Below are 450,264 nucleotides of genomic sequence, written 5' to 3'. Positions count from 1 at the left end.
CCCGACGGAGGTCAGACTGGCGCAGCCGGGCTGGCCGAGCCCTGCGAGTGCAGGACTGCACTCGCATGGCATGAGCAAGGCTTCGTTTTTTTGCAAGCACGGCATCAGAGCCAAGGCGCCGTGCCTTATGTCCAGCAAGGGCTCCTGCCCTTGCTGGACTCGCCTGATCCGGGCCAAGCCCGGATCAGGCTCCGCCGAATCAGGCGCTTTGCGCCTGATTCGCGGGCGGGCCATCCATGGCCCGCTGTCCCGCTCCGCTTGTTGATTCCCGGAATCGTGTCATGACCCTCCATCCCGTCCTCGCCGAAGTCACCGCCCGCATCGTCGAACGCAGCCGCAGCTCGCGCAGCGCCTATCTCGCGCGCATCGACGCCGCGCGCGGCGATGGCGCGCACCGTCGCCAGCTGTCCTGCGGCAACCTCGCGCACGGCTTCGCCGCCTGCGGCGCGGACGACAAGGCCGCGCTGCGCGCGGGCGCCGCGCCCAACCTCGGCATCGTCACCGCGTACAACGACATGCTCTCGGCGCACCAGCCCTACGAGCACTATCCCGAGCTGATCCGCCGCGTGGCGCGCGAGGCCGGCATCACCGCGCAGGTGGCCGGCGGCGTGCCGGCGATGTGCGACGGCATCACGCAGGGCCGTGCCGGCATGGAGCTCTCGCTGTTCTCGCGCGAGGTGATCGCGATGGCGACCGCGGTGTCGCTGTCGCACGACATGTTCGACGCCGCGCTGTTCCTCGGCATCTGCGACAAGATCGTGCCGGGCCTGATGATCGGCGCGTTGAGCTTCGGCCACCTGCCCGCGGTGTTCGTGCCGGCCGGCCCGATGCCCAGCGGCATTTCCAACGACGCGAAGACCGCGGTGCGCCAGCGCCACGCCGAGGGCAAGGCCACGCGCGAGGAGCTGCTGGAAGCCGAGGCCGCCTCCTACCACGCGCCCGGCACCTGCACGTTCTACGGCACCGCGAACTCCAACCAGATGCTGATGGAGATCATGGGCCTGCACCTGCCGGGCGCCAGCTTCGTCAACCCGAACACGCCGCTGCGCGAGGCGCTCACCGAGGCCGCGGTGCGTCGCGCCGCCGCGCTCACCGCGCTGGGCGGCGACTACACGCCGCTGGGCCGCATGTTCGACGAGCGCAGCGTGGTCAACGGCGTGGTCGGCCTGCACGCCACCGGCGGCTCCACCAACCACCTGCTGCACCTGGTGGCGATGGCGCATGCGGCCGGCATCGTGCTGACGCTGGAGGATTTCGACGCCCTGTCCGGCGTGGTGCCGCTGATGGCGCGCGTGTATCCGAACGGATCGGCCGACGTGAACCACTTCCACCAGGCCGGCGGCATGCCGTTCCTGATCGGCTCGCTGATCGACGCCGGCCTGCTGCACGGCGACGCGCACACGGTGTGGGGCAAGGGCCTGGACGCCTACCGCGCGATGCCCGCGCTGGACGACGGCGGCCGGCTGGCGTGGCACGAGGTGACGACCAGCGGCAACCTCGACGTGCTGCGCCCGGCCGACGCGCCGTTCCGCGCCGACGGCGGCCTGCGCGTGCTCGAGGGCAACCTCGGCCGCGCGGTGATCAAGGTGTCCTCCGTGCCCGGCGACCGGCTGGTGATCGAGGCGCCCGCGGTGATCTTCCACGACCAGGACGATGTCAAGCAGGCCTTCGACCGCGGCGAGCTGAATCGCGATTTCGTGGCCGTGGTGCGCTTCCAGGGCCCGAAGGCGATCGGCATGCCCGAGCTGCACAAGCTCACCCCCACGCTGGGCGTGCTGCAGGCGCGCGGGCACCGCGTGGCGCTGGTCACCGACGGGCGCATGTCCGGCGCCTCCGGCAAGATCCCGGCGGCGATCCACGTCACCCCCGAGGCGATCGACGCCGGTCCGCTGGGCAAGCTGCGCGACGGCGACCTGGTCCGCCTCGACGTCATCGCCGGCACGCTGGAAGCGAAAGTGGAGGCCGCCGAATGGGCCGCGCGCGAGCAGGTGCACGCCGACCTTTCCGCGCACCACGTCGGCATGGGCCGCGAGCTGTTCGCCAGCCTGCGCAACGCGGTGGGCTCGGCCGACGCCGGCGCCACCATATTCGCCAAGCGCGACCGCCACCACGCCGCCGACGCCTGACCCATCCCGCAGGAGCGGCTTCAGCCGCGACCGGTCACGCAATCGCGGCCGAAGCCGCTCCTACGAAGACGCCAACCCTCTCCCGCGAGCCCACCCATGAACAGCAACGACCACAAGCAGACCGTCCTCGCCGAGATCCTCGCCCTCGCCCCGGTGGTGCCGGTGGTGATCATCGACGACGTGGCCCATGCCGTGCCGATGGCGCGCGCCCTGGTCGCCGGCGGCATCCGCAGCATCGAGGTGACGCTGCGCACGCCGGTCGCGCTGGAGGCGATCCGCGCCATCGCCGCCGAGGTGGAAGGCGCCGTGGTGGGCGTGGGCACCGTGCTCGACGGCACCCAGCTGGAAGCGGCCCGCCAGGCTGGCGCGCGCTTCGCGGTGTCGCCCGGCGTCTCGCCGAAGCTGCTCGACGCCGCCGACGCCAGCGCGCTGCCGCTGCTGCCCGGCGTGGCCACCGCAGGCGAGGCGATGACGCTGCTCGAACGCGGCTACAGGCACCTGAAGCTGTTCCCGGCGGTGCCCGTGGGCGGCGCGAAATTGCTGGCCGCCTGGGCCAGCCCGCTGCCGCAGATCCGCTTCTGCCCCACCGGCGGCATCAGCCTCGCCAGCGCGCCGGACTTCCTCGCCCTGCCCAACGTGGCCTGCGTGGGCGGCTCCTGGCTCACGCCGAAGGACAGGCTGCAGGCCGGCGACTGGGCCGGCATCGAACAGCTGGCGCGCGAGGCGGCGGCGCTGCGCTGAGCGCCGCCCGTCGCGATCAGGAACAGCGGAAGCGGCCCTCGATCACGGTGACGCAATCGCCGCCGATCCAGATGCGGCCGTCCTCGTCGTGGTCGATCGCCACGCGCCCGTCGCGCTCCAGCACCGTGCCCTGGCGCACCGTGTAACTCGTTGCGGGACGCTTGCCCTGCGCCTCCAGCAGGCAGGCCAGCGCGGCGTTGGCGCTGCCGGTGACGGGATCTTCGCCGAAGCCGAAGTCGCCGCCGGTCATCAGGCAGCGCATCTCGAAGTCGGCCGGGCCATCGGCGGCATGCGGCCCGTAGATCGCCACGCCGCTGGTTCCCGCCGCCCGGGTCACCGCGGCGAGCGCGGAATCGTCCGGCCGCAGCCCGAGGCAGTCGGCGGCCGTGCGCATGCGCACGAGCAGCCACGGCGCGCCGTTGTCGACCGTGCACGGAGCGGCGCCCGCATCGATCGCATCGCTGCCCAGCGCGCGGGCCAGCATGCCCCGGTGGTCCGCCGGCAACGGCGCGATGCGCGCCGGCGGCGCCGCGAAGGCCCAGCGTCCATGCGCCCGTTCGGCCAGCTCCACCAGCCCCACGCCGCATTGCTGCACCAGCCGCCCCGGCCGGCGCGGCCGGTAGCCGCTTTCGCGCAGGGCGTACGCGGTGCCCAGGGTGGGGTGGCCGGCGAACGGCAGCTCGCCGGCGGTGGTGAAGATGCGCACGCGGTAGTCCGCTTCCGGATCATCGGGCGCCAGCAGGAAGGTGGTTTCCGACAGGTTGGTCCAGCGCGCGATGGCCTGCATCTGCGCGGTGTCGAGGCCGTCGGCGTCGAACACCACCGCCAGCGGGTTGCCCTTGAACGGCACGGCGCTGAACACGTCGACCTGGCTGAAACGCACGGTGTGCATCGCGTTCATCGGGAAGCGGATCTCCTGGAGCGGGCGCCTGCGGCAGGCCGTGCGTGCATGCTCGCACGGATCGGGGCAGCCCGGCCGCGACGCCGGCGGTCAGCCGGCCGCCGCCGGCGCTCGCGACGACATGCCGATGCTGCGCAGCGCCGGGCTGGCCATGCAGGTCAGCGCGATGGCCGTCAGCATGAGACCCGCGCCCGCGAACAGCGCGGGCAGCGACACCACCTTCAGCAAACTGCCGGCGATCGCCGCGGACAGCGGCCCCAGGCCCATGAAGGTGAACATCAGCAGGCTCATCGTGCGGCCCATCATTTCCAGCGCCACGCGGTGCTGGATCCAGCTGACGATGGTGACCTGCACGATGCCGCCCAGCACGCCGGTGGTGGCCAGCAGGGCGGCGCCGGCCAGCGTGGAATGGTCGAAGGCCAGCGCGGCCAGCGCCAGGCCGGCAAGGCTGTCGATGCCCAGCACCATCAGGCCCAGCCGGTTGCGCACCAGCTTCGCGGCGAGGCCGGACAGCATGCTGCCCACCAGCATGCCGCCGCCGTTCGCGGTCATCAGGATGCCCAGCGAGGCGGCGCCGAGATCCAGCCGCGTGTCGGCCAGCATCGGCAGGCCGACCTGGATCGGGCCACCCACGAACACCGACACCACCGCCGCGTAAAGCACGAACGCCCGCAGCGGCAGGTCGGCCCATGCCGCGCGGATGCCCGCGACGACGTTGGCCAGCACGCCGCCCTCGGGTGTGCGCGGATGGTGGTCGCCATGGATGCGGATCAACACCAGCGAAACCAGCGAACACACGAAACTCAGCGCATCGACGGCGAAGGCGAGGCCGAGGCCGGTGGCGTCCGCGACGTTGCCGTGCCTGCCATGCGCACCCACGCTGATCAGCAGGCCGGCCAGCGCCGGGCCCACCAGCATGCTCAGCTGGCGCATCGCCATGAACAGCGCGTTGGCCGCGCGCAACTGCGCCGGCGCCACCAGCTGCGGCAGCATCGCCGAACCGGCCGGGTAGGCGAACGCGGTGGCGAGGCCGATGCCCAGCGCCAGCGCATACACCAGCCCCATGTGGATGGCGCCGCCCAGCACCAGCGCCGCCAGCAGGCTCACCAGCAAGGCGTTCACCGCGCGCGCCGCCAGCAGCACGCGGCGCGGCGACAGGCGATCCACCACCGCGCCGCCGATCAGCATGAAGGCGGCGCGTGGCAGCGCCATCGTCGCCAGCACCAGGCCCAAGGCGGCCGGACTGCCGGTGAGCTTGAGCACCAGCCACGGCAGCGCCACCAGGGTGAACTGGTCGCCGATCGCGGAAATGCCGCTGCCACCGAACAGCAGGCGGAAGTCGCGTTGGGCAAGCGGCGAGGCGCCGGGAGAGGAGGGCATGGAAAGTTCCGGTTGAATGGGGTGTTCGTTGCGCACGCACGTGACGATTCAGCCGGCCTCGGCCTGGGCATCGCGGGCGGTCGCGGCGAGCCGGCGCGCATGCTCGCGCACGTCCTTCGGCCAGCCGCGGGTGTGGCGGTTGAAGGCGTCGCGGTCGCCGCGCCACAGCGCGCGCGAGGCCTCCTCGTAGCCGGCGAGGTCGCCGGCCACCACGCGCATGAAGCGATCGGCGGCTTCGCCCGCAAGGCGCGCGCGATCCTTCGCGCTGCCGTGGCGCCGCGCTTCTTCCACCAGCTTGCGCAAGGTGACCGAGGCGCCGCCGGGCTGGCTGTTGAGCCAGTACCAGTGGCGCGGCAGCAGGGTCACCTCGCGCGCCACCACGCCGAGCCGGGGACGCCCCGCGCCACGCGGCGCATCGCCGCCGGCGGCGGGCTGCAGGCGGGCCAGCATCTCGTCGGCGCTGCCGCGGAAATCGATCTCCACCGGCTGGCCGGTGGCGTCGTCGAGGATCACCGGCGTGCGCGCCGGATGCTTGTCGAGCAGGCGCTTCACCGCCAGCGCCACCTCGGCGAGCGCGCCGGAGGCGATCAGCGCATGGCCGTCGAAGGCGGTGCAGGTGGGGTTGTCGTGCGGGGACATGCTTTGACCCGGGTGAAATCAGGCGCCATTTTGCCCGGATCAAAAGCGTTGTCAATAACACCCGGGCAAAATAAATGCGCGCAGGCCGGCAGCAGTTCAGCGGGGGACGTCGAGACGCAGCAACTGGTATTCCTCGTCGTGGAACACGCCGTCGATCTGCAATGCCCGCGGCTGCACGCCCCAGCTCATGAAGCCCGCCGAGCGGTACAGGGCCTTCGCCGCCTCATTCGTCGCGTTGACGCTGAGCCCGAGCTGGCGCACGCCGTCGATGGAACGCGCATGCGCGATCACCGCCTGCAGCAACGCGGCGCCCAGCCCGCGCCGACGCGACGAAGGCGTCACGTACATGCCCGCCAGCTCGGCGCCGTGGCACAGCTTCTTCCTTTGCGGGTGGATCAGAGCCACGAAGCCGGCCAGTTCGCCGCTCTCGAAGACCCCGAACATGCGCACCGAACCGTCCGCGGCCGGCACGATGCGTGCGGCCACCTCGTCGAGGCTGCGGGCCGCCTCCTCGTCGTGGCTGGCGCTGAACGCGTGCGGGCTGTCGCGCAGTGCCTGCAGCCGCAACGCCTGGTAGGCGGCAGCGTCATGGCGGTCGAGCAACCGGATCTCCATGGAAGTCGCCTGCCGTCGCATGGGAAAGTGCGGGGCAGCCATCGTTCCACGACAAGGATGCCTGCGGCAATCCGCGCCACACACGTTAAGCTCGCCGTCCTTGCGCAACGGGAACCGTTCGATGATCTACGTGCTGGCGAGCGCGATCTGCAGCGTGCTGGTGTCGGTGCTGCTGAAGCTGGCGCGGCGCTTCGGGCTGGACATCGGCCAGATGGTGGCGTGGAACTACGCCGCGGCGGTGGCGCTGACCGCGCTGCTGCTGCAACCCTCGCCGGCGCCGCTGCGGCAGGCGGGCGGGCCCTGGTTCCCGCTGTTCGGGTTGGGCGTGCTGCTGCCCACGATCTTCCTCGCGCTGGGCGCCTCGGTGCGGCATGCGGGCATCGTGCGCTCGGACGCGGCGCAGCGGCTTTCGCTGCTGCTCTCGCTGCTGGCGGCGTTCCTGCTGTTCGGCGAAAAGCTCGACGCCACCAAGGCGCTGGGCTGCGCGCTGGGCCTGCTCGCGCTGCTGGGCATGGTATGGCGGAGCGGGCAACGGCGCGACGAAGGCGGCGCCGCGTCATGGCTGTGGCCGCTGCTGGTGTTCGTCGGCTTCGGCATGATCGACGTGCTGTTCAAGCGCGTGGCGGCCGCCGGCGTGCCGCTGGGCACCTCGCTCGTGGCGATGTTCGCGCTGGCATTGCCGGTGGCGTTCGCGCTGGCGGCGTGGCGCGCGGCGCGCGGCGGCGCGCGCTTCAGCCCGCGCAACGCGCTGGGCGGCCTGCTGCTGGGCCTGTGCAACTTCGGCAACATCCTGTTCTACCTGCGCGCGCACCGCGCCCTGCCACAACACCCGGCGCTGGTGTTCGCCAGCATGAACCTGGGTGTGGTGGTGCTGGGCGCGCTGGCCGGCGTGCTGCTGTTCCGCGAACGCCTGAGCCGCACGAACCTCGCCGGCCTGCTGCTGGCGTTGCTGGCGATCGCATTGCTGGCCTGGGCCTGAGTCGAAGGCAGGGCAGCGCGGGAAGGCAGTGACTTCCGGGGCATGCGGGGAGGCGGAGGCGGTTCCTATGCTGGCCGTTCGCTCTCCGAGGCGCTGCACGCCTCCGCCATTCCGAGGATATCGCCCATGCGCAAGCTTCCCCTCGCCGCGGCCGTGGCCGCCCTGCTGCTCAGCACCGCCGTCGCCGCCGACACCGGCAAGAAGCACGACAAGGAGCAGCCGGCGGATGCGGCCGACGCGGCCCTGGTCAAGCCACAGTCGTCGACCAGTGAGGGCTCGGTGTCGGTGGAAGGCAAACGCATCGGCTACCAGGCGGTGGCCGGCACCCTGGTGCTGCACGGCTCGGGTGACAAGGAGCACGTGCCCACGGTGAGCATGTTCTACGTCGCCTACCTCAGGAAGGGCGCGAAGGCGGGCGAGCGGCCGGTCACCTTCATCTACAACGGCGGCCCCGGCTCGGCCACGGTGTGGCTACACATGGGCGCATTCGGGCCGAAGCGCGTGGTGACCGCCGACGACACGCACACGCCGGCCGCGCCGTACCAGCTGGTGAACAACGACTACAGCCTGCTCGACGCCTCCGACCTGGTGTTCATCGACGCGCCCGGCGCGGGCTTCAGCCGGCTGATCGCCGACGACAAGGATCCGGCCAAGCGCGCCGAACAGATGAAGGACCGCGAGAAGGCGATCTACGGCGTGGACGGCGACGGCCATGCGTTCGCCCAGTTCATCACCGAGTTCCTGTCAAAGTACGGCCGCTGGAACTCGCCGAAATACCTGTTCGGCGAGAGCTACGGCACCACCCGTTCCGCGGTGGTGTCGAACATCCTCACCAACGAGGACAGCGTGGACCTCAATGGCGTGATCCTGCTGTCGCAGATCCTCAGCTTCGACAACAGCATCGACGGCCCGGAAACCAACCCCGGCGTGGACCAGCCCTACGAGCTGGCGCTGCCCACCTACGCCGCCACCGCGTACTACCACCACAAGCTGCCGTCGCCGCCGGCCGACCTCGACACCCTGCTCGGCGAGGTGGAGTCGTTCGCCACCGGCGAATACGCGCAGGCGCTGATGGCCGGCTCGCAGCTCGACGCCGCGCGCAAGCAGGCCGTGGCCCAGAAGCTGTACCAGTACACCGGCCTGCCGGCGGCCTACTGGATGAAGGCCGACCTGCGCGTCTCGGGCGGCATGTTCGAGCACGAACTGCAGGCGAACGATGACACCACCACCGGCCGCCTCGACACCCGCTTCTCCGGCCCCGCGCTGGATCCGCTGAGCAAGGAGTCCGAGTACGACCCGCAGTCCTCGGCGATCAGCTCGGCCTACATCGCCGCGTTCAACGACTACGTGGGCAAGGACCTGAAGTTCGGCGACGGCCAGCGCTACCGCGAATACGCCGACATCCGCCACTGGGACATGTCGCACAAGGCGCCGGGCAGTCACGAGGCGCTGCAGCAGTCCACCAACGTGATGCCGGACCTGGCGATGGCGATGAAGACCGACCCCAACCTCAAGGTGATGCTCAACGGCGGCTACTACGACCTCGCCACGCCGTTCTACGCCGCCGAGTACGAGATGCACCACCTGCCGATTCCCGATTCGCTGCAGCAGAACATCTCCTACCACTGGTACCCGTCCGGCCACATGGTCTACGCGCACGAGCCCTCGCTGAAGCAGCTGCACGACAACGTGGCGCGCTTCATCGAGAGCACGGACAACGTGAAGCACTGACTGGCAGCCATGGTGGGCGCGTGCTGAAATGCACGCCCCGCCGAACCGGATTCACCCCATGCGCGCCCTGGTCGACCGCTACCTCGATGCCTACAACCGCATGGACGTGGCCGCCATGCTGGCGACGATGCAGGACGAGGTGGTGTTCGAGAACTACACCGCCGGCGTGCTCAGCCTGCGCACGCTCGGCATCGCCGAGCTGCGCCACCTCGCCGAGGGCTCGCGCCACCTGTTCTCGATGCGCCGGCAGACCATTACCGCGTGGCGCGAGGACGGCGACAGCGCCCACGCCGGCATCCACTTCGTGGGCACCTTCGCGGTCGACCTGCCGAACGGGGTGCGCGCGGGGCAGTCGATCGCGCTGGAAGGGCGCAGCGAGTTTCGCCAGCACGACGGCAGACTGATCTATATCGCTGACTACAGCGAGTGAGGGTGGGCGCGGAGCGCCGCACTTTCTCCCTCTCCCCTGTGGGGAGAGGGTTGGAGTGAGGGGCGGGTGCTCGCGATGAACTCTCTTGAATTCGGCCTTTCTCGCTCTTCCCGCTTTGAAACTCGCAAGAGCTAGAGCAAGAGCCCCTCTCCCCATCCCCTCTCCCGCAAGCGGGAGAGGGGATAGGCAGGTTATCGCAAGCGCCTGCCCCTCACCCCCACCCTCTCCCCGAAGGGGAGAGGGTGAAGGGCGCGTGCGTCAGCGCTTGGTCGGCGTGCTGCGCAGCGGTGCGGTGGAACCGCGCACCACCAGTTCCGGGCTGAAGCCTTCGTTGTCTTCCTCCAGCGGCTCGCCGTTCGCCGCGCGCTGCAGGTTGCCGATCAGCCGCTGGGCGGCGTGGTGGGCGATCTCCTCGGTGGCCTGCCGCGCGGTGGTCAGCGCGGGCCAGGACTGCTTGGAGAACGGGCTGTCCTCGAAACCGGCGATCGACAGCTCCCACGGCACGCTGATGCCGCTGGAATGCGCGGCGGCCAGCACGCCGGCGGCGATCTCGTCGTTGGAGCCGAAGATCGCGGTGGGCCGGTCCTTCAGCGCCAGCAGCTTGCGTGCGCCGCGGAAGCCGTCGTCGAAGGAGTAGTCGCCGGGCAGGATCAGCTTGCGGTCCAGCGCGATGCCGTAGTCCTTCAACGCGTCCTCGTAGCCCTGGTAGCGCTCGGGACTGGAGCGGTGGTCGCGGCCGCCCCACAGGAAGCCGATGCGCGTGTGGCCGAGCTGGATCAGGTGCTCGGTGATCGCGTAGGCGGCGTCGCGGTCGTCCACGTAGACGCAGGGGTAGCCGTCCTGCGGGTCCTGCCGCGCGGAGATCACCCGCATGAACGGGATCTTCGCCGCCGCCAGCGTGCGGATCAGCTCCGGCTGCTCGGACATCGGCGGCGCCAGCACCAGGCCGGCCAGCCGCGCGTGCGCGGCCAGCGCGACCAGCTCGTCGGCCAGCCGCGGCGAGGTGGAGTCGCAGGGATGGATCTGCAGGCCGTAGCCGTTGGCACGGCAGGCCGCCAGCACGCCGCTCTGCATGCTGATGATGTAGTGCGCGTTGGGGTTGTCGTAGACCAGTCCCACCGCGTAGGCGCGCGTGCTGCGCAGGCTGCGCGCGGAGGGATCGGGCCGGTAGCCCAGCGCGTCGATCGCCCGCTGCACCTTCTCGCGGGTGCGCACGTGCACCGAGGGTTCGTTGTTGATGACGCGCGAAACCGTCTTCAGCGAGACGCCCGCCTGCTCGGCTACATCCTTGATGGTGGCGCTGCGCAACCGCGGGACCTCAGAAGTCGTGGTGGAATGGAACGACGCGGGGCACGGCCGGACGATCGCGCAGCCGCGCGGCACAGTCTAGCGGACGGGTGCGCGGACGCGGCACGCCGTTCAGCCCGCCGCGCGCTGGCCTGCGCGATGACCGCGCAGGCCGTAGTAGAGGATGTACAGGTAGCACGGCACGATCACCAGCAGGAACGCGAGCTGGAAATTGATCACTTCCTTCAGGTGCACGAACACCTGCGGGACCAGCGCACCGCCGACGATGCCCATGATGAGGAAGGCCGAGCCCACCTCGGTATGGCTGCCCAGCCCCTTGATCGCCAGCGGAAAGATCGCCGGCCACATCATCGCGTTGGCGAAGCCCAGCGCGGCGACGAAGGTCACCGACGCATAGCCCGTCGTCAGGTAGGTGCCCAGCGTGAGCAGCACGCCGAGCACCGCCGACACCGCCAGGTAACGCTGCTGCGAGACGAAGCGCGGGATCAGCGCCAGGCCGACGATGTAGCCCAGCAGCATGCCGAACATGGTGTAGGCGGTGAAATGCTTGGTCGCGTCCAGCGGCAGGCCCAGATTCTGGCCATAGATGCCGATGGCGTCGCCCGCCATCACTTCCACGCCCACGTACACGAACAGGCACAGCACGCCCAGCCACAAATGCGGGAAGCTGAAGATGCTGCGGCCGGTGTGGCCGATCGCGTGCTCGTCGTTCGCGCCGGCCGGCTTGATCTCCGGCAACGCGGAGCGGACCACCCAGATCGCCAGCACCACCAGCACCGCGGCCATCGCCATGTAGGGTGCATACACGCGCGCGGCAAAACCATTGAGGAGCACGTCGCGCGCCGCGGCCGTCGGCGCAGCCTTCACCTGCTGGTCGAGCGTATCGATGCCGCTGAGCACCAGCGCGCCGAACACCAGCGGCGCGAGGAAGCCGGCAAACTTGTTGCAGATGCCCATGAAGGCAATGCGCTGCGCCGCGCTGTCGATCGGCCCCAGGATGCTGATGTAGGGATTGGACGAGGTCTGCAGCAGGGACAGGCCTGCGCCGATCACGAACAGGCCCACCAGTGCGCCATGGTAATTGCGCAGGTTGATGAACTCGCCGAACATCACCGCGCCGATCGCCATCACGAACAGGCCCAGGGCCATGCCGCGCTTCATGCCGGTGCGCTTTAGGATCGCCGCCGACGGCAGCGCCAGCACGAAATACGACAGGTAGAACGCCACCGGGATCAGGAAGGCGCTGACGTCGTCCAGGCTGAAGGCGAGCTTCACGAAGATCGTCAGCGGTCCGTTGAGCCAGGTGAAGAACCCCATGATGAAGAACAGCACGCCGATCATCATCATCGGCCCGATGTAGGAACGTTCGGACGGCGCGGCCGCCTGCGTGCTTGCCATGAAGTCTCTCCCCGAGGAACGGCGTGGGCGGCCGTGAGCATACGGCACGAGCGGCTGCCGGAACCTCTTTATTGGCTGCAAAGTACAACGTTGTCAACCGGCAGTCGCCGACCCGCCAACGGACCGTCGCAGGAACGCGCCCCGTACGCGGATGCCTTGCACCCGTGGCCGCAGCCGGAAACCATCGCGCACGAAGCCGCTCCCGCAGCGGCTTTTCTGCCGCTTCATCGCGCGCGACGAGGCCAAACGCACCGAACCCGGCGCGCCCGCAAAATTTAAATCGATCCAGTGCCGCAACCCCTGCCAACGGTCATGTTGCACGGCTTCGCGCCCCCTGGTGAAAATTCCGGGACAGTCACTTGACAACGTTGTCATGACGATTCCAGACTCCGCCCATATCGTCTGCCGCCGCGTCCGCGCGAACCATGCGCCGCAGCGGCCGACCGCAGCGGACAAAGGGGAAATCCACGTGGGAGAGTTCGCCAGCCAACGTCATGCCGCCCAGCCGTCGCCGCAACCATCGGCGTCGAACGGCGTGCTGGGCCAGGGCGAGCCGTTCCTCGCCGCCGATGTCGGCGGCACCCATGCGCGCATCGGCCTGGTACTTGGCACGCCCGACGGCCGGCATCCGGTCAGCGTGCTGCACTACCACCGTTATGCCTGCGCGGACTGGTCCGACCTCGGCACCCTGCTGCGCGATTTCGTGGCGCAGCTGGCACCGGCCGGCCACGCCGCGCTGCAGGGGCGCATCCGCCGCTGCGTGGTGGCCAGCGCCGGCGTGGTGCTGGACGACACCATCGTCAACGAGAACCTGCCCTGGCCGGTGTCGATCGGCGCGCTGCGCGATCAACTCGGCCTGACCCAGCTGGAAGTCATCAACGACTTCGAGGCGGTGGCCTGGGCCACCCAGTTCCTCGACGCCGACGAGACGCTGCCGGTGATCGAGACCGCGCAACCCGCGGTGCGCGGTCCGGTGCTGGTGATGGGCCCCGGCACCGGACTGGGCTCGGCGGTGCTGCTGCCGCGTGCCCGCCATGCCCAGGTGCTGCCCACCGAGGCCGGCCAGATCTCGCTGGCGCCCGGCAACGAACGCGAGATCGAGGTCCTGCGCGTGCTGGCGCGCGGCCGCAGCCACGTCTCCTACGAGGAGGCGCTGTCCGGCCCCGGCCTGCTCAACCTCTATCACGCCTTGTGCGAGCTGCGCGGCTGCGCGGTGGCGCTGATGACGCCGGCGGAAATCACCGGGGCCGCGCTGGCCGGCCACGACGCCACGGCGCTGGAAGCACTGCAGATGTTCTGCGGCCTGCTCGGCAGCTTCACCGGCGACCTGGCGATGCTGTACGGCGCCAGCGGCGGCGTGTTCCTCGCCGGCGGCATCCTGCCGCAGATCCACGGCTTCCTGCGCGCCAGCAGCTTCGCCGCGCGCTTCCTCGACAAGGGCGTGATGCGCGCCTTCCTGCAAAAGGTTCCCGTACGACTGATCGAGCACGGCCAGCTAGGTGTCATCGGCGCCGCCGGCTGGTTTCTGGACGAGCGGCAGGGAGATCCAGCCATGCCACCGCTCTAGCGACACGGCGCCGAACGCCGTCAACCAAGCAAGCCACCACCACGACCACCCGGTCCCGAACTGATCCAGCCTCTGAGGGGAGGACATCATGAACCATCGCAAGACACTGCTTGCCGCGAGCATCGTCGCCGGCCTGTGCCTGTCCGTCGGCGCGTATGCGCAGGACAACGGCCAGAACACCAGCAACCCCACCACGTCCGATGCCGGCAAGCCCGACAAGACCAAGGCGAAGCAGCTCTCCACCATCACCGTCACCGGCATCCGCAACAGCGAAGCGCTGTCGATCGACACCAAGCGCGATGCCGACTCGCACGTCGAAGTGGTGTCCGCCACCGACATCGGCAAGCTGCCGGCCAAGAACGTGGCTGACACCATCGCCCAGCTGCCGGGCGTGAACATCTCCGACGCGGCGGGCTCCGAGGGCGGCTTCGACGAAGCCGACCGCGCCAGCCTGCGCGGCAGCGCGCCTTCGCTCACCCTGACCACGGTGGACGGCCACAACATCGCCTCGGGCGACTGGTTCATCACCGGCGGCGGCGGCACCCGCAGCGTCAGCTACGCCATGCTGCCGTCGGAAATCGTCAGCCAGGTGGTGGTGCACAAGACCTCCGAGGCCAGCCTGCTCGAAGGCGGTGCCGCCGGCACCATCGACATCATCACGCGCAAGCCGCTGGAGTTCTCCAAGCCGTTCTCGGCCGAAGCCAGCGTGGGTGGCGTGTATTCCAGCCTGCCCAGCAGCACCAAGCCGCAGTTCAACGGCCTGGTCAACTGGAAGAACGACGACAACAGCTTCGGCGTGCTGGTCCAGGGCTTCTACGAGGAGCGCAGCCTGCAGCGCGACGGCCAGGAAATGCTGGGCTACTCGTACATCCCGACCGGTTCGGCGGCCGCCACGCAGTTGGGCCTGCCCAACAATGCCTCCGGCAGCACGGGCGTGTTCTACCCCAACCTGCCCGGCTCGGTGCTGTTCACCCAGACGCGCAAGCGCAAGGGCGGCTCGATCGACCTCGAATGGAAGCCGCTGGACAACCTGACCTTCAACCTCGATGGCTTCTATTCCCACATGGATGCCACCGACTACAACCGCAACTACATGCTGCGCCTGCGCGACCGCGTGCCCACCAGCACGCTGTCCAATTACGCGATCAACGGCAACATCCTCACCAGCGCCCAGCTGGCGGGCACGTCGGGCGTGTCGCAGGGCATCTACGACATGATCTCGCGTCCGGGCGAAAGCGAATCCAGCCAGTACATCACGCTCGATGCCGCCTGGCAGGCCACGCAGAACCTGAACTTCAAGTTCCAGTTCGGCACCACCAAGGGCACGGGCAACACCCCGATCCAGGACGTGATGGAAATGGACACCGGCTACGGCGAGGGGTCCAGCTATTCGATGAATGGCCTGAACTCGCCGATGGGCGTGTCGCTGGGCGGCAACAACGGCGCCTACAACCCGGCCACCGTGGGTCTGGACTGGATCTTCGGCGACCAGGGCATCCACGTGGTGGACAAGGAGCACTGGTTCACGGCCGACGGCGAATACGACTTCGACGATGCCGGCGCACTGTCCTCGCTGCAGTTCGGCATCCGCGATTCGCGCCACACGCACAACAGCCTGTTCGCAGTCGCCCAAGGCCCCAACTGGGCTTCGGCCATCAACTTCACGCCGAACTCCACCCTGTGGCCGGCCAGCACCCAGAGCTACAGCAACTCCTTGTCCAGCGGCATGGGCAATGTGTGGTACTGGACGCCTGCCCAGCTGTCCCAGTTGAATGCCACCTATGCCACCCGCGCCAGCAGCCCCCTCAGCAGCAACGTCCAGTCCCGCTTCTATCCGAACGACATCTACCAGATGACGGAGACGAACAAGTCGGCCTACCTGCAGGTCAACTTCGCGGGCAGCAACTGGAGCGGCAATGCGGGCGTGCGCCTGGTGGGCACCAATGAGGACATCGGCTACACCGCCGGCTCGGCCCAGCAAACCGACAACACCGGCCCGTACTGCAACTCGGCCTTCTACCCCTGCGGCACCGCCGGCACGGGCGGCTGGTACTGGAACTTCTACAAGGCCCACTACACCAAGGCGCTGCCCAGCTTCAACCTGAAGTACAACCTCAACAGCGACGGCAGCCTGATCGCACGCTTCGCGGCCTCGCAGACGCTGACCCGCCAGGATTACGGCCAGCTGGCTGGCTTCCTGTCGCTGACCGATCCGCATACGGCAGGCGGCATGGGCTCCGGCCTTGGCCCGAACCCGGAGCTGAAGCCGCTGGTGTCCACCAACTTCGACGCCTCGCTGGAGTGGTATTTCGCGCCGCGCGGCCTGTTGTCGGCCAGCGTGTACGAGATGGACCTCAACAACTACTACGACTACGGCACGGTCACCGGCACCTACCTCAACAGCTACCTGACCTTCGACAGGGTGAACAACCCCAGCGGCGCGCCGATCTACAGCCAGTACCTGATCAGCCGGCCGGTGAACGTCAACGGCACCCTGAAGGGCGTGGAACTGAACTGGGTGCAGCCGATCGGCGAGCACTTCGGCACGCAGGTCAGCTATACCTACGCGAACGGTCATTCGTCGGGCGGCACCTACCTGTACAACGCCGATGGCACGCCTGGCAACAACGTGGCCGCCGGCAACCGTCCGCTGTACGGCACTTCGAAGAACACCGCCAACTTCTCGGCGTTCTACGAAGACCAGCACTGGAACGCGCGCATCAACTACACGTACCGCTCCTCGTTCTACGACGGCATGATGCCGGTACAGGCAGGCACGCTCACCAATACCGTGACGGGACAGAGCAACACCATGCCGCTGCTGCCGTACTACCAGGCGGGCACGGGCTACCTGTCGTTCTCGCTGGGCTACACGCTCAACGACCACGTGAGCTTCTCGTTCGACGCGATGAACCTCAACAACCCGAAGCTGCGCTACTACGACGTCGGTTCGCAGGCGGGCCTGGGCTTCGGCAAGGTGCCCGAGGCGTTCTACCAGAACGGCCGCCAGTACTACCTGACGGCGAACTTCAAGTTCTGATCCACCGCTTCACGCGACAACCCGCGGGCCACGGACGGCCCGCACTCTCCCCGAGCGGGCCCGGCTTCACTTTGCGGGCCCGTCTTTTTGCCATCCATGGCAGTCGCCTTTCGGGCCATCGCTGGCACGATGTCAGGTCGCTCCAGCCGGTTTTGTCCGGACCAGCCACGACGATGGCATGCTGGGCCACCCCGCGCAGGAGATGCCGATGCTTCACCGTTCCTTCCTGTCCAGCTGCGCCAGCCTGCTGCTCGCACTCGCCCTGCTGCTGGCGCCCGCCGCACGCGCCGGCGAGGCGGCGACACCCGCCCTGATACCGCTGCCGGCACGGCTCCAGCTGCAGCACGGCAGCTTCACCGTGGACGCAAGTACGCCCGTCGTGCTCGCCGACCACGACGCATCGACGCGGCAGACCGCGGACTACCTGATCGACCTCGTGGCCCGCACGCGCGGGCTGCACCTGCACATCGCCGGCGACGGCCAGGCCGCGCCAGCAATCGTGCTGCAACGCGACCCGCAGGCGCCGGTGGCCCAGGCCGAAGGCTATGCGCTGGACGTCACGCCGCAGGGCATCCGCATCGCGGCGCGCGACGACGCCGGCCTGTTCCATGGCGCGGTCACGCTGTACCAACTGCTGACGCCCGACGCGAAACAGGGCGCGGTGGAGGTGCCCGCGCTGTCCATCCGCGACTGGCCGCGCTTCGCCTGGCGCGGGCTGATGCTGGATTCCGCGCGGCATTTCCAGAGCGTGGCCGAGGTCGAGAAGCTGATCGACCAGATGGCCCAGCTCAAGCTCGACGTGCTGCACTGGCACCTCACCGACGACCAGGGCTGGCGCATCCAGATCAAGCGCTATCCCGAGCTCACGAAGATCGGCGCGTGGCGCACGCCGCCCGGCGCCGGCCATGACGGCGAGCCGCAGCGCTATGGTGGTTTCTATACGCAGGAGCAGATCCGCGCCGTGGTCGCCTACGCCACCGCGCGCCACGTCACCATCGTGCCGGAGCTCGACATGCCGGGCCACGCGCAGGCCGCGGCGGCCTCGTATCCGCAGCTCGGCGTCACCGGCAGGCGGCCGCAGGTGTCCGCCGACTCCGGCGTGAATCCCTGGCTGTACAACGTGGACGACGACACCTTCACCTTCATCGACCACGTGCTCGACGAGGTGATGGCGCTGTTCCCCTCGCAGTACATCCACGTCGGCGGCGACGAGGCGATCAAGGACCAGTGGCAGGCCTCGCCCGCGGTGCAGGCGAAGATGCGCGCGCTGGGCATCAGCAGCGAGGATGCGCTGCAGGGCTGGTTCATCGGCCGCATCGGCCAGTACCTCGAAAAGCACGGCCGCAAGCTGATCGGCTGGGACGAGATCCTCGAAGGCGACAACCTGCCCGCCGACACCACGGTGATGTCGTGGCGCGGCATCGACGGCGCGATCAAGGCCGCGCTGCTCGGCCACGACGTGGTGATGTCGCCCTCGCCGGACCTGTACTTCGACCACGTGCAGGGCGACCTCGCCGACGAATACGCCGGCCGCCTCGGCGTGGAATCGCTGCGGGACGTATACGGCTTCCAGGCCGTGCCCGACGTGCTGAACGCCACGCAGGCCAGGCACGTGCTGGGCGTGCAGGCCAACGTGTGGACCGAGCACCTGCCGACGATGGCGCACGTGGAGCACGCGGTCTTCCCGCGGCTGGACGCGCTCGCCGAAGTGGCCTGGTCGCCGCCCGCCGCGAACGACTGGCACGGCTTCCTCGTCCGCCTGCCGGCGCAACTCGCGCGCTATCGCGCCCAGCACCTCGACTATGCCGACAGCGCCTTCGCGGTGGACATCCGGGTCGACCGCAACGTGGCGCTGGCCACCGGCAAGGCCACGGTGACGCTCTCGGACCAGACCGGCTTCGGCGCCATCCACTACACGCTGGACGGCAGCACGCCCACACCGGCCTCGCCGCGCTACGAGGCACCGTTCAACGTGGGCCTGCCCGCCACCGTGCGCGCCGCCAGCTTCGCCGCCGACGGCAACGCGCTCGCCGCGCCACGCGAACGCGCGCTGGACCGCGCCGCGCTGCTGAGCCTGCCCGGGACGGCGCTGGCGAACTGCCCCGGCAGCGACTTCCGCCTGCGCGTGCAGCCGACGCCGGATGCGACGAGCACCCAGCCGGTGTACGCGGTGAACGTGTTCGACACCTGCCAGCTGTTCCCGCCCACGCTGATGGACGGTGTCGCCGCGATCCATGTCGACGCGGTGCGCCTGCCGCGCAACTTCGCGCTGGCGCACGAGCAGAAGCTGGTGGTCTCCCGCCCGCACAGCACGCCGTTCGGCGAACTGGTGGTGCACGCCGACCGCTGCGACGGCCCGGTGCTCGCCAGCATGCCGCTGCCCGATCCCGCGCACGCCCCGCGCACATTCAAGCTCGACGCGAAGCTGCCCGCGCAAAGCGGCGAGCACGGCCTGTGCCTGGTCTATACGGCGCCCATCGACGGGCCGCTGTACGCGCTGGGGCGGGTGTCGCTGGAAACCGGCCAGCCCTGATGCCGGACCCCTGCCCTTCGGCATACGGAAAGGAGGGCAGGCAACACCCGGGTGCCTGCGGGCCGCTGCCATCCGCGATGCCGGCTGCGTCGCCGCCCGGCAAACGGCCCGGCGACGATCCGGCTCAGGCCCGGCGCCGCGCCATCACCCCCGGCAACAAGGTTTGCCGCGCCGCCTGCGCATCGGCGACGGAAAGCTCCAGCAAGGGCACGAACTTGCCGGCGACCTGCGCTGCCAGCGGCACGCCGTCGCGATAGAGCACCCGCGAGCCGGGCACCGCCGGCACCTTGTCGCCCGCCAGCACGCCGCCCAGCAGGTTCAGCGGATCGCAACCGCCCACCACGACCAGCGCGCCGTCGTCCGCGCGCTGGCGGATCGCGCGCAGCGGCGCGATCGCCTCCGGCAAGGCGAACTGTTCGCCCACCAGGCCCTCCACGAAGCGACCGCCGCGGATCTCGCCGCGCGCCTCCAGCCGGCGATACACGCGCAGCAGTTCGCGCCAGCGCGGCAACCACGGCGCCTCGCGCTCGAGCAGTTGCCAGAACACCACGCCGTAGCGGGCGAGCAGGGTGCGGGCCACGTGTTCCACGGCTTCCGCCTCAATCGAATAAACGTCGCGCGAAGCGCCGCCATCCCCTCCTCTCCCCTGCGGAGGGAGGATTGAGGTGAGGGGCCGATCTTGCGTTGAAGAACGCACCAGCGACCAGCGCCCCGCATCCTCGATGCCGCCGAACACATGCCGGCGCATCCGCCGCTGCCCTGTCGCCTCGCGCTTCGCCGCGGGCAGCAGCAGCGCGCGCAGGCCGGCGAAGCTGTCCGCACTGGCGCGACCGGCGGCGACCAGCTCGCCCAGCGCGTCCTCCAGTTCGGTACGCAACAGGTGGGCGATGTGCTGCAGTTCGTCGAAGAACAGCGCACCGTGCTCGCGCAGCGCGTCGGCCACCGCCTGCGCACGCGAGGACAACAGGCCTTCCTGCGGCGAATCGTCTTGCGCGACGGCCGTCCAGACGGCCATCTTGCGGCGCGGCAGCAACACGATCGGCGTCGCGCGCACCGGGCCGCTGCCGCCGCCCGCGCGCAGCCGGCTCCAGCCGATGCGGCCGGCGCGGCATTGCTCGTCCAGCCAGCTGGCCGAGTAATCCGCGATGCGGGCGGGCAGGATTTCCGCCTCCCACGCGCCTGCTGCCGCTTCGTAGCCCTCCAGCTGCGCCAGCACTGCCGACAATGCATCGGGGCCGCGCAGCTGCGTCGCGGGGCTCGCGTGCTGCCAGTCGAGCAGGAAGCGCACCAGCTCGCGCCGGCTCACCGGCTCGATCTCGCGGCGCAAGCGGCCCAGCGTGTAGCGATGGATGCGCGCGAGCAGATGGCGCTCGCACCACTGCGTTTCGGCAACGTCCGGATCGAATTGACCCTGGATCACGTAGCCCTCGGCCTGCAGGCGCAGCAGCGCGGATTCCACTTCGGCGGGCGCCACGGCCAGCGCCGCGGCCAGCGCGCCCACGGTCACCGGCCCCGAACCCAGCAGGCGGCCGCGCACCAGTTCGCGCAGGGCGTCCTCGCGGGTCCAGGCCTGCATCGCGTAGTCGGCAGGGGCAGCGATGGCGGGGCACGGCGATGCATCGGGGTGCACGGCCTGCCACAGCGGCAGCTTTTCCGCGCAGGCCCACACGTCACCACCACCCTGCAACGACAAGCGCGTGGCGCGCTGGTCGTCCGCCAACGCGCGCAGCTTGTCGTCCCATCCCGGGTTCGCCGCCACTTCGTCCACGACGATGCCGCCCAATGCATCCAGCGCCTCGTGCATCTCGTCCGCGCTGCGCACCTCGGGCCAGGCCTCGGCGCGCACCGCGGCGATCGCGCCGGGATCGAGCCGGCCGAGATCGCCGGCGCTCGCCGGACCGTCCTGGCGCACGGCGCGGGTGCGTCGTTCCTCCAGTGGCGCGTCGTCGAGGAAGGCATAAGGCGCGGCATTGAGCACGGCGCCGGCGAGCGGGCTGGGCGCGGCGAGGTCGCGTGCGACGAGGCGGATCGCGCCACCTTCGAGCTGGCGCAGCAGGCGCAGCAGGCCATCCACGTCCATCGCCTCGCGCAGGCAGTCGTGCAGGGTCTGCGCCACCAGCGGGTGGTCGGGAATCTGCCGCTCGCCGACGATGTTCTCCAGGCAGGCGACCTGGTCGGGAAACACGGCGGCGAGCAGGTCCTCGCTCTTCATGCGCTGCAGCTGCGGCGGGGTCTTCCTGCCGCCGATGAAGCGCGGCAGCGCCAGCGCGGTGACCGCGTTCCAGCGCCAGCGCGCGGGGAACAGCGGCGCGTCGAGCAGGGCCTGCACCAGCACGTGCTCGGCCGTGTTCGAGTGCAGGTAGCGCGCCACTTCCTCCAGCGGAAAGCTGTGGCTGGTGGACAACGACAGCACGATGGCGTCCTCGGTGGCCGCGGCCTGCAGCTCGAAATTGAACTGGCGGCAGAAACGCTTGCGCAGCGCCAGGCCCCAGGCGCGGTTGATGCGGCTGCCGAACGGCGCATGGATCACCAGCTGGGTGCCGCCGGACTCGTCGAAGAAGCGCTCGAACACCAGGGTCGATTGCGTGGGCAGCACGTCCAGCGCGGCCTTGGCGGCGGCGAGGTAATCGACCAGTTGCCGCGCGGCGGCCTCGCCCAGGCCGAGCTCGTCGCGCAGCCACATCAGCGCCTTGCTCCCCTCTCCCCCCGGGAGAGGGGTTGGGGGTGAAGGTTCGGTTGTCGCCGGGCGTTCAGGCACGGCCGCACCGCTGCCCCTCTTCCGAAGGGAAAGGGGTTCAAGCAAGGCATCCATTTCCTCGCGCAGACGCGACACCGCAAACGACAACTCGTCCGTGCGCCCCGGCGCCTCGCCCAGCCAGAACGGGATGCTGGGCGGCACGCCGTGCGCATCCTCCACGCGCAGGCGGTCGCGCTCCACGCGCAGGATGCGGTAGCTGGTGTTGCCGAGCTGGAAGATGTCGCCGGCGAGGCTTTCCACCGCGAAATCCTCGTGCACCGAACCGACCACGGTACCCTGCGGCTCCAGCACCACGAGGTAGTCGGCGGTGTCGGGGATCGCACCGCCGGAGGTGAGCGCGACCAGCCGCGCGCCGCGCCGCGCGCGCACGCGGCGATGCACGGCGTCGCGATGCAGGTAGGCCGCGCGTGCGCCGCGGCGGGTGGTGAAGCCTTCGGCCAGCATGCGCACCACCGCGTCGAAATCCACGCGCGCCAGCGCCCGATAGGGGTACGCCCCGCGCACCAGCGCGTACAGCGCGTCCTCGTCCCATTCGCGGCAGGCCACTTCGGCCACCAGCTGCTGCGCCAGCACGTCCAGCGGCTGCGGGGGTTGCACCAGCGCATCGAGCTCGCCGCGGCGCAGGGCGTCGAGCAGGGCGGCGCATTCCACCAGGTCGTCGCGCGTGCTGGGGAACAGGCGCGCCTTCGGCACGCCGCCGACGTGATGGCCGGAGCGGCCCGCGCGCTGCAGGAAGGCGGCGATGGAACGCGGCGAGCCGAGCTGGCAGACCAGGTCCACGTCGCCGATGTCGATGCCCAGTTCCAGCGAGGCGGTGGCCACCAGCACCGACAGCTCGCCGCGCTTCAGCCGCCGCTCCGCGTCGAGCCGCTGTTCCTTCGCCAGGCTGCCGTGGTGCGCGGCCACGGCTTCCTTGCCCAGCCGCTCGGAGAGATGCCGCGCCGCGCGCTCGGCCAGCCGCCGCGTGTTCACGAATACCAGGGTGGTGCGATGTGCCTGCACCAGTTGCGCGATGCGGTTGTAGACCAGCTCCCAGGCATCGTTCGACATCACCGCTTCCAGCGGCAACGGCGGCAATTCGAGCGCGAGGTCACGCTTGCGCACGTGGCCGGTGTCGATGATGGTGCAGCACGACGCTTCCTTCTCCCCGTCGGGGAGAAGGTGGCCCGAAGGGTCGGATGAGGGGTGGGTGCTCGCGGAGGTGTGGCCAAGAGCGTGCTCTGAGGCGGATTGTCGCAAGGGTGACCCCTCACCCCGACCCTCTCCTCGCTCCTCGGAGCCGACGCCATCCATGGCGTCTCCCCGCGTGCCCCAGAGGGGAGAGGGAGATGTCGCGCCGACCAGGAAGTCGGCGATTTCCTCGATCGGCTTCTGCGTCGCCGACAGGCCGATCCGCTGCAGCCGCCGCTGGCACAACGACTCCAGCCGTTCCAGCGTCAGCGCCAGGTGCGCGCCGCGCTTGCTGCCGGCGACGGCGTGGATCTCGTCCACGATCACGCTGCGCGTGCTGGCGAGCATCTCGCGGCCGGAGGCGGAGCCGAGCAGGATGTACAGCGATTCCGGCGTGGTGACGAGGATGTGCGGCGGCGTCTTGCGCATCCACGCGCGCTCGGCCTGCGGCGTGTCGCCGGTGCGCACGGCGGTGCGGATCGCCACTTCGGGCATGCCGAGCTTTTCCAGCTCGGCGCGGATGCCTGCCAGCGGTTCTTCCAGGTTGACGTGGATGTCGTTGGACAATGCCTTCAGCGGCGACACGTAGACCACCCGCGTCTCGTCCGGAAGCGCGCCGCCGTTCGCCACGCCTTCGCGCACCAGCGCATCGATCGCGGCGAGAAAGGCGGTGAGCGTCTTGCCCGAGCCGGTGGGTGCGGCCACCAGCACGTGGCCGCCTGCGCGGATCGCCGGCCATGCCTGCGCCTGCGCCGCGGTGGGCGTGGCGAAGCGGCCGCCGAACCAGGCGGCGACGGCGGGGTGGAAACCGTTCAGCGGGGAGGCATCCGCTTGCATGCTGGGAGGGGCACAACGTCCATCGGGACTTCGGATTCTACGCGCCTGCCCGTCTGCAAACCGCCACGCGGACGGCTGCATCGTGGCCGCCGCCCGCCATGCAAGCCATGCGTCGCCATGCCAAGATGCGCGCTGGCCGCTGTCCGCGAGGATGCCGAGGGGAGTCCGCGGGCCGCGCCTCCATGCGAAGGAAACGTATGCGTACAGGGTGCGACTGGGCGATCCGCCATTGCGGCCGGATCGGCATGCTGGTGCTGGTGGCGGGTCTGGGCGTATCGACGGTGCAGGCGGCGAGTCTCGATGCCGCGCTGCTGCCCAGGATCCAGGCCGCCACGTTCGAGGTGGTGCAGGCCAAGCCGACCAGCGATCCGCTGAGCTACGAGAAACCGCTGCCGCTGGACCTGCTGCCTTACCAGGAGCGCACCGACAAGTACTACTCCATCGGCACCGCGTTCGCGATCGGCCACAACCGCTACATCACCGCCGGCCACGTGTTGCTGGCCGGCGTGGACAGCCTGTGGGGGCAGCCCGAGCTGCGCGACACCGCCGGCCACGTCTACCCGATCGGCAAGATCGAGAAGTTCGACCTGCGCAAGGATTTCGTGGTGTTCTCGCTGGCCGGCTCGCCCGCTGGCGCCACGCTGGACGTCGACGCCCGGCCGACCTTGAACACGGCGGTCTACGCCGTGGGCAACGCGCTCGGCACCGGCGTGGTGATCCGCGACGGCCTGTACACCTCCGACACGCCCGAGCAGCAGGACGGCGCATGGAAGTGGATGCGCTTCTCCGCCGCCGCCTCGCCCGGCAACAGCGGCGGTCCGCTGCTGGACAAGGACGGCAAGGTGATCGGCGTGGTGCTGATGAAATCGGCCAACGAGAACCTCAACTACGCCTTGCCGATCCACGAGGTGCTGGACGCGCCGGACGGCAAGGCGGTGATGAATACACGCATGGCCTACCAGCTCGATATCTTCGACACGCTGCAGAACGGTACCTTCAAGGACGAATTTGCGCTGCCCGTGGATCTCGCGGATTTCTATCGCAGCTTGCAGGCACGTCTTGCTGCCTTCGGCGAAGGGCAACTGAAAGCCCTGCTTGCGAAGGAGTCGGCCGACCTGTTTCCGAACGGCCGGAATTCGGCAATCCTGCTGTACGAGCAGACCAAGATCGACGGCACGCCCAAGCTGATCGTTCGCGGCAGCGATGGGAAATGGATCCGGACCGGATTCCAGTCGCGGAATTTCGCGCTTGACGACAGTGGCTACGTGGACATTGCCGTGACAGGCCGGAATGCGCTCATCCACATCTCCCGGCCTGACGACATGGATGGAGCCAGGTTCCACGGCGACGCGAAACTGCGGATGGACCTGCTCGCCAAGACCGGCATGTTCCAGCGCACGGTGGCGGGCGAAAAGATCAAGATCACCTCGCTCGGCAAGCCGATGTCCGAGGCGGTGCACGTGGACCGCTGGCAGCGTTCCTGGAAAGTGGGTGTGTGGCCCCTGCCTTACGCGAACGTCGAGGTCGTGGCGTACTCGCTGCCGGTTCCGGACGGCAGCGCGATGCTGCTCCGGATCGTGCCGGCGGCCAACGAGCACGACACGAAGCTCGACCTCGATGCGCTGACCGACTTTGTCAACGTTTCCTATATCGGCAATCTCGCGCAGTGGAAGGAGTTCCTCAGGCAGACCGCGCTGTTGCCACCTGCGTTCCGCAACATCCATATCGACTTCGACTACGGCCACCGCTTCAGTTACGCCTCGCAGCGCATCTCATATTCGCTCACCTCCGACGTGCAGAAGATCACGCCCCGCAGCGAATTGTGGCTGGGTTTCAGGTTCTTCCTGGAAGGTGATCAACCCGTGTGGGACGCGGGGCTCGTGGATCTCTGGGAGGACGAGGGCTCGGACAAGAACAATGTCGATGTCCAGCGTTTCGTCGAGCCACCGTCGGGAGTCGACGAAGACCTGAGCGACAAGTGGCGCAAGTTGGCGTCGCACGGATATCCCTACAACGGTGTGGCGCGCAACGAGGACGGCCTGATGAAGATCGATGCCGTGGCGGCGCAGGCCGGAGCGGCATCGCCCAAGGTGCTGTACACGGCGTTCTACGGCATGGAAGGTGACCAGCCGCAGGCGTTCATGAAGGGAAAGCTCGGCCTGCTGATGAAAAACCTGCAGGTAAGGGAGCATTAAGCGCGATGGCGGGCGCAGCGACATGGCTGGAGATGCCCGACGGCCAGCCGCTGCGCCTGCACGACTGGCCGCTGCCGCAGGCGCGCGGCGGCGTGCTGCTCGTGCACGGGCTGGGCGAGCATGCCGGCCGCTACGCGAACCTCGCGCGCTGGTTCAACGCACATGGCTATGCCGTGCGCGCCTGGGACCAGCGCGGCCATGGCGAGAGCCCCGGGCCGCGCGGCGTGCTCAGCCATGCCGACGACCTGCTGGCGGACCTGTCCGTGGTGCACGCCGACTATGCACGCACGCTGGGCCGCGCGCCGCTGCTGCTCGGCCACAGCATGGGCGGCCTGGTCGCCCTGCGCGCCGTGCTGGACGAACGCGTCACGCCGCAGGCGCTGCTGCTGTCCTCGCCCGCGCTGCGCAGCCACGCATCACCCGGCTTGCGCCGGCTGGCCGCGACGCTGGCGCAACTGTTGCCAAGCCTGCGCCTGCGCAACGGCCTCGACCTGGAACGCCTCAGCCACGACCCGCAGGTGGTGGCCGCGTACCGCGACGATCCGCTGTGCCACGACCGCGTCAGCCCGCGCCTCGCCGACTTCATCTTCCGCGCCGGCGCCACCTGTATCGCCGATGCGAGCCGCCTCGAAGTGCCCACCCTGCTGCTGGTGGCCGGCGACGACGCACTGGTCGACGCCAGCGGCAGCCGCGATTTCTCCGCCGCCGCCGCGCACACGAAGAAGCTCACCACGCGCTACTTCGCGGGCCTGTACCACGAGCTGTTCAACGAGGCCGAGCCCGGCCGCGGCCAGGTGCTGCGGCAGCTGGAGGACTGGCTGGGAAAGATGGTGGGCCCGGAAGGATTCGAACCTTCGACCAAGGGATTATGAGTCCCCTGCACTAACCGCTGTGCTACAGGCCCACGGAGAACGCAAGAACGACCGCCATGCTGCCCGCGAGCGCGTCACGACGGGCTTGGCATGGTAGCGGCATGGAATGTGGGCGTCGAGCCGGCCGGAGCCGTTGACAACATACTGTCAGCAAACCGGCATAGTTTGGTCGCTCCGTCCCAGTGGAGATCTCCACATGAACACCGAAGCTGTGGCGAAGCGACTGGTAGAGCTGTGCCGCAAGGGCGAGTACGAGCGGGCGCAGCGGGAGCTGTACGCGCAGGATGCAGTGAGCATCGAGATGCCGAGCGCGCCGGAGGGCGCACTGGGCGACGCGCAGGGACTGGAAGCGATCTACGAGAAGGGTCGCCACTTCGCCGCGATGGTGGAGACGGTGCACGCGAACAGCGTGAGCGATCCGGTGGTGGCGGGCGACTGGTTCAGCGTGGCGGTGGCGATGGACGTCACCTTCAAGGGACGCGGCCGCCTGCAGATGGAGGAGGTCGGGGTGTATCGCGTGTGCGACGGCAAGGTGGTGGGCGAGCAGTTCTTCTACAACATGGGCTGAGCCGGTCCGGAAACGGCGACGGCCGCTCGCGCGACCGTCGTCCTGCCCCTCTCTCTGTCCCTCATCCTCGCTCTTCGGAGCAGGCGCCACCATGGCCCCACGGTCCGCCAGCGCGAGAAGGCGGAACCGGATCAATCCACGTCGAGGAAGGAGCGCAGCTGCTCGGAACGGCTGGGATGGCGCAGCTTGCGCAGCGCCTTGGCCTCGATCTGGCGGATGCGCTCACGGGTGACGTCGAACTGCTTGCCGACCTCTTCCAGCGTGTGGTCGGTGTTCATGTCGATGCCGAAGCGCATGCGCAGCACCTTGGCCTCGCGCGGGGTGAGGCCAGCAAGCACGTCGCGCACGGTCTCCATCAGGCCGGTCTCGGTGGCCGAGTCGATCGGCGAGGAGGCGTTGCTGTCCTCGATGAAGTCGCCGAGATGGGAATCCTCGTCGTCGCCGATCGGGGTTTCCATCGAGATCGGTTCCTTGGCGATCTTCAGCACCTTGCGGATCTTGTCCTCGGGCATCTCCATTTCCTTGGCCAGCTCCTCCGGCGTGGCCTCGCGGCCATACTGCTGGAGCATCTGGCGGGAAATGCGGTTGAGCTTGTTGATCGTCTCGATCATGTGCACCGGGATGCGGATGGTGCGCGCCTGGTCGGCGATCGAACGGGTGATCGCCTGGCGGATCCACCACGTCGCATAGGTCGAGAACTTGTAGCCGCGGCGGTATTCGAACTTGTCCACCGCCTTCATCAGGCCGATGTTGCCTTCCTGGATCAGGTCGAGGAACTGCAGGCCGCGGTTGGTGTACTTCTTCGCGATGGAGATGACCAGGCGCAGGTTCGCCTCCACCATCTCCTTCTTGGCGCGACGGGCCTTGGCCTCGCCGGAAGCCATGGCGCGGTTGATTTCCTTGATGTCGGTGAGCGGCAGGAACAGCTTCTGCTCGATCGCGGCCAGTTTCTCCTGCTCGGCGTCGATCGCCTCGCGGTGGGTCTTCACGTTGGGCGACCACTTCTGCCGCTTGCGGCCCAGCTCGGCGGCCCACTCGAGGTTGCCCTCGTTGCTGGGGAAGGCCTTCAGGAACTCGGCCTTGGGCATCTTCACCTGCTTGACGAAGATGTCCATCAGCACGCGCTCGTGGTGGCGGATGTCGCCCACCACCTCGCGCAGCTTGCGCACGAAGCCGTCGATCAGCGCGCTGGGCAGCTTGAGCTTGAGGAACTCCTCAGCCATCTGGTCGCGCAGCTTGACGATCTTCTTGTCGGTGATGCTGGTGGCCTTGGGCGCGGCCTTCTGGAACTTGGCGTAGTGGTCGCGCAGCAGCTCCATGCGGCGCTTGACCTCCTCCGGGTCGGGGCCGCTGGCGACGGCCTCCTCGTCATCCGAACTGCTGTCCTCCTCGTCCTCCTCGTCGCCCTCGCCCTCGCCGTCGTCGACGGCATTGGCGGCGGCTTCCTCCGCCTCCAGGCGCGCGGCGTCGGCGGCGGCTTCCAGGTCGAGGAAGCCGGCGAGGATCTCGGACAGGCGGCGCTTGCCGTCCAGGTGCTGGTCGTATTCCTCCAGCAGCAGCTCGATGGTCAGCGGGAAGCTGGCCAGCGCCTGCTGCACCTGGGAGAGGCCTTCCTCGATGCGCTTGGCGATGGCGATCTCGCCCTCGCGGGTGAGCAGCTCGACGGTACCCATCTCGCGCATGTACATGCGCACCGGGTCGGTGGTGCGGCCCACCTCGGCGTCCACGGCGGAGAGTAGGGCGACGGCTTCCTCGGCGGCGGCCTCGTCGTCGCCGGTCGCGCCGGGCGCGTTGTCGGCCAGCGGGTCGGCGTCCGGCGCGGCGTCGTGCACCTCGATGCCGACGCCCTTGAGCACCGCCATGATGTCCTCGATCTGCTCCGCATCGACGATGTCGTCGGGGAGGTGATCGTTGATCTCGGCGTAGGTGAGGTAACCCTGCTCAAGACCCTTCGCGATGAGCGCCTTGATTTCGGACTGTTGCTCGTGGACTTTGTTGTTCATTCACCGACCGCCGCAGGGTTCAAGAACCGGACATTATAGCGATATGCTGCTTTTTTGACCAGTTTTCAAGATGGAAAAGTTCCCCGGCCTGCACGCAAAAATCGCGCCAGATCGCGGGTTTGCGCACCTCCCGCTGCGCCGGACATTCAGCCTGTGTCGAGCCGGAACGTCACTGGCCCGTCGTTGACCAGACTGACCACCATATGGGCGCCGAAACGCCCGGTTTCCACCACCGGGTGCGCGGTGCGTGCCAATTCCAGCAGCCGTTCGAACCAGCGCCGACCTTGTTCTGGCGGGGCCGCGCTGGTGAAGCTGGGCCGCATGCCGGAGCGGGTGTCGGCGGCGAGCGTGAACTGGCTCACCAGCAACAGGCCGCCGCCGGTGTCGGCCAGCGAGCGGTTCATCCTGCCGGCGTCGTCGCCGAACACGCGGTAGCCGAGCAGACGTTCCAGCATGCGCCGTGCCTGCGGCTCGCCATCATGGGGTTCCACCGCCACCAGGGCCAGCAGGCCGGGGCCGATCGCACCTACAGTTTCGCCTTCGACCTCGACACGGGCGGAGAGCACACGCTGGATCAGGGCGATCATGGCGACTCGGCGACAGGCGGAGCGTGCAGCATAAGCGCGCCGCGCGGCCGGTGGAAGCACGGCTATCCCGTACACTGCGCCGATGCGTGCCGACATGTTCCTCGCCTATCTCCTGCTGCGTCTGCTTGCCCTGCTGCCGCTGCGCGGCTTGCAGGCCGCCGGCAAGCTGCTGGGCCGCCTCGCGCTGTGGCGGCGCACCCGCACCGCGCACCACGTGGCGGTGAACCTGGCGATCGCCCGGCCCTGGCTGGACGAGGCCGCGCGCACCGCATTGCTGCGCGAGGCGCTGGCCGAAAGCGGCAAGTCGGCCACCGAGATCATCAAGATCTGGGGCGCGGGCGCCGAACGCGCGCTGCGGCTGGTGCGCGAGGTGCGCGGCGAGGCCCTGTTCGACGCCGCGCTGGCTGCGGGCAAGGGCGTGATCATCGCCGCACCGCACCTGGGCTGCTGGGAACTGCTGAACTACTGGCTGTGCCGCAAGACGCCGATGGCGATCCTGTACCGGCCGCCACGCATCGCCGCGGTGGAGGGCCTGCTGCGCAAGGTGCGCGGTGCGCTGGCACCGGAGCAGGTGCGCGCCGAGGGCGCCGGCGTGCGCACGCTGTACAAGCGGCTCGCCGCGGGCGGCACGGTGGGCATCCTGCCTGACCAGAAGCCGCGCGCCGGCGAGGGCGAGTTCGCACCGTTCTTCGGCCGCGAGGCGCTGACCATGGTGCTGCTGCCGCGGCTCGCCGCGCGCACCGGGGCCACCGTGCTGTACGCGTTCGCGGAACGGCTGCCGCGCGGTGCCGGCTACCGCATCCATTTCCTGCCCGCGCCGGACGGCCTGGCCGATCCCGACCTGGGCACGGCCTGCACGGCGCTCAACCGTGGCGTGGAGGCCTGCGTGGAGCTGGCCTTTCCCCAGTACCAGTGGCAGTACAAGCGCTGGTCGGCCGACGACCGGCCCAGCCCCTACGACACCGGGAACCACCGCTAGGCTCGTGCGCGACGACAAGCGCTGCACGGCGACAGCTATATCGTGAATCGATTGTCCGGCCCGCACCGGGCCGGGCAATCCCGAAACCTTGCGGCGGGCGCGCCACGCGCGCGGCCACCGCGCTTCCACTCTCACCACAAGCGGAGCGACACGATGGAACTGGGCATGGTCGGGCTGGGCAAGATGGGCGCCAACATGGCGGAACGGCTGGTGCAGGGCGGCCACAAGGTCACCGGCTTCGACCCCAGCGCCGACGCGCGAAAGGCGGTGGCGGCCAAGGGCGTGGCCGGCGCCGATTCGCTGGAAGCACTGGTCAGGGCGCTCCCTGCGCCGCGCGTGCTGTGGCTGATGGTGCCTGCAGGCAAGGTCACCGACGACACGGTCAACGCGTTGCTGCCGCTGCTCTCGAAGGGCGATACGGTGATCGACGGCGGCAACTCCAACTACAAGGACACGTTGCGCCGCGCCGCGCTGTACGACGGACACGGCCTGGGCTACGTGGATTCCGGCACCAGCGGCGGCATCTGGGGCCTCAAGGAGGGTTACAGCATGATGGTGGGTGGCGACGCGAAGACCATCGACACGCTCAGGCCCATCTTCGAAACGCTGGCGCCCGCCGCCGACAGGGGCTGGGGTCGCGTCGGCCCGGTGGGCTCCGGCCACTTCACCAAGATGGTCCACAACGGCATCGAATACGGCCTGATGCAGGCCTACGCCGAAGGCTTCTCCATCCTCGCGCACAAAAAGGAATTCGGCCTCGACCTGCACCAGGTCGGCGAGATCTGGCGCTACGGCAGCGTGGTGCGCTCCTGGCTGCTCGACCTCACCACCGACGCGCTGGGCAAGAACCCCACCATGGACGGCATCGCGCCCTACGTGGTCGATTCCGGCGAAGGCCGCTGGACCGTGGACGAGGCGATCGACCTCGACGTGCCCGCACCCATCATCACCGCCTCGCTGATCGAGCGCCTGCGCTCGCGCGACACCGACTCGTTCTCCGACAAGCTGCTCGCGGCGATGCGCAACGAGTTCGGCGGGCACGCGATCAAGAGCGAGGCGAAGTAAGAGCTCGCCCTGGCCGTTCCATCCCGGCCAAAAGCTCAGCCGGGATGGAACGGCCAGAACTTCGGGATCAGCCACATCGACAGCGTGCAGAACAGTGCGATCAGCGGGATGCCCACCTTCATGAAGTCGGTGAAGCGGTAGCCGCCGGCGTAATACACCATGGTGTTGGTGGGATAGCCGACCGGCGTGGCGAACGAGGTGGCGGCGGCGAACGCCACGGCCACCACGAACGGGCGCGGGTCGGCATGCACGGCGTGCGCCACGCTGGCGGCGATGCCCACCATCAGCACCACCGAGGGGTTGTGGCCCATCAGCTCGGTGAGCAGGGCGGTGAGCAGGTAGACCATCAGCAGCGCGGCGAGCGGGCCGTGGTTGCCGACCAGGCCCAGCCCGGCCTGCACCACTTCCTGCGACAGGCCGGTCTTCTCGATCGCGGTGCCCAGCGGCAGGATCGCGCCGAGCAGCACGATGATCTTCCAGTCCATGCCTTCGTAGACGTCCTTGCGGCCGAAGCAGCCGGTGAGCGCCATCGCCGCCGCGCCGCAGATCGCCGCCACCGGGATCGGCAGCCAGCGCATGCCGGAGACCACCACCACGCCGGCCATGATCGCCGCCGCCACGATCGCCTTGCGCGACATGCGCCGCGCGTCGTCGCGCTCGCTGAGCACGATGAAGGCGTCGTCGCCGCGCAGCTGCGGCATGCTGCCCTCGTCCACCAGCACCAGCAGCACGTCGCCCACCGCGAGGCTGACGTCGCTGAGCTTGTCGCGCAGCACCTGGCCGCGGCGGTGGATCGCCAGCACCACCGCGTCGGGGCGGCGGCCGAGATCGGTCTCGGCCAGCCGCCGGCCCTCGGCGAGGCTGGCTGGCGCCACCATGATCTCGGCCAGCACGCGCGGGTGATCGGGGTCGCGCACGTAGCGGCTTTCCGGCACGTTGTGCAGGTGGGCGCGGCGCTGGAAATCCTCGATCTTCTCCCAGTCGCCGCGCACCAGCAGCACGTCGCCGGCCTCCATCTGCTGCGAGCGCGGCGACCACATGCGCCGCTCGCCGCGCAGCAGCTCCAGCGGATACACGCCGTAGCGCTCGCCCAGCTGCGCCTCGCCGATGCTCTTGCCCAGCAACGGCGACTGCGCGGTGAGCGCGAGCTCGGTGACGTACTTGCCGATCTCCACCTCTTCGATCTCGTCGGCGTCGATGTGGCGCGGCAGCAGCCAGCGCCCCACCAGCATCAGGTAGACCATGCCGGCCATCGCCAGCAGCACGCCCATGCCGGTGAACTCGAACACGCCGAACGCAGGCAGGCCATATTTCTGCGCCAGCGAATCGGCGAGCAGGTTGGACGAGGTGCCGATCAGGGTGCACACGCCGCCCATCTGCGCCGCATAGGCCATCGGCATCAGCACGCGCGCCGGCGAGGTGCCGGTGCGCTGGCACACGCGCAGCGCCAGCGGCAGGAAGGTGGCGACCAGGGCGATGTTCTTCACGAACGCACCCAGCGGCGCGATCGCCAGCATCATGGTGAGCGTGAGCAGCCACGGCTTGCGGATGCGCATCAGCAGCCGGCTCAGCGGCTCCAGCACGCCCGAGCGCTCGATGCCTATGCTGAGCGCGAACATCGCCGCCACCGTCACCGTGGCCTCGTTGCTGAAGCCCGACAGCGCCTCGGCGGGGCTGACGATGCCCAGCACCACCAGCGCGGCGAGCACCACCAGCGCCACCAGGTCGATGCGCAGCTTCTCGCTGGCGAACAGCGCCATCGCCACCGCGATCACGGCGACCACGCCCCAGGCCTGCCAGCTCATGCCGCTGCTTCCGCGCAGCGGTGCAGCTGCGGCGTTCGGCGTGAGGTCGACATCGGGATCATCCTGGCGCCTGCAGCGGCGATGCAAACCGCATGCTACGCGACGGCGGTGCGGGTGCAAAACCGCCTACATGCCCCGTTCACCGCGATCCACGGCAGAATGCGCGCATGACCACGCCGCTTTCCAGCGAAACAACCGACACGCGCCGCCGGCCCACCGTGGCACTGGCGCTGGGCGCGGGCGGCGCCAGGGGGCTGGCGCACATCGGCGTGATCGAGGAACTGGAGGCGCAGGGCTACCACATCACCGCGATCGCCGGCAGCTCGATGGGCGCGCTGATCGGCGGCATCCACGCGATGGGCAAGCTGGACGTGTACCGCGACTGGGTCAGTGCGCTGGCCAAGTTCGACGTGCTGCGGCTGGTGGACTGGACCTTCTCCGGCGGCGGCCTGATCAAGGGCGAGAAGATCATCGGCACGCTGCGCGGTCTGATCGGCGACGCGCTGATCGAGGAGTTGCCGCTGGCGTTCACCGCGGTGGCCACCGACATCGACCGCGAACGCGAGGTCTGGCTGTCGCGCGGCCCGCTGTTCGACGCGATCCGCGCCTCGATCGCGATCCCCACCGTGTTCCGCCCGCATCACATCGACGGCCGCCGGCTGGTGGACGGCGGCCTGCTCAACCCGGTGCCGGTGACACCGCTGATCCGCGAGCCGGCGGATTACCTGATCGCGGTGAGCGTGGACGGTGCCGCCACCGAGCCCGCGCCACCGCCGCCCCCCGGCGATGAGGGCGCCGACGCGCCGGGCTATCGCCAGCGCATCGGCGCCTTCATCGGCCGGCTGATGCCGCACGGCGGCAATGGCGACATGCCGCGCGAACCCGGCGCGCTCGAGCTGCTCACCCAGGCGATGGACCTGATGCAGGCGAACCTCTCACGGCTGCGCCTCGCCGCCTACGAGCCGGACCTGCTGATCCAGCTGCCGCGCAACATGGCCAGTCCCTACGAGTTCTACCGTGCCCGCGAGCTGATCGAGCTGGGCCGGCTGCAGGCGCGCGAAGCGCTGGCGCACTGGCCGCGTGGCGCCACACCACTGACGTGACCCGGCGGGGATTGCCCCCGCTCCTGCAACGGCGCGCATGCAGGAGCACCCCGTCGCGCGCAGTGTGCTTCCCCTACCGTGGCCCGTGCGTGCGCAGCCAGTTTTCCAGGTAGGCTTTCATCACCACCGCGTTGTTGTGCTCCTCGTCGCGGGCACCGTAGAGCAGGGTGACCGGATGTTTCGCCGCCCGCTCGGCCAGCGGACGCCAATGCTCGGCCCGCTTGTCCAGCTCGCCCGCGTAGCGCTGGCGGAAGCCTTCCCAATGCGCCGGATCATGGCCGAACCACTGGCGCAGCGCGGTGGACGGCGCCAGCTCCTTGGCCCACAGGTCCAGCGGCACGTCTTCCTTCTTCAGGCCACGCGGCCACAGGCGGTCGATCAGGACGCGGTAGCCGTCGGACTTCGACGGCGGCTCGTAGACGCGTTTCACGGCAATGCTCATGCACGCAACTCCCGCAGGAAATGCGTTCCAGCATACGCCGCCCATGCCATGCGGGCGTGCCGCGGATCAGAGCTCCTCGACCTGGGTCACCTTGCCCCGGCGCATCAGCCAGGCTACGCCGCGCAGGTCGGCCAGGCCCACCCACAGGCGATCCAGCATGCCGTACTTGGACACGCCGGCGGTGCGCGGACGATGCCCCACCGGCACGCTGGTGCTCTGGAAGCCGGCGCGCTTCACCAGCGCGGGCAGGTAGCGGTGCATGTGGTCGAAATATGGCAAGCGCAGGAACACCTCCCGCTCGAACAGCTTCAGCCCGCAGCCGGTGTCGGGAGTGGCGTCCCTGAGCATGCGCGAGCGCACCGCATTGGCGATCTTCGAGGAGATGCGCTTGTTGAAGCTGTCGCGCCGCGTGGTGCGCCAGCCGGCGAACAGCTTCACCTCGGGCGCGGCGACGTCGCGCGCGCCGAGCAGCTTCGGGATGTCGGCAGGATCGTTCTGGCCATCGCCGTCCAGCGTGGCGATCCAGCTGCCGCGCGCCGCGCGCACGCCGTTCCATACCGCCGTGCTCTGGCCGCTGCGGGTGACGTGGTGCAGCACGCGCAATTCGGGATGCAGCGCCTTCTGCGCATCGAGCACGGCGCGGCTGTCGTCGCTGGAGTCGTCGTCGACGTAGACCACCTCGTAATCGACCCGGCCGCGCAACGCGGCGGCGATTTCGGCAAGCAGGGGCGGGATGTTGTCGCGCTCGTTGAACACGGGGACGACGACGGAGAGCTGGGGCATGGGGCCAGTCCGGAAACGATCAGCCGACATTATCGCCGATGCAGGTGACCAACGTAGAGAAGCGTGGCGTCTTCCCGTCCGCCCCGAGCGTAGCGTAGCGCACGCGGGGAGCGGCCATGGATGGCCGCAGTTTTGAGGAGCGAGGAAATCGAAGGGCGACCCTTCGACTCCGGCTCTTCGAGCCTACGCCCAGGGCGAACGGTGCCGGGCGGCGGGTCAGCGCAACTTGCCGAGGATGCCCTCGAGCTCGTCGTTGCTGTGGTAGTGGATCACCAGCTTGCCGCGGCCGCCGCGGGCGGCGGCGAGTTCCACGCGGGTGGCGAAACGCTCGGCCAGCTCGCGTTCCAGCGCGGCGATGTTGGGGTCGCGTGGCAACGCGCTCTTCGCCTTGCCCTTGGGCGCGGCCTGGGCGCGGCGCGCCGCCTCCTCCAGCTCGCGCACCGACCAGCCCAGCGTCGCCGCCTGGCGGGCGAGTTGCACGGCGATGGATTCGTCCAGTGTAAGCAGGCAGCGCGCGTGGCCCATCTCCAGCTTGCTCTCGTCGAGCAGCTTCTTGATCGGCTCGGGCATCTCGGTGAGGCGCAGCATGTTCGACACCGCGGCGCGCGAGCGACCCACCGCGTCGGCGGCCTGCTGGTGGGTGAGCTCGAAGTCCTCGATGAGGCGCTTCAGCGCATCGGCCTCTTCCAGCGGGGTGAGGTCCTGGCGCTGGATGTTCTCGATCAGCGCCATCGCGGGCACCGCGACTTCCGGCACCTCCTTCACCAGCGCGGGGATCTCGGCGAGCTGGGCGCGCTGGGCGGCGCGCCAGCGGCGCTCGCCGGCGATCAGCTCGTACTGGTGCTTGCCGATCGCGCGCACCACCACCGGCTGGATCAGGCCCTGTGCCTTGATCGAGGCGGCCAGCTCGTCCAGCGCCTCGTCGTTCCAGTGGCGGCGCGGCTGGTACTTGCCGGGCTGGATCTGCTGGATCGGCAGCGTGCGCAGCTCGCCTTCCTGTTCCAGCACCGGTGCGGCGGCGCCATCGCCGCCGAGCAGCACGTCCAGTCCGCGACCCAGTCCCCGTTTCTTTGCAGCCATGCTCAATCCTGGTGGTTGGCGGCGGGCGCCTTGAGCACCACGCCATGCACGCCCGGTGCGGACGGTTCGGTGAAGTCGGCCGGGTCGCTCGCTTCGACCGGCGCCGGCGGCAGGCCGCGCTCGCGGCGGATGACCTCGCCGGCCAGGCCGATGTAGGCGATCGCGCCGCGCGAACTGCGGTCGTACAGGTGGATCGGCTGGCCGTGGCTGGGCGCCTCGGCGAGGCGCACGTTGCGCGGGATGATCGAGCGCAGCACCTTGTCGCCGAAATGCGTGGTGAGCTGGGCCGAGACCTCGTTGCCGAGGTTGTTGCGCACGTCGTACATGGTGCGCAACAGGCCTTCGATCTCCAGCTTGGGGTTCAGCCGCTGGCGCACCGCCTTGACCGTCTCCAGCAGGCTGGAGAGACCCTCCAGCGCGAAATACTCGCACTGCACCGGGATCAGCACGCCGTCGGCGGCTGTGAGCGCGTTGAGCGTGAGCAGGTTCAGCGAGGGCGGGCAGTCGACCAGGATGGTGTCGTAGCGGCCGCCCACCGCGGCCAGCTGCTCCTTCAGCCGGTGCTCGCGCGCCAGCGTGTCCATCAGCTTCAGCTCGGCGGCGGTGAGGTCGCCGTTGCCGGGCAGCAGGTCGTAATGGCCGTCGGTGGCGACCACCGCGTCGGCGACCGTGGCCTCCTCCAGCAGCACCGCGCAGCCGTTCGGGCGCGCCGCGTGCTTGTCCACGCCGGAAGCCATGGTGGCGTTGCCCTGCGGGTCCAGGTCGACGAGCAGCACGCGACGCTTCGCCGCCGCCAGCGCCGCCGCGAGGTTCACTGCCGTGGTGGTCTTGCCGACGCCGCCCTTCTGGTTGGCGACAGCGATGATGCGTGCCATGTCGTCGATCGTGTGCGCGAAAGGAAACCTAGATTAGCAGGCCGCGTCGCCCGGGTTCAGTCGGCCGTGCGGCCGAGCACCACCAGGCTGCGCTCGGCCTCCAGCCCCGGCACTGCCAGCGCGTGGATGCCGCGCACCGTGTAGCCGGGCGGTACGCCGGGCAGTTCCTCGTCCGGCGCCTTGCCTTTCATCGCCAGCCAGCTGCCGTCCGGTGCCAGCAGGTGCCCGCCCCAGCCCAGCATGTCGGCAAGGCTGGCGAAGGCGCGCGCGGTGATGCAATCGAAACTGCCCTCGGCGTCCTCCACCCGCGATTGCACGGCGCGCACGCCGTCCAGCTTCAGGGCGCGGATCGCCTCGCGCAGGAAGCGCACCTTCTTGCCGTTGGAGTCCACCAGCAGGATCTGCCGGCCCGGCGCGGCGATCGCCAGCGGGATGCCGGGCAGGCCGGGGCCGGTACCGAGGTCGGCCAGGGTCTCGCCTTGCACGAACGGCAGGATCGCCAGCGAATCGAGCAGGTGACGGGTGACCATCTCGGCCGGGTCGCGGACCGCGGTGAGGTTGTAGGCGGCGTTCCAGCGTTCCAGCAGGGCCTGGTAGTCGAGCAGGCGCTCCACCGCCCCGGCGGGCAGGGCGAGGCCGAGCGCGGCGATGCCCTGTTCCAGGCGGGCTTGCAGGGCGGCGCGGGCGGTCATGCGGAATCCTGTAGGGCGGTAGCCGGGCCGGCCAGTATCCGGCAGAACGTTACTTTGCGGTCATCCATGATCGCGAAGATCAAACGGGCGGCCATCCCTGGCCGCACTTTTCAACAAGGCTTGCGATCATCCATGACTGCCAGGATCAAACGGGCAAAAAGGAAAACCCGCCGGTAGGCGGGTTCAAGGCTTGCTTGCGGCCCCTGTCGCGCGGCGCTCTCGGGCGGCCTGCGTGAAGTGCGCGGTATCTCAGGCGAAGTCCAGCTCGACCCGGGTCACCATCACGCCGCGCGGACGCAGCGTGCCGTTGAGACTCTGCTTGAGCTGCCGGCCCAGCTCGCGGCGGTCGCCCGCAGCCACCTCGGCCTCGCCGTGCAGCGCTTCCAGCGCGCCGCGGCGGATCAGCTGGTCGGCCTGCTCGATCACCGCGTCGGCGCGCTCGGGCTCCAGCACCTGCCAGTACACCGTGCCGCGCACGTCGCGCGCATCGGCCAGCGCTTCCTCGAAACGCAGCACGCGACCGCCGAGATCGATGCGGTGTGCCACCCGGTCCAGCAAGGGCAGCACCACGTGGGTACCCGGCTGCAGCAGGCGCACCGGCTTGCCGTGGCGGTACAAGCTGTAGACCTGCCCGTCCGGCACATGCTTCACCGCCATCGCGGCAAGGGCGAACAGGCTGAGGGCGGCAGTGAAGATCAGGGCGAACATGGCTTGAAAATCAGTGTGTTATCTGTTGATTTCTACGATTTGACTGGAGGTTCAGTATACAGCGGTTTGAACTCTGAAGATTAATTTTTATTTAACGCCGATGCGGTGCGCCTTGCAAGCGCCCGTTTCGACCCTCTGTGTCGGCATCGGCCGACTCGCCTGAAGGGCAAGCATCGGCCGTACCAAGCGGCCAGGATGGGGTCATGCACAGCGGGGCACGGCGCGTATCCGCGTCCGCGGTCACACCGTGCCTGCCGATCCCGTCCGCTTTTGCCGTCCCTGCAACCGGCACCGCGGGTGGCGCGATGCCGGCCGGGCCAGGCTCCGACCGACAATGCCGGGGCAGCTGTGGACGCGGCGCGTCAGAACTTGCCGGCGCGGAAGTCGGCGATCGCCTCGTGGATCTGCTCGGGCGTGTTCATCACGAACGGCCCGTAGCGCGTCACCGCCTCGTTGAGCGGACGGCCCGCGACCAGCAGCACGCGTGCCGGCGCCTCACGGCCGCCGATGCGCACGGTTTCGCCCGGCGACAGCACCGCCAGTTCGCTGCGCGCGAGCGGTTCGCCGGCCACCTGGGCATCCGTGCCATCGAACACGTAGGCGAAGGCGTGATGGCCTTCCGGCAACGGAATCTCCAGCTGCGCGCCCGGCTCGACCGCGATGTCCAGGTACACCGGTGCGGTGACGATACCGGCCACCGGGCCAGCGGCGCCGGCCAGTTCGCCGGCGATCACCTTGACGGTGACGCCATCGGCCGGGTGCACCACGGGGATGCGCCCGGGGCCGATGTCCTGGTAGCGCGGCGCGGTCATCTTGTCGCTGGCGGGCAGGTTCACCCACAGCTGGAAACCCCACATCAGGCCGTTTTCCTGCTGCGGCATCTCCGAATGCAGGATGCCGCGGCCGGCGGTCATCCACTGCACGCTGCCGGGCACGAGGTCGCCGCGGTTGCCGTGGTTGTCGCCGTGCTGCATGTGGCCGGCCAGCATGTAGGTGACCGTCTCGAAGCCGCGGTGCGGATGCTCGGGGAAGCCGGCGATGTAGTCGTCCGCGCTGTCGGAACGGAACTCATCCAGCAGCAGGAAGGGGTCGAGCATGTCCAGGCCGGGCTGGCCGATGATGCGCTTCAGCTTCACGCCCGCGCCGTCGGACGTGTCGGTGCCGCGGATGCGGCGGAGGATGCGGCGTTCGCTCATGGCGGTGCTCCGGTGGATGGAATGCCGCCAAGATGCGCGCGTGCGGCACGCTATCCAAGCACCGTGGCGAGAACGGATTGTTCGCGGAAAACAGTAGTAGCGACCCTGAAATACCCTGCTTGCTTCGCCTCCGGCTACCGGATGGCTCCCGTGGCCACCAATACCTCGTGATATCCCTCGTTCGACATGCCTTGCTTCTGCTCGATCGCAAGCGAGTGGTCACAATCCGAAGAAGCAATCACGGTTGGCCGATTTTGAGCCGTACCGAACTGAACCGATACGGCGAGACCCAGTGAGCGGTCGTGGCACGGGATCTCGTTTGCCAGGACGCCGCCGACGGGTGGCTCTGTACGTGCATCCGCCGAGTACAACTCCACGTAACGGAAAAAATCCCGCTCGGAAACTTCAACCCAGATCCCCCAACCATTGCTGCCAGTGAGCGACCGGAAGGGAATGTGCAAGACGCAGCGGATGAAGAAGCGCTCGCCCAGCTGACAGCAATCCGCATCCCAACGGGCTTGCTTTGCCCGATCCGGTTCGGGAATGGCCCACACCGCATCAGGAAGTTTCCAGGCGAAATCCGTAGGTAACCCCTCGTGGGTTTCGCCGCAGGTTTGACACCGGAAGGAGATTGTCATCGGCGAGCGCTCACTGAGTTCGGATTTCAGTGCACCCAGTGCCCGCTGCGGTGGCGCGGCGGCGCGCTGTCGCCGCTTTCGGGCTCGGTGTGCCGCTGCACCATCGCCTCCAGCTCGGCTTCGCTGACGGGCTTGGCCTGCCAGTACTGGTTCACCGCGTCGAGCACGGCGGGCACCTGCGACAGGCACTCGTCGTATTCCTCGTCGCTGAGCTTCTCGAACTCGGCGTCGGCGCTGAGCACGCCGTCGTCCACCGCCAGCGCCATCACCGGGCCGAGCAGTTCCATCAGCTGCGGGTCGTCGGCCAGCCGGCCTTCCCACAGCGCGGCGCGTAGGTCGATGCCGCGGCTGAAACCCTCGCACCAGCCGGCGGCGGAAAGCTGCGGGCCGGTCTCGGTGTCGATCTCGCCGAGGATCGGCTCGTAGGCCTCCACGTCGAGCTCGGCGCTGATCGAGTCGTTGAGCTGGGCCAGCAGCGCCAGCACGCGGTTGCCCTCGGCCTCGTCGGCGAACGGCTCGTGCAGCACCTCGGGCAACCACTCGTCCGGCAGCACCTCCAGCGGGCCCACCGCCAGCGCGCTGAGCAGGCCATGCACGCCGTCCAGCAACAGGCGGCCATCGCCCTCCCGGGTGTGGGCGCGCAGGTAGCGGTCCAGTTCGTCGAGTTCGTTGTCGGTGAGCGAACTGGGCCAGTCGGTCTTGCTTGTATTCATTGGATGTCCAGTTGCAGCGTCACCGGCGTGTGGTCGGAGGGACGCTCCCAGCGCCGCGGTTCGCGGTCGATCGCCGCGGCGCTGGCCGCGGGTTTCAGCGCCTCGCCGAGCAGGATCAGGTCGATGCGCAGGCCCATGTTGCGACGGAAGGCGCCTTGCCGGTAGTCCCACCAGCTGTAATGGCCGCCCGCGGTTTCGAAGAGCCGGAAACTGTCGTGCAGGCCGAGGTCGGTGATCGCCTTGAGCGCGGCGCGTTCGGATGGCGAGCACAGGATGTCCTCGCCCCAGGCGGCGGGGTCATGCACGTCGCGGTCGTCCGGCGCGATGTTGAAGTCGCCCAGCACCACCAGGTTCGGGTGGCGCTCTATCTCGCGGGCGAGGAATTCGCGCACGCGCTCCAGCCAGTGCAGCTTGTAGGCGTATTTCTCGTCGCCCACCGCCTTGCCGTTGACCACGTAGAGATCGACGATGCGCAGGCCGCCGATGCCGGCGGCGAGGATGCGCCGCTGCGGGTCGTCCAGCCCCGGGATGTCGGTGACCACGCCGGCGAATTCGCCCAGCGCCTCGCGCGCGAGGATCGCCACGCCGTTGTAGGTCTTCTGCCCGGAAAACACCGTGCGATAGCCGGCCGCGGCCAGTTCGGCGACGGGGAACTTCGTGTCTTCCAGCTTGGTTTCCTGCAGGGCCACGACGTCCGGCTGTGCATCCGCCAGCCACTGCGTCAGCTGCGGCAGGCGCACCTTCAGCGAGTTCACGTTCCACGAGGCGATCTTCATGCGGATATTGTACGGGATGCCCGTGAACCGCCCGCGGACGGGCTGCCGCCAGCTGAACCGCCGGCGCCCTCGGCCGGCACCGGGGCGCTTTTCCATGTAAGCTCGCCAAGGCAAGGGCCGGGGAGGATCCGGATTCCCTGCTTCAACTCGCGGTCTGGCGCACCTGCATCCGGCCGCAAACCATTCATGTTTCAAGGGTATGTGTCATGTCGGAACGTCAGAGCGGTACGGTCAAGTGGTTCAACGATGCCAAGGGCTTCGGCTTCATCACGCCGGAAAGCGGTGAAGACCTGTTCGTGCATTTCCGCGCGATCCAGGGCAACGGCTTCAAGTCGCTGCAGGAAGGCGAGCGCGTCACGTTCGTGGTCACCAAGGGCCCGAAGGGCCTGCAGGCCGAGGAAGTGCAGAAGGCCTGAGCCTTCGGCACCTCCGCTGCCTCGAAGAGCCCGCCGCAAGGCGGGCTTTTTCTTTGTTCTTCATCCAAGTCCGGAAAATGCATTCCGGATTTTGAGGAAAAAGTAGGCATCAACGCGGTAGCCATACGCGATGCGCTTGACGATCTTAATCCTGTTGTTGATGCCTTGGAGCCGCCCAGTATGCGTTGGCCAATGCACCCGACTGAGGGTGGCGCACCAGTAAGGTCCAGGCATTGGGCGAAGCGCACCAAGGGCGGGATGGCGCTCTCCCGAGCGTGACGTACCCACTGTGTCCAAGCACAGTGCCACGCCCACGCCATGGGGGCGTTCGTTCCACGGCGCCTTGGGTTGTTTCTTCATCACATAAGCCGTCATCAGCGAGTAAAAAGAGACTTCCTCCCTTACGGTTCCGCGGGCCACAGCTTGTGCAGGCCACGCGCAGGCGCGGCACCCGCAACTCCACCGGACCGCCGAAGTCATATGCAGCCACGCTCGAATGTCGTAGTCGTCCAGCTGGACCATACAATCCATCTCGGCCACAACCGACATAGCTACGGGCATAGGCCCATTCGCGCAACGCCGTCTGGATGAAGCGCCCGGTTTTGCCGTTGGTCTGTGGTGTGTAGGGACGCGTTTGGACATGGCGCAAACCAAGCCGATGCAGGAGGCGACGAAAGCAGCGTGAGCGGTAGCAACTGCCGTTGTCGGTCAGCACGCGAGTGAAGCGGATGCCCAGTTGGCGGTTGTAGCTCGGCGCTTCAACCAGCGCCTGACAGGCGCTGGTGCCCTGCTCGTTGGGCTTGATGCACATAAAGGCCATGTGCGAATGGTCGTCGATGGCGACGTGGACATATTCTCAGCCCATCCATGCGACCTGCCGTGGCCGGGTTCCAAGATCCGATACCCCGGAAGCTTGAAGCAGCCAAGCTTCTTGATATCCAGGTGCAGCAGGTCGCCGGGCCTCTCGTATTCGTGACGACCGGCCGGAGCGGCCGACTCCAGAGGCCAACCTGTTCAATCCACTGCGCTTGAGCAGCCGGCCTACGGTGTTCGCGGCCAGCCCCAGATCTCCGGCAATCTGCCGATAGGTCTGGCGTTGCCGCCGTCGTTCAATCAGCGGCGTGATCACTGACTCGGCGGTCGCCCATGGGGAACGTCGGGGGCGCGAGGAGCGGTCCTGCAAGTCTTGTGGACCCTCGTCACGATAGCGACGCCACCATTTCTAGGCCGTCCGCACGCTCACCCGGCCGCTTGGGCGGCTTCTTCCGGACGCAGGCCACCAAGCATCCGCTCAATCACGGTAGGGCTCGACTGCGAGGCGTAAGACGGGCATGTTTATGCAGGTTCATCCGGGGCTCTTGGAGTGCTTGGTTGGTCGCACTTCCAGCATTCCGGGTCAGCCCCGGATGAACAACCCACTGAGAGATCACACCTGGTCGCCAGATCACTTTCCTGGCCGCCTGGCGTAATTAGATCGGCGGTGTGCAGGCGGAAAGTCCGCAGTACATCCACCACATGCTCGAATGCAACGGGGTTGGTGGCGGCAAAAGCGGTAGCGGCGTTGCGTGTTTCCGCAAACTAGATAACGGGTCAGTACATCCGACGACAAGCAGTGTTCGAAGGATCGAGTGAGATCCATGATTTCTGCGTACCCCTCGGACCTTGCCAAGCTCCGAAGCTAGTAGGCACAGACGGACTCTGTAGCCACCTTTCTGCACCGGTAGCCCGCTTGCGCGGACCGCCGGATCATTTGTGCACTACTCTCCTCGCCGCTTCACGCAGGTGTCGAACAACTCGTCGATGCGCCGGTACTCGTCGTACCAGTCGTCGGCGTGCTTGAAGTCGTGACGCTCCAGCGGGTACAGCGAGATCCAGAAGTTCTGCTTGTGCAGCTCGACGAAGCGCTGGTACAGGCGGATCGAGTCGCTGGCCATCACGTTGTCGTCGATCAGGCCATGCTCGATCAGCAGCGGATCCTGCAGGTTGGCGGCGTATTCGATCGGCGAGCTGGCCTTGTAGGCCTCGGGATCGAGCTGCGGGTCGTTGAGGATGTTCGAGGTGTACTCGTGGTTGTAGGTGGCCCAGTCCGCCGGCGGGCGCAGCGCGGCGCCGGCCGCGAACTGGCCCGGCGCGCGCAGCAGCGCCATCTCGGTCATGAAGCCGCCATAGCTGCCGCCGTAGATGCCCACGCGCTTCGGGTCGACGCCGTGGTGCTTCACCAGCCAGGCCTTGCCGTCGAGCAGGTCCTCCAGCTCGGGGTGGCCCATGTTGCGGTAGATCGCGTCGCGCCAGTCGCGGCCGTAGCCGGCGGAGCCGCGGTAGTCCATGTCCAGCACCACGTAGCCCTGCTGCACCAGCAGGTTGTTGAACAGTTGCTCGTGCACGTAGTAGGTGGCCTGCCTGGACACGTCCTGCAGGTAGCCGGCGCCGTGCACGAAGAGCACCGCGGGGCGCGAGGCGGCTGCATCGGTTTCGCCGGCGGGACCATAGTACTTCGCGTAGACCACGCCGGCGCCGTGCGACGAGGGCACCTCGACGAACCGCGGCTGGATCCAGTGGCGTGCGGTGAACACGCTCTTCATGGTGTCGGTGAGCTCGCGCGGCGCGCCGCCGGCGGCGTCCTGCACGGCAAGCTGGCTCAGCAGGTACGGCGCCGAGTGCAGCACGGCGAGCTGGCTGCCGTCGGGCGACAGCGTGTAGCCGTCCACGCCTTCGTATTGCGTGATGCGAGTCAGCGAACCGCCGCTGGAAGGCACGCGGTACACGTCGTAGCTGTACGGCGCGACCTTGTTCGCCAGCAGGTAGAACCAGTGGCCGTCGGGGCTGAGCGTCGGCTGGCTGACCTCGTACCGCGTGTTGTCGGTGAGCGCCTTCGCCTTGCCGTCCAGCGGCTTGGCGTACAGCCGCGACCAGCCGCTGGCCTCGCTGAGGTACCACAGCGTGCGGCCGTCCTTGAGCCAGCCGAAATCGTTGAAGCTCCAGTTGATCCAGGCGTCGTCGTGCAGACGGTCCTGCGGCACCAGCGCGTGCTTCGCGAAGTCGACGCTGGCGATCCAGCGGTCCTTGTTGTCGATCGCGCGCAGCTGCACGGCGGCCTGGTTGCCGTCGTCGCTCCACGCGATGCCGCCGCCGCTGCCGTCGCCGGCGATGGTGACCGGACGCACGGCTGGCGCCTTCAGCGCCTTGGCCTCATCGTCGTGGCCGGCCTTCTGCAGCGCGGCGACGGTCTGCGCGCGGATCGTCTTGAGCGGGTCGTCCCTGATGCCGGGCAGGTTGTCGGTGGCGAGCGGCCACACCTTGTGCGCGGAAAGATCGAGCAGCAGCAGCGACTGCGGCGCGGGGTCGTTGCGGCCCACGTAGTCGCGCGCCTTCTGCACCTCGGTGTAGCCCGAATCGGTGACGTAGTGGATCACGTCCGGCGCCTTGCCGTCGTCGTGATGGGCGGGTTCGGTGACCACCAGCATCCAGCGACCGTCCGGCGACAGCTCGGTGTCGATGGCCTTGACCTTGTCGCCCAGCCAGAACGGCCGCGGCGCGCGGCTGGCGTCGGCGGCGTCCAGCGCCTGCTGCTGCGCGCGGTGCGCGTCGCGATCGGCCTTGATCTCGCGCAGCGTGCTGAAGGTTTCGAGCTGCTGGCGTTCCAGCGCGTCGGGCCGCTGCGCCTGCGGATCGTCGGCGAACTTCAGGATCGCCGCGGGCGCGGCAACCCCGCTGGCGAGGTCGTAGCCGTACCAGTCGTTGCCGTCGCGGAACTGCAGCGTGCGGCCGTCGGCGGAGAATTGCGGCGAGGACTCCGGCTGCGGCGAACGCGTCACCTGCACGCGGCGGCCGCTGGCGAGGTCGACGAGGAACACGTCGCCGTGCAGGATGAAGGCGGCATGCGCATGCCCGCGGTCGTACACCGCCGGGCCCTCGGCCTGCGCCATCGCGGCCGGGGCCAGCTTCGTCGCCGCGCCGCCCGCCGCGCTCACCCGGTAGAGATCGCGCACGCTGTCGCCGTCGTGCTTCAGCGCGTAGTACAGGCTGCGGCCGTCCACGCTCCAGTACGGCGCCTCCACCGGATGGCCGATCCAGTCGGGGCTGGCCATGATGGTTTCCAGGTCCGGCGGTGCAGCGGCAGAGGCCGGCGCCGCCGTCGCGGCAAAGGCGGCCGCGGGCAGCACGGTGAGGGCCACGAGGCCGGCGAGCAGCAGTCGACGCATGGAAGTTCCCGGCGGGAAAACTTCAGGATACCCGGGCGCCGCGGCCGCGCGACCGTTCCTGTGCCGAAAGTCAGGTGCGCAGGTCCGGAGCCGGGATTACTCTCGGAAGCGGTCCCGCGATCGGAGAATCCGCATGCGTCCCGTACTCGTCCTTTCGCTTGCGCTGCTCGCCGGCACCGTGGCCCGCGGCGCCGTTGCCCAGCAAATGCCCGCGCCCCCGCAACGCGACGTGTCGCTGATCGGCGGCCGCATGCCGGAACCGCCCGCCTCGCCCCGCCACGCCGACGCCAGCGTGCTGCATGGCGTCACCGTGGCGGACCCGTACCGCTGGCTGGAGCATTCCGCCGACCCCGCGGTCACGGCCTGGATCAAGGCGCAGAACGCCTACACCGAGCAGGTGCTGGCGACGATGCCGGACGGCAAGGCGATGAACGCGCGCGTGCAGCAGCTGGCGATCACCTCCACCACGCGTTCCTCGCCGCTGCTCGCGGGCGGCACGCTGTTCTACCTGCAGGAAACGCCGCCACAACCGCAACCGCAGCTGATGGCGCAGGCGTGGCCGGATGGCACGCCGCGCGTGCTGGTGGACCTCGACGCGAACGGCGGCAACACCGCGATCACCGGCTACTGGCCTTCGCCCAGCGGCCGCTACCTCGCCTACGGCACCGCCGAGGGCGGCAGCGAGCTCACCACCCTCCACGTGCTCGATGTGCGCAGCGGCAAGACCCTGTCCGACGCCCTGCCCTGGGCCGGCGGCGGCACCACGCCGCAGGGCCTGGCCTGGGATGCGGATGAAAAGGGCTTCACCTACGTACGCTTTCCGCCGCCGCCCGCGGGGCATGAGGTGGTGCAGTTCCACGCTGTGCTGGTGCATCACGTGCTGGGCGAGCCGGCCATGAAGGACGTCGCGGTGTTCGGCAAGGATTACTCCAAGGTGGCCGAATACCGCCTGCTGAGCTCGCCTGGCGCGAAGCAGCTTGCCGTGCTGGCCAACATGGGCGACGGTGGCCCGGCCGAGGTGTGGCTGCGCGAGGGCGGCACCTGGAAGAAGGCGCTGGGCGATGCCGCCGACGTGCGTTTCGCCGACTGGGTGGGCCAGCGCCTGTACGCGGCCAGCTTCGCCGGCGCGCCACGTGGCAAGCTGCTGGCGCTGGATGCGGGCGGCAAGGTCAGCGAGGCGTTGGACCAGCGCGCAGGCGCGTTGCAGCAGGTGGCACCGATCGCCGACGGCTTTCTCGTGGTGCGCAGCTTGGGACCGGACTGGTGGGTGGAGCAGTACGACCATGCGGCGAAATTCGTGCGCCGCCTGCCGCTGCCGGCGCACGGCATCGGTATAGCCGGCATCGCCGCCGAGCAGGGCCAGGATCACGCGCTGATCGACTACGACGGCTGGACGCTGCCCTCGCGTTGGGCCGAGTACGACGCCGGGGCGGGCACGCTGAAGACCGTGTTCGAGGTGAAGCCCGCCGCCGATTACTCGAAGGTGGAGATGCATCGCATCGATGGCACCTCGAAGGACGGCACCAGGATCCCGGTCACCGTGCTGGCGATGAAGGGCATGACGCCGAACGGTGCGCGGCCCGCCATCCTCTACGGCTACGGCGGCTTCGACATTCCCGTGGCACCGCATTTTGCGGGCGCCGAGCTGGCCTGGCTGGAGCGCGGCGGCGTACTGGCCTTCGCCAACATCCGCGGCGGCAACGAGAACGGCGAGCTGTGGCACGAGCAGGGCCAGCGGTTGCACAAGCAGAACGTGTTCGACGACTTCCACGCCGCCGCGCTGGCGCTCATCGACACGCACTGGACCGACCGCAAACACCTCGGCATCCTCGGCGGCAGCAACGGCGGCCTGCTGATGGGCAGCCAGATCGTGCAGCATCCCGGCGACTACCGCGCCGCGGTGAGCATGGTGGGCATCTACGACGTGATCCGCCACGAGACCGAGTTCGCCAACGGCGCCTACAACGTGCCCGAGTACGGCACGGTGGCCGATCCCGCGCAGTTCAAGGCCACGCTGGCCTACTCGCCGCTGCAGAACGTGCAGCCGCGCACCGCCTACCCCGCCGTGCTGATGACCACCGGCGCGAACGATCCGCGCGTGGCGCCGTGGCAGTCGCGCAAGTTCGCCGCCGCGCTGCAGGACGCCACCACGTCGGGCCGGCCGATCCTGCTGCTCACGCGCATGAACGCCGGCCACGGCATCGGCGCGCCGTTCAGCCAGCGCGTGGGCAACACCGCGCTGATGCTCACGTTCTTCGCACAGGAGCTGGACTTGCCGGCGAAGTGAGCAGGTAAGCTTCGCCGACTTTTCCACAGCATCTCACGCCATGTCCGAACTGCTTTCCGCCGTCGAACACGAAACCGCCGCCAGTCCCCGCTACAGCATCATCTGGCTGCACGGGCTGGGCGCGGACGGCCACGATTTCGCGCCTATCGTGCCGGAGCTGGTGGCGGCGGACTGGCCGGCGCTGCGCTTCGTGTTCCCGCACGCGCCGGTGCGGCCGGTGACGGTCAACGGCGGCATGCCGATGCGCGCGTGGTACGACATTTACGGCTTCGACCTGGTGGCGCGGCAGGACGAGGCGGGGATCCGCGCCTCCATCGCCGCCGCCGAGGCGCTGATCGATCGCGAGCGCGGGCGCGGCGTGCCGGACGGGCGCATCTTCCTCGCCGGTTTCTCGCAGGGCGGCGCGATCGCGCTGGCCGCGGGCCTGCGCCATGCCGGGCGGCTGGGCGGCATCGTGGCGCTGTCCACCTACCTGCCGATCGCCGATACGCTGGGCGCCGAGCGCAGCGCGGCGAACGCGGACGTGCCGATCTTCCAGGCGCATGGCAGCCTCGACCCGGTGGTGATCCCGCCCCGCGGCAGCGACAGCCGCGACCTGCTGCAGCGCCTGGGCTACCGCGTGGACTGGCACAGCTACCCGATGGCACATGCGGTCTGCGCCGAGGAAATCGCCGACCTGCGCACCTGGCTGGGCCAGCGGCTGGCCTGAACCGGCCTGGCGCTGCGGCATACTCTGCGCATGCGCTTCGCCCTCCCCCACCCGCACGACGAGCCGAGCCCGCTGCCGGATTTCTGCAGCCTGCCGGTGCTGTTCACCCTGCTGGTGACCGGCGCGCTGGCTGCCACCGTGGTGTGGCTGGCCGCGGGCGACCACCATGACCTCGCCGGCTACAGCGTGGGCATCCTGTTCGTGACCTGGCTGGCGCTGGTGATCGGCGTGGTGCTGTGCCTGCTGCGCGCGTGGTTGCAGCGGCTGCCCGGGCACCTGCCCTACCTTGCCGCGTGGCTGTTGATGATGCCGATCGTGGGGGCGGCGAGCTGGATGGCGCACGGGCTGGACGAAGCCCTGCGGATGGGGCTGCTGCGCGACGGCGCGGCGGGCTTCGTGCGCGACAACGTGCTGATCGCGGCCCTGCTCGGCGCGGCGATCCTGCGCTACTTCTACGTCGCCGCGCAGTGGCGGCTGCGCCTCGCCGCGGTGACGCGGGCGCAGGTGGAGGCGCTGCAGGCGCGCATCCGCCCGCACTTCCTGTTCAACAGCATGAACACCGTGGCGGCGTTGATCCCGGTCGATCCCGTGGCGGCCGAGCGCACGGTGGAGGATCTGGCCGAACTGTTCCGCGCCGCGCTGGGCCAGTACGAGCAGGGCGACGGCACGCTGGGCGAGGAACTGGCCCTGCTCGACCGCTACCTCGCCATCGAGCAGCTGCGCCTGGGCGAACGCCTGCACGTCGAGCGAGAACTGGACGACCTGCCGCGCGAGTTCCCGCTGCCGCGCCTGCTGCTGCAGCCGCTGCTGGAAAACGCGGTGCGCCACGGCATCCAGCCGCTGCGCGAAGGCGGCGTGGTGACGCTGCGCGGCGCGCGTGAAGGCGGCGCCATCGTGATCGAGATCGCCAACCCGCTGCCGCCTTCGCCCGCGCGTGGCGGCAATGGCCACGGCCTGGACAGCGTGCGCCGGCGCGTGGCGTTCCGTTACGGCCCGCGTGCGACGGTGCAGGCCGGGCCGCAGGACCAGCGTTACGTGGTGAGCCTGCGCCTGCCGCTGGAGAGCGGACCGTTGAAGGCCGGGTCGTTGAAGGCCGGGCCGTTGAAGAGCAGGCCGTTGAAGAGCAGGGGGCCATGACGATGCGTGTGCTGATCGCCGACGACGAGCCGCTGGCGCGCATGCGGCTCGCCACGCTGCTGGGCGAGTGCGAGGGCGCTGAACTGGTGGGCAGCGTGGGCGATGGCGAAGCCGCGCTTGCCGCGCTTGGCGAGCTGCAACCCGACCTGCTGCTGCTCGACATCAACATGCCCGGCCTCGACGGCATGGCGCTGGCCGCGCGGCTGGCCGGCCGCGCGCGGCCGCAGGTGGTGTTCTGCACCGCCTACGAGAACCATGCACTGCACGCCTTCGAGCTGGACGCGGTGGATTACCTGCTGAAGCCGGTGCGGCTGGAGCGTCTGCGCGAAGCGCTGCAGCGCGCGCGCAAGCGGCTGGCGGACGCACCGCGCACCGCCACCGCCTGGCTGCACGCGCGCGTGCGCGACGAGCAGGTGCGCGTGGCGCTGGACGAGGTGATCTGCCTGCTCGCCGAAGAGAAGTACGTGTGCGTGCGGCACGCCGGCGGCGAGCTGCTGATCGACGAATCGCTGCGCCAGCTGGAGGAAGCCTATCCCGAGCAGCTGATCCGCCTGCACCGCAACTGCCTGGTGCCCCCCGCCCGCCTGCTTGGCCTGAAGAGCCTGTCCGACGGCCGCGTGCTGGCCCGCCTCGCCGGCACCGACTTCAGCCCCGAGGTGAGCCGGCGCAACCTGCCGGCGCTGCGCAAGCTGCTGCGGATGGGGTGAAGTCGGTCGTGGAGGGCGTCGGTGCGCCGCCGTCGTCTGCGCAGCGGCCGCGGCTTCGGCGACAATGGTGCGAAGAACGGATCCCGGAGCCCGCATGACCCCGAACACCCTGCGCATCGCCACCCGCAAGAGCGCGCTCGCGCTGTGGCAGGCCGAGCACGTGGCGGCGCTGCTGCGCGCGGCCCATCCGGGACTGGCGGTGGAGCTGGTGCCGCTGTCCACCCGCGGCGACGAGATCCTCGACCAGCCGCTGGCGACGATCGGCGGCAAGGGGCTGTTCCTCAAGGAGCTGGAGGTGGCGATGCTGGAAGGCCGCGCCGACCTCGCCGTGCATTCGCTGAAGGACGTGCCGGCCGAGCTGGAGCCGGGTTTCGCGCTGCCGGCGATCCTGCCGCGTGCGGATGCGGCGGATGCCTTCGTCAGCAACGACCACGCCGATCTCGCTGCCCTGCCGCATGGCGCGAAGGTGGGCACCTCCTCGCTGCGCCGGCAGGCCCAGCTGCGCGCCCTGCGGCCGGACCTGGAGCTGCTGGACCTGCGCGGCAACGTGGGTACGCGGCTGGCGAAGCTGGATGCGGGCCACTACGACGCGATCGTGCTGGCCTGCGCGGGACTGGAGCGGCTGGGCCTGGCCGCGCGCATACGCAGTCGTCTCGCCGCGCCGGACTGGCTGCCGGCGCCGGGTCAGGCGGCGATCGCGATCGAGGCGCGCGCCGACCAGCCGGCCACGCTGACCCTGCTCGCGGTGCTGGACGATGCCGACACGCGGCTGGAAGTGGGCGCCGAGCGCGCGATGAACCAGGCGCTGGGCGGCAGCTGCACGGTGCCGGTGGGCGCGTGGTGCACGCTCACCGAACGCGGCCTGCATCTGCGCGGCCTGGTGGGCGACGCGGCCAGCGGCCGCCTGCTGCACGCGCAGGCGGACGGCGAGGATGCTGCGGCGCTGGGCCGTGCGGTGGCGCAGGCGCTGTTCGCGCAGGGTGCGGCCGAATTCCTCGGAACGGGCTTCCAGGCGTCCGAATAACGTGGTGCAACGAAACGGCCCCGGTGTGAACAGGGGCCGTTCGTGGGTGCCGAGAGTTGAAGAGTGCGGCCATGGATGGCCGCCCGTTTGATCCTCGCGATCAGGGATGATCGCAAAGGTGGGCCCTCAGAAGTTGTAGACCAGGTTGGTGGTGGTCAGCGTGTCGGTCTTCTTGATGCCCGGCAGCACGTCGCTGTTGCGGCGCACCTGGAAGCCCACCTTCAACGCCAGCTTCTTGGTCATGTTGACGGCGAGGCCGGCGTCGTTCTGCAGGTAGGTGTTCTTGGAGCCCGCTTCGGTGAGGAACGTATCCTCGAACGAGGTGTTGTCGGTGAGGCGCAGCTTGTAGTTGACCAGGCCGCGGGCCACTGCTTCGTGCTGCACCGGCTGCACCTGCTGGACGGAGACGCCGTTGACTTCCACGGGAAGCGCCGCCGGACGGTATTCCTTGTAACCGGGGCCGATTTCGAACGACAGCTCGTTGCGGGCATCCTTCAGCGCGATGTAGCCGTAGCCCAGCGAGACCACGCCCTGCCACAGGTTGGCGCCGAACTGGTCGTGGTCGTAGCGGGCCGCGCCCACGATGTAGCTGCGCGGGTCGAGCTTGTAGCCCACCGAGGCGCCGCCGTCGTAGCGGTTGGCGGTGGTGTTGAATTCGTTGACGGTGTTGCCGTTCTGGTCGATCACCTTCTGCTGCACCTTGGTGCGCAGCACGTCGAGGAAGAAGCTGTTCTTCCACTGCTCGTTTTCCTGGTTCAGGCCGAGCTTGGCGTTGACGTTCTGCGAGCGGGTGTTGCCGGTGGCGGAGGCGTAGCCGAATTCGCCCGAACCGCTCCAGCCGCCATTGTTGCCGGCGTTGTTGCCGGCATCTTGCGCCTGCGCGGCGAAGCTGGCGGATGCCGCCAGCAGCAGGGCTGCGATCAGGGTCTTGTTCATCGGTGGGGATCCCGTTTCGTTAAACAATTGTAAGGCGGACACCTTAACGGAACGGTTTGAATTTTCAATGAACGTGGCCCGTTCAGGCCGGTTTCGCGCCCGCGGCATCGGCCAGCGCGGTCTCATACAGGTAGCGCTCCAGCAACTGGCCCAGCACGCAGCCGGGTGCAGCCAGTGCGGCAGCCAGCAGGCTGCCGGCGGTGCCGCCCAGCAGCAACGCCGCGCAGGGCAGCGCATAACTCAGCAGTGCCGCCACGAAACGCAGGGAGAAGCGGTTGCGCTTTCCCGCGACGCCGCCGCCGGTGGGCGTATCGGGTTCGCGCAGGGACTGCCACAGCCCGCTTTCGAGCAGGCCCAGGCCGAGCGCCAGCGTCAGCAACAGCAGGAACCACAGATAGGCGGCGCGGCCGCCGTCGAATCCGCCTTGCGCCAGCACGCTCAGCCACAGCCAGAGACCGCCGGTATAGGCCGCGATGGTGATGCGACAGGCCGGCAGCAGGGCGGTTGCACGCTGCAGCGGGGCCGACAGGCAGGCGCGGTCGTCGTGGGTGGCCAGCAGCGGGCTGACCAGGCTGCACAGCATCAGCAGCGCACCGGCCAGCCGGGTGACCCAGAAGCTGTTGTTGCCGTGCGCCAGCCCCGCCACCGCCAGCACCGGCAACCAGGTGGCCAGCGCCATCAGCGCGGAACGCGTGGGACGGTGGCCCGGGCGCGGCAGCCAGCCGTGCCAGGTCGCGAGTCCCGGTACCCGCAGGCAGGCCAGGACCGGGCCGGCGCCCACCAGCACGGCGCCCAACCCCAGCGGGACCAGGGTGCCGCTGCGGCCCAGCCGGCTCAGCCCCAGCAGCAGGGACAGGCCCAGCCACAGCCATAGGCCGTAGCCGCCGGTTGCCAGCACCTGCAGCAGCGCGGCGGCACGGGTCGGTCGGTCAGTCGGCGTCGCCGTGCCGGCGGCGATCGCACCGGGCCACTCGTGGGTGGACTGCATGGATGGGGTACCGTCCGGGGAAGGCGGGGCCTGCAAGTTTAAGCCAGGTGCTGCATGCGCGGGTTAGGCCGACGTTCGGCAGGCTTGCGGGCGCTCGCGGGCGTACCCATGCTAGAAGCTCACCCTGCCTGCCGCGACCGCCGAGCCCGCCATGGACCGCTACGAACGCATCCTCACCCTGCATCGTCTGCTGAAGTCGGCGCACTACCCGGTGCCGCTGCCGAAGCTGATGGACGAGCTGGAATGCTCGCGCGCCACGCTGTATCGCGACGTGGCCTTCCTGCGCGATGCGCTGGGCGCGCCGATCGAGAGCGCCGGCGGCGAGCATGCCGCGTTCCGCTACGAGCAGGGCGAGGGCGAGCGCTTCGAGTTGCCGGGGCTGTGGCTCACCTCCGACGAACTGGCGGCGCTGCTGGCGCTGAACGAACTGATCGGCCGCAGCGGTCCCGGCGTGCTGGCCGGCGCGCTGGCGCCGTTCAAGTCGCGCATCGAGCACCTGTTGTCCGACCGCGGCAGCGGCAAGGCGCTGCCGGTCGAGCGCATCCGGGTGATCCCGTGGGGCGCGCGCAAGCTCGACCAGCAGGCGTTCCGCATCGTGGCCGGCGCGGTGCTGGAGCGCAAGCAGCTGCGCTTCCGCTACCGCGCGCGCACCACCGGCGCCGACAGCCGCCGCACCGTGTCGCCGCAGCGCCTTACCCATTACCGCGACAACTGGTACCTCGACGTGTGGGACCACGACCGCGAGGCGTTGCGCAGCTTCGCGGTGGACCGCATCGCCGAGGCGCAGGCACTGGACGCGACCGCGCGCGACGTGCCCGAGGTGGAGCTCGACCAGGCGCTGGCCTCCAGCTACGGCATCTTCGCCGGCCAGCCCAAGGCCTGGGCCACGATCCGCTTCTCCTCGCACGCGGCGCGCTGGGTGGCCGACGAGCACTGGCATTCGCAGCAGAAGGGCGAGTGGCTGGCCGACGGCCGCTACGAGCTGCAGCTGCCGTATTCCAACTCGAAGGAACTGCTGATGGACGTGCTCAAGTACGGCCCGGACGCCGAGGTCATCGCACCGCTGTCGCTGCGCGAGGAAATGAAGATCCTGCTGCAGCTGGCGCAGGGCGCGTACCAGAGTCCGCCGCGCTGAGGCGTTACAGCAACGTCGATTGCGGTGCCGCATAGCTCAGCTCGCCGTTCTCGATGTGCGCCGCCGTGGTCCAGGGATGCGCCGCGTCGTGGTGCAGGTCGAGGATGTGGACCACCGCGACGCCGCGCTGCTTCAGCACGTCGGCGATGATGGCGCGGTGGCAGCGCCACCACACCGCTTCGGCGCACATCATCGCGGTGCGCTGGCGTGCCGCAAATGCCAGCAATGCCGCCAGCCCTTCGGCGAATTCCGCGCTGGCGAGGTGGTCGGCGTAGCCGCGGAACGCGGCGTTGCGCCAGGCGGTGTTCGGCGAGTCCGGCTGCACCCGGCGCCGGCCGCCCAGTTGGGGAAACCACTGGTAGCCGATGCCGTGCGCGGGCAGGCTGGCGGCCAGTGCATCGCGCGCGAACTGCGGCCAGCGTCGCGAGCCGGGGAAGCGGCGCACGTCGGCGATCGCCTCGATGCGGTACGCCGCGAGCAGGGCGAGGAACTCCGCCAGCGTGCGGGTGGAGTGGCCGATCGTCCAGACCGTGGCGGGTGCGGCGTTCACGCGATCTTCTGCAGCGCCGCGCCCTTGTGCATGGCGACGTGGTCGGTCCGGTCGCTCTTGATCTCGTACTGCGGATCCTCCGGACTGCAGCGGCGCGGATGTCCCTTGTACAGCGTGTCGCTCGTGTGCACCTTCACGATGCGGCCGCTGACGTGGCCGGCCTCGGAATTCCAGCGCACGTGGTCGCCGACGTGGAACTGCTGGCTCATGGTGGTGGTCCCAGCCTGCTGATGACGCCATCCATGTTCGCACCGGCCGCGTAGAGGCGCAGTCGCCGCCTGCAAGACGGGCAAAGGCGGGCTAGGATGGTCGCAACCTGAAGGAGCACGACATGCAAAGCGGCAACCCTGCACTCAACAAGAACACCTTCCTCGACGCGGCCAGCGGCGCGGTGTTCAGTCGCGACGGCGACGCGATGACCCTGAACGGCACGGTCAACAAGACCGGCCTGCTGCTGGTGCTGGTGGTGATCGGCGCGATGTTCAGCTGGAGCCGCTTCCACGGCGGCGAGAGCCTGCCCGCGCTGGGGCCGCTGGTGCTGGGCGGCGCGCTGGCCGGTTTCGTGCTGGCGATGGTCACCGCATTCAAGAAGACCTGGGCGCCGGTCACCGCGCCGCTGTACGCGCTGGCCGAAGGCGTGTTCGTGGGTGCGCTGTCGGCGATCTTCGAGCTGCGCTACCCCGGCATCGTGATGCAGGCGGTGGCGCTCACCTTCGGCACCATGGCAGCCATGCTGCTGGCTTACCGCAGCGGGCTGATCCGCGCCACCGACAAGTTCAAGCTTGGTGTGGTCGCCGCCACCGGCGGCATCATGCTGGTCTACCTCGCCAGTTTCGTGATGGGCTTCTTCGGCCACTCCTTCGGCTTCATCACCGGCAACAGCACCATCGGCATCCTGTTCAGCCTGGCCGTGGTGGTGATCGCCGCGCTGAACCTGATCCTCGACTTCGACATGATCGAGCAGGGCGTGGGTGCCGGCGCGCCGAAATACATGGAGTGGTACGGCGCGTTCGCGCTGGTGGTCACCCTGGTGTGGCTGTATCTGGAGATGCTGCGCCTGCTGTCGAAGCTGCAGTCACGCAACTGAGCCCGCGGGTTTCCCCTCTCCTGCTGCAGGGGAGGCCGGGGCTGGGCCGGGCGGGTCGCGGCGCGGCATCCGCTAAGCTGGCCGCCGACTCCGCTGCCGTGGATCCGCATGAGCCAGTTCGCCCTGTTCGGCCAGCGCCGCTTCGCGCCGTTCTTCTGGACGCAGGCGCTGGCGGCGTTCAACGACAACGCCTTCCGCAACGCGCTGCTGGTGCTGGTGGCGTTCCAGCTGGGGCTGGATGACCGCGCGGCCTCGATCTACACGAACTTCGCGCCGGCGCTGTTCATCCTGCCGTTCTTCCTGTTCTCGGCCAGCGCGGGGCAGCTGGCGGAGCGGTTCGAGAAGACGCGCATCATCCGTTGGGTAAAACTGTTCGAGATCGCCGCGATGGCGGTCGCGGCGGCGGGTTTCATCACCCACCACGTCACCCTGCTGCTGCTGGTGCTGTTCATGATGGGCCTGCACTCCACCGTGTTCGGGCCGATCAAGTACGCGATCCTGCCGCAGGCGCTGAAGCCCGTCGAGCTGGTGGGTGGCAACGGCCTGGTGGAGATGGGCACGCAGCTGGCGATCCTGCTCGGCATGATCGCAGGCACCACCTCGATGGGCGAGGCAGGGCCGTGGCTGGCGGCGGTCATCACCATAGGCGTGGCGGTGGTCGGCTACCTCGCCTGCCGCGCGATTCCGCCGGCGCCGGCCACCGCGCCGGAACTGAAGATCAACTGGAACCCGTTCGGCGAGACCGCGCGGGTGCTGCGCATCACCCGCGCCGATCGCGCGGTGTGGAACGCGGTGCTGGGCATCTCCTGGTTCTGGTTCTTCGGCACCGTGCTGATCGCGCAGCTGCCGATCTACACGCGCGAGACGCTGGGCGGCGACAACACGGTCTATACCCTGGTGCTCACGCTGTTCTCGATCGGCAGCGGCCTCGGCGCGCTCGCCTGCGAGAAGCTGTCGGGCCGGCGCGTGGAGATCGGCCTGGTGCCGCTGGGCGCGTTCGGACTCACCGTGTTCGGCGTGGATCTGTATTTCGCGCGGCATGGCCTTGCGCCGGTGCGCGGGCTTAACTGGCTGGGCTTCCTGCACGCGCCGGGCAGCTGGCGCGTGGTGCTCGACCTCACCCTGATCGGAGCCTTCGCCGGCCTGTACGTGGTGCCGCTGTTCGCCTTCGTGCAGGCACGTGCGCCGCGCGAGAAGCTGTCGCGCATCATCGCCGGCAACAACATCATGAATGCGGTGCTGATCGTGGCCGCGGCGGGCTTCGGCCTGGGCCTGGGCGCGCTGGGACTGGATGCGGTGCAGATCTTCCTCGCCGCGGCGCTGCTCAACGTGCTGGTGGCGACCTACATCTTCACCCTGGTGCCGGAGTTCATCCTGCGCTTCGTCACCTGGGTGCTGACCAATACCCTGTATCGGGTGCGCGCGGACGGCTTGCAGCATATCCCGGAGGAAGGGCCGGCCCTGCTGGTATGCAACCACGTCAGCTACGTGGATCCGCTGCTGCTGATGGCGAACCTGCGCCGGCCCACGCGCTTCGTGATGTATTACCGGATCTTCAACGTGCCGCTGCTGAGGTTCCTGTTCAGGACCGCCAGGGCCATTCCCATCGCGGGGCAGAAGGAAGATCCGGCCGTGCTGCAGCAGGCCTGGGATGCCATCGATGCCGCACTGGCCGACGGCGAGCTGGTGTGCATCTTCCCCGAGGGTGCGTTGACTCGCGACGGCGTGATCGCGCCGTTCCGCCCCGGCCTGGAGAGAATCCTCGCGCGCCGCCCGGTACCCGTGCTGCCGATGGCGTTGCGCGGGCTGTGGGGCAGCATGTGGAGCCGGCGCGATTCGGCGCTGCATCGCGCGCGCCTGCCGCGGCGTTTCCGCGCGCGGGTGGAACTGGTGGTGGATGCGCCGCTGCCGCCGGCGCGGGTGACTGCCGCATCGCTGGAAGCACGCGTGCGCGAGCTGCGCGGCGAGATGGCGTAGCGCCCGGGTTCCCGCCGTGGGCGGGCTCCTGCGGAAAATTGCAGGCTCAGCGCAGCCAGCCGCCGATCACGATCAAGGCCACCACGCTGAGCCAGGCCAGCAGGGCGCGCAGCAGCGCGCCGCGCAGGCGACGCAGCTCCAGCAGCGGATCGCTGCGCTCTTCGGCGTAGCCTTCGCCACCTTCGATGTCGACCTGGATGTCCGCGCGCGCCGCGGCGCCGAGGAAGCCCGGGCCCTCGTTGAGCCAGCCGTTCGGCAGGGCCTGCTGGTGCCAGCGGCGCCAGGCGCCGATCACCGCGTCCCAGTGGCCGACCAGGGCCAGCGTGAACACCAGCAGCTGGGCGGGAATCCAGTCCAGCGCGTTGGCGAAGCGGCGCGCGGCACCGCTCGCCTCGGCGTCCAGCCGCAGCGTGTCGTCATGGCCCAGCGCGCGCGTCAGCCGGTACAGCAGCGCGCCCAGCGGACCGAGCAGGAAGAACCAGAACAGCACGCCGAAGCGCCGGCGCAGCGCGGCATAGGCGCTCGCCACGCCCAGCTCGGCGGCGCGCCACGGCACGTGTTCGCCATCCTCGCCCAGCGCCTGCGCGGCGGCTTCGCGGCTGGCGCCGTCCGGCGCGGCGAGGATCGCTTCGAGATCCGCCTCGTACGCGTGCGGGCCGAAGCAGAACAGCAGTACCGCCAGCGCGAACAGCAAGTGCAGCAGGTCCGCCAGCGGCGACAGGCGCAGCAGCCAGATCGCCAGCGCGCACAGCACCAGCGGCAGCAGCAGCGCCAGCACCACGCGGCCGGTGCCGCTGGTGTCGCCCAGTTGCGCCACCCAGCGCCGGAAACCGGCGTCGTTGCGCCAGTGCGCGAGGCGCGGCTGCCAGTGCAGCAGGCCGAGGGCGATCAGGGCGGCGAGCAGTCGTATGGCCATGCGCTTCTCCGGGGGACAGCCGCATTGTATGCGAGCCGTCCGGCGGTCACATGACGCGCGTCGCCGCGGCTCAGGCGTGCGCGACGCGTGCCGCGAGCAGCGCGTCGAGTTCCATCCCCGCGCGCTCGCGCAACCAGTGCTGCAGCAGCCGGTAGGATACCGACAGCGGCGTGGGCGGCAGGAAGCTGCCATCGGCGATGCCGTCGGCGATCTGCTGCGGGGTGAACCAGCGGGCGTCTTCCAGTTCGCGGTCGCGCAGGCGGATCGCGGGATTGCGCGCCACCGCGGTGAAACCCACCATCAGCGAGGCCGGCATCGGCCAGGGCTGCGAGGAGTGGTAGTGCACCTCGCCCACCAGCACGCCGGACTCCTCCATCACCTCGCGGCGCACCGCGTCCTCCAGCGCTTCGCCCGGCTCGACGAAGCCGGCCAGGGTGGAGTAGCGCCCTGGCGGCCAGCTGGCCTGACGGCCAAGCAGGCAGGCGCCCTCGTGTTCCACGATCACGATGATCGCGGCATCGGTGCGCGGGAAATGCAGGCGGCCGCAGGCGGTGTTCGTGCAGTGCATGCGGTGGCCGGCGGAGACGATGGCGAGTGGCGCCCCGCAACAGGTGCAATGCCGCGTCTCGCGCTGCCAGTGCGCCAGGCCCTTGGCGTAGGCGAACAGGCCGGCCTCGTCGGCGGCCAGCAGCAGGCCGGCCTCGCGCAGACTGGCACGGCGCGCGGCGAGGCCGGCTTCCAGCGCCCCGGCACGGGCATCGTCCGCCAGCGCCAGCAGGAAATGCGGGCGCCCGTAGACGATCCCGAGCAGCCACGCCGGCATGTCGGCGCACAGCCGCTGGCGTTCGCCGGGATCGAGCCAGCGCAGCGCATCGCGATCGGCATGCAGGCAGGCACGGCCTTCGGCGTCGAGCAGCAGGAAGCGCGCGTCGGACGCACCGGCCTGCGTGGCCAGCCACGCCGCGTCGTCGCGGCGTTCGGCCATGCGGTCGAGGATCAGGCTGAGTCCGGCGAAGGTGTTGCCCTGTGTAGCCGCGCCCATACTCAGGTGGAGAACGAGGAACCGCAGCCGCAGGTGGTCTTCGCGTTCGGATTGCGTATCACGAACTGCGAGCCGCCGAGGTTCTCGCTGTAGTCGATCTCGGCGCCGGTGAGGTATTGCAGCGACAGCGGGTCGCACAGCAGGGTCACGCCCTCGCGCTCCAGCGCGAAGTCGTCCTCGGCCTGGGCCTCGTCGAAGGTGAAGCCGTACTGGAAGCCCGAGCAGCCGCCGCCGGAGATGTACACGCGCAGCTTCAGCGCGGGGTTGCCCTCTTCCGCGATCAGCTCGTGCACCTTGCGCGCGGCGGCCTCGGTGAACAGCAACGGCGCGCCGCTGCTGCGGTAGTCGGGAACGACGGGAAGCGGGACGACGGTATCCATGGCACTCAGATGGGGGCGCGGGCGAATGGCACAAGCATACTTCGCCCGCCTTGCCGTGGCATGACCGCCGTCGCGGTCAGCCCTGCATCTTGCTCTGCAGGTAGCGCTCCGCGCCGATGTCCTTGACCAGGCTCTGCTGGGTCTCCAGCCAGTCGATGTGCTCTTCCTCGTCGTGCAGGATGCCCTTGAACAGGTCGCGGCTGACGTAGTCGGCGATGCCTTCGCTGTGCGCGATCGCGGCACGCAGGTCCTTGGTGGCGGCCAGTTCCAGGTCGAGGTCGCCCTGGATGCACTCCAGCACGTTCTCGCCGATGCGCAGCTTGCCCAGGTGCTGCAGGTTGGGCAGGCCGTCGAGGAACAGGATGCGCTCGATCAGGCGATCGGCATGCTTCATCTCCTCGATCGATTCCTTGTACTCGTGCTCGGCCAGCTCCGCGTAGCCCCAGTCCTTGAACATGCGGTAATGCAGGAAGTACTGGTTGATCGCGGTCAGCTCGTTGTAGAGCACCTTGTTGAGGAATTCGATGACCTTGGCGTCGCCCTTCATGGCCGTCTCCGCGCGCTGGGGATGCGACGACTATACGAAGTCCGCCGTGATGCGAGCGGAACGCGAATGGCAATGGTTTGCGCGCGGGAACGCGCCGGCGGTTCAGGCGGCCGCGACGAAGGCAGGCAGCGCGGTCGTGGCGTCGTGCTGCTCGAGGGCCTGCGCGAGGCAGGCGCGTGCCTCGGGCTCGCAGCAGCCGCAGCAGTCCGAGCAGCCGGTGCGCGCCTGCAGCTGCGCGAACGTGCGCACGCCGTCGGCGACTTCGCGGCGGATGTCGTGGTCGGTGACGGCGTTGCACAGGCAGATGTACATGCCGCGCATCAGAACGCAAATGCGAATGATTGTCAACTATGCGGATGGCGCCGGCGCCGTGCCGTTCAGGCGGCGCGCCAGCCGTGCCGCGGATCGTCCGGCGGAACGTCGCCCGCCTCGCGCGGCGGGGCGCAGCCCAGCTCGATCCGGCACATGCCTTCCACCAGGGGCGCGAAATGGCGCAGGGCGCGCTCGTACACCTGCCGCTTGAAGTTCACCACGTGGGCGGCCGGGTACCAGAAATCCACCCAGCGCCAGATGTCGAACTCGGGCTTGTCGCACGCATCCAGCCGCAGCGAGGCCTCGTCGCTGACCAGCCGGAGCAGGAACCACACCTGCTTCTGGCCGATGCAGGTGGGGTGCTGGTGGTGGCGCACGTAGCGCTGCGGCAGCTTGTAGCGCAGCCAGCCGCGGGTGGAGGCCACCACCTCGACGTGCTCGGGCGCCAGGCCGGTTTCCTCTTCCAGTTCGCGGTACATCGCTTCCAGCGGCGTCTCGTCGCTGCGCATGCCGCCTTGCGGGAACTGCCAGCCGTCGCGGTTGATGCGGCGCGCCCAGAACAGGCGCCCGTCCGCATTCAGCAGCACGATGCCCACATTCGGACGGTAGCCATCGACGTCGATCATCTCGTCATCCTCGGGCCATGCCGCGCGCCGACAGCAGCCGGCACGCGCAAGGCGATGACCCGATTCAACCATGCAGGCCGGGGCGCGGCAAGCCGGAAAACTTGAACCGGAGCGTGCTCGCCATTAAACTGCCGCGCCCCGCCTCCGGGATCCCTGCGATCCGTCGCGGCGGTCTTCCCCATGGCTATGTAGCTCAGCCGGTTAGAGCACAGCACTCATAATGCTGGGGTCGGTGGTTCGAGTCCACCCATAGCCACCATCGAATTACGCAAACAAGCCCATGAACCACATGGGTTTTTTGTTGCCTGCGACGATGCGACCGTACCCTGGGCGAGTGCCTACACGATCGGCACCTGGCTGACGTTGTTCTTCGGATCCATCCAGAACGACTCGTTCATGAAGCGGCCGAAGATCTCGCGCGGCAGGATGGAGGTGCGCTCGATCGGCTCCACCTTCGGGCGCACGGTGTGCAGGCCGGGCATGCCGACGCGGGCGTCGAACTCGTCCGCCTGGTAGGCGATGTGGTCGAAGTCGTGCTCGAACCAGGGTTCGCCGATGAACTGGTAGACCGCGCGCAGGGCCGCCGCCGGATTGCGCACCAGGCTTTCGTAGGTGAGCAGCAGCAGGTGGCCTGGGGCGTACTGGCCGTAGAACGCGTCCTTGGTGGCCTGGAAGGCGAAGCCCACCATGCCGCGCGGGTCGGTCAGCGCCTCGACGCGCGAGTACACCGTGGTGTTGGTGTCGAAGCGGAACACCTTGCTGACGCCGACCGGCTGCCGGCGCACCAGCCGCTCCATGCTGTCCAGCACCCAGGACAGCTGGCGCACGCAGGCGATGACCTTCGCGTCCGGGAACAGCGTGTCGAGCAGCTGCATCCGGCTGCACCACAGCCGGCTGGTGTCGAACACGATGCCGGCATCGCCACCCGGCTGCCCCGCGTAGAAGTTCTCGACCAGGCCGCGCAGCATGGCGACGCGCTGCTCGTCGGAGACGTCGAAGGAAAAATCGTTCTTGCTGCTCGCCTCCGCGATCACCACGCCCATGATGTCGGCCAGCGGGCTGGTCATGCCCGCGTGGAAACGCGGGTTCTGGTTGAGGATGGCGGCCAGCAGCGTGCTGCCCGAGCGTGGCAGACCGGAAATGAAGTGGAACTTCCGGGGCGGCTTCGCGGCAGCGGGCGTGGCGGGCATCTGGGCTCCTCCTCTGGATCGATGGCGTGGACTGCGGAAAGGCGTCCCGGCAGGGTGCCTGGTGGATGGTACGTGGCCCGGACTATGGCAGGGGTGCGGTCGAGGCGCGGATGCGCATTTCGTAGTCGACTTCGACCATCCTGGCGTCCCCCTTGCCCAGCACGCGCAGCAGCAGCTCTTCGGTGGCGCGCCGACCCATCTCGCGCACGGGCTGGTGGATGGTGGTCAGCGGCGGCCACACCTGCGTGGCGATCGTGGTGTCGTCGAATCCGCAGATGGAAACGTCGCCCGGCACCGACACCCCCGCTTCCGCGGCGGCCCAGATCGCGCCGACGGCCATGTCGTCATCGGCGGCGAAGATGGCGGTAGGCCGCCGCGGCAGGGCCAGCAGCTGGCGCATGGCCGCCACGCCCGACTCGAAGGAAAACCGGCCCTGGACCATGTACGCGGGGTCTTCCTTCAGTCCGGCGCGCTGGAGGCCGTCGCGAAAGCCGGCCAGGCGCCAGACGCCGGCGCCGTGCTCGGGGTCGCCGAGGATGTGGGCGATGCGGCGGTGGCCCAGCGCCACCAGGTGGTCCACCATCGCCGCGGCGGCTTCGCGTTCGTGCAGCATCACGCCGATGCAGCCCTTGGGGTGATGCGGCGCGATCGAGGCAAACGGCAGGCCGTGCTTGCGCAGCGCGTCCAGCAGCTGCGGGTGATCGGTGATCGGCGGCGTGAGGATCAGGCCGTCGGGCTGGTGCCGCGACAGGATGTCCTCGACCCGCTCGACGAGATCCGGCGCCGTCGAGACCAGCGGTTGCACCATCATGCTGTAGTGCTGCGCCTGGCACGCCTGCAGCACGCCGGCCTGCACTTCCATGATGTAGCTGGGCGACAGGTTGTCGTACAGCAGGCCGATCATGAAGGAGCGGTTGGTCGCCAGGCTGCGGGCCGAGGTGAGCGGCCGGTAGTTGAGTTCCGCCATCGCGGCCAGCACGCGCTCGCGCACGGTATCCCGCACGTTCGGCTCGTTGTTGAGTACGCGCGACACGGTCTTTTTCGAGGTGCCCGAGGCATGGGCGACGTCGTCGATGGTCACGCGCGTCATGAAAGTCCGGCCGGATTCAAGGGTTCGTTTTCCGCAAAGCGTCTGCCTGGCTTTCGGCGGCAAGCGGGATGCTCCGGGTCGGAACGTTCCAGCCACTCACTTCGACGACCGGCGCCGCCGTCCCCTGCGCGGCGTAATGCGCGGTGAGGGTGAGCGATTCGCCGGGCCACAGCGTGACGTCATTGTCGCTCCACAGGATGGGCAGTGCGAGATCGCCATGCGCGCCACGCCGGATCGACACGTGCTGGAACAGCGCCACGGCCCTGGACGATGCGGGCACCGACAGCGTGACCGTGGCGATGTCCTCGGCTCCCTCGCGCCGCATCGTCGCCCGGACCATGCTGGTCGCGGCCGGCAGCGACTGCAGGGCGGTCAGGTCCGCGTATTGCGTCAGCGGCGTGAGGTACCAGTTCGAATGCACCCAGTCGAGCCGGTCCGGTTGGCTGGAAAGCCAGTAGACGTTGCGGCTGACCGGCTTGCCGGCCATCGATGCGAGGTCGAGCTCGATGAAGTAGGTGCGCGACAGGCCGGGGATGGCCGGCAGCGTCGCCAGCTGCAGCGTGCGGTTCCCCGCGAGGCTTATGCCCTGCAGGCGCTGCTGGTAACGCACGCTGCCGTCGAGATCGCGCACGCGGATGTCCGCCTGCAGGCCGTGTGCGTCATCCAGCGTGTGGTTCACCAGCACGATGCCGTTCGAGTCGTAGGCATACTGGATGTGCAGCGGCTCGTTGGCCTTCTTGGCGCCGAAGTAGGCGCCGGCCGGATTCAGGTAGTAGTCGTACAGGTGCCAGTGCAGGGAAGGCCAGGCATTGTTGAGCATCCAGTAGATCACGCCGGTCGCGGGACTCGCCGCATCCATCCGCGCGTTGAACGCCTCGAACTGCGCGCGCACGTTGTCGTAGTTGTCGAGCTGGGCCTTGGCGACGTAGTCGGCAAGGCTCCGGGGCTCGCCATAACGCCGGGCCAGCGCGGTGTCGAACGGCGTGATGCGCGCGAACGGCGACCAGGCCGCGGAGGCGTGGTACTGCCGCAGCTGCGGGTACTTCCACAGCGCTTCCAGTTCCTGCGGCGAAAGCATGCGCACCAGGTCTTCCAGTCGCGGGATATCGGCGCCCGCGCTGGTTTCGGAGTTGAAGCCGAACGCGCCACCCAGCTTGCCGGCGTACCAGTACGCCGGCGGCACCCATGCGTAGGGCCCGGTCATCTTCATGCCGGACGGCCCGGTCTCCGCCGTGGCCTGGTCCGATGCCGCCGCGACGATCGGCAGCGTCCAGCCTGCGGCATGCAGGGTGTCGACGTACATCTTCGCGATGGCCGGCGGCGGTGCGTTGTCGCTGCCGATCAGGAAGGCGATCACCGACGGGTGGTTGCGCAGCAGGCGCGCCTCGCTGGCCATGGAGTCCTCGGCCACGTTGCCGTCCGCGGCGTCCCACGGCTCGCCGCCGGTCCTGGCGGCCGACTCCCATTTGTCGCAGCACTCCCAGCCGGCGAGGATCAGGATGCCGTCGCGGTCGGCGAGCTCGTAGAAGCGCCGGTCCTCCAGCTTGCCCTCGCTGCGGATGGCGTTGAGCCCGAGGTTGCGGACGTAGCTGAACTCGGCCTCCATGCGCGCGGGGTCGTCGCGCAGGAACATGTCCGGCGCCCAGCCCGCGCCGCGGATCAGCAGCGGCTTGCCGTTGATGAAGAACTGGCGATAGCCCTGCTTCGTGAGGCTGGAACGGACGCTGCGTATGCCGAACGTCGTGCCGGCCCGGCCGGAGATCGCGCCGTCGACGGTGGCCGCCAGCTGCAGGGCGTACAGCGGATGCGCGCCCATGCCGATCGGCCACCACAGCTTCGGATGGTCGAGCGCCAGGCCCGGGTCGGTCTTCGGCGAGAACGACACGGTCTGCGCCTGGCCGGGCGCGAGGCGGATCGTCTGCCGCAGCGGAACGCCGGCCACCACGCCGGTGATCGTCGCCTCGTGCGCCACCGCGTCGAGGTTGCGCGCCTCCACCTGCACGGTCAGCGCGGCGCGCGCGAGATCGGGCAGCGACAGCGTCGGCGTCACCTGCGGGAAGCGCAGTTCGACCGGCCCGGTCTGCACGATGTCCACGCCCCGCCACGGGCCCATGTTGTTGTCCGGCGGCGTCGGGTTCCAGTCGACCCAGCCGATCGACAGGCTCTTCCTCGGGTCGCCCGGATGCACCCGCAACGCGAGGGTGTTGCTGCCCGCGTGCACCCAGCGCGTCACGTCGAACTCGTGCACGGGATAGGCGCCGGCGACGGCCGCATGGTCGGCGACCGGTTGCCCGTTCACCCACACGTCGGCGCTGGCGATCATGCCGTTGGTGCGCAGCAGCGTGCGCCGCCCCGGCGTTGCCTTGGCCAGGGTGAACCCGGCGCGATACCACCAGGGGATCACGAACGGGCTGCCGCTGGCATCGGGCTCCTCAACCGCGCGCAGGTTGTCGCTGTGGAACACGTCCTTGTACACGCCGTTCTCCAGCAGCCCCGCCATCACCGTCGCGCGGCCGCTCACCGGGTACCAGCCGCGGGTGGAAAAGCCGGCGGAAGAGATCTCGGCACCGCCTTGCTGTGCCTTGGCGCTGGACTGGATCTGCCAATGGGCGATGGCGGTGGAGCCGGCATCGCCAGCCACCGGCGTGGGGGCGTAGGCGATTCCGGCGTGCGCTTGCGGCGCGGCCGCCAGCGTCAGCACCAGCATCATCCGGAACACGGGTCGGGCCGGGATACGCATGGCTTCAGTCACTCCCAAGATAGGCTTCGCGGATTTCCACGGGGGCGAACGGCCAGGACCGGTTGATCCTGGCCCAGATCGCGAACACCACCAGGCCGGCGACGATCCACGCGCCGGACAGGATCAGCGACAGCGTGGACGCCGACACGTAGACGTAGATCCAGCCCAGCAGCGCGATCGCGCACGGCACCGGATACAGCCATTGCCGGTACGGCCGCCGGAGCGTCGGCTGGCGCTTGCGCAGCACCACCAGCGCGGCGATCTGCGCGATCGACTGCACGATGATGGTGGCGGCCAGCAGCATGTTGATCACCTCGGTCAGGTCGAAGAACGTGCCGATCGCCGTCACCACGCCCATCGTGAGCAGGGCCACGTGCGGGAAACCGTGCTTCGCGTGCAGCTTGCCGAACACGGACAGGAACACCTTTTCGTGCGCGGCCTGGAACGGCACGCGCGAGCCGCCGAGCAGGCCGGCGAACACCGAGGCGAACGCGGTCACGATGATCAGGATGGTCATGCCCGCGGCGGCCAGGTGTCCCCAGCCGCGCTCCACCACCAGCGAAGCCACGGACCGGGACCGGGCGATCTCCTGCCACGGCGCCACGCCGAGCACGCTGATGTTGAGGATGAGGTAGACGAACATCATCGCGATCACCGAGATGATGATGGAGCCGGGCATCGTGCGGCCCGGGTTGCGCAACTCGTCGCCCATGTAGGCGGTGGTGAAGTAGCCAAGGTAGTCGTAGATGCCGAGGATGAGTCCCGCGCCCAGGCCGACGAAGAAGTGGCCGCCGAACGCACCGGCCGGGTAGCTGAAGGCGTAATCCGCGTGGAAGTCCGAGAAGCCCGCCGCCGACACGCCGATGACGGACACCAGCATGATCACCCACAGCGCGATGGTGATCGCGCGTATCGATTCGATCCGCCGGTACAGCAGCCAGGTGACGAGCCCGGTCGCCGCCAGGCTGACGAGGTGCACCGGCCACCAGCCCAGATCGGGGAAGAAGTACTCCAGATACTCGACCATGCCGATGATGCCGGTCGACATCAGCAGGGGGATCGTCAGCAGCACGGTCCAGATGAACAGGAACGGCATCAGCTTGCCGGTGCGGTACTGGAAGGCTTCGCGCAGGTAGACGTAGCTGCCGCCGGAGCCGGGCATGGCGGCGCCCAGCTCCGCCCAGACCATGCCGTCGGCCACCGCGAGGATCGCGCCGGCGATCCAGCCGACCACCGCCTGCGGCCCGCCCATGGTGGCGACCATGATCGGGATGGTGATGAACGGCCCGATGCCGCACATCTGGGTCATGTTGATCGCCGTTCCCGAGAACAGGCCGATCGAGCGATGGAAGTTGCCGTCGCCGGCAGGCCGGGTGGTGTGGGAGTCCTGCATGTCTACCTTGCCGTTGTCGGGTGCGGGCATGGCGCCGCGGGATGGGGCCTGGGTCCGGGGCACGGCCGGGATGCCGGCTGCGCGCATGGCGCAACCGGTCCGCCGTCTCCGGTCACCACTGTCCGCGTATGCCGACCATGAACATGCGCTCGGAGAAATTCGAGTGCGCGGGCTGGTCGGGCCACACGAGGTAGTACCGCTGGTATTCGTTGGTGAGGTTGGTGCCGTCCACGAACACTTCGGCGTACTTGTTGAGCTTGTACGAGACCGACGCGTCCAGGTACTTCTGCGGCGCCTCGTACATCTCCATGCCCGTGATGCCGCCCACGCTGTCCATCACCGCCCGCCGCGAACGGTAGTTGTACGCGACCCGGGCCTGGAAGTGGTCGTCCTGGTACCACAGGATGAAGTTGCCGGACTTGGTGGAGTTGTCCTGGAACGGGATCTTGGCGCCAGACAAGTCCCGTTCACCCGAGTTGCTGGGCGCGTAGGTGGCGTTCACCTCCATGCCCGTCCTGGACAGGATGCCCGGCAGGAAGGTGAAGCCCTGGCGGTAGTCGAACTCCGCGCCGTGGATGCTGTTGCCGGTGCCCTGCACCGGCTCGTTGATCACGATGCAATGATTGCGTACCACGCCATCCTCGTCCGGCAGGGTGCAGTTGGTCACGCTGCCGTTCTTGATGAAGCTCTGCATGTTGATGCGGAACAGCGCGAGGCTGAGCATGCTGGTGGGGTTGATGTAGTACTCCAGCGATGCGCCATAGTTGGTGGAGCGCCACGGGTTGAGGTCCGGGTTGCCCGATGACTGGCCGTTCGAGACGCGGAAGATCGGGCCTTGCGGCGTCTCCATCAGCGAGTAGTTCAGCTGCAGGCCGCCGCCCCAGGTGCTGAGGTCCAGCGGCATCATGTTCTTGGAGTAGGCCAGGCGGAATTTCAGGCTGTCGGTGATATCCAGCGAGAAGTTGGCCGACGGCAGCACGTCCTGGTAGTTGCGCCTGGTGAGGGAGGTGCCCACGTCGGCGGGTTCGTCGCCGTACGAACCCGGGTCGCCGCTCAGGTGCTGGGTCACGTCCAGGTTGGTGCGGATCACGCGCACGCCGACGTTGCCGCTGTAGGGCATGCCGCCGAACGTGCCGCTGAAGTCGCCCTGCAGGTAGCCGGTCAGCTCCTTCAGCCCCACGCCCCAGGTGGTGCCCGGCTCGCCCGCCTCGATGGTGTCCGGATAGAGCGACTTCCAGTACGCAACGGGATTGATCATGGCGGAGGGATCGACCGCCCAGAAGTTGATGCCCGAGCCGAGCAGGTTGGTGTATGCCTTCCAGTTGCCCGACAGCGGCGCCGGCGTCTTCGGCATGGGCAGCGCGGAAATCGGCCCGGCGCGGTAGGCGCCCTGGTCGTTGCCCGCGGTGCACGAGCCGCTGTCCATCACCACGTCGGCGCCGACGTAGCGCACCAGGCATCCGTTCGGGTCGCTGGCGCCCATGCCGGCGTACACCGGCGTCTCCAGCGTCCAGCCGATGTTGTCGGCATGGCGGATGCTGTTGCGCACGCCGAATTCGAGCTTGAAGCCGTCCTCGAAGTCGTACTTGCCGTCGAAGCGCAGCGCGTTGAGGCTCACCTGGCGGTCGTAGTCGCCGGAGGATTCCAGCGTCTTCATGGTCCAGCCGCTGGGATTGGCAAAGGCGGCGGCCAGCGAGGCGGGCATGCCGATCGTGAGGTAGCGGCCGCCGAAGTTCGCGATGATAGGCATCGTGTTCTGCGGGATGCCGTTGGCATTGAACACGCGGTTGCCGCCGAGCTGCGACGGAAACACCATGGTGCCGGGCGGCACGGCGGAAGCGCTGCCGTCCACCATCGCGTTGGGCCACAGGGCGCCGTCGGAGTCGGAGACGTTGATGTCGGTTTCCACGTTCGACTGGAACGCCGTGTCGTGGACGCCGCGCAGGCTGGCCGTGAACGCGCCGCCGTTGTCGTAGTCCAGCTGCAGGTTGAAGTTCTTCGCGTTGGAGCTCTTCTGCGTGATCTGCGAGAACGACTCCACATCGCCGGGCCACTTCTCGTACACCTGCGTGGTGTAGAACTGCGAACCCTGCCAGCCCGGCTCCGGCGTGCCGTAGGAGCCGAGGGCGGGGCTGCCGGTGTTGCGCGACTGCAACGGCACGTAGGTCGCGCCCTGCCAGTTGGTGGAGTTGAACTGGATGCCGACGTTGCGGTCGTACTCGCGCTGCTGCGAGTAGAAGTAGTCGCTGGTCAGGCTGAAGCCGTTGCCGAGATCCATCTGGAACGAGGCGTTGCCGGACTTGCGCTTGCGCTGGGTGGTGGTGTCGTAAAGGCCGAAGTTCTGGCTGCCCATGAACACGCCGTTGGATTTGCCGTCGCCGTTGACGTCCACGCTGCCGTCGGCGTTCTGCGCGATCTGCGACGGGATCGGCGCGCCGTTCCAGCCGGACAGGAAGCCGTAGTAGCCGCCCGCGCTGGCCGCGTTCTCGCCGTTGAGCACCACGCCGTACTGGTCCAGGCCCTCGGTGGAGTTCATCCGCGTGGTGTTGGAGAAATCGGCGGAGACCAGCAGTCCCCAGTGGCCGTCGTCGTTGAACGAAACGAGGCCGTTGGCCTCGGGTCCCCAGCGGTTGGTGGTGGTGCCGCGCTCGCCGTTGGCGGAGTAGCTGTAGGTGAAGCCGCTGGGCAGGTCCCAGGGGCGGTAGGTATGCAGGTCGATGGCGCCGCTGATGCCGCTGTCGGTCTCGTTGGCGGTGGACGACTTGACCACGTCCACGCCGTGGAACAGCGTGGACGGCAGCATGGTGAAGTCGGGCTGCTGCGAGTCGATCTGGTCCGCGGTGATGAACACTTCGCCGTTCAGCATGGTGCCGACCTGGGGCAGGCCGCGCACGTCCACCGAGGTGCCCACGCCGGCGTCGCGGTTGATCTGCACGCCGGTGACGCGCTGCAGGGAGTCGGTGATGGTCACGTCGGGCAGTGCACCGATGTTTTCCGCCGTGATGCTGTCCTGGATGTTCGGCGCCTCGCGCTTCAGGTCGATCGCGCGCATCTGCGAGGCGCGCACGCCGGAGACGGTGACGGTGGACAAGGTGACTGCCGCTTTTTCCTTCGCGGCGTCGGCGGCCCTGGACTTGGCCTGCGCGGCATCGGTCGACGGCGCTGCCGGCGTGTCTTGCGGCGCGGCGGCCTGCGCTCCCGGACTGTCCGCCTGGGCACCCGGGTGCGGCGATGCCATGGCGGAGGTCGCCACGACGGCGAGCAGCGACATGGATATGGCGAATGACAAGGGGTGCTTGCGATGGTCGGTGGACATGGGCTTTGCCTCTCGGTTGATGTCGGTCGAATGCCAACTGCTCCGCGCTGCTTCAAAACCTGTGTATCCGGATGACGCTTGTTGCATGGCGTGCCATGCCCTTTCTCGATGTGCCGGCCGTGGCGCGGGCGCCATGGCCGTTTCCATGCGGTGCTCCCTGCGGCATGCCTGTTCCAGTCAGTTGCCGCCTTTGGAAAATGCCATTCGCGCCAGCGCCCACTGGCCGTCGCGTGGATCGCCCGTGGCATAGATGCACAGGTCGTGGATGGCGCCGGCCTTCGGCGCCGACATGTCGGCCTGCAGCGTGGTCTGCCCGCCCGTGCGTGCCGCCGCTGCCAGCGGCAGCACGGCAAGCAGCGGCCCCGTGCAGGAATCGGCGTGGATCTCGATCTCGCCGGCGGCGCTCGACTTCCGGCGCACCACGGCATCCTTCGCCTCGTCGCCGAAGCGCCATGCCACGCGGGCCACGGTCACGCTGACGCGCGTGACGCCTGCCAGCGGCGCCTGCGGCCACAGCCAGCACATGTCGCCGACGTCCATCGCGTAGACCGGCCGCGGGCCTTGTGCCGGCCGCTGGCCGCCCAAGCGCATGCCCGGCTGGCGCGAGCACGTGGCGAGCTGGCTGCCGTCGCGGCCGAGCAGGGTGGCGGGACCCAGCAGCTGGGCGCGCGGCATGGCAAGTTCGTAGCCGTCGGACGCGAAGCTCGCCGCGCGCAGCGTCGTGCTGTCGTGCGCGTGGAATGCCAGCGGATGGACGTACGGCGTGGAGGCCGGCGTGGGCGCGGAGCCGTCGATCGTGTAGCGGATCGTGCCGGATTCCGTCTGACTGGACAGCGCGACGCGCAACGTGTCACCGGCGCCTGCCGTCACCTCGAAGGCGGGCGCAAACGCCGTGTCGGCATAGCCGATGCCGAGCGCGCGGTAGCGCGCGAGTTCGGCGGGCAGGCGCTGCAGGAAGCCGTTCCAGTCGTGCGCGGCCGCCGGCGACCAGCCCAGTTCCGCCAGGGCGGCGACGCGCGGGTACAGCGCATGCTGGTCGCGCGCGAAGCCTGGCATCAGCTCGGTCCAGAGCCCGGCCTGCACGCCGATCACGTGGCTGGCTTCGGCCGCGTTCGCGCCAGGCGGGAGCACGGCCGTGTCGTAGGCCTGCCGCAACGTCGCCATCGGCGGTTGCCCCGGCCATTCGTCGGGCAGGGCGGACTGGTAGTGGTCGAAATACAGCGATTCCTGCGGCGTCATCACCACGTCGTGGCCCTGCCGCAGCGCGGTTAGTGCCACGCGTTCGCCGTCGTTGCCGTGCCACGACATCACCACTTCCGAAGCCGGCAGCGGCGCACCGGCGACCAGTTCGTCATCCCAGCCGACCGGCGTGCGCCCATGCGCGACGAGATGCGCGGCGACCCGGCCGGTGAACCAGCCCTGCAACTGGTCCATGTTCGCCAGGCCCAGCCGCTGCATCTGTGCGTGCACGTCGGGCGACGCGCTCCATTGCTGCTTGTCGGCCTCGTCGCCGCCGATCGAGACGTAGCGCGAGGGGAACAGCCGCATCACCTCGTCGAGCACGTCGTCGACGAAGCGCAGCGTCTTCGCGTCGGGTTTCAGCAACCACGGGCTGACGCCCCACTCGGCCCACACGGACGGACGCTGGCCGGTGACGCCCAGCCACGGGTACGCGGCGATGGCCGCCTGCGAGTGTCCGGGCAGGTCGATGCCCGGCACCACGGTGACGTAGCGCGCGGCGGCGTGGCGCACGATCTCGCGTACCTCGGCTTCGGTGTAGTGGCCGCAGTAGGGCTTGCCGGGCGAACCGGTCAACTCGGCGTCGAGGCCCACCGCCTGGCGGCAGGCACCGGTCCGCGTGAGCGCGGGGTACCCGGGGATGTCGAGGCGCCAGCCCTGGTCTTCGGTCAGGTGCCAGAGCAGCACGTTGAGCTTGTCGAGCGACATCCAGTCGATCAGCTGCTCGATCTCGGCCACGCTCTGGAAGTGTCGTCCGGAATCGAGCAGCAGTGCACGCCAGGCGAAACGCGGGTGATCGTCGATCACGCCCGCGGCCACCACGGCTGCGCTGCCGCGGGTCCAGCCGGGCGGCGTCAGCAACTGCCACAGCGTGACACTGCCATAGAACGCGCCGCGCGGCGTGCGCGCGCTGATCCGGATGCGCCGGTCGCCGACCACGATGCGGTAGCCGGCGTCGCCCGTCACGTCCGCGTGCGGGTCCACGTCGAAGATGATGGCGGCGCGCGCATCGGCCGCCGTCGCCGTGTGCAATTGCAGCCCGCGCGTATCGGCCAGCAGGCGTACGAACCGATCCGCGATGGCCTGCAACTGCAGGCGATCCGTGCCGCGTACCGCGATTACGGCGCCATCCGCAAGCTCGACGGCGGGCGATCCGGTCGGGTGCGCCTGGACAGGCTGCGGCAGCAGTGACCAGGCGGGCGCGGCCGGCATCGCCATGGCGACGCCCATGGCCGCCAGCCACGCGATGGCGGACGCGGCGAGATTCTTCCCGGCACGCGTCCCCGCTCCCGGTCGTCGGGACAGGCGTGGCGCCGATGTCGCGATGCGGTTCACGGCGACGGGCCGCCTGCCACGGCGTGGCGCGACGCTGCTGCAACGGTCCCGCCACGCTCGAGATACCAGCGCGCCGCACCGAGCACGCCGTGCTGTCCGTGCTCGGTCACCCACACCGGAACCTGCGACAGGAACGCACGCACGCTGCGCCCGTGCAGGAAGCGTTCCTCGAAGGCGCTGCGTTCGAGCAGGCCGAACATGGAATCCAGGAAGCCGCCGGCCAGGTACACGCCACCGCTGGCCATGAACGTCATGGCCACGCTGCCCACGAAACTTCCCAGCGCCGCGCAGAAGATCTCCACCGCCTCCGCGGCCTGCGCGTCGCTGCAGGCCATGGCCGCCGCGGTGACGGCCTCGGGCGTGGCCAGCCAGGGCGTTTCCCCACGCAGGCTGCACAAGGTCCGGTACAGGGTCAGCAGACCGGGGCCCGACACGATGTGTTCGTACGGCAGGTAACCGCCGTCCGGTGCCAGTTGCGCGAGGATCTCGCGCTCGCGGATCGAATGCGGCGCGAAGTCCATCTGGCCGGCTTCCGTGGTCAGCACGCGGCCGCCGGCGGGACCGGGCAGGCGTACCGCCGCGCCCAGGCCGGTGCCGGGGCCGATCACCAGTGTCGGGCCATCGGTTGGGCGGTCCGGTCCGCACAGCAGGCGGCCGCTGCAGGCCAGGGGGTTGTCGAGCGCGTATCCCAGCGCTTCGAAGTCATTGAGGGCGACGATATCGTCCAGTGCCAGTGCCAGGCGCAGCGACGGCAGGTGGATGGGCCAGGCGGAGTTGTCGTTGAGCACCTCGTCGCCCATCAGCTGGCCCGCGCAGGCCAGCACGCAGTGCCGCACCGGGGCGCGCAGCTCGCTGGCGACGAAGGCCTGCAGCAGTTCCGCCAGCCCGCCGAAGTCCCCGCAGGCGAACTTGCGGTAGGCCAGCACCTCGACCCCGCGCCCCGCATTTTGCGTGGCCTGGATCAGTGCGACGCGTGCGTGCGTGCCGCCGACGTCGGCCGCCAGGAATGGCGCCGCCGGGACACTCGCCGGTTGGTCCGGTTGGTCGATTGCCGCGTTCACCGTGCTCCCCCGCAACGGAACGGGGGCCAGCTTGCGAGCCGTTGACACCGGTGTCAATCCGCGGCGCGGCATGCCCGAAGTCGGCAGGGACGAAGTCGCAATTAGTTGAAAGATATTGATAAAAGTCCATGCCTGACGCGGCGCGGCGCCCGAGGCATGCTGTGTCGCAGCACCCCGTGGGGTGCCGGGGAGCAATCGCGGTGGCGACCAGCACACCAGGGTTGCCGCGGCGGCCGCGCGGTGGCGGCGCGATAGAATGCCGGGATGGATATCTTCAAGACCTTCACCCTCGAGGCGGCGCACCGCCTGCCGAATGTGCCGGCCGGGCACAAATGCGCACGCCTGCATGGGCATTCCTTCCGCGTGGAGATCCACCTGAGCGGCGAGTTGGGTGCGGACAGTGGCTGGGTGATGGACTTCGCCGACGTGAAGGCGGCGTTCCAGCCCTTGTACGACCAGCTCGACCACCACTACCTCAATGAGGTCGAGGGTCTGGAAAACCCGACCAGCGAGCGGCTGGCCATGTGGGTCTGGGAACGCCTCAAGCCGGCGCTGCCGCTGCTGTCCGAGGTCGCCGTGCACGAGACTTGCACGTCGGGCTGCCGCTATCGGGGTTAGGCGGGATCCAGGATGCTGGCGGGAAAGCGCTTTGCCATCGTTCCCCGTGCCCGGACCGGAGCGGTCGCGTGAGCAGGGGGCAGTTGTGGTCGGCAGACTGGCCGTCAGCAGTTGAGGCCTGCCGACATGGATATTGCGGCGTTGCGACAGTCGTGTGATTGATTCAACGGCGTGTATATCCTGAATATTTTCACAGTGGCCTTGCCTGGCTGCGAAAAATATATTGCATTGCACAAAAAAGCTTGCTAGAGTGGCTCCCACTAACCGCATACCCCAGCGAGGGCAAGCTCATGACTCAGCAGTTCAACAACCAGTTTTTCGCCTACACCAAGCAGGTCACCGAGGGCGCGTTCAAGGCGCAGTCGCTGGCCCTGAAGAGCCTGGAGACGGTCGCCGGGCTGCAGCTCAAGGCGCTGGAGCAGCAGACGCGTGATTCGGCCGCGTTCGTGGCCGAGGCGCTGGAGACGCGTGACGCCGATGCCCTGCGCAGCCTGTGGGAAAAGGGCGCCAGCCTGAGCCGCGAGCAGGCCGAGCGTGCGGTGGCGGTTTCGCAGGAAATCATCGCCGTGACGCAGAAGGCTGCGGAGTCGCTGCAGGCGCTGGTGCAGGAGCAGCGTCAGGCCGCCAACGAGGCGGTGGCTGCGCCGGTCGCGAAGAAGGCCGCGAAGTAAGGCCTGCGACACAATCCCTGGTGGCACCCTGCCGGCGGCTCCCCTCCCGCGCGGCAGCATGGGCCGGACTTCCCCAGTCCGGCCCTTTTCTTTGGTGAATCAGGGGGCAACGACGGCGTTGCCGGCGGGTCGCGGGACAAGTTGCCACAGTGTTCGCGGCTTGTCGCTTCGAGCGGGGCACTGATATACTTTTACGGATTGGATCATGGTTCGTGGCTGTATCGGTGCCACTCGGTGGAAACCGATGCGGAGAGGTTGCGTGCTCAACAGTCTCGACGCCGGTCGGCGCCTCGCACTGCGCACGGCGCTGCTGCAGCTCGCGGTGGCGGCGATGATCGGCGTGATGTTCCTGCTGAAGGGACATCGGGAGGCGGTTTCGGCTGCGGCCGGAGGGTTCACGGTGGCGCTGGGTACCGCGCTGATGTCCGTGCAGGCCTTCGGCCGGCTGGTTGGTGGCGCGGCGGCTTTCGCCCGTCTGCTGCTCGGCATGCTGCTGAAATGGGCAGTGGTTGTCGGCGGGCTGGGGTTGATCCTGTTCAAGTACAAGTTGCCGCCGCTGGCCGCCGTGACGGGGCTGGTGGCTGCCTACGCGGTTTATCTGGCGGCATTCAGATTCAAGGGTTGATTCATGGCAAGCGAGCCGGGCGGGCTTACCGAATACATCCAGCACCACCTTACGCATCTCGTTCCGCAGGTGAGCAAGGAAGGTTTCTGGGCAGTGCATCTCGACTCGGTCGCCGTGTCGCTGGTGCTGGGCGTGCTGTTCTGCCTGTGGTTCTGGTCGAAGGCGCGCAAGGCCACCTCGGGCGTGCCGTCCAAGGGGCAGGCTTTCGTCGAGATCATCCTCGAGTTCGTCGATGGCCAGGTCAAGGACGTGTTCCACGGCGACCGCCGCGTGCTGGGCCCGCTGGCGCTGACCGTGTTCGTCTGGGTGTTCCTGATGAACGCGATGGACCTGCTGCCGGTGGATCTGCTGCCCTGGATCACCCAGAAATTCGGCATCGGCCACTTCCGCGCCGTGCCCACGGCCGACATCAACATGACGTTCGCGATGTCGATCACGGTGTTCCTGCTGATCATCGTCTACAGCTTCAAGGCCAAGGGTTTCGGCGGCTACATGCACGAGCTGTTCACCGCGCCGTTCGGCAAGCATCCGGCGCTGTGGATTCCCAATTTCGCGCTGAACCTGGTCGAGCTGCTGTCCAAGCCGGTGAGCCTGGCGATGCGACTGTTCGGCAACATGTACGCGGGCGAGCTGGTGTTCATGCTGATCGCCGGCCTGTTCAGCGCCGGTGCCGGCGTGGCTGGCTGGGCGCTGTATGGCGCCGGCATCATCGGCTACACGGTGTGGGGCATCTTCCACATCCTGATCATCTCGATCCAGGCCTTCATCTTCATGGTGCTGACCATCGTGTACATCTCGATGGCGCACGACCATCACTGATTCCGGTTCCGTTTCAACTTTCAACCCTTCAACGCAAAACCGTTTTTTCGAGGAGACCACCGTGGAACTAGTCGCTCACATTGCTCAAGTCCAAGGCTTCACCGCCATCGCGCTCGGCCTGATCATCGGCCTCGGTGCCCTGGGTGCCTGTATCGGCATCGGCGTGATGGGTTCGAAGTTCCTGGAAGCCGCTGCCCGCCAGCCGGAGCTGGTGCCGCTGCTGCAGGGCCGCATGTTCCTGCTGGCCGGCCTGATCGACGCGGCGTTCCTGATCGGCGTGGCGCTGGCGATGTACTTCGCCGTGGCGAACCCGCTGCTGTCGAAGCTGGCTGCTGGTTGATGTCCTAGGCGGCGCCTGGCGCCGCCGTTCTCTCGGCGCGGATCGTTCGATGTCCGCGCCGGCTCCATTCCGTATTTGCAGGTAAGGCAGCGATGGATTTCAACGCGACCCTGATCGGCGAAATGATTGCTTTCGCCATCCTCATCTGGTTCTGCGTCCAGTTCATCTGGCCGCACCTCAGCAAGGCCATCGAGGAGCGGCAGATCAAGATCGCCGAGGGCCTCAGTGCCGCCGAGCGCGCGCACGCCGAGCTGAAGAGTGCCGACACCAAGGTGGCGGACGAGATCCGCAAGGCGCGCCAGCAGGCGTCCGAGATCATCGACAAGGCGCAGCAGCAGGCCAACGGCATCCTCGACAAGGCCCGCGCCGACGCCATCGTCGAGATCAACCGGCTGAAGGCCGCCGCGCAGGACGATATCGCCGCGATGGCGCAGCAGGCGCGCGAACAGTTGCGCGAGCGCGTCGGTGCGCTGGCCGTGCAGGGCGCCTCGAAGATCGTGCAGCGCGAGGTGGATGCCTCGACGCACAAGGCACTGCTCGACCAGCTCGCCGCCGAGGTCTGAGCCATGGCCCAGGCAATCACCCTCGCCCGTCCCTACGCCCGCGCCGCATTCGAGCTGGCCCACGCCGGCGGTGCGCTGGCGGCATGGTCGCAGGCGCTGGCGTTCGCCGCCCAGGTGGCTGCCGACCCACGCGTGGCGGCGCTCGGCAACGATCCGCGCGTGCTGCCGAAGCAGCTGATGGCGCTGCACCTGCCCGAGGGCATGGCGGCCGATGCGCCGTTCGCGCAATTCCTCGGTGAACTGGCCGAGCACCGCCGCATGGCGCTGCTGCCGGAAGTGGCGGCGCTGTACGAGCAGTACCGGCGCGAGTCCGAGTCGCAGCTGCTGGTCAAGGTGACCAGCGCGATGGCGCTGGACGCGGCGCAGGCCGAGCAACTCAAGGCTTCGCTGAAGCGCCGCTTCAAGCGCGAGATCGAACTGGACGCCCGGGTCGATGCCTCGCTGCTGGCCGGCGTGGTGATCGACACCGGCAGCGAAGTGATCGACGGTTCCGCGCGCGGGCGCCTCGAGCGCCTGGGCAGCGCCCTCGCAAGCTGAGTTTCACGCGAAGCCGTTTCGCGAAGAGCAGGACCGGCCATCCAGGGCCGTACGACAAAGGTTTCATGCGAAGTCCTTTCGCAGAAGAGCAAAAACCGGCCATCCATGGCCGGACAATCAAAAGTTTCACGCGAAGTCCGTTTCGCGAAGAGCAAAAGCCGGCCGTCCATGGCCGGACTCTTAAAAAAGGCTTTCAAATTTCAGGATATCGACATGTCCAGCACCACTCTCAACCCGTCCGAGATCAGCGAACTGATCAAGAGCCGCATCGAGCAGTTCAAGCTCGGCGCGGAAGCCCGCAACGAGGGCACGATCATCAGCGTGTCCGACGGCATCGTGCGCATCCACGGCCTGGCCGACGTGATGCAGGGCGAAATGATCGAGCTGCCGGGCAACGCGTTTGCGCTGGCGCTGAACCTGGAGCGCGACTCGGTCGGCGCGGTGGTGCTGGGCGAATACCAGCACCTGCGCGAGGGCGACGTCGCCAAGACCACCGGCCGCATCCTCGAAGTGCCGGTCGGCCCCGAGCTGCTCGGCCGCGTGGTGGATGCGCTGGGCAACCCGATCGACGGCAAGGGCCCGCTCAACGCCAAGCTCAGCTCGCCGATCGAGAAGGTCGCGCCGGGCGTGATCTGGCGCAAGTCGGTCGACCAGCCGGTGCAGACCGGCTACAAGTCGGTCGACTCGATGATCCCGATCGGTCGCGGCCAGCGCGAGCTGATCATCGGCGACCGCCAGACCGGCAAGACCGCGCTGGCGATCGACGCGATCATCAACCAGAAGAACTCGGGCATCTTCTCGATCTACGTGGCGATCGGCCAGAAGCGCTCCTCCATCGCGAACGTGGTGCGCAAGCTGGAAGAGAATGGCGCGCTGGCCAACACCATCGTGGTGGTCGCCTCCGCCTCCGAGTCGGCCGCGCTGCAGTACATCGCGCCGTACTCCGGTTGCGCCATGGGCGAATACTTCCGCGACCGCGGCCAGGACGCGCTGATCGTCTATGACGACCTGTCCAAGCAGGCCGTGGCCTACCGCCAGATCTCGCTGCTGCTGAAGCGCCCGCCGGGCCGCGAGGCCTATCCGGGCGACGTGTTCTACCTGCACTCGCGCCTGCTCGAGCGCGCCTCGCGCGTCAGCGAGGAATACGTCGAGAAATTCACCCACGGCGAAGTGAAGGGCAAGACCGGCTCGCTCACCGCGCTGCCCGTCATCGAGACCCAGGCCGGCGACGTGTCCGCCTTCGTGCCGACCAACGTGATCTCGATCACCGACGGCCAGATCTTCCTCGAGACCGACCTGTTCAACGCGGGCATCCGCCCGGCCGTGAACGCCGGCATCTCGGTGTCGCGCGTGGGCGGTTCGGCGCAGACCAAGATCGTCAAGAAGCTGTCCGGCGGCGTGAAGCTCGCGCTGGCGCAGTACCGCGAGCTGGCGGCGTTCGCACAGTTCGCCTCCGACCTCGACCCGGCCACCCGCGCCCAGCTGGACCGCGGCCAGCGCGTGACCGAGCTGATGAAGCAGAAGCAGTACGCGCCGCTGTCGATCGCCGAGCTGGCGCTGTCGGTGTACGCCGCGGAGAAGGGCTACCTCGACGACCTGCCGGTCAACAAGGTGCTGGCGTTCGAGAAGGGCATGCACGACTTCTTCCACCAGAACCACGGCGAGCTGATGAAGAAGATCGTCGCCACCGGCGACTGGAACAACGACATCGAGGGGACCTTCAAGTCCGGCCTCGACGAGTTCAAGAAGACCGGCAGCTGGTAATCCCAGGAACGGCGCGCCGGTGCTGAACCGGCACGGCACAGACCCGACAGATTGAGGCATACGTGGCCAGCGGACGCGAAATCAAAACCAAGATCAAGAGCACGCAGAACATGCGCAAGGTGACGCGCGCGCTCGAAATGGTCTCGGCCTCGAAGATCCGCAAGGCGCAGGATCTGATGAAGGCCTCGCGCCCCTATGCGCGTTCCATGCGCAAGGTGATCGCCCACGTGGCGCAGGCCAGCACGGACTTCAAGCATCCGTTCCTGGTCGAGCGCGGAAACGTGGCGCGGGTGGCCTACATCGTGGTGTCCACCGACCGCGGCCTGTGCGGCGGCCTCAACTCCAACCTGTTCCGCCGCCTGCTGCCCGCGATCCGCGAGTGGCAGGACAAGGGCGTGCAGGTGGACGTGGTGGCGATCGGCCAGAAGGCGCAGTCGTTCTTCCGCCGCATCAAGGGCGTGAACCTCACCGGCAGCGCCACCCACCTGGGCGAGCGGCCCAAGTTGGAACAGCTGATCGGCGTGATCAAGGTGGTGCTGGACGCGTACCAGGCGAATGGCCTCGACCGCGTGTTCCTCGCCTACAACGATTTCGTCAACACCATGACGCAGAAGCCCACCATCGACGCGCTGCTGCCGCTGCCGCTGGTGGCCGCGGAGATGGAGGCGCACCAGGCGGCCGGCGAACCGGCGTATGCCGGCATCAAGCTGGAACAGACCCACGACTGGGACTACATCTACGAACCGGATGCGCAGACCGTGCTGGAACACGTGCTGGGCCGCTACATCGAGTCGGTGGTGTACCAGGGCGTGCTGGAGAACCTCGCCAGCGAACACGCCGCGCGCATGGTCGCGATGAAGAGCGCGTCGGACAACGCGAACAAGGTGATCGACACGCTGACCCTGGTCTACAACAAGACCCGCCAGGCGGCGATCACGCAGGAAATCAGCGAGATCGTGGGAGGAGCTGCTGCGGTTTGACCGCAGCAGCTCCCAAAAGAATTTTGGCGACGCGCAGCGGCGCCGCAACAGACACTTAAAGATCCATCCGGAGCACATCCATGAGCCAGGGCAAAGTTGTTCAGATCATCGGCGCGGTCATCGACGTCGAGTTCGCGCGCGATCAGGTGCCGCAGGTGTACGACGCGCTGAAGATCGACGGCACCGAGATCACGCTGGAAGTGCAGCAGGTGCTGGGCGACGGCGTGGTGCGCACCATCGCGCTGGGTTCCACCGACGGCCTGAAGCGCGGCCTGCTCGCCCGCAACACCGGCGAAGGCATCAAGGTGCCGGTGGGCAACGCCACCCTGGGCCGCATCATGGACGTGCTCGGCAACCCGATCGACGAGGTCGGCCCGATCAACGCCGAAGACCGCTGGGTGATCCACCGCGAAGCGCCGTCGTATGCCGACCAGGCGCTGGCCAACGAGCTGCTGGAAACCGGCATCAAGGTGATCGACCTGGTCTGCCCGTTCGCCAAGGGCGGCAAGGTCGGCCTGTTCGGCGGCGCCGGCGTGGGCAAGACGGTGAACATGCTGGAACTCATCAACAACATCGCGACCCAGCACTCGGGCCTGTCGGTGTTCGCCGGCGTGGGCGAGCGCACCCGCGAAGGCAACGACTTCTACCACGAGATGCAGGACGCCGGCGTCGTCAAGCTGGACAACCTGCCGGAGTCGAAGGTGGCGATGGTCTACGGCCAGATGAACGAGCCGCCGGGCAACCGCCTGCGCGTGGCGCTGACCGGCCTGACCATGGCCGAGTACTTCCGCGACCAGAAGGACGCCTCCGGCAAGGGCAAGGACGTGCTGTTCTTCGTGGACAACATCTACCGCTACACGCTGGCCGGCACCGAGGTGTCCGCGCTGCTCGGCCGCATGCCGTCCGCCGTGGGCTACCAGCCGACGCTGGCCGACGAGATGGGCGTGCTGCAGGAGCGCATCACCTCGACCAAGACCGGTTCGATCACCTCGATCCAGGCCGTTTACGTGCCCGCGGACGACCTGACCGACCCGTCGCCGGCCACCACCTTCGCGCATCTGGACTCCACCGTGACGCTGAGCCGCCAGATCGCCTCGCTGGGCATCTACCCGGCGGTGGATCCGCTGGACTCCACCAGCCGCCAGCTCGACCCGCAGGTCGTCGGCCAGGAGCACTACGACGTGGCCCGCCGCGTGCAGGGCATGCTGCAGCGCTACAAGGAGCTGAAGGACATCATCGCCATCCTCGGCATGGACGAACTGTCCGAAGAGGACAAGCAGGTGGTGGCGCGCGCCCGCAAGTGCGAGCGCTTCTTCAGCCAGCCGTTCCACGTGGCCGAAGTGTTCACCGGCGCGCCCGGCAAGTACGTGTCGCTGAAGGAAACCATCCGCGGCTTCAAGATGATCGTGGAAGGCGACGTCGACCACCTGCCGGAGCAGGCGTTCTACATGGTCGGCGGCATCGACGAGGCGATCAAGAAGGGCGAGGAGATGGGGGCCGCCAAGAAAGCCGCGTAAGCGGGTTTCTTGAAATTAGGTAACGGGGCAGGCTTGCTGCGACCCTCCCCGTAGCCGGTGCCTCTTTCCTTGCAAGCACAGCGAGAACCAACCATGACCACCCTCCGAGTCGACATCGTCAGCGCCGAAGCCGAGATCTTCCACGGCGACGCGTCGATGCTGATCGCCACCGGCGAGCTGGGCGAGCTGGGCATCACGCCGCGCCACGCGCCGCTGATCACCCGCCTCAAGCCCGGCCACGTCGAGGTGGTGCTGGCCACGGGCGAGCGCCAGCAGTTCTACGTCTCCGGCGGCATCCTCGAAGTGCAGCCGCAGGTGGTCACCGTGCTGACCGACACCGCGATCCGCGCGGCCGACCTGGACGAGACCGCCGCGCAGCGTGCCAAGAAGGAAGCCGAGGACGCGCTGGCCAACCGCACCGACGCGCTGGAAGTATCCGAGGCGCAGGCCAAGCTGGCCGAGGCGATGGCCCAGCTGCAGGCGCTGGAGCGGCTGCGCAAGAACCTCAGGGTTTGATTGGTGCGCTCGTCCTTGAGCGCGAAGATCGAGCGGGCGGCCAGCCATGGCCGCACTCATGGATGAAGCGGTCGCGTCGATGGACATCGTGGGAAAGGACGCCGGCCTTGCGCCGGCGTTTTTGCGTGCGGGGATTGCCGGTGCGGCCGCGGCGGCTCTTCAAATTACAAATGTAATTTGATAGCGTTGCCGACATTCGCCGGATGGAGAAGGTCGTGATGGCACGCATGAGGCTGGCTCCGGGCTTGCTCGTGCTGGGCGTGGCGGGTTGCGCCAGCGTCGCCGCTCCGCCCGCCAGGGCGCCGAATGAAGGCTCCGCCAGTTACCGGATGCTCGACGACGGCCGGATGGCGCATTACCAGCTGGCCATCGGCGATACCGCCACCGGCGCGACGCCGCTCCGGCGCGTGCAGCCGGTCTATCCGCCAGACCAGCTTGCGGCCTGCCCGCCACTGCAGGAAGTGCAGGTGCAGGTGATCGTGGACGAGGCGGGCAAGGTGGGTGAAGTGCGCGCGATCCCGGCCGACGATGCATCGCACGCGCCGCATTGGGAGCGGTTCTACGCTGCGGTGCGCACGGCGGTGCTGCAATGGCAGTTCAACCCGCTGCGGATCAACCACTGGGCCGCGGACGCCGACGGCAACAGCCACGAGGTGGACAGCACGACCAGGCCGTTCAGCCTGATCTACGCGTTCCGTTTCGAGTGCCGCGCCGGCAAGACGGCCGTGTCATCCGCCTCGGCACCACGCTGAGTCCGCGCCGTCCGGCTGCTGCGCGAAGGCCGCCGCCGGACTGATAGACTTTTCGGACAGCTCCCGTCAAGGCAGTCACGCATGAACCACGCCCCGCTGCATGTCATCGTCCTCGCCGCCGGTGCCGGCACGCGCATGAAATCCGCGCGCCCCAAGGTGCTGATGCCGCTGGCCGGGAGGCCGTTGCTGGCCCATGTGCTGGCCACCGCGCGGGCGCTGCAGCCGGCGGCGATCCACGTGGTGTACGGCCACGGCGGCGACCAGGTGCAGGCCGCGTTCGCGGGCCAGGACGACCTGCATTGGGTGCTGCAGGCCGAGCGCCTCGGCACCGGCCACGCGGTGGAGCAGGCGCTGCCCGACGTGCCCGACGCGGCGCAGGTACTGGTGCTCTACGGCGACGTGCCGCTGCTCCGCGCCGAGACGCTGCGCGAGCTGGCGCAGGTCGATGGCGGCTTCGGCCTGCTGGCGATCCGCGTCGCCGAGCCGCGCGGCTACGGCCGCGTGTTGCGTGACGGCAACGGCCACGTGCGCTGCGTCATCGAGGAGAAGGACGCCACGGACGAGCAGCGCGCCATCGACGTGGTCAACACCGGCATCCTCGTGTCACCGGCTGCCGCGCTGCGCGTGTGGATCGCCGGGCTCGACCGCGACAACGCGCAAGGCGAGTTCTACCTCACCGACATCTTCGCGATGGCCAGTGAGGAAAACCGCCCCGCGCTCAGCGTCGAATGCGCCGATCCGGTCGAGGCTTCCGGCGCCAACGATGCCGTGCAGCTCTCGACCCTCGAAGCCGAATTCCGCCGGCGCGCCACCCGCGCGCTGCAGGTCGCCGGCGTGCGCCTCGCCGATCCCGCGCGCCTCGACGTGCGCGGCGACGTAAGCAGCGGCCGCGACGTGGAGCTCGACATCGACGTGATCCTCGAAGGCGCGGTGAGCCTGGGCGACGATGTGCGCGTGGGGCCGTTCACCCGGCTGAAGGACGTGCGCCTCGCCGCCGGCACCGTGGTGCTGGCGCATTGCGATCTCGACGGCGTGGTCACCCACGGCCCCTGCATGATCGGCCCGTATGCGCGGCTGCGCCCCGGCACCGAACTCGATGCCGGCGTGCACGTGGGCAACTTCGTCGAAACCAAGAAGACCCGCATCGGCGAGAACAGCAAGGCCAACCACCTCAGCTACCTCGGTGACACCGTGATCGGCCGGGGCGTCAACGTCGGCGCCGGCACCATCACCTGCAACTACGACGGCGTGAACAAGTTCGCCACCCGCATCGAGGACGGCGCCTTCATCGGCTCCAACAGCGCGCTGGTGGCGCCGGTGACGATCGGCGCGCAGGCCACCATCGGCGCCGGCTCGGTGGTCACCCGCGATGCACCCGCGGGCGAACTCACCGTGGCGCGCGGGCGGCAGCTCACGCTGGCGGGCTGGAAGCGGCCGGCGAAGTTGCCGAAGTAATCGCGCGGCGGCTCAGGCGTAGCGCCATCCATCCAGTTCCACCAGCAGTTCGCTGCGGCAGACATCGCCTTGCAGCAGCAGCACCGGCACGCCGGGCAGGCGTTGCCTGAGCAGTTCGCGCACGCGTGGCGCGTCGGCGGGGTGGCGCACATAGGCCTTCAGCGGCGCCTGCGTGTCGAAGCCGGCGGGCATGCCGGCGCTGGCCAGCAGCGCTTCCAGGTTGACCAGGATCTCCTCCAGCTGGGCGGCGAGGTCGCCCTCGTGCGCGGAGGCGTGGCCCACCACCGCGGCGGTGCCGGAGATCGCCAGTGCGTCCTGTGCAGGCAGCCGCATCGCGCGGGCGAAGCCTGGCGAGGTGCGGCCGTACTGGCGCGGGTAGCGCCACGCGCTGACCTGGCGCGGGTTCTCCACCGCGGTGCCGGCGTGCGTGCTGGCGAGCAGGTAGACCTGCAGCAAATGCGGTTCGCCGTGGTGGCCGATGGCGGTGGCGGCGGGATAGCCATGGGCGAACCAGTCGCCACAGCCTTCGGCGCGGCCGTCGCAGAACAGCTTGTAGCGCTCGGTGTCGCCGTCGCCCTGGTTGATCGCGCCCTGGTAGTTCCAGATGCGCAATACCTGTTGCTCGTCGCGGCTGCGGATGAAGTCGCGCAACTGCGCGTAGGCGACGCGGGCCGCGCCCGCGGGGCCGCCGTGGTCGCGCTCGTCCAGTTCCAGTGCGGCAAACAGCCAGCCGCCGCCGGCCGACCAGCGCAGCGCCTCGTGGTGGCCGTGCTGCACCGGGCCATCCACCAGCCACAGTTCGCAGGGCGTCGGTGCGTCGAGCGCTTCCAGCGGCACGTGCGACCACCGCGGGTCGTCGATGCCTGCGGCACTTCCGCCGAAGCCGAACACCGCCAGCGCGCCGGGCTCGGTGAGCAGGGTGGCGGCGTCGTTCAAGCGATAGGAAACGCGCGGTGCGCGCACCAGGCCACCCTCGGCCCTCCTGCTTTCACATCCCTCGAGCATATTTGCAACCGGGCAAGACAAGGGCTCCATGTTACACTTTGCCACCGCTTTCCGCGGTTTCGACGACGTTTCCAGAGCTTCCGCGCACATGGCTGAATTGACCGCTGCCCAGCACGAGCTGGCCACCCTGATCGTGGAAAGCCTGAACCTCGAAGCGCTCGACCCCGCGAAGATCGACCCGGACGCGCCGCTGTTCGGCGGCGAACTGGGGCTGGATTCGATCGATGCGCTGGAGATCGCGCTGGCGGTGTCCAAGCGTTACGGTTTCCAGCTGCGTTCGGACCATCCCGACAACCGGCAGATCTTTGCCAGCCTGCGGGGCCTGAGCGCGTTCGTCGAAGCGCACCGCGCGCGCGGCTGAATCGCTCCCGGCATGAGCGAGGCCACGCACTGGCGCCAGCACCGCGAAGGCGGCGGCCGCCTCGCACTGTGGCTGATGCGCACGCTGGCATTGCACGGCGGCCGCCGCTTCGGCCGGCTGCTGCTGTATCCGGTGACGCTGTACTTCTTCCTGCGCCGCGGTGCCGAGCGGCGCGCCTCGCGGCAGTACCTCACGCGTGCGTTCGGGCATGCTCCCGGCGTGTGGCCGATGCTGCGCCAGTTCCACGCCTATGCCGCCACCACGCTGGACCGGATCTTCCTGCTCGCCCATGGCGAGCGCGATTTCCGCATCGAGATCGAGGGACTGGCGGAACTGGAGCGGCGCATCGCCGAAGGCCGCGGCGTGCTGCTGGTCGGTTCGCACCAGGGCAGCTTCGAGGCCTTGCGCGTGCTCGGCGCACGGCGGCCCGAGGTGCCGCTGCGGGTGGTGCTGGACAAGGGCAAGACGCCGGCGATGACCGAGTTGCTGGAGGCGCTGGCGCCCGCGGTGGGTGCGGCGGTGATCGATGCCGCGCAAGGTGGCGCCGGCGTGGTGCTGGCCGCGGCCGAGGCCTGCCGGCAGGGCGCGATGGTGGCGCTTCTGGCCGACCGCGCCGGCGAGCACGAGGCGCAACGCGAAGTGGATTTCCTCGGCGCGCCGGCGCCGTTGCCGGTGGGGCCGTGGCTGCTGGCGAGCGCGCTGCAGGTGCCGGTGCTGCTCTGCTTCGGCCTGTATCTGGGCGGCAACCGCTACCGGCTGGTGTTCGAGCCGTTCGCCGAACGCGTGGCGATTCCGCGCGGGCAGCGCGGCCCGGCGCTGGACGCGCTGCTGACCCGCTACGCGCAGCGGCTGGAGCATTACGTGCGGGTGGCGCCGTACAACTGGTTCAACTTCCACGACTTCTGGGCGCGCCCGGTGGCCGGTTCCATCACGCCGCCGTAGGAGCGGTTCCAGCCGCGATGGCGGTGTTGCAGCATGAAGGAGCATCGCGGCTGACGCCGCTCCTACGCGCGGGCCAGGGGAGCGAGTGCGTCATCGATGACCCGCGGTGCGGTGTGCGAGCGCCGATAGCTGCCCACCACGCGGCCGTAATGCAACACGCGGGTGATCGTGTACGTGGTGATGCGCAGGGTGTCGCGCACCGGCCGCAGGTGACTGGGCCGCGCGCCGGGCGGGTAGCGCGAGGCGATCGGCACCGCGACCACGCCCATGCCCAGCTCGCGCGAGGCCGCGATCAGGATCGCCGCCTCGAACACGAAGTTCTGCGCCGGCAGGTCGACCAGGTCCAGCGCGGCACGCGGGTACCAGCGCTGGCCGCTCTGGGTGTCCGCCACCGGCTGGCCGCAGGCCCAGGAAATGCCCCAGTCGGCGAACGCGTTGGCGCGCCGGCGCGCCTTCGGCTGCTGCACCTTGTCGAGCAGGCGCGCGGCTATCACCAACTGGCCGGGATACGCGGCGGCGGCGGCGACGATGCGCGGGATGTCGGCCGCCAGGTGCTGGCCGTCGCCGTCCATCGTCAGCACCGCCTCGTAGCCCCGGCGCAGCGCCTCGCGGAAGCCGTCGCGCAGGGCCTGGCCCTTGCCGCGGCGTTGCCCATGCCGCAGCAGCGTCACCGGCAGCGTGGCGAGGATCTCCGGCGTGCGGTCGTCGGAGCCGTCGTCGACCACGATCACCGGGGCGCCCAGCGCGAGCACCGATTCGACCACGCCGCGGATCGCCGCCTCCTCGTTGAGGCAGGGGATCAGCACGCACCAGCGGGGCAGGGCGGCGTTCACGCGACGGGCTCCACGTCGATCAGCAGATCCAGTGCGGTGGCGGCCCCGAGTCGGCAACGGCCGGCGTGTCCGGCCAGCGACGCAAGCAGCGCCAGCGCGGCGCCGGCGGGGTTGCCATCCGCTTCGCCGGCCAGCGTAGCGGGCGGCGGCGTGGATGCGGCGTGATCCGCCGATGTTTCCAGCCGCAGCCGCGCCAGTGTGGTTGCACCGGCTGCGGGCGCCAGCAGCAGGGCGCAACCGAAGGCGCGCCCGCAGCCGGTCATCTCCAGCAACGGGCCGCGCCCGGCGATGTCGCTGCACACCAGCAGCACCGGGCGTTGCTCGGCCAGCGCCTGGGTCGCCGCTTCGAGCAGCGCTGCGCCGAAGGTGCGGATGCCGGCGCAGACCGCGCTGGACGGTGCGCGGCAGCCGGTGGCGATGGTCCAGTAGCCGGCCGGCGCGTTGTGCACGGAGTGGTGGAAGCGGGTGGGCGACAGTTCGGCCGGTGCGTGCGCCAGCGTGCTGCAGATCGCGTCGGTGATCGCCTGGTCGCCGTGCGCCGAGGCGAACACGCAGGCCAGCGTGGCCGGATCGCGCCCGCTCATCGCCAGCGCCTGGCCGGCCACTTCCACCGCCAGGCGCACGCTCTCCGGCGCGCGGCGGCGCTCGTTCGCCGGCAGCAGTGCGGCGGCCGGCGCGGCGGGTGCGGCCGCCGCCGCGCCGGCGAGCAGGGCGCGCAGCGCGGCGAAGTCGCCCAGTCGCGGCGACCACAGGCCGATGCCTTCGACGTGCAGCAGCATGGCGGTCATGGTGCGCGTCCGAACACAAGGCAGGCGTTGTTGCCGCCGAAACCGAAGGAATTGCTGAGCGCCACGTCGACGCGCCGCGACTCGTGGCGCCATGCGAACTGCGCGCCGCAGGCGGGGTCGGGCGTGGCGGCGCCGAGGTTGCCAGGCACGAAGCCGTGTTCGATCGCCTGCAGCGCGATCGTGGCCTCGACGATGCCCGCCGCGCCCAGTGTGTGGCCGGTAAAGCCCTTGGTCGAACTCGCGCGCGTGGTGGCGGGGAAACGGCGCGCCAGCAGCGCCATTTCCATCGCGTCGTTCTGCTTGCTCGCGGTGCCGTGCAGGTTCGCGTAGTCGACCCGCGCCGCGTCGAGGCCGGCACGGGCCAGCGCCGCGTCCAGCGCCAGCTCCGCGCCGTGGCCGTCGGGATGCGGCGCGGACATGTGCCAGGCGTCGCTGGCCTCGCCATAGCCGAGCAGGCGCGGCGCCTGCGGCGCGGCCTCCGTGCGTTCCAGCAGCGCGAAGCCGGCGGCTTCGCCGATCGAGATGCCGTCGCGCGCCGCGTCGAACGGGCGGCAGGCGGCAGGCGAGATCAGCTCCAGCGCGTTGAAGCCGAACAGCACGTTGTCGCACAGGCTGTCCACGCCGCCGACCACGGCCGCATCGACCAGATCCAGCGCGAACAGGCGCGCGGCGCTGGCGAATGCCCTGGCGCTGGACGAGCAGGCGGTGGAGATCGTGAGGCAGGGGCCTTCCAGCGCCAGCGCGGCGCTGGCGAACGCGCTCAATGAATCCGGCGCGTGCAGCGCGTGCCGGCGCAGCCCGGCGGGAAAACGACCGTCGGCATCGAGCCGGCGATACGCCTCCTCGGTGGCGCCGATGCTGGCGGTGGAGGTGCCCAGCAGCAGCGCCATGCGGCGCGCGCCGTAGCGCTCGCGTGCGGCATGCACGCGAGCGAGGAAACCGTCCTGCTGCAAACCCAGCCAGGCGAGGCGGTTGTTGCGGCAGTCCCAGCCGGCCAGCGCGGGTGGCAGTGCCGTGTCTTCCACGCCGGCTACGCGGCCGATCCAGCCCAGCCGCGGCGCGCTGCCGAAATCGTCGGGACGCAGGCCGCCGCGGCCGTGCCGCAGCGCGTCGCGCTGCGCCGCCAGTCCGCGACCCAGCGCGGAGGTGACGGTGCAGGCGCTGACCGCGAGCGGGGTCATCGGTGTCGTCATCGCATCAGCCTAGCGAGCGGCTTCCGCGCTGCCTAGCTTGCATGCCGCGGGCGGCGCCTGCACGTTCAGCTGCGGTGCGCTCCTGATCCGGCGCAGGTCCACGCGGCGCCGCGCCACAGCGGCGATGGAAACCGCTCTTGCTAAGCTCGCGACGATGACGATGGAGTGCAACCTGATGAACGAACAAGCCGACCGCGCCGAAACCCTCCTGCGCGAACTGCAGGACCGCATCTGCGCCGAGCTGGAACGGCTGGATGGCTCCGCGTGCTTCGTCGAGGACGCCTGGACGCGGGCGGCGGGCGGCGGCGGACGCACCCGCGTGCTGAAGGATGGCGCGCTGTTCGAGCAGGCCGGCGTGAACTTCTCGCGCGTCTCCGGCCAGCAGTTGCCGCCCAGCGCCACCGCGCATCGCCCCGAGCTGGCCGGCGGCAGCTTTATCGCCACCGGCGTGTCGCTGGTGCTGCACCCGAAGAATCCCTACGTGCCGACCACGCATGCGAACGTGCGCTACTTCGAGGCGAGCAAGGCGGGCGTGGCGCCGGTGTGGTGGTTCGGCGGCGGCTTCGACCTCACGCCGTACTACCCGTTCGACGAGGACGTGGTGCACTGGCACACGGTGGCGCGCGACCTGTGCGCGCCGTTCGGCGCGGACGTCTACCCGCGCTACAAAAAGTGGTGCGACGAGTATTTCCAGCTCAGGCACCGCGGCGAGACGCGTGGCGTGGGCGGGCTGTTCTACGACGACCTCGACGCGGGCGGCTTCGAGCGCTGCCTCGACTTCACGAAGGCCGTGGGCCAGGGTTTCCTCGACGCCTACGCGCCGATCGTGGAGCGCCGCCGCGATACGCCGTACGGCGAGCGCGAGCGCGAGTTCCAGCTGTACCGGCGCGGCCGCTACGTGGAGTTCAACCTGGTCTGCGACCGTGGCACGCTGTTCGGCCTGCAGTCGGGCGGGCGCACCGAGTCCATCCTGATGAGCCTGCCGCCGCGGGTGCGCTTCGAGTATGCCTATGCGCCCGAACCGGGCTCCGCCGAGGCGCGGCTGGCCGACTACCTCAAGCCGCGCGATTGGGTGTGACCGCGCGGCTCGGGAGGGTGCCGGTTACGGCGCGGCGCCGCCGAACTTCTCCGCCGTGGCGCCCTTCACCGGGCCGATCTGCGCGCTGTCGCTGACCTTGAGCACCACCGGCCGACGGAATTCCAGCGTGCCCTGCACCACCGCGTGCGGGCCGATCACGATTACCGGCTTGTGGTCGCTGCCCCAGTGGAACCAGCCGTTGTTCGGCTGGTCGACCAGGATGCCGCCCTCGACGCGCGAGTTCGCGCCCACGGTGATGTCGCCGGCCACGGTCTCGAGGCCGCCGGCGACGTGGGCGGCGTCCAGCCGGATCGCGCCATTGACGTTGGAGAGATGGCCGCCAACCTGGGCGCCCTGCGCCAGGCCGATGTCGCCGTTGACCGCATGGACCTGGCCGTCGACCTTGCCGCCGGTGGCGACCTCGATCGAGCCGTTGACGGTGTGCAGCTCGCCGGCCTCGGCCTGGGTGCCCAGGGACACCGAGCCGTTCACGGTGGTGGCCTGCTGCACCACGGCGTGATCGCCCACGTCGACGTCCCCGTTGACGCTCTTGGCGGTGCCGACGTGCTCGCCGGCCTCGACGCGGACGTCGCCGTTGACCTTGTGGATGTCGTTGTCCGAGGCGGTCGCGGCCAGCGGCAGGAGGAGGGCGAGGGAAAGCAGGATGCGGCGCATGGCTGGGCTCCGTTGCGTGGATGACATGACTGGGATGCGTCGCACGAGCAAAGGGTTGGCGTGACCTTTGGCAGGGGCGGGTTTGCCGCTACCATTCCGGACCTCCCCGCCGAGAAATCCCGCCATGCACAAGCTCGTCCTGATCCGCCACGGCCAGTCGCAATGGAACCTCGACAACCGCTTCAGCGGCTGGGCCGACGTGGACCTCACCCCGCTGGGCGAGCAGGAGGCGCGCGAGGCGGGCGAACTGCTGAAGCGCGAAGGCTACGCGTTCGACGTGGCGCATACCTCGGTGCTCAGGCGCGCGGTGCACACGCTGTGGGGCGTGCTCGACGCGATGGAGATGAGCTGGCTGCCGGTGCACACCGACTGGCGCCTCAACGAGCGCCACTACGGCGCCCTCACCGGCCTCAACAAGGCCGAGACGGCGGCGAAGTACGGCGACGCGCAGGTGAAGGTCTGGCGCCGCAGCTACGACATCCCGCCGCCGCCGCTGGAACGTGCGGCGAACGAGGCGGTGCACGACCCGCGTTATGCCGCGCTGGCGCCCGCGCAGATTCCCGATACCGAATGCCTGAAGGACACCGTGGCCCGCGTGCTGCCGTACTGGCACGAAGTGCTGGCGCCGGCGATCAGGGCCGGCCGGCGCGTCGTGGTCGCCGCCCACGGCAATTCGCTGCGCGCGCTGGTGAAGTACCTGGACGGCATCTCCGACGCCGACATCGTGGAGATGAACATTCCCAACGGCGTGCCGCTGGTGTACGAGTTCGACGAACACCTGAAGCCCCTGCGGCGCTACTACCTGGGCGACGCCGCGGCGATCGAGGCGAAGATGGCCGCGGTGGCGAACCAGGGCAAGGCGAAGTAGCGGGTCGCGTCGCGCATGACAGCCGTCATGCGCGACGGCTACCGGGCGTCCATCGCGCGGCGCCAGCGTCTCGGTTAGGCTGCGCGCATTCTCCCCGCCGGATGCGCAAGCATGTCTCCCCACCTGATGAGCTACGCGATCATCGTGCCGCTGCTGGTGCTGATGGTCTGGCGCCGGATCAGCCGCCAGTTCGGCCGCCAGCCGATCCGGCGCAAGCGGATGATCGCGCGCATCGTGATCTTCGCGGTGATCGGCGGCCTGCTGATGCTGGGCGGCCTGCATGACATCCGCCTGGCCGAGGGTGTGCTGGGCGGCGCGGTGATCGGCGCGGCGCTGGGTTTCGTCGGCCTGCGCCTGACGCGCTTCGAGACCGATCCGGTGAAGGGCGACTGCTACCTGCCGAACCCGTGGATCGGCGCCGTGCTCACCGCGCTGCTGCTGGGCCGGCTGGCGTGGCGCTTCATGGTGCTGGCGCCGCAGATGCAGCATGCCGACGCGCTGGCCGCCGGCGCGCCGCCCGGCACCAGCATGCAGATGGGCTACCAGTCCAGCCCGCTGACCATGCTGGTGATCGGCCTGCTGGTGGGCTACTACATCGTCTATTACGCCGGCCTGCTGGTGCACCACCGGCGCTACCAGCAGTCGCGCGCCGCCGCCGCGTGAGGCGCGTGGCTGGTTGCCGGGAAACAGCCGGGACTCGCTCGACCCTGGTCAGGGCGCGACGCTGAAGTCGATCTCCAGCGGATAGGGCGAAGGCGAAACCGGCGGTGGCGGCAACGTCCAGCCGGCGAACTGCCCGGCCATGCAGGTGGCGACCTTGCTGGCCGGCTGCACCGCGATGTGCTGCGGCTTGCCGTGCGCGTCCACGTCCAGCACCAGGGTGAACGGCGACTTGTCCGCCGGCGCGTTGCTGGCGAGGCAGCCCTTGTAGGCGTCGGTGGTGGGGTTGCCGATCTTGCCCCACAGCGCCTTCTGGTAGGCCGGCCCGGTGGCGGCGGCCTCGGCCATCTTCGCCTGGTGCACGCGGGTTTCGAAATCGATGGCGCCATTCGCCGGCGTGGCGCCCAGCAGCAGGGCGAAGGCGAGGGGGATGGGCATGCTGGGGCTCCGGCGGCGATGCGCTGCCGGAAACCTTAGCAGCTTGCCTCCGCGGGAGTGATGGCGTGCCGGCGCAGCCAGTCGGCCACCTCGATGGCCGGCAGCGGCGGGGTGATGTGGTGGCCCTGCACCTCGTCGCAGCCCATGTCGCGCACCGCGGCAAGCACGCTGGCCGTCTCCACCCCTTCCATCACCACGCGAAAGCCGAGCTCGTGGCCCAGCGCCGCCATCGCGCGCACGATGGCGGCGTCGTGTCGGCGGGTGTCCAGGCTGCGTACCAGCGACTGGTCGATCTTCAGGCTGGAGGCCGGCATCCGGCGCAGCGCGTCGAGGTTGCTGTAGCCGATGCCGAAGTCATCGATGGCGATGCCCACGCCGGCCTCGCGCAGCGCGACCAGCACGTGGCGGGTGAGCTCGTCGTGGTGGATCGCGACGCTCTCGGTGAACTCCAGCTCCAGCCGGGCCAGGGGCACGCCGTGGCGTCGTGCCGCCGCGGCGAGGCGTGTCTCCAGCATGGCGTCCAGGTCGATGCTGGAGACGTTCAGCGACAGCCGCACGTCGAGCCCGTCGCGCAGCCATGCCGCCAGTTGCGCCAGGCCGTGGTCGAACACCCAGTCGGTCAGCGCGCGCATCAGGCCGGCCTGCTCGGCCAGCGGCACGAAGGTGGTGGGCGACACCGCGCCCAGGGTGGGATGGTGCCAGCGCGCAAGCGCCTCCAGCGCCACGCAGCGGCCGCTGGCCAGTTCCACGCGCGGCTGGTAGTGCAGCTCCAGCTCGGCACGCTCGGACAGCGCGGCAGCCAGCTCGGTGACCAGGAAGAATTCCTGCCGCTGGCGCTCGTCCTGGCGGTGGTCATACGCGGTCCAGCCGCGGGCCGTGCCCAGCGCGATCCACGAGGCGTTCATCGCCCGCCGCAGCGGGTCGCCGCCGCGCAGTTCGCCGGCCTCGATCTCGAGCAGGCCCACGCCCGGCTGCAGGGTGAGCGCGATGCCGAGGCAGTCGACCGGGTCGCGCAGCATGGCCACCAGCGCGTCCAGTTGCGCGGGCGTGGGCGCCTCCTGCGACCCCGGGAGCAGCACGGCCAGCCGGGTGGATGCCACCTGGTAGAGCTGCATGCCCGGCGTCATCCAGCCTTGCACCCGTTCGGCCGTCGCGTGCATCAGGGCATCGGCGTAGGCATGGCCCATGGCGCGCATGAAGGCGTTGAAGCGTGCCACCGGCGCGGTCTCGATCGCGACCAGCCAGGCGGTATCGGTTTCCCGTGACAACTGCGCGTGCAGGTCGGCGAAGAACGCATTGCGGTGCGGCAGCCGCGTGGAGGGATCGATGCGGTTGAGGTAGCAGCGCAGCGCCGCCCCGGTGGCGGCCAGCGCCGCCACGTCGCGCAGGGCGGCAAGCTCGCCGGCGCGCAGGGCGAGGCGCGGGCGGCGGTCGACCACGAACAGCGCGCCCAGCCGCTGGCCGTCCAGGCCGAACACCGGCTCGCTGGCGAAGAAGGCGACTTCGGCCTGTGCGGGGTCGATGCCGGCGGGCAGGAAACGGGCATCCTCGCGGGCGTCGGCTACCACCTCGGCGACGCCGTGACGTGCGGCTTCGCGACAGGCGGCCAGCAGCAAACCGTCCATGTGCGGCGCGTCGCCGTATCCGGGCGGGTTGTGCCAGAACGCGCTGCCGTCGCTCAGCAGCAGCGCCACCAGCGGCACGCCCAGCGCATTGGCCGCCAGCCGCGCCACGGCCTCGAAGCCGGGCAGGGCATGCTGCTCGGTCGTTCCCGCGAGCGTCGGTGCATGGTTGGTGTCGGGCCGCCCGTCGGGGAGCGGACCCTGCACGATATCCATCGTCCCCTCCCCCAGCTTGGCCGTGTGCTGCCAGCCGTCGCAGGCTACTGCGGCGGCGATGGGGTGGCAATCGCGGGGCGCGATTCAGTCGCCGCGGTGCGGCAGCGCCAGGTATTCCTCGCTCTGCATCTCGATCAGGCGCGACTCGGTGCGGCCGAATTCGGCGCGCAGGCGTTCGCCGTCGTACAGCTCGGTGATAGGCGCGGCGGCGGAGAGCACCAGCTTCACGTGGCGGTCGTAGAACTCGTCCACCAATTGCACGAAGCGCTTGGCGGCGTCCTCGCTGTAGACGGTGAATTGCGGCACGCCGGAGACGATGATCGCCGGGCCGGCCTTGGCCAGCGCGATGTAGTCGGCCACCGCGCGCGGCCCCTCGCACAGCGCGGCGAAGTCGAACCACAGGATGTTGTCGGCGCGTTTGCGGCAGGGGATCGCGCGGCCGTTGATTTCCAGCGTGCCGCCTTCGACCACTTCGCCGCGGGCGTGGTCGCGGAAGATGCGCTGCAGTGCGCGGTGCGCCTCCGGGCCCGGCGGCGTGTGGTACACCGCGGCCTGCGTCAGCGCGCGCAGGCGCCAGTCGCGCGAGGAGGCCATCTCGACCACGCGGCAGTGCCGCTCCAGCAGCGCGATCGCGGGCAGGAAGCGCGCGCGCTGCAGGCCGTCCCGGTACAGGTTTCCCGGCGCGGTGTTCGAGGTGGTGACCAGCGCCACGCCGCGCGCGGACAGGCACTCCAGCAGGCGGGCGAGGATCATCGCGTCGCCGATGTCGTTGACCAGGAACTCGTCCAGGCACAGCACGCGGCAGCGCGCGGCAAGGCCGGCGGCCACCTCGGCCAGCGGATCCTGCCGCTCGCCCAGTTCGCGCAGGCGCTCGTGCACCTCGCCCATGAAGCGGTGGAAATGCCGTCGCAGCGCCGCGCCGTGCGGCAGGCTGGCCACGAACAGGTCCATCAGGAAGGTCTTGCCGCGGCCCACCGTGCCCCACAGGTACAGGCCTTGCGGTGCCTCGGGCGCCTCGCTGGCAAGCAGCGACTTCAGCCGTCCGAACAGGCTGCCGTTGCCGTTCGCCGTGGCGCACAGCGCGGCGTGCAGGCGGTCGAGCTCGGGCAGCACCGCGAGCTGGGCGGGATCGGATTCCCAGCGGTGCGCGGCCACGCCTTCCTGGTAGCGCACGCCGGGTGCGGGCGAGAGGGTTTCACTCATGGGGGAATCAGGCGCGCGCCGCCGGCAGCCAATCGGCGATCGCGTGCTTCACTGCGCCGCGCAGGTCCATCAGCCGGCGATGGAAGAAGTGGCCGGTCTCGGGCATGCGGATCAGTTCCGGCGGTTGCTCCATGCCATCGATCCAGTCGAATACCGCCTGCGGTTCGACCACCTCGTCGGCCTCGCCCATCACCACCAGCCACGGGCAGGCGGGCAGCACGTCGTCCGCCATCGACCAGCGTCCCACCGGCGGCGCGATGCTGACCAGCGCGTCGGCCCCCAGCCGTACCGCGCTGCGGATCGTCACATAACTGCCGAACGAGAAGCCGGCCAGCCACAGCGCATCGGCGGGGCGCGCCCGGCGCAGCCAGGCCACCACGGCGGCGAGATCCTCGCTTTCGCCGTTGCCGTCGTCGTAGCTTCCCGCCGAGGCGCCGGTGCCGCGGAAGTTGAAGCGCAGCGTGTCCAGCCCCGACTCGCGCAATGCGCGCTCCACCATCGTCACCACCTTGTTGTGCATGGTGCCGCCCTGCACGGGATTGGGGTGGCAGACCACCGCCACGCCCTGGCGCGCCTCGTCGGGCGCGGCCACGTCGCTGATGCATTCCAGTGCGCCGACCGGGCCGGTGAGCGTGAAGGCGGATGCCTCGGCGGGGAAGCTCGCCGGGTCGGGGGGAAGTTCGGGGAGATTCATGCCGGCATTGTAGCGGAGGCGTTCCGCCTGCCTCCCCTCTCCCGTCAACGGGAGAGGGGGCGAACGAAAACGCCGCCCGAGGGCGGCGTTTGCCTTGCCCTGAGTGACGCGGGGCTTACTTGGCCTGGTCGACGATCCAGGTGACCGCCGCCTTCACCTGCGCGTCGGTGAGCGCGGGGTTGCCGCCCTTGGGCGGCATGAAGTTGCCGTCCGGGCCGTGGTAGCCGTCGGTGGCGTGCTTGATCAGGGTGTCCAGGCCCTCGGCGATGCGCGGCGCCCACATGGCCTTGTTGCCCACCTTGGGAGCGCCGGCGACGCCGGCGGTGTGGCAGCTGGTGCACAGGTTGTCGAAGATGGTCTTGCCATCGGTGGTGCCGCCGTAGGCGACCTGCGAGGCGGCGGCCTTCGCCGCGGCATCGGCGGCGGCCTGCATCGCGGCGCGGCCGGTGTTGCCTGCATACACCGCGCCGGCGGGCGCGAGGCGCGCGGCGACCTGTGACTGCACGTTCGGGTCGGTTTCCTTCGGTTCGTGGCCGTAGATCGCCAGGGCAAGCAGGATCAGCACCACGGTCAGCGCCGCCAGCCCGCCGATCAGCTTGGCGAACTGCTGCACGAAAGCCCGGTCGGAATTGTTCATGGAACCGCTCACGTGTGTACTCCAGGTCGGTGGATCGTCCGCAAGGCCCCTGCGGCACCCGGCGGGTGCCCGCACCTGCCGTGGCCGCGTAGCGATGCGGTGAAGTCCGGCTAGCGCAAGGCCCGGAGTATAGACGAAGCCGCCGGCAAGTTATCAGCCGGCGGCAGCGGCGATCTGTCGCGCCGTGGAACCACGGCGACTGCCGTTTGTCCAAGCGCGGCGGTGCGGCGGGAGCGCATCCCTGCCATCGGTCATGCTTCCCCCCTGTCGACTGGCATTGTTCCTTTTTCTTGCACTGCACCTATGCTTGGCACCAGTCAGCCGACCGCGAGCGCGTCGGCACGGGTTCCAACGGTGGCACGGATTTCATATCGGGAGTTTTCTGCATGTCGCGTTTTTGGAAGATCGTGCTGATCGTCGTCGCGGTGGTCGTGCTGGCCATCGTCGCCGTGCGCCTGCTGCACAAGCCCGGTGGTGCGGGACGGGGGCAGCCCGGTGGCATGGGCGGCAAGGACAATCCCCCGGTGCCTGTCACCGTGGTGCCGGTGGTGAAGCAGAACGTGCCGGTCTACCTCACCGCGCTGGGCACGGTGCAGGCACTCAACACCATCACGGTGAATCCGCAGGTGGGCGGCCAGCTGATCAACCTCGCCTTCACCGAGGGCCAGCCGGTGAAGAAGGGCCAGGTGCTGGCGCAGATCGATCCGCGCACCTTCCAGGCGAGCTACGACCAGGCGCTGGCCAAGCAGAAGCAGGACACCGCTTCGCTGGCCACCGCGCAGAGCACGCTCAAGCGCAACCAGGCGCTGGTGGCCAGCGGCTACGTGGCGGCGCTGGACATGGATACCTACCGCAACAACGTGAACCAGCTCGAGGCCGCGGTGGTGCAGGACAGGGCGGCGGCGGAAAGCGCCAAGGTGCAGCTCGACTACACCCAGATCCGTTCGCCTATCGACGGCGTCGCCGGCATCCGCGCGGTGGACCCGGGCAACGTGGTGACCACCAGCAGCACCATCGTCACGCTGACCCAACTGCACCCGATCTACGTGATGTTCACCCTGCCCGAGCAGAACCTGGACATGGTGCGCAAGGCGCAGATGGAGGCGCCGCTGCAGGTCGCCGCGCTCGATCGCGTGGACAAGCACCCGGTGGCCACCGGCGGCGTGCTCAAGGTGATCGACAACGAGATCGACGCCACCACGGGCACGTTCCGCCTGAAGTCCGAATTCCAGAACGCGGACAACGCGCTGTGGCCGGGCCAGTTCGTCAACGTGCGGTTGCAGGTGCGCGTGGATGACGGCGCGCTGGTCATCCCGGCCGAGGCGGTGCAGCGCGGCCCCGATGGCGACTATGTCTACCAGGTGCAGGGCGACAACACGGTCAAGATGCAGCCGGTGGTCGTCGCCGGCGAGGTGGGCGACAGCCACGTGATGATCGGCAGCGGCCTCAACGCGGGCGAGCAGGTCGTCACCGAGGGCCAGTTCCGCCTGAAGCCCGGCAGCAAGGTCAACCCGCTGAAGCCGGGCGAGGTGCCGCCGGCGCCGACCGCGGCGGACCTGCAGAAGGCCAAGGGCAAGGGCGGCGGTCGCCACGGCCACTGACGCAACTCCGGTGGCCGCCGCCCCGGCGACGGCCGCCTGACCCGGCCGCCACGGTGGCGGCGGGCCACGCATCACCTCCCGGCGGCCGCGGGCCCCGGTGAGCAGGACGCCATCCAGACAGCAGCACGGACACCCATGGGATTCTCGACGCTCTTCATTCGCCGCCCGATCGCCACCTCGCTGCTGATGGTGGCGATCCTGCTGCTCGGCATCCTGGGCTACCGCCAGTTGCCGGTGTCGGCGCTGCCCGAGATCGAGGCGCCCAGCCTGGTGGTGACCACCCAGTATCCGGGCGCCAGCGCCAGCACCATGGCGGTGCTGGTCACCACGCCGCTGGAGCGCCAGCTGGGCCAGATCTCCGGCCTCACCATGATGAGCTCGGACTCCTCCGCGGGCCTGTCCACCATCGTCATGCAGTTCGCCATGAACCGCGACATCGACGTGGCCGCGCAGGACGTGCAGGCGGCGATCAACCAGGCGCGCGGCGTGCTGCCCAGCAACCTGCCGTACCCGCCGGTGTACAACCGGGTGAACCCGGCCGACGCACCCATCCTCACGCTGTCGCTGCAGTCGGACAGCCGGCCGCTGCGCGACGTCAACGACTACGCCGACTCGATCCTGGCCCAGAAGCTGTCGCAGGTGCCGGGCGTGGGCCTGGTCTCGATCGCCGGCAACGTGCGCCCCGCGGTGCGCGTGCAGATGAACCCGGCGCAGCTGTCCAACCTGGGCCTCACGCTGGAGGACGTGCGCAGCGCGCTCACCCAGGCCAACGTCAACGCGCCCAAGGGCACGCTTAACGGCAAGACGCAGAGCTATTCGATCGGCACCAACGACCAGCTCGCCGACGCGGCCGACTACAAGAACACCATCATCGCGTACAAGAACAACGCGCCGGTGATGCTCGCCGACGTGGCCCAGGTGGTCGACGGCGTGGAGAACGACCAGCTCGCCGCGTGGTCGAACGGCAAGCCGGCGGTGCTGCTCGACGTCCGCCGCCAGCCCGGCGCGAACATCGTGCAGACCGTGCAGCAGATCCGCCAGATCCTGCCCGAGCTGCGCGCCGCGCTGCCGGCCGACGTGCACCTGGACGTGTTCGCCGACCGCACCATCACCATCCGCGCCTCGGTGGAGGACGTGCAGTTCACCCTGCTGCTGACCATCTTCCTGGTGGTGGCGGTGATCTTCGTGTTCCTGCGCCGGCTGTGGGCCACGGTGATCCCCTCGGTGGCGGTGCCGCTGTCGCTGCTCGGCACGTTCGGCGTGATGAGCTTCACCAGCATGTCGCTGGACAACCTCTCGCTGATGGCGCTCACCGTGGCCACCGGCTTCGTGGTGGACGATGCGATCGTGATGATCGAGAACATCGTGCGCTACATCGAGCAGGGCAAGAGTGGCAAGGAGGCGGCCGAGCTGGGCGCGAAGGAGATCGGCTTCACCGTGCTGTCGCTGACGGTGTCGCTGATCGCGGTGTTCCTGCCGCTGCTGCTGATGCCCGGCGTCACCGGCCGCCTGTTCCACGAATTCGCCTGGGTGCTGACCATCGCGGTGGCGATCTCGATGCTGGTGTCGCTGACGCTGACGCCGATGATGTGCGCCTACCTGCTGCGCCCCGACCAGCTGCCCGAGGGCGAGGACGCGCACGAGCGCCACCTCGCCGCCGGCAAGCGCACCGTGTGGTCGCGCATCGTGGGCGTGTACGAGCGCTCGCTGGACTGGGTGCTGGACCACCAGCGGCTGACGATCCTGGTGGCCGCCGCCACGGTGGCGCTGACCGTGTTCCTGTACATCACCATCCCGAAGGGCCTGCTGCCCGAGCAGGACACCGGCATGATCACCGGCGTGGTGCAGGCCGACCAGAACGTGGCGTTCCCCGCGATGGAACAGCGCACGCAGGCGGTTGCCGAGGCGCTGCGCAAGGATCCGGCGGTGGCCGGCGTGGCCGCGTTCATCGGCGCGGGCACGATCAACCCCACGCTCAACCAGGGCCAGCTCTCCATCGTGCTGAAGGACCGCAGCAAGCGCGACGGCCTGGGCAAGATCCTGCCGCGCCTGCAGCAGGCGGTGGCCGACATCCCCGGCGTGGCGCTGTACCTCAAGCCCGTGCAGGACGTGACGCTGGACAGCACCGTCGCCGCGACCGAGTACCAGTACGCGCTGTCGGACACCAACATCGACGAGCTGGCGAGCTACGCCAGCGAGATGACCCAGGCGCTGCGCCAGCGGCCCGAACTGGCCGACGTGGACAACAACCTCGCCGACCAGGGCAACGCGCTCAAGCTCACCATCGACCGCGAGAAGTCCAGCCGCCTCGGCGTGCCGGTGCAGACCATCGACGACACGCTGTACGACGCGTTCGGCCAGCGCCAGATCTCCACCATCTTCACCCAGCTCAACCAGTACCGCGTGGTGATGGAGGTGGCGCCGCAGTTCCGCACCACCACCGCGCTGCTCGACCAGATCACCGTGCGCGGCAACGGCAACGGCGCGCTCACCGGCAGCACCGCGACCAGCTTCGGCCAGGTGAAGTCCAGCAACTCGGCCACGCCTTCCGGCATCGGCAACACCGGCAACGTGGGCTTCACCATCGGCGCCGGCGGCGCCATCCCGCTGTCCTCGCTGGTCAGCGCCAAGGTCACCAGCGCGCCGCTGGTGATCAGCCACCAGCAGCAGCTGCCCGCGGTGACGGTGTCGTTCAACGTGGCGCCGGGCTATTCGCTGTCCGACGCGGTGGCGGCGATCCACCAGGCCGAGGCGCAGCTGAAGTTCCCGCCGCAGCTGCGCGGCGAGTTCATCGGCAAGGCGGCGGAGTTCTCCAACAGCCTGGGCGACGAAGTGCTGCTGCTGCTCGCCGCGATCGTGGTGATCTACATCGTGCTGGGCGTGCTGTACGAGAGCTACATCCACCCGCTGACGATCATCTCCACCCTGCCGCCGGCCGGCGTGGGCGCGCTGCTGGCGCTGATCCTGTTCGGCATGGACCTGTCGGTGGACGGCATCGTGGGCATCGTGCTGCTGATCGGCATCGTGAAGAAGAACGCGATCATGATGATCGACTTCGCGATCGAGGCGCAGCGCAAGGGCATGAATGCGCGCGACGCGATCCACCGCGCCTGCCTGCTGCGCTTCCGCCCGATCATGATGACCACCGCCGCGGCGATGCTGGGCGCGCTGCCGCTGGCGCTGGGCAGCGGCATCGGCGCGGAGCTGCGCCGGCCGCTGGGCGTGTCCATCGTTGGCGGCCTGCTGCTGTCGCAGCTGGTGACGCTGTACACCACGCCGGTGATCTACCTGTACATGGAGCGTTTCCAGGACTGGCTGCACGCACGCCACGAGCGTCGCGTGCTGGCCCGCGCACAGGCCGACGGCACGGCACATTGAATGGGCGGACTCCATCGGGCACCGCGCGGCGGTGTCGCATCCGGCGCGGCGAAACGATCAACCGTTTCGCCGCGCGCACGTTGAGCAGAACATGAATCGCAGCACTTCCATCCGCCTTTCCGCACCGTCGCGCCGCGAGCGCCAGGCATGAACATCTCCGGCATCTTCATCCGCCGTCCGATCGGCACCTCGCTGCTGGCGATCGGCGTGTTCGTGACCGGCATGATCTGCTACCTGCTGCTGGGCGTGTCGGCCTTGCCGGACATGCAGTTCCCGGCGATCTTCGTGCAGGCCAGCGAGGCCGGGGCGGACGCCTCGACCATGGCCTCCACCGTGGCCGCGCCGCTGGAGCGCCACCTGGGCCAGGTGCCGGGCATCCAGACGATGAACTCGCACAGCTCGGAGAGCAGCACCTTCGTCTTCATGATGTTCGACAACGGCGTGAACCTGGATTCCTCCGCGCGCGACGTGCAGGCCGCGATCAATGCCGCGATACCCGACCTGCCCGCGGGAGTGACGCCGAACTACCAGAAGGCCAACCCCAACGACGACCCGATCATCGCGATCGCGCTGACCTCGACCACGCAGTCGGCGGCGGACATGTACAACCTGGCCGACACCTTGCTGGCGCAGCGCCTGCGCCAGCTGAAGGGCGTCTCCTCGGTGGACATCGCCGGCGCCGCCACGCCGGCGATCCGCGTCGACGTGAACCTGCGCGCGCTGAATGCGATGGCGCTGTCGCCGGACCAGCTGCGCAACGCGCTCACCGCCGCCAACGTCACCTCGCCGGAGGGCTTCCTGTCCAACGGCAAGACCACCATGGCGGTCAGTTCCACCGCCCAGCTGCACACGGCGGGCGACTTCGCGAACCTGGTGATCGCGATGAAGAACGGCACGCCGGTGCGCCTGTCCGACGTCGCGCACGTCTATGCCGGCACCCAGGATGCGTACCAGGCGGCCTGGTTCCAGGGCCGGCCGGCGATCCTGATGTACGTCTTCAAGAAGTCCGACGCCAACGTGATCGCCACGGTGGACGAGGTGCGCGCCCAGCTGCCGCTGCTGCGCGACTACCTGCAGCCGGGCACGAAGATGACGCCGTTCTTCGACGACACGCCGACGATCCGCGCCTCGCTGCACGAAGTGCAGGCCACCCTGCTGATCTCGCTGATGATGGTGGTGCTGACGATGGCGCTGTTCCTGCGCCGGCTCGCGCCCACCCTGATCGCCGCGGTGGCGGTGCCGCTGTCGCTGGCCGGCGGCTTCGTGGCGATGTACATCCTCGGCTACACGCTGAACAACCTCACCCTGCTGGCGCTGGTGATCGCGATCGGCTTCGTGGTGGACGACGCGATCGTGGTGATCGAGAACATCATCCGCCACATCGACGCCGGCATGACGCGGATGGAGGCGACGCTGGCCGGTGCCCGGGAGATCGGCTTCACCATCGTCTCGATCACCGCCTCGCTCATCGCCGTGTTCATCCCGCTGCTGTTCGCCGGCGGCGTCACCGGCATGTTCATGCACGACTTCGCGGTGACCCTGGTGGCGGCGATCGTGATGTCGGCGCTGGTCTCGCTGACCCTGACCCCGGCGCTGTGCGGGCGCTTCCTCAACGGCCACGACCATCGCACCGGGCCGTCGCGGCTGGGGCGCATGCTGGACCGCTTCCACGCCGGCATGCTGTCGATCTACAGCCGCGCGCTGGCGTTCTCGCTGCGCCACACGCTGGCGTTCGCGCTGACCCCGCTGGTGCTGATCGGCATCACGTTCTTCCTGTTCGGCGTGGTGAAGAGCGGCCTGTTCCCGGCGCAGGACACCGGCCTGATCTGGGGCCGAGCCACCTCCAGCGCCACCGTCTCGTTCGGCCAGAGCGAGCAGCGCATGCAGCGGCTCACCCACATGCTGATGTCCGACCCGGACGTGGCCACCGTGGGCACCCGGCTTGGCACCAGCCGGCAGGGCGCCAGCGGCTCGTTCAACATCGACCTGAAGACCAGCGCGCAGGGCCGCAAGGACGACACCTTCGCGGTGCTGGCGCGGCTCACCGCCAAGGCGTCGAAGTACCCCGACCTCAACCTGCGCCTGCGCCCGCTGCAGGATCTGCCCAGCGCGGGCGGTGGCGGCACCAGCCAGGGCGCGCAGTACCAGATCGGCCTGCAGGGCAATGACCTGGCCGAACTGCAGGAGTGGCTGCCGAAGCTGGTGGCCGAACTGAAGAAGAACCCCAAGCTGCAGGACGTGGGCAGCGACGTGGACGAGGGCGGCCTGCGCCAGAACATCGTGATCGACCGCGCCACCGCGGCGCGGCTGGGCGTGTCGATCGGCACCATCGACGGCGCGCTGTACGACGCGTTCGGCCAGCGCCAGGTGTCCACCATCTACTCGGACATCAACCAGTACACGGTGGTGGTGAACGCGCTGCCGAACCAGACCGCCACACCGGAATCGATCAACCAGATCTACGTGCCGTCCAGCAGCGGCACGATGGTCCCGCTCACCGCGCTCGCGCACCAGGTGCCGGGGCTGGCGCCTTCGTCGATCACCCACCAGAACCAGTACACCACGATGGACCTGAGCTTCAACCTCGCTCCCGGCGTGAGCATGGGCGAGGCGATGGCGATCGTGCAGGCCACGGTCACCAACATGCGCATGCCGGGCGACATCAAGCTCAACGTCGGCGGCGACTTCCACCGCTTCCAGCAGATGCAGAGCGGCATGCTGTGGCTGGTGCTGGCGGCGGTGCTCACCGTCTACATCGTGCTGGGCATGCTGTACGAGAACCTGATCCACCCGGTGACGATCCTGTCCACCCTGCCGGCGGCGGGCGTGGGCGCGCTGATGGCGCTGTGGCTGACCGGTACCGAACTGTCGGTGGTGGCGCAGATCGCGCTGGTGCTGCTGATCGGCATCGTCAAGAAGAACGCGATCATGATGATCGACTTCGCCCTGGTGGCCGAGCGCGAGCATGGCAAGAGTCCGCTGGAGGCCGCGCACGAGGCCTGCCTGGTGCGCTTCCGCCCGATCATGATGACCACCATGGTGGCGATCCTCGCCGCGCTGCCGATCGCGATCGGCCTGGGCGAGGGCAGCGAGCTGCGCCGCCCGCTCGGCATCGCGCTGATCGGCGGCCTGCTGATCTCGCAGAGCCTGACCCTGCTCTCGACGCCGGCGCTGTACGTGGTGTTCTCCTGCCTCGGCGCGCGCTGGAAGGCGTGGCGCTCGCGCCACGCCGGGCGGCGGCGCGCGGCGCCGGTGCGGCTGCCAGGCTGAACGCGCGGCGGCTGTCCCCGCGCGCAAGCGCGCCAGTCCCCGTAAGATGACGGCCCGGCGTCCGCCGGGTTGCCATCAGGGGGCATGCGGCATGGTTCGGTTTCCGTCGCGCTTGACGCGCAGTGGCGTGCTGCGGGTGCTTGCCGCGCTGGCTTTCGCAGGCTGCGCCTGGGCGACGGTGTGGCCGGAGCCGGAGCCGCTGCAGAAGCTGTTCGTGCTGGTGCTGATGCTGCTCGCCGTCGGTACGCTGCTGTGCGCCACCGTGCGCCTCGCCTTCGCGCTGCTGCTGGGCGGCGGGCTGTTCTTCGCGCTGCGCTTCGTCTCCGGCCTCAAGGAGAACTACCTCGAAACGGCGCTGATGCCGGCGGATTTCGTCTACTACGCGCGCTCCAGCCTGATCGCCACGCTGCGCCATTACCCGCACCTGTACCTGCTGGCCGCGGGCGTGCTGCTGCTGGTGCCGCTGCTGCTGGTGCTGGCGTGGCGGCTGGACCGGCCGCTGCCGGTGCGGCGACGCGGCTGGGGCCGGACGGCCTGGCGCATCGGTGGCGTGTTGCTGTGCGCGGTGGCCTTCCGCGTGTGCCTGCTGCCGGAAGGGCCGTTCGCCGGGCTGCACAACCGCGACGTGTGGGACAAGCTTTCCGACGACGCCCAGCTCACCAACTTCTTCATCAACATCAACGACGGCGGCGTGACGATGCCGGCGATGTCGGATGACGCCACGGCGCAGCGCGAGTGGGGCGGCACCGCGAATGCCGTCGAAAAGCAGGGCAAGTCCGGCCCGCGGCCCGCGTCGTATCCCGACATCGTGCAGGTGCTGGAGGAAAGCACCTTCGACCCCTCGATCTATGCCGCCTGCGCCGTGCCGGGCTGCAAGTTCGCACTGTTCCAGCCCGACGCGCGCACGCGCGGCACCGGCCTGCTGCGCACGCATACCTGGGGCGGCGGCACCTGGGTCAGCGAGTTCGCCGTGCATACCGGCCTGCCGCAGGACATCTTCGGCAGCGGCGGCATGTACGCGCCCTTCGTGCTGGCGCCGCACGTGCACGACACATTGCCCGACCTGCTGCGCCGGCTGGGCTACCTCACCATCGCGATCTATCCCACCAACAGCGATTTCCTCAACGGCCGCGACGCGTACCGCGCCTACGGCTTCGACCATCTCTACGGCGCGGAGGAGCTGGGACTGGACGAGTGGGAGGAAACCGACGCGCAGATGTTCGCCGCGGCCAGGCGCGTCTACGACAAGGTGAAGAAGCCGGGCCAGCCGTTGTTCGTGATGATACTCACGATCAACCAGCACGGCCCGCACGACGACAATCCGATGGACAAGCTGCCGCTGCCCTGGCGCAACATGGTGCAGGGGCTGGGCAGCAAGGACGAAAGCGCGCTGGATTTCGACACCTACCTGTGGCGCCTGCACGACTCCGACGTGGCGATGCAGGGCCTGGAGCACGATTTCCTCGATCGCGACCAGCCCACTGTGCTGGTGCACTTCGGCGACCACCAGCCGTCCTTCGATGGCCTGATCCGCCCGCTCAAGCGCACGCTGCCGCCCGCACTGGTGCCGGATCGCGACTTCCTCACCTACTACATGGTCAAGAGCAACTTCGCCGGACCGGCATTGCCCAGCTATCCCGCGCTCGACATCGCCTTCCTGCCGACCATGGTGCTGCAGGCCGCGGGCCTGCCCGCCGATCCCTATTTCTCCGCCGCCACCGCCTTGCGCGAACGCTGCCAGGGCCGCTTCGACGACTGCCCGGACAAGGCGCTGCTGGCCTCCTACTACGCGTGGATCTTCCGGCAATTGCACGTGTATGAGTGAAGCGCATCGCGCCTCGGCTTCGCGCCGGCTTGCGATGGCCACGCTGCTGGCCGCGTGTGCCGCGGTCGCCGGCGCGCTGCTGGCTGCGCACTCTCCCGGTGGGCGGTGGCTGCACTGGTGCGCCAAGCCGCTGGCCACCGCGCTGATCTTCGTGCTGGCGTGGAACGCGCGCCCGGCGGTGTCGCCGCGCTATCGGCGCTTCGTGCTGGCGGGCATCGCCTGTTCGCTGGCGGGCGACGTGTTCCTGATGCTGCCCGGCGACTTGTTCGTGCCGGGGCTGCTGGCGTTCCTCGCCGGGCACGCGTGCTTCATCGTGGCCCTGCTGAGTGACAGCCGCTTCGCCTGGCCGGCGTGGCCGCTGTTCGCCTGCCTGGCGTATGGCGCGGCGAATCTCGCCCTGTTGTGGAGTGCGATCGCCGCGCCGTTGCGCGGGCCGGTGATCGTCTACGTGGCGCTGTTGTGCGGCATGGGCGGGCAGGCGGCGGCACGCGCGCTGCGCGGCGATGCCTCGGCGCGGCTGGCGGCGCGAGGCGCGCTCGTGTTCATGCTGAGCGACAGCGTGCTGGCCTGGGACCGCTTCCGCGGCCCGCTGCCGCTGGCCGGCCTGTGGGTGCTGGCGACGTATTATCCGGCCTTGTGGTGGATCGCCCGTTCGGTGCGCAAGGCATGAATACACAGGAACTCATCATCACCTGGGCCACGCCGGTGTTCTTCCTGCTGATCGGCATCGAGCTCGTGGTGGCGAGGCTGCGCGGGCGTGACGCCTATGCCGGCAACGACGCGATCAACAGCATCGGCCTGGGTGCGATCTCGCAGCTGGTGGCGGTATTCACCAAGCTGCTGACGATCGGCATCTACGCGTGGTGCGTGCGGCACTTCGCGCTGTTCAGGCTGCCGGCCGACAGCGTGCCGGTGTGGGCCGGCGCCTTGCTGGGCTACGACTTCTGCTACTACTGGCTGCACCGCATGGGCCACGAGGTGAACATCCTGTGGGCCGCCCACGTGGTGCACCACCAGAGCGAGCGCTACAACCTTTCCACCGCGCTGCGCCAGACCGGCAGCGGCGCGCTGCTGGGCTGGCTCTTCTACCTGCCGCTGGCGATCCTCGGCGTGCCGGTCGAGGTATTCGTGGTGGTGGCGCTGATCGACCTGCTGTACCAGTTCTGGGTGCATACCGAGCAGATCGGCCGGCTGGGCTGGTTCGACCGCGTGTTCTGCTCGCCGTCGAACCACCGTGCGCACCATGCGGTGAACGACCGTTACCTCGACCGCAACTACGGCGGCATCCTGATCCTGTGGGACCGCCTGTTCGGCAGCTTCGTGGAAGAGGACGACGACGACCCGCCGGTGTACGGCACGCGCTCGCCGCTGCGCAGCTGGAACCCGCTGTGGGCGAATGCCGAGGTGTACTGGCGCACCGCGCGGGACGCGTGGCACGCGCGGCGCTGGCGCGACAAGCTGCTGGTGTGGATCAAGCCGCCGGGCTGGCGGCCCGCCGACGTGGCGGCGCGCTTCCCCAGGCCGGACTTCGCGATGCCCGCCGGACGCTACGACCCGCCGATGGGCGCGGCGCTGCAGGCCTACGTGCTGCTGCAGTTCGCCCTGCTGCTGGGCATGGTCACCCAGTTCCTCGGCATGACGGGCAGCGCCGGCCTGCCGGTGCTGCTGCCCTACGCGGCCTACCAGGTGGCCGGCCTGTGCGTGCTCGGCGCGCTGATGGAGGGCCGGCGCTGGGCGTGGTGGGTCGAGGGACTGCGCGTGTTGCTCACCGCGGCACTGCCGGCAGCCAGCGGGCGCTGGTTCGGCGTCGGCCATCTGGATGGCCGCATCGCGCTGGCGATCGCGCTGGTATTCGGCGCCAGTGCCCTGGCGCTGCCGTGGCTGCGCGCCGCGGCGGCGCGGCCGGGCGCCCGGCCCGCGTGACCCTTGGCCATGACCCTTGCCCCATGACCGTTGCCCCATGACCCTTGGCGGCGATTCGCTATGATCCGCCGGTTGCCCGCAGGAATGAACCCATGCGTTTTCTGAGCCGAATGCTCCGCCACAAGTCTGTCGAACAGTTGCAGAGCGAAGCGGGCCAGCGCGGCGACTTCCGCCGCGTGCTGGGCCTGTGGCAGCTCACCGCGATCGGCATCGGCGGCATCATCGGGGTGGGCATCTTCGTGCTGGCCGGCCAGCAGGCGGCGATGAACGCCGGCCCGGCGGTGGCGCTGTCCTTCCTGATCGCGGGCGCGGGCAGCGCCTGCGCCGCGCTGTGCTACGCCGAGTTCGCCGGGCTGATCCCGGTGACCGGCAGCGCCTACACCTACGGCTACGCGGTGCTGGGCGAGTTCGTGGCCTGGATCATCGGCTGGGACCTGCTGCTGGAATACGCGCTGGTGGTCGCGGTGGTGGCGATCGGCTGGTCGGGCTACGTGCAGGTGCTGCTGGCCTCGGCCGGCGTGCACCTGCCGGAGTGGGCGCAGCAGAGCATGAGCGCGCAGACCATGCACTACTACCTGCAGCAGCTGTTCGGCGTGCACGGCGGCGTGGCCATCGCCGCGCCCAGCGATGGCCACCGCTTCAACGTGATCGCCGCCGGCGTGTCGCTGGCGGTGGCGCTGCTGCTCACCGTGCGCATGGAGTGGGGCGCGCGCTTCAACACCGCGATCGTGGCGATCAAGGTGCTCGGCGTGCTGCTGGTGATCGGCGTGGGCGCGTTCTACATCGACACGGCCAACTGGCACCCGTTCATCCCGGCGCGCGTGTTCGACGCGCAGGGCACGGGCCACTTCGGCTGGGCCGGCGTGCTCACCGGCGCCAGCGTGGTGTTCTTCGCGGTGTTCGGCTACGACACGCTGACCACCGCGGCGGAGGAGGCGAAGCATCCGCAGCGCGACCTGCCGCGCGCGGTGCTGCTGTCGCTGGCGGTGGCGATGGTGCTGTACATCGCGGTGTCGCTGGTGCTCACCGGCATCACCCACTACAGCAACCTCAACGGCGACGCCTCGGTGTCGCAGGCGTTCGAGGCGATCGGCCTGCACTGGGTGAGCATCGCGATCGCGGTGGCCGCGGTGGTGGGCGTCACCAGCGTGCTGTTCGCCTTCATGCTGGGCGCGGCGCGCATCTGGTTCGCGCTGGCGCGCGACGGCCTGCTGCCGGCGTGGTTCGCCAAGGTGAGCCCGCGCTTCGGCACGCCCGCCCGCCCGACGCTGATCCTGGGGGTGTTCACCGCCATCGTGGCCGGCCTGCTGCCGATCGGCGAGGTGGCCGAGCTGGTCAACATCGGCACGCTCAGCGCCTTCATCATCATCTGCACGGCGGTGCTGGTGCTGCGCATCCGCAAGCCGCAGCTGCCGCGCAGCTTCCGCATGCCGTGGATCGCCGTGCTGGCGCCGCTGGGCGTGGCGTTCTCGCTGCTGCTGATCTTCGGCCTGCCGTGGCCGGACGCGCACGGCTGGCAACGCATCGGTGGCCTGCCCGCGATCACCTTCGAGCGCTTCGTGGTCTGGATGGCGCTGGGCTGCCTGATCTATTTCGGCTACGGCATGCGGCACAGCCGGCTGGAGCGGGATCGCAAGTAGTTTCGCGCGCCGGCATGACCTCTGGCAGGCGGGCGGCCACGGGCGGCGGCCTACCATCGCCCGGTCATCCGTCGCTCGCCGCATACGACGAACGACGCATTCCTGCCGGCAACGCGGGCTTCCGCGCGGGCCGGTGCCTGCCGCCCGGAGCCACCCGTGAATCGTCCTGCCTTCCGTTCCAGCCTGATTGCCGCCGCGGTGATCGGGGCCCTTTCGCTGTCCGCCGCCGCCACGGCGCAGGACGCCCACCGCGCCGCGCCGCTCGACCAGCCCTACGCCGGCCAGCTCGCGGTGAACGTGGACCTCACCGATGCGGCCAAGCGGATGTTCCGCGTGCACGAGACGATCCCGGTGAAGCCGGGCGCGTTCACGCTGCTGTACCCGGAGTGGATCCCCGGCGAGCACGCGGCGTCCGGGCCGATCGAGAACGTGGCCGGCCTGGTGATCACCGCGAACGGCAAGCAGCTGCCGTGGCGGCGCGACCTGCGCGACATGTTCGCGATCAACCTGGACGTGCCCGAAGGCGTGGGCCAGCTTGACCTCGAGTTCCAGTTCCTCTCGCCGGCGCCGGGCGAGGGCAGCCTGTTCGGCGCCAGCGCCTCGTCCACGCCGAACCTGGTGGACGTGGAGTTCAACCAGGTGGCGTTCTACCCGGCCGGCTACTACTCGCGGCAGGTGACGATCCAGCCCACGGTGCAACTGCCCGCCGGCTGGAAGTTCGGCACCGCGATGGAGGTGGCCAGCCAGAGCGGGAACACCGTGCAGTTCAAGCCGGTGACGTTCAACAACCTGGTGGATTCGCCGCTGATCGCCGGCGAGTACTTCAACCGCGTGGACCTGGCGCCGGGCGCCAAGGTGCCGGTGCACCTCAACGTGGTGGGCGACGGCGCGAAGGACGTCAAGCTCACCGACAAGCAGCTAGAGCAGCAGCGCGCGGTGGTGAAGCAGACCAACCTGCTGTTCGGCGCGCACCACTACGGGCACTACGACTTCCTGCTCACGCTGTCCGACCACACCGGCCACTTCGGCCTGGAGCACCACCAGTCCAGCGACGACCGCCTGCCGGCCGACTTCTTCACCAACGACGACATGCACACGCTGGCGGCCAGCCTGATGCCGCACGAGTACGTGCACTCGTGGAACGGCAAGTTCCGCCGCCCGGCCGACCTGTGGACGCCGAACTTCAACGTGAAGATGCAGGACGACCTGCTGTGGGTGTACGAGGGCCTCACCGACTACTGGTGCAGCGTGCTCACCGCGCGCGCCGGCCTGTGGACCCCCGAGCAGTTCCGCGACACGATGGCGGACATCGACGCCTCGATGAGCGAGCGCACAGGCCGCGCCTGGCGCTCGCTGCAGGACACCGCCGACGCCGCGCCGCTCACCTACTACGGCGGCGGCGGCTGGGCCAACTGGCGCCGCGGCACCGACTTCTATCCCGAAGGCCAGCTGCTGTGGCTGGACGTGGACACCAAGATCCGCGAGCTGTCCGGCGGCAAGCACTCGCTGGACGACTTCGCGCGCGCCTTCTACGGCATGGACAACGGCAGCTACGTCACCAAGACCTACACCTTCGACGACGTGGTGAACACCTTGAACCAGGTGCAGCCGTTCGACTGGGCGAAGTTCCTGCGCACGCGGCTGGACTACACCGGTCCGGAACTCCCCGAGCAGGGCATCGCGCGCGGCGGCTGGAAGCTGGTCTACACCGACAAGCCCAATGCCGAGACCAAGGCGATGGAGAGCATCCGCCACGGCGTCAGCCTCGCCGCCTCGATCGGCCTGTCCGCGTCGAAGAGTGGCAACATCTACGACGTGCAGTGGAACGGCCCCGCGTTCAAGGCCGGGCTGGTGCCGGGCCTCAGCATCGTGGCGGTGGACGGCAAGGACTACTCGCCCGACGCGCTGAAGGACGCGATCACCGCCGCCAAGACCGGCAGCGCGCCGATCGAGCTGCTGGTGAAGAACGTCGACGTGTACAGCACGGTGAAGATCGACTACCACGGCGGCCTGCGCTATCCGCACCTGGTGCGCGCCGACGGCAAGGACCTGCTCGACGCCATCGCCACGCCGCGCAAGTGACGTCGCGCAACGTCGCGTGACGTCGTCCCGGCGCAGGCCGGGATCCAGTAGCGACAAGGCCTACCCGGGCCGTACCGTCACTGGATCGCGGCCTGCGCCGGGATGACAAGCTTCGGAGCGCCGCGAGTGCGGCGCTCCGGCCCGTAGACATGGCATGCGAGGGCAGGACGGGAGGGTGCGCCTTTGCCGCTCGGCACGGCACCACGGCTACGCGGCCTTGCTCTTCGTTCCGCACGCCGTCGCATGGTGCGCGCGTCATGACCTCTGGCAGGGGGAGCGTGGTGCACGACCGGTCTAGCATCGAAACCTTGCCCGCCGCCCATCTCGCCGCGCGGGCCGTTGCCCAAGGGAGAATCCATTGAAAGCCACTCGCCTCGCCTCCGCCATCGCCGCCAGCGCCTTCGGCCTGGTCAGTCTCAACGCACTCGCCGATGTGCCGCCGCCGCAGGACGTGGCCTACCCGGGCACGCTGCAGATCAGCGTGGACGCCACCGACCTCGCGCACCGCGTGTTCCGCGTGCACGAGGTGGTGCCCGCGCAGCCCGGCCCGCTGACCCTGCTGTACCCGCAGTGGCTGCCCGGCAACCACTCGCCCAGCGGCCCGATCGACAAGTTCGCCGGCCTGGTGGTGAAGGCGAACGGCAAGGTGGTCCCGTGGACGCGCGACCCGCTCAACGTCTTCGCCTTCCACGTCGAGGTGCCGCAGGGCGCCAGCAACGTGGAAGTGGACTTCCAGTACCTCACGCCGCAGAACAGCCGCGAAGGCCGCGTGGTGATGACGCCGGAAATGCTCGACCTGCAGTGGAACGCGAATTCGCTGTACCCGGCCGGCTACTACAGCCGCCAGATCAAGACCGAGGCCAGCGTGACCTTCCCCGCCGGCTGGCAGTTCGGCAGCGCGCTGGAAGTGGCCTCGCGCGACGGCGACACCGTGCACTTCAAGCCCACCACCTTCAACACCCTGGTGGACTCGCCGATCTACGCCGGCAAGTACTTCAAGCGCCTCGACCTCGACCCGGGCGCCAAGACGTCGGTGCACATGGACATCGTGGCCGACGAGCCGAAGGACCTTGAGATCAAGCCCGAGCAGGTCAAGCCGTTCCGCGAGCTGGTGCAGCAGATGTACAAGCTGTACGGCGCGCACCACTACAAGCACTACGACTTCCTCGTCTCGCTCAGCGGCAAGATGGGCGGCGAAGGCCTCGAACACCACCAGTCCAGCGAAGACGGCACGGTGGCCGACTTCTTCACCGCGTGGGACAAGAACGCGCTGGGCCGCGACCTGTTCTCGCACGAGTTCAACCACTCGTGGGACGGCAAGTACCGCCGCCCGGCCGACCTGTGGACGCCGAACTTCAACGTGCCGATGCAGGACTCGCTGCTGTGGGTGTACGAGGGCCAGACCCAGTTCTGGGGCCAGGTGATGGCCTCGCGCTCGGGCCTGTGGAACGCCGATCAGGCGCACGACATGTGGGCCTTCGTGGCCGCCACCTACGACAAGGGCCGCCCCGGCCTCGCCAGCTGGCGCAACGTGCAGGACACCACCAACGACCCGATCATCGCCCAGCGCGCGCCGCTGCCGTACCGCAACTACCAGAGCAGCGAGGACTACTACTCGGCCGGCCAGCTGATCTGGCTGGACGTGGACGGCAAGCTGCGTGATCTCAGCCACGGCAAGAAGAGCATCGACGACTTCGCCAAGGCCTTCTTCGGCATGGACAACGGCAGCTTCGTCACCAACACCTACACCTTCGACGACGTGGTGAAGACGCTCAACGACATCCAGCCCTACGACTGGGCGAAGTACCTGCGCACCCGCCTCGACGGCCACGGCCCGCTGACCGGCGGCTTCGAGGCGCACGGCTGGAAGCTGGTCTACACCGACAAGCCCAGCGCCGCGGTGAAGGCCTTCGAGGCGCGCCGCCACTTCGCCGACCTCACCTACTCGCTCGGCCTGTCGGTGGGCAAGGGCGGCCAGATCGGCGACGTGCTGTGGGACGGCCCCGCGTTCAAGGCCGGCCTGTCGCCGGGCATGACCGTCGTCGCCGTCAACGGCCACGACTACGACCCCGACGCGCTGAAGGACGCCGTCACCGCCGCCGCGACGGACAAGAGCCAGCCGATCGAGCTGCTGGTGAAGAACTTCGACGAGTACAAGACCATCCGCATCGACTACCACGATGGCCTGAAGTACCCGCACCTGGTGCGCGACACCAGCAAGCCCGACACGCTCAGCACGCTGTTCAAGGCCCGCTGATCGCGCGGCTTCCTCCCCTCTCCCGCCTGCGGGAGAGGGGCTGGGGGAGAGGGCGCAACCTCGCGAGAGGTCACCAGCAAGTCCGGATCGCCCGCATGGGCGATCCCCACCATCTCCGCTATACTGCCCGTCCGCCGCGGACCGCAACGGTCCCGCGCGGCCATGCAATACCACGCGCCCGTAGCTCAGCCGGATAGAGTAGTGGCTTCCGAAGCCATTGGTCGGGGGTTCGAATCCCTCCGGGCGCGCCAATTTCCTTCGCTTCCATTCGCTGCATGCGAATCGGCAGTTGCCACGCGCCGGTCGGGCTGCGACCCTCGCCGGGGCGCTACGGGGGATGGAACGCATGACACCAGAAGCACGGGCCCGACAGCAGATCGACGCCAAACTCGAGGCTGCCGGCTGGGTCGTCCAGGACATGAAGCAGCTGAACCTCGGCGCCGCGCCGGGCGTGGCGGTGCGCGAATATCCCACCGACACCGGTCCGGCCGACTATCTGATGTTCGTAGATCGCAACCCCGTTGGCGTGATCGAGGCAAAGCGCGACGAGGCCGGGCAAAACCTGACCGCGCACGAAGCCCAGACCGAGCGCTACGCCAGCGCCAGGCTGAAGTGGCGCAAGGACAGCCCGCCCCTGCGCTTCCTTTATGAAGGCACCGGCCAGATCATCCACTTCGCCGACGGCGCCGATCCACACCCGCGTGCCCGTGAGCTGTTCCACTTCTTCCAGCCGCAGACGCTTGCCACTTGGGTGACCCGACCGGACACCCTGCGCCGCCGGCTTGCCGAGCAGATGCCGCCGCTGCCCGAACGCAACCTGCGCGCCTGCCAGGTCAGCGCCGTCACCGGCCTGGAGAAATCGCTGGCACTGGCCAAGCCGCGCGCGCTGGTGCACATGGCCACCGGCGCCGGCAAGACCTTCACCGCCATCACCTCGGTCTACCGCCTGCTCAAGTTCGGCGGTGCCAGGCGCATCCTGTTCCTGGTCGACACCCGCAACCTGGGCAAGCAGGCGCACCAGGAGTTCATGGCCTACACGCCGCCGGACGACGGCCGCAAGTTCACCGAGCTTTACAACGTGCAGCGGCTGTCCAGCAGCCACATCGATCCGCACACGCAGGTGTGCATCAGCACCATCCAGCGCATGTATTCCATCCTCTCGGGCGAATCGATCGACGACTCGGCCGAGGACATCTCGCTCGCCGAGCTGCCGCCCGGCACCCGGCCCGCGCGGGAGGTCCGCTACAACGCCGCGGTGCCGATCGAGACGTTCGACTTCATCGTCATCGACGAGTGCCACCGCAGCATCTACAACCTGTGGAAGCAGGTGCTGGATTACTTCGACGCGTTCCTGATCGGCCTCACCGCCACGCCGGACAACCGCACCTACGGCTTCTTCAACCAGAACGTGGTGGCCGAATACAGCTACGAGCAATCCGTGCTCGACGGCGTCAACGTCGGCTACGACGTCTACGAGATCGAAACTGAGATCACCCGCGCCGGCGCCGAACTGAAGGCGAAGGAATGGGTCGACCACCGCGATCGCCAGACCCGCGCCAAGCGCTGGGCGCAGACCGAGGACGACGTCACCTACGCCAATACCGACCTCGACCGCTCGGTGGTCAATCCCAACCAGATCCGCCAGGTGATCGAGGAAATGAAGGCCGCGGCGGAAACCCGCATCTATCCGCACCGCGCCGAAGTGCCCAAGACCCTGATCTTCGCCAAGACCGACAGCCACGCCGACGACATCATCCGGATCGTGCGCGAGGTCTACGGCGAGGGCAACGCGTTCTGCAAGAAAGTTACCTACAAGGCCGACGAAGACCCGGACACCATCCTGTCCAACTTCCGCAACGAGTATTACCCGCGCATCGCCGTTACCGTCGACATGATCGCCACCGGCACCGACGTGAAACCGCTGGAAGTGCTGCTGTTCATGCGCGACGTGCGCAGCCGCGGCTACTACGAGCAGATGAAGGGCCGTGGCGTGCGCAGCCTCGACGCCGAATCGCTGAAGAAGGTCAGCAACAGCGCAAACAGTGCCAAGACCCACTTCGTGCTGATCGACGCCGTCGGCGTGGAAAAGTCGCTGAAGACCGAAAGCCGTCCGCTGGAAAAGAAACCCGGCGCCACGCTCGACCAGCTGCTGAAAAGCATGGCCGTCGGCGGCGCCGACGACGACACGGTGCTCAGCCTCGGCAACCGGCTGGTGCGCCTGGCCAAGCAACTGGACGACAAAGCGCTGGCGCGGATCAAGCAGACCTCTGGCGGCATCGCGCTCAACGACCTCGCCCGTGGACTGGTCAGCGCGCTCGATCCGGACCTCGTCGTGGCCGATGCGCTGGATACCGCCAAAGCCGCCGGCATCACCCGCAGCGCCGATACGCTTACCGCCGACGAACTCGATGCCGCCCGCCACCAGCGCGTGCTGGGCGCCTGCCAGCCGTTCGACGATCCCAGGCTGCGCGACCTGATCGAATCCGCCCGCCGCGAGCGCGAGCAGCTGATCGACCACATCAACCCCGACCAGGTCACCTTCAGCGGCTTCAGCGCGCAGGCCGAGGCGCAGGCCACGGCCACCGTGCAGGCCTTCGCCGATTACCTGCGCGAGCACCGCAACGAGATCGCCGCGCTGGATTTCTTCTACCAGCAGCCCTACCAGCGCCGCCAGCTCACCTTCGCCATGATCGAAGACCTGCACGACGCGCTGTCGCGCCCGCCGCTGATGCTCACCACCGAGCGGCTGTGGAGCGCCTACGCCCGCGTGCAGGCCAGCAAGGTCAAGGGCGCCGACACGCGCCGCCAGCTCACCGATCTGGTGGCGCTGGTGCGCTTCGCGCTGGGGCTGGACGACGAACTGCGCCCGTTCGCCGACAGCGTCGACAAACGCTTCCAGGAGTGGATCTTCCGTCACAATGCACAACGTGCCACGGCGTTCACCCCGGAACAGACCGAGTGGCTGCGGCTGATCAAGGATCACATCGCGTCCAGTTGCTCGATCAGCCGCGACGATTTCGACTACGCGCAGCTGGCCGGCAAGGGCGGACTGCAGAAGGCGTGGAACGTGTTTGGCGAGCAGATCGATGGGCTGCTTAAGGAAATGAATGAGGAACTTGTGGCTTGAAGCAGGTAGCAAGAAAAAAAGTCGCCGCATCAATAGGTCGTGGTAGCGACACCATTCACGCATCCAACCATATATCGGATGGCGCCGGCTCTTATCTCGACCACTTAACCACCGAACTGGTCGAAGTCAGCATCGCGGACGTTGTGGATAGCAGTATCGATTCAAGCGGACCCGTCGATGACTTTATCTACCTCGATATTGGCAGTGTAGATCGTGAAAGGAAGACCTTCGTCGAGCGCAAGTTGATCCCTCTCGCAGAGGCTCCGAGTCGTGCGCGGCAGAAGGTTCAAGCTGGTGACGTGCTTGTTTCAATGACGCGGCCAAACTTGAACGCCGTTGCGCAGGTCACACAAGAGCTGCATGGATCTATCGCTTCGACCGGCTTCCATGTGCTGCGTTCACCATGGATTGAAACCGGCTTTCTCTACTACCTCGTGCAAACGGATGACTTTGTCGATGCAATGTGCGGCGTCGTGCAGGGCGCGTTATATCCGGCAGTACGTCCAAGAGACATCGAAGGTTTCAAGTTCTACCTGCCACCGCGCGCCGAACAAACCCGCATCGTCGAAAAACTCCAAGAGCTTCTGTCCGACCTCGATGCCGGCGTGGCCGAGCTGAAGGCCGCGCAGCGCAAGCTGGCGCAATACCGCCAGTCGCTGCTGAAGGCGGCGGTGGAAGGCACACTGACCGCCGACTGGCGCGTCGCCCGCGCGTCATCCAACGAATCGCAGGAGTCCGGCGCCGACCTGCTGCAACGCATCCTCACCGAACGCCGCACCCGGTGGGAAACCAGGCATCTCGCCAACTTCGCCGAGCAGGGCAAGCCCCCACCCAAAGGCTGGCAAGCCAAATACCCCGAACCCGTCGCCGCCGACACTACCGATTTGCCCGAATTGCCAAAGGGATGGGTGTGGGCGAGTCTGGATGCATTGATCAAGGAAGGGCCGCAGAACGGGCTTTACTTGCCCTCCAGTCTTTACGGACGAGGAATTCCCATTCTTCGCATCGACGACTACCAAATTGGTTGGTACCGGGAGCGCGACGCACTCAGTCGAGTGCAAGCCGATGCTTCAATTTCCGACGCATACGAGCTGAAGTCAGGCGACATTGTGATCAATCGCGTGAACAGCATGACTCATCTCGGGAAGTGCCTTGAGGTGCCGGCATCGTTGGATGCGGCATTGTTCGAGTCGAACATGATGCGCATGCGGCTCCATGGAAGTGTAAGCACCAGCTATGTCGCCTTCTACCTGGGATCGGTGGCGGGGCGCGCGCGGCTAACCAAGGACGCGAAGTGGGCGGTAAACCAGGCGAGCATCAATCAACAAGATGTTCGACGCACGCCGGTGCCTTTGCCCTCTTTCGAGGAGCAAATCGCCATCGTCGAACAGTTGGATTTGCATCACGAAGCCATCGACGCACAGCTGGCGGCGGTTGATGGATCACTTCAACAATCCGCAGCCCAACGCAAGAACATCCTCAAAGCCGCCTTCGCCGGCCAGCTGGTGCCGCAAGACCCTGACGACGAACCCGCCAGCGTGCTGCTGGAACGCATCCGCGCGGCGAAGGTGGAACATGCGGGCAAGGCCAAGCCAGTGGCGAAACGAGGTCGGAAGGCGTAGCGTTTACTTAGGAAATGACATGTTCGCCTGCCGTGCCGAGTCGGGTATGGGCAAGTCGTCGATACCCTTCACATCGAGAGACAATGCTTTCCCGATACGCTGCAGGTCAGCGTCGTCGCTGTAGATGCGGGTGACATTGCGCGACAGCGCGATAGCCGCGATTTGCCAGTCGAACTTGAACTTGGTGCGCGTGATCTGCTTGCGCGTGGTGTCGTCCCAATGGTCGGCCAGCAACAGCGCGCATTCGGTGGCCGCTCGCTGGTCGAAGGGTTCGATGCTGAAGGAGCGGCTTGCCGAGAGTTTTGCCAGCAGTTCGTCGCGTGCCTTGCCTGCTCGCACCAGATACTCGGTCAGACTGGGCGTGGGGATGATGATCTTGGTTCTGGCGTACTGTTCCAGCAGGCCGTCCAGCTTGGCGCGGCGGTCACCTTTGATGCGGGGATTGAACAGGTCGATCAGGATGTTGGCATCGAAGGCGACCGGCATCAGTCGGCCCTCAACTCGTGCCATGCGGCCTGGGTGTCTTCCAGTTCATTCCAGCCGTTGTTCGCGATGGCCTGGATGTCCCGCACTTGCTGTTCCAGCGGTGTTTCATCCAACCGCTCGAAGCTCTGGATGTCGAACTCTTCCAGCGTCCAGCGGGCGTCGTCACCGCGCCGCCACTTGCCTTTGCCCGCTACACGCACATATGTGTCAAACAGGGGCGCAAGCTGGCGGGCAATGTCGCGACGGGCATTGCACTTGAGCAAGGCACCGTCATCGGCCTTCAGCCAGATGGGCACGCTGTCGTCCACGCCCTTCACGCCAACCACCACGCCATCCAGCGTCCCGCTTTCGTGCACGATCGCTTCCTGCGCGAGCGGCGTGCGAATGCCCGCAAATTGAGCCAGCGCAACCTTGCCACCCTTGCGCATCAATCGCGCACTGGCGCCGTCGCGGCGCAGGTAGCGGTTGATGTTCGTCCACTGTGCGGCCATGTCCGCAGGCATGTCGGTCGTACCGAGCAATTGCAGGCGCTTTTCGATGCGAGGCGCAGCTTTCTGGCTGGCAGCGAACTCCAGCACGGCACTGCCCTTGCGCACCTGGTGGAAGTACACGTCTTCCGTGGCGCCAAAGATACCGCGCAAAGCATCCACGTAGTCCACGAAACGGCTCAGACGCAGGGTTTCCGGCGTCAGGGCGTCAATGCGGAAATCATAGTTGGCGGTGGTCGGTTTCATGGTTTTCGCCGGAGGAACGATCCGGTTGCAGGCCGCGAGTCGAGCCCAGTGCCATTCAGGACGAGCGCCCGGCTGTGGCGGCTATCGGCCTCGCATTTGAATGCTGGCAAAGTGTAGCCTAACGCGCTGACTGAACACGAATCCCCCAGGAACATCTCATCAAAATAGAACCCCCGCGTGCATCTTTCGATGCAGTGGCGAGGGCCGTGTTGGCGTGGACTGTATGGGCCGGCTGTCGGCCGGGTCAACTGACAAATGATTCTGAATGAACGGTCAAGGAATCCTTGATCGTTCCTGCTGAAGCGAGGCCCGACTTGCAAGGATTCCTTACAAGTTGATCCGATGGAGAGCTGCATGAACAGCAACACCCTCGTCCAGAAGATCTGGAACTTCTGCCACACGCTGCGCGACGACGGCGTGGGCTATGGCGACTATCTGGAGCAGCTGACCTACCTGTTGTTCCTCAAGCTGGCGCACGAGTATTCATTGCCGCCACATAACCGCGACACCCACGTGCCGCGCAGTTGCGACTGGGCCAGCCTGCGCGACAAGACCGGTGAGCCGCTGGAGGCGCACTACCTCAAGCTGCTGCACAAGCTGGGCGAGGAGCCGGGCATGCTCGGCGCGATCTTCTTCAAGGCGCAGAACAAGATCCAGGACCCGGCCAAGCTGGCGCGGCTGGTGCAGATGATCGACGCGGAGAACTGGCTCAGCCTGGAAACCGACGTCAAGGGCGACCTCTACGAAGGCCTGCTGCAGAAGAACGCCGAGGACACCAAGAGCGGCGCCGGCCAGTACTTCACCCCGCGCCCGCTGATCCAGGCGATGGTGGAATGCATGCAGCCGGAGCCAAAGAAGACGGTGGCCGATCCGGCCTGCGGCACCGGCGGCTTTTTCCTCGGCGTGCATGAATGGCTGAACCAGCGCAAGTTGAACAAGGCCGAGGCACACTTCCTGCGGCATGACACCTTCCACGGCAACGAGATCGTGCCGGGCACGCGGCGCATGTGCCTGATGAACCTGTTCCTGCACAACATCGGCGCGCTCGACGGTGCGCCGATGGTGGAGCGCTCCGATGCGCTGATCTCCGAACCGATCAAGAGGTTCGACTACGTGCTGGCCAACCCGCCCTTCGGCAAGAAGAGCAGCATGACCATCACCAATGAGGACGGTGACGAAGACCGCGACGCGCTGACCTACGAGCGCCAGGACTTCTGGCAGACCACCTCGAACAAGCAGCTCAACTTCCTGCAGCACATCGTCTCGATGCTCAAGACCACCGGCCAGGCCGCCGTGGTGCTGCCGGACAACGTGCTGTTCGAGGGCGGTGCCGGCGAGAAGATCCGCAGGAAGCTTCTGGAAACCTGCGACGTGCACACCTTGCTGCGCCTGCCCACCGGCATCTTCTACGCGCAGGGCGTGAAGGCCAACGTGGTGTTTTTCGACGCCAGGCCCAAGGACGGCAAGGTGTACACCAAGGGCGTGTGGATCTACGACCTGCGCACCAACAAGCACTTCACCCTGAAGACCCGCCCGCTCAAGCGCGACGACCTGCAGGACTTCATCGACTGCTACCACCCGGCCAACCGGCAGAAGCGCAAAGAGACGGAGCGGTTCAAGTATTTCGACTACAAGACACTCATTACCCGCGACAAGGCCAGCCTCGACATCTTCTGGCTCAAGGACGAAAGCCTCGACAACCTCGACGACCTGCCCGCACCGGACGTGCTGGCGCAGGAGATCATCGAACACCTGGAAACGGCACTGGCGCACTTCCGCGAGGTGGCGGGTTCCCTGCCCGGATCTTCGGGGCAGGCTGTCTAGTGGCGACGGATGGTTGCGCATGGCGCCCGTGATCGAAAAGCCGCTTGCCGCACGGGTACAGGTGATCGCCCATCGCGGCGCCAGCGCGTGGCTGCCGGAGCACACCTTGGCGGCGTATGCGCGGGCGATCGCCGACGGCGCGGATTTCATCGAGCCGGACCTGGTGATGACGCGCGACGGCGTGCTGGTGGCGCGGCACGAGAACGAGATTTCCGGCACCACCGACGTGGCCATGCATGCCGAGTTCGCCGCGCGGCGCACGGTGAAGCACATCGATGGCGTCGAGGTGGCGGGCTGGTTCGTCGAGGACTTCACGCTGGCGGAGTTGAAGGTGCTGCGCGCGCGCGAACGGCTGCCCGGGCTGCGCGGCGTGCGCCACGACGGCCTGTATCCCATCGCCACGCTGGACGAGATCGTCGCGCTGGCCGCGTGCGAGTCGGCGGCGCGCGGCCGCGTGGTGGGCCTGATTCCGGAGATCAAGCACGGCACGTATTTCCGCGACATCGGCCTGCCGATGGAGGATGCGTTGCTGGATGCGCTGGCGACGGATGCGTACATGCGCGCGGCGCCGGTGGAGATCCAGTCGTTCGAGAGGGGCAACCTGCGATACCTCGATGGCGAGCGCCGGCGGCGCGGCATGGCGAACGTGCGCCTGCTGCAGCTGATCGGCGAGCCACACGAGCAGCCGTATGACGTGGCCGCCGCGGGCGGCACGCTGAATTACGCGGAGATGACGACGCCGCGGAACTTGCGCGGCATCGCCGGCTACGCGGATGCGATCGGCCCGCCCGCGCGCATGGTGGTGCCGCTCGCGCCGGACGGTGGGCTGGCCGCGCCTGGCACGCTGGTGCGCGATGCGCACGCGGCCGGGCTGGAAGTGCATGCCTATACCTTCCGCCCCGAGAACGCCTTCCTGCCGCCGGCGTTGCGCGCGGGCGACGATGCACGGCGCAACGAGGCCGGCAGCCTCGCGGAGATCCGCGCCTGCCTCGCCGCGGGCATGGATGCGTTCTTCACCGATGATCCCGCCGTCGGCCGCAAGGCGGTGGACGAGGCATGACCACCGGCGACTGAAACCGTACCGTCATCCCGCGCCTTTACGGTGCGGGGATGATGCTCGCCCGTTCGCATGCCGCTGGATCAATGGCCGCAGCCTGCATGGCCGGGCAGGCGGCATGAGCCGCTCGCGGCGGGATTTCCTGCGTGCCGCCGGCAGCCTGCTCGGCGCGGGCCTGCTGGCCGATGTGTTGCCATCGCCGGGCGTGGCGACCGACGCGATGCCGGGCATGCAGATGCGCACCGCCGCGGCGCGGCTGGCGGCGCCGAAACAGCCGCTGCTGAATCCGGCCAGGCTGGCGCCCTTCGTCGATCCGTTGCCGCGGCCCGCGCGAGCGCGTCCCGTCGGGCGCCGCGAGCATCCGGCCTGGCCCGGGCGCCTGCTGCCGTGCTATCGCATGGAGATGCGCGCGTTCGCGGCGCGCCTGCACCGCGACCTGCCGCCCACGCCGCAGTGGGGCTACGCGGGCAGCTCGCCGGGGCCCACGATCGAGGTGGAGCGCGACGAGGCGGTGCTGGTGGAGTGGGCGAACGCGCTGCCGGCGCGACACTTCCTGCCGATCGACCACACGATCCACGGCGCCGAGCGCGACAAGCCCGAGGTGCGCGCGGTGACGCACGTGCACGGCGCGCGCGTGCCGGCGGACAGCGACGGCTGGCCCGAGGACTGGTACGTCCCCGGCCGTTCCGCGCTCGGCCGCTATCCGAACGCGCAGGACGCGGCGACGCTGTGGTACCACGACCACGCGATGGGCATTACCCGGCTCAACATCTACGCCGGCCTGTACGGCGCGTGGCTGGTGCGCGATGCGCAGGAGCGTGCGCTGGGCCTGCCCACGGACGAATGCGACCTGCCGCTGTTCCTGTGCGACCGCCTGATCGGCCGCGACGGCCAACTGTATTACCCGGTGTCCGACGATCCCGCGGCGCCCTGGGTGATGCAGTGCCAGGGCAATGCCGTGCTGTGCAACGGCAAGCTGTTTCCGTATCTCGACGTGGAGCCGCGCCGTTACCGCCTGCGCCTGCTCAACGTGGCGAACAGCAGCTTCTTCGAGCTGGCGCTGACGCACGGACTGGTGTTCCGGCAGGTCGGCAGCGACCAGGGGCTGCTGCCGGCGCCGGTGGAGCATAGTCGCATCACGCTGTATCCCGCCGAGCGTGCCGACGTGGTGGTCGATTTCGCCGGCCTGGCGCGGCAGCGGGTGCAGCTGCAGCTGCAGCTGCATGGCGGCGGCATCCTGGAATTCCGCGTGGGCGAGCGCGGCCGCCACGATGATTCGGCGCTGCCGGCACGGCTGCGGCCGGTGCCGCGCCTCGATGTCGCCGCGGCGCGCGATCGCGTGCTGACCCTGGGCGAGGTGGACGATGCCGGCGGCAACGCGCTGCGCATGCTGCTCGACGGCAAGCGCTGGTCCGACCCGGTCTCCGAACGGCCGCATGCGGGTGCGGTGGAGACCTGGAGTTTCGTCAACCTCAGCGGCGACGCGCATCCGGTCCACCTGCACCTGGTGCGCTTCCAGGTGCTCGAACGGCGGCCGTTCGACCTGTTCGCATGGAATGCGCGGCGCGAGCTGAAGTACACCGGCCCGGCGCAGCCGCCGCCACCGCACGAGGCGGGCTGGAAGGACACCGTGCGCGCCGATCCGGGCATGGTCACCCGCATCGCGGTGCGCTTCGAGGGCGAGCCCGGGCGCTACGTGTGGCACTGCCACCTGCTCGAACACGAGGACAACGAGATGATGCGGCCGTACGAGTTGCTGCCTGCCTGAGAACCTGTCGCGGCACTGTCATCGTGGCCGCCACCGCTGTCTTGCGTGTGCCAACGGATGGTCACTTCAGCGGCCCACACTCCACGCAGGTTCGCGCCGCGCCACGCTGCGCGCGCGGGCCGGCATCAGGGGGGTCATCGATCAGGGAGTATCCGCATGTTCACGATCTTCGGTCGTACCCGATGGAAAACACTGGCCGTGGGGGCGTTCGTCAGCGGCTTCGCCGGCCTGGCCGGCGCGCAGACCGCCGGCACGCAGTCGCAGGACGCGCCGTTCCGCTCCACCGTGCACAACACCAGTCACAGTCCGGCGCAGGGCCTGCCCGGCGGCATCATCACCCTGCATCGCCCCGACGACGGCGACGATCGCAGCAACAGCACGTACACGCCGATCAAGCACGTCATCCTGCTGATCGGCGAGAACCGCACCTTCGACCACGTGTTCGCCACCTACACGCCGCCGCGCGGGCAGCAGGTGCGCAACCTGCTGTCCGAAGGCATCGTCAACGCCGACGGCACGCCGGGCCCGCAGGTGGCGAAGGCGCAGCAGTGGCAGGCGCAGAGCACCGGCAAGTTCGCGCTGGCGCCGCAGCACACCGCGCCGTATGCCACGCTGCCGGCGATGAACACCGGCGGTGCGCCCACCCAGGCGCTGTTCGCCTCGGCCCAGCAGGCACAGGCCTTCGAGCCGGGCCTGCCGGACGATGCCTACGGCGAACTCGCCGCCGGTGGCACCGGCCTGCCTAGCGACGTGGTCGACACGCGCTTTCCCGCGCAGTTGCCGAATGCGCCGGTCGACATGCACGCCTCGCTGAGCTACGACGCCTACGCCAACAGCCCCGTGCACCGCTTCTTCCAGATGTGGCAGCAGCTCGACTGCAGTGCCGCGGCGGCGACGAAGGACAACCCCAGCGGCTGCCGCAACGACCTGTTCCCCTGGGTGGAGACCACCATCGGCGCGGGCAACAACGGCCAGCCGCAGCCGGCGAACTTCACCGACGAGACCACCGGCGAGGGTTCCACGGCGATGCAGTTCCTCAACGTCGCCCGCGGCGACGCGCCGTACTTCGCCGAGCTGGCGAAAACCTACACGCTGAGCGACAACTTCCACCAGTCGGTGATGGGCGGCACCGGCGCCAACCACATCATGCTCGGCTATGGCGACCTCATCTGGTACGCCGACGCCCAGGGCCGGCCGACGGTGCCGCCGGCGAACCAGATCGAGAACCCCGACGCGCAGCCGGGCACCAACAACTGGTACGTGCAGGACGGCTACGGCGGCGGCTCCTACGTCAATTGCGCCGACGACAGCCAGCCGGGCGTGGCGCAGATCAAGAACTACCTGCACGCGCTGCACTACCCGAGCTTCCGCGGCGGCGACTGCAAGGCCGGCGCCTACTACCTGGTCAACAACTACAACCCGGGCTACCTCGGCGACGGCACGCCCGCGCCGCTGGGCGCCAGCCAGTTCACCATCCCGCCGACCCGGCAGGACAACCTGGCCCTGCTGCTGAACCGCCACCACGTGAGCTGGAAGTACTACGGCGAGGGCTGGGACGGCGGCAAGGAGGACGGCGAGGGCGGCAGCTACTGCAACATCTGCAACCCGTTCCTGTACTCCGAGCAGGTGATGACCAACCCGAAGCTGCGCGCGCGCAACCAGGACATCAACGACCTCTACAACGACATCGGCAACGGCACCCTGCCGGCGGTCTCCATCGCCAAGCCCGACGGCCTGCTGGACGGCCATCCCGCCTCGTCCAAGCTCGACCTGTTCGAGGGCTACGTGCAGAAGATCGTGGAGATGGTCAAGGCCAACCCGACGCTGTGGAACGACACCGCGATCATGGTGACCTTCGACGAAGGCGGCGGCTACTACGACTCCGGCTACGTGCAGCCGATCGACTTCTTCGGCGACGGCACGCGCATCCCGCTGCTGGTGATCTCGAAGTACTCCGAGGGCGGCCACGTGGTGCACACCTACTACGATCACGTCTCCTTCGACAAATTCGTCGAGGCGAACTGGGGGCTGCACGAGCGCATCTCGGCGCGCAGCCGCGACAACCTGCCGAATCCGGTCAGCGCCACCGGCAATCCCTATGTTCCGCTCAACGCGCCGGCGATCGGCAACCTGATGGACATGTTCGATTTCCGCCTGGCGCATGAGCCGGGCCACGGACACGACGACGAGGCGCTGCAGGATTGAGCGCAGGCAACAGGCCCGCGGGCGAACCGGCATGCCGGACGCCCGCGGGCCGCACGATGGAGGAGCAAGCATGACTGCATCGGTCCGCGGGACGGTGCGCCGGATGCAGGTGGCGGTCCGGCGCTTCGGCCTGCCCGTGCTGCTGTCCGGCGTGGCATGTGTCGCCGTCACCCGGGCCGATCCCGCCGACTTCCAGGCGATGCCCGGCCTGTGGCGGGTCGTGTTGCGCGTGGTCAGCAACGGCCATGCCGGGCCAGCCAGGGTGGAATGGCACTGCGTGAACGAAGGAGACGATCCCTGGGCACGCTTCGCCGCGTTGCCCATGCCCGCGCCGCAGTGCCGGCGCAGCGACCAGCATCGCAGCAGCACGGCGCTGGACTGGACGCTCAGCTGCGCCGGCATGCCGGTGCCCAGCGGGCGCGGCCGGGTGGAGTTCGACACGCCCGAGCACTACACCGCCAGCATCAGCCTGCAAGGGCGCGGCGAGGTGCTGCAGGTGGAAGGCGTGCGCCGCGCCGCCTGCACCGGGCCCAGCGACTGAGGCGGCGGGCGCCGGATCAGCGCTTGCCGATCTCGAAGTCGCGGCGGGCGACGGACTTGCCGTTCAGCGAGATTTCCACGCTGTACTTGCCCGCCGGCCAGCGGCTGGGGTTCTGCACCTTGAACGTGGTGACGGCGGGGCCGTTGGCGGCGACGGTCTGGCGCAGCTCGTTGACCAGCACGCCCTGGCCTTCCAGGTAGCGCCAGCGCGCGCCCAGCGTGGCGCCGGCGGTGCGGCCGATGGTGGCGACGCTGGCGTAGATCACCGGCGTGTCGGCGGCGAAGCGGGTGGCCGGCGCGGTCACGGTATAGCCGGCGTCGATCGCACTGCCCACGGTGAGGGTGGCGACACGGAAGCTGTCATCGCTCGCGCTGGAGGGTTTGGCCGTGCCAGTGGCCGGTGCCGTGGCGGCGTTGGCCGGTGCGGCATGGGCCGGCTTGCCCGTGTGTGCCGCTGCGGGCGCCGCACCGGATGCGGTGGCGATCGGATTGACCGGCGCGTTGTCGTGCCGGTGGCAGGCGCACAGCAGCAGGCCGGCGCAGCACAGGACGAATGGATGGGCGAGGCGGTGCATGGCGGTATCCCGTGGTCGCAGTGCCGCGCGGACGCGATGCTTGGGCGATTCGAGTCGGACCGAGGCTAGTACGCGCGGTCTGAAGCTCCGATTACCGCAAGAGCTTGTCCGGCGTCTTCCCGTGGTCCGCGCCGGCGGCTATTGCCGCGCACCGCGGCGGTTGTCGGGGATGTGGTCCGGCGCGGGCGGCACGCTGCTGCGGAACGGGTTGATGTCCAGCCCGCCGCGGCGGGTGTAGCGCGCGTACACGCTCAGCCGTTCGGGCGCGCAGCGCGCCGTGATGTCCATGAAGATGCGCTCCACGCACTGCTCGTGGAATTCGCTGTGGGTGCGGAACGAGACGAGGTAGCGCAGCAGGCCCTCGCGGTCGATCGGCGCGCCGCGATAGGCGACCTGCACGCTGCCCCAGTCGGGCTGGCCGGTGACCGGGCAGTTGGAGCGCAGCAGGTCGGAGACCAGGGTTTCCTCGACCACCGCGGCGCTGGCGTCGGCGTGCAGGTAGTCGGCCTTGGGCGGCCCGTAGTCGGCCATGGCGACGGGCAGGGCGTCGATGGATTCGCCGGCGAGGTCGGCGAAGGGATGCGCCGCGGCGCGCGCCGGATGCAGGATCACCTCCACCACGGCGCCGGCCGCGGCGCCGAGATCCCGCTGCAGCAGGGTGCGCAGCGCCGCCGCGTCCGCCAGCGGTTCCTGCGCGAAGCCGTTCAAGTACAGCTTGAACGACTTCGACTCGATGATGTTCGGCGTGGTCGCCGGCACGTGGAACTCGGCCAGCGCCACCTGCGGCTTGCCGTGCAGGTCCAGCCAGGACAGCTCGTAGGCGTTCCAGATGTCCGTGCCGTGGAACGGCAGCGGCATGCCCACGCCCAGTTCGGCGCGCTTGGCGGCGCGGGGGATGGGGAACAGCAGCCCGGGATCGTAGCGGTCGGCGTAGACGGTGGCCTTGCCGAGGGGGGAGTGGTCGGGCGTGCTCATGCGTCCATTCTAGCGGGGCGGCCCGACCAGTACTTCTGGCCTATCCGCCTGCGCGGCCCGGTTCCTATAGTGGACGGGCCCGTCCCCCGCCCGAAGGCATCCGATGAAGAACCCGATTTCGGCCCGCCGCAGCGCGGTTGCCCTGTTCGCGCTGGCCGCCGCCCTGAGTGCGCCGGCCTTTGCCCAGGACACCGGTTCCGGCTTCGACCCGCAGGCGCTGTTCGCGCCGCTCTCCCTGCCGCATCCGGCCAACGCGTTCCGCGACAGCGCCGGCAAGCCCGGTCCCGCGTTCTGGCAGAACCGCGCCGACTACGACATCAAGGCGCGCATCGACCCGGCCACGCACAGCCTGGCCGGCGAGGAAACCATCACCTACACCAACCACAGTCCCGACGCGCTCGACGCGCTGTGGCTGCAGCTCGACCAGAACATCTACAAGCCCGATTCGCGCGGCGCGCTCACTTCGCCGTGGCCGAAGGAACCTGGACAGGGCACCGACGGCTACCAGCTCGACGCGGTGGAAGTGGACGGCAAGCCGGTGCACTACCTGGTGGACGACACGCGCCTGCGCGTGGACCTGCCCGCGGCGCTGAAGGCGAAGGGCGGGCAGTTGAGGCTGCACGTCCGCTACCACTACACCGTGCCCGGCACGTGGGGCGGGCGCACCGCGGTGACGCCGAGCAAGAACGGCGACATCTACGAGATCGCGCAGTGGTTCCCGCGCATGGCGGTGTACGACGACGTGCACGGCTGGGACACGCTGCCCTACGTGGGCCAGGAGTTCTACCTCGAATACGGCAACATCGACTACGCGGTGACGGTGCCGTGGAACTGGATCGTGGAAGGCTCCGGCCAGCTCATGAACCCCGACCAGGTGCTCACCGCCACCGAGCGCGAGCGCCTTGCGCAAGCGGCGAAGAGCGACCGCACCGTGTACATCCGCAAACCGGAGGAAGTGAACGATCCTTCCTCCCGCCCCACCCGCAGCGGCACGCTGACCTGGCGCTTCCACATGGAGCACACCCGCGACGTGGCCTTCGCCGCCTCGCCCGCCTTCGTGTGGGACGCCGCGCGGATCAACCTGCCCGGCGGCAAGCACGCGATGGCGATGTCGATCTATCCGGTCGAGGGCGTGGGCGCGGACAAGTGGAACCGCTCCACCGAATACATCAAGGGCGCGGTCGAGCACTTCTCGGCGAAGTGGTACCCGTACCCGTGGCCGAACGCGATCAACCTCGGCGGCCACGGCGCCGGCATGGAATACCCCGGCATCGTGTTCGACGGCTACCAGGACCACGGCAAGCCGCTGTTCTGGATCAGCGCGCACGAGATCGGCCACACCTGGTTCCCGATGGTGGTCGGCTCCAACGAGCGCCGCCACGCGTTCATGGACGAGGGCTTCAACACCTTCATCGACGTCTACGCGTCGGACGCCTTCAACCACGGCGAATACGGTCCCAAGCGCGACGGCGAATACGCGCCGCACGGCGGCAACCCGGTGGACGAGATCCTGCCGCTGCTGGCCGACCCTGAGGCACCCACGCTGATGGCGCATGCCGATGAGATCAGCGAGAAGTACCGCCACTCGGTCACCTACTTCAAGGGCGCGCTGGGCCTGGTGCTGCTGCGCGAGCAGATCCTCGGCCCCGACCGCTTCGACCCCGCGTTCCGCGCCTACATCCGCACCTGGGCGTACCACCATCCCACGCCTTCGGACTTCTTCCGCTTCATGGACAGCGCCGCGGGCGAGGACCTGTCGTGGTGGTGGCGTGGCTGGTACTTCCACAACTGGCAGCTGGACATGGGCGTCAGCGGCGCCAGCTACGTGGACAGCGACCCGGCCAAGGGTGTCACGGTGAACCTGGTCAGCAGGCAGAAGCTGGTGATGCCCGCCACGTTGCGGGTGGATTTCAGCGACGGCACGCATCGCGACATCCGCCTGCCGGTGGAAACCTGGCGCTTCAGCGCCACGCCGAAGGTGACGCTGGGCACCGGCAAGCGCATCGCGAAGCTGGAACTCGATCCCGACCACAAGCTGCCCGACGCGGATCGCTCCAACAACAGCTACACGATGCACTGACGCCTCGAAGCCCCTCTCCCGCTGGCGGGAGAGGGGTTGGGGAGAGGGCACCCTCTCCCGGAGGGCGAAGGATTCACCCTGCAGCGTCCGGCGTGGACCGCCTCAGCCGTTGATGTGCGTCATGCTCGCCGCCGCATAGCGCGCGCCGGCCACCGCGTCCGGCGGAAACACCGCATCGATGGCGACGAGATCGTCGGCCGACAACGCCACGTCCAGCGCGCCCAGGTTCTCGTCCAGCCGCGAGCGCTGCTTGGTGCCGGGAATCGCCAGCACGTCCTTGCCCTGCGCCAGCACCCAGGCCAGCGCCAGCTGCGCGGGCGAGCAGCCCTTGTCGGCGGCGAGCGTCTTCACCTTGTCCACCAGGGCCAGGTTGCGCGCGAAGTTCGCGCCCTGGAAACGCGGGCTGGAACGGCGGTAGTCGTCGGCCTCGAAGTCGTCGGGCGAACGGATCGCGCCGGTGAGGAAGCCGCGCCCCAGCGGCGAATAGGCGACGAAGGCGATGCCCAGCCGGCGGCAGGCGTCGAGCACGCCGTTGTCCTCGGGGTCGCGCGTCCACAGCGAGTATTCGCTCTGCAGCGCGGCGATGGGATGCACCTTGCCGGCGCGTTCCAGCGTGGCGGCGGAGGCCTCGGACAGGCCGAGGTGGCGCACCTTGCCGGCCTGCACCAGCTCGGCCATCGCGCCCACGGTTTCCTCGATCGGCACGGTCGGGTCCACGCGGTGCTGGTAGTACAGGTCGATGGTCTCGATGCCGAGCCGCTTCAGGCTGCCTTCGCAGGCGGCGCGCACGTATTCGGGGCGGCCATTGACGCCACGCGCCTGCGGGTTGGCCGGGTCGCGCACGATGCCGAACTTGGTGGCGACGAAGGCCTCGTCGCGGCGCCCCTTGATCGCCTTGCCCACCAGCTCCTCGTTGACGTGCGGGCCGTACATGTCGGCGGTGTCGAGCAGGGTCACGCCGCGGTCCAGCGCGTGGCGGATGGTGGCGATGGATTCGGCGTCGTCGCGGTGGCCGTAGAAATCGCTCATGCCCATGCAGCCGAGGCCGAGGGCGGAGACGTGCGGGCCGTTGTTGCCGAGTGTGCGGGTTTGCATGACGGTGCTCCGTGGGAAAAGGTCGGGGAGTGAGGCCGGCGCCATCCTGCGCCATGGCCGTTGTGGGATAAATACCCAATAATCGCCAAGACCATTCCGTTTTGGACAACAATCCATGGATCGCCTGGACATGATGCGGTTGTACGCGCGGATCGTCGAGCTGGGCAGTTTCACCGCCGCCGCCAACGATCTCGATCTGCCGCGCGCCACCGTCACCCACGCCATCAAGAAGCTCGAGGCGCGGCTGGGCGCGCAGCTGCTGCAGCGGACCACGCGCTGCCAGCGCGTCACCCGCGACGGCCAGGCGTATTACGCGCATTGCGTACGCCTGCTCGCCGACCTCGACGAGGTGGAGGCGGATTTCCGCGACGCCGCGCTGAAGCCGCAGGGCCGCCTGCGCATCGACCTGCCGGCCACGCTGGCGCGGCAACTGGTGATCCCCGCGCTGCCGGAGTTCTGTGCGCGCTTCCCGCAGATCGAACTGGATATCGGCACCAGCGACCGTTTCGTGGACCTGCTGCGCGAAGGCGTGGATTGCGTGCTGCGCGTGGGCGAGCTGCCGGACTCGGGCCTGGTCGGGCGGCGCGTGGCCACGCTGGCCCAGGCCACGGTGGCCAGCGCCGCCTACCTGCGTCGCCACGGCAAGCCCGCCACGCTGGCCGATCTGCAGCAGGGGCATTTCGCGGTGAACTGGGCCTCGCCCACCACGCGCCGGGCGGAGCCTTCGCTGGAATTCGTCGTCAACCGTCGCCGTCGCGCGGTGAGCCTGCCCGCGCGCATCACGGTCAGCGGCGTGGACGCCTACCTCGCCTGCTGCGAGGCGGGCCTGGGCATCGCGCAATTCCCGCGTTACCGCATCGTCGACGCGCTGGCCAAGGGCACGTTGCGCGAGGTTCTTCCGGCCCTGCCGCCGCCCACGCTGCCGATGCATGTGCTGTACGCGCCGCAGCGGCAGATGCCGGCGCGGCTGCGCGTGTTCGTGGACTGGCTGGTGGAATTGATGGGGCGGCAGGCTTGAGGCGCACCGGAGCGCACCCCGTGCGCGAATGCGCCAGGCTTCGATCGGCGCGCATCCGCGCACGGGGCGTGCTCCGGCGGGCGTGTCACGACGTGCGCGGCATGACCGGGCGCGGTGCGCTGGTGCCCATCGTCTCGCTGCTGAGCGGTGCGCCGGCGGCGAGCAGGGCGGCGCGCTGTTCGGCCAGCGGCAGGCGCAGCGTGCAGTCCTCGTAGCGGGCCAGCTTCCGCAGGGCCGGCTGCGACAGCACCAGGGCCACCAGCGCGGCGGTACGCGGCCAGCGCGCCGCGTCGATCTCGTGGCGCACGAAGGCGGCGGTGCGGAAATAGCTGGCGATGCTGAGGTCGGCGATCGACAGCGCGCCGAAGATGAAGCCGTCTTCCGGCAACTGGGTTTCCAGGTAGTCGGTCGCGGCGGGGATCTCCACCTCCAGCGCCTGCGCCACGACCGCCTCGTCGGGCGCCTCGCCGAACACGCGGCGGCGGATCGAGCGCTGGTAGAACAGCCGCCAGATCAGCCCGTCTGCCAGCCGCGTGTCGGCGTATTCCTCCAGCCAGCGCGCGCGGGCGCGGTCGGCGATGTCGCGCGGGTAGAGCGATGGCATGGGGTGCCTGTCTTCCAGGTACTGGCAGATCACCGAGGAGTCGTTCAGCACCAGCCCGTCGTCGAGCAGCACCGGCACGCGCCGCAGCGGGCTCAGTCGCGCGAAGTCCGCGTTGCCCACGAACGGCAGCATCGGGTCGATCTCGTAGTCCAGCTCCTTCAGCTCAAGGCAGGCCAGCACCTTGCGCACGTAGGGCGAGAGGTAGCTGCCGATCACTTTGCGTTGCGCAGGCATGTGGCAGGTCCCGTGACAACCATGCTGGGAAAAATCCTACACGAATGCAGCGAATCGCCCTCTTCGTCAGCGGGGAGGGCAGCCCTAGCATCCCCGCCGATTCCGCCGCGCATCGCCCGGCGCAATCCCGCCAGGCCACAGGGACCGATTCGACCAGTCGCGGCTTCCGGGGCGTGTCCGGCTTCGGGCGGGCCGCTTCGCCTCGGCGACCACCCAACCCACAAGGAAACCGTCCGTGAAGATCAGGCCGCTCGTGTTCATGTCGTCCCTGGGGCTGCTCGCGGCCCATGCGCCGCTGGCGCTCGGTGCCGGTGCCCCGAAGGACGAGGCCGCCGTCGTGGGCACGCCCGCGCCAGGCAGCAGGTTCGCCAGGATCCAGGTCGGCATGTATTCCAAGGAGGTCACGGACCTGATCGGGCAGCCCACCGACCAGAAGACCTACGTGACCGGCAAGGCCTGGATCCCCTTCCATTTCGGCAGCGACAATTCCCGCACGGAGTTCCACTACTAAGGGCGAGGGCGTGCTGACCTTTGCCAATGGCGGCGTGGGCAACGTGGGCTCGATGAAACTCATCAGGATCACGGTCAACACCGCCGAGTCCGGCTACATCCACTGACCCGGTGACAAACCCGCGCTGCCGCCCGGCCCGTGCCGGGCGGCAGCGCCATTCCCCTTGCGGCAGGGCGGGTATCAGCCTGCGGCGGGCAGCGCCGGCACCGCGGTAGGCGTGCCGTTGGAATCCAGCGCGATCATCACGAAGCGGCCGGTGGTGCAGACGCGGCGGTCGCCGCTGAGCGGATCCTCGGCGGTCATCTCCACCTCCACCTGCATCGAGCTGCGGCCGGTGCCCACGATGCGGGCCACCAGTTCCACCAGCTGGCCCTCGCGCACCGGCACGCGGAAGTTCACCTCTTCCGAGCGCGCGGTGACCACGATGCGTCGCGCGTGGCGCGAGGCCACGATGAAAGCCGCCTTGTCCATCCACGCCAGCGCCTGGCCGCCGAACAGCGTGCCGAGATGGTTGGTGTGGTCGGGAAAGACCATTTCCAGCAGACGGGCTTCGGGCAGGGCGGTGGTCATCGGCGGGTCCGGGGCAAGGGAAGTCCGCCATTCTCCCGCAGGAATCCTCGCGGCCGGGCGATCGGCGATGCCGATGTTGCGCCGCCAGATGACAGATTGTCGCAGCCATGGGCTAACTGGCACCCGGCCGTTCCGCCGTGGGACGGCAGCGGAGGTCGGGCGTCACCGTCATGGCTCGCATATACGCCGACAACGTCGTGTTCCTGCTGCGCCCGGGCGAGGCGGCGCGGCGACGTGTCGAGCGCATGCCGGACCCGCGGGCCCTGCCGGCCGGTGAGACCGTCGCGGCATGCCGGCGCACGGCCACGGGCGCGAATGCCCCGCTGGGCTACAGCCACACCGTGGCGCCGCGGCCGGCCGTCAACGGCGAGATCCGGCAGCAAGCCGGAGCCGGCTCCCGTCGCGCCCCGCTGCGCTGGGTGCTGCTGCTGGCCGTGGCTTGCGTGCTGCCGGTGGCCGTGGGCACCTGGCGGGCCGTGGCCCGCCAGGCCACGCTGCAGCATGTCGCCACCGCCACCGGCGAGCAGCGCATGCTGCCGCTGCCGGACGGCGGCACGGCATTGCTGGACACGGAGACCGCGGTCAGCATGAGCGCCGGGGAGCGGCACGAACTGGGGCTGGAACGTGGCCGCGCGCAGTTCGACCTGGCATCCGCGGTGTCGCAAGCATTCACCGTGCATGCCGGCGATGGCGTCATCGGCGCGGCGGGTGGCCGCTTCCAGGTCAGCCGGCTGGGCGGCGAGGTTCGCGTGGTCGCGCTGGCCGGCACGGTGTCGGTGAGCCTGCCGGCCAGCAGCGAGCAGGTGACGTTGCGGCCCGGCGAGCAGGTCGATTATGGCTACGGTCGCCTCGGCGGGGTGCAACCGGCGGACCTGGCTGCTGCACGCGGCTGGCCTCGCGGCGAGCTGGTGTTCCACCATCGCAGCCTCGCCGAGCTGGTGGCGGCGATGAACCGCTATTCGGACATCCGCTTGAGCTTCGGCGACGATGCCTTGCGCAACCTGCCGATCAACGGTGTCTTCGATGCGGGCGATCCGGCCGCGCTGGCGCAGGCGCTGCAACGCAGCCGCCTGCTGCGGGCCGTCCAGGTATCGCCGTACGAGATCGTGCTGCAGCGCGCGGCACGCTGAGCCGCTCCGCCCCTGGCCTTGCATCTTCGTGCCCAGTGCGGGCCGTTGCCGCCTCAACCTTTGGCAGGGGTGCCCGCGCCGGCAAGGCGCTAGCATCGGGCGTTGATGCGTTCGCGCGGCGGGCGCCGGTTTCGTTCCCACGAGGGGTGGCAAGATGAGTTCGACGATAGTCAAGACGCGCCTGGCCGGCGCGCTGGCAGTGGGCCTGCTGGTGTGCACCACCGGCGCGATGGCGCAGGGACGCACGCTCACCGCGCAGGATTACGCGCAAGCGGAACGCTTCATGTCCTACAACACCGCGCCGCTGGTCGATCACGACGTGCAGCGGGTGAAGTGGCTGGACGACACCCGCTTCTGGTACGTCGACCACGACGCCAGCGGCGACCACGTGATGGTGATGGACACCGCCACCGGCAACGCCGCGCCGGCGTTCGACCAGACCAGGCTGGCCGCCGCACTGTCCAAGGCGACCGGCAAGCCGGTGCCGGCGGACAAGGTGCCGGCGCGCGGTTTCGATTTCAGCGTGCAGAAGGACGGCCGCTACGACATCGACCTGATGGGCAAGCACTACCTGTGCGACCTCAAGGGCGCGGGCGAGTGCACGGCCAGGTCCGCGGTGAAGACCGGCCATGAGCCGGGCATCGTTTCGCCCGACAAGACCAAGGAAGCCTTCATCCGCGACTGGAACCTGTGGGTGCGCGACCTCGCCACCGGCAAGGAGACCCAGCTCACCACCGACGGCGTGAAGGATTTCGGCTACGCCACCGACAACGCCGGCTGGATCCATACCGATCGCGCTGTGGTGAACTGGTCGCCCGACTCGAAGAAGATCGCCACCTACCAGCAGGACCAGCGCGGCGTGGGCGAGATGTACACCGTGAAGACCCAGGTGGGCCATCCGGTGCTGGACGCCTGGAAGTACCCGCTGCCGGGCGACGACAAGGTGTTCATGATCGAGCCGGTGGTGATCGACGTGGCCAGCCGCAAGGTGGTGCGCCTGAAGATCGAGCCGCAGCAGCGCCTGTCCAGCCTGTGCGACGACATCAGCTGCAACAGCGACGGCCACTGGAGCGACCTGAAGTGGGCGCCGGACAGCCGCACGCTGGCGATGGTCAACAGCTCGCGCGACCGCAAGCACGAGTGGTACCGCGTGGCCGACGCCGACACGGGTGCCGTGCGCACCGCCTTCGAGGAAAGCGTCAAGGATTACTACGAAAGCGGCCACGGCGAGGTGAACTGGCAATACCTGCCCAAGGCGCATGAGGCCATCTGGCCGTCCGAACGCAACGACTGGAACAACCTGTATCTGTACGACCTCAAGACCGGCAAGGTGAAGCATGCCGTCACCAGCGGCGAGGGCAACGTGGCCGAAGTGCTGCATGTCGATCGCCAGTCGCGCGCACTGTGGTTCGTCGGCGTGGGCAAGGTGCCGGGCGTGGACCCGTACTACCGGCAGTTCTGGAAGGTGGGCCTGGACGGCGGCAAGCCGGTACTGCTCACGCCGGAGAACGCCGACCACACCATCAGCATGTCGCCCGACGGCAAGACCTTCGTGGACAGCTGGTCCACGCCGACCACGCCGCCGGTCACCGTGCTGCGTTCGGCCGATGACGGCCACGTCATCGCCACCGTGGCGAAGGCCGACATCAGCCGCCTGAAGGCCGCCGGCTGGGTGCCGCCGATCCCGTTCACGGTGAAGGCGCGCGACGGCAAGACGGATCTGTACGGTGTGATGTTCAAGCCCACCAACTTCGATCCGAACAGGAAGTACCCGGTCATCGACTACGTCTATCCGGGCCCGCAGACCGGCTCGGTGCGCGGCCGCAGCTTCAATCCCTCGCGCGGCGACAACCAGGCGATGGCCGAGCTGGGCTTCATCGTGGTCGCGCTCGACGGCATGGGCACGCCGTGGCGTTCCACCACGTTCCACCACACCTGGTACGGCAACATGGGCGACAACACGCTGCCCGACCAGGTCAAGGGCATCCAGGAACTGGCGCAGCGCTATCCGTGGATCGACGTGAATCGCGTCGGCATCTGGGGCCACTCCGGCGGCGGCAACACCACGGCCGACGCGATGCTCCGCTACCCCGACTTCTTCAAGGTCGGCTGGGCCGAGAGCGGCAACCACGACAACCGCAACTACGAGAACGACTGGGGCGAGAAGTACCAGGGCCTGCTGGTGACGAACAAGGACGGCACCACCAACTACGACAACCAGGCCAACGAGGACATGGCGAAGAACCTCAAGGGCCACCTGATGCTGGTGCACGGCACGATCGACGACAACGTGCCGGTGGGCGAGACCTATCTGGTGGCGCAGGCGCTGATCAAGGCCAACAAGGACTTCGACATGCTGATCATCCCCAACGTGCACCACGGCTACGCGGCTTCCACGCCGTACGCCACGCGCCGGCGCTGGGACTACTTCGTGCAATACCTCGCCGGCGACACGCCGCCGAAGGAGTACGAGCTGAAGAAGTGGCCGTGGTTCTGAAAGCGGCCGGTTGGGTGGCGTCAACAAAAAGGCCGGGGCGCGAGCCCCGGCCTTTTTGCATTTCGCGGCATGCGGATGCGATCGGCTCAGTCTTGCCAGGCGGTCATCGGGGCTTGCTGTCCTTGGCCAGCGTTTCGTCGATCAGCCGATCCATGTCGCCATCCGCTTTGCGGGTGACGGCCTGTTCCTGCTTGTCCAGGATCGCCTGCTGCTTTTCGAGGGCCGCCTGCTGCGCATCCAGATCGCGCTGATGCTGTCGTGCGTGCGCCTGTATTTCGGCCTGCCTGGCATCAATGGCGAGACGTTGGGCCTGGATGGCTTGCTGTTGCGCCTCGGCTTCCTGGCGAGCGCTGTCTGCGGCGGCCTTCTGCGCGTCGGTGCCACGGGCCTGTGCATCGGCTTCAAGAGATGCCCGCGCGGCGGCGAGGCTGGCTTGCGAGCGCGCCAACTCCGCCTGGGCGCGAGCCAGTGCTGCCGAGTGTCTTGCAATGTCGGCGTCCTGCATGGCAGCCGCGCGTTGCTTCGCGGCGAGTCCCATTTGCTGCTGCGAAAGCGTTGCGAGTGGCAACCAGATCTGCTTCGCGCGTTCGATGGCGGCCATGTCGCGGATGACATAGGTCTTGTCACCGCGGCGGAGCCATAGCAGCGGGCCACCGGTCTTGGGCAGATGCTTGATGGCCGCGGCATCGGCCTCGGTGCCGCGAATCGTGAGATGGCTGCCGTCGAACAACGCGAAGCCATGCTGCATGCGGGACTCGATGTCGATGTTCACGCTGCTGGCGTGAAAGCCGAAGTTGGGTGCGGGTGGCGGCAGTGGGGGTGCCGGCGGGGGCGGGGGCGGCAGCGGTGCCGTCGCTGCATCGGGCTCAGGTGGCGCGGGAGGGGCCGGTGGCGGCGGCGGTGGTGGAGGCGGCAGCGCGATGGAACTGGCCGACGCGGGCGTGGCGACAGTGGTGGCGTGGTCGCCTGCCACCACGCGATACGGCAGCACGCCGATCAGCGCGACGAGCGCGACGAGCAGCCAGCCGCACACGCGCGGCATGGCCGCGGGGGTCTGTTGCAGCATGGTCAGCCGCCTCTTCAGGTTGTGGAAGCTGGGGGACGCGCCAGCCAGGCCGGCGTGCAGCGGGTGCACCACGCCCAGTTGCAGCAGCAGGCGGCCGTAATCCTGCGGTGCGGCGCGTTGCAGTTCGATGGCCTGCGCATCGCAGGCGGCTTCGCGGTTGAGCGCGTATTCGCGCATCGCCCAGCGCAGCAGCGGATGGAAGCAGAACAGCCGCGCAGCCAGTGCGGGAATCCAGCCCAGCAGCAGGTCGCCCCGCTTCACGTGCGCCAGTTCGTGGGCCAGCGCCAGCGCGGCTTCCTCGCTCCCCAGCGTGGCGTGTGCCGGCCACAGCACCACCGGGCGCCAGCCGCCACTGACCTGGGGCGAGGAGATGCGGGGCGAGACCCGCACGACGGGCGTGCGACGCAGGCCGAGCATGCGTGCCTGCCGTGCGCAGCGCTTCGACAGCTCGGCATCCGTCGCCGCCCGCGCGGCGTGGCGCAGGCGGTGCGCACGGATGTACTCGCGGATCAATGCGGGCAGCTGGGCCAGCAGCAGGATCAGCCATGCGGCGACCAGGGACGTGCGCCAGTGCGTGGCCAATCCGCCTGGCACGGTGTCGCCGGAAACCGTGACAGCCGGTGCCGGCGCCGCGTCCGCATGGCTGGCGTTCGCGACGATGAGGGAGGCGGGAGCCATGTCGGCAGCGGACCCGTAACGTTGCGCCGTGGCGGCAGCGGGAATCGCCACGGCGGACGCCGGCGCCAGCAAGGGCAGGCGGATCGGCGCCTGCCAGCACAGCCCCAGCAGCGCCTGCAGACCCACCAGCCACCACAACGCGCAGCGCGCGGCGGCAGGCAGGCGCGGCAGGATGCGGATGAGCAGGGCCACCGCGCCCACCAGCAGGGCGGCCTGCAGCGAGGTCCAGGCGAGGCGTTCGAGCAGCAGGGCAGACAGGTGGTCGAGCGTGGCCATGTCATTTCTCCTTGCGCGCGCTGCCGAGCTGCTTCACCAGCGCCCGCAGCTCGACCAGCTCGTCGTCGCTGACCTCGCCACGTTCGGCCATCCATGCCACGAACGGCGAGACCGAGCCGCTCAGCGTCTTTTCGACGAACTGGCCCACCGCGCTGCGCATCGCCTCGCCGGGGCCGGTGGCGGTGCTGTAGCGGTAGACGCCGCCCGCCTGGCGGCGCCTGAGGTAACCCTTGCCGCGCAGGCGTTCCATCATCGTCAGCACGGTGGAGCGGGCGAGGCCCTGCGTTTCGCCGAAGCCGGCGGCCACCTCGCCCACCGAGGCGGGCTCGTGTTCGGCGAGGTAACGCAGCAGGGCGAGTTCCTGGTCGCCGATGGAGGGTCTGGGCATGCGGGCGCGCCTGTTTTGACTACACGTGTCGTCACGCTACGCCTGGCGACACGTGTAGTCAAGTGGGTGCGGCGCCTCGCTTGCGGGACTTGCCGCCGCCTCAGGCGAGCACCGAGGCGGCATCCACGATGAAGTGCGCGATGATGCCGACCCACAGGTTGCGCCGCCACAGATACAGCAGGGAGAAAGCCAGGCCGCCGGTGGCGACGATCAGCTCGTGGCTCCAGCCCCAGTAGGCCACGTGGTCGATGGTGAACACGGCGAGGGAGAGCAGCAGCGCGACGATGCGGCTGCCGCTCAGCTCCTCGATCCGCTGCATCGCATAGCCGCGGAACAGCACTTCCTCGGAAACCGCGGCGCGCACGGTCGAGATGAAGCGCCACCAGAAAGGGGTGGCCATCAGGGCGCCGCCGTTCGCCGTCGTGGCTGCCGAGTCGCTCAGGTGCAGCGCAGGGAGTATGAGGAAATACATCGTGCCCAGCACGGCCAACACCGTCACGCCGGCCGCCACGCCGATCAGCGTGTTGCCGATGCCTGGCTTGCGGAAACCGATCGACGACAGCGGCCGCCGCTCGACCTTGCGCACGTAGAGCAACATCGCCGCGATGCAGATCCACCAGATCGCCTCGTTGCCGAGCAGGTGGCCGACGCCCGCGAACTCGTGGTCCCAGTTGCTGAACGGAAGACTGGCGACGCCGAGCGCGAGCAGCAGCCCGGCCAGGGTGACGAGCCAGGTGCGCCGGTCGGTCGCCTTGAAGCCGGTGGCCAGGGTTTGCATGGATGCCTCCGCGTGGCTGCGGTATGGGTCAGGCGTCTGCCCGCGTCGCACGTGCGTCGCCGACGATGCGGATGAAGCGGTCGATGGCCTGCGTCGTCCGCTTGCGGTCGCCGGTGCTCATCAGTTCGATGAACAGGCCGTCGAAGACCGCGACGCAAAGCGTGGCGAAGGCCGGGTCGCGCTCTTGTGCGGGAAGCAGCGCGAGCACCAGTCCCGACCAGTTCGCGGCATTGCGCTGCAGGTATTGCGCATAGGCGTCCGGGTTCTGGACGGCCAGGACCTGCAGTTCGTAGAGCAGCTTCAGGTAGGGGAAATTTTTCGGCGCGAGCGCCCAGTCCCAGAGCAGTTTCAGCGGCGGCTTCGCGGGACCCTTCGCGGGCGGACGCTGCAGCAACCGCGAGAAGGATTGCCGCAGTTGCGCCTGCATGGCTTCGAGGACTTCGACGAGCAGTCCCTCTTTCGATCCGAAGTGGTAGATCAGCAGGCGCGCGCTGGTGCCGGTGGCTGCGGCTAGCGGGCGCAGCGAGAGATCGGCCAGCCCGCGCTCCAGCAGGCAGGCGATGAGGGATTCGACCAGTGCTTCTTTCCGTGTCTGCATGTAACGGACGTTACATGTAACGTTCGTTACAGGTCAAGCGGGCGCGCCGGCGCCTAGAACGCCATGTCGAACGCCACCTCGCCCTCCACGCCGACCTGGTAGGCCGAGACGCGGCGCTCGAAGAAGTTGGTGACTTCCTGCACGTCCTGCAGGTCCATGAAGTCGAACGGATTCTTCGCGCCGTACTTCTTCGGCAGGTCGAGCTGGGCCAGGCGCTGGTCGGCCACGTATTCCAGGTACTGGCGCATGTCCTTCGCCGACAGGCCCACCACGCCGCCGGAGAGCACGTCCTCGGCGAACTGCGTCTCGCAGGCGATGGCGTCCTCCAGCATTTCCTCCACCTGCATGCGCATCTGCTCGTCGAACAGCCCAGGCTCCTCCGCGCGCACGGTGCGCACCACCTCGAAGGCGAACGCCATGTGGCAGCTCTCGTCGCGGAACACCCAGTTGGTGCCGGAGGCGAGGCCGTGCAGCAGCCCGCGCGAGCGGAAGTAGTACACGTAGGCGAACGCGGCGAAGAAGAACAGGCCCTCGATGCAGGCGGCGAAGCAGATCAGGTTGAGCAGGAACTGGCGGCGCTGCTCGCGCGTCTGCAGCTTCTGCAGGCCCTGGATGGAATCGATCCACTTGAAGCAGAACTCGCCCTTGGCGCGGATCGACGGGATGTTCTCGATCGCCGCGAAGGCCTTGGCGCGTTCGCCCTGGTCGGGGATGTAGGTGTCCAGCAGGGTGAGGTAGAACTGCACGTGCAGCGCTTCCTCGTACAGCTGGCGCGACAGGTACATGCGCGCTTCGGGCGCGTTGATGTGCTGGTACAGGTTCAGCACCAGGTTGTTCGACACGATGGTGTCGCCGGTGGCGAAGAACGCGATCAGGCGGTGGATCAGGTGGCGGTCGGCCGGCGACATCTTGGCGTTGAGGTCGGTGGTGTCCAGCGAGAAATCCACCTCGTCCACCGTCCAGGTGTTCCTGATGGCGTTGCGGTATATCTCGTAGAACGCCGGGTAGCGCATCGGGCGCAGGGTGAGTTCGAAGCCCGGATCGAGGATGTGCCGGGGGCGTTCGGGTTGGGCGGACATGGTCGGTTCCTTCATGGGGCGCAGCCGGTCGGCGCGCGGTGGTGTCTTTGCCGTCATCCCGGCGAAAGCCGGGATCCAGGGTCTTTCGCCTACGCGTCGCGGCGGCAAGAGCTAAGGCACTGGGTCCCAGCTTTCGCTGGGACGACGGTGGGGCATTACTGGCACGCTTCGCAGTACTCGGGGTTTTCCAGCGAGCAGAACACTGCTGCATTAGCCTTCTCCTGGTCCGCCACCGCTGTCTTGCCCGCCGACACCGTGGTCTTGGCGATCTTCGTCGCCGGCCGCGAGCGCAGGTAGTAGGTGGTCTTGATGCCGGACTTCCACGCGTACATGTACATCGACGAAAGCTGGCCGATGTTCGGGTTCTCCATGAACAGGTTCAGCGACTGGCTCTGGTCGATGTAGGCGCCCCGTGCGGCGCCGAGGTCGATCAGCGCCTTCTGCGGCAGCTCCCACACGGTGCGGTAGATCTGGCGCAGCCGCTCGGGGATCGCCGCGATGCCCTGGATCGAACCTTCCGCCAGCTTGATGGCGTCGCGGATTTCGGACGTCCACAGCCCCAGCGTCTTCAGCTCGTCGACGAGGTAGCGGTTGACGACGAGGAAGTCCCCCGACAGCGTCTCGCGCTTGAACAGGTTGCTCACCTGCGGCTCGATGCACTCGTAGCAGCCGGCGATCGAGGCGATGGTGGCGGTGGGTGCGATGGCGATCAGCAGCGAGTTGCGCAGGCCGTTCGCCTTGATCGACTCGCGCAGCGCGTTCCAGCGCGCCCCGTCGTGCGGCTTCGCGCTGGGCCAGTAGTCGAACTGCAGTTCGCCGTTGGCCGCGCGGCTTTCGGCGAAGCCCGGATGCGCGCCGTGCTCCATCGCCAGCTCGTTCGACTGCGACAGCGCGTGGAAGTAGATCTCCTCGGCGATGCGGGTGGACAGCTCCAGCGCCTCGGCCGAGTCGAACGGCAGGCGCAGCTTGAAGAACACGTCCTGCAGGCCCATCACGCCCAGGCCCACCGGGCGCCACTTGCGGTTGGCGGTGGCGGCGGTGTCGATCGGGTAGAAGTTGAGATCGATCACGCGGTCGAGCTGGCGCACCGCGGTGCGTGTAGTGGCGGCGAGCTTGTCGAAGTCGAATGCACCGTCGACGACGTGCCGCGACAGGTTGATCGAGCCCAGGTTGCACACCGCCGTCTCGCCGGCGTTGGTCACTTCCAGGATCTCGGTGCACAGGTTGGATAGGTGGATGACGTTCCCGGCCTTCGCCGTCTGGTTGCTGGTGGCGTTGCTGCGGTCCTTGAAGGTCATCCAGCCGTTGCCGGTCTGCGCCAGCGTGCGCAGCATGCGTGCGTACAGCTCGCGTGCCTTGACCTTCTTCGCCGCCAGGCCGTTCGCCTCGGCTTCGCTGTAGGCGCGCTCGAAGGCCTCGCCCCAGCTGTCGACGAAGTGCGGCACGATCTTGGGATCGAACAGCGACCAGTCGCCGTCCGTTTCCACGCGGCGCATGAACTCGTCGGGGATCCAGTTCGCAAGGTTGAGGTTGTGCGTGCGGCGTGCCTCGTCGCCGGTGTTGTCGCGCAGTTCCAGGAATTCCTCGATGTCGGCGTGCCACGGCTCCAGGTACACGCAGGCCGCGCCCTTGCGCTTGCCGCCCTGGTTCACCGCGGCGACCGAGGCGTCCAGCGTCTTCAGCCACGGCACCAGGCCGTTCGAGTGGCCGTTGGTGCCCTTGATCAGCGAACCGCGCGAACGCACGCGCGACCAGGCCAGGCCGATGCCGCCGGCGAACTTCGACAGCTTCGCCACGTCGGCGTACTTGTCGTAGATCGACTCCAGCGAATCGGTCGGCGAGTCGAGCAGAAAGCACGACGACAGCTGCTCGTGCGCGGTGCCGGCGTTGAACAGGGTGGGCGAGCTGGCGATGTATTCCAGCGAGGACAGCAACCGATACAGCTCCAGCGTCTCGCCGATCTCGTTGCCGCCCAGCGCGCAGGCGATGCGCATGAAGAAGTACTGCGGCGTCTCGATCACATGGCGCTGCTGCGGGTGGCGCAGCAGGTAGCGGTCGTACACCGTGCGCAGGCCGAAATACTCGAAGCGGCGGGTGACCAGCGGGTCGATCGCGTCGTTGAGCTTGCGCGCGTTGGCGGCCACGAAGTCGCGCAGGCGCTCGTTGAGGATGCCCAGCTCCGCGCCGCGCGCGATCGACTGCGAGAAGCTCTGGATTTCCTGCCCGCTGACTTCCTTGTCGATGTAGGCGCCGAGCAGGCGCGCGGCGAGCTGGCCGTACTCGGGCTCCTCGGCGGTGAGTGCGGCGGCGGTGCGGATCGAGAGCTGGTCCAGTTCCTGCGTGGTGGCGCCGTCGTACAGGCCGCCGATGGTCTTCAGTGCCACGCGCAGCGGGTCCACCGCGTGCAGGCCGTCGGCACTGCGGGTCACCGCGCGCACGATCTTGTTGACGTCCACCGTCTCCTGGCCGCCGTTGCGCTTGGTCACGCGCATCTGGCCGGGGTTGTGCGGCGGGGTGAGGGCGAAGGGTTCGGCAGGTGCGGCTTGGTGCTGTTCTTGCAGGACGGGCATCAGGGTTTCGCTGGTGGATGCCGGGGCCGTGGCGGCTGCGGCGGAAAACGCGGACGACTCCACGCGGGCGCCGGAACGCTCGCGGGTGGCGGTATCGAGAGGCTGCATGTCGGTGACTCCAACCGAAAGTGATCAACCGCCTGCTCCCGCGCGCAGGGCTGAAGTGGCGGTTGCTCGCGGACGGTCGTGCCGTCGGGCGGCTGGGGCCCGGCGATCCGACGCGCCTCCCCGCGGAAGCCGTCACCACTCGGCATGGCGCTCCGGCCATGCCGTGTCGGCAGGTCTTCGGACTCGCGGACGTGGGCCGTTCGACCCGCCTACTGGTCTCCGCTTCCCGATCGCTGTGGATCAGTGCGCTAACGAGACGTTCGTTTCCGCTTACCGCTGCGGGGCAGTTCCGGATTCGCACCGGATTCCCTTTTGAGCCCGACCGACGATCGCGTCTGGCCGGGCACCGACAGGCACAACATATCGGGCTGAACCGGTACGGTCAACCACAACAGGTTGTGGATAGTCGGTGGAAAACCCGCTTGTGCCGCGTTCTGGCGCGGCTTGCGGGCCGACGTTCAGAGCGCGTCCTGGTCCAGTTCGCCGGTGCGGATGCGGATCACCTGTTCCAGCGGGCTCACGAAGATCTTGCCGTCGCCGATCTTGCCGGTGCGGGCCGAGTTCTGGATCGCCTCCAGCACGCGGTCGAGTTGCTCGTCGGCCACCGCCGCCTCCAGCTTGATCTTGGGCAGGAAGTCGACCACGTACTCGGCGCCGCGATACAGCTCGGTGTGGCCCTTCTGGCGGCCGAAGCCCTTCACCTCGGTCACGGTGATGCCCTGCACGCCAACCTCGGCCAGCGCCTCGCGCACATCGTCGAGTTTGAACGGCTTGATGATCGCCACGACCAGCTTCATGGAATGTCCTCGGCAGGGGCGTCGGAGGCGACGCGCATCGCCATTTTGCCTTCATGGCCTTCTGCTGTCGCGGAATCCGTGGCTGTAGGACAATTCCTACACCAAATCACGGAGTCCGCCGATGGTGCGTCCATCTTTCGTTCATGGATACTTTTCCCCGACAAGTTCGAGGCGTCGTCCATGATGGACCGACTTGATATCGACCAGCTGGCACGACGCCTGGCATCGTTGGTTCCGCCCGGAGTGGCACAGGCGCAACAGGATTTGCGAACCAATTTCCACGATGTCCTGGCGCAGGGATTGCGCCGCCTCGATCTGGTCACCCGCGAGGAGTTCGACGTCCAGAGCCAGGTGCTTGCACGCACCCGGGCCAAGGTCGAGGAATTGGAGCGACGCGTGGCCGAACTCGAGGCTGCTGCCGCCAACCGCGGGGACTAGCACGACCAAGCCTCCCGGGAGCCGCCCCCGATCTGTCACCCTCACCCCGAGCTAACTGGTCGGGGGCGGTTATTTCTTACCTGACGCCGTGAATGGAGTCGCTCGATGCGGGTGTGTGACAGCGGCTTCCATGCGAGCCGGCCACCGGCGGCCGCATGAGCCTCGCCGTCACCCTCAGTCGCGCCCAGGAAGGCATTGCCGCACCGCAGGTGATGGTCGAGGTGCATCTGTCCGGCGGCCTGCCGGCTACCAGCATCGTGGGCCTGCCCGAAGCCGCCGTGCGCGAGGCGCGCGACCGCGTGCGGGTGGCGATCCAGAACACCGCGTTCGAGTACCCCGGCCGTAAGGTCACCGTGAACCTGGCACCGGCCGAGCTGCCCAAGGACGGCGGCCGCTTCGACCTGCCGATCGCGCTGGGCATCCTCGCCGCCAGCGGCCAGGTGCCGCGCGAGAAGCTGGACGATTGCGAATTCCTCGGCGAGCTGGCGCTCAGCGGCTCGCTGCGCAGCGTGTCCGGCGTGTTGCCCGCGCTGCTGCGCGCGCGCGCGCGCGGTCGCCGCGTGGTGGTGCCGCGCGCGAACGCAGCCGAAGCCGCGCTGGTGTCGGAAGTGGATGTGCGCGTGGCCGATACCCTGGCCGAGGTCTGCGGCTGGCTGCGCGGCGCGCAGGATCTGGCCACGCCGACGGGCGCGTCCACCGATGGCGGCGTCCACGATGGCCCCGACTTGCGTGACGTGCGCGGCCAGCTGCAGGCGCGCCGCGCGCTGGAGATCGCTGCCGTGGGTGGCCATCACCTGCTGCTGGTGGGGCCGCCGGGCACCGGCAAGACCATGCTGGCCGAGCGTCTGCCTGGCATCCTGCCGTCGCTCTCCGAATCCGAGGCGCTGGAAACCTGCGCGGTGCTGTCGGTGGCCGGCCAGCCCACCGATCCTGCGCGCTGGCGGCGCCGGCCATTCCGGGCGCCGCACCACACCGCCTCTGCGGTGGCTCTGGTAGGCGGCGGTTCGCAGCCGCGGCCGGGCGAGATCTCGCTGGCGCACAACGGCGTGCTGTTCCTTGACGAGTTGCCGGAATTCAGCCGGCACGTGCTGGAGGTGCTGCGCGAACCGCTGGAGTCGGGGCACATCGTGGTCTCGCGCGCGGCGCGGCAATCCACCTTTCCCGCCCAGTTCCAGCTGGTGGCGGCGATGAACCCCTGTCCCTGCGGTTACGCCGGCGATCCGCGCCGGCAGTGCCGTTGCACGCCCGAGCAGGTGCAGCGCTATCGCGCGCGGATATCCGGGCCCTTGCTGGACCGCATCGATCTCGCGGTCGAGGTGCCCCCCTTGCCGTTGCACGAGATGGACGCGGCGCGCAGCGCGCGCGACGAGGATTCCGCCACGGTGCGTGCCCGCGTGCTGCGGGCGCGGCGGCATGCCCTGATGCGTGCGGGGCGGCCGAATGCGGAGGTCAGCCAACGCGAGCTGGAACGCGACTGCGCGCTGGGTTCGGCCGAACGGCGCTGGTACGAGCAGGCGCTGGAGCGGCTCGGGCTGTCCGCGCGCGCCTATCATCGCGTGTTGCGGGTGGCGCGCACGATCGCCGACCTCGACGGCGGCGCCGCGCTGCTCGAGCGCGAGCACCTGGCCGAGGCGCTGCAATACCGCCGCTACTGACCGCGGCCTGCCGGCTGGACGCATCGCGCCTGTACGTGTTCCGATGGCGTCCGGAACGCAGACAAGGATCGCGATGAGCATCGAACCGGGCCTGGTACTCGCCGGCATGCTGGTGATCGGTTTCCTGTGCCAGTGGCTGGCGTGGCGGGTGAAGCTGCCCGCAATCGTGTTCCTGCTGCTGGCCGGTCTGCTGCTCGGGCCAGTGAGCGGCCTGTTGCATCCGGACCGGCTGCTGGGCCCGCTGCTGTTCCCCATGGTCTCGCTGGCAGTGGCGCTGATCCTGTTCGAAGGCAGCCTCACGCTGCGCTTCCATGAGCTGCCCGGCATCGGCGGCGCGGTACGCGGACTGGTGAGTTACGGCGCCTTGCTCGCCCTGCTGCTGCTGGCCGCGGCCGCGCATCTGGTCGCCGGCGTGGCGTGGCCGATCGCGCTGCTGTTCGGCGCGCTCACCTGCGTCACCGGGCCCACCGTGATCGCGCCGATGCTGCGCACGCTGCGGCCCAGCGAGCGCATCGCGAACACCTTGCGTTGGGAAGGCATCGTGATCGACCCGCTCGGTGCGTTGTTCGCGGTGCTGATCTACGAGGCGGTGGTGTCGCACGAGCAAGGCCATACCGCGGGCGTGTTCGTGGCCACGCTGGCCTGCGGCACGCTGGTCGGCGCGCTGGCCGCGTGGCTGCTCGGCTTCTTGCTGCGGCGCCAGCTGATCCCCGAATACCTGCAGAACTACGGCGTGCTGGCAGCGGTGCTGCTGGCCTTCGTGGTCGCCAACACGCTTGCGCACGAATCCGGTCTGGTCACGGTGACGATCATGGGCATCGCACTGGGCAACCTGCGCGGCGTGCACATCGACGACATCCTCGATTTCAAGGAACACCTCACCACGCTGCTGGTGTCGCTGCTGTTCATCCTGCTGGCGGCGCGGCTGCCGTGGCCGCTGCCGGGGCACCTGCTGTGGGAAGGTTTCGCGATCTTCCTGTTCGCGCAGTTCGTCGTGCGGCCGCTCAGCGTGCTGGCCGCCAGCATCGGCAGCGCGCTGAGCTGGCGCGAGCGTGCGCTGATCGGCTGGGTGGCGCCGCGCGGCATCGTGGCCGCTTCGGTCTCCGCGCTGTTCGCATTGCGCCTGCAGGCGCTGGGCGTGGCCGGTGCCGAGGTGCTGGTGCCGCTGGTGTTCATCCTAATCATCGGCACCGTGGTGCTGCAGAGCGCCACCGCGCGACCGCTGGCGCGGTGGCTGAAGGTGGCCGAGCCGGAGCCGCACGGCGTGCTGATCTTCGGCGCCGACGCAGTGGCGCGCGGCGTGGGCACGGCGCTGCACGAAGCAGGCTTCCGCGTGGTGCTGGCCGACGACGACCATGACGGCATCCGCCGTGCACGCATGGAAGGCCTGGACACGTTCTTCGGCAACCCGGCCTCGCCGCACGCCGAGCGTCATCTCGATCTCGCCGGCATCGGTCGGCTGCTGGCGATGTCCACCCACCGCGAGCGCAACACCCTGGTCTGCGTGCATTACCGGCAGGAATTCGGTCGCGCGAAGGTCTATCGCCTGCGCGTGCTGGCGCCGGAGGAAAGCACCGGGCGCGTCGCGCTGGCCGACAAGCTGCTGGCGCCGGCGCTGTTCGACGAGGCGATGACGCATGCCCGCTTCGCCGAGCTGCTGGCGCGCGGCTGGCGCATCAAGTCCACCCGGTTGAGCAGCACCTTCGACTGGCCGCATTTCATCGATCAGTACGGCCCGGACAGCTTGCTGCTGTTCGGCGTCGAGGAGCGCGGCACGTTGCGGGTGGCCTCGGCCAAGCGCGAGCTGGAGCCCAGGCCGGGCTGGACGGTGATCGCGCTGGTGCCGCCTTCGCCTTGAGGGATGGTCGCCATGAACTTGCTGCAGGGGCGGCTTCAGCCGCGATGCGCTTCGACGCTGAAGAAGCATCGCGGCTGAAGCCGCTCCTACGGGTCGTTCCGCATGTGCTTCACGCGACGGCGTGGCGCGCGAACTGCGCTTCCTCCGTCGAGCCCTTCAGTGCCGTGGTCGACGACTGCCCTTGCTGGATCGCCTGGGTCACCGCATCGAAATAGCCGGTGCCCACTTCGCGCTGGTGCTTCACCGCGGTGAAACCGTGTTCGGCGGCAGCGAACTCCCTTTCCTGCAGTTCCACGAAGGCGCTCATCTGGTGGCGCGCATAGCCGTGGGCGAGGTCGAACATGCCGTAGTTGAGGCTGTGGAAGCCGGCCAGGGTGATGAACTGGAACTTGTAGCCCATCGCGCCCAGTTCGCGCTGGAACTTCGCGATGGTGTTGTCGTCGAGGTTCTTCCTCCAGTTGAAGCTGGGCGAGCAGTTGTAGGCGAGCAGTTTGCCGGGGAACCGCTGGTGGATGGCCTCGGCGAACTGGCGTGCCTCCTCCAGGTTCGGCCTGCTGGTTTCGCACCACACCAGGTCGGCATGGGGCGCATAGGCGAGGCCGCGGCTGATTGCCTGGGCCAGCCCGGCGCGCACGCGGAAGAAACCCTCGACGGTACGTTCGCCGGTGACGAAGGGCTTGTCGTTGTCGTCGATGTCGGAGGTGAGCAGGTCGGCAGCGTCGGCGTCGGTGCGCGCCACGATCAGGGTGGGCACGCCCAGCACGTCGGCGGCGAGGCGGGCGGCGGTGAGCTTGTCCACCGCTTCGCGCGTGGGCACCAGCACCTTGCCGCCCATGTGGCCGCACTTCTTCACACTGGCGAGCTGATCCTCGAAATGCACGCCGGCGGCGCCGGCCTCGATCATCGCCTTCATCAGCTCGAAGGCGTTGAGCACGCCGCCGAAGCCGGCTTCCGCATCGGCCACGATGGGCGCCAGCCAGTCGATGCCGTCCTGGCCTTCCGCGTGGTGCAGCTGGTCGGCGCGCAGCAGGGTGTTGTTGATGCGCTTCACCACCTGCGGCACGGAGTTCGCGGGGTAGAGCGACTGGTCGGGATACATCTCGCCGGCGAGGTTGGCGTCGGCGGCGACCTGCCAGCCCGAGAGATAGATCGCCTTGAGGCCGGCCTTCACCTGCTGCATGGCCTGGTTGCCGGTGAGCGCGCCCAGCGCGTTGACGAAGTCTTCCTCGTGCAGCGATTTCCACAGGCGTTCGGCGCCGTGGCGGGCCAGCGAGTGCTCGATGGCCACGGTGCCGCGCAGGCGCACCACGTCGATGGCACTGTAGTTGCGGCGGATGCCGGCCCAGCGCGGGTTGTTGTTCCAGTCCAGTTCGATCTGTTCGGCGGTGGGCAGGGTGGTCTTCATGGCGTGGCTCCGTGGTTTGAGCCCCTCTCCCGTCGGGAGAGGGGATGGGGTGAGGGTTCGGCACTTGCATAGGGCTGCGTGCTGCCGAACCCTCATCCGCCCTTCGGGCACCTTCATTCGGCACATCCTTGTGCCTCACCCTTCGGGCGGCTGGCGCCGTGCAAATCGGCAGTTCCGCCGATTTGTCTCCCAAGGGAGAAGGAAGAGAGATTCAAAGCTGTTCGTAGGCAGGCAAGGTGAGGAAGTCGGCCAGCGTGTCGGCGTGGATCAGTTCGCGCAGCAGCCGCGCGGCGGCATCCACGCGCGCGGCACCGGGTACGTTGCTGTCGCGCAGGCGATGGGCATGCGCGGCGAGCGCGTGATCGAACAGCGCGAAGTCGATCGGGGCGTGATCCTGGAATTCCACGCCACCGTGATGAAGCCACTGCCACAGCTGCGCCCGGGCGATCTCGGCGGTGGCGGCGTCTTCCATCAGGTGATGGATCGGCACGCAGCCCTGCCCGTCCAGCCACGCCGCGGTGTAGCGCAGGCATACCTCGACGTTGTTGTCGAAGCCGGAGCGGGTGATGGTGCCGGCGCAGGGCGCCAGCAACTGTTCGCGGCCCACGCGCACGTCGTCGCGTTCCACGTCGCGCTGGTTCGGCTCGGGCATGTATTCGTCGAACACCGCCTGCGCGACGGGCACCAGCGCGGGATGCGCCACCCAGGTGCCGTCGTGGCCGGCCTGCACCTCGCGCAGCTTGTCGGCGCGCACCTTGGCCAGCGCGGCCTCGTTGGCGGCCGCGTCGCCCTTGATCGGGATCTGCGCCGCCATGCCGCCCATCGCGAACGCGCCGCGACGGTGGCAGGTCTGGATCAGCAGTTCCGAATACGCCTTCAGGAACGGCACCGTCATCTGCACCTGGCCGCGCTCGGGCAGCAGGCGGTCGCGGTGGCCGCGCAGGGTCTTCAGGTAGGAGAAGATGTAGTCCCAGCGCCCGCAGTTGAGGCCCACGGCACGCGATTGCAGCGCGTGCAGGATCTCGTGCATCTGGAACGCGGCGGGCAGTGTCTCGATCAGCACGGTCACCTTCATGCTGCCGGGCGGGATGTCCAGTTCGGCTTCCGCGTGTGCCATCACCGCGTCCCACAGCGCGGCCTCTTCCATGCATTCCAGCTTGGGCAGGTAGAAGTAGGGACCGAGGTCGCGGCGATGCAGGGCCCGTGCGTTGTGGAAGGCGTACAGGCCGAAGTCCACCAGCGCGCCGCTCATGGCTTCGCCGTCCACCGTGAGGTGGCGCTCGGGCAGGTGCCAGCCGCGCGGGCGCACCACCAGCACTGCGGGGTTCGCGTCCACGCGGTAGTGCCTGCCCTCGGGCGAGGTGTAGGCCAGCTTGCCGGCCACCGCGTCGCGCAGGTTCACCTGGCCGTCGAGCTGGTTGGCGAAGCTGGGCGCGGAGGAATCCTCGAAGTCCGCCATGAACACCTTCGCGCCCGAGTTCAGCGCGTTGATGATCATCTTGCGCTCCACCGGCCCGGTGATCTCCACGCGGCGGTCGCGCAGCGCGGGCGGGATCGGGCCCACCGTCCATTCCGATTCGCGGATCGCGGCGGTGTCGGCGCGGAAATCCGGCAGCTCGCCGGCGTCCCAGCGCGCCTGCCGCTCGCGGCGGGCGGCCAGCAGCTCACGGCGACGGGTATCGAAGCGGCGGTGCAGGTCGGCGAGGAAGGCCAGCGCCTGCGGGCTGAGGATCGCCTGCTGGGCGGGGCTGGGCTGGCCGTGCAGCTGCACGGCTTCGGTGGTCAGGCGTTCGCGGGGCAAGGCCATGGTCGGCTCCGGTCGTTGGGCGACTCGAAGCTAGGTCATCGATTTAGAGTTTGACAAAGCAAATGTTTCAATTTTTGATATTGTCAATATCAATATGAGATGCAAGTCATTGGCATGACAGAACGAAAAGTACCCGTCAAGGCAGCGAAACCGCCCAAAAAAGCGCGCAGCAGTGCGGCAAAAAAGCGTACGCCAGCGCATGGTGGGACAGGCGAAGCCGCCCGTTTCTACTACAAGGGCAACCGCCACAAGCAGCTGCGCGCCTTCGTGGCCACGGTGAAGCTGGGTACGCTGAGCCGCGCCGCCGAGGCGCTGTTCCTCTCCCAGCCCTCGGTGAGCCTGCAGCTGCAGGCACTGGAGCGCGAGCTGGGCACGACCCTGCTGGAGCGCCGCCGCCGCCGCATCAACCTCACCGACGCGGGCGAGGCCTTGTACGAGCTGGCGCGCCCACTGGTGGAGGGCTGGGACAACCTCGACCGCGACTTCCAGGCCAGGGTGCAGGGCCTCACCGCCGGCAAGCTCGTCATCGCCGCCGGCACCTCCACCATCCAGTACCTGCTGCCCGGGCTGGTGCGTCGCTACCGCGAGCGCCATCCCGCCGTGCACCTGCAACTCGCCAACGTCACCGGCAAGGACGGCATGGCGATGCTGCGCGAGGACAAGGCCGACTTCGCCGTGGGCTCGATGCTGGACGTGCCGCACGACATCGCCTGGGCGCCGGTGCGCCACTACGACCCCATGCTGATCCTGCCGCCCGGACATCCGCTGGCGGAGAAGGCGGAGGTGGCGCTGGCGGATCTCTCGCCCTACGGCCTGATCCTGCCGCCGCAGCGGCTGTCCACCTACCGCCTGGTGGATCTGGTGTTCCAGCAGAACCAGGTGCCCTACCAGGTGGCCATCGAAGTGGGCGGCTGGGATGTCATCAAGGAATACGTGGCGATGGGCTTGGGCATCTCCATCGTCACCGGCATCTGCATCACCGACGCCGACCGCGAGCGCCTGGTCGTGCGCAACATGTCGCGCTGGTTTCCGCAGCGCAGCTACGGCGTGGTGATGCGCAAGGGCAAGTTCCTCAGTGCCGAGGCGCGCGCCTTCATCGACCTGATCCGGCCGGGACTACTGACGCATCGGGATTACGACGAGCCTGGGCATTCGGAGCGGTAGGCAGGAACGGCGAGCGGGAAGCGGATCGCCCGCTATATCCCGTGGTGCTTGCCTTGGAACGGCGCATACCACGCCCGCAGCCGTTCGACGTCGGTGGCCATGTCGTCCGTGGTGTCGAACAGCGGGCCGAGCCGGATGGTCTTGTCGGGGTAGTGGAAGGCGACCGGGAACACCGGCACGCCGGCGCCGTGGGCGATGCGCCAGAAGCCGCTTTTCCAGCGTGGCATGTGGCGGCGCGTGCCTTCGGGGGCGATGCCCAGCCACAGTGTTTCCTGCTTGCCGAAGCGATCGATCATCTGCTCGACCATGCCGGCGGCGGCGCCGCGGTCGATGGGGATGCCACCGAGCTTGACGAGCAGGCCGCCGAGCGGTCCCCGGAACAGTTCGCGCTTGGCCATGAAGTGCACGTCGGCGCCGATCGCGGCCTTCATCAGCAGGCCCCAGACGCCGTCCCACCACGAGGAATGCGGCGCGGCGATCAGCACCAGCTTCGGCACGTCGGGGAAGGTGCCGACGAGGCTCCAGCCGCACAAGTGCAACACGCCGCGGCACAGTTTGCGGCGCCAGCCGTCGCGCAGGTGTGGCATCCGTGGCGGCAGTTGCGCCGGCGCGAAAATGCTCCCCTTCATTCGAGTCCCGGCTTCTTCGTGCGCAGCTGTTTCAGCTTGCCGCGCTGCTGCTTGCCGGCGAGGCGGCGTTCCTTCGAGGCACGCGTGGGCTTGGTGGCCACGCGCTTCTTCGGCACGACTTGCGCGGCGCGGATGACTTCGACCAGCCGCTCGCGCGCGTCCTCGCGGTTGCGCCCCTGGTCGCGGAAGCGGCGTGCCTGGATCACCAGCACGCCGTCGTCGCTGAGGCGGCGGTCGCGCCGCGCCAGCAGGCGCTCGCGCAGCGGTTCCGGCAGCGTGGGCGAGCGCGCCACGTCGAAGCGTAGTTCCACCGCGCTCTCGGTGCGGTTCACGTGCTGCCCGCCCGGGCCGTCGGCGCGCAGGAAGCGCTCGACCAGTTCGGATTCGGGCAGGGCAAGGGTGCGGCTGATCGTCAGCATGCGGGGAGTTTAGGGGATGGCATGGGCGAGAGGACGCCCTTATCCGGTTCGGGCTGGGCGTGGCGCCATGGGCGCGAAAGGGGGCCTTGTCGTGTGGGTACCTTCGACTCCGCGCCTGCGGCGCTACGCTCAGGGCGAACGGGGCGGCGTCCAGCCGAAGCGTTCGAGCACACTGGTGTATTCGTGATCCAGCGGCGCTTCCAGCGCCACCGCTTCACCGCTCGCCGGATGCCGGAAATCCAGCTTCCACGCGTGCAGCAGCATGCGGTGGCAGGCGAAGTGCTGCTTGTAGAGGCGGTTGTGGTCGCCGCGGCCGTGCTGGCAATCGCCGATCACTGGATGGTGGACATGGGCGAGGTGCTTGCGGATCTGGCGGAAGCGGCCGCTTTCCGGTTCGGCCAGCAGCAGGGCGTAGCGTTGCTGCTGGTAGCGGCCGAGGGCAATCGGTACTTCCACCGTGGCGAGGCGGCGATAGCGCGTGCGTGCATCGCGGCGCGGGCCGGTCTCGCGCGAACCGGGCAGCGCATGGTCGATCACGTCTTCGGCCGGTTCCGGCCAGCCGCGCACCACCACGAGGTATTGCTTGCGCACGTCGCGGCCCATGAACTGCTCGCCCAGTGCCGCGGCGACTTCGCTTGACCGCGCCACCAGCAGCACGCCGCTGGTGGCGCGGTCGAGGCGGTGCGCGAGGTACACGTTGCCGCCCAGCTGCTCGCGCAGCACGTCCACCAGATACCGCTCGGCGTCGTTCACCATCTTCGAGCGGTGCACGGGCAGGCCCGCGGGCTTGTTCACCGCGATCAGGGCGTCGTCCTGGTAGAGGATGTCGAGCATGGCGTGTGCGACGGATTCAGCGCGAGCGCATCCAGCCCCAGCAGAACGCCAGCAGCCCGGCGACACCCATGCCCAGCGGCAGCCAGAAGCCATGTTGCGGCGCCAGCGCCCACAGCAGGGTGGCGCAGAGGATCAGGGTGGCGCCGAACGCGCTGCCCGCGATCATGCGCAGCAGCCGGCGCAGCAGGTGGCGCTGGTGGCTGAGCGTGTCCACGTCGGCGAGCAGGCGGTGTTCGCCGCGCGCGATGCGCTCCAGCGAGTCGTGCACCAGCTCGGGCAGGCGCGGCGCGAGGTGGAACCACTCGGGCAGGCGCCTGCGCACTTCGCGCAGGGTGCGCAGCGGACTGTAGCGTTCGCGCAGGATGCGCTTCAGCACCGGATGCGCCACCGCCCAGATGTCGATCTCGGGATCGAGCAGCCGCCCCACGCCCTCGATGTTGAGCAGGGTCTTCTGCAGCAGGATCAGCTGTGGCTGCAGGGTCAGCTCGAAGCGGCGTGCGGTCTGGAACAGCTTCACCACCAGTTCGGCCAGCGAGATCTGCGACAGCGGGCGGGTGAAGTAGGGTTCGCACACCGTGCGCACCGCGGCCTCGAGTTCGTCCAGCCGCACCGTGGCCGGCATCCAGCCCGCGTCCACGTGCAGCTTGGCGATGCGCGCGTAGTCGCGCTCGAACAGCGCGATGAAGTTCTGCGCCAGCCAGTACTGGTCGGCCTCGGGCAGCGAGCCCATGATGCCGAAGTCCAGCGCGATGAAGCGCGGTTCGCTGGGGCGCGTCGGGTCGACCCAGATGTTGCCGGGGTGGGCGTCGGCGTGGAAGAAGTTGTCGCGGAACACCTGCTCGTAGAACACCCGCACGCCCTTGGCGGCCAGCATCTTGCGGTCGATGCCGGCGGCGTCGATCGCGGCGATGTCGTCGCTGCTGATGCCGTGCACGCGCTCCAGCGTGAGCACGCGCGCGCTGGTCAGTTCCCAGTGCACCTCGGGCACGTAGAGATCGACACCGCTGGCGAAATTGCGCCGCAGCAGGCTGGCGCTGGCGCCTTCGCGCTGCAGGTCCAGCTCGTGCTCCAGCATCTTCTCGACCTCGGCGACCACGTCCAGCGGCCGGATCTTGTCGGCGTTCGGGTGCCAGCGCTGGGCGAGCAGGCCCAGCGAGTGCAGCAGGCGCACATCGCGCGCGATGCGCGCGTCGATGCCGAGGCGCAACACCTTCACCACCACGGCGCGGCCGTCCGGCAGGGTGGCGGCATGCACCTGGGCGATCGAGGCGGAGGCCAGCGGCGTCTCGTCGAAGTGCGCGTAAAGCAGGTTGATCGGTGCCTTCAGCTCGCGCTCGACGATGAGCTTGGCCTCGACGCCGGGAAAGGGCGGCACCTGGTCCTGCAGCAGGGCCAGTTCGTCGGCGATGTCCTCGGGCACGAGGTCACGGCGGGTGGACAGCACCTGGCCGGCCTTGACGAAGATCGGCCCCAGCTCGGTGAGCGCGAGGCGCAGGCGCGCGCCGCGCGGCAGCGGGCGCACGTCGACGACGGGTCGGCCCAGCAGCGGACGCAGGAATTTCAGCGGGCGGAACAGGTGGGTGGCGTCGACCAGCTCGTCCAGCCGGTAGCGCAACAGCACCACGGCGACGCGCAACAGGCGCGGCACGACGGCGAGCGGGGTCACGCGGATTTTCCTTCCAGCCGCGCTTCCAGCCGGGCGAGGCGGGCCTCCAGCCGCTCGCCGCGTTCGCGCAACGCATCCACGCCATCGAGGAAGGCTTCCGCCTCGCCGGGTGCCAGCGCGAGGCGCGACTCGTCGCGCAACCACGCGGCGCCATCCTCGGTGAGGTGGCTGGCGGTTTCCTTCGCATGTGCCAGCGCCTTGCGCACGGCGCGCGCCAGCGGCACGCCCAGCACGTCGCCGAACGTGCGCGCGAAGGCTTCCTCGAAATCCGGCGCGAACCGGCTGGCGAGTTTTTCCAGCCGCCGCGCGAGGTCGGCGTCGCCGGCGATCTCCACCTTGCCCGGCGCCACGCCGTCGTCGCCGCGGCGCAGCGCCATCGCCAGCAGGCTGCCGGGCGTGGCCGCCACGCGCAGCGTGCTGCCGGCGGTTTCGGTCTCATCCGGCGGGCCGACCTTGAGGCGACCGTCTTCCACGTGCACGGCCAGCGCCAATTCCGGTCCGCGCAGTTGCAGCAGCACGCGGCGGCCGTTCAGTGCGGCGAGCTTCTGCTGCGTATCCGGATCCAGCGACAGCGTGTGGTTCAGCGCGGTTTCCAGCGCGCGTCCGGCCAGCTTGCGCAGCGGCGCGGGCAGCCAGGCATTGGGAGTGGCGGTATTCATCCGTCGATTGTAGCGGCGCGGCCATCGACTGTAGGAGCAACTTCAGCCGCGACCGCCGAACGAATCGCGGCTGAAGCCGTTCCTACGCACCGGCGCCGTCGAAACCGAGCTGCCGCCATGCCTCGTACACCGCCACCGCGACGGCATTGGAAAGGTTGAGGCTGCGGCTGTCCGGCTGCATCGGCAGGCGCATGCGCCGCGCTTCGGGAATGGCGTCCACCACCTCGGCAGGCAGGCCGGCGGTCTCGCAGCCGAACAGCAGGGCGTCGCCGTCGGCGTAGTGCGCGTCGACATGGCGGGTGCGGCCGCGGGTGGTGAACGCGTATACGCGCGGCCGGCCGATCGCGGCGAGGCAGTCGTCGAGCGTGTCGTGCACCTGCACGCGGGCGTATTCGTGGTAGTCCAGGCCCGCGCGGCGCAGGCGCGTGTCGTCAAGCGCGAAGCCGAGCGGGCGGATCAGGTGCAGCGCGGCGCCGGTGTTGGCGCACAGGCGGATGGCGTTGCCGGTGTTCGGCGGAATCTCGGGGCGGAACAGGATGACGTGCAGCATCCGGCGATTATCGCGTGCGCGGCGGCGCACGGGCGAATCAGGTCAGGCGATCAGCCGCGCGGCAGCGGGCACGGCGCGCTGTCCGTCGCCGCGCAGTGGCTGGTCGAGGCCGCCAGTGCGCGGGAGGCGGCCGGTTGCAGCGAGGCCGGGCGGGCCGTCAGCATCGAGCCAAGCACTAGGGCGCAGACCAGCAGGCAGGCGGCGAACAGGCCGTGCAGCATCAGGGTTTCGTGTTTCATGGCGATTCTCCGGTCATCGTGGCGATGGGGATGGGAACTCAGCCCGGCTGCCGCGGGCAGATCACGCCGTCGGCGGGCAGGGCGCATTGCGCAGGCGCGGCCAGCAGGGCGCTGCCGATGCCGCCGGTGGCGGCCAGTTGCACCGACGAGGGGGTGGCCTTCAGCATCGCGCCCAGCACCAGGGTGCAAACCAGCAGGCAGACGACGAACAGGCCGCTCAGCATCAGGTTCTCGTATTTCATGGTGTGTCTCCGACAAGGGTGGGTGGTTCCTGCATGGGTTGTTTTGCAATCCGTGTGCCAAGCCGGAGATGAGCTGCAACCGATTGAATTTGAACGGTTTGAAAAATCCCGGCCACGGGCCGCCCGCTTGTCCGCGGACAGCCGGACAGGCAAGCCGGACAACGGGCCGGACGGACGGCAGGCTGTGCCCATCGTCCTCTGGCAAGAAGTTGCGATCTCCTCTAGCCTCGCCGGACACCTCGAAGCCAAGGAGCAACACGATGGGAAGCAAGCCACTTGCCCTGCTGATCGCGGGCCTGATGAGCGTCGCCGGCGGTGCCGCGCCGGACGTGGCGGCAGCCGCGCAGGGCGCGCCGGCCACGCACGGCATTCCGCAGATCGCCTACACCCGCTTCACCCTGCCGAACGGACTCACCGTGATCGTGCACGAGGACCACAAGGCGCCGGTGGTGGCGGTGAGCATCTGGTACCACATCGGTTCGGCCGACGAGCCCAAGGGCAAGACCGGTTTCGCCCACCTGTTCGAGCACCTGATGTTCTCGGGCTCGGAGCACCACAAGGGCACCTACTTCCAGCCGTTCGAAGTGGCCGGCGCCACCGACATGAACGGCACCACCTGGTTCGACCGCACCAACTACTTCGAGACGGTGCCCACCACCGCGCTGGACATGGCGCTGTGGATGGAGTCCGACCGCATGGGCCACCTGCTCGGCGCGATCGGCCAGAAGGAGCTCGACACCCAGCGCGGCGTGGTGCAGAACGAGAAGCGCCAGGACGAGAACCGCCCCTACGGCCGCGTGGACGAGAACATCCTCGCCAACACCTATCCCGCCAACCATCCCTACCAGCACGACACCATCGGCTCGATGGCCGATCTCGACGCGGCCTCGCTGGCCGACGTGAAGAACTGGTTCCACGCCAACTACGGCGCCGCCAACACCACCCTGGTGCTGGCCGGCGACATCACGGTGGCCGAGGCGCGCGCGAAGGCGCTGAAGTACTTCGGTGACATCCCCGCCGGCAAGCCGGTGGCGCACCAGCAGCCGTGGATCACGCCGCTGGCGAAGTCCACCCGCGGCGTGCAGCACGACCACGTGGCGCAGCCGCGCATCTACCGCACCTGGGTGGTGCCGCAGCTGGGCAGCGACGCGGCGATCCAGCTCGACCTCGCCAGCACCGTGCTGGGCGGCGGCAAGACCTCGCGGCTGTACCAGCGCCTCGTCTACCAGGACAAGCTGGTGGACGACGTCTCCGCCAGCATCGCGCCGTTCGCGCTGGCCAGCCAGTTCCAGATCCAGGCCGACGTGAAGCAGGGCGTAGATCCGGCGAAGGTGGAGGCCGCCATCGACGACGTGCTGAAGCAGTTCCTCGCCAACGGCCCCACGGCCGACGAACTCGATCGCGCCAAGATCGGCAACCGCGCGCAGTTCATCCGCGGGCTGGAGAAGGTGGGCGGCTTCGGCGGCAAGGCGGTGATCCTCGCCGAGGGTCAGGTCTATCGCGACGATCCGTCGGCCTACAGGAAGGATCTCGAACGCGCCAACGCAGCCACGCCGGCCAGCATCAAGGCCGCGGCGGACAAGTGGCTCACCAGGGGCGATTACCAGCTCACCGTGCTGCCCGCCGGCAAGGACTTCGATCCGGTGGCCGAGGACAAGGCCGTGAAGCCGCTGGGCGACGCCGCCGGCCGCCCGCAGCCGAAGCTGCCGCCCGCGCATCGGTACAGCGTGGCGAAGAGCGACGTAGACCGCGGCAGGGGCGTGCCGCAGGTCGACGCGTTCCCGGCGCTGAGCTTCCCGAAGCTGGAGCGCGGCAAGCTCGCCAACGGCATCGAGGTGATCCTCGCCCAGCGCCACACCATCCCGGTGACCCAGGTGCAGCTGCTGTTCGACGCCGGTTACGCCGCCGACCAGGGCGGCAAGCTCGGCGCGGCGAGCTTCGCCACGCGCCTGATGAACGAGAGCACCACGAAGATGGATTCGGTGGCCGTGTCCGAAGCGCGCCAGCGCCTCGGTGCAATCACCGGCATCGACTGCGACCTGGACAACTGCAGCGCCTCGCTCAACGCGCTGAACGACCAGCTCAAGCCCTCGCTGGCGCTGTTCGCCGACATCGTGCGCGATCCCGCGTTCAAGCCGGCCGACATCGAACGGGTACGCGGCCAGTGGCTGGCCGACATCGCGCAGGAGAAGACCCAGCCGGTGGGCCTCGCGCTGCGCACCCTGCCGCCGCTGCTGTACGGCGCCGACCACGCCTACGGCATCCCGTTCACCGGCAGCGGCACCGAGGCCAGCATCAAGGCGCTCACCGCCGCCGACCTGCGCGCGTTCCAGCAGAACTGGCTGCGCCCGGACAACGTGAAGATCCTCGTCGCCGGCGATACCACGCTGGACAGGATCATTCCCGAGTTGAACGCCGCCTTCGGCGACTGGAAAGCTCCGGCCACCGCGGTGCCGCACAAGAACATCGCGCAAGTCGCGGCGCAGCCGAAGCCGCGGGTGTTCCTGATCGACCGGCCCGACGCGCCGCAGTCGCTGATCATGGCCGGCCTGCTCGCGCCGTCCACGCGTGCCCCGGACAATCTGGCGATCCAGGTGGCGAACGGCGCGTTCGGCGGCACCTTCACCTCGCGCCTCAACATGAACCTGCGCGAGGACAAGCGCTGGGCCTACGGCGCGCAGAGCTTCCTGATGGATGCCCAGGGCCAGCGGCCGATGCTGTTCTACGCGCCGGTGCAGACCGACAAGACCGCGCCGTCCGCCGCGGAAGTGCTGAAGGAGGCGCGCGCGGTGGTCGGCGACAAGCCGCTGACCGCCGCCGAGATCGCGAAGATCAAGGACCAGCGCATCCGCGCATTGCCGGGCAGCTACGAGACCACCGGCGCGGTGCTGGGCGCGATGGACGGCATCGTCGAGTACGGCCGTCCCGATGACTACGTGCAGACGCTGAAGCCGAAGCTGGAGGCGATCACGTCGGCGGAAGCCGAGGCCGCGATCAGGGAGATCGTGCAGCCCGCGGCGATGACCTGGGTGATCGTGGGCGACCTCAAGCAGATCGAGGCGCCGGTGCGCGCGCTGAACCTGGGCGAAGTGCAGGTGATCGACGCCGACGGCAAGCCGGTGGCGAAGTAAGTCGCCGTACAGGACGCGGCCGGGCGCCGCGCGTTAGCATGACGGCCGGGTGGTTAGCCGCCCGGCCGTCCTTCATTCCGATCCGGAGTCGTCCATGCGCAAGACCGTGCTGCTGCTCGTTCCCACCCTGCTGCTGGGCGCCTGCACGTGGGGCATCAATCCCACCCCGGCGTCGCAGAACGTGCGCACGGCGTGGAACGGCGATGTTTCCGGCTGCCACGACCTGGGCAAGATCACGGTCTCGGTGATGGATCACGTGGGCCCGGTGGACCGCAACGACATCAAGGTGCGCGACGAACTGCAGGTGATGGCGCGCAACGAGGCCGCCACCATGCACGCCGACACCATCAAGCCGCTGGCCGAGCCCAGCGACGGCTCGCAGCCGTGGGGCGCGTACCAGTGCGGCTCGCGCGTCATCCAGCCCGCCACCGCGCCGGGCCAGCCCCAGCCATCCGCCAGCGGCGGCACGCAGACCTTCCCGGTCAAGGGCAACTGAGAACTTGGCCTCGACCCAGCAGGAAAGAACGAAGGGCGCCGATGGCGCCCTTCGCGTTAATTGAAGAGTGCGGCCATGGATGGCCGCCCGTTTGATCTCCGCGATCAGGGATGATCGCAAAAGTTTCCCGCAGTGCGGCCATGGATGGCCGCCCGTTTGATCTCCGCGATCAGGGATGATCGCAAAGGTTTCCCGCAGTGTGGCCATGGATGGCCGCCTGTTTGATCTTCGCGATCAGGGATGATCGCAAAGACGTCTTCGGACCGGTGCACGGATCAGAGATGCCCGCTGGCCAGCTCGTCGGCCAGCCGCGGCAGCTTGTAGACCTTGCGCACCGCTTCCATCAGCGCGGCGGTATCCACCGCCACCGCGCGGTTGTTGCCGCCGTCGTAGGTGAAGTCGCCGCCGATGGAGTGGATGTTGCCGTCGAAGATCAGGCCGATCGCGTGGCCGTCGCGGTCGATCACCGGGCTGCCCGAGTTGCCGCCGATGATGTCGTTGTCGGTGACGAAGTCGAACGGCGTGGAGAGGTCCAGCGAACCCTTCGCCTTGATCCAGCTGTCCGGCAGCTTGAACGGATCGGCGCCGGTGGCGCGGTTGTAGGCGCCGGCGAAGTCGGTGAACGGCGGCACCTGGTGGTCGCCCTCCTTCCAGCCGACCACCTTGCCGTAGGACAGGCGCAGGGTGAAGGTGGCGTCGGGGTAGCTGCTGGTGCCTTCGCGCGCGAAGCGGGCCTGGGCGATCGCCTCGTCGGCCCTGGTGGTGGGCGCCTGCACCTCGTCCTCGTACTGCTTGCGCAGCTTCGTCGCGGTGGGCTCGATCCCGCGCACGAACGCGATCATCGGATCGGTGGAGGCCTCGATCGCCTTCTCGCCGCCGTCCCACAACTGCTTGCGCACCGCCGGGTCGGCCAGTTTCGTGCCGTTCACCAGCCTGGCGGCCAGTTCGTCCGGTGATTGCCTGCCCAGCGTCTGGTGCACGAAGGCATTGTCGGCGCCGAGGATCTGGCGCATCTTCTCCATCGACCACGCCATCATGGTGCGCTCGTACTCCGGGTACACCGGCACCTTCGCCTCCAGCGACTGTTCCACTGCGGGCAGGTTGGCGTTGCGGAACTGCGGCAGGCGCTCGGCGTCGGGCTTGGCGCGCTGCGCCGCGCCGCGCACCAGGGTCATCGCGTCGGCGAACAGCTGGGTGCCCACGCCGAAGCCGCGGCCGCCCGCGATCATCATGTAGCGGTCCTGCAGTTCCTTGCCGCGTTGCTGGGCCTTGGCCAGCTCCGCCCACGGGTCGCCGTACCTCGCGCGGCGGGCCGGGTCGGCGGCGATCCAGTCGCGCAGCGCGGCGTCGTCCTTCTGCTTCTGCGTGATGAAGCTCTCGCTGGTGAGCGTTTCCAGCCAGCCCTTGAACACCTTCAGCGTGTTCTCGATGCCGAACTGCATGTCCTGCGCTTCCTTGGCCTGTTGCGCGCCGGCGCGGCCGTACTGCCACAGCACGCCGCGCAGGTCGGACAGGTAGCCGTAGAACGGGATCAGCATGTCGTCGCGCATGGCCGACAACTGGATCCATGGCGTCTGGCGCTGGGTGGAGCCGGGATTGCCCACCACGAAGCTCAACTCGGCGGCCTTCGGGCCGTGCGCGTCGAACTTGAAGAACTGCGGCGTCTTCGCCGGCTTGCCGTCGACGTAGGCGCGGAAGAAGGTGACGTCGAGGTCGTAGCGCGGGAAGTTGAAATTGTCCGGGTCGCCGCCGAAGAAGGCGATGCCCTGCTCGGGCGCGAACACCAGGCGCACGTCCTGGTAGCGGCGGTACTTGTACAGCGCGTAGCGGCCGCCGTGGTACAGCGAGATCACGTCGCAGCGCCAGGTCTTCGCGTCGCCGCCGACGCAGCCTTCCTCCAGCTTGCTGCTCACTGCGCGCTCGGCCTTGATGCGCCCGGCGCCTTGCTTGCCGCTGGTCGCCGCGTTCACCTGGGCGGTGACGTCGGTGATCGACTCCAGCTGGTTGAGCTCCACGTCGGGGCACTTCGGCTCGTCCTGCTGCTTCATCGCCACGTAGCCGTCGGCCATGTAGTTGTGGCCGCTGCCGGAGAGCTGGGACAGGCAGGCGTTGGCGCAGTGGTGGTTGGTCATCACCAGGCCGTCGGCGGAGACGAACGAGCCGGAGCAGCCCTCGGCCAGCCGCACCGCCGCATGCTGGACCAGGTCGATCCATTGCGGCGTGGGCGTGAAACCGTAGCGCTGCTGCAGCTGTTTCACCGGCAGATGGTCCAGCGTCCACATGCCTTCGTCGGCCATCGCGCCGGCGGCGGCGCCCAGCAGCAGGCCGGAAAAACCAAGGAGCAACCAGCGTTTCATCGCGTCCCCTCCGTGTGTGGGCGGATCGGCGCGGATGGCGCGGGCCCGCCGTTGGCGTGTCGAACCGGCGGTCATCATGGCGCCGGTCGCGCGGGTGTGGAAGTGAAGGTCGGCAGGGGTACTTGCAGGCCGTCCATCCTGAGCATAAAATTCACATCCATATATTTCATATATGAAATATATACGAAGACATTAAAGGCCGCCCCCTGCCATGAGCAGCTTCGCCCCCACCGAACAGCGCCTCGCCGTCACCTGCCGCCGCCAGCCCGCGTTCCCGCGCCAGCCGGCGGTGCTGGTGCGCCTGATCAAGCACCTCCACAAGCGCGTGCACGACGACGCCAATGCGCTGCTGAAGCCCTGGGGCATCAGCCATCCGGAGTACAACATCCTGATGATGCTGTACGGCACCGAGGGCTACGCGCTGAATCCCTCGCAGCTGGCCGAGGCGGCGGGTGAGAAGTCGGCCAACATCACGCGGCTTGCGGACAGCCTGTGCGACAAGGGACTGATCGAGCGCACCGCGAGCGACGAGGACCGGCGCAAGGTCAGCCTGAGCCTGAGCCGGCGGGGGCTGGCGATGATCGACGACTTCATGCCCGCGATCTGCGCGCTGCTGGAGCGCCAGACCGCCGGCCTGAAGGCCGCCGAGACGGCACAGCTGGAACGCCTGCTCAAGAAATTCCTGGACCAGCTGGAGCAGGGCTGAGCGATGTCCGCGGCATCGACGAAGACGGGGCTGGCGGCGCGCCGCTGGCCGGCGCTGGCGGAGGCCTTTGCCGGCGAAGGCCGCACCTGGCTGTTCGTGTTCAAGACGCTGCTGGCGTTGTACCTCGCGGCGTGGCTGGCGATGTGGTTGCGGCTGGAGCAGCCGGCCACCGCGATGATCACGGTGGGCATCGTGATGCACCCGCACAGCGGCATGGTGCGGGCGAAGAGCTTCTACCGCGCGATCGGCACGCTGTGCGGCAGCACGTTCGGGCTGGCGCTGCTGTGCGTGTTCCCGCAGCAGCGCGTGCTGTTCCTGCTGTGCATGTCGCTGTGGGTGGGCCTGTGCGCGGGCGGCGCCACGCTGTACCGCAACTTCATGGCCTACGGTTTCGTGCTGGCCGGCTACACCGCCGCGATCGTGGCGCTGCCGGCGGTCGGCAACCCGCTGGGCGTGTTCGATTCGGCGCTGATGCGCGTGAGCGAGGTGATGCTGGGCCTGGTGGTGGCCGGCGTGGTCAGCGACCTGGTGTTTCCCGAGCGCCTGCGCATGGTGCTGCGGAAGACCGCGCGCGAGCACTTCGCGCACTTCATCGACTTCGTGCGCGGCTCGACCGGCGGCAGCATCCCCCGCGCCGAGATGGAGCAGGCGCACCTGCGCTTCGTGCGTGCCGCGGTGGAGCTGGAGAACCAGCGTGCCTCGGTGATCTTCGAGGACCCGGAGATCCGCGCGCGCAGCACCCGCATGCGCCTGCTCAACCAGCACAACATGGCGGCGGCGACCAGCTTCCAGTCGCTGCACCATCTGATCAACCGGCTGCAGCGCGAGGGCCGCGACGCCGAGGTGGCCGCGCTGATCGCCTTGTACCGCCCGATCGGCGCGGCGCTGACCACGGCGCCCGCCGAGCTGCACGATCCGGCCGTGCTGGCGCCGCGCCTGCGCGAGTGCGCGCAGCGCCTGCCGGCGCTGGAGGCGGAATTGCACGCGGGCTTGGCGCCGGGGCGCGCGCAACTGGCCTTCGACACCGGCGCCACCGTGCTCGGGCGTTTTCTCGACGAGCTGTGCGGCTACGTCGAGGTGGAGCTGGCGCTGCGCGGCCACGTGCAACGCGGCGACGTGGAGCGCGTGCATTTCCGCCGCGGCAACGACGCCACCGGCGCCATGGTGGCGGTGCTGCGCACCTTCCTCACCATGGCCGCATTGAGCACGTTCTGGATCGCCAGCGGCTGGACCTTCGGTGCCAGCGCGATGCTGCTGGCCACCATCTTCAGCGGCCTGTTCGCGGCGACACCGAATCCGCTCGCCTCCGCCTTCAGCATGCTGGCCGGCTATGCCCTGGGCATGCTGGCCGGCCTGTTCACGGCCTGCGTGCTGCTGCCGGGCAGCGACGGTTTCGCGATGCTGATCGCGGCGACCCTGCCGCTGCTGCTGGCCGGGCCATGGCTCAATGCCCACCCCGAACTCGGCAACATCGGCGGCGGCTACGCGATCGGCATCGTCTACATCCTCGCGCTGAAGAACCCGATGGTGTACGACCCCGCGCATGCGTTCAACGACGCCATCGCGCAGCTGGCCGGCGTGGCGCTGGCGGCGGTGTCCTTCGTGTTCGTGCCGCGCGTCACCGGCAGCGGCTGGCAGCGCCGGCGGCAGTTCCGGCGCCTGCGCGAGCAGGTGGTCGAGGCCGCCGGCGCGCCGCTGGAAGGCTTGCCGTGGCGCTTCGAGAGCGAGAGCCGCGACCTGTTCCACCAGGCGATCGTGCATACCCGCCCGGGCAGCCGCGAGTCGCGCGAGCTGCTGGCCTGGGCATTGGCGGTGCACGAGAGCGGGCGCGCATTGATCGAGCTGCGCCAGCAGTTGCGCGCCGGCCGCTTCGCGGTCGAGGTGCACGAGGCGGTGGATCGTGCGGTGCAGGCGGTGGCGCAGCTGTACCGCCGCCCCGACGCGGTGCGCCGGCAGCAGGCCGAGGACGCCGTGCGCGACGCGATCGAGGCCTGCGCCGCCGCGCCCGCGTTGCGCCCGCGGCTGTATCAATTGCTGGGTGCGCTGCGCGACGACGAGTCTCCGCTGGCCACCTGGATGCCCACCATGGAACCCGCCCGTGCCACGTGAGATCGCCATCTGCGGCGTGCTGGTGCCCGGCCTGCTGCCGATCTTCCTCGGCTGCCTGCTGCTGATGGTGCTGGTGGACGTGCTGATCGGCCGCTATGGCCTGTACCGCTACGTCTGGCACCCGCCGCTGTTCCGCCTCGCCCTGTTCGCCTGCCTGTTCGGCCTCACCGGCCTGCTGCTGCTCCATTGACCCAGATATCGCCATGAACAAGTCATCGCTGTTGCGCCTGCTGTTCACCGCCGTGGTGGTGGTGATCGCCGCCGTGCTCGGCCACGCGCTGTGGAAGCACTACCTGTATTCGCCGTGGACCCGCGACGGCCGCGTGCGCGCCGACGTGGTGCGGATCGCGCCGGACGTGTCCGGCCTGGTCACCGCGGTGCCGGTGCACGACAACCAGTTCGTGCATCGCGGCGACGTGCTGCTGGTGATCGATCCTTCGCGCTACCGGCTGGCGCTGGACCAGGCCCGCGCCAACCTGGCCGCGGCCGGGGCCGGCGTGCATGCGGCCGATGCCAACATCGTGGCGGCCACCGCCGCCGTGGCGGCGCGCAGGACCGACTATGCGATGTACCGCGCGCAGGCGAAGCGGCGCATGCAGGTGCCGACAGGCAGCGTGGTGTCCAGCGAGGCGCGTGACAACGCGGTCGCCACCGCGGAGGCGGCGGAGGCGGCATGGCACCAGTCCGAGGCCGCGCTGAAGCAGGCGCAGGCGGCGCATGACCAGGCGCTGTCGGCGCAGGCGCAGGCGCGGGTGGCGGTGCAGAACGCCGAGCTCAATCTCGAACGCACCCGGGTGCGCGCGCCGGTGGACGGCTACGCCACCAACGTGCAGGTGCGCGTGGGCGACTACGCCAGCGCGGGCGCGCCGCGGCTGGCGCTGGTGGACAGCCACAGCTACTACCTCTACGGCTATTTCGAGGAAACCAAGCTGCCGCAGCTGCACGTGGGCGATCCGGTGGACGTGCGCCTGATGGCCGGCGGCGTCCACCTCAAGGGCCGCATCGACAGCATCGCGCGCGGCATCGCCGACCGCGACAACCCCGGCAGCCCCGAGCAGCTGGCCAACGTCAACCCCACCTTCAACTGGGTGCGCCTGGCCCAGCGCATCCCGGTGCGCATCGACATCGACCCGAGCCGGATGCCTGCCGGCAGCGTGCTGGTCGCGGGCATGACCGCGACCATCGAAGTGCATCCGCGCGACGACGATGCCCGCGCCCCGCGGCAGGCGCAGCCATGACACGCATTGCGCGGACGCTCGCGATCGCTGCATCGGCGCTGGCGCTGGCCGCCTGCGCGTCCACCCGTGGCCTGCATCCCGCGGGCCATGAAATCCCGCCGGACAGCTTGCGGACGCAGCGAAGCCTCGCCGGCGCGCCGGTCAGTCCCGCCGCCTGGCCGCAGCAGGACTGGTGGCATGCGCTGGGCGACGCGCAGCTCGATGCGCTGATCGCCGAAGCATTGCGCGACAACCCCGGCCTTGCCGTGGCCGATGCGCGCGCGCGGCTGGCGCAATCCGAGGCGCAGTCACTCGACGCCGCACGCGAGCCCAGCGTGGAAGCCAGCTACGCCGGCACCGGCGCGCGGCTTTCCGAGAAGGAAGTCGGCCTGGTGCTGCCGGAGGCCGTGGGCACGTTCGCCTGGATGCAGAGCGCCGGCGTCGACTTCTCGTGGAACGTCGACCTGTGGGGCGGCCAGCGCGCCGCCTGGGAGGCCGCGCTCGGCCGCAGCCGCGCCGCGGAAGTGGATCGCCGCGCCGCGCGCATCCAGCTGTCGGCGGACGTGGCGCTGGCCTGGATCCAGCTGCGCCAGGCTTTCGTGTTGCGCGACATCGCGCAGCGCGACGTCGAGCGCGCGGATCGCATCGCCGTGCTCACCCGCACCCTCGTCGCCAGCGGCCTGGGCCTGCCCGACAACCTGTTGCAGGCGCGCACTGAAGCCGGCATTGCGCACCAGCACCTGGTCGCCGCCGATGCGGCCATCGACAGCGCGCGCATCAGCCTCGCCGTGCTGCTGGGCAAGGGCCCGGACCGCGGCCTGCAGATCGCGCCGCCGACCGAGCCCAGGCCGGTGTCGCTGGCGGTGCCGCCCGACCTCACGGTCAACCTGCTGGGCCGCCGCCCCGACCTCGTCGCCGCACGCTGGCGCGTGGAAGCCGCCGCGCAGGACATCAAGGCGGCCAAGTCGCGGTTCATGCCCGACCTCGGCATCAGCGCGATGGCCGGCTTCCTCGCGCTGGGCGACAACGTGCCGCTGTTCCAGCTGCCTGCGCGCACCTACAGCGTCGGGCCTGCGCTGTCGCTGCCGCTGTTCGACGGCAAGCGCCTGCGTGCCGGCCTCAACGCGCGCGATGCGCTGTACGACGAGACGGTGGCCAGCTACAACCAGACGCTGGTGCGCGCGGTGAACCAGATGGCCGACCTGCTCAGCCTGTCGCGCGCCGTGCAAAGCCAGCTGCACACGCAGCAGGACGTGCTGCACAACGCGCAACGCACCTGCGACAACGCGCAGATCGGCTACAGGGCCGGGCTGGGTACGGAGTTGAACACCCTGGTCGCCCGCCGCATGCTGCTCGCGGCCGAACAGAACGAGGCCGTGCTGCAGAGCCGCCAGGCCGAACTGGCGGTGCGCATGGTCGAAGCGCTGGGGGGCGGCTTCAAGGACGACGAAGCGCCGGCGGCCGGCGCCAAATGACCGGGTGTTGCGGCTCGTTCCGCAACCGCCGCGGGTAGGCAAGCCCGTGCCGGGTTTGCCATCATCGCCGCCATGAACCGCTTGCTGAATGCCCCGGGCCGCCTGGCGCGCCGCCTGTTGCCGCGTCGTCGCGATGCCGCCAACCGGCTGCCCGCTTTTTCCGTGCCGGCCGGCGCCATCACGGCCTTGCCCGATCCCGCCGCATTCCGCCAGACCCTGCTGCAGCTGATTGCGCAAGCCGAGCAGCGCATCGTGATCGTGGCGCTGTACCTGCAGGACGACGACGGCGGCCGTGAGGTGCTCGACGCGCTGTACGCGGCCAGGGCGCGGCACCCGGCGTTGCGGATCACGCTGTACGTGGACTGGCATCGCGCCCGCCGCGGCCTGATCGGCCAGCGGCAGAGCGAGGGCAACGCGGGCATGTACCGCGAGTACGCACGCCGACTGGGCGAGGGCGTGGAGATTCACGGCGTGCCGGTGCAGAACCGCGAGTTGCTGGGCGTGCTGCACCTGAAGGGCTGGGTGATCGACGACAGCGTGCTGTACACCGGCGCCAGCCTCAACGACGTCTACCTCGCGCGGCATGGCCGCTACCGGCTGGACCGCTACCACCTGCTGCGCCATCGCGGGCTGGCCGACGCGCTGGCCGGTTTCGTCGAGCGCCACTTCGCCGGCAACGCGGCCGTGCCGCGGCTTGATCTGCCGGAGGCCCCCGCCACCCGCACGCTGCAGCCGGCGATCCGCGAGCTGCGCCAGTCGCTGCAGTCCGCCAGCTACGTCGTGCCGGATGAAACACCGCAGGCCGACGAGGTGGCGGTAACGCCGCTGCTGGGCCTGGGCCGCAACGGCAATGCGCTCAACGACGCCGTGCTGGCGCTGCTGCGGGAGGCGCGCGAGCGGGTGGTGCTGCTCACGCCGTACTTCAACCTGCCGCGGCCGGTGCGTGCGGCGGTCGGCCAGGCGCTGCGCCGCGGTTGCCGCATCGACATCATGGTGGGCGACAAGACCGCCAACGACTTCTACATCCCGCCGGGCCAGCCGTTCACCACGATCGGCCTGCTGCCGTACCTGTACGAGAACAACCTGCGCCGCTTCGCCCGTGCGCATGCCCGCCAGATCGCCAGCGGCCAGCTCAACCTGTGGCTGTGGCGCGACGGCGGCAACAGCTATCACCTGAAGGGCCTGCTGGTGGACGACCACGCCGCCCTCGTCACCGGCCACAACCTCAACCCGCGCGCGTGGGCGCTGGACCTGGAGAACGGCCTGCTGCTGCGCGACCCCGCGCGGCACCTGCACGCGATGCACGAGGCCGAGTGGGCGGAGCTGCGCCGGCATGCCACGCGGCTGGCCGACTACCGCGCACTGGAAAGCCCGCGGCATTACCCGCCGGAAGTGCGGCGCCTGCTGCGCCGGCTGAGCCGGGTGCGGCTCGACCGGCTGGTCAACTGGCTGCTGTGATTCAGGCAGTCAGGCGCTGCAGGCGCAGTTCCAGCCAGCGGCTGATGTCCTGCCATTCGCGATCGAGGATCGAGTAGCACACGGTGTCGCGCAGGCTGCCGTCGGGGCGGCGCCTGTCGGCGCGCAGCACGCCGTCGCGGTGCGCGCCCAGGCGTTCGATCGCGCGTTGCGAGTCGAGGTTGCGGTGGTCGGTGTGCAGCACCACGGCCACGCAGCCCAACGCGTCGAACGCGTGCGCGAGCAGCAGGCGCTTGCAGGCGGTGTTGAGGTGGCTCTTCTGCCAGCGCCTGGCATACCAGGTGTAGCCGATCGCCACGCGTGGCAGTTCGGGCGTGAGGTCGTAATAGCGGGTGCTGCCGACGATCTCGCCGCTGCCCAGCTCGCGCACCGCGAACGGCAGCATGGTGCCGTCGCGCTGGCCGGCCAGCGCCTTTTCCACGTAGGTGCGGGCCTGGCCGGGCGCGGGGGCGCTGGTGAACCACAGTTTCCACAGCTCGCCGTCGGCGGCGGCCACCTCCAGCGCGGGGGCGTGGTCGAGGCTCAGCGGTTCCAGCGCGACATGGGCGTCGCGCAGCAGGATCGGGGCGGCGAAAGGCATCGGCAGGGGACGTTCAGGCGTCGAGGTCGGGGATCAGCTTGCTTTCCAGCCGCGCGATGTGGTCCTTCAGCAGCAGCTTGCGCTTCTTCAGGCGGGTGAGCTGCAGCTCGTCGCGGCCGATCGCGCTCGCCAGCTGGTTGATCGCGGCATCGAGGTCGCGGTGCTCCAGCCGGAGTTCGGCGAGCAACTGGGCGGTTTCGGCGTGATCCTGTACCTGCATGGCGGTGTGCGGCGGTGCGGACGATGCCTTGTAGTGTAGCGCCGCCGGAAGCGGGTGGAGCGGGCGGGTACAATAGGCGTTCCGCCGCCCCGAAGTCCGCCATGTCCGCGCTGCCCGAAACCGTTCCCACGCCTGCCGCCGAGGTCGAGCGCCTCGCCACGCGGCTGCGCCACCAGGCCGGCAAGGCGATCACGGATTTCCGCATGATCGAGGACGGCGACAAGGTGATGGTGTGCCTGTCCGGCGGCAAGGATTCCTACACCCTGCTGGACCTGCTGCTGCAGCTGCAGGCGAAGGCGCCGGTGCGCTTCGAGCTGATCGCGGTGAACCTGGACCAGAAGCAGCCGGGTTTTCCGGAGCAAGTGCTGCCGGAATACCTGCGTTCGCGCGGCGTGCCGTTCCACGTCATCGAGCAGGACACCTACAGCACGGTGACCCGGGTGATCCCGGAGGGCAAGACCATGTGCAGCCTGTGCTCGCGGCTGCGGCGCGGCGCGCTGTACACCTGGGCGGCGGCGAACGGCATCAGCAAGATCGCGCTGGGCCACCACCGCGACGACATCCTCGCCACCTTCTTCCTCAACCTGTTCCACCAGGCCAGCCTGAAGGCGATGCCGCCCAAGCTGCGCTCGGACGACGGCCGCCACGTGGTGATCCGTCCATTGGCCTACTGCCGCGAGAGCGAGATCGCCGAATACGCGGCGCTGCGCGAGTTCCCCATCATCCCCTGCAACCTGTGCGGCTCGCAGGAAAACCTGCAGCGCAAGCAGGTGCGGCGCATGCTGGACGACTGGGAGCGCGAGCACCCCGGGCGCAGCGAGACGATGTTCCGCGCGCTGGGCAACGTGGCGCCGTCGCAGCTGGCCGACCGCAAGCTGTTCGATTTCGAGGGGCTGTCGGCGGCCGCTGGCGAAATCTGAGATCATGGGCATTCGTCCGATTGGACGTCCATACTTCCATATAAAGATCATCGAGGAATAACGTGTCCATCTTTGCTTCCGTTGAAATGGCCCCGGGCGACCCCATCCTCGGCCTCACCGAAACCTACCTCGCCGATCCGCGCACGGAGAAGGTGAACCTGGGCGTGGGCATCTACGTGGACGAGCAGGGCAGGGTGCCGGTGCTGGATGCGGTGCGCCGGGTGGAGCAGGCGCTGGCGCGCGACAACCTGCCGCGCGGCTACCTGCCGATCGACGGCCTGCCCGCGTACAACCGCGCCACGCAGAAGCTGCTGTTCGGCGAGGGCGCGCCCATCCTCGAAGCGGGCCGCGTGGCCACCGCGCAGACCATCGGCGGCAGCGGCGCGCTGCGCGTGGGGGCCGACCTGCTGAAGCAGGTGCTGGGCGCGAACGCGAAGCTGGCGATCAGCAACCCCAGCTGGGGCAACCACCACGTGGTGTTCCGCACCGCCGGCTTCCAGCTGGTCGACTACCGCTACTACGACGACGCCAGCCACGGTCTCGACTTCACCGGCATGCTGGAAGACCTCGGCAAGCTGGAACCCGGCACCGTGGTGCTGCTGCACGCCTGCTGCCACAACCCCACCGGCGTGGACCTGGACGCCGCGCAGTGGGCGCAGGTGGCGGCGCTGCTGAAGGACCGCGGCCTGCTGCCCTTCGTCGACATGGCCTACCAGGGCTTCGACAAGGACGCCGCCGCGGACGCCACCGCGGTGCGCCTGCTGGCCGACTCGGGCATTCCCGCCTTCGTGGTGGCGAACTCCTACTCCAAGTCGTTCTCGCTGTACGGCGAACGCGTGGGCGCGCTGAGCTTCGTGGGCGCCGACCGCGACGAGGCCGCGCGCCTGCTGTCGCGCATCAAGACCACCATCCGCGCGAACTACTCCAGCCCCGCCACGCATGGCGGCAAGCTGGTGGCGGGCGTGCTGGAAAGCGCCGAGCTGCGGGCGCTGTGGGAGCAGGAGCTGGGCGCGATGCGCGGCCGCATCCATGCGATGCGCGCGGCCTTCGTGGACAAGCTCGCCGCGCTGGGTGCGCCGGACTTCGGCTTCATCAACAGGCAGGCGGGCATGTTCTCCTACTCGGGCCTCAGCAAGGCGCAGGTGGATCGCCTGCGCGGGGAGTTCGCGATCTACGCGCTCTCCAGCGGCCGCATTTGCGTGGCCGCGCTCAACACCGGCAATATCGATTACGTGACCAAGGCCGTCGCGGCCGTTTGTCGTTGACCCTCGTCGAGTACTGCGAGACCTGGACAATCCGGGGCGTCATGCCCGCGAATGCGGGCATCCATGTTGATCCTCGTCGAGCATCAGATGGATTCCCGCTTGCGCGGGAATGACGTCACCACCAGGTCTGGCATGCGGCCGCCGCAAGGCGGCCTTCGCATCTGCATGGAAACCCAATGTTCTTCCGCAACCTTACCCTGTTCCGTTTTTCCCCCGCCGTCGCCGACGACCTGAAGCGCCTCGACGAGGCCCTGGGCGAGCACCGCCTGCGTCCCTGCGGCCCGCTGGAGATGTTCACCAAGGGCTTCGTGCCGCCGGTGGGCCGCGGCGACGACGCGCCGCTCACCCACGTGGTGAAGCACTGCACCATGGTCACCGTGGGCGGCGAGGACAAGCTGCTGCCCGCCGCGGTGGTCAACGACGAGCTGCAGCGCAAGGTACGCAAGATCGCTGAGGAGGAAGGCCGCAAGGTGGGCGGGCGCGAGCGCAAGCGGCTGAAGGAAGACCTGCTCACCGAACTGCTGCCGCGCGCCTTCGTGCGCAACTCGCGGATGTCCGCCTACGTCGATACCAAGCACGGCTGGCTGGTGCTGGACACCTCCAGCCGCAAGTCGGCGGAGAACGCGCTGACCCAGATCCGCGAAGCGCTGGGCAGTTTCCCCGCGGTGCCGCTGGCGCCGGAGGAAGGCCCGCGCGTGCTGATGACCGACTGGCTCGCCAACGGCACCCTGCCCGCCGGCCTCGCGCTGGGCGACGAAGTGGAACTGCGCGATCCGGCCACCGCCACCGGCGCGATCGCCAAGTGCCGTCGCCAGGATCTCGATGCGGAAGAGGTGAAGGAGCACCTGCGCAACGGCAAGCAGGTGTTCCAGCTCGGCCTGGTGTTCGACGACCGCATGAGCTTCGTGCTGGGCGAGGACCTGATCGTGCGCAAGCTGAAATTCCTCGACGTGGTGATGGACGAATTGGGTGACAGCCACGAGGACGCCGCCGCCGAGGCGGATGCCGGCTTCGCCCTGCTCACGCTGGAACTGGAGCGGCTGCTGGCCAAGCTGGAGGAATGGTTCGGCCTGCCTCGTCCCAGCGAAGGGTGAGATTGGCGCCAGATCAGGCTTTCCGGAAAGCGTGACTGCCGCCCCTTGCGCCCGAACCCGGTTCTCCCCACATACTGCCTGCCCGGCCCGCCCTTCGCGGCGCGCCGGACGTACAGGCAGCAGGCTCATGGCGCAGCATCTCGAAGGCGACTGGCTGGAACTGGCGACCGCAGGCGGCAACACCATCCGCGTGCTCAAGGCCGCCCACCCGCGTGCGCGGCGGCTGCGCCTCACCGTCACGCCCAAGGGCGCGCGCGTGACCTATCCCGACGGCACCCATCCCGCCCAGGTCAGCGCCTTCCTGCGCCACCACGCCGACTGGCTGGAGCAGAAGCTCGACGAGCTGAACCTGATCGTGAAGCCGCTGCCGCCGTTGCGCGTGGGCCACGCCACCACGCTGCCGCTGCGCGGCGAGGTGGCCACGCTGGACTGGGCCGACGGCGCCTATCCGAAGATCGAGGCGCACGCCGAGGGCCTCACCCTGGTGCTCCCGCGCCCGCACACGCGTGCGTTGCCGGTGGCGCGCGGCCTGCTGGCTTCGCATTTCGAATCGCTGATCCGCCGCGACGTGTCGCGCTGGCTGGCGTTCTACGTGCCGCAACTCGGCCTCGCGCCTACTGCGCTGAAAGTGCGGCCGATGAAGAGCCTGTGGGGCAGCCTCGACACCCGCGACCGCATCAACCTCGACCTGGCGCTGGCGCTGGCGCCGCCCGCCGCGCTGCGCTACGTGCTGGTGCACGAGCTTTGCCACCTCAAGGTGCGCAGCCACGCGCCGCGTTTCTGGGCGCAGGTGGGCCAGCTGCTGCCCGACTGGCGCGAGCAGCGCGACTGGCTGCGCGTCAACGGCGCCACGCTGAAGGCCGAGCTGGATCGGCTGGTGGCCGACGTGGCGGATTGAAACGGTCGCCAGGGCGACAACGACTTTCATCGTTACCCTGCTGCGTCTCTGTTCTGGCGATTCGATCGATCAGTCGAATCCACGGTCGAAAGCGGTCAGTTGGTATACGAGCCGCCTGACAACCGTCACTCGATCATGGCATCGCGGCGGCGCATGCTGACGGCATCGCCTTCGCGGGAGTCGCCGTCATGTCCTTTCCCTTCGGCATTGTCGTTCCCCTGATCTGGCTGGCCTGGCTGCTGTACTGGTTCGTGGGCGCGTTCGGCAACAAGACGGCCGCACGGGTGGACAGCCTGGGATCACTGCTGGTGTATCGGATCCCGCTGCTGGTGGCTTTCCTGCTGCTGTTCGTCAATGACGGCGGCCCGGGTCCAGCCGGTTTGTGGCAGCGCTTCCTGCCGTGGTGGCAGGGCTGGGCGTGGCTGGGTCTCGCGCTGCTGCTGCTGGGGCTGGCGTTCGCTTGCTGGGCGCGGGTTGTGCTCGGGCGCAACTGGAGCGCCACGGTGCAGCTGAAGCAGGACCACGAACTGGTCGTGGTCGGTCCCTATCGCTGGGTGCGCCACCCGATCTACACCGGCATGCTGCTGGGCCTGCTTGGCACCGCGCTGGTGCTCGGCGAGTGGCGCGGACTGCTGGCGCTGGCGCTGGTCGCCGCGGCGTTCTGGTTCAAGCTGCGCCACGAGGAAGCGTGGATGCGCGAACGCTTCGGCGCGGCCTACGCGGCCTACATGCGGCACACCAAGGCGCTGATTCCCGGCGTGCTGTGAAGCGCGCCGGGCCGGCGCTCAGTGCGACAGCGCGAACGCGGTGAGGATTCGCGCGGTCTCCTCGGGCTTCTCGAGTTCCGGCATGTGGCCGCAGCCGTTGAGCGTGCTGGTGCTGATCGCCGGGGCGTGGGCGAGGCCGTTGCGCAGGCTGTCCAGGGCGGAGATGTCGATGATCTTGTCGTCCTTGCACCACAGGCCCAGCACCGGCATGGTGAGCTTGTCCAGGCGGTTCTGCACGGCGAGGTATTGCGAGGGTTCAAGCAGTTCGTTGAACACCTTGGCGATGAAGGCGTGGTCCTTCACGTTGCGCGCCACCAGCACGTCGACGAAGCGGCCGGGGATCGACGGCCGCGTGTCGAAGACCAGGTCGGCGCTGCGCCAGAAGCCGGCGCGGTCGGAGAACACGAACGGGTCCTTGCCCGCCAGCGTCTCGCGGGCGAAGGCGTTTTCCTTGAACTTCAGCCCGAACGCGTCAAGCAGCGCCAGCTCGCCCACGTGCTCGGGGTGCTCGGCGGCGTAGGTGCCGGCGATCGCGCCACCCATCGAGTGGCCGACCAGCAGGAAGCGGCCCAGCCCCAGCGTCTGCACGAAGCTCTGCAGCCGGGCGGCCTGGGCGTCGATGTTGTAGCTCGCGGCCATGTCGCGCGAGGACTCGCCCCAGCCCGGCAGGTCGGGGATCACCAGGTGGAAGTGCGGCGTGAGCTGCTTGGCCATCTCCAGCCACACTTCCTTGCTGTCGGCGAAGCCGTGCAGCAGCACGATGGTGGGGCCTTCGCCGCCCTCGTAGTACGACCAGCGCGTGTCGCCGGCCGGCACGGATTTCTTCTCCAGGTGCGCGGCCATCGCCTCGCGCGCGATGTCGGCGCGGAACAGCCACTGCGGCGCGAACAGGTAGCTGCCGCCCAGTAGCACGCCCAGCACGACGACCACGATGGCGAGGAACTTCAGCCGGCGGATGAGCATGCGCTGCCAGAGCGGGCGGGCGGAGACATTGGTATTGGGCATGGGTGTGGATCTCGCGGTGATGGGATTCCCTTCCTGCTTGCGTGCGGGTAGTGCGCCAGATCTGGCGGCACCGTCATGCCCGCTTTCGCAGGCATGACGGCGCAGGAGGCTGCTCAGGTTCGGCGCATGTCTCTCGGCTGGGAATGGGATGGACGTTGCTTCATTTCGTAGCCGACTGCTTTGCCTTCGCCTTCGCGAACAAGCGTTCCACCGCCTGCTGCGTCATCGGGTGGTAGCCGTCCTTCGCCCTGGCGTAGACCTGCCCGGCATAGGCCAGGCCCTTCGGCGTGTCCGCGAACGCGCGGTACACCGGTATGGTGAGGTAGAGCCGGCCGATGCGGCTCATGTGCTCGGCGGCGGCAGGCCACACGGCCCGGTCGCCGGCGGCGATGGCGTGCACGTACCAGCGCATGCCGATCTCGGCGTTGTGCGTGCCGGTGAGGTGCCAGGCCGCATCGATGGCTTGCACCTGCGCCAGCGTGGGCACGTCGGGCAGGCGGTCGAGGAAGTACATCCATTCCTGGGTGTTCCAGTCCTTCGCGTCCAGCTTCGCGGCGGGCAGGCTGCCGGCGAGGAAGGCCGCGCGTTCCTTGTCGATCATGTCGAAGCGCGGCGAGTCGGGCAGCGGCGCATCCTTCGGGATGCCGGGGCCGTAGACCCACTGCTTCACCTCGTCCCAGCTCATCCTGTCGGGGTATTTCTCGATCAGGTTGGGCTTGAGGTACGCCAGCATCTGCTCGGTGGTGATGCTGTGCCAGGCGAAGTGGTCGAAGTAGCTCTTGAGCCAGGCATCGAAATGCTCGCGGCCGAACTTCTGCTCCAGCGTGCGCAGGAACCAGGAGCCCTTGTCGTAGGCGACGTCGGAGGGCGCGTCATCGGCGCCCACGCCGCGCGGTTCGGGTGCCAGCTTCTGCGAGTTCGCGGGCATGTGGCCGATCGACTTCTCCAGCGCGCGCGCCGAGAGCAGCGCTTCCTCGCTGGCCTGGCGCTTGCCGTACAGCGCCTCGGTGATGCGGCCCTGCACGTAGGTGGTGAAGCCTTCGTTGAGCCAGCCGTCGCGCCACGTGGCATTGGTCACCAGGTTGCCGGACCACGAGTGCGCCAGCTCGTGCGAGATCACGCTGACCAGGCTCTTGTCGCCCACGATGATCGTCGGCGTCACGAAGGTCATGTTGGGGTTTTCCATGCCGCCGAAGGGGAAGGACGGCGGCAGCACCAGCAGGTCGTAGCGGCCCCAGCGGTAGGGGCCGTACAGCGATTCGGCGGTGGCTATCATCTTCTCGGTATCGGCGAACTCGCGCGCCGCCTTGTCCACCACGGAAGGCTCGGCATACACCGCCGAGCGCGGCCCGGTTTCCTTCACCGCGATGTCGCCCGCGGCGATCGCGAGCAGGTAGGACGGGATCGCGTGCGGCTGGTCGAAGCTGAAGTCGCCGTCCAGCGGATGCTTCGCGTCGTTCAGCGCGCTCATCACCACGCGCACATCCTTCGGCGCGGTGACGTGGGCATCGTAGGTGAAGCGGATCGCGGGCGAATCCTGCAGCGGCACCCAGGAGCGCGCATGGATGGATTCGGACTGCGAGAACATGAAGGGCTGCTTCTTGTCCGCCGTCTGCGCGGGCGGCAGCCACTGCAGGCCGGAGGCCGCGGGCGAGGTGACGTAGGTGATGCGCACCTGCGCCGGATGCCGCGGCGCCTCGATGGTGAGTTTGCTGCCCAGCTCCCTGTCGGCGGGTGCGAGCGCGTATTTCAATGCCTGCGTCTTGCCGTTCGCGCCGACTGCGTCCACCGCGGCGATGCTCAGCGCGCGCGTGTCCAGCACCAGCGCGGGGGCTTGCGGATTCTTCCAGTCCAGCTTCAGCGTGGCCACGCCATCGAGTTGCTTGTGCGGAAAGTCGATCTTCAGGTCGAGGTCGAGGTGGGTCACCACCACCTGGTCGGGCTGGGCGTAGGAGTGCGGGTCGGCGGCGCGGGCGCCCAGCGGCAGCACCAGGGCGCCGAGGGCGAGGACGGGAAGCAGGCGCATGCAGCGGCTCCTGGGAATGCGGGAAAGCCGCGAGTATGCCATCGGAGGGTCTTGCCTGGGCCGTGGCGGCAGCCGGGAGACGGCTGCGGAAACCTGGTTGCCGCCGATCGCGCGATCCGCGCTGCCGCAGGTCAGGGCAGCTCGTCGCCGCTGTGCGGATCCTCGCTGTACGGGTGCATCCGGGCGAGGAAGCCGGGTTGCGCCTCCACCCGCGCAATCCATGCACGAACGTGCGGGTACGGCTGCAGCGGCAGGCCGGCCTCTTCGGCGCGACTGGCGTAGGCGAATACCGCGATGTCGGCGATGGTGTAGCGCTCGCCTGCGATGAATGGCCGCGCGGCCAGTTCGCGCTCGAGGACCGCCAGCGTGCGCAGCGCGGCGACGCGCTTCACTTCGACCAGCGCGGGCGGTCGGCGCGGAAGTTTGCCGGTGAGCGTCCAGTGGCGCAGCGTGCCGATCACCGACTCGACCCGTTCCTGCTCGAAGTGCAGCCATTGCTGCACCTTGGCGCGGCCGTACGCGTCCGCGGGCAAGTAGGGCGTGCCGTCGGCAAGATAGGCCAGGATGGCGTTGGACTCGGCCAGCGTGCGGCCGTCGTCCAGCCGGATGGCCGGCACCGTGCCGGTGGGGCTGATGCGCAGGTAGTCCGCGCGCTGCCCCTCGCCTTCGAAGATGCTCACCAGCTCGGTGCGGTGGGGGCGCCCCAGGTGGTGCAGCAGCTGGCGGACTTTCCAGGCGTTCTGCGAGGGACGGTAATCGAACAGGGTGAGCATGGCGGGCTCCGTGGCGGGGAGTCGGCAGTGTCGGCGCCCTCGAGGCGGCCCACCATCCGTTTTTTGCGCGTGCGGCGGGGAAGAACGGAAAGTGGGCGTCCCTCCCATCGGGTGATGACGCGGACAGACAGCCCGGCGCGGGCTGCGCGGAGATGTCGAACAGGCGCTCGCGATCGCGTGCGGGGCGGGTGATCCGTGCCGCCGTGTAAAATGACCCCTTTTGTGTTTTGGATTCATGGCGAAAGCTTCCACACGGGCGCCCGTGCTGGGCCCGGCGTTCATCCGCCTGCTGGCCCGCTTCGGCGACACCGACCTGCCGCAGACGCCGCCGGTGCTGACCGAGCGGTTGGCCGACTGGTTCGACTGGAACCGCGCCCTCGTCCTGTCGCGCGCGCTGGATGGCGACCTTCCCGCGGCCGGCGACGGTGCGGAGATCGAGGATGCCGAGTGCACGCGCGTGCGCAACGCGCTGCGGCAGGCCATCGACGCCGACATCGAGCCGCTCCCGCAGGCGCGCGAGGATGCCCCCGCCATCGACGCCGACTACCAGCCCTATCGCCGGCACTGCATGGCCGTGCAGCGTGCGATGCAGGCCGCCACCGGCCAGTTGCGCGGCCGCCTGCGCCACGCGCTGGCCCCTCGATCGCCCGCCAAGGCGCGCCTGGCGGAGGTGGATGCGGTGATGGAAGCCGTGCTCAGCCCGCGCGAGCAGATGCTGCTGGCCAGAGTTCCCGGCCTGCTCGGCCTGCACTACCGGCGCCTGCGCGTGGCCGGCGCCTCCCCCTCCGCCGGCGCCGACGCGCCGCACGATGCCCCCGCCGCCGGCCCCTGGCTGGCCCGCTTCCGCCAGGACATGCGCATGGCGCTGCTGGCCGAACTGGAGGTCCGCTTCCACCCCATCGACGGCCTGCTTGCAGCGCTGCGCAACCGGTAACCGCCCATGCCCAGAAATCCCCTCGTTCCCGTCGTGTTCCTGGCCGGCCTGCTGGCCGTGGCCTGGGTCGGCATCGGCTACCTCGGCAACCACCCGCTGGCCGCCGCCGTCGCCGCCTTGATCGCCGCCTGCTACCTCGCCGGCGCGTTCGAGCTGCTGCGCTACGGCCAGGCCACCGCCACGCTGGTACGGGCGCTGCCGTCCATCGGGCAGGCCGGCGACGATCCGGGCGACTGGCTCGGGCGCCTGCATCCGGGCCTGCGCAACAGCGTGCGCCTGCGCATCCAAGGCGAGCGCGCCGGCCTGCCCGCGCCGGCGCTGACGCCCTACCTGGTGGGCCTGCTGGTGCTGCTGGGCATGCTCGGCACCCTGCTGGGCATGATGGCCACCCTGCGCGGCACCGGCCTGGCGCTGGAAAGCGCCACCGACCTGGACGCCATCCGCGGCGCGCTGGCCGCGCCGGTCAAGGGCCTGGGCTTCGCCTTCGGCACGTCGATCGCCGGCGTGGCGACCTCGGCGGCGCTTGGGCTGCTGTCGGCGCTGCTGCGGCGCGAGCGCACGCAGGCCGTGCAGCAGCTGGACGCCGGCATCGCCGCGCACCTGGGTCACCTCGCGCCGTCGGTGCAGCGCCGCGAGACGTTCCGCCTGCTGCAGGCACAGAACGCGTCGATGCCGGTGCTGGTGGAGCGCCTGCAGGCGCTGGCCGATACGCTGGAACGCCAGCAGCAGGTCGCCGGTGAACGCCTGCACGCCGACCAGCAGGCCTTCCACCAGCGCACCGAGGCCGCCTACACCCGACTGGCCACGACGCTGCAGCAGGCGCTGCACGACGGCATCGCCCAACAGGCCGGCGCCGTGGGCGCCGCGTTGCAGCCGGTGGTGGAGACCACCATGGCGGGATTGGCCGAACAGTCCGGTCGCCTGCACACGGCCATCGAGCAAGCCGTGCGCAGGCAGCTCGATGGCCTCCACGACACCGTGCAGGAAGCGGCCGGCGCCGCCCGCGACAGCTGGCACGCCGCCGTCGCCGAGCAACAGTGCGGCAACGCGGCACTGGCCGACGGCCTGCGGCAGGCGCTGCAGCAGTTCGCCGCCACCTTCGAGCAGCGCTCGGCGGCACTGGTCGATGGCGTGGCCGCACGGCTGGAGGACAACGCCACGCGCACCGCCGAAGCGTGGAACAGCGCGCTCGCCCGCCAGCACGAGGCGCACGACGCCCTGGCCCGGCGCAACGAACAGGCGTTGCTGGCGGCCTCGGCCAGCTTCGACCAGCACGCGCGCGCATGGGTCGGCAGCCTGCAGCAGTCGCAGGGCGAACTGCAGGCGACCTTCGCCGCGCGCAGCGACGCGCTGGTCCAGTCGCTGCAACGCTCGCACGGCGAGCTGCAGTCCGCGCTGGAAGCACGCGATGCCGAACGCCTGGCGCAGTGGCGCGATGCGTTTGCCGCGTTGACCGACGAGTTCGGCCGGCGCTGGGAGCACGGCAGCGCACAGGTCGCCGCGCATCAGCAGCAGGTCTGCGCCACGCTGGAGAAGACCGCACGGAGCATGAGCGAACAGGCACAGGCGCAGGCCCGCGACACCCTGGCCGGGATTTCGCGGCTGGTCGCCACCGCCTCGGAAGCGCCGCGCGCCGCCGCCGAAGTGGTGGCCGAGCTGCGGCAGAAGCTGTCCGACAGCATGGTGCGCGACACCGCGATGCTGGAGGAGCGCGGCCGCCTGCTGGCCACGCTGGAAACCCTGCTCGATGCGGTCAACCACGCCTCCACCAAGCAGCGCAGCGCGATCGACGCGCTGGTGTCCACCTCCGCCGACCTGCTGGAACGCGTCGGCAGCCGCTTCACCGCGCAGGTCGAAAACGAGCGGGCCAAGCTCGACGAGGCCGCCGCGCACGTCACCGGCAGCGCCGTGGAAGTGGCCAGCCTGGGCGAGGCGTTCGGCGCGGCGGTGCAGCTGTTCGGGCAGTCCACCGCGGCGCTGAACGGGCGCCTGCAAGGCATCGAGTCGGCGCTGGACAAGTCGCTGGCGCGCAGCGACGAGCAACTGGCCTACTACGTGGCGCAGGCGCGCGAGGTGATCGAGCTGAGCATGCTCTCGCAGAAGCAGATCATCGGCGAACTGCAGCAACTCGCCGGTGCGCGCGAAAACGCCGGCCTGGTGGGTGCATGAGCGACGAGATCGAATTCGACGCCGAATCCACCGCCACCACCTGGGCCGCGTTCGGCGACCTGATGTCGGTGCTGCTGGGCGCGTTCGTGCTGATCCTGGCCGGGGTCATCGGCAGCCAGCTGCTGCTGCACCACCGGCTGGACGAGGAAGTGAGGCAGCGCCAGGCCGCCGCCGCCCGCCTCAAGACGCTGGAACAGGCGCTGGCCGCGCCGCTGGCCGCCGGCCGCGTGACCCTGGTCGACGGCCGCATCGGCATCAGCGGCAGCGTGCTGTTCGCGCTCAACTCCGACCAGCTGCAGCCCGAGGGCCGCGAACTGCTGCAGGGCATCGCCGGCCCGCTGCGCGACTACCTGTCTGCGCGCGACGAGATCCTGATGGTCAGCGGCTTCACCGACAACCAGCCGGTGCGTGCGGCCAACGCCCGCTTCGCCGACAACTGGGAATTGTCGGCCGCGCGTGCGCTCACCGTCACCCGCGCGCTGATCGCCGACGGCGTGCCGGCGTCGGCGGTGTTCGCCGCCGCGTTCGGCGCCGAGCAGCCGGTCAGCTCCAATGACGACGCAGCCGGCCGCGCCAAGAACCGCCGCGTGGAGATCGCGCCGATCCCCCGCCACCGGAACGGCGGCAAGGCCGATGCGCGCTGAGCCGGGCGACGCCCATGCGCGGCTCGATGCCTGGCGGCGGCAGGGCGCCGACCGCGTCGATCCGTTGCGCTTCGCATGGATGGCTGCGCTGGCGCAACGTGCCGCGCGCCACGACGGCGCGGTGCGGCGACGGCTGGACAGGCGCCTGCAGGAACTGGCCGATGCCTATGCCGCCCTGCTCGCCGATCCACCCGCGGCGAAGCCGCCGCGCGGTGCGGACGAAAGCCCGCTGAGGCAGCTCCTGGCGCAGTTCGGCAGCGCGCCGCGACGGGATGCCGCTCCGCAACCCGCATCCGTGGCGCAGGCCGGTGAGCCCGGCGGGCAGGCGCCCGCCATCGACACCGCGCCCATGCCGGTACTGGATGAGTTCCGCCAACTGTGGAGCCGCATCCGCATCGACAGCCTGCTGCGCCAGTGCCTGGATTCGCTGTCCGCCGACGCCGGCCCGCTGCATTCCAGCGTGCTGACCTATCGCGCCATGGCGCTGATGCGCGAAGTCTCGCCCGGCTACCTGCAGCACTTCGTCGCCTACGCCGACGTGCTGACATGGATGGAGCCACTGGGCGGCGGTGCGGCCGGCGGTGGCGATGCCGACGGGGCGGCCGGCGCCCGCAAGCCTGCGCACGCCGGTGGCGGGCGACGCAAGAGGTGAATCCGGAGTCTCGGGGACGCGGGCCACGCGGAGATATGGAACAGGCTCTAGCTGTAGCGATCCGCCAGCTGGTCGGTGGCCTCGACCAAGGCGTCGACGATGGCAGGGTCGGCGGCGCTGTGGCCGGCGAGCACGATGCGCAGCTGCGCCTCCGGCCATGCCGCGTGCAGGTCGAGCGCCGTCTTCACCGGGCAGATGATGTCATAGCGGCCGTGCACGATGGTGGCGGGGATGCGGCGGATCCTCGCCACGTCGCGCAGCAACTGGTCCGGCTCGAGGAACATGCCGTGGCGGAAGTAGTGCGCCTCGAGTCGCGCGAGGCTCACGGCCTTGTGCGGTTCGGAAAAATCGCCGGGCGCGTCGGGGTCGTGCAGCAGGGTGGTGCTGCCGCCTTCATAGTCGCTCCACGCCTGCGCGGCGGCGAGGCGCAGCGCTTCGTCGGCGCCGTCGAGCCGCCTCCAGTACGCCTCGATCATGTTGCCGCGTTCGGCGTGCGGGATGAAATCGCGGAAGCGCGCCCAGCGCTCCGGGAAGATGAAGCGCGCACCGCCGTCCGCCTCGTTGAACCAGCGCAGCTCCTCGCCGCGCGCGAGGAAGATGCCGCGCAGCACCAGCCCCAGCACGCGTTCCGGATGCGCCTCGGCGTACGCCAGAGCCAGCGTGGAGCCCCACGAGCCGCCGAACACCACCCAGCGCTCGATGCCCAGCTCCTCGCGCAGCGCCTCGATGTCGGCGACGAGGTGCGCCGTGGTGTTGTCGACCAGGTCGGCGAACGGCGTGGACTGTCCCGCGCCGCGCTGGTCGAACAGCACCACGTGCCAGCGCGCCGGATCGAAGAAGCGGCGGTGGTACGGCGCGATGCCCGCGCCGGGGCCGCCGTGCAGGAACACCGCCGGCAACGCGCCGGGCGCGCCGCATTCCTCCACGTGCAGGGTATGGCGCGCATCCACCGCGAGGCGGTGCGTGCGGAAGGGTTCGATCTCGGGGTACAGCTCGCGCATGGCGGATTCCTGCGTTGATCTGTGCGGGAGCGGCTGTAGGAGCGGCTTCAGCCGCGATGCCACGACGGTCGCGGCTGAAACCTACGCACCGGTTTCTGGGGACGGTCAGGTGAACTGCAACGTATTGGTGAGATCGCCCGGCGCCGGCCCGCCTGCGTCGCGCATCGCCTTGTCGCGCAGCACGATGCCGGGCAGCGGCTCCAGCCCGAAGCGGCGGTTGAGGAAGCGCTGGATCGAGCCGGTGTCGTAGACGGTGTGGTCGACGTGGCCCTGCTTCGCGTGCGGCGAGACCACCAGCGCGGGGATGCGCGTGCCCGGCCCCCAGCGGTCGCCCTTGGGCGGCGCCACGTGGTCCCACCAGCCGCCGTTCTCGTCCACGGTGACGACCACCATGGTGTGCGGCCACAGCGGGCTTTTCCGCAACGCGTCGATGACGCTGGCGATGTGCGCGTCGCCCGCCGCGATATCGGAATAGCCCGCGTGCATGTTGAGGTCGCCCTGCGGCTTGTAGAACGCCACCGCGGGCAGCGTGCCGTTGGCGATGTCGGCGATGAAGCGGTTGGTGGCGGCGTCGCTGCCGACGCCGCCGTCGCGCAGGTGCCGCGCGCGTGCGGCGGTACCGGGCGCGAACGCCTGGAAGTAGTTGAGCGGCTGGTGGTGCTCCTGGAAGTTCGGCCCGTAGGGGAAGCTGTCGTGCGAGCCGCGCACGCCCTTGCCGTCCAGCGCCAGCTGCCAGCCGCCGCCGTACCAGGCCCAGTCAACGTTCGCCGCGCTGAGGCGGTCGCCGATGCTGGCATGCACCTGCGGCGGCAGCGTGCTGGGGTCGGCGGAATCGGCCAGCAGCGGGTTCTTCGGATCCTTGGTGAAGGCCGGCGCATACGGCGGGCCCATCGTGTTCACCGCCCAGAAGTCCGGCGTGAGCGCCATGCGCGAGGCGAACTTCGGCCGGCCCTGCATCGCGCTGGCGGGCGAGTCCCCGGCCAGCTTCGGGCGGATGCCGGCGGGGTCGTCGCCTTCCAGCTCGGTGATCTGGAACTTCGCCGGCCCCTGGTCGGCGTGCGGGAAGAACGGCGGCTGCGCGGCGACCAGGTACTGGTGGTTGAGGAAGGAGCCGCCGAACGCGCCCATGAAGAAGTTGTCGCACAGCGTGTATTGCCGCGCCAGCCGCCACAGCGCGAAGTTGTCCGCGCCGGTGGCGTAGTGGCCCATCACCAGTGCGCCGCTGTCGCCCCAGGCCACGAAGCCGTCGTTGCGGCCGCCGTTGATCTGCAGCTGGTTGTTGTAGAAGCTGTGGATCAGGTCGCGCGTGACCAGCGCATGCGGCAGCGGTTCGCCCTCGGGCGTGCGCAGCGCGAACGGCGCATTGGCGAGCTCGCGGATCGCGTCCTCGGCGATGTGGTATTCGCGGCCGTCCAGCACCTGCCTGTGCGGCACCAGGCCGTGCCAGATCGGCGGCAGCGCATCGAGCAGCTTGCCGTCGCGGTCGCGCTGGCGGAATTGTTCGGGCGCCAGCGCGGACAGCGGCTGCGCGAGGCCGGGGAAACCGCCGAACAGGTTGTTGAAGCTGCGGTTCTCCGCATAGATCACCACCACGTGGCGGATGTGCTCGCGCAGCGCGGCATCCAGCGCATTGTCAGCACCGCTGGCGGCACGCGCATCGTGGCTGCCCGCGGCCGTCTTGCAGCCGCCCACGGCCAGCGCGGCGCCGGCCAGGGCGATGCCGCCCAGCAGGCGGCGGCGGGTCGGGTCGACGGGCGCGTCGTCGCCGGCGGCGGGCGGGGCAGGCGGCAGCTTCTCGGTCATGACGGTTCGCTCGTGTGCGGCAGGCTGAGTCGGGGAGAGTACGCGCGCCGCGTGTCGTCGGCGAGACTGGCGGAGGTGTCGTGCCCGGACGACGCGGTTGCGATGCGGCTCAGTCCAGCGGCAGCTTGCGCGCGGCGTCCCACATCGCGCGGGTGATGGTGCGGTTCGCGTGCGGTGCCTGCAGCACGATCAGGGTGGTGGTGCTGACGCTGGCGTGGATCTTCAGCAGGCGGTCGAGCACGCTTTCCAGGTGCCCGATGGACATTGCCACCACGCGCAGCAGGGCGGAGTCCTCGCCGGCGAGGCGGCGGCAGTCCAGCACCTCGGGGATGTCGGCGACGATCTGGCCGATGCGCGCGCAGATGCCGCCGTCGCAGCGCAGGCGCACCATGGCCTCGATGCGGTAACCCAGCCGCTTCGGCTCCACCACGGCGCGGTAGCCGGCGATCACGCCGGCCTCCTCCAGCCGCTTCACGCGTTCGGCCACGGCCGGCGCGGAGAGTTTCACCTTGCGGCCCAGCTCGGCATAGCCCAGTCGCGCGTCGCGTTGCAGGGCTTCGAGGATGTGCCAGTCCTTGGCGTCCAGTTCGGGTTTCGATTCCAAGGCAACTCCCTCCAGGCTCGTTTCGTTCGATGGCGAAACATCACAATGGCTTGCTGTTCCATTATTCCGCGGCATCGCACGCCAGACTAGGATGCGCACTCCCCCGCACAGAATCCGCCCCATGGTTTCCACCGAGCGCCTCGACGCACGTGCCCTGATCTGCATCGCCATCGCCCTGATCACCTGGTCGTCGGCGTATGCGGCGATCGCCTACGCGCTGGCCTCGTTCACGCCCGGCGAGGTGGCGTTCTCGCGCCTCGCCATTGCCTCGCTGTGCTTCGCGGCGCTGCTGGTGGCGAAGCGGGCGCCGCTGCCGGCGCGGCGCGACTGGCTGCAGTTGTTCGTGCTGGGGCTGGCCGGCCTCACCACCTACCACGTCTGCCTCAACTGGGCGGAAACACGCATCGCCAGCGGCACCGCGTCCATCATCATCTGCCTGGTGCCCGCGGCGACGGCGGCAGTGTCGGCGCTGTGGCTGCGCGAGCGGTTGAGCCTGCGCACCTGGATCGGCCTCGGCGTGGCGCTGGCCGGCACGGTGCTGGTGGTGCTGGCCAGCGGCCAGCGCGTCGAGGCCGATCCGAAGGCGCTGCTGGTGCTGGTCTGCGTGCTGGCCTCGGCGATCTATTTCGTGGGGCAGAAACCGCTGTTCGCGCGCTCGGGTACGCTGGCGGTCACCGCCTTCACCTTCTTCGCCGGCACGCTGGGTTGCCTGCCGTTCGCGGGCGGCCTGCCGCGGGCGCTGGCGGCGGCGCCGTGGTCGCACGTCGCCGCGCTGCTGTGGCTGGGCATCGCGCCCAGCTTCATCGGCTACCTCGCGTGGAACGTGGCGGTGCACCGCGCGAGCGCCTCGCGGGTGTCCAGCTTCATCTACCTGTCGCCGCCGATCGCCATCGTGATCGGCTGGGCATGGCTGGGCGAAGTGCCCGGCGCGATGGTGCTGGTGGGCGGCGCGGTCGTGATCGGCGGCGTGGTGCTGGCGAACGCGCGGCGACGCCCCGCGGTGCCGGCAGCGACCCCGTTGGCCCAGGCGTGCAAGCCGTCCTGAACATCCGATCGTCGAGAAGGAGTGCCGCGTGTACGAACTTTACATCGCCAACAAGAACTATTCCTCGTGGTCGCTGCGGCCCTGGGTGCTGCTGCGCGGGCTGGGCATCCCGTTCGACGAGAAACTGGTGCCGTTCCTCGGCGGGGTCGGTGCGAACTGGGATGCGTTCCGCACGTTCTCGCCCACCGGCAAGGTGCCCTGCCTGCGCGACAGCGACACGGTGGTGTGGGATTCGCTGGCGATCGCCGAGTACGTGGCCGAGGCACATGCGGGCGTGTGGCCGGCGGACCGCGTCGCCCGCGCATGGGCTCGTTGCGCGGCCGCGGAAATGCACTCCGGCTTCATGGCCCTGCGCAGCGTGTGCACGATGAACTGCGGCGTGCGCGTGCGCGTCGAGGCGCCGGATGCGGCGCTGCGCAAGGACATCGCGCGCGTCGGCGAATTGTGGAACGACGGGCTGGACCGCTTCGGCGGCCCGTTCCTCGCGGGTGCGGCGTTCAGTGCGGTCGACGCGTTCTACGCGCCGGTGGCGTTTCGCATCCAGAGCTACGGGCTGCGCCTCGACGAGGCCTCGCAGGCCTATGTGCAGCGCCTGCTGGACCTGCCCGCGATGCGCGAGTGGTACGCCGCGGCGCTGGCCGAGACCTGGCGCGACCCGGAGCACGAGGACGAGGCGCACCGCGCCGGCACGTGGCTGCAGGATTTGCGCGCGTCCTGAACTGTCGACGTTGCCCGGGGCGGCGCGGGCTCCCGCGCCGCCCCGGAGCGAATCAGCGCTTCGCCTGATTGTGCTTCACGCGATGGATGCGCTTGCTGTCGCGGTTGTCGGCGTGCTGGATGCGCTGCTGTTCGCGCGGACCGACGCGGCCGTTGCTGGCGCCCGCCACGTGCTCCATGTGGTCGACGTGCGCCTGGCGGCCCTGCATGCGTGCATCCTCGCGATGGGTGAGCTGGCCGGACTTCACGCCGTGGGCGAGGCGCTGCTCCTGGTTCGCGTTGCGCCGCACATCGGCCTGCAGGCGGCGCGACGAGGCCGAGTTCGGGTTGCCCGTGGTCGCGTCGTGCTTGTCCTTGTAGATCGCCGCACTGTCGCGGTTCTGCATGTGCTGGATCTGCGCGTTCTCGGCCTTGGTCATCGTGCCGTTGCGCATGTCGCGCTGCTCGGTGCGGTCGAGGTTCGCCTCGCGCTGCTCCAGGTTCGAGGCCTGGCGCGTATTGAGCTGGCCGGACTTCAGGCCCTGATCGATGCGCTGCTGCTGGTTGGCGTCGCGCTGGGTATCGCTGGCCGCGTTCTGGGCGGGGGCGGCCTGCGTCTGCGCGGTTGCCGTGCCGCCCAGTCCCAGCAGGCCGACGACCAGCCACTTGCAAGCATGGTTCTGCATGGTGCTCTCCTCCTCGTGGGTGCCGCCTGCTGCGCAGGTGGTCTGGGAACGGAGAACGGAGCGATGAAAGCGGCGATGACGTTCCTGCCGGAAGCCGTTCAGACTCCGGCAAGCGAGTGCGCCAGGCGATGGCTTGCCGGCATCGCGCACGGCGAGGTGCGGGTTTTCAATGCAAGCGCGTCACGCGCAGCATGGCGGGATCGTCGGCATGTTCCAGCAGCAGTCGTCGCACGCGATCCTGCCAGGCCCGCGCGAACGCGGCACGCTGCGCATCGGTGGCGGCCGGCTGCAGCGCGGCAGCCATCAGCCCGCGCAACTGCGGAGCAGGCGGCACGCGCGAGAGGTCCAGTGCCACCGCCACCGTGGCGCCGTTGTCGCGGCGGCTGAAACGGATCGCGTCGCCGGTCGCGGCATCCGCGTAGCCCAGCAGGGCCTGTCGCGCATGGCGGCCACCGATGCCGTGGAAGCCGTTCCCGGCAGCGGCACCGGTGACCAGGGTGAGCACCTGCGCGATCACGCCGGTGACGCCTTCGTCCTCCGGTGCGGGCATCTGCACCGCGATGCCGCCACGCTCGGCCGGCTCGTCCGGGTACAGCGCGCGCAGTGCAGTGCGTGCGGCCAGCCAGGCACCGGCCACGGTGGGGCAGGAGTGGCCGGCGAGGCGCACCGCGTCGAGGTAGCGGTATTCGAGCAGGCCGCCGTCGGCGGCGCCGAGCAGGTCGGCCAGCGGGTCGCGCACCAGGATGCGCGGGGCCTCGTCGAAGAACGCGGGGTGGCCCATCACTCCCCCGGCAGGCCGGTGATGCCGAAGTCGATCACCACCGCGTCGGCATCGCGCTGGCGATAGGTCACCGTGAGGTGCTCGCCGAGGCGCTCGCGCAACTGGGCGATCAGCGGCAGCGGGTCGTGGTCGTTGACGAAGCGCATCGTCTCGCCGGAGCGCAGCGCACCGATCGCGCCGAAGATCGCCGAATGGCGGAAGCGCCGCGCCACGCTGCGGGCGTCGAAGAGGTGGGTGTGCTGGTCGTGGATCGGGTCGATGGTCATGGCGCGGCTCGCGGTCGGGGAAACCGCACGCTACGCCGCATGGGACGGCATGCCACTGACCTGGATCAACCGCGCCCTCAGTCGGCTGCGGCGGCGGCCGCGCGCTGCAGGGTGCGGCGGCGGCCGATCGCCGCATAGGCGCGGGCGAGCAGCGGGATCGCCAGCAGGAAGAAGTTGTTGTTGCCCGGGATGTGCGGTGCGGCCAGCAGCGCGGCGGTGGCCGCCGTGGGCAGGGTCAGCGCACGCCAGCGCAGCGCGTTGGCCTCCTCCGGCGGCACCCCGGCGCGCACCCGCCCGGGCCTGAGCGCGAGCTGGAACAGCAGCCATTGCAGCAGCCCGGCGGCGAGCAGGGTGGCCGAGTAGAACACCTCCGGCACGCGCGCGAGCGGATTGGAGCTCATCAGCGCGGTGGCGAACGGCATGAAGGCGACCACCATCAGCAGCATGCTCGGCCACATCAGCCGGGGCTCGTAGCCGTCCAGCACGCCGAACAGCCGGTGGTGCGCGATCCACAGGGCGCCGACGGTGAGGAAGCTCAGCATGAAGCCCATGAAGCTCGGCAGCAGGTGCCCCAGCGCAGCGAGGTAGGCGGCATCGTCCAGCGTGTCCAGCCGCGGCACGTGCACCTCGATCACCAGCAGCGTGATCGCGATCGCGAACACGGCGTCGGAGAAGGCCTTCAGGCGTTCCAGTTGCCGCATTCCCTGGCTCCTGCGTCGTCCTTCAGAACTTGTAGGCGCGGTGGATCGCCACGATGCCATTGCTGAGGTTGCGCACCTCGACCTTGCCGAAGCCGGCGCGTTCCATCATGCCCTTGAGCGTCTGCTGGTCGGGGTGCTTGCGGATGGATTCGGCGAGGTACCGGTAGCTGTCGGCGTCGCCGGCGAACAGGCGGCCGAGCCTGGGCAGCACCTTGAACGAGTGGAAGTCGTAGAGCTTGTTGAACAGCTCGCTCTGCACGCGCGAGAACTCCAGCACCAGCAGGCGGCCGCCGGGCTTGAGCACGCGGCAGATGTCGGCCAGCGCCTTGTCCTTGTCGGTGACGTTGCGCAGGCCGAAGGCCATGGTCACTGCGTCGAAAGCGTTGTCCGGGAACGGCAGCGCTTCGGCGTTGAGCTGGGCCCAGCGCAGGCCGCCGACCAGGCCGCGGTCGGTGAGGCGGTCGCGGCCGACGCCGAGCATGGCGGCGTTGATGTCGCCCACCACCACTTCGCCCTGCTCGCCCACCACCGGCTTGAGCAGGGCGGCGATGTCGCCGGTGCCGCCGGCGAGGTCCAGCACGCGGTCGCCCTCGCGCACGCCGCTGACCGCCACGAAGTGGCGCTTCCACAGGCGATGGATGCCGAACGACATCAGGTCGTTCATCAGGTCGTAGTTGCGTGCGACCGAGGTGAATACCTCGCCGACCAGCTTCTGCTTGTCGGCGACGGGCACGTCGCGGAAACCGAAATGGGTGGTGGGCTGTTCGTTCATGGCGTCATGCGGCTCGGTGATGGATCGTCACAGCGGCAGGTCGCGCTGCGTGCCTTCGGTTTCCTCGCCCGCGTCCGCGGCGGCATCGGCGGGATGTGCGCGATGGCTCTCGTGCTCGGCGGCCACGTGGCGCTGGTGCAGCTCCGCGCCGGCATCGTCGCCGGCTTCGGCGGGTGCCGCGGGCGTCGCGGGTTCGGCCGCCGGCTCCTCGGTCGCGGCGTCGCGGTCGCCGCCGGGGGTGATCTTGAGGATGGAATGGCGCATCTCGCGCGACAGGATCACCCGCGCGTCGCGCACCATGTCCTCCAGCGCGCTGTCGTAGTCGAGCTTGCCGTTGTCGTCGGTCCACACGATGCGGCGCTCGCGCAGCTTCTGGATGAAGCCGCGGAACAGCGCCTTGTCGAAGAACTCCGGCGCACTGAGCTCGTTGAGCAGGGCGAGGCGCTGCGCGGTGAGCGTGCAGGTGGTTTCCAGCTCGCCGCCGCTGAGCGTGTGCGGACCGTGCTTCACCAGCGCGGCGATCGCGATGTAGTAGCGCTCGAAGGCCTGGATCAGGCTGCGCGCGATCACCTTGAGCTGGAACGCGCCGTCCTCCTGGCCCGGCCCGCGCTCCAGCATGCGGCCGTCGCCGGTGGCCTCGAGCAGGCCGCGGCGCACGAAGAAGTCGATGGTGGCCTGCAGGTGCGTGCCGAAGCCCGCCTCGTCCCAGGCCAGGAACAGCTCGCCCTGCAGGAACGGATAGATGATGCGGCCCAGCCGCTGCACCGAGGCGCGCGACATGCGCCGGTTGTTGAGGAAGCAGCAGGCCACCCACGCGGCGACCGCGACCAGGTGCAGCACGTTGTTGCGGAAGTAGCTGAGCAGCACCGCCTGCTCGCCCTCCACGTCGAGCACGTCGCCCAGCGGATGCTTGATGCGGCGGATCCAGCCCATCTGCTCGCCGTAGGCGATGATGCCGGCCGGGTCCATCGGGGTCAGCGTGATGCGGTCGGAGTAGGGCAGCTCCAGCAGCAGCGACCTGGTGAGTTCCAGCTGCGCCAGCAGGTCGTTCTCGGCCATCGCGTGCTTGGGCGTGGCCAGCAGGGAGAGCGCGAGCAGGTTGATCGGATTGACGTCGGCGGCGCGGTTGACGTTGACCTGGATCTTCTCGGCCAACTGGTCGATCACGCCGCTCAGCCATTCGGGGCGGGTGTCCGGGTCGCCGCTGGCGCTGCGCCAGTCGGCGCTGGCCGCGTCCAGCAGCGGGGTGAGCTCGATCGGCTCGCCGAAGTTCAGCGCCACGTGGCCGTAGCGCTGGCGCAACACCTTGAGGCCCTTGAGCAGGCCGAGCAGGGATTCCTTCTCCTTGGCCTGGCCGCTGAGCTCGCCCGCGTAGCTCTTGCCCTCCATCAGCTTCTCGTAGCCGATGTACACCGGCTGGAACAGCACCGGCCGGCGCGGCGCGCGCAGGAAGGCGCGTACCGTCATCACCAGCATGCCGGCGCGCGGCGCGAGCAGGCGGCCGGTGCGCGAGCGGCCGCCCTCGATGAAGTACTCCATCGGCACGCCGCGGTCGATCAGCTGCGCCATGTACTCGTTGAAGATCACCGAGTACAGCGCGTTGCCCTTGAACGTGCGGCGCATGAAGAACGCGCCGCCGCGGCGCAGGATCGGCCCGATCACCGGCAGGTTGAGGTTGATGCCCGCCGCGATGTGCGGCGGCACCACGCCGGACATGTGCAGCTGGTAGCTCAGCAGCAGGTAGTCGGTATGGCTGCGGTGGCTGGGCACGTACACCACTTCGTAGCCCGGCGCCGCGGCGCGGGCCTTGTCGAAGTGGTGCATCGCGATGCCGTCGTACAGCTTGTTCCAGAAGTTCGACAGCAGCAGCGACACCGAACGCACCACCGGGTGCGAGTAGTCGGCGGCGATCTCCAGCATCATCTTCTGTGCGCGGCGCCAGGCCTTGGCCTCGCTGATCTTCTCCTTCGCCGCGGTGGCGGCGATCGCCGCGCGCACGGGTTCGGCGCGCAGCACGTCGTCCACCACGGTGCGCCGGTGCGACAGGTCGGGGCCGATCACCGCGGCGCGGATGCGGTGGAAGTGGGTGCGCAGCACGCGCGCCAGCTTGCGCGCGAAGCGGGGCGGCGGCAGCTCGCCGGATTCGGCCAGCACCTCGCGCAGCGACACCGGCGCGGAGAAGTGCACCACGGTGTCGCGACCGTTCAGCAGCAGCGCCAGCAGGCGGCGGAAGCGGCCCACCATTACCCAGTTCTCGGAGAACAGCACGCTGAACCAGCCGGAGTCGCGGTTCGGCGCGCGGCCCACGTAGATCGACACCGGCACGATCTGGATGTCGCGGTCGGGCATCCCTTCCAGCGAATGCACCAGCTGGCCCAGCGGTCCGTTCGGCGCGCGGTGGCGCTTGCGGCCGAACAGCCAGCCGTCGCGGCGCATCAGCGCGAACACCGAGCGCCGGCGCCGCGTGCCGGCCAGCGGCTGCAACGGGCCGGGCAGGCCGGCCTCGCGGCAGGCGCGGTCGAGGATCAGCGCGTCGGAGAAGCCGTCGCGCTCGATCACGTAGCAGACCGGCACGCCGGCCTTGAGCAGGGTCGTCGGCTCGGCCGGGTCGCGGCGGATGCGCACCCAGGGCAGCAGCAGCTGCCCGGCCAGGTGGAACCACCAGGGGGTGCGGCGTCGGGGGGAGTCGGCAGTGGAGATGTTCTGCATCCGCCTATTCTAGTGGCTTGCCCGGGGAACCATGCTCGGGCGTGTGGTGGTGGTGCACTGGGCCCGGGTCTCCGCCCGGGGAGAGGATCGGGGGCACGCGAGATGGCCTGTCCTTTCCCGGGCACTCCACCGCCACGGAGGAAGGAGAGTCAGTTTTTCGGGGCGGCGCTGGCGGCGGACGCCGGAAGCGCCGTCAATGCCGTGCTGCCGGTCGCGGCCGGCTGCTGCAGGCGTTCGTGCGCCTCGTGCACGTTGCGGATCAGCGATTCGTTGTACCAGCGGCCGCCCTGCTGCACCAGGGTGGATTCGGCGGACAGCGGCTTGCCGAGCAGGGTGTAGTCGATCTTCACCACCGCGCGGCCGTCCTTGCTGGGGAGGGTGCTGAGCTTGACCGAATCCAGCGCCTCGTCCACCGACAGGCCGTAGATCGCCAACAGCCGCTTGAGGCCGGCGTAGCCGGTGGCGTACTTCGCCATCGCCGCGTCGAAGTCCATCGAGCGCAGTTGCTCCGGGCTCTTGAGGTCGAGCTTGCGCGCGGTGGCCACCACCACGCCCACGGCCTGCTTCGCCCTGGCCTGGTCGAACCACGGCGCCTGCTGCGCCCACGGCACCAGCACGTCGAGCAACTGGTTCGCCTGGGTCTTCTGCGCGCTGTCCAGGTTCTGGTTCTGCGCCACGCCGTTCTTCAGCAGGGCGGCGCCCACGCTGATCATCACCGGCAACTGGTCCTTGTACTGCTGTTCCATCTGGCCGAGCTTGGGCTGCAGTTCGGCGTAGAGCTTGGTCTCGGCGTCCGGGGCGGTGAGCTTCTGCACGGCCTCGTCGAATTTTGCCTTGTCCGCGGCGCTGACCGGGGGCTGCTCCGCCGCGTGGCGGCTCCAGTCCGCGCGCAGGGTGGCGTAGTCGGCCGGCGGCAGGGCGTGCTTCCACAGGCCGCCGAAGTCGCCGGCCTTGAGCAGGTCGATCGAGCCCTGCACGGCCGCTTCCGGGCTGCTGCCGCCGGCCTGCGCAGCTTCGTCGTGGTGGCAGGCGGCCAGCGCCAGCACGGCGAGCAGGGGCAGCAGGATGTGGCGGAGGGAGCGGAAACGCATGGGCAGATCTCGCGATGCAGGGAGAGGGCGCGCCGACCGCGCAATGACGGGTCAGGGTAAGTGGCGTTGCAAGGGGGGACAAGGGTCGTCCGCAGAAACCTGCGGGCACCGCAATGAAAACCCCCGGCATCGGTGCCGCCCGTTTGACGTCCGCGATCCAGAATGGTCGCAAAGGATGCCGTAACGAAAAGTGCGGCCATGCATGGCCGCTCCTGATGATCTTCGCGATCCGGGTCGATCGCGAAGACAAAGAAAACCCCGCGGGGCGGGCCTCGCGGGGCAATCCGGCTGAGCCGGAAGGGAAATGGCCTTGCCTGCGGAAACTGGAGGTCAGCAGCAGGTAGGCGCGGCAGATATTACTTGGTCGTTAAACCTAAGGCAATACTTTTGTTATTTTCGCTAACTACATGTTTTTATTCAGTTGTAGCGTAGTGCATCCAGCTTCTTTTGCCGCCGCTCCGCCGGCGGAGCACTCCAGTCGTTGTTGAACAGCGCCGGCTCCCACGAGCCATAAGTGGGGTTGGGCAACACGAACCAGCGCGTGCCGATCCAGCCCAGGTAGCCGTCGATGGCCTGCCTGCGGCCCGCCTCGGTGTTGGCGACGACATCGACGAAATCGCCCAGCTGGTCACCGAACTGCATCAGCACGCGGTACCGGCGGCTCACCCGCTGGCGGCGGCAACCCTTCTCGGTGCCCGCCTGCTCGCAGCCCGGCACCACCGTGCCCAGGCCCAGGAAGGCGTCGGGGCCGGATACCGGGAAGCCCAGCTTGCGCAGGTTCGCCAGCGTCGCGGTGTCCAGGTCGGTAGCACGGTTGGAGAGATAGATCACCGCGATGCCGTGTTCGGCGGCGAATTGCGCGAAGGCCAGCGCGCCGGGCATGGCGCGGGCGCGTTCCTCCTTGCACCACGCCGCCCAGCTGGCCTCGTCGTACTGGCCGCCGTTCTTCACCAGGCGGGCCTGGTAGGGCTGTCCAGCACGGTCTCGTCGATGTCCAGCACCACCGCGGGCGGCAGGCCGGCGGCGGGTACCGCGCGATCCTCCTTCGCCAGGGCGTCCCACTGCGGGTCATGCAAGGCGGCCAGCAGATGTGATCGGGCGTCACGATAGGCCTGCAGGTAGATCAGGTCGTGCTCGATCGCGGTCTGTGTCCACACCACTGCATCGAGGTTGTCGTTGGCGGTTGCCACGGGCGTGGCGGCGGGGTGCGGTGGCGTGGCGGCGCAGCCGGTGAGCAGGGCGAGCGTGGCCAGGGCCAGCGGCAGCTGAAGTCGCATGAGGAAGGCATCTCCGGGGAGGGCGGCGAGTCTTGCAGGATTTTACGGCAGGGATGTGACCGGGGCTGGCTGTGCTTGTCGCCGGCTGACAGACTGGCGGTCATGCCCCTACCGCCGGAGACCGCATGAACGATCCGACGTCCACTGCTCCCCGCATCGGTTCGCCCGCCATCCGCATTGCCAGCTATGTGCTGGCGGGAATGGCGCTATGGCTGGTGCTTCAACTGCACCTGCTCGCCGCCCTGCTGGCAGGCCTGCTGGTGTACGAGCTGGTGCAGGCGGCGGTGCCGCTGCTGGGCCGGCGCATCTCCGGCGACCGGGCGCGCGTGGTGGTGGTGGCCGTGCTGGGCGCGGTCGTGGTGGGCCTGTTGCTGCTGCTCATCCTCGGTGCGATCAGCTTCTTCCGCAGCGAGCTGGGCAACCCCGAGCTGCTGTGGCAGCAGCAGTTGATGCCGCTGGTGGAGAAAGCGCGCCAGCAACTGCCGGCGATGCTGGTCGACCACCTGCCGGACAGCGTGGACGACCTGCGCGACGGCGTGGTCGAACTGGCGCGCAAGCATGCGGTGACCCTGCAAATGGCGGGCAAGGAGGCGGCGCGCGCGTTCGTGCACATCCTGATCGGCCTGGTGCTGGGCGCCATCGTGGCGCTCAGCCGCACCCGTCCGGCACACCAGGTGGGGCCGCTGGCGGCGGCGCTGGGCCAGCGTTGCCAGCGGCTGGCTGGCGCGTTCCACGACATCGTGTTCGCGCAGATCAAGATCTCGCTGGTCAACACCGTGCTCACCGCGATCTTCCTGCTCGGCGTGCTGCCGCTGCTGGGCATCCATGTGCCGCTGTCGAAGACCCTGGTGGCGGCCACCTTCATCGTCGGCCTGCTGCCGGTGGTCGGCAACCTGCTCTCCAATACCGCGATCACCATCGCCGCGCTGTCGGTGTCGCTGGGCGTGGGCATCGCCGCGCTGGGCTTCCTGATACTGATCCACAAGCTGGAGTACTTCCTCAACGCGCGCATCGTGGGCTCGCAAATCCATGCGCGGGCGTGGGAGCTGCTGATCGCCATGCTGCTGCTGGAGGCCGCCTTCGGCCTGCCCGGCGTGATCGCCGCGCCGGTCTATTACGCCTATCTCAAGGGGGAGCTGGAGATGCAGCGCCTTATTTGATCTGGCTCGGCTGGCGGTCCTTCCCGGGTAAATCGCAACATCTTGATGCGCATTAAAAAACGATAAAAATGTAGAAGGATTGTTGTTGCCTCGTTAAAACTTGTGTAAAACAGCGGCGACTGCACACGCTTGAAAGCGTCGGCCAGTGGGGACTGGAGCGATCACGCGTCGGAACATCCGATGCGTTTGTGCAGATTCCCGGGGCTTCGCGCCGGGTTCGTTGCCTTGCACACCAGGGAGTTCAAGATAATGATCAAGTCGAAACTGGCCGTCGCCGTGGTCGCGGCTCTCGCATTTGGCTCTGCCGCTGTCCACGCACAGGACACCCAGACCTCCACGTCGACCACACAGCCGCAGAGCCAAAACACCGATCAGGCGCCCAATGCCAAGAACGCCAAGAAGTTGCAGGCGGTCACGGTCACCGGCTCGCTGATCCCGCAGACCCAGATCGAGACCGCCACCCCGGTCATCACGATCACTGCCGACCAGATGAAAGCACGCGGTTTCGCCACCGTGGCGCAGGCGCTGCAGCAGGCCTCGTTCGCCACCGGCAGCGTGCAGGGCATGCAGGACACCAATTCCTTCACCACCAATGCCGAGACGCTGAGCATGTTCGGCTTGCCGGTGGGCTTCGTGAAGTACCTGGTGGATGGTCGCCCGATGGGCAGCTTCCCGGGCCTGTACAACGGCAGCGATACCTTCAACAGCATCAGCGGCATCCCGATGGATCTGGTCGACCACATCGACATCCTGCCGGGCGGCCAGTCTTCGCTGTACGGCTCGGACGCGATCGCGGGCGTAATCAACATCGTGCTGAAGAAGCACGTGGACGCGCCCACGCTCGACGTGCGTTACGGCTGGACCGCCGATGGCGGTGGCGCCAACCGTCGTGTCAGCTTTGCCGACAGCTTCACGCTGGGCAAGTGGACCTCGCTGTACGGCGTGCAGTTCGAGAACGATTCCCCGATGTGGCGTCGTGACCGCAGCATCACGAGCACCTTCAACACGCATGGCACCAGCCCGGAAACGGCGTCGCGTGACTACCTGGTGCTGACCGCCTATTCGAACGATGGCACCGCCCCGGGCTACCAGCTCATGGATCCGGACAACTGTGCCAACGTGTCCAGCCAGTGGGGTGGCACCGAGACCAAGCAGTACCGCAAGGGTAGCGGGTATTACTGCGGTTCCATGGACACCCCCGGCGTGGGCACACTGCAGCTCGCCACCAAGCAGGCCAATGCCTACACGCACAACACGTTCGACGTGAACGACAATGTGCAGCTGTACGGCGACTTGCTCTACAACTACTCGGAAAAGAAATCCACCAACGGCTCCAGCACCACGTGGTGGGGCACCAGCGTGGCAACTACGCAGGGTGCCGGCTATTTCTGGGATCCCACCGTGCATGGCGGCAGCCTGATGCTGCTGCAGCATGCCTTCTCGCCCGAGGAGGTGGGCGGGTACCGCAATATCATGAGCAAGGAATACGAGAACTCCTACATGCTCACGCTGGGCGCGCGCGGCACCTTCGGCCAGTCCAACTGGGACTACGACCTGGGCTTCACCCATTCCGACGACCAGCTGATCGACCGCAGCTTCCAGCGGCTGGCCGGCCCGATGGAGGCGTATTTCTCCAAGCACGTGCTGGGTCCGCAGCTGGGCACGTATTCCGGTTATCCGGTGTTCGAGCCGAACTATGCTGCCTTGTACAACCCGGTGTCGCAGGCAGACTTCAAGAGCTTCACCGGCTATTCCACCAGCCACGCCAAGACCTGGGACAACATGGTCCGCGGCCAGCTGACCAACGCCTCGCTGTTCTCCCTGCCGGGTGGCGACGCCGGTGTGGCCGTGGTGCTTGAAGGCGGCAACCAGGGCTGGGATTCCTCGCCGGATCCGCGACTGATGCAGAACGTCACGATCGACTACGGCAACGGCTTCACCTACGACACGCCGTACTACTGGGGCACCAGCGCCACGCCGGGTGCCGGCCACCGCTCGCGCTGGGCGGCCACTACCGAGTTGAAGTTCCCCTTGCTGCAGCAGCTGACCCTGGATGTTTCGGGTCGCTACGACAGCTACGCCGTGGGGGGAACTACCGTCAGCCACGGCACCTACAACCTGGGCTTGGAGTACCGCCCGTTCGACACCTTGCTGCTGCGTGGCCGCTATGGCACCGCGTTCAAGGTGCCCACGCTGTCCGACGAGTTCCAGCGTCCCAGCAACTACTACAATGGCGTGACCGATTACCTGAACTGCGGCCGCCTCGGCTATAGCGGCGACAATATCGACGCTTGCCCGAGCCCATACAACAGCACGCAGTACAAGGGCACCACCTTCGGCAACCCCGGTTTGAAGCCGATCACGGCCACGGTATGGACCTATGGCGTGGTGTGGGCGCCGGTCGAGCGCATGTCGGTCAGCGTGGATTACCTGCACTGGGACATCAACAACGAAGTTGCCCAGGTGGGTGCCGACACGCTGTCGAACACGGAGTACCTGTGCGACATCAAGACGATCGACCCGAACTCGACCACCTGTTCCACGGCCTTCAACCTGATTACGCGAGGCCCCGGCAAGACCGTCAATGGCGTGCCGTTGCTGGGCCAGATCATGGGCATCACCACGAACAAGATGAACGTGGCGAACGAGCAGGTCAACGCGATCAACGCGAGCTTCAATTACGGCATGGATGCCGGTGGATTCGGCAAGCTGGTATGGGCGGCCACCTACTCGGACCTGCTCAAGCACACCTACCAGGACTACCCGCTTGATCCCAAGATCGACCTGCTGCGCCATCCAGGCTGGAGTACCGACTTCAAGAGCAAGGCGAACGCCTCGCTGACCTGGCTCAAGGGCGATTGGAGCACCACGCTGTATGTCAATCGTTACGGCCAGACGCCGAACTACCTGGCCAGCCAGCTCGACAACTACACGGACAAGGGCACCGGCAAGCTGGGCGCGTGGATCCTGTGGAACGCCAGCGTGACCTATAACCCGATCAAGAACCTGGCGCTCTCGTTGCAGATCCAGAACGTGTTCAACAAGATGCCGCCGGTGGACAACAGCTACCCGGGTACCACGTGGGGTCCCTACAACTCGGACAACTACAATCCCTTCGGTCGCGCGTTCTTCCTGGAGGCGAACTACAAGTTCGGCCAAGGCTTCGGCAGCTGATGCCTGATGCCACGATCGCCTGACCGACGGCCCCGCTTCGGTGGGGCCGTTTTTTTCATGGGCACGTGGGGCAGGGGCGCCGCTCAGACCGGCAGTTCGATGCCTTGCCTGGAGAGCACGTCGCGCAGCCTGCCCAACTGCGGCTCGTACTTGCGCCAGCGCTGCAATGCGCTGCGATAGACCGGTCCGCGCACTTGCACCGCACTGGCGGTGTTCACGGGGGCGGCGTTCTGCTCGAAACGCAGGCAGTCGTCGTGCCAGGGCAGTCCGCAGAAGTCCAGCAGCTGGCGCGAGCCGGCTTCCTGACTCTCCACGAGATCCTCGTACCGCACTTCCAGGATGCGACCCGGGAAGGCGCGCTGCCAGTGCGAAATCAGGCAGTCGAACAGCGCGTAATAACGGCCGGTGTCATCCAGATCGAAGGAGTAGGCGTAATAGGGCGACTGCGGGGCGAACAGCTGGCGGAAATTGCTGAGGCAGGTGTCCAGCGGATCACGGCGCAGGCAGATGATCTTTGCGTTCGGCAGGGCGCGGGCGATCCACCCCGCATACAGGAAGTTGTGTGGCAGCTTGTCGATGAAGCGCGGCGTTTGGCCGGTGGCCGGTCGGGTGCTGGCCAGGTAATCCGCGCCCACGGCGGCCCAGTCCAGTTCGCGTGCGCGGCCGATGGTGTCGGCGTCGAGCAGCAGTGGCGTGCGGCTGCCCGAGGCGCGCTTCAGCGCCACGCCGAAATTCATAAGCTCGCCGGCCGAGTGCACGTCGGGGTGGCTGGAGATGATGCGCTCCACCAGGGTGGTTCCACTGCGCGGCATGCCGATCACGAAGATCGGTTCATTCGAGGGGCAGCCGGGCACGGCGGCCTGCGGCACCGGGAATGCCGCGGTGATGGCCGCGAACAGCGCTTCGTCGTGCTCGATGCGATAGCCGCGACCCTTGCCGGCGGCGGCCTTGCCTTGCATGTAATGCGTGAAGGCGGCCGGGTAGTCCGCGCAATCCTCGCGTTCCTTGGCCAGCGCCATATGCAGATAAGTCTGCGCTTCCAGGTCGTCATCATGGCCGGTCAGCAGGGCTTCCATGCGCGCGATGTGATTGCTGTCAGCCGTTTGCATGTGGAGTTGCGCCAAGGTGAGGTGCGCCTTCCACCAACGTGGTTCGATGCGAATGCAGGTCTCCAGTTCCATCTCGGCGGCATCGAGCTCGCCTACCGCCACCAGGGCGGTGGCGAGATTGAAGCGGTACGGCGCATGGTCGGGCTTGAGTGCCACTGCGCGGCGAAAGGCCTCGGCGGCTTCGGCATGGGCATGGGTCTGGGTGTAGACCACGCCCAGCGTATCCAGCGTGGCGGCATCGGCCACCGCCACCACCGCCATCGCGCGGTTCGCCGCCTCGCGCGCCTCGTGCATCATCTTGACCAGGACCAGCGCCTTGGCGAACTGCACGGCGAAGTCCGGTCGACGCGGCTCCAGGTCCGTGGCGATATGCAGGTGGGTGAGCGCCATCGGCATGTTCTGCAGCTCCATCTCGGCCACGCCGGAGATGTAGCGCAGCAGCGGGTGTTGCGGCATGTCGGGCAGCAGCTGGTTGGCCAGCATCCGGGTGCCCGGCCAGTCGCGCTGGTTGAAGGCTTGGCTGAGTCGGGTGAGCAGCGCGTTGGTGTCGATCATTGGAGCGGGATGGTCGGCGCGAAAAGGCAACGTTACCGCGAGTGGGGCGCCTGCGGCGAGCCGATTCAGGTCGCCGGTTCGATCCCGTTCTCGCGCAGCAGAGTGCGCAAGGGCTCCAGCTCCCGTTCGTAGCGATGCCAGCGGCCTACCGAGGAACGGAACAGCGGCTGGCGTACCTGCAGGCTGCTGGCGGTGGCCACCGGTGCGGCGTTGCGTTCGAAGTGCAGGCAGGCGTCGTGCCAGCCCAGGCCGCAATGCGCGAGCAGGCGGCGCGTCTCGGCTTCCTGGTTTTCGACCAAAGCTTCGTAGCGCAGTTCGAGGATGCGGTCGGGCAATACCCGGCGCCAATGCGCCATCAGCCGGTCGAACATGACGTAGTAGCGCCCGGCGTCGAGCAGATCGAACGTGTGGTGGTAGTAGGGCAACTTTTCCGCGAACAGCTGGCGGAAATTGCCAAGGCAGGTGTCCAGCGGATTGCGGCGCAGGCAGACCAGCTTCGCGTTCGGCAACGCATGGGCAATGAACCCCGCATAGAGGAAGTTGAACGGGAACTTGTCGACGAAGCATGGCGCATGCCCGGTGCCGGGGCGTGTGCTGGCGAGATAGTCCGCCCCCAGGCGTCGCCAGTCGAGTTCGCGAGTCCTGGCGGCCGCGTCGGGATCAAGCCAGAACGGCGACGGGCTGTTCCAGACGCGGCGCAGTGCCATGCCAAAGTTCTGCAGTTCGCCTGCGGCATGCACGTCGGGGTGGCTGGACAGGATTCGCTCCACCAGGGTGGTGCCGCTGCGTGGCAGGCCGAACACGAAGATCGGTTCCGCGGTGGGTTCGCCCGGCGCAAATGCAGACGGTTCGGGAAATGCCCGCTCCATCGCGGCGAAGATCGCGGCATCCTGTTCCGGTGCATAGTCGATCGTTTCGCGACCTGCAGCATTGCCCTGCGCGTAGTGCGCGAAGGCTTGCGGATATTCACCGAGATCCTCGTGCTCCTTGGCCAATGCGAAATGCAGGCACAGGCGCGCCTCACGATTGCCGGCATGTTGCGCCAGCAATGCCTGCAGGCGAGACAGGTGTTGTGTGGCCGGTGTCTGCCGGCGCAGGTTCGACAAGGCCAGGTGGGCGCGCCAGAACAGTGGATCGCGCACCAGACATGCCTCGATCTCGCGCTCCGCATTCGCGATGTCGCCGACGTGCGTGAGCGCGGCGGCCAGGTTGTAGTGGTGGGAAGGCTGCGCAGGATCAAGCGACGCGGCCTGCCGGAATGCATCTGCCGCGGCGGCGTGAGCGAGCGATTCCGCATAGACGCTGCCGAGCAGATCCAGCGTCCGGGCATCGTGCGGGCCCAGCATCATCGCCCGGTCGGCGGCCGCTTTCGCCGCACTGTCCAGCCGTGCCATGGCGAGTGCGCGTGCATAGTGCACGGTGAATTCGGCGCGTGTGGCATCCAGTTCGGTGGCTTGGCGCAGGTGATTCAGTGCGTGCGGCAGGTCATGCAGTTCCAAGCACGCGATGCCGACAAGGTAATGTACCCCGGCATGCCGTGCGGCCAGAGGCAGCAGCGGGGCGGCGAGTGCACGCACGCTTGGCCAGTCATGCCGGTTGAACGCGGCGACAAGCTGCGTATAGAGCTGTCCCGGATCGGTCATGGCTCCTGGGTTTCGTGGCGATCGATCGGGTGAATACGATAGGCCATCGTTGCAGGGCAGTGTCGCGGAACCGGCGTTTCGTCGAGGCACGGCATCCGCGCGCGAGTCACCGCGATCGTACCGGCGAGGCGCTTCAATGCGCGACCCCGATGCCTGCGCCGGCCAACAGCCGGCGCAGGTCGCGCAGCTGGGGTTCGTAGTGTCGCCAGTGGCCGATCGCGCGCTGGTAGATCGGCGTGCGCACTTGCCAGGCGTTGGGCGTGTTCACCGGCGCGGTGTTGCTCTCCGAGCGCAGGCAGGCGTCGTCCCAGGGCAGTTCGCAGAAGGCCAGCAGTTCGCGCGTGGTGGCTTCGGTGTTTTCCACCAGCGCTTCGTACTGCACCTCGTGGATGCGGCCCGGCAACACCTTGCGCCAGTGCGCCAGCAGGCGATGGAACTGGATGGTGTAGCGGCCGATGTCGTCGAGGTTGAAGGAATAGTCGTAGAACCCCGATGATCGTTCGAACAGGTGGCGGAAGTTGCCGATGCAGGTGTCCAGCGGGTCGCGGCGCAGGCAGACGATCTTCGCGTTCGGCAGCGCGCGGGCGATCCACCCGGCGTAGAGGAAGTTGTGCGGCATCTTGTCGATGAAGCGGGGCGTTTCGCCGCTCACCGGCCGCGTGCTGGCGAGGTAGGCCGCGCCGAGTTGCCGCCAGTCGATGTGGCGGGTGCGCGCGACCAGATCCGTTTCGCCCAGCAGGGCGGCGGAGCGGCCGGAAGCCCGTTGCAGCAGCGTCGGGAAGTTCTGCAGCTCGCCGGCGGAACGCACGTCGGGGTGGCTGGAGAGGATGCGGTCCAGCAGGGTGGTGCCGGTGCGCGGCATGCCGATGACGAAGATCGGCTCGCGCGTGGGATCGCCCGCGGCGGTGTCCGTGTCGGCGCCGGGAAAGGCGCGGATCAGCGCGTCGAACATCGCTTCGTCGCGCGTGAACGTGTAGGGACGCATGCGCCGGCCGGCCGCCTTGCCGCGGGTGTAGTACTCGAAGGCGGCCGGGTAATCGGCGAGGTCGTCGCATTCCTTGCCCAGCGCGATGTTGAGCAGGAGCTGGGCGCCGGGGTCGTCGCCGTGGTGCTGCAACAGCTCGTACATCCGCACGATGTGATTGTGTTCCGCGGTCTGCCGCTGCAGCTGGGCGAGCAGCAGGTGCGCGTACCAGCGGTGCGGTTCGAGCCGGATGCAGGCTTCCAGCTCCTGCTCGGCGCCTTCGGTGTCGCCTAGCGAATTCAGTGCATAGGCGAGGTTGAGGCGGGTGATCGCCGCCTCGGGCGACAGCGCCACGGCGCGGCGGAACGCGTTGGCCGACTGCATCAGGGCGTTGGCCTGCCGGTAGACCATGCCGAGCGTGTCCAGGATCTGCGCGTCGCCGGGCGACAAGGTCATCGCACGATCCGCGACCAGCCGCGCATCGCGGAACCGGCGCGTCAGCGCCAGCGCCTTCGCGTATTGCGCGACGTAGTCGGCGCGACGCGGTTCCAGATGGGTGGCCTTCTGCAGGTGCTCCAGCGCCTTCGGCATCTGCTGCCACTGTTGCGTCTGCATGCAGGCCACGCCGACCATGAAATGCACGCGCGCGTCGTTCGGTGCAACGGTCAGCAACTGGACGGCACGCTGCTGCACGCGCGACCAGTCGTTCTGGTTGAAGGCGGCGACGAGCTTGGTGTAAGCCCGGGTCGAGTCGATCACGGTATTCCCCCTGGCACCGGGGCAGACAGGCAACCGGCGACCGTTCACACAATGAAAGGCACGCGCCCGCTCGTCAACTAGCCGCCCGCCAGCATCGCCTTGATCCGCGCCATGTGCGATTCGGCGGTTTCGCGCACCGCCTCCTTGTCCGCCTCGGGGTCCTTGCCCTGCCAGTGCAGGTCGGCCTGCGGCAGTTCGTGCAGGAAGCGGCTGGGCTGGTTGCTGTGCACTTCGCCGTAGCGCTTGGTCTTGGCCGACCACGAGAGCGTCAGCAGTTCCTTGGCGCGGGTGATGCCCACGTACATCAGCCGGCGCTCCTCGTCGATGCGGCCCTCGTCGATCGCGCCGTCGTGCGGCAGGGTGCCGTCCTCGCAACCGACGATGAAGACGAAGCGGAACTCCAGGCCCTTGGCGGCGTGCAGCGTCATCATGCGTACCGCGTTGCCGGGATCGTCGCGGTCGGCGTGGCTGAGCAGGGCGAGCTGCGAGGCGAGGTCGCCGGCACTGTTGCCGCCCTTCTGCATCGCGCGGAACCAGTCGGCGAGTTCGGCGAGGTTGCCGAGCTTGCGTTCGCGCACGCTGGCGTCGGGCGTCGCCGCGGCGAGCTGGGCCGCGTAGCCGGTGCGCTTCAGGAGGCGTTCGACCAGATCCGCCGCGCTCTCGTGCAGCGAGGCGCTGCGCAACTCGTCGAGCAGGTCGGAGAACGCGGCCAGCGCCGCAGCGGGGCGTGGCGTGAGCTGGCGCAGCACGCCGTCGCTGCGGCTGGCTTCCAGCAGCGAGCAGTGCTTCGATTGTGCGAGCTGGCCCAGCTTTTCCAGCGTGGTGGCGCCGATCTCGCGCTTGGGTACGTTCACCACGCGCAGGAAGGCGGCGTCGTCGCTGGGGTTGGCGAGCAGGCGCAGGTAGCAGAGCACGTCCTTCACCTCGGCGCGGTCGAGGAAGCTCAATGCGCCGGTGAGGTGGTAGGGCACGCGCGCCAGCCGCAGCGCCTTTTCCAGCGGGCGCGCCTGGAAGTTGCCGCGGTAGAGGATGGCGATGTCATGCCAGCGCGCCTTGTTCTTCTCGGCCAGGGTGGCGGCGAGCGCGGCGATCTTCTCGGCCTCGTGCTCGGCCTCCTTGCACTCCAGCACGCGGATCGGCGCGCCTTCCGGGTGCTCGCTCCACAGCTTCTTTTCGTGCAGGTGCGGGTTGTTGGCGATCAGCGCGTTGGCCGCGCGCAGGATGCGCTTGCCGCAGCGGTAGTTCTGCTCCAGCTTGATCACGCGCAGGTCGGGCCAGTCGCGGCCGAGCTGGTCGATGTTCTCGGGATTGGCGCCGCGCCAGGCGTAGATGCTCTGGTCGTCGTCGCCCACGCAGGTGATGCCGCCGCGTTCGCCGGTCAGCGCCTTGAGCAGGCGGTACTGCGCGTCGTTGGTGTCCTGGTATTCGTCCACCAGCAGGTAGCGCAGGCGCTCGCGCCATGCGTCGCGGCACTCGGCGTCGCTCTCCAGGATGCGCAGCGGCAGCCGGATCAGGTCGTCGAAGTCCACCGCGTTGAAGGCGGCGAGGCGCGCCTCGTACAGCTCGTAGATCGTCGCGGCCTCCAGCTCGCGCGGACTGCGCGCGGCGGCCAGCGCTTCTTCCGGCGACAGGCCGGCGTTCTTGGCGCGGCCCAGCAGGTTGCGCAGGTTGAACAGCACGTCGGGCCTGGCGCCCTTGGGCGCAAGCTCCTTGACGATGCCGTCGCTGTCGTCCGCGTCCAGTACCGAGAAGCCGCGGCGCAGGCCGGCGCGTGCGTGTTCGATCTGCAGGAATTTCAGCCCCAGGGCGTGGAAGGTGCACACGGTGAGCGCGGCGGCGTCTTCGGCGGACACCAGCTTGCCCACACGCTCGCGCATCTCGCGCGCGGCCTTGTTGGTGAAGGTGATCGCGGCGATTTTCGCGGACGGCAGCTTCCGCCGCTGGATCAGGTGCGCGATCTTCTGCGTGATCACGCTGGTCTTGCCCGAGCCGGCGCCAGCGAGCACCAGCAGTGGCGTATCGCAGTGTTCGACGGCGGCCAGTTGTTGCGGGTTGAGCATGGATCGAGGCGATGCGTGAGCGGCGGACGATGGTAGCAGAGCGGGCACGCGGGCCCGGTCCGGTCATAATCGGAAGGGCGAATCGCCAGGGTGACGAGGTATCCGAGGAGCGGCATGAGGGATCGGCTGAGGGAAAGGGACATCGAGCAGTGCGACGTGGCAGTGATCGGCGGTGGCCCTGCCGGCAGCACCGCGGCGACGCGGCTGGCGCGGCAGGGACACAAGGTGATCGTGCTGGAGAAGGAGCACCACCCGCGCTTCCACATCGGCGAGTCGCTGCTGCCGATGAACCTGCCGGTGTTCGAGCGGCTGGGCGTGCTGGAGAAGGTGCGCGCGCTGGGCGTGTACAAGGCCGGCGCCGATTTCGAGGCGGACAACCCGCGCGGCTACAACACCTATGCGTTCAGCGAGGTGGTGGGGCAAAGCCCGCCGCATGCCTTCCAGGTGTGGCGGCAGGACTTCGACAAGATGCTGTTCGAGCACGCGCGCGGGGCCGGTGCGGATGCGCGCGAAGGGCACGAGGTGCTGCGCGTGGAACAGGTGGGCGCGCGAGAGACGTGGCTGGACGTGCGTGGCGGCGATGGCCGGGAATACCGCGTGCAGGCGCGCTACGTGGTCGATGCCAGCGGCCGCGATACCTTCCTCGCCGGCCGCAGGAAGCTCAAGCGCAGGAACCGGCAGCACCAGAGCGCGGCGATCTTCGGCCACTTCCGCAGCGTGCAGCGGCGCGAAGGCGGCGACGCGGGCAACATCAGCATCTACAGCTTCGAGCACGGCTGGATGTGGCTGATCCCGCTGCCCGACGGCATGACCAGCGTGGGTGCGGTGTGCCGGCCGGCATACCTCAAGCGGCGCCAGGGGCCTGCGGCGGATTTCCTGATGGCGACGCTGCGCGCCAATCCCGCGCTGGCGCAGCGGATGGAGCACGCCGAACTGATCGACGGCCGCACGCATGCCACCGGCAACTACGCCTACGACTCCACCTGCATGGGCGGGCCGGGCTGGGTGCTGGTGGGCGACGCGTTCGCCTTCCTCGATCCGGTGTTCTCCTCTGGCGTGTACCTGGCGATGAGTGGCGCCGAGCGGGCCGCCGCTGTGGTCGATCAGGCCCTGCGCGAGCCGCGCAGCGAGATGCGCCTGCTGCGCGCGCTGGAGAAACGCCAGCGCAAGGGCATGCGCCGCTTCGCGTTCTTCATCTACCGCTTCAACGGCCCGGCGATGCAGTGGCTGTTCCGCCACCCGAGCCGCAAGTGGAAGATGGAGCAGGGCGTTACCTCGATGCTGGCCGGCGACGTGTTCGACAACTTCGCCGTGTGGTGGCGCCTGCAGGTGTTCCGCCTGATCTACCTGGCCTGCGTGCTGCGCGACCGCCGCGGCTGGCTGGCCGAACGCCGCCTGCGGCTGGCGCAGACGAAGGAACGCTTCACCGGCGGCACCTTGCCGGTGGACGAAGCCTGACGCGGTAACATCGCCACCATGGCCAAGCTCTATTTCTATTACTCGGCGATGAACGCCGGCAAGACCACCACGCTGCTGCAGAGCGCGTACAACTACCGCGAGCGCGGCATGCGCACGCTCATCCTCACGCCGGCGCTGGACAACCGCTACGGCGAAGGCGTGGTGGCCTCGCGCATCGGCCTGAAGGCGGACGCGCGGCGCTTCGCCGGCGGCGAGAACCTGCTCGCCCTGGTCGAGGCCGACATCGCCGCGCACGGCACGCTCCACTGCGTGTTCGTGGACGAGGCGCAGTTCCTCACCCGCGCGCAAGTGTGGCAGCTCTCCGACGTGGTGGACCGGCTGCGCGTGCCGGTGCTGGCCTACGGCCTGCGCACCGACTTCCGCGGCGAGCTGTTCGAGGGCAGCCGCTACCTGCTGGCCTGGGCCGACGAGCTGCAGGAGATCAAGACCATCTGCCACAGCGGCAGCAAGGCCACCATGGTGGTGCGCGTGGACGAGCAGGGCCGCGCGGTCACCGATGGCCCGCAGGTTGAGATCGGCGGCAACGACCGTTATGTCTCGGTGAGCCGCGCCGAGTTCAAGAAGGTCACCGAAGGCCACGGCCGCATCGAGCTGCAGCAGAGCGTGCTGCCGCTTCAAAATCCGCGGGACGCGGGTCCTGAAAACCAGTAACGGGCTTTGGCGCCGTCCTGCATTGAATGCTTCCACCATGAATCGCCCTCCGCTCCCAGGCAACCCGATGACCGAAGCACCCCGAATCCCCGAGTGGCCGCGCCCCTACTGGCAGCCAGGTGCCGACGAGGACGCACTGCTGCAGTTCTACGTGTTCGGCAAGTTCGAGCGCGAGCTGGTGATCCCGGCGATGCGCTACGGCAGCCCGGGCCTGCCGGGGGGCGTGGATCTGCGGCGTTTCCAGAACCTCGAATTGCGCAAGTGGGAGGGTTATCCGCTGGCCGGAACGCTGGGCGGGATCATGCGCGACGAGGCGCCCGCGACCTACGAGCAGGCGCGCATCGCGCCCGAGGTGCTGGTGGTGCGCGGCCAGCTGAAGGACGGCCCCAGCCTCGACTACCTGCGCGACACGCTGGGCGTGCTCGCCGCCCTGCTCGACATCGGTGGCCGTGTGATCCTCGACCCGCAGATCATGGGCCTGTCCGACGCCGCGGCGTGGCGCGAGCGCTACCTGGTGCCGGGTGGCGCTCCGCCGCGCAACCACGTGCTGATCCTGCGCAGCGACGAGGCCGACGGCAGCGGCCGCTCCTGGGTGCACACGCGGGGCATGCGCAAGTTCGGCCGCCCCGATCTCAGCTTCCGCCGGATACCCGCGCACGAACTGGATCGCGCCGGCGTGCTGTGCGAGAAGCTGGTGGAGATGCAGGTGCTGGGCACCCGCTTCGCCGCCGGCCAGGCGCTGGAAGTGGAGGGGATGGAGCAGGCGCTGGTCGCGCAGCCGGGCGGCAGCCTGGACGATCCCGAGTTCAACAACCTGCACGTGGAATTCCGCTGGCCGTTCTGAGCGGCGTTGCCACGCGCGCACGAAGAGAGGGCGGCCGTTGGCCGCCCTCTCCGCACATGCTAAGGAAGGTCTGATCAATCGACTTCTTGCTCGTCATTCCTGCGGAAGCAGGAATCCAGCGCCTTGGTGTTCAATGGCTTGCAGGCACTGGATCCGAGCTTTCGCTGGGATGACGAGGAAAATCAGACCTTCCCCAAGTCCGGGCGTGCTTCAGCCTGCGGCGATGAAGCGCTGGCTGTCGTCCATGAAGGCCTTCTCGCCGAAGCCGCCCTCGTGCGAGCCGAACGGCATCTGCGCGCGCAGCTTCCACGACGCCGGGATATTCCAGGTCGCGCGGGCGGCGTCGTCCACCAGCGGGTTGTAGTGCTGCAGGCTGGCGCCGAGGCCGGCCTCGGTCAGCGCCAGCCACACCGCGAACTGCGCCATGCCGGTCGAGTGCTCGGACCACACCGGGAAGTTGTCCGCATACAGCGCGAACTTCTCCTGCAGGTCCTTCACCACGTCCTGGTCCTCGTAGAACAGCACGGTGCCCACGCCGGCGGCGAAGCTGTCCAGCTTGGCGGCGGTCTGCGCGAACGCCTCGGCCGGCACGATCCTGGCGAGGGCTTCCTTGGCCAGCGCCCAGAACTTCACGCTCTGCTCGCCGAACAGGATCACGGCGCGCGAACTCTGCGAGTTGAACGACGACGGTGCCTGCTTGATGGCGTCCTTGATGAGGTGGTTCAGGGCGTCCTTGTCCATGTTCGCGTTGCGGCCCAGGGCGTACTGGGTGCGGCGCTTCTTGAGATGTTCGATCACGGCGTTGCTCATGGGGATTCCTCCGCAAAAGGAAAAGCCGAACCCGCGGAACGGCGGGGCCGTTCCGGTCTGCTGTGCGTGTTCGGGATGGCGGCTATGTTGGACGCGCAGTGCCGCTCCGGCTAGCCGGCAATCCGTGGTTACTCCGTTTCCTCTGGGAAACGCTGGCCGTTCAGCGCTGGCAGCGCGGGCACCAGAACGTGGAGCGTTGCCCCAGCGCGACCTGCCGGATCGTCGTGCCGCATACCTTGCACGGCTCGCCCGCGCGGCCGTAGACCATCAACTCGCGGAAGAAATAGCCGGGGGCGCCGTCGGGGGCGAGGAAGTCGCGCAAGGTGGTGCCGCCGCGTTCGATCGCATGCGCGAGGATGCGCTTCACCTCGGCGGCGAGCCGCGCGTAGCGTGCGCGCGACACGCTGCCGGCCTCGCGGCGCGGGTCGATGCCGGCGGCGAACAGCGCTTCGCTGGCATAGATGTTGCCCACGCCCACCACGATGGCGTTGTCCATCAGGAACAGCTTCACGGCGGCAGTGCGGCTGCGCGAGAGATGCCACAGGAGATCGCCGTCGAAGGCGTCGGTGAGCGGCTCGGGGCCGAGCCGGGCGAGTAGTTCGTGGGTGGTGCCGGGTGCCTGCCAGAGCAGGCAGCCGAAGCGGCGCGGATCGGTGAAGCGCAGCACGCGCGGGCCTGCATGCGCCCCGCGCGCGAGCGCGATGTCCACGTGGTCGTGCGGACTGGCCGGCACGTCGGGGGGCAGCACGCGAAGCATGCCGCTCATGCCCAGGTGCAGCAGTGCGCTGCCGGCCGGCGTATGCAGCAGCAGGTATTTCGCGCGGCGTTCCACCGCTTCGATGCGCTGGCCGGGCAGCAGTTCGACAATCTCGCGCGGGATCGGCCAGCGCAGGTCCGGTCGGCGCAGGGTCACGGCGGTCACGCGGCGGCCGACCAGGTGCGGTTCGATGCCGCGGCGGGTGGTCTCGACTTCGGGCAGCTCGGGCATCAGCGTGCTCCGGACAGCTCGACGTGTTCCTGCTGCGGCGCCTGCGGCATGTAGCGCAGCGAGACCAGCGCGACGCGCGCGCCTGCCTGCACGTAGCATTGCGGACCGGTGGCCGACATCGCGCCAAAGGCCAGGCGCCGGCCGTCCAGGCTCAGCACGGCGTGCGGCGGTTCGAGGCCGATCTTCGCGCTGTCGAAGTCGGCGGCGGCGCGCCATTGCAGCACGGGCGCGGCGGCGGCGGCGGTCAGCATGTCGAGGTAACGATCGTCGGCACGCCGGCCATCGTCGTGCCACCAGTGGCCGTCACGCTTCGCGTACCGCGCGACAGGCGCATCACCCAGTTGCAGCGTCACTTGCGTGATCGCGGCCGGGTCGAGCGCGAGCAGGCTGCCCGGCGCATCATGTGCATCACGCTGCCGTTGCCACAGCGCCAGCGCGAGCAGGGCGGCGACACCCAGCAGCAGGAGCAGGCGGGTGCGCGCGGCCCGCTTCATGCGCGGCGCCGGCGCCAGGCGATCAGGCCGCCGATCGCGAGCAGCAGCAGCGGCAGCAGCACCATGAAGCCGATGCTCGCGAGATCGAGTTCGGCCTGGCCGATGCGCAGCACGCGATCGGGCACGCCCTCGCGGGGCAGGTCGACCAGCGCGTCGTCGCCGAGCAGCCAGTTGAAGACGCGCTCGCCCAGCGCGCGGTTGCCGCCTTCGCCGAGGTAGGCGTTGGAGAGGAAGTCGCCGTCGCCGATCACCACCGCGCGCTGCTCGCGCTTGTCCGGGCTGGGCGAGAGCCGGTCCAGCGCGAAGCCGAAGTCCAGCGGGCCCTTGAACTCGCCGGCCGCGGCGTCGTAGCGGATGGCCGAAGGATGTGTGTTGTCGATGGGGTGGAACTCGGTCCAGCTCTGCGCGCTGGAACGCAGCAGGGGCGTGGCCGTCCAGCCGCCCGCGCCGGTGCGCGCCAGTGCGGCCACCTGCGGAAAGCGCGTGGCGAGCTGGAGGCCCCGGGTGATCGGGTTGGGCGGGTACATGCCCACCGCCAGCAGGCGCGGATCGTCGAGGCCGAGTGCGGCGCCGCCACCGTCCACCAGCACGCCCGGCAGCACCTGGATGCCCAGCGCTTCGGCCAGTGGTGCGAGGCCGAGGTCGCCGTTTGCCGGATCGCGCAGCCACAGCAGGTTGCCGCCGCCCTGCACGTAGGCGACCAGCGCCTGTGCCGCGCCGGCGGGCAGCGCCGCGGTGGGACTGGCCAGCACCACCAGATCGGTGCCCTGCGGCACGGCGGTGGCCTGGGCGAAGCTCAGCGGCACCGCGCGCAGGCCGCTCTGCGCGAGCTGGCCCATCAGCGCACCCATGTCGGCGTTGCCCTGGCCGCCGGGCAGGCGTTCGCCGTCGCCGGTGACGAAGGCCACGATGCGGTCGCTGCCGCGGATCAGCCGTTCCAGCGCGTTCGTCACGTCGCGCTCGGAAAGTTCGGTGAGCCGCTGCTCGCGGCCGCGGTAGTGCAGGATCAGCTCGCCGTCCACGGCGATGCCCAGCTCGCGCATCTGCGCCGGATCCTGCTGCGGATCGACGAAGCGCAGCGCGAGGTCGGGCTTGGCCTGCCGGTAGCGCTGCAGGAAGCCGGCGATCGCGGCGCGCAGGTCGCCCTGCGGGTTCGCGTAGCTGACGATTTCGACCGGGCCGTCCAGCTTCGCCAAGACGGCGCGGCTTTGCGGCGACAGGCTCACGCGGCCGTTCGCGGTCCAGTCGGACACGTGCGCGTAGCGCGTGCCGAGATAGCCGAGCGCGCCGGCGCCGACCAGCAGCAGCGCGAACAGCCAGCCGTCCAGGAGTTTCCACAGGCGCTGCATCAGCCGCGCTCCTTCTCGGCCGCGAGCCGGCGCACGGCCAGCGCGAGGCATACCGTGAGCAGCAGCAGGAACCACAGGATGTCGGTGGTGGATACCAGGCCGCGCAGCAGGTTCTGCTCGTGCGTGCTCATCGCCAGCCAGTTGATGGCGCCGTCGTCGATGCCGGCCAGCTGTGCGCCGAGGTTCACCGTCCACAGCGCCAGGCCCAGCAGCAGCGCCACCACGGCGGCGATCGCCGGATGCGCGGTGAAGGCGGAGGCCGCGAGGGCCAGCGCGGCGAGCGCGGCCAGCATCAGGGCGATGCCCAGCGTGGCGGCGGCCAGCTTGCCCCAGTCCGGCGTGGTGGCGTGCGCCAGCGACAGCGGCATCGCCAGGGTCAGCAGCAGCCATGCCAGCAGCCACAGCAGCAGCACGGCGTACTTGCCCAGCACGATGCGCGAGGCGGGCACGCCCGCGGCGAACAGCAGCGGCAGCGTGCCGTGGCGGCGTTCGCCGGCCAGCGTGGACATGGCCAGCAGCGGCACCACCAGGAAGGCCAGTTGCGCGAGCTGGCCCAGCAGCGGCACGGCCACCAGGTCCACGTAGCCGGGACCATCCGGTTGCGCGGCGCGCTGGATCTCGCCGGCCAGGAAGTCGCCCAGCAGGCGGGTGAAGCACCAGCCCAGCCAGGCCAGGCTCAGCGCCAGCAGCACCCAGGCCAGCGGCTGCGCGCGCAGGCGGCGCATTTCGAGACGAAACATCGCAATGAACGTCATGCGGCGTGCGCCGCCGGGGCGACGCCTTGCATGGCGATCTCGAAGAAGCGGCGCTCCAGCGCGGCGTGGTCGTCGGCACGTACCGGGCCGTCGTGGCGCAGGCGGCCCTCGTGCAGGATCGCCACGCGGTCGCACACGGCGGTGACCTCGACCAGCACATGGGTGGACAGGACCACCGAGGCGCCGGCGGCAGCCTGTTCGCGGATCAGCGTGCGCAGCGCGGTGACCTGTACCGGGTCGAGCGCGTTGGCCGGCTCGTCCAGCACCAGCAGCGCCGGGCGATGCAGCAGTGCGCAGGCCAGGCCCAGGCGCTGGCGCTGGCCCTGCGAGAGCACGCCCGCCAGCCGTCGTGCCAGCGGCTGCAGCTCCAGCCGCTCCAGCGTCGCTTCGCGCGCCTCGCGCAAGGCCGTGCCGGAAAGGCCGCGCAGGCGGCCATGGGCGTCCAGGTGTTCGGCCACGGTGAGTTCCGGCCATACCGGTGCGCGCTCGGGCAGCCAGCCGATCAGGCGGCGCGCCAGCTCGGGGCGTTCCAGGAAATCCTCGCCGTTCAGGTGGATCGCCCCCTCATCGGGTCGCAGTGCGCCGGCGATCATCGACAGCGTGGTGGATTTGCCGGCGCCGTTGACGCCGAGCAGGCCCAGCACCTGGCCAGGGGGCAGCACCAGGTTCAGGTCCTGTACGGCCACGCGCCCGGCACGGCTGCGGGTGACATGATCGAGTTGCAGCACGGGCGGCGCGGAGGAATTGACGGAGGTCATTGCGCGATTGTCGATGCGGCCCCATCTTCATACAACCGGTCTCGGTCACGGGCCGGCTTAACGAAAGCGCAAACTCGCGTGCTCTAACATGCTGGCGGGTATGGCAAACCCCTTCTAGACTGCCTTTACTTTCACCCGGGTTCCTCCTGATGTCCGATACCGTGCTGAACTTCCTGTCCAGCGGCCTCATCCATGCCAGCTGGGCCGGCATGCTGGTCTACCTGCTGGTGGCGACCCAGCTCACCATCTTCACGGTGACGCTGTACCTGCACCGCAGCCAGACCCATCGCGGCGTGGATTTCCACCCGGCGCTGGCGCATTTCTTCCGTTTCTGGGGCTGGCTCAGCACCGGCATGGTCACCAAGGAATGGGTGGCGGTGCACCGCAAGCACCACGCCAAGGTGGAGACCGAGGAAGACCCGCACAGCCCGGTGATCTACGGCATCAGGAAGGTGTTCTGGGACGGCGTGTCGCTGTACCGCGATGCCTGCCATTCCAAGGAAGACATGCAGCAGTACGGCCGCGGCACGCCGGACGACTGGGTCGAGCACAAGGTCTACGGCGCGCATCCCTACTGGGGCCCCACGCTGATGGCGATCATCGACATCGCGCTGTTCGGCGTGATCGGTGCGGCGATCTGGGCGGTGCAGATGATCTGGATCCCGTTCTGGGCGGCCGGCTTCGTCAACGGCATCGGCCACTGGGCGGGCTACCGCAACTTCGAGAGCGCCGACACCTCGCGCAACCTGCTGCCGTGGGGCTTCTGGATCGGCGGCGAGGAGCTGCACAACAACCACCACGCCTTCCCCAGCTCGGCGAAGTTCGCGCTGCGCAAGTGGGAATTCGACATCGGCTGGGCGGCGATCTGCGCGCTGCGCGCCGTGGGCCTGGCCAAGGTGCTGCGCGTGGCGCCCACGCTGGACGTGCGCCCCAACGTGCCGCTGCCTGACGCCGAGACGCTGAAGGCGGTGCTCACCCATCGCTTCCAGGCGATGACCGACTACTACCGCAACGTGATCGTGCCCACCCTGCGCGAGGAAGCCGCGCATGCCGGCGAGAGCATCAAGTCGGTGCCGCGCCGCCTGCGCCGCGCGCTGGCCGACGGCGGCCGCTGGCTGGACAGCGACGGCAGCAGCAAGCTGCAGGCCGTGCTGGCCAAGCGCCCGAACCTGCGCGTCGTATGCGATTTCCGCAACCGCCTCGCCGCCCTGATGGAGCAGCGCGGTGCCGAGCAGGCGCTGAAGGGGCTGCAGCAGTGGATCGTCGAGGCCGAGCAGAGCGGCATCCGCGCGCTGCAGGACTTCGCGGCCAGGCTCAAGGAGTATGCGGTCGCTGCCTGATCGACATCGACGCTACGCAAAAAAGGCCCGCCATTTCGGCGGGCCTTTTGCTTGGAGGGGCGCCTCAAAGCTGATCCGGCCCCTTGCGCAGCCAGCGGTCGAGCAAGGCTTTTTCGTAGCGCAGGTTGTCGTTGCCCGACGTGCTGGTGCTGTCGGTCATGAAACCCGGGTCGCGCAGCTTGCGCGTGCCCTCGCGGATCACCTTGCCATCGGCGTCGAGCAGGTGGAAGCGCAGGTCGATGCGCGGCGGGTAGATGTCCTTGATGATGCGCACCTCGCGCAGCGGGTAGGGACGCCATGGTTCGAAGTTGCCGGCGCGGTCGATGTCGGTCACCACGATGTCGAGGCGCTCACCCGGCGGCAGCATCCTGCCGGCGCGATCCTCGATCCAGGCCTTGAGCGTCTTCAGGTAGCCGTCGTCGTCGCGGGTGGGCGTCAGGGCGCGGACCTTGTGGGTTTCGGTGAATTGCTCCGGATGGTCATAGCTGACCGTGACGTTCGCGGGAGCCGCCACAGTCGCGGCCATCGCGGGTGTCCCGAGCAGTGCCATCGCGGCGAACAGGATATGCAGGACAGTCCGGCATTTCATGACGGCTTTCCTCCGGTATGGGGCATCTCGCCCGGATACCCAACAATAACGCCGCGGCGCCGTTGCGGTGTACCGGTCGCGCATCGAACCGGCCATGCGCATGAACGCACGAGCCGGAGCTTCGCAACGTTCCCGCGGCCAGCTGTCTCACCCCCGCGTCGCGTGGCATGCTCGGGCGATCGGGTCGCGTACTGACAGGGGCGGGAATGGGTCTGCGGGTGGTTGTTCTTGGCGCGGCCGGCGTGTTCGGTTCACGCATCGCGGCGAGACTCGCGCACGACGAACGGTTCGAGCTGCTGCTTGCGGGGCGCCGCGCATCGCCGCTGGAGGATCTGCGCACGTCCATCGGCGATGCGCGCCTGTGCACCTGCACGCTGGACACGGCCGCCGCGGACTTTCCGGCAGCGCTGGCCGCCTTGCGGCCGCAGCTGGTGATCCATGCCGCCGGGCCGTTCCAGGGCCAGGACTATGGCGTTGCCGAGGCGTGCATCGACGCCGGCAGCGACTATATCGATCTTGCCGACGGCCGCGATTTCGCCAGCGGCTTTTCCCGCCTCGACGAACGCGCGCGCGGCGCCGGTCGCCTGCTGGTCAGCGGCGCATCCAGCGTGCCTGCATTGAGCTCGGCGGTTGTCGATGCCCTGCTTGCGGGCTTCGGCGCGATCGAATCGATCGAGCACGCGATCAATCCGGGCAACCGCACGCCGCGCGGCGACGCCACGGTGGCGTCCATCCTGGGTTACTGCGGGCGCCCCATTCGCCTCTGGCGCAACGGCCGTTGGGAGTCGGCGCATGGCTGGATGGACAGCCGGCGCCAGTGGTTTCGCTGCGGCCGCCGCCGCGTGGGCGTCTGCGATATCCCGGACCTGGAACTGTTCCCCGCGCGCTATCCGCAGGCGCGTACGGTGGTGTTTCGCGCGGGGCTGGAATTGCCCTTGCTGCAATGGGCCACCTGGGGCATGGGCATGCTGGTGCGCCTGGGCATCATCCACGACCTGGCCCGCCACGCGCCCAGGCTGAGGCGGATGAGCGAGTGGTTCGTGCGTTTCGGCTCGGATGCCGGTGGCATGGCGGTGGAGCTGCGCGGCACGGACAGGCAGGGCCGGCCGTTGCACCTGCGCTGGTGGCTGGATGCCGACGCGGGCGACGGTCCGCAGGTGCCGGTGACGCCGGCGATCGTGCTGACGCGCCGGTGGGCGGATGGCCTGGTGGAGGCCAGGGGCGCCATGCCGTGCATGGGCTTGCTGACGCTCGACCAGATCGTCGAAGGGTTCGACGGATTCGCGCTGCGCGCCGGCGTCGAGGCGATGCCGGTCAGTCGATGAAGCGCCACGCCTGCTCCGGTGCGGGCAGGCGGCATTGCGCGCGGCGGCCGAACAGGCGGTAGCGATGGCGGGCGACCCAGCGGTAAGCGGGGTCGCGCAGGCGGCGCGTCACGCGCAGCATCGCGCCGGCCGCGCGCCATGGTCCGCCCAATTGGCCCAGCACGCGGGCGATGGCGTCCGTGTCGCTGTAGCCCTGTCCCTGGTCGACCAGCAGGAACGACACCGGATCGTCCGGCGACAGGCCATGCACGACGAGCAAGGCGCGCCCTTGCTGCCCCTGCATGGCCGCCAGCCGGAAGCGGCCGGCGTGGTCGTGGCGCAGGATGAAATCCACCCAGCGGCTGCACAGCACGCAGACGCCGTCGAAGACGATGACGGGGTGGTCGCGCTCAGGCGACATGGTCGATCTGCAGCCAGCCGCGATAGGCGACGAGCCGGCCGATCAGCGGCAGGCGAGCGTCGATGTCGAAGGCGTAGCGGCCGTCGCGCACGCCGCTGCGCGACAGCACCGTGCCGCGGGCGGCACGCGGCAACGGCAGGCCGAACAGGCTCACGCGCTGCAACTGCCAGTCGATCGCGTCGCCGTCGCGGTGCAGGGAGAAATGCAGCGTCACGGGACCGAGCCGCTCGTGCAGCCGCGAGTCGCCGCCCGTGCGCAGCGTCGAGCACATGCGGCCGCGGAGGAACCGGCGATTCCATCGTTCGTGCGTCCCGTGCCGCTCGATGGTGAGTGCGATGGCTTGTCCGGTGCCGGGCTCGGGCAGGGACAGCAGGTGGCGCAGCAGGCGGGCGAGCAGGTGGCTTTCGCCGGCGACGTCGGCTTCGCCGCTGGCCTGGATGACGCTGCCCTCGGCATGCATGCGCCGTACGGCGGGGGCCAGTCGGGACCAGTCGGCGGAGTCCAGCAGGCTGGGGAACAGGGCGACGGCGGACGGCATGGGGCCATCTTCGCGGGGGCGGTTGGATGGGGCAAGAAAAACCCGCCTTGCGGCGGGTTTTTTGCGTATCTCGCTGGATGACTTGTTGCGCTCGTCCCTGCGAGTGGATCAGAACAGGGATAAGGAAAAACCCGCCACGAGGGCGGGTTTTGCCGTACTTCACTACTGGATCCCGGCTTTCGCCGGGATGACGTCATGACAGGCCGCGCGCCGTGCGCGCGGGCCATGACGTCACTTGATCTTGCCTTCCTTGTAGATCACGTGCTTGCGCACGACCGGATCGTACTTCTTGAACTCGAACTTTTCCGGCGTGTTCTTCTTGTTCTTCTGCGTGGTGTAGAAGTGGCCGGTACCGGCCGAAGAAATCAGGCGGATCTTGTCGTTTGCACCCTTGGCCATGACTGTTCTCCTCAGACCTTCTCACCGCGGGCACGCAGCTCGGCGATCACGGCCTCGATGCCCTTCTTGTCGATCGTGCGCAGCGCGTGGTTGGAGACGCGCAGCTTGACCCAGCGGTTCTCGCTGGCGACCCAGAAGCGGCGCTCGTGCAGGTTCGGCAACCAGCGGCGGCGGGTCTTGTTGTTGGCGTGCGAGACGTTGTTGCCGGTCTGCACACCCTTTCCGGTGACTTGGCAAATGCGGGCCATGATGGGCTCCGTGGTGTTCTGTTGACCGCCCGTTGGCCAGGGCGACATCGGCCCAGCGACGCTGCGCGCCACGCGATGCTGGAGGTATTGCGCTTGTCTCGCCGCGAGGCCCGCATCGCGTGGCGGGCTCCCCGAACGGGTCGGGTCGGCAGTGACGAGCCGTGCATTATCCTGCAGAAACAGGGTTGTGCGCAATCCATCGGGCCGGGCCGCGCCGTGGCGCGTATGCACGGGGCCGGCAGGTATGAAACAATCAGCCTCTTTTGACGCCAGACCTATAGAGGGATTCCCATGGCAGAAGTCATCGCCAACGGCCAGACCAGCGCGCAGGGCGGGCAGCCGCAGCTGGTGCTGCAGAAGATCTACGTGAAGGACGTTTCCTTCGAGGTGCCGGGCGCACCGCAGATCTTCCAGGAATTCAACGGCGAGAGCGACCAGGCCGCACCGCAGGTGCAGCTGAACCTGGGCCACAAGGCCATGGATCTGGGCAACGACCTGTACGAAGTGGTGCTCAGCGTCACCCTTACCTGCACGCTGGGCGAGCGCACCGCCTACCTCGCCGAGGTGGAGCAGGCCGGCCTGTTCGGCATCGCCGGCTTCGGCGAAGCGGATCGCGCCGGGGTGATCGGCAGCTACTGCCCGAACCTGCTGTTCCCGTATGCGCGCCAGGTGATCTCCTCGATGGTGCTGGAGGGCGGCTTCCCGCCGTTCCTGCTGCAGCCGATCAATTTCGACGCCTTGTACGCCGAGCAGATGCGCCGCATGGCCGGCGGCGGGGACGCACCGGTCCAGCTCAACAGCTAAGAGCCTGTTCATGGTCTCCAAGTACCTCGCGTTGCCATCGAATGGCCGTCAGGTGGTAGTGCGTGGCGCAGTGCCTGACTGGCCGTCAGGTCAAGCCGCGCGCTGCCGCATGGCGGCCATTCGATGGCAACCCTGCGGGCCGGGTCTGTTTGCCCACATGCCTGCGTCATCACTCAGTCGTGGACGGACGTCCACTCCTTCGTTCTTCCTTGGCACGCGCGCAAACAGCTCCCGGCGCGAGGCACTTGGAGACCATGAGCAGGCTCTGACCGCCGCATGACGCAGCATCCGACCCTGGCGGTACTCGGTGCCGGTTCCTGGGGTACCGCGCTGGCCGCCCTGACGGCGCGCAACGGCGTGCCGACCCGGCTGTGGGGCCGCGATCCCGCCGCGCTGGCGGCGATCGCCGCGGCACGCTGCAATCAGCGCTACCTGCCGGGCATCGAGCTGCCGGTGACGCTGGGCTACGAGCCCGACCTGGCCGCCGCCGTGCGCGGTGCCGGCGTCGTGCTGCTGGTGGTGCCCAGCCACGCCTTCGCCACCATGCTGGAAGAGGTGGCGCCGCTGCTTGATCCCGGCGCCACGCTGGCCTGGGCCACCAAGGGCTTCGAGCCGGGCACCGGCCGTTTCCTGCACGAACTGGTGGCGCAGCGCCTGCCGGGCCATCCGGCCGCGGTGATCACCGGCCCCTCGTTCGCCAGGGAAGTGGCGGCCGGCCTGCCCAGCGCGGTCACCGTGCATTCGGAAGACGCCGCTTGCGCACAGCGCCTCGCCAACCTGCTGCACGCGCCGAACCTGCGCGCCTACACCGGCGGTGACCTGCTGGGGGCCGAACTCGGCGGCGCGATGAAGAACGTGCTGGCGGTGGCCACCGGCATTGCCGATGGCATGGACCTGGGCCTCAACGCCCGCGCCGGCCTGATCACCCGCGGCATGAACGAGATGCTGCGCCTGGGCGTGGCGCTGGGTGCGCGGCCGGAAACGCTGATCGGCCTGTCCGGCCTCGGCGACCTGGTGCTGACCTGCACCGGCGACCTCTCGCGCAACCGCCGGTTGGGCCTGGCGCTGGGCAAGGGCATCGCGATCGACGAGGCAGTGCGCCAGATCGGCCAGGTGGTGGAAAGCGTGCTTACCGCCGACGAGGTGGCGCGGCTGGCCGACCAGCACGCGCTGGACCTGCCGATCAGCGCCGGCGTGCGCGCGGTGCTGCACGGCGAAGTCACCCCGGCCGAGGGGTTGAAGATGCTGATGGCGCGCGAGCAGAAGCCCGAATACCCGCACGGCCTGTTCGGCAACAGCTGAGCTACAGCTGCCGTGGGAGCGGCTTCAGCCGCGATCAGATATTGCAAATCGCGGCCGAAGCCGCTCCTACGCACGCGATCCGCCTGCTAAGCTCGATGTTTTGGTTGTCGCCACGGGGCGCATGCGCATGCAGCAACCGGACGGGAAACAGCACGCCACGCCGGCCGGCGGCCGCGACGAACGCCTGCCGTCCACCTGGCAGCGCCTGCTGGATCTGCCCAGGACGCCGGGCGGTGGCGAGTCGGTGGTGCTGGGCTTCTTCCTGGAAGTGATGCCGGAGGAGGGTGCCGCCTGGGCGCATCTCGAAGTGGCGCCGGTGCTGCTGGCCGTGGCCGAGCACGGCCGCTACGCGCGGCCGGCGCCGCTGGACAGCCGGCAATTGATCCAGGCGCCGCTGCCGCCGCACGAACAACGGCTCGCCGCCGCCGTGCTGGGCCTGCCGCAGAGCCTGCGCAAGGGCCGCAGCTATGCACGGCTGGGCGGCCACGTGGGCGACAGCCTGCTGATCGAGGTGCTGGATACCGCGCCGTGTTTCCTCGGTGGCCTCGCCGGCCTGCGCCTGTCGCGCGGCAAGGCGCATCCGCTCAACTGGCACTGGCAGCTGGAGACGGATGGCAGCCAGCGCCTGCTGCCCCAGCTTCCGCACAGCCAGCGCCTGCTGCGCATCGACGGGCTGTGGTACCTCGACGCCGAGCACGCCACGCTCGGCCACCTGGAGGCGGCGCCCGAGGAAGCCGCCTGGCTGGACCTGCCCCCGTTGAAGCACGAATACGGCCGCAGCCTCGCCGAGACCCTGCCGGCGAGCCGGCTGGCCGCGCGCATCCCGCCGCCGCAGGTATTCGACGAGCTGCATCGCGCCGAACTGGCGGCCAAGCCGGTGCTGACCCTGCACGCATTGACCCGTCATGCCCGCCTCGCCGCCGGTACGCCGCCGCTGGCCTGGGCGCGGCTCTCCTTCGACTACGCGGGTGAGCGCCTGCCCGGCCGTGGCGGCGAGCCGCTGGTGCGCCGCGTGCGCAACGGCCAGCTGGTGGAGATCGCGCGGCGCCGCGCCGAGGAGCTGTCCACCATGGAGCAGCTCGAACGCGCCGGCCTCACCCCCGCCGTGGATACCGAGGGCCTGCCCTGGGACATGGCCGACACGTTGCCCGATGACGCCTGGCTGTTCCCCGGCACCGGCCATGCCGGCGCGCTGGAGGTGAACACGCCGGCGCGCTGGCTGGCGCTGCGACCCAAGCTGGAAGCCGAGGGTTTCACGCTGGAGTACGCGTCCAGCTTCCCGTTCGAGGTGCTGGAAGGCCCGGTGCGCTGGTACGGCCAGGCTGCCGAGGACGCCGACGACCACGCCTTCGACCTGGAGATCGGCATCGAGCTGGAAGGCAAGCGCCACAACCTGCTGCCCGCGGTGGCGCAGGCGCTGGCCGAGCACCAGTTGAACCTGAGTCCCGCGCCGAACGAACCGGAGGACGCGGTGTGGTACGCGCCGGTCGACGAACGCCGCCGCGTGCCGGTGCGCCTCAAGGTGTTGCGCGGCCTGCTGGCGCCGCTGGCCGAATACCTGGAGAAACCGCGCAAGAAGCTCCACCTGCCGCGCGTGCAGGCGGGGCGGCTGGAAGAACTGGTCGAGGCGTTGCCGGGCGATGGCGCGCTGGAGGCGCCCGAGGCACTGCGCGGCTTCACCGCGCGCCTGCGCGACGCCGCCGAACGCGCCAGCGACGCAATTCCCGCCGGGCTCACGGTGGAGCTGCGCCCCTACCAGCGCGAAGGCCTGCGCTGGCTCAATGCGCTGGCCGAGGCCGGCGTGGGCGGCGTGCTCGCCGACGACATGGGCCTGGGCAAGACCCTGCAGCTGATCACCCACCTGCTCGCGCTGAAGGAGCGCGGCGCGCTCAACCAGCCCGCGCTGGTGGTGGTGCCGACCAGCCTGATCCCGAACTGGCAGGCCGAGATCGCGCGCTTCGCGCCCGCGCTCAAGGTGCTCACCCTGCACGGACCGCAGCGCGCCGAGGCCTACGCCCAGCTCGGTGCGCAGGACATCGTGCTCACCAGCTACGCGCTGCTGCCGCGCGACGTGCTGCCGCTGCGCAAGCAGCCGTTCGCGCTCACCGTGCTGGACGAGGCGCAGCAGGTGAAGAACCCGCGCACCCAGGCGCGGCGCGCCCTGCTCAGCCTGCGCACGCGCCGCCACGTCTGCCTCACCGGCACGCCGCTGGAAAACCACCTCGGCGAGCTGTGGTCGCAGGTGGACCTTGCCGTGCCCGGCCTGCTCGGCGACGAGAGCGCATTCCGCCGCTACTACCGCGTGCCGATCGAGAAGCAGCGCGACGAGGAATGCCAGCAGCGCCTCAACCGCCGCCTGGCGCCCTTCATCCTCCGCCGCACCAAGGCGCAGGTAGCCTCCGAGCTGCCGCCGAAGACCGAGATCACCCGCCGCGTGGTGCTGGAAGGCCGCCAGCGCGAACTGTACGAAGGCCTGCGCCTGTCGCTGGCCGAGGAGCTGCACGAGGTGATCGCCCAGCGCGGCATCCAGCACTCCGGCATCGTGGTGCTGGACGCGCTGCTCAAGCTGCGCCAGGTCTGCTGCGACCCGCGCCTGGTGAAGCTGGAGGCCGCGCGCGGCGTGCACGGCTCGGCGAAGTTCGAGCTGCTGATGGACATGCTGCCGCCGCTGCTCGACGAGGGCCGCAAGGTGCTGCTGTTCTCGCAGTTCACCGGCATGCTCAAGCTGATCGCGAACGAGCTGGATCGCAGGCGCATTCCCTACGTCACCCTCACCGGCGAGACACGCGACCGCGCCACGCCGGTGCAGCAGTTCCAGCAGGGCGACGTTCCGCTGTTCCTGCTCTCGCTGAAGGCCGGCGGCGTCGGCCTCAACCTCACCGCCGCCGATACCGTGATCCACTACGACCCGTGGTGGAACCCCGCCGCCGAGGCGCAGGCCAGCGACCGCGCGCACCGCATCGGCCAGGACAAGCCGGTGTTCGTGTTCCGCCTGATCACCGCCGGCACGGTGGAGGAACGCATCGAGGAACTGAAGGCGCGCAAGGCCGAACTCGCCGAGGCCGTGCTGGAAGGCGGCGGCAGCCGCGAGAAGCTCAGCTTCGACCAGTCCGACCTGGACGCGCTGCTGGCGCCGGGCTGAGGCCGGTGCAAGTGCACTTGCCGGGTCCGGGGTATTCGGACTCGCGCAACCGGCCACGGTCAGCTCGACCGACTGTGCGGACAGGCCGCCGTCCCCTTTCCTTCTGCATGGCTCAGGCGGTGGCCGTGTCCGCGGCGTGTGCGTGCGGGCGCCTGCGGTATTCGCCGCACAGCCGCTCGACCAGGGCGCGGTGATCCGGCAGGTCATCGAGGGCCTGCATGGCCGCCTGCCTGATCATGGCGAATTCGCGGCTTGCTTCGGCACCGCGCGGGTAGGCGCTGCGCGCGGGTTCTAGGTCGGTTTCGAACTCCATGCCATAGAGCATGTATTGCCAGCTGGACACCAGGAACATCTCGAGGTCGCCGACGAAGTCGAGGCGGTGCGGCGGCCGGTGCCGCCATTGCGCCAGCTTGTCCTGCAGGCTCTGCGGGATGCCGGCCGGGTCGGCGTTGTCGATCCAGAAGGCGGAGTCGCGCCGCTGGCTCAGGCAGTAGTGCATCTTGATGAAATCGACGATGCGCTCGTAGCGCGCGGACATCATCGCGTTGAAGTGGCGCGCCGCGCGGCCCATCTCGTCGCGGTCGCCGGGCAGCAGGTGGGTGAGGAGGTAGGCGGCCAGTTCGACCAGCGCGATGCCGGTGGATTCCAGCGGCTCCATGAAGCCGCCGGCCAGCCCCACTGCCACGCAGTTGCCGCGCCAGGCTTCCGGGCGGTAGCCGTTGTCGAAGCGGATGTGCGTGACGTCCTGGCCGTCGGCCGCGTGGCCCAGGTAGCGGCGGAACATCTCCTCGGCGCGCGTCGCGTCGGTGTGCCGCGAGGAATACACGTAGCCGACGCCGCGCCGCTGCTGCAGGCCGATGTCCCAGATCCAGCCCGACTCCTGCGCGGTGCACAGGGTGAACGAGGGGATGGGCGCATCGGGGCGCGGGTAGGGCGCCTGCATGGCCACCGCACGGTCGGTGAACAGCACGTCGCCGCAGCTGCGGTACGGCGAGTGCAGGGCTTCGCCGATCAGGCTGGCGCGCAGGCCGGTGCAGTCCACGTACAGGTCGGCCTCCAGTTCGCCGAGCTCGGCGGTGACCAGTTTCGCGATGTTGCCTCCGTCGTCCAGCACCGCGCGCTCCACGGTCGCCACGTGCCGCTGGATGCCCAGCGCCTGCTGGCCGTGCTCGGCCAGCAGCATGGCGAAGCGGCCGGCGTCGAACTGGTAGGCGTGGTTCATCGGCCCCTGGTAATCGGGGTCGCGTGCGCGCTTGGGCGCGCGCGAGCGGTCGACCACGAGGCTCTGCATGGTCACCGCGTCGGCGAAGCCCAGGCCGGCGGGTGCCGTGCCCAGCAGCCAGTACGGCAGCAGCTCGGGGCCGCCGGGGCGCTGGCTGGGCACGCTGAAGGGATGGAAGAAATGTTCCTTGCCGGGCGTGCCGGGCGGCCGCACCCAATGGCGGAAGCGGATGCCCTGCTTGTAGGTGGCGGAGGTCTCGACCAGGAAGCGGCGCTCGTCGAGGCCGATGGCCGACAAGGTGCCGCGGATCGACGGGAAGGTGGATTCGCCGAAGCCGATCAGGCCGATGCGGTCGGATTCCACCAGGTGCACCTGCACGCTGGCCGGGTTGGCGGCGTTCACCGCCTTGGCCAGGTAGCAGGCGGTCAGCCAGCCGGCGGTGCCGCCGCCCACCACGAGCACCTTGCGCAAGCGTTGCATGGCCGCTCCTTTGATGAAGAAACGCCGGACCCCGGCGGGGGCCCGGCAAACAGCCATCCCGGGGAGGGTGGGCGACGCCCGCTCGATGGGGGGCGCCACCGCAGAATGGCAAACTGTTGCCGGCGCCGGTCGCCCGGCGCCGCTTGCCTTGCGTCAGAACGAAGTGCCGAACTGGATGCCGTAGGTGCGCGGGGCAAGGTATTCGGACACGTACTCGAAGCTGCCGTCGGGCATCTGGAAACGCCCGGCGTTGGTGCGCACCTTCACGTCGGTGACGTTCTGCGAATACACGCTGATCCACCAGCGATCCTGCGGCTCGGTGTAGCGCAGCGACAGGTCGCCGCGGAAGTACGCCTTCTGCTGGTCGCCGCTGCCCAGGTTGAACGGGCTGAGCCACTGCATGCTCTGGTACTGGCCGCTGAAGCGAGGCGTGAGGCGAGCGCCACTGGGCAGCACGAAATCATGCTCGTAGATCGCGGACAGCGAGACCGTGGGCGCATGCGCCAGGTCGTTGCCGCTGATGTCCATGCAGTTGGCGATACCCGACTGCGGCGCGCATGCCGGCAGGCCCTGGTAGTCGTTGCTGCCGGCGTACACCAGCGTGCCCAGGGTCTTCTTCGGGATGTACGAGAGCACCAGGTTCGCGCGGTCGTTCTGCCCCTGGTAGGCCAGTTCCGATTCGAAGCCGGCCACCTTGGTGCTGCCGCCGACGTTCGAGAAGCCCAGGCCGCGGTTGCCGTTGGGGTAGGTGATCGGCGCGGAAAGCTGGAAGTCCTTGAAGTCCTCGTAGTAGACCGCGTTGTTCCAGGTCAGGTGGCCGTCGAGGAAGGAGAACTTGGCGCCGATCTCGTAGTTGGTCAGCGTCTCCGGCTTGTACAGCGTGCCGGCGTCCTGCGTGCCGCCCGACTTGTAGCCGGTGGACACGCTGGCATACAGCATGCCGTGCTCGCCGATGTCGGTGTCGATGCGGCCCAGCCACGTCCACTGGCCCTTGCTGTACCTGGCGTCGTTGTAGGTGGACACCGCAAAGCCGGTGGCCGGGCCGGGGATGGTGCTCGGCGCGATCGGCAGTTGCGGCACGCTGGCGTCGTAGTCCCAGCCCCAGCCGCGGCCGTCGACGTTGCGCTTCTCGTCGTTCGACCAGCGCAGGCCGCCGGTCAGGTGCCAATGGTCGGACACGTTCCAGGTGGCCTGCCCGAACAGGGCCGTGGAATTCACCAGTTCCTCGGGCTGGATGAACGAGCCCTGCCACGACACCGAGCCGTACTGCGTGCCGTTCATGATCGGGATGTCGAAGCGGATGTTGTTGTCTTCGTGGCCGTAGTACGCGCCGACAATCCAGTCGACCGTCTGTTCGCCGCGCGACTTCAGGTCGAGCTCGTGGCTGTAGCTGCTGTAGTTGGAGGAGTTGGTGCGGTCGGCCTGGTAGACCCCGCCCGTGGTGAAGCTGGTGGGCACTTCCACGCCCACGTCCTGGTCGAAGTTGCCCTCGCCGGAGAAGCGGTTGACGCCGGCGATGTAGCTCAGCTCCATGCTGTCGCTGATGTTCCAGTCCATGCGGCTGCGCAGCGTGCCGGAATTGCGGTGCAGGTAGGGCGGCGTGTCGATCAGCGCCGACCAGAACGACTGGCCGGGGCGCGGCGTCTGCATCAGGCTGAGGTCGGGCGTGCCGCGGTCGATGAAGTATTCGTAGGAGAGATCCCACGTGAAGGCGTCGCTGGGCTGCCAGCGCGCGCTCACGCGGGCGGCGGACTGGTCCTGCGAGTTGTACTTGGCGCCGTTCTGCTCGTACTGGTTCGGGTCGATCGCGCGGAAGTTGGCGGGGGTGCCGCCCGCGGCGAGATAGGTCGCCTGCTGCTGCGCCACGCTGGGCAGCTCGGTCGCCGGATTCTGGTAGTCGACGTAACCGTCGTGCTGCTCGTGCACCACCGCGACGCGCATCGCGAAGGTGTTGCTGATCGGCAGGTTCACCGCCGCGCGGGCGCCTGACTGGTTGTAGTTGCCGGCTTCGATCTGGGCATAGCCCGAGGCGTCGCCGCCGATATCCGGCTTGGCGGTCTGGAAGCTCATCGCACCGGCGGTGGAGTTGCGCCCCCACAGGGTTCCCTGCGGACCGCGCAGTACCTCCACGCCATCCATGTCCAGCAGCAGACCTGCCGCGGCCTCGGCGCGCGCCGTATAGACGCCATCGACGAAGATGGCGACTTCGGGGTCGGCATACTCGGTCTTGGCACTGTCGTTGCCGATGCCGCGCATGGTCAGGGTGACCACGCCGTGGTCGCCTTCGGACGTTGCCTGCAGGCCCGGCACCAGTGGGGTCAGGTCCTGCACCGTCATCACCCGTTGCTTGTCGAGCGTGTCCGCGCTGATCGCGCTGACCGCGACAGGGGTCTTCTGCAGCGGGGTTTCGCGCTTGGTCGCGCTGACTTCCACCGTGTCGAGCTGCTTGACCTGCTTGTTCGCCTTGGCCGGCGCGGCTTGGGACGTCGAATCCTGCGGTGTCGTGCCCTGGTCCGTGGCCTGCGCCAGGCCCGGGGCAAGAATGAGCGACAGGGCGACGTACAACGCTGAGTAGCGCAACTTCATTTTTGTATCCCCTCTGGCTTTGTTCTTGACTGACGTGTGTGCCATCGGCGTGGCCGTGGCGGCTTGTTTCACTCCCCCAGATGACAGCGCTGTCTATTCAAGATATGACAGCGCTGTCAAATCCATCGTAGCGCTGATTTGCAGGCAAATCATGCTGCGCTGCGAAACGTGGCTATTACCTGTTCTCATCAGCCGGCTCCCGGTTTTCATATGGCGCGGCCGGGCCGTCCCCGGATCGCGATGCAGTGCATTCAGCGACCCAGCCTGCGCAGGGGCCATCCCGCCATCAGGTGTCGTTCGATGTGTTCCAGCGTCACGCCGCTGGTTTCCGGCACCCAGACGTGGGTGAAGGCGACGAAGACGAGGTTGAACGCCGCGTACAGCCAGAACGTCCAGGTCGCGCCGATGCCGTCGAGCAGGCTGAGGAAACTGGCGCCCACCGCCATGTTGACGATCCAGTTGGCGCAGGTGGAACAGGCGATGCCGAAGTCGCGTCCCCTGAGCGGCTGCACTTCCGAGCAAAGCGTCCAGACCATGGGGCCTGCGGACATCGCGAAGCCGGCGATGAAGACGAGCAGCGCGGCAACCACGGCGACTTGCATGGCGTGCGTCGGCGTGCCCGCCTGCATCAGCGCGCCCACCGCGCCGAGGCTGGCCGCCATGACGGCGAAGCCGAGATAGAGGATGGGCCTGCGCCCCCAGCGGTCCACCAGGCCGATCGCGGCGAAGGTCGCCAGCATGTTGACGAGGCCGACGATGGCGGTGGCCCACATCTGCGCGCCGTCGCCAAAGCCCATCCCGGCGAAGATGCGCGGCGCGTAGTACATGATCACGTTGATGCCGGTGAGCTGCTGCATGACTTGCAGCAGCACGCCCAGCCCCACCGAGCGGCGGAAATTCGCATTGCACAGGAACAGCCGCCAGCCGTGCCGCGGCGATTTCAGTTGCTGCGCGATGTCGTCCGCCTCGCGGCGAGCCTCCGCCGGGTCGTCGCGCAGCCTGTCCAGCACCGCCACGGCCTCGTCGCGGCGACCACGCAGCAGCAGCCAGCGCGGGCTTTCCGGCAGGCCCAGCACGCCCAGCAGGAACAGCCCGCCGGGCAGCGCCACGACCCCGAGCATCCAGCGCCACGCGCCGCTGTAGCTCAGCGCGGTGTCGGAGAGGAAGGCCACGAAGATGCCGATGGTGATCATCAGCTGGTAGGTGGAGATCATCGCGCCGCGGATGCGTCCGGGCGCCACTTCGGCCAGGTAAAGCGGTGCGGTGAATGTCGCGGTGCCGATCGCCAGCCCGAGCACGAAGCGCGCACCGGCCAGCACCCACGGCGACCAGGCGACGCCGCACAGCATCGAGCCGCCCACGAACAGCAGGGCGCTGAGGATCAGCGAGCGCTTGCGGCCCAGCGTGGCCGAAAGCCAGCCGGCCGCGGCGGCGCTGACCGCCGCGCCCAGCATCATCGAGCTGACGATCCATTCGATGGCGCGGTTGGATACCTCGAATTCGGCCTGGATGAACCGGGTGGCACCCGAAATCACGCCGATGTCCAGTCCGAACATCAGGCCGGCGAGCGCCGCCAGCACGCAGGTGAGGATGGTCGCGAATCCGCTGCGCGTGCGTACCGTCATGGCGAGGGCGTCGGTCATGGTTTCCCCTTCAGGCAGATGCCGGGGCCTGGGTCAGTGCGGGCACTCGAGCACGCGATCGGCAGTGGTGCCCAGCGCCACGCCGGAGACCGCGAGCCGCGTTCCCTTGCCGGCCTCGAGCACGAAAGGCTCGGTGATGTGGTGCATGTCGGCGCCGGCGGCGCGCAGGCATTTCAGCGGAATGCCGACGCGCTGCCAGCGCGCCTGTCCGGGCGGACGATCCAGCGCGACGCGCCCGCGGCAATCGTGGCCGCAGCCCATGCCGATCCACGCCGGCTGGGCGCCTTGCGCCTCCATGCGCAGCGTGGCGACCAGCATCACGTCGCCGTTCGCCTGGCGGCTGAGGTCGAGTGGCGTGGCGGAAGCGAGCGTGAGGGCGGCCGGGCCGCCGCTCCATGCGAGACGACGTGCGTCTTCCTGAGCCTTGTAGTCGAGTGCGGTCATGCGCAGGTCGCCGTCCGCCGTGGCGGCCGGCGTCGCGACTGCCGCGACCCTCCTGCCATCCGCGCCGGCCAGCGAAAGCGTGTAGCCGCTGACGGCCTTGCCCTTCTCCAGGTAGTCGTCCACGCGCACGACATGGCCGCTGATGCCGGACTGCTCCGGCAGCTTCGGCAACACGACATGGTCGGCATAGGTGAGGCCGTAGCCCAGCGGAAACTGCGGCTTGCCCTGGCCGGCCGCGGCGGTGGCCGGCCAGGCGAACGCCAGCTTGCCGTGGAAGTCGAAGTCGACCTGGCCGTCGCGCTTGCGCAGCAGCACGTCGGCCACGCCGCCGCCCTCGCTGCCGGGCAGCCACGCGGCGACGAAGGCATTGGCCGCGTTGATCTCGCGGTTCACCCACAGCGGCCTGCCGCACAGGAACACCGCCACCACCGGGATGCCTTGCGCGCGCAGGTGGCGGATCAGGTCGAGATCGTGGTCGTCGCCCGGATGGAACAGCAGGTTGGGGATGTCGCCCTGGAACTCGGCATAGGGCGATTCGCCGAACACCACCACGGCCACGTCGGGCTTGTGCCTGTAGCGCCCGTCGGGCGCTATTTCCGCCTCGCCGCCGGCGGCCTTCACCTGCCCGGCGATGCCGGCGCCGATCGATTGCGCGCCGGGGAAGTCGGCGTTGGTGAGGCCGGTGCCCTGCCACGTCAGCGTCCAGCCGCCGCTCTGCTGCGAGATGTCGTCGGCGCCTTCGCCCGCGACCAGGATGCGTTGCCGCGGATCCAGCGGCAGCAGGTTGCGGTCGTTCTTCAGCAGCACCAGCGATTCGCGCACGGCGCGCCGCGCCAGCGCGCGATGCGCCGCGCTGCCGACGATGCGGCCGGAGTCGCGCGCCAGCGGCTGCGTGGACGGCGCGCCGGCGCTGAACAGGCCCATGCGGAACTTCACGCGCAGGATGCGCGCCACCGCGTCGTCGACACGCGCCATCGGGATCACGCCGGACTTCACCTCGGCCAGCGTGTGCGCGTACAGGCCGCGCCAGCTGTCCGGCGCCATCAGCATGTCGGCGCCGTTGTTGTAGGCGGCGGGACAGTCCTCGTTGCTGCAGCCGGGGACCTGGCCGTGCGCGTTCCAGTCGCCGACGATGAAACCCTGGAAGTCCATGCGCCGTTTCAGCGCGTCGGTGAGCAGGCCCTTGCTGCCCAGCATCTTCACGCCGTTCCAGCTGGAGAACGAGGCCATCACGGTCTGCACGCCGGCATCGATGGCGGGCGGGTAGCCGGCGGCATGCACGGCGACCAGGGTGCGCTCGTCGATCTCGGCGTCGCCCTGGTCCCTGCCGTCCTTCGTGCCGCCGTCGGCGAGGAAATGCTTGGCGCTCGCGGCGACGTGCGCGTCGTCCAGGAAATCGCGCGTGCCGGGCTTGCCCTGCAGGCCTTCCACCACCGCCCCGGCATACGACGCCACCACGCGCGGATCCTGCGAGTAGCCTTCGTAGGCGCGGCCCCAGCGCACATCCTGCGGCACCGCGAGCGTGGGCGCGAAGCTCCAGTTGAAGCCGGTGGCGCGCACCTCGGCCGCGGTCGCGGCGCCGATCTCGCGCACCAGCCCGGGATCGTGGGCGTTGCCCAGCGCGGAGTTCTGCGGGAACAGGGTGGCGCCGAGGGTGCCGTTGTCGCCGTGCACGGCGTCGATGCCGAACAGCGGCGGGATCGCCGCGTGGCCGCCCGCGGCATCCATCGCGGCGCGGTAGAACGCGTCGGCCAGCGCCTTCCACTGCGCCACGGTGGCGAAGCGCCCGCCACCCGGCTTGGAGTTGCCGCCGGCGAGGATGGAACCGAGGTGGTATGTGCGCATGTCCGCCGGAGTGATGCTGCCGATGTCGGCCTGGATCAGCTGGCCCACCTTGTCCTGCACCGACATCTCCGCCATCAGCGCCTGCACGCGCTGCTCCAGCGCGGGATCCGGCGGCAGCGGCCAATGGGCCTGCGGCCACAGCGCGGGATGCACGGTCGCGGCGCCATCGCCCAGCGCGATGCCGACGGGCGCGCAGGCCAGCAGCGCGGCGAGCAGGGTTCGGGGCAGTTGCCGGTGTCGGACGATCATTCACGCACTCCTCGGCGGCACGGGCCGCTGGCGAGGCGGTACTGTCCAGCAAAAATGACAGCGCTGTCAAATTACGGCACGGGAGGCCGGCATGCGCTGCCAGATCGGGCGGTCCAGCTGGGGCCGGGGCAACGGGAACGCCGCTGGCGCAAACGCGGGGAGCACGGGCCGGCTTGGGGAAGGCGTGCGATGCGCCGCGCGCTCAGCCCGGCAAGGCGGCGGTCGACGCGCGCAGCTGCAGCTCGTAGGGAATCTGCACGAGCCGTCCTTCGCCGCGCCCGCGCAGCTGTTCCAGCAACTGCTGCGCGGCGAGCCTGCCCATCTCGCGGCTGGGCTGGCGCACGGTGGTCAGCGACGGCCAGAGCTGGGTGGCCATCGGCGTGTCGTCGAAACCGCATACGGAGAGATCGCGCGGCACCTTGAGGCCGATCTCGTTGGCCGTCCACATGACGCCGGCGGCCATGTCGTCGTTCGCCGCGAAGATCGCGGTGGGCCGGTGCTTGAGGGTGAACAGCTGGCGTGCCGCGACGACGCCCGAGCCGAAGGTGAATTCGCCCTGCACGATGTAGGACGGGTCGACGGCAAGGCCGGCGGCGGTCAGTGCAGCCTTGTACCCGGCCTGGCGCCAGCGGCTGGCGCCGTGGTCGGCGATGCCCACGACATGCGCGATGCGCTGGTGGCCGAGGCCGATCAGGTGGGTCACCAGGTCGCCGGCCGCCTTCTGCTCGTCCATGTAGACGCCGACGACGTCCTTGCGGCGCACGGGCGATATGCAGGCGTGCGCCACGCCGTGTTCCTGCAGGCGCGCCAGCAACTTGCGGTTGTCGGTGAGCGGTGGTGTCAGCACGACGCCGTCGATGTGGTGGTCGGTCACCAGTGCGTCGATGCGGTGGAGGAAATCCTGTCCGCGCATGCGCAGCGGACAGACCATCATGCTGTAGCGGTGCGCCTCGCAGGCATCCAGCACGCCATCCTGGATTTCGGCCAGGTAGGTCGAGGCGGGGTTGTCGTTGTTGTCGTACAGCATCGCGACCAGGAACGAACGGCTGCCGGCCAGGCCGCGCGCGGCGGGGCTGGGGCGGTAGTTCATCGACTCCATCGCGGCCAGCACCTTCTGGCGCGTGGCCTCCTTGACCGATGGCTCCTCGTTCAGGACGCGGGAAACCGTTTTCGGCGAGACGCCTGTCGCGCGCGCCACATCTTCCAGCCGCACTCGCATGGTGTTCCGGATCTCCTGCTGCTGCTCGGTAGCGCGATGGCCCGGATAGTCAGCCCCGTGCCGCCACCTCGTCAATGCGCCGCAGCATGTCGGCCGGGTCCTCGTACACGCGTAGCGCGCCGGCGCGGGCGAGTTCGTCCTCGCCGTAGCCGCCGGAGAGCAGGCCGATGCCGAGCGCGCGGGCGCGCTGCGCGGCGAGCATGTCCCACACGCTGTCGCCCACCACCATGGCGCGGTGGATGTCCACGCCAAGCCGTTCGGCGGCGGCGAGGAACAGGTCGGGGTCGGGCTTGGCGTGGCGCACCTGGTCGCGGGTCACCACCGGCACCTTGGCTGGATCGACGCCGAGCGCTTCGAGATTGTGCCGGGCGGTGCGCAGCTGGCCGCTGGTGGCGATTGCCCAGGGAATCTCCTGCGCGGTGAGGTGGGCCAGCAGTTCGCGCGCGCCGGGCAGCGGCTTCACCGCGCCCTGCGCGTGTTGCCGGTTGAATGCGGCGGCGTGGGCGTCGTACAGCCGGGTGCGGCGTTCCTCGCTGATCTCCTGCCCGGTCTCGCGCAGCAGCATGCGGGTGAACAGGCCGCCGCTCATGCCGATGCGGCGGTGGATGCGCCATACGGACAGGTCGATGCCCTCGCTGTCCAGCGCCTCCTTCCAGGCCAGCACGTGCTGGTAGACGCTGTCGACGAGGGTGCCGTCGAGATCGAACAGGAAGGCGGTATCGCGGCGAGTCATGGCGGATCCGTGGCGGAAATGCAGTTCTGAAGAGTGCGGCCATGGATGGCCGCCCGTTTGACCTTAGCAATCAAGGACGATTGCAAGGATCAAGCTTGAAGAGTGTGGCCACGGATGGCCGCCCGTTTGATTTTCGCGATCGGGGATGATCGCAAAGATCAAGTGAAGAGTGCGGTCACGGATGGCCGCCCGTTTGATTTTCGCGATCAGGGATGATCGCAAAGATCAAGTCAGGCGTTGCCCCGAGGCGCGCAGGGCGATCGCCGCGGCACCGAGCAGGCCCGGTTCCGGATGCACGATCGCCAGCGTGGGCACGCGCTCCATCGTCTCGCGGAAGCGACCCTTGGCCTCGAAGCGTTCGCGGAAGCCGCCGCGATGCAGCCAGGGCAGCAGGAACGGCAGTACGCCGCCGGTGAGGTAGACGCCGTCCCAGCCGCCCAGGCTCAGCACCAGGTCGCCGGCCACGCTGCCGAAGATGCCGGCCAGCGTTTCCACCGTGCGCACGCACAAGGGATCGCTGCCGTCCTCGGCGTGCGCGGTGACGTCCTCGGGCGTGTAGTCCTCGGCGGGCTGGCCGGCGATGTCGGCCAGCGCGAGATAGAGGTTCACCAGGCCGTTGCCGCAGATCATGCGCTCGTTGGAGACGCGGCCGAAGCGCGCGTTGAGGCGGTGCAGGATCTCCACGTCCTCGGCAGTGTGCGCGGCGAAGCCGGCGTGGCCGCCCTCGCTCTCCAGCACGATCCATTGCTCGTCGCGCCACAGCAGGCCGGCCACGCCGAGGCCGGTGCCCGGGCCCATCACCACGAAGGTCTGCGGTTGCGGCCGGCCCAGCGTCGGCGCGCCCAGCGCGCCCACCGGCGCCAGCGCGTCGGTGGCCAGCAGCGGTACCGCCATGCTCTGCGCGGCGAAGTCGTTCACCAGCCGCACCGACTGCATGCCGAGTTCGGCCTGCAGCGCGTGCGCCACGATCGCCCAGGGATTGTTGGTGACCTTCACCGTCTCGCCGCCGGCGATGCGTCCCGCCGCGGCGATCACCGCCTGCGTGGCGTGACAGCCGGTGTCGGCGAAGTACTGCCGCGCGGCGTCGGCCAGCGAGGCGAAATCCTTGACCCGGTATCGACGCACGCTTTCCATGACCAGTGGCGTGGCGGTGCCGGCACCGGCCAGCGCGAAGCGCACGTTGGTGCCGCCCAGGTCGGCGAGCAGGGTGGAGGGGTTTCCGTGGGGCATCGGGGGGACAGCCTGTGTGGCATCGCACAAAGGACAAGCGTGCCTTGTCAGGCCGGTGCGCGTCTACTGTGTGCATACGTATGGTCCGCGAACGACGGCGCACGCCCGGCGTGCCCGCGCCTGCGCCGACGCGTGCCCGGTCAGGGGGATGGCGCGCCCGCGGCGGGCGGGTTCTGCGCCGCCAGCGCGGCGAGCAGCATCTGGCCGTCCGGACTGCCGAGCCCGGTGCAGGCGTCCCAGCCCTGGCCTGCGGCGTAGCTGCCGTTGTCGCCCTGGGTGATGTCGCGGAAGGCGGTTTCGCCGATCTGGTACAGCGCGGCGTGCACGTCGCCCACGGCACGGCCCAGCGACTGGTTGCAGCGCGCCAGCAGCGCCGCCCACAACGGCGCCACCGCGCTGGTGCCGCCGATCACCTCGTCCGATCCGTCCACGCGCACCTGGTAGCCGGTGAGCGGGTCGGCGTCGCCCGCCACGTCGGGCACGCCGCGGCCGGTGAAACCGTTCGGCGCCTTCGGCACGTTGCTGCCCTGCTGCCAGGCCGGCAGCGCGTAGTCCGCGCTGACGCCGCCGCCGGTGGCGCCCTCGTTCGAGGCGGTCTCGTTCCACACCACCTCGCTCGTGATCGCGCTGGCGCTGGCGGTCAGCGTGGTGCCGCCGCAGGCCAGCGAGTACGGACTGGAGGCGGGGAAGTCCACGTGCGGCTGGCCGTCGCTCTCGCCGTCGCTGGAACCGCTGTCGCCCGCGGCGGCGGTCACCGAGACGCCCAGCGCGACGGCGTCTTCCAGCGCGCTCTGCATCGCGGCCAGCGAGGAGGTGCTCCAGCTGTCCTCGGGTCCGCCCCAGCTGATCGAGATCACCGAGGGTTTGTTCTGCGTGTCGTGCGCGGCCTGCGAGATCGCCTCGTAGAAGCCCTGGTCGGTGTTCGGCGCGAAGTACACCGCGATCGCCGCGCCCGGCGCCAGCGCGCCGACCATCTCGATGTCCAGCATCACCTCCGCGTCGGCGTCGCCACCGGGGCTGTTCTTGCCGCCGGCTACCGGCACCGCGGTCACCGTGGGCGGCGTGGCGATGCCCAGCCCGGTGAAATAGGTGGTGAGGTCGGCCTGGCTGAAGCCACCGCCCAGCTCGATCAGCGCCACGCACTGGCCGCTGCCGTCGGTATTGGCGGGGAAGTTGTAGAGCTGCCCGACCTGGGGCGGCGTGTAGGTCTGGTTCGGCGCCGACAGTGCCTTGCGGAAATGCGTCTTCGCCACCGGGCGGCGGTCCAGCCCCAGCACGGCGAGCACGGACGGCGCGACATCGGCCGGCAGGCTGGGCGCCTGCTCGCAGCTCACCACGTAGCGGCGCAGGCCGGGCCAGCGGTAACGGCCCAGTTGCACGCCGAAGGCGCGCTGCAGCGCCTCCACCGAGCCATTGAAGTGCAGCACGCGCCGGTGCGGATCGCAGCCGGTTTCCACGAGCCCATGCGTGCGGGCGTGGCTGCGCACGCGCTCGATGTCGGCCGGAGCGGCCCCGCAGTGCGCGCCGAACTCGCCGCGTGGCCAGCGCGGCGACTGTGGCCACGCCGCCGGTGTCGGCGGCTGCCCCATGCGCCGCAGCACCACGGTGACCCCGAGTGGCGTGCGGCTGCTGTGCGGCCCGAGGTAGCGCGTTCCGGCGGGGAAGGGATGACCGGCATGGAGGGGGCGATGCGCAGGGGTATTCATGTCGATGCCTCGTGGGTGGAGATACCTCGTGGGGTGAGGGCGAGCCTGCACTGAACCGTGTATGCGCGGCGTGCGTTTGATGTTGACGCTTCGTATGCCGCGGTTGCGGCAAACCGTCTCCACCGGCCGTGCCGGACGATGCGCGGCGCTAAAATGCGCCGACATCCACGTGAGACCACGCCATGAGCTTCCCCGCCATCCGCCTGCGTCGCATGCGCCGCGACGCCTTCTCCCGCGCGCTGATGCGCGAGCACAGCCTGCTGCCGTCCGACCTGATCATGGTGGCGTTCGTGATCGAGGGCGAAGGCCAGCGCGAGCCGGTGCCGTCGATGCCGGGCGTGGCGCGGCTGTCGATCGACGGGCTGCTGAAGCTGGCCGGCGAATGCGTGCGGCTCGGCATTCCCGCGCTGGCGCTGTTCCCATCGCCGGGGCAGGACGTGAAGAGCGAGGACGCACGCGAGGCGTGGAACCCGGACAACCTGATGCACCGCGCCACGCGGGCCCTGAAATCGGAATACCCCGAGCTGGGCCTGATCGGCGACGTGGCACTCGACCCCTACACCACGCATGGCCAGGACGGCCTGATCGACGCGGACGGCTACGTGATGAACGAGCCCACCGTCGAGGCGCTGGTGAAGATGTCGCTGGCCCAGGCCGAGGCCGGCATGGACTTCGTGGCGCCGTCGGACATGATGGACGGCCGCATCGGCGCGATCCGCGACGCGCTGGAGGAGGCCGGCCACATCCACACGCGTATCCTCGCGTATTCGGCGAAATACGCATCGAGTTTCTACGGCCCGTTCCGCGACGCGGTGGGCTCGTCCGCCAATCTTGGCAAGGGCGACAAGCACACCTACCAGATGGACGTCGCCAACAGCGACGAGGCGCTGCGCGAGGTCGAGCTGGATATCCAGGAGGGAGCGGACGCGGTGATGGTGAAGCCCGGCCTGCCCTACCTCGACGTGCTGCGCCGGGTGAAGGACGCCTTCGGCATGCCCACCTTCGTGTACCAGGTGAGCGGCGAGTACGCGATGCTCAAGGCCGCCGCGCAGAACGGCTGGCTGGACGAGAAGGCGGTGGTGCTGGAGACGCTCACCGCGTTCAAGCGCGCTGGCGCGGACGCCATCCTCACCTACTTCGCGGTGGACGCGGCGAGGTGGCTGCGCGGCGAATAGCGCGGCCACCCCGGGCACGTCACGCGCCTGGTGAGGACTGCCGCCAGCGTTTGCGCCACACGTTGTCCAGCGCCCATGGCCCGGCACCACCCAGCACCAGCGCGGCCAGGCCAGCAAGATAGAGCAGGTCGCATTCGTAGCCCGGTTGCCCGAAGTGCGCACCGGCGGCCGTGACGGACATCAGCTTGATCGAGCTGAAGCCGTAGGGCAGGTGCACGGTGAAGATGGCGACCAGCAGCACGACCGCCATCGGCACGCTGGCCAGCGCCACGAAGGCACCCAGCAGGATGGCCAGTCCACCGAATACCTCCACCAGGATGGTGGCCCAGGACAACAGGTGCGGGAACGGCACGCCGATGGCCTGCAGGATCGCCGCGAATGCGTCGGCACCACGACCGAGCTTGGCGCAGCCGTGTTCCATGAAGCCGCCGCCCACGATCAGGCGCAGGGGGATCGGCGCCCACGCGGCAAGCCGCCGGGGTATCGCGATGTCAGTTGGGAAGCCTTGCACGGGGTGACCTCGTTTCGCATGCCGGTAAGAGTGGGGACAGCGATCCGTCCGGGCGCGGTCCATGGGAGTGGTTCGCCGCGATGCGGGCGCGGGTTACGTGGGCGGTCGTCCGCAGCCGCGCGCTGCCCGCGAAAATCCACGGATGCCGCCGCTGCAGGCCCGTTGTCGCGTGCAGGATCGCCGGGAAAGGAAACCCGGTTTCCGATCACGGCAAGGTCTGGCTGGCGCCAGGAGGAAGGGGCGAATGAAGCTTGGAATCCTGTGGCTGTGCCTGCTGCTCGCATGCATGGGCGCGCATGCGGCGGAATCGGCATGGCAGCCTTCCGCCGGCCACGTGCAGGTGCCGCTGTGGCCGGGCACGCCGCCGGACATGCAGGCGATGCCCGGTCCGGAGAAGGCGCAGACGAGCGCCAAGCTGCTCGCCGGCAAGACCGTGACCGCCGTGAGCAATGTGTCGCAGCCCACCCTGACGGTCTATGCGCCGCCGGGAAAGAACACCGGCGCCGCGGTGGTGGTGATTCCCGGTGGCGGCTTCGAGATCCTGGCCATCGATCTGGAAGGCACCGAGATCTGCGACTGGCTGACCGCGCGCGGCATCACCTGCGTGCTGCTGAAGTACCGCGTGCCGGGCGGACCCTACGACTGGCACTGCGACTGCCGCCCGCACAACTACCAGGTGCCGACGATGGCGCTGGAGGACGTGCAGCGCACGATGGGCCTGGTGCGCCAGCATGCGAAGGCATGGAGCATCGACCCGCACAAGGTCGGCGTGGCCGGCTTTTCCGCCGGCGGTTATCTCGTGGCGGAAATCAGCACGCACTTCGACAGGCGCCTGTACAAGCCAGTGGACGCCGCCGACAAGGAAAGCGCGCGTCCGGATTTCGCCATGGCGATCTATCCGGGACACCTTGCGCTGGAGGACGGCAAGTTGAACCCCAACGTGCCGGTCACCCGCGACACGCCGCCCACCTTCATCGTGCAGGCCGAGGACGACGATGTGGATGGCGTGCAGCAGGCGCTGGTCTATTTCACGGCGCTGAAGAAAGCCGGCGTGCCGACGGAAATGCATCTGTACGCGCAGGGCGGCCATGCCTTCGGCGTGCGCCGCACGGACCGGCCGATCACCGCGTGGACGGACCTGGCGGATGCGTGGATGCGCACGATAGGCGTGCTGCCGCGCTGAGGCCGTTCATGCGTATTGCGCGATGCCGTTGCCGAACGACCAGTTCTCCTTCGCCGTCTCCAGCAGGTTGATGAACACGTCCTCGGGACGCAGGCCGGGATCGGCGGCGAGCTTCTCGGCCACGCGGCGATAGAACGCCTGCTTCTGTTCCACCGTGCGCGTGTCGTTGCAGGCGATCTGCACGATCACCAGGTCGTCGCTGCGCGCGATGCCGAGGTAGTTCGGGTCGCCGTCGAACTCCTCGGCGTCGTGCTGGTGGACCAGGATGAAGCGGTCGTCCTCCGGCACGTTGAAGGTCTCGCGCATGGCTTCGTAGATGCCGTTGCGAAGGGCGGCGAGCTGGGCGGCGGACTTGCCGCGTCGCAGGGAGATGCGGACCAGGGGCATGGGAGGTTCTCCGGAGTTTGCAGTGGGGATCGGCACGGCAGCGGCTTCAGCCGCGATGCCTTCATGGGAGCGCGGCGGCTACGGGGCGTCGCGGCTGAGGCCGTTCCTGCGGGGCCGCCGGGCAGGAGACATGGCCCACCCGATAGAGCTGGCAATGGGCGCCGGATGGCCCGGTGCGCAGTCCCGGCCACAGGCGGAAGCGCAGCAGGGTCCAGCCTGTCGGGTCGTATGCAGCGATCGCGGCCAGGGCGCCGGCCGCGCGATCCTGCCGCGCCACCATGGCCTCCACGTCGCGCAGCGTGGCCAGGTCGGCATGCGCGGGAATCGCGACGATTTCCCGGCTGGCGCAGGCGGCGCCACGCAGGTCGATGGCCAGTTCCGCCTGCCACGGCACCCACGTGCGCACCGCAGGGCGGCCGAAGTCGCGCGCCAGGGTGGCGAAGCCGCTGCCGCCGAGGAAGGCGTTCATGCCTGCGCTGTCGCGCCACAGGTAGAACGGCGCGTAGAGATTGTCGTGGCTGGGCAGTGCATCGTCGTCGCGTGCGGCGTGCAACCAGGCCTTGAACGCGAGGCCGGGGAAATCGTCGAGCAGGTGGCCCTTGTCCGCGATGCGGCGGCGGATGACCGCTATGTCGTAGTCGGCGGGCAGGGTGATGGCGTATTGCATCGCGATCATGGCGCGCGTTCCCCCTGCACCTGCCGCAGCACGTCGATGGCCGGGAACGCGCACGGCCAGCCGGCGTAGAACGCGAGGTGGGTGATCAGCTCGGCCAGTTCGACATCGGCGACGCCGTCGTCGCGAGCGCGCCGGAGGTGGAACGGCAGTTGCCCGGTGCGGTTCAGCGCCACCAGCGCCGCCACCGTGGCGATGCTGCGTTCGCGCGGGCCGAGTCCGGTGCGCGCCCAGACGTCGGCGAACAGCACGTCATCGGTGAGTTCGGCCAGCTTCGGGGCGATGTCGCCGATGCTGTCGCGGGCGTGATGCGGATCGTGGGCCATGCCGGCAGTCTCCGGGCGGGTTTGACGCCAGCCACGATAGCGATTCATGATGATCCTGAAAATCGGGAAAATCCGAATCAAGCATCCCGAAAACAAGGATGATGGCCGTGCCCCGCGTCAACTTCGACATCGACACCCTGCGCAGCTTCGCCACCGGCATCGAGCTGGGCAGTTTCGCGCAGGCGGCGGAACGGCTGAACCGCTCCACCTCGGCGGTGAGCGCGCAGTTGAAGAAGCTGGAGCAGCAGGCCGGCGCGCCGCTGTTGCGCAGGGCCGGCCGCGGCATGGCGCTCACCGAGGCGGGCGAAACGATGCTGGGCTACGCGCGGCGCCTGCTGGAGTTGAACGACGAGGCCGCCGCGGCGATCCGCGGCGCGGAGCTGGAAGGCCGTGTGCGGCTGGGCCTGCAGGAGGACTTCGGCGAAAGCCTGCTGCCCGCGGTGCTGGGCCGTTTCGCACGGGCGCATCCGCGGTTGCGCATCGAGGCGCGCATCGCACGCAACACGGAGCTGCTCGACGGCGTGAACAAGGGCCGGCTCGACCTGGCGCTGGCCTGGGAAGCCGGTGCGGGCAGCCCGCATGCGGAGCGCGTGGGGCGCTGGCCGATGCGCTGGATAGTCGCGGCCGATGCGCCGGCGTCGAAGCTGTACCGGCGTGGCGAACCCTTGCCGCTGGCGGTACTGGAGCCGCCCTGCCTGCTGCGCAGCGCCGCGATCGAGGCGCTGGATCGCGCCGGCATCGCCTGGCGCATCGCCTTCAGCAGCGCCAGCCTCGCCGGTACCTGGGCCGCGGTGAGCGCGGGGCTGGGCGTGAGCGTGCGCACGCCGCTGGGCCTGCCCGCCAGCGTGCGCGCGCCGGGTGCGAAGGAGGCCGGACTGCCCGCGCTGCCGATGCTGGGCCTGTCGCTGCATCGCGCCGAGGCGGAGCCCGCGCCGGCCGTGGCCCAGCTGGCGCGCATCATCGTGCGGACGCTCGCCATGCGCTGACGGCGGTCCCGCGTCTCATCGGTGGTCGCGCTTCGGCCTGGCCAGGCTGATCCGGCACGGCCTTGGCTGGCACTCGCCGAAGCGTGGATGCGAACGATCGGCGTGCTTTCGCCTGTTGGTCCGGCCCGCATGCGTTGCGTCCACCGGTCGTCCTGCGCGCAGCGGAGCGGAGTCGAAGGACGCCGAATGAAACCATTGGCGGACCGGATCAATGGGGCAGGCGTGGCCCGTTCTCCACAGGTATCCGGGCGGCTTCGGGTGGCACTTGCCGGGCCTGGGCCACGCGCCGCCGGCGCATGCGGGATGCTTCCGCACGACTCGGCAAAATATTGTATGTTTATATGATGATCGTTCGCGTCGCGTGCGGAGTGGCTCGTGGCGGAGCGGGTTCATTCGGCACGACCGCTGATCGATGACGGGCGGCTCAGTGGCCGTCCTGTCCGGGTCCGACAGTCCGGGCACGGCCACTCGTCGCAGGCATGTCTGCCGCAGCAGTTCGGAATTCCACCTCCCGGAGGATCTGTCCATGAAACGCGTGAACCTGCTCGTCGCGAAGATCGCCTTGCTGCCCGTGCTGCTCCTCGGGGTGTCGTTGCAAGCCTCCGCAGGCGCGCCGGAGCGGCTCGGCGCCGTGCCGCAGATGGGCTTCAACAACTGGAACTCCACCCATTGCCGCGATGAATTCAACGAGCAGATGATCCGCGGCATCGCGGACAAGATCGTCAGCCTGGGCCTGCGCGATGCCGGCTACCGCTATGTCAACGTCGACGATTGCTGGGCGAACTGGCAACGCGACAAGAACGGCAGGCTGCAGGCCAACCCCAGGCGCTTCCCCAGCGGGATGAAGGCGCTGGCCGACTACATCCATTCCCGCGGCCTGAAGTTCGGCGTCTATTCCAGCGCCGGCACCTCCACCTGCGAGCCGCTGCAAGAGAACCGCGGCTTCCCCGGCGGCCTCGGGCACGAGAAGCAGGATGCCGCGAGCTTCGCCGCGTGGGGTGTGGACTACCTCAAGTACGACAACTGCAACAACCGGAAGATTCCTGCCCTGCAGCGCTACACCGCGATGGCCAGCGCGCTGCGCGCGACCGGCCGGCCGATCTTCTTCAGCGTGTGCGAATGGGGCGAGAACAAGCCGTGGCTGTGGGCGGGCAAGCCGCCGGTGGACGCCCAGTCCTGGCGCACTACCGGCGACATCAGCGACAACTATATGTCGATGCTGAAGGTCTTCAGGCAGAACGTGCTGCTCGATCGCTACGCAAGCCCGGGGCACTGGAACGACCCGGACATGCTCGAGGTCGGCAATGGCGGCATGACCGATGTCGAATACCGCAGCCACTTCAGCCTGTGGGCCATCATGGCGTCGCCCCTGCTGATCGGCACCGACCTGCGCACGATCAAGCCGGCGGCGTTGAAGATACTGCTCAACAGGGAAGTCATCGCCGTCGACCAGGACCCGCTCGGCGTGCAGGGGCACCAGGTGCGCGACGCCAACGGCATCCACGTCATCGTCAAGCCGCTCGAGGACGGCAGCCGCGCCGTGGTCGTGTTCAACGAAACCGGCGGCGCCCAGGATGTCCACGTGGCGCCGGCCGAGATCGGCCTGAGACCGGGTCGCTACAGCCTGCGTGACCTGTGGCTGCACGGCGATCGCGACGGCGACGGCAGCATCTCGGTCAAGTTGCAGCCGCACGCCAGCGCGATGTACCGCATCCGCGCCGCGTGAACCCGACGGCAAGGCGCGTCGCGTGGCGTTGCAGCAGCGCATGCCGCGAGCGGGCGGGCCGGAGAAAGCCTGCCCCGCGTTGCGGACTTTCCCGGGCGAGTGCCGCCGCCGGTTCGCGGCCCGGGCAGCGCCGTGGCGTCAACGTGTGCGCTTCGGCCCGGTCAGCCTGATCTCGTAGAGCTTCGGCCAGCACTTGCCGGTGACGAACAGGCGGTCCTGCTGCGCGTCGTACGCAATACCGTTGAGCACATCGTTGACGGGATCGGCCAGCGTGTCGGCGGGCGGCACGAGGCCGGCGAGGTCGATCCAGCCCACCACCTTGCCGCTGGCCGGGTCGATGCGCGCGATGCGCGTGGTGAGCCACACGTTGGCCCAGATCTGGCCCTTCACCCATTCCAGCTCGTTGATGTTCGCGAGCGGCTGGCCGTCGGCGGTCACGTCGATCCGGCCGGTCTGCTTCAGCGTGGCGGGATCGAGGATGCGGATGGTCGGCGTGCCGTCGCTCATGTAGAGCTGCTTGCCGTCGCTGGCGAGCGCCCAGCCTTCGCCCTCGTAGGGGAAGCGCGCCTGCGGCTTCAGCGTGGCGAGGTCGTAGATGAAGCCCTCGTGGTTGCGCCAGCTGAGCTGGATCAGCGTGTCCTTCCACACCGCGATGCCCTCGCCGTAGTCCGGCCAGGGCGTGGGCGACTGCTGCAGCACCTTGCCGGTGGCGAGCTCCACCTTGCGCACGCTGGAGCTGCCCACCTGGCCGGTGCTCTCGTAGAGATGGCCGTCCAGATACAGCAGGCCCTCGGTGTAGGCCTGCGGATCGTGCGGGTAGCTGTGCACCACACGGTAGCCGTAGACGGGAAGGCTGTCGTGCGCACGTGCGGGGACGGTGCAGCCCAGGGCGAATGCGGCGGTGGCGATGGCGGCGAGGACTTTCATGGTCGTGGATCATCCCACGCCACGGACTTGCGTGGCAGCACAGCCGGTGAATGCGGGCGCGTGGAATAATCGGTACTCGCGAACGGACCGGAGTGCACGTGGACAGCCATCATTTCCTGCAGGTTGCGGTGGTGTTCCTGCTGGCCACGGTGGTCGCGGTGCCGCTGACCAAGCGCTTCCGGCTGGGCTCGGTGCTGGGCTACCTGCTGGCCGGCATGGCGATCGGGCCGCAGGCGCTGCGCCTGGTGGGCGATACCGGGGGCGTGGCCGCGATCTCCGAGTTCGGCGTGGTGCTGATGCTGTTCGTGATCGGCCTCGAACTGTCGCCACAGCGCCTGTGGGTGATGCGCCGCTCGGTGTTCGGCACCGGCCTGCTGCAGGTGCTGGCCACCAGCGCGGTGATCGGCGTGACCGCGTGGTGGCTGCTGGGCTTCACGCCGGGTGCGGCGCTGATCGTGGGCGGCAGCCTGGCGCTGTCGTCCACCGCGTTCGGTCTGCAGATCCTCGGCGAGCGCAAGGAGGCCGGTACGGCCTACGGGCGGCAGGCGTTCGCGATCCTGCTGTTCCAGGACCTGGCGGCGATCCCGCTGATCGCCGCGGTGCCGCTGCTGACCAGCAGCACGGCCAGCCATGGTTTCGACCTGATGGGTGCGCTGCGCACGGTGGGCGTGATCGTGGCCGTGGTGGTGGGCGGTCGCTACCTGTTGCGGCCGGTGTTCCGCTTCGTGGCGAAGGCCGACGCGGTGGAGGTGTCCACCGCCACCGCGCTGCTGGTGGTGATGGGGGTGGCGCTGCTGATGGAAGTGGCCGGCGTGTCGGTGACGCTGGGCGCCTTCCTCGCCGGCGTGCTGCTCGCCGATTCGGAATACCGCCACGAGCTGGAATCCAACATCGAGCCGTTCAAGGGGCTGCTGCTGGGGCTGTTCTTCATCAGCGTGGGCATGTCGATGGACATCTCGCTGTTGCTGCGTGCGCCCCTGCTGGTGCTGGGGCTGGTGGCCGCGCTGCTGCTGCTGAAGGGCGCGCTGCTGTGGCCGCTGGGGCGCATCGTGGGCGGCCTGGAGCGCGGCGACGCGCTGCGCCTCGCCGTGCTGCTGGCCTGCGGCGGCGAGTTCGCCTTCGTGGTGCTCAAGCTCGCCGGCGAGCAGGGCCTGCTCAGCGCGCGCCAGCACAACCTGCTGGTGCTGGCGATCACCCTGTCGATGGCGTTGACGCCGTTGCTGGTGGCGGGGCTGGCGAAGCTGCTGGGCGCGCACAAGGTGCGCAAGCCGGCGCGCGACTTCGACACCATCGTGGCGCACTCGCCGCGGGTGATCCTGGCCGGCTACGGCCGCATGGGGCAGATCGTGGCGCGCATCCTGCGCGCGGAAGGCATCCCGTTCGTGGCGCTGGACCACTCGGTCGAGCAGATGGACCTGGTACGCCGCTTCGGTCGCTGGAACGACATCTTCTACGGCGACCCCGCGCGGCCCGAACTGCTGCGTGCGGCGCAGGCGGACAAGGCCGAGGTGTTCGTGCTGGCCAGCGATGACCCCGAATCCAGCCTGCACGTGGCGCGCGTGGTGCGGCGCATGTATCCGCACCTGAAGATCGTGGCGCGCGCGCGCAACCGCCAGCACGTGTGGCGGCTGATGGACCTCGGCGTGGACGAGCCGATCCGCGAGACGCTGTACTCCAGCCTCAAGATGACCAAGCAGGCGCTGATTGCATTGGGCCTGACGCCCGAACGTGCGATGGACCGGGTGGAACGCTTCCGCCGCCAGGACGCCGAGCTGATCAAGGCGCAATACCTGGTCTACGACGACGAGGCCAAGCTGGTGCAGACCACGAAGGAAGCGCTGGCCGAGCTGGACAAGCTGTTCGAGGCCGACGCCGAGCCGCAGGCGCAGGCGGCACGCGAGCGCAATCCGGACACGCCGCTGACCAGCGCGGACTGATCCGTCCGATCGTGCCTGGTCGCCGGGCCCGGCGAGGACCGGGGCGTTCCTCCGGCCGCAACTTCCTGCCGTCAACGGTGCATGGCATGCAGCGTTGCGCTGGATATGCCCCATGCGCCGCATCCGCTCGTCATCCGCTTCGGCAACCTCGGCGACACCGTGCTGCTGCAGCCGCTGCTGCACAAGCTGCGGCAGCGCTACGGCGAGCCGTGCGACCTGCTCGCGACCGGGACGTGGCCGGCGGAGCTGTACGCCGGGCAGCCCGAGGTGGCCGAGGTGCTCGCCTTGCGGGCGCCGCGCCGGCCGCTGCTGCTCAGCCGCGAACGCTGGCGCGCGATCGGCTGGCTGCGCGAACGGCGCGAGGCGCCGGTCTACGTGTGCGAGCCGTGCCCGCATGCGCTGCTGCGGATCCGGCGCATGCTCGCCCTGGCGGGCGTGCCGGCGGCACAGCGGACGTATCTGGCCGACCTGCCGATCCGGGAGCACGAGCACTGGGTCGACCACCTGCTGCGTTTCGGCGACTGCACGCCGTCCGTGTTCCGTGGCCGCTGCGATGCGCTGACGGTCGATCCCGGTGCCGCGCCGCAACTGCAGGTCGATGCGGCGGCGCGGTCGGACTGTGAGCGCTGGCTGCACGCGCACGGCCTGCATGGCCGCCCGCTGGTGCTGCTGCAGCCGGCCGGCAAGCACACCAAGCGCTGGAGCGGGCTGCGCGCGATCAGGAATGACGACAAGGCGTGGCCGGTGCAGTGCTGGGCGGCGCTGGCCTGGACGATCCTGGAGACGCTGCCCTCGGCGCGCGTGCTGCTGTGCGGCAGTCCGCAGGAGGCCGGCTATCTGGACGGCATCCGCGCCATCGCGGCCAGCGAAGCCGTGCTGTCGCTCGCCGACGAGCTGCCGCTGGCGCGCCTCAAGGCCTTGCTGGGCTGCGCGCACAGCATGATCTCGGTGGACACGGGGCCGGCGCATCTTGCTGCCGCGGAGGGCTGCCCGCTGGTGGTGATGTCCGGTGGCGCGTCGCCCGCGCAGCGTGCACCGCGCGCCGCACCGGGCGGCGTGGTGAGGGTGCTGGGCGGCGCACCGCACGGCAAGCGGGTGGATGCGCTCAGCGTGGAGCAGGTCGCCGGTGCCTGGCGCGGCCTGCCGCCGCGCCAGGCGCGCTGGCGGGCGGTGGCCTGACGCCGGTCAGGCCGTCACTCCGCCGGCTGGGCCGGCTGGCGCAGGGTCTGCCGCACGCTGGGGATCGCGCTGGCGCGCACCGCGAATTCGTGGGCGATGTCCACGTAGCCGAGCTGGCGCGCCACGTCGGCCGCGGTGCGGCCGAACGCGTCGGCGGCGGCACGGTCGGCGCCGCGCGACAGCAGCACGCGGGCCGGCGGCAGCAGCGCGTGCATCGCGCAGGCATGCAGCGCGGTGACGCCGCGCTGGTCGGCATGCGCCACGTCGGCGCCGGCTTCCAGCAGCACCGGCACCAGCGCGCCGAGATGGGTGGCGTCGCAGTCGCCGCCGGGGCGCAGCTGGGCGCCGAGCAGCAGCAGCAGCGCGGTCTTGCCCTCGCCGTCGGCGTGGTTGACGTTGGCGCCGTGCCTGAGCAGCGCGTCGAGCAGGCGCCGCGCACGCAGGCTGTCGTTGTGCTCGAAGCCGTATTGCGCGGCGGCATGCAGTGCGCTGTGGCCGCGCGCATCGACGGCGTTGACGTCGGCGCCCGCGACGAGCAGCGCTTCGGCCAGTTCGGGGCGGCCCATCGCGGCGGCCACCATCAGCGCGGTGCTCTGGTTCGGCAGGCGCTGGTCGACGTCGGCCTTGCGTTCCAGCAGCAGCGCCACCGTGCTTTCGCGGCCGCCGGCGACGGCGGCGGCCAGCGGGGTGATGCCGTTCGCCGCGGCCAGCGCGCCATCGGCGCCGGCATCGAGCAGGCAGGCGGCGATCTCGCGATGGCCCGCGCCGCAGGCATGCAGCAGCGCGCTGGCGCCATGCGCATCGACGGTGTCCACCGCGAAGCCCAGTTCCAGCAGGCGCTGCACCGCGACCAGCGCGCCGGCCTGCGCCGCGGCGGGCAGGTCGTCGGCACGCAGCGGGCGATGCGGTCGCGGCCACGCGCCCCAGTCCAGCCAGCGTTCGATGGCGGGATGTTCCAGCGCCAGGCCCAGCGGTGTTTCGCCGTTGGCATCGGCGGCTTCGGCATCGGCGCCATGGGCGATCAGCGCGCGCACCATCGGCAGCGCGGCTTCGCCATGTTCCAGCGCGGCGAACAGCGGCGTGCGACCGTCGCGGTCACGGCCATTCGGGTTGCAGCCGCGCGCCAGCAGGGCCTGCAGCAGTTCGGCGTGACCGTTCACCGCGGCCAGTTGCAGCGGCGTGCGCTCGCGCGCATCGGGGCCGAACGGATCGGCGCCGCGCTCGAGCAGGGCCAGCGGCAGCGCGGCACCCTGCGCCGAACCGCCGAGGCGCTGCAGCGCCTGGGCGAGCAGGCCGGCGCCGGCCGGCGTGGTGCCGGCCTCCAGCAGGTCCTCCACCGCCTCGGTGGCGGCCGGCAGCTGCAGCAGCAGCGCGTCGAACAGGCGGCGACCCAGCGGCGGCAGCGTGGCGCGCTCATCGGGGCCGACGACGGTTTCGTCGCCATGCTCGTCGTCGGGCTGCTGCGCGGCGAGGCGCGCCTCGGGATCGAGGCCGTGGTCCAGCAGCCAGCGCCGTGCCTGGCTCTGCCCGGGCTGGGCGAGTTCGAGGTAGAGCTGGGCCAGTTGCGCCTGCGGCCAGTCGCGCACGCGCGCCGCGAAGCCGGAGACGATCGCCCAGTGGCCGAAGCGCAACGCGTCGAGCAGGTGCGCCGGGGTGTCGGCGCCGGAGGCGATCGCCGCGTCGCCGAGGCTGGCCGGCAGCGGGGTTTCCGGGTCGAGCAGGGCGACCAGATCCCAGCGGCCGGCGGCGGCGGCGTGGTCGAGCGCGCTGCGGCCGTCGCTGCCGGGCGCCTTCGGCTCGGCGCCCAGCGCAAGCAGGGCACGCACGGTGTCGGTGTGCGCGCGCGGCGACTGGCAGGCCAGGGTGAGCGCATCGCGGCCGTGGTTGTCGCGGGCGCGCGCGTCGGGCTGCGCCTCGGCCAGCCGCTGCACGATGCCCACCGCGCCGGCGCGCGCGGCTTCCATCAGCGCGGTGCTGCCGTGGCGGTCGGCCAGCGTGACGTCGGCGCCGGCGGCGCACAGCACGCGGGCAATTTGTTCGTGGCCTTCGGCGGCGGCGGCGATCAGCGCGCCACGGCGGCGCGCGTCCACCGCGTTCACCGCGGCGCGGTGCTTGAGCAGCAGCTTCACGCCGGCGGGATCGTCGTCGGCGATGCCGGCGGCGGCGACCAGGGCCGGCTCGCCATTGGCCGGCGCGGGCTTGGCGCCGCGCTCCAGCAGGAACTTCGCCAGCGGCCAGTTCGCGGCGCGGCAGGCCACCGCCAGCGGGCTGGCGCCGGCCTGGTCCAGCGCGTTGATCGGTGCGCCGGCGTCCAGCAGCATCGCCGCCACCATCGGTTCCTCGCTGAGCACGGCGCCATGCAGGGCGGTGCGGCCTTCGGTGTCGGCGGCGAGCGGGTTGGCGCCGTTGGCGAGCAGGGTCATCACCGCTTCGGCGCGGCCATGCAGGCTGTCGCGGGTGGCGGCGAGCAGCGGGGTGAGCCCGCCGCTGGCGCGGTTGACGTCGGCGCCCTTGGCGATCAACGCGCGCAGCAGGCGGGTGTCCGGCAGCAGCGCGGCGAGCATCAGCACCGGGCGCTGGTCGCGGTCGCCGGCGGACGGCGCGGTGGCCGGGTCGGCGCCGGCCTCGACCAGGGCCAGCGCGCGTTCGATGTCGCCGTCGCGGGTGGCGGCGAGCAGGGCGGCGGCCTGCTCGGGCGTGCCGGCGGTGCGCTCCTGTTCGCTCAGCGGTGCGGCGGCGGGTGGCGCGGCAGGCCTGGCGCCCGCTGCTGCATCGGCATGTCCGGAGCGCCGGCGATGGCGGTCGTGCTGCGCGCACAGCAGGGTGCGCAACGTACGGTTGGCCACGACCAGGCAACCCAGCGGCAGCAGCAGCACGCCGTACAACGCCAGCGCGGCGATGCGGATTTCCGATGGCAGCATGCCGTATAGCCCGCTCAGCGCGATCGCGCCCCAGGTCAGCACCAGCAGGGCCAGTGCGGCTGGCAGGAAGTGGCTGAAGAAGCGTTCCTCGCGCGCCAGGTGGCGCCCGAACATCAGGCTGCGCAGGGTGGCGGTGAAGATCCACGAGCCGTCGTGCCGCGCCGGATAGGCGTCGTCCCACACGAACACCAGGCCGAACGCGGGCCACGGCCGCCACAGCACGGCCAGCGCCAGCACCAGGGTGGCGACCAGGGCCAGCATGGCGGCGAGGCTGCGCGACTGGCTCAGTGCCAGCATCGGCCACGCCACCAGCACGAACACGATCACCGCGTAGCCGGTGAACATCACCAGGTGCGCGGCACCCCGGCGCAGCACGGTGCGCGCGAAGCTGGGTTCGGGATCGAAGCCGGTCGCGTGGCAGACCGCGGCCATGGTCAGCGCGTTCGCCAGCAGCAGCGGGATCAGGGTCAGCGGGTGGGCGACCAGGCCGGCCAGCGCCACGGCGATCAATCCGGGAACGAACCAGGCAAGGGCCTGCAGGAACGGAGGGCGTCGGCGCGATTTGGTCTGGGTCATCGTCACAGTATAGGAATCGTGATGGACACAGACGGTAACCTCGCGTTAACGCGACGGCCAGCGAATCGCGCCGTGCGGCGCAACATGCTCAGTCTTGCGCGGCGTCGTGCAACGCTGCGCCGTAAGCGGGGTGGTTGGCGCCGGCCAGCGCGTGCTCCGGCGGCAGTTGCAGATGCCAGCCCCGTTCGCGCAGATGCGCCAGCACCTGCCTGGCATCCTCGCGCGGCAGGCGACGCCGTTCGTCCAGCTGCAGCTCCAGCGTGAAGCGCAGCACGCCCAGCATGCCGCGCAGCGGTTCGGGCAGCACGCCAAAGCCGTCGCGTTCGGCCAGCCACAGATAGGTGTCGGGTTTGCGGCGACTGGCGTAGACGAAGCACTGCATGGACGTTTCCTCGATGCGCGGGTGCGGGCCCGCCATTATCGTGGCGGATGCAACGGCGATTGTTGCGCCAGCACTTGCAACACCCGGGACGAGCGGGCACAGTGCCGCGAAAGCATGTTAAACGCCCGTATGAATTTCGTGTGGAACTCGTGCGGCGCGCGAACCGCCCATCCCGATACGCAGGAGCACGTGATGCACAAGTCTTTCCGCCCCCTCTCGAGCGCCTCCCGCCCGCTGGCGCTCGCTGCGCTCAGCGTGGCCGTCGCGGGTGCCCTGGTCGCGCCCGGCATGGCCCATGCCAGCGCCTTCCAGCTGAAGGAGAACAGCGCCCAGGGCCTGGGTCGCGCCTACGCGGGTTCCACCACGGCCGGCGGCGACGTGTCGGTGGTGGAAAACAACCCGGCGGCGATGAGTGACCTCGACGGCACCTTCGTGCAGGCCGACATCACCGCGGTCAACTTCAGCGCCAAGTTCAGCGGCAGCGCGCACGACGTGATGGGCAACCCGATCAGCGGCGGCAACGGCGGCGACGCCGGCACCACGCTGCCGGTGCCCGCGCTGGCCATCGCCACCAAGGTGAGCGACCGCGTGAACCTCGGCATCGCGTTCGACGTGCCGTTCGGTTTCCAGACCGAGTACGACCGCAACTGGATGGGCCGCTACGACGCGGTCAAGACCCTGCTGCGCTCGTACGACACCACGCTGTCGGCCTCGTTCAAGATCAACGACCAGTGGAGCATCGGCGCCAGCGCGATCGCCGAGCGCACCAATGCCGACCTGACCAACGCGATCAACTTCAATGGCGTGGGCCTGGGCATCCAGCAGGGCATCGGCGCGCAGACGGCTGCAGCCATCGCGCAGATCCAGGCGGCGGCCGCGGCCGGCCAGATTTCGGCGACCCAGGCGGCTGCGATGGCCCAGGCCGCAGCGGCGCAGGGCCAGGCTGCCGCGGCCGGCGTTGCTGCGCTGACCCCGCCGGGCTCGGATGGCTACGCCGAGGTCAAGGGCAACAACTGGGCCTGGGGCTGGCAGATCGGCACGTACTGGAAGCCGACCGCGAACGATCGCGTGGCGCTGAACTACCGCTCGCGCATCAGCCACGACATCGACGGCACGGCGAATTTCACCACCACGCCGGGCTACGACCTGCTGCTGGCCAATCCGGCGTTGTCCGGCAGCATCCCGCCGTTCCAGCACACCACCGGCAAGGCCCGCCTCACCAATCCGGCCGTCGCCAGCTTCAGCTACTGGCACCAGGAGCAGCAGTTCGGCATCGGCATGGACGTGGCCTGGACGCAGTGGAGCGTGATGCGCCAGCTCACGCTGAACTACGCGAACCCGGCGCAGCCGACCACCGTGCTGCCGTTCAACTGGCGCAACACCTGGTACGCCTCGGTGGGCGGCGAGTACTACGCCACCGACAAGCTGACCCTGCGCGCCGGCGTGGCGATCGACCAGGCGCCGATGTCGGCCGACAACCGCGACCCGCGCGTGCCCGACGGAGCACGCCACATGGCCACCTTCGGCATCGGCTACAAGGCGACCGAGAACTTCCAGATCAACGCCGCGTACGCGCACATCTTCGTCAGCCATGCGGGGATGAACGGCGCCACCAGCGCGACCGGCGACGTGCTGACCGGCAGCTTCGACGACTACGGCAACCTGCTGAGCCTGTCGGCGCAGTACAAGTTCTGACCGGTTCCGTCGAGGCCTCGCCAACGAACCTCCCCGCGCGAGCGGGGAGGTTTTTTCATGTCTGAAGAGTGCGGCCATGGACGGCCGCCCGTTTGATTCAAGCGATCAGGGATGATCGCAAAAATTCATGCCCACGATCAGCCGCGCTTGAGCAAGAGATCCAGCATGCGCCGGAAACGCGTGCGGTAGGGCGGGTTGAGCAGGCCGGCGCTGTTCCAGCGTGCCTGGCGGAACACCGGCTTGATGTGCGAGAAGGTGCGGAAGCCGGCCTCGCCGTGGTAGCCGCCCATGCCCGAGGCTCCCACGCCGCCGAACGGCAGTCCGTGCTGGGCAATGTGGTACAGCGTGTCGTTGACGGTGACCCCGCCGGCATGGGTGCGGGCGAGCACGCGGTCGATCAGCGACGGGTCCGTCTCGAACAGGTACAGCGCGAGCGGGTGCGCGCGCGTGTCCACGTAGGCGATCGCCTCGTCCAGCGTGTCGTAGGGCAGCAATGGCAGCAGCGGCCCGAAGATTTCTTCCTGCATCACCGTCATGTCGTCGCGCACGTTCGTGAGCAGCACGGGCGGCAGCAGGCGGCGCGAGGCGTCCGGCGCGGCGTCGCCCAGGGATTCGATCGAGGCGCCGGCGGCCTGCGCGTCATCGCGCAATGCAGACAATCGCGCGTAGTGGCGTTCGGTGGCGATGCTGGCGTATTGCGGATTGCGCGCCAGGTCGGGATACAGGCGAGCCACCGCTGCGCGCGCGGCGGCGACGAATTCCGCCATGCGCGCGCGCGGCAGCAGCACGTAGTCGGGCGCGATGCAGGTCTGCCCCGCGTTGACCAGCTTGCCGAACAGGATGCGCTCCGCCGCGTGCGGCATGCGCGCGCCGGGGCCGACGATCGCGGGTGACTTGCCGCCCAGCTCCAGCGTCACCGGGGTGAGGTTGGCGCTGGCCGCGCGCATCACGTGGTGGCCCACCGCGGTGGAGCCGGTGAACAGCAGGTGGTCGAACGGCAGCGCGGCGAAGGCCTGGCCCACCGCGGCGTCGCCGTTCACCACCGACACTTCGCCGGGTGCGAAATGCCGGCCGACCAGTTCGGCGAACAGGGCCGAGAAGCGCGGCGTGAACTCGCTCATCTTCAGCATCACGCGGTTGCCGGCGGCCAGGGCGTCCACCAGCGGCCCCACCGCGAGGTAGAGCGGGTAGTTCCACGGCACGATGATGCCGACCACGCCCAGCGGCTGCGGGTGCAGTTCGGTGCGTGCGGGCAGGAACAGCAGGTCGGCGAAGCGCCGCCTGGGCCGCATCCAGCGCCTGCCGTGGCGCAGCGCGTGGCGCAGCGCCGACAGGCTGGGGAAGATTTCCAGCAGCTCGGTTTCTTCCGCCGGGCGATTGCCGAAGTCGGCATGGATCGCGGCGGCGATGTCTTCGCGCCGCCCGTGCAGCATCGTCTCCAGCCTGCGCAGCCGCTGCGCGCGTACGTGCCATTCCGGCAGCGGGTCGCGCGCATGGGCGTCGCGCATGCGCTGCAGGATGGTGTCGAGATCGGACATGCGTGGAGAGCCTCTGGTTCCATCGTGCCGCCCGCATGCGCGGGTGGCACGACAATGGGGTTGTCCGGATCCTTCCTAGAGCTTCGCGTGCAGTTCCACGCCCCAGGTACGCGGCGGCATGATGTTGGCGTAGGGGGTGCCGAATACCTGTGCGGCGGTATTGTCCACGCCGTACACGTAGCGATGGTTGAACAGGTTGCTGGCGAACACGGCCACGCCCCAGCGGTCGTGCGCCGCGTCCCAGCCCAGCCGCACGTCCGTGCGGTTCTGCGCGGTGCCGACCGGGAAGCTGGGGCTTATCTGGCAGGTGCCCTGCGATTGCGACCCTGCGTTGCAACGCGTCTTCGAGCGGTAGCCGTAGGTCCAGTTGAAGCTCACGTCGCCGTTGGCCACGTCGTGCCAGGTGTAGCTGGCGTGGGCAGCGAAGGAATACTTCGGCACGCCGGTGGGCTGGCCGCTGACGTCGATGCCGTTCTGCACGGTGTTGAGGTAGGTCTGGTCGATATAGGCTGCATTGAAGCCGATCTGCAGCGCATCGATCGGCTGCCACTGCAGTTCCAGCTCCGCGCCGGTGGCCTGCTCGTTGCTGCTGCTGATGCCGTAGTGCGGGATGGTGGTGTCGGTGAACAGGATCAGGCTCTGCTGGTTGAGATACCGGTAGTGGTAGATCGACCCGTTGAGCAGCAGGTTCGCTTCCGGGAACAGCGTCTTGACGCCCGCCTCGTAGTTCCACACCGTCTCGGGCGCATAGGTCGAATTGAACTGCTGGAAGCCGAAGCCGCCGGCCTGGTAGCCCTTGGCCACCGAGACGTAGCCCATGACGTTCGGCGTGAACTTGTAGTCGAGCACGGCGCGGGGGCTGACGTCGGTCCAGCTGCGGTCGGCGTTCACCAGCACGCCCACCGGCGAGCCGGTGCCCTGGGTGAAGATGACGTTCTGGCCGAACGCAGCCAGCGCGTACTGCGCCTCGGGCGGCAGCATCGCGGTAATGCCGGCATTGTTCAGCGCCAACACGGTGGCATCGAACTGTGGCGCATCCCGTGGCGGGTTGTACCAGCTGAAACTCTTCTGGTCGTGGGTGAAACGCACGCCGGTGGTGAGGTTGAGCCGGTCGCTGAGGTGCCAGATCACGTCGCCATACACCGCCCATGACTTGTAGTTCTCGTCGTTCATGATGCGCTCGCGCCACATGTCGCCGAGCAGGGTGTAGGGCACGCCCATCGCGGCCAGTCCGTTGCTGATGTCGGTGAGCGGGGTGCCCACGCCCATCACGTTCTGCGCCAGGGTGTCGAGGCTGTCGGTGGTGACGCCGGCCTCGCTGGTCTGGCGTCCCTGCTCGCTGTACCAGCTGGTGCCGGCCACCCAGTCGATCAGGTCGGTGTTGCCGCTCAGCTTGAACTCCTGGTACCAGCTGTTGTTGTGCTCGTAGTTGCCGGTCTCGAGGTAGTCGACGGTGTGGTTGGTGCCGTCGTAGTCGCCCAGGTTCACCGTGTCGAAGTTGCGCCACGCGGTGGTGGAGGTGAGGCTGCCCCAGCCGAAGCTGTGGTCGATGGTGAGCGTGGAGCCGTCGAAGCGACGCTTCTCGATGGCGTTCACCGCATCGTTGTAAAGCGCTGCGTGCAACGGGTCGAGAAAGGTGGCCGGATCGGCCGGGAAAGGCGCGCGCTGGTTGGTGTCGCTCGACAGCGGGATCAGCCCGAACGCCGGATGCGGCGGCTGCTTGAGCTGTTCGTGATCCCACGACAGCAGCACGCGGGTATCGGGCGTGAGGTTCCAGCGGTACACCACGCGCGTACCCCAGTCGTCGTTGACGCCGTAGTGCTTGCCGGTGGCGGCATCCTGCACCCAGCCATCGCTCTGGTTGTCCATCACGCTGACGCGTACCGCCGCGTCCCGGCTGAGCGGGATGTTGACCAGCGCGTCGCCGTAACGCTCGCCGTAGTTGCCGAAACGCAGCTTGCCCTCGGCCTCGAAATGGTCGCTGGGTTCGTTGGTGACGACGGAAATGGCGCCACCCGCCGCGTTGCGGCCGAACAGGGTGCCTTGCGGACCCTTCAGCACTTCGATGCGCTTCATGTCGTTGAAGGCCAGCAGCGCGCCGCCGGTGCTGCCGGCGTAGACGCCGTCGATGTACACGCCTACCGGCTGGTCGACGCCGATGCCGAAATTGCCGGAGGACTGCACGCCGCGCAATTCGAAAGATGGCTGGGTGGGCTGGGTGGCGCCCACCACCAGGCCGGGCACGAAGATGTCCATCTTGCTGATGTCGGTGGCGGCCAGCGTGTCGACCTGCTTCGCGGTGACGATCTGCAGCGCGATCGGCACGTCCTGCACTTCCTGCGCGCGGCTCTGCGCGGTGACGGTGATCGCGCCGAGCTGCCGGGCCTTGGCGTCGTCGGGCCTGGATTTCGCGGGCGTGGTGTTCTGCGCGGGCGTGGCGTCCTGGTCGGCCAGCGCCGGCAAGGGGGCGCACAGCAGCAGGGCGGTGCCGCCGTACAGCATCTGGCGCACTACCGCGGACAGTGGTCGTTGGCGCATCGTCATACCCGTTCTCCCCAGGCCTGGTCAGGCAAGGCGCGCCGGTCGCGCCGAAAGTCTTCATCCTCCGCGACGGTGCTCAGTGCACGATGTCGCAGTTCCCCTTCAGCGAAAGAATCCACGCGCGGATCAGCGCCTCGCCCTCGCGGTCCACGGTGCTGCGGCCGATCTCCGGCATCATCGTGCCGGGCCGGGTGGAGCCGATGCGATTCATGATGATCGACTCGTCCGGCTTGCCAGGCACGATGTCGAACAGGCGCCCGCCGGTGGCCGGGCCGGCTGCCTCGGGCGACTTGCAGATGCCGAGGTGGTGGTCTTCCGGCACGTCGGGGCCGAGCGAGAAGCCGGTGACGCTGGCCTCGCCGTGCGGGTTGTGGCACATCGCGCAATTGACGTCGAGCCAGGTGCGTGCGCGCGCGTCGAGCGAGGCGCTGGGGTCGCGCCAGTCGGCGGCCTTCGGCACGTCGGCCAGCCTGGGCAGGTCCATCAGGTAACCCATCGCGACCAGGTGTTCCAGCTGGTTCTCGCGGCCGTTGCCGTAGTCGTATTCGCGGTTGAGGTTCCGCGCCTTGGGACCGATCGGCAGGATGCTGCGGCCGATCATGTCGGCCTCGTGGCAGTTCACGCACTGGCCTTCGTCGGGCACCACGTAGTTGAAGTCCTCGCGCCGGTCCTGCGCATCGACCAGGGTGAGCGCCTGCACGTCGCCGGTGCGCACCAGGGTGGCTTGGGTCTGCTGCGGGTTCCACACGTAGACGAACGGCGTCCAGCCTTCCTTGCGGCGCACCAGCAGGCGCGTTTCCACCAGGTGCACGCTGGCGAGGTTCAGGTCCTGGCCGGTGAAGTCGCCGGAGTAGTCCAGCGTGCGCGCCACGTCGCCGAACTTGCCGTCGGCGGCGCGCGGGTAATAGAAGGTCTTGGTGACGACGGTGCCGACCGGGAAATCGAAGGTGTTTTTCGCGTCGTACTTGGCCGCCATGCCCCTGGGCATCCAGATCGTGCGCAGCTTGTGCACGTAGTCGGTGAACAGTGGCGTGTTGAGGTTGTACGGCACCACGCCGGCGTTGAGTTCCAGCTTGCCGTCGCGGGCCTCGACCATGTGCCAGTCGCTGAGCCTGGCCGGCTTGCCGTCGGCATGGAATTCCGCCGGCGGCATGCCGCGGTGGCAGCCGGCCAGCAGGAGCAGCGCCAGCAGCGCGGTGCGTTTCACGAGCTTCACCATCGCGCCCTCAGAGCTTCGGCTCGGGGCTCAGCACCACCGCCGGCAGCTTGGCTAGCGTGCACTGGAACGGCCTCATGTCGGTGCTGGGGTGCTTGTAGCCGTCGGGGCCGTCGGCATTCACCACGCCGCTGACGTCCTGGATGCAGATGCGATCCTGCGGCGGCAGCGCCTTGTCGGTGAATTTCGGATCGCTGTAGCCGTCCCACAGCACGTCGGGGAAGTGGCCGTTGATGCCGAACAGCGCGACCTTCAGCGTCTTGAAGTCCAGCCCGCTGGGCGAGTCGCCGCCGCCCTTCAAGCGGTTGCCGTAGACGAAGATGCCCTTCGGGTACGGGTCGTAACCGGCCGCCACGCCGGTCTTGCTGGCGTAGTTGGTGGAGTAGAAGCTGGAGATGATGATGTTCGCCGTCTTGTTGTCGGCGATGTCGTTGTCGAAGATCTCCACCTTCGGGTTGGAGTTCACCACCACGCCCGAACCCGCCGGCACGCTGGCCACCGCCGAGCCGTTCGCGGCGAAGTTGTCGTGGTTGTTGGCGATCACGTGGTTCTTGAACACGCGCGTGCCGTGGCCTTCCATCAGCAGGTCGGGCATGTTGAACACCAGGATGCCGCCGGAGTTGTCGGTGGCGGTGTTGCCGTAGACGTCGGCATCCACCGTGTTCTCGACCTCGATGCCGGCCACGTTCCGCTCCACGTGGTTGTTGCGCACGATGACGTTGGTGGACTGGCCCACGTAGATGCCCGAGTCGGAGGCGCCGATCGCTTCCGAATCCTCGATCAGCACGTTCTGCGTCTTCACCGGGTAGATGCCGTAGGGGCCGTTGCCGGTCTGCGAGCCGTCGGTCCACTGCGTGCGCACGCCGTGGATGGTGATGTTCCTGCCATGGTTGATCTTCAGCGCATCGCCCTTGGTGTCCTCGATGGTGAGGTTCTCGATGGTGAAGTCGTTGGCGTTGACCAGCAGCCCCTCGGGGCCGACCAGCTGGCCCTTGAACGAGAGCACGGTCTGGTCCTTGCCGGCGCCCTTGATGGTGACGCCGTCGGTGCGCAGGCTGAGGCCGCGCTGCAGGTGGTAGTGGCCGGCGGGAATGTCGATCACGCTGCCGGGCTTGGCGTCCAGCAACTGTTCCTGCAGCTTCGCCTCGAAGCCGGCGTCTGTCTGGTTCTGCGGTGCGGGGGCCTGCTGGCTGCTGCAGGCGGCGAGCGCGCTGGCCAGCGCCACGGTGACGAGTGTCTTGCGCATGATCGTTGAACTCCCCATTCGAACGCCATCAGCGGATGCGTCCACTGTCGCCCAATCCGGCGGCATGGGGGAGGGCAAAACGGCCAGCGAACGGGGGGCGGAGCGGCCAGTATTGGCCCCGGGAGGCGATCACGCCGCGGCGCGGCGGGCTTCCTGCGGCGCCATGCCGGTCCAGCGCTTGAACGCGCGGCGGAATTCGCGCGGGTCGCTGTAGCCGACCTCGCCGCCGATCTCGGCCACGGAAAGCGTGCCGGCCTGCAGCAGCTGCAGCGCGCGTTCGGCGCGCACGCGATCGTGGATCTCGCGGAACACGCGCCCGCTCTCGGTGAGCCGGCGGCGCAGCGAGCGTTCGCTGAGGTTGAGCGTGCGCGCCACGTCGGTGAGCGTGGGCTGCTGGCGCAGCAGGCCGCGCAGCAGGCGTTCCACCGCGGCGACGATTTCCTGGTGCGGTTCGCCGCCGTCCGCGGTGCGCTGCTGCGCGCACAGCGCCAGCGCCTGTTTCGCGGTGAGCGGGTTGTAGCCGGGCAGGGGATGGGCCAGCCATTCCCTGCCGATCAGCAGCCGGCAGCGCGGCGCGTCGAAACGCAGCTCGCAGCCGAACAGTTGCGCGTATCCGTCGGCGTGTTCCGGACGCGGATAGGCCAGTTCCACGCGCAGCGGGCGCAGCTCGGCGCCGACCAGTTCGCGCGCGATCAGCGTCGAGCTGGCGAACAGCTCCTCGCAGAAGAACGGCAGCAGGCTGGCGTCGTCGAACAGCGGCAGCGCGACCATCGCCACGGCATGCCCGTCCACCGGCTCGAACGCGAGGTCGAGCAGGCAGCCGCAGATCTTGTGGTGCGCGATGCCGGCCAGCATCGCCTCGCCGAACGTGCGCGAGGTCATCATCGCCAGCCCGAGCAGGCCGAAGCCGCCGATGGTGCCCTCGCGGCCGATGCGCAGCCCGGCGTCGGGCACGCCCGCCGCGGCCAGCGCGGTGAGCGCGCGGTGCACGAACAGGCTGGCCTGGCGATAGGACACGCGCAGTGCCGGGTCGGCGATCTGCGCGCGGTTCAGCGCCAGGCCGCCGAACCACGAGCGGGTGTCCACGCCGCAGCCGTCCGCGAGCTGCGTCAGGTAGAGCAGCTTGTTGGTGGGGAACTCCGCGGCGGTGTAGCGCGGATCGTCCATTGCCGGCGCGGCATGCGCACTGGAATGGAAGCCGATCATGCCGGCGGGACGTGCCATGGTGCCGATGCTCCGCGGGGGCAGGCCGGGCGGCCTGCGCTCCGGACTTTCTAGCACGCCTGCGCCGGCGGCCGCTTGTGCAATGCGCAAGCGGCCGCCCGGAGGGTCGCCGTCCGGTCAAGGCATCCGCGCGGAGACATCCCCGGCATGGCGAATGCCGGGGATGTGCCGGTTGCCGCGTGGAGGGTTCAGTGCATGCCGCCGCTGGCGTAAAGCTTCTCGCCGGTCAGCCAGCCGGCGTCGTCGGACGCCAGGAACACCGCGATGGAGGCGATGTCCCGCGGCTGGCCGATGCGGCCCAGCGGCGTCTGCGACGCGGCATGGTTGTGGAAGTCGGAGCCGATGAAGCCGGCGCTGTGCGTGCCCTCGGTCTCCACCAGGCCCGGGTTCAGCGCGTTGACGCGGATGCCGCGCGGGCCCAGTTCGCGGGCGAGCGCGCCGGTGATGCCCTCCACCGCCGACTTGGTGGCGGTGTACACCGCCGAGGCGGGCGGCGTGATGCGGCTGACCAGCGAGCCGATGTTGATGATGCTGGCGCCCTGGCCGAGGTGCTTCGCCGCCGCCTGCGTGGTCAGCAGCAGGCCCAGCACGTTGACGTCGAACTGCTTGCGGTAGTGGGCTTCGGTGACCTCCTCGATCGGCGCGAATTCGTAGACGCCGGAGTTGTTGACCAGGATGTCGAGACCGCCGAAGCGCTCGACCGTCTGCGCGACGATGGCCTGTGCACCGGCCGCGTTGGCGACGTCGCCCTGCACGGCGAACGCCTTGCCGCCGGCGGCGGTGATCTCCGCCACCACGGCGTCGGCGCCGGCCTTGCTGGAGGCGTAGTTCACGGCGACGGCGGCGCCTTCGGCGGCGAGCGCCTTGGCGATGGCGGCGCCGATGCCCTTGGATGCGCCGGTGACGAGGGCGGTCTTGCCTTGGAGCTTGCTCATGGGTGGGTTCCTGCGAGTGGGGGTGGGGACGATCTGGTTCCTTGATGCCGTAGTTCAAGATATATGAACTATGGAACAATGGTCAAGGGGCGGCTAGAATGCCGCCATGCGACCGCTGTTCCACCCCTCGATCGACGACGTCACCGTGGAAGGCATCCTCCACGCGCTGTCCGACCCCGTGCGCGCCTCCATCTACGCCAGGCTGGCGGGGCTGGACTGCGCGGCGACCTGCACCGCCCTGCAGCAGGCCGGCGACCGCACCATCCCCAAATCCTCGCTGTCGCAGCACTTCCGTGTGCTGCGCGAGGCGGGCCTGGTGCGCAGCGAACGCGCCGGCGTGGAAATGCACAACACCACCCGCTGCGCAGAAATCGAGCAGCGCTTCCCCGGCCTGATTCCCGCCATCCTCAGCGCGCATCGGGTGCAGGCGGCTGGCGCGCCGTCGCCACGCTCGCGAGTCCGCAGGACTGCGACGAGTGCCGCCAAGAAGAAGGCAAAAGGGAGCTGAAGGTCGGCTTCAGATCGCCGCCGCGCCTACGGGCGTTTGTGATCGGCTTTCAGCCTTCGCGGCGGAATTCGTCGAAAAAGGCATGGTCGATCTCGTAGACCGTCTTCGGCTTCACGCCGATGAGCTTGTCCTGGAACAACTCCACCAGCTGCTCGCCGTCGATCAGTTCGATCGGCACCACGCCGTCGCGCGTGGCTTCGGCCTCGGCGTCCTGCGTGAAGCGGCCGGTGGTGATGAACACACCCTTCTCGGCGCGGCCGAGCAAGGCGTTGCGGAATTCGCCCACGGCGCTGCGCGTGACGGTGTCCTTGAAGCGCTTGGCCTGAAACGCTACGCGCAGGCTCACGAAGGGGCTGAGGCGCAGCAGGCCGTAACCGTCGATGCCGCCATCGCGAGAGCGCTGGGTGACTTCCACGTCCTCGAATCCGTGTTCGCGCAGCAGGCGGCCGCAGATTAGCTCGAAGCCATATGGCGGCAAGGACTTGAGGATGTTGAGCAGGTCGAGATCGTGGGCCTCCTCGGGTGGCTCGGCTTCGACCAGTTCGGGTTCGGGATGCGGTGCCGCTTCTGTGTGCTGCTTGCGTTCGGCCTGATCAGTTTTCACTCGATTGAGAAAGACGCGATGTGACTCATCGTCATCGAGATGGGTTTTCCAGCCCAGTGGGGTCAGCGTCCAGATACCGCGGCGACTGTCATCCAGCAAGCCTTCCCACACCAGATACTGGCGTGCCCATTGCACTTGGTTATGGAAACGATTGGCGCCAGATTTGATGGTGGCTTCGGTGATTTCGCGAGACAGTTGCAGTTCGTGCGCTATCCACCGTGATACTTCTTGTGGCCTGGCGGAACCACCGAGTGCGCGCAAGCAGTCCAGCAACGGCCCCATCCAGCGGGTGACTTCGGCTTGCCCTTTTCGTTGCTGTCTTGCCATGCAGATACTCCGTGCAATGGCACGAAACGTACTCATTGCATCGACGTTATAGCAATACCGAAAACCTTTCCCCTTCGCTTCGGCCCACTCTCTCAACGAGTTGGGAGAGCGGACATGGAGCGATGGCGTTACTCGCCGATCGTCAGCAGCGACGCATTGCCGCCGGCCGCCGTGGTGTTGATGGTGAGCGTGCGTTCGCCGGCGAAGCGCAGCAGGTAGTGCGGGCCGCCGGCCTTGGGGCCGGTGCCGGAGAGGCTTTCGCCGCCGAAGGGCTGCACGCCGACCACCGCGCCGATCTGGTTGCGGTTGACGTAGCAGTTGCCGACGCGGGCGTGGCTGCGGATGTATTCCACGGTGTCGTCGATGCGGCTGTGCACGCCCAGCGTGAGGCCGTAGCCGGTGGCGTTGATCTGCTCCACCACCTGCGGCAGTTCGCTGCCCTTCCAGCGCAGCACGTGCAGCACCGGGCCGAACACTTCGCGCTTGAGCGTGGACAGCGCGGGGATCTCGTAGGCGCGCGGGGCGAAGAAGGTGCCGTGGGCGGCGACCTCGGCGTCGATCTTCGCCTCGGCGATCAGTTTCGCCTCCTTGTCCATGCGTGCGGCGTGCTCGACCAGGATCTGCTTCGCGTCCTCGTCGATCACCGGGCCCACGTCGGTGCTGAGCTGGCCGGGATCGCCCACCTTCAGCTCGGCCATCGCGCCGGCCAACATGCCGACCACCTTGTCGGCGATGTCCTCCTGCACGAACAGCACGCGTGCGGCCGAGCAGCGCTGGCCGGCGGACTGGAAGGCGGAGGCGATCACGTCCTTGACGATCTGCTCGGGCAGGGCGGAGGAGTCGGCGATCATCGCGTTCTGCCCGCCGGTCTCGGCGATCAGCGCGGCGATCGGCGCGTTGCGCGCGGCCAGCGCGCGGTTGATCGCCCAGGCGGTCTCGGTGGAGCCGGTGAAGGCCACGCCGGCCACGCGCGGGTCCCGGGTCAGGGCAGCGCCGACCACCGCGCCGTCGCCGGGCAGGTACTGCAGCACGGCCTCGGGTACGCCGGCTTCGTGCAACAGCTTCACCGCGGCATGGCCGATCAGGCTGGTCTGCTCGGCGGGCTTGGCGATCACGCTGTTGCCGGCGGCGAGCGCGGCGCTGACCTGGCCCAGGAAGATCGCCAGCGGGAAGTTCCACGGGCTGATGCAGACGAACACGCCGCGGCCGTTGAGGAACAGCTGGTTGCTCTCGCCGGTGGGGCCGGGCAGCTGCTCGGGCTGGCCGAACAGGCGGCGAGCCATGGTGGCGTAGTAGCGCAGGAAGTCGGCGGCCTCGCGGATCTCGGCGATGGCGTCGGGCAGGCTCTTGCCGGCCTCGCGCACGCACAGCGCGATGAACTCGGCGCGGCGCGCCTCGAGCTGTTCCGCCGCATGTTCAAGAATCGCGGCGCGGCTGGCGGCGGGCAGGCGGTCCCAGTCGGGCTGGGCGGCGACGGCGTTGGCCAGCGCCTGGTCCACCAGGGCGGCGTCGGCGCTGACGTAGCTGCCCACGATCTGGCGGCGGTCGGCGGGGTTGGTCACGGTGACGGCCGCGGCTGAAGCCGCTCCTCCGGCGCCCGGTACCAGCGGTGCGGCGCTCCACGGGCCGCACTTGGCGTTGACGGCTTCGGCGGTGGCCTTCAGTTCGTTGTCGTTGGAGAAGTTGATGCCCATGGAATTCTTCCGCAGTTCGCCAAAGAGGTTGACCGGCAAGGGGATGCGCGGGTGGGGGATGGAGGCGAAGCGGCGCACCGTTTCGCAGGGATCGGCGACCAGCTCGCGCACCGGCAGCGTCTCGTCCACCACGCGGTTGACGAAGCTGGTGTTGGCGCCGTTTTCCAGCAGGCGGCGCACCAGGTAGGGCAGCAGGTCTTCGTGCGTGCCCACCGGCGCGTACACGCGGCAGGGCACGTTGAGGTTCTGCGGGCCGATCACTTCCGCGTACAGGTCGGTGCCCATGCCGTGCAGGCGCTGGAACTCGAACGGCCGGCCGCGCGCGACGTGGTGCACGGCGGCGATGCTGTGCGCGTTGTGGGTGGCGAACTGCGGGTAGATCAGCTCGCTGCCGGCGTCGAACAGCTTGCGCGCGCAGGCGAGGTAGGAGACGTCGGTGTTCGGCTTGCGCGTGTACAGCGGGTAGCCGGCCAGGCCCTGTTCCTGGGCGCGCTTGATCTCGGCGTCCCAGTAGGCGCCCTTCACCAGGCGCACGTACCAGCGACGATTTGCCGCACGTGCCGTCTCGATCAGCCAGTCGATCACGAACGGGGTGCGCTTGGAGTAGGCCTGCACCACGATGCCGAGGCCGTTCCAGCCCTCCAGCGAGGGGTGGGCGAACACGTCGCCGATGATGTCCAGCGAGAGTTCGAGGCGGTCGGCTTCCTCGGCATCCACCGACAGCGCGATGCCCTGCTGCATCGCCAGTTGCGACAGTTCCAGCAGCTTGGCGGTGAGGTCGCGGCGGGCGACCTCGCGCTTGGCCACTTCGTAGCGCGGGTGCAGGGCGGAGAGCTTCACCGAGATCGACGGCGCGTCGGTGTGGTTGGCGAACGGGCCGCGCGCGCCGATGCGGGCGATCGCGCGGCGATAGTCCTCCTGGTAGCGCTCGGCGGTCTCGGCGGTGAGCGCGGATTCGCCCAGCATGTCGTAGGAATAGCGGTACATCGCATATTCCTTCTTCGCGCAGCGGTCCAGCGCCTCGTCGATGGTCTGCCCCATCACGAACTGGTGGCCCATGATGCGCATGGCCTGGCGCACCGCGAGGCGGATCGCCGGCTCGCCGGCGCGGCCGGCGAGGCGCTTCAGCGCGCCGGTGAAGTCGCGGCGGGTTTCCTCGGCGAGGTTCACCAGGTGGCCGGTGAGCATCAGGCCCCAGGTGCTGGCGTTGACGAACAGCGACTCGCTCTGGCCCAGGTGCTTCTTCCAGTCGGCGTCGCCCAGCTTGTCGCGGATCAGCTTGTCGGCGGTGGCCTTGTCGGGGATGCGCAGCAGCGCTTCCGCCACGCACATAAGCAGTACGCCTTCCTCGGAGGACAGGTCGTACTGGCGCATGAAGGATTCGACCGCGCTCTGGTCCTTGGCGCGCGCGCGCACGCGCGTGACCAGGCCGGCGGCGACGTCGATCACCTGCTCGCGCTCGGCGGGCGGCAGGGTAGCCTGGGCGAGCAGGTCGTTGACCGCTTCGGTCTCGTCGCGCAGCCACGCGGCGGTGATGCGCGCGCGGGCCGGCTCGGCGCCGGCGGGGAGTTCGGGGCTGAGGATGGGCTGGGTCACGGTGGGGTCGATGCGATGGGGGAGGCGGACGGAACGCGCGATTGTACGCCGGGCGCCGCCCTGCCGCCGCTACTCGCCGCCGTGGCGCAAGGTACGCGCAGGTATGTGCGTGCGTGGCAAAAGTGACCGGGCTCAAGCCCCTGCGGCATTCTTGCCCCTTGCGCCCATGCGACCTATCATCGATGCGCTCTTGGCACGCCGGATCTCCATGATCGTGCTACGACCAGCCGCCGCCGGCTTGCCGCGCGTGACGATATGGCTCAGGCCCAATCGCACGCTCAGTCGACGCGGCCTGCGTCGGCTCATCATGCTTCTGGTGGCGCTGGCGCTGACAACGGCCGTCCTGGGCGCGTGGCAGGGGAATGTGTTCGCTCCGCTGTTCGCCCTGGTCGAGTCGTCTGCCGTGGCTGTCGCCCTGTGCGTGGCCTGGCGGGCCGGCGACCGCGGCGAACGCATCACCCTCGACGACACGTCGCTGGAGGTGCAATCGTTGCCGGGGCGGCAACGCGTGCGTTTCCAGCCTTACTGGGTGCGCGTGCGGATGGACGAGGGGGAAAGCGGATGTCGCCGCCTGCTACTGTCATCACACGGGCGCGAGCTGGAAATCGGCGGGTTCCTTGCCGAACAGGAACGTGTCGAGCTGTTGCGGAAACTCAAGCTGCTGCTGGAAGGGATCAACGACCAGCCGCGCGGATAGGTTCAACAAAGGGCGAGAGCATGACATCTGGCAGCATCAGGACTGACGGGACCGGGCCGAACGGAAATCGAATCCGTCGCAGCCGTTCCAGCCGCGGCAGGATGACCGGCATCAGGCGCGCCGTGGCGGCGTCGGCGGCCCTCGTGCTGGTGCTGTGCGCCGGTCTTGCGCAGGCCGACCCCCGCCCGTGGCAGCTCAACATGACGCGCGGCGCGACGGCCTGGTCCGGCGAGCCGTACTTCCTCAACAACGTCGCGCTCGGCGTGTGCGTGGTGATCGGCGTGCTGGTGTTCGGCGCGATGTTCATCGCCATGTTCCGCTTCCGCAAGTCGCGCGGCGCGGTGGCCGAGAAGTGGTCGCACAACACCACGGTCGAGATCATCTGGACGACGATCCCGGTGATCATCCTGGTGGTGCTGGCCTGGATGGCCACCGGCGGACTGGTCTCGTTCGCGAACACCACCGGCTCGCAGATGACGATCAAGGTCACCGGCTACCAGTGGAAGTGGCGCTACGACTACGTCGACTACCTCGGCAAGCCGGTCAGCAAGGTCGGCTACATGTCCAAGCTCGACGCGCTGAGCGACAAGACCCGCCAGCTGGATTCGGGCATGGACCCGTACGCGGTGAAGACCGGCGACAAGAACACCTACCTGCTCAACGTGGACAAGCCGCTGGTGCTGCCGATCCACACCAAGATCCGCTTCGTGATCACCAGCGACGACGTGATCCACTCGTGGTGGGTGCCGGCGTTCGGCTGGAAGATGGATGCGATCCCCGGCATCGTCAACACCGCGTGGACCAACATCAACGAGCCCGGCACCTATCGTGGCCAGTGCGCCGAACTGTGCGGCCAGGACCACGGCTTCATGCCGATCGTGGTGAAGGCGGTCTCGCAGGAAGACTTCGCGAAGTGGCTGGCCGCGCAGGAGCAGGCGTCCGCGCCGGCACCGGCCGCGCCGCCGGCCGCGGCCTCCAGCGCCGCCGCCCCGGCGACGGCGCAGGCTGCGGCACCCGCGCAGCACGGCGACAAGGGTTGAGCCCCGCCGCGGTGCGATTGCAGTCATGACGTGTCGCGGCCGACCCGGCCGCGAAATTCCGGAGAGCAGCCGCGAGTGGCTGCGCCATCGACAGATTCAGGCAGAGGTGCAAGGCCATGGCCCACGAAGCCACCCACGATCACCACGATGACCACCACCATGCGCCGCAGGGATTCTTCCAGCGCTGGGTGATGTCCACCAACCACAAGGACATCGGCACGCTGTACCTGATCTTCTCGCTGACGATGTTCTTCATCGGCGGCAGCTTCGCGATGGTGATCCGCGCCGAGCTGTTCAAGCCCGGCCTGCAGCTGGTGCAGCCGGCCTTCTTCAACGAGATGACCACCATGCACGCGCTGGTGATGATCTTCGGCGCGATCATGCCGGCCTTCGTGGGCCTCGGTAACTGGATGATCCCGATGATGATCGGCGCGCCGGACATGGCGTTGCCGCGCATGAACAACCTCTCGTTCTGGATTCTGCCGTTCGCGTTCACGCTGATGCTGTCCACGCTGTTCCTGCCCGGTGGCGGCCCGGCCGGCGGCTGGACGATGTATCCGCCGCTGTCGCTGCAGAGCAACTCGCTGGCCTACGTGGTGTTCGCGATCCACCTGATGGGCATCAGCTCGATCATGGGCGCGATCAACATCATCGCCACCATCCTCAACATGCGCGCGCCGGGCATGGACCTCTTGAAGATGCCGGTGTTCGTGTGGAGCTGGCTGATCACGGCGTTCCTGCTGATCGCGGTGATGCCGGTGCTGGCCGGCGCGGTGACCATGCTGCTCACCGACAAGTACTTCGGCACCAGCTTCTTCAACCCGCACGGCGGCGGCGACCCGGTGCTGTACCAGCACGTGTTCTGGTTCTTCGGCCACCCCGAGGTCTACATCATGATCCTGCCCGCGTTCGGGATCATCTCGGAAGTGATCCCGACGTTCGCGCGCAAGCCGATCTTCGGCTACCGCGCGATGGTGTACGCGATCGCCAGCATCGCCTTCCTGTCGTTCATCGTGTGGGCGCACCACATGTTCGCGGTGGGCCTGCCGCTGGGCGCGGACATCTTCTTCATGTACGCGACGATGCTGATCGCGGTGCCGACCGGCGTGAAGGTGTTCAACTGGGTGGCCACGATGTGGGGCGGCTCGATGACGTTCGAGACGCCGATGCTGTTCGCGATCGCGTTCGTGATCCTGTTCACCATCGGCGGCTTCTCCGGCCTGATGCTGGCGCTGGTGCCGGCCGACTTCCAGTACCACGACACCTACTTCGTGGTGGCGCACTTCCACTACGTGCTGGTGACCGGCGCCGCGTTCGCGATCATGGCGGCCACGTATTACTGGCTGCCGAAGTGGACCGGCCACATGTACAACGAGTTCTGGGGCAAGGTGCACTTCTGGTGCAGCGTGGTGTTCGTGAACGTGCTGTTCTTCCCGCAGCACTTCCTCGGCCTGGCCGGCATGCCGCGCCGCATCCCGGACTACAACGTGGCGTTCGCCGACTTCAACATGGTCAGCTCGATCGGCGGCTTCCTGTTCGGCGCCTCGCAGCTGATCTTCCTGGGCGTGATCGTGCATTGCGCGTTCTTCTCGAAGAAGAAGGCCACCGACCGCGTGTGGGAAGGCGCGCGCGGCCTGGAATGGACGCTGCCCTCGCCGCCGCCGCACCACAGCTTCACGGTGCCGCCGGTGGTGCACGACGAGGAACTGGCGCACGGCCACGTGAACGACTGACCATCATCCTGCCGCGGCGGCCGCAGGGCCGCGGCGGCGCCAGCGGGACAGCAGCGCATGACGACAAGCCGTATGACGTCCGGCCACATGACATCCGGCATCGCGGACCAGCGTTTCGAGCAGGGCCGCCGCCGCGGCGTGCGTCGCACCGTGACGGTGCTGGCCATCGTGGTCGGCGCGTTCTATCTGCTGTCGTTCGCGCAGATCCTGCTGATGAAGTAGCGCAGCGCCATACCGGGTTCCACGGATGGCAGCGGCAGGGTCATCCGGCAGACATCCGGCCACGCGATGACGGGGCCGGGTCACCAGAGCAACGCCACGGGGTCATACCATGGGTCAGCAACACGACATCTACTACGTACCGAGCAAGAGCCAGTGGCCGATCGTCGCCGCGGTGGTCATGTTCCTCACCGTGTTCGGCGCCGCGCACTGGCTGAATGCCGAGCCCGGCGAGTCCGGCTTCGGCAAGACGGTGATCACGATCGGCGCGATCGGCATCCTCGGCATGTTCTTCGGCTGGTTCCATTCGGTGATCAAGGAATCGCTGGCCGGCCTGTACAACCCCCAGGTGGACACCTCGTTCCGCATGGGCATGATGTGGTTCATCTTCTCCGAGGTGATGTTCTTCGGCGCGTTCTTCGGCGCGCTGTTCTACATCCGCACGTTCTCGGTGCCGTGGCTGGGCGGCGAAGGCCACGGCGTGCTCACCCACCAGTTCCTCTACGACACCTACAGCGGCGCGTGGGGCGCGGCCGGCGGCAACGGCCCGCTGCACGTCGGCGGCGCCTTCAGCACCGTGGCGCCGTGGGGGCTGCCGCTGCTGAACACGCTGATCCTGCTCACCTCCAGCGTCACCGTGACGATCGCGCACCATGCGCTGCGCGGCGGCCATCGCGGGCGGATCCTGCTGTTCCTCGGCCTCACCGTGCTGCTGGGCGCCACCTTCCTGTTCTGCCAGGCGCACGAGTACATGGAGGCGTACAAGGAGTTGAACCTGACCCTGCACAGCGGCGTCTACGGTTCCACCTTCTTCATGCTCACCGGCTTCCACGGCCTGCACGTGACGCTGGGCACGATCATGCTGGCGGTGATCTGGCTGCGCGTGCTGAAAGGCCATTTCAGCAAGGACCACCATTTCGGCTTCGAGGCGGTGGCGTGGTACTGGCACTTCGTCGACGTGGTCTGGCTGTGCCTGTTCCTGTTCGTTTACATACTGTGATTTGACGCGACGTCCTGCCGCGGAAGGCGAAGATCGGGAACCGGCCATCCATGGCGGACGGTTTTGACTTCACGCGACATCCTGCCGCGGAGGGCGAAAGTCAGGAACCGGCCATCCATGGCCGGACGGTTTTGACTTCACGCGGCATCCTGCCGCGGAGGGCGAAAATCAAGAACCGGCCATCCATGGCCGGACTCTTCAGAAACGCGCCGCTCAAATACAAGAAGCCCGCCGATTGGCGGGCTTCTTCGTGTTGCGGGAAAACAAGCAGTGCAGGGGCGGTTACAATCACTGGCCGACGTCGTGCGGCTGCAGCCAGCCCATCCAGATGCCGAACATGACCATGCCGATCAGCAGCAGCGACAGTGCGATGCGGCGGGTCAGCGCCCAGGCCATGCGCCTGTCGTTGTCCTTGTCGGTCATCATGTAGTACAGCGCCTGGGCGAGGCTGAAGATCACCACCAGCAGCAACACCACCACCGCGTATTTGTAGATGGGACCCACGTGATTGATCCGGTCGATTTTGTTGCAGGCAGTATAGCGACCGGGGAGTGCGCGCCGTGCTAGGTGGTTTCCGCCGCCCGCCGTGGTGGGCGATCCTGCTCACCGCTGCCGCGGCCGTGCTTTTCGTGCGACTGGGCGTCTGGCAGCTGCACCGCGCCGCCTACAAGGACGATCTGCTGCGACGCTATGCCGCGGCGGAGATCGCGTCGCCACAAGGCTTTGCCGCGGTGGCCGCGAGGCCGCCGCCGGACGCCTACCCCCGCGTGCAGGTGCAGGGCCGCTACCTGGCCGACCGCGTCTATCTGCTGGACAACCCGAAGCACGACGATCGCGGCGGCGTGGAAGTGTACGTGCCGTTGCGTGTGCCGGGCACCGGTCACCGGCTGCTGCTGGCGGATCTGGGCTTCCTGCCCGGCAACGGCACCGACCAGACACCACAGCTGCCGCCACTGCCGGAAGGCGTGCAGGACCTGCGCGGACTCTACGTGCCGCCACCGGGTCGCGGTTTCGAGATGGGCGGCAACGCGCTGGCGCGGCAGACGGCGTGGCCGAAGAAGACGATCTATCTCGACCTGCCGCAGATCGCCGCCGATCTCGGTGCGCCGCTGTATCCGCGCGTGCTGAGCCTGGATGCCGATCCGGCGTCGATCTACGTACGCGTGCACACGCTGGACTTCGGCGACATGCCGCCGGCACGGCATCGTGCCTACGCGTTCCAGTGGTTTTCCTTCGCGATCGCCGTGGTGGTGATCCTGCTGGTGCTGAACCGCAGGCGCGGTTCGCGCAAACCCCGACCGACGGACTCCCGATGAATGCCACCGATCCCGCCGCGCTCCGCAAGAGCCGCCTGAAGCTGTTGCTGGTCGCCTCGATCTTCGCCGCGCCGTTCGTGCTGGCGCTGCTGCTCACGCTGGCCGGCTGGCAGCCCGGCGCGAAGGGCAACGGCCTGCCGATCCTGCCGCAGCGCAACTTCGCCCAGGAGCAACTGCCGGTGCGCCTCGCCGACGGCAGCGACTGGGCCTGGCGCGACAGCGAGCCGCGGCTGACCCTGGTGGCGTTGCCCGGGCCGGACTGCGCCGCGCGCTGTTATGCCGCGCTGACCGCGATGGCCAAGGCGCGCATGATGCTCAACCGCAACCAGTCGCGGCTGCGCCTGTTGTACGTGGGCACGCCACCCGCCGATGCGCAGCGGGACGGCATGGCGAACTACTGGCAGGTCGGCCAGGACGTGGGCGGCAGGCTGGCGCCGTGGCGTCCGCGGCAACCGGACAGCGTGGGTGCGCTGCTGGTGGAATCCAATGGCACGGCACTGGCGAGTTATCCTGCCGGTTTCGATCCCTCCGGCCTGTTCCGGGATCTGCAGAAGGTCATCAAGTGATGTCGTTGCAAGCGGGAAAAATCCTGCGCTGGCTGTCGCTGCTGGCGGCCGTGTTCGCGTTCGGGCTGGTGATGTTCGGTGCCTTCGTGCGGCTGTCCAACGCCGGCCTGTCCTGCCCGGACTGGCCCACCTGCTATGGCCAGGCGACCTGGCCGCAGCACGCGCAGGCGGTGGCCAGGGCCGATGCCGCTTTCCCGGACCGCCCCTACGAGGCGCACAAGGCCTGGCGCGAGCAGGTGCACCGCATGCTGGCCGGCACGCTGGGCGTGCTGGTGCTGGTCTTGGCGCTGCTCGTTGCGTGGCGCGACCGGCGCACGCGCAGGCAGGTGATCGTGGGCGCCGTATGCGCCGCGGCAGGCGTGGCGACGTACATGCGCGGCGAGTACGCGGTTTCGTCGGCCTTGTCCGCCATGGCGATCCTGTCGCCGACGCTTGGCGCATGGCGCTGGCGCGAAAGCGGCGCGTGCCGGATCGTCGTGCTGGCGCTGGCCGTGATCATCTTCCAGGCCATGCTGGGCATGTGGACGGTGACCCTGCTGCTGAAACCCATCGTGGTGACCGGCCACCTGCTGGGCGGCATGACCACGTTCGCGCTGCTGGGCTATGCGGCGGTGCGCTTCGCCGGCGTGGGCGCGGCGGACGATGCGCTGGCGGGCCTGCGCCGGCTGGTGGTCCTGGGCATCGTGCTGCTGGCCTGCCAGATCGCGCTGGGCGGCTGGACCTCGTCGAACTACGCGGCGCTGGCCTGCGGTTTTGGCGATGCGGCGTTCCCGCAGTGCCTGGGCCAGTGGTGGCCGCCGGGCGACTACCACCAGGGCTTCATCCTGTGGCGCGGCATCGGCGTGGATTTCGAGGGCGGCATCCTCGACCAGGGCGCGCGCACCGCGATCCAGATGGTGCACCGGATCGGCGCGCTGGTGGTGTTCTGCTACCTCGGCTGGCTGTCGCACCGGCTGGCGCGGCGCGGCCTGCGCTGGTGCGGCATCGCCGTGGCCACGGCGCTGGTCTGCCAGGTGCTGCTGGGCATCAGCAACGTGCACTTCGGCCTGCCGCTGCCGGTGGCGACCGCGCACAACGGCATGGCGGCCCTGCTGCTGTTCACCCTGGTGGCGACGCTGGCGCGCACGCAGCGCAGGCATGACGCCGCGGGAGCCCTGCCATGAGCGGAGTGCTGGGTGAATACCTGCAACTGACCAAGCCGCGCGTGGTGGCGCTGCTGGTGTTCTGCGCGGTGATCGGCATGTTCCTCGCGGTGCCCGGCATCCCGCCGTGGCGCGCGCTGGTGTTCGGCATGCTGGGCATCTGGCTGGCCTCGGGCTCGGCGGCGGCGTTCAACCACCTGATCGACCAGCGCATCGACAAGCTGATGGCGCGCACCGCGAGGCGCCCGCTGGCCACCGGCCATCTCAAGCCGTGGCAGGTGCTGGTGTTCGCGATCGTGATCGGCGTCGCCTCGATGCTGGTGCTGGCGCTGCTGGTGAACGGCCTCACCGCGTGGCTCACCTTCGCGGGGCTGATCGGCTACGCGCTGGTCTATACCGCCTATCTCAAGCGCGCCACGCCGCAGAACATCGTGATCGGCGGCCTCGCCGGGGCGATCCCGCCAGTGCTGGGCTGGACCGCGGTGACCGGTGCGCTGCATCCGTTCGCGCTGCAGCTGTGCCTGATCATCTTCGTGTGGACGCCACCGCACTTCTGGGCGCTGGCGATCTTCCGCCGCGACGACTACGCGCGCGCCGGCGTGCCGATGCTGCCGGTGACCCACGGCGTGGCCTACACGCGCTGGCAGGTGCTGTTCTACACGGTGCTGCTGGTGCTGGTGACCCTGCTGCCCGCGATCACCGGCTACAGCGGCTGGCTCTACCTGGGCGGCGCGCTGGCGCTGGGCGCGGGCTTCCTGTACTACGCGATCCGCCTGCTGAACCCGCCGGACGAGTTCTTCGCGATGCGCGTGTTCAAGTATTCCATCGTCTACCTGATGGCGCTGTTTGCGTTCCTGCTGGCCGACCACTGGCTGGCCGAGCCGCTGTTGCGGCAGGGGCTGGTATTCCACGGGCCGGCCTGAGCCGGACTTTTCGCCACCGATTCACGTTTCATGCGTTGACTCGATCGCTGCCGCACCGCAAAATACACCGGTCGCGCGATGTGTCACTCTCGCCGGCATCCTGTCCTGACTAACCAAGGCATATGGACGTTTACCCTAGTCGCAACGTCGACATCCGCTCGCATCGGGTGCCGGCAATGCATCACAAGCTGAACGCCTGCGGCAGCCGCCAGCGGTCGGCCGGTCCTTTCCTCGACTAGGAAACGCCGGCCCATCCTCGACGGCGCCGTGCGCCGCAACCGAGGAGATGGGCCCATGAAGCTCCTTCGCGATTTTCTCCGCCTGCGGACTCCCCGCCGCAGCCTGCTCGCCGTACGCCGCGATGCGCGGCGGCGCGTCTTCGTCGTGACCGTGCCGGCACCGCTGGTTCCTCCGTCCGTCGAGCCGCAGCGCCAGGCCGAGGCACGTAACGTCGCGTCCCTGTCGTCGCCGCGTCATCTGCAACTGGCATCCAGTCACTGATGCAGGCGTGTGCGCCCCGCAGGTGCTGGCCTCCGCCAGTGCGGCGGCGGCGCGGCCTGTTGTGTCCGGCGGTCCGCTCGGCCGCCACCAGCCCCACAGCGGACGTTCCGTCCAGCTAGTCGGTCCTGCGCCGACACGCTGCCGCGGCGCGGATTCCCTCGAACAACGGTAGCGATCCATGAGCAAGTCCATCTCCCGCTCGACCGTCAAGGCTGCGGCGCCGGCTCCGGCGCAGGTGCTGGCGGCGCAGGAAGCGTTCCGCGACAACGAAGCCCTGCTGGCCGCGCTCGAGACCACGGTCCACGGCCTGGACGAGGAGCGAATCACCGAGCGCCTGCACCGCGACGGCACCAACGAGGTCTCGCACGAGAAGCCGCCGCACTGGTCGCTGCAGCTGCTGCGCGCGTTCAAGAACCCCTTCATCATCGTGCTGCTGGTGCTGGCCGGCGTGCAGTTGTTCGCCGACGACAGCGACCTCACCGGGCCGATCATCATCGCGGCGATGGTGGGCATCAGCGTGGTGCTGACCTTCACCCAGGAATACCGCTCCTCGCGCGCCGCCGAGAAGCTGAAGGCGATGGTGCGCAACACCGCCACGGTGACGCGGCAGGCTTCCGACGGCCACAGCGAGCAGATCGAGGTGCCGGTGGGCGAGCTGGTGGTCGGCGACATCGTGCACCTGGGCGCGGGCGACATGGTGCCCGCCGACCTGCGCCTGCTTGCGGCGAAGGATCTGTTCATCAGCCAGGCGATCCTCACCGGCGAATCGCTGCCGGTGGAAAAGGCGGCGCCGGTGCATGCGCATGGCGAGGCGGCGGCGGCCAATCCGCTGGATTTGCCCACGGTCTGCTACATGGGCACCAACGTGATTTCCGGCACCGCCAGCGCGGTGGTGGTGGCGACCGGTGCGCGCAGCTACCTGGGTTCGCTGGCGCACAGCATGACCGGCCAGCGCGTGCAGACCAGCTTCGACCGCGGCGTGAACTCGGTGAGCTGGCTGCTGATCCGCTTCATGGCGGTGATGGTGCCGGTGGTGCTGGGCATCCAGTGGTACAAGCAGGGCTTCTGGGAGGCGTTCCTGTTCGCGCTGTCGGTGGCGGTGGGCCTCACCCCGGAAATGCTGCCGCTGATCGTCACCGCGAACCTCGCCAAGGGCGCGATCGCGATGTCCAGGCGCAAGGTGGTGGTGAAGCGGCTCAACGCGATCCAGAACTTCGGTGCGATGGACGTGCTGTGCACTGACAAGACCGGCACGCTGACGCTGGACAAGATCGTGCTGGAACGCCACCTCGACCTCGACGGCGAGGAGAGCGACGAGGCGCTGGAGTATGGCTACCTCAACAGCCGCTTCCAGACCGGCCTGAAGAACCTGATGGACAAGGCGGTGCTGGCGCACCGCGACCTGGAACCGACCGCGGCGCGCTACCGCGTGGTGGACGAGATCCCGTTCGACTTCCAGCGCCGGCGCATGTCCGTCGTCGTGGCGAACGGCGGCGACGAGCACCTGCTGATCTGCAAGGGTGCGGTGGAGGAGATGCTGGCTATCTGCGCCCATGCGCAGGTCGGCGGCACGGTGGAGCCGCTGACCGACGAGCGTCGCCGCGAGATCCGCGCGATGACGCACCGGTTGAACGAAGACGGCCTGCGCGTGCTGGTGGTGGCGGTGCGTCGCGAGCCGGCGGCCGAACGCGCGTGGAGCGTGGCCGACGAGAGCGGACTCACCGCGGTGGGCTGCCTCGCCTTCCTCGACCCGCCGAAGGATTCGGCCGCCACCGCGATCGCCGCGCTGCACGCGCATGGCGTCGAGGTGAAGGTGATCACCGGCGACAACGAGGCGGTGACGCGCAAGATCTGCCGCGAGGTGGGGCTGGACGTCACGCATTCGGTGCAGGGCCGCGAGATCGAGCCGCTGGACGACGAGGCGCTGGATGCGCTGGTCAAGCGCACCACGGTGTTCGCGAAGATGTCGCCGCTGGAGAAGGCGCGCGTGGTGAAGTCGCTGCAGCGCCAGGGCCACACCGTGGGCTTCCTCGGCGACGGCATCAACGACGCACCGGCGCTGCACGACGCCGACGTGGGCATCTCGGTGGATACCGCCACCGACATCGCCAAGGAGTCGGCCGACATCATCCTGCTGGAAAAGAACCTGATGGTGCTGGAGGAGGGCGTGCTGGAAGGCCGCATCACCTTCGGCAACATCATCAAGTACATCAAGATGACCGCCAGCTCGAACTTCGGCAACGTGCTGAGCATGCTGATCGCCAGCGTGTTCCTGCCGTTCGTGCCGCTGCTGCCGCTGCAGATCCTGGTGCTGAACCTGCTCTACGACATCTCGCAGCTGTCGATCCCGTTCGACCGCATGGACGAGGAGTACCTGCGCGTTCCGCGCAAGTGGGACGCCAGCGACATCGGCCGCTTCATGCTGCTGGTGGGGCCGTCGAGTTCGGTGTTCGACATCACCACCTTCGTGCTGCTGTGGTTCGTGTTCGGCGCGAACACGCCGGCGCACCAGTCACTGTTCCAGTCCGGCTGGTTCATCGAGAGCCTGCTTACCCAGACCCTGGTGGTGCACATGATCCGCACGCGCCGCATCCCGTTCCTGCAGAGCAGCGCGGCCGCGCCAGTGCTGGGACTGACCACGGCGATCATCGCGATCGGCATGGTGATTCCGTATACCGGCCTGGGCCACAAGCTCGGCATGCTGGAGATGCCGCCGGTGTATTACGCATGGCTGGCGGCCACCGTGCTGGCCTATTGCGCACTGACCCAGCTGGTGAAGCTGATCTACATCCGCCGCTACGGGCGTTGGCTGTAGCCCGGTACGCTTCCCGTTGCGCGAGCCGCTCCGGCGCCGGAGGGCTGCTTCTGCACACGCGGGGGGAGCAGGCGGTTTCGTGTCGCTGCCGCAGCGGGACGGCTCGGCTGCGCCGCAAGGCCGGGCGTGTCAGTCGTCCTGGCTGATGCGCTGGCGCCGATGGCGCCACCACAGCCACGCCACGCACAACAGCACCAGGCCGAGCAGGAACCACATGCTGTTCTGCCCGCGCTGCATCCACTTCATCAGCCACACGTGGTTGTCGGCGCCGAAATAGCCCAGGTACACCCACACCGGCACGCTGATCAGCGCGGCGGCGGCGTCGATCAGCAGGAAGCGCAGCAGCGACACCCGCCGCGTGGCGCCGGCGGAGAGGTAGATGGTGGTGCGCATGCCGGGCAGGAAGCGGGCGACGAACAGCACGCGGTTGCCGTAGCGCGCGAACTTGTGCTGCACCAGCTCGAAGCGCTCCGGGGGGAGTGCGCGGGCAATCCAGCGCCATTTCAGCATGGCTTCGCCGTAACGGCGGCCGAGCAGGAACACGGTGGCATCGCCGAGCAGTACGCCGATCATGCACAGCGCGAACATCGCGTGCACGTTGGCGTAGCCCAGCCCGGCGATCACGCCGCCGGCGACCAGGGTGACGTCTTCCGGCAACGGCAGGCCGAGGCCGCAGATCGTCAGCGCGATCCACACCGCGAGGTAGCCGTTCTCGGCGAAGATCGTGACCAGTCGTTCAAGCAGATCCATCGGCGTCCCTGCGGGGTGTGGGGCATGCGTCGCGGCATGATCCCACACAGCTGCACGACAAGCTTTCCGCAATGCGGTGCCCGCCCGGCATGCGCGCTCAGTCCGGCACGGCGGCGGGCCGCACGCGCGCGGCCAGCAGGTCGCGCAGCTCGGCCTTCTCGGCGTCGTCGAGCGGGCCGCTGCGCATCTTCGCGTGCAACGCTTCGCGGCGCAGCGCCACGGCCTGCTCGCCCATGCGCTGCAGGGCGTCCATGAACTCGGTGCGTTGCGCCTCCGGCTCGCCCACCACCGCGGCGGCCATCAGCTTTTGCAGCGCGGGATACTCCGGCCGCTCGGCGAAGTGCTCCACCAGCATCGCGGGATTGATGCCGGGGCGGCTGCGCGCGAGGTCGAGCAGTTCGGCGAGCAGGTCCACGCCGGGCTTGTCCAGTCGCAGGAAGCGGTAGGGCTTCTCGACCTGGTCGGCCATGCCGGGCTGGGCCAGCAGCAGGGCGATCGCGCTGCGCACCAGCGAGCGCTGCGCCGTGGTCGGCCGCTGCACCGCGCGACGCGCGGCGGGATCGGCCTGCAGGCGCGCGCTGGCACCGCTGCGTTTTTCCAGCTCCTGCGCCATCAGGTCGCGGAACGCGCCGTCGGGCAGCCGCGCGATCAGCGGGCGCGCGCGCTCGGCGAGGCGCGCGCGACCGTCGAGGCTGGCCATGTCCACGTCGCGCGCCAGCTCGTCGAAGAAGTAGTCGGACAGCGGCGTGGCGTTCTTCAGGCGCTGCTCGAAGCCTTCCCTGCCTTCCTTGCGCACCAGCGTGTCCGGATCCTCGCCGTCGGGAAGGAACAGGAAGTAGGCCTGCCGCCCGTCGCGCAGGCGCGGCAGCGCGGCGTCCAGCGCCTTCCACGCGGCGGCGCGGCCGGCGCGGTCGCCGTCGAAGCAGAACACCACGTCGGGCGCGGCGCGGAACAGCAGCTCGGTGTGCTCGGGCGTGGTGGCGGTGCCCAGCGTGGCCACCGCGATCGGCAGGCCCGCCTGGTGCAGCGCGATCACGTCCATGTAGCCCTCCACCACCACGATGCGCTGCAGGTTCGCGTTGGCCTGCTTCACCTGCCACAGCGCGAACAGCTCGCGGCCCTTGTGGAACAGCGGGGTTTCCGGCGAGTTGAGGTATTTGGGGCCGTCACTTTTGCGCGCGTCCTGCGCGCCGGAATCAAGAACCGGCGATCCCTCGACGGACTTTTGAATGACCCTTCCTCCAAACGCTATGACGCGCCCGCGGCGGTCGAGGATGGGGAACATCAGCCGTTCGCGGAAGCGGTCGTACTTGCTGCCGCGCTCGCCGCTGGAAACCATGCCGGCTTCGGTCAGCAGCTCCATCCGCCGCGGGCTGTTGCCCAGCGCCTTGATCACGCCGTCGTAGCCGGCCGGCGCCCAGCCGAGGCGGAAGCGCGCGATGGTGTCGGCATCCAGCCCGCGCTTCCTGCAGTACGCCTGCGCTTCGGCGCTGCGTGGCAACTGTTCCTGGTACCAGGTCGCGCTGGCGTCGAGCAGGGCGTAGAGATCGGTCTTGTCCTCGCGCGGGCGCTCGTCGCGGCCGCCTTCGCGCGGTACGGCGAGGCCCACCGACTGCGCCAGCTCCTCCACCGCGTCGGGGAACTCCAGCCGCTCGTAGTCCATCAGGAACTTGATCGCGCTGCCGTGCGCGCCGCAGCCGAAGCAGTGGAAGAACTGCTTGGCGGGGCTGACGTAGAACGAGGGCGTGCGCTCGTCGTGGAACGGGCAGCACGCCGTCCACTCGCGCCCGGCCTTCTTCAGCGGCACGCGCCGCTCGATCACGTCGACGATGTCGACGCGGGCGAGCAGTTCGTCGATGAAGCTGTCGGGGATCAGGCCGCGCATAAGTGCCCTAGTTTAGAGGCTGGACTTCCCATGGGGGCGGAACCGGCCAGCAGGGGTGGCGGTCCGGCCAATCCGCGGACCGGCAGCCCGTGGCGCCCACGGTGCTGGTTAGCATGCGCAAGGCTTCGGCGAGGGAAGGGCGATGGCAGATGATCCGTCGGTGCAGTTCCGTGCGGCCACTCCGCAGGACGTGGAGGCGGCCGTGCCGTTGATCCACAGCTCCGGCCCCGCGGCATTCGACCATGTGTTCACCCTGCCCGGACGCGGCGATGCGCAGGCCTTCCTGCGCCACGCCTTCGTCGACGGCGCCGGCGAGTTCGGCTGGCGCAACCATGTCGTGGGCGAACTGGAGGGCATGGTAGTGGCCGTGGGCGCGGGCTACGGCGGCGAGACGGCGCTGGCGTTCACGCTGGCCGCGGCGCGGCAGATCCTCAGGCACTACGGCCTGCGCCACGCGCCCGGGGTGATCGCGCGTGGACTCCGGGTGGAGCGGGTGATGCCGCCGCCTTCGCGCGGGATGCATTACCTGGCGCACCTCGGCGTGTCGCCCGCCCTGCGCGGGCAGGGCATCGGGCAGGCGCTGATCGAGGAACTGATCCGGCGCGGGGTGCAGGCGGGCCGTCGCCGCATGGTGCTGGACGTGGCCGTGAGCAACCCGCGCGCGCAGGCGCTGTACGGGCGGCTGGGCTTCGCGGTGACCGGCGAGCGACGCTCCGCGCTGGCGAATGCGCAAGGCACGGTGCCGGATCACCGGCGGATGGAGCGCATGGCGGGTTAGGGCTCGCCCGCCGCATGCAGGGGGCGACGGAAGCGGATTGCCCGCGGTTGCCGGCTTGTTGCGATGCGCGTGGCTTGCGCCCGGCCGGCGCCCCCGGCAAGCTGCCGCGGCGGTCGATCCGGGGAGTGGGCGATGCTGTTGACGGCAATGCGGATGCGCAGGCAGCGCGCGATCGTGCGCGCGTTCGAGCAGGCCGGCGCGCTCGCGGCGGACCGCGCGTGCAGCGCGGAAGAGCTGGGTGTGCGCGTGGATTTTGCCTGGCAGCAGCTGGCCAGCCTCGCCGTGCTGCGCAGCCCCGCCTCGGGACGCTGGTTCCTGGATCGCGCGAACTGGCAGCGATTGTGCCGGCGCCGCTGCGTGCTGGCGGCGGCCGTGGTGGTCGGCCTGTTGCTGATGCTGCTGTTCGCGTATTCGATGAGCTGGCGCTGACAGGTCGTCGAGAAACAGCCGGGTGGCCCGATCCATGGACGGATCGCACGCCCATCATGCACGCCAGTGCTTGATGGGCGGAGCCGGGGCCGGACAAATCCGCATGGAACGGATTCGGACGACCGAAGGTTGGCCCGCAGGGGCCGCTTCACGGATGAAGCGGGCACATGCGCCGGGCCCGGCGAGTTGAGAAAGTGCGGGAAGGCACTTTCCCAGCCTGAGGATTACCCCGCCAGCTTCGCCTTGATCCGCGCCGAGACCTGGGCCATGTCGGCGCGCCCGGCGGCCTGTTCCTTCACCGCGGCCATCACCTTGCCCATGTCGCGCGGCGAGCTGGCGCCGGTGGCGGCGATGGCCCGGGCGATCAGCGCGTCGAGTTCGGCCTCGTCCAGCTGGGCGGGCAGGTAGGCCTCGATCACCGTCATCTCGGCGCGTTCGACGTCGGCCAGGTCCTCGCGGCCGGCGGCGGCGTACTGGCTCACCGAGTCGCGGCGCTGCTTGAGCATCTTCTCCAGCACGGCCAGGATCTGGGCGTCGTCCAGTTCGATGCGCTCGTCCACCTCGCGCTGCTTGATTGCGGCCAGCACCAGCCGGATCACGCCGAGGCGATGCTTGTCGCCGCCGCGCATGGCGGTCTTCATGTCGTCGGTGAGCTGCTGCTTGAGCGTCATGGCGGGCGTCCCGGGTGGCGGAAAGTGGATTTTACGGAAACGACAAAGCCGGCGTTGCCTTGCGGCAACACCGGCCTTCGTGTCCGGATGCGGGCGGTGGCTGCGAGCGTCCGCGCCGACCGCGTTTCCTGCATGCACGGCGCCGGGCGCCGCTGTCCGCCAGGGAGGCGGACCCAGGGAAACTCAGTACAGCCGGGTCTTGCGCGAGACGTCGCGCGACAGGCGGCGCAGGTGGCGCTTCACCGCGGCGGCACGCTTGCGCTTGCGCTCCTGGGTCGGCTTCTCGTAGAACTCGCGCTTGCGGGTCTCGGCCAGGACACCGGCCTTCTCGCAGGTACGCTTGAAACGACGCAGCGCGATCTCGAACGGCTCGTTCTCGCGGACTTTGACGTTGGGCATGGATACTCCGGGTGTTAATCTGTCCCGCTTCCGGGACTGTTGAATATGGCGAGCCGCGAAGTATACCGTGTCTGACGACAGATTTTCAAAGCCACCATCCGCGGCTGCCAGCGGCCTGCCCGTGACGGGCAAACCGGTGCTGGGCATCGAATCCTCCTGTGACGAGACCGGCGTGGCGATCCTGCGCTGGGAGCCGGACGCACCGGGCAAGGGCCTGCTGGCCCATACCCTGTATAGCCAAATCAAGCTGCACGCCGACTACGGCGGGGTGGTGCCGGAGCTGGCCAGCCGCGACCACGTGCGCAAGCTGCTGCCGCTGGTGCGCGAGGCGCTGGCCGAGGCCGGCCTGCGGCCAGCCGACCTGGGCGGGGTGGCCTACACCGCCGGCCCCGGCCTGGTCGGCGCCCTGCTGGTGGGCGCGGCGGCGGGCCGGGCGCTGGCCTGGGCGCTGGGCGTGCCGGCGATCGGGGTGCACCACATGGAAGGCCACCTGCTGGCGCCGCTGCTGGAGGACGACCCGCCCAGGCCGCCGTTCGTGGCCCTGCTGGTATCCGGCGGGCACTCCATGCTGGTCGAGGTGAAGGCGATCGGCGAGTACACCATCCTGGGCGACACGCTGGACGACGCCGCCGGCGAGGCCTTCGACAAGACCGCCAAGCTGATGGGCCTGCCGTACCCCGGCGGCCCGGCGCTGGCCAGGCTGGCCGAGCAGGGCCGGCCCGGCGCGTTCCGCTTCTCGCGGCCGATGACCGACCGGCCCGGGCTGGATTTCAGCTTCTCCGGCCTCAAGACCCAGGTACTGCTGGCCTGGCAGCAGTCCGACCAGTCGGAGCAGACCCGCGCCGACATCGCCCGCGGTTTCGAGGAGGCGATCGTCGACACCTTGCTGATCAAGTGCCGCCGCGCGCTGGAAGCCACGGGCGTCCACAGCCTGGTGATTGCCGGCGGCGTGGGCGCGAACCGCCGCCTGCGCGCGGAACTGGCCGCGGCCGGCGAAAAGGACGGCTTCCGCAGCTATTTCCCGCGCCTCGCGTTCTGCACCGACAACGGCGCGATGATCGCGCTGGCCGGCGCGATCCGGCTGGCCAGCGGCCAGCACCAGAGCGAGGCGGTCGAGGTGCGCCCGCGCTGGAACCTGGAAGATCTGCCGGCGGCCTGAGTGACCTTTGCGATCATCCCTGATCGCGAAAATCAAACGGGCGGCCATCCGCGGCTGCACTTTTCAATGGAATCTCACCACTGCGTGCGGCCGGGCAGCAGACCCTTCAGCTCGGCGTCGGTGAGGTTGCGCCACTGCCCCGGCTTCAGGTGGCCGAGCTTGACGTTGACGACGCGCACGCGGCGCAGCTGGGTGACGCGGTAGCCGAACGCGGCCGCCATCAGGCGGATCTGCCGGTTCAGGCCCTGGGTGAGCACGATGGCGAAGCCGAACTTGGCGATCTTGCGCGTGCGGCAGGGCCTGGTCATCTGCCCGTGGATGCGCACGCCCTTGGCCATGCCGGCGAGGAATTCCTCGGTGACCGGCTTGTTCACCGCCACCAGGTATTCCTTCTCGTGGTGGTTCTCCGCGCGCAGGATCTCGTTGACGATGTCGCCGTTGCTGGTGAGCAGGATCAGCCCTTCCGAATCCTTGTCCAGCCGGCCGATCGGGAAGATGCGCTGCGGGTGGTCGACGAAGTCCACGATGTTGCCATCGATGCTCTGGTCGGTGGTGCAGGTGATCCCCACCGGCTTGTTCAGCGCGATGTAGACCGCCTTCTTCGCGGCCGGCGTGGCGGCGAGGATGCGTGCCTTGACGACTTCGCCGTCCACGCGCACCTCGTCGCCCTCCAGCGCCTTGGCGCCGGTGCCGACGACCTCGCCGTTGATGGTGACGCGCCCGGTCGCGAGCCACTCGTCCGCCTCGCGGCGCGAGCACAGGCCGGCTTCGCTGATGTATTTGTTGACGCGCATGGGTGGAATATTTCCGAGACCTTCAATGCCGTCATTCCGGTGAAAGCCGGAATCCAGTGCCTTGATGCGCGGAAAGGCACTGGATCCCCGCATTCGCGGGTATGGCGATCGAGAGCGTTACGAACGCAGTCCCACGCCGCGCTTGAGCAGCTGCAGCCCGAACGCGGCGAGCGCGACCACGAAGCCCAGCATCACCACGAAGGCCACGCCCACGTGCACGTCGCTGATGCCGAGCACGCCGTAGCGGAACGCGTTGACCATGTACAGGATCGGGTTGATCCGCGAGATCGCCTGCCACGGCTCGCCCAGCATCTGGATCGAGTAGAACACGCCGCCGAGGTAGGTGAGCGGAGTGAGGATGAAGGTGGGCACCAGGGCGATGTCGTCGAACTTCTTCGCGTACACCGCGTTGACGAAGCCGGCCAGCGAGAAGATCACCGCGCCCAGCAGCACCGAGGCGAAGGTGATCAGCGGGTGCGCGATGTGCAGCGAGGTGAAGAACAGCGCGATGCCGAGCACCAGCACGCCCACCGCCAGGCCGCGCGTCACCGCGCCGGTCACGTAGCCGGTGAGGATCACCCAGTCCGGCATCGGCGACACCAGCATCTCCTCCACCGCGCGGCTGAACTTGGCGCCGAAGAAGGAGCTGGAGATGTTGCCGTAGCTGTTGGTGATGATGCTCATCATCACCAGGCCGGGCACGATGTACTGCATGTAGGTGTAGCCGCCCTGGATCGTGCCGATGCGGCTGCCGATCAGCTTGCCGAAGATCACGAAGTACAGCGTCATGGTGATCGCGGGCGGGATCAGCGTCTGCGTCCAGATGCGCAGGATGCGCACGATCTCGCGGCGCACGATGGTGTTGAGGGCGACCAGGTTGGCGGCTGCGTTGCTCATGCGGCCAGCTCCTGGCCGTTGCGGCCCTGTTCCACCAGTCGCACGAACAGCTCTTCCAGCCGGTTGGTCTTGTTGCGCATCGAGGTCACCGTGATGCCGTGCGCGCTGAGTGCCGCGAACAGCGAGTTGAGGTCGTGCGTGCGCGCCATCTCCGCCTCCAGCGTGTGCTCGTCCACGCGGCGCAGCGCCACCCCGGGCAAGGCGGGCAGGCCGTTCGGCACCTGCGTCGCGTCGAGCACGAAGGTCTCCACGTCGAGCTTGGCCAGCAGCTGCTTCATCGTGGTGTTCTCCACGATCGTGCCGTGGTCGATGATCGCGATGTTGCGGCACAGCTGCTCGGCTTCCTCCAGGTAGTGCGTGGTGAGGATCACCGTGGTGCCGGCCGCGTTGATGCCGCTGATGAACTGCCACATCGAGCGGCGGATCTCGATGTCCACGCCGGCGGTGGGTTCGTCCAGGATCAGCAGCTTCGGTTCGTTCATCATCGCGCGGGCGATCATCAGGCGCCGCTTCATGCCGCCGGAGAGCATGCGTGCCTGGTGCTGCGCCTTGTCCCACAGGCGCAGTTCCTTCAGGTACTTCTCCGCACGCTCGGCGGCGATCTTCCGCGGGATGCCGTAGAAGCCCGCCTCGTTGACGCAGATGTCGAACGGCTTCTCGAACTGGTTGAAGTTGATCTCCTGCGGCACCAGGCCGATCAGCTTCATCGCCTCGTTGCGCTGCCGGTTGACGGAGACGCCGAACACCTGCGCATCGCCGCCGCTGGAATTCACCAGCGAGGAGAGGATGCCGATCAGGGTGGACTTGCCGGCGCCGTTCGGGCCGAGCAGGGCGAAGAAGTCGCCGGGCTGCACGGTCAGCGAGACGCCCTTGAGGGCCTCCACGCCGTTGCCGTAGGTCTTGCGCAGATTGTCGACGACGAGCGCGGGGATGGAACTCATGGGCTGCACCGAAGGGGGTGAGCCTCCTATTATAGCGGGCCGCCTTTCGCCGCCCGGCCTTTCCGGGTGCACACACTGTTTCCCGGAACCTGTTCATGGCCGACCATTTCCAGCTACGCCTCGTCGACAGCCGCATGCTGGCGCCCACCGTGCGCCACCTCGCGTTCGAGCGCGTGGACGGCCAGCCGCTGGCCTTCGTGCCGGGGCAGTTCCTGCAGATCCACTTCCACTACGACGACGGCACGCCCACCAAGCGCAGCTATTCGGTGGGCACCGTGGGCGACGGAAGTTCGCCCGTGGCGCGCATCGAGATCGCGGTGAGCTACGTGGACGGCGGTGCGGCCACCAAGCTCCTGGGCGAGCTGCCGACCGGCGGCGTGATCGACGCCAGCGGCCCCTACGGCCGCTTCTGCCTGCAGGCCGGCGACGTGCACCCGCGCTACCTGCTGCTCGCCACCGGCACCGGCGTCACCCCGTACCGCGCGATGCTGCCGCAGATCGAAAAGCTGCTCGCCGCCGGTGGCCGCGAGGTGGTCCTGCTGTACGGCGCCCGCAACGAAACCGAGCTGCTCTACGGCGAGGAATTCGAGGCCTTCGCCCAGACCCATCCCGGCTTCACCTTCCACGGCTGCCTCAGCCGCCAGCCGCGCGCCGTGCCACGTGCCTCCGACCGCAGCGGCCACGTGCAGGGCGTGCTGGCCGAGCTTGCGCCGCACGAAGGCCGCGACATCGCCTATCTCTGCGGCAATCCCAACATGGTCGACGCCGCCTTCACCGCGCTGAAGGAATGCGGCTTGCCGGTGCCGCAGATCCGGCGGGAGAAGTACATCTCGTCGCGATAGGCATGGTCGTGTCGCGGGTATCGGGTGTTTCCTGGTGGACCGGTGGCCTGGCTCGCCGTGCGCGGCCCGGCGCGGCCTTCAAGTTTGTTGCCTCGGTGTCGATAAGTCGCTCGCAGCCGCAGACGCGGTTTTCACCGCCCGTTCGTTAAATAGGGCGGCCGCAAATCGGTTGCCGTCAAAAATGTGATTCTCATCACATTCCGGAAGGCAACGCCGACGCACGCCATCAAGTCCAGGAATGAGGTGCCGATGGGCCTCTCAAGGCATGCAATTTCTCGCGTGCCAGGCGAGGTGGGTCATGCGCGCTCGGTATCGCTGGATGGTCGGTTCGCTCGTCGCGCTGGCGATGTCAAGCGCGTGGGCGGGCGGGGGGCGGATCGAATTCAGCGGCGCGGTGCTGGAGCCCACATGTGCGACCGACGCGATACCGGTCGGCCCGGCCAGTCCGCTGTCGCCACAGGCCGCGCAGGCACCCCGCCATCTGGCTTGCGGCCAGACCGCGACCGATGCCGGTCGGACCTATTCACGCACCGTGCAAACCATCGACGCGACGAGCGCCGCCAATGAGCGCCTGCTCGGTTACTTCGCCAGCTACGCGCCGGCCGGACCTGACGGCAAGCCGGTGGCCGGCCTGATAGTGCGTACCTACGATTGATACCGGATCCGGGCGGTCGCCGCGCGACTCGCGGCGTCGCCGATCCATCGTCCGACGCAAGCGGTGACTCGCACGGTTACTGGTAGGTCAACGTGTAGGTAGCCGTGGCACTGACCTGACCAACGGTCACGTCGTTCCGGGAGTCTTGATAATAGCGTGCGTAAAAGGGCAGGCTCATGCTGCCGTTCTGAGTGGCGCCCTCGGGGATGGCGGTGCCGAATTTGACGGGAGTGACACCGTCCTGCTGGAGGATCTGTACGCCTACGTTCTTGGCGTACCCGGTGCCGGGGGTGTTTTTGATCACGCCAAGGTTCGCGTTGCCATAACCGTTGGCGGTGCTCAAGGTGATCCGGAGATTGGAGCCCGCGGCGCAATTCAATTGCACCTGGAACGGCTGTTGGCCTGCAGTGGAGCCGCTGCCGTTGAACGCCGTGACGGATACCGCCGAGAGCGTCACCACGGTGGGATCGACAGCTGCCGTGCAGGTGGGAATGACAAAGTTGATGTTGGTTATCTTGAAAATCTCGACAGGTTTCGAGCCGCTCGTCATGTCGACATTCCACTGCGCGAGCTGCCCGGCAGGAATGGTCATCTGCTGCGTGGTGCCTTGCTGGCCCTGGGGAATGGGGCCGGTCACCACCAGCTGCAGGGCAGAAGCCACGCTGAAAGCAACGCCATTGCTATTTGCCGGTACGGATGCATTGTTCGGATAGGACGACAAGGGCGAGGATGTATCCGGATGTAGGATCCGGAAGGACAACCATGGAAGATTGGTGGGAAAGAGGGTCGCGTCGCTGCCCGTAGGTGGGCCGTAGGCACTCACGATGCCGTTGTTGGTGGTGCCCGTGCAGGTGAGGGTGGGATAGCTTGCAGGGGTGGCCTGCGACGACGTCCACAGGATGGTTCCTATGGCGGTGCCGGTGCTCGACAGGGTGATCTGGCCACCAGGTGGTGAGAACGTCACCGTGCCGGGATTGTTGGTGTTGGAGCAATTGGCGTGGACGCGGCCGGACAGGACCAGCGCAACCAAGGCCAGCAGAAGCGCCGTCCACTGCCCACGAGCGGCACGTGTTTGCGCATGTGCCCGGACGGCAACGGCTCGTCCGACCACACGGCAGGGTGCGTGATGCAGCGCCGACGCGCCGACGGTTGTATTGCAGGTCATGCCCCACCCTCTTTCTGCGGCTGTGCCGCGGCATGGCGCACGACGCACGTGGCCTGGATCTGCTGGTACGCCGCCGCGGCCTTGCCGGAACCGGGCAGCGTGTACGGGAAAGCGCAAGCATGCGCCACGCCTTGTTCATCGTCCCACTGGACATTGAGCTCGCCACTAGGCCCGACGCCGCGCAGCAGCGTCATACCGGCCTGTCCGACCACGCCAAGCGCTTCGTTCTTGGCATTGAACACCTGTGCACCGAACGGCGCCGGCGTGCCGTCGGACAGGCGGATGCGCGCAATCAGCGGGTGGCCGGACTTGCTCTTGAAATCCACCATCACCACGGCGCCGGCATACGGTGCCACCTGCGCGCTGGTGGCGTCCATTTGCACCCCCAGCGGCAGGCCCTGAGGGTCGATCTGGATGGTGTCGAGCTGGTACGGGGTGAGGTACGGCACCAACGCGTAGCCGGCGCGGTCCACGCTGAGGCCGGGCGCGCTGAGGATGTGCGCGCCCGCGGCGCCGGGCGCGTGCACGATGGCGACGGTGTCGCCGGTCGACTGGCCGAAGGTGATGCCGCCCGCGTGGATGGCCACCGCGCCGCTGGCGCCGACGGATGCCTGCGAGTAACCGCTGCCGTTGCCCACGCTGGCGTTGAACGTGGCGTAGGGGCTGTTGTAGCCGGCGTTCACGCTGTAGGCGTTGCCGATGTCGTTGCCGCCGTGCGAGGCGGTGGCGCCGTAGGTGAACTGGTTCCACTGGCCCAGCGTGCCGTTGAGGGTGGCCTGTTCCTGCGTGCCGCCGCTGGTGTCGTGGTCGAGATTGAACGAGATGCTGGGCGTATGCGCGGAGTTGCCCAGCGGCAAGCTGGCGTTGAAGGAAACCTGGTTGTCGTAGCCGCCCAGCGCCATGCGCCCGCGGCTGACCGAGACGCCATAGGTCAGGCGCCCGAAATGGTTGTCGTAGCCCACCTGGAACTGGGTGTCGTTGCCGCCGCGATTCCAGTAGCTGTTGATCGTGGCGTTGGCGTACAGCGAGCCGCCACTCTGCCCCAGCTGCTGGTTGAGCGTCAGGGTGAAGCGGTTGCGCTGCTGCAGCAGGCCGCGGGCGGTGTAGAGATTGCTGTTGTTGTAGACGGTGCCGCTCAGTGCCGCGAGCTGGGCCGGCGTGAGCAGGCTCTGCACCGGCAGGCCGTCGATCGTCTGCACGTTCGACGGCTGGTATTGCAGCGCGTCCATGCCATGGTTGGCGTAGTAGCGTGCGGTCTCGGCGTCGCCCAGGCTCAGGAAGCCGCTGGTGGAGTAGCGGTCGGCGGCGACGCTCAGTGACGTATTGGTTTCCGGGATGATCTTGCTGTAGCTGATGCGGAAGCTCTGTCCGTCGTAGGTGCCATGGCCGGGGATGCTCGCATGGGCCTGCGTGATGTCCAGCGCCAGCGCACCGAAGCGCGTGTTGAAGGCGCCGCCGACCAGCGCCGCGGCGTAACCTTCCGAACCCTGCACGCCGGCATAACCGGTGAGGCGGTTGGTGAAGCCGTGCTGCACCGTGGCCTGGACCACGTTGGGTCGATCCTGCAAGGTGGTATCGCGCAGCTGGCCGGCGGCGATGTCGAAACGGGTGACGCCGGGGCGCAACGATTGCGCCACCGAAGCGTAGGGCACGGTGACGCTGTGCTGGCGGCCATCGGCTTCCGTCACGTTCACGATCAGGTCGCCGCCGTAGCCGGTGGGGTAGAGATCGTCGATCACGAACGGGCCGGGGGCGACGGTGGTCTGGTAGATCTGCACGCCGTTCTGGGTCACCGTGACCTTGGCATTGGTGTAGGCCACGCCGCGCACCACCGGCGCATAGCCGCGCAGCGACTGCGGCAGCATGCGGTCGTCGGTGCCCAGCTGCACGCCGCGCAGGGCATAGCTGTCGAATACGGCGCCGTCGGTATAGCTGTCGCCGACGCTCAGTTCGGCGCCCAGCCCGGGCAGCGCGCGCTGCACATAGGTGTCGATGTTGTGCCAGTGGCGCTGGCTCGGCTGGCCGGTGCCCGACTGCAGCGTGGCGGTGCTGTCCTGCCGGAACTGCCAGAGGCCGATGTTGAAGCCGGAGCGCAGCCCCAGGTAGGTGCTGGTCTGGTCCCGCCCGTTGCTGGTGGTGCGGTAGCTGTTGAGGTTGTAGTTGAGCAGGAAGGCCGGCACGCCCGCATCCCACGAGGACGGGTTGACCCAGCCGCGCGGTCGCTGGTTCATGTAGATCTGCGGCACGCTGGCGTCCATGCGCAGGGAGGGCATGTCGAAGGACAGCGTGGCGCCGGGGATCAGGTCGCCGAGGCTCACGCAGTCGGACGGGGACGACAGCCTCGCAGCCGCTTCGGCGCCGGTCTTGGCGGGTACAAGACCCATGCGGTCGAGCAGTTCGGTGCTCACGCAAGGCACCGCGTTGGCGTCCTTGGACGGCGCGCTGAAGCGCACGTCCATGCGGCCCACCCAGTTCTGGTTGAGATAGACGTCGAGGTTGTAGATGCCGGGCAGTACCGGGTTTCCGTGCTCGAAGCGCGAGAGGTCCGTGGTGGTGCCCTGTCCGGCACCCGCCAGCATGCTGCGGTCGAAGTTAGCGAAGCCGCCGCTGGCGCTGGCGTCGGGCGATGCATCCGCGGTGCCGGCGGCCCATGCAGGACAAGGACAACCCGTGGCGGCAGCCAGCGCCAGGCCACACGCCACCGCGAGCGCCGCATGGCGCACGGTCGGGTGGCGGCGCATGGCGCGGCGCAGGGTCATGGCGTCACGGCACCCTTGTGGATGTCGGTCGCGCCGTAGTCGTTGATGGTGGCGAAGGTGACCGGCGTGCCAACGGCCGGCGCCTTCGCCAGGCCCTTCAGCGGCAGACGCAGGTCGCCGAACGGCGCGATCATGCCGGTGGCGCCATCGAGCGATTTGCCGTCGGCGCCGAACGAAACCGAGCTGATCGTCACGTAGTACGGGGTGGGGTTGTGCGCTTCCAGCGCCGCACCCGGACCGTCGGCAACCTTGAAGCTCAGCTTGTCGGGCGCCTGTATCGCGTTACCCGGCAGGTTGGCCGGGCGATAGAACAGCTTCAGCCGCGAACGTATCGCGAACTGCAGGTAGTTGCGGCCGGCGTATTGCGGACCGCTGGGCTTGGGCGGGACTTCCAGCACGTTCAGCCAGAACAGCGACTCGCGGTCGGCTGGCAGCGGCTGGGAGCCCTGCGTATAGATGATCCGCAGGCTCTGGTCCTTGTGCGCATCCATGCGGAACAGCGGCGGCGTGATCAGGAACGGCGTGCTGACGCTGTCCGGCGTCGATTTGGAGTCGCCCGTGTCGATCCACGCCTCGACCAGCGCGGGATGGTCGCCCTGGTTGGACAGGCGCACGGTGTCCTCGCCCTGCTGGGCGGGAAACACTACGCGGGTGCCGCCGATCACGACGCTGGCATGGGCCGGCAACGTTGCCAGGCACAAAGCGACCGAAGCCGCGCCAAGTGCACGGGTGAGGATCTTCATGGGGTATCTCTTGCGAGGGTGTCGGTCCGCAACGGGCTGCCGCATTCCTGCAAATACGGCAGCCCGCCCGCATGGACCCTTAGTTGTAGGTCAGCGTGAAGGCGACCGACGCGGTCACCGTGCCGGCAGTGATGGCCGTGGCGGTCGGCTGGTAGTACTGCGCCTGGTAACTCAGCGTGGCGCCGCCGGTGCCATTGATGGTGGCGCTGACCGGGTTGGGGTTCGTGTTGAGGTTGATGGCGGTACCCGAACCGTCGGTCATCTGGACTTCGACATTGGAGAAGGTCGCGCCAGTCGCGTTCTTGACGGCGCCGGTCGTCCCATCGATGTTGGCGCTGCCGCTGAACGACGCACCCACCACGACACCCGACGGCGTCGTCGGGCAGCCGGTGAGGTTGAGCGAGAAGGGCGTCAAGCCCGCAGTGGAGCCCTGCGCAGTGAAGACGGTCTTGACCACATCGGGCAGCGCGACTGACACGATGCCGCCAGATGCGTTGCTCACGGTGCAGGTCGAGGACAGGACCTTGCCGTTGAAGGTGATGGTGCCGTCGGTTGCGCGGGCAACCTGCGGAGCGAACGCTGCAATGCCGAAACCGGCAATCAGGGCAGCGGAAAGTAGCGTCTTGGTCATGGTGTTTCCTTGGGTTTGCGAGTGGTGTTGGGCGATTTGCAACAGCTTGTCGGTGTTCCATGGCGGACTTGCGGTGCCACTCTTCCAACAGGCGGTGAGGCAAGCTGTCGTGGTGGGGTTGAGCAAGGACCGGGCCAAAGTGTGATGCACTTCCCACTTTGCAGTCCAGGCAAGCCATCCTCGTCCGGAATTTTTGGGTGCCGTGTCGTGTCCCGTAGCGGTGATTTGCTGCGCGTTGGCGTGTTATCTCGGCATTTTCATGGAAAATGATCGCTTTTAGCGTGCTTTAGGAGCGCAAAGGTCAATCAGCCGCTGCTGAAGGCAGCCGGACATCGAGGCTGGCGACAGGCGCTGTCGCCTGAACGGCAGATCCCGCCTTGGCGTGGGATGGTTTCGCGATCAAATCTCGGACAATTGCTGTAATGGGACAGGTGGCCGGCCGCGGTGCCCCCTGACGTCAATAAATGACGTTGCGCCACTTGACCGTTGGGCGGGCAAGGGCGGTCCGGCTTCCTCGGTGCGGAGTCGAGGCGCGATGGATGTAAAGCACGCTTGACAGGTCGCGGACGACCGAACTACGCTGCGCATGTAAAGGATGCTTTACAAGCCGAAGGGGAGCTCCATGCGCAATGCGGTCAAGGCGACGTTCCACATCCTGCTGGCGTCTTCGCTGCTCGCTGCAGGCAGCGCTTGGGCAGCGCGGACGCAGGCGATCACGGCAGGTGGCCGGATCGGCACGCTGAAGTTCGAGGTCCACGGCACGCAGGGCCGTCCGGTGATCCTGATTCCCGGCCTGGAATGCGGTCCGTGGGCGTGGCAGCAGACCATCGCGGATCTGCAAAGGAACCACGTGGTGTACGCGGTGACGCTGGCCGGCTTCGATGGCGTGCCGGCGCCCGCGCCTGACGCGAAAGCCGGCACGCTGCTGGATCGCGCCGATGCCTCGCTGCTGCAATTGATCGAGCAGCAGCACATCGACAAGCCGGTGCTGGTAGGCCACAGCATCGGTGGCACATTGTCGCTGCGCTTCGCCGGCGAGCACGCGAACCTGATCACGGGCGTGGTGGCGGTGGATGGTCTGCCGATCTATCCCGGCATGGATCGGGCAAGCGACACGCAGCGGCGGGCGATCGCGGCGCAGATCGGGGCGAAGCTCGCCGCAATGACGCCGGCGCAGTTCAAGGCCGCGGCGCTGCCGTACATGCAGCATATGGGCGTGATCGATCCGCAGCTCGCCGCGCGCGAGGCGCCACTGGTCGCGCGCAGCGATTTGCAGGCCACCAGCGACTATATGGCAGCGGACATGGCTGCCGATTACCGCCCGGAGCTGAAGCAGGCAGACGTGCCGATCCTGGAGATCTCGCCGTACAACGCGCCGGACTTCGCGGCAGCGGCCGCGACAAGCGGGCAGCCGGTGATGAGCGAAGCGCAGAAAGCGGCCTACTACCAGAGCCTTTTGGCGAACGCGCCGCACGCAAGGGTGGTGTCGATCGCACCCGCACGGCATTTCGTGATGCTGGACCAGCCGGCGAAGTTCCAGCAGGTGCTGGACGACTTCCTGAAGTCACTGTGAGGCCGGTGCGATGGCGCGTCTGATCAAGAAGCACTACGAACAGCGGCTGATGCTGGCGATGCTGGTGTACATGGTCGCGCTGATCGCGGCTGGTCCGCTGCTGCGCGCGGTGGCGAGCCTGCCGCTGAAGGCCATGCTGGCAGTGGCGCCGGTGCTGCCGATGCTCTACGTGATCGCGCTGATGTGGCGACGCATCAGTGACAGCGACGAGCTGGAACAGCGTACCCACCTGGTGGCCCTGGGCGTGGCGACCGCGCTGGTGTCCGCGCTCAGCATGGGGGGCGGTTTCCTGGTGGCTGGCGGCGTGCTGCACCTGGGTGGCGATGTGCTGATCTGGGTGTTCCCGGTGCTGATGATGGGCTATGGCATCGCCTACAGGCAGGTGGCGAACCGCTATGGCATGGGCGTCCTGTGCACCGACGAAGGCAGTCCGTGGCTGCCGTGGTACTTCGCGGTCACCGCCGTGGTCATGGCGGCATTCGGGCTGGATGCATGGTGGAAGCACAACGCGTGGAACGCGCTGGCGTTTGCCGCCACGACCGCGCTCTTCGTGACGATGGCGGTATGGGTTCGCATGCGGCAGTCGCGTGCACGGCGGCTGGAACGGGAGGACTGACATGCCCGCGCTTCGCGCATGGCTGGATCGCTTCAACGACTGGCAGGCCCGCACGTATGCGCGTGGCGTGGCAGATCGCATGGAGCGCGCCGCGGATGGCGGCCGGCGCATGACGCGTGGCGAGGCATGGGCGCTGCTGGGGTACTTCGGCGCCCTGCTGGCGTCGAATGCCTGGCTGTCGCGGGCGGTGGCGCCGCCGCTGCGCGTGCTGGGGGCACTGCTTCCGCTGCCCTTCATCGTGGCGATCGTGGCGCTGGCCGTGCGCCGCGTACTGGGCATGGACGAGCTGCAACGCCGCATCGAACTGGTGGCGCTGGCCATCGTGGCGGCGAGCACCTGGCTGGGCTTCGGCATCGGCTGGATGCTGCGGCACGCGGGTGTCTCCGCGGCTACGCCGATGCTGGGCTTCTGGGGCATGCCCCTGCTCTACGTGTTCGCGCGACGCTGGGCGGGCCGGCACTACGCATGAACAACCACGTGCGCGAGCTGCGCGGCGGGCAGGGCTGGTCGCAGGCCGACCTCGCCGAGCGGCTGGAAGTGTCCCGGCAGACGGTCAACGCGATCGAGACCGGCAAGTACGACCCCAGCCTGCCGCTGGCCTTCAAGATCGCGAAGCTGTTTGCACGTCCGATCGAGGCGATCTTCGAGCCGGGCGAATGACAAGGGCCTGGAACAGGCTGCAAGGGAGAGGACATGAAACTGGGTGGACGCGCGATCTTTCGCATCATGGTTGTGGTGGCGGCTGTGGGCTTCCTGGGTTGGAACCAGTGGCATGCGCACCACGCATCGCCGCCGGCACAGGCACCCGCTGCGACGGGCGCACACATGGACCAGAGTTCCCGTGCCACGGTGCAGCCCGCGCCGCCGCGCACCTGGAAACTCGGTTCGCTCACGCTGACCGCCTGCGACCTCGGCCAGCCGAACAGCGGCCTCAGCACCGCGGCGTGGTGCGGCTCGCTGGCGGTGCCGGAGGACCGCGCCGAGCCGCAAGGCCGCAAGATCGAGCTGAGGCTGGCGGTGCTGCGCTCCAGCGCGCAGGTCGCCAGCCCGGACATGCTGGCCTTCCTCGCCGGCGGCCCGGGTCAGGCGGCCACCGATTACGCCGGGCCGATCGCCGCGATGCTGGAGCCGCTGCGCGCGCACCGCGACATCCTGTTGCTCGACCAGCGCGGTACCGGCGGTTCGAATGCGCTGGCTTGCAAGAACGGCGGGCAGGCCGCGACGAGTGACGACACCGGCTTCGATCCCGCCAAGCTGCGCGCCGAAGCGGCGGCCTGCCTGAAGCAGGTGGAGGCGCATGCCGACCCGCGCTACTACACCACCAGCGACGCGGTGCAGGACCTGGAAGACGTGCGCCGCGCGCTGGGCGTGCCCGAGTTCGACCTGGTCGGCGTTTCCTACGGCACGCGGGTGGCGCAGCAGTACGCGATGCATCACCCCGGCGCGGTGCGCAGCATGGTGCTGGACAGCACGGTGCCGAACAGCGTGGTGCTGGGCGAGGACTTCGCGCAGAACCTCGACGACGCGCTGAAGGCGCAGTTCGCACGCTGTGAAGCCGATGCCGCCTGCAAGCAGCGCTTCGGCCATCCGTTCCAGACCCTGGTGCAGCTGCGCGACGCCCTGCGGGCGAACCCGCACCCGGTCAGTTTCCGCGACCCGGAGACCTACCAGACCGTGCAGCGCGTGCTGAGCGAGGATGCGCTGGTCAGCGTGGTGCGCATGTTCGCCTACGCGCCGCCCACCGCTGCCCTGCTGCCATTGTCGATCGACGCCGCCGCGCACGGCGACGTGGGTCCGCTGCTGGGCCAGGCCAAGCTGCTGACCGTGGACATGGCCGACCTCGCCGGCAGTGGCATGTCCTACTCGGTGATCTGCAGCGAGGACGCCGACCTGCTCGGCGCGCGCCCGCAGGATGCGGACACCCTGCTCGGCACGCACATGGTCGACGCCTACAAGGCGATCTGCTCGGTATGGCCGAAGGGCACGCGACCGGCGGATTTCCACCAGCCGCTGCAGACCGCCAAGCCGGTGTTGCTGCTGGCCGGCCAGTACGACCCGGTGACGCCGCCGCGCTACGCCGAGGAGGTGGCGAAGCACCTGCCGAACGCGCGCGTGCTGCTGTTCAAGGGCCAGGGCCACAGCGTGCTGGCGGCGGGCTGCGGGCCGCAGCTGGTGCAGCACTTCGTCGAGCATCCCGACCCGAAGGCGCTGGACGCGAGCTGCCTGGATCGCCTGCAGCCCACGCCGTTCTTCATCGATTTCAACGGAGCCACGCCATGAGAAAGCCGTACGTACCGGCCAACGCCGGGTGGTTTGCCGCGGCTTTCGTCGCCGCGGCCGTGCTGGATGCGCCGCATGGCGTCACCCGGCTCCTGCTGCCGCTGCTGGTTGCATTTTCCGTGGTAACCAGCAGGCGGGGCGCCTGTTTCAAGCGGGGGGAACAGCCGTGATCGAAGTCAGGGATCTGCACAAGGCCTTCGGCAGCGTGAAAGCGGTCGACGGCGTCGGCTTCACCGCCCGCGACGGCGAGATCACCGGCCTGCTCGGCCCCAACGGCGCCGGCAAGACCACCACGCTGCGCATGCTCTACACGCTGATGGCGCCGGATCGCGGCCAGGTGCTGGTGGACGGTGTCGACGCCGCGGCCGATCCGCTGGCGGTGCGCCGCACGCTGGGCGTGCTGCCGGATGCGCGCGGGCTGTACAAGCGGCTTACCGCGCGCGAGAACATCGAGTATTTCGCGCGCCTGCACGGCATAGCCGAAGCCACGCTGCGCGCGCGCCACGATGCGCTGGTCGACGCGCTGGAAATGCGCGACATCCTCGACCGCCGCACCGAGGGCTTCTCGCAGGGCCAGCGGGTGAAGACCGCGATCGCCCGCGCGCTGATCCACGACCCGCGCAACGTGATCCTGGACGAACCCACCAACGGCCTCGACGTGATGGCCACGCGCGGCCTGCGCCGCTTCATGCAGCAGTTGAAGGCGGAGGGCCGCTGCGTGCTGTTCTCCAGCCACATCATGCAGGAGGTGGCGGCGCTGTGCGACCGCATCGTGGTGATCGCACGCGGCCGCGTGGTGGCCGACGAGACGCCTGATGCGCTGCGTGCGCAGACCGGTGAAACCAACCTGGAGGATGCCTTCGTGAAGATCATCGGCAGCGAGGAGGGCCTCGCCGCATGAGTACCGCCCCTGCCTCGAAAGCGCGCCGCTCCGGCACCGCGTTCACCGTGTTCCTGAAGGAGGTGCGCGAGAACCTGCGCGACCGCCGCACCCTGCTGAGCGCCTTCCTCACCGGCCCGCTGCTGGGACCGCTGCTGTTCGTGATGCTGGTCAACGTGCAGGTGAACCGCGAGCTGGACAAGGCCGACCGGCCGCTGCCCGTGCCGGTGATCGGCGCGCAGTACGCGCCCAACCTGGTCGACGCCCTGAAGGAAGGCGGCATCGTGCCCGGGGCGCCGGTGGCCGATCCGGGCCTGGCCGTGCGCCGGCAGGACGCCGACGTGGTGCTGCGCATCGCCGCCGGTTACGGCAAGGCCTGGCGCAAGGGCGAGCCGGTGCAGGTGGAGATGTTCTACGACTCCTCGCGCCAGGACACCCGCAGCGCGGTGGATCGCGTGCAGCAGCTGGTGGAGACCTATGCCCGCCAGCAGGGCGCGATGCGGCTGGTGGCGCGGGGCCTGTCGCCGGGCACGGCGTGGCCGGTGCAGGTGGCGCGGCGCGACCAGGCCACGCCGCAGTCGCGCGCGGTGCTGATGTTCGCGATGCTGCCGTACTTCTTCGTGATCACCCTGTTCATGGGCGGCATGTACCTCGCCATCGACCTCACCGCCGGCGAGCGCGAGCGGCAGTCGCTGGAGCCGCTGTTCGCGAACCCGGTGGCGCGCTGGAAGATCCTCGTCGGCAAGCTCGCGGCGATCTGCGCGTTCTCGCTGGCCAGCCTCGCGATCACCCTGCTGGCGTTCGCCGTGGTGGGCCGCTTCATCCCCGCCGAAAAGCTGGGCATGGAGCTGGACCTTGGCTGGCACTTCGCCGGCATCGTGCTGCTCCTGATGCTGCCGCTGGTGATGCTGCTGGCCGCGTTGCAGACCCTGGTGGCCGCGTTCGCCAAGAGCTACCGCGAGGCGCAGACCTACATCTCGCTGCTGATGATGGTGCCGCTGATCCCCAGCGCCCTGCTCGCCTTCCTGCCGATCAAGGCGCAGGCGTGGATGTATGCGGTGCCGCTGCTGGGCCAGAACCTCGGCATCATGCAGCAGCTGCGCGGCGACGGCGTCAGCGGCGAACAGCTGCTGCTGTGCCTCGCCGGCACGCTGGCGGCGGCGCTGGTCGCGGCGGGCGTCACCGCGCAGCTGTACCGTTCGGAGAAGCTGGCGATCTCGGGCTGACCCCGCCTCGACCCTCCCCAGCGCGCCGGGGCGGGAGATTCATGCGGTGGCGTGCCGCAGCACCCATTGCGCCACCGCCTGCGGATGTTCCAGCTGCAGGTGGTGGCCGCCGTCCATGTGTTCGACCGCGATGCGCGGCACGCAGGCGGCGCGCGCCTGCATCATCGCCGCCGGCAGGTAGGGCGTGGCCGGTTGCGACAGCAGCAGGGCGGCGGGCGCCTCGATGCCGGCGAGCAGCGCACGGATCTGCGTCTCGGCCAGCCGGATCGCGGTGGGACGGACCAGGCGCGGGTCGCTGCGCCATTGCCAGCCGCTCTCGGCCACGCGCAGGCCGCGCTCCACGATCGGGCGGGCCAGCTCGGTGCGCAGGCCGCTGGCGATCACGCGGGCGCTGATCGCCTGCTCCACGTCGCGGAACACGCGCAGCGCCTTGCCGTCGGCGGGCGGCCTGGCCAGCGCATCGCGGTAGCGCTGCAGCGTGTGCGCGCCGTCGTCGCCCAGCGGGCCCAGCCCTTCGATCAGGTGCAGCCGCTCGATCCGCGCGGGTGCGGCGGCAGCCACCAGCGATGCGATGCCGGCGCCCAGCGAGTGGCCGAGCAGGCTGCAGCGCGGCAGTTCCAGCGCATCGAGCGCAGCCAGCACGGCGCGCACATGGTCGAGGTAGTGATAGCCGGCGCCTGCGGGAAGATGATCGGAATGGCCGTGCCCGGGCAGTTCCAGCGCGATCACCCGGTAGCGCGACGCGAGTAGCGGCGCCAGCGTGGCGAAGCTGGCGGCATTGTCCAGCCAGCCGTGCAGGGCGACCAGCGGCGGTGCGGCGGGATCGCCCCATTCCAGCGCCGCAAGCGTGAGCCGTGGCAGCGCGATGCGCCGTTCGCGTGGCGCGCTCACGCGTCGAAACCGGGCCAGCCGCGCAGGTGGCGGCGCGCCAGCGCGGCAAGGTTGCGCACCTGCTCCACGCCGTCGTTGAGCGCGGGGATGTAGCGCAACGACTCGCCGCCGGCGGCGACGAAGAAATCGCGGTTCTGCAGCGCGATCTCCTCCAGCGTCTCCAGGCAGTCCACCGCGAAGCCGGGACAGGCCACGTCGAGCCGCCGCACGCCTTCGCCGGCGAGGCGGCGCACGGTGGCGTCGGTATACGGCGACAGCCACATCTCGCGTCCCACCCGCGACTGGAAACTGACCAGGCATTGCGCTTCGTCCAGGCCCAGCCGTGCGCGCAGCCGGCGCGCGGTGGCCTGGCATTGCCCGGCGTAGGGATCGCCCAGCTGCACATAGCGCTCGGGGATGCCGTGGAAGGAGAGCAGCAGCTTGTCGCCGCGGCCGTGTGCGGCCCACCAGCGCTCGATGCTCGCGGCCAAGGCCTCGATGTGGCCGGGATCGTCGTGGTAGTCGTTGACGAAGCGCAGCTCCGGCGGCCAGCGCAGCGCCCGCATCGCGTCGGCCACCGCGTCGATCACCGAGCCGGTGGAGGTGGCCGAGTATTGCGGGTACAGCGGCAGCACCAGCAGGCGGCGCACGCCGTCACGCTGCAGTTGCGCGACGGTCCTTGCCACCGCCGGTTCGCCGTAGCGCATCGCCAGTGCCACGCGCACGTCCGTGCCGAGTTCGGCCTGCAACGCCTTCGCCAGCGCCTCGCTGCGCCAGCGCAGCGGGGAGCCTTGCGCGTCCCAGATGCGCGCATAGGCATGCGCGGAGCGCCTCGGGCGCACGCGCAGCACCACCCCGTGCAGGATCGGCCACCATTTCCAGCGCGGAGTGTCGATCACCCGGGGGTCGGACAGGAATTCGGCAAGGTAGGGCCGCACCGCCCGGGCGGTGGGCGCCGTGGGCGTGCCCAGGTTGACCAGCAGCAGCGCTGTCTGAACGGGCGCCGCGGCGACTGGGACGGAAAGGCCGGCGGGGCCGGTATAGTGGTCGTGGTCAGGCATCGCGTGGCTGGCGGTGAAACTGCCCAGAGTCTGCCACAAGCGCGACGCGCATCCCCGCATCCCCCACGACGGAGCTGCCCATGTTCAAGAAGACATCTCTGTATCGCTTCATGCTGCTCGGCGCGGCCCTGCTGCTGCCGGCGATGGCCGTGCATGCTGACGACGACTCCCCGCAGGTGCGCGCACAGAACGCGGTGCGCGTGCTCAACGAGATCGAGCAGGCGCCGGACAAGGCCATTCCCAGCGACCTGCTCAAGGACGCGAAGGCGATCGCGGTGGTCCCCGATGTGCTGAAGGTCGGTTTCGTGTTCGGCGGCCGCCGCGGCGAGGGCTTGATCTCGGTGAAGAGCCCGGACGGCACCTGGTCCAACCCCAGCTTCATTTCCTTCGGCGGCGGCAGCGTGGGCTTCCAGATCGGCGTGTCGTCCACCGACGTGATCCTGGTGTTCCGCACCCAGCGCGGCGTGGACTCGATCGTCAACGGCAAGTTCACCGTAGGCGCCGACGCCTCGGCCGCGGCCGGCCCGGTCGGCCGCACCGCCTCGGCCGCCACCGACCAGCAGCTGAAGGCGGAGATCTACTCGTACTCGCGTGCGCGCGGCCTGTTCGCCGGCGTGGCGCTGGACGGCTCGGTGCTGAAGATCGACCAGGACGCCAATGCGGCGGTGTACGGCCCCGGCATCACCCCGCGACGGATCTTCGAGGGCGGCGTGAGCAACGTGCCGCCGTATGTGGTGAAGTTCCGCGATACGCTGGAAGAGTACACTTCCAAGTGACCGCCTTGTGCGAAGATCGGCGGTTCGGGGGTGGAGCCGTTTCCGCCCCGGGCCGCCTCGAGGAACATCATGGGTTTTGACAGCATCTGGCATTGGCTCCTGCTCCTGGTCATCGTGCTGCTGATCTTCGGCACCAGGAAGATCGGCAACATCGGTTCCGACCTTGGCAACGCCGTGCGCGGCTTCAAGAAGGCCATGCACGGCGACGACGACGAGAAGGCCAAGGAATCGCAGCAGACGAAGGAGCAGCTGCGCGCCGATCCGCCGCCGGCCTCGTCGGCGAACGCCAGCACGCAGGACCAGCACGACTCGCACGAGTCGAAGTAAGAGCCGGTTCGGAGTCCCGGGGCATGGTCGAGATCAGCTTCGGCAAGCTGGTGCTGCTCGCGCTCGTCGCGCTGATCGTGCTCGGCCCCGAGAAGCTGCCCGGCGCGGCGCGCACCGCGGGTGCGCTGCTGCGCCGCGTGCGCAGCGGCTGGAACAGCGTGCGCGCCGAAGTGGAGCGCGAGCTGGAAGTGGAAGAGATCAAGCGCACCGCCCGCGAGGCCGCCGCGCGCGCCGAGGCCGCGCAGAACGAGTTCAAGGACAGCGTGCAGCAGGTGCGCCAGCCGGTCGACGAGGCGGTGTCCACGCTGAAGTCCGCGGCGACGCCGGAACCGGCTGCGCCGGAAGTCGCGCCGGAGACGCAGCAGGAACTGCCGCTGGGCGAGCCGCCCGCCGCGCCGCCCGCGAAGGAGTCCGCGCATGGCGGCCACTGATCCCGACGATTCCGGCGACGACCTGCAGCAGGGCCTGTTCTCGCACCTGATCGAGCTGCGCTCGCGCCTGCTCAAGGCGATCGCCTGCGTGCTCGTCGTGCTGGTGGCGCTGGTGCCGTTCGCGAACCGGCTTTATTCGGAGCTGGCCGCGCCGCTGGTGGCGCGCCTGCCGCAGGGGGCGCACCTGATCGCCACCGAGGTGGCCAGCCCGTTCGTCACGCCGCTGAAGCTGGCGTTCTACGCCGCGCTGTTCATCAGCATGCCGGTGGTCCTGTACCAGCTGTGGGCCTTCGTCAGCCCCGGCCTGTACCGGCACGAGAAGCGCCTGGCGCGGCCGCTGCTGGTCGCCGCGCTGGCGCTGTTCTACTGCGGCTGCGCGTTCGCGTATTTCCTGGTGCTGCCGGCGGCGTTCCGCTTCCTCACCGCGGTGACCCCGGCGGGCGTGGAGATGATGACCGACATCACGCACTACCTCGACTTCGTGATGCTGATGTTCTTCGCCTTCGGCCTGTGCTTCGAGGTGCCGGTGGCGGTGGTGATCCTCGCCGCGGTGGGCATCGTGGACATCGCCAAGCTGCGCAATGCGCGGCGCTACGCCATCGTGGGCGCGTTCGCGGTGGCCGCGCTGATCACGCCGCCGGACATCACCTCGATGATCATGCTGGCGATACCGATGTGCCTGCTGTACGAGCTGGGCATCGTGGCCGTGCGCTGGTTGCTGCCGAAGAAGGCGGCGGATTGAGCCGCGCATTCCGGCGAAGTCGATTTTCGCCCGTCATCCCGGCGAAGGCCGGGATCCAGTGGCGCTCATGCTAGTTCGAGCATGCGGTCACTGGATTCCTGCCTGCGCAGGAATGACGCGCATGGCCCGGTGGGCTGGACTTACCCTTGCGGCTGTATGGCTGAAGCTGCAGCCGCCGGGGCAGCGACCGTAGCCGCCGGTGCCGGCAGCGGCTCCACCTTCGCGCCGTCGTCCGCCCGCAGCTTCAACCCACCCTGCTTGAACAGGTCGCTGGCCACCTGGTAGTAGGCGATCGCGGTGTTCACCAGGTCCTGCCTGATCGGCGCCACGGGCGTGGCGTCGCCGGTGGCGAAGTTGGGCTTCAGCTGTTCCAGCCGCTTGCGCGGCTCGAGGATGGTGAGCGTGTCGCCGTGCACGTAGCCCAGTTTCTCGTAGGTGCCGGGCAGGGCGTGGCCCTGGTCCGGCGCCGTCTGGAACACGTCCTGGCCGAAGAAGCGCGAGCGGTAGCTGAAGTCGAGCAGGCCGAGCAGGGTGGGCGGGATGTCGAGCTGGCCCATCAGGGTTTCGACGCGCCGGGGCTTGAACTGCCTGGGCGCGTAGATCCACAGCGGGATGTGGTAGTGGTTGATCGGGATGCTGGTCTTGCCTGCGCTGGAGGCGCAGTGGTCGGCGGTGATCACGAACACGGTGTCGGCGAAGTACGGCTTGGCCTGCGCGCGCTTGATGAAGTCCTCGATCGACCAGTCGGTGTAGGCCACCGCGCCCGGCCGTGACGGCGCCTGCCACTTCACCCGCCCTGCCGGATAGGTGTACGGGCGGTGGTTGGAGGTGGTCATGATGTGCAGGAAGAACGGCTTGCCCTCGGCGTGGATCTGGTCCATCTGGCCCAGAGCCAGCGTGTACAGGTCCTCGTCCGAGACGCCCCACACGTTCTGGCTGTGGATCGGCGTGCCCGGCGCGATGTCGCTGCGGTCGACCGTCCTGTAGCCGTTGTGGCTGAAGAAGTAGTTCATGTTGTCGAAGTAGCCGTAGCCGCCGTAGACGAACTCCGACTCGTAGCCGCGATCGTTGAAGACGCTGGCCAGCGAGAACAGGCTTTCGTTGTCGTGCTCGCGCACCAGCGAATCACCCGGCGTGGGGGGCACCGACAGCGACAGCGCTTCCAGCCCGCGCACCGTGCGCGTGCCGTTGGCGTAGAGGTTGTCGAAGAAGATGCTCTTGTCCACCAGCGAGTCGAGGAAGGGCGTGAGGCCCTGCTTGTTGCCGAAGGTGCCGAGGTAGTCGCCGGACAGGCTCTCCACGCTGATCAGCACCACGTTCAGGTGCTTCTCCGGTCCCGTCGCGTGGATCGCGCGGGTGAGGTCGCGCGGGTCGCTGCTGGTGAAGTCGGCATTCGGCGCCTTGAGCTGTTCGCGCATCAACCGGAACGCCTCGTCGTCGGGCAGGCTGCGGTAGAACTTCTTGTAGTCGAGGTGGCTGCTGCGGAACGCGGCGAAGAACTGGTAGATGCCGTTGCCGGCCAGCTCGTTGACGTAGTTGTTGGCGGTGCGGTCCTTCATCTCGCCGTTGACCGCGGCCACCGAGATCGCGGTGAGCACCAGCCACACCAGCGGCACCCGTGCGCGCTGCAGCAGCGTGCTGCCGTCGTCACGCGCGCGCAGGCCGCGCCGGCTCAGCACGAACACCACCAGCGCCAGCACCACCAGCAGCGCCAGCCAGGTGCCCACCGGGTAGGACTCGCGGATGTTGCCGATCACCTCGGTGGTGTAGACGAGGTAGTCCACCGCGATGAAGTTGAAGCGCGCGCTGAACTCGTTCCAGAACACCAGCTCCGACGCCGCCACGAACAACAGGGCGTACAGCAGCGCCAGCCCCAGGACGTACAGCCCCCACTGCCCGCTGGCACGGTTGTAGGCCAGCGCCGGCATCGGCAGGAAGAACAGGAACACCACGAGGACCGGCCACGACTCGTGCACGTGCACGTGCCACAGCAGGAGGAACACCCCCAGCGTGGCCGCGTACAGCGCCGCCATGCCCACCAGGTACGCCAGCCAGCGGCCCGCGCCGGCCACGGGCGGGCGCCGCGTCGGCACCAGCCACAGGAACAGCACCATCGGCCACGCCAGGTACAGGAAGGTGACCAGGTCGTAGCCCAGCCCCACGCCGAACGCATACAGCCAGTTCAGCGGATTCGGTGCCACGTTGCTGCCGGACATCACCAGCAGGGCGATGCGGGTGACGAAGCAGATCGCGACGAAGGTGATGCCAAGCCACCACAGCGGCCGGAACCGCTGACGCAGCGGCGAAGGAGAGAACAGGGCGCGCGACACGGGCAGCTCCAGGCGACAGAGGGAGTGAAGAGGTGCCGGTTCGGCCGGCATCCCGGCAGGCGTTATACCCGCACGGGCTTAGATGTTACATAGTTTCATTTCGGCAATGGCGCCGATGCGCGCGCGTTCCATCGCCGCGCCGATTGCCGGGCCCGCCAGCCCCTGCGCCACGAACGGCGCCGCGGTCACGGCCGCGGCGGCCGCGCGGGCGCGGCGCAGGTAGTCGGCCGGCGGATAGTCGTCGTGCCCGTGGCCCAGCCGGCCCCGCTGGTCGGCGAGGCAGGCGGCGAGGAAGGTCTCCAATCGCTCGGGCCGGCGCAGCGCGTCCAGCGCGGCGAGCAGCTTCAGCACGGTGGCCGGCTTCAGCTCCAGCGCGCGATGCGCGTTGAGATGCTCGCGGCAGACCAGCTCGGCCAGCACGGCGTGCTCGGTCGGCACCTTGAGCCGCGCCCCCAGTGCGCGCAGTGGCGCCACGCCACGCTGCTCGTGGCCGATGTGGCGCGGCAGCTCGGCGGCCGGCGTCAGCGCCTTGCCCAAGTCGTGGGTCAGCACGCAGAAGGCCGCCAGGTCGTCGCCGGGCGCGATCGCGGCGGCGGCGTCCAGCGCCATTTCCACGTGCACGCCGGTATCGATCTCGGGGTGGAACTCCGCGCGCTGCGGCACGCCGTACAGCGCGTCGACTTCCGGGAACAGCACGCGCAGCGCGCCGCAGCCGCGCAGCACGCGCAGGAAGGCGGACGGCTGCGCCTCGGCCAGCGCCTTGCGCGTCTCCGCCCACACCCGTTCGGATACCAGGTGGTCCACCTCGCCCGCGGCCACCATGTGCCGCAGCAACGCCATCGTTTCGTCGGCCACGCTGAAGCCCAGCGGCGCGAAGCGCGCGGCGAAGCGCGCCACCCTGAGCAGGCGCACCGGGTCTTCCACGAAGGCGGGCGAGACGTGGCGCAGCACGCGCGCCTCGAGGTCGCGCACGCCGCCATGGGGATCGACCAGCGCGCCGTGCTCGTCCTGCGCGATCGCGTTGATGGTGAGGTCGCGCCGCGCCAGATCCTGCTCCAGCGTCACCGCGGGATCGGTCTGGAACACGAAGCCGTGGTAGCCGTGCCCGCTCTTGCGCTCGGTGCGCGCCAGCGCGTATTCCTCGCCGGTGTCGGGGTGCAGGAACACCGGGAAGTCCTTGCCCACCGGCTTGTAGCCCAGCGCCAGCAGCTCGTCCGGGCGCGCGCCCACCACCACGTGGTCGTGATCGACCACCGGCCGCCCGAGCAGATTGTCGCGGACCGCGCCGCCGACCAGGTAGATGCGCATGAGGTGATTGTGACATGGCGTGGCGCGCGCCTCGCGCATGCTTCGGTGCTGCAACGGCCACTGTTGCCGACGAAGCCGATGCCACCGGGGACGACGAGTCGTGGTGCGGTCTGCCCGGCTCAGCGCCGGTGGCTGGCGGCCGGGGCGGGCGGGATGCTGCCTGCCGTTGCCGGCGCCGTGCTGGCGCTGCCTGCCGCGGATGCCGCGCTGGCGGGGACCTGCACCGAGCCGGTGGGAGCCGGTGGCGGTGGCGCAGGGCAATCCACCGCCTTGCGTGGGCTGAGGCTGTTCGGCAACGCGTAGGGCTGGCCGAACGGGGTGAGCCTGTCGGACATCGGCAGCACCGTGCCGTGCAGGCGCCAGTCGTAGATCACGCTGAAGGCCATCACGCGCGCCACGTATTCGCGGGTTTCCTTGAACGGCATGGTGGCGATGAACAGGTCGGGCGCCAGCGCGTTGCGCGCATCCACCCACTGGTCGACGCGGTTGGGGCCGGCGTTGTACGCGGCGCTGGTGAGCCAGGGCGCGCCGTTGTAGCGCAGCGCGAGCTGGGCCAGGTAACGCGTGCCCAGCGCGATGTTCACCGCGGGGTCGTACAGGCTGTCGCCGCCCGCCCACGGCAGGCCGTTGCGCCGTGCCACCAGCGCGGCAGTGGCGGGCACCAGTTGCATCAGGCCGCGCGCGTCGGCGCCGGAGCGCGCATCGCCGACCCAGGCGCTTTCCGAACGCAGGATGCCGTAGGCCCAGGCGGGATCGATGCCGGCCTGCTCGGCCTGCGGCACCACGCCGTCCTGGCTGGCCAGCGGGAAGCGCAGCGCGTAGTAGCGCAGCGTGTCGCCGTAGGTGAAGGTGAACACCGCGCGGTCGAACCAGCCGCGACGATTCGCCAGCTCGGCGGCCAGCTCGCGCGTGCCGGCATCGGCGCCGTCCAGCGCGCGCGCCCATTCGCGCCGCGCGAGTTTCGGCAGGCCCACGGCGTACAGCTCGAACGCGCGCAGCAGGCCGGGTTGTTGCAGCAAGGCCTGCTCCTGCGGCAGATCCTCGACCGGCGCCAGCGGGCAGATCGCGTAGGACTGCTTGAGCCGGTCGGCGGCGAGGAAGCCGTAGAACGTGGCCTCGCCGGCGAGGCTGGCATAGATGCCGTTGGCCTGCTGGGGGTGGCCGGTGGCGGCCAGCGCGCGGGCGCGGAACCAGCGCCACTCGCTGTCCTGCTGCTGCGTGGCGGGCATCGCCGCGATCGCCGCCAGCACGGCCGGCCAGTCCTGCTCGGCCAGCGCCACGCGCGCGCGCCATTCGCGGGTGGCGGGCGTCTGCGCGGCGGCGGGCAGGGCGATCAGCCGATCGAGCGCGTTCGTGTCGAAGTCGGTGGCATGGAACAGCGCCAGCGCGCGCAGGATCGCGTCACGCTGCGTGGCGCTGAAGGGAAAGCGCGCCTGCAGTTGCTGCCACGCGGCGTCCGCGGCGGTGGTGTCGCGGCGCGCCTGGCGCTCCAGTGCCAGCGTGGCGGCCTGGCGCGCGCGCGCGGTGTCGGGCCAGCTTGCGGCGGCGGCGAGTGCGGCGGCGGGATCGCGCAGCGCCTGCGCCAGCCACTGCGCCTCCTGGTTCTGCGTTGCGGGCAGCCACGGGGCCAGTGCGGCGATGGTGCCGCCCTTGCCGGCATCGGCGGCGCGGTCGATGCGGGCCCACAGGCGCGGCGTGGTCAGCAGCCCCTGGTCATGCGCGGCCTGCAGCACGGGGTCGCAGGCGCCGGGCAGTTCGGGGCGGCTCCACAGCGCGGCGAGGTCCGCGTCGAAGTCGAGTTTCGCGCCGCCGGCCATGCGCGCCTGCAAGGCGTCGCAGGCGAGCGTGTCGCCCATGCCGGGCTGGTACAGCGCGAGGAAGCCGCTCCAGTCCTTGCGTCGCGCGAGTTCCAGCAGGAAATCGCGGCGCAGGTCCTGCGCGGGAATCAGCTCGGGGTACTGCTTGAGGTAGGCCTGCACCGTGGCCAGGTCGGTCTGGCGGAGGTCGTGTTCCAGCGCGGCGGCGGGCAGGTAGGGATAGAGCGGATAGTCGCGCAGCTGCGTGGCCCAGGCACGCCAGCCGTCGCCGCCTTGCTGGGCTGCCGCCCACGCCTGCCTGAATGCGGCGCGCTGCGCCTCGTTGGGCGTGGCCGCACGCGCGGCGACAGCAGCGAGCAGGGTGCCGCCAGCCAGCAGCAGGGCGGCCAGGCGGGTGAGGGAACGGCGCCGCGGCGCTGCCTTCGCGAACATGGAGACTCCTCGGTGATCCCCCGCAACGAATTGTAGTGGAAGCACTCCGGTGCGCCGAAGCGCGCGCAGGTTTCCGTTTCGGATGTGCCTGATAAGCTGGCGCACCTCGCTACGTCTGCAAGGGCCCGGCATGTCGTTTTCCCCCTCGTCCCGCGGCCGCCGTCTGGTCGCCTGGCTGGCGCTGGTGCTGCTCGCACTGGCCGGTGCGGCATGGTGGTGGGCGGTCGGGCGGCCGGTGGATTTGCCTGATGCACCATCGGCGCGGATCGCCTGCGTTTCGTACGCGCCGTTCCGCGAGCCGGGCGAGACGCCGCTCGACCCGCGCGCCTTCGTCAGCCCCGGGCGCATCGATGCCGACCTGCGCGCACTGTCCGGGCGCTTCGACTGCGTGCGCACGTATTCGCAGGGCCAGGGCCTTTCCGCGGTGCCGGGGATTGCCGCGCGTTACCACATGCAGGTGCTGATGGGCATCTGGCTGGACCGCGACGCGAAGGCGAATGCCGAGCAGATCGCACTCGGCATCGCCACCGCGCGCAAATACCCGCAGGTGCTGCGCGGGGTGATCGTGGGCAACGAGGTGCTGTTGCGCGGCGAGCTGTCGAGCGCGCAGATCGCCGGCTATCTCCGCGAGGTGCGCGCGGCGCTGCCAGCGAGCATTCCGGTGAGCTATGCCGACGTGTGGGAGTACTGGCTGCGCCACCCCGAGCTGGCCAAGGCGGTGGACTTCGTCACCATCCACATCCTGCCGTACTGGGAGGACCAGCCGGTGCCGCCGGAGCGCGCGATCCAGCACGTCGAGAACGTCTACGCGAAGGTCGAGCGGGCCTTTCCCGGCAAGCGCGTGATGATCGGCGAAACGGGTTGGCCCAGCGAAGGACGGCCCCGCCGCGGCGCCAGCGCCAGCGTGGTGAACGAGGCGCGCTACCTGCGCGAGTTCCTGCGCTACGCCGCCAGCGTGGACATGCCGTACAACGTGATCGAAACCTTCGACCAGCCATGGAAGCGTGCGCAGGAAGGCACCGTGGGCGGCTACTGGGGCATCTTCGATGCGCAAGCGCGACCGAAATTCGCGATGCAGGGGCCGGTGGTGGAGGTGGCGCGCTGGTGGCTGGGCTGGCTGGCCGGCGCGGTGGCGGCGGGAATGTTCGTGCTGGCCGGCTTGCGTCGCCGCCGCTGGCAGCGGGGACGCGGCTGGCTGGCGCTGGGCCTGGCCGGTTTCGCCGGCGGCACCGCACTGGCCTGGCAGGGGCGGCAGATGGCCTATGCCTGTCGTGATGCCTGGGAGTGGACGCTTTCACTTGCTGCCTGCCTTGTCGCGCTGTTCACCGCGCTGCGGCTGGCGAGCTGGCTGGCCGGGCGGCTGGCTGGCGCGCCGTTCAAGCCCGCGCCGGCGGGGCGGCTGCGCTTCGGGTGGCTGTTCGTGCTGGCGCTGTATGGCCTGCTGCTGGTGTTCGACGGCCGCTATCGCGACTTTCCGCTGGGCCTGTTCGAGCTGCCCTGCGCGGGTTATGCGCTGGTCGCGTGGCTGGACGAGCGCCAGCGCGCACCCTCGCGCGAAGCGCTGTTCCTCGCCGCGTGGCTGCCCGTGCTGGCAGGCGTGGTGGTGGTGCTGGAACTGGGCGAGAACCCGGTGGGCTGGCTGTGGTTCGCGCTCAACCTGCTGATCGCGGTGCCGGTGTTCGCCGCGTGGCGGCACGCGCGCTTCGTGCCGGTCGCCGCTGGCGCTATGCTCGACGACCCCCGTTGAAAGGATGGAAATCATGCGCCTCGACAAGCAACGCATCGCGGTGACCGGCGCCTTCGGCACCCTGGGTGCCGCGGTGGTGCGCGCCGCGCTGGACGCGGGCGCCGCGGTGGCGGCGATCGACCGCGCGCCGGTGCCGGCGAACCTGGGCGCGGCGCACGGCTTCGGCGGCGTGGACCTGGCCGACACGGCGGCAGCGAAGAACGCGATCGACGCCGCCGCCGACACGCTGGGCGGCCTCGACGCACTGGTGAACATCGCCGGCACGTTCCGCTGGGAGACGCTGGCCGATGGCGACCCCGATACCTGGGACCTGCTCTACCGGATCAACCTGCGCACCGCGGTGGCGGCGAGCAAGGCGGCGCTGGCGCACCTGCCCGACGGGCGCGGGCGCATCGTCAACATCGGCGCGGCCTCGGCACTGAAGGCCGGCGCTGGCGTGGGCGCCTATACCGCGTCCAAGTCGGGCGTGCTGCGCCTCACCGAGTCGCTGGCCGAGGAGCTGAAGCCGCGCGGCATCACCGTCAATGCGCTGCTGCCCAGCATCATCGACACGCCACCGAACCGTGCCGACATGCCCGACGCGGATTTCAGCCGCTGGGTGCAGCCCGGGCAGTTGGCCGGCGTGATCGTGTTTCTGCTCTCGGACGCGGCGTCGGCGATCACCGGCGCGCTGATCCCGGTCACCGGGCGGGTGTAGCCGTCGCCGGGACGTTGCCTGCGCCTTGCAGATGCACGAGGCGCAGGCAGCCGATCAGCAGGGCCAGCGCGCCCGGCTCGTAGTTGTACAGCTGCAGCGCAAGCGCGCCCAGCGCCGCGGCCAGCCAGGCCAGCGCGCGTGCGCGGCGCAACAGCGCCAGCACGGCGGCAAGCATCGCGGCGATGCCATAGACCTCGTGCAGGAAGCCCAGCACCAGGGCCTGGCGCAGCGCGCACCACGCCGGCGCCTGCGCCGCCGTGCAGATTTGCGCCATCGCCGGCGGCTCGATCAGCCCATAGCGCACCCAGGCCGCGCCGAGGCCGGCCAGCACGATCAGCAGCCATGGGGCAAGCATGCGCGGCAGGCGTGCGGTCATCGACGGTCTCCGTGGCGTGGCGTGTCGCTTGCGGGCAGGCGGATCTCCGCCGCCAGCGCCAGATGGTCGGAGAACGCCTGCGGCAGCGTCCAGACTTTCTCCAGCGCCACCGAGGGCGAGGCGAGGATGTGGTCCAGCGCCCGCTTCGGTTTCCAGCTGGGGAAGGTGGGCGTGGGCCGCGTGGGCGGCTGCAGCCGCGTATGGGCGAACAGGTGGCGCATCTCCACGCTTTCGATGTCGGTGTTGAGGTCGCCCATCAGCACCGCATGCGGATGGTCCTGCAGGACCTCGGCGATGAAACCCAGCTGGCGTGCGCGCGACGGCGCGCTCAGCGAGAGGTGGGCGACCATCACCGCCAGCGCGTCGCGGTCCGCGCCGAAGCGGGCCAGCAGCGCGCCGCGTCCGCGCAGGCGGCCGGGCAACGGGTAGTCGATCACCGCGCTGGGTTCGATGCGGCTGATCAGGCCGTTCGCGGTGTGCGACAGCTTCGCCACCGGCCGGTTCGGCTGGTGGCTCCAGTACGGCATGCCGGCGGTCTCGGCGAGGTAGCGGGTCTGGTTGAGGAAGCCCGAGCGCAGGCTGCCGGCGTCGGCTTCCTGCAGGCCGATCACGTCGAACTGCGGCAGCAGCGCGGCGAGGCGGTCGAGGTTGTCGATCTTGCTGCGCCCCGGCAGCACCGCATTGAGGCTGCGGGTGACGTATTCGCTGTAGCGCTGCACGCTGGCGCCGGCGAGGATATTGCAGCTCAGCAGGCGCAGGCGGCGTTCGGCAGGGGCGGGCGCACGGTTCATGGAGCGGTGTACGGTACACGCAGCAGGCCGCAGCGGACGTGAACGCCCGCGCGGACGGTGGTCAGGCGATCACTTGCCGCCCTTGTCCGCCTCGGCCAGTTCGCGCTTGGCCAGCCACTGCGCCACCGCGGACAGTTCGTCCAGCGTCTGCACGTGGGTGACGCGGTACTTGCCGTCGACCACGATGCTGGGCGTGCCGTCCACGCCCCACTGCTGGATCAGCGCCAGGTCCGCCTTCAGCTTCGTGGTGGCGGCGTCGGAGGTGGCGAGGCGCATGAACTCGGCGCGATCCACGCCCTGGCGGGCATAGAAGTCGGCGAGCTCGTCCATCGTGTTGATCGGGTAATGCTGGACGAACTTCTCCTTGAACAGCTCGAGGTGGGTGCGATCCACCACGCCGAGCTTGTCCGCCGCGTAGTAGGCGCGCGCGAACGGCAGCCACTCGGCGCTGAACGGCGCCGGCACCAGCTTGAACACCACGCCCTTGGGCAACTGTTCCTTCAGCTTCTCCGCGATGGGGGAGAATTCGGCGCAGTGGATACAGCCGTAGGAGAACACCTCCACCACCTCCACCTTGCCTTCGCTGCTGTAGCGCTGGTGCGGGCCGGGCAGGGTCACGTACTGGTCGCCCTCGGTATACGGGGCGGGCGTGCCGGATTGCGCGGTGCAGGCGGTGGCCAGCAGCAGTCCGGCGATCAGGGTCAGGGCGCGCAGGCGGGCGAGGTGCTTCATCGTGAGGTGCTCGGGGAAGGAGGCGATGGATACGAGGGGGCGGCTTACTTGCCGGCACCCGCGGCGGCTTCCTTCGCCACCAGCCACTGGGTCAGCTCGATCGCGCGCTGCACGGTGTGCACGTCGGAGGGCGAGAAGCGGTACTTGCCGTCCACCACGATGGTGGGCGTGCCGGCCACGCCGTAGGCCTTCATGAGATCGTCGGCCTGCTTCATCTTGGTGTTCACCGAGAAGGAGTTGGCCACCGCCACGAATTCCTTGGGGTCGACGCCGAACTTGGCGTAGAACTTCGCGATGTCGTCGATCGTGGGCCAGGCGCCCTTGGGCTTGGGCTGGCCGGTGGAAAGGTCGTAGGTGGCCGTCTCGCCGGTCTTCCAGGTGGCGTCGTAGAACGCGTCATGGGCCTTGGCGCGCACGCCCAGCGCCTCGGCGGCGAAGAAGGCGCGCTGGTACACCGGCCAGTTCTCGTCCGGGCGGAAGGCGGCCGGCAGGTAATGCACCACCGCATCGGCCGGCAGGCTGTGCTCGATCTGGTCCATCGCGCCGTGGAAGGCGTTGCAGGCCGGGCAGGCGTAGGAGAACACCTCCACCACCTCGATCTTGTCGGTGGGGATGTACTTGGGCTGGGCCGGGTCGATGCGGTAGTAATCCTTGCCTTCGACCCACTTGCCGTCGTCGACGAAGGGCACGGCGGCGGCCGGCGTCGCGGCTGCTGTCGTCGTCGCGGCCGCTGGCGCGGCGGCAGTGGCGGCGCCGGCCGCTGCGGCACTGGCCGCCGCTGCAGGCGTGCTGGTGGACGCGGGCGCAGCCGGTGTCGTGGCGGCGGTGCCGGTGGCCGCAGGCGAGGTCGGCGCGGCGGTGCCGTTGTCGCCGGAATGGCCGCAGGCAGTCAGCGCCAGCAGGACGGCGCACAGGATCGGCAGACGCTTCAACATGGGGTTACCTCGAATGGGCAAAGCAGGGGGCGGGCGCGCCAGCGCAGGGACGACGCGCCCGTCGGTCGATCAGGGCGAGGCGGCGGGCTTCCGCAGATCCGCGTCGGTGGCCGGATGCAGGCCTTCGACGTAGCTGGCCAGCGCGGCGATGTCGTTCGTGTCCAGCTTCTGCGCGATGGCCGGCATGATCTGCGAATGCGCATCCGTGCCCCAGCTGCTGCCGTCGTGCCAGGCCTTCAGCGTGGCCTGGACGTACTGCGCGTGCTGGCTCTGCAGCTGCGGATACATCGCGCCGGGATTGCCGCGGCCGTCGATGCTGTGGCAGGCCATGCAGGCGGGAATGCCGCGCTTGACGTCGCCCTCGCGGAACAGCTGCTGGCCGTGCTCGACCAGGGCCTGGTCGGCCACGCCGGGCAGCGCGGTCTTGCTGGCGAAGTAGGCGCCGATGTCGTGCATGTCCTGCTCGGACAGCGGCGTGGCCATGCCCAGCATGATCGGGTTCTGGCGCCGGCCGCTCTTGAAGTTCTCGAGCTGGTGGACGATGTACTGCTCGCTCTGCCCGGCCAGCTTGGGGTACTGCGGATCGGTGGAGTTGCCGTCCATGCCGTGGCAGGCGCCGCAGGCGGCGGCCTTGGCCTGGCCCGCGGTGGCGTCGCCCGGCTTCGCCGCGGCTTCGGCGGTGGCGGGTGCGGCCGTGGCCGGTGTCGCTGCGGTCGTCGGCTTGGCGGCGTCCTGCGCCATCGCCGCGCCCGCAGCCATGGCGAAGATCAGGACTGCGGCGGAGCCAAGCACGGCGGGTCGAGAACCTGCGAACCGAAAACCCATACACTTCCCCTCCCAGAAACTGTCGAAGGCTGCCACCGCTTGCCGGTATCGGCGCCGCGGGCAGAAACCATCGGATTATCCCCGTGCCTTCGCGCTCCGGTCAAACCATGCCAAATCATCTGCAAGGCGCGCAGTTCGTGCTCGCCGCCCACCGCATCAGCCAGCTGCCCGCCGACCTCGGCGCCGAGGTGGCGTTCGCCGGCCGCTCCAACGCGGGCAAGTCCAGCGCGCTCAACGCGCTCACCGGCCACAAGGGGCTGGCGCGCACCTCCAAGACGCCCGGCCGCACCCAGCAGATGGTGGCGTTCGCATTGCCGCCGCTGGCGCAGGGCGAGGGCGAGCCGCCACTCACCGCGCGCCTGATCGACCTGCCCGGCTACGGCTACGCCAAGGTGCCGGAGGACTTGCGCGCGCACTGGAAGCAGGAGATCGATGCCTACCTGCACCGCCGGCAGAGCCTGCGCGGCGTGGTGCTGATCGCCGACATCCGCCATCCGCTCAAGGAGTTCGACCGGATGATGCTGGACTTCTGCTTCGAGACGGACCTGCCTTGCCACCTGCTGCTGACCAAGGCCGACAAGCTCTCGCGCAACCAGGCGGCGCAGGCGCTGGCGGCGATGCGCAAGAGTTTTCCCGACGGCCTGCATGCCACCGCCCAGGTGTTTTCCACACCCGCCGGCACCGGCGTGGACGAGGCGCGGGCGCGTGTGGTCGAGCTGTTGCGCACGCCGCGCGAGTGACGGTTTGACGCAGGCGGCAGATCGTCGCAGCCCGCGCCAAGCAGGCGTTCTACGCCGCGACGGTTTCCATGAACACCGCGCACAGCGCCTCCATGCCGGCGCGATCGTCCTCGTCGAAGCGTGCCACGTGCGGGCTGTCCACGTCCCATACGCCGAGCAGGTTGCCGTCGGCCTTCACCAGCGGCACCACGATCTCCGACTGCGAGGCGGCGTCGCAGGCGATGTGGCCGTCGAACGCATTGACGTCGCGCACCACCTGGGTCTGCCGCGTCTGCGCCGCGGTGCCGCACACGCCCTTGCCCAGCGCGATGCGGATGCAGGCGGGCTTGCCCTGGAACGGGCCGACCACGAGTTCCCTGCCGTCGTACAGGTAGAAGCCGCACCAGTTCAGCCCGGGCAGGCCGTGGAACACCAGCGCGGCGAAGTTCGCCGCGTTCGCGACCAGGTCGCGCTCGCCGGCGAGCAGGCCGCGCGCCTGTTGCGCGAGGTCGGCGTAATGCTCGCGCTTGCTCGCGTAGGTCTGGGTTTGCAGTTCGAACATGGTGTGCTCACACACTTCTGGTGTTGGAGTTGACCGGCTGCGGTGAGCCGGAGGATCGGGTGACTGCGGGATCCCGTCGACCGCAGTCCGGTCGAACGGCGAGTCGAATGCCAAACCCGTATTATGCGCGTGTCGCCACGGGAGAACTGCGCATGAGCCTGGTCGAGCATCGCGAAGGCATCGAGGCGGGGCGGCTGGACATGTTCGTGGACGGCGCGTTCGCGTTCACGCTGACCCTGCTGGCCATCGGCGGCGAAACCATCCCGAACACGGCGGGAAAGCTGCTGCATATCCTGGCCGGCGTGCCGGCGGCGGCGGTCTGCTTCGCCCAGATCGCCTGGATGTGGCACGGCCACGTGCGCTGGCGGCATCTGTGTACGCGAACCTCGCGAACCGGTCTGCTGCTGTCGCTGCTGCTGGTGTTCTTCGCGTTGATCTTCGTCTATCCGTTGCACATGGTCTACGGCGCGGCGTTGTACGGCCTGAGCGGAGGCGTGCTCTCCAGCGACATCGTGCTGCAATCGCCCGCCGATGCACGGGTCATGTTTGCCTGTTACGGCCTTGCCTTTACCTGCATGGCCGGCACCCTGGTCATGCTCTATCGGCATGCCGCCCGCCTGCCGGACGCCGGCGCCGAAGTGCGCCGGCAGGCCGGCATCCGGATGCTGGTCTGGAGCATCCCGGCCGCAGTCGGCCTGCTCTCGGCGCTGACCGCGTGGCTGATTCCGGAAGGGCTGCTGGCGCTGGCAGGTCTCGAATACATCCTGCTGGGCCTGATCGGTCCGGCGATCACGTGGTACAAGCGCCGGCACCCGGCCGGATGAGCACGGCACTGTTCGTCGCCGGCACCGACACCGGCATCGGCAAGACCCACGCCAGTTGCACGCTGCTGCACGCCCTGCGCGCCAGCGGCCTGCGCAGCACCGGCATGAAGCCGGTGGCCAGCGGCTATATCGAGACAACGCACGGCCCGCAGAACGAGGATGCGCTGGCGCTGCGTGCGGCCAGCAGCACGCCGTTGCCGCCTTATGCGCACAGCAATCCGGTGGCGCTGCGCGAACCCTTGTCGCCGCACCTGGCCGCGGCGCACGAGGGCGTGACGATCGCGCTGCCGCCGTTGCGGATCGCCTTCGATGCGCTGTGCAGCGGGCACGACGCGGTGGTGGTGGAAGGCGTGGGTGGCTGGCGCGTACCGCTGGCGCCGGGCCTGTTCGCCTCGGAGATCGCGAAACAGTGGAAGCTGCCGGTGGTCCTCGTGGTGGGCCTGCGCCTGGGCTGCCTGAGCCACAGCCTGCTGAGCGCCGAGGCGATCCTGGCCGACGGTTGCCGCATCAAAGGCTGGATAGCCAACCGCATCGACCCGGCGATGGAGGCGGTGGAAGAGAATCTCGCCACCCTGCGCGAACTGCTGCCCGCGCCCTGCCTCGGCGTGTTGCCGCATGGCGTGGCCCCGGCGCAGGCGGCCACCGGGCTCGACCTGGCCCCCCTGGTCGGAGCGCCCTGAATTCACATCCGGCATGCCGGCCCGTACGCATGCTGGCGGCAACTTGCAGGGAGAAGCCATGGGCAGCCGCAACCACTACTACCTTTCCATCGCCGACCTGGCGCATGCGCGCGGCAGCGAGCCCGCGCTCAGCTGGGACGGCGCCGGCCCAGCCGATTTCGCTGCCGCGTTGGAGGAGGCCTTGCACAGTCCGGCGTTGTTCGAGCGCTGGCGCGCGCAGCAGCCGGAGCCGGACGAGGTCGATCCCGCGCTGGGCGCCACCGACGCGCAGGCGCAGGTGCGGGCCCAGGTGGCCGACCTGCTCGTCGAGGTGGACGTGCTCACCAGCCTGCCGATGAGCCTGCTGCGCCAGCGCCTGAACTGGCTGATCGGAGCGGCATGGCAGTTGCGCGACGTGCGCCAGGGCTGAAGCGACGCGGTGGCCGCGCGCGGTTTCGCTGCGCTGCGGCTGGCAAAACCCGGCGCGGTATGGCTACAGTCGGCGGCTTCCGTTTCATTCCGCCGCCTCACGGCGCACCGACCGGGAATACCGCATGTTCCGTCTACGCATGATCGTGATCGCCACCAGCATCGCCCTCGCCGCCTGTTCGCAGGGCCCGAACGACGCCGGCAAGCCCGCGCCGGCACCGGCTTCCACCGCGCCGGCCAGGCCGGCCAGTGCCGCTGCGCCGGTGGCCGACGCGAACGCCGCCAATCCGTTCTTCACCGCCAGCACGCTGCCGTTCCAGGCGCCGCCGTTCGACAAGATCAAGGATGGCGACTACCAGCCGGCGATCGAGAAGGGCATGGCCGACCAGCTCGCCGAGTGGCAGCAGATTGCCGACAACCCGGAGCCGCCCACGTTCGAGAACACCTACGTGGCGCTGGAGAAGTCCGGCGCCCTGCTCGACCGGGTGCTGATGGTGTTCAACGGCGTCGCCTCGGCCAACACCGACGACACGCTGCAGAAGGTGCAGGAAGAGGAGGCGCCGAAGCTCGCCGCGCACCAGGACGCCCTCTACCTCGACGGCAAGCTGTTCGAGCGCGTGCAGAAGGTCTACGACGAGCGCGGCACGCTCAAGCTCGATCCGGAATCGCTGCGCCTGGTCGAGGTGACCTACCGCAATTTCGTCCATCACGGCGCCAAGCTGTCCGACGCCGACAAGGCCAGGCTGAAGGCGCTCAACCAGCAGGAGTCCACACTGGAGGCGCAGTTCAACAACAAGCTGCTCGCCGCCGCCAAGGACAGCGCCCTGGTCGTCGACGACAAGGCGAAGCTGGACGGCCTGTCCGACGAGGACATCGCCGCCGCCGCGCAGGCCGCCAAGGATCGCGGGCTCGCCGGCAAGTGGGTGGTCACGCTGCAGAACACCACCCAGCAGCCGGCGCTGCAGAGCCTCAGGGACCGCGCCACCCGCAAGGCGCTGTACGAGGCCTCGTGGAACCGCGCCGAGCTGGGCAACGCCGACGACACCCGCGACATCATCGAGCAGCTCGCGCAGATCCGCGCGCAGGAAGCCAGGTTGCTGGGTTCGCCGAACTACGCCGCGTGGACGCTGCAGGACCAGATGGCGAAGACGCCGGAAGCGGTGATGAGCTTCATGGGCAAGCTGGCGCCCGCCGCGGTGGCCCGCGCGAAGCAGGAGGCCGCCGCGATCCAGGCGCAGATCGACAAGGACCAGGCCGCGCTGCACCAGCCCACCTTCAAGCTGGAGCCGTGGGACTGGCAGTACTACGCCGAGCAGGTGCGCAAGGCCAGGTACGACCTCGACGAGTCGCAGATCAAGCCGTATTTCGAGCTGGACAACGTGCTGCAGAACGGCGTGTTCTACGCCGCCAACCAGCTCTACGGCCTCACCTTCAAGGAGCGCCACGACATCCCGGTGTACAACCCGGACGTGCGCGTGTTCGAGGTGTTCGACAAGGACGGCAAGTCGCTGGCGCTGTGGTATTGCGACTACTTCAAGCGCGACAACAAGAACGGCGGCGCGTGGATGGACAACTTCGTCGGCCAGTCCAGGCTGCTCGGCACCAGGCCGGTGATCTACAACGTCGCCAACTTCACCAAGCCTGCGGCGGGCCAGCCCGCGCTGCTGTCGTGGGACGACGTGATCACCATGTTCCACGAGTTCGGCCATGCCCTGCATGGCATGTTCGCCGACGAGCAGTATCCGAGCCTGTCCGGCACCGCCACCGCGCGCGACTTCGTGGAGTTCCCCTCGCAGTTCAACGAGCACTGGGCCAGCGATCCCAAGGTGTTCGCGAACTTCGCCAAGAACTACCAGACCGGCGCGCCGATGCCGCAGGCGCTGGTGGACAAGATGCAGAAGGCCGGCAAGTTCAACAGCGGCTACGCCATGACCGAACTCGTCGCCGCCGCCATGCTCGACATGAACTGGCACATGCTCGGGGCCGACGCGCCCAGGCAGGACGCCGACAAGTTCGAGGCTGCCGCGTTGAAGAAGGACGGCGTGGACCTGAGCTACGTGCCGCCGCGCTACCGCTCCAGCTACTTCCTGCACATCTGGAGCAACGGCTACTCCGCCGGCTACTACGCCTACCTGTGGACGCAGATGCTTGCCGACGACGCCTTCCAGGGCTTCAAGGAACACGGCGGCCTCACCGCCGGGAACGGCCAGCGCTTCCGCGACATGATCCTCTCGCGCGGCAACACGGAAGAGTTGTCCAAGCTGTACAAGGACTGGCGCGGCCAGGATCCGAGCATCGAGCCGATGCTGATCAACCGCGGCCTGAAGGATGCGCCGAAGAAGTAAGGCGGCATGCAGGACCGACCAGAAAGGCCGGCAATGCCGGCCTTTCTGGTTGGAGGTTTCGGTCAGTACGCGAACTCGCGGAACACCGGATCCACGCTGCCGCCCCAGGCGCCGTGGAACAGCTCCAGCTTGCGTTCGGCCGGAGTCTGGCCGGCTTCGGCGATCTCCAGCAGCGGTTCGAGGTAGATGCGCTCGTCGGCGCCGTTGCGGTTGAGCCTGGCGCGGCGGGCGAGGCCCTGGGCGGCGATCTTCAGCGTCTCGCGCGCGAGGTCGAGCACGGTGCCGTGGCGGAACGGCAGCTTCAGCGCCTGCTTCGGCGCGCCGTTGCGCAGGGCGTGGCGCTCGGCCATGGAGAAGTCCTTGACCAGGTCCCACGCGGCGTCCAGCGCGTCGTCGTCGTAGAGCAGGCCCACCCACAGCGCGGGCAGGGCGCACAGGCGGTTCCACGGGCCGCCGTCGGCGCCGCGCATTTCCAGGTACTGCTTGAGGCGCACTTCGGGAAAGGCGGTGGTGAGGTGGTCGGCCCAGTCCTTCATGGTGGCCTTCATGCCCGGGAGTGCGGACAGGTCGCCGGCCATGAAGCGCCTGAAGTCCTGCCCGGCGAGGTCGATGTAGCGGCCGTCCTGGTAGCTGAAGTACATCGGCACGCCCAGCGCGTAGTCCACGTAGCGCTCGTAGCCGAAGCCGTCGGCGAACACGAAGTCCAGCATGCCGGTGCGGTCGGGATCGGTGTCTTCCCATACGTGCGAGCGGTAGGACAGATAGCCGTTCGGACGGCCGTCCGTGAACGGCGAGTCGGCGAACAGCGCGGTGGCGATCGGCTGCAGCGCGAGGCTGGTGCGGAACTTCTTCACCATGTCCGCTTCGCTGGAGAAATCCAGGTTCACCTGCACGGTGCAGGTGCGCGTCATCATGTCCAGGCCGAGGTTGCCGACCTTGGGCATGTACTCGCGCATGATCCTGTAGCGGCCCTTGGGCATCCACGGCATCTCGTCGCGCCGCCACTTCGGCTGGAAGCCCATGCCGAGGAAGCCAAGCCCGAGGCCGTCGGCCACCGAGCGCACTTCCTCCAGGTGGCTGTTCACCTCGCAACAGGTCTGGTGGATGGTTTCCAGTGGCGCGCCGGAAAGCTCCAGCTGGCCGGCCGGTTCCAGCGTGATGTTGGCCTTGTCGCGGATGAGCGCCACGGGCGTCTCGCCCTCGCGGGCGATCTCCCAGCCGTGGCGGGCGGCGATGCCTTCCAGCAACGCGCAGATGCCGCGCTCGCCCTCGAACGCTGGCGGCTTCAGGTCGTCGGTGCGGAAGCCGAACTTCTCGTGCTCGGTGCCGATGCGCCAGGCCTCGCGAGGCTTCTCGCCGGCGGCGAGGTAGTCGATCAGCTGCTGGCGCCCTTCGATGGGCGTGCTCTTGACGGCACTGGGGATGGACACGGGCGCGACCTCGCAGGGTGAGGCACCGACTATGGAGGCGCCGCGCGGTCGCGAAAAGGGGTTGACGGAAAATTTTTGTACGGGGCGGTACAGATGCCTGCCGCCGCCATCTTGCCCAGGCTCGTCACGGAAGGGCAGCGGCGGCCCGTGCATGGCAGGTCAACCGTTGCACCAGCGCCTCCGGCAGATGCTGGCGGCGGCCGATGCTGGCCAGTGTGGTGCCGGGTTTGCGGATGCGCCGGTCGTCCGCGCAGACGTCGGCCCCGTGGTCGAGCAGCCGGATCACGACGGCGCCATTGCCGCTGACCACGGCCGCGGTCAAGGCGTCGACCACGTTCGGCGCTGTACGCGCCATGAGGTTGGCGTGATGGCGCAACAGCACGTCGAGCGTGGCCACGTCGCCGCATTGGGCGACGAGCGGCAGCGCCGGGCCAAGAAGTGGCCCGCGGTTGCCGTCCAGGATGCCGGCCGACTGCAGTGCCTTGACCGCGCCCGGGCCGCCGTAGCGCGGGTCGTGCCCCATGGCATCGAGCATCTGGTCATGGAAGGCGGACTTGAACGGCGGCAGTCGCACGGTGCCGTCGACGGCGGCGCCGTCGTCCAGCAAGCCATCCACCACAGTGGGCTGGTAGGCATTGGCCGCGGTGATCATGGCGAGCTGGCGCCAGCGAGCCTGTTCGGCTGCGGGCAGCATGGCGAGCCCCCGGCGCACTTGCGGAAGCTTGCCATCGATGGCGTCGACCATCACCACGGCCACGGCGCGCGGTGCGTCGTAGACGCCCTGCTGCCAGAGCCCGCGGATCGTGGGCAGCGCCTGCCGGCAGAGGTTGGCGGCGGGTGCCGGTTTCGCGGCGATGGCGGGTTGCAGCGCGCAAAACGCACAGGCGATCAGGGCGAGACGAGCAAGCATTCCGTGTTTCCTCGCGTCAGTTGCCGCGAGCATGGAGCCTGCCGCAAGCCGCGGCAAGCGGAAACGACAAGGCCGGCGCATGGCCGGCCTTGTCGCTGATGCTGACGGAAGGGCGAACCCTCAGCGCTTCATCGAATTGAAGAACTCGTCGTTGGACTTGGTGTTCTTCATCTTGTCGAGCATGAACTCCATCGCGGCCAGCTCGTCCATCGGGTGCAGCAGTTTGCGCAGGATCCAGATCTTGGCCAGCATGTCCGGCTCGATCAGCAGATCCTCGCGGCGGGTGCCGGAGCGGTTGATGTCGATCGCCGGGTAGACGCGCTTCTCGGAGATGCGGCGGGACAGGTGCACTTCCATGTTGCCGGTGCCCTTGAACTCCTCGTAGATCACCTCGTCCATCTTGCTGCCGGTGTCGATCAGCGCGGTGGCGATGATGGTGAGGCTGCCGCCTTCCTCCACGTTGCGCGCGGCGCCGAAGAAGCGCTTGGGGCGCTGCAGCGCGTTCGCGTCCACGCCGCCGGTGAGCACCTTGCCGGAGCTGGGCACCACGGTGTTGTAGGCGCGGGCGAGGCGGGTGATCGAGTCGAGCAGGATCACCACGTCGCGCTTGTGCTCGACCAGGCGCTTGGCCCGCTCGATCACCATCTCGGCCACCTGCACGTGGCGCACCGCCGGCTCGTCGAAGGTGGAGCTGATCACCTCGGCGCGCACGGTGCGGGCGATCTCGGTCACTTCCTCCGGGCGCTCGTCCACCAGCAGGATGATCAGGTGCGCGTCGGGGTGGTTGTACTGGATGGCCTGCGCGATGTTCTGCAGCATCATCGTCTTGCCCGACTTCGGCTGCGAGACGATCAGGCCGCGCTGGCCGCGGCCGATCGGTGCCACCAGGTCGAGGATGCGCCCGGTGATGTCCTCGCTCGAACCGTTGCCGCGCTCCAGCTTGAAGGCCTTGCGCGGGAACAGCGGGGTGAGGTTCTCGAACAGCATCTTGTTCTTGGACGCTTCCGGCGGGTCGCCGTTGATGTCGTCCACGCGCAGCATCGCGAAGTAGCGCTCGCCTTCCTTGGGGTGGCGCACGCGTCCGGTGATGTAGTCGCCGGTGCGCAGGTTGAAGCGGCGGATCTGGCTGGGGCTGACGTAGATGTCGTCGGGGCCGGCCAGATAGCTCTCGTCGGCCGAGCGCATGAAGCCGAAGCCGTCCTGCAGGATCTCCAGCACGCCCTCGGCCCAGATGCCGCCGCCGGAGCGGGCGTGGGCCTTGAGCACGTTGAAGATCACGTCCTGGCGGCGCGCGCGGGCCACGCCCTCGCGGATGCCCAGCGACTCGGCGAAGGCCAGCAGCTGCGGCGCCTTCATGCGCTTCAGTTCGGTGAGGTTGATCAGGCGGTCGTCGCTGCCCGGGTCGGCGTTGTCGTCGTCCACCGGCAGGCCGTGCGGATTGTTGTGGCGCGGATTGGGATTGCCGCCACCGCCGCCACCGCCGCCGCCACCGCCACCGCCGCTACCGCTACCGCTACCGCCCTGCTGGCGCTGCTGGTTGCGTTCGTGGCGGCGACGTCGGCCGCGACCTTCGCGCTCGTTGCGGTTGCCGTTGTTCTGGCCCTGCGCCTGCGGATTCTGTGACTGGCCGGGTTCGCGCGCCTCGGGGGCGGCAGAAGCGGCGGGCTCGCTGGCTGGCGCGGCGACGGGTGCGGACGCGGGGGCTTCGAAGAGCGGCGCGGTGGTCTGCTCGGCCGGCGCCTCGGCGGCCGGCTTGGCATTGCGCGGCTGGCGCCGCGGCGCGCGCGGACGCGACTCGGGCGGGCTCTCGGCGCCGCCGGCGTCGTTCGGATTGGTGCTATCGGTATCGGACACGGGCAAACCTCACGGGGCGCCGTTGGAAAAACAGGAGGGAAGGATGTGCGTCGCACCAGAGAGGGCGCAGGGGGATCAGGGGGATCCCGACGGACGCGGAGGGCAATCTAGCACCCGCCGCGCATGGTCGTAAAGCACGCGGCGGGGTTTTCGGCAGGCGTGGTCAGATCGCCTTGTCGATCATCTGGGCCAGCTGGCCCTTGCTGACGGCGCCGATCTGGGTGGCCTCGACCTTGCCGTTCTTGAACACCATCAGGGTGGGAATGCCGCGCACACCGTAGGTGCGGGGCGTCTTCTGGTTGTGGTCGATATTGATCTTGGCGATGCGCAGCTTGCCCTGGTACTGGGTGGCCAGCTCGTCGAGGATCGGCGCGATGGCCTTGCACGGGCCGCACCATTCGGCCCAGAAATCCAGCAGCACGGGGGTGTCGGACTGCAGCACCTCCTGCTCGAAGGCGTCGTCGCTCACATGGGTAATCAGGTCGCTCACCGGGGTCTCCGAAAGACGGGCGGAAGGAAGGTTTGACGACCACGCGGCCAGCATCGGCTACACTGGGGCGCCCATGAAGCGCGGGTCGAACCGGGATAGAGGGGCTTGGCCATGCCGGCCATGGACTCCATTGCAACGTAACTCGGGGCGCGATTCAAGCGATTCAAGGGCCGCAACGGACGGTTCCGTTGACATAGGCGAGGCGGCTTGCGACGAGCCGCCTCGCCTATGCCAGCGGGGCTGCCGGTTGCGCCGCAACCGCTTCGGCGCCCTCCGCGGCTCCGGATCGTCGACCGGCGGGACGCCCCGCATCCTCGCGATCCGCGCCGCCATGCGCCGCTCATCCATCCGCCCCGCGCCCGCATCCGCGGCGGGGCCGGGCCGGCTGCAACGCCAGCGCCCGCATCCCACCGGCTGTTTCCCTCCATGTCGCAAACCGTACTCACCGATACCTTCTTCGCCCATTTCGAACTTCATCCCCTGTTGCAGCAAGGCCTGGCCGATGCCGGCTTCACCCGCTGCACGCCGATCCAGGAGCTGACCCTGCCGGTGGCGCTGGCCGGCCGCGACGTCGCCGGCCAGGCGCAGACCGGCACCGGCAAGACCTGTGCCTTCCTGGTCGCGCTGATGAACCGCCTGCTCACCACGCCAGCCGTGGCCGAGCGCAAGGACAGCGACCCGCGCGCGCTGGTGATCGCGCCCACCCGCGAGCTGGCCATCCAGATCGACAAGGACGCGCGCAACATCGGCCGCCACACCGGCCTCAAGACCGCGCTGATCTACGGCGGCGTGGACTACGACAAGCAGCGCCAGCAGCTGCACGACGGCTGCGACATCATCATCGCCACGCCCGGCCGCCTGCTCGACTACTACAAGCAGAATGTGTTCGGCTTCAACGGCGTCGAGGTGATGGTGATCGATGAGGCCGACCGCATGTTCGACCTCGGCTTCATCAAGGACGTGCGCTTCATCTTCCGTCGCCTGCCCGCGCGCGAGCAGCGCCAGGTGCTGCTGTTCTCCGCCACGCTGAGCCACCGCGTGCTGGAGCTGGCCTACGAGCACATGCACGAGGCCGAGAAGCTGGTGGTGGAGAGCGACAACGTCACCGCCGACAAGGTGCGCCAGGTGGTGTACTTCCCCGCCAAGGAGGAGAAGCTGCCGCTGCTGCTGAACCTGATCGACCGGCACCAGCCGTCGCGCAGCATCATCTTCGTCAACACCAAGGCCGCTGCCGAGCGCGTCACCGAGCGGGTGAAGCGGCACGGCTGCCGCGTCGGCGCGATCTCCGGCGACGTGCCGCAGCTGAAGCGCCAGAAGCTGCTGCAGCGCTTCCAGGACGGCCAGCTCGACATCCTGGTCGCCACCGACGTGGCCGCGCGCGGCCTGCACATCCCCGCGGTCAGCCACGTCTTCAACTATGACCTGCCGCAGGACGCCGAGGATTACGTGCACCGCATCGGCCGCACCGCCCGCCTCGGCGCGGAAGGCGACGCGGTCAGCTTCGCCTGCGACCTCTACGCCATGAGCCTGCCCGACATCGAGACCTACATCGGCCAGAGCATCCCGGTGGCGGCCATCGAGCCGGAACTGCTGGTGATGCCGAAGCCGCGCGAGGTCGACCCCGAGTTCGCCGCCAACGCCGCCGCCGACAGCGCCGCGTTCGGCGACCACGTGGAGCCGCGGCACGACGACAAGAAGGGCGGCCGTCCGCGCCGTGACGGCGGGCGTGGCGAGCGCGGGCCGCGCGAAGGCCGTTCGCACGAATCGCGGACGCCGCGTGCACCGCGCGCCGAGACGGCGGTGGCCGAAGCTACCGTGCCTGCCGCGCCTGCCGCTGTGGCGCAGGACGGCAACGCCGCCGTGGCTGCCGAGGGCGAGCACAAGCGCCGCCGTCGGCGTGGCGGCCGCAACCGCCGCCGCGAGGGTGGCGAGGTGGCGGCGAACGCCGTGCAGGGCAAGCCGCAGGCGACGCCGGCCGAAGGCGGTCGTCCGCCGCGCGGCGAGCGCCGGGCGCCACGCGAGCGCGTACCGGCCGAGGCCGTGGCGGCTTCGGCGCGTCCCTCGCGGCAGGTGGCGGCCACCGCGGGCGAGCATCCGCACGCGAACAAGCCCAGCCTGTTCCGCCGGCTGACCCGGCTGTTCACCGGCCGCTGAGCGGGATCGCCGCCGGTGCTGAACCGGCGGCCCCGTCCTGCCATCCGGTGGGCGATCTTGCGCCTCGCATACCGTATCCTTGCCTCTTGATACGGCAGGCTGGCGGGGACGCGCGGTGATCCAGTTCGACCAGGTGAGCAAGCATTACGAGGGCGGCCACGAGGCGCTGTCGCAGCTTTCCTTCACCATACCCACGGGCGAGATGGCCTTCGTCACCGGCCACTCCGGCGCAGGCAAGAGCACCCTGCTCAAGCTGCTCGGCGTGATCGAGCGGCCCAGCCACGGCATCATCACGATGGACGGCCAGAACCTGGCCAAGCTGCGCGGCCGCGGCATTCCCAGGCTGCGCCAGCGCATCGGCATGGTGTTCCAGGACCATCGCCTGCTGATGGACCGCACCGTGTTCGCCAACGTCGAACTGCCGCTCACCATCGCCGGCATCGCCCGCCAGGAACGCGGCCGGCGCGTGCGCGCGGCGCTGGAGAAGGTGGGCCTGCTCTCGTACGAACGCCAGCTGCCGGCCACGCTGTCCACCGGCGAGCAGCAGCGCGTGGGCATCGCGCGGGCGATCGTGGCGCGACCCTCGCTGCTGATCGCCGACGAGCCCACCGGCAACCTCGATCCGCAGCTGGCGGTGGAGATCATGGGCCTGTTCGCCGAGTTCCAGCAGGTGGGCACCACCGTGCTGATCGCCAGCCACGACCTGCCGCTGATCAAGCGCATGCGCAAGCGCGTGGTGGTGCTCGACCACGGCCGGCTGGTTGCGGATCTTGCTGCCGAGGAGGTGCTGTGAAGATGGAAGCCGCCACGCCTCCGCGCACCGAACCCACCCACACCCGTCGTATGGCCAGCTGGCGCGAGCACCACGGCTGGAGCGCCGCGGCCAGCCTGCGCCGGCTCGCCGCGCGTCCGCTCGGCAGCCTGCTCACCATCGCGGTGATGGGCCTGGCGCTGGCCCTGCCGCTGGCGTTCTACCTGCTGCTGGGCAACGTGCAGCAGCTCGGCCACGCGCTGGGCCAGGACCAGGCGATCAACGTGTTCCTGCAACCGGACCAGGTCGCGCCGCAGGCCCAGTTGCTGGCCAAGCAGCTGGGCGAGCGCGCCGACGTGGCCACGGTGACGGTCAAGACCCCGCAGCAGGGCCTGGACGAGCTGGCGAAGCTGCAGGGCTTCTCCGGCGCGCTGGACGCGCTGGAACAGAATCCCTTGCCCTACGTGCTGATGGTGCAGCCGAAGCAGGGCCTCGACGCCGCCGCGGTGGAACGACTGGTGGGCGACATGCGCGACATGCGCAGCGTGGCCCAGGTGCAGGACAGCGGCACCTGGCGGCAGCGGCTGGACGCACTGCTCGGCGTGGGCGACCGCGTGGTGGCGGCGCTGGCGTTGATGCTGACGCTGGCCGCCCTGCTGGTGGTGGGCAACACGGTGCGGGTGGACATCGCCAGCCGCAGCGAGGAGATCGGCGTGCTGCTGCTGGTGGGCGCCAGCGGCGCCTTCGTGCGCCGGCCCTATCTGTACGCCGGCATCTGGTACGGCCTGTTCAGCGGCGTCCTTGCCGCGCTGCTGGCACTGGCGATCGAATTCGCGCTGAGCGGACCGGTGGCACGGTTGAGCCAGGCCTATGATGGCAAGCTGCACGTCGGTGGCCTGCCGGCGTGGCTGCTGCTGGCGGTGCCGCTGGCGGCCGCGTTGCTGGGCTGGCTGGGCGCGCGGCTGGTCAGCGCATGGCAGCTGCGCAAGGCGGCCTGAGCGGGCGTGGGGGCGAACGGGCAGGGCATGAGTACAAGCATCAGCAATCGGCTGGTCAGCACGGCACCACGCGTGCTGGTGGTCGACGGTTCACGGATGGTGCGGCAGATGATTGCCCGCATGCTCACGGCCGAATTGCCGGGCGTGGAGGTAGTGGGCTGCGGCACCGGCGGCGAGGCGCAGCAGCTGCTGGGCGAGGGCGTGTTCGATTTCATCACCACCGCGCTGCGCCTGCCCGACATGGACGGGCTGGAGCTGGCGCGCTTCGTGCGCGAGTCCGCGCCGCAGACCTACGTGCCGATCGTGGTGGTCTCCGGCGACGTGGACGACCGCCTGCACCGGCGCACCCTGGGCGAGGACGTCACCGACTATTTCGACAAGTCGCTGGGCTTCCAGGCGCTGGCCGAGTTCATCCGCGGCTACGTGCGCCCGGAGGGCAGCGCCGAGGGCGAGGTGCTGTACGTGGAGGACAGCCGCGTGGTGGCGCTGGCCACCCGCCGCATGCTGGAGAAGTACGGCCTCACCGTGCGCCACGTGATCAGCGTGGAAGACGCGCTGGCGCTGCTGGAAACCGCGAGGGTGCGCGGCGAGGTGGGCGCCGACGTGGTGCTCACCGACGTCAGCCTGAAGGGCGAACTCACCGGCGGCGACCTGCTCGAACGCATCCGCAGGGACTTCGGCTACGGCAAGGGCCGGCTGCCGGTGCTGGTGATGACCGGCGACGAGAACCCGGCCAACCAGGCTGCGCTGATCAAGGCCGGCGCCAACGACCTGGTGGAGAAGCCGGTCGAGGAAAAGCTGCTCGTCACCAAGCTGCTGTTCCAGCTGCGCGTGGCGCGGCACTTGCGCCGGCACGGCGGTCCCGCATGAGCGAGGTGCGGCTGGAAGCCTCGTGGAAGACGCGCATCGGCGCATACCTCCAGCGTCCCGAGATGCAGGCGCTGGCCGGATTCCTGCGCGCGGAAAAGAGCGCCGGCAAGGCGATCTACCCGCCCGGGCCGGAGATCTTCGCCGCGTTCGCGCACACCCCGTTCGAGGCGGTGCGCGTGGTGATCCTGGGCCAGGACCCCTACCACGGCCCGGGCCAGGCGCACGGCCTGTGCTTCTCGGTGCGTTCCGGCGTGCCGGTGCCGCCCTCGCTGGTGAACATCTTCAAGGAGATCCAGCGCGACCTCGGCATCGCGCCGCCCGACCACGGCTGCCTCACCCCGTGGGCCGACCGCGGCGTGCTGCTGCTCAACGCGGTGCTCACGGTGGAGCGCGGGCTGGCCGCCTCGCACCAGGGCAAGGGCTGGGAGGGCTTCACCGACGCGGCGATCGATGCGCTCAACCGCGAGCGTGAGGGCATCGTGTTCCTGCTCTGGGGCAGCTACGCGCAGCGCAAGGGCCAGCTGATCGACACCCGCCGGCACTGCGTGCTGAAAAGCGTGCACCCTTCGCCGCTGTCGGCGCACCGCGGCTTCCTCGGTTGCGGGCATTTCTCCGCGGCCAACCGTTATCTGGAAAGCCAAGGGCGGGCGGCCATCGACTGGTCGCTGCCGCCGCGCTCGGCGTTGCAGGCCTGATCAGCCCGTCATCTCCGCCCACATCCGCAGCAGGTTCGCGTGCGAGCGGCTGACGGCGTCGAAGGCCTGGCTCTTGCCCTCCCGGCCGAAGATGTCGCGCTTGGCGCTTTCCAGGTCCCACAGCAGTTCGCGGCGGGCCGGGTCGCGCACCATGCTCTGCACCCAGATGATGGCCGCGTCGCGCACGCCGCGCGTCACCGGGCTGACGTGGTGCAGGGTGTTGGCCGGGTAGGCGATGGCGGCACCGGCGTCCAGCTTGAATCTGTGCTCGATGCCGCCGCTGGCGTGCGTCACCAGCTCGCCGCCGTCATAGCTGCGCGGATCCGAGATGAACACGGTGATCGCGATGTCGGTGCGCACCGCACTGCCCATGCCGCCCATCACCGGCGCATCGACGTGCGCGCCGTATTCCATGCTCCCGGCGTAGCGGTTGAACAGCGGCTGGGTGGTCGCCGCCGGCAGCAGTGACGCCTGCAGCAGGGCATGGCGCTGGAAGGCGGCGCGCACGATGTCGGCCATCCGCGCGTAGCTCGCGCTGGCGATGTCGATCTGCTGGTTCTTCTTCACGGTGCGCGCCGACCAGCCGGCCGTGGTGGAGCCGTCGACGAAGGGAGCGGATGGCAGCTCGGCGCGGATGGCGCCGAGTTCCTGGGCCGTCAACACATCGGGTACACAGACGATCAAGTGGACTCCCCCTTCCGGCATGGCATGTCCCGGCATTGTAGTGAGCAGGCGCCGCGCCCGGCGACCGTTTTCAAGCCCTGCCGTACGGCCCATGCCCGGCTCCGCTGCCGGGTGCAGGATGGACAAGCGGCCCATATTCCTGTACGATTCGGTTCACTAAAAGCCGCGAACTATCCGCGGCTTTAGCACTCCAAGCACCGGAGTGCTAACCTGAAGCCCTTGCATCGGAGGTTTCACATGTCCCAAGCCCTGGCGACCACCAACCTGTCGCTGCCCAGCGTGGTCGGCAGCCTGGATGCCTACATCTCGGCCGTGCACCGCATTCCGGTGCTGAGCCAGGATGAGGAGCAGGCGCTGTCGCGCCGCTACAACGAAGAAGAGGATCTGGCTTCGGCCAGGAAGCTGGTGATGTCGCACCTGCGTTTCGTGGTGCACGTGGCGCGTGGCTATTCCGGTTACGGCCTGCAGCTGGCCGACCTGATCCAGGAAGGCAACATCGGCCTGATGAAGGCGGTGAAGCGTTTCGACCCCGACCAGGGCGTGCGCCTGGTCAGCTTCGCGGTGCACTGGATCCGCGCCGAGATGCACGAGTTCATCCTGAAGAACTGGCGCATCGTGAAGGTCGCCACCACCAAGGCGCAGCGCAAGCTGTTCTTCAACCTGCGCAAGAGCAAGAAGCGCCTGGGCTGGATGAATGCGGCCGAGGTGAGCGCGGTAGCGCGGGACCTGGGCGTGCCCGAGGCCACGGTGCGCGAGATGGAATCGCGCCTGTCCGGCCGCGACATCGGCTTCGAGGCGCCGGCGGATGCCGACGACGACGCCAAGCCCGCGCCGGAGGCGTTCCTGATCGACGAAGGCGCCGACCCGTACGACAACGTGGCCGAGGCCGACCAGAGCGACAACCAGCTGGCGACGCTGTCCACCGCCATGGAGAAGCTGGACGAGCGTTCGCGCCACATCATCCAGCGCCGCTGGCTGGACGAGGACAAGGCCACGCTGCAGGAACTGGCCGACGAATACGGCGTCTCCGCCGAGCGCATCCGCCAGGTCGAGGCGAACGCGATGAAGAAGATGCGCGGCCTGTTCGCCGCCTGATCCGGTTCCCGGCCGACAGGACGGTTGGAACGGCCTCCCCGCGGAGGCCGTTTCCGTTCCGGAAGCTGGGCGGCGAACATTCCGCGGCCACGCTGGAATCACCATGCCACGCATCCTGGTCATCGAAGACGACGAAGTCACCGCGCGCGAGATCGTCGCCGAACTGGGCGCGCACGGCATGGCGGCGGACCGCGCCGCCACCGGCTGCGCCGGCCTGGAGCGCGCGCTGGCCGGCGGCTACGACCTGATCACGCTGGACCGCATGCTGCCGGGCATGAGCGGCATCGACGTCATCACCACGCTGCGCGAGCGGCACGTGGACACGCCGGTGCTGGTGATCAGCGCGTTGAGCGAGGTGGACGAACGCGTGCGCGGCCTGCGCGCAGGCGGCGACGACTACCTCACCAAGCCGTTCGCGCCCGACGAGATGGCGGCGCGGGTCGAGGTGCTGTTGCGGCGGCGCCAGCCGCAGGCGGAGAATCGCCTGCGCGTGGCCGACCTGGAACTTGACCTGGTGCGGCACGTCGCCAGCCGCGGCGGCCAGCCGTTGTCGCTGCTGCCCACCGAATACCGGCTGCTGGAGTTTCTCATGCGCAATTCCGGCCAGGTGCTCAGCCGCACGATGATCTTCGAGCACGTCTGGGGCTTCCATTTCGATCCCGGCACCAACGTGATCGACGTGCACATCGGCCGGCTGCGCCGCAAGATCGACGTCGCGGGCCTGCCCGCGCTGATCCACACCGTGCGCGGCTCGGGATATCGCGTTGCGCCCGCTGATTGACGTCTGGCGCTCGGCCACCTCGCGCCTGATCCTGATCTACGGCGCGCTGTTCGTGGTGTGGAGCGTGGTGCTGCTGGGCGCGATCCAGTGGGAGAGCTCGCGCTACCTCACCCACGTGCTCGACCAGATCGTGTCGCAGCGCATGCAGTACCTCGTGCAGACGGACGCCGCGCACCTGCCGCAGGCGGTGGACGCGTCGGGCACGCTCGACCCGCACGGCATCATGTCGGCAGGCCTGTTCGACGCGCGCGGCAAGCCATTGGCCGGCAACATCGCCAGCCTGCCGCAAGGGCTGGTGGCCGATGGCCAACTGCACCTGCTGCCCAGGGGCGTGGTGCGCACCGATCGCCTGCGCAGCGACGTCAGCGCGCGTGCGATGGCGCAGCGGCTCGCCAATGGCGAGCAGCTGGTGCTGGCCAAGGACACCAGCACGATCGACGGGCTGGGCGCGATCATCCGCCGCACCCTGCTGTGGGGTCTGTCGCTGACGGTGATCCCCGGACTGCTCGGCGGCCTGCTGCTCAGCCGCGGCCCGGCGCGGCGCATCCGCGCGATCCAGCTCGCCACCGAGCCGATCCAGCGCGGCGACCTCACCCGGCGCCTTCCGGTGGGCCGGCGTGGCGACGAGCTGGACGTGCTGGCCGGCATCGTCAACACCATGCTGGGCGAGATCGAGCGCCTGATGGGCGAGGTGAAGGGCGTCTGCGACAACATCGCGCACGACCTGCGCACGCCGCTGACGCGCCTGCGCGCACGGCTCCATCGCGCCCAGCAGCAACTGGACGGCCGGCCGGAGGCGGCGCTGGTGGAGGCCTGCGTGATCGACATCGACGCCGTGCTGGCGCGCTTCCGCGCCCTGCTGCGGGTGTCTGAACTGGAAGACACGCACCGCAGCGCCTGCTTCAGCGGAGTGGATCTGGAGCGCGTACTGCAGCAGGTGCATGACTTCTATGCGCCGCTGGCCGAGGACCGCGGCCTGCGCTTCCTGCTGGAGCTGGCGCCGCTGGCCCCGCTGCGCGGCGATGCGCACCTGCTGTTCGAGGCCTTCGCCAACCTGGTCGGCAACGCGATCAAGTTCACGCCCGCCGGCGGCCGCGTGCTGCTGCGTGCGCGGATGGAGCGCAACGGCCCGCGCGTGGACGTGGTGGATGGCGGTCCCGGCATCCCCGCCGGCGAGCGCGACGCGGTGACGCGGCGCTTCTACCGCGGCGACAACAGCCGCAGCACGCCGGGTTCGGGCCTGGGTCTCAGCATCGTCAGTGCCATCGTGCGCCTGCACGGCTACAGCCTGGAGATCGGCGACGACGAAGGCGGCGGCGCGTGCATCAGCATGCATTGCCTGACGGTGGCGGCGGTCGAGGCGGCGTAGCCGGCGAAGCCTTTCCCGCAAGCGGAAGAGGGGGCGGGGCCGGCACATGAAATTATCTTCATGAAGCCCGGCGCACTCCGCGTGGGAGAATTTCCGCGACGCACCATCCGCGCTCGGGAATCCCCATGATTGGCCTGGTCAGGATCGCACTTTCGCGGCCGTATACCTTTGTCGTCTTCTCCCTGCTCATCCTGATCACCGGCGCGCTCGCGGCGCTGCGCATGCCGGTGGACATCTTCCCGAGCATCAACATCCCGGTGATCGCGGTGGCCTGGCAGTACACCGGCCTGCCGCCCGCCCAGATGGCCGGCCGCATCGACACCCCGTTCGAGCGCGCGCTCACCACCACGGTGGACGACATCGAGCACATCGAGGCGAACTCGTACAGCACCTTCGGCATCGTCAAGATCTTCTTCCACCCGGGCGCCAACATCGCCACCGCCAACGCGCAGGTCACCGCGATCGCGCAGACCCTGCTCAAGCAGATGCCGCCGGGCACCACGCCGCCGCTGATCATCAACTACAGCGCCTCGACCGTGCCGATCATCCAGCTGGCGCTGTCGGGCAAGGGCCTGAGCGAGCAGAACCTGACCGACCTCGGCATCAACCAGGTGCGCACCCGGCTGGTGACGGTGGAGGGCGCGGGCATCCCGTACCCGTTCGGCGGCAGGACGCCGCAGGTGATGTTCGACCTCGATCCCGCCGCGCTGCAGGCGCGCGGCCTCACCGGCAACGACGTCGCCAATGCGCTGGCCGCGCAGAACCTGCTGACGCCGGTGGGCACGCAGAAGGTCGGCGACACCGAGTACGTGGTCAACCTCAACAACGCGCCGTCGGATCTCGAAGACCTCGCCAACCTGCCGATCAAGACGGTGAACGGCGCGATGGTCTACATGCGCGACGTGGCCAACGTGCACTTCGGCAGCGCGGTGCAGACCAACATGGTGCACGTGGACGGCAGCCGCTCGATCCTGCTCAGCGTGTTCAAGAGCGGAGCCACCTCCACGCTGGACATCATCAGCGGCATCAAGAAGATGCTGGCGGAGATCCGGCCGTCGCTGCCCGACGCGCTGCAGGTCAAGCCGGTGGGCGACCAGTCGGTGTTCGTCAGCGCGGCGGTGAGCGGGGTGATCCGCGAGGGCGTGATCGCGGCGGCGCTGACCAGCCTGATGATCCTGCTGTTCCTGGGCAGCTGGCGCTCGACGGTGATCATCGCCGTGTCGATCCCGCTGGCGGTGCTGGGTTCGGTCGCCCTGCTGTCGGCGCTGGGCGAGACGCTCAACATCATGACCCTGGGCGGCCTGGCGCTGGCGGTGGGCATCCTGGTGGACGACGCCACGGTGACCATCGAGAACATCAACTGGCACCTGGAGCACGGCAAGGACGTGGAGACCGCGATCATGGACGGCGCGGCGCAGATCGTGACGCCGGCCTTCGTCTCGCTGCTGTGCATCTGCATCGTGTTCGTGCCGATGTTCTTCCTGCAGGGCGTGGCGCGCTACCTGTTCGTGCCGATGGCCGAGGCGGTGATGTTCGCGATGGTCTGCTCGTTCTTCCTGTCGCGCACGCTGGTGCCGACGATGGCGAAGTACCTGCTCAAGCCGCACGCGCCGCACACCGACGAACACGGCACCAGCGCGGCGCTGCCGCCGTCGCGCAATCCGCTGGTGCGCTTCCAGCGCCGCTTCGAGGCGCGCTTCGAGAGGATCCGCGGCGGCTACCACGACCTGCTCGGCGTGGCCCTGCACCACCGCCGCGGCTTCACCCTGGGCTTCCTGGCCTTCGTGGTGCTGTCGTTCGCACTCGCGCCGTTCCTCGGCCGCAACTTCTTCCCGTCGGTGGACGCCGGACAGATGCTGATCCACGCGCGCGTGCGGGTCGGCACGCGGCTGGAGGGAACCGCCGCGCAGTTCGGCCACATCGAGCAGGCGATCCGCCAGATCATCCCGCCGCGCGACCTGGACACGGTGGCCGACAACATCGGCGCGCCGTTCCTCTCCTCGATCAACACCATCTACAACAACACCGGCACGATCGGCGAGCAGGACGGCGACATCCAGATCGCGCTGCGCGAAGGGCACGCGCCCACCGACGGCTACGTCAAGCGCCTGCGCGAGGAACTGCCGAGGCGCTTCCCCGGCGTGACCTTCTCGTTCCTGCCGGCGGACATCGTCAGCCAGATCCTCAACTTCGGCACGCCGGCGCCGATCGAGCTGCAGGTGCGCGGCCGCGACCTGCCGGCGGATTTCGCCTACGCCAACAAGCTGCTGGCGCAGGTCCGCCGCGTCACCGGCGTGGCCGACGCGCGCATCCAGCAGTCGCAGTCGCTGCCCACGGTGGACGTGGATCTCGACCGCACGCGCGCGCAGTACGTCGGCGCCACCCCGCGTGACGTCACCAACAGCATGGTGGTGAACCTCGCCGGCAGCAGCCAGGTGGCGCCGACGTTCTGGCTCAACCCGAAGAACGGCATCACCTATCCCATCGTGATGCAGACGCCGCAGTACCGGATGGATACCTCCGCCGCGCTGGCGGACATGCCGGTCAACGCCGTGGGCAGCCCGACCACGGTGCTTGGCGGCATCGCCGACATCAAGTACGGCCGCGCCGACGCGGTGGTGTCGGAGTACAACATCCAGCCGATGGTGCAGATCTTCGCCAGCACGCAGGGGCGCGACCTCGGCGCGGTGGCGGCCGACATCCAGAAGATCATAGCCGCCAACGCCAAGGATGCGCCCAAGGGCGCCACCGTGGCCCTGCTCGGCCAGGTACAGACGATGAACACGGCGTTCAACGGCCTGCTGCTCGGCCTGCTCGGCGCGATCGGCCTGATCTATTTCCTGATCGTGGTGAACTTCCAGTCCTGGTCCGACCCGTTCGTGATCATCACCGCGCTGCCCGCCGCGCTGGCCGGCATCGTGTGGATGCTGTTCGCCAGCCACACCACGCTGTCGGTGCCGGCGCTCACCGGCGCGATCATGTGCATGGGCGTGGCCACCGCCAACTCGATCCTGGTGGTGAGCTTCTGCCGCGAGCGGCTGGCCGAGCACGGCGACGCGGCGCGGGCCGCGCTGGAAGCCGGCTTCGTGCGCTTCCGCCCGGTCTGCATGACCGCGCTGGCGATGGTGATCGGCATGCTGCCGATGGCGCTGGCGCTGGGCGAGGGCGGCGAGCAGAACGCACCGCTCGGCCGCGCGGTGATCGGCGGCCTGGTGTTCGCCACGGTGTCCACCCTGTTCTTCGTCCCTGTCGTGTTCAGCATCATCCATCGGCGCTACGGCGAGAAGCATGCGCCGCAAGGCCATTCCGGAGAGATCCATGTCCCAGCTTGATCCGCACACCCCGCCGCAAGCCGCAGCACCACGCGGCCTGCGCACGGCCGGCATCGCCGCTGCCGTGGTGGCCGCGATCGTCGTCGTCTACGGCCTGGTCAGCCGCGTCCACGGCACGGAACAGATGCGCGACTGGACGCAGCAGCAGGCGCTGCCGGTGGTCGCGGTGGTGCAGCCGGAGATGGCCGCGGGCCAGCCCACCCTGCAATTGCCGGGTCGCTTGCAGGCCTTCGTGAGCGCACCGATCTACGCGCGCGTTTCCGGCTACCTCAAGAGCTGGAACACCGACATCGGCGCGCACGTGAAGAAGGGTGACCTGCTCGGCACCATCGAGACGCCGGACGTCGACCAGCAGCTCGCGCAGGCGCAGGCCAGCCTCGGCGTCGCCAGGGCCAATGCGCGGCTGGCGCAGATCAGCGCCAGCCGCTGGCAGGCGATGGCCGGCACCGATGCGGTGGCGCAGCAGGACATCGACCAGCGCACCAGCGCGCTCAACGCGGCCGAGGCCCAGGTCAAGGCGGCGCAGGCGCAGGTGGACCAGCTCGAAGTCGAGAAGGGCTTCGCCAAACTCGTCGCGCCGTTCGACGGCACTGTCACCGCGCGCGATACCGACGTGGGCGCGCTGATCAACGTCGGCAGCGGCGCCGGCCCGGAACTGTTCGTGGTGTCCGACACCAGCAAGCTGCGCCTGTACGTCAACGTGCCGCAGAACTACGTGCCACAGGTGCCGAAGGGCACGCGCGCGGTGCTGCGCGTGCCGGAGCACCCGGGCCGGACCTATACGGCCACCGTGCTCGACTCGGCGGGGGCGGTCAACGCTTCCAGCGGCACCACGCTGATGCAGTTGCTGGTGGACAACCGCAAGGGCGAACTGATGCCCGGCGGTTTCGCCAGCGTGGAGCTGGATCTCGGCGCGGCCCGCAACGACCTGAGCGTGCCGTCCAGCGCGCTGGTCTTCAACGGCAAGGGCATGCAGGTGGCCACGCTGGGCGCCGACGACAGCGTCACGTTCAAGCCGGTGACGGTGTTGCGCGATGACGGCAAGCATGCCGTGATCGGCTCCGGCCTCGAAGCCGGCGACAAGGTGATCGACAGCCCGCCGGACGGCATCGGCACGGGCGACCACGTGCGCGTGGCCGGGCAGCCGCAGGCGGACGACTCCCATGCGAAGGGCTGATCGCTTCCTGCTCGCGCTGCCGGTGGCCGCGGCGCTGGCCGGCTGCAATCTCGCACCGGCCTACAAGGTGCCGGCCACGCCGGTGGCCGCGCAGTACAGGGACACCGGCGCGTGGGTGGTGGCGCAGCCTTCCGACCAGTTGCCGCGTGCCGACTGGTGGTCACTGTATGGCGACCCGCAGCTCGACCAGTTGCAGCAGCGCCTGCTCGCCAACAACGCCGACCTCGCCGCCGCGCTGGCGCATTACCAGCAGGCACAGGCGCTGTTCCGTGAAGCGCGCTCCGGCTATTTTCCGCAGATCGGTGCCGGCGCGGGCGCCGTTCGCCAGCGCCAGTCCGACACCGCGCCGATGCGCAGTCCCACCGCGCCGGCGGACTACGACACCTACACCGCCGGTGCGCAGCTCAGCTACGAAGTGGACCTGTGGGGCCAGGTGCGCGACAGCGTCGCCGCCGGCAGGGACGAGGCGCAAGCCACGGCGGCCGACCTCGCCTCCGCGCAACTCAGCCTGCAGGCGCAGCTCGCCGACAGCTACCTCGCGCTGCGCGGCCTCGACCAGCAATTGCAGCTCCTGCAGCAAAGCCTCGATGCCTACCGCAAGGCGCTGCAGCTCACCCAGACCCTGCACAACGGCGGCATCGTCTCCGGCCTGGACGTGGCGCGCGCGCAGACGCAGCTGTCCACGGTGAAATCGCAGTGGTCGCAGACCATGGCCCAGCGCGAGCAGATGCAGGACGCCATCGCCGTGCTGGTGGGCGAGTCCGCCGCGCAGTTCAGCCTGCCGGCGCAGACGGCGGCCCTCCCGCTGCCGCAGATTCCGCTGGCCGTGCCCTCGACCCTGCTGCAGCGGCGCCCCGACATCGCCGCCGCCGAACGCCGCACCGCCGAAGCCAATGCCGAAATCGGCGTGGCGCGCTCGGCGTATTTCCCGTCCCTGACCTTGAATGCGCAAGGCGGCTTCCTCAGCAAGCGCTACGCCGACCTGCTCACCGCACCCAACCATGTCTGGGCGCTCGGCCCCTCGCTGCTGTTCGACCTGTTCGACGGCGGCTTGCGCAAGGCGCAGGTCGCCGCCGCCAGGGCCGCGGCAGACGAAGCCGGCGCGAAATACCGCGGCGTGGTGCTCGGCGCGTTCCAGCAGGTGCAGGACAGCCTCGCCCAGCTCGACCGCCTCGGCGCCGCGATGGTCGACCAGCAGGCCGCCGCGGCCGCCGCGCAACGCTCGCTGGATCTGGCGATGAAGCAGTACAAGGTCGGCGCCGCCAGCTACCTCGACGTGGTGCAGGCGCAGACCGCGGCCCTGCAGGCGCAAAGCGGCGTACTGAGCCTGGGCACGCAGCAGTTGCGCGCCAGCGTGCAGCTCATCCGCGCGCTGGGCGGCGGCTGGTCGCGCGAGCAGTTGGCGAGGAAGCCGGCGCATGGCGGCGGCGCGACGGGCGGCAGCTGAAACCCGCGGCCATCCATCGGGCCGCAGGCGTTGTCAGTGTCGGTGGGTGGCCTCGTCATCCACGCCGGTGATGATTCGGGCGTGGCGTTCCTGGGTCCAGTACGCCATGGCCCAGTCCAGCATCACCACCAGCCGGTTGCGGAAGCCGATCAGGAACCAGATGTGCGCGCCCAGCCAGATCCACCAGGCGGGCAGGCCGGACAGTCGCAGCCTGCCGAACTGCGCCACCGCCGCCATGCGACCGATGGTGGCCAGGGATCCGGCGTCGCGGTAGCGGAATGGCATGGCGCGGGTGTCGCCGCGCAGGCGGGCAGCGAGCAGTCGCCCGGCGTGCAGGCCCATCTGCTTGGCGGCGGGTGCCACGCCCGGCACCGGGCGGCCATCCTGCTGCACGCTGGCGAGATCGCCGAGCACCAGCACCTCGGGATGATCGGGCAGGCTGAGGTCGGGTCGCACGAGTACGCGGCCCGCGCGATCCAGCGGCGTGCCGAGCATGCGGCCCAGCGGCGAAGCGGCCACGCCGGCGGCCCACAGCACGGTGCGCGCCGCGACACGTTGTCCACCCAGCGTCACGCCCGCGTCATCCACCGCGGTCACCGCCTGGCCCAGGCGCACCTGCACGCCCAGGTGCTCCAGCTGGCGCTGCGCCTTGGCCGACAGCGCCGGATCGAACGCGGCCAGCACGCGCGGTCCCGCCTCCACCAGCAGGATGTTGGCCGCGCGCGGCTGGGCGCGGCGGAACTCGCCGGCCAGCGTGTGCCGCGCGATCTCGGCCAGCGTGCCGGCCAGTTCCACGCCGGTGGCGCCGCCGCCCACTACCACGAAATCGAGCCAGGCCTGGCGACGGGCGGGATCGTCTTCCTGCTCGGCGCGCTCGAACGCGGTGAGCACGCAGCGGCGGATCGCCAGCGCGTCGTCCAGCGACTTCAGCCCCGGCGCATCGGCAGCCCAGTCGTCGTGGCCGAAATAGGCGTGCGCAGCGCCGGTGGCGACGAGCAGCCAGTCGTAGTCCAGCCGTTCGCGGGCGAGCTGCACGCGGCGTTGCACGAGGTCGATGCCGGTGACCTCGTCCATCAGCACGGTGACGTTGCGCTGGTGGCGCAGGATCTGCCGCAGCGGCGCGGCGATCGAAGGTGCCGACAGGCCCGCGGTGGCGACCTGGTACAGCAACGGCTGGAACAGGTGATGGTTGTGGCGGTCGACCAGGGTGATGCGTGCTGCTGCGTGGGCCAGCGCGCGGGTGGCGGAGAGTCCGCCGAAACCGCCGCCGAGTATCACGATGTGGGGCAGTGCATCGGGCATGGCACGATTCCTTGAGGCACTGTGCCCATTGTAGGCGCGCACCGGGTACGCGACGGCTCGTGCGCTGATCGGAGCAAAAGCATTCGTGCGCAGGGTGTGCTGCTGCGAGGTTCAGTAAAGGTCGATCGGATCCACGTCCAGCGACCAGCGCACCTTGCGCGCGGCGGGCAGATGCACGAGCTGCGCGGCCCAGGGGCGCAGCGCGGCGTGCAGTTCGCGGCGGTTCGCGGCTTCCAGCAGCAGCTGGCCGCGCTGGCGGCCGGCGCGCAGCGGCATCGGCGCAGGCATCGGGCCGGCGACCTGCAGGCCGTGGCCCGGCGGCAGCGCCGCGCAGGCTGCGGCGAGGAAGGTGTCGACCGCTGTGCGCTGCGCGGCTTCCGCGCGCAGCAGCACCTGGTGCGCATACGGCGGCAGCATGACTTGCCGCCGCTCGGCGAGCAGGCTCTGCGCGGCGGCGGCATAGCCCTGTGCCAGCAACTGGCGCAGCAACGGGTGGTCGGGGTGGTGGGTCTGCAGCAGCACGCGGCCCGGCTTGGTGGCGCGGCCGGCGCGGCCGGCCACCTGCACCAGCTGCTGGGCCAGCCGTTCGCTGGCGCGGAAGTCCACGCTGAGCAGGCCCTCGTCCACGCCTGCGATGGCGACCAGGGTGAGGTTGGGCAGGTCGTGGCCCTTGGCCAGCATCTGGGTGCCGACCAGGATCGCGGGCTTTGCCTCGTCGCGCAGCCCGTCCAGCAGGTGCTCGAAGGCGTCGCGCCGCCGCGTCGTCTCGCGGTCGATGCGCAGCACGGGCACGTCGGGGAAGCGCGCGGCCAGCGCCTCCTCCAGCCGCTCGGTACCCTGGCCCTGCGGCTTCAGTTCGGCGGCACCGCAGGCCGGGCAGGCGGCGGGGATGCGTGCGTGGTGGTCGCAGTGGTGGCAGACCAGTGCGCGCCGTCCGGCATGCAGGGTCAGCGGGCGTTCGCAGCGCGGGCAATCGGCGTGCCAGCCGCAGGCATGGCAGTACAGCACCGGCGCGTAGCCGCGGCGGTTCTTGAACACCAGCGCCTGCTCGCCGCGCGTCACCGTCTCGGCCACGGCATGCAGCAGCGTGGGCGAGAGACCGTGGTCGAGGCGTTGCGCGCGCATGTCCACGATCTGCACGGTGGGCGGATGCACGGCGCCGGGCCTCGCGCGCAGGTGCAGCGCGCGGTAGCGGCCGGCTTCCACGTTGGCCAGCGATTCCAGCGAGGGCGTGCCCGAACCCAGCAGCACCGGCACGCCCAGCGCGCGGGCGCGCACCACGGCGAGGTCGCGCGCGTGGTAGCGGAAGCCGTCCTGCTGCTTGTAGGCGCCGTCGTGTTCCTCGTCAACGATCACCAGCCCGGCCTGCGGCAGCGGGGTGAACACCGCCGAGCGGGTGCCGAGGATCACCTTCGCCTCGCCCGAGCGCGCGCGCAGCCAGGCACGCGCACGCTCGCCTTCGGCGAGGTTGGAGTGGATCACCTCGACCGGCACGCCCAGGCGTTCGCGCAGGCGGCGCAGGGTCTGCGGCGCGAGGCCGATCTCGGGCACCAGCAACAGGCTCTGCCGGCCTTGTGCCAGTGCGCGCTCGATCAGGGCGAGGTAGACCTCGGTCTTGCCGCTGCCGGTGACGCCGTCGAGCAGGAAGGGCTGGTAGTGGCCGAGGCTGCCGGCCACCGCGGCCACGGCGTCCTGCTGCTCCACGCTGAGCGGCGGCGCCGCGCGCGTGGCGAGGGCGCTGCCGGCCGTCCGTTCGCCGCGTTCCACGAGACCGGCCGCAAGCAGTCGTCGTGCCGCCGCGCGCCAGCCGGGCAGGCAGGCGTCCAGTTCGGCGGCACCCAGCGGGCCGGTGGCCAGTTCCGCAAGCAGGGTGCGACTGCCGCCGCGGCGGCTGCCGGCATCCAGCGCGCTGCGCCCGATGATGGTGAGCGACCAGGTTTCCTCGCCCAGCGGCGGCAGCGGCTTCGCCTCGCGCAGGGCCAGCGGCAGCGCGTTCGCGTAGGCCTCGCCGGGGGCGCCCAGCCAGTAGTCGGCGGCCCAGGCCAGGGTCTGCATCAGCTCGACGTCGAGCAGCGGTTCGGCATCCAGAAGACGCAGCGCGCGCTTCAGCCTGCCTGCGCCCACCGCAGGCGCCACGTCGGTGGCCACCACCACGCCGACCGCCTTGCCGCGGCCGAACGGCACCAGCACCCGGCTGCCTGGCCGGACCCCGCCGCCGCTCGCGGGTGGCAGGTAGTCGAACAGGGTCGGCAAGGGCACCGGCAGGGCGACGCGCAGAACGGCAGGCAGCATGGCGGGCAAGTTTAACGGCGGTGTCGAGGCCGCATTCTCCGCACAAGGAGCAAGCGGGGCGGGGCTTGCGGATACATGCTGCTCGCGGGTCGAGGAGTCGGACGCAAGTCACTCAGCCATGCAGGTTTTTTCGCTTATCCACAAAGCCTGTGGACAAGTCTGTGGACGGCACGGGGACGAGGGGCGCCGAAGCGCATGGTGGCGCCCTTCGCGACAGTCTGGACACGTTTTGGTCACGTGAAAAAATGTTTCAATATCAATAGCTTACAATTTTCATCCGGTGAGCGTTCATCGAACGGCCAAGTGGAGAGGAGCGCCTTGACAGCCCAGTGACGCTGTGCAAAACCACGGCCAGATGGCCCCGGCATATGGCGCCGTTGGCAGGCAACACGGCCGCATGAGGCCATGCACGGACGCTAATGCGCCAACCCCAGCATGAACGCGCAGATGAGTACGAAAAAGAGCAGCCAGAAGTAGCACCAGCCGATGCACCAGTACTTCAGCAAGGTCATCGGCCAGCCCTGCCGGTAGATGCGCTTCTGCATCAGCAGCAGGTAGACCGGCGCCCACAGCACCAGGATCCGCTCCAGCCAGTTCAGCGGGTACGTGGTCCACAGCACGTGCGGCTCCAGCCAGCCGGCCAGCGCGGCCAGCAGCGTGCACAGCAGCAGCCACAGGAACAGGAAGGCCTGGCTGTGCAACGCCACGATCAGGTGCTCCATGTAGAGCCGTCGCTTGAACACGTAGAACAGCTTGAGCAGGAGCGCGAACACCGGCACCAGCACCAGCATGGCGCCAGGCAATTTGCCGAAGACGCCATTGATCATGCGATCCTTGGCCGCTTCGCGGCTCACCGCGTCGCCGTGGCGGTAGGCGTGCCAGTTGTCGCGGATGTGCTGGAGCGCCGCGGTCAGTCGCGCGTTGGCAAAACCGGGTAGCCAGCTGATGTGCAGCGGCTGCATCGGCGTGCTGTCGGCATTCCGGTCGATCGCGGGGGCCGTGCCGCCCGTCGCCGGCAGTGGCTGGGCGTGCAACTCGGCCAGTCGCTGGTTGGCAGCCGCGCGCAGCCGTTGTTTCGCGGCGGTTGCCTGCGCGGTCATCGCGTCGTCGCCGAAGGTCTGCACGGCATCCAGCGCGTTGACCTTCTGTTCGAGCAGGTCGCGCACGTCATCCGCGCTGTCGGCCTGCGCGAAATCGACGCCACGGTCGAGCAGCACCTGCTGCTGGTGTCGTTCGACGCTGTGATCGATCGCCGCCGAGGTGGCCAGGTGCAGCACGAAGAAGCACAGCAGGCACAGCACGAACATCAGCCGGAACGGCGCGATGTAGCGCACGCGGCGGCCGGAGAAATATTCCAGCGTGAGGAAGCCGGGCCTGAGGAACAGCGGCGGCAGCGTGTGCACGATGCGGCTGTCGATGTGCAGCACCGTCTCCATGGTTTCCTCGACCATGTGGTGCATCGGCTTGAGTACGCTGTGCATGGACTGGCCGCACTCGTGGCAGTACTCGCCGACCAGTGGCGTGGCGCAGTTGGCGCAGTGCTGGCCTTCGTGGCTGACCATGGATTTCATCGCGTCCCCTCGATTCCGCTGCAGCGCGCGATCTTGGCACAGCCCGCGGCGGCCGTGGCGATCGGCTCGGGTAGAATGATCGTCCGACGGAGCCTCTTCCCATGAAACCGTTTCGCCCCGAACGTGCCCGCGTGCGGCACGAGATCGGCGCCACCGTGCGCCTCGCCGTTCCGCTGATCCTGGCCCAGCTGGCCGCGGTCGGCAGCAACGTGATCGACGCGGTGCTGTCCGGCCACGTCAGTGCCCACGTGCTGGGCGCGGTGGCGGTGGGCGCCAGCATCTGGTCGCTGGCGATCGTCTGCGGCATCGGCATGATGATGGCGGTGCCGCCTTCGGTGGCGCAGCTGGATGGTGCCGGGCGCCGCAGGGAGGTCGGCGGCGTGTTCCGCCAGGCGTTGTGGCTGGCGCTGGTGGTGGGTGCGCTGCTGTGGTTCGCGGTGCGCCACGCGGGCCCGCTGCTCGACCTGATCGGGGTGGCGCCCAGCCTGCGCCACGACGTGGAGCGCTTCCTGTTCGCGATCAGCTGGGGCGCGCCCGCGCTGACCTGCTACTTCGCGCTGCGCGGCCTGTCAGAAGGGCTGTCGCTGACCCGGCCGTCGATGTTCTTCGGCTTCGGCGGCCTCGCGCTGCTGGTGCCGCTGGGTTACGTGCTGATGTTCGGCAGGCTGGGCATCCCGCCGCAGGGTGCGCACGGCTGCGGCATCGCCACCGCCACCGTGCTGTGGCTGGAGATGCTGGGCTTCGGCGCCTACGTGCTGAAGCACCGCAACTACCGTGGGCTGAACCTGCTGGAGCGTTTCGAGTGGCCCGACCGGCGGCGCATCGGCGCCTTGCTGCACATCGGCGTGCCGATGGCGGTGACCCTGCTGGCCGAGGGCGGGCTGTTCGTGGCCGCCGCGCTGGTCATCAGCCGGCTGGGCGAGGATGCGATCGCCAGCCACCAGGTGGCGCTCAACGTCGCCGCGCTGTTCTTCATGATCCCGCTGGGCCTGGCGATGGCGATCACCGTGCGGGTGGGCAACGCGGTGGGCCGCGGCGACGCCCGTGGCGTGCGCTATGCCGGTTTCTGCGGCATCGCGCTGGCCCTGGCCACCCAGCTGCTGTCTTCCATGCTGATGCTGACGCTGCCGCACTTCATCGCCACGCTGTACACGCACGACGCCCGGGTGATCGTGCTGGCGGCGCAGTTGATCGTGCTGGCCGGGGTGTTCCAGTTCTCCGACGGCGTCCAGGTGGCCGCGAACGGCGCGCTGCGCGGGCTCAAGGACACCCGCGTGCCGATGGCGATCACCCTGTTCGCCTACTGGGGCGTGGGCATGCCGGTCGGCTGGTGGCTGGGTTTCCATCGCGGCCTGGGTGCGCGCGGCGTGTGGATGGGCCTGATCGCCGGACTCACGGTGGCGGCGGTGATGCTGTTCACGCGCTTCTGGCGCAGTGCCTGGCGCGAGCGCTGGCGGCGGCACATGGCGGACGCGGCGGAGCCGCCGATTCCGGTCGCTCCCGGCATGACGTGACGCGGCGCGAACGGCTACGCTAGCGGGAACCGCCTACGGGGAAGCCCGCACCGATGCCGCCACCGCCCATGCCGTCCCGCCACCCGCCGTCGCCTGCGACCCCGCCGCCGCGCCGCCACGGCTTCTGGGCGGTGCTGTGCGGGATCGGCCGCGGCATCAACGTGGTGCGCCTGCTGATCATCAACGCAGTGTTCTTCTTCCTGCTGCTGGTCGTGCTGCTGCTGATCGCCGGGGGCATCGCCGGCAGCCGTGAGGCGCGCACCGTGGCGGACGGCAGCGTGCTGGTGCTGCAGCCGGAAGGCCAGCTGGTCGAGCAGTACAGCATCGCCCCGATGCAGCGCGCGCTGGCAAGGTTGTCGGGCAACAAGTCCGAACAGGTGCAGTTGCGCGACCTGGTCGGCGCGATCGATGCCGCCGCGGACGACAAGCGCATCAGCCGCATCCTGCTGCTGCCGGACGAGCTGCACGCGGGCGGCTTCGCCGCGCTGCGCGAAGTGGGCGCGGCGCTGGACCGCTTCCGCGCCACCGGCAAGCCGGTGATCGCCTGGGCGGCGAACCTGGACCAGGGCCAGTACTACCTCGCCGCCCACGCCGACCGCGTGCTGCTCGACCCGAAGGGCAGCCTGATGCTGACCGGCCTCGCCAACTACCGGCTGTTCTACAAGGACCTGCTCGACAAGCTGGGCGTGGACGTGCACCTGTTCCGCGTGGGCCAGTTCAAGAGCGCGGCCGAGCCGTACATCCTCGACCACGCCTCGCCCGCCTCGAAGGAGGCTGACGGCTACTGGATGGGCGGCCTGTGGGACGAATACCTCGCCGAGGTGGCGAAGCTGCGCAAGCTCGATCCCGCCGCGCTGCGCGCCGACGTGGACGACCTGCCGCAGACCATCGCCAGCACCCAGGGCGACCTCGCCAGGCTTGCCCTCGACGAGCACCTGATCGACGGTACCGCCACCCGCGCCGAGCTGATCGCGATGCTGCGCGACGCGGGCGTGCCCGCCGCGAAGAACGGCCATGGCTTCCGTGCGGTGAACCTGGCGCAGTACGTCGCCGACCTGCCGGGTGACGACCTGTTCGCGCCGGGCGTGACCGTGGTGGTCGCCGAGGGCGAGATCGCCGCCGGCAAGCGTCCGCCGGGCTCGATCGGCGGCGAATCCACCGCGGCGCTGATCCGCGCCGCGCGCGAGGACAAGCGCACCAGGGCGCTGGTGCTGCGCGTCGACTCGCCCGGCGGCGAGGTGTACGCCGCGGAGCAGATCCGCCGCGAGGTGGCGCTGACCCGCAAGGCCGGCATCCCGGTGGTGGTGTCGATGGGCGACGTGGCGGCCAGCGGCGGCTACTGGATCTCGATGAACGCCGACCGCATCCTTGCCGAGCCGAACACCATCACCGGCTCGATCGGCATCTTCGGCATGTACTACACGGTGCCGAACACGCTGGCCAAGCTCGGCATCACCAGCGACGGCGTGGCCACCGGCCCGATGGCTGGCGCCTTCGACATCACCCGCCCGCTCGACCCCAGGGTGGGCGCGGTGATCCAGGCGATCATCGACAAGGGCTACCGCGACTTCGTGGGCGGCGTGGCCAAGGCACGCGGCAAGAGTTTCGAGGGCATCGACGCGATCGCCCAGGGCCGCGTGTGGACCGGTCGCCAGGCGCTGGACCGGGGCCTGGTCGACCAGCTCGGCGGTCTCGGCGACGCGGTCAGCGAGGCCGCCGAGCTCGCCAAACTGGGCAAGGGCTATCCGGTGCGCTACCAGCAGGCGCCGCTGGGCACGTTCGAGCGCTTCCTGGTCGGATTCAGCCAGAACGCCGGCGTGCAGTTGCTGCAGTCCTGGGGCGTGCGCTTGCCGCCGTGGTTTGCGCAGATCCACGCGCTGGCGCCGGAACTGTCGCTGTTGCAGGACGCCAGGGCCGGCACGCCGAACGTCTACGCGTATTGCTTCTGCTCGCCGCATTGAGCGGGGGGCGGTGGGCCGCAGGAGCGGCTTCAGCCGCGATTCGTACGACCGGTCGCGGCTGAAGCCGCTCCTACGGTGTCGCCACTGCGGCGTGGTACCAGTCGCCGTGGCGCGTCACGCGCATGGGCATGTCGAACGCCTCGCCCAGCGCGCCGTCGGTGAGCGTGGCGGTCTTGCCGCCCTGCCGCAGCACGCGGCCGTGCTTGAGCAGCAGCACGTGGCCGATCTCCGGGATGATTTCCTCGACGTGGTGGGTCACCAGCAGCAGGGTGGTGCCGCCGCGCGCCAGTGCACGCAGGCTTTCCAGGAAGCGGCGCCGGCTCGCCAGGTCCAGCCCGGCGCAAGGCTCGTCCAGCAGCAGTGCACGCGGTCGGTGCACCAGGGCGCGGGCGATCAGCACCCGCCTCGCCTCGCCGGTGGACAGGCCGGCCATGTCGCGGCCGACCAGGTGGCTGGCGTCGAGTTGCGCGAGTGCGGCATGCGCACGTTCGCGCATGCCCTCGCTGACCTGGTGATCCAGCCCCAGTCCGCGTGCGGCATAGAATCCGGAAACCACCGCGTCGAACACCTCCAGCGGCATCTCGCTGGTGTAATCGTGCTGCAGCACGGGCGAAACGATGCCGAGCAGGCCGTGCAGCTCGGCCACGTTCCAGCGCTCGCGGCCGAACACGCGTACCGGGCCGCGGCGGTCGTCGTGCGCCAGCGGGTAGAGCTGGCGGGCGATCAGCTGCACCAGGGTGGACTTGCCCGAGCCGTTGGCGCCGAGGATCGCGGTGTGCCGACCCTCCTCGACGCGCAGGCTGAAGCGGTCGAGCACCGGCAGGCCGCCGCGCAGCACGGTGGCGGCGTCGATCTCGAGCAGAGGCGGGGTGGCGCCGATTACGTTCATCGCTTCACCATGCCGGCTCTGGTCGTGCACGGCAAGCGGTTCGGGCGCATAGACGGCCAAAGCGGTGCACCGACGTGTCGGGAAAGCGCTTTCCTGCGCATTCCCGACTCGCTTGGCCCGGTGCGGCCGGGCCAAGCTCCGCCGATCAGGCGCGTGCGCGCCCGACCGGCGAGCGATCCATCCATGGATCGCAGTAGCGGGCTGTCTTGCGACAGCCCGCTACTGCGTCTGCGCCTCGATCTGCTTGCGCTGGTCTTCGGCCTGCTTGTCCACGATTTTCTGCACGTCCCTGGCGCGCTGCTCGTCGGCCTTCATCGCGTCCCACGGCGTGGCGACGCGGCTGCTGGCCGCGACTGCCGGTTGCGCGGCTGCCGTGGGCGTTGGCGGCTTGCCGGAGCAGGCGGTGAGCCCGAGCAGGCACAACGGCAACAGCAGGGTTTTCATGAAATGATCCTCGGCCAGTGCAGGTGGCGAGTGTCTCGCCGTGCGATTCCGCGGGCAAGGCCATCGTGTAAGCTCGCCCCATGAACAGCCGCATCGACGCCTGGCAATTGCGCGGCCACACCGCCCTGATCACCGGTGCCAGCAAGGGCATCGGCTACGCCACCGCGCACGAGCTGGCCGGGCTGGGCGCGAACCTGCTCCTGGTGGCTCGCGACGAGGATTACCTCGAACAGGTGCGGGTGGAACTGGCCGACGAGCACGAGGGCATCGAGGTCTATGCGCTGGGCGCCGACCTGTCCGAGCCGGAGGACAGGCTTGCGGTGTTCGACTGGGTGGCCGATCTCGGCCTGCCGCTGTCGCTGCTCGTCAACAATGCGGGCGGCAACCTGCCGAAGCCGGTGCTGGAGTACGACGGCGACGACTACCGCGCGATCTTCGAGCTGAACCTGTTCGCCGCGTTCGAGATGTGCCGGCTGGCGCACCCGCAGCTGGTGCAGCACGCGAACGCGGCGATCGTCAACGTGGGCTCGGTGTCCGGCACCACCCACGTGCGCACCGGTGCGCCCTACGGCATGAGCAAGGCCGCGCTGCACCAGCTCACCCGCAACCTCGCCGCGGAGTGGGCGGTGGATGGCATCCGCGTCAACGCGGTGGCGCCGTGGTACATCCGCACCCAGCGCACCGATCCCGCGCTGGCCGACGAGGACTACCTGGAGGAAGTGCTGGACCACACGCCGCTGCGCCGCATCGGCGAGCCGGAGGAGGTGGCCGCGGCGATCGCCTTCCTGTGCCTGCCCGCGGCCAGCTACATCACTGGCCAGGTGCTGGCGGTGGACGGCGGTTTCCTCAACTACGGTTTCTGACTTTCCTGGAGCGGCCGCTCCTACGGTCCGCCGCAGCCTTGCAGTTGCGCGCGCAGTTCGGCCTCGTGGCTGAGCAGCGGCGGCTGATCGCTCTTGAACGCACGGCCGAGCCTGTGCTCGTTCTCCGCCCAGTCCTTGCGCAGTACGGCGCAGACTTCCTGCGGACCCAGCGCGCGGCAGCGATCCTGCACCCAGGTGTAGTAGCCCGAGACCATGGTGGCGTTGGGCTGATCGTGACCCATGTGGTTCGCCGCGTTGTACTGCTGCGCCAGGGTGGTGGGTACGCCGACGATGCCGAGGGGCGCGTAATAGCCGGGCGGTTCGCCGGTGGTGCTGGTGTAGGTCTCGCCGTCGGTGGCGCGCACGCACTGGTAGAGCGCGGGAATCGGCGCGGCGACCGGTGTTGGCGGTGGCGGCGGGATCTCGGCAACCGATGGCGCGCTGTCGGCTGCCACGGGTGCAGGGGGCGGTGGCGGCGATGCAGGTGGCGCGTCGAGGGTGATCTGCCGCTGGCGCCGCGTGCCGGGGCAGGGCGTGGACTGGTAGCTGGCCTCGCCGTGCGTTCCCGTGCATTGATAGACCGTCTGCGCATGCGCTGACGCGCACAGGCTGGCGCCGATCATGGCGAGACAGGCTGGCAGGGTGGGCAGGCGCGGCATCGTTCGTTTTCACGGCCACTCGAGGGCGAGGCTCAGGATACGTCCTCGTGCACCTCACCGACAAAGCCCGTCGTCACCGTGCCTTCGTCCGTGAAACGCCTGCATTCCGGCGTTCGACCGACGCGGGCCGCGCTCAGGCACCGCCAGGCAGCAGGCCGGCCGCGCGGAGCCTGGCGCGCAGCGGTTCGAGCTTGTCGCCGTAAAGCGGGGCGCGCGCGGTGTCCCGGCGCAACGGCTGCCGCACCTGTGCCGAACTGACGGTGAGCACGGTGCGCGGAGTCCGGTGGAAGGCGAGGCAGGCGGCGTCGAACGGCAACCTGCAGAAATCCAGCAGGCGGCGAATCTGCCCTTCGGGGTCCCTCTGCAATGCTTCGTACTGGTGCTCGAAGTACTGCTGGGGGAAGGTCCGTCGCCAGAGCCCGCTCAGGCGATCGTAGCCGGTGAAATAGTCCACCATGTCGTCCAGGTCGTAGCTGAAGTGCACGCCGGTGGCGAACAACTGCCGGTAGCCGGCAAGGCAGGTTTCCAATGGATCGCGGCGCGAGTTCACCACCCGGGCCCCGGGCAGCATGGCCAGTGCCGCGCCCACGAAGGCCCAGTTGCTGACGTTCTTGTCGGTGAGGCGCGGACGCTGCAGGCGCCAGCGGCTGGTGCGCGCCAGGTATTCCTCGCCCAGGCGATGCCAGTCCGCGGCGGTCGCCGCAGGCACCCACCGGGGAAAGGGCATGCCGCGGCGGCCGGATTCCTCGTCGAGGATCTCGGGCAGGGCCTGGATCTCGTCACCGCCCGCAACCTCCGGATGGGAGGCGAGGATCTGCTCTGTCAGGGTGGAGCCGGAGCGTGGCAGGCACACCACGAAAACGACCTCCTGCCCCAGCGTGGCATCCAGCGGCGCCGGCAACGGCGCGGAGAACGCGCCTGCGATGGCGTCGACGCGGGCCCGTTCTTCGCTCCGGTCCCAGTACAGATGCCGGCGTTTCAGGGCGTTTGCCTCGCGCACGACGTCGAACGCCGCCGCATAGTCGGCCTGGTCCTCCATCGCCTTGGCGAGCGTGAAGCCGAGCAGGATGCGCGAGTCGTCGGAGATGCCGGGTCGGCGGAACAGGCCACGCAGCTGCGCGACATCCTCGCTGCCGAAGGATTCGGTCTTCATGTTGCCCAGGGCGAACCATGCGTCGGCGTTGTCGGGCTGCATGCGCAGGGTTTCCCGCAGTATCGCCACGGCGGACGATATGTCGCCCAGGTTGGTCAGCACGGTGGCCAGTGCATTGCGTGCCCTGGTGTAGCCGTGGTCGATCGTCACGGCGCGCTGCAGGGCTTCGCGGGCCTGCTCCACGCGCGAGGACACCTGCAGGGCGCGGCCGAAGTTGTACCAGGCCGCGGCGGTTCCGGGGGCGAGTTCGCAGGCGCGCTGCAGGCATGCCAGGCCGGCAGCGGTCTCGCCGGTCTCGAACAGGGCGTTGCCCAGCGTCATGTTGACGATGGCGTCGTCCGGATCGGCTGCAAGCGCACTGCGCAAATGCGAGATGGCCCGCGGGTGGTCGCCGCCCATCAAGGCGGCCACGCCCATCAGTCGACGGACTTCGGCGCTGCCGGGGGCGAGCGCCTGCGCCTTGTCCAGCAGTTGTCCGGCGAGTGCGGCCTGGTCGAGGCTCAAGGCCCTGGCCGCCTCCTGGAGCAGTCGGGCAACCGGTTGGGGCGGGCTGGTATCGCGCGCTGGTGCGGAAGGCGGGGGTTGGTTGGTTGTCATGCCGGTGGGGTATTCCTGCTTTCCGCGCCCATCCGCCGCTGGCGGTGGATGCATGCGGGTTCGTTCAATGGCGCACCGCGCCGGGGCGACGGAGGTTCGCGCCATCCGGCCGCCGCATGTTGTACACCTTGCCGGAAGCGCATGGCCAAGCGTTCAGCCGCGCCCTGGCGGAGAGACGCCGCCCGGGGTCCCGGGCTCAGAACGCGGCCTCGTGGTCCTCGGCGGCAAAGCCCAGCGTCACCGCGCCTTCGCCCACGTTGACCATGCCGGTGATGCTCATCGGCGCCTCCAGCAGGGTGACGCCGCATTCTTCGCAGGCCGCGCGCAGGCCGGCGTAGCCGGGCAGGTGCGACAACACGGCGAGATCGCCGCCATAGCTGGCGCAGACCACCGGCACCAGCAGGCCGGCGCGGACGCGGGCGGCGGCGTAGTCGAACAGCTGCTGCGCGCCCTGCTCGAAGCCGCGCGCCTTGCCCACCGGGCCGGTCTCGCCGCGGAAGCAGCGCAGGATCGGCTTGATGTCCAAGGCCGAGCCCAGCATCGCGCTGAACAGGCCCACGCTACGGTCGTTCTTCTTCTTGGCGCGGGCGCGCAGGTAATACAGGTCGCGCGGCAGCATGTAGCCGTAGCTGTGGTTGGCGACGTGGTTGAGCCGTTCGCGGATCGTGGCCGGCGCCTCGTCGGCGGCGATCAGCCGGGCCGCCTCCCAGATCGCCGGCGCGGCGCCGGCGAAGATGTTGCGGGTGTCGATCACCCGCATCAGGAACGGGCCGTTGACCCCGGCGGGTTCGCGCACTTCGCGGTAGCCGCGCAGCACCGCGAAGCTGGCGCGCACCACGTTGTCGTGGATCGGGCTGCGGGTGGCGGTGATGGTGAGGCAGAACATGCAGTCCTGCTCCAGCACCAGGCGCTCCAGGAACAACTGCTGCACTTCCTCGGCCGAGGTCGGCTCGGTTTCCGCCGAGTGGCTGCGGCTGCCGAGGCGGCGGTTGATGAAGCGCTGGATCTCCGCCGGCTCGCGGTCGTCCATGAAGGTCTCGCCGTCCACTTTCACGGTGATCGGCATCACCGTGACGCGATGTTCCCGCAGGAACGCCTGCGGAAGATCGCAGGCGGCGTCGATGGCCAGGCCCATGCGCATGTGTCATCCCCCTCGAATGGCACTCGCAACATATCACGGGGCGCACCGCTGGACAGCAGGGCGCGTTGCCCGGATGCATACATAATGGGTGGCAGACCAGAGGATCCCGCCGGCGTGGCGTCGCCGGCATGCTCCGCCCGCGCGGAGGCATCATCGGACAAGGCAACACCGCATGAAAGAGAAGCACGAGATCGTCGCCAACTGGCTGCCGCGCTACACCGGCACCGCGCCGGAACAGTTCGGCCAGCACATCCTGCTCACCAACTTCGGCCGCTACGTGGACCTGTTCGCCGACTGGCACGGCGTGGAGGTGCGCGGCCGCGACCGCCCCATGCCCAACGCCACCGCCGACGGCATCACCCTGATCAACTTCGGCATGGGCAGCCCCAACGCCGCCACCGTGATGGACCTGCTCGGAGCGATCACGCCGAAGGCCGCGCTGTTCCTGGGCAAGTGCGGTGGCCTCAAGAAGAAGAACCAGATCGGCGACCTGATCCTGCCGATCGCCGCGATCCGCGGCGAGGGCACCAGCAACGACTACCTGCCGCCGGAGGTGCCGGCGCTGCCGTCGTTCCAGCTGCAGCGTGGCGTCTCCACCATGATCCGCGACCTCGGCCACGACTACTGGACCGGCACCGTCTACACCACCAACCGCCGGGTCTGGGAGCACGACGACGACTTCAAGGCCTACCTGCGGCGCACCCGCTGCATGGCGGTGGACATGGAGACCGCCACCATCTTCGCCGCCGGTTTCGCCAACGGCATCCCCTGCGGCGCGCTGCTGCTGGTTTCCGACCAGCCGATGATCCCCGAGGGCGTGAAGACCGAAGCCAGCGACCGCAAGGTCACCGAGACATACGTCGAGGCGCACATACGCATCGGCATCGAGGCGCTCAAGCTGGTGCGCCGCAACGGCCGCAGCGTGAAGCACCTGCGGTTCGAGGAGGATGGCGAAGGGGAGTAGGGGGCGGAGCCGGGAACGCCCGGGTCCGGCACGACGTTACCCGACCGGTTCGCCCAGCTGTGCTTCCAGCGCGAGGCGCAGCGGCTCCAGCTGCCGCGCATAGGTTCGCCACTGCCCCAGGCCCCGTGTGTGCACGGCCTCGCGCACCTGGATGGTGCTGGGGGTGGCCACGGGGGACGCGTTGCGTTCCGGCCGGAAGCAGGCCTCCTCGGCCGGCAACCCGCAGAAATCCAGGATGCCGCGGACGGTGGCCTCGGTCCGTTGCACCAGGTCGGTGTACGGAACGTCGAGCATGGCGCCGGGCAGCGTGGCGTGCCAGCCTCGCGCGAGGCGCGTGTACTGGCCGAAATCGATCCGCCTGCTGCGTTGGAGCACCTCGGGCAACCCCTCGGAACGTGCCGGGTCACGTCGGCAATCCAGTACAACCGGCGCCGGAAATCGATGATTTCCCGGGGCGAGGCGAGGCTGGACAGGCTGCCCAGACATCCCCGCGGCAATCGAGATCATCTCACACCTTGAAGCTGGCATATTCGAATTCCGTCCGCACGAAGTCGCGATCGGGATTGATGCCTTCCGCAAGCATGCATGGCAATTTCTTGTGGCCCGCGCCAACCGGTTGGACTCCGGCGATTGCCTGCGCAGGTTGACCAGCACCAAGGCAGCATCGCCGCAGGTCGGCCAGCAGAGGAGGCAACGCCCCAGTACGTCGTGCGCCTCGTCGATCATGCCGCCGAATGGAGCAGCAGGCGCTCATGTACGGCTCGCCCGGGAAGTCGGCGCCTACCGTGATGGCCCCGCTCCATCAACTCCCTGGTAGGGGCCGTAGGTCCATCGACGGTTGGTAGCGCCACCATTGATGGTGCTCCATTCACGTGGAGACGCGCCGGCATCCGACTCCTGGGCAGGATCGCTGCGGCGACATCCGTGCAGGGGAGTTGTGCTTTGACATGGCTTGCCGTCACGTCAGGGGTATCCGGCACGGACGGCGGGTGCTTCACGGGTTCGGCGGCGGCAGCCTCGTGCGCGTCGATGATGCCCGGTCCATGTACTTACCCCTGGGTGCAACTTATTGATTGAATAGCAAGATATTGCAGGGATGCATGGATGGGCAAAGGATCTTTCGACTAGTTCTTTCGGAAAACATAAAATTTTTGTTGACTAGCATGTTTTTGCGGGATTATTTTTCATGACTGGCAGGTCGCGCCTGGAAGGGCTCACAAGAATGAAGTGCAAGTTTTTGCGAGACAGGGATCTTGATCTGCCGATCCATGGTGTGTCCTTGATGCATCAGTCGTCTATCAATTTGGGGAGAAGCGTAATGAGTATTCGATATGGAGCTGGCGCCAACGCCTTCCGTTGGCGTCCGACTGCCTTGGCGATCGCCCTTGGCCTGAGTTTCAGCGGCGGCGCGCTGGCGCAGAGCACCGTCGGCAGCATCTTCGGCCAGGCGCCCGTGGCATCCGGCGAGACCGTGATGGTCACCAGCGCCGCCGGCTTCACCCGTGAAGTGGCGGTGGACAGTAGCGGCCGTTATCGCGTCGACAACCTGCCGGTGGGTACCTACAGCGTCACCCTGAAGCAGAACGGCCAGGTGATCAGCACCCGCGACAAGACCTATGTGTCGTCGGGTGCCGCTGCGGGTGTCGATTTCGCCTCCAGCAGCGCCAATGCCACCGAGCTGTCCACCGTGACCGTTTCGGCCAGCGCGCTTCCGGCCATCGACGTCACCAGCGTCAATTCGAGCACGGTTATCACCGCGGCCGATCTGCAGCGGCTGCCGGTTGCGCACAGCGCCGAGGCCATCGCCCTGCTGGCGCCCAACACCACTTCGGGCAGCGGCTTCTTCACCGGCCCGGGCGGTCAGACGCTGGTGTCGTTCGGTGGTTCCAGCGTGACCGAGAACGCCTACTACGTGAACGGTTACAACGTGGGTGAACCCTACAAGAACCTGGGCGGCTTCCAGTTGCCCTACGGGGCGATCGAGCAGCAGGAAACCCTCACCGGTGGCTACGACGCCAAGTACGGCCGCTCCGACGGCGGCGTGATCAACCAAGTCGGCAAGCGCGGCAACAACGAGTGGCACTTTGGCGGGCAGGTAGCCTGGCAGCCGCGCTCGCTCGAAGGCACGCCGACCAATTACCGTTACGGCAACACTCCCGTGCCGGCTTCCACCGGTCTGGTCAGCAACGCATCGGATCCGAATGCTCCGGGTACGCTGCGCCAGTACCGCAACGACAACAAATACTGGGAGACGGTCTATTCCGCCTACCTGGGCGGCCCGCTGATCAAGGACAAGCTGTACATGTTCCTGGCGGCCGAGACCACCAAGGACCAGGGCACCAATGTCGAGAACAACGACAACGCCAAGGTGCAGGATTACGCCAACAAGGACACCAAGTTCTACGGCAAGCTGGACTGGAACATCACCGACAGCAACATCCTGGAGCTCACTGCGCTGAAGGACAACAACAGTCGTGGCGCGGGTTCGACCTACGGCTTCGACTACGACACCCTTCAGCGTGGCGCGTTTGTCACCAAGAATGACGTCACCAAGGACAATGCCCAGATCTACATCGGGCACTTCACCAGCTACATCACCGACGCAGCCACATTGAGCGTCGTGGCGGGCAAGGGGCACTTCCAGGACCCGGTCGCCTACGGCAACACCAGTCCGTTGCCGTTCATTTCCAGGGGCAGCAGCGGCAAGCAGCCGGATGGTTACCAGCCGGGCAATGCCCAGACCAACACCACCTGGACCTCACCGGGCGCCAAGAACTCCACTCGCGGCCTGCGCGTGGACTTCGACTACAAGCTGGGCGATCACGACCTGCTGGCCGGCATGGACAACATGTACTACCGCGCCACCGATCAGGGTCCGAGCTTCCAGAACCCGTACAGTTCACAAGACTATTATTGGCGCTATATCAGTGCCACCTCGGCACAGAAGCGGCAGATCGGCTGGGCGACCAGCATGACCATGTCGCAGAAGGCATGGTACCTGCAGGACAACTGGCAGGTGGCGCAGAACGTGTACCTGAGCATCGGCCTGCGCAACGACCGCTTCACCAACTTCAATGATGTCGGCAAGGCCTTCGTCGACGAGAAGAACCAGTGGGAACCCCGCCTCGGCGCCAGCTGGGACGTGTTCGGCGATTCCTCGCTCAAGATCTACGGCAATGCCGGCCGCTACTATCTGGCGCTGCCGAACAATGCGGCGGAGCGTGCAGCGAATCGTTCGACCTACCTGACGTCGACCTGCTCTTTCAGTGGGGTGGACGAGACCACTGGTGTCCCGCTGAACGTGCACGACTGCACGGCGTGGACTTCGCCCGATGGCGAGACGGGGCAGCCCAAGGATGCCAAGCAGGTCGCGGCCCGTAACCTGAAGCCGGAATACCTGGACGAGTTCATCGTCGGCTTCGACAAGAAGTTGGGTGACAACTGGGTGTACGGCGCCAAGGCCATGTGGCGCGACCTGAAGGCCGCGATCGATGACGTGTGCGACAACAGCCGGGTTGCCGACAAGATGACGAGCATGGGGCTCAACCCCGATGACTACTCCAACTCGGCTGCGCTGTCGACCTGCGTCTTGTTCAATCCAGGCATGACCAACAATTTCCTGCTGGAATCCAACGATGGCAGCAAGAGCACCATCGTGCCGATGACGACGAAGGACTGGGGCTTCAGCCGCGGCGCCGTGCGCAAGTACGGCTCGCTAAACATGTACCTGGAGCATCCGTTCGACGGCAAGTGGTATGGCCGCATCGACTACACCTTCACCCGCGGTTTCGGCAACACCGAAGGCCAGGTGCGTTCCGACTTTGGCCAGGAAGACATTTCCAAGACGGAAGACTGGGACAGCTGGCAGCTGATGGACGGCCAGTACGGCGAGTTCGCCAATGTCCGCAAGCACCAGATCAAGTTCCGCGGTGATTACCAGATCTCGCCGGAATGGATGGTCTCGGCCACCTTGCTGGTGCAGTCGGGCATGCCAAAAGAGTGCCTGGGCTACTTCGGCCCGTATACCCAGGGCCCGGATGGCTATGAGCCGGGTGGTGCCAACGACCCGACCGGCTACAACAACTCGGGCACCGGCAACTATCACTGGTGCAACGGCAAGCGTGTGACCCCGGGTTCGAACGGCCACACACCGTGGACGGAGTTGCTGAACCTGGGCGTGCATTACCGTCCGGCGTTCGCGGACAACAAGCTTGGCTTCAACCTGGACGTCTTCAACGCGCTGAACCAGCAGCGAGCCCTGCAGGTCGATCCGTCGTACCAGTCGGGGTTCGACACGGACAGCAACACGCTGATCACGAACAACTACTACGGCCAGTCGCTCTACACCACGCCGCCGCGTACCGTACGCCTGTCGGTGACCTACGACTACTGACAAGCTCCAGCGTTGATGCTTCGCAGCCACCGGCCGTCATGGCCGGTGGCTTTTTCATGGACCGGCACGCCTTATCTGGACTGGTCGCAGCCACTGCGCGATCACCTCGCGTGCTGAAACGAACAAGGCCGCCGGTTGCCCGGCGGCCTTGTTTTCCTGCTTCTTGCCTCCCTCACCTGGCAGCATCGACTTGCGATGCCGCCAGCAAGAGAGTTGTCTTCTTACCAATCGTACTTGACGCTGAACTCCGCAAACCGCGGCTGCTCCACCGCATAGCCCGTCACGCCGCCGATTGGCAGCTTGTACGTGGAATCCGGTACACCACCCACGCCATCGTGGGTAACGGTGTAAGCCGTGGTGTTCTGCTCGTTGAACACGTTCTGGACCTGCACCTGGAGAGTCAGGTGCTTGTCGGCCCACGCCGGGATGTAGCTGAGCGAGAGGTCGAGCTTGTGGGTCCACGGCAGATGGCCGGCCTTGCCCGGAGGCGACGGCTGGCCGTCGCACCAGTGGTAGGCCTCGCCGTAACCCTCCGCATCGATCTGGTCCGGGCCCCAGGCGCCCAGGCAGGTGATGGGCGCGCCCGACTGGATGATGTACAAGCCGCTGACCAGCCACTCGGGGGTGATCGCATAGGTGCCGTAGGCCTTCAGCGTGTGGCGATGCGAATTCGGCAGCTCGCCGTTCGAATACTCCATCAACTCGGGGAAGTCCCAAGCCTCGCTGATCGAGGCGGACTGGCCGCCACCCGCAGCGGCCGAGGCATTGGAGACCTGTCCGAGCGGCGAATAGGTCGGGCCTTCCGTGGTGCCGTAGCTCTTGGCGAACACGTAGTCGATCTTGCCCATCCACTTGCCATCCCACGGATGCTCAAGGGCTTCTTCCAGGCTGTAGTACTTGCGGAACGCCGCAGGGTAGCCTGTGACGTATCCACCCGTCGCCGTGTGCGGGTTCCACGTGTAGGTCTTGTAGGTGCCGTCGGTCGCCAGGTAACGCACCTTGTTGCTGCGTCCGGGGTTGACCAGGATGTCCGTCTGGAATGCGCTGTCGAGCGCATCGGCAGGCTCGGTGACAGTACCGACGTCGTCGATGATGTTGTTCATCCTCGAGTAGGTCGCCTGCGAGGTCCAGACCAGGGACTGGCCGAACGCGTTGAGCGTCTTCTGGAAGCCCAGCACGTACTCGTCCTGGTACATCGGTTTCAGGTCCGAGGCGGCAATCGTCTTCGGATCCTTCGGCGTACCGTACTCACCGTCGGGCGAGTATGGCGTCGCGCTCGTGTGAACCTGGGTCAGGCCCTGCGGAATGCCGTTCGAATCGATGGACGCGTAGGTGTAGTACTCATTGAGGTAGGCATTGGCGCCTGCCATGCGGACGCCAAGGCCCGTCGGCAGGGCAAGGTAGTAACGCCCCACGTTGCCGTACAGCTTGGCGCTGCTGTCTCCGAAGATGTCCCAGCTGAAGCCCAGGCGCGGCTGCCACTGCGGCGAGGTTTCCCGGATGTAAGGCTGATTGCCGGCGCTGTAGTTGGTGAACTGGTCGTTGCGCAGGCCGAGGTTCAGCAGCAGGTTGGGCGTAACCTGCCAGTTGTCCTCGACGTATTGCGCCTTCTGCTCCACCGTGAACGAGGCCACGCCGCCGTAGGTCCGCTTCACGACGTAGTAGCTCTTGGCCGTGTCGCCGGTGCCCACCGCGCCACCATTGGGGTAGTTGATCGGGTTGTCGACGCACTGGCCCAAGGCGTTGCACGACAGGGTAGGCTGGGAGAAGTTCTTCGCCCCTTGACTGCCGTAAATCCAGTAATAGCCCGGACCGGCGCTCTGGCTGCCGTCGCTGATGTCCGTGCTGCGCATGTTGTCGATGCCGAACTTCACATCGTGATCGCCCAGCTTCCAGTCCAGGTCCAGGCGGAAGTTGTTCTCGGTGGACTTGTGGTCCGGAGAGGGGATGGTCAGCGCGTTGTTGTTCGTGTTGCCGGAGCCCGGAACGGTCGGGTTCTGGCTTCCCACGCCAGACACGCCCGCCAGCAGTACGTCGAAGCCCGGATAGGTCATTTGCTGGCTGTAGTACGTGCTCTTCATCTTGCCGGCCAGCACGCTCAGCGTGAGGTTGTCGGTGATGTACGAGGTGTACTTCAGGATGCCGATGTCGAACTTGCTCGAGTACAGCGGGTTGTTGATGGAGTTGAAATTGCCGATGCTGTTGTTGCTGTAGTCGTAGTTGTAGGCGTTGTTCGAGAGGTCTTCGGCCTTGCTCGAGGCGTAGGTGGCTTCAAGAACGTTGTTGTCGTTGATGTTCCAGTCCAGCTTGCCGTAGAACTTGGGCAAGCTCATGCTGTGCGAATTGTAGTACGGCGAATCGACCGAACCGGTGGACTTGGTGCTGTCGTGCTGGACCTCGGCCGTGATGTAGAAGAACAGCTTGTCCTTGATCAGCGGGCCGGACAGGTAAGCGTCGTAAACCGTGCTCCAGTCTTCGTTCTTGCGGCGATTGACGTAGATGTCGCCTAGTTGCTGGCCCTGCGTGGTCGACGCCGGGTTCGCATAGTAGATGTTGTCGTAGGTGCTCTGCCCCCAGGTCGGCGCCCAGGTGACATAGAGGCCGGCGTGGAAATCGTTGCCGCCCCGATGACCGATCTGGCTGATCACGCCGCCGGTGGAGCGGCCGTATTCGGCGCCGTAGCCGGAGGTGATGGTCTGCTGTTCGGCGATGGCGAAGTACGGCAGGGCGATGCCGCCCGCGTTGCCCACCGGGTCGGTGGTGTTGAAGCCGTTGATGTAGTAGGCGTTCTCCGCCGTCGAATCGCCGCCGAAGGAGATCAGCGGGGTACCGGCCGGGCCGGTGCCTAGGCTGGCGTTGCCGCCGGCGACGCCGGGCGCCAGCACGGCGATGGACTCGGCGTTGCGCGCCAGCGGCAACTGCTTCAGCTGCTGCGCGGTGATCACCGAGGTCTGGCGGGTGGAGGACACGTCGATCGCCGGAAGCGAGTTGGCCGTGACCGTGACGCTGGTGAGGTTCTGGATGTTCTTGCCGCCTTCCGCAGCGGCAAACGGCACCAACGTACCACCCGCCACGCTCACCTGCACATGATCGCGCGTAGCGACCGCATTGCCGTTCTGCATCAGCGACACGGTGTAGTCGCCCACCGGCAACTGGTTGGCGCCATAACGGCCATCGCTGCCGACCGCGACTTCGCGGGTGAGGCCAGTCTGGGTGTTGACGACCTTGACCGTTTCGCCGGCCGATACCGGCGCCGTACCGTAGACCGAGCCGGTCGTGGCCTGGCCGTAGGCCACGCCGCTGATGCCCAGGCCCACCGCCAAGGCGGCAGCCAAGGTGTTGCGGCGGTACTGGTTCTCTCGCATGAAACGCTTGTTCATTAGTTTTACTCCCCAAAGACAACCCGACTACGGGCAACTGGAAATCGATCGCACCAGCCGCCCGGAGCTGCGGCATGGAGTTGGATGCAAGAGGCCACTTCCGGTTGATGATGCAGCGAACAAGCCAAGCGCAACGAGGATTGCCACCTTGACCCTCGACTCCCCATCCGCCTGCTCTTGCAAGGCAACCGGTTTGACCACCTTCCGCGGCCGAACTTAGTTCGGTCCATCAATATCTGTCAACGCTTTTTTAGCATCTTGCGAACATTATTCATGCGCATGAAAATTAATGCGATTTTCGTCATTCATCGTATGTTTTTGCGATATCGCCAATAGTGTGCGATCGAGCGCTTTCTCTGGCCATGCTGGGTGCTCATGGATTGGCTTGTTTGCCGTTTGATATCGGCACGCGTGGTAGTGGTTTCGTTGCGACATTTCGCAAAAAAATACGATTCATGCAAGACATTATTGACGCGCGATACGTTGCTGCTGGGCCAGGCCCTCGCGGCTCGATTGCCGGCGTTAAGACTGGCTTGTCCCGGTGCGGTTCGGGGTATCGATACAGCTGCAAAGGTGTGTTTGCGCGGCGAAAATCTTTCTGGCTCGGACTCGTAGAATGAGTGCTTGAGTCACGGGCTGCGTGGCTGATGTCGAATTCACCCGGCCACGGCTGCCGCATGTTCGAGATCGACTGCGCGCACAAGACGGGGCTCTTGGCCGGTCGTCGCTTTGTGACCCACTGTCTTGCGCAGTGGTGACTCTTGGGCTTCATGCCGTTCGCGACGGAAGGTCAGTGCAATGCCCCGAGTAGAGCGGCAAGTGCATGGTGACCTTCACCCACACAAGGGTGCTCCGCCAGCAGGATGGGCCGGGAGCCGGCATGGTGGACGTGGCGTGGATGGCTGCGCGATGGGGTCCGGCGGGAGCGTAGTCGCTGAACGCGGGATTGGTTCGGTCTTGAGGATTGGGCAGCAAGAACCCGGATCCTGCAGCAGCGTTGGTTGCGCAAAATCTTTCGGCGGCTGCGGATAGCCAACAGTAATGTTGCCAAGGTCGGCCTGGGCATGGACCAGGCACAGTTGCGAAGGACATGGGGCAGGATCGAGTGGCGGCGCCTGGATCAATGCCTCGAAGTTGGCCTCATGGTGAACCGGATTGCCGGGGTTGTATCCGCCGATGGGCGGGCCTGGTGCCAGTTCGCAGGCGTGCTGCAGGTGCGGCAAGGCATCGTCGATGCTACGCCTCGTAGGTGACGCTGCCGGGATTCATGTGGCGGTGGCGTCCGGGCGCACCGCGAGCACCTGCTGCGGAAATTCCACTTCCTCGGCATGGTTCCCGTGCATCTGCACATGAATGCCCATCAACCGATTCGCTTCGGCGCAGTCCGGTACTAGTGCCAGGACGCCGAACAGGGCACGTTCGGCGTCCTCGGGTTGCTTGCATGCCATCGACGCTCCCGCGGCGGGGAGCGCAGGCGCGATGCGTCGGGCGGCAATCCGGATGCCGACGCCCGCGTGCTCATGGATGGCGTACGCGCAGGGTGGGGCGATCGGGCGGTGACGAAGCGCGGGATTGGGGCATCCCGCGCCGAAATTCAGTGGGGCAGTGCGCCGGGATCGGTTTGCGCGGCCCATGCCATCATCCCGCCCGCCACGTTGTACACGTCGCTGAACCCGTGCGCGGCGAAGCGTTCGGCCACGCCTTGGCTGGAGATGCCGCGCTGGCAGATGAAGGCAAGCGCGGTGTCCCTGGGCAGGGTGGCAAGCGCTTCGTAGCCTTCGTCTTCGAGGATGCGCGCCTGCGGCAGCGGGGAGAGCTCGGCCCGGCTGGCGGCGGGGCGCACGTCGACCAGGGTGATGCTGCCGGCGGCGAGGCGTTGTTGCAGCTCCTGCACGGTCAGCGACTTCACTTCCTGGGCGCCGGGAAACTTCAGGCTCAGGCCTTCGCCCTGCACGGTGGAGACCCAGTCGATCACGATGCCCTTGGCACGCTGGGCGCTGGCCGGGTCGAAGTGCACTTCCAGACCGTTGGCATGGGCCACGATGTCGTGTTCGCTGGCCGGGGCGAGCTGGAAGCCGGCGCTGTGGTCGGGGCCGATCTCCAGGTGCAGGGCCAGGCCCTGCGCGTTCGCGGTGCCTTCGCGGATGGCCTTGGCGGCCGCATCGGTGATGGTGATTTCCGGCGGGGTGCGGTCGGGCGCGGCGACGCCGAACAGCGCATGCAGTTCGCCGCTGCCGTACATCTGGCGGATGATGTCGGCACCGCCGACCAGCTCGCCTTCCACGTAGAGCTGCGGGATGGTGGGCCAGTCGCCGTAGGCCTTGATGCCCTCGCGGATCTCCGGGTCCTCCAGCACGTTCACGGTGTGGTATTCGGGCAGGAGTTCGTTGAGCGTGTTCGTCGCGGCGGCGGAGAAGCCGCAGGCTGGCGCGTGGCGGTTGCCCTTCATGAACAGCACCACGCGGTGGCTCTTGAGCAGGGTTTCGATGCGTTCGCGGGTGGCGGTGTCGAGGGACATGAGGGGCTCCGGCAAAGAGGGCAATGATACGCCCGATATGCCGGCGCCGCCGCGCGGCTTCAAGCCGCAGACGCGGCGGCAAGCATGGCGCGGGCCGCGGGCAGCGCAGCTTCGGCCCACAGGGCGTATTGCGCGGCCGAGGGGTGCAGGCCGTCGCCGGCGAGCAGGGCGGGGTGCTGGCGCGAGATCGGCGTGATGTCCACCCAGCGTGCGCCCAGCCGCAGGGTTTCCTCGCGGGCAGTGGCGTTGTACGCGTCCAGTTCGGCGGCGATGCGCGCGATGTCGCGGCCGCTGTCGCGGGCGAACGGGGTCACGCCCCAGTCGGGGATGGACAGCACCAGCACCCGGTCGGGGCGTTCGCCGGCCAATGCGGCCGCGCGTTCCAGCAGGCGGTGGAATTCCCCGCGGTACTCACCCACGTCGCGGCCGCGGTACTGGTTGTTGACCCCGATCAGCAGGCTGACCAGGTCCCAGGGCGGCGCGAAGCCGGCCTCGTCCATCGCCGCGGAAAGTTCGTCGGTGGTCCAGCCGGTGGTGGCGAGGATCGCGGGCTCGGCCAGGGGGAGGCCCTCGCCGCGCAGCGCGGCGGCCAGTTGCATGGGCCAGCGGCCCTCCGCCGGCACGCTCTCGCCGATGGTGTAGGAGTCGCCGAGGGCGAGGTAGGTCAGTGGCATGCGCCTTCTCCCGAATCTCCCTGCCGTGGGCGGGGGCGGGGGCCTTGAGTCATGCGACGGCGCGGCGCGGCTGTTGCGCCGCCATGCGCGCCAGCACCCGCTCGATGCGCACGAACACCTCGCGCAGCTGGGCCGGTTGCGGCAGCAGGGTGAGGCGCAGGTGACGGCTGGCTGCCACGTTGAAACTGGAACCGGGCACCACCAGCACGTGCTCTTCCTCCAGCAGGCGCAACGCGAAGGCATTGTCGTCGAAGCCGGGCATGGCCTCCGCCCGTACCTGGGGGAAGGCGTACAGCGCACCGGCGGGCGACACCAGTTCCAGATACCTGCTGGCGGCCACGCCGTCGAGCACGGCCTGGCGCGCCTCGTGCAACCGGCCGCCGGGCGCGGTGAGCGCGGTGATGGTGGGCGCGTCCTGCAGCGCCGGAATCACCGCCCATTGCGCGGTGACATTCGCGCACAGCCGCAGCGCGGCCAGCAGCTGCAGCGCGTCGCGGTATTCGGCGCTGCGTGCGGGCTCGCCGGACAGGCTCAGCCAGCCCACCCGGTAGCCGCAGGCGCGATGCACCTTGCTGAGGCCACCGAAGCTCACGCAGGGAAGGTTGCCGGCCACGGCGGCCAGCGGCTGGAACGGCATGTCGTCGTAGAGGATCTCGTCGTAGATCTCGTCGGTCAGCAGCAGCAGGTCGTTCCGTGCGGCCACCGCCACGATGCGTTCCAGCAGCGCGCGCGGGTAGATCGCGCCGGTGGGGTTGTTCGGGTTGATCAGCACCAGGGCGCGGGTGCGCGGGGTGACCAGCGCCTCGATCTCGTCCGGGTCGGGCTGGTGGCCGTTCTCCGCGAGGCAGCGGTAATAGCGCGGCTGGCCGCCGTTGAGGATGGTGGCGGCGCTCCACAACGGGTAGTCGGGGCTGGGCAGCAGCACCTCGTCGCCGGGTTGCAGCAGGGCACGCAGGCTGAGGTCGATCAGCTCGCTGACGCCGTTGCCGATGAAGATGCGCTCCACGTCCACATGGCGTGCGCCGCGCGCACGCTGCTGTGCGGCGATGGCTTCGCGGGCGGCTTCCAGGCCCTGTTCATGGCCATAGGCCTCGCTGTCGCGCAGGTGGCCGGCGATGGCTTCGCGCAGATGCGGGGGGGTGTCGAAACCGTAACGGCCGGGGTTGCCGATGTTGAGCTTGATGATGTCGCGGCCGGCGGCCTCCAGCTCGCGGGCGCGCCGGGTGAGCGCGCCGCGGATCTCGTAACGCACGTCTGCCAGATGCGTGCTGGGTCTGATCGAAGCCAACGCGGGAATCCTCGTGGGTCGGGGCCGGCGCGCAGCCGGATTGCCGTCGATCCTAGCAGGATGCTGCGATGCAGCGCGAGCCGGCCAGCTGGCTTTGCGCGGGCGTTTCCGGGGCAGGGCATAATCGCACCACATGTCGAATTCCCCTGACTCATGAGCGATGCCGAAACGTTAGAGCTGTTGCGGCGCATCGGCTGGCGCGGCGAAGCATTGCCCGCGACAGGCCGGCGGCTGGCGCGGGTGGTGGCGCAACACCGCACCGGCTACGAGTTGCACGATGGCGAGCACAGCTTCGGTGCGCAGCCGGCGGGGCAGTTCCTGAAGCGCGGCATCGATCCGGCCGAGCGGCCGGCGGTAGGCGATTTCGTGGAGATCGAGCCCGGCCAGCCGCCGCACATCGTCGCCGTGCTGCCGCGGCGCACCGTGCTGTCGCGCGCCGCCGCGGGCGAACGCTACGCGCGGCAGATCATCGCCACAAACATCGACTACGTGCTGGTGCTCACCGGCCTGGACGGCGACTACAGCCCGGCACGCATCGAGCGCTACCTCTCGCTGATCGAGGATTCCGGCGCCCGGCCGGTGGTGCTGCTGAGCAAGACCGACCTGCACGCGGACGCCGCCGAGCGCATCGCCGAACTGCGCGCGCGGCTGGCACCCGGCACGGCGATCCACGCGATCAACGGCAAGGATCCGGCCAGCGCGGCGCAGCTCGCGCCCTGCCTGCAGCCCGGCGACAGCGCGGTGCTGGTGGGTTCCTCCGGCGCGGGCAAGTCCACGCTCACCAACACCCTGCTCGGCATCGACCGGATGGCCACCGGCGCGGTGCGCCACCAGGACAGCCGCGGCCGCCACACCACCACCCACCGCGCGCTGCTGCAGCTGCCCACCGGCGGTTGCCTGATCGACACGCCCGGCATGCGCGAGCTGAAGCTCACCGGCGAGGAAAACCTCGACCTGTTCGCCGACATCGAGGACCTGGCCGAAGCCTGCCGCTTCGCCGACTGCGGCCACGGCAGCGAGCCGGGCTGCGCGGTGCAGGCCGCGCTGGACAGCGGCGAGCTGTCGCCCGAACGCTGGCGCAACTACCTCAAGCTGCGCGACGAGCGCGAGGAACAGGCCGCCACGCTGGAGGCGAAGCTGCGTCGCCAGCGCGGCGGGCGGCCAGCTGAACGGCCGCATGCGCCACGCGGCCGGCGCGAACGCGATTGAGGAGACGCATCACGATGGCCAACCCGGCAAGGACCACCTGAGATGCGACGACTTTCATCGGTGATCAAGCCGCGCTACGACCGCGCAATCACCCTGGCCATCATGGCCATGGCGCTGCTGGCAGCAGCGGCATGGCTGAGCCGTCATCATGGCGGTTCGATGCCATGGGTGATGATGGCTGCCTCGATGATGCCGCTGATTTCGGCCCTGTCGGCTCGCAGCCGGGGCCTGCTCGCGGCCGGCGTGGTCGACGAGGCCTGGATCGACAGCGGCGAGCTGCTGCTCAAGCGCGCCGGCCAGTCCATCCGCATGCCGCTGGCCAACATCACTTCGGTGGAGGCGGAGCGCGTGGGCAGTCTCGTCACGCTGGAGCTGGGGCTGCCATGTGCACTGGGCGACCGTGTCCGCTTTTTCGCGCCTCCGCACAAGGGGCGCGCCATCAGTGCCGAGTTGCGCCGGCGCATGGCCGACTCGCGGCGACGCGCATGAAGGACCTGAGCCCCGATCTGCAGCACTGCGCCGCGCTCGACCAGCGCCTGCTGGCCGCGGTGAAGGGCATCCACATCCTGCCCACGGTGGCGTGGCCGGCGTCGCTGGAGAACCGCATGATCGCGGACTACGCCGCGGGCCGGTTCGCCCTGCCCGAGGTGAGCTACCAGCGGCCCGACCTCGCGGCCGCGCGCGCCGAACTGGCGGCGATCGAGCGCGAGACGGCGGCGCTGGGTGGCGACCCGCTGGGCGACTACCTGGCGCGTACCGCCGAATCCTGGCGCATCGCGGCGGAGATGCTGGAGGCGGTGGGCAGCGACGGCGTCAGCGCGCCGTCGATCGCGCTGTACGGCCGGCCCGGCGATGCGATCCCCGGCAGCCAGCGCAGCAACCTCGATGCGGCGCGCTACTTCGTGGAGCTGTCGGACGAGCTGGGCGCCGACCTGCTGGGCGACGATGCGCGCGAGGGCATCACCGCCGAGGCGTTGCGCGACGAGCTGGCGCACACGCTGGATGGCTTCTTCGGCGTGGGCCTGGTGAAGGTGGAAGTCGACCCCGAGCTCACCGCCAAGGCCGCCGCCGGCGCCACCCGCATCCGCCTGCGCGGCGGCGCCAGCTTCAGCGACTACGACCGCCACCAGTTGCTGGCGCACGAGGCGCTGGTGCACACGCTCACCGCACTGAATGGTCGTGCGCAGCCGCTGCTGGCCTCGCTGGGACGCACCTCGCCGCGGGTCACCGCCACGCAGGAAGGATTGGCGGTGTTCGCCGAGCTGATGTCGGGCGCGATCGACATCGCGCGGCTGAAGCGCATCAGCCTGCGCATCCTGGCGATCGACATGGCGCTGTCCGGCGCCGATTTCGTCGAGGTGTACAAGTTCTTCGCCGAGCGCGGACAGAACGCGGCGGACAGCTTCCATTCCGCCCAGCGCGTGTTCCGCGGCGTGCCGCTGGGCGGCGGCGCGGCGTTCGCCAAGGACAACGTCTACCTCTCCGGCCTGCTCACCGTGCACACCTTCTTCCGCTGGGCGCTGAAGCAGCGGCGCCTGGATATGCTGCGCCACCTGTTCGCCGGCAAGCTCACCCTGCACGACGTGGTGGCGCTGCAGCCGCATTTCGAATCCGGCGCGATCGCGCCGCCGCGCTGGCTGCCGCCGTGGATGCAACACGTGCACGGCCTGGCCGGCAAGCTGGCGTTCTCGGTGTTCGTCAACGGCATCCGCATGGGCAAGGTGCACGCCGACGAACTGTCGCTGGGCGTTTAGAACCTGTTCCATATCTCCGCGAGCTACGTGGAGATATGGAACAGGCTCTATAGCCGCGGCCCGGGCGGTGCCCGGTGCTACCATGTCGCACGCCGCCTTGCGGCCCCCGAATCCCACGAAAAGCCCCCTCCATGGCCCACTCCGAAGACCTGCGCCACGCGGCGCTCGAGTACCACCGCCACCCGCGCCCGGGCAAGATCAAGGTGAGCCCGACCACGCCGCTGCTGACCCAGCGCGACCTGTCGCTGGCCTATTCGCCGGGCGTGGCCTACGCCTGCGAGGCCATCGTCGAGGACCCGAACGCGGCCAGCGAGATGACCGCGCGCGGCAACCTGGTGGCGGTGATCACCAACGGCACCGCGGTGCTGGGCCTGGGCGACATCGGCCCGCTGGCCGGCAAGCCGGTGATGGAAGGCAAGGGCGTGCTGTTCCAGAAGTTCGCCGGCATCGACGTGTTCGACATCGAGCTCGCCGAGCGCGACCCGGACAAGCTGGTCGAGATCATCGCCGCGATGGAGCCCACCTTCGGCGGCATCAACCTGGAAGACATCAAAGCGCCGGAATGCTTCATCGTCGAGCGCAAGCTGCGCGAGCGCATGAAGATCCCGGTGTTCCACGACGACCAGCACGGCACCGCGATCATCGTCGGCGCCGCCGTGCTCAACGCGCTGGAAGTGGTGGGCAAGCAGATCGGCGACGTGCGCATCGCCACCACCGGCGCCGGCGCGGCCGGCATCGCCTGCCTCGACATGCTGGTGGCGCTGGGCGCGAAGCCGGAGCACATCCTCGCCTTCGACCGCGAGGGCGTGATCTACCAGGGGCGCGACCACCTCGACCCGGACAAGGCGCGCTACGCGCGCGACACCGGCAAGCGCACGCTGGCCGAGATCGTGGCCGGCGCCGACGTGTTCCTGGGTCTCTCCGCCGGCGGCATCCTGAAGCCGGAGATGGTGGCCACGATGGCCGACCGGCCGATCATCCTGGCGCTGGCCAACCCCACGCCGGAGATCATGCCGGAGGAGGCGAAGAAGGCGCGGCCCGACTGCATCATCGCCACCGGCCGTTCGGATTACCCGAACCAGGTCAACAACGCGGTGTGCTTCCCCTACATCTTCCGCGGCGCGCTGGACGTGGGCGCCACCGGCATCAACGAGGCGATGAAGACCGCCTGCGTGCGCGCGATCGCCGAACTGGCACGGATGGAAGCCTCGGATCTCGGCAGCGCCTACGGCGGCGAAGTGCCCTCGTTCGGCCCCGACTACCTGATCCCGCGCCCGTTCGATCCGCGCCTGCTGGTGATGCTGGCGCCGGCGGTGGCGCAGGCGGCGATGGACTCGGGCGTGGCCACGCGGCCGATCGCCGACATGGATGCGTACAGGGAGAAGCTCGGCCAGTTCATCTACCGCACCGGCCTGATCATGAAGCCGGTGTACGACCGTGCCCGCTCCGACCTCAAGCGCGTGGTCTACGCTGAGGGCGAGGAAGAGACCGTGCTGCGCGCGGTGCAGTCGGTGATCGACTACAAGCTGGCCTTCCCGATCCTGATCGGCCGGCCTGAAGTGATCGACATGCGCATCCAGCGGCTGGGCCTGCGCATGCGCCAGGGCGTGGATTTCGAGCTCACCAACATCAACGACGATCCGCGCTTCAACGAATACTGGCAGCAGTACCACGCGATGACCGAGCGCCGCGGCGTGACGCCGGATGCGGCGAAGGCCCTGATGCGCTCGCGGACCACCCTGATCGCCGCGATGATGGTGAAGCGCGGCGAGGCCGACGCGCTGATCTGCGGCCTGGTCGGCCGCTACCACAAGAAGCTGGGCTACCTGCGCAGCGTGTTCGGGCTGGATCCGGGCGTGCAGTGCACTTCGGCGATGACCGGCGTGATCAACGACAAGGGCGCGTGGTTCTTCCTCGACACCCACGTGCAGCTCGACCCCAGCGCCGAGCAGATCGCCGAGGCCACGCTGCAGGCCTCGTACCGCCTGAAGCTGTTCGGCATCGAGCCCAAGGTGGCGCTGCTGTCGCATTCCAACTTCGGCAGCCACGACAACCCCAGCGCGGCGAAGATGCGCAAGGTGCGCGAGATCCTCAAGGCGCGCGCGCCCAAGCTGGAGATGGACGGCGAGATGCAGGCCGACACCGCCTGGGACGAGGCGCTGCGCCGGCGCGTCTTCCCCGGCACCACGCTCACCGGCCGCGCCAACCTGTTCGTGCTGCCCAACCTGGACGCCGCCAACATCGTCTACAACATGGTGCGGGTGATGACCGACGGCGTGGCGATCGGGCCGATCCTGATGGGCGTGGACAAGCCGGCACATATTCTCACCTCTGCTTCCAGCGTGCGCCGCGTGGTCAACATGACTGCGGTTGCCGCGGTGGATGCGCAGATCCGTGCCCGCGGCTAGCAGGCCGTCTTCGACAGCCTGCTAGCCGCGGGCATCAAATTGGGGTGCCGATGCCGAAGCGTGGCGCCGTCGTATTCCGCAACGCCTGGCAGGCGAACCCGCTCACCGCCTTCGCCTCCTCTCCCCGGTGGGGAGAGGATTGAGGAGAGGGGCGGGTGCTCGCGAAGATGCGCCATCGAAGCGCGCTTCGTCGCTCCACTGTCGCCAGCCTGTCCCCTCACCCCGGCCCTCACCCCGGCCCTCTCCCCGACCCCTTCCCCGGCGGAGAGAGGGAGAAAGCCGTGCCCCATGCGCCGCCGCATGGCCCCCATCGACGGACGTCCAACTGGCAGCGATGTGCCGCGAAGGCTAGACTTGGACGTCGGCCTGCCGCTTTCCCCGGCAACGGCTCCCCTACAGGCACTGCGCCGCGCGGCGCTGCGGAGAATCTCCCCCATGGATCAACTCGACGACGTCCTCAACCAGGATCTCGATCCCACCGAAACCCGCGAGTGGATCGACTCGCTCAACGCGGTCATCAGCCATGACGGCACCGAGCGCGCGCACTACCTGCTTGAGCAGATGGTCGACTCGACGCGTCGTGCCGGCGGCTACCTGCCGTTCGATCCCACCACCGCCTATGTCAACACCATCGCGCCGGCCAACGAGGCGAAGAGCCCTGGCGACGCGGCGATGGAATGGCGCATCCGCTCGCTGATCCGCTGGAACGCGATGGCGATGGTGGTGCGCGCGAACCGCAAGCCGGGCGAGCTGGGCGGCCACATCGCTAGCTTCGCCTCCTCCGCCACGCTGTACGACGTGGGCTTCAACCATTTCTGGCGCGCGCCCAGCGCCGACCACCCGGGCGACCTGGTGTTCCACCAGGGCCATTCCAGCCCCGGCATCTACGCGCGCTCCTTCCTCGAAGGCCGCATCGCCGAGGACCAGCTCGACCTGTTCCGCATGGAAGTGGTCGGCAAGGGCCGCGCGCTGTCGTCCTACCCGCATCCGTGGCTGATGCCGGACTACTGGCAGGTGCCCACGGTGTCGATGGGCCTGGGCCCGATCCAGGCGATCTACCAGGCGCAGTTCTGGAAGTACCTGGAACACCGCGGCCTGGTGCCGAAGTCCGACCGCAAGATCTGGTGCTTCATGGGCGACGGCGAGACCGACGAGCCCGAATCGCTGGGCGCGATCGCGCTGGCCGGCCGCGAAGGCCTGGACAACCTGGTGTTCGTGATCAACTGCAACCTGCAGCGCCTGGACGGCCCGGTGCGCGGCAACGGCAAGATCATCCAGGAACTGGAAGGCGTGTTCCGCGGCGCCGGCTGGAACGCGATCAAGGTGATCTGGGGCAGCTACTGGGATCCGCTCCTCGCGCGCGACAAGGACGGCGTGCTGCGCAAGCTGATGATGGAAACCGTCGACGGCGAGTACCAGGCCTGCAAGGCCTTCGGCGGCGCGTACACGCGCGAACACTTCTTCGGCAAGTACCCGCAGACGCGCGAGATGGTCGCCAACCTCAGCGACGACGACATCTGGCGCCTGAACCGCGGCGGCCACGACCCGCACAAGGTCTACGCGGCCTACCACGCGGCGTCGCAGACCAAGGGCATGCCCACGGTGATCCTCGCCAAGACGGTGAAGGGCTATGGCATGGGCATCGGCAGCGGCGAGTCGCAGAACCCCACGCACCAGCAGAAGAAGCTGGACGACGAGGCGGTGCGGCATTTCCGCGACCGCTTCCAGATCCCGATCGCCGACGACAAGCTGCACGAGGTGCCGTACTTCCACCCCGGCAAGAATTCGCCGGAAGTCGAGTACATGATGGAGCGCCGTCGCGCGCTGGGTGGCTTCCTGCCGCAGCGTCGCCGCAAGGCCGACGCCAGGCTGAAGGCGCCCGAGCTCGCCGCGTTCGAGCAGATCACCAAGGGCACCGGCGACCGCGAGATCAGCACCACGATGGCGCTGGTGCGCGGCATGAACCTGCTGCTGCGCGACAAGCAGCTGGGCGAGCGCGTGGTGCCGATCGTGGCCGACGAGGCGCGCACCTTCGGCATGGAAGGCATGTTCCGCCAGATCGGCATCTACGCGCCGTTCGGCCAGAAGTACCGCCCGCAGGATTCCGACCAGCTGCTGTACTACCGCGAGGACCAGAAGGGCCAGGTGCTGCAGCAGGGCATCAGCGAGGCCGGCGGCATGGCGTCGTGGCTGGCCGCGGCCACCAGCTACAGCGTCAGCAACCAGGCGATGCTGCCGTTCTTCATCTACTACTCGATGTTCGGTTTCCAGCGCATCGGCGACCTGTGCTGGGCGGCGGGCGACATGCGCGCGCGCGGCTTCCTGGTCGGCGGCACCTCGGGCCGCACCACGCTCAACGGCGAGGGCCTGCAGCACGAGGACGGCCACTCGCACCTGATGGCCGGTACCATTCCCAACGTGAAGGCCTACGACCCCACCTTCTCCTACGAGGTGGCGGTGATCCTGCAGGATGGCGTGCGCAGCATGATGCAGGAGCAGGAGGACCACTACTACTACCTCACCGTGATGAACGAGAACTACGCTCATCCGGACATGCCCGAAGGCAGCGCCGAGGGCATCATCAAGGGCATGTACCTGTTCAAGGACGGCGGCAAACCGAAGAAGGGCGAGCCGCGCGTGCAACTGCTGGGTTCCGGCACCATCCTGCGCGAGGTGATCGCGGCAGCCGAGCTGCTGGAGCAGGATTTCGGCGTGAAGTCCGATATCTGGTCGGTGCCCAGCTTCATCGAGCTGCGCCGCGACGGCTTCGACGCCGAGCGCTGGAACCGCCTGCATCCCGAGGACAAGCCGCGCGTGCCCTACGTCGCCGGCCTGCTGGAGGGCCGCAGCGGCCCGGCGATCGCCGCCACCGACTACGTGCGCGAGTACGCCGACCAGATCCGCGCCTTCCTGCCCGACGGCATGCGCTACACCGTGCTCGGCACCGACGGCTACGGCCGCTCGGACACCCGCGCGCACCTGCGCGGGTTCTTCGAGGTGGACCGCTACTGGATCGCCCACGCCGCGCTGGCCGCGCTGGCGAAGGACGGCAAGGTCAACGCCAAGGACGTGGCCCGCGCGATCAAGGAATACAAGCTCGATCCGGACAAGCCCAACCCGCTCACGGTGTGAGTCGGCAGGACAGCCGATCCAGCAAGGGCCGCCGCGAGGCGGCCCTTGCTTTTCGCGATCGTCTCTGGTCGCACCTTCACTTTTGCGATCGTCCCTGATCGCGGGAATCAAACGGGCAGCCATCCCCGCCCGCACTCTTTGCTTTTGCGATCATCCTTGATCGCGGAAATCAAACGGGCGGCCATCCCTGGCCGCACTCTTCAATAAAGCTATTCCGACAGCGTGCGCTGGATCGCCTCCAGCGCGTGCCCGCGGGTCTCGATGCCGTGGCGCGCCAGCAGCCAGCCGGCCGCGGCCATCGGCAGCGCGATCAGCAGCGCCGACAGCGCGAAGTGCCCGAACAGCCCGAGCACGCCCAGGCCCGCGCCGAGGATGCCGCCGGCCTTCGAGCTGGCGGCGATCAGGCCCGAGCCGGTGCCGCGCAGGTGTACCGGATAGATCTCCGCGGAATAGGGCAGCATGGTGGCGATCACTCCGCTGCTGCTCACCAGCAGCGCCACGGTGGCGGCGATGGTGAGCGTCCCGTCGCGCGCGTCGCTGAGCGCGATCGCGCAGAAGCCCAGCAGCGCCAGCGCGGTCAATGCGATGAACAGCACCAGGCTGCGGAAGCTGCTCCAGCGCTGGTACAGCCACACCACCGCGACCGTGCCGGGCACCGCGAACAGCGCCGAGCGCGCCAGCAGCGCGCTGGCGCCGTGGGCGTCCACGCCCAGCCTGGCGAGATTGGCCGGCAGCCACAGCAGGAAGCCGAAATTCACCAGCCCCCAGGCCAGCCCGCAGGTTGCCAGTCCCGCGGTGATGCGCGCATGGCGGCCGCGCAGCAGCTGGCGCAGGTCGGCCGCCGGATGCAGGCTCTCCAGGATGGGCGGATCGGCGTCGGTGCCGGCGGGGTCGGCCACCACCGCGGCGCGCGCCCCGGTGAAACGGGCCAGCACCGCGCGTGCCTGGGCGTGCAGGCCGACATTGGAGAGGAAGCGCGGCGACTCGGGAATGTAGCGGTTGAGGAACACGATCAGCGCGCCGGTTGGCAGGTTCAGCAGCCACAGCGAGCGCCAGCTGAAGCTGGGTTCCAGCAGGGTCGCGGCGCCGGAGGCGGCGAGATAGCCGGCCGACGTGCCCACCCCGCCCAATGCCACCAGCAGCCAGCCGCGGTGCGCGGCGGGAATCGTCTCGGCCATCAGGGTGAACGCGATCGGCAGCATGCCGCCGGCCGCGGCGCCCATCAGGAAGCACATCACCAGGTTCCAGCCGAACGCCGGCATCGTGCCGCAGATCGCGGTGCCCATGAACAGGATCGCCGACAGCAGGATCGCCGCACGCCGGCCGAACAGGTCGGCCAGACGCCCCCACGCCAGCGAACCGAGCGCGGTGCCGGTCAGCGCCGACAGCGCCAGCCAGCCCGCGGTCGTCATGCCGATGCCGTATTCCGCCGTCATGCCCGGCATCACGAAGGCCAGCGAGGCGGGCTTCATCACGTCGATCGCCAGCGCCACCGCCAGTGCCGCCACCAGCGTCCAGTGCTCGCGCCGCAGCGGCACGCCGTCGGCGATGTGGAAGTGCCGGAGGTTGTCGTGCCCGTGCAGGCTCTGCCGCAGCTGGGCCATGCGCGGCATCAGGCCGTAGCTGGCCAGCAGCACGCCGCAGGGGATCAGCACCATGCCGATGGCCATGCCGATGTCCATCGGCATGCCGGCGAGGCGGTAGTGCATCGGCGCCGCCATCAGGTACATCGGCATGTGCAGCAGCACGCCGGACGCCACCGCGACGCAACCCAGCCAGAACGCGAGCGGATGATGGAAACGCAGTTCCTGGGACATGGCGACGGTCGCGCGGATGGCAGCCGCCAGCTTAGCAGCGGCGCCGGCTTCCGGCTTCCGCGGGCTCAGTCCTCGTCGTTGTCGCGCAGGACCCGGCGCAGCAGCAGGAAGGCGCCGACGGTGCCGGCCACGATCGCGACGGTGGCGACCGGGTGGCGGTTCACCTGGCGCTTCAGCCGCCGGTAGCGATAGTTCGCCTCGTCGACGAAATCCTCGGCCGCGCGCGCCAGCCGGTGCCGGTAGCCGTCACCGTCGAAGCGCGCCGCCGCGTGCCGCCCGCGGGCGACCCAGCCGCGCGCGGTGTCGCCGGCGCCATCGGCGTAGTGGCGCATGCGGTCGCCAAGTTCGTCCATGCCCTGTTCGATGTCGCGGCGCGTGCTCATGACGTACTCCTGTGGGAACGACGTCACGCTGCCAGCGCCTGCGTGAGAGATGCGTAAAGGCTGCGCGCCCGCGTTCAGGACGAAGCCCTCCACGGAAGGAATTCGTCGCGGGCAGGCGGCGTGCGGAACGCACTCTCAGTACCGCCAGCTCCGGAGGTCCGCGTTCGCGGGCGCATGGCCGTCGACGTAGGTGGTGATGGTGTCGATCAGCTGCTTGCCGCGCGGCCCCCAGCAGTGCGGCGCCATCGGCTGGTAGGTGACGCTGCCGCCGAAGGCGGGATCGCGCGCGCTGCGCAGGAAGGCGTCCATCGCGCGCACGCCCATGTTGAGGTTGTAGGTGTCCATGTCGCCGACGTAGATGTGCAGCTTGCCGGCCAGCTTCGGCCCCAGCGTGCGCCACTGCGTTTCCAGCAGATGGCGCAGGTCGAAATGCTGCTTCCAGTACGCCGCCACCTGATGGTCGATGACGCCGCTGCGCTTGTTCCACAGCCGCTGCGGATAACCGTCCGCGCCGACCGGCCCGAAGGCGGCCTCCCAGATGTCCCACTGGCCGCCGGAACGGTCGTGGTCGCCCACCGCCAGCTCGTACCAGTTCTCGTCCTTCATCATCGCCTTGACGTTGCCGTCCGGCTGGCGCATGTCCACGCGCTCGACCTTCATCCAGCCCTTGTCGATCCAGTAGGCGTTGGCGTCGTCGTAGATGTTCACCACCTGGTGGTAGCGGAAATCCAGCGCATCCGGGCAGGAGGCGAACGCGCCGCCGTAGAAGTCCGGGTGGAACACGGTCTGCGCCACGGTGATCCAGCCGCCGGTGGAGCCGCCTTCGAGGATGCGCGCCCAGGGCTGCTCGATGGTGCGGAAGCGCCGCGCGATCTCCGGCAGCAGCTCCTGGTGGATGGCGTCGTCGTAGGGGCCTTCGTTGGCCGAGTCCACCGCGTAGGAATCGTCGTAGTACGGCGAGGGATGCTGCAGGCTCACCATGATGTAGCGCGGCGTGCCGTCGGCCAGCCAGTAGTCGCGGAAGCCGCTCTTCGGACGATCGAAGCCGCCCGGCGCGGCGGTGGAGAAGTGGCCCTGCTCGTAGATCACCGGATAGCGCACGCCGGGGTGCTTGCCGTAGTCCTTCGGCAGCAGCACGGTCGCGCCCAGGTAGATCGGATGGCCCCACCACGCGCTCAGCAGCTTGCTGCGGATGCGGAAGCGTTTGACCTGGGGCGTGTCTTTCGGGAACGGGATCGGCGCGATCACCTGGTCGGCGACCAGGTGCAGCGGCGTGCGCGCGGCCGGGTCGTAATGCACCTTCACCGGCTTGCCGTAGAGGTTGCCGGGCGAGCGCTTCCAGTCCTGGCCTTCCCACTGGTCCATGTGCAGCCATACGGTGTGGCCGTCGGCGCGCTTGAATTCGGTGTAGACGTTGACGAAGGGCTGCATCCAGTAGTCGCCGGCGGGCAACTGGCGCAGGCTGGCCAGCGGCGCGCCGGAATCGCTGGCGTCGATCGCCACGGCGTGGCCCGGCGCCAGCGCGACCACGTCGTGGCCGAACAGCGGCACACCGGTGACGTCGGCCTCCTCGATCGGCGGCTTGTCGGCATCGCGGCTGACCGCCACGTAGACGCGGCCGGTCACCGGCTGCGTGCGCGCCTGCGCGCTGAAGCTGACCAGGATGCGCGGGCCGTCGGCGGCCGCGCTGGCAACGGGTGCGAGGACGGACAGGGCGAGGACGACGCCGGCGGCGCGGAGGGTCGGGAACATGTTCATCCGCCGATCCTAGCCGCCCGCGACGAGGCCGCCCACTGCCGCCGGCGCTATACCGATTCGGCGCTGCCCAGCGCCTCGCTGGCGGGCTCTTCCAGCTGCAGGCGCTGGCGCCGGCGCAGGCCCGGGAACATCGCCATCCACGCGCCCACCACCAGCAGCGTGCCGACGCCGCCCACCAGGGTGGCGCCCATCGCACCCAGCCAGGCGGCGAGCATGCCCGACTCGAATTCGCCGAGCTGGTTGGAAGTGTTGATGAAGATCGAGTTCACCGCGTTGACCCGGCCGCGCATCGCGTCGGGTGTGTCCAGCTGCACCAGCGAGCCGCGGATCACCATGCTCACCATGTCGAACGCGCCCAGCGCGAACAGCGCGGCCAGCGACAGCCACAGCGCGGTGGAGACCGCGAACGCCAGGGTCGCCACGCCGAAGCCGGCGACGGAAGCGAACATGGTCATGCCCACGCGGCGCTGCAGGTCGTGCTTCGCCAGCCACAGCGACATCAGCAGCGCGCCCACCGCGGGTGCCGCGCGCAGCAGGCCCAGCCCCCACGGCCCGGTATGCAGGATGTCGCGCGCGAAGATCGGCAGCAGCGCGGTGGCGCCGCCCAGCAGCACCGCGAACAGGTCCAGCGAGATCACGCCCAGCACGTCCTTGCGTTCGCGGATGAAGTGCACGCCGGCGAACAGCGTCTTCAGGGTGGCCGGTTCGCGCTTCGGCGGCGCCTGCTCGTAGCGCAGCATCGCCATCATCGTCGCGGCGACCAGGTACAGCGCGGCGGCGGCGAGATACACCACGCCCGGCCCCGCCACGTAGAGCAGGCCGCCCACCGCGGGGCCGAGGATCATCGCCATCTGGAACGCCGAGCCGCTCACCGCCACCGCGCGCGGCAGGATCGCCGGCGGCACCAGCGCGGGCAGCAGCGACTGCATCGAGGGCGACTCGAAGGCCTTGGCCACGCCGATCACGAACACCAGGGCGAGGATGCCGTCCTCGTGGATGCGCCCCAGCAGGGTCAGCACGGCCAGCAGCATGATCGCCGTCCATTCCACGATCTGCCCGAGCAGCACCACGCGCCGCCGCTCGAACTGGTCGGCGACGTGCCCCGCCGGCAGCGCCAGCAGCACCGAGGGGATGAACTGCACCAGGCCGATCAGGCCGAGGTCGAAGGCGCGTCCGGTGATCGCGTAGATCTGCCAGCCCACCGCCACCGACAGCATCTGGAAGCCGAAGCCGGAGGCGATGCGGGCGCACCAGAACTGCACGAAGGCGCGGTGGCGCAGCGGCGAATCCGCTGCCGCGGATGGAGACGTAGGGTTCGCCATGGGAATCCTTGCCGGGGAACGCGCATTGTAGTCGCGTCACGTGCGCCGGCAGATGGCGTGGCTTGACGCCATCGTGCCGCGGATTTGATCCGGGCTTTCTCCGCGCATGACTATCGTGGAGGCGGTTTTCCCCGAGGAGATAGGCGCCGATGGGCAGATCCGCCAAACATGTCTATTCCGACCCGGCTGCCGTGCAGGCGCTCGAAGCGCTCGCAAGCGAGCTTCCTGCCAACGGGCATGTGCGCCTGATGCTGAAAGATGGCAGCACGTGCGAGGGCGTGGTCGCGGAACGCGCCACCGTGCAGGTTTACTACGACCCCACCGAGCAGCACCAGGGCATCAATGGCGAGCTGCGACTGGAGCGTCCGGACGAGCCCGACTGGCACTGCTGGATGTGGCTGGACGAGATCGCCAGCGTGGAGCATCTCGACTCCACGCTGGGCAGCGAAAACTGAGTACGGGTGGATTCGCGTTCTACGTCCGCAATCGGGTGAAGCCGTCCGCGCTCCAGTCTTCGCTGCCGACGCCGTGATGCACGAAGAACAGGCCCTCCGGGTCGTACTTGCGCTTCGCCGCGGCAAGGCGCGGATAGTTGCCGCCCCAGAATCCCTGCTGCCAGTCGCGCAGGAAGTAGTCGCTTTCCGAGACGTAGGAACCGGCGCCGGGCGCCACGGCGCGGATGGCGTCCATCGCCTGGTCGATGGCCGTCGCTTCGTGCCGCGCCTTGGCCAGGTCGGGTTGCGCGCCCGGCATGCCGGGGTAGGCGGGGGCGCCGCCGTTGGCGCAGATCAGCAGGGCGAACGCCTCGAGCACCTGCGGGTGGGTGGCGGTGTCGCGGGCGCGGGCGATCGCGTCGGCCGGTGCGCCGGCCAGTCCCTTGTTGAAATGCAGGGCGAAGCCCCAGTGCTGCGAAGCGGTGAACAAGGCCTCCACCAGTTGCGCCTGCCGCCCGGGCTGCAGCAGCGAAGCCGGCAGCCAGGCCGACTGGTAGCCGTGGATGAACCAGCCGACCTGGTCATGGTCGCCGGCCCAGAGCATGTGATGGCGGGGTGCGCCTGGCCGGTCGTCCGACACGATGGCGCCCGGCGCGTACTTGCGCAGGAAGTCGGCGTCCCAGAGATGCCGGGCCGGTGCCAGCAGCGCCTGGAACGGCTTGGTGACGTGGCAATCCTTGCGTGCACGCACCCAGTCGAGGAAGGGCGCCCAGGTCTGTTCGGCCTGCTGCCGGGTGAGGCCCTGGACCGACATGGCAATGTCGAGGGTGTCGCCGCCGTAGAATTTCATCTGCTCGCCCCAGTGCGGATTGAACAGCGCGCGCCGGTAGAAGGCCACCGCCTCGGCGATCAGGGCGCGCCAGGCCGCGTCCGAGTCGGCCTTGATGGTGAGGTTTACCGCGCCGAAGAACTCCGGCAGTTCGAAGGTGCGCAGCGTCAGCCGCGTGACCACGCCCAGGCTGCCGCCACCGCCGCCCTTGAGGCCCCAGAACAGCTCCGGGTCCGTGCAGGCGTTGGCGATGCGCACCTGGCCGTCGGCGGTGACGACCTCCGCCTCCAGCAGGTTGGACGCCGCCGTGCCCCAGTTCTTCGAGAAGCTGCCGAAGCCGCCGCTCTGCACCAGCCCGGCCACGCCCACCGTGGTGCAGCCGCCGCCCTGCACGTAGCGGCCGCCGCGGGTGGTCACGGCGTCGTAGGCGTCGATCCACATCGCGCCCGCCTGCACGCTCACCGCCGCCTGGGGCGCCACCTGGCCGGCGCAACCCTGCGGCACGAAGGCGTCGTGCAGCTCGATCCGGTTCATGTGGCGCGTCCACACCAGCAGCGAATCCGGCGCGTCCGAGGTGCCCTGGTAGCTGTGGCCGCCGCCCTTCACCACCAGCCGCAGGTGGTGCCGGCGGGCGAAGTCGACGGCGGCGGCCACGTCGGCGGCGCTCTCCGCCGCCACCGCCCAGGCGCTGGGTTGCGAAGTCCAGGCATCGGCCCAGCCGCTGGTCTGGGTCAGCGCGGGATTGTCGCCCACGGCGAACGGGTTGCCGAGCTGCTTCAGCGCCTGCGACGCGTCGCCCTGGGCGAACGGCGGTTCCAGCTTCAGCAGCCGGCCGCCGACCTGCCGTTTCAGCCGCTCCCATTCCGCGGCCGCGGGCCAGCCCGGCTGGCCCGGTCGCAGCCGCGAGCGCACGGTGGTCGCGAGGGCGCTGCCGCCGTGAGCCAGGGCCGTGCCGCTGCGCATCAGCAGGGGCAGCAGGGGCAGGGTGACGGCAGCCTTCAGCAAGTCGCGCCTTTTCATCGTATCGCTCCGGAGGGGATGGACGGCGGCCAGCATGGGCCCGGGTCGCCGCCATTCCCAGCGCCGGGGTGACGGATCGCGGGCCGCCAGGGACGAATCGACTCCGGTGCGGGACGGGATACAGGGGATTTCGCCGCGGCCACGTAGAATCGCCGGCATGAACGAGCAGGCGGATGTCGGATACAGGGATTTCCAGCGTTGGCACCCCTCGGTGGAGGTGGCCTTCTGGGTGAGCCTGTACACCCTCAACACGGTGTTCAACGGCATCGTCGCGCAGATCGACAACGCCCGCACGGCGGCCTGGGAGCCGTGGGTGTGGGAATCGAGCAGTTCGCTGCTGGTCCTGCTGCTGATCCCCTTCGTGAAGGCGGTGGAGCGGCGCTGGCCGTTCCGCTTCGATACGTGGCGCCACAGCCTGTCGTGGCACCTGCTGGCCAGCGTGGCGTTCAGCCTGGTGCATGTGGCGGGCATGGTCGGATTGCGCAAGCTGGCTTACGGGATGGTGGGCTGGCACTACCGTTTCGGCGCGTGGTGGCCGAACTTCGGCTACGAGTACCTGAAGGACATCCGCAGCTATTTCATCATCGTCGCGATGATCTGCCTGTCGCGGCTGTGGTTGCTGCGCCAGCAGGGCGAGGCCAAGCTGCTGGCCGAACCGGACGAAGGCCCGCCGGTGGAGCCGGTGGAGCGGCCGCAGCGTTTCCTGGTGCGCAAGCTGGGCAAGGAATTCCTGGTCAACGCCAGCGAGATCGAATGGCTGCAGGCCGCGGGCAACTACGTGAACCTGCGCGTGCGCGGACGCGACTACCCGTTGCGCAGCACGATGGCCGGCATCGAGGCGCGGCTGGATCCGGCGCGCTTCCTGCGCGTGCACCGCGGCTATTTCGTCAACCTCGACTACCTGGTCGAGATCGAGCCGCTGGAGACCGGCGATGCGCGCCTGCGCCTGCGCGACGGCAGCGCGATCCCGTGCAGCCGCCGTTACCGCGCCGCGCTGCGCGAGCGCTACGGCTCGCCGGTTGCTGCAGAGTGAGCCTTGCGCCATGGCGCGCGCTCGTTCCAAGCTAGCCGCTGGTTCCGCCCTGGATGCCCCGCCGATGATGATACTGCCGTCGCGTCACCGCCTTGCCGTCGCCGCCCTTGCCGGCGCGCTGATCCTCGCCGGCTGCTCGCAGAGCAGCGCGCCCGCGCCGAGTGCCGCGCAACAGCAGGCCCAGGCCCAGGCCGCGGAAGCGGCGCGCAGCCTCGATACCTACCGTCAGCTGCTGCGCATCCACAACGACCAGATGGCGGTGGAGATGGGCAAGGACATCGTGCAGCGTTTCCCGGACAGCGCGGCGGCGAAGGAGGTGCAGCAGACCCTGCCCGGGATCGAGAAGCGCTGGAAGGAGAACAGCGAGAAGACCCGCCTCGCCGCATTGTGGCAATACCAGGTGGCGCCAATGGCCGGCGGCACCCAGTCCACCGCGGCGACCTACGACAGCCAGCCCGCCGGCGTGCACGTGCGGCTGGTGCTGCGCCGGCACACCAGCTGGGGCCAGAGCGCGTTCCTGTTCAATGATGGCCGCGGCGGCTTCGTCTGCAAGGGCGAGTGTACCGTCGCCGCGAAGTTCGACGACAAGGTGCACGCGATCAAGGCCTACGCGCCCTCCACCGGCGAGCCGGCGCTGATGATCCGCGACGACAAGGCCTTCATCGCGCTGCTGGAGAAGGCGAAGAAGATCAGCCTGCCGGTCACCCTGCAGGATGGCGAGAAGAAGGTGGAGCTGGTCTACGAGGTCGGCGGCTTCGTGCCGGACCAGTGGCAGGCGCTGCCGAAGAAGGGCAGGAAATAGAGGGGCGAGGGACAAGCGGAGAGGAGCGAGCGAAGAACCGGACCTGCTTGCTCCCGCTCCTCGACTTCTCTTCACCCGCTTCCCGTTTCCCGGTGCACCCGCCCGCCATTCATGCGTTCCGGTGCGTACCGACGAGTGGAGGATGCAGACATGTCCTGCAAGGCTTCGTGGATGGCCATCGCACTGGCTGCGGTGCTGAGTGCGTGTTCCAGCGTGCCGTATGCGCAGCGGATGGCCCGGCGCCAGGCCGCCTACGCGGCGGCGGCCGGCGCGCCGGTGCGCAGCTTTCATTTCTACAACCTGTATTCGTGGGAGCCGCTGGGCGACAGCCAGGTGGCCGTCTACACCCAGGTCAACCGCGCCTGGCTGCTGGACGTGAGCCTCTGCCAGAACCTGGAATTCGCCAACGCGATCGGGCTCACCTCCTTCGGGGGCGCCGTCTCGGTGAACTTCGACAAGGTGCTTGTCGGTCGCGGCTATCCGCCGTGCTTCATCACGAGGATCCGCCCGGTCGACGTGGCGAAGCTGAAACTGGAACAGCAGGCGCAGCGCAAGATCGATGCGGCGCCGCGCGAACAGGGTTCGGCGCCCGCCGGCCGCTGAATCGGGTCAGCGCACCACGGTCACCGGCACGTGGGCGCGGGCCAGCACGTTGGTGGAGACCGAACCGAGCAGCCAGCGCGCCAGCGCGCCGCGCTCGGTATGACCGATCACGATGTGGTCGATGCCGTGCTGGCCGACCTGGCCGAGCAGCACGTCGCCGGGGCTGCCGTGGGTCAGCTCGACATCGGCGAGGCTGGCGGCGTCCGGCGCGATCGTGGCCAGTTCGTCCTTCAGTTCCTGCATGCGCTGGGTGCCGGAGTCCGTCATCATCAGTGCGCAGGTGTCGCCGCCCTCGGCCACCTGCAGCACCGACACCACGCGCACCCGCCCGCCGCAGGTGCGCGCCAGTTCCATCGCGAACGCGAACGCGCGGCGTGCGGCGTCCGAGCCGTCGTAACCGACCAGTGAATACTTGGGCATGCCTGCTCCTGTAGCGGCGGAACATCGCTGGATGGCGATGAAGTCTGAACGGCGCCGCGTTAGCGAAACATCAAGATGAACGGGTGCGGGCACGGCTCACATGCCCGTCACGGGAAGCTGCCGAAGCTGGAGCACACGTTCCTCCGGACGGCCGGATGGAGACGGATCCCGCGCCAGATTGCCCCACTGTAAGGAGAAGACGATGAGCAAGCACACACTCGCCCTGACCGCCGCCCTGCTGCTGGGCGCAGGTGTACTGACGGCCTTGCCGGTTGCGCCCGCGTACGCCGCGCAGGCGAACGTGAAATGCCATCTCGACTTCAGCCTGTCAGGCTGGTCGATCATCTACAAGCACGCCGAGGGCAGCGGCGTCGTGCGCTGCGACAACGGCCAGCAGGCTTCGGTGAAGATCTCGGTGGTGGGCGGAGGCCTCACCGCCGGCAAGTACCGCATCGACCACGGTACCGGTGACATCACCCATGTGCGCGGCATCGATGACGTGTTCGGTGATTACGCCCAGGCCGGCGCCGAAGCCGGCGTGGTGAAGAGCGGCACCGCCCAGGTGCTGACCAAGGGCACCACCTCGCTGGCGCTGGCCGGCCACGGCGAGGGCATCAACCTCGGCGTGTCGATAGGCAAGTTCACCATCAGCCGCCGCTGAGCCACACCGCCAGGTCGACGCGAAGGGCGCCCGCGCGGCGCCCTTCGCGTGCATCGCGGCGTACACTGGAAGGAGCCGTCCCTTTCCGGAGAATCGCCATGCGCCGCCTGCCGCTGTTGTTCGCGCTGGTCTTGTTGTGCGGCCTGCTCGCCGTCCCCGTGCTCGCTGCCGATGCGCCGCCCCGGGTCGGCGCATCGGCGCCCGCTTTCCGCCTGCAGGACCAGGACGGCCACTGGCGCAGTCCCGCCGACTATCACGGCCACTGGCTGGTGTTGTACTTCTACCCCAAGGACTTCACTCCCGGCTGCACCACCGAGGTCTGCACCTTCCGCGACGACGTCGCCAAGCTGCGCCAGGCCGGCGCCTCGGTGGTGGGCGTGAGCCTGGACGACATGAAGTCGCATGCCGACTTCGCCGCCAAGTACCACGTGCCGTTCCCGCTGCTGGCCGACACCGGGCGCCAGGCGGCCACCGAATACGGCGTGCTTTCCTCGATGGTGGGCATGCACTACGCCAGGCGCACCACGTTCCTGGTCGACCCGCAGGGCAGGATCGCCAAGGTCTACACCGACGTCGACCCCAAGGCGAACTCCAGCCAGGTGCTGATCGATCTTGCCGCGATGAAGAAGGCGGCGCCCTGATGGCAGTGATGACCCGGGCCGAACCCGGCTCCGCTCCTCGCGGTTTCGCAGCCTGGCGGGTGGCGGTATGGCTGGTATTGCTGCTCGCCGCATTCGGCTGCGTGCAGTACCTCGGCCACGCGCAGTTGCTGTGGGCGCAACGGACGAGCCTGTCGCCCGCCGACACCGTCGCGATGCACCACATGCTGGCCTGGGACATCGGCTACCTGCTGGCCGCGTTCGCGCTGATCGTGCTGTGCGCCGGCTGCATCCTGCGCCAGGCCTGGGCACGCACACCGCTGCGCGTGGCCCTGGGCGTGCTGGTGCTGTGGGCGCTGGTCAGCGGAGGCATGATGCTGGCGCAGTGGCCGCAGTTCGACCGCGCCAGCGCCGAGGCCCTGGCCCAGCTCGGCAGCGATGCCACCCTGCGCAACGCAGTGGTGCATGCCCGGCGCGTCTATCGCATCACGCTGGCGCTGAAGGCCGTCGCGATCCCCGTGCTGTTGTGGCTGGCCTGGCGGCTGGGCGCGCCCGCGGTGCGCATGCAGTTCCGGCATCGCCGCTGAGCCGGGCCGATGTGGTGCGTGTTTCCATGGCATGAAGTCGTTCAACAGGGAGGGTGTGGACGTGAAACGCTGGTTGCTGTGTTGCGCAGGCATGGTGTTGTCGATGGCGGCGCTGGCTGCCAGCCCGCAAGATGGGTCGGTACGGGCGAGCATGCTGGTCACCGGCACGATCGTGGAGGTACGGGATGGGAGCGTGGCGTCCTGCACCATCGACCACCCTGAAAAGCTGCCGCCTGCGGTCGGGAGTCTGCTGACCAGCGCCATTCCGACATGGAAGTTCGATCCCATGGCGACGGATGGCAAGGCCACGGCGGCCAGGGTGCCGATTGCTGTTCGCGTGGTGGCGACAACGCTGGGCGAAGACAAGGTTCGCCTTGAGATCGAAGGGGTTCATTTCGGTCCGCAAGACCATCATCCCGGCATTGCGGTGGTGAAACAGGAGAAGCCGGTCTACCCGCCGGCGGCGGAGCGCGCGCTGGTATATGGCACGGTTTATCTGGCCATGCGGGTGGATCCGGCCGGCAAGGTGACCGATGCCGCCGTACAGCAGGTGGACATGGGCGTGGTCAAGCGCGACGCCGAGCTGAATCATTGGCGGGAGCTGCTCGGCAGGGCTTCCAGGGAGGCTGCGAGCCAATGGGTCTTCACTCCTGCGAGCGATGCGACCAGGCCTTATCGCATCGTCAGGACGTCGTTCACGTTTGCCTTGAACGCGATCGGAGGCGGAAGCACGAAGCCGGCTTATGGGCAGTGGAACGTCTACGAGCCCGGTCCGGTACAGCCGGTCCCGTGGCTGGACGACAAGCAGGCGACGGGTGGTGTGGATGCCCTGCCCGATGGCGACATCGATCTGGTCGGGCAGGGCTTGCACGTGCGGGCACAGCAGTCGCGAATCTGAGCTGGTGGCAGGGACGTTTCCGGACCTTCCTGGTGGTGGAGCGGCGACGTGTTCAGCATGGGTTGACCCCGCAGCGGTTATCGGTGCGCCGTCTCGTCCGCGGAATCCCTCGATGCGCCTCCGTCGTCTGCCGCTGTTCCTGCTGCCACTGCTTGCCGTGTTGCCGCTGCAGGCACAGGACCTGGCCGCCACCTGCCACGCCACCAGCAGCTACGACGTGACCCTGCGGCCGGGTAGCGTGTTGTTCGACCGTCCCTCGCCCGCACCCACGCAAGTGGAGTTGAGCCGGGGCACGCTGCGCACCGACGGTGCGGCGGTGCCGCTGAGTGCCGAGGAGCAGGATCGCCTGAGCCTGTTCGAGCGCGACCTGCGTGCGCTGGCGCCGCGCGTGCGCACGGTGGCGCAGCACGGCGTGGACATCGCGGTGCAGGGTCTGCGCGAGGAAGCGGCTGGCATGGGCCTGGGCACGGACACGCGGGTGCAACTGGACCAACGGCTGGCGGCGGACGCGGCCAGCCTCAAGCGGCGCATCGCGGCCAGCAACAGCACGCACGACTGGCAGGGCGGCGCGATGGACCAGACCATCAACCAGGTCGAGGGCGACCTGTTGCCGCTGATCGCCGGCGACCTCGGCCAGCAGGCGCTGAATGCCGCGATGAGCGGCGACCTGCAGACGGCCGCCGCGTTGCGCGACCGCGCGACGAATCTGGCCACGCAACTGGAGCCGCGCATGCGCCAGCGGATGCAGGCGCTGCGGCCGCAGATCGAAGCCCTGTGCCCGGCGATCCGGCAACTGGCCACGTTGCAGCAGGGTGTGCGCGACCACCGCGGCCGCCCGCTGGACCTGTTGCAGATCGGCAACTGAACGAGGCTGCGGCGGGTTGCCGCCAACAGGCATCCGGCTGCGGCGGACGATCAACTCCGCGCACGGATTAATCTCCGGCTAAGTAGCCATGGACGAGGATGGCGCCATCTTCTCTGCCCGCCCGCCGGGGGCGAACGTGATATCGAGCGTCACCCGCACTACCTGCAATCAGCTGATTCGCCGTGGCATCGACCTGTGCCACCTGTATCGTCACGCCTCCCTGATGGTGAGCGAACCCGGCCTGCGCGCGGTGCTCGGCGAGGAAGCCCAGGCGCTCGCCACCCTGGTCGTCGAGTTGCAGCACGAGGTGGAACTGGCTGGCGGCGAACCGCGCAGGCACGGGAGTTGGGGAGCCGCGTTGCGCTGCCGGATGGTGGATGGCATGGCGCGAGTCTCCGCGCGACGCGACAACGCCTGGATCCATGCCCTGGCGCAGGACGAAAGTGCCATGTTGCGTGCCTTCGAGCACGCGGTCGCCCATCTGCCGGAGGAGTCTGCCCAGGGCTTGCGCCGACAGCTGCCGCGCTTGCGCGGCATCCATCTGGACATGCACAGCCTGGACGGCGCCGCGCATTCCTGAAGGCGTGAGCAGGCTCTCGGGCCGCGATCCGTGGCGTGCGACTACGCGGTGGCGCGCGCTGCGCCCACCCGGTTTCCGGCATCCGGCCGTGACGAGCGCCGCCACGGCCGGGCTAGCCTGCGTGACAGGGCGCAGCCGCGCCGGTCACATGGGGAACCTGTCATGCACCATCACCGGTCGGCGGGCCTGCTGGCCTGCATCCTGTTCGCCTGCGCCACTGCGGCACCGGCCTCCGACAGCCTGCGCGTGGGCAACCGCGTGCTGGTGGTGGGCGACAGCGCGGTCACGGTGACCGCGCTGCTCGGCAAGCCTTCGCACAAATCGCACCGCAATGTTCCCCGCGGCGGCAGTCGCCGTGGCAAGCGCGCGCGCACGACGGCGGGCGACGCTGCGCGCGGCGAGCAATGGCAGTACCGGCGCGACGGCCGGGTAATCGTGGTCACCCTGGTCGACGGCCGCGTCAGCGACATCGACGAGCGCAGCCGCTGACGGTCCCCGCGTCGCGACGACCGTGACTGATGGCAGGGCATGACGCATGGCGCATGCCGCTGCAGGCCGTGTGGTCAAACCTTGCGGACGAGCCGGCGCATGCATGCCGGCATCGGGCCGCGAGGTCCGCGCCACGGGAGGTTCCTCATGTCCAGACACGGCACGGTCGCGGCACTCGTCCTTGCCATCGGTCTCGCCCTCGGCCCGCAGGTGCAGGCGGCCGGGGTCGATGTCCATGGCGGGCAGTGCGGCTACGACAGCAACTATGACGTGCGGGTGACGCCGGCCGGCATCGATTTCAGCCGCCGCGGTGCGCAACCGGCGCAGGTCTTCATGCACGACGGCGTGCTGCGCGTCGATGGCCGGCCGGTCGCGGTGTCGTCGGACGACGCGTCGCGGCTGCGCCGCTACGAGGCCGACATGCGCACCCTGCTGCCCGGGATGGCCGGTGTCGCCCACGAGGCGGTGGGCATCGCGTTCGATGCCCTGGCCACGGTGGCCGCCACGCTGGGTGGCAGCCCGCGCCATCGCGATGCGCTGGTGCGCCAGCTCAACCAGTCGCGGGTGGAGGCGCTGCACGGGATGGAGGCCAGCATCAACGCCGATCACTGGAGCCGGCAGGACTTCGCCGACGCGATCGAACAGCCGGTCACCGCGGCCAGCAACCAGCTGGCCGGCGCACTGACGCGCAGCGTGATGTGGTCGCTGTTCACCGGGCGCGCCAGCGAGCTGGAGGCCCGGGCCGATACGGTCGACCAGTCGATGGAAAAGGAAATGCAGGCGCGCTCGGGCCAGCTGGAGGCGCGCGCCAGGGCGATCTGCCCACGCCTGGCGGAGCTGAACGATCTGCAGCAGCAGTTCCGTTTCCGTCTCGCCGACGGCCAGCCGTTGCAATTGCTGACGGACAACCGGGACCGCAAGGGCAGGGATAGCCAGAGCAGCGCTGGCGACGAGGTCGCCAGGCGCTGATACACCCAGACCCGTGCGCTCCCCGCACGGTGGCATGCCGCGCCCGGCGTGATGCCGCCCGCGGCATTTTTTTGTGACCGCCATCCGTGGCGATCGCCGTTCGGGCCATCGCTGCGCGATGTCATGTCGCTCCCGGTGATTCCTTGCACGGCACCCGCAGGGACGGGGACGCGACGGACACGATCCGGCTGCTAGGCTCGTCGCCAGTCTTTCCGGGTGACCGCCATGCACGAACTGTTGAAGCGCCTTGCCTCCGTCGATCTCTCCGCCATCGCGGCCAACGTCGGCCCGCGCCTGCTGGGCGCGCTGCTGATCCTGCTGATCGGTGCATGGCTGGCTGCACGACTGGCGAATTTCATCCAGCGTGCGTTGCGCCGCGCGAAGGTGGACGACACCCTGGGCGGCTTCCTGCGCAACCTGGTCTACGGCGTGCTGGTCGTGGTGCTGGTGGCGATGGCGCTGGCCGCGCTGGGTGTATCGCCGGCGCCGATGGTGGCCGCGCTGGGCACGGCGGGACTGGCGATCGGCCTGGCCTTGCAAGGCTCGCTCTCCAACCTCGCCTGGGGCGTGCTGCTGATCATGTTCCGGCCGTTCCGGGTGGGCGACTACGTCACCGCAGGCAGCATCGAGGGTACGGTCGAGAGCATCAACCTGATGCACACCTTGCTGGTATTGCCGGACAACCGCGAGGCGATCGTGCCGAACGCCAAGGTGGGCAGCGATGCCATCCTCAACTTCAACCGCCGCGGTACGCGCCGGATCGACCTGAAGATCGGCGTGAGCTGGCGCGACGACCTCACGCAGGCGATGGCCACGCTGCAGCAGCTGCTGGCGGACGAGCCGCTGCTGCTGGCAGAACCCGCGCCGAGCGTGTGGGTGGACGGCATCGCTGGCCAGACCGTGACCCTGCTGCTGCGCGGCTGGGCGAAGAGTGACGACACGTCGGCCGCGCAGACCGCACTGCTGTGCGCGGTGAAGCGGCGCATCGACGTCGGCGAGCTCAGCCTGCCGACGAGCGCGCATGAGGTGAGCGTGGTGCAGGGGGCGGTGAAGGGTGGTACGGGAACGTGACGACGTCGGGTGCGCTGGCGCGAGCGACAGCGCGGTTTTGAACTGCTGCCGCGGTCTGGGTGGCTACCCTTTTGCTTGTCCAAGCGAGAAGTCACTCGGGCGTCGGCAGGCGCACGAAACCGCTTTGTTCCTCGTGCAACCATCAACTCCCGCCAGCAGCGCGATCCGCTTCTGGGTCGAGGTGCCAGCGCCTCCGGTTGCCGGGCCTCCGGCCCCTCTCTACTGCAACGTCACCGCCTTGCGGTTGTCGCCGGGCACCTTGTCGATCAGCTCGTTGTATGGATCGATGCCGGCCATCGCGGGCTTGCCGTCCACGGTCACGGTGAGGGTGCTGTCGCCGTCGGGCAGCATGCGCTTTTCGAGATAAAGCGGCTTGCCGTCCCTGCCGTCGCCGGGCGCGGCGGCGAACACGCCGATGGCGATCGGTATGTTCGGCGCGGCCGGGGTTTCCTTGCCCTTGCCGTCGGCCCAGGTCATGCCGGCATGCACCTTCATCGTCACCTGGTACCTGCCGTCCGGCAGCTTCCTGGCGGCGGCGTCCAGCATGCGGTCGTCGAACAGGGTGATCTTCCAGAAGAAGTCGTCCAGCAGCGGCTGCCACTTCGGACCCAGCGCGGCGGACAACGCGTCCATGAATTCCCTCGAGGTGGTGTAGGGCGGCTGCTGGAAGCCCTTGTCGATGAGGAATTGCTTCAGGATCGCGTCGAGCCTGTCCTCGCCCACGTAGTCCTGCAGCGCGTAGAAGATCAGCGAGCCCTTGTTGTAGTGGATGTACTGCTCGTTCTCCACCTTCGCCAGCGGCTGCTCGGCCACCTTGTCGGTGGCGCGTCCCGCCAGGTACCTGTCCAGCTCGTACTTCAGGAACTTGCGCATCTGGTCGGCGCCGTACTTGTGCTTCATCACCATCAGCGCGCTGTACTGCGCCAGCGATTCGCTGAGCATGGTCGAGCCCTGCATGTTCGCGCCGATCACCCGGTGCGCCCACCACTGGTGCGCCACCTCGTGCGCGGTGACGTAGTACACGTAGTCGATCAGGCCCTGGTCGCGCAGGTCGGCGATGAAGCCGATCGATTCGGAGAACGGGATGGTGTTGGCGAAGCTCTGCGCGAACGAGGCGTAGCCGGGGAACTCCAGGATGCGCAGCTGCCTGAACTGGTACGGCGTGTAGTGGCTGTCGTAGTAGTCCAGCGAATCTTTCGCACCCTCGATCATGCGATCCACGTTCCAGGCGTGCGCGGGGTTGTAGTAGACCGAGATCTTCACGCCCTTCCAGTCCACGCTCCTCACCGCGTAGCGCGCGGAAAGATACGAGTAGAAGTTCAGCATCGGCTGCTGCATCACGTAGTGGAAGTAACGGCGGTTGCCTTGCGTCCACTCCTTCTGCAGCGTACCCGGCGCCAGCGCGATCTGGTCGGCGGCGGTGGAGACGGTGGTGTCGAAGCGGATCCAGTCGGCGTCGTTCGAGATGTAGGTGTTGGCGCGCGCCTTCGGGTCGCCCAGTGGAGGCATGCGCGGCACGTCCGGCTTCAGGCCGTACTTGCGGCGGTCGTTGCGGTCGGTGAGCTGGTTGCCGTCCTGGTAGCCGAACTGCGGCAGTCTGCTGCTGTTGAAGAACGTGCCGTTGTGCACCAGGAAGGTCTCGCCGGTGCCGTTGGTGAAGCCCTTCGGCGCGTAGTCGATCCCGAAATCGAACGGCATCGAGGCACCGGGGGCGAGCGGAGTCTTCAGCCGGTAGATCGCCACGCCGAGGCGCCGGTCGAAGCTCACGGTGTCGTGCGGCGCGAAGGCCAGCGTCTTTGGCACGAAGCCGTCGGCGTAGTTCACCAGCAGCTCGGTCACCGGCACGGCGAGCTTGTTGACCAGGGTGTAATGCGCGCGAATGAACAGCTTGCGCTGGTAGGGGCGGATGTCCACGTCGGCCTGCACCGCGGTGATGCGCGGCTGCGGCAGGTCGGCGTACTTCGCGTACTGCTTCTCGTAGTCGGCCTGCTCGCGTTTCTGCGTCGAGCCGCTCTCGTAGTGGTTGAGCACGTTGGTGTTGTAGAAAATCCAGCCGCCCAGGCCCGCGAAGCCCAGCAGGGCGGCGATCGAGACCGTCGCCGTCGTGGCATGCAACCGCGCGCGCGCCTCGCGCCAGCGTTCGCGCCAGCCCTGGCCGGTGCCGCGCACCCACAGCAGCGCGGCCAGCACCAGCAACACCAGCGCGAGGCAGCCCCAGTAGGCGTAGAACCACAGCGCGCCGACCAGGAAATGGCCGAAACCGTTCAGGTCCGAATACGGCACGTCGGGTGCGCCGGCGTAGTCGTACAGGTTGTGGTCCCAGTGCAGCCAGGGCAGGGCGAGCTGGCTGATGAACCAGAGGATCACCAGCAGGTAGCCGAGGTAGCGGTTGTTGGTGGCCACCTGCAGGAACAGCGCCAGCACCGCCAGGAGCACCAGCGGAATCGCCTGCAACGCCAGCGTGCCGAGATACAGGCCCGGTTCGATGTGCGTGTAGCCATGCGCCAGCTGCCAGCCGATGCCGAACAACGCGCCGGCGAGCAGGTACAGCGCGATCACCGCGAGCAGCGCACCCAGCTTGGCGGCCAGCGAAATCCAGTCGGGCAGGGGGAGCGCATCGCCCACCTCGGCGCTGCGCTGGACGCGCTCGCGCCACACCAGTTCACCGGCGTAGAACATCACGATCACGTACAGCAGCCAGTGCGAGCTGCCCGCGGCCATGTCCAGCACGCTGTGCGTCACCGGGTACGTGGCGGTGCCGTAGATGCGTCCCGACAACGCCAGCGTGAACACCAGGTTGATCAGGCCGAAGGCCACCATCACCAGGAACGGCACGCCGCGCAGCACGCTCCAGGTATCGAATGCCGTCAATCGCCGCAGCTGGACCAGCCGTGCGCGCCAGTCGTCGGCCAGCGTCGCCCTGGGCAGGGTGGCCGTGGCGGCCGCGGCGGCCGGGCGCAGCATCGGCGGTTCGGCACGCGGGGCACGGCGGCGCAGCCTGAGGCCCTCGCGGTCGGCCCGGAACAGGGCGAACGCGGTGCCGGCCAGCAGGATGGCCACGCCCGTCCACAGCAGCCGGTTGAACAGCAGCAGGCCGCGCAACCGCGGCAGCTGGTGATTGGTCTGCTCCGGCGTCCAGTAGCGCGTGACGATCTGCAGCGTGCGGCTGCCGAACGGGTCGAGGATGGCGGCCAGCGTGTAGTGGTTCACGTCCTGGGTGAGCAGCCGGGCGATGGACAGCAGCACGATGAAGGCAAGCACGCCGATCAGCGTGGCCAGCAGCGAGCGCGTGGCGGTGGCGAGCAGGAACAGCGCCGCGGCGATGAACAGCAGGTTCGGCAGCATCATCACGCCGAACGCCCAGGCGTAGCCGCGCCAGTCCGGCGGGCCCAGCCGCGCCGCGTCGATCCACGGCATGCTGCCGCCGGCGGCCAGCGCCAGCGCGCACAGCAGCATGATCGCCGCCATCACCAGCAGCCCGGCGGCGAAGCGCCCGCCCAGGTAGTCGCGCTTGCGCAGCGGCGTGGAGAACACCAGCTCGGCGGTGCCGAAGTCGAAGTCGCGCAGCGCGGCGCCCGCCACGAAGGCGGCCGCCAGCAGCATGCACAGCGGCGCGAGCGCGTTGAGCAGGCGCACGATCACCAGTGGCGCATTGCGCAGCACGTTGCCGCTGGCGCCGCCCGCGACCACCGCGTCGGTGCCGGTGAGGACGAAGGCCAGCCCCGCGAATACCGCGGCGATGATCCAGAACAGCGGTGCCTTCAGTTGCTGGCGCAGTTCGAAGCGGAGGATCTCGTAGAACATGGTTTCCCGTCCCGCAGGCGAGGTGTCAGGCGGCACGGGCGGTGGCCTGCGCGCGCAGGCGGCCGAAGTACACGTCCTCCAGGTCGGGGGCGACCGGCTCGAAACCCGTCTCGGGCAGGTTGTCGGCCAGCACGTGCAGCAGGGTGCGGCCGCCGGCGAGGCGGGTGGAGAGGATGTTCATGCGGGCGCGATAGCCGTCCAGTTCGGTCTTGTCGATCGTGCGCCGCCAGACCCGGCCTTCCAGCGCGCGGATCGCCTCGTGCGGCTCGCCGGCCAGCAGCAGCTGGCCCTGGCCGATGATCGCCATGTGCCGGCAGAGGTCGGTGACGTCCTCCACGATGTGGGTGGACAGGATCACCACCACGCGCTCGCCGATCTCGGCGAGCAGGTTCAGGAAACGGTTGCGCTCCTCGGGGTCCAGGCCCGCGGTGGGCTCGTCCACGATCACCAGCCGCGGGTCGCCGATCAGCGCCTGGGCGATGCCGAAGCGCTGGCGCATGCCGCCGGAGAAGCTGCCAAGCTTGCGCTTGCGCACGTCCCACAGGTTCACCTGGCGCAGCAGCGCCTCCACCAGCTCGCGCCGTTCGCCTTTCGCGATGGCGCCCTTCAGCACCGCGAAGTGGTCGAGCATCGCCTCGGCCGAGACCTTGGGGTACACGCCGAATTCCTGCGGCAGGTAGCCGAGCAGGCGGCGGGTGGCCTGCTTGTCGGCCAGCAGGTCCATGTCGCCGAGCCGGATCGAACCCTCGTCCGGCTCCTGCAGCGTGGCGATGGTGCGCATCAGCGAGGATTTGCCCGCGCCGTTGGGCCCCAGCAGGCCGAACATGCCGTTGGGGATGTCCAGCGAGATGTCGCGCAGCGCGCGCACGCCGTTGGCGTAAGTCTTGGACAGCTGGCGGATGCTGAGCATGGCTTCCCTTGCGCCGTGGGCGGAGATCGCGGATGGGCACAGTGTGGCCGAGCCGGTCCGGATGCCGCATGGGCCTCACGTCACGGGACTTTCGTCACGTCGTGCATACGTATGCGCATGCCCGTCATTTGGTCGCAAGTGCTGCCGCTGCGCCCACCCGTTCGCTATGATGGAAGCCTTGCGGCCGCCCCTGTCCCCCGCGCGGTCTGCCCTCGCCATTCGCAGGAGACACCATGGCCGACACCCAAGAAGCCCGCGTACCCGACATCGGCGGCCACGACAACGTGCCGGTGATCGAGGTGATGATCAAGCCCGGTGACCGGGTGGAGAAGGAGCAGAGCCTGATCACGCTGGAGTCGGACAAGGCCACGATGGAAGTGCCCGCGCCGTTCGCCGGCACGGTGAAGGAAGTGAAGCTGAAGGTGGGCGACGAGGTCTCCGAGGGCGCGGTGATCGCGCTGATCGAGGCCGACGGCGCCGCCGCGAAGCCGGCTGCAGCGCCCGCGCCGGCACCGGCGGAAGCCCCGAAGCCGGCGGCTCCCGCGAGCCCCGCCCCCTCACCCCAGCCCTCTCCCCAGAGGGGAGAGGGGGCAGGAAGCGGTGTGCGCGAGGCCCGCGTGCCCGACATCGGCGGCCACGAGGGCGTGCCGGTGATCGAGGTGCTGGTGAAGGCCGGCGACACCGTGACCAAGGACCAGGGCCTGGTCACGCTGGAATCGGACAAGGCGACGATGGAAGTGCCCGCGCCGTTTTCCGGCGTGGTGAAGGAAATGAAGCTGAAGGTGGGCGACGAGGTCTCCGAGGGCGCGCTGATCGCGCTGATCGAGAGCGCGGACGGTGGCGCTGCCGCGCCGGCCCCCGCGGCGCCTGCACCGGCCAGGGCCGAGGCCCCGGAGGCGGCGGAAGCGCCCGCGCCGGCCAGCCGCCGCCCCGAGCCGGGCCATGCGCCGGAGGGCGACGTGTCGCCGCAGGCGCGCCCGCCGTTCGACGCCAACATCGTGATGCCGGGCGACGCGCCCTACGCCAGTCCCGCGGTGCGCGCGTTCGCACGCGAGCTGGGCGTGGACATCGCCCAGGTGAAGGGCAGCGCGCGCGGCGGCCGCATCGTGCGCGAGGACATCAGCGCCTACGTCAAGCACGCGCTGGCCTCCGGTGCACGGCCGGTGAGCGGTGGCGCCGTGGCGGCGGGTGGCGGCCTCAACCTGCTGCCGTGGCCCAAGGTGGACTTCAGCAAGTTCGGCGCGGTCGAGGAGAAGCCGCTGTCGCGCATCCAGAAGATCTCCGGCGCCAACCTCGCGCGCAACTGGGCGATGATCCCGCACGTCACCCAGCACGAGGACGCCGACATCACCGAGCTGGAAGCGTTCCGCAAGAAGCTCGGCGAAGAGAACAAGGATCTCAAGATCACTCCGCTGGTGTTCCAGATGAAGGCGGTGGTGGCGGCGCTGAAGGAATACCCGCAGTTCAACGCCTCGCTGGACGAGACCGGCGAGAAGCTGATCCTCAAGAAGTACTTCCACGTCGGCATCGCGGTGGACACGCCCGACGGCCTGGTGGTGCCGGTGATCCGCGACGTGGACAAGAAGGGCCTGCTCGACCTCGCCCGCGAACTCGGCGAGATCTCCAAGAAGGCGCGCGACAAGAAGCTGGGTCCGAGCGACATGTCCGGCGGCTGCTTCTCGATCAGCTCGCTGGGCGGCATCGGCGGCACCGCGTTCACGCCCATCGTCAACGCGCCGGAGGTGGCCATCCTCGGCGTCTCCAAGGCCTCGATCAGGCCGGTGTGGAACGGCAAGGAATTCGCGCCGCGGCTGATGCTGCCGCTGTCGCTGTCCTACGACCACCGCGTGATCGACGGCGCGCTCGCCGCCCGCTTCGCGGTGTTCGTGGCCAAACAGCTCGGCGACATCCGCCGCCTGCTGCTCTGACGCTCCGCTTTCCCCTCCCCCGTAAACAAGATGGGTAAACGGGGGAGCGGGCAGGGCGAGGGGCGGGTGCTCGCGGCATCGTCCCATCGAGCGAAAAGATTGACGAAGGATTCCCCATGGCGAACACGATCGAAGTGAAAGTCCCCGACATCGGCGGCCACGACAACGTGCCGGTGATCGAGGTGCTGGTGAAGGCCGGCGACACCGTGACGAAGGAGCAGAGCCTGATCACGCTGGAGTCGGACAAGGCGACGATGGAGGTTCCTTCCAGCGCTGCCGGCACGGTCAAGGAACTCAAGGTCAAGGTGGGCGACGAGGTGTCCGAGGGCGCGGTGATCCTGCTTCTGGAAGTCGCCGGCGCCGCCACTTCTCCCTCTCCCCTCAGGGGAGAGGGTCGGGGTGAGGGGGCAGCCTCGCCGAGCGCCTCCGCAAGCCCCGGCCCCGCACCTCAATCCTCTCCCCGGAGGGGAGAGGAGGCGAAGGTGCCGCAGGCGGCGGCTGTTACCGGAAAAGAGCCGGACATCTCCTGCCAGCTCGTCGTGCTCGGCTCCGGCCCCGGCGGCTACTCCGCCGCGTTCCGCGCCGCCGACCTCGGTCTCGACACCGTGCTGGTGGAGCGCTACGACACGCTGGGCGGCGTCTGCCTCAACGTGGGCTGCATTCCGTCCAAGGCGCTGCTGCACGCCGCCGCGGTGATCGACGAGGCCGAGGCGATGGCCGCGCACGGCGTCAGCTTCGGCAAGCCGAAGCTCGACATCGACAAGCTGCGCGACTTCAAGTCCAAGGTGGTCGGCCAGCTCACCGGTGGCCTCGCCGGCATGGCGAAGCAGCGCAAGGTGCGCACGGTGGTCGGCACCGGCAGCTTCGTGTCGCCGCACGAGATGGAAGTCCAGACGGCCGAAGGCACGAAGCTGGTCCGCTTCGAGCAGGCCATCATCGCCGCCGGCTCGCAGTCGGTGAAGCTGCCCGCGTTCCCGTGGGACGACGAGCGCGTGATGGATTCCACCGGCGCGCTGGAGATGAAGGACGTGCCCGGTAGGCTGCTGGTCGTCGGCGGCGGCATCATCGGCCTGGAAATGGCCACGGTGTATGCCGCGCTGGGCAGCGAGGTGACCGTGGTCGAGTTCATGGACCAGATCATCCCCGGCGCCGACGCCGACCTGGTGAAGCCGCTGGCCAGGCGCCTGGGCGGCAAGGTCAAGGGCATCCACCTCAAGACCAAGGTGACCGAGGCCAAGGCCGGCAAGAAGGGCATCGAGGTCAAGTACGAAGGCGAGAGCATCCCCGAGACCAGCGTGTTCGACCGCGTGCTGGTGGCGGTGGGCCGTTCGCCCAACGGCAAGAAGATCGGCGCGGAGAAGGCCGGCGTGGCGGTGACCGAGCGCGGCTTCATCAACGTCGACACGCAGCTGCGCACCAACGTGCCGCACATCTTCGCCATCGGCGACATCGTGGGCCAGCCCATGCTGGCGCACAAGGCGGTGCACGAGGCGCACGTGGCGGCGGAAGTCGCGGCGGGCCACAAGGCGCACTTCGACGCGCGGGTGATCCCGTCGGTGGCCTTCACGAATCCCGAAGTGGCCTGGGTGGGTGTCACCGAGCGCGAGGCGAAGGAGAAGGGCCTCAAGGTGGGCGTGGGCAAGTTCCCGTGGGCCGCTTCTGGCCGCGCCATCGGCATTGCGCGCACCGAGGGCTTCACCAAGCTGATCTTCGACGAGGCGACGCATCGCATCGTCGGCGGCGCCGTGGTGGGCGTGAACGCGGGCGACCTGATTTCCGAGCTGGCGCTGGCGGTGGAGATGGGTGCCGAGGCGGCCGACATCGCGCTCACCGTGCACCCGCATCCCACGCTGGGTGAATCGGTGGGCATGGCGGCCGAGGTCTACGAAGGCACCATCACCGACCTCTACATCCCGAAGAAAAAGTAAGCCTCACCCGATCCACAAAAAGCCCGGCTTCGGCCGGGCTTTTTCGTGAAAGCATCAATTGCCGCGAGGAAGGGCGATGTTCAGCGCCGGGACGGAGCGGCCGCCGCAGCGACGAGGTCGGGCAGCTCGAGTTTGAATCCGTGTTCCAGGGAATCCAGCGCGACGACCGTGTCGCCTAGCGAAGAGTCCATGGAATTCACGGCGTTCATCATCTCGATCGGCTGGATCGTACCGGCCTTCAGTCCGGCATCGACGTCGTTCATCCTCGAGCCCTGCAGGTTGACGCTGGTGTTGAACACGATGCGTCGTTCGAATTCGCTCTGGTCGGCATAGATCGTGGCGTAGCGGCGCAGGCGGTTGGCGTCGATCCAGCTGGCCGACTGGTTGGCGACAGCCACGTCCCACGCCTCGTGGCGCATCTCGGGCAAGTACAACCCGAGATAGAGCTGGCCCTTCGTCAGCGCGTCGACGTGCTGCCTGACGGTCGCGGCATCGGCGCCGTTCTTCACTGCCTGGATCAGATAGTCGTCCAGCTGCGTGAGTACCTTCAGGCGCTGCACATCGGCATCGTGCATCTTGCGGATGTCGGCAAGGTTTGCGCTCAGCTCCGCCTCGATCTGCGCGCTGGCCGTGGCCGCCGCATGGGCGTGGTGGGCGTGCTCGATCCATGCCTCCAGCCCCAGCGCGGTGAGGATGCTGAGCACGATCATCAGGTAGTGCCTGGCGAAATCCCTGAAGGATTCCAGTCGGGTGTTCGGCGGTTCGATGTGCATGGGGTCTCCGACGGGTGCGGGCCGGCTGCAGAGCGTAGCGGATCGTCCGGCACGTGGCGGCGGGCATGACGGCCGATGCCGGCGCGGATACCATCGCAGGACGCTGCGTGTCGATGAAGGCATGCGATGGCCGTGTCGCGTTCTGGTGCGACACGCGAATCTGGGAGGTGACCATGTCGCTGAAGGTATGTCTTGCCGGCGCCACTGGCTGGGCCGGTTCGGAACTGGCGCGCGGCGTTGCCGCCCATGCGGATCTGCAGCTGGTTGCCGCGGTGTCGCGCCGGCATGCCGGCCACCGCCTGGGCGCGGCCCTGGGGGAGGCCGCCATCGCCACGCCGGTATTCGCCAGTGCAATCGAGGCGCTGGCGGTGCCCTGCGACGTGTTCGTCGAATACACGCACCCCGACACGGCGCGGGCGAACATCCTCGCCGCGTTGGAACACGGCGCCCACGTGGTGGTGGGCACCTCGGGCCTCACCGACGAGGACTATGCGCGCATCGACGCCGCGGCACGTGAGCGCGGCCGCGGCGTGCTCGCCTGCGGCAACTTCGCGCTCACCGCGGTGCTGCTGATCAAGTTCTCCGAGATGGCGGCGAAGATCCTGCCGCAGTGGGAGATCATCGACTACGCCTACGCCGGCAAGCCGGACGCGCCCAGCGGCACCGTGCGCGAGCTGGCCACGCGCATGGGCAAGGTGCGCCAGCCGCGGCTGGAAGTGCCGCTGGAAGAAACCCGCGGCCTGCGCGAGACGCGCGGCGGCACCCTGGCCGGCAGCCAGGTGCATGCGGTGCGCCTGCCCGGCTTCGTGCTCGGCGCCGAGACGATCTTCGGCCTGCCGGACCAGACCCTCAGCCTTCGCCACAACGCGGGCGGCAGCGCGAAACCCTACGTGGACGGCGCGCTGCTGGCGATCCGCAAGGTGCCCGGCCTTGTCGGCCTGCACCGCGGGCTGGACGCGGTGCTGGAGTTCTGAGCGCGGCGGTATTCCGGTGCCGGATCAGCCGTGCGCGGCTGCTTTGGTGCCGCCCTGGTCCGCGGGCGGCAATGCCGCTTCGAGCTGCTTCTCGAGTATGTGCAGATTCTGTGTGGTCTGATCGATCATTGCGCGCATCTGGCTGACGACGTGCAGGAATTGGCGTGGCTGCACCGCCCCGGTAGCCAGATCGGCAACGGTGTCCACCATGCCCGTGCCGTTCATCAGGATCGCGGTGTCCTCGTGCATCATGTTCAGGCTGTCGCGGGTGTTGGCGTAGGCGGTGGCATAGCGCTGCATGCGGGCGCGATCGATCCAGCTGGCCGACTGGTTGGCCACCGCCACGTCCCAGGCTTCGTGGCGCAGCGTGGGGAATTGCAGGTTCAGGTCGAACCCCCCGGCGGTCAGGGCGAGGATGTGCTGTTGCGCCACGTCGTCGGGGACGTGTGCCTTGAGGTCCTGGATCACCGTATCGCGGATCTTGTCGAGCTTCTGCAGCTGCCTGGCATCCCGCTGCACGTCGATGTCGACTTCGGCCAGGTTCTGCCGGATCTCGGCCTCGATCTGCGCGCTGGCCGTGGCCGCCGCATGCGCATGATTCGTGTGCTCGATCCACGCTTCCAGCCCCAGCGCGGTGAGGATGCTGAGCACGATCATCAGGTAGTGCCTGGCGAAATCCTTGAAGGACGCCAGCCGGGTGTTCGGCGGTTCGATATGCATGGTGTCTCCGGGGATGGCCGGGTCGGCAGCGAAGCGTAGCGGATTGCCCGGCCGGGGTGCCGCGCGCGGCGTGGCCGGGGGTTGCGGCAGGCTCAGTCGTGCGCCCCGCTGTCCGCGTCCTTGCCGAGATCGGTGACCAGGTGGTTCTCCAGTTGCCGGAGATGCGACTGCGCTTCCAGCGAGGTGTGCAGCATCTGGCGCACGGTGCTGGCGAACTCCAGCGGGTCGACAGGCGCGCCGAAGTCCACGCGCACGCGCAGGCGTTCCATGGTGGGCACGTCGAGCAGGGCGATGCCGTCGTGCGAGAACCAGTTCGAGGTTTCGCGCAGGTCGGCATAGGCCTCGGAATAGCTGCGCAGCCGGGCGTCATCGATCCAGCCCGCCGACTGGTTGGCCACTGCCACGTCCCAGGACTGCGAGGCGAACGTCGGCCAGTTGATGCTCAGCTTGTAGGCGTCCTTCTGCGCCTGGATGTGCTGGTTGATCGTCGCGGCGGGCAGGTTGCCGCGGATGTCCCTGGTGAGGGACTCGTCGAGCTGCTGCAGCGGGGCGAGCAGGTCCTGGTTGGTCTTGATCGACTTGCGTGTGTCCGCCAGGTTCGCCAGCAGTTCGGCACGGATGTGCAGGCTGGCCTGCTCGGCCGCGCGGACGTGGTGGGCGTGCTCGATCCATGCCTCCAGCCCCAGCGCGGTGAGGATGCTGAGCACGATCATCAGGTAGTGCCTGGCGAAATCCTTGAAGGATGCCAGCCGGGTATTCGGCAATTCGAGGTGCATGGGATCTCCGACGGAAGCGCGATCGGCTGCGAAGCGTAGCGGATCGTCCGGCCCGTGTTTGAAAAGCGCGCAGGAGCCGCGCCGGGGCGACGGCTCAGGTGGCCGGGTCGTGTGCGCGCCGTTGCCACAGCCCCAGCAGCCATGACGCGCCGAGGCAGCCGCCCAGCGCCAGCAGCCAGCCGGTTGCCGGGGTGCCGGATGCCGGCAGCAGGCCGCGGAAGGCAGGCAGCCACGCGCTGCCGTAGTCCACGAGCATCACGCCGCCGGCGACCAGCAGCGTGGCCGCGAGCACGCCCGCCAGGGTGGACTCGAAGCGCGTATCGGCGGCGGGCCGCCGGACCGGCAGGGTGGCGACCTGCGCGGCCACCTGCCGCGCGAAATCCGCCGGCAGCGCCACCGGCGCGGGGGTGCGCAACGTCCGCGCCAGCAGACGGTAACGGCGCACGCGGGCGTCGCCGGCAGCCGGGTCGAGGCCGAGACGCTCGGCTTGCAGGGCATGTTCCTGCGCCTGCCATTCGCGTTCGCGGGCCGCGTCGTCGAAGGTGGGAATGTCGTGGTTCATGCTGCGACTCCCGTCCGGGCCTCCAGCGCCTCGCGCAGGCGCAGGCGTGACCGGAACAAGTGGCTCTTGATGGTACCGCTGGCGAGCCCGGTGATGTGGGCGATCTCGGGGATGGTGTTTTCCTCGAGGTAGTACAGGGTCAGCACCGTGCGCTGCAGGGGCGGCAGCGCCTCGATGGCCTCGTGCAGGAGCGCGGCGATTTCCTCGTCCGCGCAGGCGGCTTCCAGGTTGAAGTCGTCGGCGACGCTTTCGGTCGGCGGCCAGCCCTCGTCGTCGTGCGCTTCGACCAGCGGGATGCGCTTGCGTTGCAGGTGGCGCAGGGCGATGTGGTAGGCCACGCGGCCGATCCAGGATTTCAGCGCGCTCTCGCCGCGGTACTGGTGCAGGCACCGGTGCACGCGCAGGAAGGTGTCCTGGCACAGCTCGCGCGTGTCCTCCGGGTTGCGCACCATGCGCTGGATGATGTGCCAGCACAGCCCCTGGTGCTCGCGCACGAGGCGTTCGAACGCGCCCGGCCGCTGGGCCAGCACGGCGTCGACCAGTTCGCGGTCGGGGTCGTGAATGTCATCCATGGCATGTGGGATACATGCACGCGCGCAACGGTTGCAATGCGCCGGCTGCAACCGTTCGCCGGCGGGCGGTATCCATGTTCCCGAAACCCCTCATCACCCTTTCCCGTCACGGAGGTACCCATGGATATCGGCATCTTGGTCCCGATCGCGCTGTTTGTCTGCATCACCTACGCCATCAAGGTCTGCGTGGACGCGATGGCGCGGCGGCGCATGCTGGAGGCCGGCGGCTCGGCCGAGCTGGTCAATTCGGTGCTGCGCGACGAGGAGCTGCGCCGGCGCCATTCCTCGCTGCGCTGGGGCATCGTGCTGCTGTCGGTGGCGCTGGGCTTCGGCCTGATCCAGTGGTTCGGCTGGCAGGAGGTCACCCCCGGCATGGTCGCCGTGCTGGCGGGCGCCACCGGCCTCGGCAACCTGGTGTTCTTCGCGATCTCGCGCAAGCTGGGTTAGGCGCCGCCGCCGCGCGGTCGCCGGCGCCGACAGGACTGCTGACGGCAAGGGCCGGATCTCGCGATCCGGCCCTTGCTGCGCAGGGTGATGCGGGAAGCCCGGTGCCATTGCGGGCCTTGGCGCGGCCGTTGGCCTTTGTTCTTGTGGCCGGCGACCAGGGCGTGCGTTGCATGGTTGCGCGCAGCCCATGCCGCACCGGCATTCCGTCGCCTCTGCCGGAGCGTGTGCCGGCCGCGGGCATGTGCCCGCGGGTGCCGGAGGACAGTTTGTACGCCATCCCGCGCGTGCTAGCTTGCGCGACTAGGGCCGGGGGGCCCGGCAGCAAGGGAGATCTGCACGTGTCCACGCCCAGCGTCAGCGTCGAATCGGTGACCAAGCGGTTCGCCGGCCATACCGCGGTCAGCGGTTTGTCGTTGCAGGTGCCGTCCGGCGGCATCTACGGCCTGCTCGGCCCCAACGGCGCCGGCAAGTCCACCACCATCCGCCTCATCATGAGCATCCTGGCGCCGGACGAGGGGCGCATCGCGCTGTTCGGCGCCAGCCAGAACAGCCGCGACCTGTCGGCGCGCATCGGCTACCTGCCCGAGGAGCGCGGCCTGTACAAGAAGATGAAGGTGCTCGACCACCTGGTGTTCCTGGGCGAGGTGAAGGGCATCCCGCGCGTCGAGGCCAGGCGTCGCGCGCAGGCGTGGCTGGAGCGCCTCGAGATCGCCGGCTGGGCGCAGAAGAAGGTGGAGGATCTCTCCAAGGGCATGCAGCAGAAGGTGCAGTTCGCCGGCGCGCTGCTGCACGAGCCGGAGCTGGTGATCCTGGACGAACCGTTCTCCGGCCTCGACCCGATCAACGCGCAGGCGATGAAGGACATCGTGGTGGAGATCGCCGCCAGCGGCCGCACCGTGCTGTTCTCCACCCACGTGATGGAGCAGGCCGAGCGCATGTGCGACCGCGTGGCGATCATCGCGCACGGCAAGCTGGTGGTGAACGGCACGGTGGCGCAGGTGAAGGCCGACTTCGGCGGCCGCCACGTGGCGCTGGGTTTTGCGCGCGACCGCCACCACGCCGATGCGATCCTCGCGGACCCGCGCCTGGTGGCGCGGCTGGACGACTACGGCGCCAGCGCCGAGCTGAAGATGGCCGAAGGCGCGGACCCCGAGCACCTGCTGGCCGCGCTGGTCGGCGCCGGCGTGGGCCTGCGCCGCTTCGAGGTGGTGGAGCCTTCGCTGCACGCCATCTTCGTCGCCAAGGTCGGGGCCGACCCCGATGCCACTCCACTGCCTGCCGTCGCCGGAGCCGCCGCATGAACAAGACCCTTGCCGTGATCCGCCGCGAGTACGTGGAGCGCGTGCGCACCCGGGCGTTCCTGATCTCCACCCTGCTGCTGCCGGTGTTCATGCTGGCGATGGCCGTGTTGCCCGCCCTGCTGATGAGCGGCGGCGACCACACCAGCCGCGTGGCGGTGGTGGACGCCTCCGGCAGCGGCCTGGGCCAGCCGGTGGTGGCCACGCTCGATGCCGCCACCATCGGCGACGGCAAGGCGGCCAAGCCACGCTACGAGGCGACGCTGTTTCCCGCCGGTGCCGCGAACCTCGGCCAGGTGCGCGACGGCCTGATCGCCAAGGCCGGCTTCGCGAAGGGCAAGACGGCGGACGGCTGGGACGGCGTGCTGGTGCTCGATGCCGACACCCTGGCCAGCGGCAAGCTGCACTACTACGGCGACAACGTCAGCTCGCCCGAGGGCATGAGCCGGCTGCAGCGCGACATTTCCGAGGCGCTGGCCGGCGTGCGCCTGGCGCATGCCGGCGTGGATCGGTCGCTGGTCACCAAGGCGATGGCGCCGGCGGATCTGGACACCGCCAAGGTCACCGACGGCAAGCTCACCGGGCAGAGCGGCGAGGCTTCGTTCGCGCTTGCCTATGCGATGGGCTTCCTCCTCTACATCGCCATCATCTCCTACGGCAGCCGCACGCTCACCTCGGTGATCGAGGAAAAGAACTCGCGCATCATGGAGGTGCTCACCTCCTCGCTCACCCCGTTCCAGATGCTGATGGGCAAGGTGCTGGGCGTGGGGCTGGCCGGCCTGACCCAGATGGGGATCTGGGTGGGCACCGCCTTCGTGCTCGGCAGCCAGGGCCCGCACCTGGCCGGCGCGTTCGGCATGGGGGGAGCCGCCGCGGGCAAGTTCGCCATTCCCGGCATGCCGCCGGCGCTGCTGGTGGTGTTCCTGGTCTACTTCACGCTGGGCTTCCTGATCTACGGCTCGCTGTACGCGGCGATCGGCGCGATGTGCAACTCCATCCAGGAGGCCCAGCAATACGCGGTCTTCGTCACGATGAGCATCCTCGTGGGCTTCATGTCGATGTTCGGCCTGATCAACGACCCCTCGGGCGCGCTGGGCACCACGATGTCCTTCATCCCGTTCTTCGCCCCGTTCACCATGCCGGTGCGCTGGTCGATGACCGCGGTGCCGCCGCTGCAGCTGGCGCTGTCGCTGGGCCTGATGGTGCTGGGCCTGCTGGGCTGCGTGTGGCTGGCCGCGCGCATCTACCGCACCGGCATCCTGATGTACGGCAAGAAGCCCACCTGGGGCGAGCTGTGGCGGTGGATCCGCGCGTGAACATCCCCGGGAGCCCGGGCGGCGGAAACCGGGCAGGCTCCTAGTCGAAAAGGTCGGCCTGCGCCTGGTAGCTGTCGGCGCCGACGAAGCCGGCCAGGCCCACGCCGACCAGGCGGTAGCGGCTGCCGGCGGGGCGTTCCACGCGCTCGCGCAGCGCGCAGGCGAGGTCGGCCAGTTCGTGTGCCGAGCCGGGCCGCTGCGTGGGGGTGAGGCTGCGGGTAAGGGTGTGGAAGTCGGCGGTCTTCAGCTTCAGCACCACGGTGCGTGCGATGCGGCCCTCCTGTGCCTCGCGCTGGTGCGCGGCCCAGGCCTTTTCGGCGAGGCGATGGATGTGCGGCTCCAGCTCGTCCAGCGTGAGGTCATGCTCGAAGGTGTCCTCGGCGGACACCTGCAAGGTGGGGCGGTCGGGCGTCACCGGGTGGTCGTCGATGCCCAGCGACAGCTCGTGCAGGCGCCGGCCCCAGCGGCCGAAGCGTTGTTCGAGTTCCGTCGCCGCGAACGCGCGCAGGTCGCCCACGGTGGCCAGGCCCAGCGCGACGAGCTTGCCTTCCATCACCTTGCCCACGCCGGGCAGGCGGCCGATCGGCAGCGGCGCGAGGAAGTCCAGCACCTCGCGCGGGCGCACCACGAACAGGCCATCGGGCTTGCGGAAGTCCGAGGCGATCTTGGCGAGGAACTTGTTCGGCGCCACGCCGGCGGAAGCGGTGAGCTGCGTTTCCTCGCGGATCGCCGCGCGGATCGCCTCGGCGGTGGCGGTGGCCGAGGGCAGCGCGCTCTTCGCCGTGGTGACGTCGAGGTAGGCCTCGTCCAGCGACAGCGGCTCGATCAGCTCGGTATGCCGCGCGAAGATCTCGCGCACCTGGCGCGACACCGCCTTGTAGCGCGTGAAGTCCGGCGGCACGAAGATCGCCTGCGGGCACAGCCGTTCCGCGCGCACCGCCGGCATCGCCGAGCGCACGCCGAACTTGCGTGCCTCGTAGCTGGCCGCGCACACCACCGAGCGCGCACCCTTCCACGCCACCACCACCGGCTTGCCGCGCAGCGTGGGATCGTCGCGCTGCTCCACCGACGCGTAGAACGCGTCCATGTCGACGTGGAGGATCTTGCGGGGCGGCGTGGGCACGGGGCGGGGACGGGTGGTGCGGGTGCGCATGATTCTAGAACGCGCCGGCACCGCCCCGTCGGCGGCACCGGCGCGAACCGTCACGTCACTCCACGCGCACGTACATCCACGCCCGCAGACCGGGGGCGAGCCCCGCGGCTGCGCGGCGGGAGTCGTCCACCTCGTAGTCGTCCGCCTGCGTCAGCTCCTGTGGCGTGAGGTGGAATACCGTGCCGTGCACGAAATCCGCCGTATCCCCGCTGGGCACCGCGATGGGATGCCGCGCGGCGCCACTGGTGGCGACGACTCGTGCGTCGTGGATCGCCAGCTGTTCGAGGCGGTAGCCGGGCAATGCATCGGGTTTGCCGTCGAGGCGGCGACCGAAGGTGGCGAGTTGCACGGCCTCGCTTTGCAGCGTGCCGTAGGAGAACGGCGGCTCGCCGGCGCGGGTTTCCATCAGGTGCCCTCCATCGTGCGCGGGGCGTTCGTCCGGCACAGCGGCGCCAGCCGTGCGGCCACGAGATGCGCAAAGCGCTCGGCGGCGTCGGGCCGGTCGGCGAGGAACAGCGACGGCTCGATCAGCTCCAGTTCCATCAGCAGGAAGCGGCCGTCCGCGACCACGCCATCCACCCGTGCGTATACCGCCTCGCCCAGGCCCAGGCTGGCGCAGGTTGCCAGCACCTGCCGGGCCGCGGCCAGCGTGGCGGCCTCCGGTTCAGCGGCTTCGGTGCGGCCGCCGTGCTCGTTCTGCACGCGGTAGTCGCCCCGGGCCGGTCGCTTGACGACAGCGTGGCTGAACCTGCCGCCGAAGAACAGCAGCGACCACTCGCCCTGCTCGACCACCGCCGGCACGAAGGGCTGCAGCAGGTAATCGCCGGGCGGCAGTTCCCGCGCGGCCTGCGCGAAGGCGGGATCGCCCACGGTGCCACGCACCGTGCGCCATGCACCGCCACTGACGCTGGGCTTGACCACCATCTCGCGGCCTTCGGTTGCCGCCAGGGCTGCGCCCAGCTCGGCGTGCGTGACGAAGCGGGTGGGGATGGTCGCTATGCCCAGCGTTTCCAGCTGCGCCAGGTAGCGCTTGTCGCTGTTCCAGCGCAGCAGGCGGCTGCCATTGATGGTGGGCACACCGAGTGCGTCGAGTCGATCCAGCCAATGCAGGAACTGCGAATGGTGCTTGAAGTAGTCCCACACGGTGCGGATCAGCACGGCGTCGTAGCGTGACCAGTCCACGTCGGGGTCGTTCCACACGCAGGGTGTGGCGCGCACGCCGAGGCCTGCGAGCGTGGCGGCGAAATGCACGTCGTCGGTATGGATGCCCCGATGGTCGGCGTCGGTGGCAAGGGCAAGCTGGATGGACATAGGAACCCTCTGAGTTGAGGGCGCCCTTGTCTCGAAGATCGCGCGCCGAGCGTGGCGGATGGCTCCGTCGCAGCACCCCTCGGCCCGGACTGCGCGGCGTGGATCGCCGACGCAACAGGGAAGCATCGCGCGGGCGATGCGTGGTGCACATTCTTCGATTGTGCGGGGGCGGCTGTCAATCGCGCGGGCGTATGCTGCGCGTCTGAACCCGCTGCGCGACGGAGCCTCCGTGCCGATTGACTGGATCCATGCCGGCGCCACCGTGCTGGCCTCCTTCCTCGCCTCGCTGGTGGAGTGCGTGGAAGCCTTGACCGTGGTGCTGGCGGTGGGCGTGACGCGCGGCTGGCGCAGTGCGCTGGCAGGCTGCGCGACAGGTTTGCTGGTACTGCTGTTGCTGGTCACGCTGCTTGGCCCGGTACTCGCCCGCGTTCCCTTGCACGGCTTCCAGCTGGTGGTGGGCGCCTTGCTGTTGCTGTTCGGCATGCGCTGGCTGCGCAAGGCGGTGCTGCGCGCGGCCGGCGTGCTCGCCTTGCATGACGAGGATGCGATCTACCGGCGCGAGATGCAGGCGCTGGGCGGGCAAGCCGGCGCACACGCGGGCCTGGACAAGCTCGCGTTCGCGCTGACGTTCAAGAGCACCGTGCTCGAAGGCATCGAGGTGGTGTTCATCGTGCTTGCCATCGGCGCCGGCCGCGCCGATCTGCTGGGGCCGGCCAGCCTGGGCGCGCTGGCCGCGCTGCTGGTGGTGGCGGCGCTGGGCGTGGTGCTGCACCGGCCGCTGGCGCGGGTGCCGGAGAACCTGCTGAAGTTCGCGGTGGGCGTGCTGCTGTGCGCGTTCGGCACGTTCTGGGCCGGCGAGGGCATGGGCTATGTGTGGCCGGGCGCCGACTGGGCGATCCCCGGCCTGGTCGGCGCGTTCCTCGCGGTGTCCGCGCTGGGCGTGCCGTGGTGCCGTCGCCTTGCATCCGCCGGTGCGAAGGGGTCCGCACGATGAACGGATTGCGCATGGCGCTGACGGAACTCTGGGGCCTGTTCGTCGACGACGGCCGCTACGCGCTGGCCATCGTGGCATGGCTGCTGCTGGCGTGGCGGGTGTTGCCGCTGCTGCAGCTCGGCGGCTGGAACGCGGCCATCTTCGCCGCGGGGCTGCTCGCGATCCTGCTGGAAAGCGTGCTGCGTCGTGCGCGGCATTAGTTGTCGTCCCAGAACACCTCGACCGCATCGCGATTCATGAAGCCCCATATGGGCGTGCCCAGTCGCACGAGGCCCGTGCGTATGCGGTGGGTGGCTTCGTCGTAGGCCGAGATGCGGTAGATCATCTGGTACTTCGAGGTGGTGAACCACATCGACAACGGGATGGACAGCCAGAAGGCGTTGGATTTCGCGTGCAGGATGCGCAGGCCGTTGGCGTCGGCCCAGTCCTGCAGCAGGGTCCGGGCGTTCCGCCCATGGCGCCAGCCCAGCCAGATCGCGGCGGCGACCAGCAGCAGGAGCAGCAACGGTGTGGTTCTGGTCATCATGCCCCCTGGATTCCCCCGCGCACAGCGTGGGCCGGGTTCCGCGGCCATGCAAGCCACCACGTCGACAGGGACTGGTCGAACCCCCGTCCACCATGCCAAGGTTGCCGGATGACGACGACTGACAGCTCCCCCGCGTACCTGCGCCGCCTCGGCGTGTGGGACGGCGCGATGATCGTGATCGGCGGCGTGATCGGCGCCGGCATCTTCCGCACGCCGGCCACGGTGGCCGAGCGCACGTCCTCGGGCCTGCCGCTCCTGGCGCTGTGGGTGCTGGGTGGCCTGCTCACGCTCACCGGCGTGCTGTGCTACGCGGAACTCGGTTCGCGGCGGCCGCAGGCGGGCGGCATCTACCTCTACCTGCGCGAAGCCTTCGGCATGCTGCCGGCCTTCCTGTTCGGCTGGACGATGGCGCTGATCAACTACCCCGGCAGCGTGGCCGCGGTGGCGACCACCTTCGCCGACTACTTCTGCCAGGCGGTGGGCCTGCCGCTCTCGTGGGTGAAGCCGGTGGGGGTGGCGGCGATCGTGTTCATCGTGGGCGTGAACCTGTTCGGCATCCGCGCCGGCGCGCTGATGCAGAACATCTTCGCGGTGCTGAAGCTGGCGGCGATCGCGCTGCTGGTGGCGGTGGGGCTGGCGCTGGCGCACGGCCACCTGGGTGGCGTGCTGGCGACGGACGCCACGCGGCACGTGTCCAGCGGCGCCTTCGTGGGCGCGCTGCTGCCGGTGCTGTTCACCTACGGCGGCTTCCACTACCTCAACGACCTCGCCGGCGAGGTGCGCGACCCGCAGCGCACGCTGCCGCGCGCCCTGCTGCTGGGCATGCTGGGCGTGGTGCTGGCCTACGTGCTGGCCAACGTGGCCTACCTCACCGGCCTGGGCCACGCGGGGCTGGCCGCCAGCCAGGCGCCGGCGGCCGACCTGATGCGCCGCCTGTTCGGCGAGGCGGGCGCCAGGGTGATGGCGATCGGCATCGCCTGCTCCACCTTCGGCTATTGCAGCATCGCCATCGCCGGCGGCGCGCGCGTGATGCAGACCATGGGCGCGGACGGCATGCTGTTCCGCGCGGTGGGCTACATCGACCCGCGCACGCGGGCGCCGCAGGTGGCGCTGGCATTGCTCGGCGGGTGGACGGTGGTGCTGATGCTGTGGGGCAACTTCGGCCAGCTGGTGGACTACACCACGGTGGGCGAGTGGCTGGGTCACGCGTTCGGCATCGGCACGCTGTTCTGGTACCGCTGGAAGTTCGTGGACGAGCCGGCGCCGTACCGCGTGCCGCTGTTCCCGCTGATGCCGCTGGTGTTCGTGGTCACCGTGCTGGGCGTGATCGTCGCGACCGCGATTTCCTCGCCGCACGACGCGGGCATGAGCCTGCTGATCATCGCGCTGGGCGCGCCGGTGTACTGGCTGTGGCGGTGGTGGCAGCGGCGCTGAAAACAGGTGCCGTCCACCTGGGCGCGGGCCCGGAGGGTTGAAGTCGAAGAGCCGCTTCGGCTCCGCTTGCCGGCGCAAGCCGCGCCCGGCGCGAACGGTTGGAGGATGCGTGTCATGAAACGAGCCTGGTTACTCGTGGTTGTCGCCCTGTTCGCCCCGCGCGCGACGGCGACCGAAGTGGCCGACCTGACGGCATCGCCATCGCACGTCGAGCTGCAACATGTCGAGCGCGCCGCGGCGACGGAAACCGCGCAGGACGGCGTGCAGCAGCGGCGCTACACCTTCCTGCCCGCCGCGCGACCGCAGATCGTGGTGACGCCCGCGCAAGGTGCATGGAACTGGCAGGGACGAGGCGAGCTGCGCCTGCGCGTGCAGAACGCGATGCCGTGGGCGCTGACCCTGGTGATCGACATCGACGGCGCGGATGCGGCATCGCACCTGCACGCGGTGGTAGGCCTGCCGGCCGGCCCCGCGCAGACCCTGGTGGTGCCGTTGCACGCCGCATCGCCGCTGGCCTTCGGCATGCAGGCGGGGCCGGCGCGGCCATTCGACGACAACGGCCGGCGCGTGCTGGTGGCGACCACGGTGGCGGGAGCGCTGGATCGGTCCGGCGTGCGCGACGTGCGGCTCTCCATGCCCGCGCCGCAGGCGGCGCAAGCCATCCTGCTCGGCCGGTTCGAGGTGGTGCCGGGCGAGGCTGCGCTGCATGATGCCTACACCGCCATCGTGGATCGCTACGGCCAGTACACGCGCGAAAACTGGCCGGAGAAGATCGCCGACGATGCCGCGCTGCGCGCGGCCGTGAAGCAGGCGCCGCCCGCCGCGCCCGCCGCAGGCACGGATCGCTACGGCGGGAACGGGGGCGTCCGCCTGCAGGCGACCGGATGGTTCCACACGCAGAAGGCGAACGGGCGCTGGTGGCTGGTCACGCCGGATGGCCACGGCTTCTTCTCGCTGGGCGTCGACACCGTGAAGGCCGACGACACCCGCACCTACGTGCAGGGGCGCGGGTCCATGTTCCGCGACCTGCCGCCGGACAGCGGCCCGTGGGCCGCGTTCCACGGCACGGGCGACAACCGCAACGCGCAGCAGGGCGCCGGTGCCGGCCGCTGCTGCGACCACGGGTCGTGGTTCGACTTCTACGGCGCCAACCTGTACCGCGTAGACGGCAAGGACTGGCTGGCCGCGTGGCGCACGCGCACGCTGGCGCGGCTGCGGGCGTGGGGCTTCAACACCATCGCCAACTGGAGCGATCCCGCGCTGGGCGCGATGCACCAGCTGCCGTACACGCGTTCGCTGGACATCCGCGGCGCCTTCGGCAACGTCGCCACCGGCTACGACTGGTGGGGGCGCATGCCCGATCCGTTCGACCCGCGTTTCGCGCGGGCGGCGGATGCGGCGGCGGCGCAAGTCACACTGGGCGTGCGCGACGATCCGTGGCTGCTGGGCTATTTCGCCGACAACGAATTGTCGTGGACCGCGCCCGGCCCGGACGGCCGCTGGGCGCTGGCCGTCGGCACGCTGCACGGCGAGGCGCGCAGCGCGGCCAAGCAGGCCTTCATCGCCGACCTGAAGGAAAAGTACGGCACGCCGGACAAGCTGGCGGCGGCCTGGGGCGTCGCGCTGGCCTCGTGGGATGCGCTGGACGCCGCCAACTTCCCCGCGCCCGAGCCGGACGAGGCGCATCCCGCCATCGCCGACGACTACAGCGTGTGGCTGACCCGCTACGCCGAGCAATACTTCCGCATCGTGGCCGCGGCGATCCATCGCCACGACCCGCACCACCTCTACCTCGGCAGCCGCTTCGCGGTCAGCACGCCGGAGGCCATCGCGGTCTGCGCCAGGTACTGCGACGTGGTGAGCTTCAACGTCTACGCCGACCTGCCGCAACACGGCTTCGACGCGGCGGCCATGCGCAAGCTCGACAAGCCCGTGATCATTTCCGAATTCCACTTTGGCTCCGACGACCGCGGCCCGTTCGGCAAGGGCGTGGTGTCGGTGGACAGCGAGGCGCAACGCGGAGCGGCCTATGCGCGCTACCTGCAGGCCGCGGCGGGCGATCCCGACATCGTGGGCACGCACTGGTTCGAATACGTGGACGAGCCGGTGAGCGGGCGCCTGCTCGATGGCGAGAACTCGCACTTCGGTTTGGTCGGCATCACCGACATCCCGTTCCGCGGCTTCGTCGAGGCGGTGCGCAAGGCGAATGCAGAGTTGCGGCAAGGGCCGTAATGCCGTGGTTGCCGGCAGGGCTATGCTTGCGGATCGATTCCCACGGAGCCGTCCATGTGCCTGATCGCCTTCGCCTGGCAGGCCCACCCGCGCTGGCGCCTGGTGCTGGCGGGCAACCGCGACGAGTTCCATGCGCGGCCCAGCGCGGGACTGGCGCGCTGGAGCGGCCTGCCCATCATCGCCGGACGCGACCTCGAAGCCGGCGGCACCTGGCTGGGCGTCACCGACGCGGGGCGTTGCTGCGTGGTCACCAACGTACGCGACCCGCGCGATCCGCAGCACGGCGCGTCGCGCGGCCTGCTGGCCACCGACTACCTCGTTGGCGCCGACGACGCCACGGCGCATGCGCAGGCCCTGCTGGCGACGGCGGCGGGCTATCGCCCATTCAACCTGCTCACCTTCGATGCGCAGTCGGCGTTCTACCTCGGCAACCGGCCCGAGCCCCGCGCGCAGGCGGTGACGCCCGGCGTGCATGGCCTGTCGAATGCGGACTTCAACACGCCGTGGCCGAAGACGCGCGCGTTGCTGGCGCAACTGGAAACCTGGCTGGCCGCCGGCCACGACGAGGATTTCGCGCCGCTGTTCGCCGCGCTCGCCGACGAGCGGCAGGCGCCCGACGCGGAGCTGCCCGATACCGGCGTGGGCCTGGAGCGCGAACGCCAGTTGTCCAGCGCCTTCATCCGCGGCGGGCATTACGGCACGCGCGCCTGCACGGTGGTGGCGATCGGTCGCGATGACGGCGGCGTGATCGTCGAACGCCGCTTCGGCCCGGAAGGCCGCTTTCTCGGCGAGAGCCGGTTGGCCATCGGCGCACGCGCCGCCACGGACTGAGGCGCTGCGCCTACGGCGCGTGGCGTGGTTCGCCGCCTGATCGCGCGGGATGCCTCGGCTAGCGTCGTTGCTCCTGCCACGTTGGAGCGCACGCATGCGCATCGTCTGCCTGTTGCTGATCCTGGTCGTGCCGTCCCTGGGTGTGGCCCGCGCGGACGATTGCCCCGACTGGTCGCCGGAACGTGCACGCCGGGAACTGGCCGCGCTGCGCGAACGACTGGATGGCTGGAACCACGCCTACCGCGTGGAAGGCGCTTCGCCGGTGAGCGATGCCGTGTACGACCAGGCCGAGCAGCAGCTCGCGGCGTGGCGGCGATGCTTCCCCGCGCAGGCGCCGGCCCCGTTGGCGCACCTGGCCGACGCCGGTGGCCGGGTGCTGGCGCCGGTGGCGCAGACCGGCCTGGCCAAGCTGCCCGATGGGGAGGCGGTCGAGGCGTGGATGCGGGCACGCGGCAACCGCGACCTGTGGGTGCAGCCCAAGGCCGATGGCGTGGCGGTGACGCTGTTGTATCTGGACGGCCATTTGCGGCAGGCCAGCAGTCGCGGCGATGGCCTGCATGGTTCGGACTGGACGGCGCTGGCGCAGGCCATCGATGCGATCCCCAAGCGCCTGCCGAACGCGTCGGCACGCGTGGTGCTGCAGGGCGAACTGGTGTGGCGCCTGCCCGGCCACGTGCAGGCCGAGGCCGGCGGCGTCAACGCGCGTTCGGCGGTGGCCGGCGCGCTGGCGCGCAACACGCTGGACGCCGCCACCGCCGCGAAGATCGGCCTGTTCGTGTGGGACTGGCCCAGCGGGCCGGCCGACATGCCGGCGCGGCTCGCCGGCCTGCGCGCGATGGGCTTCACCGACAGCGCGGCACTCACCCGGCCGGTGTCCGGCATCGACGAAGTGCGGCGCTGGCGCGAGCAGTGGTATCGCCACGCGCTGCCGTTCGCCGCCGACGGCACGGTGTTGCGCCAGGGCCATCGCCCGCCTGCCGACACGTGGAAAGCCAGCCCGCCGGATTGGGCGGTGGCGTGGAAATATCCCGCCGCCACCGCGCTGGCCGAGGTGCGCGCGGTGAACTTCACCGTGGGCCGCAGCGGGCGCATCACGCCGGTGCTGGAGCTCGCACCGGTGCAGCTCGACGACCACCGCGTGCAGCGTGTCAGCGTGGGTTCGCTCGCACGCTGGCGCGAGCTCGACATCCGCCCCGGCGACCGGGTGGAACTTGTGCTGGCGGGGTTGACCATCCCGCGCCTGCAATCGGTGGTGTGGCGCGCGGCGCAACGGGTGGCGGTGGATGTGCCGGACCCCGCGGACCACGGCCCGCTCACCTGCTGGCAGGCCACGCCCGGCTGCGAGGCGCAATTCCAGTCGCGGCTCGCCTGGCTGGGCGGCAGGCAGGGTCTGCGGTTGCGCGGAGTCAATGCGGGCACGTGGCAGGCGCTGACGGAGGCCGGGCTGATCCATGGCTTGCTGGACTGGTTGCGGCTTGCGCCTGCGCAACTCGTCGCGCTGCCGGAGGTCGACGAGGGCCGGGCCGCCGTCCTGGCGCAAGCGTTTGCCGAAGCGCGCGGGCAGCCGTTCGATGCCTGGTTGCACGCCCTGGGCGCGCCCGACGGCGTGACGGAGGCAGGACGGGACTGGGCCACGCTGGCCGCGCTGGACGAGGACGATTGGCGCGGGCACGGCGCCAGCGCGTCACGCGCACGGCAGCTCGCGGCCTTCTTCGCGCATCCCGATGTGCGTGCGCTGGCGGTGCAGTTGCACGCGGCCGGCGTGCAGGGGTTCTAGCCTCTTGGGATACGGAGCACGCCTACAACAGCTCCCCGTCCACGTAATACCAGCGCCCCGCCTCGCGCACGAAGCGGCTGACCTCGTGCTGGCGCTGGGCGCGGCCGCCGCCGAGGCGGTAGCGGGCCACGAATTCCACCGTGGCGTGCCCGTCGTCGATGCGCTGCTCGCTGCCCACCTCCAGGCCCAGCCACGTCGGCGCGGGTCGTTGCGCGGCCAGCCGCAGCGAGGCGGGGCGGGTGTCGGCGTGCCAGGTGGCCAGCAGGTAGTCCTCGCGCTTCAGCACGTAGGCGCTGTAGCGCGAGCGCATCAGTTGCGCGGCACTGGCGGCCACCGCGTTGCCGTCGTGCAGCGGGCCGCAGCAGGCGGCGTAGCCGGTGGGGTTGCCGCAAGGGCAGGGAGTGAGCGTGTCGATCGCCTTCATGCCGCCTTTGTACCCGCTTCGGCGGCGGCGTGCAGGGCTCAGCGCCGGATGCGCTGCCAGACGCGGCAGCGGTTGTTCGCCGGCATCGCCACGTCGTCGACCAGCGCGAAGCCGGCCGCCGCGGCCAGTGCGTCCACCGCTTCGGCGTCACGGATGCCCATGTGCGCGCCGCGTGCCTTGAGCCACTGGTCGAACGCGGCATTGCTGTCGCTGGTGTAGTGGCCGCCGTGGTTGAACGGACCGTAGATCGCCAGCCGCGCGTCGTCGGTATGACGGCCGGCAGCCGTGCGAACAGTGCCTCCACCTCGCGCCAGGCCATGATGTGCAGGGTATTGGCGCTGAACAACCCGTCGTACGGGCCACGCGGCCATGGTCCGCCGACATCGAGTTCCAATGGCGGCGGCGTGTTCGGCAGCGCCGCCTCGTCCAGCCAGGCGCGGATGCCGGGCAGGTTCTCCGCGCGGTCCGAACATTGCCAGTCCAGCCAGGTCAGCGTGGCGGCGAAATGCACGGCGTGCTGACCGCTGCCGCTGCCGATCTCCAGCACGCGCCGCCGATCGGCAAAGTGCCGGCGCAACACCTCGAGGATCGGTTCGCGGTTGCGCTCGCAGGAGGGGGCGTGGGGCTTGTCCACGCCCCTGCCGTCAGGCCGGGCGGCCGCGCAGCACGCGCGCAGGCAGCATCAGCAGCGCGCCGAGGAAGGCGAATGCCGCGCCCACGGTGATGCCGATCAGTCGCAGCGGCAGGCAGATCAGCCACACGATGGGGTAGAGCACCAGCGCCAGCAGCGCGAACGGCCAGCAGAACACCAGCAGCAACAGCCAGAGCAGGAAGGCGGCCATGGCAGACCTCACGGGTGGGACGGGTGGCTGCACTCTAGCGCGATCCGGAGGCGCCGCGCAGGTGGCTTTCGGCACAGCGGGATCGATGGCCTACATCACCGGCTTCACGCCGATCAGCAGCGCATGCAGCCAGAACGCGAAAACCGCCCAGGCCACCACGCCGATCACGACGGTGATGATCGTGTCCTTGGGCGTGCCGGGTGGATAGACCGTGCCCTCGCGGCGGTCGCGCCGGCGCGAGGCGGCGAACAGCAGCACGGCCCACAGCAGGAAGGCGCCGAACAGCACCACGTCGTGCAGCATGCCGGTGGCGAGCAGGTGGCCGAATGCCCAGGTCTTCACCGCCAGCACCTGCGGATGATGCAGGCGCGCCTTGATGCCGTTGCGTGGCACCCGCGCCGCGACGAGCAGCACGAAGGCCACCAGGGTGAACAACGCATTGAGCCGCACCAGCCATGGCAGCGGCACGTACAGCAGCACCGCATGATGCCGCGCCAGCGCGAAGCCCCAGCAGGTCAGCACGAAGCCGATGATCGCCACCAGCGAGTACAGGCCTTTCCACTGCTTCTCGCCGAGCCGCGCGATCTGCCGCTTGCGCCAGCCGTCGGCGAAGATGCGCAGCGAATGCGCGCCGAGGAACAGCACGAGACCGAGGATCAGCACAGGCATGGCAGGCGACTCCGGGGGCAGTGCGGCAGAGTATAGGCAGCCCGGCCCGATGCCACGGGCGCAAGCCGTCAGGCGACAGGCTCGATGTGCACGGCCAGGGCCAGCGAATCCTCGTGCAGGCTGAGCGCCCCACTGCCGGGTCGCCACGCGTCGCCTGCCTGCAGTACGCCTTCGCCGGTGTCGATGTGCCCGCTCGCGCAGTACACCAGCGTGAGGGTGGCGCCGGCTTGCCGCGGGCCCGCCGTGCGCCAGGCCTCGATGCCGCCGCGCACGCGGCCGCGCCGCAGCATCAGGTTGAAGTCGCGGCTGGGGCCGCCGGCCAGCGCCACGTCCACGCCGGCCTCGCCGGGAAACGCGAACGGCATGCACGGCGTGGTCAGCGCGTGGATGCGGCCGTCGTCCAGCGCCATCGTGAAGCCGTCGCCTTCGAGCAGCGCGATGACGCGGTCGATGCCCCGAAACGCGGAGAACGGCGCGGCACCCTCCACCTCGGCGATGCTCACCCGCCACAGGAAATCGTCCATGCCCGCGCCGGGGGGATGGACGGCCATCTCGCGGGTGTGGCCGAGGCCGTTCTTCCACGGCCTGGCCGGGCAGTCGGCGAGGCGGAGGATGCTCATGCGCCGCGCTCGATCACCCGCCGGAACGGCGGCAACGCCCGCAGCATCCCGGCGCCGTAACGCTTGGTGACCACGCGGCGATCCAGCAGCACGATGCGGCCGGTATCGTTCTCGTTGCGGATCAGGCGGCCGCAGTACTGGGTGAGCAGGCGCGTGGCTTCGGGGATGCTCACCTCGATGAAGGGGTTGCGGCCGCGCGATTCCAGCCATTCGGCGTAGGTGGCACCCACCGGGTCGGTGGGCACGGCGAACGGCAATTGCGTGATGACCACGGTTTCGCACAGCTTGCCGGGGAGGTCGAGGCCTTCGCCGAAGCTGGCGAGGCCGAACAGCGTGCTGCCCTTGCCGGCCTCCACGGCGACGACGTGCTCGGCGATCAGCTGCGTCTTGCCCAGCGAGCCCTGCGCGCGCACCTTGCGCACCTTGTCGATCGGCAGGCGCTGCAGCACGCGGTCGAGCTTGGCGCGCGAGGTGAACAGCACGAGGTTGCCGGCGTCCCAGTCGAGGTGTTCGGCCAGCCAGTCGCTGATCGCCTGGGCGTGCTCTTCGCGCGCGTCGGGCAGCGCGGCTATCGCAGGCACTTCCAGCTGTGCCTGCGCGGCCAGGTCGAACGGCGAGGGCAGGCTCAGCGTCACCGCGTCGTCGGGCAGTCCTGTCGCGTCGGCGTAGCCGCGGAAATTGCCGCCCGCGCTCAAGGTGGCCGAGGTCAGCACCACGCCGCTGGCGTTGCCCCACAGCACGTTGCGCAGCAGGCCGGCGGCGGACACGGCCGAGGCATGGCAGACCAGTTGCTGGTCGCCGGTCAGCGTGACCCAGCGCGCCAGCGGCGGCGCCTGGTCGGGGTCTTCCGTGGCCCATGCGTGCCAGCAGGCCGCCTGCTTGCCGATGCGTTCCAGGGCGATGCCGAGTTCGCGCGACAAGGCTTCCTGGGTGGGGCCGCCGTCGGTCATCTCCACCACGGCGCGGCGCACGGCGGCGAGCCAGCGCTGCACGTCGGCGGTCTGCAGGCTGAGCAGGCGCGCGTGCTCGACCCAGGCCTCGGGCAGGCGGCCCAGCGAGCCGCGGTACATCGGCTCGGTTTCGGCGGGATCGGGCAGCCAGCCGAGGCGGATTTCCTTCTCCAGCGCTTCCAGCGCGTCGCTGAGTTCCTGCAGCTTCGCATCGCCGGCGTCCAGCGTGAGCTTGCCGAGGTTTTCCTTGTCGGTGAGCGAATACGCCGCGTGCACCTGGCGGCCGAGCCGGCTCAGCTGGCGCACGCTGACGGCCATGTGCACGTCGGAGGCGCCGCGGTCGATGGCCTTGCCGGGGATGTGGTGGGCCTCGTCGAACACGTACAGCGTCTCGTCCGGGCGCGGCAGGATCACGCCGCCCCAGTTGTCGTCCTCGCCCGGCATGGTGAGGTCGGCCAGCACCAGGTCCTGGTTGGCCACGATGATGTCGGCGTCGTCCACCGCGCGGCGCGCGGCGAAGAACGGGCAGATCATGAACTGGCCGCACTTGCGGTTGGTGCAGCCGCCGGCGCTGGTGGTGAGCATGGGGCGCAGCAGCTCGCCCACGGGTTCGGGCGCGGCGTCCATGTCGCCGTTCCATTTGCCCTCGTCGAAGGCCTGCGCGAGTTTCGACAAGGCCTGCTTGTCGCGCTCCGCGGGCGGCTTGCTCCACAGCGCGAGGTCGGCATCGAAGCCGAAGCCCGCTTGCGCCGGGCCGGCGAGGCTGTTGCGCGCCATCGCCAGGTTGCGCGGGCAGAGGTAGCGGCCACGGCCCTTGGCCAGCGCCACCTTGGCCGCGTGGCCGGAGAGCTGCAGGTAGAGCGGGATGTCGCGCTCCACCAGCTGCTCCTGCAACGCCACGGTGGCGGTGGCGATCAGCAGTTTCTTCTTCTGCGCGCGCGCCACCTCGTGGCCGGCGATCAGGTAGGCCATGGACTTGCCGGTGCCGGTGGGCGCCTCGATCGCGGCCACGCCACCCGCGCTGGCCAGCGCCTTGGCCACCTCGGCGATCATCTTTCCCTGCGAGGCGCGGGGACGGAAGCCGGGCAGGCCGTCTTTCAGGCGCGTGTAGGCGGCGCGGATGGCGTCCTTGGTGGTGTCGGCGAGCATGCGGGCGTCCGGGGCGGGCCGGTCATTCTAGCGGGCGGGTCGCGGCCGGGTGGACGCTGGGCGTCGCCATGGCGCCGCGCTACCATCCCTGCGGGGGAGCCATCGGCACATGAATCAGCTCTGCGGGCCGCATGTCACGATTCCGGGCGAGGCCGACCAGCTGGCTTGGCTGGAGCGGCTGATCCACGCGTCCACGCCGCAGGCGGTGGGCGAACTGGTGGTGGAGCTGGCCCGTGGCTGCCCGGGCTGCCGGGATGCCCGCCTGCTGTGGCTGGAGCGGGGCGAATGCCACGCCACGAACGGCACCGTGGATGCGCCTGCACGGGCGCGGATGCTGGCGCTGCTGCGCGACGAGGATGGTGCGGCGACGGCGGTCGACGGCGAAGTGGCGATCTGGCTGGCAGCGGACGTGCCTGCCGTGCTGCTGCTGGCGCTGGAGGACGCGGCGGCCGGCCCGCGGCTCGGCGCCGCGCTGGAGCACTGCCTGGCCTTGGCCGGGCGGCAGCTGCAGCAGCTGCTGGCGCTGGCCGAGCTGCACGGTTCGCACCGCCAGCTGGAGCGCTCGGAGAACCTGCAGCGCGCTTTGTTCGCGATCTCCGACCTGGCCGGCGCCGACCTCGACATGCCCGAGCTGCTGCGCGGCATCCATGCCATCGTCGGCACCCTCATGTACGCGGAGAACTTCTACATCGTGCGGCACGATCCCGAGCGCGGCACGCTGCGCTTCCTGTATTACGCCGACACGGTGGATGCCACGGGCCCCGACATCACCCGCGACGAGCCGCTGGAGGCGCTGCGCGGCTCGCTCACCTGGCACCTGCTGATCCACGGGCAACCGTTGATGGGCAGCGCCGAACAGCTGGCCGCCCAGATCGGCGAACCGCTGGAGGTGGTCGGCCCGGACAGCGTGGACTGGCTGGGCGTGCCGATGTTGCGCGAGGGCCGCGCGCATGGCGCGCTGGTGGTGCAGAGCTATCGCCACGGCGTCGGCTATTCCGACGAGGATCGTGCGGTGCTGGGCTTCGTCGCCGAGCACGTGCTCACCGCGCTGGAGCGCAAGCAGAGCAAGGACGAGCTGGAACGCCGCGTGCTGCGGCGCACCCGCGAGCTGGCCGCCGCCAACCGCGAACTGCAGCAGGAGGTGGTGGAGCGCCAGCGCGCCGAACGCCTGCAGTCGGTGCTGTTCCGGCTGGCCGAGCTGGGCACGGCCGAGCTCGACGAAGACGCGTTCTACCGGCACGTGCACGCCGAGGTGGGCAGCCTGCTGGACGCGTCGAATTTCTACATCGCCCTGCTCGACGAGCCGCGGCAGCGGCTGGATTTCCCGTATTACGTGGATGCCGGCACGCAGAGCGCATTCAGCCTGCCGCTGGAGCGCAGCATCACCGCGTACGTGCTGCGCACCGGTCGGCCGTGGCTGGGCAGCCGGCGCGAACTGGACGCCATGGCGGAAGCCGGCGAGGTGGTGCCGCGCCACATCGGCACGCCGTCCGCATGCTGGCTCGGCGTGCCCTTGCGCGCGGGCGACCGGGTGATCGGCGTGGTCGCCGTGCAGGGATACGGCGACGAGATGCGCTTCGATGCCGCCGACCAGGAGCTGCTGGGGTTCGCCGCGCTGCAGATCGCCAACAGCATCAACCGCCGCCGCGCCGCCGCCGAACTGCTGCAGGCCAACCTGCAGCTGGAACACCGGGTGGAGGAGCGCACCCGGGAATTGCGCGAGCAGATCGCCGAGCGCGAGCTGGTCCAGCGGCGCCTGCGCCACGAAGTGATGCACGACCCGCTCACCGGCCTGCCCAACCGCGGCTTCCTGCGCGAGCGGCTGGGCGAACGGCTGGCGCGGCAGCAGTCGGATGCGCCCTGTGCGCTGCTGTACCTGGACGTGGATCGCTTCAAGGTGATCAACGACAGCCTCGGCCACCTGGCCGGCGATGCCTTCCTGCAGGCGACCGCTGGCCGCCTGCAGGCCTGCGTGTGCGCGCCGGACGTGGTGGCGCGGCTGGCCGGCGACGAGTTCGCGATCCTGCTGGACGCCGTCGCCGAGCCGGCCGCCGCCGAGCGCATGGCGCAGGGCGTGCTGAAGGCGCTGCACCGGCCGCTGTCGATCGGCGGGCGTGAACTGGAGCCTTCCGCCAGCGTGGGCATCGCGATCGGCGGCGATCGCCACACGCGGGCCGATGCGCTGTTGCGCGACGCCGACATCGCGCTGTACCGCGCCAAGCAGCTGGGGCGTGGCCGCTACGTGATGTTCGACGAGACACTGGCCAGGAATGCGGTGGATGAACTGGCGCTGGAGGTCGAGTTGCGCCATGCCCTGCTGCATGGCGAGTTCGCGCCGCATTACCAGCCGATCTTCCGGCTGGACAGCGGCGCGGTGGTCGGCCACGAGGCATTGCTGCGCTGGAACCATCCGCGGCGCGGCGTGCTGCTGCCCGACGACTTCGTGCGCATCGCGCAGGACTGCGGCCAGCTCGAGGCGATCGACTGGCAACTGTTCGGGCAGGTGTGCGGGCGCATGGCGCAGCCGGATGCCGGCACGGGTTTCGTGACGGTCAATGTCTCGCCGCAGCACCTGCGCCACGCGGATTTCGATCGGCGGCTGCTGCAGCTGCTCGAACGCAGCGGGCTGCCGCCCGCGCGACTGCTGATCGAGCTGACCGAGGGCGCGTTGCTGGACGATCCGGTGCTGGTGCGCGCCATCCTGGAGCGCCTGCGCGCCGCGGGCGTCCAGGCGGCGCTGGATGATTTCGGCACCGGCTATTCCTCGCTGAGCTACCTGCACTCGCTGCCGCTCGGGAAGCTGAAGATCGACCAGGTATTCGTGCGCGAGCTGGATCCTGCCGCCGTCGCCGGCGCCAACACCGTGGTGGCGGCGATCCTGGCGCTGGCCCGCACGCTCGGCATCGGCGTGATCGCCGAAGGCATCGAGACCGCGGCGCAGCGCGACGCGCTGCTGGCGATGGGCTGCGAATTCGGGCAGGGCTTCCTGCTGGGGCGCCCGGGCCCGACGCCATGGCACCCCGCGGCCGATGCGGCCGGGACGCGACGCGGCTGACCGGCCGGCTTTCTAGCGCGTGCCGCGCACCACGATGGTCTTGCCGGAGACGTCGATCATGCCCTGCTCCTCGAGTTGCTTGAGCACGCGGCCCACCATCTCGCGCGAGCAGCCCACGATGCGGCTCACCTCCTGGCGCGAGATGCGGATCTGGGTGCCCTCGGGGTGGCTCATCGCGTCCGGCTCGTCGCACAGGTCGAGCAGGGTGCGCGAGATGCGGTTGGTGACGTCCATGAACGCCATCCGGCTCACCTGGCGCGAGGTGCGCAGCAGGCGGTGGGTGAGCTGGGAGCCGATCGCGAACAGGATCTTCGGGCACTCTTCCTGCAGCGGGCCCTTCATCAGCTGGAACAGGCGCTCGTAGCTGACCTCGGCCATCTCGCACACGCTGCGCGTGCGCACCACCGACTCGCGCTGGGACTGTTCCACGAACAGGCCCATCTCGCCGATGAACTGGCCGCGGTTGATGTAGGCGAGGATCAGCTCGCGGCCCTGCTCGTCCTCGGTGCATACCGCGAGCGAGCCGTCGATCACGTAATACAGCGTGTTGGCCGGGTCGCCGGGGCGGATGATCGCGGTCTTGCTCGGGTAGCGGCGGCGATGGCAGAGCGCGAGGAAGCGTTCCATCGAGGCCGGGTCCGGCGCGAAGGCGAGCGGCGCCTGGGAGCGTTCGAAGGCCTGCTGAAGCTGGTATTTGAGTAGTGCCACGATATCTGGTTCCCCTTGGATTGTGGCCCTGCGAGCCTTCCGTGGGCTGACGGGCTGCACCGATCGGCTGTCTGTCGCGCGCCGTTGCCGGCGGCGGGTTCACGCGGGACGCGCGCGAGCGGTGGAAGCTTGCGCATCGTCCGGCAGGTGGTCGTGGCGGGCGGGGTTGGCACAAGAGTGCGCGGTGGCTTGCCGCGAGCTTGGCCCCTGACCCTCCCCGATTCCCCCATTATGGCAAACCCGGATGGAATGACGCAGGTTCAGTTTTCCACAATTTTGTCGCATACTTCGCAGTCTTTCGTTCGCGGCCGTTGCCGCGGGCTGTTCGCCGGGTCGCAGGAGACAAGGGTCCCCGCCATCCGAATTCCCGCGGGGACCCTTGGTGCTAACCCGCCTCATCTGCTGACCGTGGTCCGGTCATGGAGAGTCGCCGTGGTCAAGCCGCTTCCGCGTTTGCGCCTGCAGGGGTTCAACAACCTCACCAAGGCCTTGAGCTTCAACATCTACGACATCTGCTACGCGGTGTCGGAGGAACAGCGCCAGCGCTACATCGAGTACATCGACGAGCAGTACGACGCCGACCGCCTCACCCAGATCCTCACCGACGTGGCTGAGATCATCGGCGCGAACATCCTGAACGTGGCCCGCCAGGACTACGACCCGCAGGGCGCCTCGGTGACCATCCTGATCTCCGAGGAGCCGGTGGTGGAGAAGCTCGGCCGCGACTCCATCGCGGGCGCGGTGGTGGCGCACATGGACAAGAGCCACATCACCGTCCACACCTATCCCGAGACGCACCCGCACAACGGCATCGCCACCTTCCGTGCCGACATCGACGTGGCTACCTGCGGCGTGATCTCCCCGCTGAAGGCGCTGAACTACCTGATCGACAGCTTCGAGTCGGACATCGTGGTGTGCGACTACCGCGTGCGCGGCTTCACCCGCGACGTGAAGGGCAAGAAGCACTTCATCGACCACAAGATCAACTCGGTGCAGGACTACCTGGCGCGCCACATCCGCCAGAAGTACGAGATGTTCGACGTCAACGTGTACCAGGAAAACATCTTCCACACGAAGATGCACATCAAGGACTTCGACCTCGACACCTACCTGTTCGAGGCCCACGCCGACGACCTCTCGTTCAAGGAGCGGCAGAAGATCGAGCAGTTGCTGCGCCGGGAGATCGAGGAGCTGTTCCACGGGCGCAACCTGATGTGACACGAAAAACCCGCCGAGAGGCGGGTTTTTTCCTTTTGCGCATGGTCCCCGTCGAAAAGCGGGATTTTCCCCCTCTCCCCGTCGGGGAGAGGGCTGGGGTGAGGGGCGGGTGCTCGCGAAAGACCGGCTTGAGCCTGGCGCGCCTCAGACCCGGTACGCCACCGTCTTCATCACCAGCGAGCTGGCCTGCATCAGCTGCGGGATCGGGAACGGCAGGGCCATGCCGCCGCGCGCCTGCGCGGCCTGCGCGTGGCGCACCTCGTCTGACTGCATCTGCGCCAGCACCGCGCGCGAACGTTCGTCCTGCGCGGGCAGGCGCTCCAGGTGTTCGGCCAGGTGCGCCTCCACCTGGCGCTCGGTCTCCACCACGAAACCCAGGCTCACCGCGTCGCCGACCAGGGCGGCCAGTGCGCCGATCGCGTAGCTGCCGGCGTACCACAACGGGTTGAGCAGGCTGGGGCGGCTGTCCAGTTCCTTCAGGCGTTCGGCGCACCAGGCCAGATGATCGGTTTCCTCGGCCGCCGCGTGCAGCAGATGCTCGCGGTTGGCCTCGTTGCGGGCCAGCGCGGCCTGGCCGTCGTACAGCGCCTGCGCGCAGACCTCGCCGGTGTGGTTGATGCGCATCAGGCCGGCGGCGTGGCGTCGCTCGGCGTCGTCCAGTTCCACGTGGGCCGTGCCGTGCGCGGGCGAGGCGCGATTCGCCTCCGGCGCGCCGGCTACCGTTTCCAGCGCACGTTCGATGCCGGCCAGCAGGCGATCCAGCGGGCTGAGCGTGCGTGCGTTCATGTGCGGTCCTCCAGTCATCGGGCGGCGCCGCTGCAGCGGCCAGGTCAGGGGCTATGCAAGCGCCGGGCGCCGCATGCTATCATTGCCAGCTCACAGGCCACCTGCCGGTGGACTTGCGCCAGCGATGACGGCTCCGCTATCATCTCGCGCCTTTGCTTCACCGATTATTGTGCAACCGCCCTCGCTGGCGGCATACGGGTATCTCGAAATGAAAACTTTCAGCGCCAAGGCAGAAAGCGTCAAGCGCGACTGGTTCGTGGTGGACGCCACCAACAAGACGCTCGGTCGCCTGTCGACCGAAATCGCGCGTCGCCTGCGCGGCAAGCACAAGCCTGAGTTCACCCCGCACGTGGATACCGGCGACTACATCGTCGTGGTCAACGCGCAGAAGGTGGCCGTCACCGGCGCCAAGCTGGACGACAAGATGTACCACCGCTTCACCGGCTACGTCGGCAACCTGAAGACCACCAGTCTGAAGGACATGCTGGCCACCCACCCGGAGCGCGTGATCGAGATCGCCGTCAAGGGCATGCTGCCGAAGAACGCGCTGGGCCGCGAGATGTATCGCAAGCTCAAGGTGTACGGCGGCGCCGAGCACCCGCATACCGCGCAGCAGCCGCAGGCGCTGGAAGTTTAAGGCTTTATTGCGCAGTCCCTGCGCGTGAAAGCGGCCATCCATGGCCGCACTTTCTAAGAGTAAAACCATGGCGATTCAGCAGAATTACGGCACCGGCCGCCGCAAGACCTCCGCCGCCCGCGTGTTCCTGCGCAAGGGCACCGGCGCGATCGAAGTCAACGGCAAGACCCTCGACCAGTTCTTCGGTCGCGAGACCTCGCGCATGATCGTGCGCCAGCCGCTCGAACTGACCCAGAACACCGACAAGTTCGACATCAAGGTCACCGTCGAAGGCGGCGGCATCACCGGCCAGGCCGGCGCGATCCGCCTCGGCATCGCCCGCGCGCTGATCGAATACGACGAAAGCCTGAAGTCGTCGCTGCGCAAGGCCGGCTTCGTGACCCGCGACGCCCGCGAGGTCGAGCGCAAGAAGGTCGGCCTGCACAAGGCCCGCCGCGCCACCCAGTTCTCGAAGCGCTAACCGCGCTTCGACGTGCGGCGCTCCAGGTCAGAGCGCGCCGACACGCAAGAGTATTGGGAGATCGTCTAATGGTAGGACAACAGACTCTGACTCTGTTTATCTAGGTTCGAATCCTAGTCTCCCAGCCATACGCAAAAAGCCCGCCGATCGGCGGGCTTTTTGCGTATGGCTGGGAGACTTTCCGGACTCGAACCTTCCGTTACTCGGCGCTTCCCGCGCCGCGCCCGCCGGACCATCGGCTGCGCCGATGATCGCTTCGGCATCCTGCATCCGCAGTCGACAAAATCGTCTAAAACGATTTTGGACGGCCCCATAACTAAGGGCGTCGCATGGCATGCTTCGCCCATCGTAGTGCAGCGCTCTCACACCAACGTCGTCGCCACCCCAAACCCCACCGCCATCACCGCCGCCACCGCCAGGCACGCGCTTCCCGGGCGCACGCGGTGCGCATCCGCCCGCGGCGTCAATCGCCACACCAGCACCACGCCGACCAGCATGTCCCCCACCAGCGCCCAGCGCAGCAACCCGGAAGCGAGCAGCGACCGGAACGGCGGATGCAGGTGGCCTTCATACGCGGCCACGCCGACCACCAGCAGCATGCCGAGCAGGGTCCACAGCAGGCAGGCGAGGTAGACGCGGTTGAACACCACGTTGCAGCGTTCGGTCCAGCGCAGCACCGACCAGGCGATCAGTGCGCAGAACAGCGCGCCGATGCTGCCGTAGAGCACCCACCACACCAGGGAACTGACAAGGGTGAGCAGGGTGTTCATGCGACGTGCTTGAAGCCGAGCCGGCGCAGCAGCTTGGCCATCAGCCACGCGGGGCCGATCAGCAGGTAGGCGAGGTCGGTGAGGAAGCTGGGCTTGCGGCCCTCGAACTTGTGGCCGATGAACTGGCCGATCCACGCCACCACGAACACGCCGACGGCGAGCCAGCACAGGTTCGTCGCGCCGAGCCGCCAGTACAGGAAGTTGGTGAGCAGGCCGAGCACGGCGAACGCGACCAGCAGCGCCAGCGCCAGCCCCCGCGCGCGCTTCCAGTACCAGTAGAACGCCAGCACCATCACCGCCACCGCCCAGGCGCCGGGGCGCAGGTACGCCCGCGGCACCGGGATGGCCCACAGCAGCGCGATCACCGACCACACGATGGGCGGCACGCAGCACCAGTGGAAGACCTGGTTCACCGGGTTGCGGTGGTCGTTGCTGTAGCTGTCCAGCCAGTCCTGCATGCTGCGCTGGTTTGCGGCTTGCGTGGTCATGATGCGTTCCCCAGGTGGCTCAGGGATGCAATAGCAGCACGGCGATGGCGGGTGTCGCAAGCCGGGCTAGCCGCTCCTACGGGCCGATCAGGACAACTTGATGCCGGCCAGCCGCTCCAGCGCCTCGGCGTACTTGGCGGCGGTGCGCGCGATCACCTCGTCGGGGATCGCCGGGCCGGGCGGGGTCTTGTTCCAGCCCTGCGCCTCCAGCCAGTCGCGCACGAACTGCTTGTCGTAGCTGGGTGGGCTGATGCCGACCTGGTAGCTGTCGGCGGGCCAGTAGCGCGTGGAGTCCGGCGTGAGCATCTCGTCCATCACGTACAGCTTGCCGTCGGCGTCGGTGCCGAACTCGAACTTGGTGTCGGCCAGGATGATGCCGCGCTCGGCGGCGTAGGCAGCGGCCCAGCGGTAGATCGCCAGCGTGGCGCCGCGCACCTTGTCCGCCAGCTCGCGGCCCACCTTGTCGACCATCACGTCGAAGCTGACGTTCTCGTCGTGGTCGCCCACCGCGGCCTTGGTCGAAGGCGTGAAGATCGGCTCGGGCAGTTGCTGCGCCTGCCTGAGGCCCGCGGGCAGTGCGATGCCGCACACCGCGCCGGTCTTCTGGTAGTCCTTCCAGCCGGAGCCGATCAGGTAGCCACGCGCGATCGCCTCCACCGGCACCGGCTGCAGGCGCCGCGTCACCACGGCGCGTTTCGCGTAGAGCGCGGGATCGGTGCCGGGCGGCAGCACGTCGGCCAGCGGCACGTCCAGCAGGTGGTTGGGGATCAGGTGGGCGGTCTTGCCGAACCAGAAGTTGGAGATCTGGGTGAGCATTTCGCCCTTGCCGGGGATCGGGTTGGGCAGCACCACGTCGAACGCGGAAAGGCGGTCGGTGGCCACCATCAGCAGGCGCTGCTCGTCCAGCGCGTAGACGTCGCGCACCTTGCCGCGGTGGATCAGTTCCAGGCCAGGCAGGTTCGATTGCGGCAGGGTGGTGGGCACGACGGCGGTTCCGTGGAGGAATGGGGAATGCCCATTGTAGCGGCTGGCATCGACGGCGTTCCGCCGCATGGCGGGCATGGTCGCCCACCGCTGCTAGAATCGGCGGCTTTCGACCCCAGCTCCCGTCGATGCGCATTCTGACCGCGGCACTCTGCCTCACCGTCGCCTTGCCAAGCCTGGCCCGGACGCCGTCACCCGCCGTGGCGAAACCGTCGCGGCTGGGCCTGTGCGCGGCCTGCCACGGCGAAACCGGCATGGCCGTGATGCCCGGCGCGCCGAACCTCGCCGGGCAGCGGCTGGATTACCTGCGCCAGGCGCTGCAGGACTACCGCGACGGCAGGCGCGACGCACCGGCGATGCGCGCCGCGACCGGCCCGCTCAGCGCGGCCGAACTGGATGCGCTGGCGCGCTGGTACAGCGTGCAGACCCCGGCGGCCAAGCCATGAGCTTCACCTACACGCTCTGGTTCGGCTTCTTCGGCCTGCTGATCGGCCATCTGCCCGGTGCGATCACCGGCGCCATCATCGGCTTCGTGTTCGACAACCTGCGCCACAGCCAGCGCCGGCAGGCCACGCCGGAGGCGGGCGGCTTCGTCGGGCCGCTGTTCGCGCTGCTGGGGGCGGTGGCGAAATCCGATGGCCGCGTTTCCGAGGCCGAGATCGCCGTGGCCGAACGCATGATGGCGCGCATGGGCCTGGACGCCGCGCAGCGCCAGCAGGCGATCGCCAGCTTCAATGCCGGCAAGCAGCCGGAATTCGACGTGACGCCGACCATCGACGAGCTGCGCCGCTGGGCCGGCCTGCGCCGCGACCACGCGTTCCCGGTGCTGGACGTGGTGATCGACACCGTGCTCGCCGAGGGCAACCCGCCGCCGGAGAAGATGGCGATACTGCGCCAGCTCGCGTTCGCCCTGCGCGTCAGCGACATGGAGCTGATGGCGCTGATGGCGATGAAGGGCTACGCGTGGAACGCGGGTGGTGCGCGGGGCCGCGGCGGCCAGGGCCACGGCGGTGGCGGCTACGTGCCACCGCAGCGCAGTACCCGCGGCCCCGATCCCTATACCGTGCTCGGCATCGAACGCGGCGCCGACGACCGTGCGGTGAAGCGCGCCTACCGCAAGCTGATTTCCGAACACCACCCCGACCGCCTCGGCGACCTGCCCGAGGCGATGCGCAGGCAGGCCGAGTCCCGCGCCAGCGAGATCAACGCGGCCTACGAGCGGATCAAGGCGGAAAGAGGCTTCAAGTAGGAGCGGCTTCAGCCGCGACCGGCTCGGCGAGGAATCGCGGCTGAAGCCGCTCCTACGGCCGCTTGTGTCTGCACAACCCCGTAAAGTGGCAGTGGAGAGCGATGTGCGGCACGCC

386 protein-coding genes, 4 tRNA genes, 7 pseudogenes and 1 riboswitch are annotated in these 450,264 nt (G+C 69.0%); of the genes and pseudogenes, 194 read left to right on the top strand and 203 right to left on the bottom strand.

The genetic code is table 11. The features are described 5' to 3' along the window. The first annotated feature begins 281 nt into the window (after window positions 1–281). Window positions 282–2,126 (top strand): phosphogluconate dehydratase, encoded by a 1,845-nt coding sequence (gene edd, locus ABQJ56_RS01975; protein ID WP_367843303.1) that lies wholly within the window; start codon window positions 282–284, stop codon window positions 2,124–2,126. Window positions 2,127–2,222: 96 nt separating this feature from the next. Next, a complete protein-coding gene (gene eda, locus ABQJ56_RS01970; protein ID WP_367843302.1) occupies window positions 2,223–2,867 on the top strand; it encodes a bifunctional 4-hydroxy-2-oxoglutarate aldolase/2-dehydro-3-deoxy-phosphogluconate aldolase in 645 nt (214 codons plus the stop codon). 16 nt (window positions 2,868–2,883) lie between these two features. On the opposite strand, the gene ABQJ56_RS01965 is transcribed toward eda, so the two are convergent. The 4 genes from ABQJ56_RS01965 to ABQJ56_RS01950 all read right to left on the bottom strand — a co-directional run bounded on the left by ABQJ56_RS01965 (window position 2,884) and on the right by ABQJ56_RS01950 (window position 6,402). Beyond that, window positions 2,884–3,768, bottom strand: coding sequence for a PhzF family phenazine biosynthesis protein (locus tag ABQJ56_RS01965; protein WP_367843301.1), 885 nt, complete (start codon window positions 3,766–3,768; stop codon window positions 2,884–2,886). A 90-nt stretch (window positions 3,769–3,858) separates the two neighbouring features. After that, window positions 3,859–5,148, bottom strand: coding sequence for an MFS transporter (locus ABQJ56_RS01960; protein WP_367843300.1), 1,290 nt, complete (start codon window positions 5,146–5,148; stop codon window positions 3,859–3,861). 48 nt (window positions 5,149–5,196) lie between these two features. Further along, window positions 5,197–5,787 carry a DUF2239 family protein gene (locus ABQJ56_RS01955; protein ID WP_367843299.1) on the bottom strand — a complete coding sequence of 197 codons (591 nt, stop codon included), beginning with the start codon at window positions 5,785–5,787 and terminating at the stop codon, window positions 5,197–5,199. Between the two features lie 96 nt (window positions 5,788–5,883). Next, a complete protein-coding gene (locus ABQJ56_RS01950) occupies window positions 5,884–6,402 on the bottom strand; it encodes a GNAT family N-acetyltransferase (RefSeq protein WP_367843298.1) in 519 nt (172 codons plus the stop codon). A gap of 121 nt (window positions 6,403–6,523) precedes the next feature. On the opposite strand from ABQJ56_RS01950, the gene ABQJ56_RS01945 reads away from it, so the two are divergent. The 3 genes from ABQJ56_RS01945 (at window position 6,524) to ABQJ56_RS01935 (ending at window position 9,542) form a co-directional block, all read left to right on the top strand. Then, entirely contained in the window at window positions 6,524–7,381 is an 858-nt protein-coding gene (locus tag ABQJ56_RS01945; RefSeq protein WP_367843297.1) for an EamA family transporter, read from the top strand. 126 nt (window positions 7,382–7,507) lie between these two features. Then, on the top strand, window positions 7,508–9,112 hold the full coding sequence (locus tag ABQJ56_RS01940; RefSeq protein WP_367843296.1) for a S10 family peptidase: 1,605 nt from the start codon (window positions 7,508–7,510) through the stop codon (window positions 9,110–9,112). 58 nt (window positions 9,113–9,170) lie between these two features. Then, entirely contained in the window at window positions 9,171–9,542 is a 372-nt protein-coding gene (locus ABQJ56_RS01935; RefSeq protein WP_367843295.1) for a nuclear transport factor 2 family protein, read from the top strand. 258 nt (window positions 9,543–9,800) lie between these two features. Here ABQJ56_RS01935 and ABQJ56_RS01930 read toward each other — a convergent pair whose 3' ends face one another. Further along, entirely contained in the window at window positions 9,801–10,850 is a 1,050-nt protein-coding gene (locus ABQJ56_RS01930) for a LacI family DNA-binding transcriptional regulator (RefSeq protein WP_367843294.1), read from the bottom strand. Between the two features lie 111 nt (window positions 10,851–10,961). Continuing rightward, window positions 10,962–12,248, bottom strand: a complete 1,287-nt coding sequence (locus ABQJ56_RS01925) for a sugar MFS transporter (protein ID WP_367843293.1) — start codon at window positions 12,246–12,248, stop codon at window positions 10,962–10,964. A gap of 469 nt (window positions 12,249–12,717) precedes the next feature. Here ABQJ56_RS01925 and glk (ABQJ56_RS01920) point away from each other — a divergent pair, with 469 nt between their 5' ends. The 3 genes from glk (ABQJ56_RS01920) to ABQJ56_RS01910 all read left to right on the top strand — a co-directional run bounded on the left by glk (ABQJ56_RS01920) (window position 12,718) and on the right by ABQJ56_RS01910 (window position 19,388). Further along, complete coding sequence (gene glk, locus ABQJ56_RS01920; RefSeq protein WP_367843292.1) at window positions 12,718–13,815, top strand: glucokinase; 1,098 nt, start codon at window positions 12,718–12,720, stop codon at window positions 13,813–13,815. Between the two features lie 88 nt (window positions 13,816–13,903). Next, window positions 13,904–16,855 (top strand): TonB-dependent receptor, encoded by a 2,952-nt coding sequence (locus ABQJ56_RS01915; RefSeq protein ID WP_367843291.1) that lies wholly within the window; start codon window positions 13,904–13,906, stop codon window positions 16,853–16,855. Between the two features lie 208 nt (window positions 16,856–17,063). Next, entirely contained in the window at window positions 17,064–19,388 is a 2,325-nt protein-coding gene (locus ABQJ56_RS01910) for a beta-N-acetylhexosaminidase (RefSeq protein WP_367843290.1), read from the top strand. 124 nt (window positions 19,389–19,512) lie between these two features. On the opposite strand, the pseudogene ABQJ56_RS16885 reads toward ABQJ56_RS01910, so the two are convergent. Next, window positions 19,513–21,969: pseudogene (locus tag ABQJ56_RS16885) on the bottom strand (Lhr family helicase); the annotation flags it as partial. 221 nt (window positions 21,970–22,190) lie between these two features. After that, window positions 22,191–24,153 (bottom strand): annotated as a pseudogene (locus ABQJ56_RS16880) (DEAD/DEAH box helicase); the annotation flags it as partial. Between the two features lie 197 nt (window positions 24,154–24,350). On the opposite strand from ABQJ56_RS16880, the gene ABQJ56_RS01900 reads away from it, so the two are divergent. Then, on the top strand, window positions 24,351–26,348 hold the full coding sequence (locus ABQJ56_RS01900) for a S1 family peptidase (protein WP_367843289.1): 1,998 nt from the start codon (window positions 24,351–24,353) through the stop codon (window positions 26,346–26,348). Window positions 26,349–26,353: 5 nt separating this feature from the next. Beyond that, window positions 26,354–27,220: an alpha/beta hydrolase gene (locus tag ABQJ56_RS01895; RefSeq protein ID WP_367843334.1), complete on the top strand. Its 867-nt coding sequence runs from the start codon at window positions 26,354–26,356 to the stop codon at window positions 27,218–27,220. Here the strand turns inward: ABQJ56_RS01895 and ABQJ56_RS01890 are convergent. Further along, window positions 27,177–27,252: transfer RNA gene (locus ABQJ56_RS01890), tRNA-Ile, on the bottom strand. The two genes, ABQJ56_RS01895 and ABQJ56_RS01890, sit on opposite strands and share 44 nt — an antisense overlap. Before the next feature lie 164 nt (window positions 27,253–27,416). Here ABQJ56_RS01890 and ABQJ56_RS01885 point away from each other — a divergent pair. Beyond that, window positions 27,417–27,788, top strand: a complete 372-nt coding sequence (locus tag ABQJ56_RS01885; RefSeq protein WP_367843288.1) for a SnoaL-like domain-containing protein — start codon at window positions 27,417–27,419, stop codon at window positions 27,786–27,788. A gap of 131 nt (window positions 27,789–27,919) precedes the next feature. Here ABQJ56_RS01885 and rpoD read toward each other — a convergent pair whose 3' ends face one another. Beyond that, the gene (rpoD, locus tag ABQJ56_RS01880) at window positions 27,920–29,791 is read right to left on the bottom strand and encodes an RNA polymerase sigma factor RpoD (RefSeq protein WP_367843287.1); all 1,872 of its coding nucleotides are present in this window, start codon (window positions 29,789–29,791) and stop codon (window positions 27,920–27,922) included. A 146-nt stretch (window positions 29,792–29,937) separates the two neighbouring features. Further along, entirely contained in the window at window positions 29,938–30,378 is a 441-nt protein-coding gene (gene dtd / locus ABQJ56_RS01875; RefSeq protein WP_367843286.1) for a D-aminoacyl-tRNA deacylase, read from the bottom strand. 82 nt (window positions 30,379–30,460) lie between these two features. On the opposite strand from dtd, the gene ABQJ56_RS01870 reads away from it, so the two are divergent. Both ABQJ56_RS01870 and gnd read left to right on the top strand, forming a co-directional pair. Continuing rightward, entirely contained in the window at window positions 30,461–31,357 is an 897-nt protein-coding gene (locus ABQJ56_RS01870; RefSeq protein WP_367843285.1) for an LpxL/LpxP family acyltransferase, read from the top strand. Window positions 31,358–31,399: 42 nt separating this feature from the next. Then, the gene (gene gnd, locus ABQJ56_RS01865) at window positions 31,400–32,422 is read left to right on the top strand and encodes a phosphogluconate dehydrogenase (NAD(+)-dependent, decarboxylating) (RefSeq protein ID WP_367843284.1); all 1,023 of its coding nucleotides are present in this window, start codon (window positions 31,400–31,402) and stop codon (window positions 32,420–32,422) included. Between the two features lie 35 nt (window positions 32,423–32,457). Here the strand turns inward: gnd and ABQJ56_RS01860 are convergent, their stop codons facing one another. After that, window positions 32,458–34,227, bottom strand: a complete 1,770-nt coding sequence (locus ABQJ56_RS01860) for an SLC13 family permease (protein ID WP_367843283.1) — start codon at window positions 34,225–34,227, stop codon at window positions 32,458–32,460. 167 nt (window positions 34,228–34,394) lie between these two features. Here ABQJ56_RS01860 and ABQJ56_RS01855 point away from each other — a divergent pair, with 167 nt between their 5' ends. Next, window positions 34,395–35,330 carry a patatin-like phospholipase family protein gene (locus ABQJ56_RS01855; protein ID WP_367843282.1) on the top strand — a complete coding sequence of 312 codons (936 nt, stop codon included), beginning with the start codon at window positions 34,395–34,397 and terminating at the stop codon, window positions 35,328–35,330. Window positions 35,331–35,403: 73 nt separating this feature from the next. On the opposite strand, the gene ABQJ56_RS01850 is transcribed toward ABQJ56_RS01855, so the two are convergent. From ABQJ56_RS01850 to xth, 10 genes are all read right to left on the bottom strand, one after another. After that, window positions 35,404–35,772: a DUF488 domain-containing protein gene (locus tag ABQJ56_RS01850; protein WP_367843281.1), complete on the bottom strand. Its 369-nt coding sequence runs from the start codon at window positions 35,770–35,772 to the stop codon at window positions 35,404–35,406. A gap of 66 nt (window positions 35,773–35,838) precedes the next feature. Continuing rightward, a complete protein-coding gene (locus ABQJ56_RS01845; RefSeq protein ID WP_367843280.1) occupies window positions 35,839–36,555 on the bottom strand; it encodes a glycosyltransferase in 717 nt (238 codons plus the stop codon). A 216-nt stretch (window positions 36,556–36,771) separates the two neighbouring features. Then, a complete protein-coding gene (locus ABQJ56_RS01840; protein WP_367843279.1) occupies window positions 36,772–37,635 on the bottom strand; it encodes a ParB/RepB/Spo0J family partition protein in 864 nt (287 codons plus the stop codon). Between the two features lie 2 nt (window positions 37,636–37,637). Then, on the bottom strand, window positions 37,638–38,510 hold the full coding sequence (locus ABQJ56_RS01835) for a ParA family protein (protein ID WP_367843278.1): 873 nt from the start codon (window positions 38,508–38,510) through the stop codon (window positions 37,638–37,640). Window positions 38,511–38,566: 56 nt separating this feature from the next. Further along, window positions 38,567–39,202, bottom strand: a complete 636-nt coding sequence (rsmG, locus tag ABQJ56_RS01830) for a 16S rRNA (guanine(527)-N(7))-methyltransferase RsmG (protein ID WP_367843277.1) — start codon at window positions 39,200–39,202, stop codon at window positions 38,567–38,569. Between the two features lie 249 nt (window positions 39,203–39,451). Next, on the bottom strand, window positions 39,452–39,910 hold the full coding sequence (locus tag ABQJ56_RS01825) for an SPFH domain-containing protein (RefSeq protein ID WP_367843276.1): 459 nt from the start codon (window positions 39,908–39,910) through the stop codon (window positions 39,452–39,454). Between the two features lie 362 nt (window positions 39,911–40,272). Beyond that, window positions 40,273–41,106, bottom strand: a complete 834-nt coding sequence (locus tag ABQJ56_RS01820) for a pirin family protein (protein ID WP_367843275.1) — start codon at window positions 41,104–41,106, stop codon at window positions 40,273–40,275. A 134-nt stretch (window positions 41,107–41,240) separates the two neighbouring features. Continuing rightward, window positions 41,241–41,744 carry a DUF2199 domain-containing protein gene (locus ABQJ56_RS01815; RefSeq protein WP_367843274.1) on the bottom strand — a complete coding sequence of 168 codons (504 nt, stop codon included), beginning with the start codon at window positions 41,742–41,744 and terminating at the stop codon, window positions 41,241–41,243. 26 nt (window positions 41,745–41,770) lie between these two features. Beyond that, complete coding sequence (locus ABQJ56_RS01810; protein ID WP_367843273.1) at window positions 41,771–42,457, bottom strand: YecA/YgfB family protein; 687 nt, start codon at window positions 42,455–42,457, stop codon at window positions 41,771–41,773. Then, window positions 42,454–43,233 carry an exodeoxyribonuclease III gene (gene xth / locus ABQJ56_RS01805; RefSeq protein ID WP_367843272.1) on the bottom strand — a complete coding sequence of 260 codons (780 nt, stop codon included), beginning with the start codon at window positions 43,231–43,233 and terminating at the stop codon, window positions 42,454–42,456. The genes ABQJ56_RS01810 and xth overlap by 4 nt, the downstream gene beginning before the upstream one ends. A gap of 206 nt (window positions 43,234–43,439) precedes the next feature. On the opposite strand from xth, the gene ABQJ56_RS01800 reads away from it, so the two are divergent. Continuing rightward, window positions 43,440–43,649, top strand: a complete 210-nt coding sequence (locus ABQJ56_RS01800) for a cold-shock protein (protein ID WP_077480516.1) — start codon at window positions 43,440–43,442, stop codon at window positions 43,647–43,649. Window positions 43,650–43,709: 60 nt separating this feature from the next. Here ABQJ56_RS01800 and ABQJ56_RS01795 read toward each other — a convergent pair whose 3' ends face one another. The 5 genes and pseudogenes from ABQJ56_RS01795 to ABQJ56_RS01780 all read right to left on the bottom strand — a co-directional run bounded on the left by ABQJ56_RS01795 (window position 43,710) and on the right by ABQJ56_RS01780 (window position 47,851). Beyond that, window positions 43,710–44,009: a transposase gene (locus ABQJ56_RS01795; RefSeq protein WP_367843271.1), complete on the bottom strand. Its 300-nt coding sequence runs from the start codon at window positions 44,007–44,009 to the stop codon at window positions 43,710–43,712. 268 nt (window positions 44,010–44,277) lie between these two features. After that, window positions 44,278–44,490: pseudogene (locus tag ABQJ56_RS01790) on the bottom strand (DDE-type integrase/transposase/recombinase); the annotation flags it as partial. A 15-nt stretch (window positions 44,491–44,505) separates the two neighbouring features. Beyond that, window positions 44,506–44,859, bottom strand: a pseudogene (locus ABQJ56_RS01785) (leucine zipper domain-containing protein); the annotation flags it as partial. A 125-nt stretch (window positions 44,860–44,984) separates the two neighbouring features. Further along, a pseudogene (locus tag ABQJ56_RS16900) lies at window positions 44,985–45,212 on the bottom strand (hypothetical protein); the annotation flags it as partial. 194 nt (window positions 45,213–45,406) lie between these two features. Then, window positions 45,407–47,851, bottom strand: a complete 2,445-nt coding sequence (locus ABQJ56_RS01780) for a S9 family peptidase (protein WP_367843270.1) — start codon at window positions 47,849–47,851, stop codon at window positions 45,407–45,409. 133 nt (window positions 47,852–47,984) lie between these two features. Between ABQJ56_RS01780 and ABQJ56_RS01775 the strand changes: the two genes are divergently transcribed. The 5 genes from ABQJ56_RS01775 (at window position 47,985) to hemC (ending at window position 53,715) form a co-directional block, all read left to right on the top strand. Next, window positions 47,985–50,138, top strand: coding sequence for a prolyl oligopeptidase family serine peptidase (locus tag ABQJ56_RS01775; RefSeq protein WP_367843269.1), 2,154 nt, complete (start codon window positions 47,985–47,987; stop codon window positions 50,136–50,138). Between the two features lie 40 nt (window positions 50,139–50,178). Beyond that, complete coding sequence (locus ABQJ56_RS01770; RefSeq protein ID WP_367843268.1) at window positions 50,179–50,847, top strand: alpha/beta hydrolase; 669 nt, start codon at window positions 50,179–50,181, stop codon at window positions 50,845–50,847. A 30-nt stretch (window positions 50,848–50,877) separates the two neighbouring features. Further along, a complete protein-coding gene (locus ABQJ56_RS01765) occupies window positions 50,878–51,984 on the top strand; it encodes a sensor histidine kinase (protein WP_367843267.1) in 1,107 nt (368 codons plus the stop codon). Between the two features lie 2 nt (window positions 51,985–51,986). Next, a complete protein-coding gene (locus ABQJ56_RS01760; RefSeq protein WP_367843333.1) occupies window positions 51,987–52,691 on the top strand; it encodes a LytR/AlgR family response regulator transcription factor in 705 nt (234 codons plus the stop codon). Window positions 52,692–52,785: 94 nt separating this feature from the next. After that, complete coding sequence (gene hemC / locus ABQJ56_RS01755) at window positions 52,786–53,715, top strand: hydroxymethylbilane synthase (protein WP_367843266.1); 930 nt, start codon at window positions 52,786–52,788, stop codon at window positions 53,713–53,715. Window positions 53,716–53,841: 126 nt separating this feature from the next. On the opposite strand, the gene ABQJ56_RS01750 is transcribed toward hemC, so the two are convergent. Together ABQJ56_RS01750 and ABQJ56_RS01745 are read right to left on the bottom strand one after the other, a co-directional pair. Beyond that, window positions 53,842–54,651 carry a DUF481 domain-containing protein gene (locus tag ABQJ56_RS01750; protein WP_367843265.1) on the bottom strand — a complete coding sequence of 270 codons (810 nt, stop codon included), beginning with the start codon at window positions 54,649–54,651 and terminating at the stop codon, window positions 53,842–53,844. 82 nt (window positions 54,652–54,733) lie between these two features. Next, the gene (locus tag ABQJ56_RS01745; RefSeq protein WP_367843264.1) at window positions 54,734–55,639 is read right to left on the bottom strand and encodes a hypothetical protein; all 906 of its coding nucleotides are present in this window, start codon (window positions 55,637–55,639) and stop codon (window positions 54,734–54,736) included. A 151-nt stretch (window positions 55,640–55,790) separates the two neighbouring features. Here ABQJ56_RS01745 and ABQJ56_RS01740 point away from each other — a divergent pair, with 151 nt between their 5' ends. Further along, a complete protein-coding gene (locus ABQJ56_RS01740) occupies window positions 55,791–56,774 on the top strand; it encodes a helix-turn-helix transcriptional regulator (protein ID WP_367843263.1) in 984 nt (327 codons plus the stop codon). 4 nt (window positions 56,775–56,778) lie between these two features. Here ABQJ56_RS01740 and ABQJ56_RS01735 read toward each other — a convergent pair whose 3' ends face one another. Both ABQJ56_RS01735 and ABQJ56_RS01730 read right to left on the bottom strand, forming a co-directional pair. Further along, window positions 56,779–57,324: a DUF488 domain-containing protein gene (locus ABQJ56_RS01735; RefSeq protein ID WP_367843262.1), complete on the bottom strand. Its 546-nt coding sequence runs from the start codon at window positions 57,322–57,324 to the stop codon at window positions 56,779–56,781. After that, window positions 57,321–57,533, bottom strand: a complete 213-nt coding sequence (locus tag ABQJ56_RS01730; RefSeq protein WP_367843261.1) for a hypervirulence associated TUDOR domain-containing protein — start codon at window positions 57,531–57,533, stop codon at window positions 57,321–57,323. The genes ABQJ56_RS01735 and ABQJ56_RS01730 overlap by 4 nt, the downstream gene beginning before the upstream one ends. A 122-nt stretch (window positions 57,534–57,655) precedes the next feature. Here ABQJ56_RS01730 and ABQJ56_RS01725 point away from each other — a divergent pair, with 122 nt between their 5' ends. Both ABQJ56_RS01725 and ABQJ56_RS01720 read left to right on the top strand, forming a co-directional pair. Further along, entirely contained in the window at window positions 57,656–58,411 is a 756-nt protein-coding gene (locus tag ABQJ56_RS01725; protein WP_367843260.1) for a Bax inhibitor-1/YccA family protein, read from the top strand. A 108-nt stretch (window positions 58,412–58,519) separates the two neighbouring features. Then, the gene (locus ABQJ56_RS01720; RefSeq protein WP_367843259.1) at window positions 58,520–60,388 is read left to right on the top strand and encodes an MFS transporter; all 1,869 of its coding nucleotides are present in this window, start codon (window positions 58,520–58,522) and stop codon (window positions 60,386–60,388) included. Between the two features lie 46 nt (window positions 60,389–60,434). On the opposite strand, the gene ABQJ56_RS01715 is transcribed toward ABQJ56_RS01720, so the two are convergent. The 6 genes from ABQJ56_RS01715 to ABQJ56_RS01690 all read right to left on the bottom strand — a co-directional run bounded on the left by ABQJ56_RS01715 (window position 60,435) and on the right by ABQJ56_RS01690 (window position 64,211). Then, window positions 60,435–61,304, bottom strand: coding sequence for a beta-lactamase induction protein (locus ABQJ56_RS01715; RefSeq protein ID WP_367843258.1), 870 nt, complete (start codon window positions 61,302–61,304; stop codon window positions 60,435–60,437). A gap of 70 nt (window positions 61,305–61,374) precedes the next feature. Further along, window positions 61,375–62,346, bottom strand: coding sequence for an NAD(+) diphosphatase (gene nudC, locus ABQJ56_RS01710; RefSeq protein ID WP_367843257.1), 972 nt, complete (start codon window positions 62,344–62,346; stop codon window positions 61,375–61,377). Between the two features lie 2 nt (window positions 62,347–62,348). Next, the gene (erpA, locus tag ABQJ56_RS01705; RefSeq protein WP_077484063.1) at window positions 62,349–62,726 is read right to left on the bottom strand and encodes an iron-sulfur cluster insertion protein ErpA; all 378 of its coding nucleotides are present in this window, start codon (window positions 62,724–62,726) and stop codon (window positions 62,349–62,351) included. A 76-nt stretch (window positions 62,727–62,802) separates the two neighbouring features. Beyond that, window positions 62,803–63,273: a bacterioferritin gene (gene bfr / locus ABQJ56_RS01700; protein ID WP_367843256.1), complete on the bottom strand. Its 471-nt coding sequence runs from the start codon at window positions 63,271–63,273 to the stop codon at window positions 62,803–62,805. Window positions 63,274–63,375: 102 nt separating this feature from the next. Continuing rightward, window positions 63,376–63,594 carry a (2Fe-2S)-binding protein gene (locus ABQJ56_RS01695; RefSeq protein WP_367843255.1) on the bottom strand — a complete coding sequence of 73 codons (219 nt, stop codon included), beginning with the start codon at window positions 63,592–63,594 and terminating at the stop codon, window positions 63,376–63,378. Between the two features lie 56 nt (window positions 63,595–63,650). Next, on the bottom strand, window positions 63,651–64,211 hold the full coding sequence (locus tag ABQJ56_RS01690) for an RNA pyrophosphohydrolase (protein ID WP_367843254.1): 561 nt from the start codon (window positions 64,209–64,211) through the stop codon (window positions 63,651–63,653). A gap of 182 nt (window positions 64,212–64,393) precedes the next feature. Here ABQJ56_RS01690 and ABQJ56_RS01685 point away from each other — a divergent pair. Further along, window positions 64,394–64,470 (top strand) — tRNA-Met (locus tag ABQJ56_RS01685). A gap of 79 nt (window positions 64,471–64,549) precedes the next feature. Here ABQJ56_RS01685 and ABQJ56_RS01680 read toward each other — a convergent pair. The 7 genes from ABQJ56_RS01680 to ABQJ56_RS01650 form a co-directional block, all read right to left on the bottom strand. Continuing rightward, the gene (locus ABQJ56_RS01680) at window positions 64,550–65,401 is read right to left on the bottom strand and encodes a sulfotransferase family protein (RefSeq protein WP_367843253.1); all 852 of its coding nucleotides are present in this window, start codon (window positions 65,399–65,401) and stop codon (window positions 64,550–64,552) included. Between the two features lie 82 nt (window positions 65,402–65,483). Continuing rightward, window positions 65,484–66,491 carry a LacI family DNA-binding transcriptional regulator gene (locus ABQJ56_RS01675; protein WP_367843252.1) on the bottom strand — a complete coding sequence of 336 codons (1,008 nt, stop codon included), beginning with the start codon at window positions 66,489–66,491 and terminating at the stop codon, window positions 65,484–65,486. Between the two features lie 16 nt (window positions 66,492–66,507). Continuing rightward, window positions 66,508–69,231, bottom strand: a complete 2,724-nt coding sequence (locus ABQJ56_RS01670) for a glycoside hydrolase family 2 protein (RefSeq protein WP_367843251.1) — start codon at window positions 69,229–69,231, stop codon at window positions 66,508–66,510. Window positions 69,232–69,235: 4 nt separating this feature from the next. Further along, window positions 69,236–70,624: an APC family permease gene (locus ABQJ56_RS01665; RefSeq protein ID WP_367843250.1), complete on the bottom strand. Its 1,389-nt coding sequence runs from the start codon at window positions 70,622–70,624 to the stop codon at window positions 69,236–69,238. A 112-nt stretch (window positions 70,625–70,736) separates the two neighbouring features. Beyond that, window positions 70,737–73,940: a TonB-dependent receptor gene (locus tag ABQJ56_RS01660; protein ID WP_367843249.1), complete on the bottom strand. Its 3,204-nt coding sequence runs from the start codon at window positions 73,938–73,940 to the stop codon at window positions 70,737–70,739. Window positions 73,941–74,117: 177 nt separating this feature from the next. Then, window positions 74,118–76,409: a beta-N-acetylhexosaminidase gene (locus ABQJ56_RS01655; RefSeq protein WP_367843248.1), complete on the bottom strand. Its 2,292-nt coding sequence runs from the start codon at window positions 76,407–76,409 to the stop codon at window positions 74,118–74,120. A 101-nt stretch (window positions 76,410–76,510) separates the two neighbouring features. After that, window positions 76,511–77,575 (bottom strand): glucokinase, encoded by a 1,065-nt coding sequence (locus ABQJ56_RS01650; RefSeq protein ID WP_367843247.1) that lies wholly within the window; start codon window positions 77,573–77,575, stop codon window positions 76,511–76,513. Window positions 77,576–77,839: 264 nt separating this feature from the next. Here ABQJ56_RS01650 and queD point away from each other — a divergent pair, with 264 nt between their 5' ends. From queD to glmU, 14 genes are all read left to right on the top strand, one after another. Continuing rightward, on the top strand, window positions 77,840–78,193 hold the full coding sequence (queD, locus tag ABQJ56_RS01645) for a 6-carboxytetrahydropterin synthase QueD (protein WP_367843246.1): 354 nt from the start codon (window positions 77,840–77,842) through the stop codon (window positions 78,191–78,193). A 290-nt stretch (window positions 78,194–78,483) separates the two neighbouring features. Then, the gene (locus ABQJ56_RS01640; protein ID WP_367843245.1) at window positions 78,484–78,864 is read left to right on the top strand and encodes a phasin family protein; all 381 of its coding nucleotides are present in this window, start codon (window positions 78,484–78,486) and stop codon (window positions 78,862–78,864) included. A gap of 259 nt (window positions 78,865–79,123) precedes the next feature. Continuing rightward, on the top strand, window positions 79,124–79,489 hold the full coding sequence (locus ABQJ56_RS01635) for a hypothetical protein (protein WP_367843244.1): 366 nt from the start codon (window positions 79,124–79,126) through the stop codon (window positions 79,487–79,489). Between the two features lie 3 nt (window positions 79,490–79,492). Continuing rightward, window positions 79,493–80,308 (top strand): F0F1 ATP synthase subunit A, encoded by an 816-nt coding sequence (atpB, locus tag ABQJ56_RS01630; RefSeq protein ID WP_367843243.1) that lies wholly within the window; start codon window positions 79,493–79,495, stop codon window positions 80,306–80,308. A 61-nt stretch (window positions 80,309–80,369) separates the two neighbouring features. Next, window positions 80,370–80,648: a F0F1 ATP synthase subunit C gene (gene atpE, locus ABQJ56_RS01625; RefSeq protein ID WP_367843242.1), complete on the top strand. Its 279-nt coding sequence runs from the start codon at window positions 80,370–80,372 to the stop codon at window positions 80,646–80,648. Between the two features lie 92 nt (window positions 80,649–80,740). Continuing rightward, on the top strand, window positions 80,741–81,211 hold the full coding sequence (locus tag ABQJ56_RS01620) for a F0F1 ATP synthase subunit B (RefSeq protein ID WP_367843241.1): 471 nt from the start codon (window positions 80,741–80,743) through the stop codon (window positions 81,209–81,211). Between the two features lie 3 nt (window positions 81,212–81,214). Beyond that, window positions 81,215–81,748, top strand: a complete 534-nt coding sequence (locus tag ABQJ56_RS01615) for a F0F1 ATP synthase subunit delta (protein ID WP_367843240.1) — start codon at window positions 81,215–81,217, stop codon at window positions 81,746–81,748. Between the two features lie 213 nt (window positions 81,749–81,961). Beyond that, the gene (gene atpA, locus ABQJ56_RS01610; protein ID WP_367843239.1) at window positions 81,962–83,512 is read left to right on the top strand and encodes a F0F1 ATP synthase subunit alpha; all 1,551 of its coding nucleotides are present in this window, start codon (window positions 81,962–81,964) and stop codon (window positions 83,510–83,512) included. A 62-nt stretch (window positions 83,513–83,574) separates the two neighbouring features. Further along, entirely contained in the window at window positions 83,575–84,492 is a 918-nt protein-coding gene (gene atpG / locus ABQJ56_RS01605) for a F0F1 ATP synthase subunit gamma (RefSeq protein WP_367843238.1), read from the top strand. Window positions 84,493–84,572: 80 nt separating this feature from the next. Further along, on the top strand, window positions 84,573–86,009 hold the full coding sequence (atpD, locus tag ABQJ56_RS01600) for a F0F1 ATP synthase subunit beta (RefSeq protein WP_367843237.1): 1,437 nt from the start codon (window positions 84,573–84,575) through the stop codon (window positions 86,007–86,009). Between the two features lie 93 nt (window positions 86,010–86,102). Beyond that, on the top strand, window positions 86,103–86,525 hold the full coding sequence (locus ABQJ56_RS01595) for a F0F1 ATP synthase subunit epsilon (RefSeq protein ID WP_367843236.1): 423 nt from the start codon (window positions 86,103–86,105) through the stop codon (window positions 86,523–86,525). A 46-nt stretch (window positions 86,526–86,571) separates the two neighbouring features. Next, a complete protein-coding gene (locus tag ABQJ56_RS01590) occupies window positions 86,572–86,706 on the top strand; it encodes a hypothetical protein (RefSeq protein WP_367843235.1) in 135 nt (44 codons plus the stop codon). 37 nt (window positions 86,707–86,743) lie between these two features. Continuing rightward, window positions 86,744–87,277, top strand: a complete 534-nt coding sequence (locus tag ABQJ56_RS01585; protein ID WP_367843234.1) for an energy transducer TonB — start codon at window positions 86,744–86,746, stop codon at window positions 87,275–87,277. An 81-nt stretch (window positions 87,278–87,358) separates the two neighbouring features. Next, window positions 87,359–88,732 (top strand): bifunctional UDP-N-acetylglucosamine diphosphorylase/glucosamine-1-phosphate N-acetyltransferase GlmU, encoded by a 1,374-nt coding sequence (glmU, locus tag ABQJ56_RS01580; protein WP_367843233.1) that lies wholly within the window; start codon window positions 87,359–87,361, stop codon window positions 88,730–88,732. Window positions 88,733–88,744: 12 nt separating this feature from the next. Here the strand turns inward: glmU and ABQJ56_RS01575 are convergent, their stop codons facing one another. Next, window positions 88,745–89,668: a chorismate transformation FkbO/Hyg5 family protein gene (locus ABQJ56_RS01575; RefSeq protein WP_496430677.1), complete on the bottom strand. Its 924-nt coding sequence runs from the start codon at window positions 89,666–89,668 to the stop codon at window positions 88,745–88,747. A gap of 157 nt (window positions 89,669–89,825) precedes the next feature. Between ABQJ56_RS01575 and ABQJ56_RS01570 the strand changes: the two genes are divergently transcribed. After that, on the top strand, window positions 89,826–90,098 hold the full coding sequence (locus tag ABQJ56_RS01570; RefSeq protein ID WP_367843231.1) for a phosphopantetheine-binding protein: 273 nt from the start codon (window positions 89,826–89,828) through the stop codon (window positions 90,096–90,098). Between the two features lie 12 nt (window positions 90,099–90,110). Then, window positions 90,111–91,040: a lysophospholipid acyltransferase family protein gene (locus ABQJ56_RS01565; RefSeq protein ID WP_367843230.1), complete on the top strand. Its 930-nt coding sequence runs from the start codon at window positions 90,111–90,113 to the stop codon at window positions 91,038–91,040. A gap of 62 nt (window positions 91,041–91,102) precedes the next feature. On the opposite strand, the gene ABQJ56_RS01560 is transcribed toward ABQJ56_RS01565, so the two are convergent. The 3 genes from ABQJ56_RS01560 to ABQJ56_RS01550 are packed head-to-tail and all read right to left on the bottom strand — an operon-like array spanning window position 91,103 to window position 93,842. Beyond that, window positions 91,103–91,873, bottom strand: coding sequence for a glycosyltransferase family 2 protein (locus ABQJ56_RS01560; RefSeq protein WP_367843229.1), 771 nt, complete (start codon window positions 91,871–91,873; stop codon window positions 91,103–91,105). Next, window positions 91,870–92,661, bottom strand: coding sequence for a beta-ketoacyl synthase chain length factor (locus ABQJ56_RS01555; RefSeq protein WP_367843228.1), 792 nt, complete (start codon window positions 92,659–92,661; stop codon window positions 91,870–91,872). Before ABQJ56_RS01555 ends, ABQJ56_RS01560 begins: the two co-directional genes overlap by 4 nt. Next, the gene (locus ABQJ56_RS01550; RefSeq protein ID WP_367843332.1) at window positions 92,658–93,842 is read right to left on the bottom strand and encodes a beta-ketoacyl-ACP synthase; all 1,185 of its coding nucleotides are present in this window, start codon (window positions 93,840–93,842) and stop codon (window positions 92,658–92,660) included. Before ABQJ56_RS01550 ends, ABQJ56_RS01555 begins: the two co-directional genes overlap by 4 nt. Before the next feature lie 187 nt (window positions 93,843–94,029). Here ABQJ56_RS01550 and hemF point away from each other — a divergent pair, with 187 nt between their 5' ends. After that, the gene (hemF, locus tag ABQJ56_RS01545; RefSeq protein WP_367843227.1) at window positions 94,030–94,932 is read left to right on the top strand and encodes an oxygen-dependent coproporphyrinogen oxidase; all 903 of its coding nucleotides are present in this window, start codon (window positions 94,030–94,032) and stop codon (window positions 94,930–94,932) included. A gap of 24 nt (window positions 94,933–94,956) precedes the next feature. On the opposite strand, the gene ABQJ56_RS01540 is transcribed toward hemF, so the two are convergent. Next, window positions 94,957–95,607: a DUF4097 family beta strand repeat-containing protein gene (locus ABQJ56_RS01540; protein ID WP_367843226.1), complete on the bottom strand. Its 651-nt coding sequence runs from the start codon at window positions 95,605–95,607 to the stop codon at window positions 94,957–94,959. Between the two features lie 124 nt (window positions 95,608–95,731). On the opposite strand from ABQJ56_RS01540, the gene gpmA reads away from it, so the two are divergent. Both gpmA and ABQJ56_RS01530 read left to right on the top strand, forming a co-directional pair. Then, on the top strand, window positions 95,732–96,475 hold the full coding sequence (gene gpmA, locus ABQJ56_RS01535; protein WP_367843225.1) for a 2,3-diphosphoglycerate-dependent phosphoglycerate mutase: 744 nt from the start codon (window positions 95,732–95,734) through the stop codon (window positions 96,473–96,475). A gap of 111 nt (window positions 96,476–96,586) precedes the next feature. Continuing rightward, window positions 96,587–97,138, top strand: coding sequence for a CcdC protein domain-containing protein (locus ABQJ56_RS01530; RefSeq protein WP_367843224.1), 552 nt, complete (start codon window positions 96,587–96,589; stop codon window positions 97,136–97,138). A gap of 48 nt (window positions 97,139–97,186) precedes the next feature. Here ABQJ56_RS01530 and ABQJ56_RS01525 read toward each other — a convergent pair whose 3' ends face one another. The 5 genes from ABQJ56_RS01525 to ABQJ56_RS01505 form a co-directional block, all read right to left on the bottom strand. Continuing rightward, window positions 97,187–97,573 carry a peptidase C13 gene (locus ABQJ56_RS01525; protein WP_367843223.1) on the bottom strand — a complete coding sequence of 129 codons (387 nt, stop codon included), beginning with the start codon at window positions 97,571–97,573 and terminating at the stop codon, window positions 97,187–97,189. Window positions 97,574–97,608: 35 nt separating this feature from the next. Then, complete coding sequence (locus ABQJ56_RS01520) at window positions 97,609–99,411, bottom strand: putative bifunctional diguanylate cyclase/phosphodiesterase (protein ID WP_367843222.1); 1,803 nt, start codon at window positions 99,409–99,411, stop codon at window positions 97,609–97,611. A gap of 84 nt (window positions 99,412–99,495) precedes the next feature. After that, on the bottom strand, window positions 99,496–100,614 hold the full coding sequence (zapE, locus tag ABQJ56_RS01515) for a cell division protein ZapE (RefSeq protein WP_367843221.1): 1,119 nt from the start codon (window positions 100,612–100,614) through the stop codon (window positions 99,496–99,498). 7 nt (window positions 100,615–100,621) lie between these two features. Then, complete coding sequence (locus ABQJ56_RS01510; RefSeq protein WP_367843220.1) at window positions 100,622–101,308, bottom strand: alpha/beta hydrolase; 687 nt, start codon at window positions 101,306–101,308, stop codon at window positions 100,622–100,624. A 115-nt stretch (window positions 101,309–101,423) separates the two neighbouring features. Further along, window positions 101,424–101,945, bottom strand: a complete 522-nt coding sequence (locus ABQJ56_RS01505) for a c-type cytochrome (RefSeq protein ID WP_367843219.1) — start codon at window positions 101,943–101,945, stop codon at window positions 101,424–101,426. 386 nt (window positions 101,946–102,331) lie between these two features. Here ABQJ56_RS01505 and ABQJ56_RS01500 point away from each other — a divergent pair, with 386 nt between their 5' ends. The 12 genes from ABQJ56_RS01500 (at window position 102,332) to ABQJ56_RS01445 (ending at window position 124,670) form a co-directional block, all read left to right on the top strand. Then, the gene (locus ABQJ56_RS01500) at window positions 102,332–103,546 is read left to right on the top strand and encodes an efflux RND transporter periplasmic adaptor subunit (RefSeq protein WP_367843218.1); all 1,215 of its coding nucleotides are present in this window, start codon (window positions 102,332–102,334) and stop codon (window positions 103,544–103,546) included. A gap of 135 nt (window positions 103,547–103,681) precedes the next feature. Then, on the top strand, window positions 103,682–106,924 hold the full coding sequence (locus tag ABQJ56_RS01495; protein WP_367843217.1) for an efflux RND transporter permease subunit: 3,243 nt from the start codon (window positions 103,682–103,684) through the stop codon (window positions 106,922–106,924). A gap of 147 nt (window positions 106,925–107,071) precedes the next feature. Further along, window positions 107,072–110,194, top strand: a complete 3,123-nt coding sequence (locus ABQJ56_RS01490; protein WP_367843216.1) for an efflux RND transporter permease subunit — start codon at window positions 107,072–107,074, stop codon at window positions 110,192–110,194. Window positions 110,195–110,306: 112 nt separating this feature from the next. After that, complete coding sequence (locus ABQJ56_RS01485; protein WP_367843215.1) at window positions 110,307–112,019, top strand: sulfatase-like hydrolase/transferase; 1,713 nt, start codon at window positions 110,307–110,309, stop codon at window positions 112,017–112,019. Further along, entirely contained in the window at window positions 112,012–112,689 is a 678-nt protein-coding gene (locus ABQJ56_RS01480) for a lysoplasmalogenase (RefSeq protein ID WP_367843214.1), read from the top strand. Before ABQJ56_RS01485 ends, ABQJ56_RS01480 begins: the two co-directional genes overlap by 8 nt. Beyond that, window positions 112,686–113,942 (top strand): sterol desaturase family protein, encoded by a 1,257-nt coding sequence (locus tag ABQJ56_RS01475; protein ID WP_367843213.1) that lies wholly within the window; start codon window positions 112,686–112,688, stop codon window positions 113,940–113,942. The genes ABQJ56_RS01480 and ABQJ56_RS01475 overlap by 4 nt, the downstream gene beginning before the upstream one ends. Before the next feature lie 92 nt (window positions 113,943–114,034). Then, window positions 114,035–115,582, top strand: a complete 1,548-nt coding sequence (locus tag ABQJ56_RS01470) for an amino acid permease (RefSeq protein WP_367843212.1) — start codon at window positions 114,035–114,037, stop codon at window positions 115,580–115,582. Window positions 115,583–115,738: 156 nt separating this feature from the next. Further along, window positions 115,739–117,664, top strand: a complete 1,926-nt coding sequence (locus tag ABQJ56_RS01465) for a M61 family metallopeptidase (RefSeq protein ID WP_367843211.1) — start codon at window positions 115,739–115,741, stop codon at window positions 117,662–117,664. A 358-nt stretch (window positions 117,665–118,022) separates the two neighbouring features. After that, complete coding sequence (locus tag ABQJ56_RS01460) at window positions 118,023–119,921, top strand: M61 family metallopeptidase (RefSeq protein ID WP_367843210.1); 1,899 nt, start codon at window positions 118,023–118,025, stop codon at window positions 119,919–119,921. A 174-nt stretch (window positions 119,922–120,095) separates the two neighbouring features. Next, window positions 120,096–120,172, top strand: a tRNA-Arg gene (locus ABQJ56_RS01455). Window positions 120,173–120,267: 95 nt separating this feature from the next. Next, entirely contained in the window at window positions 120,268–123,048 is a 2,781-nt protein-coding gene (locus ABQJ56_RS01450; RefSeq protein WP_367843209.1) for a type I restriction endonuclease subunit R, read from the top strand. Next, the gene (locus ABQJ56_RS01445; RefSeq protein ID WP_367843208.1) at window positions 123,045–124,670 is read left to right on the top strand and encodes a restriction endonuclease subunit S; all 1,626 of its coding nucleotides are present in this window, start codon (window positions 123,045–123,047) and stop codon (window positions 124,668–124,670) included. Before ABQJ56_RS01450 ends, ABQJ56_RS01445 begins: the two co-directional genes overlap by 4 nt. 3 nt (window positions 124,671–124,673) lie before the next feature. Here the strand turns inward: ABQJ56_RS01445 and ABQJ56_RS01440 are convergent, their stop codons facing one another. Both ABQJ56_RS01440 and ABQJ56_RS01435 read right to left on the bottom strand, forming a co-directional pair. Next, entirely contained in the window at window positions 124,674–125,156 is a 483-nt protein-coding gene (locus ABQJ56_RS01440; protein WP_367843207.1) for a type II toxin-antitoxin system VapC family toxin, read from the bottom strand. Then, window positions 125,156–125,890 carry a hypothetical protein gene (locus ABQJ56_RS01435; protein ID WP_367843206.1) on the bottom strand — a complete coding sequence of 245 codons (735 nt, stop codon included), beginning with the start codon at window positions 125,888–125,890 and terminating at the stop codon, window positions 125,156–125,158. The genes ABQJ56_RS01440 and ABQJ56_RS01435 overlap by 1 nt, the downstream gene beginning before the upstream one ends. 354 nt (window positions 125,891–126,244) lie before the next feature. Between ABQJ56_RS01435 and ABQJ56_RS01430 the strand changes: the two genes are divergently transcribed. From ABQJ56_RS01430 to ABQJ56_RS01410, 5 genes are all read left to right on the top strand, one after another. Further along, the gene (locus ABQJ56_RS01430) at window positions 126,245–127,714 is read left to right on the top strand and encodes a class I SAM-dependent DNA methyltransferase (protein ID WP_367843205.1); all 1,470 of its coding nucleotides are present in this window, start codon (window positions 126,245–126,247) and stop codon (window positions 127,712–127,714) included. Window positions 127,715–127,733: 19 nt separating this feature from the next. Next, the gene (locus tag ABQJ56_RS01425; protein WP_367843204.1) at window positions 127,734–128,774 is read left to right on the top strand and encodes a glycerophosphodiester phosphodiesterase; all 1,041 of its coding nucleotides are present in this window, start codon (window positions 127,734–127,736) and stop codon (window positions 128,772–128,774) included. 115 nt (window positions 128,775–128,889) lie between these two features. Continuing rightward, complete coding sequence (locus tag ABQJ56_RS01420) at window positions 128,890–130,539, top strand: multicopper oxidase family protein (RefSeq protein ID WP_367843203.1); 1,650 nt, start codon at window positions 128,890–128,892, stop codon at window positions 130,537–130,539. Window positions 130,540–130,695: 156 nt separating this feature from the next. Next, window positions 130,696–132,744 (top strand): alkaline phosphatase family protein, encoded by a 2,049-nt coding sequence (locus ABQJ56_RS01415; RefSeq protein WP_367843202.1) that lies wholly within the window; start codon window positions 130,696–130,698, stop codon window positions 132,742–132,744. 70 nt (window positions 132,745–132,814) lie between these two features. After that, entirely contained in the window at window positions 132,815–133,285 is a 471-nt protein-coding gene (locus ABQJ56_RS01410; RefSeq protein WP_367843201.1) for a DUF3617 domain-containing protein, read from the top strand. A 16-nt stretch (window positions 133,286–133,301) separates the two neighbouring features. Here ABQJ56_RS01410 and ABQJ56_RS01405 read toward each other — a convergent pair whose 3' ends face one another. Both ABQJ56_RS01405 and queF read right to left on the bottom strand, forming a co-directional pair. Continuing rightward, window positions 133,302–133,859 (bottom strand): hypothetical protein, encoded by a 558-nt coding sequence (locus ABQJ56_RS01405; RefSeq protein ID WP_367843200.1) that lies wholly within the window; start codon window positions 133,857–133,859, stop codon window positions 133,302–133,304. A gap of 138 nt (window positions 133,860–133,997) precedes the next feature. After that, window positions 133,998–134,834, bottom strand: coding sequence for an NADPH-dependent 7-cyano-7-deazaguanine reductase QueF (gene queF, locus ABQJ56_RS01400; protein WP_367843199.1), 837 nt, complete (start codon window positions 134,832–134,834; stop codon window positions 133,998–134,000). A gap of 103 nt (window positions 134,835–134,937) precedes the next feature. Between queF and ABQJ56_RS01395 the strand changes: the two genes are divergently transcribed. Beyond that, a complete protein-coding gene (locus ABQJ56_RS01395) occupies window positions 134,938–136,914 on the top strand; it encodes a M1 family metallopeptidase (protein ID WP_367843198.1) in 1,977 nt (658 codons plus the stop codon). A 102-nt stretch (window positions 136,915–137,016) separates the two neighbouring features. On the opposite strand, the gene ABQJ56_RS01390 is transcribed toward ABQJ56_RS01395, so the two are convergent. Continuing rightward, entirely contained in the window at window positions 137,017–138,009 is a 993-nt protein-coding gene (locus tag ABQJ56_RS01390; RefSeq protein WP_367843197.1) for an aldo/keto reductase, read from the bottom strand. A gap of 115 nt (window positions 138,010–138,124) precedes the next feature. Between ABQJ56_RS01390 and ABQJ56_RS01385 the strand changes: the two genes are divergently transcribed. Further along, window positions 138,125–139,027, top strand: coding sequence for a LysR family transcriptional regulator (locus ABQJ56_RS01385; protein ID WP_367843196.1), 903 nt, complete (start codon window positions 138,125–138,127; stop codon window positions 139,025–139,027). 85 nt (window positions 139,028–139,112) lie between these two features. Here ABQJ56_RS01385 and ABQJ56_RS01380 read toward each other — a convergent pair whose 3' ends face one another. Beyond that, a complete protein-coding gene (locus ABQJ56_RS01380) occupies window positions 139,113–139,865 on the bottom strand; it encodes a glutathione S-transferase family protein (RefSeq protein ID WP_367843195.1) in 753 nt (250 codons plus the stop codon). Between the two features lie 235 nt (window positions 139,866–140,100). Between ABQJ56_RS01380 and ABQJ56_RS01375 the strand changes: the two genes are divergently transcribed. Then, window positions 140,101–140,376, top strand: a complete 276-nt coding sequence (locus tag ABQJ56_RS01375; RefSeq protein ID WP_367843194.1) for a hypothetical protein — start codon at window positions 140,101–140,103, stop codon at window positions 140,374–140,376. A 180-nt stretch (window positions 140,377–140,556) separates the two neighbouring features. Here ABQJ56_RS01375 and ABQJ56_RS01370 read toward each other — a convergent pair whose 3' ends face one another. Then, entirely contained in the window at window positions 140,557–140,946 is a 390-nt protein-coding gene (locus tag ABQJ56_RS01370; protein ID WP_367843193.1) for an acyl-CoA thioesterase, read from the bottom strand. 170 nt (window positions 140,947–141,116) lie between these two features. Between ABQJ56_RS01370 and ABQJ56_RS01365 the strand changes: the two genes are divergently transcribed. Both ABQJ56_RS01365 and ABQJ56_RS01360 read left to right on the top strand, forming a co-directional pair. After that, window positions 141,117–142,076 (top strand): FecR family protein, encoded by a 960-nt coding sequence (locus ABQJ56_RS01365; RefSeq protein ID WP_367843192.1) that lies wholly within the window; start codon window positions 141,117–141,119, stop codon window positions 142,074–142,076. Between the two features lie 154 nt (window positions 142,077–142,230). Further along, window positions 142,231–144,573: a S9 family peptidase gene (locus ABQJ56_RS01360; protein ID WP_367843191.1), complete on the top strand. Its 2,343-nt coding sequence runs from the start codon at window positions 142,231–142,233 to the stop codon at window positions 144,571–144,573. Between the two features lie 103 nt (window positions 144,574–144,676). On the opposite strand, the gene ABQJ56_RS01355 is transcribed toward ABQJ56_RS01360, so the two are convergent. From ABQJ56_RS01355 to glnK, 7 genes are all read right to left on the bottom strand, one after another. Further along, entirely contained in the window at window positions 144,677–146,593 is a 1,917-nt protein-coding gene (locus tag ABQJ56_RS01355; protein WP_367843190.1) for a M56 family metallopeptidase, read from the bottom strand. Window position 146,594: 1 nt separating this feature from the next. After that, the gene (locus tag ABQJ56_RS01350; RefSeq protein WP_367843189.1) at window positions 146,595–146,981 is read right to left on the bottom strand and encodes a BlaI/MecI/CopY family transcriptional regulator; all 387 of its coding nucleotides are present in this window, start codon (window positions 146,979–146,981) and stop codon (window positions 146,595–146,597) included. A gap of 100 nt (window positions 146,982–147,081) precedes the next feature. Continuing rightward, window positions 147,082–147,759 carry a CPBP family intramembrane glutamic endopeptidase gene (locus ABQJ56_RS01345; protein WP_367843188.1) on the bottom strand — a complete coding sequence of 226 codons (678 nt, stop codon included), beginning with the start codon at window positions 147,757–147,759 and terminating at the stop codon, window positions 147,082–147,084. A gap of 28 nt (window positions 147,760–147,787) precedes the next feature. Further along, window positions 147,788–148,357: a TetR/AcrR family transcriptional regulator gene (locus ABQJ56_RS01340; protein WP_367843187.1), complete on the bottom strand. Its 570-nt coding sequence runs from the start codon at window positions 148,355–148,357 to the stop codon at window positions 147,788–147,790. A 53-nt stretch (window positions 148,358–148,410) separates the two neighbouring features. Next, complete coding sequence (locus ABQJ56_RS01335; RefSeq protein WP_367843186.1) at window positions 148,411–149,436, bottom strand: ribonucleotide-diphosphate reductase subunit beta; 1,026 nt, start codon at window positions 149,434–149,436, stop codon at window positions 148,411–148,413. Between the two features lie 155 nt (window positions 149,437–149,591). Beyond that, on the bottom strand, window positions 149,592–152,006 hold the full coding sequence (locus tag ABQJ56_RS01330; RefSeq protein ID WP_437343382.1) for a ribonucleoside-diphosphate reductase subunit alpha: 2,415 nt from the start codon (window positions 152,004–152,006) through the stop codon (window positions 149,592–149,594). A 259-nt stretch (window positions 152,007–152,265) separates the two neighbouring features. Then, a riboswitch (cobalamin riboswitch) is annotated at window positions 152,266–152,479 on the bottom strand. Between the two features lie 93 nt (window positions 152,480–152,572). After that, window positions 152,573–152,911: a P-II family nitrogen regulator gene (glnK, locus tag ABQJ56_RS01325; protein WP_192163057.1), complete on the bottom strand. Its 339-nt coding sequence runs from the start codon at window positions 152,909–152,911 to the stop codon at window positions 152,573–152,575. Between the two features lie 180 nt (window positions 152,912–153,091). Here glnK and ubiK point away from each other — a divergent pair, with 180 nt between their 5' ends. The 3 genes from ubiK (at window position 153,092) to ABQJ56_RS01310 (ending at window position 156,862) form a co-directional block, all read left to right on the top strand. Then, on the top strand, window positions 153,092–153,349 hold the full coding sequence (gene ubiK, locus ABQJ56_RS01320; protein WP_367843184.1) for a ubiquinone biosynthesis accessory factor UbiK: 258 nt from the start codon (window positions 153,092–153,094) through the stop codon (window positions 153,347–153,349). 155 nt (window positions 153,350–153,504) lie between these two features. Further along, a complete protein-coding gene (locus tag ABQJ56_RS01315) occupies window positions 153,505–155,004 on the top strand; it encodes a YifB family Mg chelatase-like AAA ATPase (protein WP_367843183.1) in 1,500 nt (499 codons plus the stop codon). Window positions 155,005–155,077: 73 nt separating this feature from the next. Continuing rightward, window positions 155,078–156,862, top strand: coding sequence for a cation:proton antiporter (locus tag ABQJ56_RS01310; RefSeq protein WP_367843182.1), 1,785 nt, complete (start codon window positions 155,078–155,080; stop codon window positions 156,860–156,862). Window positions 156,863–156,971: 109 nt separating this feature from the next. Here ABQJ56_RS01310 and aceA read toward each other — a convergent pair whose 3' ends face one another. Together aceA and aceB are read right to left on the bottom strand one after the other, a co-directional pair. Continuing rightward, window positions 156,972–158,267: an isocitrate lyase gene (gene aceA, locus ABQJ56_RS01305; protein WP_367843181.1), complete on the bottom strand. Its 1,296-nt coding sequence runs from the start codon at window positions 158,265–158,267 to the stop codon at window positions 156,972–156,974. Between the two features lie 211 nt (window positions 158,268–158,478). Continuing rightward, window positions 158,479–160,074, bottom strand: coding sequence for a malate synthase A (gene aceB, locus ABQJ56_RS01300; protein ID WP_367843180.1), 1,596 nt, complete (start codon window positions 160,072–160,074; stop codon window positions 158,479–158,481). A 114-nt stretch (window positions 160,075–160,188) separates the two neighbouring features. On the opposite strand from aceB, the gene ABQJ56_RS01295 reads away from it, so the two are divergent. Beyond that, on the top strand, window positions 160,189–161,238 hold the full coding sequence (locus tag ABQJ56_RS01295; protein WP_367843179.1) for a LysR family transcriptional regulator: 1,050 nt from the start codon (window positions 160,189–160,191) through the stop codon (window positions 161,236–161,238). A gap of 32 nt (window positions 161,239–161,270) precedes the next feature. Here ABQJ56_RS01295 and ABQJ56_RS01290 read toward each other — a convergent pair whose 3' ends face one another. The 8 genes from ABQJ56_RS01290 to ABQJ56_RS01255 form a co-directional block, all read right to left on the bottom strand. Further along, window positions 161,271–161,867, bottom strand: coding sequence for a 1-acyl-sn-glycerol-3-phosphate acyltransferase (locus ABQJ56_RS01290; protein ID WP_367843178.1), 597 nt, complete (start codon window positions 161,865–161,867; stop codon window positions 161,271–161,273). Beyond that, window positions 161,864–162,286 (bottom strand): alternative ribosome rescue aminoacyl-tRNA hydrolase ArfB, encoded by a 423-nt coding sequence (gene arfB, locus ABQJ56_RS01285; RefSeq protein ID WP_367843177.1) that lies wholly within the window; start codon window positions 162,284–162,286, stop codon window positions 161,864–161,866. The genes ABQJ56_RS01290 and arfB overlap by 4 nt, the downstream gene beginning before the upstream one ends. A 129-nt stretch (window positions 162,287–162,415) precedes the next feature. Next, window positions 162,416–163,120, bottom strand: coding sequence for a pseudouridine synthase (locus ABQJ56_RS01280; protein ID WP_367843176.1), 705 nt, complete (start codon window positions 163,118–163,120; stop codon window positions 162,416–162,418). A gap of 16 nt (window positions 163,121–163,136) precedes the next feature. After that, entirely contained in the window at window positions 163,137–164,786 is a 1,650-nt protein-coding gene (gene ubiB, locus ABQJ56_RS01275; RefSeq protein WP_367843175.1) for a ubiquinone biosynthesis regulatory protein kinase UbiB, read from the bottom strand. Further along, a complete protein-coding gene (locus ABQJ56_RS01270) occupies window positions 164,783–165,445 on the bottom strand; it encodes a ubiquinone biosynthesis accessory factor UbiJ (RefSeq protein WP_367843174.1) in 663 nt (220 codons plus the stop codon). The genes ubiB and ABQJ56_RS01270 overlap by 4 nt, the downstream gene beginning before the upstream one ends. Window positions 165,446–165,527: 82 nt before the next feature. Continuing rightward, window positions 165,528–165,995, bottom strand: a complete 468-nt coding sequence (locus ABQJ56_RS01265) for a tRNA (cytidine(34)-2'-O)-methyltransferase (RefSeq protein ID WP_367843173.1) — start codon at window positions 165,993–165,995, stop codon at window positions 165,528–165,530. 50 nt (window positions 165,996–166,045) lie between these two features. Beyond that, window positions 166,046–166,234: a hypothetical protein gene (locus tag ABQJ56_RS01260; RefSeq protein WP_367843172.1), complete on the bottom strand. Its 189-nt coding sequence runs from the start codon at window positions 166,232–166,234 to the stop codon at window positions 166,046–166,048. A gap of 38 nt (window positions 166,235–166,272) precedes the next feature. Continuing rightward, window positions 166,273–166,476 (bottom strand): hypothetical protein, encoded by a 204-nt coding sequence (locus ABQJ56_RS01255; RefSeq protein WP_367843171.1) that lies wholly within the window; start codon window positions 166,474–166,476, stop codon window positions 166,273–166,275. Between the two features lie 260 nt (window positions 166,477–166,736). On the opposite strand from ABQJ56_RS01255, the gene ABQJ56_RS01250 reads away from it, so the two are divergent. Together ABQJ56_RS01250 and ABQJ56_RS01245 are read left to right on the top strand one after the other, a co-directional pair. Continuing rightward, window positions 166,737–169,607, top strand: a complete 2,871-nt coding sequence (locus ABQJ56_RS01250; protein WP_367843170.1) for a M16 family metallopeptidase — start codon at window positions 166,737–166,739, stop codon at window positions 169,605–169,607. Window positions 169,608–169,701: 94 nt separating this feature from the next. After that, entirely contained in the window at window positions 169,702–170,103 is a 402-nt protein-coding gene (locus ABQJ56_RS01245; protein WP_367843169.1) for a DUF4156 domain-containing protein, read from the top strand. Window positions 170,104–170,378: 275 nt separating this feature from the next. On the opposite strand, the gene ABQJ56_RS01240 is transcribed toward ABQJ56_RS01245, so the two are convergent. Then, window positions 170,379–172,460: a S46 family peptidase gene (locus tag ABQJ56_RS01240; protein WP_367843168.1), complete on the bottom strand. Its 2,082-nt coding sequence runs from the start codon at window positions 172,458–172,460 to the stop codon at window positions 170,379–170,381. Window positions 172,461–172,671: 211 nt separating this feature from the next. Here ABQJ56_RS01240 and ABQJ56_RS01235 point away from each other — a divergent pair, with 211 nt between their 5' ends. The 6 genes from ABQJ56_RS01235 to pssA all read left to right on the top strand — a co-directional run bounded on the left by ABQJ56_RS01235 (window position 172,672) and on the right by pssA (window position 179,425). Further along, window positions 172,672–173,166, top strand: coding sequence for a MarR family transcriptional regulator (locus ABQJ56_RS01235; RefSeq protein WP_367843167.1), 495 nt, complete (start codon window positions 172,672–172,674; stop codon window positions 173,164–173,166). A 3-nt stretch (window positions 173,167–173,169) separates the two neighbouring features. After that, window positions 173,170–175,275: an FUSC family protein gene (locus ABQJ56_RS01230; RefSeq protein WP_367843166.1), complete on the top strand. Its 2,106-nt coding sequence runs from the start codon at window positions 173,170–173,172 to the stop codon at window positions 175,273–175,275. Next, window positions 175,265–175,465 carry a DUF1656 domain-containing protein gene (locus ABQJ56_RS01225; RefSeq protein WP_367843165.1) on the top strand — a complete coding sequence of 67 codons (201 nt, stop codon included), beginning with the start codon at window positions 175,265–175,267 and terminating at the stop codon, window positions 175,463–175,465. Before ABQJ56_RS01230 ends, ABQJ56_RS01225 begins: the two co-directional genes overlap by 11 nt. A gap of 13 nt (window positions 175,466–175,478) precedes the next feature. Further along, window positions 175,479–176,513, top strand: coding sequence for an HlyD family secretion protein (locus ABQJ56_RS01220; RefSeq protein ID WP_367843164.1), 1,035 nt, complete (start codon window positions 175,479–175,481; stop codon window positions 176,511–176,513). Next, the gene (locus ABQJ56_RS01215; RefSeq protein WP_367843163.1) at window positions 176,510–177,967 is read left to right on the top strand and encodes an efflux transporter outer membrane subunit; all 1,458 of its coding nucleotides are present in this window, start codon (window positions 176,510–176,512) and stop codon (window positions 177,965–177,967) included. The genes ABQJ56_RS01220 and ABQJ56_RS01215 overlap by 4 nt, the downstream gene beginning before the upstream one ends. A gap of 72 nt (window positions 177,968–178,039) precedes the next feature. After that, window positions 178,040–179,425, top strand: a complete 1,386-nt coding sequence (pssA, locus tag ABQJ56_RS01210) for a CDP-diacylglycerol--serine O-phosphatidyltransferase (protein WP_367843162.1) — start codon at window positions 178,040–178,042, stop codon at window positions 179,423–179,425. Between the two features lies 1 nt (window position 179,426). Here pssA and ABQJ56_RS01205 read toward each other — a convergent pair whose 3' ends face one another. Further along, on the bottom strand, window positions 179,427–180,023 hold the full coding sequence (locus ABQJ56_RS01205; RefSeq protein ID WP_367843161.1) for a GNAT family N-acetyltransferase: 597 nt from the start codon (window positions 180,021–180,023) through the stop codon (window positions 179,427–179,429). A 13-nt stretch (window positions 180,024–180,036) separates the two neighbouring features. After that, the gene (locus ABQJ56_RS01200; protein WP_367843160.1) at window positions 180,037–180,243 is read right to left on the bottom strand and encodes a YdcH family protein; all 207 of its coding nucleotides are present in this window, start codon (window positions 180,241–180,243) and stop codon (window positions 180,037–180,039) included. 101 nt (window positions 180,244–180,344) lie between these two features. Here ABQJ56_RS01200 and ttcA point away from each other — a divergent pair, with 101 nt between their 5' ends. From ttcA to ABQJ56_RS01175, 5 genes are all read left to right on the top strand, one after another. Further along, the gene (ttcA, locus tag ABQJ56_RS01195) at window positions 180,345–181,163 is read left to right on the top strand and encodes a tRNA 2-thiocytidine(32) synthetase TtcA (protein WP_367843159.1); all 819 of its coding nucleotides are present in this window, start codon (window positions 180,345–180,347) and stop codon (window positions 181,161–181,163) included. 62 nt (window positions 181,164–181,225) lie between these two features. Next, window positions 181,226–182,428, top strand: a complete 1,203-nt coding sequence (locus tag ABQJ56_RS01190) for an amino acid aminotransferase (protein ID WP_367843158.1) — start codon at window positions 181,226–181,228, stop codon at window positions 182,426–182,428. Between the two features lie 176 nt (window positions 182,429–182,604). After that, window positions 182,605–183,522: a recombination-associated protein RdgC gene (locus tag ABQJ56_RS01185; RefSeq protein WP_367843157.1), complete on the top strand. Its 918-nt coding sequence runs from the start codon at window positions 182,605–182,607 to the stop codon at window positions 183,520–183,522. A 127-nt stretch (window positions 183,523–183,649) separates the two neighbouring features. Then, window positions 183,650–184,420, top strand: a complete 771-nt coding sequence (locus ABQJ56_RS01180) for a M48 family metallopeptidase (RefSeq protein ID WP_367843156.1) — start codon at window positions 183,650–183,652, stop codon at window positions 184,418–184,420. A gap of 188 nt (window positions 184,421–184,608) precedes the next feature. Then, a complete protein-coding gene (locus tag ABQJ56_RS01175; RefSeq protein WP_367843155.1) occupies window positions 184,609–185,187 on the top strand; it encodes a methyltransferase family protein in 579 nt (192 codons plus the stop codon). A gap of 18 nt (window positions 185,188–185,205) precedes the next feature. On the opposite strand, the gene ABQJ56_RS01170 is transcribed toward ABQJ56_RS01175, so the two are convergent. The 3 genes from ABQJ56_RS01170 to ABQJ56_RS01160 form a co-directional block, all read right to left on the bottom strand. After that, window positions 185,206–186,192, bottom strand: a complete 987-nt coding sequence (locus ABQJ56_RS01170) for an alpha/beta fold hydrolase (protein WP_367843154.1) — start codon at window positions 186,190–186,192, stop codon at window positions 185,206–185,208. A 160-nt stretch (window positions 186,193–186,352) separates the two neighbouring features. Continuing rightward, entirely contained in the window at window positions 186,353–188,218 is a 1,866-nt protein-coding gene (locus ABQJ56_RS01165) for a M1 family metallopeptidase (RefSeq protein WP_367843153.1), read from the bottom strand. 131 nt (window positions 188,219–188,349) lie between these two features. Further along, entirely contained in the window at window positions 188,350–188,991 is a 642-nt protein-coding gene (locus ABQJ56_RS01160) for a glutathione S-transferase family protein (RefSeq protein WP_367843152.1), read from the bottom strand. Window positions 188,992–189,226: 235 nt separating this feature from the next. On the opposite strand from ABQJ56_RS01160, the gene ABQJ56_RS01155 reads away from it, so the two are divergent. Genes ABQJ56_RS01155 through ABQJ56_RS01140 form a run of 4 tightly spaced genes read left to right on the top strand, consistent with a single transcriptional unit; the run spans window position 189,227 to window position 193,390 of the window. Continuing rightward, window positions 189,227–189,925, top strand: coding sequence for a DUF3348 domain-containing protein (locus ABQJ56_RS01155; protein ID WP_367843151.1), 699 nt, complete (start codon window positions 189,227–189,229; stop codon window positions 189,923–189,925). 6 nt (window positions 189,926–189,931) lie between these two features. Continuing rightward, the gene (locus tag ABQJ56_RS01150) at window positions 189,932–192,094 is read left to right on the top strand and encodes a DUF802 domain-containing protein (protein ID WP_367843150.1); all 2,163 of its coding nucleotides are present in this window, start codon (window positions 189,932–189,934) and stop codon (window positions 192,092–192,094) included. Beyond that, the gene (locus tag ABQJ56_RS01145; RefSeq protein WP_367843149.1) at window positions 192,091–192,738 is read left to right on the top strand and encodes an OmpA family protein; all 648 of its coding nucleotides are present in this window, start codon (window positions 192,091–192,093) and stop codon (window positions 192,736–192,738) included. The genes ABQJ56_RS01150 and ABQJ56_RS01145 overlap by 4 nt, the downstream gene beginning before the upstream one ends. Beyond that, entirely contained in the window at window positions 192,728–193,390 is a 663-nt protein-coding gene (locus ABQJ56_RS01140) for a DUF2894 domain-containing protein (protein ID WP_367843148.1), read from the top strand. The genes ABQJ56_RS01145 and ABQJ56_RS01140 overlap by 11 nt, the downstream gene beginning before the upstream one ends. Before the next feature lie 47 nt (window positions 193,391–193,437). Here the strand turns inward: ABQJ56_RS01140 and pip are convergent, their stop codons facing one another. The 3 genes from pip to ABQJ56_RS01125 all read right to left on the bottom strand — a co-directional run bounded on the left by pip (window position 193,438) and on the right by ABQJ56_RS01125 (window position 196,798). After that, window positions 193,438–194,391 (bottom strand): prolyl aminopeptidase, encoded by a 954-nt coding sequence (gene pip / locus ABQJ56_RS01135; RefSeq protein WP_367843147.1) that lies wholly within the window; start codon window positions 194,389–194,391, stop codon window positions 193,438–193,440. A 105-nt stretch (window positions 194,392–194,496) separates the two neighbouring features. Beyond that, complete coding sequence (gene acpA / locus ABQJ56_RS01130; protein ID WP_367843146.1) at window positions 194,497–196,194, bottom strand: acid phosphatase; 1,698 nt, start codon at window positions 196,192–196,194, stop codon at window positions 194,497–194,499. A 109-nt stretch (window positions 196,195–196,303) separates the two neighbouring features. After that, window positions 196,304–196,798 (bottom strand): Lrp/AsnC family transcriptional regulator, encoded by a 495-nt coding sequence (locus tag ABQJ56_RS01125; RefSeq protein ID WP_367843145.1) that lies wholly within the window; start codon window positions 196,796–196,798, stop codon window positions 196,304–196,306. 121 nt (window positions 196,799–196,919) lie between these two features. On the opposite strand from ABQJ56_RS01125, the gene ABQJ56_RS01120 reads away from it, so the two are divergent. Both ABQJ56_RS01120 and ABQJ56_RS01115 read left to right on the top strand, forming a co-directional pair. Next, the gene (locus ABQJ56_RS01120) at window positions 196,920–197,843 is read left to right on the top strand and encodes a DMT family transporter (RefSeq protein WP_367843144.1); all 924 of its coding nucleotides are present in this window, start codon (window positions 196,920–196,922) and stop codon (window positions 197,841–197,843) included. Window positions 197,844–197,871: 28 nt separating this feature from the next. Further along, window positions 197,872–198,561, top strand: coding sequence for a glutathione S-transferase N-terminal domain-containing protein (locus ABQJ56_RS01115; protein WP_367843143.1), 690 nt, complete (start codon window positions 197,872–197,874; stop codon window positions 198,559–198,561). 52 nt (window positions 198,562–198,613) lie between these two features. Here the strand turns inward: ABQJ56_RS01115 and ABQJ56_RS01110 are convergent, their stop codons facing one another. The 8 genes and pseudogenes from ABQJ56_RS01110 to ABQJ56_RS01075 all read right to left on the bottom strand — a co-directional run bounded on the left by ABQJ56_RS01110 (window position 198,614) and on the right by ABQJ56_RS01075 (window position 206,822). Then, complete coding sequence (locus ABQJ56_RS01110) at window positions 198,614–199,225, bottom strand: hypothetical protein (RefSeq protein WP_367843142.1); 612 nt, start codon at window positions 199,223–199,225, stop codon at window positions 198,614–198,616. A 166-nt stretch (window positions 199,226–199,391) separates the two neighbouring features. After that, entirely contained in the window at window positions 199,392–200,006 is a 615-nt protein-coding gene (locus tag ABQJ56_RS01105; RefSeq protein ID WP_367843141.1) for a hypothetical protein, read from the bottom strand. After that, window positions 200,006–200,272 (bottom strand): DUF2249 domain-containing protein, encoded by a 267-nt coding sequence (locus ABQJ56_RS01100; protein ID WP_367843140.1) that lies wholly within the window; start codon window positions 200,270–200,272, stop codon window positions 200,006–200,008. The genes ABQJ56_RS01105 and ABQJ56_RS01100 overlap by 1 nt, the downstream gene beginning before the upstream one ends. A gap of 77 nt (window positions 200,273–200,349) precedes the next feature. Then, a complete protein-coding gene (locus ABQJ56_RS01095) occupies window positions 200,350–200,973 on the bottom strand; it encodes a TMEM175 family protein (protein WP_367843139.1) in 624 nt (207 codons plus the stop codon). A 22-nt stretch (window positions 200,974–200,995) separates the two neighbouring features. Continuing rightward, on the bottom strand, window positions 200,996–201,745 hold the full coding sequence (ubiE, locus tag ABQJ56_RS01090; RefSeq protein WP_367843138.1) for a bifunctional demethylmenaquinone methyltransferase/2-methoxy-6-polyprenyl-1,4-benzoquinol methylase UbiE: 750 nt from the start codon (window positions 201,743–201,745) through the stop codon (window positions 200,996–200,998). Between the two features lie 27 nt (window positions 201,746–201,772). After that, the gene (gene plsB / locus ABQJ56_RS01085; RefSeq protein WP_367843137.1) at window positions 201,773–204,454 is read right to left on the bottom strand and encodes a glycerol-3-phosphate 1-O-acyltransferase PlsB; all 2,682 of its coding nucleotides are present in this window, start codon (window positions 204,452–204,454) and stop codon (window positions 201,773–201,775) included. A 149-nt stretch (window positions 204,455–204,603) separates the two neighbouring features. Then, a complete protein-coding gene (locus ABQJ56_RS01080) occupies window positions 204,604–205,545 on the bottom strand; it encodes a hypothetical protein (protein ID WP_367843136.1) in 942 nt (313 codons plus the stop codon). A gap of 417 nt (window positions 205,546–205,962) precedes the next feature. Continuing rightward, window positions 205,963–206,822, bottom strand: a pseudogene (locus tag ABQJ56_RS01075) (5'-nucleotidase, lipoprotein e(P4) family). Window positions 206,823–206,947: 125 nt separating this feature from the next. On the opposite strand from ABQJ56_RS01075, the gene ABQJ56_RS01070 reads away from it, so the two are divergent. Both ABQJ56_RS01070 and ABQJ56_RS01065 read left to right on the top strand, forming a co-directional pair. Further along, window positions 206,948–207,982, top strand: coding sequence for an AI-2E family transporter (locus tag ABQJ56_RS01070; protein ID WP_367843135.1), 1,035 nt, complete (start codon window positions 206,948–206,950; stop codon window positions 207,980–207,982). A gap of 249 nt (window positions 207,983–208,231) precedes the next feature. After that, on the top strand, window positions 208,232–211,156 hold the full coding sequence (locus ABQJ56_RS01065) for a TonB-dependent receptor domain-containing protein (RefSeq protein WP_367843134.1): 2,925 nt from the start codon (window positions 208,232–208,234) through the stop codon (window positions 211,154–211,156). 83 nt (window positions 211,157–211,239) lie between these two features. On the opposite strand, the gene ABQJ56_RS01060 is transcribed toward ABQJ56_RS01065, so the two are convergent. From ABQJ56_RS01060 to ABQJ56_RS01045, 4 genes are all read right to left on the bottom strand, one after another. Beyond that, window positions 211,240–212,820 (bottom strand): tetratricopeptide repeat-containing sulfotransferase family protein, encoded by a 1,581-nt coding sequence (locus tag ABQJ56_RS01060; protein ID WP_367843133.1) that lies wholly within the window; start codon window positions 212,818–212,820, stop codon window positions 211,240–211,242. Between the two features lie 65 nt (window positions 212,821–212,885). Then, complete coding sequence (locus ABQJ56_RS01055) at window positions 212,886–214,463, bottom strand: tetratricopeptide repeat-containing sulfotransferase family protein (protein WP_367843132.1); 1,578 nt, start codon at window positions 214,461–214,463, stop codon at window positions 212,886–212,888. Window positions 214,464–214,596: 133 nt separating this feature from the next. After that, window positions 214,597–216,186: a tetratricopeptide repeat-containing sulfotransferase family protein gene (locus tag ABQJ56_RS01050; RefSeq protein WP_367843131.1), complete on the bottom strand. Its 1,590-nt coding sequence runs from the start codon at window positions 216,184–216,186 to the stop codon at window positions 214,597–214,599. A gap of 77 nt (window positions 216,187–216,263) precedes the next feature. Continuing rightward, complete coding sequence (locus tag ABQJ56_RS01045; protein WP_367843130.1) at window positions 216,264–218,246, bottom strand: UvrD-helicase domain-containing protein; 1,983 nt, start codon at window positions 218,244–218,246, stop codon at window positions 216,264–216,266. A gap of 114 nt (window positions 218,247–218,360) precedes the next feature. On the opposite strand from ABQJ56_RS01045, the gene ABQJ56_RS01040 reads away from it, so the two are divergent. From ABQJ56_RS01040 to ABQJ56_RS01030, 3 genes are all read left to right on the top strand, one after another. After that, window positions 218,361–219,704: an NAD(P)/FAD-dependent oxidoreductase gene (locus ABQJ56_RS01040; protein ID WP_367843129.1), complete on the top strand. Its 1,344-nt coding sequence runs from the start codon at window positions 218,361–218,363 to the stop codon at window positions 219,702–219,704. A gap of 18 nt (window positions 219,705–219,722) precedes the next feature. Beyond that, window positions 219,723–220,376, top strand: a complete 654-nt coding sequence (locus ABQJ56_RS01035; protein ID WP_367843128.1) for a thymidine kinase — start codon at window positions 219,723–219,725, stop codon at window positions 220,374–220,376. A 67-nt stretch (window positions 220,377–220,443) separates the two neighbouring features. Then, entirely contained in the window at window positions 220,444–221,220 is a 777-nt protein-coding gene (locus ABQJ56_RS01030; RefSeq protein ID WP_367843127.1) for a hypothetical protein, read from the top strand. Window positions 221,221–221,430: 210 nt separating this feature from the next. Here the strand turns inward: ABQJ56_RS01030 and ABQJ56_RS01025 are convergent, their stop codons facing one another. The 6 genes from ABQJ56_RS01025 to ABQJ56_RS01000 form a co-directional block, all read right to left on the bottom strand. Beyond that, entirely contained in the window at window positions 221,431–222,030 is a 600-nt protein-coding gene (locus tag ABQJ56_RS01025; RefSeq protein WP_367843126.1) for a nitroreductase family protein, read from the bottom strand. A 160-nt stretch (window positions 222,031–222,190) separates the two neighbouring features. Next, window positions 222,191–223,018 carry a bifunctional DNA-formamidopyrimidine glycosylase/DNA-(apurinic or apyrimidinic site) lyase gene (gene mutM / locus ABQJ56_RS01020; RefSeq protein WP_367843125.1) on the bottom strand — a complete coding sequence of 276 codons (828 nt, stop codon included), beginning with the start codon at window positions 223,016–223,018 and terminating at the stop codon, window positions 222,191–222,193. Further along, window positions 223,018–223,512 (bottom strand): hypothetical protein, encoded by a 495-nt coding sequence (locus tag ABQJ56_RS01015; protein ID WP_367843124.1) that lies wholly within the window; start codon window positions 223,510–223,512, stop codon window positions 223,018–223,020. Before ABQJ56_RS01015 ends, mutM begins: the two co-directional genes overlap by 1 nt. Further along, window positions 223,509–224,861: a GldG family protein gene (locus tag ABQJ56_RS01010; RefSeq protein ID WP_367843123.1), complete on the bottom strand. Its 1,353-nt coding sequence runs from the start codon at window positions 224,859–224,861 to the stop codon at window positions 223,509–223,511. The genes ABQJ56_RS01015 and ABQJ56_RS01010 overlap by 4 nt, the downstream gene beginning before the upstream one ends. Then, window positions 224,861–225,601: an ABC transporter permease gene (locus ABQJ56_RS01005; protein WP_367843122.1), complete on the bottom strand. Its 741-nt coding sequence runs from the start codon at window positions 225,599–225,601 to the stop codon at window positions 224,861–224,863. Before ABQJ56_RS01005 ends, ABQJ56_RS01010 begins: the two co-directional genes overlap by 1 nt. Window positions 225,602–225,612: 11 nt before the next feature. Then, on the bottom strand, window positions 225,613–226,374 hold the full coding sequence (locus tag ABQJ56_RS01000; RefSeq protein ID WP_367843121.1) for an ABC transporter ATP-binding protein: 762 nt from the start codon (window positions 226,372–226,374) through the stop codon (window positions 225,613–225,615). Window positions 226,375–226,523: 149 nt separating this feature from the next. On the opposite strand from ABQJ56_RS01000, the gene ABQJ56_RS00995 reads away from it, so the two are divergent. Continuing rightward, window positions 226,524–227,714: a DesA family fatty acid desaturase gene (locus ABQJ56_RS00995; RefSeq protein WP_367843120.1), complete on the top strand. Its 1,191-nt coding sequence runs from the start codon at window positions 226,524–226,526 to the stop codon at window positions 227,712–227,714. Window positions 227,715–227,778: 64 nt separating this feature from the next. On the opposite strand, the gene ABQJ56_RS00990 is transcribed toward ABQJ56_RS00995, so the two are convergent. Next, entirely contained in the window at window positions 227,779–228,303 is a 525-nt protein-coding gene (locus tag ABQJ56_RS00990; protein WP_367843119.1) for a DUF3016 domain-containing protein, read from the bottom strand. A 206-nt stretch (window positions 228,304–228,509) separates the two neighbouring features. Between ABQJ56_RS00990 and ABQJ56_RS00985 the strand changes: the two genes are divergently transcribed. Then, the gene (locus ABQJ56_RS00985) at window positions 228,510–229,628 is read left to right on the top strand and encodes a saccharopine dehydrogenase family protein (RefSeq protein ID WP_367843118.1); all 1,119 of its coding nucleotides are present in this window, start codon (window positions 228,510–228,512) and stop codon (window positions 229,626–229,628) included. On the opposite strand, the gene ABQJ56_RS00980 is transcribed toward ABQJ56_RS00985, so the two are convergent. From ABQJ56_RS00980 to rpmB, 4 genes are all read right to left on the bottom strand, one after another. Next, window positions 229,618–230,028 carry a thiol-disulfide oxidoreductase DCC family protein gene (locus ABQJ56_RS00980; RefSeq protein ID WP_367843117.1) on the bottom strand — a complete coding sequence of 137 codons (411 nt, stop codon included), beginning with the start codon at window positions 230,026–230,028 and terminating at the stop codon, window positions 229,618–229,620. The genes ABQJ56_RS00985 and ABQJ56_RS00980 overlap by 11 nt on opposite strands. Beyond that, a complete protein-coding gene (locus ABQJ56_RS00975; RefSeq protein WP_367843116.1) occupies window positions 230,018–230,566 on the bottom strand; it encodes a DUF4166 domain-containing protein in 549 nt (182 codons plus the stop codon). The genes ABQJ56_RS00980 and ABQJ56_RS00975 overlap by 11 nt, the downstream gene beginning before the upstream one ends. Before the next feature lie 231 nt (window positions 230,567–230,797). Continuing rightward, entirely contained in the window at window positions 230,798–230,965 is a 168-nt protein-coding gene (gene rpmG / locus ABQJ56_RS00970) for a 50S ribosomal protein L33 (RefSeq protein ID WP_181303365.1), read from the bottom strand. Between the two features lie 11 nt (window positions 230,966–230,976). Further along, window positions 230,977–231,213 carry a 50S ribosomal protein L28 gene (gene rpmB, locus ABQJ56_RS00965; RefSeq protein WP_367843115.1) on the bottom strand — a complete coding sequence of 79 codons (237 nt, stop codon included), beginning with the start codon at window positions 231,211–231,213 and terminating at the stop codon, window positions 230,977–230,979. A 291-nt stretch (window positions 231,214–231,504) separates the two neighbouring features. On the opposite strand from rpmB, the gene secB reads away from it, so the two are divergent. The 3 genes from secB (at window position 231,505) to ABQJ56_RS00950 (ending at window position 236,461) form a co-directional block, all read left to right on the top strand. Continuing rightward, window positions 231,505–232,017 carry a protein-export chaperone SecB gene (gene secB, locus ABQJ56_RS00960; protein WP_367843114.1) on the top strand — a complete coding sequence of 171 codons (513 nt, stop codon included), beginning with the start codon at window positions 231,505–231,507 and terminating at the stop codon, window positions 232,015–232,017. Window positions 232,018–232,293: 276 nt separating this feature from the next. Next, window positions 232,294–233,319, top strand: coding sequence for an NAD(P)H-dependent glycerol-3-phosphate dehydrogenase (locus ABQJ56_RS00955; RefSeq protein WP_367843113.1), 1,026 nt, complete (start codon window positions 232,294–232,296; stop codon window positions 233,317–233,319). 127 nt (window positions 233,320–233,446) lie between these two features. Continuing rightward, a complete protein-coding gene (locus tag ABQJ56_RS00950) occupies window positions 233,447–236,461 on the top strand; it encodes a DEAD/DEAH box helicase (protein ID WP_367843112.1) in 3,015 nt (1,004 codons plus the stop codon). Window positions 236,462–236,573: 112 nt separating this feature from the next. On the opposite strand, the gene ABQJ56_RS00945 is transcribed toward ABQJ56_RS00950, so the two are convergent. From ABQJ56_RS00945 to ABQJ56_RS00910, 8 genes are all read right to left on the bottom strand, one after another. After that, on the bottom strand, window positions 236,574–238,163 hold the full coding sequence (locus tag ABQJ56_RS00945) for a tryptophan halogenase family protein (RefSeq protein ID WP_367843111.1): 1,590 nt from the start codon (window positions 238,161–238,163) through the stop codon (window positions 236,574–236,576). Between the two features lie 153 nt (window positions 238,164–238,316). Further along, entirely contained in the window at window positions 238,317–240,749 is a 2,433-nt protein-coding gene (locus tag ABQJ56_RS00940; protein WP_367843110.1) for a TonB-dependent receptor, read from the bottom strand. Between the two features lie 251 nt (window positions 240,750–241,000). Continuing rightward, complete coding sequence (locus tag ABQJ56_RS00935) at window positions 241,001–242,392, bottom strand: sugar porter family MFS transporter (RefSeq protein WP_367843109.1); 1,392 nt, start codon at window positions 242,390–242,392, stop codon at window positions 241,001–241,003. Between the two features lie 33 nt (window positions 242,393–242,425). Continuing rightward, window positions 242,426–244,930 carry a glycoside hydrolase family 3 protein gene (locus ABQJ56_RS00930; RefSeq protein WP_367843108.1) on the bottom strand — a complete coding sequence of 835 codons (2,505 nt, stop codon included), beginning with the start codon at window positions 244,928–244,930 and terminating at the stop codon, window positions 242,426–242,428. A 202-nt stretch (window positions 244,931–245,132) separates the two neighbouring features. Beyond that, window positions 245,133–246,149 (bottom strand): LacI family DNA-binding transcriptional regulator, encoded by a 1,017-nt coding sequence (locus tag ABQJ56_RS00925; RefSeq protein WP_367843107.1) that lies wholly within the window; start codon window positions 246,147–246,149, stop codon window positions 245,133–245,135. A 49-nt stretch (window positions 246,150–246,198) separates the two neighbouring features. Further along, window positions 246,199–246,882: an HAD family hydrolase gene (locus tag ABQJ56_RS00920; RefSeq protein ID WP_367843106.1), complete on the bottom strand. Its 684-nt coding sequence runs from the start codon at window positions 246,880–246,882 to the stop codon at window positions 246,199–246,201. Window positions 246,883–247,107: 225 nt separating this feature from the next. Then, a complete protein-coding gene (glk, locus tag ABQJ56_RS00915) occupies window positions 247,108–248,112 on the bottom strand; it encodes a glucokinase (protein WP_367843105.1) in 1,005 nt (334 codons plus the stop codon). Window positions 248,113–248,252: 140 nt separating this feature from the next. Beyond that, window positions 248,253–249,818 (bottom strand): S53 family peptidase, encoded by a 1,566-nt coding sequence (locus tag ABQJ56_RS00910; RefSeq protein WP_367843104.1) that lies wholly within the window; start codon window positions 249,816–249,818, stop codon window positions 248,253–248,255. Window positions 249,819–250,000: 182 nt separating this feature from the next. Here ABQJ56_RS00910 and hemB point away from each other — a divergent pair, with 182 nt between their 5' ends. Continuing rightward, window positions 250,001–250,993 carry a porphobilinogen synthase gene (gene hemB / locus ABQJ56_RS00905; RefSeq protein WP_367843103.1) on the top strand — a complete coding sequence of 331 codons (993 nt, stop codon included), beginning with the start codon at window positions 250,001–250,003 and terminating at the stop codon, window positions 250,991–250,993. Between the two features lie 19 nt (window positions 250,994–251,012). Here hemB and ABQJ56_RS00900 read toward each other — a convergent pair whose 3' ends face one another. Then, a complete protein-coding gene (locus ABQJ56_RS00900; RefSeq protein WP_367843102.1) occupies window positions 251,013–251,504 on the bottom strand; it encodes a DoxX family protein in 492 nt (163 codons plus the stop codon). 244 nt (window positions 251,505–251,748) lie between these two features. On the opposite strand from ABQJ56_RS00900, the gene ABQJ56_RS00895 reads away from it, so the two are divergent. Further along, window positions 251,749–252,687 (top strand): alpha/beta hydrolase, encoded by a 939-nt coding sequence (locus tag ABQJ56_RS00895; RefSeq protein WP_437343381.1) that lies wholly within the window; start codon window positions 251,749–251,751, stop codon window positions 252,685–252,687. Window positions 252,688–252,693: 6 nt separating this feature from the next. On the opposite strand, the gene ABQJ56_RS00890 is transcribed toward ABQJ56_RS00895, so the two are convergent. From ABQJ56_RS00890 to ABQJ56_RS00880, 3 genes are all read right to left on the bottom strand, one after another. Beyond that, window positions 252,694–253,074 carry a tautomerase family protein gene (locus ABQJ56_RS00890; RefSeq protein WP_367843101.1) on the bottom strand — a complete coding sequence of 127 codons (381 nt, stop codon included), beginning with the start codon at window positions 253,072–253,074 and terminating at the stop codon, window positions 252,694–252,696. A gap of 61 nt (window positions 253,075–253,135) precedes the next feature. Beyond that, window positions 253,136–253,750 (bottom strand): DUF4865 family protein, encoded by a 615-nt coding sequence (locus tag ABQJ56_RS00885; RefSeq protein ID WP_367843100.1) that lies wholly within the window; start codon window positions 253,748–253,750, stop codon window positions 253,136–253,138. After that, entirely contained in the window at window positions 253,747–254,073 is a 327-nt protein-coding gene (locus ABQJ56_RS00880) for a carboxymuconolactone decarboxylase family protein (protein ID WP_367843330.1), read from the bottom strand. The genes ABQJ56_RS00885 and ABQJ56_RS00880 overlap by 4 nt, the downstream gene beginning before the upstream one ends. Window positions 254,074–254,174: 101 nt before the next feature. Between ABQJ56_RS00880 and ABQJ56_RS00875 the strand changes: the two genes are divergently transcribed. Both ABQJ56_RS00875 and ABQJ56_RS00870 read left to right on the top strand, forming a co-directional pair. Next, complete coding sequence (locus tag ABQJ56_RS00875) at window positions 254,175–255,059, top strand: LysR substrate-binding domain-containing protein (RefSeq protein ID WP_367843329.1); 885 nt, start codon at window positions 254,175–254,177, stop codon at window positions 255,057–255,059. 526 nt (window positions 255,060–255,585) lie between these two features. Beyond that, window positions 255,586–256,785, top strand: a complete 1,200-nt coding sequence (locus tag ABQJ56_RS00870) for a glycoside hydrolase family 27 protein (protein ID WP_367843099.1) — start codon at window positions 255,586–255,588, stop codon at window positions 256,783–256,785. Between the two features lie 138 nt (window positions 256,786–256,923). Here ABQJ56_RS00870 and ABQJ56_RS00865 read toward each other — a convergent pair whose 3' ends face one another. After that, window positions 256,924–257,712: a glutaminyl-peptide cyclotransferase gene (locus tag ABQJ56_RS00865; protein ID WP_367843098.1), complete on the bottom strand. Its 789-nt coding sequence runs from the start codon at window positions 257,710–257,712 to the stop codon at window positions 256,924–256,926. Between the two features lie 98 nt (window positions 257,713–257,810). Between ABQJ56_RS00865 and ABQJ56_RS00860 the strand changes: the two genes are divergently transcribed. Together ABQJ56_RS00860 and ABQJ56_RS00855 are read left to right on the top strand one after the other, a co-directional pair. Continuing rightward, window positions 257,811–259,649, top strand: coding sequence for a monovalent cation:proton antiporter-2 (CPA2) family protein (locus ABQJ56_RS00860; protein ID WP_367843097.1), 1,839 nt, complete (start codon window positions 257,811–257,813; stop codon window positions 259,647–259,649). A gap of 81 nt (window positions 259,650–259,730) precedes the next feature. Beyond that, window positions 259,731–260,828 carry a glycosyltransferase family 9 protein gene (locus tag ABQJ56_RS00855; protein ID WP_367843096.1) on the top strand — a complete coding sequence of 366 codons (1,098 nt, stop codon included), beginning with the start codon at window positions 259,731–259,733 and terminating at the stop codon, window positions 260,826–260,828. 14 nt (window positions 260,829–260,842) lie between these two features. On the opposite strand, the gene ABQJ56_RS00850 is transcribed toward ABQJ56_RS00855, so the two are convergent. Together ABQJ56_RS00850 and ABQJ56_RS00845 are read right to left on the bottom strand one after the other, a co-directional pair. Then, the gene (locus ABQJ56_RS00850; protein ID WP_367843095.1) at window positions 260,843–264,325 is read right to left on the bottom strand and encodes an ankyrin repeat domain-containing protein; all 3,483 of its coding nucleotides are present in this window, start codon (window positions 264,323–264,325) and stop codon (window positions 260,843–260,845) included. An 88-nt stretch (window positions 264,326–264,413) separates the two neighbouring features. Beyond that, window positions 264,414–264,707, bottom strand: coding sequence for a YcgL domain-containing protein (locus ABQJ56_RS00845; RefSeq protein WP_367843094.1), 294 nt, complete (start codon window positions 264,705–264,707; stop codon window positions 264,414–264,416). Window positions 264,708–264,899: 192 nt separating this feature from the next. On the opposite strand from ABQJ56_RS00845, the gene ABQJ56_RS00840 reads away from it, so the two are divergent. After that, window positions 264,900–266,402: an OmpP1/FadL family transporter gene (locus ABQJ56_RS00840; RefSeq protein ID WP_367843093.1), complete on the top strand. Its 1,503-nt coding sequence runs from the start codon at window positions 264,900–264,902 to the stop codon at window positions 266,400–266,402. 137 nt (window positions 266,403–266,539) lie between these two features. Here ABQJ56_RS00840 and ABQJ56_RS00835 read toward each other — a convergent pair whose 3' ends face one another. The 6 genes from ABQJ56_RS00835 to ABQJ56_RS00810 all read right to left on the bottom strand — a co-directional run bounded on the left by ABQJ56_RS00835 (window position 266,540) and on the right by ABQJ56_RS00810 (window position 275,102). Further along, on the bottom strand, window positions 266,540–267,940 hold the full coding sequence (locus ABQJ56_RS00835; protein ID WP_367843092.1) for a coniferyl aldehyde dehydrogenase: 1,401 nt from the start codon (window positions 267,938–267,940) through the stop codon (window positions 266,540–266,542). Between the two features lie 75 nt (window positions 267,941–268,015). After that, a complete protein-coding gene (locus tag ABQJ56_RS00830) occupies window positions 268,016–270,478 on the bottom strand; it encodes a TonB-dependent receptor (RefSeq protein WP_367843091.1) in 2,463 nt (820 codons plus the stop codon). A gap of 79 nt (window positions 270,479–270,557) precedes the next feature. After that, on the bottom strand, window positions 270,558–271,688 hold the full coding sequence (locus ABQJ56_RS00825) for an SO2930 family diheme c-type cytochrome (RefSeq protein WP_367843090.1): 1,131 nt from the start codon (window positions 271,686–271,688) through the stop codon (window positions 270,558–270,560). A 19-nt stretch (window positions 271,689–271,707) separates the two neighbouring features. Then, window positions 271,708–272,943: a parallel beta-helix domain-containing protein gene (locus ABQJ56_RS00820; protein WP_367843089.1), complete on the bottom strand. Its 1,236-nt coding sequence runs from the start codon at window positions 272,941–272,943 to the stop codon at window positions 271,708–271,710. A gap of 129 nt (window positions 272,944–273,072) precedes the next feature. Next, window positions 273,073–274,167, bottom strand: coding sequence for an AraC family transcriptional regulator (locus ABQJ56_RS00815; protein ID WP_367843088.1), 1,095 nt, complete (start codon window positions 274,165–274,167; stop codon window positions 273,073–273,075). Window positions 274,168–274,355: 188 nt separating this feature from the next. Then, the gene (locus ABQJ56_RS00810; RefSeq protein ID WP_367843087.1) at window positions 274,356–275,102 is read right to left on the bottom strand and encodes a glucose 1-dehydrogenase; all 747 of its coding nucleotides are present in this window, start codon (window positions 275,100–275,102) and stop codon (window positions 274,356–274,358) included. Between the two features lie 106 nt (window positions 275,103–275,208). Here ABQJ56_RS00810 and ABQJ56_RS00805 point away from each other — a divergent pair, with 106 nt between their 5' ends. Next, window positions 275,209–275,610 carry an ArsR/SmtB family transcription factor gene (locus ABQJ56_RS00805; RefSeq protein ID WP_367843086.1) on the top strand — a complete coding sequence of 134 codons (402 nt, stop codon included), beginning with the start codon at window positions 275,209–275,211 and terminating at the stop codon, window positions 275,608–275,610. Window positions 275,611–275,659: 49 nt separating this feature from the next. On the opposite strand, the gene ABQJ56_RS00800 is transcribed toward ABQJ56_RS00805, so the two are convergent. Together ABQJ56_RS00800 and putA are read right to left on the bottom strand one after the other, a co-directional pair. Beyond that, a complete protein-coding gene (locus tag ABQJ56_RS00800) occupies window positions 275,660–276,541 on the bottom strand; it encodes a restriction endonuclease (RefSeq protein WP_367843085.1) in 882 nt (293 codons plus the stop codon). A 128-nt stretch (window positions 276,542–276,669) separates the two neighbouring features. Beyond that, window positions 276,670–279,831: a bifunctional proline dehydrogenase/L-glutamate gamma-semialdehyde dehydrogenase PutA gene (gene putA / locus ABQJ56_RS00795; protein ID WP_367843084.1), complete on the bottom strand. Its 3,162-nt coding sequence runs from the start codon at window positions 279,829–279,831 to the stop codon at window positions 276,670–276,672. Window positions 279,832–280,039: 208 nt separating this feature from the next. Between putA and ABQJ56_RS00790 the strand changes: the two genes are divergently transcribed. The 5 genes from ABQJ56_RS00790 to ABQJ56_RS00770 all read left to right on the top strand — a co-directional run bounded on the left by ABQJ56_RS00790 (window position 280,040) and on the right by ABQJ56_RS00770 (window position 284,520). Continuing rightward, entirely contained in the window at window positions 280,040–280,528 is a 489-nt protein-coding gene (locus tag ABQJ56_RS00790; protein ID WP_367843083.1) for a DUF2244 domain-containing protein, read from the top strand. 101 nt (window positions 280,529–280,629) lie between these two features. Then, the gene (gene coxB / locus ABQJ56_RS00785) at window positions 280,630–281,568 is read left to right on the top strand and encodes a cytochrome c oxidase subunit II (RefSeq protein WP_367843082.1); all 939 of its coding nucleotides are present in this window, start codon (window positions 280,630–280,632) and stop codon (window positions 281,566–281,568) included. A 116-nt stretch (window positions 281,569–281,684) separates the two neighbouring features. After that, window positions 281,685–283,301 carry a cytochrome c oxidase subunit I gene (gene ctaD / locus ABQJ56_RS00780; protein WP_367843081.1) on the top strand — a complete coding sequence of 539 codons (1,617 nt, stop codon included), beginning with the start codon at window positions 281,685–281,687 and terminating at the stop codon, window positions 283,299–283,301. A 57-nt stretch (window positions 283,302–283,358) separates the two neighbouring features. Then, a complete protein-coding gene (locus ABQJ56_RS00775) occupies window positions 283,359–283,523 on the top strand; it encodes a hypothetical protein (RefSeq protein ID WP_367843080.1) in 165 nt (54 codons plus the stop codon). A gap of 109 nt (window positions 283,524–283,632) precedes the next feature. Further along, a complete protein-coding gene (locus ABQJ56_RS00770; RefSeq protein ID WP_367843079.1) occupies window positions 283,633–284,520 on the top strand; it encodes a cytochrome c oxidase subunit 3 in 888 nt (295 codons plus the stop codon). 288 nt (window positions 284,521–284,808) lie between these two features. Here ABQJ56_RS00770 and ABQJ56_RS00765 read toward each other — a convergent pair whose 3' ends face one another. Further along, a complete protein-coding gene (locus tag ABQJ56_RS00765; RefSeq protein WP_367843078.1) occupies window positions 284,809–285,024 on the bottom strand; it encodes a twin transmembrane helix small protein in 216 nt (71 codons plus the stop codon). Between the two features lie 47 nt (window positions 285,025–285,071). Between ABQJ56_RS00765 and ABQJ56_RS00760 the strand changes: the two genes are divergently transcribed. The 6 genes from ABQJ56_RS00760 to mgtA all read left to right on the top strand — a co-directional run bounded on the left by ABQJ56_RS00760 (window position 285,072) and on the right by mgtA (window position 291,783). Continuing rightward, window positions 285,072–285,836 (top strand): SURF1 family protein, encoded by a 765-nt coding sequence (locus ABQJ56_RS00760; RefSeq protein ID WP_367843077.1) that lies wholly within the window; start codon window positions 285,072–285,074, stop codon window positions 285,834–285,836. Further along, window positions 285,833–286,402 carry a redox-active disulfide-containing membrane protein gene (locus tag ABQJ56_RS00755; RefSeq protein ID WP_367843076.1) on the top strand — a complete coding sequence of 190 codons (570 nt, stop codon included), beginning with the start codon at window positions 285,833–285,835 and terminating at the stop codon, window positions 286,400–286,402. The genes ABQJ56_RS00760 and ABQJ56_RS00755 overlap by 4 nt, the downstream gene beginning before the upstream one ends. Further along, window positions 286,402–287,565 (top strand): COX15/CtaA family protein, encoded by a 1,164-nt coding sequence (locus ABQJ56_RS00750; RefSeq protein ID WP_367843075.1) that lies wholly within the window; start codon window positions 286,402–286,404, stop codon window positions 287,563–287,565. The genes ABQJ56_RS00755 and ABQJ56_RS00750 overlap by 1 nt, the downstream gene beginning before the upstream one ends. Then, a complete protein-coding gene (gene cyoE, locus ABQJ56_RS00745) occupies window positions 287,562–288,467 on the top strand; it encodes a heme o synthase (protein ID WP_367843074.1) in 906 nt (301 codons plus the stop codon). The genes ABQJ56_RS00750 and cyoE overlap by 4 nt, the downstream gene beginning before the upstream one ends. Before the next feature lie 294 nt (window positions 288,468–288,761). Next, window positions 288,762–288,968, top strand: a complete 207-nt coding sequence (locus ABQJ56_RS00740; protein WP_367843073.1) for a hypothetical protein — start codon at window positions 288,762–288,764, stop codon at window positions 288,966–288,968. Between the two features lie 178 nt (window positions 288,969–289,146). Next, on the top strand, window positions 289,147–291,783 hold the full coding sequence (mgtA, locus tag ABQJ56_RS00735) for a magnesium-translocating P-type ATPase (RefSeq protein ID WP_367843072.1): 2,637 nt from the start codon (window positions 289,147–289,149) through the stop codon (window positions 291,781–291,783). Window positions 291,784–291,912: 129 nt separating this feature from the next. Here mgtA and ABQJ56_RS00730 read toward each other — a convergent pair whose 3' ends face one another. Both ABQJ56_RS00730 and dnaG read right to left on the bottom strand, forming a co-directional pair. Continuing rightward, a complete protein-coding gene (locus ABQJ56_RS00730; RefSeq protein WP_367843071.1) occupies window positions 291,913–292,533 on the bottom strand; it encodes a DedA family protein in 621 nt (206 codons plus the stop codon). 97 nt (window positions 292,534–292,630) lie between these two features. Beyond that, window positions 292,631–294,418, bottom strand: coding sequence for a DNA primase (dnaG, locus tag ABQJ56_RS00725; protein WP_367843070.1), 1,788 nt, complete (start codon window positions 294,416–294,418; stop codon window positions 292,631–292,633). A 142-nt stretch (window positions 294,419–294,560) separates the two neighbouring features. On the opposite strand from dnaG, the gene ABQJ56_RS00720 reads away from it, so the two are divergent. After that, window positions 294,561–295,196: a GNAT family N-acetyltransferase gene (locus tag ABQJ56_RS00720; protein WP_367843069.1), complete on the top strand. Its 636-nt coding sequence runs from the start codon at window positions 294,561–294,563 to the stop codon at window positions 295,194–295,196. 153 nt (window positions 295,197–295,349) lie between these two features. Then, on the top strand, window positions 295,350–295,625 hold the full coding sequence (locus ABQJ56_RS00715) for a hypothetical protein (RefSeq protein WP_367843068.1): 276 nt from the start codon (window positions 295,350–295,352) through the stop codon (window positions 295,623–295,625). A gap of 224 nt (window positions 295,626–295,849) precedes the next feature. On the opposite strand, the gene ABQJ56_RS00710 is transcribed toward ABQJ56_RS00715, so the two are convergent. Both ABQJ56_RS00710 and rpsU read right to left on the bottom strand, forming a co-directional pair. Next, window positions 295,850–296,296: a GatB/YqeY domain-containing protein gene (locus tag ABQJ56_RS00710; RefSeq protein WP_367843067.1), complete on the bottom strand. Its 447-nt coding sequence runs from the start codon at window positions 296,294–296,296 to the stop codon at window positions 295,850–295,852. A 183-nt stretch (window positions 296,297–296,479) separates the two neighbouring features. After that, the gene (gene rpsU, locus ABQJ56_RS00705) at window positions 296,480–296,695 is read right to left on the bottom strand and encodes a 30S ribosomal protein S21 (RefSeq protein WP_077483322.1); all 216 of its coding nucleotides are present in this window, start codon (window positions 296,693–296,695) and stop codon (window positions 296,480–296,482) included. Between the two features lie 136 nt (window positions 296,696–296,831). Here rpsU and tsaD point away from each other — a divergent pair, with 136 nt between their 5' ends. Continuing rightward, window positions 296,832–297,854 carry a tRNA (adenosine(37)-N6)-threonylcarbamoyltransferase complex transferase subunit TsaD gene (gene tsaD, locus ABQJ56_RS00700; RefSeq protein ID WP_367843328.1) on the top strand — a complete coding sequence of 341 codons (1,023 nt, stop codon included), beginning with the start codon at window positions 296,832–296,834 and terminating at the stop codon, window positions 297,852–297,854. A gap of 74 nt (window positions 297,855–297,928) precedes the next feature. Here tsaD and ABQJ56_RS00695 read toward each other — a convergent pair whose 3' ends face one another. The 3 genes from ABQJ56_RS00695 to ABQJ56_RS00685 all read right to left on the bottom strand — a co-directional run bounded on the left by ABQJ56_RS00695 (window position 297,929) and on the right by ABQJ56_RS00685 (window position 300,486). After that, window positions 297,929–298,648: a pseudouridine synthase gene (locus tag ABQJ56_RS00695; RefSeq protein ID WP_367843066.1), complete on the bottom strand. Its 720-nt coding sequence runs from the start codon at window positions 298,646–298,648 to the stop codon at window positions 297,929–297,931. 117 nt (window positions 298,649–298,765) lie between these two features. Next, window positions 298,766–299,545: an ABC transporter permease gene (locus tag ABQJ56_RS00690; protein WP_367843065.1), complete on the bottom strand. Its 780-nt coding sequence runs from the start codon at window positions 299,543–299,545 to the stop codon at window positions 298,766–298,768. Continuing rightward, window positions 299,542–300,486 (bottom strand): ABC transporter ATP-binding protein, encoded by a 945-nt coding sequence (locus ABQJ56_RS00685; RefSeq protein WP_367843064.1) that lies wholly within the window; start codon window positions 300,484–300,486, stop codon window positions 299,542–299,544. The genes ABQJ56_RS00690 and ABQJ56_RS00685 overlap by 4 nt, the downstream gene beginning before the upstream one ends. Window positions 300,487–300,581: 95 nt before the next feature. Between ABQJ56_RS00685 and ABQJ56_RS00680 the strand changes: the two genes are divergently transcribed. Together ABQJ56_RS00680 and ABQJ56_RS00675 are read left to right on the top strand one after the other, a co-directional pair. Then, window positions 300,582–301,328 carry a ferredoxin--NADP reductase gene (locus ABQJ56_RS00680; RefSeq protein ID WP_367843063.1) on the top strand — a complete coding sequence of 249 codons (747 nt, stop codon included), beginning with the start codon at window positions 300,582–300,584 and terminating at the stop codon, window positions 301,326–301,328. 298 nt (window positions 301,329–301,626) lie between these two features. Next, on the top strand, window positions 301,627–301,983 hold the full coding sequence (locus tag ABQJ56_RS00675) for a hypothetical protein (RefSeq protein ID WP_367843062.1): 357 nt from the start codon (window positions 301,627–301,629) through the stop codon (window positions 301,981–301,983). Between the two features lie 76 nt (window positions 301,984–302,059). Here ABQJ56_RS00675 and ABQJ56_RS00670 read toward each other — a convergent pair whose 3' ends face one another. The 4 genes from ABQJ56_RS00670 to ABQJ56_RS00655 form a co-directional block, all read right to left on the bottom strand. After that, the gene (locus ABQJ56_RS00670; protein WP_367843061.1) at window positions 302,060–303,148 is read right to left on the bottom strand and encodes a fimbrial protein; all 1,089 of its coding nucleotides are present in this window, start codon (window positions 303,146–303,148) and stop codon (window positions 302,060–302,062) included. Then, complete coding sequence (locus ABQJ56_RS00665) at window positions 303,145–305,907, bottom strand: fimbria/pilus outer membrane usher protein (protein WP_367843060.1); 2,763 nt, start codon at window positions 305,905–305,907, stop codon at window positions 303,145–303,147. The genes ABQJ56_RS00670 and ABQJ56_RS00665 overlap by 4 nt, the downstream gene beginning before the upstream one ends. Further along, a complete protein-coding gene (locus ABQJ56_RS00660; protein WP_367843059.1) occupies window positions 305,904–306,650 on the bottom strand; it encodes a fimbrial biogenesis chaperone in 747 nt (248 codons plus the stop codon). The genes ABQJ56_RS00665 and ABQJ56_RS00660 overlap by 4 nt, the downstream gene beginning before the upstream one ends. A gap of 79 nt (window positions 306,651–306,729) precedes the next feature. Next, the gene (locus tag ABQJ56_RS00655) at window positions 306,730–307,281 is read right to left on the bottom strand and encodes a fimbrial protein (RefSeq protein WP_367843058.1); all 552 of its coding nucleotides are present in this window, start codon (window positions 307,279–307,281) and stop codon (window positions 306,730–306,732) included. Between the two features lie 622 nt (window positions 307,282–307,903). On the opposite strand from ABQJ56_RS00655, the gene ABQJ56_RS00650 reads away from it, so the two are divergent. From ABQJ56_RS00650 to ABQJ56_RS00615, 8 genes are read left to right on the top strand one after another with little or no spacing between them, the layout of a single operon-like run. After that, window positions 307,904–308,854, top strand: coding sequence for an alpha/beta hydrolase (locus tag ABQJ56_RS00650; RefSeq protein ID WP_367843057.1), 951 nt, complete (start codon window positions 307,904–307,906; stop codon window positions 308,852–308,854). A gap of 10 nt (window positions 308,855–308,864) precedes the next feature. Next, on the top strand, window positions 308,865–309,470 hold the full coding sequence (locus ABQJ56_RS00645) for a hypothetical protein (RefSeq protein WP_367843056.1): 606 nt from the start codon (window positions 308,865–308,867) through the stop codon (window positions 309,468–309,470). A gap of 1 nt (window position 309,471) precedes the next feature. Next, window positions 309,472–309,939: a hypothetical protein gene (locus ABQJ56_RS00640; RefSeq protein WP_367843055.1), complete on the top strand. Its 468-nt coding sequence runs from the start codon at window positions 309,472–309,474 to the stop codon at window positions 309,937–309,939. Further along, entirely contained in the window at window positions 309,936–310,130 is a 195-nt protein-coding gene (locus ABQJ56_RS00635) for a helix-turn-helix transcriptional regulator (RefSeq protein WP_367843054.1), read from the top strand. The genes ABQJ56_RS00640 and ABQJ56_RS00635 overlap by 4 nt, the downstream gene beginning before the upstream one ends. A gap of 33 nt (window positions 310,131–310,163) precedes the next feature. Continuing rightward, complete coding sequence (locus ABQJ56_RS00630) at window positions 310,164–311,750, top strand: alpha/beta hydrolase (RefSeq protein ID WP_437343380.1); 1,587 nt, start codon at window positions 310,164–310,166, stop codon at window positions 311,748–311,750. Continuing rightward, window positions 311,747–311,920, top strand: a complete 174-nt coding sequence (locus ABQJ56_RS00625) for a hypothetical protein (RefSeq protein WP_367843052.1) — start codon at window positions 311,747–311,749, stop codon at window positions 311,918–311,920. The genes ABQJ56_RS00630 and ABQJ56_RS00625 overlap by 4 nt, the downstream gene beginning before the upstream one ends. After that, window positions 311,917–312,651 carry an ABC transporter ATP-binding protein gene (locus tag ABQJ56_RS00620; RefSeq protein WP_367843051.1) on the top strand — a complete coding sequence of 245 codons (735 nt, stop codon included), beginning with the start codon at window positions 311,917–311,919 and terminating at the stop codon, window positions 312,649–312,651. The genes ABQJ56_RS00625 and ABQJ56_RS00620 overlap by 4 nt, the downstream gene beginning before the upstream one ends. Next, window positions 312,648–313,856, top strand: a complete 1,209-nt coding sequence (locus ABQJ56_RS00615; protein WP_367843049.1) for an ABC transporter permease — start codon at window positions 312,648–312,650, stop codon at window positions 313,854–313,856. The genes ABQJ56_RS00620 and ABQJ56_RS00615 overlap by 4 nt, the downstream gene beginning before the upstream one ends. 39 nt (window positions 313,857–313,895) lie before the next feature. On the opposite strand, the gene ABQJ56_RS00610 is transcribed toward ABQJ56_RS00615, so the two are convergent. Together ABQJ56_RS00610 and hemH are read right to left on the bottom strand one after the other, a co-directional pair. Next, window positions 313,896–314,747: an alpha/beta fold hydrolase gene (locus ABQJ56_RS00610; protein WP_367843048.1), complete on the bottom strand. Its 852-nt coding sequence runs from the start codon at window positions 314,745–314,747 to the stop codon at window positions 313,896–313,898. Beyond that, complete coding sequence (hemH, locus tag ABQJ56_RS00605) at window positions 314,744–315,787, bottom strand: ferrochelatase (RefSeq protein ID WP_367843327.1); 1,044 nt, start codon at window positions 315,785–315,787, stop codon at window positions 314,744–314,746. Before hemH ends, ABQJ56_RS00610 begins: the two co-directional genes overlap by 4 nt. An 80-nt stretch (window positions 315,788–315,867) precedes the next feature. Between hemH and ABQJ56_RS00600 the strand changes: the two genes are divergently transcribed. From ABQJ56_RS00600 to tatC, 4 genes are all read left to right on the top strand, one after another. Beyond that, entirely contained in the window at window positions 315,868–316,563 is a 696-nt protein-coding gene (locus tag ABQJ56_RS00600; protein ID WP_367843047.1) for a lipid-binding SYLF domain-containing protein, read from the top strand. Between the two features lie 69 nt (window positions 316,564–316,632). Beyond that, window positions 316,633–316,890, top strand: a complete 258-nt coding sequence (gene tatA, locus ABQJ56_RS00595) for a Sec-independent protein translocase subunit TatA (RefSeq protein ID WP_367843046.1) — start codon at window positions 316,633–316,635, stop codon at window positions 316,888–316,890. Window positions 316,891–316,913: 23 nt separating this feature from the next. Next, window positions 316,914–317,321 carry a Sec-independent protein translocase protein TatB gene (gene tatB / locus ABQJ56_RS00590; RefSeq protein ID WP_367843045.1) on the top strand — a complete coding sequence of 136 codons (408 nt, stop codon included), beginning with the start codon at window positions 316,914–316,916 and terminating at the stop codon, window positions 317,319–317,321. Next, a complete protein-coding gene (tatC, locus tag ABQJ56_RS00585; protein ID WP_367843044.1) occupies window positions 317,308–318,063 on the top strand; it encodes a twin-arginine translocase subunit TatC in 756 nt (251 codons plus the stop codon). Before tatB ends, tatC begins: the two co-directional genes overlap by 14 nt. A 140-nt stretch (window positions 318,064–318,203) precedes the next feature. Here the strand turns inward: tatC and ABQJ56_RS00580 are convergent, their stop codons facing one another. From ABQJ56_RS00580 to ABQJ56_RS00570, 3 genes are all read right to left on the bottom strand, one after another. Continuing rightward, entirely contained in the window at window positions 318,204–320,393 is a 2,190-nt protein-coding gene (locus ABQJ56_RS00580; protein WP_437343379.1) for an LTA synthase family protein, read from the bottom strand. A gap of 78 nt (window positions 320,394–320,471) precedes the next feature. Beyond that, complete coding sequence (locus ABQJ56_RS00575; RefSeq protein WP_367843042.1) at window positions 320,472–321,701, bottom strand: multifunctional CCA addition/repair protein; 1,230 nt, start codon at window positions 321,699–321,701, stop codon at window positions 320,472–320,474. Between the two features lie 119 nt (window positions 321,702–321,820). Next, window positions 321,821–323,950, bottom strand: a complete 2,130-nt coding sequence (locus ABQJ56_RS00570) for a transglycosylase SLT domain-containing protein (RefSeq protein ID WP_367843041.1) — start codon at window positions 323,948–323,950, stop codon at window positions 321,821–321,823. 130 nt (window positions 323,951–324,080) lie between these two features. On the opposite strand from ABQJ56_RS00570, the gene ABQJ56_RS00565 reads away from it, so the two are divergent. Both ABQJ56_RS00565 and ABQJ56_RS00560 read left to right on the top strand, forming a co-directional pair. Beyond that, a complete protein-coding gene (locus tag ABQJ56_RS00565) occupies window positions 324,081–325,697 on the top strand; it encodes a glycoside hydrolase family 17 protein (protein ID WP_367843040.1) in 1,617 nt (538 codons plus the stop codon). Between the two features lie 13 nt (window positions 325,698–325,710). Further along, window positions 325,711–326,394 (top strand): SDR family oxidoreductase, encoded by a 684-nt coding sequence (locus ABQJ56_RS00560; protein ID WP_367843039.1) that lies wholly within the window; start codon window positions 325,711–325,713, stop codon window positions 326,392–326,394. Here ABQJ56_RS00560 and ABQJ56_RS00555 read toward each other — a convergent pair. The 5 genes from ABQJ56_RS00555 to ABQJ56_RS00535 all read right to left on the bottom strand — a co-directional run bounded on the left by ABQJ56_RS00555 (window position 326,378) and on the right by ABQJ56_RS00535 (window position 329,987). Beyond that, window positions 326,378–326,770, bottom strand: a complete 393-nt coding sequence (locus ABQJ56_RS00555) for a hypothetical protein (RefSeq protein ID WP_367843038.1) — start codon at window positions 326,768–326,770, stop codon at window positions 326,378–326,380. The genes ABQJ56_RS00560 and ABQJ56_RS00555 overlap by 17 nt on opposite strands. Continuing rightward, on the bottom strand, window positions 326,767–327,561 hold the full coding sequence (locus ABQJ56_RS00550; protein ID WP_367843037.1) for an endonuclease/exonuclease/phosphatase family protein: 795 nt from the start codon (window positions 327,559–327,561) through the stop codon (window positions 326,767–326,769). The genes ABQJ56_RS00555 and ABQJ56_RS00550 overlap by 4 nt, the downstream gene beginning before the upstream one ends. A 69-nt stretch (window positions 327,562–327,630) precedes the next feature. Continuing rightward, window positions 327,631–328,293 carry a thiol:disulfide interchange protein DsbA/DsbL gene (locus tag ABQJ56_RS00545; protein ID WP_367843036.1) on the bottom strand — a complete coding sequence of 221 codons (663 nt, stop codon included), beginning with the start codon at window positions 328,291–328,293 and terminating at the stop codon, window positions 327,631–327,633. A gap of 44 nt (window positions 328,294–328,337) precedes the next feature. Next, the gene (locus tag ABQJ56_RS00540; RefSeq protein WP_367843035.1) at window positions 328,338–329,228 is read right to left on the bottom strand and encodes a thiol:disulfide interchange protein DsbA/DsbL; all 891 of its coding nucleotides are present in this window, start codon (window positions 329,226–329,228) and stop codon (window positions 328,338–328,340) included. 69 nt (window positions 329,229–329,297) lie between these two features. Further along, complete coding sequence (locus ABQJ56_RS00535) at window positions 329,298–329,987, bottom strand: c-type cytochrome (RefSeq protein WP_367843034.1); 690 nt, start codon at window positions 329,985–329,987, stop codon at window positions 329,298–329,300. Between the two features lie 173 nt (window positions 329,988–330,160). On the opposite strand from ABQJ56_RS00535, the gene yihA reads away from it, so the two are divergent. After that, complete coding sequence (yihA, locus tag ABQJ56_RS00530) at window positions 330,161–330,793, top strand: ribosome biogenesis GTP-binding protein YihA/YsxC (protein WP_367843033.1); 633 nt, start codon at window positions 330,161–330,163, stop codon at window positions 330,791–330,793. 49 nt (window positions 330,794–330,842) lie between these two features. Here yihA and ABQJ56_RS00525 read toward each other — a convergent pair whose 3' ends face one another. Then, window positions 330,843–331,334 (bottom strand): GAF domain-containing protein, encoded by a 492-nt coding sequence (locus ABQJ56_RS00525; protein WP_367843032.1) that lies wholly within the window; start codon window positions 331,332–331,334, stop codon window positions 330,843–330,845. A 152-nt stretch (window positions 331,335–331,486) separates the two neighbouring features. On the opposite strand from ABQJ56_RS00525, the gene ABQJ56_RS00520 reads away from it, so the two are divergent. The 4 genes from ABQJ56_RS00520 (at window position 331,487) to dcp (ending at window position 335,591) form a co-directional block, all read left to right on the top strand. Then, window positions 331,487–332,158 carry a TMEM175 family protein gene (locus ABQJ56_RS00520; protein ID WP_367843031.1) on the top strand — a complete coding sequence of 224 codons (672 nt, stop codon included), beginning with the start codon at window positions 331,487–331,489 and terminating at the stop codon, window positions 332,156–332,158. After that, entirely contained in the window at window positions 332,155–332,838 is a 684-nt protein-coding gene (gene bioD, locus ABQJ56_RS00515) for a dethiobiotin synthase (RefSeq protein WP_367843030.1), read from the top strand. Before ABQJ56_RS00520 ends, bioD begins: the two co-directional genes overlap by 4 nt. A gap of 58 nt (window positions 332,839–332,896) precedes the next feature. Continuing rightward, window positions 332,897–333,247: a hypothetical protein gene (locus tag ABQJ56_RS00510; protein ID WP_367843029.1), complete on the top strand. Its 351-nt coding sequence runs from the start codon at window positions 332,897–332,899 to the stop codon at window positions 333,245–333,247. 124 nt (window positions 333,248–333,371) lie between these two features. Next, on the top strand, window positions 333,372–335,591 hold the full coding sequence (gene dcp, locus ABQJ56_RS00505) for a peptidyl-dipeptidase Dcp (protein ID WP_367843028.1): 2,220 nt from the start codon (window positions 333,372–333,374) through the stop codon (window positions 335,589–335,591). Window positions 335,592–335,653: 62 nt separating this feature from the next. On the opposite strand, the gene ABQJ56_RS00500 is transcribed toward dcp, so the two are convergent. The 4 genes from ABQJ56_RS00500 to trxA form a co-directional block, all read right to left on the bottom strand. Next, window positions 335,654–337,021, bottom strand: a complete 1,368-nt coding sequence (locus tag ABQJ56_RS00500) for a glutamate--cysteine ligase (protein WP_367843027.1) — start codon at window positions 337,019–337,021, stop codon at window positions 335,654–335,656. Window positions 337,022–337,145: 124 nt separating this feature from the next. Then, window positions 337,146–337,931 carry an ankyrin repeat domain-containing protein gene (locus tag ABQJ56_RS00495; RefSeq protein WP_367843026.1) on the bottom strand — a complete coding sequence of 262 codons (786 nt, stop codon included), beginning with the start codon at window positions 337,929–337,931 and terminating at the stop codon, window positions 337,146–337,148. A gap of 120 nt (window positions 337,932–338,051) precedes the next feature. Then, window positions 338,052–339,785: a transcription termination factor Rho gene (gene rho / locus ABQJ56_RS00490; RefSeq protein ID WP_367843025.1), complete on the bottom strand. Its 1,734-nt coding sequence runs from the start codon at window positions 339,783–339,785 to the stop codon at window positions 338,052–338,054. Window positions 339,786–339,948: 163 nt separating this feature from the next. Further along, window positions 339,949–340,275 carry a thioredoxin TrxA gene (gene trxA / locus ABQJ56_RS00485; protein WP_437343378.1) on the bottom strand — a complete coding sequence of 109 codons (327 nt, stop codon included), beginning with the start codon at window positions 340,273–340,275 and terminating at the stop codon, window positions 339,949–339,951. 426 nt (window positions 340,276–340,701) lie between these two features. On the opposite strand from trxA, the gene rhlB reads away from it, so the two are divergent. The 5 genes from rhlB to ung all read left to right on the top strand — a co-directional run bounded on the left by rhlB (window position 340,702) and on the right by ung (window position 345,743). Then, on the top strand, window positions 340,702–342,429 hold the full coding sequence (gene rhlB / locus ABQJ56_RS00480; protein WP_367843023.1) for an ATP-dependent RNA helicase RhlB: 1,728 nt from the start codon (window positions 340,702–340,704) through the stop codon (window positions 342,427–342,429). Window positions 342,430–342,544: 115 nt separating this feature from the next. Further along, window positions 342,545–343,222 (top strand): cell division ATP-binding protein FtsE, encoded by a 678-nt coding sequence (gene ftsE, locus ABQJ56_RS00475; RefSeq protein ID WP_367843022.1) that lies wholly within the window; start codon window positions 342,545–342,547, stop codon window positions 343,220–343,222. Between the two features lie 2 nt (window positions 343,223–343,224). Beyond that, complete coding sequence (gene ftsX / locus ABQJ56_RS00470; RefSeq protein ID WP_367843326.1) at window positions 343,225–344,178, top strand: permease-like cell division protein FtsX; 954 nt, start codon at window positions 343,225–343,227, stop codon at window positions 344,176–344,178. A 27-nt stretch (window positions 344,179–344,205) separates the two neighbouring features. Beyond that, on the top strand, window positions 344,206–345,048 hold the full coding sequence (locus ABQJ56_RS00465) for a response regulator (RefSeq protein ID WP_367843021.1): 843 nt from the start codon (window positions 344,206–344,208) through the stop codon (window positions 345,046–345,048). Next, window positions 345,045–345,743, top strand: a complete 699-nt coding sequence (gene ung, locus ABQJ56_RS00460; protein ID WP_367843020.1) for a uracil-DNA glycosylase — start codon at window positions 345,045–345,047, stop codon at window positions 345,741–345,743. Before ABQJ56_RS00465 ends, ung begins: the two co-directional genes overlap by 4 nt. Here the strand turns inward: ung and ABQJ56_RS00455 are convergent, their stop codons facing one another. Further along, complete coding sequence (locus ABQJ56_RS00455; protein ID WP_367843019.1) at window positions 345,744–346,427, bottom strand: Fe2+-dependent dioxygenase; 684 nt, start codon at window positions 346,425–346,427, stop codon at window positions 345,744–345,746. A 237-nt stretch (window positions 346,428–346,664) separates the two neighbouring features. Between ABQJ56_RS00455 and rpoH the strand changes: the two genes are divergently transcribed. From rpoH to ABQJ56_RS00425, 6 genes are all read left to right on the top strand, one after another. Continuing rightward, on the top strand, window positions 346,665–347,522 hold the full coding sequence (rpoH, locus tag ABQJ56_RS00450; protein WP_367843018.1) for an RNA polymerase sigma factor RpoH: 858 nt from the start codon (window positions 346,665–346,667) through the stop codon (window positions 347,520–347,522). A 103-nt stretch (window positions 347,523–347,625) separates the two neighbouring features. Continuing rightward, the gene (locus tag ABQJ56_RS00445; protein WP_367843017.1) at window positions 347,626–348,303 is read left to right on the top strand and encodes a response regulator transcription factor; all 678 of its coding nucleotides are present in this window, start codon (window positions 347,626–347,628) and stop codon (window positions 348,301–348,303) included. Further along, window positions 348,287–349,672, top strand: coding sequence for a sensor histidine kinase (locus tag ABQJ56_RS00440; protein WP_367843016.1), 1,386 nt, complete (start codon window positions 348,287–348,289; stop codon window positions 349,670–349,672). Before ABQJ56_RS00445 ends, ABQJ56_RS00440 begins: the two co-directional genes overlap by 17 nt. A 125-nt stretch (window positions 349,673–349,797) precedes the next feature. Beyond that, a complete protein-coding gene (locus ABQJ56_RS00435) occupies window positions 349,798–353,004 on the top strand; it encodes an efflux RND transporter permease subunit (protein ID WP_367843015.1) in 3,207 nt (1,068 codons plus the stop codon). Beyond that, window positions 352,991–354,181 carry an efflux RND transporter periplasmic adaptor subunit gene (locus tag ABQJ56_RS00430; protein ID WP_367843014.1) on the top strand — a complete coding sequence of 397 codons (1,191 nt, stop codon included), beginning with the start codon at window positions 352,991–352,993 and terminating at the stop codon, window positions 354,179–354,181. The genes ABQJ56_RS00435 and ABQJ56_RS00430 overlap by 14 nt, the downstream gene beginning before the upstream one ends. Next, window positions 354,168–355,628 (top strand): efflux transporter outer membrane subunit, encoded by a 1,461-nt coding sequence (locus ABQJ56_RS00425; RefSeq protein ID WP_367843013.1) that lies wholly within the window; start codon window positions 354,168–354,170, stop codon window positions 355,626–355,628. The genes ABQJ56_RS00430 and ABQJ56_RS00425 overlap by 14 nt, the downstream gene beginning before the upstream one ends. Before the next feature lie 33 nt (window positions 355,629–355,661). On the opposite strand, the gene ABQJ56_RS00420 is transcribed toward ABQJ56_RS00425, so the two are convergent. The 3 genes from ABQJ56_RS00420 to ABQJ56_RS00410 form a co-directional block, all read right to left on the bottom strand. Continuing rightward, window positions 355,662–356,930 (bottom strand): NAD(P)/FAD-dependent oxidoreductase, encoded by a 1,269-nt coding sequence (locus ABQJ56_RS00420; RefSeq protein WP_367843012.1) that lies wholly within the window; start codon window positions 356,928–356,930, stop codon window positions 355,662–355,664. Window positions 356,931–357,041: 111 nt separating this feature from the next. Continuing rightward, window positions 357,042–359,222, bottom strand: a complete 2,181-nt coding sequence (locus ABQJ56_RS00415; protein ID WP_367843011.1) for a primosomal protein N' — start codon at window positions 359,220–359,222, stop codon at window positions 357,042–357,044. 416 nt (window positions 359,223–359,638) lie between these two features. Beyond that, window positions 359,639–360,793 (bottom strand): DUF3667 domain-containing protein, encoded by a 1,155-nt coding sequence (locus ABQJ56_RS00410; protein ID WP_367843010.1) that lies wholly within the window; start codon window positions 360,791–360,793, stop codon window positions 359,639–359,641. A 101-nt stretch (window positions 360,794–360,894) separates the two neighbouring features. Between ABQJ56_RS00410 and ABQJ56_RS00405 the strand changes: the two genes are divergently transcribed. Next, window positions 360,895–362,307 carry an MATE family efflux transporter gene (locus ABQJ56_RS00405; RefSeq protein WP_367843009.1) on the top strand — a complete coding sequence of 471 codons (1,413 nt, stop codon included), beginning with the start codon at window positions 360,895–360,897 and terminating at the stop codon, window positions 362,305–362,307. Between the two features lie 68 nt (window positions 362,308–362,375). After that, entirely contained in the window at window positions 362,376–364,268 is a 1,893-nt protein-coding gene (sppA, locus tag ABQJ56_RS00400; RefSeq protein ID WP_367843008.1) for a signal peptide peptidase SppA, read from the top strand. Between the two features lie 70 nt (window positions 364,269–364,338). Here sppA and ABQJ56_RS00395 read toward each other — a convergent pair whose 3' ends face one another. Together ABQJ56_RS00395 and ABQJ56_RS00390 are read right to left on the bottom strand one after the other, a co-directional pair. Further along, window positions 364,339–365,157 (bottom strand): ABC transporter ATP-binding protein, encoded by an 819-nt coding sequence (locus ABQJ56_RS00395; protein WP_367843007.1) that lies wholly within the window; start codon window positions 365,155–365,157, stop codon window positions 364,339–364,341. A 219-nt stretch (window positions 365,158–365,376) separates the two neighbouring features. Then, window positions 365,377–365,601, bottom strand: a complete 225-nt coding sequence (locus ABQJ56_RS00390) for a hypothetical protein (RefSeq protein WP_367843006.1) — start codon at window positions 365,599–365,601, stop codon at window positions 365,377–365,379. An 80-nt stretch (window positions 365,602–365,681) separates the two neighbouring features. Between ABQJ56_RS00390 and ABQJ56_RS00385 the strand changes: the two genes are divergently transcribed. Beyond that, a complete protein-coding gene (locus ABQJ56_RS00385) occupies window positions 365,682–366,464 on the top strand; it encodes an SDR family oxidoreductase (protein ID WP_367843005.1) in 783 nt (260 codons plus the stop codon). 20 nt (window positions 366,465–366,484) lie between these two features. Here ABQJ56_RS00385 and ABQJ56_RS00380 read toward each other — a convergent pair whose 3' ends face one another. The 3 genes from ABQJ56_RS00380 to ABQJ56_RS00370 form a co-directional block, all read right to left on the bottom strand. Beyond that, window positions 366,485–367,123 carry a DUF4124 domain-containing protein gene (locus tag ABQJ56_RS00380; protein WP_367843004.1) on the bottom strand — a complete coding sequence of 213 codons (639 nt, stop codon included), beginning with the start codon at window positions 367,121–367,123 and terminating at the stop codon, window positions 366,485–366,487. Between the two features lie 133 nt (window positions 367,124–367,256). Beyond that, entirely contained in the window at window positions 367,257–368,780 is a 1,524-nt protein-coding gene (locus tag ABQJ56_RS00375; protein ID WP_367843003.1) for a tetratricopeptide repeat-containing sulfotransferase family protein, read from the bottom strand. Window positions 368,781–369,069: 289 nt separating this feature from the next. Next, window positions 369,070–370,014, bottom strand: coding sequence for a DegV family protein (locus ABQJ56_RS00370; RefSeq protein WP_367843002.1), 945 nt, complete (start codon window positions 370,012–370,014; stop codon window positions 369,070–369,072). Between the two features lie 172 nt (window positions 370,015–370,186). Between ABQJ56_RS00370 and ABQJ56_RS00365 the strand changes: the two genes are divergently transcribed. After that, window positions 370,187–370,978: an AMP nucleosidase gene (locus ABQJ56_RS00365; protein ID WP_367843001.1), complete on the top strand. Its 792-nt coding sequence runs from the start codon at window positions 370,187–370,189 to the stop codon at window positions 370,976–370,978. Window positions 370,979–371,014: 36 nt separating this feature from the next. Here the strand turns inward: ABQJ56_RS00365 and ABQJ56_RS00360 are convergent, their stop codons facing one another. Beyond that, entirely contained in the window at window positions 371,015–371,353 is a 339-nt protein-coding gene (locus tag ABQJ56_RS00360; RefSeq protein WP_367843000.1) for a sulfotransferase, read from the bottom strand. Window positions 371,354–372,350: 997 nt separating this feature from the next. Between ABQJ56_RS00360 and ABQJ56_RS00355 the strand changes: the two genes are divergently transcribed. After that, window positions 372,351–375,371 carry a TonB-dependent receptor gene (locus ABQJ56_RS00355; protein WP_367842999.1) on the top strand — a complete coding sequence of 1,007 codons (3,021 nt, stop codon included), beginning with the start codon at window positions 372,351–372,353 and terminating at the stop codon, window positions 375,369–375,371. Between the two features lie 221 nt (window positions 375,372–375,592). Here the strand turns inward: ABQJ56_RS00355 and ABQJ56_RS00350 are convergent, their stop codons facing one another. The 5 genes from ABQJ56_RS00350 to ABQJ56_RS00330 form a co-directional block, all read right to left on the bottom strand. Next, window positions 375,593–378,751, bottom strand: a complete 3,159-nt coding sequence (locus ABQJ56_RS00350) for a TonB-dependent receptor (RefSeq protein ID WP_367842998.1) — start codon at window positions 378,749–378,751, stop codon at window positions 375,593–375,595. A gap of 1,265 nt (window positions 378,752–380,016) precedes the next feature. Continuing rightward, complete coding sequence (locus ABQJ56_RS00345; RefSeq protein WP_367842997.1) at window positions 380,017–380,199, bottom strand: hypothetical protein; 183 nt, start codon at window positions 380,197–380,199, stop codon at window positions 380,017–380,019. Between the two features lie 146 nt (window positions 380,200–380,345). Then, on the bottom strand, window positions 380,346–381,269 hold the full coding sequence (gene grxD, locus ABQJ56_RS00340; protein WP_367842996.1) for a Grx4 family monothiol glutaredoxin: 924 nt from the start codon (window positions 381,267–381,269) through the stop codon (window positions 380,346–380,348). A 59-nt stretch (window positions 381,270–381,328) separates the two neighbouring features. Next, entirely contained in the window at window positions 381,329–381,943 is a 615-nt protein-coding gene (locus ABQJ56_RS00335; protein WP_367842995.1) for an SGNH/GDSL hydrolase family protein, read from the bottom strand. A gap of 49 nt (window positions 381,944–381,992) precedes the next feature. After that, window positions 381,993–383,231 carry an aminotransferase class I/II-fold pyridoxal phosphate-dependent enzyme gene (locus ABQJ56_RS00330; RefSeq protein ID WP_367842993.1) on the bottom strand — a complete coding sequence of 413 codons (1,239 nt, stop codon included), beginning with the start codon at window positions 383,229–383,231 and terminating at the stop codon, window positions 381,993–381,995. Between the two features lie 153 nt (window positions 383,232–383,384). Here ABQJ56_RS00330 and rsgA point away from each other — a divergent pair, with 153 nt between their 5' ends. The 5 genes from rsgA to aceE all read left to right on the top strand — a co-directional run bounded on the left by rsgA (window position 383,385) and on the right by aceE (window position 391,734). After that, a complete protein-coding gene (gene rsgA, locus ABQJ56_RS00325; protein WP_367842992.1) occupies window positions 383,385–384,440 on the top strand; it encodes a ribosome small subunit-dependent GTPase A in 1,056 nt (351 codons plus the stop codon). A 42-nt stretch (window positions 384,441–384,482) separates the two neighbouring features. Continuing rightward, window positions 384,483–384,929 (top strand): hypothetical protein, encoded by a 447-nt coding sequence (locus ABQJ56_RS00320; RefSeq protein WP_367842991.1) that lies wholly within the window; start codon window positions 384,483–384,485, stop codon window positions 384,927–384,929. Further along, window positions 384,926–386,194, top strand: a complete 1,269-nt coding sequence (locus tag ABQJ56_RS00315) for a peptidase MATCAP family protein (protein ID WP_367842990.1) — start codon at window positions 384,926–384,928, stop codon at window positions 386,192–386,194. The genes ABQJ56_RS00320 and ABQJ56_RS00315 overlap by 4 nt, the downstream gene beginning before the upstream one ends. A 131-nt stretch (window positions 386,195–386,325) precedes the next feature. Beyond that, window positions 386,326–388,602 carry an NADP-dependent malic enzyme gene (locus ABQJ56_RS00310; RefSeq protein ID WP_367842989.1) on the top strand — a complete coding sequence of 759 codons (2,277 nt, stop codon included), beginning with the start codon at window positions 386,326–386,328 and terminating at the stop codon, window positions 388,600–388,602. 435 nt (window positions 388,603–389,037) lie between these two features. After that, the gene (gene aceE / locus ABQJ56_RS00305; RefSeq protein WP_367842988.1) at window positions 389,038–391,734 is read left to right on the top strand and encodes a pyruvate dehydrogenase (acetyl-transferring), homodimeric type; all 2,697 of its coding nucleotides are present in this window, start codon (window positions 389,038–389,040) and stop codon (window positions 391,732–391,734) included. A 209-nt stretch (window positions 391,735–391,943) separates the two neighbouring features. Here aceE and ABQJ56_RS00300 read toward each other — a convergent pair whose 3' ends face one another. From ABQJ56_RS00300 to ABQJ56_RS00285, 4 genes are all read right to left on the bottom strand, one after another. Continuing rightward, a complete protein-coding gene (locus tag ABQJ56_RS00300) occupies window positions 391,944–393,551 on the bottom strand; it encodes an MFS transporter (protein ID WP_367842987.1) in 1,608 nt (535 codons plus the stop codon). Window positions 393,552–393,616: 65 nt separating this feature from the next. Next, window positions 393,617–393,934, bottom strand: a complete 318-nt coding sequence (locus ABQJ56_RS00295; RefSeq protein ID WP_367842986.1) for a hypothetical protein — start codon at window positions 393,932–393,934, stop codon at window positions 393,617–393,619. Between the two features lie 135 nt (window positions 393,935–394,069). Next, window positions 394,070–395,686 (bottom strand): alpha/beta hydrolase-fold protein, encoded by a 1,617-nt coding sequence (locus ABQJ56_RS00290; RefSeq protein ID WP_367842985.1) that lies wholly within the window; start codon window positions 395,684–395,686, stop codon window positions 394,070–394,072. A gap of 53 nt (window positions 395,687–395,739) precedes the next feature. Further along, window positions 395,740–397,014, bottom strand: a complete 1,275-nt coding sequence (locus tag ABQJ56_RS00285) for an MFS transporter (protein ID WP_367842984.1) — start codon at window positions 397,012–397,014, stop codon at window positions 395,740–395,742. A 149-nt stretch (window positions 397,015–397,163) separates the two neighbouring features. Between ABQJ56_RS00285 and ABQJ56_RS00280 the strand changes: the two genes are divergently transcribed. Further along, window positions 397,164–397,469 (top strand): DUF3247 family protein, encoded by a 306-nt coding sequence (locus tag ABQJ56_RS00280; protein WP_367842983.1) that lies wholly within the window; start codon window positions 397,164–397,166, stop codon window positions 397,467–397,469. Between the two features lie 19 nt (window positions 397,470–397,488). On the opposite strand, the gene ABQJ56_RS00275 is transcribed toward ABQJ56_RS00280, so the two are convergent. Beyond that, entirely contained in the window at window positions 397,489–399,297 is a 1,809-nt protein-coding gene (locus ABQJ56_RS00275) for an FAD-binding oxidoreductase (protein ID WP_367842982.1), read from the bottom strand. 157 nt (window positions 399,298–399,454) lie between these two features. On the opposite strand from ABQJ56_RS00275, the gene ABQJ56_RS00270 reads away from it, so the two are divergent. From ABQJ56_RS00270 to ABQJ56_RS00260, 3 genes are all read left to right on the top strand, one after another. Continuing rightward, the gene (locus ABQJ56_RS00270) at window positions 399,455–400,330 is read left to right on the top strand and encodes a LytTR family DNA-binding domain-containing protein (RefSeq protein ID WP_367842981.1); all 876 of its coding nucleotides are present in this window, start codon (window positions 399,455–399,457) and stop codon (window positions 400,328–400,330) included. 64 nt (window positions 400,331–400,394) lie between these two features. Continuing rightward, entirely contained in the window at window positions 400,395–401,132 is a 738-nt protein-coding gene (locus tag ABQJ56_RS00265) for a hypothetical protein (protein ID WP_437343377.1), read from the top strand. A gap of 150 nt (window positions 401,133–401,282) precedes the next feature. Then, complete coding sequence (locus tag ABQJ56_RS00260; protein WP_367842980.1) at window positions 401,283–401,735, top strand: DUF6491 family protein; 453 nt, start codon at window positions 401,283–401,285, stop codon at window positions 401,733–401,735. 6 nt (window positions 401,736–401,741) lie between these two features. Here ABQJ56_RS00260 and ABQJ56_RS00255 read toward each other — a convergent pair whose 3' ends face one another. Further along, window positions 401,742–402,155: a universal stress protein gene (locus tag ABQJ56_RS00255; RefSeq protein WP_367842979.1), complete on the bottom strand. Its 414-nt coding sequence runs from the start codon at window positions 402,153–402,155 to the stop codon at window positions 401,742–401,744. 202 nt (window positions 402,156–402,357) lie between these two features. Between ABQJ56_RS00255 and ABQJ56_RS00250 the strand changes: the two genes are divergently transcribed. From ABQJ56_RS00250 to ABQJ56_RS00210, 9 genes are all read left to right on the top strand, one after another. Further along, window positions 402,358–402,816 carry a hypothetical protein gene (locus ABQJ56_RS00250; RefSeq protein ID WP_367842978.1) on the top strand — a complete coding sequence of 153 codons (459 nt, stop codon included), beginning with the start codon at window positions 402,358–402,360 and terminating at the stop codon, window positions 402,814–402,816. Window positions 402,817–402,914: 98 nt separating this feature from the next. After that, window positions 402,915–403,457: a peroxiredoxin gene (locus ABQJ56_RS00245; RefSeq protein WP_367842977.1), complete on the top strand. Its 543-nt coding sequence runs from the start codon at window positions 402,915–402,917 to the stop codon at window positions 403,455–403,457. After that, the gene (locus ABQJ56_RS00240; RefSeq protein ID WP_367842976.1) at window positions 403,457–404,002 is read left to right on the top strand and encodes a hypothetical protein; all 546 of its coding nucleotides are present in this window, start codon (window positions 403,457–403,459) and stop codon (window positions 404,000–404,002) included. Before ABQJ56_RS00245 ends, ABQJ56_RS00240 begins: the two co-directional genes overlap by 1 nt. A gap of 61 nt (window positions 404,003–404,063) precedes the next feature. Further along, a complete protein-coding gene (locus tag ABQJ56_RS00235; RefSeq protein WP_367842975.1) occupies window positions 404,064–404,900 on the top strand; it encodes an energy transducer TonB in 837 nt (278 codons plus the stop codon). Window positions 404,901–405,012: 112 nt separating this feature from the next. Beyond that, window positions 405,013–405,765, top strand: coding sequence for a DUF2884 family protein (locus ABQJ56_RS00230; protein ID WP_367842974.1), 753 nt, complete (start codon window positions 405,013–405,015; stop codon window positions 405,763–405,765). An 88-nt stretch (window positions 405,766–405,853) separates the two neighbouring features. Further along, window positions 405,854–406,345 carry a DUF2383 domain-containing protein gene (locus tag ABQJ56_RS00225; protein ID WP_367842973.1) on the top strand — a complete coding sequence of 164 codons (492 nt, stop codon included), beginning with the start codon at window positions 405,854–405,856 and terminating at the stop codon, window positions 406,343–406,345. A 162-nt stretch (window positions 406,346–406,507) separates the two neighbouring features. Further along, the gene (locus ABQJ56_RS00220; protein WP_367842972.1) at window positions 406,508–406,834 is read left to right on the top strand and encodes a DUF2845 domain-containing protein; all 327 of its coding nucleotides are present in this window, start codon (window positions 406,508–406,510) and stop codon (window positions 406,832–406,834) included. 147 nt (window positions 406,835–406,981) lie between these two features. Continuing rightward, window positions 406,982–407,803, top strand: coding sequence for a DUF2884 family protein (locus tag ABQJ56_RS00215; RefSeq protein WP_367842971.1), 822 nt, complete (start codon window positions 406,982–406,984; stop codon window positions 407,801–407,803). 225 nt (window positions 407,804–408,028) lie between these two features. After that, complete coding sequence (locus ABQJ56_RS00210) at window positions 408,029–408,874, top strand: mechanosensitive ion channel family protein (protein ID WP_367842970.1); 846 nt, start codon at window positions 408,029–408,031, stop codon at window positions 408,872–408,874. A 219-nt stretch (window positions 408,875–409,093) separates the two neighbouring features. Here the strand turns inward: ABQJ56_RS00210 and ABQJ56_RS00205 are convergent, their stop codons facing one another. Beyond that, the gene (locus tag ABQJ56_RS00205) at window positions 409,094–412,678 is read right to left on the bottom strand and encodes an ABC transporter permease/M1 family aminopeptidase (RefSeq protein WP_367842969.1); all 3,585 of its coding nucleotides are present in this window, start codon (window positions 412,676–412,678) and stop codon (window positions 409,094–409,096) included. A 25-nt stretch (window positions 412,679–412,703) separates the two neighbouring features. Then, complete coding sequence (locus ABQJ56_RS00200) at window positions 412,704–413,588, bottom strand: ABC transporter ATP-binding protein (RefSeq protein ID WP_367842968.1); 885 nt, start codon at window positions 413,586–413,588, stop codon at window positions 412,704–412,706. Between the two features lie 233 nt (window positions 413,589–413,821). Between ABQJ56_RS00200 and aceF the strand changes: the two genes are divergently transcribed. Both aceF and lpdA read left to right on the top strand, forming a co-directional pair. Next, window positions 413,822–415,516: a dihydrolipoyllysine-residue acetyltransferase gene (aceF, locus tag ABQJ56_RS00195; RefSeq protein ID WP_367842967.1), complete on the top strand. Its 1,695-nt coding sequence runs from the start codon at window positions 413,822–413,824 to the stop codon at window positions 415,514–415,516. Between the two features lie 116 nt (window positions 415,517–415,632). After that, window positions 415,633–417,444 carry a dihydrolipoyl dehydrogenase gene (gene lpdA / locus ABQJ56_RS00190; RefSeq protein WP_367842966.1) on the top strand — a complete coding sequence of 604 codons (1,812 nt, stop codon included), beginning with the start codon at window positions 415,633–415,635 and terminating at the stop codon, window positions 417,442–417,444. Between the two features lie 80 nt (window positions 417,445–417,524). Here the strand turns inward: lpdA and ABQJ56_RS00185 are convergent, their stop codons facing one another. Next, entirely contained in the window at window positions 417,525–418,217 is a 693-nt protein-coding gene (locus ABQJ56_RS00185; RefSeq protein ID WP_367842965.1) for a hypothetical protein, read from the bottom strand. A gap of 173 nt (window positions 418,218–418,390) precedes the next feature. Between ABQJ56_RS00185 and dapB the strand changes: the two genes are divergently transcribed. Next, window positions 418,391–419,191 (top strand): 4-hydroxy-tetrahydrodipicolinate reductase, encoded by an 801-nt coding sequence (gene dapB, locus ABQJ56_RS00180; RefSeq protein ID WP_367842964.1) that lies wholly within the window; start codon window positions 418,391–418,393, stop codon window positions 419,189–419,191. A 24-nt stretch (window positions 419,192–419,215) separates the two neighbouring features. Here dapB and ABQJ56_RS00175 read toward each other — a convergent pair whose 3' ends face one another. From ABQJ56_RS00175 to ABQJ56_RS00160, 4 genes are all read right to left on the bottom strand, one after another. Continuing rightward, window positions 419,216–419,911, bottom strand: a complete 696-nt coding sequence (locus ABQJ56_RS00175) for a hypothetical protein (RefSeq protein ID WP_367842963.1) — start codon at window positions 419,909–419,911, stop codon at window positions 419,216–419,218. Window positions 419,912–420,003: 92 nt separating this feature from the next. Next, window positions 420,004–420,687, bottom strand: a complete 684-nt coding sequence (locus tag ABQJ56_RS00170) for a hypothetical protein (protein WP_367842962.1) — start codon at window positions 420,685–420,687, stop codon at window positions 420,004–420,006. 94 nt (window positions 420,688–420,781) lie between these two features. Further along, a complete protein-coding gene (locus tag ABQJ56_RS00165) occupies window positions 420,782–421,249 on the bottom strand; it encodes a hypothetical protein (RefSeq protein WP_367842961.1) in 468 nt (155 codons plus the stop codon). Next, on the bottom strand, window positions 421,246–421,821 hold the full coding sequence (locus tag ABQJ56_RS00160) for an RNA polymerase sigma factor (RefSeq protein WP_367842960.1): 576 nt from the start codon (window positions 421,819–421,821) through the stop codon (window positions 421,246–421,248). Before ABQJ56_RS00160 ends, ABQJ56_RS00165 begins: the two co-directional genes overlap by 4 nt. Before the next feature lie 120 nt (window positions 421,822–421,941). Here ABQJ56_RS00160 and ABQJ56_RS00155 point away from each other — a divergent pair, with 120 nt between their 5' ends. The 3 genes from ABQJ56_RS00155 (at window position 421,942) to ABQJ56_RS00145 (ending at window position 424,882) form a co-directional block, all read left to right on the top strand. Further along, window positions 421,942–422,268 (top strand): DUF6249 domain-containing protein, encoded by a 327-nt coding sequence (locus ABQJ56_RS00155; protein ID WP_367842959.1) that lies wholly within the window; start codon window positions 421,942–421,944, stop codon window positions 422,266–422,268. Between the two features lie 338 nt (window positions 422,269–422,606). Further along, window positions 422,607–423,569, top strand: a complete 963-nt coding sequence (locus ABQJ56_RS00150; protein ID WP_367842958.1) for an ABC transporter ATP-binding protein — start codon at window positions 422,607–422,609, stop codon at window positions 423,567–423,569. Continuing rightward, the gene (locus tag ABQJ56_RS00145) at window positions 423,566–424,882 is read left to right on the top strand and encodes an ABC transporter permease (RefSeq protein WP_367842957.1); all 1,317 of its coding nucleotides are present in this window, start codon (window positions 423,566–423,568) and stop codon (window positions 424,880–424,882) included. Before ABQJ56_RS00150 ends, ABQJ56_RS00145 begins: the two co-directional genes overlap by 4 nt. 40 nt (window positions 424,883–424,922) lie before the next feature. On the opposite strand, the gene dinB is transcribed toward ABQJ56_RS00145, so the two are convergent. From dinB to ABQJ56_RS00130, 3 genes are read right to left on the bottom strand one after another with little or no spacing between them, the layout of a single operon-like run. After that, window positions 424,923–426,035, bottom strand: coding sequence for a DNA polymerase IV (gene dinB / locus ABQJ56_RS00140; protein WP_367842956.1), 1,113 nt, complete (start codon window positions 426,033–426,035; stop codon window positions 424,923–424,925). Window positions 426,036–426,090: 55 nt separating this feature from the next. Then, window positions 426,091–426,441, bottom strand: coding sequence for a gamma-glutamylcyclotransferase family protein (locus tag ABQJ56_RS00135; RefSeq protein WP_367842955.1), 351 nt, complete (start codon window positions 426,439–426,441; stop codon window positions 426,091–426,093). Continuing rightward, the gene (locus tag ABQJ56_RS00130; protein ID WP_367842954.1) at window positions 426,441–427,346 is read right to left on the bottom strand and encodes an ATP-grasp domain-containing protein; all 906 of its coding nucleotides are present in this window, start codon (window positions 427,344–427,346) and stop codon (window positions 426,441–426,443) included. The genes ABQJ56_RS00135 and ABQJ56_RS00130 overlap by 1 nt, the downstream gene beginning before the upstream one ends. Window positions 427,347–427,575: 229 nt before the next feature. Between ABQJ56_RS00130 and ABQJ56_RS00125 the strand changes: the two genes are divergently transcribed. Further along, on the top strand, window positions 427,576–428,340 hold the full coding sequence (locus ABQJ56_RS00125; RefSeq protein WP_367842953.1) for a COG4280 domain-containing protein: 765 nt from the start codon (window positions 427,576–427,578) through the stop codon (window positions 428,338–428,340). A gap of 11 nt (window positions 428,341–428,351) precedes the next feature. Beyond that, a complete protein-coding gene (locus ABQJ56_RS00120) occupies window positions 428,352–428,540 on the top strand; it encodes a hypothetical protein (RefSeq protein ID WP_367842952.1) in 189 nt (62 codons plus the stop codon). Here ABQJ56_RS00120 and ABQJ56_RS00115 read toward each other — a convergent pair. Continuing rightward, on the bottom strand, window positions 428,537–428,866 hold the full coding sequence (locus tag ABQJ56_RS00115) for a hypothetical protein (protein ID WP_367842951.1): 330 nt from the start codon (window positions 428,864–428,866) through the stop codon (window positions 428,537–428,539). The genes ABQJ56_RS00120 and ABQJ56_RS00115 overlap by 4 nt on opposite strands. 108 nt (window positions 428,867–428,974) lie before the next feature. Between ABQJ56_RS00115 and ABQJ56_RS00110 the strand changes: the two genes are divergently transcribed. The 4 genes from ABQJ56_RS00110 to ligB all read left to right on the top strand — a co-directional run bounded on the left by ABQJ56_RS00110 (window position 428,975) and on the right by ligB (window position 435,140). Further along, on the top strand, window positions 428,975–430,300 hold the full coding sequence (locus ABQJ56_RS00110; RefSeq protein WP_367842950.1) for an amino acid permease: 1,326 nt from the start codon (window positions 428,975–428,977) through the stop codon (window positions 430,298–430,300). A gap of 114 nt (window positions 430,301–430,414) precedes the next feature. Continuing rightward, on the top strand, window positions 430,415–432,532 hold the full coding sequence (locus ABQJ56_RS00105; protein ID WP_367842949.1) for a beta-galactosidase: 2,118 nt from the start codon (window positions 430,415–430,417) through the stop codon (window positions 432,530–432,532). Window positions 432,533–432,586: 54 nt separating this feature from the next. Then, window positions 432,587–433,363 carry an NRDE family protein gene (locus ABQJ56_RS00100; RefSeq protein ID WP_367842948.1) on the top strand — a complete coding sequence of 259 codons (777 nt, stop codon included), beginning with the start codon at window positions 432,587–432,589 and terminating at the stop codon, window positions 433,361–433,363. A gap of 94 nt (window positions 433,364–433,457) precedes the next feature. Next, window positions 433,458–435,140, top strand: coding sequence for an NAD-dependent DNA ligase LigB (gene ligB / locus ABQJ56_RS00095; protein WP_367842947.1), 1,683 nt, complete (start codon window positions 433,458–433,460; stop codon window positions 435,138–435,140). Window positions 435,141–435,162: 22 nt separating this feature from the next. Here ligB and ABQJ56_RS00090 read toward each other — a convergent pair whose 3' ends face one another. The 6 genes and pseudogenes from ABQJ56_RS00090 to dinG all read right to left on the bottom strand — a co-directional run bounded on the left by ABQJ56_RS00090 (window position 435,163) and on the right by dinG (window position 439,794). Continuing rightward, window positions 435,163–435,564: a YchJ family protein gene (locus ABQJ56_RS00090; RefSeq protein WP_367842946.1), complete on the bottom strand. Its 402-nt coding sequence runs from the start codon at window positions 435,562–435,564 to the stop codon at window positions 435,163–435,165. A gap of 38 nt (window positions 435,565–435,602) precedes the next feature. Further along, window positions 435,603–436,198, bottom strand: a pseudogene (locus tag ABQJ56_RS00085) (DUF938 domain-containing protein). 10 nt (window positions 436,199–436,208) lie between these two features. Next, a complete protein-coding gene (locus ABQJ56_RS00080) occupies window positions 436,209–436,406 on the bottom strand; it encodes a hypothetical protein (protein WP_367842945.1) in 198 nt (65 codons plus the stop codon). Between the two features lie 90 nt (window positions 436,407–436,496). Then, window positions 436,497–437,075, bottom strand: coding sequence for an NnrU family protein (locus tag ABQJ56_RS00075; RefSeq protein ID WP_367842944.1), 579 nt, complete (start codon window positions 437,073–437,075; stop codon window positions 436,497–436,499). 68 nt (window positions 437,076–437,143) lie between these two features. Then, a complete protein-coding gene (locus ABQJ56_RS00070) occupies window positions 437,144–437,695 on the bottom strand; it encodes a HutD/Ves family protein (RefSeq protein ID WP_367842943.1) in 552 nt (183 codons plus the stop codon). Next, window positions 437,692–439,794: an ATP-dependent DNA helicase DinG gene (gene dinG / locus ABQJ56_RS00065; protein WP_367842942.1), complete on the bottom strand. Its 2,103-nt coding sequence runs from the start codon at window positions 439,792–439,794 to the stop codon at window positions 437,692–437,694. Before dinG ends, ABQJ56_RS00070 begins: the two co-directional genes overlap by 4 nt. A gap of 109 nt (window positions 439,795–439,903) precedes the next feature. On the opposite strand from dinG, the gene ABQJ56_RS00060 reads away from it, so the two are divergent. After that, window positions 439,904–442,849: a bifunctional diguanylate cyclase/phosphodiesterase gene (locus ABQJ56_RS00060; RefSeq protein ID WP_367842941.1), complete on the top strand. Its 2,946-nt coding sequence runs from the start codon at window positions 439,904–439,906 to the stop codon at window positions 442,847–442,849. A gap of 12 nt (window positions 442,850–442,861) precedes the next feature. Here ABQJ56_RS00060 and crp read toward each other — a convergent pair whose 3' ends face one another. Beyond that, complete coding sequence (gene crp / locus ABQJ56_RS00055; RefSeq protein WP_367842940.1) at window positions 442,862–443,557, bottom strand: cAMP-activated global transcriptional regulator CRP; 696 nt, start codon at window positions 443,555–443,557, stop codon at window positions 442,862–442,864. 432 nt (window positions 443,558–443,989) lie between these two features. On the opposite strand from crp, the gene speD reads away from it, so the two are divergent. After that, on the top strand, window positions 443,990–444,775 hold the full coding sequence (gene speD, locus ABQJ56_RS00050; RefSeq protein ID WP_367842939.1) for an adenosylmethionine decarboxylase: 786 nt from the start codon (window positions 443,990–443,992) through the stop codon (window positions 444,773–444,775). Between the two features lie 144 nt (window positions 444,776–444,919). Here the strand turns inward: speD and coq7 are convergent, their stop codons facing one another. Then, window positions 444,920–445,561, bottom strand: a complete 642-nt coding sequence (coq7, locus tag ABQJ56_RS00045; protein WP_367842938.1) for a 2-polyprenyl-3-methyl-6-methoxy-1,4-benzoquinone monooxygenase — start codon at window positions 445,559–445,561, stop codon at window positions 444,920–444,922. Between the two features lie 208 nt (window positions 445,562–445,769). Between coq7 and rplM the strand changes: the two genes are divergently transcribed. From rplM to ABQJ56_RS00030, 3 genes are all read left to right on the top strand, one after another. Then, on the top strand, window positions 445,770–446,198 hold the full coding sequence (rplM, locus tag ABQJ56_RS00040) for a 50S ribosomal protein L13 (RefSeq protein WP_192107329.1): 429 nt from the start codon (window positions 445,770–445,772) through the stop codon (window positions 446,196–446,198). Window positions 446,199–446,265: 67 nt separating this feature from the next. Beyond that, window positions 446,266–446,658 carry a 30S ribosomal protein S9 gene (gene rpsI, locus ABQJ56_RS00035; protein ID WP_077484758.1) on the top strand — a complete coding sequence of 131 codons (393 nt, stop codon included), beginning with the start codon at window positions 446,266–446,268 and terminating at the stop codon, window positions 446,656–446,658. Between the two features lie 54 nt (window positions 446,659–446,712). Then, window positions 446,713–446,786, top strand: a tRNA-Gln gene (locus ABQJ56_RS00030). Between the two features lie 234 nt (window positions 446,787–447,020). Here ABQJ56_RS00030 and ABQJ56_RS00025 read toward each other — a convergent pair. The 3 genes from ABQJ56_RS00025 to ABQJ56_RS00015 form a co-directional block, all read right to left on the bottom strand. Then, the gene (locus ABQJ56_RS00025) at window positions 447,021–447,428 is read right to left on the bottom strand and encodes a hypothetical protein (RefSeq protein ID WP_367842937.1); all 408 of its coding nucleotides are present in this window, start codon (window positions 447,426–447,428) and stop codon (window positions 447,021–447,023) included. Further along, on the bottom strand, window positions 447,425–447,916 hold the full coding sequence (locus tag ABQJ56_RS00020) for an Mpo1 family 2-hydroxy fatty acid dioxygenase (RefSeq protein ID WP_367842936.1): 492 nt from the start codon (window positions 447,914–447,916) through the stop codon (window positions 447,425–447,427). The genes ABQJ56_RS00025 and ABQJ56_RS00020 overlap by 4 nt, the downstream gene beginning before the upstream one ends. An 87-nt stretch (window positions 447,917–448,003) precedes the next feature. Next, window positions 448,004–448,900: a phosphoribosylaminoimidazolesuccinocarboxamide synthase gene (locus ABQJ56_RS00015; protein ID WP_367842935.1), complete on the bottom strand. Its 897-nt coding sequence runs from the start codon at window positions 448,898–448,900 to the stop codon at window positions 448,004–448,006. Window positions 448,901–449,028: 128 nt separating this feature from the next. Here ABQJ56_RS00015 and ABQJ56_RS00010 point away from each other — a divergent pair, with 128 nt between their 5' ends. Both ABQJ56_RS00010 and djlA read left to right on the top strand, forming a co-directional pair. After that, complete coding sequence (locus tag ABQJ56_RS00010) at window positions 449,029–449,346, top strand: c-type cytochrome (protein WP_367842934.1); 318 nt, start codon at window positions 449,029–449,031, stop codon at window positions 449,344–449,346. Beyond that, window positions 449,343–450,149, top strand: coding sequence for a co-chaperone DjlA (gene djlA, locus ABQJ56_RS00005; protein ID WP_367842933.1), 807 nt, complete (start codon window positions 449,343–449,345; stop codon window positions 450,147–450,149). The genes ABQJ56_RS00010 and djlA overlap by 4 nt, the downstream gene beginning before the upstream one ends. Window positions 450,150–450,264 lie beyond the last annotated feature (115 nt).

This window comes from Rhodanobacter geophilus, assembly GCF_040812275.1.
Taxonomy (GTDB): Bacteria; Pseudomonadota; Gammaproteobacteria; order Xanthomonadales; family Rhodanobacteraceae; genus Rhodanobacter_A; species Rhodanobacter_A geophilus.
Note: the sequence above shows the minus strand (reverse complement) of the source record. Positions and strands in the feature narration are given on the sequence as shown.

Bases quoted from the DNA above. Each gene is read 5' to 3' on its own strand.
- edd (WP_367843303.1), top strand. From the start codon at position 282: ATGACCCTCCATCCCGTCCTCGCCGAAGTCACCGCCCGCATCGTCGAA.
- eda (WP_367843302.1), top strand. From the start codon at position 2,223: ATGAACAGCAACGACCACAAGCAGACCGTCCTCGCCGAGATCCTCGCC.
- ABQJ56_RS01965 (WP_367843301.1), bottom strand. From the start codon at position 3,768: ATGAACGCGATGCACACCGTGCGTTTCAGCCAGGTCGACGTGTTCAGC.
- ABQJ56_RS01960 (WP_367843300.1), bottom strand. From the start codon at position 5,148: ATGCCCTCCTCTCCCGGCGCCTCGCCGCTTGCCCAACGCGACTTCCGC.
- ABQJ56_RS01955 (WP_367843299.1), bottom strand. From the start codon at position 5,787: ATGTCCCCGCACGACAACCCCACCTGCACCGCCTTCGACGGCCATGCG.
- ABQJ56_RS01950 (WP_367843298.1), bottom strand. From the start codon at position 6,402: ATGGAGATCCGGTTGCTCGACCGCCATGACGCTGCCGCCTACCAGGCG.
- ABQJ56_RS01945 (WP_367843297.1), top strand. From the start codon at position 6,524: ATGATCTACGTGCTGGCGAGCGCGATCTGCAGCGTGCTGGTGTCGGTG.
- ABQJ56_RS01940 (WP_367843296.1), top strand. From the start codon at position 7,508: ATGCGCAAGCTTCCCCTCGCCGCGGCCGTGGCCGCCCTGCTGCTCAGC.
- ABQJ56_RS01935 (WP_367843295.1), top strand. From the start codon at position 9,171: ATGCGCGCCCTGGTCGACCGCTACCTCGATGCCTACAACCGCATGGAC.
- ABQJ56_RS01925 (WP_367843293.1), bottom strand. From the start codon at position 12,248: ATGGCAAGCACGCAGGCGGCCGCGCCGTCCGAACGTTCCTACATCGGG.
- ABQJ56_RS01915 (WP_367843291.1), top strand. From the start codon at position 13,904: ATGAACCATCGCAAGACACTGCTTGCCGCGAGCATCGTCGCCGGCCTG.
- ABQJ56_RS01910 (WP_367843290.1), top strand. From the start codon at position 17,064: ATGCTTCACCGTTCCTTCCTGTCCAGCTGCGCCAGCCTGCTGCTCGCA.
- ABQJ56_RS01900 (WP_367843289.1), top strand. From the start codon at position 24,351: ATGCGTACAGGGTGCGACTGGGCGATCCGCCATTGCGGCCGGATCGGC.
- ABQJ56_RS01895 (WP_367843334.1), top strand. From the start codon at position 26,354: ATGGCGGGCGCAGCGACATGGCTGGAGATGCCCGACGGCCAGCCGCTG.
- ABQJ56_RS01885 (WP_367843288.1), top strand. From the start codon at position 27,417: ATGAACACCGAAGCTGTGGCGAAGCGACTGGTAGAGCTGTGCCGCAAG.
- rpoD (WP_367843287.1), bottom strand. From the start codon at position 29,791: ATGAACAACAAAGTCCACGAGCAACAGTCCGAAATCAAGGCGCTCATC.
- dtd (WP_367843286.1), bottom strand. From the start codon at position 30,378: ATGATCGCCCTGATCCAGCGTGTGCTCTCCGCCCGTGTCGAGGTCGAA.
- ABQJ56_RS01870 (WP_367843285.1), top strand. From the start codon at position 30,461: ATGCGTGCCGACATGTTCCTCGCCTATCTCCTGCTGCGTCTGCTTGCC.
- ABQJ56_RS01860 (WP_367843283.1), bottom strand. From the start codon at position 34,227: ATGAGCTGGCAGGCCTGGGGCGTGGTCGCCGTGATCGCGGTGGCGATG.
- ABQJ56_RS01855 (WP_367843282.1), top strand. From the start codon at position 34,395: ATGACCACGCCGCTTTCCAGCGAAACAACCGACACGCGCCGCCGGCCC.
- ABQJ56_RS01850 (WP_367843281.1), bottom strand. From the start codon at position 35,772: ATGAGCATTGCCGTGAAACGCGTCTACGAGCCGCCGTCGAAGTCCGAC.
- ABQJ56_RS01845 (WP_367843280.1), bottom strand. From the start codon at position 36,555: ATGCCCCAGCTCTCCGTCGTCGTCCCCGTGTTCAACGAGCGCGACAAC.
- ABQJ56_RS01840 (WP_367843279.1), bottom strand. From the start codon at position 37,635: ATGGCTGCAAAGAAACGGGGACTGGGTCGCGGACTGGACGTGCTGCTC.
- ABQJ56_RS01835 (WP_367843278.1), bottom strand. From the start codon at position 38,510: ATGGCACGCATCATCGCTGTCGCCAACCAGAAGGGCGGCGTCGGCAAG.
- rsmG (WP_367843277.1), bottom strand. From the start codon at position 39,202: ATGACCGCCCGCGCCGCCCTGCAAGCCCGCCTGGAACAGGGCATCGCC.
- ABQJ56_RS01825 (WP_367843276.1), bottom strand. From the start codon at position 39,910: ATGTTCGCCCTGATCTTCACTGCCGCCCTCAGCCTGTTCGCCCTTGCC.
- ABQJ56_RS01820 (WP_367843275.1), bottom strand. From the start codon at position 41,106: ATGAGCGAACGCCGCATCCTCCGCCGCATCCGCGGCACCGACACGTCC.
- ABQJ56_RS01815 (WP_367843274.1), bottom strand. From the start codon at position 41,744: ATGACAATCTCCTTCCGGTGTCAAACCTGCGGCGAAACCCACGAGGGG.
- ABQJ56_RS01810 (WP_367843273.1), bottom strand. From the start codon at position 42,457: ATGAATACAAGCAAGACCGACTGGCCCAGTTCGCTCACCGACAACGAA.
- xth (WP_367843272.1), bottom strand. From the start codon at position 43,233: ATGAAGATCGCCTCGTGGAACGTGAACTCGCTGAAGGTGCGCCTGCCG.
- ABQJ56_RS01800 (WP_077480516.1), top strand. From the start codon at position 43,440: ATGTCGGAACGTCAGAGCGGTACGGTCAAGTGGTTCAACGATGCCAAG.
- ABQJ56_RS01795 (WP_367843271.1), bottom strand. From the start codon at position 44,009: ATGAAGAAACAACCCAAGGCGCCGTGGAACGAACGCCCCCATGGCGTG.
- ABQJ56_RS01780 (WP_367843270.1), bottom strand. From the start codon at position 47,851: ATGCGTCGACTGCTGCTCGCCGGCCTCGTGGCCCTCACCGTGCTGCCC.
- ABQJ56_RS01775 (WP_367843269.1), top strand. From the start codon at position 47,985: ATGCGTCCCGTACTCGTCCTTTCGCTTGCGCTGCTCGCCGGCACCGTG.
- ABQJ56_RS01770 (WP_367843268.1), top strand. From the start codon at position 50,179: ATGTCCGAACTGCTTTCCGCCGTCGAACACGAAACCGCCGCCAGTCCC.
- ABQJ56_RS01765 (WP_367843267.1), top strand. From the start codon at position 50,878: ATGCGCTTCGCCCTCCCCCACCCGCACGACGAGCCGAGCCCGCTGCCG.
- ABQJ56_RS01760 (WP_367843333.1), top strand. From the start codon at position 51,987: ATGCGTGTGCTGATCGCCGACGACGAGCCGCTGGCGCGCATGCGGCTC.
- hemC (WP_367843266.1), top strand. From the start codon at position 52,786: ATGACCCCGAACACCCTGCGCATCGCCACCCGCAAGAGCGCGCTCGCG.
- ABQJ56_RS01750 (WP_367843265.1), bottom strand. From the start codon at position 54,651: ATGAACAAGACCCTGATCGCAGCCCTGCTGCTGGCGGCATCCGCCAGC.
- ABQJ56_RS01745 (WP_367843264.1), bottom strand. From the start codon at position 55,639: ATGCAGTCCACCCACGAGTGGCCCGGTGCGATCGCCGCCGGCACGGCG.
- ABQJ56_RS01740 (WP_367843263.1), top strand. From the start codon at position 55,791: ATGGACCGCTACGAACGCATCCTCACCCTGCATCGTCTGCTGAAGTCG.
- ABQJ56_RS01730 (WP_367843261.1), bottom strand. From the start codon at position 57,533: ATGAGCCAGCAGTTCCACGTCGGCGACCACGTGCGCTGGAATTCCGAG.
- ABQJ56_RS01725 (WP_367843260.1), top strand. From the start codon at position 57,656: ATGCAAAGCGGCAACCCTGCACTCAACAAGAACACCTTCCTCGACGCG.
- ABQJ56_RS01720 (WP_367843259.1), top strand. From the start codon at position 58,520: ATGAGCCAGTTCGCCCTGTTCGGCCAGCGCCGCTTCGCGCCGTTCTTC.
- ABQJ56_RS01715 (WP_367843258.1), bottom strand. From the start codon at position 61,304: ATGGCCATACGACTGCTCGCCGCCCTGATCGCCCTCGGCCTGCTGCAC.
- nudC (WP_367843257.1), bottom strand. From the start codon at position 62,346: ATGGGCGCGGCTACACAGGGCAACACCTTCGCCGGACTCAGCCTGATC.
- erpA (WP_077484063.1), bottom strand. From the start codon at position 62,726: ATGGATACCGTCGTCCCGCTTCCCGTCGTTCCCGACTACCGCAGCAGC.
- bfr (WP_367843256.1), bottom strand. From the start codon at position 63,273: ATGAAGGGCGACGCCAAGGTCATCGAATTCCTCAACAAGGTGCTCTAC.
- ABQJ56_RS01695 (WP_367843255.1), bottom strand. From the start codon at position 63,594: ATGCGCGGCATGTACATCTGCCTGTGCAACGCCGTCACCGACCACGAC.
- ABQJ56_RS01690 (WP_367843254.1), bottom strand. From the start codon at position 64,211: ATGATCGACGTCGATGGCTACCGTCCGAATGTGGGCATCGTGCTGCTG.
- ABQJ56_RS01680 (WP_367843253.1), bottom strand. From the start codon at position 65,401: ATGCCCGCCACGCCCGCTGCCGCGAAGCCGCCCCGGAAGTTCCACTTC.
- ABQJ56_RS01675 (WP_367843252.1), bottom strand. From the start codon at position 66,491: ATGACGCGCGTGACCATCGACGACGTCGCCCATGCCTCGGGCACCTCG.
- ABQJ56_RS01670 (WP_367843251.1), bottom strand. From the start codon at position 69,231: ATGCGTATCCCGGCCCGACCCGTGTTCCGGATGATGCTGGTGCTGACG.
- ABQJ56_RS01665 (WP_367843250.1), bottom strand. From the start codon at position 70,624: ATGCAGGACTCCCACACCACCCGGCCTGCCGGCGACGGCAACTTCCAT.
- ABQJ56_RS01660 (WP_367843249.1), bottom strand. From the start codon at position 73,940: ATGTCCACCGACCATCGCAAGCACCCCTTGTCATTCGCCATATCCATG.
- ABQJ56_RS01655 (WP_367843248.1), bottom strand. From the start codon at position 76,409: ATGGGCGTCGCCATGGCGATGCCGGCCGCGCCCGCCTGGTCACTGCTG.
- queD (WP_367843246.1), top strand. From the start codon at position 77,840: ATGGATATCTTCAAGACCTTCACCCTCGAGGCGGCGCACCGCCTGCCG.
- ABQJ56_RS01640 (WP_367843245.1), top strand. From the start codon at position 78,484: ATGACTCAGCAGTTCAACAACCAGTTTTTCGCCTACACCAAGCAGGTC.
- atpB (WP_367843243.1), top strand. From the start codon at position 79,493: ATGGCAAGCGAGCCGGGCGGGCTTACCGAATACATCCAGCACCACCTT.
- ABQJ56_RS01620 (WP_367843241.1), top strand. From the start codon at position 80,741: ATGGATTTCAACGCGACCCTGATCGGCGAAATGATTGCTTTCGCCATC.
- ABQJ56_RS01615 (WP_367843240.1), top strand. From the start codon at position 81,215: ATGGCCCAGGCAATCACCCTCGCCCGTCCCTACGCCCGCGCCGCATTC.
- atpA (WP_367843239.1), top strand. From the start codon at position 81,962: ATGTCCAGCACCACTCTCAACCCGTCCGAGATCAGCGAACTGATCAAG.
- atpD (WP_367843237.1), top strand. From the start codon at position 84,573: ATGAGCCAGGGCAAAGTTGTTCAGATCATCGGCGCGGTCATCGACGTC.
- ABQJ56_RS01595 (WP_367843236.1), top strand. From the start codon at position 86,103: ATGACCACCCTCCGAGTCGACATCGTCAGCGCCGAAGCCGAGATCTTC.
- ABQJ56_RS01590 (WP_367843235.1), top strand. From the start codon at position 86,572: ATGGCCGCACTCATGGATGAAGCGGTCGCGTCGATGGACATCGTGGGA.
- ABQJ56_RS01585 (WP_367843234.1), top strand. From the start codon at position 86,744: ATGGCACGCATGAGGCTGGCTCCGGGCTTGCTCGTGCTGGGCGTGGCG.
- glmU (WP_367843233.1), top strand. From the start codon at position 87,359: ATGAACCACGCCCCGCTGCATGTCATCGTCCTCGCCGCCGGTGCCGGC.
- ABQJ56_RS01570 (WP_367843231.1), top strand. From the start codon at position 89,826: ATGGCTGAATTGACCGCTGCCCAGCACGAGCTGGCCACCCTGATCGTG.
- ABQJ56_RS01565 (WP_367843230.1), top strand. From the start codon at position 90,111: ATGAGCGAGGCCACGCACTGGCGCCAGCACCGCGAAGGCGGCGGCCGC.
- ABQJ56_RS01555 (WP_367843228.1), bottom strand. From the start codon at position 92,661: ATGACCGCCATGCTGCTGCACGTCGAAGGCATCGGCCTGTGGTCGCCG.
- ABQJ56_RS01550 (WP_367843332.1), bottom strand. From the start codon at position 93,842: ATGACCCCGCTCGCGGTCAGCGCCTGCACCGTCACCTCCGCGCTGGGT.
- hemF (WP_367843227.1), top strand. From the start codon at position 94,030: ATGAACGAACAAGCCGACCGCGCCGAAACCCTCCTGCGCGAACTGCAG.
- ABQJ56_RS01540 (WP_367843226.1), bottom strand. From the start codon at position 95,607: ATGCGCCGCATCCTGCTTTCCCTCGCCCTCCTCCTGCCGCTGGCCGCG.
- gpmA (WP_367843225.1), top strand. From the start codon at position 95,732: ATGCACAAGCTCGTCCTGATCCGCCACGGCCAGTCGCAATGGAACCTC.
- ABQJ56_RS01530 (WP_367843224.1), top strand. From the start codon at position 96,587: ATGTCTCCCCACCTGATGAGCTACGCGATCATCGTGCCGCTGCTGGTG.
- ABQJ56_RS01525 (WP_367843223.1), bottom strand. From the start codon at position 97,573: ATGCCCATCCCCCTCGCCTTCGCCCTGCTGCTGGGCGCCACGCCGGCG.
- ABQJ56_RS01520 (WP_367843222.1), bottom strand. From the start codon at position 99,411: ATGGATATCGTGCAGGGTCCGCTCCCCGACGGGCGGCCCGACACCAAC.
- zapE (WP_367843221.1), bottom strand. From the start codon at position 100,614: ATGAGTGAAACCCTCTCGCCCGCACCCGGCGTGCGCTACCAGGAAGGC.
- ABQJ56_RS01510 (WP_367843220.1), bottom strand. From the start codon at position 101,308: ATGAATCTCCCCGAACTTCCCCCCGACCCGGCGAGCTTCCCCGCCGAG.
- ABQJ56_RS01505 (WP_367843219.1), bottom strand. From the start codon at position 101,945: ATGAACAATTCCGACCGGGCTTTCGTGCAGCAGTTCGCCAAGCTGATC.
- ABQJ56_RS01500 (WP_367843218.1), top strand. From the start codon at position 102,332: ATGTCGCGTTTTTGGAAGATCGTGCTGATCGTCGTCGCGGTGGTCGTG.
- ABQJ56_RS01495 (WP_367843217.1), top strand. From the start codon at position 103,682: ATGGGATTCTCGACGCTCTTCATTCGCCGCCCGATCGCCACCTCGCTG.
- ABQJ56_RS01490 (WP_367843216.1), top strand. From the start codon at position 107,072: ATGAACATCTCCGGCATCTTCATCCGCCGTCCGATCGGCACCTCGCTG.
- ABQJ56_RS01480 (WP_367843214.1), top strand. From the start codon at position 112,012: ATGAGTGAAGCGCATCGCGCCTCGGCTTCGCGCCGGCTTGCGATGGCC.
- ABQJ56_RS01475 (WP_367843213.1), top strand. From the start codon at position 112,686: ATGAATACACAGGAACTCATCATCACCTGGGCCACGCCGGTGTTCTTC.
- ABQJ56_RS01470 (WP_367843212.1), top strand. From the start codon at position 114,035: ATGCGTTTTCTGAGCCGAATGCTCCGCCACAAGTCTGTCGAACAGTTG.
- ABQJ56_RS01450 (WP_367843209.1), top strand. From the start codon at position 120,268: ATGACACCAGAAGCACGGGCCCGACAGCAGATCGACGCCAAACTCGAG.
- ABQJ56_RS01440 (WP_367843207.1), bottom strand. From the start codon at position 125,156: ATGCCGGTCGCCTTCGATGCCAACATCCTGATCGACCTGTTCAATCCC.
- ABQJ56_RS01435 (WP_367843206.1), bottom strand. From the start codon at position 125,890: ATGAAACCGACCACCGCCAACTATGATTTCCGCATTGACGCCCTGACG.
- ABQJ56_RS01430 (WP_367843205.1), top strand. From the start codon at position 126,245: ATGAACAGCAACACCCTCGTCCAGAAGATCTGGAACTTCTGCCACACG.
- ABQJ56_RS01425 (WP_367843204.1), top strand. From the start codon at position 127,734: ATGGCGCCCGTGATCGAAAAGCCGCTTGCCGCACGGGTACAGGTGATC.
- ABQJ56_RS01420 (WP_367843203.1), top strand. From the start codon at position 128,890: ATGAGCCGCTCGCGGCGGGATTTCCTGCGTGCCGCCGGCAGCCTGCTC.
- ABQJ56_RS01415 (WP_367843202.1), top strand. From the start codon at position 130,696: ATGTTCACGATCTTCGGTCGTACCCGATGGAAAACACTGGCCGTGGGG.
- ABQJ56_RS01410 (WP_367843201.1), top strand. From the start codon at position 132,815: ATGACTGCATCGGTCCGCGGGACGGTGCGCCGGATGCAGGTGGCGGTC.
- ABQJ56_RS01405 (WP_367843200.1), bottom strand. From the start codon at position 133,859: ATGCACCGCCTCGCCCATCCATTCGTCCTGTGCTGCGCCGGCCTGCTG.
- queF (WP_367843199.1), bottom strand. From the start codon at position 134,834: ATGAGCACGCCCGACCACTCCCCCCTCGGCAAGGCCACCGTCTACGCC.
- ABQJ56_RS01395 (WP_367843198.1), top strand. From the start codon at position 134,938: ATGAAGAACCCGATTTCGGCCCGCCGCAGCGCGGTTGCCCTGTTCGCG.
- ABQJ56_RS01390 (WP_367843197.1), bottom strand. From the start codon at position 138,009: ATGCAAACCCGCACACTCGGCAACAACGGCCCGCACGTCTCCGCCCTC.
- ABQJ56_RS01385 (WP_367843196.1), top strand. From the start codon at position 138,125: ATGGATCGCCTGGACATGATGCGGTTGTACGCGCGGATCGTCGAGCTG.
- ABQJ56_RS01380 (WP_367843195.1), bottom strand. From the start codon at position 139,865: ATGCCTGCGCAACGCAAAGTGATCGGCAGCTACCTCTCGCCCTACGTG.
- ABQJ56_RS01370 (WP_367843193.1), bottom strand. From the start codon at position 140,946: ATGACCACCGCCCTGCCCGAAGCCCGTCTGCTGGAAATGGTCTTTCCC.
- ABQJ56_RS01365 (WP_367843192.1), top strand. From the start codon at position 141,117: ATGGCTCGCATATACGCCGACAACGTCGTGTTCCTGCTGCGCCCGGGC.
- ABQJ56_RS01360 (WP_367843191.1), top strand. From the start codon at position 142,231: ATGAGTTCGACGATAGTCAAGACGCGCCTGGCCGGCGCGCTGGCAGTG.
- ABQJ56_RS01355 (WP_367843190.1), bottom strand. From the start codon at position 146,593: ATGGCCACGCTCGACCACCTGTCTGCCCTGCTGCTCGAACGCCTCGCC.
- ABQJ56_RS01350 (WP_367843189.1), bottom strand. From the start codon at position 146,981: ATGCCCAGACCCTCCATCGGCGACCAGGAACTCGCCCTGCTGCGTTAC.
- ABQJ56_RS01345 (WP_367843188.1), bottom strand. From the start codon at position 147,759: ATGCAAACCCTGGCCACCGGCTTCAAGGCGACCGACCGGCGCACCTGG.
- ABQJ56_RS01340 (WP_367843187.1), bottom strand. From the start codon at position 148,357: ATGCAGACACGGAAAGAAGCACTGGTCGAATCCCTCATCGCCTGCCTG.
- ABQJ56_RS01335 (WP_367843186.1), bottom strand. From the start codon at position 149,436: ATGTCCGCCCAACCCGAACGCCCCCGGCACATCCTCGATCCGGGCTTC.
- ABQJ56_RS01330 (WP_437343382.1), bottom strand. From the start codon at position 152,006: ATGCCCGTCCTGCAAGAACAGCACCAAGCCGCACCTGCCGAACCCTTC.
- glnK (WP_192163057.1), bottom strand. From the start codon at position 152,911: ATGAAGCTGGTCGTGGCGATCATCAAGCCGTTCAAACTCGACGATGTG.
- ubiK (WP_367843184.1), top strand. From the start codon at position 153,092: ATGATGGACCGACTTGATATCGACCAGCTGGCACGACGCCTGGCATCG.
- ABQJ56_RS01315 (WP_367843183.1), top strand. From the start codon at position 153,505: ATGAGCCTCGCCGTCACCCTCAGTCGCGCCCAGGAAGGCATTGCCGCA.
- ABQJ56_RS01310 (WP_367843182.1), top strand. From the start codon at position 155,078: ATGAGCATCGAACCGGGCCTGGTACTCGCCGGCATGCTGGTGATCGGT.
- aceA (WP_367843181.1), bottom strand. From the start codon at position 158,267: ATGAAGACCACCCTGCCCACCGCCGAACAGATCGAACTGGACTGGAAC.
- aceB (WP_367843180.1), bottom strand. From the start codon at position 160,074: ATGGCCTTGCCCCGCGAACGCCTGACCACCGAAGCCGTGCAGCTGCAC.
- ABQJ56_RS01295 (WP_367843179.1), top strand. From the start codon at position 160,189: ATGACAGAACGAAAAGTACCCGTCAAGGCAGCGAAACCGCCCAAAAAA.
- ABQJ56_RS01290 (WP_367843178.1), bottom strand. From the start codon at position 161,867: ATGAAGGGGAGCATTTTCGCGCCGGCGCAACTGCCGCCACGGATGCCA.
- arfB (WP_367843177.1), bottom strand. From the start codon at position 162,286: ATGCTGACGATCAGCCGCACCCTTGCCCTGCCCGAATCCGAACTGGTC.
- ABQJ56_RS01280 (WP_367843176.1), bottom strand. From the start codon at position 163,120: ATGCTCGACATCCTCTACCAGGACGACGCCCTGATCGCGGTGAACAAG.
- ABQJ56_RS01270 (WP_367843174.1), bottom strand. From the start codon at position 165,445: ATGAATACCGCCACTCCCAATGCCTGGCTGCCCGCGCCGCTGCGCAAG.
- ABQJ56_RS01265 (WP_367843173.1), bottom strand. From the start codon at position 165,995: ATGCTGCACGTCATCCTGTTCCGCCCCGAGATTCCGCCGAACACCGGC.
- ABQJ56_RS01260 (WP_367843172.1), bottom strand. From the start codon at position 166,234: ATGAAACACGAAACCCTGATGCTGCACGGCCTGTTCGCCGCCTGCCTG.
- ABQJ56_RS01255 (WP_367843171.1), bottom strand. From the start codon at position 166,476: ATGAAATACGAGAACCTGATGCTGAGCGGCCTGTTCGTCGTCTGCCTG.
- ABQJ56_RS01250 (WP_367843170.1), top strand. From the start codon at position 166,737: ATGGGAAGCAAGCCACTTGCCCTGCTGATCGCGGGCCTGATGAGCGTC.
- ABQJ56_RS01245 (WP_367843169.1), top strand. From the start codon at position 169,702: ATGCGCAAGACCGTGCTGCTGCTCGTTCCCACCCTGCTGCTGGGCGCC.
- ABQJ56_RS01240 (WP_367843168.1), bottom strand. From the start codon at position 172,460: ATGAAACGCTGGTTGCTCCTTGGTTTTTCCGGCCTGCTGCTGGGCGCC.
- ABQJ56_RS01235 (WP_367843167.1), top strand. From the start codon at position 172,672: ATGAGCAGCTTCGCCCCCACCGAACAGCGCCTCGCCGTCACCTGCCGC.
- ABQJ56_RS01230 (WP_367843166.1), top strand. From the start codon at position 173,170: ATGTCCGCGGCATCGACGAAGACGGGGCTGGCGGCGCGCCGCTGGCCG.
- ABQJ56_RS01220 (WP_367843164.1), top strand. From the start codon at position 175,479: ATGAACAAGTCATCGCTGTTGCGCCTGCTGTTCACCGCCGTGGTGGTG.
- ABQJ56_RS01215 (WP_367843163.1), top strand. From the start codon at position 176,510: ATGACACGCATTGCGCGGACGCTCGCGATCGCTGCATCGGCGCTGGCG.
- pssA (WP_367843162.1), top strand. From the start codon at position 178,040: ATGAACCGCTTGCTGAATGCCCCGGGCCGCCTGGCGCGCCGCCTGTTG.
- ABQJ56_RS01205 (WP_367843161.1), bottom strand. From the start codon at position 180,023: ATGCCTTTCGCCGCCCCGATCCTGCTGCGCGACGCCCATGTCGCGCTG.
- ABQJ56_RS01200 (WP_367843160.1), bottom strand. From the start codon at position 180,243: ATGCAGGTACAGGATCACGCCGAAACCGCCCAGTTGCTCGCCGAACTC.
- ttcA (WP_367843159.1), top strand. From the start codon at position 180,345: ATGTCCGCGCTGCCCGAAACCGTTCCCACGCCTGCCGCCGAGGTCGAG.
- ABQJ56_RS01185 (WP_367843157.1), top strand. From the start codon at position 182,605: ATGTTCTTCCGCAACCTTACCCTGTTCCGTTTTTCCCCCGCCGTCGCC.
- ABQJ56_RS01180 (WP_367843156.1), top strand. From the start codon at position 183,650: ATGGCGCAGCATCTCGAAGGCGACTGGCTGGAACTGGCGACCGCAGGC.
- ABQJ56_RS01175 (WP_367843155.1), top strand. From the start codon at position 184,609: ATGTCCTTTCCCTTCGGCATTGTCGTTCCCCTGATCTGGCTGGCCTGG.
- ABQJ56_RS01170 (WP_367843154.1), bottom strand. From the start codon at position 186,192: ATGCCCAATACCAATGTCTCCGCCCGCCCGCTCTGGCAGCGCATGCTC.
- ABQJ56_RS01165 (WP_367843153.1), bottom strand. From the start codon at position 188,218: ATGCGCCTGCTTCCCGTCCTCGCCCTCGGCGCCCTGGTGCTGCCGCTG.
- ABQJ56_RS01160 (WP_367843152.1), bottom strand. From the start codon at position 188,991: ATGCTCACCCTGTTCGATTACCGTCCCTCGCAGAACGCCTGGAAAGTC.
- ABQJ56_RS01155 (WP_367843151.1), top strand. From the start codon at position 189,227: ATGGCGAAAGCTTCCACACGGGCGCCCGTGCTGGGCCCGGCGTTCATC.
- ABQJ56_RS01150 (WP_367843150.1), top strand. From the start codon at position 189,932: ATGCCCAGAAATCCCCTCGTTCCCGTCGTGTTCCTGGCCGGCCTGCTG.
- ABQJ56_RS01145 (WP_367843149.1), top strand. From the start codon at position 192,091: ATGAGCGACGAGATCGAATTCGACGCCGAATCCACCGCCACCACCTGG.
- ABQJ56_RS01140 (WP_367843148.1), top strand. From the start codon at position 192,728: ATGCGCGCTGAGCCGGGCGACGCCCATGCGCGGCTCGATGCCTGGCGG.
- pip (WP_367843147.1), bottom strand. From the start codon at position 194,391: ATGCGCGAGCTGTACCCCGAGATCGAACCCTTCCGCACGCACCGCCTC.
- acpA (WP_367843146.1), bottom strand. From the start codon at position 196,194: ATGACCGAGAAGCTGCCGCCTGCCCCGCCCGCCGCCGGCGACGACGCG.
- ABQJ56_RS01120 (WP_367843144.1), top strand. From the start codon at position 196,920: ATGGTTTCCACCGAGCGCCTCGACGCACGTGCCCTGATCTGCATCGCC.
- ABQJ56_RS01110 (WP_367843142.1), bottom strand. From the start codon at position 199,225: ATGCAGAACCATGCTTGCAAGTGGCTGGTCGTCGGCCTGCTGGGACTG.
- ABQJ56_RS01105 (WP_367843141.1), bottom strand. From the start codon at position 200,006: ATGGGCCACCCCGCGTTCTTCGACGAGGCCCCGCGCATCCTGGTGCGC.
- ABQJ56_RS01100 (WP_367843140.1), bottom strand. From the start codon at position 200,272: ATGACCATCGACCCGATCCACGACCAGCACACCCACCTCTTCGACGCC.
- ABQJ56_RS01095 (WP_367843139.1), bottom strand. From the start codon at position 200,973: ATGCGGCAACTGGAACGCCTGAAGGCCTTCTCCGACGCCGTGTTCGCG.
- ubiE (WP_367843138.1), bottom strand. From the start codon at position 201,745: ATGAACGAACAGCCCACCACCCATTTCGGTTTCCGCGACGTGCCCGTC.
- plsB (WP_367843137.1), bottom strand. From the start codon at position 204,454: ATGCAGAACATCTCCACTGCCGACTCCCCCCGACGCCGCACCCCCTGG.
- ABQJ56_RS01080 (WP_367843136.1), bottom strand. From the start codon at position 205,545: ATGCGTTTCCGCTCCCTCCGCCACATCCTGCTGCCCCTGCTCGCCGTG.
- ABQJ56_RS01070 (WP_367843135.1), top strand. From the start codon at position 206,948: ATGAACGATCCGACGTCCACTGCTCCCCGCATCGGTTCGCCCGCCATC.
- ABQJ56_RS01065 (WP_367843134.1), top strand. From the start codon at position 208,232: ATGATCAAGTCGAAACTGGCCGTCGCCGTGGTCGCGGCTCTCGCATTT.
- ABQJ56_RS01060 (WP_367843133.1), bottom strand. From the start codon at position 212,820: ATGATCGACACCAACGCGCTGCTCACCCGACTCAGCCAAGCCTTCAAC.
- ABQJ56_RS01055 (WP_367843132.1), bottom strand. From the start codon at position 214,463: ATGACCGATCCGGGACAGCTCTATACGCAGCTTGTCGCCGCGTTCAAC.
- ABQJ56_RS01045 (WP_367843130.1), bottom strand. From the start codon at position 218,246: ATGCTCAACCCGCAACAACTGGCCGCCGTCGAACACTGCGATACGCCA.
- ABQJ56_RS01040 (WP_367843129.1), top strand. From the start codon at position 218,361: ATGAGGGATCGGCTGAGGGAAAGGGACATCGAGCAGTGCGACGTGGCA.
- ABQJ56_RS01035 (WP_367843128.1), top strand. From the start codon at position 219,723: ATGGCCAAGCTCTATTTCTATTACTCGGCGATGAACGCCGGCAAGACC.
- ABQJ56_RS01030 (WP_367843127.1), top strand. From the start codon at position 220,444: ATGACCGAAGCACCCCGAATCCCCGAGTGGCCGCGCCCCTACTGGCAG.
- ABQJ56_RS01025 (WP_367843126.1), bottom strand. From the start codon at position 222,030: ATGAGCAACGCCGTGATCGAACATCTCAAGAAGCGCCGCACCCAGTAC.
- mutM (WP_367843125.1), bottom strand. From the start codon at position 223,018: ATGCCCGAGCTGCCCGAAGTCGAGACCACCCGCCGCGGCATCGAACCG.
- ABQJ56_RS01015 (WP_367843124.1), bottom strand. From the start codon at position 223,512: ATGAAGCGGGCCGCGCGCACCCGCCTGCTCCTGCTGCTGGGTGTCGCC.
- ABQJ56_RS01010 (WP_367843123.1), bottom strand. From the start codon at position 224,861: ATGCAGCGCCTGTGGAAACTCCTGGACGGCTGGCTGTTCGCGCTGCTG.
- ABQJ56_RS01005 (WP_367843122.1), bottom strand. From the start codon at position 225,601: ATGTTTCGTCTCGAAATGCGCCGCCTGCGCGCGCAGCCGCTGGCCTGG.
- ABQJ56_RS01000 (WP_367843121.1), bottom strand. From the start codon at position 226,374: ATGACCTCCGTCAATTCCTCCGCGCCGCCCGTGCTGCAACTCGATCAT.
- ABQJ56_RS00995 (WP_367843120.1), top strand. From the start codon at position 226,524: ATGTCCGATACCGTGCTGAACTTCCTGTCCAGCGGCCTCATCCATGCC.
- ABQJ56_RS00990 (WP_367843119.1), bottom strand. From the start codon at position 228,303: ATGAAATGCCGGACTGTCCTGCATATCCTGTTCGCCGCGATGGCACTG.
- ABQJ56_RS00985 (WP_367843118.1), top strand. From the start codon at position 228,510: ATGGGTCTGCGGGTGGTTGTTCTTGGCGCGGCCGGCGTGTTCGGTTCA.
- ABQJ56_RS00980 (WP_367843117.1), bottom strand. From the start codon at position 230,028: ATGTCGCCTGAGCGCGACCACCCCGTCATCGTCTTCGACGGCGTCTGC.
- ABQJ56_RS00975 (WP_367843116.1), bottom strand. From the start codon at position 230,566: ATGCCGTCCGCCGTCGCCCTGTTCCCCAGCCTGCTGGACTCCGCCGAC.
- rpmG (WP_181303365.1), bottom strand. From the start codon at position 230,965: ATGGCCAAGGGTGCAAACGACAAGATCCGCCTGATTTCTTCGGCCGGT.
- rpmB (WP_367843115.1), bottom strand. From the start codon at position 231,213: ATGGCCCGCATTTGCCAAGTCACCGGAAAGGGTGTGCAGACCGGCAAC.
- secB (WP_367843114.1), top strand. From the start codon at position 231,505: ATGGCAGAAGTCATCGCCAACGGCCAGACCAGCGCGCAGGGCGGGCAG.
- ABQJ56_RS00955 (WP_367843113.1), top strand. From the start codon at position 232,294: ATGACGCAGCATCCGACCCTGGCGGTACTCGGTGCCGGTTCCTGGGGT.
- ABQJ56_RS00950 (WP_367843112.1), top strand. From the start codon at position 233,447: ATGCAGCAACCGGACGGGAAACAGCACGCCACGCCGGCCGGCGGCCGC.
- ABQJ56_RS00945 (WP_367843111.1), bottom strand. From the start codon at position 238,163: ATGCAACGCTTGCGCAAGGTGCTCGTGGTGGGCGGCGGCACCGCCGGC.
- ABQJ56_RS00940 (WP_367843110.1), bottom strand. From the start codon at position 240,749: ATGAAGTTGCGCTACTCAGCGTTGTACGTCGCCCTGTCGCTCATTCTT.
- ABQJ56_RS00935 (WP_367843109.1), bottom strand. From the start codon at position 242,392: ATGACCGACGCCCTCGCCATGACGGTACGCACGCGCAGCGGATTCGCG.
- ABQJ56_RS00930 (WP_367843108.1), bottom strand. From the start codon at position 244,930: ATGATCGTCCGACACCGGCAACTGCCCCGAACCCTGCTCGCCGCGCTG.
- ABQJ56_RS00925 (WP_367843107.1), bottom strand. From the start codon at position 246,149: ATGCGAGTGCGGCTGGAAGATGTGGCGCGCGCGACAGGCGTCTCGCCG.
- ABQJ56_RS00920 (WP_367843106.1), bottom strand. From the start codon at position 246,882: ATGACTCGCCGCGATACCGCCTTCCTGTTCGATCTCGACGGCACCCTC.
- glk (WP_367843105.1), bottom strand. From the start codon at position 248,112: ATGCCCCACGGAAACCCCTCCACCCTGCTCGCCGACCTGGGCGGCACC.
- ABQJ56_RS00910 (WP_367843104.1), bottom strand. From the start codon at position 249,818: ATGAATACCCCTGCGCATCGCCCCCTCCATGCCGGTCATCCCTTCCCC.
- hemB (WP_367843103.1), top strand. From the start codon at position 250,001: ATGAGCTTCCCCGCCATCCGCCTGCGTCGCATGCGCCGCGACGCCTTC.
- ABQJ56_RS00895 (WP_437343381.1), top strand. From the start codon at position 251,749: ATGAAGCTTGGAATCCTGTGGCTGTGCCTGCTGCTCGCATGCATGGGC.
- ABQJ56_RS00890 (WP_367843101.1), bottom strand. From the start codon at position 253,074: ATGCCCCTGGTCCGCATCTCCCTGCGACGCGGCAAGTCCGCCGCCCAG.
- ABQJ56_RS00885 (WP_367843100.1), bottom strand. From the start codon at position 253,750: ATGATCGCGATGCAATACGCCATCACCCTGCCCGCCGACTACGACATA.
- ABQJ56_RS00880 (WP_367843330.1), bottom strand. From the start codon at position 254,073: ATGGCCCACGATCCGCATCACGCCCGCGACAGCATCGGCGACATCGCC.
- ABQJ56_RS00875 (WP_367843329.1), top strand. From the start codon at position 254,175: ATGGCCGTGCCCCGCGTCAACTTCGACATCGACACCCTGCGCAGCTTC.
- ABQJ56_RS00870 (WP_367843099.1), top strand. From the start codon at position 255,586: ATGAAACGCGTGAACCTGCTCGTCGCGAAGATCGCCTTGCTGCCCGTG.
- ABQJ56_RS00865 (WP_367843098.1), bottom strand. From the start codon at position 257,712: ATGAAAGTCCTCGCCGCCATCGCCACCGCCGCATTCGCCCTGGGCTGC.
- ABQJ56_RS00855 (WP_367843096.1), top strand. From the start codon at position 259,731: ATGGCATGCAGCGTTGCGCTGGATATGCCCCATGCGCCGCATCCGCTC.
- ABQJ56_RS00850 (WP_367843095.1), bottom strand. From the start codon at position 264,325: ATGACCCAGACCAAATCGCGCCGACGCCCTCCGTTCCTGCAGGCCCTT.
- ABQJ56_RS00845 (WP_367843094.1), bottom strand. From the start codon at position 264,707: ATGCAGTGCTTCGTCTACGCCAGTCGCCGCAAACCCGACACCTATCTG.
- ABQJ56_RS00840 (WP_367843093.1), top strand. From the start codon at position 264,900: ATGCACAAGTCTTTCCGCCCCCTCTCGAGCGCCTCCCGCCCGCTGGCG.
- ABQJ56_RS00835 (WP_367843092.1), bottom strand. From the start codon at position 267,940: ATGTCCGATCTCGACACCATCCTGCAGCGCATGCGCGACGCCCATGCG.
- ABQJ56_RS00830 (WP_367843091.1), bottom strand. From the start codon at position 270,478: ATGCGCCAACGACCACTGTCCGCGGTAGTGCGCCAGATGCTGTACGGC.
- ABQJ56_RS00820 (WP_367843089.1), bottom strand. From the start codon at position 272,943: ATGCGCAAGACACTCGTCACCGTGGCGCTGGCCAGCGCGCTCGCCGCC.
- ABQJ56_RS00815 (WP_367843088.1), bottom strand. From the start codon at position 274,167: ATGGCACGTCCCGCCGGCATGATCGGCTTCCATTCCAGTGCGCATGCC.
- ABQJ56_RS00810 (WP_367843087.1), bottom strand. From the start codon at position 275,102: ATGAGCAAGCTCCAAGGCAAGACCGCCCTCGTCACCGGCGCATCCAAG.
- ABQJ56_RS00805 (WP_367843086.1), top strand. From the start codon at position 275,209: ATGCGACCGCTGTTCCACCCCTCGATCGACGACGTCACCGTGGAAGGC.
- ABQJ56_RS00800 (WP_367843085.1), bottom strand. From the start codon at position 276,541: ATGGCAAGACAGCAACGAAAAGGGCAAGCCGAAGTCACCCGCTGGATG.
- ABQJ56_RS00790 (WP_367843083.1), top strand. From the start codon at position 280,040: ATGATCGTGCTACGACCAGCCGCCGCCGGCTTGCCGCGCGTGACGATA.
- coxB (WP_367843082.1), top strand. From the start codon at position 280,630: ATGACCGGCATCAGGCGCGCCGTGGCGGCGTCGGCGGCCCTCGTGCTG.
- ctaD (WP_367843081.1), top strand. From the start codon at position 281,685: ATGGCCCACGAAGCCACCCACGATCACCACGATGACCACCACCATGCG.
- ABQJ56_RS00775 (WP_367843080.1), top strand. From the start codon at position 283,359: ATGACGACAAGCCGTATGACGTCCGGCCACATGACATCCGGCATCGCG.
- ABQJ56_RS00770 (WP_367843079.1), top strand. From the start codon at position 283,633: ATGGGTCAGCAACACGACATCTACTACGTACCGAGCAAGAGCCAGTGG.
- ABQJ56_RS00755 (WP_367843076.1), top strand. From the start codon at position 285,833: ATGAATGCCACCGATCCCGCCGCGCTCCGCAAGAGCCGCCTGAAGCTG.
- ABQJ56_RS00750 (WP_367843075.1), top strand. From the start codon at position 286,402: ATGTCGTTGCAAGCGGGAAAAATCCTGCGCTGGCTGTCGCTGCTGGCG.
- cyoE (WP_367843074.1), top strand. From the start codon at position 287,562: ATGAGCGGAGTGCTGGGTGAATACCTGCAACTGACCAAGCCGCGCGTG.
- ABQJ56_RS00740 (WP_367843073.1), top strand. From the start codon at position 288,762: ATGAAGCTCCTTCGCGATTTTCTCCGCCTGCGGACTCCCCGCCGCAGC.
- mgtA (WP_367843072.1), top strand. From the start codon at position 289,147: ATGAGCAAGTCCATCTCCCGCTCGACCGTCAAGGCTGCGGCGCCGGCT.
- ABQJ56_RS00730 (WP_367843071.1), bottom strand. From the start codon at position 292,533: ATGGATCTGCTTGAACGACTGGTCACGATCTTCGCCGAGAACGGCTAC.
- dnaG (WP_367843070.1), bottom strand. From the start codon at position 294,418: ATGCGCGGCCTGATCCCCGACAGCTTCATCGACGAACTGCTCGCCCGC.
- ABQJ56_RS00720 (WP_367843069.1), top strand. From the start codon at position 294,561: ATGGCAGATGATCCGTCGGTGCAGTTCCGTGCGGCCACTCCGCAGGAC.
- ABQJ56_RS00715 (WP_367843068.1), top strand. From the start codon at position 295,350: ATGCGCAGGCAGCGCGCGATCGTGCGCGCGTTCGAGCAGGCCGGCGCG.
- ABQJ56_RS00710 (WP_367843067.1), bottom strand. From the start codon at position 296,296: ATGACGCTCAAGCAGCAGCTCACCGACGACATGAAGACCGCCATGCGC.
- rpsU (WP_077483322.1), bottom strand. From the start codon at position 296,695: ATGCCCAACGTCAAAGTCCGCGAGAACGAGCCGTTCGAGATCGCGCTG.
- ABQJ56_RS00695 (WP_367843066.1), bottom strand. From the start codon at position 298,648: ATGCGCGTCAACAAATACATCAGCGAAGCCGGCCTGTGCTCGCGCCGC.
- ABQJ56_RS00690 (WP_367843065.1), bottom strand. From the start codon at position 299,545: ATGAGCAACGCAGCCGCCAACCTGGTCGCCCTCAACACCATCGTGCGC.
- ABQJ56_RS00685 (WP_367843064.1), bottom strand. From the start codon at position 300,486: ATGAGTTCCATCCCCGCGCTCGTCGTCGACAATCTGCGCAAGACCTAC.
- ABQJ56_RS00680 (WP_367843063.1), top strand. From the start codon at position 300,582: ATGGCCGACCATTTCCAGCTACGCCTCGTCGACAGCCGCATGCTGGCG.
- ABQJ56_RS00675 (WP_367843062.1), top strand. From the start codon at position 301,627: ATGCGCGCTCGGTATCGCTGGATGGTCGGTTCGCTCGTCGCGCTGGCG.
- ABQJ56_RS00670 (WP_367843061.1), bottom strand. From the start codon at position 303,148: ATGACCTGCAATACAACCGTCGGCGCGTCGGCGCTGCATCACGCACCC.
- ABQJ56_RS00665 (WP_367843060.1), bottom strand. From the start codon at position 305,907: ATGACCCTGCGCCGCGCCATGCGCCGCCACCCGACCGTGCGCCATGCG.
- ABQJ56_RS00660 (WP_367843059.1), bottom strand. From the start codon at position 306,650: ATGAAGATCCTCACCCGTGCACTTGGCGCGGCTTCGGTCGCTTTGTGC.
- ABQJ56_RS00655 (WP_367843058.1), bottom strand. From the start codon at position 307,281: ATGACCAAGACGCTACTTTCCGCTGCCCTGATTGCCGGTTTCGGCATT.
- ABQJ56_RS00650 (WP_367843057.1), top strand. From the start codon at position 307,904: ATGCGCAATGCGGTCAAGGCGACGTTCCACATCCTGCTGGCGTCTTCG.
- ABQJ56_RS00645 (WP_367843056.1), top strand. From the start codon at position 308,865: ATGGCGCGTCTGATCAAGAAGCACTACGAACAGCGGCTGATGCTGGCG.
- ABQJ56_RS00640 (WP_367843055.1), top strand. From the start codon at position 309,472: ATGCCCGCGCTTCGCGCATGGCTGGATCGCTTCAACGACTGGCAGGCC.
- ABQJ56_RS00635 (WP_367843054.1), top strand. From the start codon at position 309,936: ATGAACAACCACGTGCGCGAGCTGCGCGGCGGGCAGGGCTGGTCGCAG.
- ABQJ56_RS00630 (WP_437343380.1), top strand. From the start codon at position 310,164: ATGAAACTGGGTGGACGCGCGATCTTTCGCATCATGGTTGTGGTGGCG.
- ABQJ56_RS00625 (WP_367843052.1), top strand. From the start codon at position 311,747: ATGAGAAAGCCGTACGTACCGGCCAACGCCGGGTGGTTTGCCGCGGCT.
- ABQJ56_RS00615 (WP_367843049.1), top strand. From the start codon at position 312,648: ATGAGTACCGCCCCTGCCTCGAAAGCGCGCCGCTCCGGCACCGCGTTC.
- hemH (WP_367843327.1), bottom strand. From the start codon at position 315,787: ATGCCTGACCACGACCACTATACCGGCCCCGCCGGCCTTTCCGTCCCA.
- ABQJ56_RS00600 (WP_367843047.1), top strand. From the start codon at position 315,868: ATGTTCAAGAAGACATCTCTGTATCGCTTCATGCTGCTCGGCGCGGCC.
- tatA (WP_367843046.1), top strand. From the start codon at position 316,633: ATGGGTTTTGACAGCATCTGGCATTGGCTCCTGCTCCTGGTCATCGTG.
- tatB (WP_367843045.1), top strand. From the start codon at position 316,914: ATGGTCGAGATCAGCTTCGGCAAGCTGGTGCTGCTCGCGCTCGTCGCG.
- tatC (WP_367843044.1), top strand. From the start codon at position 317,308: ATGGCGGCCACTGATCCCGACGATTCCGGCGACGACCTGCAGCAGGGC.
- ABQJ56_RS00575 (WP_367843042.1), bottom strand. From the start codon at position 321,701: ATGCGCATCTACCTGGTCGGCGGCGCGGTCCGCGACAATCTGCTCGGG.
- ABQJ56_RS00570 (WP_367843041.1), bottom strand. From the start codon at position 323,950: ATGTTCGCGAAGGCAGCGCCGCGGCGCCGTTCCCTCACCCGCCTGGCC.
- ABQJ56_RS00565 (WP_367843040.1), top strand. From the start codon at position 324,081: ATGTCGTTTTCCCCCTCGTCCCGCGGCCGCCGTCTGGTCGCCTGGCTG.
- ABQJ56_RS00560 (WP_367843039.1), top strand. From the start codon at position 325,711: ATGCGCCTCGACAAGCAACGCATCGCGGTGACCGGCGCCTTCGGCACC.
- ABQJ56_RS00555 (WP_367843038.1), bottom strand. From the start codon at position 326,770: ATGACCGCACGCCTGCCGCGCATGCTTGCCCCATGGCTGCTGATCGTG.
- ABQJ56_RS00550 (WP_367843037.1), bottom strand. From the start codon at position 327,561: ATGAACCGTGCGCCCGCCCCTGCCGAACGCCGCCTGCGCCTGCTGAGC.
- ABQJ56_RS00545 (WP_367843036.1), bottom strand. From the start codon at position 328,293: ATGAAGCACCTCGCCCGCCTGCGCGCCCTGACCCTGATCGCCGGACTG.
- ABQJ56_RS00540 (WP_367843035.1), bottom strand. From the start codon at position 329,228: ATGTTGAAGCGTCTGCCGATCCTGTGCGCCGTCCTGCTGGCGCTGACT.
- ABQJ56_RS00535 (WP_367843034.1), bottom strand. From the start codon at position 329,987: ATGGCTGCGGGCGCGGCGATGGCGCAGGACGCCGCCAAGCCGACGACC.
- yihA (WP_367843033.1), top strand. From the start codon at position 330,161: ATGCCAAATCATCTGCAAGGCGCGCAGTTCGTGCTCGCCGCCCACCGC.
- ABQJ56_RS00525 (WP_367843032.1), bottom strand. From the start codon at position 331,334: ATGTTCGAACTGCAAACCCAGACCTACGCGAGCAAGCGCGAGCATTAC.
- ABQJ56_RS00520 (WP_367843031.1), top strand. From the start codon at position 331,487: ATGAGCCTGGTCGAGCATCGCGAAGGCATCGAGGCGGGGCGGCTGGAC.
- bioD (WP_367843030.1), top strand. From the start codon at position 332,155: ATGAGCACGGCACTGTTCGTCGCCGGCACCGACACCGGCATCGGCAAG.
- ABQJ56_RS00510 (WP_367843029.1), top strand. From the start codon at position 332,897: ATGGGCAGCCGCAACCACTACTACCTTTCCATCGCCGACCTGGCGCAT.
- dcp (WP_367843028.1), top strand. From the start codon at position 333,372: ATGTTCCGTCTACGCATGATCGTGATCGCCACCAGCATCGCCCTCGCC.
- ABQJ56_RS00495 (WP_367843026.1), bottom strand. From the start codon at position 337,931: ATGCTTGCTCGTCTCGCCCTGATCGCCTGTGCGTTTTGCGCGCTGCAA.
- rhlB (WP_367843023.1), top strand. From the start codon at position 340,702: ATGTCGCAAACCGTACTCACCGATACCTTCTTCGCCCATTTCGAACTT.
- ftsX (WP_367843326.1), top strand. From the start codon at position 343,225: ATGGAAGCCGCCACGCCTCCGCGCACCGAACCCACCCACACCCGTCGT.
- ABQJ56_RS00465 (WP_367843021.1), top strand. From the start codon at position 344,206: ATGAGTACAAGCATCAGCAATCGGCTGGTCAGCACGGCACCACGCGTG.
- ung (WP_367843020.1), top strand. From the start codon at position 345,045: ATGAGCGAGGTGCGGCTGGAAGCCTCGTGGAAGACGCGCATCGGCGCA.
- rpoH (WP_367843018.1), top strand. From the start codon at position 346,665: ATGTCCCAAGCCCTGGCGACCACCAACCTGTCGCTGCCCAGCGTGGTC.
- ABQJ56_RS00445 (WP_367843017.1), top strand. From the start codon at position 347,626: ATGCCACGCATCCTGGTCATCGAAGACGACGAAGTCACCGCGCGCGAG.
- ABQJ56_RS00435 (WP_367843015.1), top strand. From the start codon at position 349,798: ATGATTGGCCTGGTCAGGATCGCACTTTCGCGGCCGTATACCTTTGTC.
- ABQJ56_RS00430 (WP_367843014.1), top strand. From the start codon at position 352,991: ATGTCCCAGCTTGATCCGCACACCCCGCCGCAAGCCGCAGCACCACGC.
- ABQJ56_RS00425 (WP_367843013.1), top strand. From the start codon at position 354,168: ATGCGAAGGGCTGATCGCTTCCTGCTCGCGCTGCCGGTGGCCGCGGCG.
- ABQJ56_RS00420 (WP_367843012.1), bottom strand. From the start codon at position 356,930: ATGCCCGATGCACTGCCCCACATCGTGATACTCGGCGGCGGTTTCGGC.
- ABQJ56_RS00415 (WP_367843011.1), bottom strand. From the start codon at position 359,222: ATGCTGCCTGCCGTTCTGCGCGTCGCCCTGCCGGTGCCCTTGCCGACC.
- ABQJ56_RS00410 (WP_367843010.1), bottom strand. From the start codon at position 360,793: ATGAAATCCATGGTCAGCCACGAAGGCCAGCACTGCGCCAACTGCGCC.
- ABQJ56_RS00405 (WP_367843009.1), top strand. From the start codon at position 360,895: ATGAAACCGTTTCGCCCCGAACGTGCCCGCGTGCGGCACGAGATCGGC.
- sppA (WP_367843008.1), top strand. From the start codon at position 362,376: ATGCCGTCCCGCCACCCGCCGTCGCCTGCGACCCCGCCGCCGCGCCGC.
- ABQJ56_RS00395 (WP_367843007.1), bottom strand. From the start codon at position 365,157: ATGAACGTAATCGGCGCCACCCCGCCTCTGCTCGAGATCGACGCCGCC.
- ABQJ56_RS00390 (WP_367843006.1), bottom strand. From the start codon at position 365,601: ATGAAAACCCTGCTGTTGCCGTTGTGCCTGCTCGGGCTCACCGCCTGC.
- ABQJ56_RS00385 (WP_367843005.1), top strand. From the start codon at position 365,682: ATGAACAGCCGCATCGACGCCTGGCAATTGCGCGGCCACACCGCCCTG.
- ABQJ56_RS00380 (WP_367843004.1), bottom strand. From the start codon at position 367,123: ATGCCGCGCCTGCCCACCCTGCCAGCCTGTCTCGCCATGATCGGCGCC.
- ABQJ56_RS00370 (WP_367843002.1), bottom strand. From the start codon at position 370,014: ATGCGCATGGGCCTGGCCATCGACGCCGCCTGCGATCTTCCGCAGGCG.
- ABQJ56_RS00365 (WP_367843001.1), top strand. From the start codon at position 370,187: ATGAAAGAGAAGCACGAGATCGTCGCCAACTGGCTGCCGCGCTACACC.
- ABQJ56_RS00350 (WP_367842998.1), bottom strand. From the start codon at position 378,751: ATGAACAAGCGTTTCATGCGAGAGAACCAGTACCGCCGCAACACCTTG.
- ABQJ56_RS00345 (WP_367842997.1), bottom strand. From the start codon at position 380,199: ATGGCATGCAAGCAACCCGAGGACGCCGAACGTGCCCTGTTCGGCGTC.
- grxD (WP_367842996.1), bottom strand. From the start codon at position 381,269: ATGTCCCTCGACACCGCCACCCGCGAACGCATCGAAACCCTGCTCAAG.
- ABQJ56_RS00335 (WP_367842995.1), bottom strand. From the start codon at position 381,943: ATGCCACTGACCTACCTCGCCCTCGGCGACTCCTACACCATCGGCGAG.
- rsgA (WP_367842992.1), top strand. From the start codon at position 383,385: ATGAGCGATGCCGAAACGTTAGAGCTGTTGCGGCGCATCGGCTGGCGC.
- ABQJ56_RS00320 (WP_367842991.1), top strand. From the start codon at position 384,483: ATGCGACGACTTTCATCGGTGATCAAGCCGCGCTACGACCGCGCAATC.
- ABQJ56_RS00315 (WP_367842990.1), top strand. From the start codon at position 384,926: ATGAAGGACCTGAGCCCCGATCTGCAGCACTGCGCCGCGCTCGACCAG.
- ABQJ56_RS00310 (WP_367842989.1), top strand. From the start codon at position 386,326: ATGGCCCACTCCGAAGACCTGCGCCACGCGGCGCTCGAGTACCACCGC.
- aceE (WP_367842988.1), top strand. From the start codon at position 389,038: ATGGATCAACTCGACGACGTCCTCAACCAGGATCTCGATCCCACCGAA.
- ABQJ56_RS00300 (WP_367842987.1), bottom strand. From the start codon at position 393,551: ATGTCCCAGGAACTGCGTTTCCATCATCCGCTCGCGTTCTGGCTGGGT.
- ABQJ56_RS00295 (WP_367842986.1), bottom strand. From the start codon at position 393,934: ATGAGCACGCGCCGCGACATCGAACAGGGCATGGACGAACTTGGCGAC.
- ABQJ56_RS00290 (WP_367842985.1), bottom strand. From the start codon at position 395,686: ATGTTCCCGACCCTCCGCGCCGCCGGCGTCGTCCTCGCCCTGTCCGTC.
- ABQJ56_RS00285 (WP_367842984.1), bottom strand. From the start codon at position 397,014: ATGGCGAACCCTACGTCTCCATCCGCGGCAGCGGATTCGCCGCTGCGC.
- ABQJ56_RS00280 (WP_367842983.1), top strand. From the start codon at position 397,164: ATGGGCAGATCCGCCAAACATGTCTATTCCGACCCGGCTGCCGTGCAG.
- ABQJ56_RS00275 (WP_367842982.1), bottom strand. From the start codon at position 399,297: ATGAAAAGGCGCGACTTGCTGAAGGCTGCCGTCACCCTGCCCCTGCTG.
- ABQJ56_RS00270 (WP_367842981.1), top strand. From the start codon at position 399,455: ATGAACGAGCAGGCGGATGTCGGATACAGGGATTTCCAGCGTTGGCAC.
- ABQJ56_RS00265 (WP_437343377.1), top strand. From the start codon at position 400,395: ATGATGATACTGCCGTCGCGTCACCGCCTTGCCGTCGCCGCCCTTGCC.
- ABQJ56_RS00260 (WP_367842980.1), top strand. From the start codon at position 401,283: ATGTCCTGCAAGGCTTCGTGGATGGCCATCGCACTGGCTGCGGTGCTG.
- ABQJ56_RS00255 (WP_367842979.1), bottom strand. From the start codon at position 402,155: ATGCCCAAGTATTCACTGGTCGGTTACGACGGCTCGGACGCCGCACGC.
- ABQJ56_RS00250 (WP_367842978.1), top strand. From the start codon at position 402,358: ATGAGCAAGCACACACTCGCCCTGACCGCCGCCCTGCTGCTGGGCGCA.
- ABQJ56_RS00245 (WP_367842977.1), top strand. From the start codon at position 402,915: ATGCGCCGCCTGCCGCTGTTGTTCGCGCTGGTCTTGTTGTGCGGCCTG.
- ABQJ56_RS00240 (WP_367842976.1), top strand. From the start codon at position 403,457: ATGGCAGTGATGACCCGGGCCGAACCCGGCTCCGCTCCTCGCGGTTTC.
- ABQJ56_RS00230 (WP_367842974.1), top strand. From the start codon at position 405,013: ATGCGCCTCCGTCGTCTGCCGCTGTTCCTGCTGCCACTGCTTGCCGTG.
- ABQJ56_RS00225 (WP_367842973.1), top strand. From the start codon at position 405,854: ATGGACGAGGATGGCGCCATCTTCTCTGCCCGCCCGCCGGGGGCGAAC.
- ABQJ56_RS00220 (WP_367842972.1), top strand. From the start codon at position 406,508: ATGCACCATCACCGGTCGGCGGGCCTGCTGGCCTGCATCCTGTTCGCC.
- ABQJ56_RS00215 (WP_367842971.1), top strand. From the start codon at position 406,982: ATGTCCAGACACGGCACGGTCGCGGCACTCGTCCTTGCCATCGGTCTC.
- ABQJ56_RS00210 (WP_367842970.1), top strand. From the start codon at position 408,029: ATGCACGAACTGTTGAAGCGCCTTGCCTCCGTCGATCTCTCCGCCATC.
- ABQJ56_RS00205 (WP_367842969.1), bottom strand. From the start codon at position 412,678: ATGTTCTACGAGATCCTCCGCTTCGAACTGCGCCAGCAACTGAAGGCA.
- ABQJ56_RS00200 (WP_367842968.1), bottom strand. From the start codon at position 413,588: ATGCTCAGCATCCGCCAGCTGTCCAAGACTTACGCCAACGGCGTGCGC.
- aceF (WP_367842967.1), top strand. From the start codon at position 413,822: ATGGCCGACACCCAAGAAGCCCGCGTACCCGACATCGGCGGCCACGAC.
- lpdA (WP_367842966.1), top strand. From the start codon at position 415,633: ATGGCGAACACGATCGAAGTGAAAGTCCCCGACATCGGCGGCCACGAC.
- ABQJ56_RS00185 (WP_367842965.1), bottom strand. From the start codon at position 418,217: ATGCACATCGAACCGCCGAACACCCGACTGGAATCCTTCAGGGATTTC.
- dapB (WP_367842964.1), top strand. From the start codon at position 418,391: ATGTCGCTGAAGGTATGTCTTGCCGGCGCCACTGGCTGGGCCGGTTCG.
- ABQJ56_RS00175 (WP_367842963.1), bottom strand. From the start codon at position 419,911: ATGCATATCGAACCGCCGAACACCCGGCTGGCGTCCTTCAAGGATTTC.
- ABQJ56_RS00170 (WP_367842962.1), bottom strand. From the start codon at position 420,687: ATGCACCTCGAATTGCCGAATACCCGGCTGGCATCCTTCAAGGATTTC.
- ABQJ56_RS00165 (WP_367842961.1), bottom strand. From the start codon at position 421,249: ATGAACCACGACATTCCCACCTTCGACGACGCGGCCCGCGAACGCGAA.
- ABQJ56_RS00160 (WP_367842960.1), bottom strand. From the start codon at position 421,821: ATGGATGACATTCACGACCCCGACCGCGAACTGGTCGACGCCGTGCTG.
- ABQJ56_RS00155 (WP_367842959.1), top strand. From the start codon at position 421,942: ATGGATATCGGCATCTTGGTCCCGATCGCGCTGTTTGTCTGCATCACC.
- ABQJ56_RS00145 (WP_367842957.1), top strand. From the start codon at position 423,566: ATGAACAAGACCCTTGCCGTGATCCGCCGCGAGTACGTGGAGCGCGTG.
- dinB (WP_367842956.1), bottom strand. From the start codon at position 426,035: ATGCGCACCCGCACCACCCGTCCCCGCCCCGTGCCCACGCCGCCCCGC.
- ABQJ56_RS00135 (WP_367842955.1), bottom strand. From the start codon at position 426,441: ATGGAAACCCGCGCCGGCGAGCCGCCGTTCTCCTACGGCACGCTGCAA.
- ABQJ56_RS00130 (WP_367842954.1), bottom strand. From the start codon at position 427,346: ATGTCCATCCAGCTTGCCCTTGCCACCGACGCCGACCATCGGGGCATC.
- ABQJ56_RS00120 (WP_367842952.1), top strand. From the start codon at position 428,352: ATGGCGCTGACGGAACTCTGGGGCCTGTTCGTCGACGACGGCCGCTAC.
- ABQJ56_RS00115 (WP_367842951.1), bottom strand. From the start codon at position 428,866: ATGATGACCAGAACCACACCGTTGCTGCTCCTGCTGCTGGTCGCCGCC.
- ABQJ56_RS00110 (WP_367842950.1), top strand. From the start codon at position 428,975: ATGACGACGACTGACAGCTCCCCCGCGTACCTGCGCCGCCTCGGCGTG.
- ABQJ56_RS00105 (WP_367842949.1), top strand. From the start codon at position 430,415: ATGAAACGAGCCTGGTTACTCGTGGTTGTCGCCCTGTTCGCCCCGCGC.
- ABQJ56_RS00100 (WP_367842948.1), top strand. From the start codon at position 432,587: ATGTGCCTGATCGCCTTCGCCTGGCAGGCCCACCCGCGCTGGCGCCTG.
- ligB (WP_367842947.1), top strand. From the start codon at position 433,458: ATGCGCATCGTCTGCCTGTTGCTGATCCTGGTCGTGCCGTCCCTGGGT.
- ABQJ56_RS00090 (WP_367842946.1), bottom strand. From the start codon at position 435,564: ATGAAGGCGATCGACACGCTCACTCCCTGCCCTTGCGGCAACCCCACC.
- ABQJ56_RS00080 (WP_367842945.1), bottom strand. From the start codon at position 436,406: ATGGCCGCCTTCCTGCTCTGGCTGTTGCTGCTGGTGTTCTGCTGGCCG.
- ABQJ56_RS00075 (WP_367842944.1), bottom strand. From the start codon at position 437,075: ATGCCTGTGCTGATCCTCGGTCTCGTGCTGTTCCTCGGCGCGCATTCG.
- ABQJ56_RS00070 (WP_367842943.1), bottom strand. From the start codon at position 437,695: ATGAGCATCCTCCGCCTCGCCGACTGCCCGGCCAGGCCGTGGAAGAAC.
- dinG (WP_367842942.1), bottom strand. From the start codon at position 439,794: ATGCTCGCCGACACCACCAAGGACGCCATCCGCGCCGCCTACACGCGC.
- ABQJ56_RS00060 (WP_367842941.1), top strand. From the start codon at position 439,904: ATGAATCAGCTCTGCGGGCCGCATGTCACGATTCCGGGCGAGGCCGAC.
- coq7 (WP_367842938.1), bottom strand. From the start codon at position 445,561: ATGAACGCACGCACGCTCAGCCCGCTGGATCGCCTGCTGGCCGGCATC.
- rplM (WP_192107329.1), top strand. From the start codon at position 445,770: ATGAAAACTTTCAGCGCCAAGGCAGAAAGCGTCAAGCGCGACTGGTTC.
- rpsI (WP_077484758.1), top strand. From the start codon at position 446,266: ATGGCGATTCAGCAGAATTACGGCACCGGCCGCCGCAAGACCTCCGCC.
- ABQJ56_RS00025 (WP_367842937.1), bottom strand. From the start codon at position 447,428: ATGAACACCCTGCTCACCCTTGTCAGTTCCCTGGTGTGGTGGGTGCTC.
- ABQJ56_RS00020 (WP_367842936.1), bottom strand. From the start codon at position 447,916: ATGACCACGCAAGCCGCAAACCAGCGCAGCATGCAGGACTGGCTGGAC.
- ABQJ56_RS00010 (WP_367842934.1), top strand. From the start codon at position 449,029: ATGCGCATTCTGACCGCGGCACTCTGCCTCACCGTCGCCTTGCCAAGC.
- djlA (WP_367842933.1), top strand. From the start codon at position 449,343: ATGAGCTTCACCTACACGCTCTGGTTCGGCTTCTTCGGCCTGCTGATC.